This is a genomic window from Neobacillus sp. D3-1R (assembly GCF_052180215.1).
GTDB lineage: Bacteria > Bacillota > Bacilli > Bacillales > Cytobacillaceae > Pseudoneobacillus.
This window is the reverse complement of record NZ_CP197471.1, coordinates 2939565-3400937: the sequence shown is the minus strand read 5'-3', so window position 1 is coordinate 3400937 and position 461373 is coordinate 2939565. Positions and strand designations below refer to the sequence as shown.

Sequence of the window (461373 nt, the reverse complement as noted above, 5' to 3'; positions counted from 1 at the left end):
TAGTGTTGCCGTAACAGGTGCACACGGTAAGACTTCTACGACTGGGTTACTTGCTCATGTCATGAAGGGAGCGAAGCCTACTTCCTTTTTAATAGGAGATGGGACAGGTAAAGGGGAGGAAGGCGCAGAGTACTTCGTGTTTGAAGCCTGCGAATATCGCCGTCATTTTCTTTCCTATTTCCCTGATTATGCCATCATGACCAATATTGATTTTGACCATCCAGATTATTTTGCCAATATCGAGGATGTATTTTCTGCCTTCCAAGAAATGGCCCTTCAAGTTAAGAAGGGGATCTTTGCTTGTGGAGACGATGAACAGTTACAAAAAATTCAGGCAAAGGTACCTGTTCTTTTTTATGGCTTTAATGAAGAAAATGATTTCCAGGCTAGAAATATTCAAAAAACGACGGAAGGTACAACGTTTGATGTGTTTGTTCGAAATACCTTCTATGAAACATTTTCAATTCCAACCTTTGGTAACCATAATATTTTAAATGCCCTAGGGGTTATTGCCTTATGCCATTATGAAGCATTAGAAGCTGATATTGTACGTGAACAACTATTAACTTTTAAGGGTGTAAAAAGACGGTTTACTGAAAAACAAATGGGGTCACAAGTGATTATTGATGATTATGCTCATCATCCAACAGAGATAAAGGCGACCATCGAAGCGGCTAGACAAAAATATCCTGATAAACAAATTGTTGCGGTATTCCAGCCACATACGTTTACTAGAACCCAAACATTTTTGGATGATTTTGCAGAGAGCTTAAATCAAGCAGACAGAGTCTATCTATGTGAGATTTTCGGTTCTGCTCGTGAAAATCACGGGAAGTTGTCTATTGAAGATTTACAGGCAAAAATTGAGGATGCCACGATACTTTCAGAAGATAATACAAGTCAACTAAGTCAACATGCAAATAGTGTAATTATTTTTATGGGGGCTGGGGATATACAAAAGTTTCAAGAAGCATATGAACAACAGTTACAAGTCTAAAAAAGAGTCTGGCCAATTGGTCAGACTCTTTTTCATAATAATCTTATTTAAGGTTCTCTGGGTTTAGTCCTTCTAATTCGGGAATAACAAAACGGCCATCCTTACGAATTAACACATCATCAAAATAAATCTCTCCACCGCCATAATCTGGGCGTTGAATATTAACCATATCCCAGTGGATATTGGAGTTGTTTCCATTTGGAGCTACATCGTAGCATTGGCCAGGTGTAAAGTGGAAGCTGCCATCGATTTTTTCATCAAATAAAATATCCTGCATTGGTTGAGAAATGAATGGATTTACACCGATTGCAAATTCCCCAATATAACGTGCCCCTTCATCTGTATCAAAAATTTTGTTAATTCGTTCGGTGTCATTGGATGTTGCTTCGACAATTTTTCCATCCTTAAAGGTAAGTTTAACATTTTCAAAGGTAAAACCTTGATAAGGAGACGGGGTATTATACGTAATCACTCCGTTTACGGAATCACGAACTGGAGCTGTATACACTTCACCATCTGGAATATTGAGCTGCCCAGCACACTTAATGGCAGGAATATCTTTAATAGAGAAACTCAAATCCGTTCCAGGACCTGTTATACGTACCTTGTCTGTACGGTTCATTAATTCCACAAGAGGATCCATCGCCTTATCCATTTTTCCATAATCTAAATTACATACGTTAAAATAGAAATCTTCAAACCCTTCTGTGCTCATTTTAGCTAACTGAGCCATAGATGAAGTTGGATAGCGAAGGACCACCCATTTTGTCTTAGGAACGCGAATGGAACTGTGAACTTTCTTTCCAATGGTACGCCCGTGGATTTTCATTTTATCATCCGGTACATCAGCCTGTTCGTTAATGTTGTCACCGGAGCGGAGACCAATATAGGCATCCATTTGACTCATGACATTCGCTTCAAATTCAGCCATCATATTGTATTGCTCGTCTTGAGCTCCCATTAAAAGTGCTCTATCTACTTGGTGATCTTTTAGTAACACAAAAGGATATCCACCGGCAGCATATGCTTCTTTAACCAATGCAGTAACGAGTTCTCGTTGTAGCCCAAAGTTCTCGATAAGAACTTTTTCTCCTTTTTGAAGACGTACTGAATAATTTATCAAGTTCTTTGCTAGTTTTTCTATCCGAACATCTTTCATTTTATAGCCTCCAAATGTATGTATTAATGTAAGTACGACTCTATTTTACCCGAAAAGTCCATAATTGTTGAATACAAAGAATGACTCTTTTTGTCTTAACTGTTAAAATATACTATGAAATAGTATACATGTAGGAAAATGATTGCACTTGGCTTATATTTTCCCAAGAATATAGAAGGTTGATTTCCGCTCCAGCCGCTTGCAAGTTTCCTCTTATGTTTATGAAAAAATCATTCGGGTAAAAATTTACTAACTACGGAGGTGGACAAGTTAATGATTATTTCATGGAGTGTAGCTTTAATTGCAGTCGCATTTTTGGTATTAGTCATTTTCTTAGTTAAAACATTAAATGCATTGCAAGGGACATTAGAAGGCGTCTCTAAAACTCTTTCAGGAATTGAAAAACAGTTAGATGGAGTGACGAAAGAAACGACGGAGCTGCTTCATAAAACAAATACACTTGCAGATGATTTACAATCTAAGGTTGATCATTTAAATTCAGTTGTTGTGGCAGTAAAAGATGTAGGGACTACCGTAAATAAATTCAATCAATCTTTAAAAAGTGTTGCCAGCAGTTTTGATAAACAGATTGAACAAAATAAAGAAAAAATCTCGCAAGTGGTTCAATGGAGTAATGTGTTTTTAGAGTTAAAGGAAAAGTGGAATTCTAGAAAGAATGGGAAAAAAGTGGATTCCCATACATTTGAAGAAGATAAAAGAGAAATTGAACTTCAAAGATTACGCTCTCACTAGAATCTTAAGGAGGAGATGTAAATGGGAAGTCAAGAGAAGCGTTCTGATAGTGTTACGGAAAGAAGTCATGATACTAAGACTACAAGTGCAAAGGATTTTATGATTGGTGCGATCATTGGGGGATTGGCTGGAGCAGCAGCAGCCTTATTTCTTGCCCCAAAGTCAGGGAAGGATTTACGTGGAACTTTAAATGAACAAGCTTCCATTTGGAGGGATAAAGGTGAACAGGTTCGTGAAATGGCTAAAAATAAAGGCAGTAACCTTGTGGCTTTAGCAAAAGAAAAGTCATCATATCTATCCAAAGATTTGAATAACTCTGTTATATCGACAAATAAAGTAAGTATGGTGGAAGGAAAAGAAGAACTAAAAAGTCAACCAGAAACCAATACTAGTATGGAGGAAGAAATTCAGAAAAAACTGCAGGACACAGCTAAGGCACTAGAAGAAGAGGAACAAAAGATAAAAGGGTAAGATTGATTAGGAGGAATATTCATGAAACAAATTAATAATGAAACTCAATTAACTGAGGCACTAAATAATGAAGGATTAGTTTTTGTGTTAAAACACAGTACAACTTGTCCTATTAGTCAGGCAGCTTTTGAAGAATACCAGAAGTTCTCCCAAGAGCATCCTGAATTAGATTGCTATTTCTTAACAGTCCAAGATGCAAGGCCGCTTTCCAGTTATATTGCTGAACAATATCATATTAAACATGAATCCCCACAAGCAATTCTGTTTAAAAAGAAGGATGTTAATTGGCATGCATCTCATTGGAAAATTACAAATTCATCATTAAGTACCGTATTAAAAGAAAATGCCTAATAAATAAAGGCTGTTTTCTTTTAAATTGTGATTTTAGTAAAAATCCCAAAAGCCGGATTTTTACATCTTTTCATAACATGTGAGCAGCTCTTTTCTTGATTTTAATACCAGTTTTATCATTCTCCACTGAGAAATGCTTTTATATTAATTGGAAAAGCGACGAAGTTTTAGAAAAGAGCCTAAAAAAAAGCTAGTGAAAGGATTCTATTTGGAATCAAGTTCACTAGCTTTTTATTATTACTAATTTTCTTATAACTGTGGCCAGACAATTTTTAATTCATCACCTGGTGTAAGCTCATCAAAAAAGGTTGTTTCTTCTCCATTTTTTAAAAGGAGGTATGGCCCAGTATGGTTTGCTGGGACATCAAGATCAATAAATTGAAATAGGTCCTGGAAAATAAAAGGTTCCATTGTTTTCTGTTCGAGTGTTATTTCATTTCCATCTTCTAAGAAATCCTGTTCGGTAAGGGTGACACCATTTCGTTTTACCTGTATTAAACTTTTCTTTAAAACAATAGGCTCTTCATTGAATTTGACGGGAATTTGATATTCAAACGGATATTGTTTTAGTTCGGCCAGTTTTTGAATGGTTAATATTTCACCAGTGTCAATCAAAATTTCATCTAAATGATCGAACTGACTTTCTAGATTTGTTTTATTCCCATTTTTATATAGGGTTCCTGAAAACTGTGGAAAGGATGTTTCTTTTCCATTTATCTTTAAACGCATAGGTCTAAGGTGAAATAATAGATGTTCTTTTTTTAAAGAATATATAAGTTCTTCTATCGTCTCTGGCATTTTCCATTCGATCATATCTCGATCTGCGACTTCTTGATCGATTGAAACGATTTTCCCATTACATAAAATTTTACCGTGAATAGGACAAACCTCACCGTTTATGGTTACTTGCTTAAAAGGAACATCGTCTATTAAGTCTTTGATCGTAACGTTAGTGATTTCACCATCCGTTCCTTTTTCTACCTTGATAACATCCCCATTCTGAACGACGTCATCTAAGGAACAAGGGGTCCCATTAAGCTCCAATGTAGGAGCTTTCCCATATTGCCCTGGTATTGTAATCATCGTTCCATTCATGCGAATCATTTTAGCTAATCCGGGCTTACCGTAAAGTTTACTCATTTTTATTCCTGAAGCCAATAAGCAGTCTCCAACCGTAAGCTTTTTTACTTCAAATAATCGTACAGGCTGATCATTTACATAAATCGTTTTATATTGGACTGGTGCTTGGTGAGCGGCAATAGCAATCCCGATAGGCGTTACTAATTCCGGACCTTTATCTATGGTATCAGGAATCGATAAGGAGGAGATGGCATCTGTTCCTCTAATAGCTACCCGATTTTCAGGAAGCTGCAATTTAGCAGCAATCTTTTTTGTGAGTTCTGGTGTCTGGCTTCCTCCACCAACGAGCATAACAGCTTTTGGGGATTTTTGATTGTTTAATCGAAAAATTTCATCACAAATGGCTTCGGCTAATCGGTCGATGGAAGGTGAAATTTGACTAATTACTTCTTCCTTCGTAACCTCCGTTTCAAACCCTAAAATATCTTTAATCAGGATAGAGTCCTTCAAAGAAAGTTCTCTCTTTGCACTTTCGGCTAGGGGAAAATCAAGTAAAAAAGAATCACTGACTGCTTCGGTTATCTCGTCTCCTGCAATAGGCACCATCCCGTAAGCGATGACAGTTCCTAAGTCCGTTATCGCAATATCAGATGTTCCAGCTCCAATGTCAACTAGAGCAACATTCAAGCGTCTCATCGATGGAGGAACTAACACATTAATAGCTGCGATAGGCTCTAGCGTCAAGGCTTGCATTTCAAGTCCTGAGCGATGCAAAGCAGAAATAAGGGATTCAACGACCACTTTTGGTAGGAAGGTCGAGATAATCTCAACAGACGCTTCTTCCCCTATTTGGTCAATTAAATTCCCGATTTCTTCTCCATCAAGACGGTAATAAAGAACGGAATATCCGACACAATAATAATGATGATTAATATGGCTATCTTGTTTGCTGGCAACAGCCGCTTGTGCTTCTTGGACAGCACTTAATTCTAAGTGAAGAATATCTTGCTTTTGCATCATGGGCTTAGATTGTATGTTAATACTATAGCTAGCTCTTTCTGTTTTTAAAGCACGACCAGCTGCTGCGACACAAACCTTTGTCAAAAGACCATGACGTTTTTCTAACTGTTCTTTAATCTCTGAAATTACCTTTGATACCGCCAATACATCATGGATTTGGCCATCGAGCATTGCACGTTCTGTATGCTCTTTAATAAGCACGTCTAATACCTGGAATTGACCATTTTGTTCTTCTAATATAATTCCAACTACAGAACGAGTCCCAATATCTAGTGCAAATATCTTTTTATTATCCTGCAAAATGATGCACCCACTTTATTTTATGAACATACTTTACTTTAATACTGAAAAGCGTTTAATTAATAAAGAAAAAAGAGTGACAAAGGAAAGCTAATCTATTATAATAAATCCTAATAAAAAAAATAGTGTTAGCAGTATGTATAATTCGTCATCTTTATACAAAATGTATCATATTTTTCTTGCTTGATAAAGAAGATTAGACGTTTTGCATTTTAATGATCAAGTCGCCAAAAATAAGAGAAAGGACGGGATGTATGATGAGCAAGGAAGTTGAATTGGACCAGCTTCGTGGAAGAGTAGATGAATTAAATTTAGAGCTATTAAAGCTTATCAATGAGAGAGCATTGCTTGTCCAGGAAATTGGACGTGTAAAGGAGTCTCAAGGCGTCTACCGATACGATCCTGTTCGTGAAAGAATAATGTTGGATTTAATCAAACAAAATAATGATGGACCATTTGATAATTCGACAATAGATCATTTATTTAAAGAAATTTTTAAAGCGGGATTAGATTTACAAAAAGATGATCACAGTAAGGCATTACTGGTATCACGAAAGAAAAAAGCAGAGGATACGATTGTTAATGTTAAAGGTGAATTAATCGGTAACGGAGTTCCTCATTTTGTTTTTGGACCTTGTGCAGTAGAATCCTATGAGCAAACGGCTACTGTCGCAAAAGCCGTTAGAGAAAAAGGGTTACGCCTACTGCGAGGTGGAGCATACAAACCAAGAACATCTCCATATGATTTCCAAGGTTTAGGATTAGAGGGTCTAAAAATTTTAAAAAGAGTAGCCGATGAGTTCGATATGGCTGTTATTAGTGAAATTGTAAACCCTGCAGACATCGAAACCGCATGCGAATATATTGATGTTATTCAAATCGGGGCAAGAAATATGCAAAACTTCGAACTGCTTAAAGCTGCAGGTGCCGTTAATAAACCGGTTTTATTAAAACGCGGTATAGCGGCTACAATAGAAGAATTTATCAATGCTGCTGAGTATATTATGTCTCAAGGAAATGGACAAATTATTCTTTGTGAGCGTGGAATCCGTACTTACGAAAGAGCTACAAGAAATACATTAGATATTTCAGCTGTACCTATTTTAAAACAAGAAACACATTTACCTGTTTTAGTGGATGTTACACACTCAACAGGACGTAGAGATCTCCTGTTGCCAGCTGCTAAAGCAGCATTAGCCATTGGTGCAGATGGAGTGATGGCAGAAGTACATCCAGATCCAGCCGTAGCATTATCCGATGCTGCTCAGCAAATGAATTTAGAGCAATTCGATCAATTCATGAAAGAAATAAATTCTTTTGCTTATGCACGAGTTTAAATGAAATGGTGGAACCTCTTGCCGCTTGGTAGGAGGTTTTTATTTGTTTAACTTTAAATATTTAATGAATTTCTCATGCTTTTCATTGCGGCTTGTCTGCACATGTCGTATGATATGATAAATTACACTTTTAGATTGTTTACTACATCACAAACTTAATAAATGATTAGTATGACATAACTTGCAATAAAATAAGAAATAGAAATGTTTTTTGAGGGAGTTGTCAAAAATGAATGTAACGATATACGATGTTGCTCGTGAAGCAAACGTTTCCATGGCGACCGTTTCCCGTGTTGTGAACGGAAATCCAAATGTAAAGCCTGCAACAAGAAAAAAAGTAAATGACGTGATTGAACGTTTAGGTTACAGACCGAATGCTGTTGCGAGAGGTTTGGCTAGCAAAAAGACAACAACTGTTGGGGTTATCATACCAGATATATCAAGTATTTTCTTTGCAGAATTAGCTCGTGGGATTGAAGATATTGCGACGATGTACAAATATAATATTATTTTAAGTAATTCAGACCAAAATAAGGACAAAGAACTCCATCTTTTAAATACAATGCTAGGTAAACAAGTAGACGGAATTGTTTTTATGGGCGGAAATATTACCTCTGAACATGTAGATGAGTTTGAAAAATCACCTGTTCCTATTGTTTTAGCTGGTTCTATCGAAGAATCCGGGAAAATTCCATCCGTCAATATTGATTACGAGCAAGGAACCTATGATGCTGTTATTGAATTTGTGGAAAGAGGTCATAAGCAGATTGCGTTTGTGACTGGACCTCTTCACGAGCCAATTAATGGTGAGAAAAAGTTAATGGGGTATAAACGTGCTTTAGAACAAGCGGAAATTCCTTATCGTGAGGATTTTGTAGTAGAAGGTGACTATACCTACGATTCTGGTATAGAAGCGTTTGAGAAGCTAATGGAGAACAATGAAAAGCCAACGGCCATTTTTGTTGGAACAGATGAAATGGCATTAGGTGTCATTCATGGTGCAGAAGACAAGGGCTATGAAATACCAAAAGATTTTGAAGTCATCAGTTCGGATAATACAAGATTAGCTCTAATGGTGCGACCTCAGTTAACATCAGTAGTTCAGCCTTTATATGATATTGGTGCTGTAGCCATGAGACTTTTAACGAAGTATATGAATAAAGAAACGGTAGATGATAGTATCGTCGTTCTGCCTCATCGGATTGAGCATCGCCAATCAACAAGATAAAAAAGTAAAACATCCAGTAAAAGAGAGCTGTCAAAAAAGTGACAACTCTCTTTTTAGCTTTTTGGTTGATTACGTATAGGATATAGAGCTCTTTCTACTGTTTGGAAATTCTTTTCTGTAATTTCTGCCTTTCTTGGGATAGGAGGATATAGGTCCGTTTCATCTTCCCAATTCTTAGGTAAAGGTACTGGTGATAACTTTTGCCATTCCTCTAACCAGCTTTTCGGTAAGCTTCCAAAACAATTTGAGTTTTCCGTCATTTCCAGCCAAATATGGGCCCATGCTCGAGGGACAACCCGCCAAATATCATAACCTCCGCCTCCTACCGCAATCCACTTACCATCACAATATGTGTGGGCTATTTCATGGGCAAGCTTCGGAATCTCTCGATAAATTTTCATAGAAGCAGATAAATGTGTCAATGGATCATAGTAATGTGAATCTGCACCATTCTGTGTAACAATGACATCAGGTTTAAAATACGATGCAATTTCACGTAAGGAAGTTTCGTATGCATATAACCAAGAATCATCTTCTGTGAAAGCATCTACTGGAATATTAAAAGAATAGCCGTATCCTTTCCCTTGACCTCTTTCTGTAATATTTCCGGTACCAGGAAATAGGTAACGACCTGTCTCATGTATCGACAAGGTACAAACATTTGGATCATCGTAAAAAGCCCATTGAACCCCGTCACCATGATGGGCATCGGTATCTACATAAAGGACTCTAGCATTATATTTTTCTTGGATATACTTAATGGCTACTGCACTGTCATTATATATACAGAAGCCAGAGGCTTTCCCTCTAAAACCATGATGTAATCCTCCGCCAAGATTAAGCGCATGTTTCACTTTCCCACTCATAACATAATCAACGGCTGTTAATGTTCCGCCAACTAAAAAAGAGCTTGCATCATGCATTTTAGGGAAAATGGGGGTGTCCTCTGTACCTAAACCATAGTTTTCAGCGGTATCAGTTGAAAGCTGGCCATCACCAGCTAGTTTAACAGCTTGTATATAGCTTGGATCATGGATAAGTGCTAGTTCCTCCTCCGTTGCCTTTTTAGGAGGAATGATCATATGTTCTTCAATAGCATTAAGTTTTTTTAATAAATCTAGGGTTAGTTTTAGTCTGAATTGATTAAAGGGATGTTGACTACTAAACTTGTAATTTAGTAATTCCTCGGAGTATATAAAAATAGAATCGGATATCATGATGTAGCTCCCGGAAGTTTTGGCCAAATTACTTGATGACCAGCCGTTTCTAAATCTTTAACAACGGCAATGGGATTCATCATTTGAACTCTAATAACGAGAACTTTGTACTGTTCATCTTTTTTATCAGGATAGACTAAAACGCTTTGAATATTGGCATGATGGTTGCGGATGATGGTAGCAATTTCACAAAGCATGCCAGATTTATTTGGTACTTTAACTTGAATTTGTGAGCCTGGCTGATGTGCACCTGTAAGCTCTACTAATGTATGGAGTAAATCGGTTTCAGTTAGTATGCCTACTAATACTTGATCCTTTACAATCGGCAAGCAACTGATGTGATGTTCGTAAAATAAAGCAGCCACTTCTTCAACGAAATCAAGAGGATGTCCAATAATGACATTTTGTCTCATAATGGAAGAAATAGGCTTTTCTAAGTCTTCGGCATGTTCATTCGCACGAAAAATAGATGGAGTAGCATCACGAATATCCCTGTCAGTGATTAACCCAACGACATGGCGGTGATCATCTATGACTGGTATATGGCGTATTTTTTTAGCTGCCATCACCAGGATTGCTTTAGAAATCGTATCAGTTGGATATAGACTAACGACGTCTGCTTTCATAACTTCTTCAACGATCATCTGAATATCCCCTTTCAAACACCCAATTAATACATGAAACGGTTCATAAATCGTAAGCGATCAAATTTTTGTATGGATTCTGTATCCACTCTTTTTCCTATTCGAGCCATTAAACAGTTGGCAGGGTGTGAACTTATTTCTGGATCGTCAGTAGCGTACCATTGCAACCCGCCGGAATTCATCATTTTTTCCATGACCTTTCGATATTCCCACACATTTAGCCCAGTACCTTTTAAATCCCAATGCCAATAATATTCGGTTGTGATAATGATGAAGTCTTCCATCGCATCGTCCATCATTGAAACATTTAATAAGTTTTTACCAACGGAACAGCCGCGAAATTCTGGAATGACCTCTATTGCTCCAAGTTCGATTAAATTATCCATTTTCCCTTCTGACCATCTCTCAAGCGGATCTGGATATAGGTAGGTAACATATCCTACAATGGTATGTCGATGTCTTGCGACAATGATTCTGCCTTCTGGTAATCCTGCTATTTCAATTAGTGCCTTATGTTGTTGTGCTGGCGGACGAAAAGCAACAAGATCTTCATGGAAATCATAACTTGCTAATTTATCAGAAGAGATGGGACCCTCAATAAATAAATTACCATGAGGAGTCTTTAATTCTTTTGCATTATATATTTTTTTATGTTCCATTCGTTCACCCCTAATAATCCTTTCATTCAATTATATTATACATAAAATCTCTCAAATTAAAGCGCTTTCACTTAATTTTCTGTAAATAGACATATATTTTACCAAATAACTGCATAAAAATGATATATCTACTGAAAGAATATTTTTAAAATTGAGAATACGGGAAAAGTATACTATAATATTAATAAACGTTTTTATGACATTCATTAGGGGGATGATGTTAGTGAAAGTGGAAGCGCTACCAGTTGTAAAAGGAAATCATAATCTGCCAAATTATGATGAGATGTACAAGCAGTTTGATTGGTTAGAAGTTGAGAAACAATTCTCTTGGTCTGAAACGGGAAGAGTCAATATGGCTTATGAGGCAATTGATCGACATGCTGCGTCTGATCGCAAAAATAAAATTGCCTTATATTATGCAGATGGAAAACGTACGGAAAAGTATACGTTTAAAGAAATGAAAGACTTTTCTAACCAAGCTGGGAATGCTTTAAAAACTTATGGGGACGTAGAAAAAGGGGACCGTGTATTTATTTTTATGCCTCGTTCTCCAGAGCTATATTTTGCTGTTTTAGGTGCGATTAAGTTAGGTGCAATCGTTGGACCGCTTTTTGAAGCGTTCATGGAGGGGGCAGTCCGAGACCGTTTAGAGGATAGCGGGGCAAAGGTTTTAGTAACGACGCCTGAACTATTAAAACGTGTACCTGTGGATCAATTGCCAGAATTGAAACATATTTTCCTAGTTGGGGAAGGTATTGAAGAAAGTGGTAAATATATTGATTTTAATAAAAGATTTAAAGAGTCTAGTAAAGTATTATATATTGAGTGGGTAGATCGTACAGACGGGCTAATCCTTCATTATACTTCTGGGTCTACGGGAAAACCAAAAGGGGTTTTACATGTTCATAATGCGATGCTTCAGCATTATCAAACCGCAAAATGGGTATTAGACTTACAAGAGGAAGATGTATATTGGTGTACTGCTGACCCAGGATGGGTAACAGGAACATCATATGGAATATTTGGACCATGGTTAGCAGGTGCTTCAAATGTTGTAGTAGGAGGACGTTTTAGTCCTGAGACATGGTATAAGGTTATTGAGGATTATGGCGTTACTGTATGGTATAGTGCTCCAACAGCATTCCGTATGTTAATGGGCGCAGGAGATGAAGTAGTTAAGAAGTTTGACTTAACTTCTCTTCGTCATATTTTAAGTGTAGGGGAACCATTAAACCCCGAAGTCGTTCGTTGGGGAATGAAAGTATTCCAGTTACGTATTCATGATACATGGTGGATGACAGAGACGGGTGCGCAGCTTATCTGTAACTATCCTTGTATGGAAATAAAGCCTGGTTCCATGGGGAAACCAATTCCTGGTGTTGAAGCTGCTATTGTCGATGATCAAGGTAATGAGCTTCCTCCGTATCGTATGGGCAATTTAGCTATTAAAAAAGGCTGGCCATCCATGATGCATACGATTTGGAATAACTCTGCGAAATATGAGTCTTATTTTATGCCAGGTGACTGGTATGTATCAGGTGATTCTGCTTATATGGATGAGGACGGTTATTTCTGGTTCCAAGGTAGAATTGATGATGTTATTATGACTTCTGGTGAACGTGTAGGACCATTTGAAGTTGAAAGTAAATTAGTGGAACATCCTGCTGTTGCTGAGGCTGGAGTTATTGGGAAGCCAGATCCTGTGAGAGGGGAAATTATTAAAGCGTTTGTCGCTCTTCGTGATGGCTATGAAGCTACAGAAGAATTAAAAGAAGAAATTCGTCAATTTGTGAAATTAGGATTAGCTGCACATGCAGCACCACGTGAAATAGATTTCCGTGATAAATTGCCAAAGACAAGAAGTGGTAAAATCATGCGTCGTGTTCTTAAAGCATGGGAGTTAAACTTGCCAACTGGTGACTTATCTACAATGGAAGACTAAAAAACAGAACGGAAGTGCTTGTTAGAGCACTTCCGTTTTTTTAATTTTTGGATTTAGGTTTTTTGGTTTCGTTAGAAAATGGAACTAAATCAATAATTTCTTTATCTTTATCTTTGGAATTGTCATCCGTTTCTTCATCTGAATTAGGATCATCAGACTGTATTGGTTTTCCAACTTCAACCACATTAGATGGAGGGGATTCCTGTCCTGCGATATCGACTGCTGTTACATAATAAGTACCATTTTTAACATCGAAAGCATAGTCTGAACCTGACTTTTCAATTCCGACCTTTTCTCCTTTACTGTTATATATTCGATAGCCAATAACATCAGGTTCCACATCCTTAGCCCATGAAATAGTGTTACCGGATACTGATATTAAAGGGTCATCAGGTATTTGGCCATTTTCCTGGATTTTATCATTTGGTACAAGGATCTTTGACCAGCCATCTTTTTTAGGAATTAATTGTCCCGGTTCAGGTATTTTTACACCAGTAATTTGTTCCATGTAATCAGGGTTTAAGATCAAACCATGTTCTGCAAACTCATCTGGTGTAGAGTCAAGCGCTAAATATTTTTTCTCACCGACCTGAACATATTTACCGTCAATTAAACTAGAATCAACTTCTGTTGGGGCATATTTCATATTAAATAAATCACTTTCAACTAGTCCAGCTCTTGAACATGCCTCAGAAGGAAGTAAACCCGAAACCGCACAGATGGATCTTTTTACAATTCCACCGGGCATTTTAAATGGTTCAACAGGATCGACTAATTCAGGATTTACGTCATAAGCAGCATTTAATAAGTCGGCCCATAAATAATTGGTTCGCATGCTATAGCTTAAACCCCTTTTTATTTCTAAGGATTTATTATGGTCATAACCAGTCCAGATTCCAAATGTGACATTTGGATTGGATGCAACAAACCAGGAGTCAAAGAATTCATTTCCTGTTCCTGTTTTACCTGCCCAGTCTGTTTGAAACTTTAGGCGACCATTAACAGCAGAGGCCGTTCCTCGTTTAATAACATCCCGCATCATATCAACGGTTAAATAGGCAGTTTGCGGGCTGAAAACTTCTTCGGATTTGGTTTTATGCTCATAGACAACTTTTCCGTTTTTATCTAAAATTTTATCGATCAAATAGGCATCGACAAATTTTCCACCGTTAGCAAAAGTGGCAAATGCATTTGTATTTTCCTCAACTGTTACCCCTTGTTCTAGAGATCCAATGGCAGTTGATAAATTGGTATAATCGGGTTCAAGTAAAGAGGTAAAGCCCATTTTTTCTAAATATTTAGCTGGCCTCTCATTGATAATATCTCTATATAGTTTGATGGCAGGAACATTATAAGATTTTGCAAGAGCATATCTCGCGGAAACTAGGCCATTGTAGTGTTTATCATAGTTAAGTGGCCAAGGCTTATCTGGGTTAGAAGGATCAAGCCTTAATTCAACATCCGGAAGGGGACTTCCAGGTGAAGCTTTCCCTAGTTCAATAGCAGGACCGTAAACAAGTAATGGCTTCATGGTAGATCCATTTTGACGTTTCGTGTAAGTTGCGTGATTCACTTGTGCACGAGAATAATCTCGTCCGCCCACAAAGCTAATTATTTTTCCTGTATTATTTTCGATTAAAATGGCTCCAACCTCAACAGGTTCTTGAATCGTTTTATCTTGTCCAGTATCTGGATCTTTAACCACTTGGGGTTTATCTGGTCCATAATAAGGATATGCATCCTTTGTTTTCTGCATCGCATCATAAATATCTTTATCGATGGTGGAATGGATCTTATAGCCGTTTTGTCGCAGATTTCGATTTGCAAGAGTCGTATACTCTTCATACAATTCATTATTTTGCTTTAAATCTTTTTCCTCATAACCATCTTTTTCAGCTAAAGAAACAGCTAATATGTCAATTGCTCGTTTTTCAATTTCAAATGTTAACCAAGGATATTTTTCTATACTGCTAGATTTTGGTGGAATAAAGTCTTTTGTTACATCATAGGTAAGTGCATTTTGATATTCTTTATTGCTTATAAATCCACCATCATACATCCTTTTTAAAACCGTCTTCATTCTTGTTAGACCAGGTTCAAGATTAGATTTTAAAACGCCTTCATTCGTAAAAGGGGTATAACCAAAAGGACTTTGAGGCAATCCAGCAATAAAGGCAGCTTGCGGAAGAGTTAATTCTTTTACATTAACACCAAATATACCTTTAGCAGCAGTTTGCACTCCGGCAATATTTCTTCCGGAAGAATTTCTCCCGAAAGGAGATACATTCAAATAGGCCTCTAAAATTTCTTCTTTCTTAAAAAATTTCTCTAGGCGTAAGGCTAATAAAATTTCTTTTGCTTTACGTTCAAAAGATACTTCATTTGTAAGGATTTGATTTTTAATTAATTGTTGAGTTAACGTACTTCCACCCGATTGAACGGAAGAATTGGTTACTTCTTGAAAAAGGGCACGAAAGATCGCTTTCGGTACTACACCTGAATGGTCATAGAAATATTCGTCTTCTGTAGCAACAACCGCATCGACTAAATATTTCGAAACATCCTTTATTTGAACCTCTTCACGTTCCAAGTCGGTTCTTAAATTACCTAGATAGATATCATTAGCAAAATAGAGTTCGGATGTTTCCTCGTAATTATAAATTTCTTTTTTCATTTTCTCATATGGTCTAATCGGTTCATCCTTAACAAGTGAGGCAAAGTAGCCAGCACCGATTCCACCTGCAAAAGCGCCGCCTAAAAGAATAACAATAAAAAATATAAGAACTAAATTCCAGATAACTTGATAGGTAATTCTGGCACTTTTGACTGTTCTTTTATGTGTGAAAAGATTTAGAAAGTACTTCCACCTGTCCACCCATTTATTCGATTCATTGTTCATTTAATCAATCCCCCTAAAATCACATACAATTATAGCATAATCAGAAAAGGAAGATGACAAGGTTTGACATTTTTCTGATATTTCCAATTTTTGATGTCTTTTTTTGGAAAAGGAAAAAAGAAAAAGGAAATTGACAACTAACTATATTTTATGGTAAAAATGGTTTAATTAAAAATTGTTACTGCTTTGATGGGAATCCAGTAGTCCTTCTATCCCTGTTTTAGAGAGTCGGTGGTTGGTGTAAACCGATGCAAATAGAAGAACGAATTACCTCCCGGAGCTTTTGCCATGAACATGAACAGTAGTGGTAAACGGTCATGTCCGTTAACATGTTAAGTGGAGTGTTCTTCATGCGTTTGTTCGCATTCAAAACGCTCAAGCCAGGTGGTACCGCGCATATTAGCGTCCTTGCATTTTTGCAAGGGCGTTTTTTTATTTGGCCTTATTAAAAGGTTAAAAATCAAATAGGGTAAACAATTAACATTGTTACTTATAAATAGGAGGAGTCAAAATGGATTTATTACAGGATTTGCAATGGCGTGGAATAGTATACCAGCAAACAGATGAAGAAGGGTTAAAGGAACTTTTAAATAAAGAAAAGATTTCCTTATATTGTGGGATGGACCCAACCGGGGATAGTATGCACATTGGACACCTTCTTCCATTTTTAACCTTAAGACGTTTCCAAAATCATGGACATCGTCCTATTGTTCTAGTTGGTGGAGCTACAGGATTAATTGGTGATCCGAAAGCAACAGAGGAAAGAACCCTTCAAACCATTGAGACCGTACAACATAATGTAGATTGCCTACAAAAACAGCTGCATTCGATTTTTGATTTTGAGGGTGAGAATGGCGCTTTAATGGTTAACAACTACGATTGGACAGCGCCGATGAATATGATTACTTTCCTTCGTGATTACGGAAAGCATATCGGAATCAATTACATGTTATCCAAAGAAACGATTGCAACTCGTTTGGAAACAGGTATTTCTTTTACTGAATTTACTTACACGATTATGCAAGGAATGGATTTTAAACATTTATACGAAAACCTTCAATGTAAATTACAAATTGGTGGTAGTGACCAGTGGGGAAATATTACGACAGGTTTAGAATTAATTCGAAAAATGCTTCCTGAAGGATCAAAAGCTTACGGGATGACAATTCCATTAGTGACAAAGTCCGACGGTACAAAATTTGGGAAAACAGAAAGTGGCGCAGTTTGGCTGGATCCTGAGAAAACAACACCATACGAGTTCTACCAGTTCTGGATTAATACGGCTGATGCTGATGTAATCAAATACCTTAAATATTTTACATTCTTATCACGAGAAGAAATTGAAGCCTTAGAAGTATCTGTACAGGAAGAACCTCACCTACGCAAGGCTCAAAAGACTTTAGCTGAAGAAATGACACGTCTTATTCATGGTGAAGAGGCATTAGCTCAAGCTATTAAAATTACAGATGCGCTATTTAGCGGTGATGTGAAAAAACTTTCTGCTACCGAAATTAAACAGGGCTTTAAAGATGTTCCTTCCTACAATCATTCAACGGGTGAAGAAATTACCTTAGTAGATCTTTTAGTAGCTGCGGGTATCAGTCCTTCAAAGCGTCAAGCAAGAGAAGATATTACAAACGGAGCTGTTTCTTTAAATGGGGAGAAGGTAACCCAAGTAGATTATGTGGTGGATGAAAAGGATCGCATTGAAGGCCAATTTACGATCATTAGAAGAGGAAAGAAGAAATACCATCTTATCAATTACGTAGATTAATGAATAGAAAAATCCCCTAAAAAGGGGATTTTTTTATACCTTTATAACTGGGAAAGAACTAATCGAAAATAACCTTTTTTGCAGCAGTAGTAAGATCAAGTTTTTCTAAAGTTTGACAATAGTCACTCATTATATCTCCATTGATATTTTCATCTGTATACATTAAATATTCAACCACTTTCCAATCTTTAAACCAGTCACCTGGTTCTGCTTGTTTATGATGAACATTTTTCCACACAATCTCTAATCTGGGACTATAGAGTCGCATTGACCCAGGAATCAGTTTACATTGATTTACTTTAAGCACTGATTCAAGTCCTGGAACTCCTTCCTTGATATCATTAAATAAATTAGGCCAGTAATCCTTACGAGAGGCTGTGTGCGGATTTTGTATGGCCCAGTGAAGCACGCTGTTAGCAATATCTTCTGATTGAAAAAGGAGGTTGTATAATCTTTTTCCTATCAAAATTCGTTCATGGAGTGAATCGAAATGATGGACCGTCTGTCCTAAGAACCTCACCTTATTATTCTGTTCATATGGCAAAAGAATTTGATTAAACGATAATAAGTCTTGGATTTTAAATTCAATTGAATTAAATACTTTTTCTTTTAAAAGCGGATTCTGAACAACCCGTTCCTCTATATAATTTTGTTCATTTACAATGAGGCCGATTGTCAAAATATTGGGGTCTTTCTTTATCCAATAATGATTCCATATAGTCTCCATAAATAAAGAAATATTTAAAAAGGGAAGTAAATAAAAGTAGTTTTTTCTGCTTCTTAGACTTTCTTCGTAAAGTAATAATTGTGGATACGCATCTTGAAAAATGAGCCAGTTTCCTCTCTCTAGAAAAGAAAAAAATGCTTGCCTGGATGATCTGCTTAGTAATCTAGATAAGTATTCTCCCTCTAAATCTGTCATATTCCAACCGCCGTTTCTTGAAACCATATGTGCTAAAAATGACCAGTGAATTTCAGGATATTTTTGATAAAACTCTAGATAGGCTTTTGTTCTTACAATATTATTAAGATTATTTTCAGTTGTTATTTTTCTAATCCTTTCTATAAGGCGTTGATCATTCTCGCTTAACTTTTTTTCATCTATGAAAATAGGTTTCTTATTTTTTAATTCATTTTTGATTTCCATAAGATGTTTTGATAAACGGGTTAACCTATTTTTTCCTAAAGGACACATCAGATTTTTCACCACCTTTTTGTATTTAGGAAACAAATAAGGAATATGTATAAGGTACGGAACAGGTTTTAAGGGGAGTGAGAAAATGCATCGTAAAAATATTAAAAATGAAATGGATCGAATCATAGACATTCTAAAAAAAGATCAAGATGTTGATGGTTCCTGGAATTATCCGTTTGAAACAGGAATATCAACTGATGCCTATATGATCATTTTATTGCGGACACTTGAAGTTGATGATGAAGAGTTAGTGAAACAGCTTGTAGAACGAATATTGAATAAACAGGAGACAAATGGTGCCTGGAAGCTCTACTATGATGAAGAAGAGGGGAATTTAACTGCAACTGTTGAAGCCTATTACTCTTTACTTTATTCCGGGTATGTAAATAACAATGATAAACGAATGCTAGCAGCTAAACGTTTTATTTTAAAAAATGGTGGAATTGAAAAGTGTCATATGTTTACAAAAGTAATGTTAGCTTTAACTAATCAATATCCCTGGCCAACCTTTTTTCCTATCCCGATTGAAATCCTCTTACTTCCTACCACCTTTCCTATTAATTTTTATGACTTTTCTGTGTATGGAAGGGCCAATCTCGTTCCAATTATGATAGTAGCGGATAAAAAATATAGTAAAAAAACTTCAAAAAGCCCCGATCTGAAAAATTTATTTTTATCTAATAAAGATATTTCCTTAGAATGGGAAAGGTCAGGGGAATGGAAAGCTATTTATATCTATCTAAAAGATGTAATAAAGAATTTGGTCGGATTACCAGGGGAAATTCATGCTTATGCGATAGAACAAGGTAAACAGTACATGTTAAATAGAATTGAAAAGGATGGAACATTCTATAGTTATTTCAGTTCTACTTTTCTGATGATATTCGCATTGCTCTCTTTAGGATATTCAAATCGCGATCCTCTCATATTAAAAGCCGTCGACGGATTAAAAAGAATGAAAACGACCATTAACGATCATTTCCATATTCAATATACAACAGCTACTGTTTGGAATACCTCTTTAATTAGCTTTGCAATGCAAAGGGCAGGTGTTGCCACCTCTGATCCCGTTATAAAAAGGGCAAACCAATATTTGCTAAAGAAGCAACATCACCAATATGGTGACTGGGCTATTCATAATCCTCAAAGTCTCCCTGGAGGGTGGGGATTCTCTGAGATTAATACCATAAATCCTGATATAGATGATACAACTGCCGTTCTTAGATCGCTCTCACAGGAAACTGCACATAACCCATCTATTAGAGAAGCTTGGGACAAAGGGTTAAAGTGGTTGATTTCGATGCAAAATGATGATGGTGGATGGGCAGCTTTTGAAAAAAATGTCAATAAATCTATTATCAATTTATTGCCCATTGAAGGTGCTAAATATTTATTAACTGACCCAAGTAGTGCAGATTTGACTGGTAGAACATTAGAGTTTTTGGGTAAGTATACTAAAATGTCTATCAATCATTCATCTATTAAAAAGGCAGTCAAATGGCTTGAGAAAAACCAAGAAAAGGATGGTTCGTGGTATGGACGATGGGGAATTTGTTATATATACGGTACTTGGGCGGCAATCACGGGGCTAAAAGCAGTCCGAATCCCTTCCAACCATAGATCCATTCAAAAAGGGGTCGAATGGTTAAAGAAAATCCAAAATGTGGATGGCGGCTGGGGGGAATCCTGTAAAAGTGATATTAATAACAAATACATTCCTCTTGGAGTAAGTACGTTAACCCACACTGCCTGGGCAGTCGATGCACTGATAGCTGCTTCTAAAGTTGTGACGCCTGAGATTGAAGCTGGAGTTAAATTTTTAGTCAATCGGAAACAACTGCAAGAGTGGACCATAACCTATCCAAAAGGCCAGGCAATGGGTGGTGATTTCTATATCCACTATCATAGCTATCGCTATATCTTTCCGTTACTCGCCTTAGCCCATTATCAAAAAAAGTTCCATGTATAGAAAAAAACACTCGTTTCCAATCGGAGACGAGTGTTTTTTGAAGTTATTAACGAGAGTAGAACTCAACGATAAGAGCTTCGTTAATTTCAGCAGGTAATTCAGAACGTTCTGGTAAACGAGTGAAAGTACCTTCTAATTTGTCAGCATCGAATGTTAAGTAGTCAGGTACGAAGTTGTTTACTTCTACTGCTTCTTTAACAACATCTAAGTTACGAGACTTTTCACGAAGGCTGATTGTTTGGCCAGCAGCTACACGGTATGAAGGGATATCAACGCGTGAACCATCAACAAGGATATGACCATGGTTTACTAACTGACGTGCAGCGCGGCGAGTACGAGCTAAACCTAAACGGTAAACAACGTTGTCAAGACGAGCTTCAAGAAGAATCATGAAGTTTTCACCATGTTTACCAGGCATTTTACCAGCCTTGTCAAAAAGGTTACGGAATTGACGCTCAGTTACTCCATACATGTGACGAAGTTTTTGCTTTTCTTGTAATTGCATTCCGTATTCAGAAAGCTTCTTACGTTGGTTTGGACCATGTGGACCAGGAGCGTAAGGACGCTTTTCAATTTCTTTACCAGTGCCGCTTAGTGAAATTCCAAGACGACGAGACAGTTTCCAAGATGGACCTGTATAACGAGCCATAATATGACTCCTCCTTTTATGTTTTTATTTTGGTAAAATAAAAACAGATATGAAGCTACACTTATATTCATTTTGTTTTCATGCACCTTCGCCTTAGCAGCACAAGGTTACAAGATGCACCATCAATAGGTTTTAAACCTATGAGGAACAAAATGAGCATATAAAGATGTTCATATAGGCTGCGATATTTTACACAAAAGCTATTATATAATTTGTATCATAAAAAAGTCAAGAGAAGATGGACAAATCATACCTAGAAAAACGAGGAATTTTTTTAATTAATCACAGGAGATTTCAAAGGATTATGATATAATGAGAATAGTAATTGTTTTTAAAAAATAATATCCATTATTAATAATTCATTAAGAAGCCAAGAGATTGGCTTATTTAGTATGTAAAAATAGGTGATGATAGATGGGAAGTCAAGAAAAAGAAATCATGATCCAATTAAAAAATCGCTTCTTTGATATCATTGATGCTGAATTGGGTTTATGGCAATATGAATCGATTCTTTTTAATATGCTACTTGCGATAAAGAATATTTTAAAGTTAGAAGAAGTCTCTTTCTACAGTGGAGACGAATGGAATCCATATTTTTTACTTGAGAGCAGTTCTAATTCTTCATCAAGCTCTCCTTTTAAAATAGAGTTTTCACAGGAATTTGATCATACTTTTGGAGGAAGATTTGTCCATTTTAAACCACTGTCAATTATTAGTGCAGAAAACAATGATTTATTCGTTCCGTTATATGGCAAGAAGGGGTTTATTGGTCTTCTTCTAATTAAAAAGAAAGAATCTTTTGACTTAGTAAATGAACTGTCCGATCTATTTTATAAAAATTTGAGTCAACAATGTGGTGTATTCATTGAAAAAGGACAAGCCCTTTCAAAAATTGTATCTGAAGAAAAAAGATATAAACAATTGTATCGCGTAACAGAAAAATTTCATTCTTCGATGAATATGGATGATGTATTAGGCGAAATTATCATGACTTTAAAGGAAGTTTATCCTACATTTACGTATTTCCTTCTTCTTTCGCAAGATAATCACAGTCATAGTGATTTGCCAATCCGAGATTTAGAATATGATAGTGAAAACATTGCAGCTATGCAGGCATATGTAACGGGTACGATTCAATTTGAAGATTCCATACAAGAGAGAAGATCTGTACTATATGCACCGCTTAAAGGGAAACAGGGAGTTTATGGTGTGTTACAAGTGATGGCACCAAATACCCTTGTTTTTCCACAAAATGAAGTAGAATTTATTACATTATTAGCCAACACTGCAGGGAGTGCATTAGAAAATGCACAGCTTTACCAACAATCTCGACGTTTAATTGCGGATTTGCAATTAATTAATGAAACATCTCACCGTCTTAACTCCAATTTGAGATTAAGTGAAACAATGGGGTTTATGTGCGAACAAATTACGAAATCCTTTGATGCAGATGAAGTGGGTTTCTTTCTTATAGCTAAAGGTGTCCATAAAATACGCGTACTTCCTGGCAGTACTCCATTTTTCCAGAGTGAAGCTGCGAGGGGCTATATAGAATTTGTAAATGAAAAAATTGAAAACGAAAAGGATTCGTTATTTATTGGTGATTTTCAACTTCCTCCTGAACAAAATGGCCCATCCTATCGATCTTTGATGGCTGTTCCAATGGTGCAAAGCGGGATACTAAAAGGTTTTTCTATTGTTGTTCAACGAAATCCTTATTCTTTTTCCTTTGAAACATTTAAGCTTTTACAATCCTTAATTCATCATTCTACACTAGCTTTTGCTAATTCTATGCTTCGAGAAGAATTAGAAAAAATGGTGGTTACAGATCATCTTACAAAACTATATTCTCGTAATTATCTTGATGAGAAGTTAATTGCTTCTATGGATGAGGATGACCAAGGAACGTTTATTTTAATCGATTTGGATAATTTCAAGTATATAAACGATTCCTTTGGACACCAAGTGGGTGATGATGTATTAATCCAAGTGGCTAACATTATTGAGACCAATATTAGGGGAACAGACATCGGTGCTAGATGGGGAGGCGAGGAACTTGCCATTTATTTACCGAATGTCCCTCTTGAAACAGGGATTTCTATTGCGGAACGCTTGGTTTTAAAAGTATCTGATGAGACAACTCCACAAGTAACCATTTCGTGTGGAGTATCCTATTGGAAGCGTGAATGTATTGATACTGCTCAATCATTGTTCAGCCGCGCTGATAGAGCTTTATATAGAGCGAAAGGTTCAGGGAAAAATAAAGTTGAAATAGAGGAAACAGCAAGTATTGTATAGACACTTCACCAGTGAAGTGTCTATTTTTTATTTAATTATTTTAACAAAATGATCATCTTAACCAATTCTTCATAAAATTATTCTTCTCCTTTAGGCCATTTTATCATATTCTATTATTATGAAAGCGTTTTCAATATTAAGGAGGATCAATATGCGCAATAAATTTGAAACAGAGGTCATTCACGGTGGATATGAGAGTTCAAACTTTAATGGGAGCTTAGTACCACCTCTTTTTCAAACTTCAACCTTTACCTTTCAAACTGCCGAACAAGGAGAAAGGCGCTTTGCTGGCGAAGAGGATGGTTTTATCTATTCAAGATTAGGCAATCCAACAGTAAGAGTGTTAGAGGAACGGATAGCCACCTTAGAAAAGGGAGAGGCGGGTTTGGCATTTGGTTCTGGAATGGCGGCTGTATCGGCTATTTTACTTGCCTTAACAAAATCAGGTGACCATATTTTATGCTCACAGGGTGTTTATGGATGTACCTTTGGATTACTTCAATTAATGAAGGACAAATATAATATTGACCATAATTTTTCAAATATGGATTGTTCAGAAGCTCTTGAAAAAGAATTAAAACCGGAAACAGCCTTAATCTATATCGAAACACCAATTAACCCAACCATGCAATTAGTTGATTTACAAATGGTAGCAGAGATTGCAAAGAAAAGAGGTATTCCTGTTATCGTGGATAATACTTTTTGTTCTCCATATCTTCAAAATCCCATTGAACTAGGATGTGATGTAGTTATCCATAGTGCAACAAAATATATCTGTGGTCATGGCGATGTCATTGCTGGTTTAGCTGTTGGGAAAAAAGAGTTCATGGATCGTGTGGCTATGACTACATTAAAGGATATTGGAGGTATTATATCTCCATTTGATGCGTGGTTATTGTTGAGAGGGCTAAAAACTCTTCCAGTAAGAATGGATAGACATTGTGAGAATGCGAAGAAAGTAGCTTCCTTTTTAAAAGGTCACGAAAAAGTAGAGACGGTCTTTTATCCTGGGGACGAAACAGATAAACAAAAACATATTGCCGACAAACAAATGAAAAAGCCTGGAGGAATCTTTTCGTTTACATTGAAAGGTTCAAAAGAAACCGCACAGAAGTTTATGAATCAATTAAATCTAATTAAAATTGCAGTAAGTTTAGGTGATGCAGAAACCCTTATTCAGCATCCGGCAACGATGACTCATGCAGTCGTGCCTAAAGAAGCAAGGCTGAAAATGGGTATTGATGATTCTTTATTAAGGCTTTCTGTTGGCCTAGAAGCTTGGGAGGATATTGTGGACGATCTCAAGCAAGCACTTGATAAAATTTGATTGGATTAAAGAAGGAGCAGCATAAAACACTGCTCCTTCTTTTTGTATTACTGCATGATAGACAAAACGTCTTCCAAAAAGTTATAAAGATGCCCATCATTAAGCAGATGATGGACAAAAGGTCTTCAAAAAATTATAAAGATGTCCATCATAAAGTCGATGATGGACAAAAGGTCTTCAAAAAGTTATAGAGATGTCCATCATAAGGTCGATGATGGACAAAAGGTCTTCAAAAAATTATAAAGATGTCCATCATAAAGTCGATGATGGACAAAAGGTCTTCAAAAAATTATAGAGATGTCCATCATAAAGTCGATGATGGACAAAAGGTCTTCAAAAAGTTATAGAGATGTCCATCATAAAGTCAATGATGGACAAAAGGTCTTCAAAAAGTTATAAAAATGTCCATCATAAAGTCAATGATGGACAAAAGGTCTTCCAAAAGTTATGAAAATGTCCATCATTTTATAAAAGATTAGGGACCATTTTAAAAAGAAATTACAAGTACTGTACTAATACCTCAACGAATTCTTCTAACTTTTGTTTATCCACTTCATCGAAGCGTGATTTCTCTGGTGAATCAATATCAAGGACACCAAGGATTTCTCCGTTCTTTATTAAAGGGACTACGACTTCGGATTGAGAAGCAGCATCACAGGCAATATGTCCTGGAAATTGATGGACATCTTCCACTAGTAGGGTTTCTTTTTTTGCTACTGCTGTCCCACAAACACCTTTTCCTACAGGGATTCTTACACATGCTGGCAAACCTTGGAATGGCCCTAAAACAAGTTCATTTTCTTCCATTAGGTAAAAACCAACCCAGTTAATTCTGTCTAAAAACAGGTTTAAAAGAGCGGATGCATTACTTAAATTGGCAATTTGGTTTGGTTCATCTTCTATTAATGCTTTAAGCTGTTTTTTTACTAACTCATAGTTTTCGTTTTTATTTCCTCGGTAATTTTCGACATGAAACATCTTTTTTCACCTATCTTTCATGAAATTTATAATTCATTCTAACAAAAGAGATAGAAAAAGAGGAGACTTTGTCGACAATTTCTTAAAGGAATGATGAAAAAATAACAGAATGTAATAGTAGAAGGAATCTGAATTTATAAAGCGAGGGAAGTATAGTGAAAAAGAATTCTAAAGAAGCCATTATCCAAGCAGCAATATCATTGTTTAATACAAAAGGATTCCACGCAACTTCCATTCGTGATATTTCTACTAAAGCAAATGTGAATGTAGCAAACATTGCTTACTATTTTGAAAACAAACACGGATTATTAGAATATTGTTTAACATCATTTTTTGAACAATATTTAACAGAGATAGAAGCAGCGATGGATATTCTTGAGGAAGATCCAATTGCCTGCTTAAAAAAGGTATCTAAAAATATATTATCTTTTCAATGTAATAATATTCATTTCACTAGATTTATTCTTAGAGAGATGTCGATAGATTCCCAAGTTGTAAGGGAAATTATGTCTACATATTATGTAAAAGAAAAATATTTTTTAAAAAAGATATTGGAGAAGGGTATGCAAAAAAAGGTAATGAAACCACATTCCATGGCATATTTAATGATTCAATTTAAAGGGATGCTGACGATGCCATTTTTAAATACTCAGTATGTGACGGAAGTACTCCATGTCTTTCCACACGAACGATTTTTTGAAGAAAAATATTTGCAAGAAATATACCAATGGATCGATGGAGTATTAGGGCTGAATGCTTTTATTACCGAAAAAAAGGCAGTAAATCGCTAAAAGGGTCATTCCTTTTAGCTTAGGTCTACCATTTCTTGTCTACCCTGATGTAACTCCTTTACTTGATGAGCATCTGACCCATATACCAGTGGGATTTGAAGATGCTTCGCTTCATTAATGATCCAATCAGGAGGATATGGCTCGCGGCATAATGGCTTTGCAGTTCCTGCACCATTATAATCGAGTTCATAACCTTTTTCTTTGATCAGGTGTAAAATTGAAAAAATTTGATTTTCAAAACGTTCGGATGCAGGAAATTTTTTATGGAATTTTTTAATAAGCGTTATATGACCTATTCGTTTTGGTTTAAATGTGCCTAAATCAGTTATGATGGAAAGTGTTAATGTTTCAAAATACTTTTGATATATATTATTTATTGATCCATATTCTTGGATCATTGATTCAAAAACATCAGGACTGTAGTCAACACACTGATAGTCCGAGTTATTCCTTAAAAAATGGACCGATAGAATCGAATCATCTAATCTTGGACCAACCTCGTTTAAGAAATGTTTGATTTCCTCTTCAAACCCTTCAATGAAATCTACCTCTAATCCTGCATTTATTTTAATCTTCTGTCTGTATTGTTTTTTCAATTTCTCAATTTCATGAAAGTATGCATCGAGCTGATAAAATGACATGGCACTATCAACAGTTGGAGTAGTGTCGATGAAGTTAGCTGGTAGAGGAGCATGTTCAGTAAAAGAAATTTCTTGGTAACCTAATTCAATTGCTTTTTCGATGTAATGGCCGAACTCATCTTTGGTACCATGTGGACAAAACGGGGTATGGATATGACCATCTTTCATGTTCATTTCATAGTTCACCTCTTTATAATGTATAATTTTTAGCTAATTTTATGAAAATCTGTGAAAAAATTAGGTTTCTGCGACAATTTATTCAAAAATATTGAAAATAATAGTCAAAAATTGTCGTTTACATGGTATCATAAATACATTAAAAATAACACAATATTAAAGTTTAGATGAAACTTGAAAGATGCTTATTAGAGCGCTGCCAAGACAGGGGGCTTATATGGAATATATATTAGGAATCATCATTATTATTATCGGCTTGATTTTAGTCGGAATATTTTCAAAAAAGAAATTTTATAAAGAAATCGATCGTCTGGAACAATGGAAAATCGAGATGATGGGCCGTCCAATCTTAGAAGAAATGTCTAAGGTAAAGCAATTAAATATGACTGGCCAAACGGAAGAGTTGTTCGAAAGATGGAGAACGGAATGGGATGAAGTTGTAACGATTGATTTACCGGATGTAGAAGAGTACTTATTTGATGCCGAGGAGTACATTGATAAGTATCGTTTTAAACGAGCTCGGGAAGTTCAAAATAAAATTGATCAAAAACTTTTAAAAACAGAAGGCAAAATCAATAAAATTTTATCCGAATTGAATGAACTAGTTGGTAGTGAAGAGAAAAATAGAATGGAAATCGAACAACTTAAAGACGAATATCGTGAAGCAAAGAAAAATTTACTAGCACATCGTCATCAATTTGGTAAGGCTGAATTACGTCTTGAGCTTCTTTTAGATGAAGTCATCGTTCAGTTTGGCACATATGAAGAAAAAACAGAAAATGGTAACTATCTTGAAGCACGAGAAATAGTACTTGTTATCAAAGATCAACTAGATCAAATAAAAAATAAAATGGAATGGATCCCTGCCTTTCTTGTAGACTGTCAATCGGCATTACCAGCTCAAATTTCTGAGTTAAGAGAAGGATTCCGCGAAATGTTGGAACAAGGATATGTTCTTGAACATATTCCTGTTTTAAAGGAAACGGAGCATTTAGAAAATGAACTTGAACTATTGAAAGCTCAAGTTGAAAGTGCAGACATTCATGATGTTCATACAAAAATAAAAGAAATAAAAGAAAATATTGACCTCTTATATGATCTCCTTGAACAGGAAGTACACGCGAAAGCATTTATTGTGAAAAGTAATGAGCCTACTGGTCAGTTGCTTGATATCACCCATCAAGAGAGCGATGAGTTAAAAACGGAAACCCAGTTAGTGCAGCAAACGTACCATTTAACAGAACATGAATTAGAGCAATCGCGCCAAATGGAAACAAGATTAGCGGAAATCACTAAAAAATTTGAAATACTTAAATTTAAAATCGAACAAAATGATATTGCCCATTCCTTATTAAGTGAGGAATTAACAGTCATAAAAGATGAGATTGAGACTATTCAAACTGAGCAGAAAACCTATAAAGAGAAACTGCAAATGCTTAGAAAAGATGAAATGGTTGCTCGAGAAAAAGTTGCGGAACTTAAAAGAAAATTGAATGAAGCGATTCGATTAGTTACTAAAAGCAATATTCCTGGACTGCCAGAAGAATATAAGTATTTAGTGGAGGATGCCAAAGAAGGAATTCAAAATGTGATGATCAGACTTGAGCAAAAGCCACTTGATATGCAATCTGTTCACCAATACCTTGAAGTTGCGGTTATGACTATTGAGAAACTAATCCGTACAACAGAAGATATGATAGAAAATGTCCATTTGGCTGAAAAGGTTATTCAATATGGTAATCGATATAAAAGTAGATTCCCATCCGTTGCAAACGGGTTAAGAAATGCTGAACAAGAATTTAGAAGCTTCCACTACCAGGAAGCACTCGAGCAAGCCGCCACTGCCATTGAAGAAGTAGAGCCAGGTGCTCTAAAAAAAATCGAGGCCATGTTAACAGATAAAGAATAAATGGAAAGCTGACTCTTTATGAGCAGCTTTTTTCTTTTTTGAAAATGACTCAAATGCATGCCTATGTAGAAAATAAAATTGAAATACTTTAATTTTCATTTAAACTTAACTATGGTAAAGTTTTTAGTTGATGGTTAAAAGGAGAAAATGATGATTTATTTTGATAATAGTGCAACCACAAAACCATATAAAGAAGTCTTGGATTCATATGTAAAAGTTTCAACTGACTACTTCGGCAATCCATCCTCTCTTCATAAATTTGGGGGGCAGGTGGAAGCTTTATTAAGTCAGGCTAGAAATCAAATGGCAACATTATTAAATATAAACTCCAAAGAGATTTATTTTACATCAGGTGGAACAGAAAGCAATAACTTAGCCATTAAAGGAACAGCCATGATGTATAAGAATCGTGGTAATCATATTATTACTTCAGCTATAGAGCATGCTTCTATCCGTGAATCTCTTGAATCGCTAAAAATGTATGGTTTTGATATTACCTACCTTTCTGTAAATTCAGAAGGAAGAATTGATATGGAGGAATTAAAACGGTCTATTCGGGATGAAACCATTCTTGTATCCATTATTCATGTGAATAATGAAGTAGGAACCATTCAGCCAATTAAGGAAATAGGAAAACTGCTTAAAGATTATCCGAAAATTTTATTTCACGTGGACCATGTTCAAGGAATTTCCAAAGTTCCTCTCGATTTCCATGAATGTCAAATAGATCTTTGCAGCGTTTCAGCGCATAAATTTCATGGTTTAAAAGGGAACGGAGTTTTGTATCTTCGTGAGGGTGTCAAAATTGCTCCTTTATTTACTGGTGGAAACCAAGAGTGGCTAGTTAGAAGCGGAACAGAAAATGTAGCCGGAATTATAGCAATGGCAAAGGCGCTCAGAATGTCTCTAACTAAAATGGATAGTGAATTGGAAAACATTTTAAAAATTAAAAGCTATCTTCTTCAAGAGTTAGGTCAAGAAGAAGAGATTTTGATTCATACACCAATTGAAAACAGCGCTCCTCACATCATTAATTTTTCTATCAAGGGATTTAAAGCAGAAGTAATCGTTCATGCACTTGAAGAGGATGATATTTTTGTTTCAACCACAAGTGCTTGTTCATCAAAAGTCAAATCCGTTAGCCATACTCTTTTAGGAATGGGTATAACGGAAGATGTAGCCAAGAGTGCGATTAGAGTTAGCTTATCATTTGAAAATACGAGAGAAGAAGCAGAGAAATTTGTTCAGGCGATTCGTAAAACGATACAAACTTTAGGAAAGGTAATGAAGAATAATGAAATATGATCGAATATTAATCCGTTATGGAGAGCTCTCAACGAAAGGGAGAAACCGAAATAAATTTGTAGATAAGTTAAAAAAGAATATTAGACGTGCGATACAAAATTATTCAACTGCATTTGTCGAAGGCGATTTAGAGCGGATGTATGTGGTTTTGGGAGAAGAGAAGCTAGAGGATATAGTGAAGGTTTTGAAAAACATATTTGGAATTCAGTCCTTTAGCCCCGCTGTTAAGGTGGAAAAGGATATCGAGCAAATGAAGAATATTGCTTTAACACTTGTTCAAAAATTGTATCAGCCAGGCATGACATTTAAAGTAACTGGGAGAAGAGCTGATAAATCCTTTGAGTTTAGCACCGATCAAATAAATCGTGAATTTGGTGCTCATTTATTAATAAATATCCCTGGATTAACTGTAAACGTGAAGAAGCCTGATATTAATTTACGTATAGAAGTTCGTAAAGAAGCCGCTTATTTATTTAGTGAAACGATATTAGGGGCAGGGGGATATCCTTCTGGTTCAAACGGCAAAGCGATGCTTATGCTTTCGGGGGGGATAGATAGCCCAGTTGCTGGGTATTTGTCATTAAAAAGAGGGCTAGAGGTAGAAGGTGTACACTTTTTTAGTCCTCCGTTCACAAGTGAAAGAGCGAAGCAAAAGGTTATTGATCTAACGGAAAAGTTATCTCTCATCAGTGGCGAAATGGCATTACATATTGTGCCATTTACCGAAATACAACAGCTCATTCACAGTCAAGTTCCTAGCAATTATACAATGACAACGACAAGACGAATGATGTTAAGAATAACGGATGAATTAAGAAAAAAACAAAATGGCCTAGCCATCATAACAGGTGAAAGTTTAGGACAAGTTGCCAGCCAAACTTTAGAAAGTATGTATACTATAAACGAGATTACAAATACTCCTGTATTGAGGCCTTTAATTATGATGGACAAAACGGAAATTATTGAACTTTCTCAAAAGATTGATACACATGATATCTCGATACTTCCATATGAGGATTGCTGTACGATTTTCGTGCCGGCATCCCCTAAAACAAAACCAAAGCGTGAAAAAGTTCAACATTATGAAAGTTTTATTGATTTTGAACCATATATTCAAAAAGCTGTTGAAAACACAGAAATGTTAATCATAAGACCTGGTCATTCATTAAAACAAGATAATTTAGAAGATCTATTTTAAACTGGACAATTAATTCAATAAAAATTGTGAACAATTACCAGTTAATCTTTTGTATTAAGCCATGTGATTTTACACAATCTATACTCACAAGGAGGTGAAATCACATGGCAAACAACAACAACTCAAATCAATTATTAGTTCCTGGAGTACAACAAGCTCTTGACCAAATGAAATATGAAATCGCTACAGAATTTGGTGTTAACCTTGGTGCTGACACAACTTCTCGCGCTAACGGATCTGTTGGTGGTGAGATCACTAAGCGTTTAGTTCAAATGGCTGAGCAACAATTAGGTGGCGGATTTTCTCGCTAATAACTAAATAAAATGGCTACAAAGGAGTGGGATAAAACCCACTCCTTTTCTCGTTTCATGTAAATAGCTGACTTTAGTTTTGTACTACCCTTATAGTGTAAAATGATAAATTATTTTAAATTTTAAAATAATTTTGTATAATTAATTATATTGCAAATGAGGGGGAGAGAAGTTGGAGCGAAAAGATCTAATTGCACCAGAAAAGTATAATCTTGTTTCTGAAATGGAAAGATTTGCACAGGATCCTACAAGAGTTGCTTTAAAATGGGAAAATGAAGAAGGCCAAACAAAGGAAATTACATATGGGGATTTAATTAAACATGTAAATAAAATTGGAAACGTTTTCTTAAACTCAGGGCTGCAAAAAGGTGAAACCGTTTTGATCATGGTTCCTAGACTTATTGAAGCCTACGAGGTATACTTAGCCGCACTAAAGTTAGGTTTAGTCGTAATCCCTAGCTCAGAATTATTACGTACAAAAGATTTACAATATCGCATTACCCATGGTGAAGTAAAGGCTGTTATTAGTTATTATCCATACGTCGACCAATTCGAAGCTATTGATGATATGAATGAAGTACAAAAATTTGTCCTTGGAAAAGAATTTGAAGGATGGATTGAATTGGGGCAAGCAATGGCACACGCTTCTGAAGAATTAGCTTTAGCTGATACTAGCAGAGAAGATATGGCCTTTCTATCCTACACATCTGGAACAACAGGAAATCCTAAAGGAGTTGTCCATACGCATGGTTGGGCATATGCTCATTTAAAAACCGCCGCGAAAAATTGGTTATGTATTGAGGAAGGTGATACGGTTTGGGCCACAGCGGGTCCAGGGTGGCAAAAATGGATATGGAGTCCATTTTTATCGGTCCTCGGCACAGGAGCAACTGGTTTAGTTTATCAGGGTAAATTTGAACCTATTAAATACCTACAACTATTACAGAACTATAAGGTCAATGTTTTATGTTGTACACCAACTGAGTATAGACTGATGGCTAAAGTAGATAATCTATCGGAATTTAAGCTTCCAGATCTGCATAGTGCTGTTTCAGCAGGTGAGCCTTTAAACCGTGAAGTGATCGATACATTTAGAAAGCATTTTAACGTAGATGTTCGTGATGGTTATGGTCAAACAGAAAATACATTGTTAGTTGGAATTACCAAACAAATGTCGCTCAAGTCGGGTTCCATGGGAAAACCGACTCCGGGAAATAGAGTAGAGATTATTAATGAAGATGGAGAAATCTGTGGTGTTGGAGAAGTCGGGGACATTGCTGTTCATATCGAAACTCCAGCCTTATTTAAAAATTACTATAAAGATCCTGAACGTACGGCTATGCAGTTCCGTGGAGATTATTATATAACAGGTGATAAAGCGAAAAAAGATGAGGATGGCTACTTCTGGTTTGAAGGTCGTGGTGATGATATTATTATTAGTTCAGGATATACCATTGGACCATTTGAAGTAGAGGATGCACTTGTAAAACACCCACTTGTTAAAGAATGTGCTGTTGTAGCAAGTCCTGATGAGATTCGTGGAAATATTGTCAAAGCGTTTGTCGTATTAAGGGACGGTGTAGATGTAAATTCTCCCGATCTTGTAAAAAATCTTCAGGATCATGTAAAGGAATTAACAGCACCATATAAATATCCAAGAAAAATTGAGTTTTTAAGTGAACTCCCAAAAACAACTTCAGGAAAAATTCGCCGGATCGAGTTAAGACAAAAAGAATTGCAAGCTTTAAAACAAAGCTAATTTTCAGTAAAATTAATGCAGAGGATCCAATCCTCTGTATTTTTTTGTCAAAATGATGCGTGAAAAAGATATAAAATTTTCAGGGGGTGGCAGGATGAAATTATGGTTTGGTGGCTCTATTTACACTCTTCAGAATGAGAAGCATACGGTTGAGGCAGTTTTAACGAAAGATGATTACATAGTTGCGATAGGAAAGAAGAAAGATTTGGAGGAAAGATATCATCGTGAAATAATAGATAGGATTGATTTAAATGGCGCGACCATGCTACCTGGTTTTGTAGATAGTCATTTACACTTAATCGGATATGGAGAAACATTAATTCGATTAGATCTCTCAGGCTTCACAACGAAAAAGGATGTATTGGCTGCAGTAAAGGATTATGCAAAAAGCTTTACCGAAGGGGAATGGATTATTGGTGATGGGTGGAATGAAAATCTTTGGGACGATGCAACCGCTATTACACGTCTTGAATTAGATGAAATCATTTCTGATTCCCCTGTTATTCTAAAAAGAATTTGTAGACACGCATTGGTTGCTAATTCGAAAGCCCTTGAATTAGCCGAAATAACAGTTGATACAAAAACCCCAGCAGGTGGTGTAATCGAAGTGGGGAGTAATGGAGAATTAACCGGATTACTGAAAGACCAGGCACAGGAGCTACTATTAAAGGTAGTACCAAATGTTACAAAACAATATTTGGAGAAGTCTATGACCGCTGCGATAAAAGGTGCTCACCAATTAGGGTTAACGGGGGGGCACACAGAGGATTTAAATTATTATAGTGGTTTTCATCCTACATATGAAACCTTTGAAAAAGTGATAAAAGAAAAGGGGAATAAATTTCGTGCCCACCTTTTAGTCCATCATGGTGTAGTGGACGAAATGAACGAAGCAGGATACTCATCCTTTACAGGTGATACAAGTATTGAATTTGGAGCTATGAAGATTTTTGCAGATGGAGCACTGGGTGGAAGAACGGCGCTATTAAGCTTTCCATATGCAGATGATCCAACAACGAACGGGGTAGCCATTTTTACAAAAGAACAATTAAATGATTTGGTTGCTAAAGCTCGAAGACTGAATATGCCAGTCGCTATACATACAATCGGAGATTTAGCTTTTGACTATGCATTAAGTGCCATTGAGCAAAATCCAGTCACAAAAGGTAGAGATCGAATTATCCATGCCCAAATCCTAAATAAGGACTTAATTGAACGTGCAAAAAATCAGTCATCTTTGATTTTGGATTTACAGCCAAGATTTCTTGCTTCCGATTTTCCATGGGTTATAGAAAGAATTGGAAGCGACAAGATGGAATTTTGTTATGCATGGAAAACGCTAATTGACGCTGGTATTCCTTGTGCAGGAGGATCAGACGCACCGATTGAGCCTTTAAACCCATTATTAGGAATTCATGCAGCTGTGACAAGAACTAATCATGACGATCCCAATCAAACTGTTTATGGACAAAAAGAAAAACTAACGGTATATGAGGCCGTTTCGTTATTTACTAAAGGAAGTGCTTATGCTATTTGTCATGAGCATAATAGAGGGATGATTCAAGAAGGATTCTTAGCTGATTTCACTATTCTGGAAGAAGACATCTTTACGGTTCTACAAGAGAAAATTGCCAATCTTAAAGTGAAAATGACAGTGATTGGTGGAGACATTGTTTATCAATCTTAAAAATAATTAGATGAAATTTCTTCCTTTTTTTATGTTTTTACTTGCGCTATTCTAATTTCGGTTTATAATTAAATTTATTTCGAAACTAGAAAGAATCGAGGCAAGAATAATGAATAAAAATGAATATCAACTTGGATTTTTATCAGCAGGGTTTTCATATTTGCTTTGGGGACTTCTACCAATATATTGGAAGCTTCTTGTTGAAGTGAAATCAGATGAAATATTGGCTAACCGAGTAGTATGGTCTTTTGTTTTTATGATTGTGCTGTTAATTCTTACTAGAAAACTAGGTAAGCTCGGAGGAACATTAAAACATCTTAAGGCAAATAAGAAGCAAATGATGGCACTTATCATAGCCTCCATTCTTATATCAGGAAATTGGTTTATTTACATTTGGGCGGTTAATTCTGGACATATGATAGAAGCAAGTCTTGGATATTATATTAATCCTTTAATAAGTGTGATTCTAGGAATTATCGTTTTTAAAGAAAGAATGAACATGACTCAACTTTTATCGATTCTTTTAGCTCTTATTGGGGTTTTAGTCTTAACTATATCTTATGGGAGCTTCCCGTGGATATCCTTGTCTTTAGCATTTTCATTCGGATTATATGGGCTAGCTAAAAAGATGATTGTTGTAGACTCAACAATAGGATTAACACTTGAAACAATGGTGGTAACACCGATCGGAATAGCCTATATGATTTATTTATTTGTACAGGGGAATAATTCGTTTCTTACCATTTCTCCAACGATTGATCTTTTATTAATTGGTGCAGGGGCCGCAACGGCTACTCCTTTGTTATTCTTTGCAAAAGGAGCCCAACGGATTCCTCTATCAACATTAGGATTTTTACAATATATTGCTCCAACCATTTCATTGATACTAGGAGTATTTGTTTACGGAGAACATTTTTCAAAAGCTCATTTAGTAGCTTTTGTATTCATTTGGTTAGCATTAACCATGTATTCATTCTCAAAAACTAAATTTATAATGAACCTAGAATTAAAGGCAAAAAGAAAAAAAGGTTTATCGATGTAAGAAGAAAAAGAGTCAGACCTTATCTGGCTCTTTTCTATTTTTAAAAAATTTAGAGGAAAGTTCTTTTCACTTTTTCCCAAAAGGAATTATCTTTAAGCTTAACCGTTTTAATTCTTCCTTCACTTAATTGCACTTGTATTGTATCAACATGTTGAATGCTTAAAGCTTCATTATCCATTCCCATTGTTGGATGATCATTTCCATCTTGAGCTACTTTTAAAATGAGTTTTCGATCTGAACTTAAAATAAAAGAGGAACCTAGAGTACGGTAGTTATTGTTATTGACTGAAGCCACTTCACTCACTTGCATACATGGTAAAAATGGGTCTACAATCGATCCATTCACAGATTTATTGTAACCGGTACTGCCAGTTGGTGTAGCAACAATCATTCCATCTCCACGAAACGTTTCAAAGTGAAGTTGATCAATAAATACATCTATGACAAAGGTTTTAATAATGGCAGAACGAATACTGAATTCATTTAAGCAACGAAAAGTAAATTGATCGTCAATCGTCACATCAATGGTTGGATAACGCCGGACTTCAATTTGTTCATTTGTAATGGCTTGAATCATCTTTGTGGTATCATCAATGAGAAAATCACAGTACATACTAAGTCTTCCTGTTGTTGAGACACCCGCATATAAGCAATCTTCTCTAAATCCTGTTTTTCGAACTGCTTGTAGGAAAGTTCCATCATCTCCAATACTAACGACAATATTGGCTTCGTGAGGATCTTTTACAACCTTAAAACCATAACGAGTAGCTAAATAATATAGATATTCCACTCTTTCCATTTTAGATGAATCTATTGCGTGGTAAAAATAGACATTACGACGATTAGGCATTACGAATTCCTCCAACCTTCTTTGAAATTAATTCCATTATTTTACCGAGTTTCTATTGATTTACATAATAATTGATGATTGAATTAAGTTTAGCATGTTTTGAAAACTTTTTTAAAGCGTGTTCGTACATAATAAAGTGACAGTTATTTGAACAAGGAGGTTTATAAATGAACGGTAAACGTTGGGCTGCTTTAGGGATTGCAGCAGGACTATTTGTATTTTCTATTATTATTAATGCTTTATCTTCTTTTGCTTTCAATGATATTGAAAAGTCATTTAGTGATATTTTCTCTGTAAATGAAGAAAAGTTTATGGAGGAAGTAATAGATAAAGGGAACGAAATGGAAAAAATCGCTGTTCTAGAGGTAGATGGTGTCATCCAGGATACGGGTGGAGATGTAGGTTCCTTTTTTGAAAGTCCCGGGTACAATCATCGTTCGTTCTTGGAGAAATTAGATCAAGTAAAGAATGATGACTCCGTAAAAGGTATTATTATTCGGGTAAACTCTCCAGGTGGTGGAGTGGTGGAGAGTGCCGAGATACATGATAGAATTGTTGAAATTCAGGAAGAAACAAAGAAGCCGGTCTATATCTCAATGGGTTCCATGGCAGCTTCAGGTGGATATTATATTTCTACACCAGCAAAGAAGATTTTTGCTAGCCCTGAAACCTTAACGGGTTCACTTGGTGTCATTATGCATGGAATGAATTATGAAGGGCTAGCCAAAAAATACGGGGTTGATTTTGTTACCATTAAAAGCGGTCCTTATAAAGACATTATGAGTCCAACACGAGAAATGACAGCAGAAGAAAAGGCTATTTTGCAAACCATGATTAATAATTCCTACGAGGGCTTTGTTAAAGTTATTTCAGAAGGACGACATATCTCTCCTGTAAAAGTGAAAGAAATTGCTGATGGTAGAATTTATGATGGCAGACAAGCCAAAGAATTAAACTTAATAGATGGATTTGGCTACTTCAATGATGTTGTCGATACCATGAAAAAAGATTTAAAAATAAAAGATGCTCAGGTTGTTCGTTATAGCGAGGACTTTGGATTCGGTTCCCTCTTTAGTATGAGTGCTAAAAAAATAGTCGGTGAAGATTTGGAAATGACTAGTTTAATGAAATTACTTTCAAAAACAAATTCTCCAAGACTTATGTATTTATATTCAGAATAAGGAGGACCAACAATGGAAAACAATCAAACTGTAGATCAGCCATCAGTTGCCTCCCAGGAGGATTCGTACTTAGAAACAGAGGTAGTTCGTCCATTACGTTTTGCAGGATTCTGGATGAGATTTTGGGCTTATTTACTCGATCTAATTGTCATTGGGAGTATCGACCGAATTATTGTCAATCCGATTTTTCGTTTTCTTGATATTCCTTTATCAGAATCAAATCTGTTTGCGCCGATTTCTATCACAACAGCGATTATCTTTTACACATACTTCGTCCTAATGACAAGGTTCTTTGGGCAAACATTAGGGAAAATGGTATTCGGCCTAAAAGTCATTTCCCTTCATGATTCAAAATTAACGTGGAGTACGGTCCTTTTCCGAGAATGGATTGGACGTTTTATTTCAGCAACTATTGTCATCGGATATATTGTCACAGCGTTTCTTCCCAAAAAGCAAGGACTACACGACCTTTTTTCTGACACAAGTGTGGTTCATGAATCTTAAACGAGCAGTATTTTAACCTATTAACACATGTTAATAGGTTTATTTTTTTTCTTTCAGTAGAAAATAAGGCTGAAAGGGTGTGAATCAAATGAAATGGCTAATTATAGCTCTTATAATCCTTTTGATCATCATTATTACCATTATTTGGACTAAATTAACCATTATTTTAGATTTTTATCATGGGAATGATAATGACCATTTAAAACTAGAATTTAAAATTTGGTTCGGACTTATAAAATATAAAAAAGACATACCACTCATAAAAATAGATGACAATTCCCCTTCCATTATTTATGAAGATAAAACCAAAAAAGGTAAGAATGAAAAAACATCTAAAGAAGAGGTTAAGCAAGTGACGGAAAATGATATTCAGAGGAGTCTTCGAAATGCCAAACGATTACTTGAACATGTAGTTGGATTGCATTCTATTGTTAAACATTTTTTAACAAAAGTGAAAGTGAAAAAGGTAGAATGGCATTCGGTTATTGGTGTAGGTGATGCAATGTATACGGGTGTGCTTACCGGTGCAATTTGGGCTCTTAAAGGAAGCATCGTTGGTTTAATCAGTCACTATATGAAACTTAAAGATATGCCTAGAATGACCGTTACACCTTATTTCCAGCAAACTGTTAATCAAACTAGGTTTAGATGTATGTTTCAATTTCGAATCGGGCAAGCTATGTTAGCAGGAATAAAACTGATTAAATTTTGGAAAGGCGGACGCCCTCATTTTGAAACCAAGCAGCAATCAGTTTTATCAAAAGAACATGCTTAAATCTGTTTAATTGAGGAGGAAGCTAATATGTCTGACCATCCAATCCAAGGATTAATGACAACAGCAATGGAAAGTTTAAAAGAAATGATTGATGTAAATACCATCATTGGTGATCCAGTTGAAACTCCAGATGGAAGTGTCATCCTTACTGTTTCAAAGGTTGGGTTCGGATTTGCTGCAGGTGGAAGTGAATTTGTTCTAGATGGTGGAGGCTCCTCACACGGACAAGGACAAGGCCAGGGTCAAGGTCAAGGACAGGGCCAAAAGCAACATCCTTTTGGTGGAGGTAGCGGTGGAGGAGTATCGATAACCCCAATCGCTTTCTTAATTGTAAATTCACACGGTGTTAAAATGCTTCATCTTGACGAAAGCACTCATTTATTAGAAAAAATATTAGATTTAGCTCCACAAGCCGTTGAAAAGGTTCAGCAAATGTTTGCTAAAAAGAATAGTGAACAACAAAATAATCAACAAAATGGAAATCAGGGAAAGCAATCCTATGATGGTCCTAAACAAGATTTAGATATCTAATGGTAAAAGGTTAACCAACCGGAAATGGGAGGTTAACTTTTTTGTTGGAAAATAAGTTCATATTTTTGCAAATTATAGATTGAAAAGTTATGATTTAGATTGTACATACGAACTAGGAGGATGAAATAAATGGCAAATGTAACATTTAAGGGGAACCCAATTACTTTACCTGCTACAGAAGTAAAAGTAGGGGACAAAGCACCGAACTTTAAAGTATTAGCGAATGATTTATCAGAAGTAACTCTTGAGAGCACAAAAGGACAAGTTCGTTTAATCGCTTCCGTTCCTTCTATTGACACTGGAGTTTGTGATGCAGAGGTTCGTAGATTTAATGAAGCTGCTTCTCAACTTGATAATGTAAAAGTTTTAACTGTGAGCGTTGATTTACCATTTGCTCAAAAGCGTTGGTGCGGAGCGGCTGGAATTGAAAACGTACAAACTCTATCAGACCACCGTGAACTATCTTTTGGGGAAGCCTACGGCGTTGCAATCAAAGAACTTCGTTTATTAACACGTGCTGTATTTGTTGTGGATTCTACTGATACAGTTACATATGTAGAATATGTACCTGAAGCAACAGATCACCCAAATTACGAAGCTGCTATTGAAGCTGCTAAACAAGCGAAGTAAAATAGAAAAGCGGAAGCGCCTTGGTTAGCCCCGACAAGCAAATGTTCTCTAGCGTAAGAAGTTTGAACTTTGACTTCTTACGCTAGAGGTTATTTGACCTCGAGGGGCTAGGCGCTGCAGCTAGACAATTCTCGAAGTGAAAAAGATAAGCTGGGCCTCGGTTAGCCGGGGCCCTTTGCTATTTTAAAAAATAGGAACATGGGCTAAAATGAGATAGAGACGTGAGACAGGGAGGACGAAGTTTTGAAAATTTCTCCAGTAGAAACATTATTTACACTTTTAAACGAAACAGCTTTAATCCTGCAAGAAGAACTATCTATTACCTATTTAGAAGCACTGGCTGAGACAGGGGAAAATCTCTTTGAAGGCACGATTCTTCAAGAAGATGTAAGCGAATTTGCGAGTAAAAAACTCGAAAAAAAATATAATGAATTAAATGTAGAAGGTTTTACAAATGAAGAAATAAGAAAAGCATTCCAACTCGTTATTTTAAAAGGGATGAAGGAAAGTGCCCAACCTAATCATCAAATGACTCCGGACTCTGTTGGCATTTTAATTGGATTTCTGGTACAAAAATTTATGACAAATTCAGCTTTCCGAATGATGGATCCAGCTGTTGGGACGGGAAATCTTTTAACAGCCGTTTTAAACAATCAATTAAACAAAGAAATCGATTCCATTGGGATTGATGTAGATGATTTATTAATAAAATTATCTTATATTAATGCAAATTTACAAAAGCATCCTGTTGAGTTTTATAACCAAGACAGCTTAGAACCATTGTTTGTTGATCCAGTTGATGTAGTGATTAGTGATTTACCGGTTGGCTATTACCCAAATGATGTTCGTGCTATGGATTATGAATTAAGAGCAGAAAATGGTCACTCTTATGCACATCATCTTTTAATGGAACAAAGTGTGAAGCATATAAAGCCTGGGGGCTACTTATTCTTTGTCGTACCGAACGGGTTATTTGAAAGTGATGAAGCACCTAAATTAAGAGAGTTTTTTAAAGAGAAAGTCATTATTCAAGGATTATTGCAATTACCATTAAATATGTTTCAAAACAAAAATGCTGCTAAGAGTATTTTAATTCTCCAGAAAAAAGGAGAAAATATTCAACCTCCAAAGGAAGCATTGTTAGTTAATTTGCCAAGTCTATCTAGTATCCAAGCAATGGATAAAATTTTAATCCAAATTGAAACTTGGATTAATGAAAATAAACAATAAATTGTAACAAAACAGACCTTCGGTGGAAGGTCTGTTTTGTTATTATTAAACTATTCATAAGATACAGAGTATCAGAAAATAATTACATTTTCATGTAAGCGTTATTACAGAGAGGTATGGATTGAATTGTTGCTAAGACAGTGTTTTAATGTTGAATTGTGAGTTAGAAAAAGGAAAGAATATAAAGAAGTATGGTCTTTGATTTAGTGTAAACATAAAGGAGAGAAAGTCTTATGGCAAAAGTAATAGCAATCAATGCTGGTAGTTCTTCTTTGAAATTCCAGTTATTTGAAATGCCGAGTGAAGAAGTCATTACGAATGGAATTGTCGAACGTATTGGTTTACCAGATTCCATTTTTACAATTACTGTACATGGTGAAAAACAAAAAGAAACATTAGATATTCCTGATCATGAAATAGCCGTTAAAATGTTATTAGATAAACTAACAAATCTAGGTATCATTCAATCTTTAGATGAAATTGAAGGGATTGGACACCGTGTCGTGCATGGGGGAGAACTTTTTACAGATTCCGTATTGATTAATGATGAAGTTTTAGCTCAAATTGAAAATCTATCTGAGTTAGCTCCACTTCATAACCCAGCGAATATTACGGGAATTAAAGCTTTTCAAAATGTACTTCCATCTGTACCAGCCATTGCAGTATTTGACACAGCCTTTCATCAAACGATGCCAGAGAGCTCTTTCCTATATAGCTTACCTTATGAATATTATGAAAAATATGGTATTCGTAAATACGGCTTCCATGGTACATCACATAAGTATGTTTCACAACGTGCGGCTGATCTTTTAGGAAGACCACTAGAACAAATAAGACTGATTTCATGTCATTTAGGTAATGGAGCTAGTATTGCAGCTATCGAGGGTGGTAAATCCATTGATACCTCAATGGGCTTCACTCCATTAGCCGGGGTAACAATGGGAACTCGTTCCGGTAATATTGACCCAGCTTTAATTCCATATATTATGGAGAAAACGGGATTATCAGCTGATGAAGTATTAGATGTTTTAAATAAAAAGAGTGGAATGCTAGGTGTATCTGGCTTATCTAGTGATTTACGAGATATTGAAGTACTAGCTTCTGAAGGGAATCCGCGCGCAGAATTAGCCCTTGAGGTATTTGCAAACCGTATTCATAAGTATATCGGATCTTATGCTGCAAGAATGTTTGGGGTAGATGCCATTATTTTCACTGCAGGAATTGGTGAAAATAGTGATGTTATCCGTGCTAGAGTCTTAAAAGGATTAGAATTTATGGGTGTTTATTGGGACCCTGCTCTTAATAAGGTTCGTGGTAAAGAGAGATTTATTAATTATCCTCATTCACCAGTAAAAGTAATTGTGATTCCTACAAATGAAGAAGTCATGATTGCTCGTGATGTTGTCCGATTATCACTTTAATTTTTCAAAAGGCAAAGGTTTATCAGACCTTTGCCTTTTCTGCTTTTATTAAAAGCTTTCTGCATTAAAATAAGTTGGAATATTATGCTATACTAGGAGGAAAATGAAACCCTAGGAAGGTGGTCAATTCATGGCTTGGAATGAACGGGATCAAAAGGAAAATAATAAACTGATCGAATGGGAAAATAAATTATTAAGCTACCAGCCCAATGACTTCGAATTAACATATGAGAAATACATAGAAAAAGCCTTTTCTTTACTGCCAAATGAAATACAAGCTGGTTTTTTTTCTTTGTTGGATGATTGGTTATTTCACTTACATGCCCTCATTCAAGGAACTCAATTCCAAATGGATGCAAAAGACAGAATTTTAACTGCGGGTAGAATGTTTAATTCCCAAATAGAAAGCATTTCGGATTTAAGAACACTTGAAATTGATCAGATCAACTATATTGTTCAGCAACAGGTATCAAGACATCGGTTTTATTCATTTGCTCAAGGAGGACTTTCAGGCACAGGAGGGACCATTCTTTTAGGTGCTGACCTTCCTGCTATGGCTGTTATCAATCTTCGGGCTGTTCAATTAATTGCGATGTCCACAGGGTTTGAGGTAAATACGCCATTTGAAATGATGACATCGTTAAAAGTTTTCCATTTTGCGACATTACCTCCGCGTTTGCAAATGTCTGGTTGGCAGGAACTGAAAAGAGAATTACATGATGCCCATGATTATTTTTTTGAAGGAAATGAAAAATTAACGGATGTATCATGGATGGAGCAGCCCCTTAAACAACTTTTAAAGGCTTTGGCAATTTTAGCTTTCAGAAAAAAATATCTCCAAGGCATTCCACTTGTTAGTATGGCGATAGGAGCAGGGTCGAATTATTACTTAACAAGAAAAGTGACAGACTTTGCACAGCACTATTATCAAATGCGATATTTGTTAGAAAAAGAAGACAGCCAATTTTAAATAAATGGAGAATGAGAATGAGTTTACAAGATCATAAAAAAACAGCTATATCATCTATCAATTGTAAAATAATTACAGTGAGTGATACCAGGAATATGGATACGGATAAAAGCGGACACTTAATGAAGGAGCTATTAGAGACTTCTGGGCATATAGTAGTCGACTATACCATCGTAAAAGACGAGGCGGAACCCATTAAGGAAGCTGTCTTAGCGGGCTGTCAGAATTCTGATATTGATGTTATTTTAATAAATGGCGGAACAGGTATCGCTAAAAGAGATGTTACCATTGAGACGGTAAAACCATTGTTTGATAAAGAAATTAGTGGTTTCGGAGAATTATTTAGGTTTTTAAGTTACCAAGAAGATATAGGGTCAGCTGCAATTCTTTCTAGAGCTGTTGCGGGGGTTATCCAAAATAAAGCTGTCTTTTCAACTCCAGGTTCACAAGGAGCCGTTAAATTGGCCATGAATAAATTGATCCTTCCTGAGCTTGGACACGTTGTAAAGGAATTAAGGAAAGACTTATAAAGCTGGAATGTTTTTGCCGCTATTAACCAAACATAAACGATTTGATTAATACTCAAAATAATATGGCTTGCTCATTTAATTAAAGGAGTTGGTCGTATGAGATGGCATAAAACACTTCTTTCTATGCTACAACAACGTCAAGGAAAAAAGGTTGCTTTAGCTGTTGACACTAGCAGTAGTGAAGTCCCAACGATTCTTATTAATAACATAGTAAAACTGTTTGAACAACTAAAACCGGATACGCTTTTAGTCCAAGCAGATTTCAAAATTAGAGATATCTCACCTGTAAAAAGTGACACCATTAAATATTATACACATGGGAAATCTTCATATACGTTAGTACTTGAGTGGGCAAAAGAAGAGAATATCGATACGCTATTTTATATTACTGATGTAACCGGCTTTATTTCTGAAGAAATGGAAACGGTGGATTATGAAATGTTTTGGTTAGTTCCAGATGATTTCCTACCAAGAGTTCCATTTGGCAAAGCGATAAAAGTAGCCTAATCAAAAAATCCCTCACGACAAGTGGGGGATTTATTCTCTGTTTTAACTATTTATATAGTTGATACATAATACAAAAATGGATTGATATCTATATATAGACAAAATCATTATTTTGGAGGGGATAAAATGAACGATACTTACCAGCTGCGTCAGCCAAAACCTGGTGATATGGGACTGGTTGTTTTTAAACATGGTACTTTATATGACAAAGAATATGGCTGGAATGAACAATTTGAGGCACTTGTGGCGCAAATCGTTTCCGACTATTTAACGCATTATAATCCTGAAAAAGAACGATGCTGGATAGCTGAAATGGATGGTGAGGTAGTTGGCTCCGTTTTTATTGTAGAGGAAAGTGAAAAAGTTGCTAAGTTACGGCTGCTTTTAGTTGACCCGAAAGCCCGCGGGTTAGGATTGGGTACAAGACTTGTGGAAGAATGTATTGATTATTCAAAAAAGGCGGGCTATGAAAAAATAAAGTTATGGACCAATAGTGTTTTAAAAGAAGCTCGACACATATATGAAAAAACAGGATTCAAATTAATAGAAGAAGAAAAACATCATAGTTTTGGACATGAGTTAGTAGGTGAGATTTGGGAAATGGTTCTCTAATCCTGAACAAAAGAGCATCCAATTAAGATGCTCTTTGTTTCTTGTTAATGAGGATAACTTTAGACGAAGTTTTTAGTAATCCAGCTCCAGCGCATAGCCCCTCGAGGTCAAATAACCTGTAGTGTAAGAAGTCAAAGTGCAGACTTCTTACACTACAGAACATTTGCTTGTCGGGGCTGTTCGAGGCGCTTCCGCTTTTTGTTTTACAAGTGGGCCTTGTGTGTAATATCTTGATGAGTACGGTACCAAAGCCATAGATCATTTATGATGGAAGCTAATTCTGAAATTTCACTGTTTAATTGACATGATTTTAAAAAATTACTTTCATCCGAAAGCGCATTTTGTTTTTCATTAATTTCTTGTTCTAAATCAGCAATCCTATCAGGAATGGCTCCTCTAATTTTCTCCCACTGAAAGAGAATATTTTCTCTTTTTTCCTGATCATAGTGTTCCCATTCATTCACCAAATGAGGGACTAGAATTCCTAACCTAGTATCCAAACGAAAAAAATTCATTATCTATTTACCTCCAATAGGTGCTGTTTCTATTTTACTACAATCTCATGGGGAACTGATAAAAATAAACAAAAAAGCTTGGGAATCCCCAAACTTTAAATGATGAGCCTAATCTCTATTGATCTGTATAAAATTTAAAATCTATATGAATTTTATAGGAATAGGAATTAATCTTTTTCAGTTCGAACGACTAATACATCACATGGTGCGTGTCGTGTAATATTTTCTGAAACACTGCCGATAAATAAACGTTCCACCATATTTAAGCCTGTAGCACCACAAATAATTAAGTCTGCTTTAAATTGCTTTGCCACTTCTTTAGGTATCTTTATCTTTGGGGACCCATAATCGATTTCATACTTAACATCTGTTATTCCTGCAGAATGAGCGAGTGCGATATATCTGTTCATAAGCTCCTCAGCAAACTGATTGGCTCTCTCTGCAATCGTTCTGTCATATGTTTCAACGGTTGCAAAGGTCCTTGTGTCGATAATATGTGCCAATAAAAGTTTAGCTTGATTTCTTTTGGCAATTTCAATCGATTTCTTAAAAGCCCACTCAGCTTCTTTTGATCCATCCACTGCTACTAGAATATTTTTGTACGTTAATCCCATTATTCTCCATCCCCCTTTTTGATTATTTCTACAATTCCATTATACAAAATATTGGAAAGCATAATCTGTAGATAAATTTTGAAAAATAAAATAGATGAAGAATTGGAAAGGGTGAAGAAAGATGCAAAAGAAGGATCCAAGGGAACGTAATACTTTTTTCTATGACGAAGATGGTGCGAATCAAGTTTCGGAGCAAATCATGAACTCTTATAATAGTGGAGTAATTGAACAGGAAGCTGATGTTCAAACGGAAGGGAAAACGGAATTATAAACAAAACAGGCTGATATTAACTATCAGCCTGATTATCTTTCTTGTACTTAAATTGATATGAAAAGATATATACTATTACAGTTAATAGAAAAGAAAGGAAGCTTGGTGACCATTCTCTGGGAAAAGAAAGATAACTTACGACTCCTATAAGGATAGATAGAATAGCTGGCACATTCCAATGTTGGCTATAAAGTTTCTTTAAATCTTTCTCGTTCATCAATCCTTTTTTAATAAATAAATAATCTGCTACAATTGTGGCCGAGATAGGAATGATTAACACACCGAGCAAGGATATGTATTTTTGAGCATGTTCAACAAATATGGGAAAGCAGCTGATTGCTAGAGCAACTATACTAAAAATAGTAGCCGATTTAATTCTACCTAAGGATTGGAAGGTGTTTAATAAACTAAATCCACCTGTATAGGCATTACTTAAGTTAATGGAAATCATAGATGACATGGAACATAATAAGATTAAAAATATGATAAGTTTAGATTGGGATAAATAAACAATAGATATAAATGGGTTCCAATCTTGAAACAAAATGGCCGAAAATGAACCTAATGTAGCGGTAATAATAAACCCAACTAAATTCCCACTGTATAATCCCCAAAATCCAGCCTTTTCTGAACGTGCAAACCTTGCCATATCTGATGATGCGCTCACTCCAGATACGTATTGGACAAATGCGAGGCTAGCAAAAAATAAAAACTGCGAGAGCGACCAGGTACGCATTTCACCGCCTAAAAAGATAGAGGTCGACCAATCGAAATCTTTAATAAGTAAGTAGATTAAGACACATTGGCCAACAATTAAAAATGGTAAAAAGGAACGAATCGCTTTTTTCACTGCTTCAAATCCTACCAAAGCCAATATTCCCATTAGCATAGCAAAAAGAATGGAAATCATTAAAAAAGGAAGTGCCACCCCAAATAGTGCATTAAAAAGTTTGATAAAAACAAGAGAACCCCCAATGGTTTGGACAGCAAACCAGTATAGAGAAGTAATCGTTCTAATTGGCGAAGCGACATATCTAGATAGATTGCTTCCGATAATGCTTCGGATGGCATATTGGGAAGGTAACCCATATTTTGAACCAGGTAAAGTTAAAAACGAAACAAATAAAAAAGCAATGGCAGAACCTAAAACGGTTGATAATATAGCAGGGATTAGTGGTAATTTCCCATTTAGTACAGCTAATGCAGGTACAATGAAATTACCTGAGTTTACAGAAAAGGCTACTTGTAAAATAAAAAAATCAAACCAAGTAGAGTTTTTAAGATGAGTGGGGAGTGGTTCTAATCCAAACTTCTCAACATTAACGGGTAGAATTTTTGCTTGTTGACTCATAGGGGATCCTTTCACGTCACATTTTACTAATATTTCTATATCATATTATAGTAAATATTATTTTTTTACTATTTTTTTAATAGGAAGTTTGATAAAATGTAAGTGCTTTCACTGGGTTTTAGAAAATATTTCTTTCTTCTTTCCCATTAAAGGTGGTATATTATTATCGGTTTAGTTAAAATCTTACAATCTAATAAGATATTTGGGAGGTATACATCATGCGTATTGGGGTACCTAAAGAAATTAAAAATAATGAAAACCGTGTAGCTATGACACCAGCTGGTGTTGTAAACCTTACAAAGTTTGGTCATGAGGTTTATATTGAAACAGGCGCAGGGTTAGGTTCAGGTTTTACTGATGAAGATTATTTCAATGCAGGTGGGAAAATTGTAGATACTGCTTCAGAAGCTTGGTCTATGGAAATGGTTATGAAGGTAAAAGAGCCTCTTCCAAGTGAATATACATATTTCCGCGAAGGTTTAATTCTATTTACATACTTACATCTAGCTCCAGAACCAGAATTAACAAAAGCATTGGTAGACAATAAAGTTGTCGGTATTGCTTATGAAACGGTTCAAACAGCAAATGGGGCATTACCGTTATTAACACCAATGAGCGAAGTTGCTGGTAGAATGTCAGCACAAATTGGTGCCCAATTTTTAGAAAAAGTTCACGGTGGACAAGGTATCCTATTATCTGGCGTTCCAGGAGTTCAGCGTGGTACTGTAACCATCATTGGTGGTGGAGTAGCTGGGACTAATGCAGCGAAAATGGCAATTGGTTTAGGTGCTAAGGTTACTATGTTAGATTTAAACCCAGATCGCCTTCGTCAGTTAGATGACCTATTTGGTGCTGATGTGACTACATTAATGTCTAACCCATACAATATAGCTGAAGCTGTAAAAGAATCAGACTTAGTTATCGGTGCAGTATTAATTCCAGGTGCAAAAGCTCCAAAACTTGTCACGGAAGAAATGATCAAGTCAATGAAACCTGGTTCAGTTGTAGTGGATATTGCCATTGACCAAGGTGGAATTTTTGAAACAACTGATCGTATTACAACCCATGATAATCCTACATACACAAAACATGGTGTTGTTCACTATGCAGTTGCAAATATGCCTGGTGCAGTTCCGCGTACATCAACAATCGCATTAACAAATGTGACTGTTCCATATGCGGTTCAAATTGCTAATAAAGGCTACAAACAAGCTTCACTTGACAATGAAGCGATCCTTAAAGGAATTAATACTCTTGATGGATTTGTAACTTACGAAGCAGTAGCGAAAGACCAAAATCTTGAGTATAAGAGTGCAAGAGAGTTATTATATCTTCAATAGTAGAAAAAAATCCGAGAGCCAATGGTCTCTCGGATTTTTTTTGCCTTTTAAATCGTTACCAATTCTTTAGGGAACTTAGTTAATATTTCAACGCCTTCTTTGGTTACAAAAACATCGTCTTCAATTCGAACTCCGGCTACATTTGGTACATAGATTCCAGGCTCGATGGTATACACCATTCCTTCTTCCAATTTAAGAGAGTTGGTTTCTGTTAAAGAAGGGAATTCATGAACACTAATTCCTAAACCATGACCTAAACGGTGTGGGAAAAAGTCTCCGTAGCCTGCTTCTCTTATAATATTTCTAGCAGCTAAATCTACTTCAGCGCATGTCATACCAGGTTTACTAGCCTCTAATGCTGCTAATTGACCTTTTAAAACTGTTTCATAGATTTCACGCTGTTTCTCGTTAATTTCTCCATAAGCAACTGTACGTGTGATATCCGAACAATATCCATCCACGACAACACCAAGGTCAAATAACACTAAATCACCTTTTTTAATTTTTGTTAATCCTGGAGTTCCGTGAGGTGAAGCAGCATTTGCACCGGTTAATACCATAGTGGCAAATGACATTTCATTTACTCCTTTTTTCTTAAGAGCATACTCAATGGCAGCTAATACATCTAACTCTGTTTTACCTTCTTTAATTTCTTGAACCCCTATTTCAACTGCATAATCAGCAAGGGCACAAGCTTCACGAATTTTTTTAATCTCCTGGTCATCTTTTACAAGGCGAAGGGTACGCATTTTCTCTTCTGCTGGGACAAATGAAGCGTTAGGGAAAAGGTTTGAAACCGCCTCATACCGTTCAACATTCATATGTTCTTTTTCGATAGCAACTTTTTCGATAGATACATTTCTTTTAGCAATTGCCTTTTGAACAAGCTCCCAAGGGCGATCAATATCACTATGGCCGATGATTTCACCTGGCCAACCAGCTCTTTTAGCATCTTCTTTTTCCATAGCGGGACAAATTAAAAAAGGTTCTTCCTCTTGAAAAATAGCTACGCCTAGTAAACGTTCATGTGGTTCACTTAAAAAGCCGCTTAAATAAAAGACATTATCAGGGTTAGTTATAAAGCAAAGCTGAATATTCGAATCCTTCATCCAGCTAGAAATCTTTTTAATTCTTTCATTCATCCTAAAATCCCCCTTGTAAAATAAAAACTATCCTACTTCGAGATTAGCAAGGAAAAGATAAAATGTAAAACGTTTTAAGCATTTCGCAAGGAAGTATAAAATTTTTTTAGGAAGGATATGATGGATTGTTGTAGAAATTAGACAATAACAACCCTAAGAGGAGGAAATAGAAGTGAAATTATCTTATCATGGTCATTCAGTAGTAATGATAGAGACCAATGGAAAAACGATTTTAATCGATCCCTTTATTACAGGCAATAGCTTAACCGATTTAAAAACTGACGAAGTAAAAGCAGATGTGATTATTCTTTCCCATGGGCATAATGATCACGTTGGCGATACAGTTGAATTAGCGAAAAGGAATCATTCATTAGTCATTGCTATGGCGGACCTTGCGAATCTATTAAGCTGGAAAGGGTTAAATGTACATGGAATGTCTATTGGTGGAGCTTATTCATTTGATTTTGGAAAAGTTAAGCTGACTCAAGCATTCCATGGAAGTTCATATGTTACAGAAAATAAAGAAATTATTTATTGTGGAATGCCTGCAGGGATTTTATTCATGGCAGAAGGAAAGACCATCTATCATGCAGGAGATACTGGATTATTCTCGGATATGAAATTAATAGGAGAACGCCATCCAATCGATGTCGCATTTTTACCTATTGGTGATAATTATACAATGGGACCTGAAGATGCGGCTTATGCTGCAACTTTATTGAATGCAAAAAAGGTTGTTCCGATTCACTATAATACCTTCCCTCCAATTAAACAGGATCCACAAAAGTTTATTGAGTTATTGCAGAATGATACCGGTCTAATCATGCAGTCTGGAGATTCGTTCGAACTATAAAAATGAAGCTAATCTAAGGGGAATTTGCCATTAGATTAGCTTCATTTTTTATTATTTTTTGACTGTCTTTCGCATACATATGAAACAAGCTATAAAAAAGGAGGGATATTGAATGAAAAGAAATCGGTATATGTTATGTTTATTATTAGCAGCATTTATGTTATATTTTGCCCTTCCAAAGTTTTCAATTTTTGCTCAAGGGTTAGAAGGGATATTTGCCATAAGCTGGCTTATTCTTGCTTTATTAGTGATTGCGGGAAACCTTTCAGCATTACTGTATGCACCTAAGGGTCAAAAATTAAATGTGGGGAAACCAAAACAAAAAAGAGCTCGTTATCTTGGATAAGTTATTTTCTTGATTTTTCCTAGGTAATGTTTACTCGGCCATATGTTCACTTTATAATAAAATTAACTAATCCTTTTTAGGACGGAAAAAAGCAGGTGAACGTATGGCAACTAAGCATGAACAAATATTACAGTATATTGATTCTCTTCCCGTAGGAGAAAAAATATCTGTTCGCCAGATTGCAAAAGCTATGAGCGTTAGTGAAGGAACAGCGTATCGTGCTATCAAAGATGCGGAAAATAAAGGATACGTAAGTACCATTGAGCGTGTAGGTACAATTCGAATTGAACGTAAGAAAAAAGAGAATATCGAAAAATTAACGTATGCAGAAATTGTCAATATTATCGATGGACAAGTATTAGGCGGCCGAGCAGGCTTACATAAAACGCTTAATAAATTTGTTATAGGAGCTATGCAACTTGATGCAATGATGCGGTATACGGGTGCTGGAAATTTACTTATTGTCGGTAACCGCACTAAAGCACATGAGCATGCATTAAAAGCGGGAGCAGCCGTTTTGATTACAGGCGGTTTTGATACAGAGGATCATGTGAAAAAGCTTGCGGATGAACTACAGTTACCGATTATTTCTAGCAGCTATGATACCTTTACAGTTGCAACGATGATTAATAGAGCTATCTATGATCAGCTTATAAAAAAAGAAATAGTATTAGTAGAAGATATACTAACCCCTGTAGATGAAACCATATGCTTAAAGGTAGATGACACAGTATCGAAATGGCATAAATTTAATCGCGAATCTTTCCATAGTCGTTTTCCTGTTATCGATCATAATCGTAAAATTCAAGGAATGTTAACTTCGAAGGATATTCTTGGACAAGACTCAGATACACATATTGATAAAATTATGACGAAGAATCCTATGACAGTGAGCGGTAAAACAAGTGTGGCATCTGCTGCTCATATGATGGTTTGGGAAGGTATCGAAGTTTTACCTGTGGTGAATGATTCCAATCGATTAGAAGGAATTATCAGTCGCCAGGACGTACTTAAAGCATTACAAATGGTACAAAGGCAGCCACAAGTTGGAGAGACGATTGATGATATCGTCACTAGTCAGCTCGCTTTATCTAGTGGTAAAACAAAAGGGGAAGAAACCTATAAATGTAGTGTAACCCCCCAAATGACCAACTACCTTGGCACCATATCGTATGGCGTATTTACAACTATTGTGACGGAAGCAGCCAATCGTGTATTACGAACGTATAAAAAAGGTGACCTGGTTGTAGAAAATATGACGATTTACTTTATAAAACCAGTTCAAATTGATAGTATGTTGGAGATTTTTCCTAAGGTACTAGAGGTCGGTCGAAAGTTTGGGAAAGTCGACGTAGAGGTTTTCAATGAGGGAGTACTTGTTGGAAAAGCGATGATGATGTGTCAACTAATTGACCGCAGTTAGCAAAACAAAAAGCTGTTTCAGTTGAAACAGCTTTTCCGCTTTGATTAGTTGTGTTCAGCTTCCTCAATAGCTAATGGAAGAAAATATTTGTAAGCCTTCCAGCCAGACCAAATACTTAAACCACCCATTATGATAAAGACCGCTGCTACTATATAGGTAACCGTTGTTTGAAAAAGAAATAGTTGATTGATACCAAATAGTGCGATAAATAAACCGAGTGATATACTAGATTTGGAAGAAATCCATTTTTTTTCAGCTGGTTTGTTGCTTCGTACAAATTTAACTTTATAAAAAAGATAAAATACTAGAGATAATACAATAAAAATGACTAAAATAGGCATATCCAATTCCTCCATGTATGATTCAAACATAACCATGTCTATTTTAACGGTATTTAGATGGAATTACCACCACCAGAATTAGATTCTAATAAAAAAAGGAGACTACAATGAAAAAACAAATACTAGAGACGATTGAACAATTTGATACGATCATCGTTCATCGTCATGTAAGACCAGACCCTGATGCATATGGTTCACAATGTGGACTTGTTGAAATTTTAAAAACGTCTTATCCACAAAAACAAATTTTTGCAGTAGGTAAAGAAGATCCTTCATTGCATTATATGCGCCGTTTAGATCAAATCCCAGATGAGGTATTTACAGATGCCTTGATTATTGTTTGTGATACAGCAAATGAGGAAAGAATTTGCGATACGCGATACAAACTTGGGAAAAAGTTAATTAAAATCGACCATCATCCAAATGAAGATCCCTATGGTGACTTGTTATGGGTTGATACCGAAGCAAGCTCTGTCAGTGAGATGATTTACGAATTTTATTTATCTGGAAAAGATAAAGGATTAAAAATGACAGACGAAGCAGCTCGGTTGTTATTTGCTGGAATTGTTGGGGATACAGGTAGATTTTTATTCCCAAGTACGACGGATAAGACATTTAAATATGCTGGTGAGCTCATTCATTATAACTTTTCTAGAACAGACTTATTTGACAAAATGTATGAACTAAGTCCAAATGTCATTAAATTAAATGGATATATTTTACAAAACTTCGAAGTGAGACCAAGTGGAGCGGCTTCCATGATCCTGTCAAAGGAGATACTAAATCAGTTTGATGTTGAGCCGTCAGAAGCCTCATTATTAGTTGGGACTTTAGGTAATGTAAAGGGAATATTAGCATGGGTTTTCTTTATTGAAGAGGATGACCAAATTAGGGTCCGCCTTCGTTCGAAAGGTCCAGTGATCAATGGGGTTGCCAGAAACTATAAAGGTGGAGGTCACCCATTAGCAGCCGGTGCTTCTATTTATAGTTGGGGCGAGGCAGATCATGTTCTAAAAGAAATAGATGAAGTTTGTTTAAAAAGTTAAGAGAAGGCAGCTGCCTTCTCTTAATTTATCAGGTAGCTAAGTGAATTTCTAATTGAATATGAAGAGTGGTAAAAATATAGATTTCCTTCATTTCCAAACGATAGCGTTTCCCATTAATTTTGACCACTTTATGTTCAATTACTTTCTTAAGCAGGTCACGACTCTTATAAACCGTTTCTAAATCTTTGGCTATCATAATCTTTAAATCCTCTTTAACGCTTTCTTCTACTTCGTAAACACTAAAAACATCTAGTTTATATTTATCAGCATTCATTACTTTTATTTTTACATCCTGAATCGTTATTTTCTCTTGCGTCTTTTTGTTAAGAGTCTTAAATTCTTCCTGCCATATTAATTTTTCAGATTTATATTCTTTAATCGCTTCTTCCTGTTCTCGAATGAGTTTTGAATGTTTCTCTTGCCAAACACCAAAAATAAAAACAAATATACACCAGCTAATTACACTTCCTACAGCCATTCCTGTAAAAAAACGACGCCATTTTTTCCATAATTGCCAAGAAGGAATTCTCATAGTGTTGTATGCTCCTGCGTTAGCCAGTAGATGAGCTTAGCTCCTGTCTGAGCCCCGCCCATCGCTGACAGAATAAGAATAAATTGCTTGAAGAGATCTTTAGTTCCTCCCTCAAGAAATCCTTTCTCAAAACTATAAACTGTATCAAATGTTCCGCCAATCGCAGCAATAATCGCCCAAATTCGTAAAGCAGAGGAATATCGGAAGATGGCTGTTAAAGGAGGCTGTCCAGTTAAAAAGGCTGCAATTCCTCCGATTAATGAACCTCCTAATATAACTCCCAAGGCTAGAAAGTAACTTTCAATTAGAGAAGGAAAGAAACCAATTTCTTTCATCGTATAACCACCTGTCCTAAAACTAGCATTACTTCATCATATGGACATAAGGCACAGTTTATGTTAGTGAACCCAAAACAAACCTCATAGAAAAATGAGAACATATTTTCCTTTTTTACCTCTTAGTTCTATAATAAGATTAAGGATTACTTTGAAGGGTGCGATCGAAATGTCTTTTATTCACCTTCATGTTTATAGTGCATATAGCTTACTTAGCAGTACGATCCAAGTGGAACAACTTGTGAAAGAGGCAAAGGCAAAAGGATTTCCTGCCTTAGCTTTAACGGACCGAAATGTTATGTATGGAACCATTCCTTTTTATAAAGAATGCTTAAAACATGGAATAAAGCCAATTTTAGGGTTAACTGCAGATGTCTTAAATGAAAAAGATGAAAGTTTTCCATTTGTCCTCTTAGCCAAAAATGAAAAAGGGTTTCATAATCTCTTAAAAATATCGAGTGTTATTAAAACCAAATCTCCAACGGGCATACCGATAAAATGGTTAAAGCATTATCAGGAAGGATTAATTGTTATTTCACCCGGTATAGAGGGAGAAATAGAAACCCATTTATTAAATGAAAATTATTCTGATGCCAAAACAGCTGTAGAGAAGTATATTAAGATTTTTGGAAAAGATGATTTTTACCTCTCCATTCAGGACCATCTACTTTTAGAGGAAAAAAGAATACATAAAAGTTTAATGGATTTGGCCAAGTCTACCGGGATTAAAACGGTAGCAACCAATCAGGTATACTATCTTCACCAAAATGACGCATTAGCTCAAGAGTGCCTATTAGCTATAAAAAACGGCGATAAATTACAGGATGATCACCGTGAGAAGTTGGGGAGTGACCAATATTACTTCAAATCAAGGCAGGAAATGGTAGAGTTATTATCGGGATATCCTGATTCTCTAGAAAATACCATTCAAATTGTAGAAAAGTGTAATGTAAGGATTACGCTTGAAAATAGACATTTACCTAAATTTCCAACAGAAGGTTCCAAAACAGCAGATAGCCTTCTAGAGGAGGTATGTCTAAAAGGACTAAATTCTCGTCAGATAGGTTCAAATCCCATCTATTTAGAAAGATTGAATTATGAAATGGCTATCATCCGTAAAATGAGATTTAGTGATTATTTTCTAATTGTTTGGGATTTTATGAGATTTGCACGTGAAAAAGGAATCTTAACTGGACCTGGAAGGGGCTCTGCGGCTGGCTCACTCGTTGCGTATGTTCTACAAATTACGGATGTTGATCCGATCGAACATGAACTGTTGTTTGAGCGATTCTTAAATCCAGAACGCGTTTCTATGCCTGATATCGATATTGACTTTCCAGATCATTCTAGAGATGAGGTTATTCATTACGTTGCTAAAAAGTATGGTGAATTACATGTAGCACAAATCGTCACCTTTGGAACATTGGCTGCTAAGGCTGCCCTGAGAGATGTAAGCAGAGCATTTGGGTTTAACCCAAAAGAGTTAGACCAAATATCTAAGCTAATTCCTTCCCGGTTAGGCATTACATTGGAAACTGCCTATCAAGAATCGGAAAGTTTACGGAAATTTGTAAAAGAAAATTCCTTGCACGAGAAACTCTTCCATACAGCTTTAAAAATTGAAGGGTTACCACGGCATACATCTACCCATGCAGCAGGTATTGTGATTAGTGAAGAACCACTAGTGAATGTGATTCCGATCCAGTCGGGCTCACAAGAAGTTTTTTTAACACAATATTCAATGGAATATTTAGAGGATGTTGGCTTGTTAAAAATGGATTTTCTAGGATTAAGAAACTTAACGTTTATGGAATCCATATTAAAAAATATCCATAGAGTAACAGGTGAAAAAATAGATATTCGCTCTATTCCACTAAACGATTCAAAGGTCTTTGATCTATTGTCTAATGGAGATACAACCGGTATATTTCAATTGGAATCAGAGGGTATGCGAAAAGTGTTAATGAGGCTGAAGCCTTCACAATTTGAAGATATTGTAGCGGTCAACGCACTATATCGCCCGGGGCCAATGGAAAATATTCCTCAATTTATTGAGCGAAAGCATGGGATTCAACCAATCGTTTATCCAAATACGGATTTACAGCCTATTTTAGAAAAAACGTATGGTGTTATTGTTTACCAGGAGCAAATTATGCAAATAGCTTCTAAAATGGCGGGTTTTTCCCTTGGAGAAGCAGATTTGTTAAGACGTGCGGTGGCTAAAAAGAAAAAGGAAATTTTAGATGAAGAAAGGGAGCATTTTGTAAGCGGAGCACGAAAGAGAGGATATACTCTTGAGGTATCCAATGAGATTTATGATCTCATTGTAAGGTTTGCTGATTATGGATTTAACCGTAGCCATGCAGTCGCTTATAGCTTGATTTCCTACCAATTGGCTTATTTAAAAGCTCATTACCCATTATTTTTTATGACTTCCTTATTAACTTCTGCAATTGGAAATGACTCGAAAATAGCTCAATATATTCGCGAAGTGAAACAAATGGATTTTAAAGTACTCCCGCCGTCTATTAATTATAGCGGTTATTCATTTCATGTAGATAATGGAGCTATTCGTTATAGCCTTGCAGGGATAAAAGGTATAGGTGCTACGGTTTTAAAAGAAATTTTTCAAAAGAGAAAAATAAAAAGATTTGAAGATTTATTTGATTTTTGTATGAGGGTGTCAACTAAAATTATCAATCGAAAAGTCTTAGAATCACTTGTCCATTCTGGAAGCTTTGATGAATTTGGAATGGACCGATCAACCTATTTAGCTAGCTTAGATGTTGCGATGGAACATTCACAGTTGGTGAATCCGGATGATACAGCCCAAATTGATTTCTTTTCAGAAGAGGAATTCTTCTTGAAACCAAAATACGTTGAGATTGAACCTCTTCCTATCGAAGAAAAGCTTAGATTTGAAAAAGATGTTTTAGGCATCTACCTTTCTGATCATCCATTATCTATAAATGAAAAGGACCTTGCATTAACCGGTGCCATTCCTCTTATGAATATCAAGGATAACGCTAAAAGTGTTTCTGTAGGGATTTATATCAATGATATAAAGAAAATTAGAACAAAAAAAGGAGAGCCGATGGCTTTTTTAACCATTTCTGATTCTACTGGAGAGATGGAAGCCGTTGTTTTTCCGAAAGTTTACAATAAGATTATGTCGGATTTAAAGCAAGGAAATATATTAGTCGTAAGTGGAAAAGTGGAGCAGCGAACAGATTTAAGCCAATTAATCATACAGGATGCAGTAAATATGGAGGAGTGGCTTGAAACAAATAAAAGATTCAAAGCAACGCTTTACTTGAAGTTGAAAGAAAGTAAACAATCCGTAGAAGAACTTCAAAAGTTAAAAGCTTTATTTAGACAAAATAAAGGAGATACAAATATTATTCTTTTTTACGAAGGGCTAAAAAAGACGGTGTTGCTGGAGGATGCATATCATATTAATCCTACAAAACAACTTATCCAGAAATTAAAAGAGTTTCTTGGAGAAGAGAATGTCATCCTAAAGGAATAGTCTTTACAACTTCTTTAGTTATGTTATATTGGTAAAGAGATTATTTGTGGTCTGACCACTTTATTCTGAGACAAAATGATAATTCCTAATGTATGTTTATTAAAATTATTATAATTTTCTTGGATGGAATTTAGGGAGTGAATACAAATGAGTTTAAGAGAAGAAGCATTGCATATGCATCGGGTGAACAAAGGGAAATTAGAATCAAAGTCTAAAGTTCAAGTCAAGGATGCTAAAGACTTAAGTCTTGCCTATTCACCAGGAGTAGCTGAGCCATGTAAGGAAATTTATGATAAACCTGAAACAGTATATGACTATACGATGAAGGGGAATATGGTTGCAGTTGTATCTGATGGAACAGCTGTCCTTGGACTCGGGAATATCGGCCCTGAAGCAGCACTTCCAGTTATGGAAGGAAAAGCTGTTTTATTTAAAAGCTTTGCTGGAGTAGATGCCTTTCCTATCTGTTTAAATACCACAGATATTGACAAAATTGTAGAAACAGTTAAACTTCTTGAGCCAACCTTTGGTGGTGTCAATTTAGAAGATATTGCTGCTCCTAATTGTTTTGTTATTGAAGAACGTTTGAAAAAAGAAACGAACATCCCTATTTTCCATGATGATCAACATGGTACAGCTATTGTTACTGTAGCTGGGCTTGTTAATGCTTTGAAACTTATTGGGAAAAAAATGAATGAAATTAAGGTAGTAGCAAATGGTGCAGGTGCTGCTGGAATTGCTATTATTAAGCTTTTATATAGTTATGGCGTAAGAGACATTATCATGTGTGATACAAAAGGGGCCATTTATGAGGGGCGTCCAAACGGCATGAACGCAATCAAGGATGAAGTGGCTAAATTTACAAATCGTGATAATCTTCAAGGAAGTTTAGAAGATGTGATTAAAGGTGCCGATGTATTTATTGGTGTTTCTGTTGCTGGAGCTTTAACGAAAGAAATGGTTGAGTCCATGAATAAGAACTCCATTATATTCGCTATGGCTAATCCAGTCCCTGAAATTATGCCTGAAATTGCGAAAGAAGCAGGAGCAAAAGTAATTGGAACCGGTCGATCAGATTTTCCAAATCAGGTAAACAACGTTCTAGCATTTCCAGGCATATTCCGTGGAGCATTAGATGTTCGTGCTACCCATATTAATGAGGCCATGAAGGTAGCAGCTGTTAATGCTATTGCTGGTCTTATTAATGAAGATGAATTAAATGAAGATTACGTTATCCCAGGTCCGTTTGACCCACGTGTAGCCCCTGCAGTAGCTGCAGCTGTTGCTAAGGCTGCTATGGATACTGGAGTTGCACGAATAAAAGTTGACCCAGAGGAAATTAAAGAAAAAACAAGCAGACTCGCGATTATTGGTAAAAGTGAGTGATGAATGAAGTGGTATCTTCACAAACTGAATCAAAAGTATATCTCGAAATTGTGAAGCAACTTCGACAGATTATCTCAAAAGAAAAATTAAAGCCTGGAGATAAACTCCCATCTGAACGAGAATTATCGGAGCGCCTCAATGTTGGGCGCTCTTCCGTTCGGGAGGCGTTACGTGCATTAGAGCTTCTAGGATTAATAGAAACGCGTCGAGGAGAAGGCACATTTATACGAGATTTTCGAGGAAACCAGTTAGTTCAACTGTTAAGCACTTTTATCCTTGAAGATGAAAAAGCAAAAAAAGATGTACTGGAAACAAAATACCTTATCGAAATGGATTGTTTAAAGCTTGCTATAGATAGATATAGCAGTTCCGCTATGATCGATTTAAAAGAGGAAGTGGTTCTTGGTCAATCTGTTGACGATGAGAACTTCTTTTATTCCATTGCCGTGCTAGCCGATAATCATCTATTAATGAGAATTTGGTTAATTTTAAATGATTATTTTAAGGCACTAGAAATTAAACATTGTGAAAAAGAAAAGGACTTATATTTAAATATTATTGCTTCGATTGAAAGCGGAAATAAGAAAAAAGCACTTATTCATTATCAAAACTTAAGGAATTTGTCGAATTCTTAACGACACATTTAAACAATCTTTGTATAAGAATTGTTCTATATTGATAGGACAAGCAATTTTACCCATGCTTGCAGCAGGGTATTTTAAAAAAACAAGTGGTCTGACCACTAGGATAATAAATGTACACCGTTTAGGAGGTTTCACTTTGCTTAAAGAATTATTTACAAAATCTAAAAAGAAGAAGTATGCAACGATACCTTCTGAAAGTGCAAAACAAGATGTGCCTGAAGGTATTATGTCTAAATGTCCAGAATGTAAAAAGATTATGTATACGAAGGAATTAATCAAAAATCTTAAGGTATGTTCACATTGCCAATACCACTATCCGATGAATTCCTTTGAACGTATCGAGAGCTTTTTAGATGAAAATAGTTTTGTAGAAATAAATTCAGATATGGTGTCTGATAATCCTTTAAACTTTCCTGATTATCTTGAAAAGTTGGAAAAGGACAAACAAAAAACGAAAATCAATGAAGCCGTTGTGACCGGAACTGGATCGGTTGGTGGAAATCAAGTCGTTGTCGCGATTATGGATTCCACTTTCAGAATGGGCAGTATGGGTTCAGTAGTAGGAGAGAAGATTACGCGTGCCATTGAAAAAGCAGATAAGCTTTCTGTTCCATTTGTCATTTTTACGGCATCAGGTGGAGCTAGAATGCAAGAGGGTGTCTTGAGCTTAATGCAAATGGCTAAAACAAGTGTTGCGTTAAAGAAATTTAGTGACCACGGTGGATTAATTATTTCCATTATGACCCACCCAACAACCGGAGGAGTTTCAGCAAGCTTTGCTTCTTTAGGTGACTATAATCTTGCTGAACCAGGTGCATTAATTGGTTTTGCTGGAAGAAGAATTATTGAACAAACCATTCGCGAAGAACTTCCAGAAGATTTTCAAACGTCCGAGTTTCTTTTAAAACATGGGCAGTTGGACGCAGTGATTTCAAGGCTTGAATTAAGAGAAAAGATGATCAACCTGCTTGAAATCCATCAACCAGGGGGTGTACTTCAATGGTAGGAGAATTAGAATTTGAAAAGCCGGTAATAGAGTTAAGGAAAAAAATTGCCGAACTAAAAGAGTTTACGAAAAATGCAGATGTGGATCTTTCTTCTGAAATTGAGAAATTAGAAGCACGTCTTGAAAAACTTGAAAAAGATATTTATGAAAATATGAAACCTTGGGATCGCGTGCAAATCGCTAGGCATCCTGGCAGACCGACAACCCTTGATTATATTTCTGTATTATTTAATGATTTCTTCGAGTGTCATGGGGATCGTACCTTTGGTGATGATGAAGCGATTGTAGCTGGTGTTGCGAAATATCACGGACTACCTGTCACTGTAATTGGACATCAAAGAGGAAAAGATACAAAAGAAAACATTCGACGTAATTTTGGGATGCCTCATCCTGAAGGCTACCGAAAAGCATTACGATTGATGTATCAAGCTGAAAAATTCCGTAGACCTATCATATGCTTTATTGATACAAAAGGGGCTTATCCAGGTAAAGCTGCTGAGGAACGTGGTCAAAGCGAAGCCATCGCAAAAAATCTTTTTGAGATGGCTAGTTTAAAGGTGCCTGTGGTTTGTATTGTCATTGGTGAAGGTGGAAGCGGGGGAGCACTGGCATTAGGTGTTGGAAATCATCTGCATATGTTAGAGAACTCCACCTATTCGGTTATTTCACCTGAAGGTGCAGCTGCTATTCTTTGGAAAGATGCTTCCTTAGCTAAAAAAGCTGCTGAATCAATGAAAATTACTGCACCTGACTTAAAGGAATTAGGAATCATTGATGAAATTATACCAGAGGTAAAAGGTGGAGCCCACCGTGATTTAAAAAAACAAGCGGAAGAGATTGATCAAATTTTATATCATTCCTTACAAGAATTAACCAAAATGAGTGAGGAAGAACTAATTGAACATCGCTACGCTAAATTTAAATCAATCGGAGAGTTCTCTACTGAAAAAGAATCTATTGGGGTAAAATAAGATAAGCTGATTAAATGAAACTAAATAGTCTCATTTAATCAGTTTTTTTATTTTTAGTTTCGTTTTAGTTTGACTATTGATTTCCGATCCAGAAACTGATTTTTATAGCAAAAACCAAGAACCTGAATTTTTTGTGACAAAATTTAAAGATAAAACGCTTTCATTTAACTTATTATTCCGTCTATAAAAAACTTAGGTATGATTGTGTTGAGATAGCTGTAGCTTCATGTTATTTTAGAAATATTCTAGTGTATTCTGTTCATAATAAGAAAAGCAAATTTGATTTTTCGAATAATACGTTTCCAAAGAAAAATACATAATTATTTGGGGTGAAATAATGAAAAGAATCGGAGTATTAACAAGCGGAGGCGACTCTCCAGGTATGAACCCTGCCGTGCGTGCAGTTGTTCGAAAAGCTATATATCATAATATTGAAGTATTTGGTGTTTACGGAGGGTATGCTGGATTAATAAACGGTAATATTAAAAAGTTAGAATTAGGATCAGTTGGGGATATTATTCATCGTGGGGGTACAATGCTCTATTCTGCCCGATGTGAGGAATTTAAAACAAAAGAGGGTCAGCAAAAAGGGATTGAACAATTAAAAGCCCATGGTATTGAAGGCCTTGTTGTCATTGGTGGAGATGGTTCATATCGTGGCGCGAAGGCTCTAACCGAACAGGGATACCCATGTGTAGGTGTACCTGGAACCATTGACAATGATATTGCTGGAACAGATTTTACAATTGGTTTTGATACAGCATTAAATACAGTTATTGATGCTATAGATAAAATTCGTGATACGGCAACTTCCCACGAAAGAACTTTTATTATTGAAGTAATGGGTCGAGATGCAGGTGATATTGCATTATGGGCTGGATTAGCTGGTGGAGCTGAGACCATCCTTATTCCTGAAGAAAAGTATGATATGGAAGAAATTGCATCACGTCTAAAAAGTGGGCATGAACGTGGAAAAAAACATAGTATTATTGTCATTGCAGAAGGCGTATGTAGCGCAACAGAATTTGCAAAGCAACTAAAAGAAGCAACGAATCACGATACAAGAATCTCAGTATTAGGTCATATTCAACGAGGTGGATCACCAACTGCATTTGATCGTGTATTAGCAAGCCGTCTTGGTGCCAAAGCAGTTGAGCTTTTAATGGATGGTAAAGGCGGAAGAGCGGTTGGAATTGAGCAAAATCAATTAGTTGATTATGATATTATAGAAATATTAGAACGTAAACATTCTTTAGACCTAAATTTATTTAAACTTTCTAAAGAACTATCGATTTAATTGGAGGAAATGAAAATGCGTAAAACGAAAATCGTATGTACGATAGGTCCTGCTAGTGAAAGTGTAGAAATGTTAACAAAGCTTATTGGAGCAGGAATGAATGTTGCTAGATTAAACTTTTCTCATGGAGACCATGAGGAACACGGACAAAGAATTAAAAATATTCGTGAGGCTTCAGCAAAAACGGGCAAAACAGTAGCTATACTCCTTGATACAAAGGGCCCTGAGATCAGAACAAACAACATGGTAAATGGAGCTATCGAACTTAAAGCTGGGGAAAATATTATCGTTTCCATGGTGGAAGTGGAAGGAACAACGGATAAGTTTTCAGTTACATACCCAGGGTTAATTGATGACGTACATGTTGGTTCAAAAATATTATTAGATGATGGTCTTATAGGATTAGAAGTAACAGCAATCAATAAGGACCAACTAGAAATTCATACTAAAATTCTAAATAGTGGTACATTAAAAAATAAAAAAGGTGTTAACGTGCCAGGTGTTTCTGTTCAATTACCTGGAATTACGGAAAAGGACGCAAAAGATATCCTATTTGGAATTGAACAAGACATTGATTTTATCGCAGCTTCTTTTGTTCGAAGAGCGTCTGATGTATTGGAAATCCGCCAGCTATTAGAAGAAAAACAAGCTAGTCATATCCAAATTATCCCTAAAATTGAAAACCAAGAAGGAGTAGACAATATAGACGAAATTTTAGAAATTTCTGATGGATTAATGGTTGCTCGTGGAGACTTAGGTGTGGAAATTCCTGCTGAAGAAGTTCCTCTTGTTCAAAAGCAGTTAATTAAGAAATGTAACGCCCAAGGTAAACCGGTTATTACTGCTACCCAAATGTTAGATTCTATGCAGCGTAATCCACGTCCTACACGTGCGGAAGCAAGTGATGTGGCAAATGCTATTTTTGACGGTACTGACGCTATTATGTTATCAGGAGAAACGGCAGCAGGAACATATCCAGTTGAAGCGGTTCAAACGATGCATAATATTGCATCTCGCGCAGAACAAGCGTTAGATCATAAAGAAATTTTATCTGCTCGCAGTAAGGACAATGATCATAATATAACGGATGCCATCGGGCAATCGGTTGCACATACAGCTTTAAACTTAGATGTTAATGCAATTATCACCCCTACTGAAAGTGGTCATACAGCTCGAATGATTTCTAAGTATCGTCCAAAGGCTCCGATTGTAGCGGTTACTGCAAATGAAGCAACAAAGCGTGGTTTATCGCTTGTATGGGGGGTATATCCTGAAATCGGTAAAGAAGCACGAACAACCGATGAAATGTTAGATGTGGCAGTAGAGGAAAGTGTGAATAGCGGTTTAGTGAAACACGGGGATCTTGTTGTTATCACTGCAGGTGTACCTGTAGGAGAAGCAGGAACTACTAATTTAATGAAAATTCATGTAGTAGGCGATATTATTGCTAAAGCACAAGGAATTGGCAGAAAAACTGCCTATGGTAAAGTAGTGATTGCTAGTAATGCAGCCGAAGCGTTGGCAAAGGTTAAAGAAGGTTCTATTCTTATTACCATTGGTTCAGACCGTGAAATGGTTCCTGCTCTAGAAAAATGCAGTGCTCTTATTACGGAAGAAGGCGGATTAACTAGCCATGCTGCAGTTGTAGGCTTAAACCTTGGAATTCCAGTCATAGTTGGCGTTGAAAATGCGACTAAATTATTTAAGGACGGTCAAGAAATCACGGTAGATTCAGGTCGTGGTGTTATTTACAACGGACACGCAAGCGTTCTTTAAAAAAAAGAAGATGGGTTCTCCATCTTCTTTTTTTTGGCTCTTTTCTAAAACTTTGTTGCTTTTCTAATTTATTAGATGGGATTTCTTTGTGTAGAATGATAAAATTCGTATAAAAATCAAGAAAAGAGCTGCTTACTGTTTAAGAAAAGATGTAAAAATCCGGCTTTTGGGATTTTTACCAAAACCACAATTTATACGAAAACAGCCTTTTTTATAAGCTAGTCATTTGAATCTCTGCCAAAACATACTATACTAATAATAGTACAAGCTTCTTAAAGAAATGGGGAAGTAAGTTGAGATTTTTAATTCTTTTTTTGATTATTGTTCCGGCCGGTGAAATTGCCCTCCTTATGCTATCAGGACAGGTTATCGGTGTATGGCCGACTGTTTTGATCATTTTATCTACCGGTGTAATCGGGGCTTACTTGGCAAAAAGGCAAGGCATGGCGACACTCTATGAAGTACAAAGACAATTACAGACGGGGCAGGTTCCAGGAGAGGCATTATTAGATGGAATATGTATACTAGTGGGTGGAACATTATTACTTACTCCAGGTTTTATTACAGATACATTTGGATTTCTCTTATTATTTCCGACTACAAGAATCATTTTTAAAAACTATATGAAAAAATGGTTTAAAAATTGGATTTATAAAGGGAGAATTAAAATTATAAACTAACAAAGAAAAAGCTGCTTCTAATTAATTTAGAGGCAGCTTCTTTCTTATTCTGATTTTATTTCACCGGTTCTTTACCCATAATATAAGCCCATAGATCACGGAAAATATTGGCACGATGTAGTGTATTAATGATGACAAGGGTAACAGGTCCAACGATTAGTCCTAAGAAGCCAATTAATTTAAACCCAACGAATAGTGATATCAGGGTTGCTAATGGATCTAACCCGATATTTGAAGATAAAATCTTTGGTTCCATTACTTGTCTTTGGACGAGTACCACGACGTATAAAACGCCTAATCCTATGGCGGTGCTCATATCCCCTGCAATCGCTTCGTAAATAATCCACGGAACAAAAACAGCTCCTGTTCCAAGGTATGGAATGATATCTACAATTCCACAAATAAGAGCAATGGTTATAGCATAATCTACACGAAGAATTAGTAATCCGATTAAAATGATAACCGTTGTAATGGAAATTAAGGTCAATTGAGCTTTAATAAATCCGAAAAGTGCCTTCTTTAAATCGTCAAATACGGTTTTGCCACTTGTTCGAGCTCTATTTGGAACAAGCCGACCTGCTAAGGAATGAAGTTTGTACCAATCCTTACTGATAAAAAATGTTGCTAAAAGTGAAAAGATTAAGACTGTAGCTGCATTTGGAAACCATGATAGAATATTAGGAATGTTACCAAAGAAGTCCTGAATAAAAGCACCTACCGTTGTGCCAAACTTTTTCCCTACATTTTGGATATTTTCCAAGATGGTATCCTGTTGACCAACATCAAGGTTATTGAAAAGACTCGTAAGCTGATTGTATAGAGGAATAATCTGTCCAGCAAATAATTGCTCCATGTAATCAATAAGAGTATCTAAATGGTTTGGAACAACTTTAGCTAAATAATCAGCTCCAGAAACAATTTCCGCGATAAGTAAGGTAATTAATCCGGCAAAAATAGCGAACAGTATGATTAGTGCTACAAATACAGAAAGAGCACGAGGCATTTTCCCTTTTGCAACAAAAAAATTAACGAGCGGATTAATTAAGAAGGCAATAGCTAAACCGATAAGAAAAGGATAGGTAACCTTTGCTACATAAAAAATTGCCATAAGCCCAAAAACTACGACGGATAAAACAAGCAAGAACCTTAAAGAACGATAAACATAATGTAAATTCATTAAATTCCTCCCGCACACTAGGCAAAAGTATCATACATATATAATAACATTTATTTGTAAAAACTGCATAATGTGGAAGTTGTTATTTCGCATCTAGAAATACAAGTATGAATATCCAATTATAGTAAAACATTATACGGTGTAAATGGTTCTTTATTCTATATTAAAATAATTTTAAGTGAAAGGAGCTACGATCCTGGTGGAGCCATTATTATTTTTATTTTTATTACTTTCAATTGGCGTGATCGCTAAAAATAAATCATTAATGATTGCAGTTACTGTATTGATCCTTCTTAAGATTATAGGTCTTGAGTCAAAGTATTTATCACAAATTCAATCCAAGGGTATTGAGTGGGGGGTAACGATTATTACCATTGCTGTTTTAGCACCTATCGCAAGTGGGGATATTGGATTTAAAGATTTAGGAGAATCATTTAAATCCCCTTTTGCATGGATTGCATTGGTTTCTGGAATTGTCGTCGCATTGTTAGCTAAAGGAGGGGTCCACCTGCTTTCTACAGATCCACAAATTACAACTGCTTTAGTATTAGGTACGATTTTGGCCGTTTCAATATTTAAAGGTGTAGCAGTAGGACCATTAATAGGTGCTGGAATCGCTTATGTAGCAATGAAAGTAGTTGGATTTTTTCAGTGAGGGTATATTCTAAATAATTATTTCATCAAATTTAAATAAAAAAAGCGATTAGTTCGTTTTCTAGTAAAATAATAATTTTTTCACATTTTAAGCTGTTTTCATTCACAAAGTTCTGATAATTGTTTATAATAGGCTTGTAAGCGTATCCTTATTTCTATTTTTTTATTATAGTAGTGTATATAGTAGAAACGTTTTTTGTTTATACAAAAATGAAAGCATTTTCTTTCTGGTACATTATCGAGCATCCGCTCGGGTTCGTACAAAGAAAAAGGATATGTTCTTGTTTCGTGACTTATGGGTCAACATTAGTACATTTGCTGATGTGCAATAATTTTTTTCTTAACAAGTTGAAAATTCATATTTTCGACTATGATCTTGTTTTAACCAATGGGATGGGGAAATTTTTCGAGTAAAGGAGAGATTCGTAGTGACAGTAACACGTGGTCTTGAAGGGGTAGTAGCTACATCATCATCAATCAGTTCGATTATCGATGATACTCTAACTTATGTTGGGTATAATATTGATGATTTAGCGGACAATGCTAGTTTCGAAGAGGTTATCTATTTGCTTTGGCACCGAAAGCTACCGACAAAGCCAGAGCTGGAAGAACTAAAGAAACAATTAGCTGAAAATATGGAGCTTCCTAAAGAAGTTATGGAACATTTTAAGATGTACCCAATTGGAGAAGTTCATCCAATGGCTGCATTACGTACAGCTGTTTCTTTATTAGGATTATACGATGAAGAATCAGATGTAATGGAAGAAGAAGCAAATTATCGTAAAGCAGTTCGTTTACAAGCGAAAATGCCTGCCATTGTAGCAGCATTTGCACGTGTAAGAAAAGGATTAGATCCTGTTGCTCCACGTACAGATTTAAGCTTTGCAGCGAACTTCTTATATATGTTAACTGGAAACGAGCCAGATCAAGTGGCAGTCGAAGCTCTAGACAAAGCGCTCGTCCTGCATGCTGACCATGAACTTAATGCATCAACTTTCACTGCTCGTGTTTGCGTAGCAACATTATCTGATGTTTATTCTGGTGTTACAGCAGCTATCGGTGCTTTAAAGGGTCCTCTACACGGTGGAGCAAATGAAGCTGTTATGAAAATGCTTAAAGAAATTGGAACGCTTGAAAATGTTGACTCCTATGTTCGTGGTAAATTGGCAAACAAGGAGAAAATCATGGGCTTCGGACATCGAGTATATCGTTTAGGAGATCCTCGTGCTAAGCATTTAAGAAAAATGTCTCAAAAGCTTACTGCTCTAACGGGAGAGCCACATTGGTATGAAATGTCAGTTGCAATCGAAGGTATTGTAACTGGTGAGAAGAATCTACCGCCAAATGTAGATTTCTACTCTGCGTCTATGTACCATAGCTTAGGAATCGACCATGACTTATTTACACCAATTTTTGCAGTAAGCCGTGTATCAGGCTGGTTAGCTCATATTCTTGAGCAATATGCGAATAACAGATTAATTCGTCCACGCGCAGAATATACTGGTCCTGGTATGCAAACTTACGTACCAATTGAACAAAGAGGGTAAAATATTTACTTTCAAAAGAACATTGGTGTAATATGGTTAAGGTTAGAAGCTATTTCTTCTAACCTTTGAATATGTGTTTTTTATATTTTTTATTAAACTAGCTTCTTTAAGAGCAAAGATAACGGAGGGAATAAAATGGCTGGAGAAAAAATCACAGTTACTAACGGGGTATTAAACGTACCAAATGAACCTATTATTCCATTTATCGAAGGTGATGGAACAGGTCCTGATATTTGGGCAGCATCATCTCGTGTATTAGATGCAGCGGTTGAAAAAGCTTATAAAGGCGAACGTAAAATCGTTTGGAAAGAAGTTTTAGCAGGAGAAAAGGCATTCAACCAAACAGGTGAGTGGCTGCCATCTGAAACTTTAGATGTTATTAACGAATATTTTATTGCTATTAAAGGTCCTTTAACAACACCTGTTGGTGGCGGTATTCGTTCATTGAACGTTGCACTACGTCAAGAATTAGATCTTTTTGTTTGCTTACGTCCAGTACGTTGGTTTGAAGGTGTACCTTCTCCAGTAAAGCGTCCTCAAGATACTGACATGGTTATTTTCCGTGAAAACACTGAAGATATTTATGCAGGTATTGAATACGCTAAAGGTTCTGACGAAGTGAAAAAATTAATCAACTTCCTACAAGCTGAAATGGGAGTAAAGAAAATTCGTTTCCCTGAAACTTCAGGTATTGGTATTAAACCTATTTCTGAAGAAGGAACATCTCGTTTAGTGCGTGCAGCACTTAACTATACGATTAATGAAGGACGTAAATCTTTAACAATCGTACATAAAGGTAATATCATGAAATTTACTGAAGGTGCCTTCAAAAACTGGGCTTATGAAATTGCTGAAAAAGAATTCGGTGATAAAGTATTTACATGGGCACAATACGATCGTATTAAAGATGAGCAAGGAGCAGACGCAGCTAACAAAGCACAAGCTGAAGCTGAAACAGCTGGAAAAATCATCGTAAAAGATGCGATTGCTGATATTTTCTTACAACAAATTTTAACAAGACCAAGCGAGTTTGATGTTGTTGCAACAATGAACTTAAATGGTGACTATATTTCTGATGCATTAGCTGCTCAAGTTGGTGGAATTGGTATCGCTCCAGGAGCGAACATCAACTATGAAACAGGGCATGCTATTTTCGAAGCTACTCATGGAACTGCTCCGAAATATGCTGGACTTGATAAAGTTAACCCATCTTCTGTAATTCTTTCAGGAGTGCTTATGCTTGAGCATCTTGGTTGGCATGAAGCAGCAAAATTGATTGTCCAATCAATGGAAAAATCAATTGCTTCTAAAGTTGTTACTTATGATTTTGCTCGCTTAATGGATGGAGCAACTGAAGTAAAATGTTCTGAGTTCGGTGACGAATTAATTAAGAACATGGGCTAATATAATAAGATAATGATAACAAGGGTCGTTCATTGAACGGCCCTTATATCAAATAAAAGATTACTAAATTGTTTAGGGGGTTTTACAATGTCATTCAACCGTAAAAAAGTATCAGTAATTGGTGGCGGATTTACAGGAGCAACAACTGCATTTATGCTTGCTCAAAAGGAACTGGCGGATGTCGTTTTAGTTGATATTCCTCAAATGGAAAACCCAACAAAAGGTAAAGCATTAGATATGTTAGAAGCAGGACCTGTTCAAGGATTTGATGCGAACGTTACAGGGACTTCAAATTACGAAGATACAAAGGATTCAGATATCGTTGTTATTACAGCTGGTATCGCACGTAAACCTGGTATGAGCCGTGACGATTTAGTTCAAACAAATCAAAAAATTATGAAGAGCGTTGCCCAAGAAATCGTAAAATACTCTCCAAATGCTTTTATCGTTGTTTTAACTAATCCGGTTGATGCTATGACATATACTATCTTTCAAGAGACAGGATTCCCTAAAAATCGCGTAATCGGACAATCTGGTGTATTAGATACAGCCCGTTTCTGTACATTTGTCGCTCAAGAATTAAATTTATCCGTTAAAGATATTACTGGATTTGTTCTTGGTGGACATGGAGACGAAATGGTACCGTTAGTACGTTACTCATATGCGGGTGGTATACCTTTAGAAACGTTAATTCCTAAAGATCGTCTAGATGCAATTGTTGAACGTACTCGTAAAGGCGGCGGCGAAATTGTAAGCCTTCTTGGAAATGGAAGCGCATACTATGCACCTGCTGCGTCGCTTGTTCAAATGTGTGAAGCAATACTTAAAGACCAGCGTCGTGTTCTTCCTTCTATCGCATATTTAGAAGGTGAATATGGGTATGAAGGAATTTATTTAGGTGTACCTACCATTCTAGGTGCAAATGGAATCGAAAAAATTATCGAGTTAGAATTAACAGCAGAAGAAAAGAAAGCACTTGATAAGTCAGCTGATGCTGTACGTAATGTAATGGCTGCCTTAATCTAGGCTCTTTTCTGAAACTTTGTTGCTTGTGCAACTAATAATCTATAAAGGGTCTGATCGATGTATTGTTTATTGGTCAGACTCTTTTTTGAAAAAAAGTTTTGAAATCGCTTACACGGGGGTGTCTTAATGTTACTGGGAAAGAAAAGAAAATTAGGTAGAACGATTGAAGAAATATCAGTTGGGGAAAAACTGACTCTTACCGAAAAAATAGAAGATAAGGACCTACTGTTGTACCTTGGGTTAACAAATGATGCAAACCCTCTGTATATACAGCATGATTACGCATCTCAAACCCCATATCAGAAACCAATAGTTCCAACGATCATGCTTACGGGTATTATCACGTCAGCAGTTTCTAAATATTTACCTGGACCTGGAAGTCATGTTTTGAAACAAACATTAGATTTTCCTAAGCAGGTTTATCATTATGGAACTGTTCAATTCTTGTTTGAGATTACAGACGTAGATAGGAAGGCTCATACCATCCAAGTTCATGTAGAGGGAACCAATGAGTCGGGCGAAACGGTAATCGTTGGAGATTTACTTGTATGTCCACCTTATCAACCTGAAAAAATGGATGGCAGAGCTCTCGATAACTTCTAATATTTGTCATTAAATAAGTTTTTTAAAACCACGATTAAAATACTGTGGTTTTTTTTTATTTTTCTTTATAATAATAGTGGATATATATAGGGGTTTTTATTTGGGGTTAATAAAATTGCGGAGGCAAATATGAAAAATAAGGTCCTAGTCGTTGACGATGAACAATCCATTATCACTTTACTAAAATACAACCTAGAACAAAACGGTTTTGAAGTGATAACCGCTTCAGATGGAGAAGCAGGAAGAGATATAGCCATATCTGAGAATCCTGATTTGATTTTATTGGATTTAATGCTTCCTAAACTGGATGGTATTGAAGTTTGTAAACAACTTAGACAACAAAAATTATCAACACCTATTATGATGTTAACAGCCAAAGATGATGAGTTTGACAAGGTTTTAGGATTAGAGCTAGGCGCTGATGATTATATGACAAAACCATTTAGTCCAAGAGAAGTTATTGCTAGAGTCAAGGCGATTTTAAGAAGAACACAGGTAAATATAGGACAAGTCCCTCAAAATCAGGAAGAAAAGGATTATTTGCAAATTGCTGAATTGAAAGTATTTCCTGAAAAATATGAGGCTTATTTTGAAAATGAATTATTAGAATTAACACCAAAGGAATTTGAGTTACTACTATTTTTGATTACAAACAATGGACGTGTTTTAACAAGAGATCAGCTTTTAAGTGCGGTCTGGAATTATGATTTTGCGGGTGATACTAGAATTGTAGATGTTCATATTAGTCATTTACGTGAGAAAATTGAAAAAAATACAAAAAAGCCAATTTATATTAAAACGATTAGAGGATTAGGTTATAAGTTAGAGGAGCCAAAATCCGAATGATTAGATTTCGATCTAGATTACTTTTTGCCCTTATTAGTTTAATCATTGCTGTATTGGTCTGTTCTGCTATTTTGTTAGGTCAGCTCTTTAAGAGTTACTATATAAAGACGTTCGATAAGCGATTAGAGAATGAAGTAAATCTCATGGCTGATTTAGTAGAGGAGAAGGGCGGAATCGTTTCAATAAATAAAAAGGATATTGAAAAAATAAGTGAAAGCTTGGATGTTCGAATGACATTAGTTAATCGTAATGGTCAAATTATCGTCGATTCTGCGAAAGAGAATAATTTAATAGAAGGTCGTCATTCACGAATTATTACCAATGCAGTTCAAACGTATCCGAATGATACGAGTAGATTAGAAGTAGCCGGGGGATATAATCTTCATTATTATGGAACACCTATTATGAAAAATAATCAAATTGATGGTTATGTTTTTATAAGTACCAAAATAGGTGAGCTTGAAAAGGTAAATCGCAAAATATGGTGGCTATTAAGTATAAGTCTTGGTATTGCTATGATTATGATTATCTTCTTAGGTACAAAAATTACAAATCGATATACTAAGCCTATAGAGGCAGCTACTAATGTAATGATGGAACTTGCCAAAGGAAACTATCGTGCACGTGCATATGAGGATCATAACAACGAGGCAAGTAAGCTTAGCTCTTCTATTAATGTTCTAGCTAGAAATTTTCAAGAAATTCTTAAAACACAAGAGATGCAACAGGAACGATTAAGTACTTTAATTGAAAATATGGGTAGTGGTTTAGTATTAATTGATAATCGGGGTTATATCAGCTTAATTAATAAAAGCTATAAAGAAATATTTAATATATCAACGAATGAATATTTATCAAGACTTTACTATGATGTCATAAAATATAAAGTCGTAAATGAATTAATTGAAGAAATATTTATGACAGAACAAAGAGTAAAGAAACAAATCCTTTTACCACTTGAAATTGAAAGAAGATATTTTGATGTGTTTGGTTCTCCGATTATCGGAACCAATAATGAATGGAAAGGAGTCCTACTCGTTTTTCATGATATTACGGAACTGAAAAAATTGGAGCAAATGAGAAAAGTATTCGTTGCCAATGTTTCTCATGAGTTAAAAACACCTATCACCTCGATTAAAGGTTTTTCTGAAACCTTATTAGACGGTGCTATGAAAGATGAAGTCACTTTAGAAGCATTTTTATCGATTATTTTAAAAGAAAGTGATCGATTACAAACGTTAATCCAAGAGCTATTAGATTTATCAAAAATTGAACAGCATGGTTTTCAATTGAATGTAGAACAATTAGATATACTGGAATTGCTAAATGAGGTTGTGAAAATGCTTGATAGGAAGGCAGAAGAAAAGAATATTACCCTAACTATCAATCCAGGCTTAACGAATGTTTTCATAAAAGGGGACTATTATCGACTGAAGCAAGTCTTTATTAATCTCGTTAGTAATGCCATAGCATATACTCCATTAGGGGGAAAAGTTGAGATTTCTGTTAGAGAAGAAGATTCGAAGGTATATGTAAAAGTAAAAGATACCGGTATTGGGATTGATAAAGATGAAATCCCTCGAATATTTGAAAGGTTTTATCGCGTGGATAATTCAAGAAGTAGAAATTCGGGGGGGACTGGGTTAGGGTTAGCTATAGTAAAGCATATTGTTGAAGCACATAAGGGTAGCATTTCTGTTCAAAGTAAACTCAATCAAGGAAGTTCTTTTACGATCTGTTTATATAAAGAACTTTCCTAACCAAATTTACCTAAAGTTTACATTTGATTAAAACTTCCTTAATAATCTTTCATTAATATGAAATAGAAAACCCCCTATACCCAGGGAGCCAGTGAGAAAGGGAAAAGCTAACCCCGCTTTTCCCTTTCTTTTTTTATATAGGTAAGAATGTATGACTTCTTGTGACTTCGAAAATTGTCTAGCTACAGCGCCTAGCCCCTCGAGGTCAAATAACCTCAAGCGTAAGAAGTCAAAGTTCAGACTTCTTACGCTTGAGAACATTTGCTTGTCGGGGCTAACCAAGGCGCTTTCGCTTTTTTTATTTTTTGTGTAACTTTCTTAATAATCATTCGTATAAACAATCGTGGAAATTATAAAAGGAAGTGGTTAAATGACAAGTATAAAAAGAGTGTATACCATTGTTGGTCTTATTTTTCTTATTACGATCCTAAGTATTTTAGCCTTCACTACTTGGTATACAGTAGATGAATCAGAACAAGCTGTTATTCTAACCTTTGGAAAAGTAGAACAAGGGCTTAATGAGCCGGGGTTACATTTTAAATTACCATGGCCGATTCAAAGTGTAGAAAAATTATCAAAAGAAACGTTCAGTTTACAATTTGGATATGAAGAAAAGGATGGCCAGGTAAAGGAATTTCCGAATGAAACCAAAATGATTACTGGAGACGAAAATATTGTACTAGCGGACTTAGTAGTTCAATGGAAAATAACGAATCCCGCGCAATATCTATACAATGCAGATAAGCCCGAAGAAATTTTGTATGATGCTACATCAGCTTCTTTAAGAAGTATTATTGGTAGCTCCAAAATTGATGATGCACTAACCTCAGGAAAAGCAGAAATTGAGGCAGATGTAAGGGATTTACTTTCAGAGTTAATAGATAAATACGACATTGGAATTTCCATCTTAGCCGTTAAGCTTCAAGATGTTGAACTTCCAAATGATGAAGTAAGAAAGGCTTTTACAAATGTAACAGATGCTCGTGAAATGATGAACACGAAAATCAACGAAGCGAAAAAGTATCGAAATAAAAGAACCAATGAAGCACAAGGGGAAAAAGATGCTCTTATTTCTACAGCACAAGGGGATAAAGCAGCTCGTATCGAAAGCGCCCGTGGAGATGTATCTATATTTAACAAACTTTATGCAGAGTACAGTAAAAATCCAGAAATCACAAGACAACGACTTGTGTTAGAGACAATCGAGCAAGTACTTCCGAATACTGAAATTTATATTATGAATGACGATGGTAATACATTAAAGTATTTTCCGATTCGGCCACTAGAAAAAGAGCAACCGAAAGTGAAAGAAGAAGGAAGTGATAGTAATGGATAAGGAAAATGTGATTGATATGAAAACACATGGTGGCAATGGCTTTAAGTGGGGAAATTACACGAAATTGGGTATCGTATTAATCGTCATACTTGCTCTCATTATTTTTATCATCACCAATGTATTCATTGTAAAAGAAGGCGAGTATCGTGTGATTCGTCAGTTTGGGGAAGTCGTAAGGATTGAAAAGTCACCTGGGCTTAGTTACAAAATTCCTTTTATCCAGAGTGTAACAACATTACCTAAGTTTCAAATGACCTACGATGTTCAGGAAGCGGAACTTAATACAAAAGATAAAAAAAGAATTATAATTGATAACTATGCTATTTGGAGAATAGAAGATCCTAAGAAAATGATTGCCAATGCTAGAACGGTTGAAAAAGCTGAATCTCGTATGGAAGAATTTATTTATTCTGTTGTTCGAGCAGAGTTTGGACAATTAAATTATGATGAAATTATTAATGATGAGAAATCGTCACGTGGTTCACTAAATGATCGAGTAACGGAAAAAGTAAATGAATTACTATCAAAAGATAATTATGGAATTATTTTAGTGGATGTCCGAATGAAAAGAACGGATCTACCAGGTGAAAATGAACAATCTGTCTATACTCGAATGATCTCTGAACGTGAATCGAAAGCACAAGAATATTTATCAATGGGTGATGCCGAGAAAAATAGAATTGTAGCTGAAACCGATCGTGAGGTAAAGGAAATGCTTGCAAAAGCACAGGCTGATGCAGAAGTAATCCGTGCAGAAGGTGAAGGAGAAGCAGCGAGAGTATATAATCAATCCTTCTCAAAGGACCCAAGTTTTTATGAGTTGTATCGTACTCTAGAATCCTATAAGAAAACCATTAATGAAAAATCAGTTATTGTATTACCGTCTGATTCTCCATATGCAAGACTATTAATGGGTTATACGAAATAAATCAAAGAGCCGTCATTTTTCTTTCTTTTTCTATCCATGATAGAATAGAGAAGGAGATTGATGGCTTTTTTTGTATATAAATTTTTTTTGAAAAGGGGATGTGGAATGGAAAAGAAGTTGGTTTTAATTGATGGAAATAGTATCGCCTACCGTGCTTTCTTTGCTTTGCCATTATTAAACAATGACAAAGGTGTACATACAAATGCAATCTATGGTTTTACGATGATGCTAATGAAGATTTTAGAAGATGAAAAACCTTCCCATTTATTAGTTGCATTTGATGCTGGCAAGACTACTTTTAGACATAAGACTTTTACAGAATATAAAGGTGGTAGACAAAAAACGCCACCAGAACTTTCAGAACAATTCCCTTTTATTCGTGATTTGTTAGATGCATTTAGCATTTCTCGTTATGAATTAGAGAACTATGAAGCGGATGATATTATTGGCACACTTTCCAAGGAAGCAGAAGAAGAAGGATTTAAAGTGAAAGTAATATCAGGTGATAAAGATTTAACTCAGCTTGCCTCTGAAAAAACAACGGTTTGTATTACTAGAAAAGGGATTACGGATATTGAAGAATATACTCCGGATCATATAAAAGAGAAATATGGACTAATTCCTGACCAAATCATCGATATGAAAGGATTAATGGGAGATGCGTCAGATAATATTCCTGGAGTACCAGGTGTAGGGGAAAAAACGGCTATTAAATTATTAAAGGAATTCACTACTCTTGAAGAGTTACTTTCTTCCATTGACCATGTAAATGGAGCAAAATTAAAGGAAAAGCTTTCGGAATTTAAAGAGCAAGCCATCATGAGTAAACAACTTGCCACCATCACAAGAGAAGCACCCGTCCAAGTAGCTTTACCTGAGATTGAATATAGTGGTTATAGTAATGAAAAAGTAGCAGGGATTTTTAAGGAGCTTGGATTTAATTCTTTATTAGAAAAAATCGGACCGATTGAATCAGAACAACAGGTTGAATTAGAAAAAATCGATTATGAAATCGTAACTGAATTAAATGATGAGATTTTGACAAAAGCAGCTTTCTTATATGTTGAGATTTTAGAGGAGAATTATCATACTGCACCGATTTTAGGAATGGCCATTGTCAATCAAAATGGAAGCTATTTCATAGAGACGGAGAATGCCATAAGGTCACCTCTGTTTAAGAATTGGGCAGAGGATGAGTCCATATTTAAGATAGTCTACGATGCTAAAAGAACAGAGGTATCCTTATATAGGCATGGAATTCATCTTAAAGGAATTCAGTTTGATTTACTAATAGCTTCATACTTATTGGACCCATCAGAAAATATAGATGATATTTCATCTATTGCCAAAAAATATAAAAAAGCATTTGTTCAATCAAATGAGGATTTTTATGGAAAAGGAGCAAAAAGAAGTGTTCCGGGACTTAAAGACCTCTCAGAGCATATTGTTCGTAAAGCGATTGTTTTAGAAGAGTTGAAAGACACACTAGAGAGTGAGCTAAGACAAAATCAACAAGATGAGTTATTTTATGATTTAGAACTTCCACTTTCCCTTATCTTGGCTGACATGGAAGCAACAGGAGTTAAAATAGACATTGATCGACTTAAAAAAATGTATGAAGAAATTGCAGAGAAATTATTAGAACTTGAAACAAAAATTTATCAACTTGCTGGTGAATGTTTTAATATTAATTCACCTAAACAGCTTGGCGTTATCCTGTTTGAAAAACTAGGATTACCGTCTATGAAAAAAACAAAAACGGGTTATTCTACTTCAGCAGACGTTCTCGAAAAATTAGCTGAAGATCATGAAATTATTCGTGAGATATTGAATTACCGACAATTAGGTAAATTACAATCAACTTATATTGAAGGACTTCTAAAAGTTGTTCATCCAACAACCAATAAAGTTCATACTCGTTTTAATCAAGTTTTAACAGCTACTGGGAGACTTAGTTCCATTGACCCGAATCTTCAAAACATTCCAATCCGATTGGAGGAAGGACGTAAAATTCGTCAAGCTTTTATCCCTTCAGAAAAAGATTGGGTGATGTTTGCAGCGGACTATTCACAAATTGAGTTAAGAGTTTTGGCTCATATTGCCGGAGATGAAAAACTCATCCAAGCATTTAAAGATGACTTAGATATTCATACGAAAACCGCGATGGAAGTTTTCCATGTTAAGGCAGACGAAGTAACATCCAATATGCGTCGACATGCAAAGGCTGTTAACTTTGGGATAGTATATGGAATAAGTGACTATGGTTTGTCACAAAGCTTAGGGATCACACGAAAGGAAGCGGGTCAATTTATTGAACGTTATCTAGAAAGCTATCCTGGGGTAAAGGATTATATGGCAGACATTGTCAAAGTGGCAAAACAACAAGGATATGTGTCCACGCTACTACAAAGACGAAGATATATTCCAGAAATTATCAGTCGTAATTTCAATATTAGAAGCTTTGCAGAACGAACTGCTATGAATACTCCTATTCAGGGAAGTGCAGCCGATATTATAAAGAAAGCCATGATTGATATGGCAGATCGATTAAGTGCTGAAAATCTAAAGGCGAAACTTTTATTACAAGTACATGACGAATTAATTTTTGAGGCTCCAAAAGAAGAAATAGAAAGGCTAAAACAAATCGTTCCTGAAGTAATGGAGAATGCAGTAGAATTGGCTGTTCCACTAAAAGTGGACTATTCATATGGACCAACATGGTTTGATGCAAAATAGTTATATATATAATTAAAAAAGGGAGATGACATCTTATGCCAGAGCTTCCTGAAGTTGAAACTGTTAGAAAAACATTAAAAAATCTAGTTTTAAATAAAACGATAAAAGAAGTAACAGTAAATTGGTCAAAGATGATTAAAAGCCCTTCCGAAGTCATTCAATTTACAGATGCTTTAAAGGGACAAACCATAAAAGATGTTTCTCGGCGAGGAAAGTTTATCATTTTTTACACAGATGAGTTTGCACTAGTATCACACTTAAGGATGGAAGGGAAATATGCGGTCTATCCTCATGAAGAACCAATTGATAAACATACCCATGTTATTTTTCATTTCACGGACGGAACCGAATTAAGATATAAGGATGTACGGAAATTTGGAACGATGCACTTATTTACGAAAGGTACAGAATTCAGTGTCGCACCTCTAAATGAACTAGGACCAGAACCGTTTTCACCAGAATTTACACTTAAACACTTAAGTGAAAGGTTGAAAAAGACGAACCGAAAAGTGAAGCCAGCACTGTTAGATCAAAAAATTGTCGTAGGACTCGGAAATATCTATGTAGACGAGGCGCTATTTCGTTCGCGAATTCACCCTGAAACAATCGCTCAAAACTTAACTCCTGCACAATTAGAAGTTTTGCATAAGGAAATTATTCAAACACTTTCGGAGGCTGTAAAAAAAGGTGGAAGTACCATACGCTCCTATGTGAATTCACAAGGGGAGATTGGTATGTTTCAGCTTGAACTTTTCGTTTATGGTCGTAAAGGGGAAGAATGTAAAAACTGTGGACATCCATTAGAAAAAACGGTTGTAGGTGGCAGAGGTACCCATTTTTGTCCAAAGTGCCAACGATTGGATTAACGTTACAATAACATTTAAAAGGCTTCTTACATATACTGTCGTAGCATTTGACAGGAAGGAGCCTTTTCTAATGGCACAATTTATATCACTACTTGTTCTTGCTTTCGCAGTTAGTCTCGATAGTTTTAGTGTTGGATTCACTTATGGTTTGCGTAAGATGCAAATACCTCTAAAATCTATTTTCATTATTGCTACATGTTCAGCTGTCTCCCTTTTGGTTGCTGCAGGACTAGGCCATTTCCTAGCGAGGATATTATCACCTGAGATAACAGATCAATTGGGTGGGCTCATTTTAATTGGTCTAGGGGCATGGGTGCTTTTTCAATTTTTCAGACCCGAAAAAAATAAAGAGCTTGTTACAATTGAAAAAACCATAGTTAATTTTGAAATTAAATCACTTGGAATTGTGATTAATATTTTGAGAAAACCAATGTCTGCCGATTTTGACTTGTCAGGAACCATTACTGGAATTGAAGCACTTATGTTAGGGGTAGCTTTATCCTTAGATGCATTTGGAGCTGGAATTGGGGCTGCAATGCTTGGCTTTTCTCCGATTGCATTAGCGATTGTAGTTGCCGTTATGAGCTCAGTATTTGTTTGGATGGGAATTAAAAGTGGTACATTTTTTTCCAAAAGTGATTGGGTTCAAAAGTTTACTTTTATTCCTGGTATCCTATTAATCATCATTGGCGTTTGGAAATTTTAAATATGAAAGGGTTTAAGTATGGCATTAATCATAGGTTTAACTGGTGGGATTGCAAGTGGTAAAAGTACCGTATCCCAAATGCTGCGGGATATGGACATTCCCATTGTCGATGCAGATATTGCAGCACGCAAAGTGGTAGAAAAAGGGGAAACAGCCTATCAGAAGATCATTGAAGCTTTCGGTGCAGATATATTAACGGAAGATGGAGATATCAATCGGGTAAAATTAGGATCTATTGTGTTTCATGATGAAGAGAAAAGATTACAACTAAATGCTATAGTTCACCCAGCTGTAAGGGAGAATATGAATCAGGAAAAGGATAATTACATTGCTGCTGGTCACACTGTAATCGTTCTAGATATTCCACTTCTGTTTGAAAGTAAGTTAACTCACATGGTTGACCGAACATTACTCGTTTATGTGGATGAAGCAACTCAACTTCAGAGACTCATGTCTCGTAATCCATTATCCGAGCAAGAAGCATTAGCTCGTATTCATTCCCAAATGCCGCTAAAGAATAAAGTAAACCTAGCGGATGAAGTGATTAACAACAATGGAACATTGGAAGTAACAAAAGAACAACTGCTCCATGTATTAAGAAAATGGCAGGTCATCTAATGGCTTAAGGGCAACCTTAAGTCGTTTTTTTGTCTGAAAATGAAATTTTGTTTATTCTGAAAAGTACAACTTTTATTTTTTGCATTTTTACTATCACAATAATTGGCAAATATGTTATACTAATTATAACAATACAGATATAAAGTATAACATTATTGTGAGAGGGGACACATAATGAAACCAAGAATAGCAATTAACGGCTTCGGAAGAATCGGCAGAATGGTATTTAGAAAAGCAATTTTAGAAGATAATCTTGAAATTGTTGCGATAAATGCAAGTTATCCAGCGGAGACACTTGCTCATTTGATAAAGTATGACACAAATCATGGTCAATTTGAAGGGGAAGTTATTCCTCTTGATGATTCAATTGAAGTAAATGGAAAAAGAGTGCAACTATTAAGCAACCGTGATCCTAAACTTTTACCTTGGAAAGAGCTTAATATCGACATCGTTATTGAAGCAACAGGAAAATTTAACTCAAAAGATAAAGCAATAGGTCATATTGAAGCAGGCGCTAAAAAGGTTATTTTAACCGCTCCAGGGAAAAATGAAGATATCACTATTGTGATGGGAGTAAATGAAGAAGTATTTGATGTGAATAATCATCAAATTATTTCAAACGCTTCCTGTACAACGAATTGTTTAGCACCGGTAGCTAAAGTACTTAATGATAAATTTGGTATTATAAATGGTTTAATGACAACTGTTCATGCCTATACAAATGATCAAAATAATATTGATAATCCACACAAGGATTTAAGAAGAGCTCGCGGATGTGCACAATCTATTATTCCAACAACTACTGGTGCAGCCAAAGCATTATCATTGGTATTACCTGAGTTAAAGGGTAAATTACATGGAATGGCTTTACGTGTACCTACGCCAAATGTTTCATTGGTTGATTTAGTAGTAGATTTAGAAAAAGATGTCACCATTGATGATGTAAATGATGCCTTTATTGAAGCTTCGTATGGAGAATTAAAAGGTATATTAGGATTCACTACTGAACCATTAGTATCAGTTGATTTTAATACAAATGATCATTCAGCTATCATTGATGGTCTATCTACAATGGTCATCGGGTCCAATAAAGTAAAGGTTTTAGCATGGTATGACAATGAATGGGGATATTCTTCTAGAGTAGTAGATTTAGTAAAATATGTAGCAGAAGCAATGGTCAATCAAGCAGTTTCTGTAAAGGTAGGATAATAGGAAAAGCTTGCTGGAAATCAGCAGGCTTTTTTATTATTTTGAAAAGATTTTCTGTGTTGGAAAATGGGGAAATACGTGTGTAGATGGGTGTACGTACATTTTGTTATTATTATTAAAAAATTTTAATTTCATGTGTTGCAAAAATAATATAAACAAAGTATACTAGTCATCGTGAACTTCTTCTTAAGGTAATAGGTAGCTACTTAAAGGGTTAGGACCTCTTTGGACTAACTTTCCCCCGTGGTAGTTAAGTTTACCAGTTTTTAAAGAATTCATGATAACCAGGTTAAGGGGGAAGTAAAAAATGGAAACAATGGGTCGTCACGTAATCTCTGAATTATGGGGATGCGATTTTGAAAAATTAAATGATATGGAACTAATTGAAAGAATCTTTGTTGATGCTGCATTAAAATCTGGAGCAGAAGTTCGTGAGGTTGCTTTTCATAAATTTGCACCTCAAGGCGTGAGTGGAGTAGTTATAATTTCTGAATCACACTTAACTATTCATAGTTTCCCAGAGCATGGATATGCTAGTATTGATGTTTATACTTGTGGAGACTTAAATCCAAATATTGCAGCTGATTATATCGCGGAAGCTTTAAACGCTCAAACTCGTGAGAATATTGAAATTCCTCGTGGAATGGGTCCGGTTCACATGAAGCAAGCCCAAGCAAAAGTTTTATAATTTTTTTGAATTGATACTTAACGAGAGGTGTATAATATACACCTCTTTTTTTATACTTATTACTGTTATTGGAGGGAAACCAAAATGTTCGGCTCTATTTTATCTCGGTATGAAAAACAATGTGAAACAACAGAAAATCACAAGGACGAGCATTTAAAAACACATTATTATAAAGGTAGTTTTAAGCAAATATTTGAATTGGTTAAAAAGCTTATATTTGAAGATCAAATGTTACATCTGGAAAATATTTCACAGGAGCATGGTGAATTTTCTGTTAAAATAAAAAGGGGTAAAACTTATTTTCTCATTATTACTGTGGTAGCAGTTCGACCATATGAAGTGGCTGTTGATCTACATATTTCAACTGAGTCTTTTTCATTATTTGGATCATATCCTCAATTAAAAAATGAAATCGATTTATTTTATCAAAAACTGAATAAACAAGCCTCCATGATTGGAACAGGAAGAGGTAATTAGTCAGTTAAGAAGCTTGTCTTCATAAAGTGTTTTTTATAAGATAGTAATAGAGAGAATTCAACCAACAAGAGAATTCTATTGGAGCTGATTTATATGAAATGTCCTTCATGTCAACATAACGGTACACGTGTACTAGATTCTCGCCCAGTAGATGAAAGTAGAGCCATACGTCGTAGACGGGAATGTGAGTTATGTAATTTTCGATTTACTACGTTTGAAAAGGTGGAGGAAATCCCACTAATCGTAGTAAAAAAAGAAGGAACTCGCGAGGAATTTAGTACAGAGAAAATTTTAAGAGGTCTCATCAAAGCATGTGAAAAACGACCAGTTGCACTAAAACAACTAGAAGAAATCGTACATGAAGTGGAAAAGGAACTTCGAAGTGCAGGAATTTCCGAAATTAATAGTGAATCCATTGGTGAAATGGTAATGGACCGATTAGCTAAAATAGATGAGGTTGCCTATGTACGTTTTGCCTCTGTTTACCGGCAATTTAAGGATATTAACGTATTTATAGATGAATTAAAAGAATTGATTAAAAGAGAAAAATCCAAATAGAGCTAAAGATTGTTCTTTGGCTCTTTTTTACTTAGTATTTTAAATTGAACAAAATTGGTGTAATCCAGCTCCAACGCCTAGCCCCTCGAGGTCAAATAACCTCTAATAAAAGAAGTCAAAAAGCAGACTTCTTTTATTAGAGAACATTTGCTTGTCGGGGCTGAGCAAGGCGTTTACGCTTTTTATGTTTATGCAAAGGAATGAATCCACATGGCTCAGCATTGGCAGGAGCTCCTCCCTATTGATCGATATGTTGTATCTTCAGATGGAATGCTCCATTTTTATGACCAGAAAATCCTTACTTTTTTATACCAACCATTAATTGGCTCAACTGCTTTTAGTCTTTATATGACATTATGGACGGAGCTTGAGGAAAATCGACTGTGGTCAGAGCGGACGACCCATCATAGTTTAATGAATTATTTAGATACAAATTTAAAGGAAATCTTTCAGGCTAGGCAAAAGCTCGAGGGAATCGGGCTTTTAAAAACATATGTCAAACTAGAAGATGATGAACGTTCCTTTATTTATGAATTAAAACCACCATTAAATCCAGAACGGTTTTTTTTGGATGGAATGTTAAACATTTATTTATATCAAAAAGTTGGTAAAAAACAATTCGCTCGTTTAAAACGTTTTTTTAGTGATCACCAATTGTCCTCAATTGATGAATACAAAGACATTACCAAATCTTTTCAGGACGTTTATTCCTCTGCTTCTCCTGAATCATTTCAGTTTCACCAAGAATCATCTCAAGATCTACAATTGGGGGCAGAGGAAACGTTCGTTGGCCGTCATGATTCAAAAGCGATACAAATCCACCTTGATAGCTTTAATTTTGATTTATTATTAGCTGGGTTAAAGGATTCGTTTATTTCACCAAAAATGTTAACGCAAAAGGTAAAAGAGGCCATTGCCAATTTAGCTTTTCTGTATAATATCGATGTACTTCAAATGCAAGCAATTGTGTTAAGTGCATTAGAAGATGAGGATATAAATATTGAGGAGCTAAGGAAAGCGGCAAGAGATTGGTATCAGTTCCAGCATCAAGATAAGCTCCCTGCATTGGTTGATCGAACTCAGCCTGAGTTGTTAAAGGTCCAAACGACTGAACCGAATTCTAAGGAAGAAAAAATAAAAAGATATTTTGAAACGGTATCTCCAAGACAATTTTTGATGGATATCTCTGGTGGAGTTGAACCAAGCAAATCTGATTTGCAAATTGTCGAGGACATCATGTTTCATCAGCAGTTAACACCAGCTGTTGTGAATGTCCTTATTCATTATGTTTTAATCAAAACAGATATGAAGTTAACCAAAGGATATGTTGAAAAGATTGCTAGCCACTGGGCCCGCAAAGGGGTTAAGACCGTTGAGGATGCGATGGACCTTGCTCTAAAGGAAAATCGTCAGTATCTTGAATGGGCAAATGGAAAGAAAACGAGAAAAAGTCAAAATGATAAAAAACCTATCCGAACAGAGTTTATTCCTGATTGGTTTAATGAAGAAGAATCAAGCGCACCTAAAGCAGAAATAAATAAAGATGTTGCAGAAAAGAAGCGTGCCTTAGAAGAAAGATTAAAGAAATATAAAAAGTAAGGGAGGGGGATAGTAGATGGAAAGAATCAATCATACATTAAAAAGACTTTCGTTAAACGAAAACTTTCAAAAGAGATATGAACAGATGAAGCAAGAGATTCTTAAGGACACTCATATAAAGTCATTTATAAGTAAAAACAAGGAACACTTGTCTAATGAATTTGTTGAAAAAAATTTAATGAAGTTATTTGAGTATTCATCTCAAAGTAAAGAATGTGAGAAATGTGCTAATCTTGAATCCTGTGTGAATATGATGAAGGGCTATAAGCCTGAACTGGTGTTGAATAGACAAGCAATTGACATAGAGTATCACCGTTGTCCTCGAAAAGTATTACATGACGAACGCCAGAAAAATGAAAAACTAATCCAAAGCTTATATGTTCCTAAGGATATTCTAAAGGCATCCTTTGCCGACATTCATCTTGATGAATCCACCCCTCTAAGGATTGACGCTGTGGATAAGGCAACTTCATTTGTAGAAAGATACCCTACTGGTCAAAATGTAAAAGGATTATTCTTTTTTGGGAAATTTGGTGTTGGTAAATCATATTTGCTTGGAGCCATAGCCAATGAATTAGCGGAGAAAGGCATCTCCTCTATGATTGTTTATTTTCCAGAGCTAGTTAGGGAATTTAAAGCTTCGATCGGTGACCACACGTTAAACCAAAAAATAGAAGCAATAAAGAAGGAACCTATCTTAATGCTGGATGATATTGGGGCAGAAACCATGTCAAGCTGGTTAAGAGATGAAGTGTTAGGTCCTATCCTTCAGTTCCGTATGCTGGAAAGCCTACCGACCTTTTTTACATCCAATTTTAATTATGAAGGTTTAGAACATCATCTTACCTATAGCCAACGTGGGGAGGAAGAAAAAATAAAAGCTAGAAGGTTAATGGAACGTATACGTTATTTAACAGAACCTGTTGAAGTGGATGGTCCTAATCGACGTATCTAAAAGCAGTTAGCATACAGCTAACTGCCTTTTTTTTTAGGATAAGATTTCCTCATTGCTACTTCTAATTTAAACAAGCCCCCCATATACATTAAAAAGAAAACATTTTTATGTACCGATTATTTTAAATGTATTTTCCTACAAAAATGATATGGATTATTCCTAAATATAAAATCGGCTGGTGTAATAGGGGGGATTTGGTTGGTAGAAATCATCTTCCAAAATAAAGAGGATGCAAGAAAACTATATTCCAAATTAGAAAAGCAAACAGAGCTAAGTGATAAGGTATTTTTATTTGAAGAAAAGCAAGCAATCAAAATAAATGTTCATTTACTAGAGGAACCCATTCAAAATAATGTTATTGACATATTTTATGAATTTATTTTAATTACAAAACGTGATGATTGGTTCCGCAAAATTTTAGCGGAGCAATTTTATTATGATGATGTAGATGAACAACAAGCAATCCTTGATATCATTTATTCGATTATTGACGGTGAAAATAAAGAACTAGCCGAACTAATTGTAGATGGTCAAGAAAAGAAGCTGTTGAAAATGGCCGTGATGGACCTGCTTCAAGATACGAATATCGCTTTTTCTTTTGAAGCATTTGTGAAGTTTCGTTTACGAGAATTTTTGGAGAAACTATTAAAATATGTGGAATTATCTATTGATGAATATAAAATGGAACAAGAATATCAAATGTTTATTCATACCTTAAGAGAGTTTCTTAATAAACGCCATGAAAAGGTCAAATATTTACATTTAGTGTACGATGAAGAACCAACTTTCTTTAATGATGAATTTGAAGAAATAAAAAGAGCAGAATTAACAAAAATGATCGATCGAAAATTACTCTCCAATCATCCTGTTTATGTTGATTCTGTCACGATTGCCCCACTATTATCGATTGCTCCAAGGACGATTTATTTATACGCCAAGAATCCAGATGACCCTTTAGTACGAACCATTAGAAATATTTTTGAAGAAAGGGTTATACTAAAATCGATTGAACAATTTTATGAGGCACAAATAGTGGATATGAAGAAGGTTAGCGAAAATTGGTGAAAAGCACACTTGATTTTCTAATCATTACAAACTATAATACTGTACATATTAATGATAATAGTAAAAAGTAATGATAAGGACATGGGTGTTCTACCAATCAGTTTTTTAGAGAGGGAAGTCCAGGCTGAAAACTTCCTAACTTGATCAGAATACTTACCACCTTTAAACTTCAACCTTGAACGAAATAGTAGGGGTTGACGGCAAAAACCGTTATCGATACAAAGTCATGACTTTTAGTTTAAGTTGTGAAAATTTGGGTGGAACCACGTGTTTATTAAACTCGTCCCTTTTCCTAGGGACGGGTTTTTTTATTTTATTTGACGCATAGCGCAATTTTAAAGGAGGAAGTAGTAACATGAGTGAGCTTGTAAAAGTTTCGTTTCCAGATGGTGCTGTTAAGGAGTTTCCTATGGGAACGACAACAGAAGATATAGCAGCATCCATTAGTTCAGGTCTAAAAAAGAAAGCCATCGCCGCTAAATTAAATGGTCAAATGTATGATCTTCGTCGTCCGATTATGGAAGATGGTGCGATTGAAATTATTACTCAAGATCAACCAGAGGCTATAGAGGTTTTACGTCATAGTTCTGCACACTTAATGGCACAAGCATTAAAACGTTTGTATCCTAAAGTAAAGCTTGGGGTTGGGCCGGTTATTGAAGGTGGATTTTATTATGATGTAGATGTTGAGGAATCTATTACACCGGAAGATTTACCGAAAATTGAAAAGGAAATGTCTAAAATTATTAATGAGAATTTAGATATTATCCGTAAAGAAGTTTCTAGAGACGAAGCTGTACAGCTTTTTAAAGAAATGGATGATGAGTATAAATTAGAATTAATTGAAGCCATTCCTGCTAATGAGACGGTTACGGTTTATCAACAAGGTGAATTTCTTGACCTTTGCCGTGGAGTCCATGTCCCTTCAACAGGGAAATTAAAGGAATTCAAGCTACTAAGTATTGCAGGTGCATACTGGCGCGGTAATAGCGACAATAAAATGCTTCAACGTATTTATGGAACTGCCTTCTTTAAGAAAGAGGATTTAGCAGAACACCTACGTTTATTGGAAGAAGCTAAGGAACGTGACCATCGTAAAATTGGTAAAGAATTAAACTTATTTACTAATAATCAATTAGTTGGACAAGGTCTACCTGTATGGCTGCCTAAAGGTGCAACCATTAGACGTACAATTGAACGATATATTGTTGATAAAGAAGTTCGTCTTGGATATGACCATGTATACACTCCAATCATGGGTAGTGTGGATCTTTATAAAACTTCTGGGCACTGGGCTCACTATCAAGAAGATATGTTCCCTGTAATGGAAATGGATAATGAACAGCTTGTTCTACGTCCAATGAACTGTCCGCACCATATGATGGTTTACAAGAATGCCCCGCATAGTTATCGTGAGCTGCCAATTCGTATTGCTGAGCTTGGAACGATGCATCGTTATGAAATGTCAGGAGCTTTATCAGGGTTACAGCGCGTTCGTGGTATGACTTTAAATGATGCACACATCTTTGTTCGTCCTGATCAAATTAAAGATGAATTTAAACGTGTTGTGAATTTAGTGTTAGAAGTGTATAAGGACTTTAACATTAACGATTATTCCTTCCGATTATCATACCGTGATCCTCAAGATACAGAAAAATATTTTGACGATGATGAAATGTGGAATAAGGCTCAATCCATGCTGAAAGAAGCGATGGATGAGATCGGTGTTAACTATTTTGAGGCTGAAGGCGAAGCGGCTTTCTACGGTCCAAAGCTTGATGTTCAAGTAAAAACAGCCCTTGGTAAAGAAGAAACATTATCAACCGTTCAATTAGATTTCTTATTACCAGAACGCTTTGATCTAAGCTATATCGGTGAGGATGGAAAACAGCATCGTCCGGTTGTTATTCACCGTGGTGTCGTATCAACTATGGAACGATTTGTTGCTTATTTAATCGAAGAATACAAGGGCGCTTTCCCAGCATGGTTAGCACCTGTTCAAGTTCAAGTGATCCCTGTTTCACCAACTGTTCATGGTGACTATGCTCGTGAAGTAAAGGAATTGCTTCAATCAAAAGGATTACGTGTCGAGCTTGACCAACGTGATGAAAAAATCGGTTACAAAATCCGTGAAGCACAAATGCAAAAAATCCCTTACATGCTTGTAGTTGGGGATAAGGAAGTGGAAAATAAAGCTGTTAATGTTCGTAAATATGGAGAACAAGATTCAGAGACCGTATCACTTTCTGATTTTGCCAATAAGCTTGTAGCTGAAGTTACACGTTAATGGATAATGTTGTTATTTAGATTTTTTTTGAAAATCTATTGCAATGTGATGTATATTTTGATAATATTTAAAACGTTGTTGCAAAACATGAATTGTTTGACATAACATCATTGCCTATGATATAGTAACTAAGGTAATTGAATACAAGCTGAAACAAGAAGAAGCACCCGCTTCTCACCTGAATTGACGCCTTTAAGCAGTTGACAGGTTCTACGAAAACAACTATTGAATTTGTTTCGTTAAGTGTGGGTGTATAATGCATCCACACTTTTTTATTGTTTTAGCGGGATGTTGATTATTCGCTGTATTCGCTTAAAAAACCTTGGAGGTGTCTAACTATTAGTAAAGACATGATGTTAAACGAGGGAATTCGCGCACGCGAAGTTCGTCTTATCGACCAAAATGGTGACCAATTGGGAATCAAGACAAAAATCGAAGCATTAGAAATTGCTGCTCGTGTAAATCTTGATGTAGTATTAGTTGCACCAAATGCTAAACCACCTGTAGCTCGTATTATGGACTATGGAAAGTTTAAATTTGAGCAACAAAAGAAAGACAAAGAAGCTCGTAAAAATCAAAAGATCATCAATATTAAAGAGGTTCGCCTTAGCCCAACAATTGATGAGCATGACTTTAATACAAAGCTTCGTAACGCTATTAAATTTTTAGAAAAAGGCGATAAAGTAAAAGCATCAATCCGTTTTAAAGGACGTGCCATTACTCATAAAGAAATTGGTCAAAAAGTATTAGACCGTTTTTCAGCTGCTTGTGCTGAAGTAGCAACTGTTGAATCACCACCAAAAATGGATGGTCGCAGTATGTTCTTAATGTTAGCACCGAAAATTGATAAGCAATAGGAGGATACCATAATGCCTAAAATGAAAACTCACCGTGGCGCTGCAAAGCGTTTCAAAAGAACAGGGTCTGGTAAATTAAAGCGTTCACACGCATATAGAAGCCATATGTTCTCAAACAAATCACAAAAGCAAAAGCGTCATTTACGTAAAGCTTCTCTAGTTTCTCGTGGTGACTACAAGCGTATTCGTTTCTTATTAGTAAACGTTAAGTAATATTGATCGATTGATTGAAATATAGGAGGGAAAACACATGCCACGTGTAAAAGGCGGTACAGTTACTCGCAGACGTCGTAAAAAAATTATCAAATTAGCTAAAGGTTATTACGGTTCAAAACATACATTATACAAAGTTGCTAACCAACAAGTTATGAAATCTTTAATGTATGCTTTCCGTGACCGTCGCCAAAAGAAGCGCGACTTCCGTAAGCTTTGGGTTACTCGTATCAATGCTGCAGCTCGTATGAACGGTCTTTCTTACAGCCGTTTAATGCACGGTTTAAAGCTTGCTGGTATCGAAGTAAACCGCAAAATGCTTGCTGAATTAGCAATTAGCGACGCTAACGCATTTGCTGAATTAGCAAACGCTGCAAAAGCTCAATTCAATAAATAATTTTTATTGACCATAGCCATTCTCGGTTTCCGAGGGTGGCTTTTTGATTATTTTTATAGAGGAGAGGAAAACTTGGTTAGTATCATTTTACTTTTGATTAACCTGTATGGTTTTATTTTAATGGGAGTCGATAAAAATAAAGCTAAAAAAGGTCAATATCGAATAAGCGAAAGGGCCTTATGGATAACAGCTATTTGTTTTGGAGCCGTTGGTACAACAATTGGGATGAACATTTTTAGACATAAAACCAAACATACATCATTTCGCATTGGCTTTCCACTGCTTGCAGTGATTGAAATTGTTCTTTTTGCCTTATATTTAAAATAATTGTCATAATATCTTGTCTGATTTTATAGACTTTACAAGTACCTCCTTAAGTCAGTCAGAGAAGGTGAAAAAATGAATGAGCAACTATCCATGGTGTTTATACTAGTAGAATCTGTTGGCATTCTTGCACCGTTAGTCTTTATTTTATTTCATTTATTGAGGCAATTCTTATTTATTCCTGTGGCAGTGGTCTGTATAGCTGGGGGAGTATTGTTTGGTACTGCATTAGGTACGGTTTATTCTTTAATCGGTTTAATGTTAGTTAGCATTCTATTTTATTTTATCGTTCAAAAAATGCCAAAAACGTATGACAAACTGTCAAAAATAAAAGAGAAATGGTTTGGACCATATAGGAATTTAACCGTTGGCCAAATTGCCGTGCTAAGACTGATACCATTTATCCATTTTCATTTAATGAATTTTTGTCTTTTGCAGAGGAAGAAGGGTTTTAAACAATATGTTTGGGGTTCCTTCTATTCCAATCTTCCATTAGCCTTTTTTTATACGATCTTTGGGCAGTTTATTAGCCGCTTCACTCCATCGATGATTCTAGTTATATTATTTGCTTTGTCTATGCTTGTTTATTTATTAAGGGAAAAGATGGCGGTTATAAAATGGAAGGAATTTTTTAAGGAAAGTACATCAGTTTAAAAACGATCTCAATTATAAAAGGTGCCCACTTTTTCAAAAGCGGGCACCTTTTATAATTGGTAAGAAAGGATAACTTTTTGTGACTTCGAAAATTGTCTAGCTCCAGCCCCTATCTGTTTTACTGATTTAAAAGTTCCTTGATGGGGCTTTTCCAATCGATTTTTGCATTGGGATAGTTCATTCGGATGTTTTCTTCTATGAAAAGAAAGTCATTCTTCCCTAAACCTTTTAAACTTGCTATATTTTTTGGCCAAATAAAGATGGAAACCACTTCAAATGCTTCATCGGTTGTGCCAAGATACTTTTCCCCTTCAAAAAGAACTCCCTTATATGTGAGAAGAAAATTTTTACGGACATTATTCGGATCATCGTAAAGAAAATAACGTTTTTGTTCATGAGCTAATTCAAGTTTTCGTTTAGGATTAAAAATATATTTGATAAGGTAGTAAATGAGGAACAATATAAGCGCTAATAATAGCATCCGAAGTAACCACATAAAACCGTCCTCCAATAGTCGTCTTTTTCTTGATTTACGTTTCAGTACAAAAAAGGTTTCAAAGTTTGATATAATTTTTTTGAAGAAAGGATGGTTACCAATGAATTTTGAAAAACTTTTCTCTATGCAAAAAGAATTGGATTCTCATATTGAAACGAATCACGATATACAAAATGAAAATCTATTTGAGAAAAAAGTGTTAGCGCTTCTTGTTGAATTCGGAGAGCTGGCCAACGAAACCCGTTGTTTTAAGTTTTGGAGTTTAAAACCACCAGCACCAAGAGAAAAAATAGGTGAGGAGTATGTAGATGGCTTGCATTTTATTTTATCGCTTGGATTAGAAAAAGGGTTTGAGAAGAAAGAAATTCACATTAGCTCTTCTGGAAAAAAAGAGCTAACAGAACAATTTTTAGAAATATATAGTCTGGTAAATAAATTTAGAAATAATGCCACATTCGAAAACTACGAACAACTTTTTAATGAGTTTTTATTATTGGGAGAGTTTTTAGGTTTCGGCCGCCAAGAAATTGAACAAGCATATATTCTTAAAAATGAAGTAAATTATCAAAGACAAGAGAAGGGTTATTAGCAGAAAATTTGTACATTTCTCTATTCGTTTGTATAATGGAAAAATAGAATACATAAAAAAGGGAGCCTATATCATGACAAAATTAGATGAAACATTGCAAATGTTAAAGGATTTAACGGACGCGAAGGGGATTCCTGGTAATGAAAGAGAACCTCGCGAAGTAATGAAGAAATACATAGAGCCTTTTGCTGATGAAGTTACAACCGATAATCTAGGCAGCTTAATTGCAAAGAAAGTGGGCAAAGTAGGCGGTCCTAAAATTATGATTGCTGGCCACTTAGATGAAGTAGGTTTCATGATTACAAGTATTGATGATAAAGGTTTCCTAAAATTCCAGACCGTTGGCGGATGGTGGTCACAAGTTATGCTGGCTCAACGTGTGACAATCGTGACAAAAAATGGTGATGTGACAGGGGTAATTGGATCGAAGCCGCCGCATATCTTAACTGCAGAAGCAAGAAAGAAGCCAGTTGAAATCAAGGATATGTTTATTGATATTGGTGCATCTAGTCGTGAAGAAGTAATGGAGTGGGGAGTTCGTCCTGGCGACATGGTTGTTCCATACTTTGAGTTTACTGTCATGAACAATGAAAAAATGCTTTTAGCAAAAGCGTGGGATAATCGTATTGGTTGTGCGATTGCAATTGATGTATTAAAGCAGTTAAAAGCTGAAAACCATGAAAATGAAGTTTACAGTGTAGGATGTGTACAAGAAGAGGTTGGTTTAAGAGGGGCAAGAACAGCTGCTAACTTCATCCAGCCGGATATTGGCTTCGGAGTAGACGTTGGGATTGCTGGAGATACTCCTGGAATCTCAGAAAAAGAAGCACTTAGTAAAATGGGTAAAGGTCCTCAAATCATATTATATGATGCATCCATGGTCTCTCATAAAGGACTTCGTGATTTTGTAACAGGAGTGGCGGATGAGTTAGGGATCCCGTATCAATTTGATGCTATTGCAGGCGGTGGAACGGATGCTGGCTCTATGCATCTATCTCACAAAGGTGCGCCTTCTTTAGCTATTACGATTGCAACACGTTATATTCACTCTCATGCTGCCATGCTTCACCGTGATGATTATGAAAATGCAGTTAAATTAATCGTAGAAGTGACAAAGCGTTTAAATCAAGAAGCTGTTGATAAAATTACTTACGAGTAAAAGAGTAAAACCCCGAATTGATTTTCGGGGTTTTACCTTTATTTCAGTCCAGATTCCAGGGTATCTAACATTTCTTTTCTTTCATCCTCTGAAGAATTATTCCAAATGATTTCAAAAAGTACACCTAGTCCTGGGAGCATTTTTTCTTCCCCAGTTTGGATTGCATCGACAATAGTATCTCTTAATTCATCTTGTGTATTTCCTTGTACATTGTGAACAATAGCATTACGCAGATTTAAATTCATTCTTCCCACTCCTTTCTTACTTTTCCTTCATATGATTTTCCATATTTACTTTTATTATGTATTGAAAATAGGCTATAATAGTAAAATTGATAATGGAAAGTTAAAGGAGTTATAAAAGTGAAATACATCCACTCATCTAAAAACCCCCAAGTAAAACAGTGGAAAAAATTACATACGAAAAAAGAACGAGAAAAGACAGGAACTTTTCTTGTGGAAGGCTTTCATTTAGTTGAAGAAGCATTAAAAATAGAAGATTCCGTATTAGAAATCATCCTTTCTGAAGAAGTAGAAATACCACCTAGAATGAACTACGGTTCTATCCCAGTTACGACCGTCAATAAAGAAGTATTAAAAGAACTTGCTGAAACGGAAACGACTCAAGGAATTTTTGCTGTATGTAAACAACCGGATCAGGAAATAGCCAATGGTAACAGTTTTTTACTTCTGGACGCTGTTCAAGATCCAGGAAATCTGGGGACCATCATTCGAACTGCTGATGCAGTGGGGATTGACACGGTTATCGTTGGAAATGGAAGTGTCGACATCTACAACGCTAAAGTATTACGATCTGCACAAGGTAGCCACTTTCATTTACCCATTATCAGAGGAGACTTATCCGAATGGATTCAAAAATTAAAGTCTGCTAATGTTCCGATATACGGGACAGCCTTAGAAAATGGTACTACTTATACAAAAGTTACACCATCATCCTCTTTTGCATTAATGGTAGGAAATGAAGGGAATGGGATTCAATCAGAGTTATTGAATCAAACAGACCAAAACCTTTATATACCTATTTTCGGAAAAAGCGAATCACTAAATGTGGCAGTTGCAACGGGAATTTTACTATATTATTTTAAAAATTGTTAAGAACAATTTGAATCTCCTTTCATTTTATAATATAATAATCAGCAAAACTGCATGATCGAAATACATTGACGGAGAAAAGTAGCTCGTACCCAATCATTTAGGGAGAAGATGCCTTGACTGAAAGCATCTTTATGAAATGGACAAGTGAAGTTCACCTCCTGAGTAGGCATCGGGACCACTTTTTTAAAAAGTGTAAAGATGCTCCGGCTAAGCCGTTATCTTCAATGAAGTGAATGCTTACACCATAAGCATTTATAAGGGTGGTACCGCGATATAAACCTCGTCCCTTTTAGGGATAGAGGTTTTTTTATTTGGCTATTTTTAAATCATGCAAAATTTTGATAAGAAAAATTAGGAGGAAAACAAAAATGCAAGAGCGTTTAAAGGAACTGCAAACTGAAGCAATCGGGTTAATTGATGCAGCTTCAGACCTTAAGCAATTAAATGATGTTCGTGTTGCTTATTTAGGTAAAAAAGGACCTATCACAGAAGTATTACGCGGGATGGGGAAATTATCTGAAGAAGAGCGACCAAAAATGGGAGCACTAGTGAATGAGGTACGTGAATCCATTTCAACCAAAATTGAAGAAAAGCAACGCAAGCTGGAAGCAGATGTGATTAATGCGAAGCTTGCTTCAGAGAAAATTGATGTTACGTTACCAGGAAGACCAATAAGAGAAGGAAATCATCACCCGTTAACACGTGTGATTGAAGAAATTGAAGACCTATTTATTGGTATGGGGTATACGGTTGCTGAAGGTCCTGAAGTAGAAAAAGATTACTATAATTTCGAAGCATTAAATTTACCAAAGGGTCATCCAGCAAGGGATATGCAGGATTCCTTCTATATTACCGAAGAAACACTTTTACGCACTCATACTTCTCCCATTCAGGCAAGAACGATGGAAAAAAATCAAGAAAAAGGTCCTATTAAAATTATTTGCCCAGGTAAAGTTTACCGTCGTGATAATGATGATGCGACACACTCCCATCAGTTTATGCAAATTGAAGGTTTAGTAATTGGCGAAAACATTAGCATGAGTGATTTAAAAGGCACATTAGAGGTTTTTGTAAAGAAAATGTTTGGGGAAGACCGAAAAATTCGCCTTCGTCCGAGCTTCTTCCCATTTACAGAGCCATCCGTTGAAATGGACATTTCTTGTAAAATTTGCGGCGGCAACGGATGCAGCGTATGTAAAGGAACTGGCTGGATTGAAATTTTAGGAGGCGGGATGGTTCATCCGAATGTACTTGAAATGGCTGGCTATGATTCAAAGAAATATACTGGTTTCGCCTTCGGTATGGGGCCAGAGCGGATTGCCATGTTAAAGTATGGTGTGGATGATATTCGCCACTTCTATACAAATGACGTTAGATTCTTAAAGCAATTTTCGATTCACGAGTAAAAATTAGGAGGATTAACAATGTTTGTTTCATATAAATGGCTACAAGATTATGTAGATATATCTGGTGTTACTTCTACAGAGCTTGCAAAATTAATTACCAAAAGCGGAATTGAAGTAGAAGGAGTAGAAGTACTTAACGAAGGAATCAGTGGTGTTGTGGTTGGGCATGTTTTAGAACGTGAACAACATCCAAATGCTGATAAATTAAATAAGTGTCTAGTGGATATTGGTGCAGATGAGCCAGTTCAAATCATTTGCGGAGCAAAAAATGTCGCTCAAGGGCAAAAGGTTGCAGTTGCAACTGTAGGTGCTGTATTACCTGGGAATTTTAAAATAAAACGTGCTAAGCTGCGCGGAGAAGAATCCAACGGAATGATTTGTTCCTTACAAGAACTAGGTATTGAAGGGAAATTAACTCCAAAGGAATTTTCTGAAGGAATTTATGTTTTTCCAAATGATGCGGAAGTTGGAAGTGACGCGATTGCTCTATTAAATCGTGATGACCAGGTTCTTGAACTAGGATTAACTCCAAACCGTTCAGATTGTTTAAGTATGTTAGGCGTTGCTTATGAAGTAGCCGCTATTCTTGGTAGAGAGGTTAAGCTTCCTGAAGCAAATGTAACAACAGCGAATGAAAAAGCAGCAGATTATATTAAAATTTCTGTTGAAGCAAAAGAAGAAAACCCTTTATATGTTGGAAAAGTGATCAAAAATGTGAAAATTGGTCCTTCCCCAGTTTGGATGCAAGGCCGTTTAATTGCTGCAGGTATCCGTCCACATAACAATGTCGTTGATATTACGAATTATATTCTTTTAGAATATGGTCAACCACTTCATGCATTTGATTATGATCGCTTAGGCAGTAAAGAGATTTTAGTTCGACTTGCAAAAGAAGGGGAAGAAATTGTAACCCTTGATGATGCAAAAAGAACACTATCAAGTGATGATTTAGTTATTACAAACGGTCAAGAACCAGTTGCATTAGCTGGTGTAATGGGTGGAGCAAATTCAGAGGTTACTTCAGATACGACAACGGTATTATTAGAATCCGCTTATTTCAAAGGAACATCGATACGTAAAACCTCTAGAGTACATGGATTACGAAGTGAAGCCAGTGCAAGATATGAAAAAGGGGTAGATCCAAATCGTGTCCGAGCAGCGGCAGAACGAGCTGTTTACTTAATGGAAAAGTATGCAGGTGGGGAAGTATTAGAAGGTTCTGTGGAAGTGGATACTCTTGAAGTGAAGCCAGTAGTTGTCACAACTACTCTTAAGAAAATAAATTCAGTTATTGGGACTGATGTCGATGTAAAAACAGTGGAAGATATTTTTACAAGACTCGGCTTTGATATTAAGACAGATAATGAAACCTTCACTGTTACGGTTCCAACTCGCCGTGGAGATATTACGATCGAAGAAGATTTAGTAGAAGAGGTTGCGAGACTTTATGGTTATGACCATATCCCTTCTACTTTACCAATTGGTTCCGCTACTCCTGGTGCGTTAACACCTTATCAATTAAAACGTAGAATCACTAGACGATATCTAGAAAGCGCTGGTCTTTACCAAGCAATTACGTATTCATTAACCAGTGAGGATAAAGCGACTCAATATGCTTTAGTAAAAAAAGAACCAATTCGTTTAGCAATGCCAATGAGTGAAGAACGCAGTCAATTACGTTTAAGCATTGTACCTCAGCTTCTTGAAGCTCTTAAGTATAACAGTGCAAGACAAAATGAAAACTTAGGAATTTATGAAACTGGTGCTGTGTTCTTAGCAAACGAAAATGATGAACTTCCAGAAGAACAAGAGCATTTAGCCGTTGCCTTAACAGGACTATGGCATTCACATCTATGGCAAGGTGAGAAAAAGCCAGTGGACTTCTATGTATTAAAAGGAATATTAGAAGGATTATTTGCAAAACTGGGACTTCAAGAAAAAGTAGAATACCGTCAATTAGAAATGGAAGGTATGCATCCTGGTCGTACTGCAGAGGTTCTTTTAGATGGAAAGTATATTGGTTTCCTAGGTCAAATTCACCCACAAGTACAAAAAGAAAAAGACTTAAAAGATACTTATGTATGTGAAGTCAACTTAATCGATGTATTTGCTGCCGAAAACGAACCATTAAAATATGTATCTATTCCGAGATATCCTTCCATTACCCGCGACATCGCGTTGGTAGTTGATAAAGAAAAATCAGCTAATGAATTAAAAGAAGTAATTAAAGAAGCTGGCGGTTCTTTATTAAAAGAAGTTCATATCTTTGATTTATATGAAGGCGAACGTATGGAAGTAGGTAAAAAATCGATTGCGTTCTCATTAAAATATTTTGATCCAGAGCGTACATTAACAGACGAAGATGTAACAAAAACACATCAAAACGTCTTAAACAACCTTGAAGAAAAAACGGGAGCTGTATTAAGAGGTTAACTTTACTGTAACAACGCATTAACGCGCCGGGGGTCAGACCCCCGGCGCGTTAATGCGTTAAAGGTAATACTCTTACTTTTCACATAATTCATTTTCATGTTATGATAGGGATTAGGATTCTTTTGAATAGGGGTGCTTTTTCGTTGTCGCAAACACAGAAAAAACGTACAACAGTTGATATATACGGTCAGCAATATGTAATCGTAGGAACGGAAAGTTCTAGCCATATCCGGTTAGTAGCCTCGATGGTAGACGATAAAATGAGAGAAATAGGTTCCAAGAATCCTTCTTTAGACGTTAGTAAATTAGCAGTATTAACGGCCCTAAATGCTATTAATGACCTAATTAATTTAAGAGATCGTTATGAGAAATTGGAAGCAGAATTAAACCGAGAAAAGGATGAAAAAAGATAATGCTAGATTTAGCTATTCTATTTATTTTTTTAATAGGATTTCTTGTAGGCCTTAAAAGAGGGTTTATTCTACAATTAGTCCATTTAACTGGCTTTATTGTGGCTTTTATTGTGGCCACCATGTATTATGATGACCTAGCACCAAAATTAACATTATGGGTACCTTATCCGCATTTGGGTGGAACCAATTCCCCGTTACAATTTATTTTTGATGGTGCAAATATGGAAGAAGCCTATTATAGAGCGATTGCTTTTGCCGTCATATTTTTTGCAGTAAAAATTGTTCTGCAAATCATAGGAGCTATGCTAGATTTCATTTCCCATATACCGATTTTAAAGCAGTTGAATATTTTGGGCGGTGGGTTTTTAGGTCTGGTTGAAGTTTATTTACTTATATTAATCGTTTTATATATAGCTGCACTATTACCAATGGACTTTATTCAAAACCCAATAAAAGATTCATCTGTTGCAAAATCTATTATTAATCATACTCCCGTTTTTTCAAAGCAAATAAAAGAAATGTGGTTTGATTATATCTCTACTAGGGGCTAATTCTAAGGGAGGTTCTCTTTAGAATTAGTCCCTCAAATTCGTTCTCTAATGAAATTTTTAAAAATATCGCATAATGATAAGGTAAGATAAGGCGGTGTTTCAAGATGGAAATGACAAAAAAAGATATTATTCGTTTATTAGAAACTATTTCTATATATATGGAATTAAAGGGTGAGAATACATTTAAGGTTTCCGCATTTCGTAAGGCAGCAGCGGCTATCGAGGCAGATGACCGCAGTTTATCTGAGATTAACGATTTCACAGAACTATCAGGTATTGGTAAGGGTACTGCATCTGTTATCGAAGAATACTTGCAATCTGGAGAATCCACTGTCCTAAAAGAGTTACAAGAGGAAGTGCCAACCGGGTTACTTCAGCTTCTTCAGTTACCAGGTCTTGGTGGGAAGAAAATTGCTAAGCTTTACTCTGAGTTAAGTATAGAAAATGTTGAGGATTTAAAAGAAGCCTGTCTTGCTAAAAAAATACAGAATTTAGCTGGCTTTGGGATAAAAACGGAAGAAAAGATACTTCAAGCAATCGAAAATATGGGGACAAGACCAGAACGTCTGCCGATTGCCTTCATGCTCAAGGTTGCTGAATTAATTGAAGCACATCTTAAAAAATTTCACGGAATAGAGAAATATTCTCGTGCTGGCAGTTTAAGAAGAATGAGAGAAACAATAAAGGATTTGGATTTCATTATATCCACTAACGACTCTGATTCTGTACGTGAACAACTGTTACAGCTACCAAAAATAAAAGAAGTCATTGCAGCAGGAGATACGAAGGTTTCCATTACACTGGAATTGGATTACGACGTCTCCGTTGATTTCCGATTAGTCAAACCACATGAGTTTGCGACTACTTTGCATCATTTTACAGGGTCTAAAGAGCATAATGTCCGAATGAGACAGCTTGCAAAGGAGCGCGGCGAAAAAATAAGTGAGTATGGGGTAGAAAATGTTGAAACGGGCGAAATAAAAACCTTTGCATCTGAGGAAGAATTCTACCAATACTTTCATCTACCTTTTATTCCTCCTGAGATTCGTGAGGATGGCCGTGAGGTTGAGGAATTCACCGCGGAGAAGCCACTTATTAGACTTGAGGATATAAAAGGTGATCTTCATATGCACTCAACATGGAGTGATGGTGCCTATTCAATTGAAGAAATGGTAGAGGCTTTTAGGGCAAAAGGATATCAGTATATAGCTATTACAGATCACTCCCAATATTTAAAAGTGGCAAACGGCTTAGATAAAGAAAGGCTAAGGAAGCAGCATGCTGAAATTAAAAGATTGAATGAAAAGTATGATGATTTTCTTATCCTTACTGGAGTGGAAATGGATATTCTACCAGATGGAACGTTAGACTATGATGATGAATTGCTTGCTGAAGTAGATGTTGTCATTGCATCCATCCATTCCTCCTTCTCACAGTCACAAGAAAAGATCATGAATCGTTTAAAAAATGCATTGATAAACGCTCATGTTGATATAATCGCCCATCCAACAGGCAGACTTATTGGTAGAAGAGAAGGATATTCAGTTGATATGGATATGCTGGTCCAATTAGCAAAAGAAACAAATACCGTTTTAGAATTAAATGCAAATCCACATCGCTTAGACCTATCTGCGGAAAATGTAAGAAAAGCCCAAGCAGCAGGTGTGAAAATTGCTATTAATACGGATGCACACCATAAAGATACTTTATCCCATATGGAGATAGGTGTATCATCAGCAAGAAAAGGCTGGATACTAAAGGAAAATGTTTTGAATGCATGTGAAAAAGATGAATTATTGAATTTTTTACATCGTCGATGAGATGTGGAAGAAAAAAGTGCATTCTTCTTTGGAAGAAACAAAAGAATTTCTTCCTTTGAACGAAATAGATGGTAAAGGGGAGGTATCTCCATGCAACAAAGAGTTTTAAAAGTATTAGAATTTGAAAAAGTAAAAGAACAGGTTTTGGAATTTACTTCTTCTACACTAGGTCAAGAAAAAGTAAAAAGCTTAGTTCCTTCAAAGCAATTTGATGAAGTTGTAAAATGGCAGGAAGAAACAGATGAAGCGGCAAAAGTATATCGCTTAAAAGGGAATGTTCCACTTTCAGGCATTTATAATATTCGTTCACATGTGAAAAGATCAGCTATCGGAGGAACGTTAAGTCCGCAAGAATTAACTCAGGTGGCCAGTACGATTCGAGTAAGTAGACAAATTAAACGCTTTATCGAGGATATGGTGGATGAGCAAGTAGAATTACCCATCCTTAGCCAATATGTAGGAAAAATCATCGTTCTAGCAGATTTAGAGCAAAGAATTAGAAATGCCATCGATGAGAGCGGTGAGGTACTTGATAGTGCAAGTGACACCTTGCGTTCGTTAAGACAACAATTGCGCTCAAACGAATCACGGGTCCGTGAAAAATTAGAAAGCATGATTCGATCTTCCAATGCACAGAAGATGTTATCGGATGCGATTGTAACAATTCGTAATGATCGTTTTGTTATCCCGGTTAAACAAGAATACCGTGGTCATTATGGTGGTATTATTCATGACCAAAGCTCATCAGGACAAACACTTTTTATTGAACCACAAGCCATAGTCCAATTAAATAACCAGCTACAAGAAATAAGGGTTAAGGAACAGTTAGAGATTGAAAGAATCTTAATGGAACTTACTGCTTATGTAGCTGAATTTGAACAAGAGCTCTTAACGATTGTCTATGTTTTAGGTGAATTAGATTTTATGTTTGCAAAAGCCAGATACGCAAATAAAATTAAGGCATCTAAACCTTTAATCAATCAGGATGGAAAAATTGCTTTATACAAAGGAAGACATCCGTTAATTCCAAAAGATGAAGTTGTTGCAAACGATGTATTTCTAGGTAAGGATTACACAACGATTGTCATTACGGGACCGAATACTGGTGGTAAAACAGTTACATTAAAAACAGTTGGTCTATGTGTTTTAATGGCACAGGCTGGATTACAAATCCCTGCTTTAGATGGTTCAGAAGTAGCGGTTTTTGATAGTGTTTACGCTGATATAGGGGATGAACAATCCATCGAGCAAAGCTTAAGTACCTTCTCATCTCATATGGTGAATATCGTGGATATTCTTCAAAAAGTTGACTTTAATAGTCTAGTTCTTTTTGATGAATTAGGAGCCGGGACGGACCCGCAAGAAGGAGCGGCGTTAGCCATCTCTATTTTAGATGAAGTGTATCGTCGCGGTGCCAAAGTAATTGCGACCACTCATTACCCTGAATTAAAAGCCTACGGCTATAACCGACCTGGAGTCGTAAATGCAAGCGTGGAATTTGATGTTGAAACATTAAGTCCAACCTATAAGCTTCTCCTTGGGGTTCCTGGAAGAAGTAACGCTTTTGAGATTTCAAAGCGATTAGGTTTAAGTGAACATGTCATTAATAATGCGCGTAATCAAATCAGTGACGATACAAACCAAATTGAAAATATGATTGCTTCTCTTGAGAAAAGTAAGAGAGAAGCTGAAAATGACCGCCAGGACGCTCAGGACTATTTCAAACAAGCAGAGAAGCTTCATAAGGACTTACAAAATCAGATGATTGCTTTTTATGAAGAAAAGGATACAATGCTTGAAAAGGCTCAAGAAGAAGCGGCCGAACTAATTGAAAAGGCAAAAGCTGAAGCTGAATACATTATTCGTGAACTTAGAAAGTTAAGAATAGAGAAAAATGCTGAAGTAAAAGAGCATGAATTGATTGAAGCAAGAAAACGGTTAGAAGAAGCCACACCGAAGGTTAATAAGTCAAAAAAGACAACCTCCTCCAATAAAAAGGCACACACTTTTACATCTGGTGATGAAGTAAAGGTTTTGACCTTTGATCAAAAAGGAACACTTATTGAACAAACTTCAGACAAGGAATGGGTTGTTCAGATTGGTATTCTAAAAATGAAGGTCAATGAAAAGGATATGGAATACATTAGTACTCCAAAACAAAAGGAAGTAAAACCTGTTGCCGTTGTAAAGGGCAAGGATTTTCATGTTAGCTTAGAATTAGACCTTCGCGGTGAGCGGTATGAAAACGCACTCCATAGAGTGGAGAAATATATTGATGATGCCTTACTTGCCGGTTATCCACGTGTCTCCATCATACACGGAAAAGGTACTGGAGCCCTTAGACAAGGAGTTACGGAGTATTTGAAAAACCATCGCTCGGTGAAAAGAGCTAGATTTGGTGATGCCGGAGAAGGCGGCATCGGTGTAACAATAGTAGAATTTAAATAAATGGCAAACTTTTTAATTGGGGCGTAACTTAAACATAGTCGCCCTTTTTAAGAGCCAAGTTGAGGAGAAAACATGATGAATCCATTTTGGGAGAATGAATTTATTCGAACAGCTGCCAATTATAGTGTTGTCATCCTTTGTATGATTGTCTTTTTGGCAATCTTTGAACTCGTTACCAAATATAAAAACTGGGATGAAATAAAAAGGGGAAATATCGCTGTTGCGATGGCAACAGGAGGGAAAATCTTTGGTGTAGCTAATATTTTCAGATTCTCTATTATGCAACACGATAGTCTTTTGACAGTTATCAGCTGGGGTGTTTTTGGCTTTATTCTTTTATTAATTGGATATTTTATTTTTGAATTTCTAACACCAAATTTTAGAATTGATGAAGAAATCGAAAAGGATAACCGTGCGGTTGGTTTTATTGCCTTAATCATCTCAGTTGGGCTATCCTTTGTTATTGGTGCAGGAATTTTGTAAGGAGAGAACAAGTTGGAAAGATTAGCCAAGATTTTACTGATTCTTTGTGGAGCTTTTATCTTGATAGGACTTATCTACATGTTATTTTTTGTATAAGCTATCCTAATAAACTTTTTAAACTGCCTAGTAATCTAGGCAGTTTTTATTTTTTAAGGCTAGTCCAACTTTCTTTCTGATTGTCTAAAAAACATTACTATATTATAATAGGAGATAGATGTAAAATTTGAATTTTTAAATAATTCAAAAAAGGGAGGTTCTTCATGACACATGAAAAGCCATGGTTGAAACATTACCCACCCGAGATCCCGCATACAATATCAATGGAATCTGAACCAGTTCAGCACTACTTAGTGAAAGCGGCAGAAAAGTATCCTGAAAAGGTCTCGATTCATTTTATGGGAAAAGAATTTAAATTTAAAGAGGTTTATGAAAAGTCCCTAAAGCTTGCAGCATATTTGCAGCAACTAGGGATAGGTAAAGGCGATCGTGTTGCCATTATGCTGCCCAATATACCTCAAGCAGTTATTAGCTATTTCGGAATACTGCTGGCTGGGGGCATAGTGGTTCAAACAAATCCGCTTTATATGGAGAGAGAACTTGAATATCAAATGATTGATTCAGGGGCTAAAGCCATCATAACTCTGGAAATTTTATTCCCAAGAGTAACTAAAGTCATGCCAAAAACGAATTTAAAACATGTAATTGTAACCGCTATCAAGGATGCACTGCCATTTCCTAAAAACCTAGTCTACCCATTTATGCAAAAGAAACAGTATGGAATGGTTGTGAATGTTAAGCATGAAGGAACGAACCATTTGCTAACTGAAATATTTAAACAGCCAAAGAGAGATGTAAAGATCTATGATTTTGATTTTGAAGAAGATCTTGCTCTATTGCAATATACTGGGGGAACAACAGGGTTTCCAAAAGGGGTTATGCTTACACATAAGAATCTTGTATCTAATGCTGTGATGTGTCAGGGTTGGATGTATAAGTGTAAACCCGCAGGAGAAAAAGTGTTAGGAATCCTTCCTTTTTTTCATGTGTATGGAATGACAACCGTTATGATTTTATCGATCATGCAAGCTCATGAAATGATCCTATTGCCGAAATTTGATGTTGAAACAACGTTAAAAACCATTCAAAAGAAAAGACCAACCTTATTTCCAGGGGCTCCAACGATTTATATTGGATTATTAAATCATCCTGATCTGAAAAAATATGATTTATCTTCTATTGATTCCTGTATTAGCGGGTCAGCACCGCTCCCAGTAGAGGTCCAACAAAAATTTGAAGAAGTAACCGGAGGCAAATTGGTGGAAGGATATGGTCTAACAGAATCCTCACCTGTTACTCATTCTAATTTCCTTTGGGATCGTCCTAGAGTGAAGGGAAGTATTGGGGTCCCTTGGCCAAGTACAGATGCTGCCATTTTTTCTATGGAGACGGGTGAACCATTACCACCAGGAGAAATAGGTGAACTTGCTGTAAAAGGTCCTCAAGTCATGAAAGGATATTGGAATAAACCAGAAGATACTGCTCAAACGTTAAGAGATGGATGGCTATTAACTGGTGATTTAGGTTATATGGACGAAAAGGGATATTTTTATATTGTGGATCGTAAAAAAGATATGATTATAGCCGGTGGCTTTAATATTTATCCTAGAGAAATTGAAGAAGTGTTATATGAGCATCCTAATGTACAAGAGGTTGTGGCTGCAGGTATTCCTGATCCATATCGTGGCGAAACGGTTAAGGCATATATTGTATTAAAAGAAGGAACAAGTACGACTGAAGAAGAATTAAATGAATTTGCGAGAAAACATTTGGCGGCATATAAAGTTCCTCGAATATATGAATTTAGAAAAGAATTGCCGAAAACTGCAGTTGGAAAGATTTTAAGAAGGGCCTTAGTAGATGAAGAAAAGAAAAAGAATGAAGAAATAAAACAGGCCTAATGACCTTGAGTCGATTTTCGACTCTTGATTTTTGCGTAAAGCTTGTCCAACATGGCATAATGGAAATATCCAAATACCCAAATCAAAATAGTAATGTCATCTTGACATCAATGAAGTTTCTTACTATTATAGAATTATGAATGACTATTCATTCATTTTGTTAAGTAGTAAGGAACTTTTTTGGAGTTGAATGAAATGAAAAAAAATAAACCTAAATATATGCAAATTATTGATGCTGCTGTTATAGTGATTGCAGAAAATGGCTACCACCAGGCTCAAGTTTCAAAGATAGCAAAACAGGCAGGAGTTGCTGATGGTACAATATACCTATATTTTAAAAATAAAGAAGATATACTCATCTCACTTTTTCAAGAAAAGATGGGAACCTTTGTTGAAAAAATCGAACAAAAAATTGCAGGAAAAGACAGCGCAGTAGAGAAATTATTAATGATGGTAGAATCGCATTTTCAATTACTTGCAGACGACCGCCACTTAGCCATCGTCACTCAATTAGAATTAAGACAATCAAATAAAGAATTACGTCTAAAAATTAATGATGTTCTAAAAAATTATTTAATGGTTGTCGATAAAATTTTAATAGAGGGAAAAGAAAATGGTGAGTTTAACCAAGAGCTGGACGTTAGACTTGCTCGACAAATGATTTTTGGAACAATGGATGAAACCATTACATCCTGGGTAATGAATGAACAAAGATACGATTTACCATCACTTGCACCAGCTGTTCACCAGCTCCTAATCAAAGGCTGTGGTTATCATCAATCATCCATGTCTTAATGGGGTATTTCTTAAGGGGGATATGAAGATGGAATTTTTAAATTGGTCGTATGAAGAAAGGATTGCTACAATCACAATCCAACGACCTCCTGCAAATGCGTTATCTTCTGGGCTTTTAAAAGAGTTATCATTAGTATTAGATGAAATTGAAGGCAATAGTGAGATTAGAGTCATCGTTATTCATGGTGATGGCCGCTTCTTTTCCGCTGGAGCTGATATTAAAGAGTTTACAGAAGTTCAATCAGAAGAAGAATTTTCAAAGCTTGGTGAATTCGGTCAAAATCTTTTTGAACGAATGGAGAAGTTTCCAAAGCCCATCATTGCGGCCATACACGGTGCTGCCCTTGGTGGTGGTTTAGAGCTTGCGATGGCATGTCATTTCCGACTTGTTACAGAAACAGCAAAATTGGGACTACCAGAACTGCAGCTTGGTTTAATTCCCGGATTTGCTGGCTCACAACGTTTACCGAAGTATGTAGGAGTTGCAAGAGCAGCAGAAATGCTTTTCACTAGTGAACCTATCACTGGAGTTGAAGCTGTGCAGTATGGTTTAGCGAATCATGCTTATCCTGACAATGAACTAATGGAAAACGCTTACAAGATTGCTGGAAAAATTGCCAAAAAGAGCCCTGTTTCGATCCGTGCTGCTATTGATCTTCTCAATTATTCGAAAACTCCAGAATTTTATGCTGGTGTTAAACAAGAAGCTATATTATTTGGTAAAGTGTTTGGATCTGCCGATGGTCAAGAAGGAATTCAAGCCTTTTTAGAAAAAAGAGAACCACAATTTAAAGGGGAATAATTTTTTTATCATAATTTTTCAAAATACTTAAAACTGACGAATTATTCAGGAGGGGACACAATGAACATCTATGTTTTAATGAAAAGAACTTTCGATACTGAAGAAAAGATTACGATTTCCGGTGGGAAAATTAATGAAGATGGTGCAGAATTCATCATTAATCCTTATGACGAATATGCGGTGGAAGAAGCTATACAAGTTCGTGATGCACACGGCGGTGAGGTAACCGTTATATCTGTAGGAAACGAAGAGTCTGAAAAGCAATTAAGAACTGCTCTTGCTATGGGCGCTGATAAGGCTGTTTTAATTAATACAGAAGATGATGTAGAAAATGGTGACCAATTTACTACTTCTAAAATTATCGCTGAATATTTAAAGGATAAAAATCCTGATCTCATTATTGCCGGTAATGTGGCTATTGACGGAGGTTCAGGACAAGTAGGTCCACGTGTCGCTGAGTTGCTTAATATCCCTTATGTAACGACTATTACGAAGCTAACAATCGACGGTTCAAATGTAAGTATTGTTCGCGATGTAGAAGGTGACTCAGAAGTAATTGAAACGACTCTTCCTTTACTTGTCACTGCACAGCAAGGACTTAATGAACCTCGTTATCCGTCTTTACCAGGTATCATGAAAGCGAAGAAAAAGCCATTAGACGAGTTAGAGCTTGATGACTTAGATTTAGAAGAAGAAGATGTTGAAGCTAAAACTAAAACGATTGAAATCTATTTACCGGCTCAGAAAGAAGCAGGGAAAGTGTTGTCCGGTGATTTAGGTGATCAAGTGAAGGAATTAGTAAAACTTCTTCATACTGAGGCAAAAGTAGTTTAATATATTCGGTTTATTAAATTCATAGATTGATAGCACAGGAGGTTAAACAAATGGCGAGAAAAGTATTAGTATTAGGTGAAGTACGTGATGGTTCCCTTCGTAACGTTTCCTTTGAAGCCGTTTCAGCAGGTAGAACAGTTTCAGAAGGCGGAGAAGTGGTAGGAGTTTTAATTGGTGATTCTGTAAGCGCTTTAGGACAAGAATTAATCCAATATGGTGCAGATCGTGTTGTAACGGTAGAAGGTGAAAAACTAAAGTCATATACTTCGGACGGTTTTTCACAAGCACTACTTGCGGTATTAGAAGCTGAAAAACCTGAAGGCCTTATTTTAGGTCATACGGCTTTAGGAAAAGATTTAGCTCCTAAAATGGCTGCTAAGCTTCATGCAGGATTAATTTCTGATGTAACTGCAGTAGAAGTAGTAGGCGGAAATGTTGTCTTCACTCGCCCAATCTATTCAGGGAAAGCGTTCGAAAAGAAAATCTTTACTGAAGGTTTACTATTTGCATCTGTTCGCCCAAATAATATTGGCGTTTTGGATAAGGATGAGTCAAGACAAGGTGAAGTTTCTACTATATCTGTAGATGTAAAAGACTTACGTACTGTCATTAAAGAAGTAGTTCGTAAAGCAACAGAGGGTGTTGACTTATCTGAAGCAAAAGTAGTTGTAGCTGGTGGTCGTGGAGTGAAGAGCGAAGATGGTTTTGAACCATTAAAAGAGCTTGCACAAGTACTTGGCGGGGCTGTAGGTGCATCACGTGGAGCTTGCGATGCTGAGTATTGTGATTATTCTCTTCAAATTGGCCAAACAGGTAAAGTTGTTACACCTGATCTTTATATTGCTTGTGGAATTTCAGGAGCTATCCAGCATTTAGCTGGGATGTCCAATTCAAAAGTAATCGTTGCTATTAACAAGGATCCGGAAGCAAACATTTTTAAAGTAGCTGACTACGGTATCGTTGGAGATTTATTCGAAGTTGTTCCAATGTTAACGGAAGAATTTAAAAAATTAAAGGTTAATGCATAAATTACCTAAGAATGGCTGACTATGTTCAGCCATTTTTTATTTTTTTGCGAATACAGAAACCTTTAAAGGGGAATTTTAGTTAAGGAGCAAATTATTAGCATGATTTGACATTGAATGATATACTGACCTTAGTTTTTAGTATTTATATTAGGAGGCATTTCGATTATGGCTATTTCACACGTAACTGATCAAAACTTCTCTTCTGAAACAAGCAATGGCGTTGTTTTAGCAGATTTCTGGGCTCCATGGTGCGGACCTTGTAAAATGATTGCTCCAGTATTGGAAGAACTTGACTCTGAAATGGGAGACAAAGTAAAAATCGTTAAGTTAGATGTTGACGATAACCAAGAAACAGCTGCAAAATTTGGTGTAATGAGCATCCCAACACTTATCGTATTCAAAAACGGTGAAGCAGTAGATAAGGTTGTTGGATTCCAACCCAAAGAAGCATTAGCAAACGTTCTTAACAAGCACCTTTAATAGTATATTGCTTTTAAAAGCCCTTAGTTTACTAGGGCTTTTTTCTTTTGTAGAAAGCTTTAATAAAGGAAGGACCAGGAGTATAATGAAAAGGTTACTATGTTAATAATTTACCTTTAAAAGGGGTGGTCAGAATGAACGAGACCATAAAAAATAAATTGTCCCTGCTACCTGATCAGCCTGGTTGTTATCTCATGAAGGATCGTCAAGGTACAGTCATTTATGTAGGAAAAGCTAAAATTTTAAAAAATCGAGTACGTTCTTATTTCACTGGTTCTCATGATGGTAAAACATTGAGATTGGTTGGTGAGATCGAGGATTTTGAATATATTGTTACATCCTCTAACATAGAGGCTTTATTGCTTGAAATCAATTTAATTAAAAAACATGATCCCAAATATAATATCATGCTGAAGGATGATAAAAGTTATCCTTTTATCAAGTTAACGGCTGAGAGACATCCGAGACTGATTACAACGCGCCAAGTGAAAAAAGATAAAGGAAAATACTTTGGGCCATATCCTAACGTTCAGAGTGCAAATGAGACAAAAAAATTATTGGATCGCTTATATCCGTTAAGAAAGTGTAACACCCTCCCTGATCGGGTGTGTCTTTACTACCATATGGGTCAGTGCTTGGCCCCTTGTGTAAAAGAGGTAAGTGAGTCTGAATATAAACAGCTAACCGATGAAATCACTAGATTTTTAAATGGGGGCTATAAAGACATTAAAAAGGATCTTTCTGAAAAGATGACAGCAGCGGCAGAAGAATTAGATTTTGAAAGAGCAAAAGAGTTTAGAGATAAAATACTCCACATTGAAGCAACAATGGAAAAACAAAAGATAACGATGACGGATTTTACTGATCGTGACGTTTTTGGTTATGCAGTGGATAAGGGTTGGATGTGTGTTCAAGTATTTTTTGTAAGACAAGGTAAATTAATAGAGCGTGATATTTCTCTTTTCCCTATTTATAATGAGCCAGAAGAAGAAATCTTAACGTTCCTTGGGCAGTTTTATACAAAGGCTAATCATTTTAAGCCAAAAGAAATATTGATTCCCCATTCTATTGATTCTGCCATAGTAGAAGAACTTTTGGAGGTTAAGGTGATACAACCCCAAAAAGGGCAGAAAAAAGAACTAGTTAAATTAGCTGAAAAGAACGCAACCATTGCACTAAAAGAAAAGTTTTCTTTAATTGAAAAGGATGAGGACCGAACCATTAAGGCTGTTGAGAACTTAGGAGCAGCAATGGGGATTTATACTCCGCATCGAATTGAAGCCTTTGATAACTCGAATATTCAAGGGACAAATCCAGTATCAGCAATGATTGTGTTTATAGATGGTAAGCCTGAAAAGAAAGAATATCGGAAATACAAAATCAAGTCAGTTGAGGGACCGGACGATTATGAATCCATGAGAGAGGTAGTGCGTCGCAGGTATACTCGTGTACTCCAAGAAAACTTACCACTCCCAGATTTAATTATTGTGGATGGTGGGAAGGGGCATATAGAGGCTGTTCGAGATATTCTTGAAAACGAATTAGGCTTAGATATCCCATTAGCTGGCCTTGCAAAAGATGATAAGCATCGCACTTCACAGCTTTTATTCGGAAATCCACTGGAAATGGTTCCCTTAGGAAGAACGAGTCAAGAATTTTACTTGTTACAAAGAATACAAGATGAGGTTCACCGTTTTGCCATTACCTTTCATAGACAGATTCGTGGAAAAGGAGCTTTCCAATCTCTACTTGATGAAATCGAAGGGATTGGAGAAAAACGTAAAAAAGCGCTACTTAAGCATTTCGGGTCTTTGAAGAAAATGAAGGAAGCAAAGTTAAAGGATTTCACCTCTATTGGAATACCTGCAAATGTGGCAGACTTACTATTGAAAAAGTTGCAAGAATAAGGTTGTCGTCAAAAAATACATGTGCTATAATTAGTGAAAATTTAATAACAATCACTTTTAATTTTAATAGTGAAGGTAGAGGTGCGAGCCTTAAGAGTAAAAGTTCGGAGAAGATAGAGCTTCTGTGAAGGACTTTGAAAGGAATGTTCGCCGAAGTAAAGAAAGTCTCTTTTCTTTCTTTGCTGGTCCTGCGTTTAAGAAATGTAGGATTGTCAAGATGTGTTATCTTGGAGAGCTATCTCACATTGTGGTACGTATTTATATTTACGTTTACTAAAGCAATGAGAGACGACCTCTTATTGCTTTTTTTATTGTTTTTTTAGGAAATACTAATGTAAATGCTAATTAATGTAAACCATTGAAAGAAGGGGAAATTGTGGGCTTAATTGTTCAAAAGTTCGGGGGAACCTCTGTTGGCAGTGCAGAAAGAATTAAAAATGTTGCTGCCCGCGTATTAGAAGAAAAAAATAACGGAAATGATGTTGTGGTAGTTGTTTCAGCCATGGGAAAAACGACTGATCAATTGGTCACTTTAGCTAAAGAATTATCATCTAATCCGTCAAAAAGAGAAATGGATATGCTTCTATCGACAGGGGAACAAGTAACGATTTCCTTATTATCGATGGCGCTGGCTGAAATAGGAATCTCTGCTGTTTCCTATACGGGGTGGCAGGCTGGAATAATGACTGAAGATGTTCATAGTAATGCTCGTATTACCAACATCGATACAAAAGCCATCGAAAAAAAACTAACTGAAGGGAAAGTAGTCGTGGTTGCAGGTTTCCAAGGAGTAACCGATTCAGGGGAAATCACGACATTAGGCCGTGGTGGATCCGATACAACAGCAGTAGCTCTTGCAGCTGCTTTAAAGGCTGATAAATGTGATATCTATACAGATGTGACAGGCGTTTTTACTACGGATCCTCGCTATGTTAAAGATGCTCGAAAACTATTATCGGTTAGCTATGATGAAATGTTAGAGTTAGCCAACTTAGGGGCAGGGGTCCTGCACCCAAGAGCGGTTGAATTCGCGAAAAATTATCATATCCCATTAGAGGTGCGTTCTAGTATGGAAAGAGAATCTGGAACGATCATTGAGGAGGAAGTTAGCATGGAACAAAACTTAGTTGTCCGTGGTGTGGCATTTGAAGATGAAATAACAAGAGTAACTGTCATTGGATTAGCTAATTCATTAACAAGTCTTTCTACTATTTTTACAACATTAGCAAGCCATCATATTAATGTCGATATCATTATTCAAAGTACAACTGGATTTGACACAACGAATTTGTCCTTTTCTATTAAAACAGAAGATTTGGAAGAAACTCTACACGTTTTAGAAAACAATAAAGAAACGCTTCAATTTGAACGAATCGAAAGTGAAGTTGATTTAGCAAAGGTGTCAATTGTTGGATCTGGAATGATTTCTAATCCTGGAGTAGCTGCAGAAATGTTTGAAGCACTTGCGAAAAATAATATCCAAGTTAAAATGGTTAGTACTTCTGAAATTAAGGTTTCAACCGTTGTGGAAGAGAAGAGTATGCTAGCAGCTGTGCAAGTTTTACACGATACATTTGAGTTGGCTGGAAACAAAGTAAAAGCATAATAAGAAAGAAAAAGGTGTCCCATTAAAGGGACACCTTTTTATCTTTGATTTTAATATTTTGGGTTGCTTCATTATTCATGGATTCGATCTTTTTTATCCCATCTGACTATAATTTCAACCAATCCAACTTTTTTATGAATTTGCTCATAGGCCTCAGCAAGCATCTCAGTCTGTAACTCTATTTGCTGTGCTAAAAATCCTGTTTCAAGCTTAAAGTGTGAATCTTTATTTTGTTGTAAACGATGAATAATAAGTGGACTAGTAAGTGTAAAAGAAATTTCATTGGATGCTTCCCTTTTTATTGCTAACTCGCCCCACCCAGCTCTTTCGAAGAATTGAATGATATCGGATAAGGAGTCTAGGGGATATGAACGGGCTAGGCGTTTGCCAGACCAATATAAAATATCCGGAGCATCTTTACCAAGTATATTAGTTAATAGTTCTTCTCGAACTAGTTCGTATCCAAATGAAGGAATCAAAATCTCTTCAAGAGATAAAACGTGGTCATCACTGCGGGTTTTCTTCAAAGTGTTTCTCCCTCTCTTTCTATTATTCTATTATAATCAAATCGTTCCATGGTTACACAGAAAATGAATGGAAATTGGATGTAATAGAAAATATTTATCCTAAAACATATTTATTATGACCGAATTCAAATATGAACGGATTAGAAAATAATATAATTTTTTTGTAAATAAGTTAACTAAATTTTTTGAAAAATCACGTGTTATTAAGGGAAAAAACCTTATTTTTAAAAAATATTATTTGTATACGTTTTCTTGACGCTCATACTTGATGGGAGTAAAATGAACATGTCACATTATTGTTAGAAAAGTGTCGAAACTTTTTCACAGTGATAACAGGTTTTATTCTTTCTTCAAGGGGAAGATGGGTAGGGTAAACCTGAATATCATTTAAAAATTCAAGGGGGGTACATTATGGCAGGTAATCGAGAGTTTTTTAATCGCAGATTGCACTCATTACTAGGGGTAATTCCGGTTGGACTTTTTCTAATGCAGCACATGGTAGTCAATCATTTTGCTACAAAAGGGGAAGAATCCTTTAATCGAGCTGCAGAATTTATGGGAAATCTTCCATTTCGTTATTTGTTAGAAACATTAGTTATTTTCTTACCTTTATTATTCCATGCAATCTACGGACTTTATATCGCTTTTACTGCTAAAAACAACGTAAGTCGATTTGGATTCCTACGCAACTGGATGTTCTTATTACAACGTGTTACTGGGGTTATTACATTAATCTTTATTACGTGGCATGTATGGGAAACTCGTGTTGCAGCAGCATTCGGATCAGAAGTTAACTTCCAAATGATGGAGAATATTTTATCTAATCCATTCATGTTCTGGTTCTATATTGTAGGGGTCATTTCAACGACTTTCCACTTTGCAAATGGTCTATGGTCATTCCTTGTAAGCTGGGGTATTACAGTAACACCTCGTTCTCAAGTTATTTCTACATACGTGACCTTAGTGATATTTATTGCCACTTCCATTGCATTTGTAACAACATTATTAGCATTTATTTAATACCTAAAAAACTATCGAAATTTGAAAGATTTACGAAATAAGGGAGTGAGTCACGATGAGTAAAGGTAAAGTGATCGTTGTCGGTGGCGGACTAGCCGGTTTAATGTCAACAGTCAAGATTGCAGAATCAGGTACGCCGGTAGATTTATTCTCATTAGTGCCCGTTAAACGTTCTCACTCTGTTTGTGCTCAAGGGGGCATTAACGGAGCTGTAAATACAAAGGGAGAAGGAGATTCTCCATGGATTCACTTTGATGATACGATTTATGGTGGAGACTTTTTAGCAAACCAACCGCCTGTTAAAGCAATGGCGGAAGCTGCACCTGGTATTATCCATTTATTTGACCGTATGGGTGTAATGTTTAACCGTACACCTGAAGGATTACTAGATTTCCGTCGTTTTGGTGGAACACAGCATCACCGCACAGCATTTGCTGGTGCTACTACTGGTCAACAATTATTATATGCGTTAGATGAACAGGTTCGTCGACACGAAGTTGCAGGACTTGTAACGAAATATGAAGGTTGGGAATTTTTAGGGACAGTCGTTGATGATGAAGGAATTTGTCGTGGAATTGTAGCGCAAAACCTTACATCAATGGAAATTAAATCATTTGCAGCTGATGCGGTTATTTTAGCTACAGGTGGTCCTGGAATTATCTTTGGTAAAACGACTAACTCCATTATCAACACTGGTTCAGCAGCTGCAATTGCATACCAACAAGGTGTTTATTATGCAAATGGTGAGTTTATCCAAATTCATCCAACAGCTATTCCTGGAGATGACAAGCTTCGCTTAATGAGTGAATCGGCTCGTGGTGAAGGCGGTCGTATTTGGACATACAAAGATGGTAAACCTTGGTATTTCCTTGAAGAAAAGTATCCTGCATACGGAAACTTAGTTCCACGTGATATTGCTACTCGTGAAATTTTTGACGTATGCGTAGAACAAAAACTTGGTATTAACGGAGAAAATATCGTTTATCTAGATCTTTCTCATAAAGATCCTCATGAACTTGATGTTAAGCTTGGCGGTATTATCGAAATCTATGAGAAATTTACTGGTGAAGATCCTCGTAAACTTCCTATGAAAATATTCCCAGCTGTTCACTACTCTATGGGTGGATTATGGGTAGATTACGATCAAATGACAAATATCCCTGGTTTATTTGCAGCTGGTGAATGTGATTACTCTCAACATGGTGCAAATCGTCTTGGTGCGAACTCACTTCTTTCTGCTATCTATGGGGGAATGGTGGCTGGACCAAACGCAGTTCGATATATCAATGGTTTAGAGAAGAGTTCTGATGCTATTTCTTCTTCTGTTTTTGACCGTTCTGTCAAGCAGGAAGAAGAAAAGTGGAGTCAAATTATGTCTATGAATGGAACTGAAAATGCATATGTCATTCATAAAGAGCTTGGTGAATGGATGACTGATAATGTAACAGTAGTTCGTCATAATGCAAAACTTCTTAAAACTGATGAAAAGATTCAGGAATTATTGGAACGTTACCAAAAGATTAATATCAATGATACAGCTAGATGGAGTAATCAAGGCGCAAGCTTTACACGTCAATTACAAAATATGTTACAGCTTGCTCGTGTTATTACAATTGGTGCTTATAACCGTAATGAAAGCCGTGGTGCTCATTATAAGCCAGAATTCCCTGACCGTAATGATGCGGACTTCCTAAAAACAACAATGGCTAAGTTTGTTGATTCTAATTCTGCACCAGCTTTCCATTATGAAGATGTAGATACTTCGTTAATTAAGCCTCGTGAGCGTAATTATTCGAAGAAGAAGGGAGAGTAAAACGGCATGTCTGAACAAAAAACAGTTAAGTTTATTATTTCACGACAAGACAGTCCTGATTCTGCTTCATATACGGAAGAATTTGAAGTTCCTTATCGCCCAAATATGAACGTGATTTCCGCACTAATGGAAATTCGTCGTAATCCAAAAACTTCACAAGGGAAAGATACGACTCCTGTTACTTGGGATATGAACTGTTTAGAAGAAGTATGTGGTGCTTGTTCAATGGTTATTAATGGCAAGCCGCGTCAATCTTGTTCAGCACTAGTGGATCAGCTTGAACAGCCAATTCGTGTTGAACCGATGAGAACATTCCCTGTCGTTCGTGACCTACAGGTTGACCGTAGCCGTATGTTTGATTCCTTGAAAAAAGTAAAGGCTTGGATTCCTATTGACGGTACGTATGACTTAGGACCGGGACCACGTATGCCTGAAACAAAACGCCAATGGGCATATGAACTTTCTAAATGTATGACATGTGGTGTTTGTTTAGAAGCTTGTCCTAACGTGAATAGTAATTCCAATTTCATTGGACCTGCTCCATTATCACAAGTTCGTTTATTCAATGCGCATCCAACAGGAGAAATGAATAAAGCTGAACGTCTTCAAACGATAATGGGAGACGGCGGACTTGCAAACTGTGGTAACTCACAGAACTGTGTACAGTCTTGTCCAAAAGGAATTCCATTAACAACTTCTATCGCGGCATTAAACCGTGATACAACATTCCAAGCGTTTAGAAACTTCTTCGGAAGCGATAGTATCTAAATATATTAAGCCTCTTTCCACCATGGAAAGAGGCTTTTTAACACAGTAAAGCAGTGGGGGTCAGACCCCCACTGCTTTACTGTGTTAAAGGAGATGTAGCATTTTAGTTCCTTTATAAGGAGATTTCATTTATAATAAGAGAATGAATATTCATTCATTTTTTGATTAATGGAAGGGGGCTCACCTAGTTGAGTAAATTTTCTTATATAGACCAATTACAGGATTGGGAAAAAGAATTTCACTTTTTTCATCCTGTTACAGTTCGGTTTTCTGAAACTGATATGTTTGGGCACTTGAATAATACTATTCCTTTTACCTACTTTGAAGAGGCTAGAATTTCATTTTTTAAGAGTGTAGGATTTATGCAAGAGTGGGTGAAGCCAGAAAATGAAACGATCCCGGTTGTAGCAGACCTTCAATGTGATTATTTAAAGCAGGTTTATTTTGGAGAGACACTAAAGATTTTTGTGAAAGCAAATAAAGTAGGAACTTCTTCTGTTGATTTACATTATATGGCTAAAAGGGAAAATAATGAGATTTGCTTTGTTGGAAGAGGGACTATGGTTCATATGTCAAAGAAAACAGGGAAAGGCAGCCCATGGACAGAGGAGATGAAACAGTTACTCTTACATAATAGATAAGGCTTATCTAAGAAGTTAGCACATTCTTAAATATTATTTATTCTTCTTTTATTATTGTAGTCACTCCAATTGCCAAAATCACATATGATATCGTGACTAAATATATACCCATCCCACGGTTCAAAGCTGGCGAAGGCAAGGAGGGTTACAGTACTTGAAGGAGAATGAATATAATCACAAGCCATTACTCACAAAAAGAGAAAGAGAAGTATTCGAACTGTTAGTACAAGATAAAACGACGAAAGAAATCGCTAGTGAATTATTTATAAGCGAAAAAACGGTTCGGAACCACATATCCAATGCCATGCAAAAGCTTGGTGTTAAGGGGCGTTCACAAGCAGTTGTAGAGCTCCTTCGTATGGGAGAGCTAGAACTTTAATGTTGACCGGCAATCATTAGATTGCCGGTTATAACATTTATCAACATTCTTATCTTGAAATTTTGCTGAAAAAAGTAGAAAATAAAAGATAGATAGGTTATTCTAATCATTTATTTGGTGAAAATCAATCAGATTTATTTTAAGTAATCCTTTTAAAAATTCAATCTATGATAAAGCAGCCTTAAATAAAATACTATTAAGGAGTTGTTAAAATGAAATTAGAAGAAGTAGAAAATAAAGAATCATTAATGACCGTTGCTGAAATTGAAAAAGAATTACGATACATATCAGGAATCATTAAACAAAAGGGGAGAGAAATTTTAAGTAATTATACGATCACTCCTCCACAATTTTTAGCACTTCAATGGCTTTTTGAATTTGGTGATATGACTATTGGAGAACTTTCCAATAAGATGTATTTAGCGTGCAGTACAACGACTGATTTAGTTGATAGAATGGAAAAATCACAACTTGTATTGCGTGTAAAAGATCCTAATGACCGAAGAGTAGTGCGTATCCATCTGCTTGAAGAAGGAGAACGTATTATTGATGAAGTAATTAAAAAACGTCAACTATACCTACAAGAGGTATTAAAGAATTTTTCGACAGATGAAGTACAAACTTTAAAAGGGAACTTATTAAAACTACATCATGATATGCGAGAAGAATGAGGCGAGATAGTTGAAACAACCGATAGGTATTATTGATTCTGGTGTAGGTGGATTAACTGTTGCAAAAGAAGTTATGCGCCAATTACCAAATGAGCAAATATATTATGTAGGGGATACAGCCCGTTGTCCATACGGTCCTCGATCAAGCGAGGAGGTAAAGTTATTTACATGGCAAATGACTCAATTCCTTTTAAATCATAATATAAAAATGTTGGTTATTGCCTGCAATACAGCAACAGCTGTCGTACTCGATGAAATTCGAGAAACTCTGCCAATCCCAGTAATCGGTGTTATATACCCTGGTGCAAGGGCTGCATTAAAAGTTACAGAAAACCATCGTATAGGTATTATTGGAACAATGGGAACCGTCAAAAGTGGAGCTTATGAAAAAGCTCTAAAAAACTACAACCAAAAAGTAAAAGTTGAGAGTTTAGCTTGTCCAAAATTTGTTCCGCTCGTTGAAAGCGGTGAATATTCTGGTCCGGTAGCTAAAAAAATAGTGGCTGAAACATTACAGTCGTTAAGGAATAAGCAACTTGACACACTAGTTTTAGGTTGTACCCATTATCCATTATTAGAACCTTTGATTCAAAATGTAATGGGTCCAAATGTTAAGATCATCAGTTCAGGAGATGAAACGGCTTTAGAAATAAGCACGATTCTCCATCATCATAATTTATTAAATCCTTCCTCGGAAGAACCTACACATCAATTTTTCACAACAGGGTCCAAAACCATTTTTTCTAAAATAGCATCCAATTGGCTGAAACGGAAAATTGAACATGTCCATCATATAAAATTAGACTAAATAATATTTATTACATCAAAGCTCTTCTTTATTAGAAGAGTTTTTTTTATACAGCTTTTTTTACATCAATTGTTGGTTTTACTAAAATATGTCCGTTGATTTCCGCTCCGGGCACTTGCTTTCCACGGGAAGAATTATGAAAAAGCCCTACTGCCGGCTTTTTCAAAAGACAAATTCTTACTTGGGGAGGGATGGGAGCCTCCTCGGTGTTAGCGCCTGTGGGGTCTCCCACTTCCCTCTATTTCCCGTAGGAGTCAAGTGCCCTCCGCTACAATCAACTCTGATTGATGAACCTAGATTAATTAAATGCAACAAACTTTTCCTAAAAGGCTTTTATACAAAAAAAATTGAATTCTTTTCAAAAAAATATTGATAGAATGTCCAAATTTCTTTTTAAAAGACGGTCTAAATTCTGAATAAGCTCGTATACATGGTAGTACAAACTGTCTTAGGAGGGATTTGCATGTCCATCAATAAAAAAACAACTACTCTAGTTTCAGCGGTACTAGTATCATCAGCCTTACTTTCAGGGTGTGGGTTATTCGGGGGAGAAGCGAAAAAACAAATTGACCCACCAAAGGAAGTTTCATACACGGATGAAAGTACACAAACGGTGACAACTGAACAAACAACTTCTGAAACAGCTGCTAAGGAAGAAGCTGGTCAAGAATCCGTTATGACAGAATTATATTTAATTGATAAGGATGGGTATGTGGTTCCACAAACCTTTGCTCTTCCAAGTACAACTGGGGTTGCTAAGCAAGCATTAGAGTACCTAGTTGACAATGGTCCATTATCTGAAATGATTCCAAACGGATTCCGTTCCGTTCTACCTGCCGATACACAAGTTTCTGTAGATGTTAAAGGTGGAGTGGCAACAGTTGATTTTTCAAAGGAATTCAAGAATTATCAACCTGAAGATGAAATGAAAATTCTAGAATCTGTAACTTGGACATTGACTCAATTCGATTCGATTCAAAAAGTGAAATTCCAAATGAATGGTCACGAATTAACTGAAATGCCTGTTAATGGAACTCCGATTACTAAAGAAGTAAGCCGTGCAAATGGCATTAATATGGATACCACTGAAGTAGTGGATATTACCAATACGAAACCATTAACTGTTTATTACTTAGGTGGAGATGAAAGTAACTATTATTATGTACCAGTTACAAAACGAGTTAGCAACAATGAAGCAGATCCTGTTGTTGCAGTCGTAAATGAGCTTGTTAAGGGTCCAAATTACACTTCCAATCTAGTTTCTGAATTTTTACCAGAAGTGAAACTATTAGAAAATCCGAAAGTGGAAAATGGGAAGGTGACATTAAACTTTAACGAAGCAGTTTATGGAAGCTTCGAGGAAAAAATGATTTCACAACATTTACTTACTTCTCTTGTTTTATCATTAACAGAACAAAAAGGAATTGAAAGTGTAGCTGTAATGGTAGATGGGGATGCTGAAATCGTAAATGAGAATGGTGAAAAGGTAACAGAACCTGTTACTCGACCTGAAAAAGTAAATACAGGTAGTTTTTAAAAAAAATTATTTGTTATACTATATAATGACAACGTAAGAGGTTGGCAGTAAATGCCACCTCTTCTTTATTGTTTTATGTTAGGAGGAACAAGTTATGCGCGTAGATGGAAGACAGGTCGAGGAATTAAGACCAATACATATTGAAACCAATTATTTAATTCACCCAGAAGGATCTGTATTGATATCCGTAGGAAACACCAAGGTAATATGTACAGCAAGTATCGAAGATCGTGTCCCTCCTTTTATGAGAAATTCAGGTAAGGGTTGGATTACAGCTGAATATGCAATGCTCCCAAGAGCCACTGGTCAGCGAAATATTCGAGAATCTTCAAAGGGAAAAGTTACTGGAAGAACGATGGAAATACAAAGATTAATTGGCCGAGCATTACGAGCTGTTGTTAATTTAGAGTCGATTGGTGAGAAAACCATTTGGATTGATTGTGATGTGATTCAAGCGGATGGGGGAACTAGAACTGCCTCTATTACGGGTGCTTACGTTGCGATGGTACAAGCCCTACATCAGCTAGTAGTAAATAAATCAATATCAAAATTCCCAGTTCATGATTTTCTGGCGGCAACAAGTGTAGGTATTTTAGAAAACGGGAACACCGTTCTTGACTTAAATTATATTGAAGATTCTCAAGCACAAGTAGATATGAATGTGGTCATGACTGGAAATGGTGAATTTGTTGAACTTCAAGGAACAGGTGAAGAATCTACCTTCTCGTATGATCAATTGCAAGAATTGCTTAAGACTGCTCAAAATGGATTAATGGAGTTGTTTGAACATCAAAAAACAGCTTTAGGTGAGGATGTCGTTAAGTTAATTCAAGGTACAAAAAAGGGGAAAAGTAAATGATGGAAATAGTTATTGCCACTAAAAATAAGGGGAAGGCAAAAGAGTTTGAACGCCTTTTTTCAAAGCATGGATTTGCTGTAAAAACTTTATTAGATTTTCCTGAGATAGAAGATATAGATGAAACAGGAAAGACGTTCGAAGAAAACGCAAAATTAAAAGCCGAGGCTGTTTCAGGAAAGCTTGACCGCGTTGTCATTGCCGATGATTCAGGTTTAATGGTGGATGCTCTTGATGGTCAGCCAGGTATATATTCAGCTAGATACGCCGGTCTTGATAAAAATGATGATGCGAATATGGATGAAGTGTTAGCCCAACTTCAAAATGTTCCTGAAGAAAAGAGAACAGCGAGGTTTTATTGCGCATTAGCGGTAGCTATACCAGGTAAGCAAACATACACGGTCTTTGGAACATGTGAAGGTAGAATATTAACAGAGCGCCGTGGATCCAATGGTTTCGGATATGATCCGATCTTTTACGTTTTAGAGAAAGGGCTTGCGATGGCGGAGTTATCTTCAGAAGAGAAAAATGCGATCAGTCACCGTGCAAAAGCTCTTCAAAAATTAGAGGGTGAATTGAATACTATTTTTGCGAGTGAATCTGCAAATGAGTAGAGTTTTAGTAGTAAGTGACAGTCACGGACTGACAAATGAATTAGAAAAGATTAAGGAAAAACATCAAGCTGAAGTAGATTTAATGATTCATTGTGGTGATTCTGAACTTCAAGCAGATGACCCTGCCATTAAGGATTTTGTGATGGTAGGAGGAAATTGCGATTTTGGCAGTGATTTTCCTAAAGAAAAAATGGAAATCATGAATCAAAAGTCGATCTTCATCACACACGGACATCATTATCATGTGAAGTCATCGTTAATGAGCCTGGTTTATCGAGCGGAAGAAGTTAACGCGAATATTGTTTGCTTTGGCCATTCGCATATCCTTGGTGCCGAAGTGATTAATGGAATCTTATTTATTAATCCAGGAAGTATTCGTTTACCAAAAATGAGAAAAGAAAAAACATATGTGATAGTAGAAATTGAAGGTGACAAAATCCTTTTTAATGTATATGATATTAATCTAGGTATGTTACCAATGCTAAATCACGAATTTCATATACAATCTTAAGCCTTTTCATTGAGGGATTTTTCCCTCAATGAATTTTAAAAAATCTGTTTAGAAGTGTTGACTTTTTATTACTACGCTAATATAATAAAAAATGTCTTTGAAATATTAATAAATGTCCCAGTAGCTCAGCCGGATAGAGCATACGCCTTCTAAGCGTACGGTCGGGAGTTCGAATCTCTCCTGGGACGCCATTTACACCATAAGTTACATACCAATTACCGTTTACTCACCTACTATTTGGTGAGTTTTTTGTATTTTAAGAATACGCGTGCTAAACTTACTTACAAAGTAGAAATAAGGTGGAATGCTTATGAAAAAGCGGGGCACCATCAAGCCACACAAGGATAATATTTTTCTATTTCCAAATGTAGATAAGCTATTACTGGATAAGGGATTAGAAAGTTTGAAGAACAAGAGGTTTGTTGAAGCTGTTGATTACCTCGAAAAAGCAAAGGAACTTGATTCTTACAATGAAGAATTAGAACTGAGTTTAATTATTGCTTATTTAGAATCAGGTAACCTTTCAAATGCTAAAAACTTAGCAAATGAATGTCTCCAAAAGGGTATAGGCGATTATTTCCAATTGATTGACTTATATCTTATGATCTTACTTCAATTAAATGAATATCAAGAAATAGTTGTTACACTTGAAGCATTACTTGAGGAAAAAGAAATACCAATTGAAAAACTTGGCAATTTTACAAAAATATTAGAATTTAGTAAAAGAAAGCTAGAGTCTGATTACATAAAATCGGGAATTGAGTCTATTGAAGATGATTTTCAGGAAGAAATTTCATTTGATTTATTTCAATATGAAAATTTAAATGAACAATTTTTGGCTGTTGCTCAACTCTCTGAAAAAAATGTAAGAAATTATTTGCCTGGTATTAAGACTTATTTATCTTCTTCAGCTGGGCATCCATTTATCAAAACGATGTTATTGCAGCTTTTGAAGGAACAACAGGTCAATGAGGAGATTAAGGTAGAAAAGTTTCATCAAAATTTAGTGATCAATCCCATCTATCTAGCTGAGATAGCTGCTTTAGCGGATATAAATGAAATTTATATCATTTTAAAACGAGAGTTGGAACACGATAATCCAACACTTTTTGAAAGTATTAAAGCGATAGTGGACCGACACTCCTTTCTTTTATTTCCAATTGAACGAAAGCCAAACGAGCCCATAATTTTGGCAGCTGCCTATCATTTTTTAGCCTTAGAGTATTTTGGTATACATATGACAATTGAAAAAATGGTTGAAAAATATGAGGTAGATGTTCGAAAATTAACAGGGGCGATTGCTTTATTAAGAGAATTAGAAGAAATTTCTTCTCCTATTCTATAGCCTTGCCTGTTGAAAGAAAGGAAACGTATGTTATAATGTAGTGGTTGTAATGTGTGAAATAACATATTTTACATGCGGATGGATATGAACTTGTAAGGCAAGAAGTATTCAACCAATATACTTAATGTAACGATAAATAGATTTTGGAGGGAATTTTAATGTCTGCAAAGTGGGAAAAGTTAGAAGGAAACCGCGGTGTCCTTACTGTAGAAGTTGAAGCAGCAGAAGTAACTAAAGGTTTGGACGCAGCTTTCCAAAAAGTTGTAAAAAAGGTGAATGTACCTGGCTTCCGTAAAGGTAAAATGCCTCGTGGACTTTTTGAACAACGTTTTGGTGTAGAATCTCTTTACCAAGATGCATTAGACATTCTTCTACCTGAAGCATATGCTAATGCAATTGTTGAAACAGGAATCGAACCAGTTGATCGTCCTGAAATCGACATTGAAAAAATGGAAAAAGGTCAAAACCTAGTTTTCAAAGCTACTGTAACTGTTAAGCCAGAAATTAAGCTTGGCGATTATAAAGGATTAGAAGTTGAAGCATTTGATACAACTGTAACGGATGAAGATGTTGAGAAAGAAATCAAATCTCTTCAAGAACGTCAAGCTGAGCTTGTTGTAAAAGAAGAAGGTACAGCTGCAAATGGCGATACTGTTGTTATCGATTTCGAAGGCTTCGTTGATGGAGTGGCATTCGAAGGTGGAAAAGCTGAAAACTATTCATTAGAACTTGGTTCAGGTTCATTCATCCCAGGTTTTGAAGAGCAATTAGTTGGAACAGCTACTGGTGAATCTAAGGATGTTGAAGTATCATTCCCTGAAGAGTATCATGCAGCAGAACTTGCTGGAAAACCAGCTGTTTTCAAAGTAACTGTTCATGAAATTAAAGGAAAAGAACTTCCTGCTTTAGATGATGAGTTTGCTAAAGATGTGGATGAAGAAGTTGAAAGCTTAGACGCTTTAAAAGAAAAAATTAAAAACCGTTTAGTAGAAGATAAGAATCATCAAGCAGAACACCATGTTCGTGATGCAGTTGTTGAAGCTGCTGCAAAAAATGCTGAAGTTGAAATCCCAGAAGTAATGGTAGAAACTGAAGTTGACCGCATGATGAACGAATTCGAACAACGTTTACAAATGCAAGGTATGAACCTTGAATTATACTTCCAATTCTCTGGTCAAGACGAAAGTGCACTTCGCGAGCAAATGAAAGAAGAAGCATTAAATCGTGTACGTGTTAACTTAACTCTTGAAGCAATTGCTAAAGCTGAAAACATTGAAGCAACTGATGAAGATGTACAAAACGAGCTTCAAAAAATGGCTGAAATGTACAATATGACAGTTGAAAACATCCAAAATGCTTTAGGAAGCTTAGAAGGTTTAAAAGCTGACTTACAATTGAAAAAAGCTGTTGATTTCCTTGTTGAAAATAAGAAGTAATTATAGAATACGCTGCAGCTAGATTTTGACATTAAAACAAACAAGGCACGATCGCCATCGTGCCTTGTTTTTACAATTTAAATAATTTTTAGAATACATACATAGTAACGAATTCTGTTACATACGATTTAATTCAGTGAATTTTGGATAAGCTTAGTTCGTAAGATACTTTTTAAAGTGGATTTTTAAGAGAAGATTTATCGATACATACCTATAAGAGTAACACCTGGATTACTACCCGAATATTTCAATATATTGTCATGAGCTAAGAGTTATTATTTCCTGTCTGAACATAAAATGTGTTACAATGCAATACATAACGTTAAGAAGATTTTTTAAAAATTGAATAATATAGATACATTTTTTTCTTAAAAATCCGCTGCTTAAAATCCGGTTAGAAGTTCTTCAAGGGGTGAAAAATATTGTTTAAATTTAATGATGAAAAAGGGCAATTAAAATGCTCATTTTGTGGGAAAACCCAAGATCAAGTCCGTAAGCTAGTAGCCGGACCAGGTGTATATATATGTGATGAATGTATTGAACTATGCACTGAGATAGTTGAAGAGGAATTAGGTACAGAAGAAGAAGTAGAATTCAAAGATGTTCCAAAACCAAAGGAAATTCGTGAAATTTTAGATGAATATGTTATCGGACAAGATCAAGCGAAAAAATCCTTAGCAGTTGCTGTATATAATCACTATAAACGTATTAATTCTAACAGCAAAATTGATGATGTTGAGTTATCCAAAAGTAATATTGCGATGATTGGGCCAACTGGTAGTGGTAAAACATTACTTGCTCAAACATTAGCTAGAATTTTAAATGTTCCTTTTGCGATTGCTGATGCAACCTCCTTAACAGAAGCAGGATATGTTGGAGAAGACGTAGAGAATATTTTATTAAAACTAATCCAAGCTGCTGATTATGATGTTGAAAAGGCCGAAAAGGGTATTATTTATATCGATGAAATCGATAAAATTGCTCGTAAATCAGAAAATCCTTCTATCACTCGTGATGTTTCTGGTGAAGGTGTACAGCAAGCCTTGTTAAAGATTTTAGAAGGAACGGTAGCAAGTGTTCCTCCACAGGGCGGTCGTAAACATCCACACCAAGAATTTATTCAAATCGACACTACCAATATCCTTTTTATATGCGGCGGAGCGTTTGATGGCATTGAGCCAATTATTAAACGTCGTTTAGGTCAAAAGGTAATAGGATTTGGTGGAGAAAATAAACAGGCTGATATTAGCCAAAAAGAACTGTTATCAAAAGTTTTACCTGAGGATTTATTAAGATTTGGTTTAATTCCAGAATTTATTGGACGTCTGCCGGTAATTGCGAGCTTAGAGCAATTAGACGAAGATGCATTAATTGAAATCTTAACAAAACCTAAAAATGCCCTTGTGAAGCAATATCAAAAAATGCTTGAACTTGATGATGTTGAATTAAAGTTCGAAGAAGATGCATTAAAAGAAATTGCGAAAAAAGCAATTGAGCGTAAGACAGGTGCTCGTGGTCTACGTTCCATTATCGAAGGCATTATGTTGGATGTTATGTTTGATTTACCTTCTCGTGATGATATTACAGAATGTATCATTACGAAAGAAACAGTGTTAAACAACAGCATTCCAAAGCTTGTATTAAACGATGGTACGGTTCTGGAAGAAGAAAGAAAAACTTCTGCATAAAAATAAAATGAGACCAACTTTCCAAATGGGAGGTTGGTCTTTTTTATTTTTCTTGTTTATTCCAACTGGCGCTCGGAGATAATAGCAGTATCGAAATCGCAAAGCAGGAGGAATATTTATGAGTTGGACAGGTATTGCCTTAATAATACAACTGTTTTTTGGGATTATTATAGGTCTCTATTTTTGGAATTTACTTCGAAGCCAGCGTACACAAAAAATTTCTATTGATAAAGAATCCCGAAAAGAGATGGATCAACTTCGTAAAATGAGATCGATTTCTTTAACAGAACCGTTATCAGAGAAAGTTAGACCTACTAGTTTTAATGACATCGTAGGGCAGGAAGATGGGATAAAGGCGTTGAAAGCAGCATTATGTGGTCCAAACCCACAGCATGTGATTATATATGGTCCCCCAGGTGTAGGAAAAACAGCTGCGGCAAGACTAGTGTTAGAAGAAGCAAAGAAAAATGCGAAGTCGCCCTTTAAGCCTTCCTCTGTTTTCATCGAACTAGATGCTACAACAGCGAGATTCGACGAAAGAGGAATAGCCGACCCGTTAATTGGTTCAGTTCATGATCCGATTTATCAAGGTGCTGGAGCTATGGGACAGGCTGGTATTCCACAACCTAAACAAGGTGCCGTTACAAATGCGCATGGTGGGGTTCTTTTTATTGATGAGATAGGGGAACTACATCCTATTCAAATGAACAAGCTCCTTAAGGTTTTGGAGGATCGTAAAGTATTTTTAGAAAGTGCCTACTATCATGAAGAAAATCCACAGATTCCTAACCATATTCATGATATTTTTCAAAATGGTCTTCCTGCTGATTTCCGCTTAATTGGGGCAACTACCAGAACGCCAAGTGAGATTCCACCAGCAATTCGTTCCCGTTGTATGGAAGTATTCTTCCGAGAGTTAAATCAAGAAGAAATTGCAACTATTGCCCAAAAAGCAGCGGACAAAGTAAAAATGGAAATGAATCAATCCGGACTTGAAATATTATCTACATATGCTCGTAATGGTCGTGAGGCAGTAAATATTATTCAAACAGCAGCAGGTATAGCCATCACAGAGGAACGTATGAATATTAAAGATGAGGATATCGAATGGGTTATTCACTCAAGTCAACTTACCCCACGGATGGAAAAGAAGATCAATCAAATTTCTTCCGTCGGTTTAGTAAATGGTTTAGCCGTTTATGGGCCTAATACAGGGGCATTACTTGAAATCGAAGTAACGGTAATCCCTGCTAAGGAAAAAGGATCTATTAATATAACAGGAATAGTAGAAGAAGAAAGTATCGGGGATCGTAGCAAATCAATTCGCCGTAAAAGTATGGCAAAAGGGTCGATTGAAAATGTTATTACAGTTTTACGCTCCATGGGTGTGCCAGCTGATTCATTTGATATCCATGTGAATTTCCCAGGAGGTGTTCCGATTGATGGGCCATCTGCCGGAATTGCCATGGCAACCGGTATTTATTCGGCCATTTATAAAATCCCTGTGGACCACACCGTAGCGATGACAGGTGAAATCGGTATACATGGTCATGTAAAACCCATTGGAGGAGTTTTTCCAAAAGTCTTGGCTGCGAAGAAAGCAGGAGCCAAAACAGTTATTATTCCGATGGAAAATATGCAGTCCATATTAAATGAGATAAAAGGAATAAAAATCGTTACCGTTAATCATTTAGAAGAAGTATTTGATGTTGCCTTAAATCAACATCATGTATCAGAGCTTCCAACTTCATCGATTGAATCGATTCCGGCGTCCGTTGATATTTCTCAAAAGGAATCTATTTAACCAAGGCTCTTTTCTGAAACTTTGTCGCTTTTTCTAACTATACGAAAACAGCTTTAACCCAAAAGCTTCGGTTTGAACTTTCAGACCGAAGTTTTATTTTTTCAAGTAATAAAATAGGTTAAAAAAATTGATACTAATAAAGCGGATAAAGTGGCAACTTTTCAACTTGTCATTGTATAAATATTCTTCAAAATAGACACTTTTTATTAAATACGTTAGAATTGTACAAAGATTGCTTATACAATAATCAAGGAAAGAAACTGGAGGTGCTTAGCATGGCTAAAAAGAAAGAAATGAACGTCCCCCTCCTACCACTAAGGGGATTACTTGTTTATCCCACAATGGTATTGCATTTGGACGTTGGCCGAGAAAAATCAGTGCAAGCGCTTGAAAAGGCAATGGTGGATAACCATTTAATTTTTTTAACGACGCAAAAGGATATTTCTCTTGATGAACCAACAGAAGAAGATTTATATCCGATGGGAACATTAACACGTGTTAAACAGATGTTAAAGCTCCCGAATGGTACGATAAGAGTATTAGTTGAAGGGCTTAACAGAGCTGAAATTGTCGAATTCTTACCGGAAAAAGATTATTTTTCAGTCCAAGTAAAAACATATGAAGATGATGATAGCAAAGATACAGAGCTACAGGCATTAATGCGCACAATGCTCGAATATTTTGAACAATACATAAAGATGTCAAAAAAAATTTCAGCCGAAACATATGCCTCTGTTGCCGATATTGAGGAACCAGGCCGCATGGCTGATATTATCGCTTCTCATCTGCCTTTAAAACTTAAAGAAAAACAGTCCATATTAGAAACGATTGATATTAAAGAACGCCTTACTCGTCTAATTGATATTATTCATAACGAAAAGGAAGTTCTTAATCTCGAAAAGAAAATTGGTCAACGTGTTAAAAAATCAATGGAAAGAACCCAAAAGGAATACTACTTGCGGGAACAAATGAAAGCGATCCAAAAAGAGCTTGGTGATAAAGAAGGAAAAACTGGTGAAATTGCAGAGTTGACGGAAAAGATTAACCAGGCAGGTATGCCAGAGAATGTCCAAAACACTGCTTTTAAAGAATTAGATCGTTATGAAAAAGTACCTTCAAGCTCGGCAGAAAGTGCTGTAATTCGTAACTATTTAGAATGGTTAATTTCATTACCTTGGTCAAAATCGACGGAAGATGATCTTAATATTCATAAAGCGGAACGAATCCTTACCGAAGACCACTACGGCTTAGAAAAGGTGAAAGAGCGCGTATTAGAATACTTAGCTGTTCAAAAGCTTACCAATTCTCTTAAGGGGCCGATTCTTTGTTTAGCAGGACCTCCAGGGGTTGGGAAAACAAGTTTAGCTCGTTCTATTGCAACGTCTTTAAATCGCCATTTTGTTAGGGTTTCACTAGGCGGTGTGAGAGACGAATCTGAAATTCGCGGACATCGCAGAACCTATGTGGGAGCCATGCCAGGACGTATTATTCAAGGTATGAAAAAGGCAGGGACCAATAATCCTGTATTCCTATTAGATGAAATTGATAAGATGTCCAGTGATTTCCGTGGCGATCCTTCTGCTGCCATGCTTGAGGTTTTGGATCCAGAACAAAATCATAATTTTAGCGATCATTATATTGAAGAGTCATATGATTTATCAAAGGTAATGTTTATAGCAACAGCAAATAATTTAGCTACCATTCCAGGACCGCTTCGTGATCGTATGGAAATTATTACGATTGCCGGGTACACAGAATTAGAGAAACTTCATATCGCAAAAGATCACTTACTACCGAAACAAGTAAAAGAGCACGGTCTATCTAAAGGTGTTTTACAAGTTCGTGATGAAGCTATTCAAAAAATCATTCGCTATTATACAAGGGAAGCGGGTGTACGTTCACTTGAGCGTCAATTGGCAACAGTTTGCCGTAAGACAGCAAAAATTATTGTTTCCGGTGATAAAAAGAAAGTGATTGTAACAGAAAAGTCAATAGAAGAGTTTTTAGGAAAGCCAGTCTTTAGATATGGTCAAGCCGAGCTTGAAGATCAAGTAGGTGTAGCGACAGGTTTAGCTTATACAACGGTTGGCGGTGATACCTTACAAATTGAAGTGTCATTAGCACCAGGTAAAGGCAAATTAGTGTTGACAGGGAAACTTGGGGATGTCATGAAGGAGTCTGCTCAGGCAGCGTTTAGTTACATCCGTTCGAAGGCAAAAGAACTTCATATCGAGGAAGATTTCCACGAAAAATATGATATCCATATTCATGTACCTGAAGGAGCTGTTCCAAAGGATGGTCCATCTGCAGGTATAACAATTGTAACGGCTTTAGTATCTGCTTTAACAGGAAGACCGATCCGTCGGGAAGTAGGAATGACCGGTGAGGTTACATTAAGAGGTAGAGTTCTGCCTATTGGTGGACTAAAGGAAAAAACATTAAGTGCACACCGAGCGGGTTTAACGAAAATTATTTGCCCGAAAGATAACGAAAAGGATATTGATGATATCCCTGAAAGTGTACGTGATGAATTAACCTTTGTCTTAGTTTCGCATGTAGATGAAGTTTTGAAACATGCTTTATTGGATGGTGCAAAAAATGAAGGTAACTAGTTCTGATATTGTCATTAGTGCCGTCAAGCCTGAGCAATACCCGGACACCAGTATACCGGAGTTTGCTTTAGCAGGTAGGTCTAATGTGGGGAAATCCTCCTTTATTAATAAAATGCTGAACCGTAAAGGTTTAGCTAGAATTTCATCCAAACCTGGGAAAACACAAACATTGAATTTCTATCTCATTAATGAAATTCTTCATTTTGTCGATGTGCCAGGTTACGGATACGCCAAAGTTTCGAAAAAGGAACGTGAAGCGTGGGGGAAAATGATTGAAACGTATTTTACCAGACGTGAACAATTAAATGCTGTCATTCTCATCATTGATTTGCGTCATCCGCCAACTGAGGATGATCGTATGATGTATGAATTTTTGAAGCATTATGAAATACCATGTATCATCATTGCGACAAAAGCGGATAAAATTCCGAAGGGGAAATGGCAAAAGCATTTAAAAGTAACAAAAGAAACATTAGACATTGATCCTAATGACCATATTGTCCTTTTTTCTTCCGAAACGGGATTAGGAAAAGACGAAGCTTGGGCAATAATCGGACAATATATGTAAATGAAAAAGACAGAGGCTGCTTACCTCTGTCTCTTTTTTGTCTCTTTTTTAAGTAATAAAAATAACCCAACAACCACTAATACAGCTGGCCAAAATTTCCATGCTAACGACACGCCATTTTCTAATAAACCAAACCAGGATACAATTTTGTCATAAAATAATAGTAAACCAGCCAAAGCTAAAAATAATAGCCCTTGAAACAAACCATTGCCTACTTTTTGGTAACGAAGTAAAAAGCCAAGGGCAATGATTAAAATAAAGGTACCAATATGGTCAGGCCAAATCGCAAGTTTATGTACTACATGAAAGTGAACCCCAAAACCTAGTAAAATGGTACCAGGTAAAATAGCTTCATAATCCTTCCCGATATAAGCTTGTCCAAGAAAGGCAAGGCCGACAATGATTAAAAGAGTTGGCCATGTATAAAATTCTTTGAATAAATTAATTTGCGATTGCTGAAGGTAAAAATAAGCACCAAAACCTATTAATATGATTCCTGGAAAAATACGTTGATTTTTCATCCTTCTTCTACCACATCCATTACAATAACTTGAATCTCTTATGTTTTTTTGATACTGTACATAAGGAAGGAAATTTGTCGATTTTATGAATTTCTTTAAGAATTATTGCCCATAACAAGGAAAAAAGTATACAATAATGAAGGTTTGAATAATTTTAATGGGACAAGAACTCTAAGTGGGATGGCCTAATTAAAGGTATTTTCCCTTTTCATATTACCATATGTTTTCGTTTCTGTTCACATTTTTTGAGCAAACTGCCAAAAAGGGCATGATATAAATTACTAGTATAAAGTAAAAGTTTTTTTGGGGGTGTTCGTGTCACATGCATATTTTAGTAGTTGGAATTAACTATAAAACTGCCCCTGTCGAAATACGCGAGCGGTTAACTTTTAATCCGGATGAATTAGGCGACGCAATGAAACAATTGCAGTCGAAAAAGAGCATCCTTGAGAATGTGATTATTTCAACATGTAATCGTACAGAAATATATGCTGTTGTCGACCAATTGCATACAGGACGTTACTACATGAAAGAGTTTTTGGCTGAATGGTTTCAAATGGATCAAAATGAATTTGTTCCATACCTCTTTATTTATGAGCAAGAAGGGGCGATTAACCATCTTTTCAATGTGGCATGCGGATTAAATTCAATGGTATTAGGTGAAACACAGATTCTTGGTCAAGTAAGAACAAGTTTCTTTTTAGGTCAAGAAAAAGAGACAACTGGAACGGTATTTAACCATTTATTTAAACAAGCCATTACGCTTGCAAAACGTGGACATTCAGAAACCGATATTGGGGCTAATGCGGTCTCCATTAGTTATGCTGCTGTTGAACTAGCAAAAAAAATATTTGGTGCACTTGATAACAAGCATGTGTTAATTTTGGGCGCAGGAAAAATGGGCGAATTGGCGATTCAAAATCTGCACTCAAATGGTGTAAACAAGGTCACTGTTATTAATCGTACGTTTGAAAAAGCCCAAAATTTAGCTACTCGTTTTAATGGAGTCGCAAAATCTCTTGAAGAATTGCAAATGGCTTTAATAGAGGCAGATATTTTAATTAGTTCAACCGGATCAAATGATTTTGTCATCACAAAAGATATGATGGCAAATGTTGAAAAAATGCGAAAAGGTAAACCATTATTTATGGTCGATATAGCAGTACCAAGGGATCTTGACCCGAAATTAGCAGAACTAGAAAATGTTTTCTTATATGATATCGATGATTTAGAAGGTATTGTAGAGGCAAACATGAAGGAACGTCAAAAGGCTGCTGAAAAAATTCAACTACTGATTGAGGCTGAAATTGTAGAATTTAAACATTGGTTAAATACACTTGGTGTGGTACCGGTAATTTCTGCATTAAGAGAAAAGGCTTTAGCCATCCAAGCTGAAACGATGGATAGCATTGAGCGGAAGATGCCAAACTTATCCGATCGTGAAAAGAAAATTTTAAATAAGCATACAAAGAGTATTATTAATCAGTTATTAAAAGATCCGATTCTACAAGCGAAAGAATTGTCATCCCAACCGAACGCTGATCAAGCTTTGGACTTATTTGTTAAAATCTTTAATATCGAGGAACATGTAAAAGCCCAAAAGCATGAACAAAAAGTAACCGAAACCAAGAAAGTAATGGTTCAAGCTTCCCAAGCTGCCTTACAATCCTAAAGAGAGGTTTCGTCCATGTTTGATATTCACGTTACAAGATTGCATGAATTAACTGTCATTCTCTATGCGATCAGTGTTCTTTTATATTTTGTAGATTTTCTTCAACATAACCGGAAGGCAAATCGGATTGCTTTCTGGTTACTTGCATTTGTATGGGTTTTACAAACGGTATTCTTAATCTATTACATGGTCCAAACGGGCAGATTCCCGGTATTAACCATTTTTGAAGGATTATACTTTTATGCCTGGGTTTTGGTGACATTATCATTAGCGATTAATCGATTACTTAGGGTCGATTTTATCGTTTTCTTTACAAATATTTTAGGTTTTGGAATTATGGCTATTCATACATTTGCCCCGATGCAGTTTGATTCTAAAATCATGGCTCAACAACTTGTTTCTGAGTTATTACTAATTCATATTACAATGGCGATTCTTTCTTACGGGGCATTTTCTCTTTCTTTTGTTTTTTCGCTCTTATATTTAATCCAATATGATTTATTAAAAAGGAAAAAATGGGGAACTAGGCTGGTTCGAATCTCGGACCTTTCTAAACTTGAGCATTTTTCATATGTATTAAATATTATTGGTGTCCCAATGCTAATTTTAAGTTTAATATTGGGAATGCAATGGGCCTTTTTAAAAGTGCCTGATATGAAATGGTATGATTCTAAGGTTGTAGGCTCCTTTTTTGTGTTAGCTATATACAGTATTAGTTTATATTTAAAAACACGAAGGGGCCTTTCTGGGAAAAAATTAGCCCTTTGGAATGTGGCTGCATTTTTAATCGTATTAATCAATTTCTTCCTTTTTGGACAATTTTCATCTTTCCATATTTGGAACTCGTAATAAATAGGAGGCTACTATGAGAAAAATTATTGTTGGTTCGAGAAAAAGTAAATTAGCTCTAACACAAACAAATTGGGTTATAGAACAATTAAAAAAACTTGGAGCTCCATTCGAGTTTGAGGTAAAAGAAATCGTTACAAAAGGGGATCGAATCTTGGATGTAACCTTATCTAAGGTTGGGGGGAAAGGATTGTTTGTCAAAGAGATTGAACAAGCAATGCTAGATAAAGAAATTGATATGGCTGTTCACAGTATGAAGGATATGCCTGCTGTTTTACCAGAAGGCTTAACCATTGGGTGTATTCCTGTTCGTGAGGATCATCGTGATGTACTAATATCAAAGGGACATGTCCAACTAGAAGATTTAAAACCAGGTGCGCTCGTTGGAACAAGCAGTTTAAGACGTGCTGCACAATTATTAGTAGAACGCCCAGATCTTGAAATCAAATGGATTCGAGGAAATATTGATACAAGATTAGCAAAGCTTGAAACAGAAGAATATGACGCTATTATTTTAGCTGCTGCTGGTCTATTCCGTATGGGATGGGCAAAGGATGTTATTAGCCAGTTTTTATCACCTGAAATATGCTTACCTGCCGTCGGTCAAGGAGCATTGTCGATTGAGTGCCGTGAAGATGATCAAGAATTATTAGATTTATTAGCTAAATTTGCTTGTCCTAAAACTGATTTAGCCGTACGTGCTGAAAGAGCATTCCTCAATAAAATGGAAGGTGGTTGCCAAGTTCCAATTGCAGGTTATGCTTTTGTGACAGAAGCAGATGAAATCGTCCTAACGGTTTTAGTTGCTTCTCCAGATGGAAAGATTATTTATAAAGAAGAAGTGACTGGAACAGATCCAGAACAGCTTGGAGTGTTGGCTGCTAATCAATTAATTGAACGTGGAGGTAAAGAATTAATTGATAAGGTGAAAGCAGAGTTGGATAAGTAATGAGTGAGGAACCATCATTAAAAGGTAAGAGGATTCTAGTACCAAGAGGTAAAAATGAGGCAAGGTCCTTTTCTAAATTAGTTGAAGATAATGGGGGAGTTCCAGTGGAAATCCCCCTGATTGCCTTCAAAGCAATTCCTCCTTCGATTGAGATTGAAACGATGATCCAACATCTCGATACCTATGATTGGATTATTTTTACTAGCAATGTGACGGTTGAAACGTTCTTGTCCTTGAACGAGAGTCATACCTTTTCACTTCCTAAAATAGCGGTTATTGGTAAAAGAACAGCTGTTGTTTTGGAATCAAAAGGATTTAAGGTTGATTTTATCCCAGATGAATTTGTTGCCGAAGGATTTGTACGTGACTTCTTGCCTTTGGTTCTAAAGGGAATGAAAGTGTTAATTCCAAAAGGGAATCTAGCAAGAGATTATATTGCAGAGGCCATAACAAAAGCTGGAGCGCTTGTAGAAGAAATAATCATCTATGAAACCTATTTACCTGAAGAAAGTAAGATCTACTTAAAAGAAATGATACTGTCAAACCAATTGGATGTTTTGACTTTTACTAGCCCGTCAACAGTGGATCACTTTGTTCAAGTAATCGAAGAATTTCAATTGAAAAAAGAGATTAATAATTGCCTTATTGCGTGTATAGGTCCAGTGACAAAACAAAAACTAGATTCTGTAGGCCTAATCGTTGATATCATGCCTGAAACCTATACAGTAGAGGAAATGTTAAAAAGTGTTATGCTATCTTTATAAGCTTTTGGCTTAATAAAATAATCGACTGATTAATTACATATGAGGAGGGGTTTCGATGGAACTTAATTTCCACAGACACCGTCGACTAAGAAGTTCAGAAAATATGCGTGCTCTTGTAAGAGAGAATCATCTAAGAGTAGAAGATTTTATCTATCCACTATTTATCGTGGAAGGTGAGAATATAAAAAATGAAGTAAAATCAATGCCAGGTGTTTTTCAACTGTCATTGGACAATCTTCAAGCTGAAATGGAAGAAGTCGTTTCTCTTGGAATTAAATCCATTCTTCTTTTTGGAGTACCAAACGAGAAAGATGAGTGTGGTACAGGAGCTTATCATGATCATGGGATTGTTCAGTTGGCTACTCGCTTCGTAAAAGAGAAATTTCCTGAAATCATCATTGTAGCGGATACTTGTTTATGTGAATATACAAGCCATGGTCACTGTGGTCTCATTGAAGGAGATAAGGTATTGAATGACCCTTCCTTACAATTACTTGTCCAAACGGCTGTTAGTCAAGCAAAAGCGGGTGCGGATATCATTGCTCCATCCAATATGATGGATGGCTTTGTTGCTGCTATTCGAAAGGGTCTTGATGAAGCTGGGTTTGAAGATATTCCTATCATGTCCTATGCTGTAAAATATGCTTCTGCTTTTTATGGTCCATTCCGTGATGCTGCTGATAGTACTCCTCAATTTGGGGATCGTAAAGCCTATCAAATGGATCCAGCCAATCGCCTAGAGGCTTTAAGAGAAGCTGAATCAGATGTGGTTGAAGGTGCAGACTTCTTAATTGTGAAACCAGGCTTACCCTATTTAGATATCGTTCGTGATGTTAAGAATAACTTTAATTTACCAATCGTTGTTTATAATGTGAGCGGAGAGTACTCCATGGTAAAAGCAGCTGCTATAAATGGTTGGATTGATGAACAGAAGGTTGTTTTAGAAATGCTAACAGGAATGAAACGTGCTGGTGCCGATTTAATCATTACTTATTTTGCAAAAGATGTTGCTCGATGGTTAAAAGGGCTGTAAGCACAACACCTAAAAAACTCGAAATGAGGGTTCGATTACATGCATTCATATAACAAATCTATTGATGCTTATAAAGAAGCCGTAACACTTATGCCAGGTGGGGTTAATAGCCCTGTTCGTGCTTTTAAATCAGTCAAAATGGATCCTATTTTTATGGCAAGAGGAAAAGGGTCCAAAATTTATGATATTGATGGTAATGAGTATATTGACTACGTATTATCATGGGGACCACTCATTTTAGGTCACACCAATGACCGAGTAGTAGAATCCATCAAAAAAGTGGCGGAACTAGGAACAAGTTTTGGTGCACCATCGTTAATTGAAAATGAATTGGCGAAACTTGTAATTGACCGTGTTCCATCTGTTGAGATGATTCGAATGGTATCCTCAGGAACAGAAGCAACAATGAGTGCTCTACGATTAGCAAGAGGTTATACCGGTAGAAACAAAATTTTAAAATTTGAAGGCTGCTACCATGGTCACGGGGATTCATTGCTGATTAAAGCTGGCTCTGGCGTTGCTACGCTTGGTTTACCAGATAGCCCTGGTGTTCCTGAAGGAATTGCTCAAAATACGATTACAGTGCCTTACAATGATTTAGAGAGCTTAAAGGTTGCATTTGAACAATTTGGTGAGGATATTGCTGGTGTTATTGTTGAGCCAGTAGCAGGTAATATGGGTGTTGTTCCTCCACTACCAGGCTTCCTTGAAGGTCTTCGAGAAATCACCACTCAATATGGCGCCTTATTGATTTTTGATGAAGTAATGACAGGATTCCGCGTTGGTTATAACTGTGCACAAGGATATTACGGTATTACGCCTGACATAACATGTTTAGGAAAAGTAATTGGTGGTGGTCTACCGGTAGGTGCATATGGCGGACGTGCAGACATTATGGAGAGGATTGCACCAAGCGGTCCTATATATCAGGCTGGAACACTTTCTGGGAACCCATTAGCCATGTCTGCTGGATTAGAAACGTTAAGACAATTGTCTCCAGAAGATTATGTGGAATTTGAACGAAAGGCAGATGTTCTTGAAAAAGGTATTCGAGCAGCTGCTGAAAAATATGACATTCCAAACACGGTTAACCGTGCAGGTTCGATGATTGGATTCTTCTTTACGAATGAAAAGGTTTATAACTATGAAAAAGCGAAGACATCTAACTTAGAATACTTTGCAACCTATTATCGTGAAATGGCTAACCAAGGTGTCTTTTTACCGCCGTCTCAATTTGAAGGATTATTTTTATCAACTGCACATACCGATGAAGATATCCAAAAAACGATACAGGCTATTGAAAAAGCATTTGAAGTTATTAAAGGATAAATCGTTTAACCCTCACTTATGTGAGGGGTTTTTTTGTTATTTAGAATGCTTTATAGGAGTATTCATATAAAATGATTCAATTTTTAGTTTAAACATGTGCTTAAGGGTTATTTTTTCTTTCCTCTTATCATAAAAATTTCTTTTGTTTCATAGAGTTTAATGACATGGTGATTTTACGTGAGAGGAAATGAAAGGAGGAGTCGCTTTGTCTCAGGGAAACCAATCGTCTTTACGATTTTCTTTAGAAGAGTCTGTCTGGTTTCAAAGAGGACAGGAAGTCGAAGAACTAGTCTCGATTTCACTTGATCCTAATATTACGATCCAAGAAAGTGAGCAATATGTAATGATTCGTGGCTCACTTGACCTAACAGGAGAATATAAACGTCAAAGTGGTACAACTGAAGAAGAGGAACAATGGAGTTCAGTACAAAAGTGGGTACAAAATGTAGAAGAACGAGAAGAGGGATTGTGTGAGTTCTCTCATCAATTTCCAGTTGATATTACCATACCAACTACTCGTGTGAGAGATCTAAGTGAAATTGATGTCCTAATAGACACATTTGATTATGTACTCCCAGAAAAAAGCTGCCTTAAGTTAACGGCTGAACTTAATATTTTTGGGCTATATGGAGAACAGGAAACAACGGAAGAAAGAGCAGAAGAAGAAGAAGAGTTAGTAGAATTAAATATTCGCAACCTCTCTGAAGTGGATGTAGAAGAAGATGATACCGAAGATGAGTTAGAGTATGAACCATTTGAGGTGGAAGCTAGGAAGGAAGAAAAGTTCTTCACTGACCCAGTCCTTGTAGAATCTTCTTCTCATCTGCCACAAGCACCAGAAATCTCGTTTGCCGCATACAGAAGTGAGAAGGCTTCTGAGGTCCCAGAACCTGAAGTCCAAGCAGAAGTGGAAGAGATGCAGGTGAAAGTTGAAATGGTTGAGGTTGTTGAAAGTTCTGAATCCTCCTCATCTGTAGTAGAAGCTCCTGTTAAGAAAAAACTAACCAATAAAAAGAGTATGTCCATCGCTGAATTTTTAGCCCGTAAAGAATCTGAAGATGATTTAGCTAAACTAAAAGTTTGTATTGTTCAACATGGAGATACAATCGATCAGCTTGCGGAACGATATCAAGTAAATGTTCAACAGCTATTAAAAGTCAATCATCTAGAACTCAATCAAGATGTCCATGAAGGTCAAGTTTTATATATTCCTCAAGTCTATGTAAGGAAATAATCTAACAGTCTGAGCAGGTTTTCATAAATCTGCTCAACTGTTTTATAGTGAGTGGGTAAAATGAATGAACACACAGTTTTTCAAGAATTAAACCCAGTACTAAAGCATTATGATATTCGAACAAGTTTTATAGAAAAGTTTGGTAAGATCTATAAAATCTATTCAAATAAAGGAACCTTTGCCCTTAAGCAAATTCCTGTTCACCATGGAATTGACTTCATTAGACAGGTTCAATATTTATATCAGCGTGGCTTTAACCGAATTGTTCCCATTTATCCTTCCTTAGATGGAAGATATGCTATTCTGCATCAAAATTCCCTCTACTACTTAATGCCGTGGTTAGCAAACGATGAAAAGGAAGATCGGTCAAAAAGACCTCAGCAAATGTTTCGTGAACTTGCACGAATGCATACCTTATCTCAAAAGGAATTAACAGTAAACAAGGAAGAACGCACAGAACATTATGAAAACACGAAACAACAGTGGGATAAAGAAGCTGAGTTATTAGAAGGCTTCGTAGAAACTTGTGAAAAAAAAGTGTATATGTCACCTTTCGAATTGCAATTTTGTCTTTATTTCCAGGAAACGAAAATGGCCCAGCAATTTGCTCTGAAAAAGCTAGAAGAATGGTACGAGGCGACTAAAGATCTGGAAAAAGCTCGGTCCGTTATCAACCATGGTAAAGTTTCAATGGAGCATTTTCTTTTGGATGAAAATGGGTACGGGTATTTTTCAAACTTTGAAAATGCTAAACTTGGATCTCCGATTCATGATGTCCTTCCGGTTTTGCATAGGGCATTAAAAGGTCAGCCTAGACAGTCTGAGGAAGCGATCACTTGGCTATATGACGGTTATTTTAAATATTTCCCGTTTAAGGAAGAGGAAAAACATTTATTTTTTAGTTATTTTGCTTATCCAACTCCGATGATTCGTTTAATTAAAGAATACATTCAAGTAAAAGGAAAGAAAAACGAGTTTAAGTTTTCAAAAAGGCTGCAACGAAAATATTGGCATATGAAGAATACAGAATACGTAGTCATGCGAATGACAGAAATTGAGATGAAAGCAAAGCAACAAAAAGAAGGAGCCCCAGAATAAACTGGCAGGCTCCTTTAAATTACTTCCATCCATAAAGCGATGGCTACTAAAATAAAGATACTTAAAAGTAAAACATCAAAAGTAGTCGGGAAAAAGATCGTTCTGATTCCTTGGAAAATACAAAATGGGATGATGAACTGATTACATACGGCTCTAACTTTTCTTAACCAAGGTGGTAATGTATAAGGGTTGTATTTGCGCATGTTTCAAATCCCCCTTTACCTATTTTATAACAGTCTATGATGTAAATCTTTAGAAAGTGCCTAGTATTTTTGGGACACCAAAATTCCTTTTTTGAATAAATTATAAAAAAATAGGAAATCATGATTGACGACATAACCTTTTTTTCGGTAGTATAGCTATATAAATTTTAATTAAATGCTTGGATAGGGAAAGTACTTTGGTACTCTATTTAAAGAGAGGGAAATAATAGCTGAGAATTTCCTAAATAGACCCATTGGAAAGTCACCCTGGAGCTTCTTCTGTCAACGGAATTTTTTCCTAGTAATGGAAGACGGAATAGACCGTTATCTAACTAACTTGAGAGCCAATTAGTTTTTTTCTAATTGGAAAAAAGGTGGTACCGCGAATATAACTCCATTCGTCCTTTTATTAGGCGAATGGAGTTTTTTTATTTTTTTAAATCGAGCTGCAGCGCCTAGCCCCTCGAGGGAAGAAAATAAATCATTTCTCCCTTGGTCAAATAACCACTAAGCCAAGAAGTCAAAAAACGACTTCATGACTTAGAGAACATTTGCTTGTCGGGGCTGACCAAGGCGCTTACGCATCTTAACAAGGAGGAAATTTTATGGAAACTAAGGAATTAACGATGCCAACCAAGTACGACCCGAAGTCCATTGAAAAAGGCCGTTATGAATGGTGGTTATCTGGAAAATTTTTCGAAGCGAAGAGTGAACAAGAAAAGCAACCATATACGATTGTGATTCCACCACCAAACGTTACAGGAAAACTGCATTTAGGTCATGCCTGGGATACAACCTTACAGGATATTTTGACTCGTATGAAGCGTATGCAGGGCTATGATGTATTATGGCTTCCTGGTATGGACCATGCTGGGATTGCTACCCAAGCAAAGGTAGAAGAAAAGCTTCGTAGTGAAGGAAAAAGCCGTTACGATCTTGGTCGTGAAAAATTTGTAGAAGAAACATGGAAATGGAAAGAAGAATATGCTAGCCATATCCGTCAGCAATGGTCAAAGGTTGGTTTAGGATTAGACTATAGCCGTGAGCGTTTTACCTTAGATGAGGGACTATCCGATGCAGTTCGTGAAGTATTCGTATCGCTTTATCGTAAAGGCTTAATTTACCGTGGTGAGCGCATTATTAACTGGGACCCTTCCACAAAGACAGCATTATCCGATATTGAAGTTATATACAAGGATGTTCAGGGTGCGTTTTATCATATGCATTACCCATTAACTGACGGTAGTGGCACAATTGATGTTGCGACAACTCGCCCAGAAACAATGCTTGGTGATACAGCGGTAGCCGTTCATCCAGAAGATGATCGCTATAAGCACTTAATTGGGAAAACTGTAAAACTTCCAATTACAGGAAGGGAAATTCCGATTGTTGGTGATGACTATGTGGATATGGAATTCGGTTCAGGGGCTGTAAAAATTACTCCTGCACATGATCCGAACGACTTCGAAATCGGAAACCGTCACAATCTTGAAAGAGTTTTAGTTATGAATGAAGATGGCACGATGAATGCAAATGCTGGTACTTACCAAGGCATGGATCGTTTCGAATGCCGTAAGCAAATCGTTAAAGATCTACAGGAACAAGGCGTACTATTTAAAATCGAAGAGCATTTACATTCAGTTGGTCACTCAGAGCGTAGCGGTGCCGTTGTGGAACCGTATCTTTCTACACAATGGTTTGTAAAAATGCAGCCTTTAGCCGATGAAGCTATTGCTTTACAGAGCAAAGAAAGCAAAGTGAATTTCGTACCTGACCGTTTTGAGAATACGTATATGCGTTGGATGGAGAATATTCGTGACTGGTGTATTTCGCGTCAATTATGGTGGGGACACCGTATCCCAGCTTGGTACCACAAAGAAACGGGAGAAGTATATGTGGACCATCAACCTCCAGCAGATATCGAAAACTGGAACCAAGATAATGACGTATTGGATACTTGGTTCAGTTCAGCTCTTTGGCCATTTTCAACAATGGGCTGGCCAAATACAGAAGCAGCCGATTTCAAGCGTTATTACCCAACAGCTTGCTTAGTTACAGGGTATGATATTATTTTCTTCTGGGTATCCCGTATGATTTTCCAAGGCATAGAGTTTACTGGCCAACGTCCATTTAATGATGTATTAATTCACGGTCTAGTACGTGATGCTGAAGGACGTAAGATGAGTAAATCATTAGGAAATGGCGTAGACCCGATGGATGTTATTGATCAGTATGGTGCAGATTCTCTTCGTTTCTTCTTATCAACAGGAAGCTCTCCAGGTCAAGACTTACGTTTTAGTATGGAGAAAGTAGAGTCTACTTGGAACTTTGCGAATAAGATTTGGAATGCATCTCGTTTCGCCCTAATGAATATGAACGGTTTAACTTATGACGAAATTGATTTAACTGGTGAAAAATCGGTTGCTGATAAATGGATCCTAACTCGTTTAAATGAAACGATTGAAACCGTTACAAGACTTTCTGATCGTTATGAGTTCGGTGAAGTTGGTCGCGTTCTTTATAACTTTATCTGGGATGATTTCTGTGATTGGTATATTGAAATGGCTAAGCTTCCACTTTATGGAGAGAATGAAGCGGCTAAGAAGACAACTCGTTCTGTTCTTGCATACGTTTTAGATAACACCATGAGATTGCTTCATCCGTTCATGCCATTTATTACCGAGGAAATTTGGCAGAACCTTCCACATCAAGGTGAGTCCATCACTGTTGCAGAATGGCCAACTGTAAATTCAGCATTTACAGATGCTCAAGCAGCGACAGATATGAAGCTTTTAGTTGAAATTATTCGATCCGTAAGAAATATTCGTGCTGAGGTGAATACGCCATTAAGCAAGAAAATTAATATTTTCTTAAAGGCAAAGGATTCCAATATTGTAACTGCGCTTGAAAATAACCGTGGGTATTTAGAAAGATTCTGTAACCCAGAGGAGTTGCATATTGGCGTTGATTTAACGACACCTGATAAAGCAATGACTGCGGTTGTAACTGGCGTTGAAATCATTCTACCTTTAGCAGGATTAATCAATATTGACGAAGAAATTGCTCGTCTTCAAAAAGAATGGGAAAAGTTAAATAGTGAAGTGGAGCGCGTTCAGAAAAAACTTTCTAATCAAGGATTTGTAGCGAAAGCACCTGAAAAGGTTATTACAGAAGAACGTGCAAAAGAACAAGATTATTTAGAAAAACGTGCTGCTGTTGAAGCACGCATCAAAGAATTAAAAAACACATAAGATGAAAAGATTAAATAGGCTATTTTCTGAAACTTTGTTGCGTTTTATAACTAATAAATAGGCCTTTCACAATTTAGGGTGTTGAAACTCATATGAAAAATAAGAAAAGAGCTGAGCGCTAATTAAGAGAACCTGTAAAAATCCGGCTTTAGGGATTTTTACGAAAACCACAATCTATACGAAAACAGCCTTTATATAAGACGAATCTCGAAGGGGATTCGTCTTTTTAGAGAAAATTTTTCGTAAATGCTAAAATGAGTATTGTCAAAGTATGAAAATAGAATCTTACTGTTTAAAATCTTTATAAGTTTAAAGAGGTGTTTACGGTGTTTACAACATATGGACAAGCTTTAGATTGGATTCATGCACGACTCCGTTTAGGCATAAAGCCTGGATTAAAGAGAATGGAATGGATGATGGAAAAACTGGACCATCCGGAAAGAAGATTAAAAACAATCCATGTTGGTGGTACTAACGGTAAAGGGTCCACTGTTACATTTTTAAGAAATATTTTACAAGCATCTGGTTTTCAAGTAGGTACCTTTACCTCTCCCTATATTGAACAATTTAATGAAAGAATTAGTGTAAATGGAGTTCCCATTACCGATAAAGATATTGTAGAGTTAACTAATTTTATTCTTCCATTGGCAAATGAATTAGAGGAAACAGAATTGGGTGGACCAACTGAATTTGAGGTCATTACCGCGATGTCTTTTTATTATTTTGCCAAGATGAATCCTGTTGATATCGTTTTATATGAAGTCGGTCTAGGTGGCAGGTTTGATTCAACTAATATTATTTATCCGCTTGCTTCTGTTATTACAAGTATCGGAATGGACCATATGAATATCCTTGGAGATACCTTGGAGGAAATAGCCTTTGAAAAAGCAGGCATTATCAAAAGTGGTGTTTCTTTAATATCAGCAGTAAAACAGCCTGAAGCAAAAGAGGTTATTCGCAATCAAGCCGTGAGCAAAAAAGCACCCATTTATCAGCTTGGCGAACACTTTGAAATTACGAAAACGGAAAGCAACGATAAGGGAGAAACCTTTTCGTTAAAAACAGCTTTTAGCCAGCTAGAAGATTTACAAATTAATATGATGGGACACCATCAAATCGAAAATGCTTCTTTGGCAGTTATGACTTGTCTTTATTTAAATCAATTTTATTCCTTTTTGATTGAGGAAAAGGATATTCGTATGGGGTTAAAGGAAGCATTTTGGCCAGGGCGCCTTGAAGTGATCCAGGAAAATCCTCTCGTTTTACTGGATGGGGCCCATAATGAAGAAGGCATAACCGCTTTAGTGAATGTATTAAAAAAGCGCTTTAAAGATAAAAAAATATCGCTTGTTTTTACAGCGTTATCTGATAAAAAAGTGGAAGGGATGATCCAGCAATTAGATGAAGTAGCTGATCAAATTGATTTTGTTGAATTTGACTTTCCCCGTGCATCACGAGCCGTTGACCTATACGAAATGAGTCATTCTAAACAAAAGTCTTATACAGTGGATTGGCAGAATCTATTAATGGGGAAAATAAAGAATTTAAATGAAAATGAAGTCCTCATTATCACGGGTTCTCTCTATTTTATTTCTGAAGTAAAAGCATTTATTTCGAAAAACTAAAAAAATATATAGGAATAGTGTGACAATTTGTAAAAGATTTGATAAAATATTTGTAATATTTTGTTACTAATTACCTATTTTTGGAGGAGGGTGAAACGATGGGCGTAGATTCAAAAAAGAGAAGAGCTATATGGATTTCTTGGGCCCTTTTCGTTCCACTGGGGCTTTGGTTAGCGTATCTATACTACCCACCGCAATTCTCTGAAATGGGTATGGATTTAATTGGATTTATGACTTTAGCCCTAATAGGTGCAGTCATGCCAATGGTCATTAATAATACCCCTATATCTGTAGTTGAATGGGCGTTAGTTGCCGTCTTTCTGCAATTTGGTTTATTTATTGAAATGGTTGTGGCTCAAATTGCGATAACCATATTATTAATTAGACTTAGAGTAGGGAAAAGTACCTCTTTTAGGTATCCTTTAAATTCCCTGATGTTTTTTGCTATCTCCTTGATAAGCGGCATGGTTTATTTAGGGCTAGGCGGCGATTTTGGAATCGAACTAATTGATCATCCTAAATACTTATTGATTGCGATTATTTATTCCATCGTTCATTTTCTAGTGAATCAAGTATTTATAACGGTGAATCATATTTATATCTATAATAGGGAAAGAAAGTTTTTCGGTAAGGATTTCATGTGGGATATGTACACGGCGATCATCAGCTTACCTATTGGTTATATCCTATATATATTGTATAAAGAAGTTGGATTTATTTCATTTTTATTTGTTGGGGTTCCATTTGTAAGTGTTTCTATTATTCTCTACCTCTATTACTCTAGTCAAAAAATTAATGAATATTTACATGCAGCAGCGGAAATAGGTCATCAATTAGCCGAACGTTTAAATGTTGATGAGGTTCTCGATTTATTTATTCAGAAAATTTCTGAAATGCTGCCGGTTGACTATGCGTATATTTTGGATGTAGCTGGCGATGAATTGAAACTGTTACGGCGAGTAGAGGGTGGCGAAATCATGCCAGTAAATATTCCTTCGCTGAAACGAAATGAAGGAATAAGCGGAATGGTTTGGGCGAGCCGAAAGGCAGCTCTTTTCCATACGGCTAAAGAGTGGAGCGATATCGCCAAAGGCTATATGCCACCCAATGTTCATAGTGTTTTATGTGTACCGATTGTCCGTCATCACGAAGCAGTTGGGGTGCTGATGCTCGCTTCAAAACGAAAAAGAGCCTATGAGAAGTCACAGTTAATTATTGTTGATTTACTTTGCTCCCACTTCGCAGTTGCGATAGAAAACGCCAAGCACTATAAAGCGACAAAAGAAAATAGTGAAACCTGTGCCTTAACCAAACTTTATAATTACCGTTATTTTGAACGTTTATTAACGGAAGAATATAATAAAATGCTTGTTAATCAGCGAGAAGTTCTTTCCTTGATTATCCTCGACTTAGATCATTTTAAAGTCATAAATGATACCTATGGTCACCAAAGTGGAAATGAAATTCTTTGTGAACTTGCGAATCGCTTAAAAATTAGAGTGGGAAATAAAGGAACGGTAGCTAGATATGGCGGGGAAGAATTTGTCATCCTTTTACCTGATATAGCTAAGGAAGAAGCCCTTGAAATAGCAGAATGGATTCGTCAAGATATTGCCTATTATCCATTTATCCTTGAAGAACATATTGGGGATGAACCAATCAAGCTATCTATTCATGTGACAGCTTCCATCGGTGTTGCAACAGCACCGGTCGATGCAGATGACCCATTAGCTTTAATACGTCATGCGGATAGAGCTTTATATGTTGGAGCAAAAAGAGCAGGAAGAAATAGAGTAGCGGAGTATGTGAAATAAAAAAAGCTGGTCCATTGGATCAGCTTTTTTCACTTATAAATAATAATCAATACTTATAATCATATTCGGTGGAAGGGGAAGGAGCATCCCAATTAATGACAAAATCAAATTCCTTTTGTACTAAATCACTAGAACATGCATTGTTATAAGCTTCTTGATCTGTCACAACGCTTGTATTGTTACTCGATAAAGCATAGACATGACTGTTAGTGCCTTTAAATAAAATTTGATTATCAAGATTTAAATGACCCTTTACGCACACTGTTGAATTGTTGCCTAATTGTATGCTGTTTATAGATGCATCAGAATTTACAAATATAAATGACTTTTCCATTTCGTTGATATTTTCTATATCGGCCTTTCCGCCTATATACATTTTTGAGAGTACAGGTTTGATGTTTTTAAAACTAGCATTCCCACCAATTTCAATGATGGAATTATTTAATGCATCCCCGGTTAGATTTTTAAAATTAGCAGAACCACCAACGTGTAAGTTTAAACGATCGAGACTATTCATATTAAGTGCAGTTAAATTTCCACTAATATATAATGTAGAATCGTCTGTGGCGGCATTATTTTCACTTTTTGCCAGTGTCAATGAACCGTTTATTTTTAATGTCGTATTGGAAAATACTACTTTATCGTTATTGTCGAATGTAATTTCTCCAGTCATTTGACAATCACTATTCGAGAAGTCTGTTTGTTCAGGTCCGCATGTAGGTAAATTCCCTGGGTTAGATATATCATTTCCACTAGGAATATCTTCGCTTCCACCCGAACCGCCAGAGCCACCTCCAGAGCCTTCATCCTCAGACGATAAATTTATTTCAATTCCGCTAAAAGGAATATTTATCTCTGTTGCGAGGTTAACCGATTTTTCATCATTAATCCCCTTACTAATAAATTTATAGGTAATTTCTTTGCTGTTATTAGAGGCTATGATGTCTTGGATTTGAAATGCAGAATGGGATGCAGAATCGATATCTACTAAATAATCTATTGCTGGAAAATAGTTAGGGTCATTAATTCTTTTAAGCCATTCGCTTGTTACAAATTCGGAGTAAGATGGGTCTGTTTTAAGAGCAGTTTTTATCAATTCAATCTTGTCCTTCGTTATTTCCCCAAAATCTTGGATCACTTTTTGACCTAATAGTTGATAGATTTTATTTAATTCATCTTGATCACTCATCAGTGAATTTAGAGAAGTGTCTATAGCCGTTTTATAGTAAATGACCCCCATTTCAGCCAGTGACACAGCTTGAAAATCTTCTTCTGTTTTTGATAATTGTTTTGTATTACTTAATGTTTGTCCCATTAATGATATAAAAAGTAAAGTGAATACAGTCATGATCATTAATACCAATAACAATGTATTACCTTGTTGATTGTTTATTTTTTTCATAACTGGTTAGCCCCCCTTAATTTTAGAAATCACCGTTTTAATCTCGTATAGTGTTGTAGGGGACTGAATGTCTTTAACAACAATTTTTATAGGAAGGTCCACTTTATTAGGGTTTATTTGGACGTTGTTTTGTAATAGTTGCTCTGAGCCATCTAAAGGATTGTATTGATAAATGGAATAGGAAAATCTTGGACTTTCCATAGTAATAGATTCTATATTATTCGTAAAACTAAAATAAGATGCATTTGGATTTTGATCGAATGTTATCGTATAAACTGATTTTGAGGTTTGATGAAAACGTGTTATGGATCTCAATACATAATTAGCTTCCTGTTGTACTGAATTTTTATCACTTACTATATTTGAAAATTGTATGCCTTGAAAGAAAAATACCCAAATAATAACAATAAATACCGAGGAAATTGCAAGTGCTAATAAAAGTTCTATGAGAGTTAATCCATTGGAATTTTTGACCATTTTATCATTCCCCAATTTTTTAGTGTGTGATATATCCATAAAGGTTCGTTACTTTCTTACCCTCTAGTATTTCTACAATGATTTCAGTTTTGTATAAAGCTTTACTACCATTAAAATCGGGTGATTTAAATAGTTTAATAATGACTTTAGCATCAGGCGTCTTAGTGATAAGTTGATAATAGTCTGTATGATTAATAATATCTTCGGAAAGCTTCAAAGATTGGTATTGTGGGTTGTTTTTAGAAAAGGTATCTGTCGCTGTAGGGTTTGTTGAAACATTGTTTAGAAAGCTTTGGATAGAATTGCTGCTTTGAATCGTAACAAGAACTTCCTTTGCTAAACTTACACCTTTTAATTTTTGGTCATTTGTATCATTAAATTTAGCTGCTTGTGGAAAAAAAGAAAAGAATGAAATAAGAATAATAGACAATATAGTGATAGATAATAGAACCTCCAATAGAGTAAAGCCTTTTTGTTCTTTTACCAAAGGGTGTAATCCTCCCATCAGAAGAAAAATAGTAACAAAATTATAAAATGTACCAAATTTCATCATCTTTCAATAAATATAGATTTATTATACAATAAAATTTAGTCGTTAAATGTATTTTTAAGTCTAATTACATAGGCAAATATATGTGGGAAGATATTAAACTTTATTTAAAAAGGGGGGAGAGTTGTGTCGTATTTATTTGCGGCATTTTCCGTTATATTATTACTGCCATTAGTTTTGATATTAAATATCGGAATCTCAAAAAAAGGTAAAATTTTAATTACTGTATCTTCGTTTATACTTGCGACATTAGCTCTCTTTGGCCAACTAAGCTACTCTTTTTGGCAAATTGGCTTAATAATCGTTTTATTGATTATGTTGTTATCTTATCTTTTTATTCAAAGATTTGAAAAGCTCATATTTGAAACCAATCAAGAATTAAAATATGTTAATAATCCTGAAATAGTATTGATATTTGAGGAGGAGACTGAAGATTCTCCTTTACTGGATGATATCGACATTCAAACTACATCGATTAATCAAGAAAACAATAATGAGATATTAGAGCCCAATTTATCTATTACTGAGGAGTTAAGCATTCGAGAAGAAGTAACTCCTTTAGTATCAAATTTAAATGAGGAACTTATTGCTGAGGAACAAATTAATTTGGACGATCTTATTGAGACACTTATTTTTAATCAAAATGAGAGCTTACCGCAAGAATTAGATGAAAGTTTATTCGAAGAAAAATTATCTAATTATACAGTTGTAGATGAAAAAGAAATAATTGAGTGGTCTGATTTTGAGGGGAACAGAGAAAATAATCTAGAAAATCATGAATCACAAATAGATTACAAAGAAGATTTCTCACAGTTGTTTGAAAGTGATTTGGAAGAGATTACTCCTTTTGAACTTACTAAACAAAGTAATGAAGAAGAAGAGAAAATCAAAATAATAGAAATAGATGAAGATGTCATTATTCCAATTAAGGATTTTGTTCCTCTTGATACAGGAAATGACTCGAAAGAAAAAATAAAAAAAGAAGAAAAGCCGGATAAAAAAGAAACCTATTTAGCTGAAATTGAAAAACTACTAGAAGAAGATTAATAGCTATAAAGAGAGGAGGCGAATAGTGTGAGAGGAAAACAATATGTAAAAATTTTTATGTTCTTATTCCTTTGCACTGCCTATATTTTCGCATTCTCTCATTTTGGTTCTTTAGCCTATCAGACCTACTCCACAAACAGTGATACTTACCAGCAAGGAACGATGATAGGTCCTATTGATATATCGGGAAAATCTAAGGAAGAAGCATTAGCAATGATCACAAAACAGGTTGGAGATTGGCAGGAAGATGCAGAAATTGAATTTATTTTCCGTGAGAATAAGATCACATTTCAGAATAATTATTTTCAATTTAATCTATCCGAATCTATTGAATTAGCACAGGATGGTCAACAAAATCCATTGATGGTGCAATTAGATCAAGAAGAACTACAAAAATCTCTAGTGTTATTAGGTACACCTGTAACAGTAACAAACGATTTAGAGAAAATGCTCATTCAAATAGCACAATCATTAAATGATCAAAATGAAATAAATATCGATCAATATCTTGTTAAAGAGATTCCTACAGAAGTCATTGCAACGATTAAAATAGAAACAAAAGAAGATACTGTTGAGTTTGAGACACTATCGAATCTCGTTATAAAGGGTGAATCTTCCTTTTCACTTACTAAATTTCTTTCTGAAAATGGAATTACTGTCCCTAATTTACCAATGTATAATTTCCTATCATCGGGAATTTATCAATTAATTTTACCAACAAACTTTACTATTCAAGAACGTCATATTGGAGCAGAATTACCTGAGGATATTCTATTAGGGTATGAAGCAAAATTGGACAGTAACTTAGGATGGGATTTAGTGTTTTATAATCCTAATCAAGAGGACTTTACGATCCAGATTAGTCAACAAACAGGATATGTACAACTGGATTTGGTGGGTCGACCTTTCGTTGATCAATATGAAGTTGAAATGGTTAATGAACAAACGTTCTCTCCCAAAACGATTAAACATTATGACCCTATGCTTTTACCTGGAGAAACAAAAGAATTAGAGAGTGGAAGAGAAGGTTCATATATTGAAGTTTTTCGAAAAACAATCTCCAATAACGGGACGGTTACTGAACTGATTTCAAAGGATTTTTATGCACCAAAGTATCGAGTTGAACTTACTAGTTTAGTTAATAACGTCGTGGAGACAGAAATATCACTTGAAGAAGATACGGTAGACAATGGTACTGAAATAGATCCTTCTACAACAGATACTATAGGTGAGTCTGTTGTAGAAGAAACCATTACTGAAGACGTAACGAGTAGCGAAGAAAGTGCTGAAGAAGAGGATACAGGGAATAACGAGTAAGAAAGGTGGGGGAACTTAAATGCCGCAAATTCGAAAAAGACTAGGAGATTTATTAGTAGAATCTGGGCTGATATCTGAAGAACAACTTCAAGGTACCTTGAAGGAAAAGCTTCCAAATCAAAGACTCGGTGATGCCCTTTTAGAAAGAGGATATATCACAGAATTACAATTAATTGAAGTCCTGGAGTTTCAATTAGGTATCCCCCATATAAGCTTATATCGTTATCCTTTTGATACGAGTTTATTTAGTCTTGTTCCTAAAGAAGTTGCCAGAAGGAATATTTTAATTCCTCTACGAAAAGAAGGCGAAAAGCTTTTTGTCGCTATGTCTGACCCAATGGATTTTTATACTATTGATGATTTGCGGTTAACGACAGGCTTCCATATTGAAACAGCGATTGCCACGAAGGATGACATATTAAAGGCCATTAATAAGTACTATGAGGTGGATTCAGGATTTGATGAATTTATCGAGGAAATGCCTGCCGCACCTAGAGTTCAAGAAGAAAAGGTAACAGAGCAGGATTCGCCTATTGTTCGCCTAGTTAATCAAATTTTATTAAATGCTGTTACGCAAAAGGCGAGTGATATTCATATTGATCCGCAGGAAAATAAAATCGTCATCCGCTATCGAATTGATGGGATTCTTCGTGTAGAGCGAGTGTTGCCAAAGCATTTGCAAAGTGTATTAGCAGCCCGTATTAAAATTTTAGCAAACTTAGACATTACCGAATACCGAATTCCACAGGATGGGAGAATGAAGGTTCATTTAGAGCTTCACCCTGTCGATTTACGTGTTTCCGTTGTTCCGACTGTATACGGAGAAAAAATGGTTATGCGTATCCTTGACTTAGGGAATGCCCTAAATGATATTGAAAAGCTCGGTTTTAATAAGCTAAATTTAAAACGTTTTAAGAGTATGCTAGAAAGACCAACAGGTATGGTTCTTATTACCGGCCCAACTGGCTCTGGGAAATCCTCCACTCTTTATGCTGGTTTAAATAAGTTAAATAATGATGAAGTGAATATCGTGACGATTGAAGACCCGGTTGAATTCCAAATTGAAGGGATTAACCAAATACAAGTCAATCCGAATGTCGGGATGACTTTTGCGAAAGGCCTTCGTTCTATTTTAAGACAAGACCCTAATATTATTATGGTTGGGGAAATACGTGATAAAGAGACAGTTGAAGTAGCGATAAGAGCATCGCTAACTGGACACCTGGTGTTAAGTACTCTTCATACGAATGATTCAATAGGTACGATCACTCGTCTTCTCGATATGGGAGTTGAGCCGTTTCTTGTTGCCTCTTCACTTAGCGGTATTGTCGCCCAACGATTAGTTCGGAAGGTTTGTCGTGATTGTAAAGAGGAACAAGCTCCAACGAAAATGGAGCAGGATATCTTTGCAAAAAGAGGAATTACCATTGAGAAGGTCGTTCGTGGAAAAGGCTGTTCTTCCTGCAATTTTACAGGCTATAAGGGGCGTATTGCTCTACATGAAGTATTAGTCGTAAATGATGATATAAAAAGGTCGATTATGAATGAAGAAACGATTCAACATCTTCGTCAAATTGCCATAGACAACAAAACCATTTTTCTAGTCGATGACGGACTTTTAAAGGTGAAACAGGGATTAACAACAACGGAAGAAGTGTTAAAGGTAGCGTATTTAGAATAGGAGATGTAAGAGATGTTGGAAAAAATAGAATATCTACTTCGTGCGGGGTTTGAATTAAAAGCTTCAGATATACACTTAACGGTTGGAGTTCCACCCATCATGAGAATTAATGGTGAATTGAAGCGTTACGGAAAAGAGCCTCTTTCTCCAACAGATATAGAGGAAATGGCACGTGCCATTATCCCTGTTAGAATGTGGGACACCTTTAAAGAAAAGGGAGAACTAGATTTTTCCTATGGAATTCAAGGTGTATCCAGATTTCGTATCAATACGTATCTTCAGCGTTCTTGTGTAGCAATGGCGATTCGGATTGTTCCTACTAAAATACCAACTATAGAAGATTTAGAGCTTCCAGAAGTATTAAAAAATATTGCTGAAAAACCGCAGGGGCTTGTTTTAGTAACAGGACCGACTGGAAGTGGAAAATCGACTACCTTAGCGGCGATGATTCAATATATGAATCAACATATGAGAAAGCATATTATTACATTGGAGGACCCTATCGAGTATTTACACAAGCACGGAAACTCAATTATTGATCAACGTGAAGTAGGGTTTGATACTAATAATTTCGGAAACGGATTAAGAGCCGCACTTAGACAAGACCCTGATGTGATTTTGGTAGGAGAGATGCGCGATTTAGAAACGATACAAACAGCAATAACCGCGGCGGAAACAGGACATTTAGTGTTTGGAACGCTTCATACATCTAGTGCACCAGCAACAATTAATCGAATTATTGACGTCTTCCCACCGGCACAGCAACCGCAGATTCGTATTCAACTTGCTTCGGTTCTAGTATCGATTATTTCACAACGTCTATTTCCTATTATGGATAAAACAGGTCGGAAAGCGGCAACGGAAATATTAATTAACAATTCGGCCGTATCTAATTTAATTCGTAATGAAAAAATCCATCAAATTATCAGTATCATGCAAACATCTAAAGCTCAAGGCATGCATACATTGGAATCTTGCATTAAAGAGTTAGTAGAAAATGGAGTTATTTCACCGGAATTGGCTCAGCCATATTTGCAGGAGAAGTTAAACTAATATGGCTAGATTTAAATATTCAGGCCGTGATATTAAGGGGAAAAGAGATGGCACAATTCAATCAGGGTCCAATCGAGAAGCGATCCAAATGCTTCGAGAAGAAGGAATTCGTGTTATTGAAATCGGTGAGGTAGCCGAATCGATACTAACGAAAGAGATATCTTTCGGAAACCCTGTTAAACTCCATCATCTCGTCATCTACCTGAGACAATTTTCTACTCTGCTAAAAGCAGGAGTAACCGTTGTAGAATCTACAAGAATACTAGCGGAACAAACCGATAGTAAGGCTCTTAAAAAAGTATTAATAGATATTGAACAAGAGCTTCGTGAAGGAAATCCACTTTCTACAGCAACAGGGAAACATCCTAAGGTGTTTTCAGCTATGTTTGTGAATATGGTGAAAGCAGGGGAAGTAGGTGGGAATCTGGATGAAACACTCGAACGATTGGCCGTCCATTTTGAAAAGCAGCATTATACAAGACAAAAAATAAGTGCAGCACTTGCTTATCCACTTACTGTTGGCTTTGTGGCAATTGGCGTTGTCATCTTCTTATTAACATCTGTCGTTCCAACCTTTGTTAATATGTTTAAGGATTTTGGTGCAGAACTGCCTGCCATCACCCGTTTTGTCCTAAGTTCAAGCGATTTTATGCAATCCTTTTGGTGGATCATCGTTTTATTTTTTATAGCGATTTATTTCGGTATTTTAGCTTTGAAGAAAAATAGAGATACCAAATACTATATTGATTTCACCTTACTTCGAATGCCGTTAATCGGAAAGATGATGCAGAAAGCTGTTTTAGCAAGAATGACAAGAACTATGAGCTCGTTATTTGCCAGTTCGGTGCCGATTTTACAGGCCATGGCGATTGTGGAAAAGGTCGTCGAAAATGAGGTCATTGCAAGAGTTATGCGCGATTCAAGAGAATACTTAGAAAAAGGTAGATCCTTAACCGAACCGATGTTGAAACACTGGGCTTTTCCACCATTAATTACCCAAATGATTGTGATAGGGGAAAAAACAGGGGCGTTAGATGAAATGCTAGGAAAAGTAGCAGATTTCTATGAAAAGGAAGTCGAAACAAGCACGGACCGACTCAAATCTTTAATAGAACCGATTATGATTATTCTTTTAGCAACCATCGTCGGAACGATAGTTTTATCGATCATGATTCCAATGTTCGAGATCTTTAATCAAATAGGTTAAAAGTTTTTAAATATACAATAAATTTCGCTATATTTCGACATAACGATATTGTATAATCAAATCAATAGAATTTACTAGGAAGATATAACTATCTTGTAGGAGGAAATGAACATGTTTAAATCTATTAATAAACGTTTAAAAGATCAACGCGGATTGACATTAGTAGAATTATTGGCAGTTATTGTGATTTTGGGGATTATTGCGGGGATAGCTGTGCCCAATATAGGTGGAATAATTGATAATTCTAAAAAAGATGCCCATGTTGCTAACGCTCAACAAATGGTTAATGCTGCTAGATTAGCAGTTGCTTCAAATAAATCATTGCAAACAGGGACTGTGTATCTATCCTTAGGATACTTAGAGAACCAAAACTTTTTAGAAACGGTTGAAGATCCTGATAACGGATCATATAACAGAGGTCTTCCAACATTCTCTACTACTGGATTTGATGGGGCAGCAGCAACCTCTTATGTGAAAGTAGAAAATGGAAAAGTTCTTATTGTAAAGCTTGTAAATGGTACACGTGGTGTCCAAACTTCTGCAAAAGTAGGAGTGGCTCCTAAGGATTTAGATAGAACAGACGTAATTAGCAATTAGAGAAATGTTATTATATTTAATAATTTTATTTTATGGAATTGTTTTAGGCTCCTTCTACAACGTAGTAGGCCTACGCATCCCAGTAAACAAATCAATAGTAAAACCACGCTCAGCCTGTCCAACCTGTAACCACACACTTGGACCGTTGGAGCTTATACCAGTTCTTTCATATGTTTTCCAAAGGGGGAAATGTCGTGTCTGTAAGACACGCATTTCGCCCCTTTATCCGATTATGGAGCTATTAACGGGGCTGTTATTTGTAGCTGCTCCCCTCATTATGGGCTGGACAAGCGAGCTATGGGTCGCTTGGACACTTATCTCCTTGTTTATCATTATTACCGTATCTGATTTAGCGTATATGCTAATCCCTGATAAAATTCTATTATTTTTTGCAGGACTCTTTTTATTTGAAAAGTTATTATTACCGCTAACCCCATGGTGGGATTCGCTACTGGCTGCGGCCATTGGCTTTATATTATTGCTCCTTATCTCGATTGTAAGTAGAGGTGGAATGGGTGGCGGTGATATTAAGCTGTATGCTCTAATCGGTTTTGTTGTTGGCACAAAGTTAGTACTTCTATCTTTTTTCCTGGCAACTTTAATAGGAGCGGTCGTGGGTATCATTGGTATCGTGGTTGGACTTTTGGAACGAAAGAAGCCGATTCCTTTTGGTCCTTTTATTGCCATTGGAACTTTATTGGCATATTTTTATGGTGATATTATAATAGAATCATATTTACAACTAATGTCGAATGGATTTTAAATGAGGTTTTATTATGAGCATACTTTCTTCTAATAAAAGAATAACTAATATCATCTTCAATGATCATTCCATTCGGTATGTCGAAGTGAGACAGCAAAAGCCCCCTGTTCCATTAAAGTGGGGTGAAAAGCTGCTTCCCTCAGGAATCATCCAAGAAGGGAAAATTGTTGATCAAGTAACCTTATCGATGATTTTAGAAGAATGTATTGATGATTGGAAAATCAAACGTCGTAAAGTACGCTTTTTAGTTCCAGACCCATTGGTCATGATTCGAAAAGTGAAAGTGCCAGATGAAGTTCGTCCAGATGAACTGAATGGCTATTTATATTTGGAGTTGGGGACAAGTATCCATTTACCGTATGAAGAACCTGTATTTGAGACCGTCCTTTTACCGAAAAAAGGAGAGCAACGAGAAGCTCTTCTTTTTGCTGCACCACAACAACATGTGATGGAATATGCACAACTTTTATCTGGTCTTAAGCTAAAGCCGATGGCAGCGGATATTTCTCCGTTAGCTTTATACAGACTTTATCACCAAACGGATTTAGCGAACAAAGATGAACGGTTATTGATGATTCAATTTGATTTGGACCGAGTGTTTATTTGTATTTTCGAACAGCAATATCCGATCTTTATGCATCATTTTCCGATTCAGTTTCGATTGGAAGATTGGGATATAAAGGTAACACGTTCTGGAGCGCACCGCTTCCAATATAATGGGGAAGCTGCTGAACTTCATTCTCAGCTCGAAGATTTCTATAAAGAAGTCAGCAAGTTAATGGATTTCTATCGGTATTCTCTTTATCAAGGAAACCAGCAAATTACGAAAGTGTTATTAAACGGGGACCATCCGAAGCTTCAAATTATTCTACAAGAGATGCAACAGCGTTTTGAAATTCCTACACATACCATTGATGCTAGTCAATGGGCTGCAGGTAAAACATCGCTATTCCCACATTCACATTTCCTTGCCTTAGGGCTTGGATTGAAAGAGGTGTGAATATGCTGATTGATATAAATCTTTTACCGAAAAAGGAAAAGAAGAATTTTAGTGTAGCGATTATATTGTCACTACTTAGTGTGCTTTTTATCATTGGGACGAGCCTTACTTTTTATTACGGATTTGTTCTAAAATCTCAAGCCCAACAATTAAGCTTGAAAAATCAACAGGTAACAGAAAGCTTAAGACAGGAACAAGAACAAGTAGAAATGGCTCAATCGACCAATTCGGTTGTCGAACTAAAAAAGGCAGTAGAATGGGCTCAAAGCTATCCCATTAAATCGGTGCCTGTTTTACAGCATCTCACGTCTTTATTACCAGAACGAGGCTTTATTCAGCAATATTCTTATAGTGAAGATGGAAAAGTGTTATTAACAGTTCAATTCGATACAAGCCGAGAAGCTGCTTACTTTTTAAAATGGCTAAATGATTCCAAATGGATTGCGGAAGCAAATATATTAAGCTTAAATCTAGGAAGTAATAATGAGACCAATACGGAACAAACAGAAGTCCCTCAGACAGAATATGTTCCACGATACATCGGGTCCTTTGACATAACCCTTGAACGGGAAAAAGTAAAAGAATTAATTAACATGGAAAAAACGGAACAAGGAGGGGATTCTTAACATGACCCTCCAGTTAAATAAAAAAGAAAAAAAGATGGTTCTATTTATTTTCATTATTATACCTTTATTGTTTATCATGCTGTACTTCAATTATTTGCAGCCTTTAATGGCTGATGTTGATTCCAGACAGCAACAATTAAAGGCAAATGAAAAGTTATATGAAACGGTACAAAAGCAGAAGAGCGGATTAAAGGGTTCGATTGAAGAAAATACAGAATTTTTACAACAAAGGTTACCTGTTAAACCATTGATGGATCAATTTATTTTGGATCTTGAAAAAGCAGAGATTTTATCTAATAGCCTAATCCAATCGATGAGCTTTGGTTCTAAAGGGGAAGACGAAACAAATTCTACGATGGATCAAGCATTAGGTTTAACGTATCAACGAAATGATGGGACAGAGGTTACCGAGGATGCTGCAGAATCAGAAATCTCCGAAACCCTGCCAAGTGGAATTGTAAAAATACCAGTGAATTTATCGATTAAATCACCGAGCTATTTTGAGCTAGAAAAATTTTTGGATACAGTTGAAAATCTAGATAGAATTGTCATGGTTGAATCAATTAACTTTTCTAGTCAACCTGAAATAACCGATCTGCAGCAGGAGCAAGTGCCACTAATCTATCAGGTAACCCTTTCTCTCTATTACCTGCCAGGATTAGTAGATTTGCAAAAAGAGCTACCGCAAATAGAGACGGGGGAGCCGGCAAATAAGCGTAATCCACTGCAACAATTTGATCTAAATACCGAAGAAGAAGGCGAATAACGCCACAATTTGACGAAAGCATTCAATAACAAGACGACAAAAGTCTTGTTATTTTTTTTTACCCATATGATAGGATGGAACAAATTGGACGTGATAGAGAGGAGACTAGCGTAGTGGATAAGCATAATAACAATCGGACTATTACTATTAAAATAAATGGGAACGAGCGACAAGTCCTTGATCATCCTAGCCAAGAGGATAAACAAATTGATAGAGTGATGAATACTCCAGCAGATTCTAAAGAATCAGTAGAACCAATAGAATTGGATACTTTAACAGAAGTTGCTGCGGGTGAAGCAGTAGAAGAAAGCTTCGATTGGATTCTTCCCGAAACGAATGATGAAATAGAAGAGTATATCATTGCGAAGCAGCCAAAACCTAAAGCAAAAGAAAAAGGTAATGTTCCAACCTTAAAAAAACAGTTAAAGAAACAAAATGTTGGACCATTCAAGTCTATATTCACTTCAGTTCTTTTGGCGATTATTATTGGGACAAGCTTTGGTTTTCTTGTATTAAAGCTTGTGATTAGTGATGCGAAAGTCGAAGCTCCAGCGATAAGTGTAGATGAGGAAACCTCTACTGAAAAGAAAGATCCTGTCTCTACTTCAGAACTTCAACAGTTACAGCTTCAACCTATTGAGACCTTTATCATTCAGGGAGGCGTATTCTCTAGTGTTGATTCCGGAAAAATAGAAGCGCAAAAGTTTCAACAAAAAGGGATCCCTGCTCAAATCATTGAAGACAATGGTAAAGCAATTCTTGTATTAGGGGTTGCTGATACGATTGAAAATGCGAAGGCTATTGGAAGCACCTATAAAGCAAATGGAATGGATGTATTCCCTAAGCCTTATCCTATACCAGGTAAAGACTTGCAAGAATTGACACAAGGTGAAGCGGCATTTCTAAATGGAGCACCAGGTATCTATCAATCACTTGCTTCTTTAATTGCTGGTGGCATGGTTACTATGACAATTGATGAAGATACACTAGCTAAGCAAAAGAGCTTAATAGCTAATGTGGATAAACAAGAAATAAAATCAGCTAAAATAGAAGAACTTCGTGTTCAGCTAGAAAGCGCGATCACAAAGCTTGAGGAATATAAGCAACAACAAAAAGCATCTGTTCTTAACGATGCCCAGCAGCATCTTCTAACCTTTATGGGAACCTATTTTAGTCTTTAAAATCACTCGCCATTTTTCGATTATTTTCTGGGAAATGGGACAATCTAAAGAAGCCTGTTAAATAGTCGACAGGCTTCTTTATTTTTTTCCTAATCGAAAATTTAACTAAGAATGCAGAATATAAATTGTTATGCTTGTCGATATTTGATACGATAAAAGAGTATCTCCCTAATAAGGTACAGAAAAGGTAAGGTGATTTTGTTGGAACGCCTCATATTAGCCTCATCATCTCCACGCAGAAAAGAACTTCTTGAAAACATTCAACTTTCATTTGAAATTTCTAGCAGTGATGTTGACGAAAGTTTTTCTGAACATTTATCTCCAGAAGAAGTAGTCATGGAGCTCGCCGAAAGAAAAGCAAAAGTGGTTGCCAAGGATTTTCCGACAGCCTATGTACTTGGTGCAGACACGATTGTGGTTCTTAATGGAGAAATTCTTGGGAAGCCGGCAGATAACCAAGAAGCAACACTCATGCTTCAAAAATTATCTGGGAACACCCATGATGTCTACACCGGTGTCTCAATCGTTTCACCGCAACATTCCTATCGCTTTTTTGAAAAAACAACGGTAACGTTTTGGGAGTTAACCGAAACGGAAATCAACATGTATGTATCAAGTGGGGAACCGCTTGATAAAGCGGGTGCTTATGGAATTCAACAGCTGGGTAGCTTCCTTGTCAAAGAGATACAAGGTGACTATTTTAATGTTGTCGGCCTTCCGATATCTAGAGTGGTACGAGAACTAAGAAAAGCTGGATATCCAATAACGTTTTAAGACGTTTCCTTTGACTCCCTAACTAGGGAGGAGTATGAAATGCTAACAGAAACACAAACACTTATGATACGAGATTTTCCGCAGGATGAGAGACCTAGGGAACGATTTGTCTCAAATGGTCCACAAAGTTTATCTAACCACGAGCTTGTTGCCCTGTTGCTGCGAACAGGAACAAGCCAAGAGTCTGTTCTTCAGCTTTCCAATCGTCTTCTTACCCATTTTGAAGGGTTAAGGCAATTAAAAGCAGCTACCCTCGAAGAGATGACAGCTATAAAAGGAATTGGCCAAGCAAAAGCGATCCAAGTACTTGCTGCAGTGGAATTAGGCAGAAGGATATCTAATCTTGCCTATGATGACAGGTACGTCATTCGCTCACCTGAAGATGGGGCCAAATATGTCATGAATGATATGAGATTTTTAACGCAGGAGCATTTTGTTTGTCTTTATTTGAATACAAAAAATCAAGTCATGCACAAACAAACTATTTTTATCGGCAGCTTAAACGCTTCGATTGTTCATCCGCGCGAAGTGTATAAAGAAGCCTTAAAAAGATCTGCAGCTTCTGTCATTTGTGTTCATAATCATCCTTCTGGGGACCCAACTCCTAGCAGAGAAGATATTGAAGTGACCAAACGATTAGTAGAGGTTGGAAAAATAATTGGCATTGAATTGCTGGACCATTTAATCATTGGGGAAAACAAGTTTGTTAGTTTAAAGGAAAAAGGGTATTTATAGGACTATGATTTTACGAAACGTTACGATATAATATTGTTTATGATTTTTTAAGGTTTATGAATGTTTTTTTGTCCATGGTGATGGATAGTAGCCTTATCTTAAAATCGTGAAACGTATCAGAAAGGGAGATACAACGATGTTTGGAATCGGTACTAGAGACTTAGGAATAGATTTAGGTACAGCGAATACGCTTGTTTTTGTTAAAGGAAAAGGTGTCGTTTTAAGAGAACCGTCAGTGGTTGCCCTTCAAACCGATACAAAGCATATTGTGGCAGTTGGTAATGATGCTAAAAACATGATTGGTCGTACACCAGGAAATGTAGTGGCGTTACGTCCGATGAAGGATGGTGTAATCGCTGACTATGAAACGACTGCAATCATGATGAAATATTATATACAGGAAGCCATTAAAACAAAAGGCTTCTTTGCCAGAAAGCCTTACGTCATGGTTTGTGTACCGTCTGGAATTACAGCCGTTGAAGAAAGAGCTGTCATCGATGCGACTAGACAAGCTGGCGCAAGAGATGCTTATACTATTGAAGAGCCGTTTGCAGCAGCAATTGGTGCTAATCTACCTGTTTGGGAACCAACGGGTAGTATGGTCGTTGATATCGGCGGTGGTACAACCGAGGTGGCAATTATTTCTCTAGGTGGAATTGTAACGAGCCAGTCGATTCGTATTGCTGGCGATGAGATGGATGATGCTATCATTAATTATATTCGTAAAACGTACAACCTTTTAATCGGTGATCGTACGGCGGAATCCATCAAAATGGAAATCGGCTCTGCCGGTGACCCTGAAGGTATGGAAAATATGGAAATCAGAGGTAGAGATTTACTGACTGGTTTACCAAAAACACTAGAGATAACTGCACTGGAAATTGCGAATGCCTTACATGATACGATTTATGCTATTGTGGATGCGGTGAAGAATACACTGGAAAAAACACCGCCTGAATTGGCAGCTGATATTATGGACCGTGGAATTGTATTAACTGGAGGAGGGGCTCTCCTTCGAAATCTTGATAAAATAATTAGCGAAGAAACAAAGATGCCAGTATTAATTGCTGAAAATCCATTAGATTGTGTAGCCATTGGTACAGGTAAAGCGCTAGAACATATTCACTTATTTAAAAATAAAGCGAAAGATTCGCGATAATGAAATTTGAGGTGTAAGTAATGCCACAGTTTTTTCTGAATAAACGCCTGATTATTTTGCTTGTCAGCATTATTATTCTCGTGGCATTAATCGGCTTTTCATTGCGGGACCGTGAACAATTAACCTGGCCAGAGAGATTTGTTAAAGACTCAACTGGCTGGGTTCAATCTATTGTTTCTAGACCGACCCATTTTGTTGCCGGTTTTTTCGAGAACGTTAAGGATTTGCGAATTACATATAACGAAAATAAAGAGCTAAAAAAACGTTTAGATAAATTAGCTAGTTTAGAAGCGCAAGTTCATTTGCTTGATAAAGAAAACAAAGAACTACGAGATATTTTAGATAAAAAAGAAACATTAAGAGATTATGACCCCATTCAGGCAACGGTTATTGGCCGTAATCCAGATCATTGGCATGAAATGATTATTATTAACAAAGGTAAAGTGGATGGAATTAAAGAAAATATGCCGGTTATTACCGCCAAAGGTTTAATTGGTAAGGTGAAGAGTATTTCTCAATTTACATCGACCATTCAATTGCTGAGTACCATGGATCCTAAATACCGTATTTCCTCGATCATTCAGGCGGATAAAGAGGTATTCGGTTTAGTTGAAGGCTATGACGATCAGAAAGATTTGTTATTAATCAAAACGATTCCGTACAATGCTAAGATAAAAAAGGGACAGAATGTCATTACATCCGGACTTGGAGGAGTGTTTCCTGAAGGGTTAGTCATCGGGAAAGTAGTCGATGTTGTTCCAGATCAATATGGATTAAACTTAACAGCCTATGTGAAACCAGGTGCCAATTTTTATGATATCGAGAATGTCATTGTCATAAATCGTACCATGGTTCAACCAGATGTATCTGAGATGATCGACGATGAGGAGGAGGAACTGTGAGCCGTTTCCTTCCTTTTGTCCTGTTCTTTTTATTTTTTATTTTGGAAAGTCTATTTGTTGAGCTGTTACCAGTTCGGTTATTTCATAAGGACTGGGTGTATGCTCCGCATTTTTTAATAGCTGCTATTTTATTGTTTACGATTTATGGCAGTAAAAAGCATGGAATTTGGTCTGCACTTGTTTATGGATTATTATTTGATATCGTTTATACCGAAATTATTGGGATTTATCTTTTTATGTTCCCATTAACAGCCTATGCGATTTCAAAAATGATGAAAATTTTGCAATCAAACATGATTATTGCTACTTTTGTGGTTTTATTGGGGATTTCTGTGTTAGAAATTGTGGTATATGAAATGAACTTTCTCATTCATGTTACCAACATACCGTTTCCTGCCTTTGTAAACACAAGACTTTTACCAACCGTTGTTTTAAATTTTATTTTTCTTTTATTAATGGTTTATCCATTAAAAAAACAATTTGAAAAATGGAATGAACAATTAGGTTAAATGCCCATTTATCCTAATGGAAAAAAGGAATTTTAAATCTTTTGTCGAATTGTTTTATCATTGAGGTGACATCCTGAAATGAAGAAAATGCAAAATGTAATGATTAAAGGAACAAAAGATGGACTTACTTTGCATCTCGATGATTCCTGTTCGTATGATGAGTTAAAAAAAGAGTTGGACGAAAAACTGTCTGCCAGTTATCGTGCTCAAGATGACCGTCCGCTTATTACTGTTAAAGTAAAGGTTGGCAATCGTTATTTAGATGAGGAACAAAGAGAAGAAATTAAAAGTTTAATTCGTCAAAAAAAGAACTTAGTAGTGGATTCGATTGAAACGAATGTCATTACGATTCAAGAAGCCGAACAAATGAAAAATAAATCAGAGATTGTAACGGTTGCGAAAATTATTCGCTCTGGACAAGTATTACAAGTCGAAGGTGATTTATTATTAATTGGGGATGTAAATCCCGGAGGTACGGTCATAGCTGGTGGAAATATATTCATTATGGGCGCGCTCCGAGGAATTGCGCATGCTGGTTGTTACGGGAATAATGAAGCGGTTATTGCAGCCTCCAGTATGAATCCTGCCCAATTAAGAATAAGTCAATTTATTAATCGGGCTCCAGATCAGCGTGTTGAAGAAGAAAATCGCGAAATGGAATGTGCCTATATAGATGATAATGACCAAATTAATGTTGATAGATTACAAGTTTTAATGCATTTAAGACCAAATTTATCAAGATTCGAAGGGGGACGCTAATGTGGGAGAGGCAATTGTAGTTACATCAGGAAAAGGCGGTGTCGGTAAAACCACAACTTCTGCTAATTTAGGAACCGCCTTGGCCCTTCAAGGCAAGCGTGTTTGTTTAGTGGATACAGATATCGGTCTTCGTAATCTAGACGTTGTCATGGGACTGGAAAACCGCATTATTTATGATTTAGTTGATGTGGTGGATGGACGTTGTAAGATTCACCAAGCGCTAGTAAAGGACAAGCGTTTTGAAGATTTATTGTACTTATTACCAGCTGCTCAAACAACAGATAAAAATGCCGTTAATCCAGAACAAATGAAAAAATTGGTTGATGAATTAAAGCAGGAATTTGATTATGTTGTCATCGATTGCCCTGCGGGGATTGAACAAGGATATAAAAATGCAGTTGCAGGTGCAGATAAAGCGATTGTTGTGACAACACCAGAAGTATCAGCAGTTCGCGATGCAGACCGGATTATCGGCCTTTTAGAAAAAGAAGAAAATGTAGAAGCACCTAAATTAATCATTAACCGTATTCGTAACCATATGATGAAAAATGGTGACATGCTGGATGTAGATGAAATTACCACACATCTTTCTATTGAGCTTATTGGGATTGTAGCGGATGACGATGAAGTGATTAAAGCATCGAATCATGGGGAGCCGATTGCTTTAAACCCAAATAGTAAAGCCTCTATTTCTTATCGAAATATTGCAAGACGAATTTTAGGCGAATCGATTCCGCTTGAGCCACTAGACAATGATACTAAAGGAGTTTTTACAAAAATTAAAAAGTTCTTTGGTGTACGCTAAGACTAGGATTCCATTCCTAGTCTTTTTATTTTTATCCATCCATATAGTCATAACCTTTTAGGACAACTCATAGACTTGTACAAATGTCATAAGGGTTGGGTGGGAATATGCAATCAAGAGCTGATGAGATTCGAAAAAGAATGGCAAAAAGAAGGAAAATGCACGGGACTTCATCGATGAAAGACAAACCATTATTCTGGGCCCAGGATGAAGAACGATATGGTTTTGATCGTATTTCCTCTTATGAGGCAGGTCCAGATGAAGGGAATCATCCTTTATTTAATAAGGAATTATTTGTTTTTAAAATTCTTGGTGCGATCTGCTTGTTCTTAATTGTGGCCATTCTTTTTAAAAATGAAAGTGCTACCTTTAATCAAGCTCGTCATTTAGTTCAAAACACAATGGAAGATGACTTTCAATTTGCAACAGTATCGAATTGGTATGAAAAACAGTTTGGCAAACCATTAGCGTTATTACCGTTTATGGAAGACAAAGGTAAGAAAACCCTAGATTCCGGTAATGATCCTCAGTACGCTCTTCCTGCTTCAGGGCGAATCATTGAGGACTTTGCTAAAAACGGCCAGGGAATTGTCATTGAAACAGGTAAGGATGCGACTGTGAAAGCATTAAATGAGGGCATTGTTCGTTTTGCTGGTGTAAAAGAAGGCTTTGGAAAAACGGTTATTATTCAACATGCTGACAATACCGAAACATGGTACGGAAACTTAGCGACCATTGATGTTACTTTATGGACATTTATTGAAAAAGGAACAAAGCTAGGACTTGCAACAAGTTCACCGGATGGAATGAAATCATCCTTCAACCTAGCTGTCAAAAAAGAAAATGACTTTATCGATCCTATTCAGGTGATACAATTTGAATAAAGTAACTTCGCTTATTCAGAAAATTTATATCCACCCGTTAATGTGGATTGTGATCTTTTTAGCTGTAGCAACCGCTCATTTCATGGAATTGTCCCTATTGCTTTTGATTATTTTTATTCATGAGATGGGCCATGCGGTTGCTGCATCTTTTTTTTCGTGGAGAATAAAAAGAATTGCTTTTCTGCCCTTCGGTGGAGTGGCTGAAATGGACGAACATGGAAATCGTCCGCTTAAAGAGGAAGCAATTGTGACCATAGCAGGTCCTTTACAGCATATCTGGATGATGGGGTTTGCAAACCTGCTTTTGAGTGTAGATGTTCTACCTCTCGGAATATATGACTTATTCATCCAATACAATCTCATGGTTCTATTTTTTAATTTAATGCCCATTTGGCCTCTTGATGGAGGGAAAATCATCTTCCTTCTTTTATCTTTAAAAAATGCCTTTCCGAAAGCGCATCATCATACACTAATGATTTCTGTTGCAAGTATTTTGATATTTATGGTCTGTGTCCTTTTTATTTCACCATTTAATCTTAACGTTTGGATTGTCATTTGCTTTATCCTGTTTTCTTTATATCACGAGTGGAAGCAACAACATTTTATCTTTATGCGTTTTTTATTAGAGCGTTATTACGGAAAAAAAGACACGTTCCGGACGTTGAAATCGATCAATGTGGAGGAAAATGAGCGGATTCTGGATGTGTTAAGCCAGTTTCAACGAGGTAGAAAACATTTGATTGTCATCCAAAATCAAGGGAAAGAATCAGGTACCCTAGATGAAAATGAACTTTTGCATGCCTATTTTGCTGAAAAACAATTAACGGCCAAAATGAGTGACCTCCTTTTTATTTATTAAACTTTGCTATAATGGAGACAAAGTTCCTGAGGAAAAGTGAGGCAATTGAATTGGCAGAAATTATCGTAAACTATGCAACAACGGAAAAGCGTTATGCATTGGTGGAAAACAAAAAAATAGCAAAATTATACATTGAGCAACCTTTGCAACGATCGTTGGTTGGTAATATATACTTAGGTACCGTAACAAAAGTTCTTCCTGGAATGCATGCCGTTTTTGTTGAGATTGGAGAAGAAAAGCAAGGTTTTTTACATCGTGATAAACTAGTTAGCTATCTCCGTTCCGAAGAAACAATGGAAGCAAAACAGCAAAAAACGATTTCTTCCTATGTTCATCAAGGCGAACGAATCCTCGTGCAAGTTGAAAAGGATGCAACGGGAACAAAAGGTCCTCGTTTAACAGGAATAGTAGAATTTCAAGGTGAAAACATCATCTATATGCCTCAAGGTGGCTTTGTGGCGACTTCACAAAAAATGGCTGATCCAAAACGCCGAAATGAATTAAAAGCGTATGGAGAAACCTTAATGGAGCAGCACGAGGGTATCATTTTTCGTACATCGAGTGCCTCTGCATCATTAGAAGAAATAGATAGCGAGCTGAACATATTGCGTGCAGAGTATCGTCAGCTTGAAAAGTCAGCACTTTCTGTAAAGGGAACATGTTTACTTTTTGAAAAGGATTTATTTCTTGCTCAATTATCAAACGATATCAATGATGTTCATACAGGTGCAATATGGGTTGATGATGTAGGATTAAAACAAAAATTAGAAACAACTTTGGAACGAAAAGGAAAAAGTGAACACATTTCTTTGAATTACTACAAAGGAAAAGAAAATATCTTCTCTGATAAAGGTCTTAATCATGAATTAGAAAAGGCGATAAAAAGACTGGTCTGGCTGGATAATGGCTCCTATATTGTGATTGATGAAACCGAGGCGCTCACCACTATTGATGTCAATTCAGGCAAATACGTAGGGAAATCATCCAGACAGCATACGGTTAATCAAGTGAATGTTGATGCTGCGGTGGAAGTGGCCCGACAAATCATCTTGCGTGATCTAGGTGGCATGATTTTGATCGATTTTATCGATATGAAATATGATAGTGAACGTCAGAATGTAGTGAACATTTTAACGAATGAATTAATAAAAGATGCGAAAAAGCCCAAAATAATCGGCTTTACTGAATTAGGTATTCTCCAATTAACACGAAGAAAAACAAAACCTTCCTTATCAGAAACCTTGTTAACGAAATGTCCAACTTGTAATGGAAGTGGTCGTGTCTATAGTTCTGAATCGATAGCTTTCCGCTTAGAAAGAGAGCTTTGGGAATATCGGCAAAGTGACTATGAAAGTATTTTTATCACTACAACAGAGGACGTTTATCGATTATTTAGTGATGAAAATATCGTTCATAAAGAACGATTAGAAGATACAATTGGAGTTAAGATTCATTTTACCATCGTAGATAAAGCAGCTGCCTTTTATGAAATTACAAGACTTGAATAGAGTTCTGAAAAAAACTCTCTCTACCGCAGAGAGTTTTATTTTTTTACAGAGATCTTGTATTTTAAAAATAAAATCGATATTGACACTATCCTAGTAATTATGATAGGATTTTAATGTTATGTTTGTAGCGCACCCGTGCTACAACCGCTCAAAGTAGGTATTAAGCTTTTGCTTATGTGCAAAACGCCTGCAAATGGCGAGTCTGAGTCTAATGAGGAGGTGCAAGTATGTACGCAATTATCGAAACTGGTGGTAAGCAAATCAAGGTAGAAGAAGGACAAGCAATCTACATTGAAAAGCTTAACGTAGAAGCTGGTGAAACGGTTACTTTTGACAAAGTTCTTTTTGTTGGTGGTGAAACAGTTAAAGTTGGAAGCCCTGTAGTGGCTGGAGCTACTGTTACTGCTAAAGTTGAAAAGCAAGGTCGTCAAAAGAAGATCATTGTTTTCAAATACAAAGCGAAGAAAAACTATCGTAAAAAGCAAGGTCATCGTCAACCTTATACTAAAGTTGTTATTGAAAAAATCAACGCTTAAGAGGATTAGCAGATGATTCAAGTAACGATCAATCGTTTAGAATCCGGTCTGATTCAAGCATTTTCATTAAGTGGGCATGCCCAGTTTGCTAATAGAGGTCAAGATATTGTTTGCGCAGGTGCTTCTGCGGTATCATTTGGTGCTGTTAATTCAGTTATTGCCTTAACTGGTGTAGAACCAAAGATTGAACAAGGGAAAGATGGCTTTCTTCGCTGTGTGATTCCAGATCATTTATCAGAAGAAACACAAAAGAAAGTACAACTCTTATTAGAGGGTATGATTGTTTCATTGCAAACGATCGAAAAAGACTATGGAAAACATATAAAAATTAACTTCCTATAGGAGGTGGAACAAATGTTAAGATTAGATCTTCAGTTTTTCGCATCGAAAAAAGGGGTAGGTTCTACAAAGAACGGTCGTGATTCAATCGCGAAGCGCCTTGGTGCAAAAGCAGCTGACGGTGAAACTGTATCTGGTGGTTCTATCCTTTATCGCCAACGCGGTACTAAAATCTATCCAGGTGTAAACGTTGGACGTGGTGGAGATGACACATTATTCGCGAAAGTTGATGGTGTTGTTAAGTTCGAGCGTTTAGGACGTGACCGTAAGCAAGTTAGCGTATATCCTGTAGCACAAGAAGCGTAAGCTTTTTTAAAACTCTAACCTGATTGGGTTAGAGTTTTTTTTGGCTTTTTAGTTACGCTTGTTTTCTTTTTTGATATACTAGCAGCAAGTAGTCTTCTGACACAAAAATAGGTGTAGGAGTTAATCTAATGGAAAATAACTGGGATATCGTCAATGTGCTACGTTACGCACGCCATGATTGGTTAAATAAAATTCAACTTATTAAAGGAAATTTATCTTTAAATCGACTCGAAAGAGCACAAGATATAATAGACGAGATTGTAATGGAAGCACAGCAGGAAGCGAAATTGTCTAATTTGCAGCTCCCTCATTTTGCTGCACTACTTTTAGTAACCAATTGGCAGAACTATTATTTCCGCTTAGAGTACGAGGTATTAGGTGACATTCATTCGGTCAAGATGAATGATAACGAGCTTACCGAATGGACAAGCTCATTCTTCGATTTTTTAAACACCTGTATTGAAGCTTTTCAAGAGAACCATTTATCTATTTCCATTTTGCCAGAAGAAAATGGTGTAAAATTCTTTTTTGATTTTACGGGTTCGATTCAAAAACGTGAAGAATTAGAACGTTTTATAAAGGAATCAAATCAAGAAATCATGTTAAAAGAACTAACCGAAGAGGAATTATCCTTTGAGCTTCAATGGGGAAATACATAGACAACGATATGGGGTCTTCTTTGAAGACCAAAGAAGAGGATTTATTTCGGTGAAATAAATTCCGATTAGCTAGTATCTACGAGTCTCGTCGTATGATTCGAAACTAATTTCTACTGACGGGAGGTAAAAATAAATGTTTGTTGATCAGGTCAAGATTTTTGTAAAAGGTGGAGACGGCGGTAACGGTATGGTCGCTTTCCGAAAAGAAAAATATATACCAAAGGGTGGACCCGCTGGAGGAGATGGAGGAAAAGGGGCGGATGTTGTTTTTCAAGTAGAAGAAGGACTACGTACCCTAATCGATTTCCGTTATCAAAGACATTTCAAAGCTAACCGAGGGGAGCACGGAATGTCGAAGAACCAGCATGGTAGAGGCGCCCAAGATATGCTTGTCAAAGTGCCACCTGGTACAGTGGTTATGGATGCAGAAACAAAAGAGGTCATTGCCGATTTGGTTGAGCATGGACAACGTGCCGTTATTGCAAAGGGTGGCCGTGGGGGACGAGGAAATTCCCGCTTTGCTACTCCAGCAAATCCTGCACCAGAACTATCTGAAAATGGTGAACCAGGCCAAGAAAGAGAAGTCGTTTTAGAATTGAAATTATTGGCTGACGTTGGATTAGTTGGATTCCCGAGCGTTGGTAAATCCACTTTATTATCAGTGGTTTCAGCAGCTAGGCCTAAAATTGCTGAGTATCATTTTACCACGATTGTTCCAAATCTAGGGATGGTCGAAACAGCTGATGGTCGAAGCTTTGTTATGGCTGATCTTCCAGGTTTAATTGAAGGGGCACACCAAGGTGTTGGTTTAGGACACCAATTCCTTCGACACATTGAAAGAACACGTGTCATTGTTCATGTGATTGACATGGCAGCAACGGAAGGCAGAGACCCGTACGAAGATTATGTAACGATTAACAAAGAATTAAAAGAATACAATTTGCGATTAACAGAACGTCCACAAATTATCGTTGCCAATAAAATGGACGTGCCAGAAGCAGAAGAGAATCTTAAGGTTTTTAAAGAAAAGCTAGAAGAGGACTATCCAATTTTCCCAATCTCAGCAGTCACAAGCCAAGGGTTAAGAGATCTTTTATTTGCGATTGCCGATAAAATTGAAACCACACCAGAATTTCCGCTTTATGAAGAGGAAGAAGATGTTAGTGTGAATCGTGTTATGTACAAACATGAAGCGAAAGAACCTAACTACAGAATTACTAGAGGTCCTGATGGTGCATTTGAAGTTTCAGGCGAAGAAATTGAAAAGCTATTTAAGATGACTAACTTTGCCAGAGATGAATCCATCCAGCGTTTCTCTCGTCAATTGCGTGGTATGGGCGTTGATGATGCACTCCGTCAAAGAGGAGCAAAAGATGGCGATATTGTAAGGCTTCTAGATTTTGAATTTGAGTTTATCGAATAAACCGTCTCAAAATGGGAGAGGTGGACTTATGCGGCCGGGTAAAAATGATAAAAAGTTTTATTTAGTAAGAGAAGACGTCTTACCGGAAGCGATGAAAAAAACAATTGATGCGAAAGAAATGCTAGACCGGGGGAAAGCGGAGTCTGTATGGGACGCTGTCCAAAAAGTCGATTTGAGCCGCAGTGCTTTTTATAAATATCGTGATACCGTATTTCCTTTCTCATCTGTGGTCAAGGAAAAATTAATCACCTTATTTTTTCAAGTAGAAGATCGATCTGGTACTCTTTCCAAGCTCTTAAGTGTTGTAGCAGCCTCTGGGTGCAATGTTTTGACCATTCACCAAACGATTCCTCTTCAAGGAAGAGCGAACGTTACCTTGTCTCTCAATATGGTAGACATTGCGATTGATATTGATGAACTGCTCACACAACTGCGTCAATTAGAATTTGTAGATAAAGTAGAAGTGCTGGGTTCAGGTGCGTAAATTCCTGAATTCCAGCTCTTTTTTTAAGGCTCTTTTCTAAAACTTTGTTGCTTTTGTAACTAAGAAAGAGAGATTTCGCAATATAAGGTGATAAAATTCTTTTAAGAATCAAGAAAAGAGCTACTCACTTATTAAGAAAAACTGTAAAAATCCGGCTTTTGGGATTTTTATCACAATTTATACGAAAACAGCCTTTTTTTAATATTGAATGATAGGTATTGGAGGGAGTAAAAATGAAGGTCGGCTTCTTAGGACCAAAAGCGACATTCACTGATTTAGCAGTTAGAAAGATGTTTCCAACCGATCATATAAGCATTCCGTTTGATACCATACCTGAATGTATGGATGCAGTTGATTCAGGAGAGGTGGATATCGCCACAGTTCCTCTCGAAAATGCACTTGAAGGTTCAGTCAACATTACACTTGATTATTTAACGAATGAAATCGATATCCCCATTAGGGGAGAAATTTCCACCCCTATTGCTCAACATTTAATGGTTCATCCAAGTAATGTTGGTGAAAAAATTAATAAGATTTATAGTCATTCCCATGCGATTGCTCAATGTCATAAACATCTTCATAAAAATTGGAAGGGGACACCTTCTGAAAATATGACCTCAACAGCCGCTGCTGCACAATATGTAAAAAATCATCCAGAAGAGAAAATCGCTGCAATCGCGAATGAGCTGGCAGCAGAAGAGTATGGATTAACGATTGTGGCAAAGAATATTCATGATTTTGCCTACAATCATACTCGATTTGTCATTCTTTCAAAAAAGGATCTCGAGTTTCATCAATCAAAATGTTTCTACCATGGACATAAAACAACCGTCATGGTGACATTGCCTGCCGACCAATCCGGAGCCCTACACCTCGTGTTATCCGCCTTTGCTTGGAGAAAGTTAAACCTTTCAAAAATTGAATCACGTCCGATGAAAACAGGACTAGGCAATTATTTTTTTATCATTGATATTGAAAAAGAAATGGATGAGATTCTCATCCCAGGTGCCATTGCTGAGCTTGAAGCTTTAGGTAGCAAAGTAAAGGTTTTGGGTAGTTACCCTTCTTATAAAATGGAAAAAGGGACTGTCATGTAGTCCGCTTTCGGTTTTGACTACAAAACAGTCAATATTACCATCGCGACAATTATGAAGAGTAAATACGCATAGAAAAAGCAGTTGACACGAAGTCAACTGCTTTTTATAAAGCTATAGTTATAGGATCAAATGTGCAGTCTGTTCGAAAAAGTGCTTAGCTCTTTGAAGCTAGCGAAGTTATCGGACATAGGTTCCTCTATTTATCGAAATAGAGCTATTTTAAGAGGTCTAAAGGACACAGGTTCCGTTATTAGCCTAAAATAGTGCTATTTGGCATGTTTTTTGGGCTAATAGCGTACCTGGTGTCCGATAATACCTTTGAAATAGCTGTTTTTATTAAAATAGCGTACTCTGTGTCCGTTAGACTCGGGCCACACAACTATTCATTTCTGATTAACAGATTTGCCTCTAACAACGCATTTTCAGCCTCATCTAACGCTTTTTCAGACGTAGCTGTAATCGTGTGTAAATGAATCCCATCGGTTAATTCTGATAAAAAGGCAGCTTTGGTTGCCAAAACATTTTTCATGAATTGCTTAACCTCTTTACGGTTAGACACCATAATCGATGCCGTTAAATCCCCGTATACAGGATGTTCAATCGTAACATCCTTAACGGTGACACCGTGATCGACCAGTAGATTTAGCTCTTCCTCTGTTTTTTCTGGCGGATGATAACAAGCAATCGATCTTTCAACAACTGATGTAGGGGAATTTGTTTTTAAATATATATAGCCTTGGCTAGTAGCGATAATGGGTTCGTTTTTTGCTTTTAAGAGAGTTATATCGCCAACAATCACTTGTCTGCTTACATTTGTTTTAGCGGCTAAGTCAGCACCAGTAATAGGAGTGGTACTTTCTTTTAATACATTTAAAATCCACTCTCTCCTGTCATCGCCAAGTAATTTTTTTTGTGTGGTCATGATTAACTCCTCAGCTTTCTAAAGATACTTCCGTTATTTTATCCTTCTAGATAGGAATCCAGTCCTTTATCCCTATTTATTTTACTAAACTTTCTTTTGAAAAAGCGAGTGCAATGTTTACTATTGTATGAGTGATTTGTTTAACCTCATCAGCGGTAGTTAACCGACCGAAGGAGATCCGTGCGAATTCCTTTGCTTTTTTCCCTGTTATTCCCAGAGCTGATATCGTTTTGGATGGAGATTGCATTCCAGCCTGACACGCACTGCCTGTAGAAATGGCAAACCCTAACCGATTGCATTCCAGCATAAGCCATTGCCCTTCGATTCCATCAATACTTAAGCCAATAATCCCCGGATACTGATTCCCATTTTTATCTGTTCCATAGATAGTGACTTTCTTTTGGATGGGCTCTAAACCATGTATAAAGACTTCTCTGAGATTTGAAAAGTGCCTATTCCGTTCCTCCAGATGATGTATTGCTTTTTCCGCGGCAACCGTCATTGAAGCAATTCCAGGCAGATTCACCGTTCCAGGTCTCAATCCTTTTTCGTGGGAGGTTCCAGGAAAAAAGGATGTCCAGTGAATCGTTGGGTTAATGTAAACTCCGCCAACCCCCTTAGGACCATAAAATTTATGGCTTGAAAAAGAAAAACTATCTACTAATCTCGCTATTTTTCTAATATCAGATTTCCCAAATGCTTGAACGAAATCACTATGAAAATAAATGTCCCGTTTGCTGCAAATGGTTGAAATTTCTTCTAACGGCTGAATCGTACCAATTTCGGAATTGGTATGCTGAATCGTAATAAGTACAGTATCACTTCTGATTTCTTTTAACAAGGTATCCAAATCAATTATCCCGGATGAAAGGTATGGAAGATAAGTAATCTCGTACCCATCTTTTTCAAGCCTCTTTAAAGCACTATGGATCGAGGAGTGTTCTGCAATAGAGGTAATAATATGTTTTCCTTTCTTCTTAGTTGCAGTTAAAAGGGCTTCGATGGCTAAAACGTTACTTTCAGAACCCCCGCTAGTAAAATAAAAACCTCTTTTATCAAGATCTACTAAATGAGCAATCGTTTCACGGCAGTTTTCCAAAAGCTGTGCTGCTCCACCACCAATATCATGAAGACTGCTCGTGTTTCCAAAAAATTGTGTAGAAACTTGTATATACGCATCTGCTGCATCCTTATCTAACGGGCATGTTGCGGCATAATCCAAATAAATCATTCTTCTTCACTCATTTCCCCGCAGTAATTTATTGAAAAATACTTGTCATTAGTGTAAATCTATGTAAATATAGGTGTCAAGACACCTGTTAATTAGAGGGGTAATTTACATGACATATAGTGATGTTTTAATCATTGGTAGCGGAATTGCTGCTTTACAGCTTGCAAGTCAATTAAGTCAGGATAAAAATGTGAGAATTATCACAAAGTCAACCGTTAGGACAGCCAATTCATACTTAGCACAGGGGGGGATTGCGGCTGCCATTGGAAAAGAAGACCATCCTGATAAGCATCATACCGATACATTAGAAGCAGGTAGATTTCATAATCACGAAGAAACGGTCCGTAAGATTATAGATGAAGCACCTAAATTAATTCAAGAAATGTATAAAAAGGGTTGTCATTTTGACCATGATAGTGAAGGAAATCTTCTTTTAGGAATGGAAGGGGCACATAGCGAAAAACGAATTGTTCATGGTGGTGGTGATGCCACAGGAAAAAGAATGATCGAATTTCTCCTTACACAGTTAAAAGCCAATATTTTCTTAGAAGAAAATATATACGTATATGAATTAATAGTAGACGAAAAACAAGAGAAATGCATCGGTGTTAAGGGGAAGAGGCTAGATGGTTCGATTGAGTATTTCTTTGCCCAACATATCGTACTCGCGACAGGGGGCTGTGGCCAGCTTTACAGTTTCACCTCGAATGCAGAAACGGTCACTGGTGACGGCATTGTCATGGCCTATTTGGCTGGTGCAGAAATAGCCGATATGGAATTTATTCAATTTCACCCGACATTATTATATGTGAATGGTGAAACCAAAGGATTAGTTTCAGAGGCAGTCCGTGGTGAAGGGGCCATTTTAGTGGATGAAAACGATGTTCCGATTATGGAAGGTGTCCATCCATATAAAGATTTGGCGCCTAGACATGTGGTGTCCCAAACTATTTATGAAAATATAAAAAAAGGTAAACAAGTATTTTTAGATATTAGTAATATCAAAAACTTCGAGAATCGTTTCCCTTCTATTACGTTGTTATGCACTCAAAACGATATCAAGTTAAAGGATGGAAAAATCCCCGTTGTACCAGGTAGTCACTTTTTAATGGGTGGTATTAAAACGGACTTCATTGGCCGTTCCTCCATTAAAAATTTATATGCGATAGGGGAAGCATCCTGTACGGGATTACATGGGGCAAACCGCTTGGCAAGTAATTCTTTATTAGAAGGATTATATCAAGGGAAAATGTTAGCGGAGTTAATAAATGTAGAAGATAGGGCCAATCCTCCTCAAGAATATCTAACCATTGTGTATCCAGTTGTAAAAAAGCAGCACCATCTTCCTGATATTGTGACATTACAAACGAGAATGATGGAATACGTTGGAATTGTCCGTTCGAAAGAATCACTTACCGTTCAAAGAAAATGGTTAGATCAATTCGGATTGAAACAGATCGGCAGAGAACTTGATGGTTGTTCATCAGAGGACTTAACGAAAATCTTTATGCTTACCGCTGCGAAATTGATTACAAACGCTGCATTACTTAGAACAGAGAGTAGGGGCGGCCATTTCCGAAGTGATTATCCATTTGAGGATGATTTGAATTGGTGTAAAAAGCAAATTGTTTATCAGCGACAGGGGGAGAAATCAAATGAATATGTTAAAGCTGCGCTCGCAAATTGAGCAATTTTTTATTGAGGATATCGGTGACCAGGATATAACGAGCGATCTTATTTTTTCAAAAGGATCGATTGGTGAAATTAAATTTATTGCTAAAGAAGCAGGGATTTTTTGCGGAAAAGACATTATCCATCAAGGATATAAGCTTTTAAATGAAAAGATAGAGGTAAGTATGAAAACAGAGGATGGGGAGGCCGTTGAAAAAGGTCAAATCTTAGCTTCTGTTTCAGGTGAAATGGCTGACTTATTAAAAGGGGAACGAGTGATTCTAAACCTCATTCAACGAATGAGCGGAATTGCAACCTTGACGAAAAGAGCTGTTCAAGAGCTGAACAGTTCTGTTACTAAAGTATGTGATACGAGAAAAACGACTCCAGGTTTACGGATGTTTGAAAAGTATGCGGTTCGTTGTGGTGGCGGCTTCAATCATCGCTATGGATTATATGATGGTGTCATGATTAAGGATAATCATATTTCCTTTGCAGGTTCCATTACAAATGCCGTGAACGAAGTACGGAACAAACTAGGACATATGATAAAAATTGAAGTCGAAACCGAAAGTCTAGAGCAAGTGAAGGAAGCAGTTGAATCGAATGTAGATGTCATCATGTTTGATAATAGAACGCCTGAAGAAATCAAGGAATTGATCACGGTAGTTCCTAATCATATTCTTACAGAAGCATCTGGCGGAATCACACTAACAAATTTAGCTAGTTATCGAGATACAGGAGTAAATTATATTTCACTTGGTTTTTTAACTCATTCAGCTAAAGCATTAGATATTAGTGTAAAAGTTTCTTGGGATAAAGAGGAGGGTATGTAATGAGTTTTTTAGCTGCATTACAAAATAGTCATTTGATGATTCCTGAAAAATATCGGGCAATGTCTAAAGAAGAGCTAGAACAAAGAGTTTTAGAGATGAAAGAAAAATACGGGACAAAACTTTTTATCCCTGGTCATCATTATCAAAAGGATGAAGTTATTCAGTTTGCTGATGCTACAGGTGATTCATTGAAGCTAGCCCAATTATCCGCTGATAATAAAGATGCTGAATTTATTGTCTTTTGCGGTGTCCATTTTATGGCAGAAACAGCTGATATTTTAACAAATGAAGACCAAAAGGTATTTTTGCCAGATATGAGAGCGGGTTGTTCGATGGCGGATATGGCTGATTTAGAACAAACTGAAAGAGCTTGGGAAAAGCTCACTCAATTATTGGGAGATTCGTTACTTCCTTTAACGTATGTGAATTCAACAGCTGCCATTAAGGCTTTTGTTGGGGATAAGGGTGGGGCAACCGTCACATCTTCAAATGCTGAAAAAATGGTAAAGTGGGCTTTTGACCAAAAGGAACGAATTTTGTTTCTACCTGACCAACATTTAGGCAGAAATACAGCCTTTAACCTTGGAATCCGTTTGGACCAAATGGCTGTATGGGACCCACATACGGATACTCTCAACTATGAGGGGGAGTTAGAAGATTTAAAAGTGGTCCTTTGGAAAGGGCATTGCTCGGTTCATGAAGGTTTTACAGTAGACAATATTGCTGAGGTTAGAAAAGATTATCCGAATATGAAAATTATTGTTCATCCTGAATGTAGTAGAGAGGTAGTTGAGCTTTCAGACCTAGCAGGGTCTACAAGCTATATCATTAATGCAATTGAAAAGGCTGACCCTGGTTCTGAATGGGCGATTGGAACAGAAATGAATTTGGTGAATCGTATCATAAACGATCATCCAGATAAAAAAATTATTTCTTTAAATCAGCATATGTGTCCATGTTTAACCATGAATCGAATTGATTTACCACATTTAGTATGGTGTTTAGATATGCTTGAAACACCTGGTGACCATAATCGAATAAAAGTAAGCGAAAATATAGCCCAAAGTGCAAAATTAGCATTAGAACGAATGTTAGAGTACGCATAATAAATGGAGGATGGCCAACGCGGCTATCCTTTTTTCAATTTTTACAAAAAAATATTACTTTGGAATTGATTAGTGAATTAAACCGTTTAAAAGGATGTTGATTGGAACGGAAGGTGCGAGACTCCTGCGGGAGCAGCGGGACAGGTGAGACCTGGTAAAATGATCCACAAGAGGGATCATTTGTACCCCACAGGCGCTAATAGCGCCGAGGAGGCTCACCGCCCGCCCCGCGGAAAGCGAGCAACATGGAGTGGAAATCAACCAATTCCCAAAAATAAGTACAAGTTATAAAAACATGCAGCCTAAGGGGATAGCATACAATGATTAGGGAGGGATTCATATTTTTTGAAAAAATTGCATAAGTTTTTCTGAAGATTAATAGCAATTTGCCTAGATTCACATACACTATATGGACTTATGCCATAGGAGGGAAACATTGTGAAGATCCATATCGTTCAGAAAGGGGATACTCTTTGGAAGATTGCCAAGAAATATGGCGTTAATTTTGAAGAGTTAAAGAAAATGAATTCCCAGCTAAGCAATCCAGATATGATCATGCCCGGTATGAAAATTAAAGTCCCTACTTCTGGTGGTTCAGTAAAAAAAGAAGCACCAATAAGTATGGGGCCAAAAAAAGAAATGCCAACTGCACAAGCGCCATTGGTTAAAGAACAACCAATAGTGCAAGCTCCAATTAAGGAAGCGCCAGTCATGCCGATTAAAGAAGCACCTATTGTCAAGGAAGCACCAAAAGTACCCTATACTCCAAAAATGCCCCAACCAGTCATTCCAGATATTGATATCAACAACTATTACATGTTGAACATGGCCAATATGAATGTTCAACAGCCACAGCTTCCACCAAAACCAACTAATATATTACCGGAAGTAAAAGAAGTTCCAAAAGAAGTTCCAAAAGCAGTGGCACCTGTTCAGGAGGCTCCTCCAAAAGCAGTTGCTCCACTTGCGGAATCACCAGAATTACCAATTCAAGGAGGTTTTGAACAACCAATGTATCCAGAATATTGTGTTCCTGTTAGCCCTATCTTACCAGGGTCCGGCCTACAGCCTGGAATGTATTCACCACAACCATTTTTACCTTATCAACAACCTGCGGCGATGCCATATCAGCCAGTTCCAACTGCTGTAAGCCCAGCAGCAATGCCAGGGGTTCCTAATCCATCATACTTAGCTGGAGTGGAAGATGAATCTTCGTCCTTTATGCCGCAAATGCCAATGATGAATCCAATGAGCCAAAATCCAACTGCTGTAATGGGAGCACAATCTCCAGCACCATTAGGGCAGCCAATGCCGATGGCACCAGCAGGTTTTGCTCCAGTAGCGCCGATGGCAGATAATTGTGTCCCTTCTTCTCCAGTGTTACCTGGCAGTGGATTTGGTCCAGTACCAACACCGTATGCTGGAGCACCATATGGATATCCTCAACAGCCTTGGCCAATTCGTACTCAGCAAATGCCAAGTGCTGAGCAACAAATGCAGATGCCACAAATGCCACTTGGTGGCGGGCAACAAATGCCAATGCAGCAAATGCCATATGATGTAGGTCAACAAATGCAAATGCCACAAATGCCATTTGGTGGCGGGCAAATGCAAATGCCACAAATGCCATTTGGTGGTCAGCAAATGCAAATGCCACAAATGCCATATGGCGGTCAGCAAATGCAAATGCCACAAATGCCACATGGTGGAGGGCAAATGCAAATGCCGTATGGCGGTGGACAAATGCCGATGCAGCAAATGATGCCATATGGTGGCGGACAAATGCCGATGCAGCAAATGATGCCATACGGTGGTGGACAAATGCCAATGCAGATGCCATACGGTGGCGGGCAAATGCAAATGCCACATATGCAAACGGGATATCCAATGATGGAATCTCCTGAAGATTTTGGAATGGAGCACTATCCTACAATAGGAATGGCTGAAGATTGTGGATGTGGAGCACCAACTTTTCCTACCGCTCAAGTTAATCCCTATGTAGGAGGACCAGGAGTTTATACTCCAACATATGGCGGGCAAATGGTTCAGCCTCCATATATGAATCCTTATGCTTTTGGTGCAGGTGCAGTTCCAGCACCGAGAGTATTTGATGAAAGCAGTGAATATGATAGATAGGAAACGAGGAGACGATGGTGTAAACATTCGTCTCCTCTCCTCTTTCCAAAAACAATTCCCATATAAAATCAAAGAACTATATCCGTTAAGAGACCATGTTTTTAAAATAAAGACTTCCAAAGGTTCATTTATACTAAAGGGATATTCCTCTTATAACCGTTTAAAACTACAGGAGACCTTTACATCAAGTCTTCATAAAGAAGGTTTTAACAACACCTATTCTTTTATTATTTTGGATCAAGATCCGATTATGTATGAAAATAAATATTTTGGTTGTATACAATATATTGAACCGCATAAACGAACGTTTTCCTATATTAGTGATAACGAAAGACAAGAAGGATTAAGTCTTTTGGATAACTTTCACGAAATTACGAAACAGTCTGTTGGACGATATCAATCCATTCTGCCGGAATTCAATTTGCAAAAAAAATGGTTAGAACGCAGAGATCAGTTTGTTAAAAATACTCCTATTATTTCCCATTACATTTCGAGTGATTTAATAAAAGAATGGTTAAATTGGGCCGATTGGTCTTTAGAAGGAATAATAAAAAATGAGCATATCATTGAGAGTGAACCAAGTGTTATTCTCCATGGAGATGTTGCCCATCATAATTTTTTAAGAGGAAAATCTGGAAAACTTTATCTTATTGATTTCGACCTGATAAGTATTGGTCCAAGGTCGATGGATTTACTTCAATATTCAAATCGGATTTTACCGTTTATTAATTGGAATCTAAACAGCTTAATAAGATACAAAAGCTTAAAAGATCTTTTTAGGAACCAATCCTATATATATGCACTTGTTTACCCAACAGATCTTTTCCGAGAATGGAACCGCTTTATAAGGGAAAATCATTTCCGTGATGTATATAAATTACAAAACTTGATTAATCAGACTCTTTCCAAAATGCAATTAAGACAAGAATTTACGAAACAACTACAAAAGTTGGTTAATTAACCAATGTTAATGTGTCATGGTCCAAACTAACAGTCATGAAATACCCCCTTATCACAAAAGCTAAATGTGAGCACAAAAATGTGCTTAGCATTTACGAAGGGGGTTTTTCATTTGAACAAAAGATATTTAGCCTTACCATTATCAGCAGTAATGGCTATGGGATTAGTTGGTTGTGGAAATAACGACGAAGCTGGTGTTCAAAATCGTAATAACGCAGCACAACCAATGGGATATTACTCAAATGAAAACCATGGCGGAAATGGAAATGCAAGGGTATTAAATGATAATGATGGTCCGATAACTGAAATGATGGACCATACCTATGGTACAGAGGGAACAAGAAATGTTCGTCAAACTGGTGCTGGTAATGGTAATCCTGCCAACCCAACTGTTCCATTAGCGAATACGGACCAAAATTTTTACAAGCGAGATAATCGATTTAGTCGTAGTGATGCTAACTACCATGGTCATTTAAATGACAATACAAAAAAAGCAAGAAGCTCTTACTACACTGCATACGAGGGTGAATTAACAGAAAAAATAGGAAATGTAACCGGAACTGTTTCTAATGTAGAAGATGTTCGTTCGGTAACGTATGGAAGCAATGTGTTGATCGCCGTAGATTTAACAGATTACTCAAGAGAAGCTCAAACAAAAAGGGATATTGAAGAAGCCGTACAGCCTTATTTACGAGGACGATCTGTAACAGTTGTAACAGATGAAGGAACATTTAGCCGATTGCGCCAAATCGATAACGACCTTCGAAATGGCGGGCCAAAAGATGGACTGGATACCGATTTGAAAAATATGTTCCAAACCTTAAAAAATCGTATGACGAACAATAATCGTTAAATAAATATAGATGTTCATTCTTGGTCAGGCTACTGTTTGGTAGTTCTGACCCTTTTTTTGTTTTTAATTTTAAAGGATAAAGTAGAAAAATTTGGCTACACTAAGATTATAAATACATGATAACTTTTATTAAAGAGGTGATTCCTCATGTCCAAAATGATAAAGAGTGGAATTGCGATATGGTTAATGTCTTTATTTATATGGTTTTTTGATCCACATGTACAAGCGTCAGAAAATAGAAAAGAGCCATTCCAAATAGAAGTGATATTACAAAGGGTTTACTTAGACGGTGAGATTAGTGAAGAAAAAATTTCCGAGAATATATATTCTATGGAAAACTTTTGGTCGAAGTACGAACAATGGGAATTAGTAAATACCTTTGAAAAAGGTTTGGTTTTTAAGAAGCAGGTGGATGATATTTCACCTTTATTAAAGGCAAACGGTTATTTTGGAATTACCGAGGATGGAACTTTAACCATTTTTAATGGAAGACCTCATCAAACCAATATCATTCAATCATTTTTCCAAATTAATCTGGAAAAATTAGAAAGCCGAAAACAACTACAGTTAAAAAAAGGAATTCCTATCAAAACGAAGGACCGTTATGTAAATGTTCTTGAAACGTTTAAGCCATATTATATGCCAATCAAACTGAAGCAATAAAAATATTTTTATGAAAAAAGCTGACTCTGGTTGATGAGTCAGCTTTTGTTAAGTCTGTTTACTTTTGGATTCCGGTTACCAAATATTTGTCATCTACTAATTCAACCGTATATGTAACATTTTCAGGTGTCTTAATAGTACCTTTGTTAGCGTCACCTTCAATTGTAACATCCTCTAAAGTTGTATCAAGTAAAGTAGTGGTGAAGAAAGGATCAGCTTTTACAATCACTTCTCCAGCTTCAGTTGTCTGACCTGTTGCATAGTAAGTGTAAATTTCTTTTGCTGTATCTTCATTGTAATATTTTGAGAGGAAAGCAACTGCAGCCGCTTCATCCGCGAAGCTTTTATTTAGAATAGGTGTCGTTTCATCTGCCGCTACATCATGAGCAAATACATCATTCACTTTACCTTCAGCGATACGTGCAGCATTATACATTTTAGATTTTACTTGGTCAGTTAATGCAACAGTGTTTTCTTCTTTTTTCTCATCTGCTGCTTTGTCATTGTTTTCTTTATTGTCAGCAGTACATCCTGCTACTGCAAACATTAATGTAAAAACAGCTAAAATAGCTAATAGTTTTTTCATTTTAATAGACCCTCCAGTTTATTTTTTTTCAACCTTTTCCATTATATAGAAGTCTTATACAAAAATGCAACTAATTTTCTCTTATGTTACAATAGATAGGCTAAAGTACAGATTGGTAGTTCGTCGAACCCCAATTAGTGTGAAAAGGGGAGAATGAAATGTATGATTTCATTAATGGAAAAATTAATTTTGTAAGTCCTGAATACATAGTGATTGAAAATCAGGGCATAGGATATCAAATACATACGCCTAATCCATTTTATTATTCTGAAAAAGTAGGGAAAGAAACGCTTATCTTTACCTACCAATATGTTCGAGAAGATATTATGGCTCTCTACGGATTTACGAGTCGAGAAGAAAAAACATTATTTACGAAGCTTTTAAACGTTTCTGGAATTGGACCAAAAGGGGCGTTGGCCATTCTTGCTTCAGGTCAACCAGAACAGGTAGTCCAAGCTATTGAAAATGAAGATGAAAATTTCTTAATCAAGTTCCCAGGTGTTGGTAAAAAAACGGCAAGACAAATGATACTTGATTTAAAAGGAAAATTACATCAATTAGTCCCAGACTTATTTCCGAATTTATTTTCTCAACACGATGATATTCGTCCAATTCAAGATGGATCAGATGAATTGGAGGAAGCTATTTTAGCCTTAAAAGCATTAGGTTACGCTGAAAAAGAAATAAAGAAGGTTGTTCCAGAATTAAAGAAACAAAAGCTTACCACAGACCAATACATTAGAGTTGCACTTCAAAAGCTTTTAAAATAGGGTGATGATATGGATGAACGAATCATTTCAACGGAAGCAGATCTGCAAGATTTAAATTTTGAGCAAAGTTTACGACCGCAAAATTTAAATCAATATATAGGCCAAACCAAAGTAAAAGAAAATTTAAAAGTCTTTATTGAAGCGGCAAAAATGCGTCGAGAAACGCTCGATCATGTCCTGTTATACGGACCACCCGGTTTGGGAAAAACCACACTTGCTACTATCATTGCCAATGAAATGGGTGTAAATATTCGAACAACTGCTGGCCCTGCAATTGAGAGACCTGGTGATCTTGCGGCTATCTTAACTTCTCTAGAACCTGGGGATGTTTTATTTATTGACGAAATTCATAGACTACCAAGGACGATTGAAGAAGTTTTGTATCCAGCTATGGAAGACTTTTGTATTGATATTGTCATTGGCAAGGGGCCGACTGCTCGCTCTGTAAGATTAGATTTACCACCGTTTACTCTTGTCGGTGCCACAACAAGGGCTGGGTCTTTATCGGCACCATTACGAGATCGATTTGGTGTTTTAGCAAGACTAGAATATTATAATGAAGAGCAATTAACGGATATCGTCATTCGAACAGCGGACATTTTAGAAACGAAGATTGATAAAGGGGCAGCTGCAGAGATTGCAAGAAGATCACGAGGTACGCCTCGTATCGCTAACCGATTATTACGGCGTGTAAGGGATTTTGCACAGGTTCGCGGTAATGGAGCTATCGAAATGGATCTTGCTACAAAAGCCCTTGAGCTTTTACAAGTGGACCGTTTAGGATTGGACCATATTGACCATAAATTGCTTAAAGGGATTATTGATAAATTTAGAGGTGGACCTGTCGGATTAGAAACCATTGCTGCTTCCATTGGTGAGGAAGCACAAACGATAGAAGATGTGTATGAGCCATATCTACTTCAAATTGGTTATCTTCAACGGACACCTCGTGGTCGAGTGGTAACGGAGGCTGTCTATCGTCACTTTAAAATGGAGGTTCCATCTGAATGACCGGTTTAGCTAAATTTATTATGATAATTGGAGCTATTATTTTCTTAGTAGGTTTTATTATGCAATTTGTAAACTTAGGAAAATTGCCTGGAGATATCTATTTAGCCCCCTAACTCATTTGGACACCTACTATATAAAATATTAAAATATAAATAGTTATAGAGGAGGAGCTAAAATGAAAAGAAAAATGGGGCCTATAGAAGATGTAAAGAAACAATATGTTCGTATGGCAATTGAATCAGGGAATGCTGCACATATTGCTCGTAAAGTAGGTGTGAGTACTTCTACTTTAGGAGGATGGATGAAGATCTATCGTGAAGAAGTTGACAGTGAGATGAGAGAAGAAGGTGTAAGCCCTTTAACTGAGTCTTCCACATCGGATGATCTACAAAAGAAATATGAGAAGGCCATGAAACTCTTAGGAGAAAAAGAACTTGAAGTTGCCATGCTTCGTGACATGTTTAAAAAAAAGTTGTCGGATTAGATGAGCGAATCGAATATGCTAGTTTGTGGATTGATTCTGGTTTTCCAGCTAAACGCGTTTTAAGAATTGCTCAAGTACACCGTTCAACCTATTACTATAGATTGTCCCACCCTCCGATTCAAAAGACAAATACTGGGGGACGACCTATCCCTGGTTTTTCTAGAAATAGACAAGGAAAAAAGATCAAAGATGAAACAATTAAAGAGTATTTACTTGAGTTGATTAGTAGTAAGGCTGAGGTATATGGCTACCGAAAATTAACTCGGTGTTTACAACGCCAGTATAAGTTAATCATAAATAAGAAAAAAGTATATCGCCTATGCAAAGAATTAGATATTTTAATGCCACAACGTGAAAAAAAGCAGAAATATCCTCGTCGATTGGCTAAGAATCATGTAATCACCGGTTCAAACCAATTATGGCAACTAGACATTAAATATGGCTATGTCTCATCATCTCGTCGTTTTTTTTATGTAGCTAGTGCAATAGATGTTCATGATCGAACTATTGTTGGTCATTACCGTGGTACTACATGTGAAGCTAAAGATGTTACAAATATGCTTCAAAAAGCCTTATTGAAAAGAGGAATTTACGAATTAGAAGAGGATCAGTCCCTTATTATAAGGACTGATAACGGCCCTCAATTCATAAGTAATAAGTTTGAAGAGTTTTGTTTGGCACCGCAAGTACAACACGAACGGATTCCGCCTAAATCACCTAATATGAATGCATATATTGAGTCTTTTCATAGTGTGTTGGAACGGGAGTGTTTTCAACGTAATGAATTCATAACGTTTGATCAAGCTTTTAAGTGTGTTGATGAATATATTCAATTTTACAATGAAGAGCGCTATCATGGCAGTCTAGATGACTATTCTCCAACAGAGTATTACAATAAATGGCTAGCTGGTGAAATAAAGTCAGTGAAGCAATCAATGTGATGATTCCTCGTGATAGAGAATAACAGGTTCCCTGTTATTCTCTATCACGAGGCCAGTAAGCGAAGCGCGCTAGAAAAAATGAAATACTTCGTTTAAAAGAGATAATAAGAGTATGTGTCCAAACTTAGGGGGTTGGACCGATATTATCATAAAGAAGGGAAATACAACGTTTTATTTCCCTATAGTTACATCCATATTGGTTAGTGTCATATTATCGTTGGTTTTTTATTTCATAGGGAAATTTCGCTGACACGAAATTCCTCGTGACATTTCGCTGACACAAAATTATAGAAGTTTCGTAAGCAAATCAAAAATTGTTAAGACATAATAGTAGGTGACGTGATGAAAGTAGAATTATTTGATTTTTACTTGCCAGAAGAACAAATTGCACAGGTACCATTGGAGGACCGAACTGCAAGTAAGTTGATGGTATTAAATAAAAAATCAGGCGAGTTAGAGCATACGACTTTTAGCCAAGTTAAAAACTATCTTCGTAAAGGCGATTGTCTTGTTCTAAATGACACTCGTGTCCTTCCTGCTAGGCTTTTTGGGGTAAAACTAGACACTGGAGCAAAAGTGGAGGTTTTATTATTAAAGCAATTAGAAGGGGACAAGTGGGAAACGCTTGTCAAGCCTGCTAAACGAGTAAAAGAAGGCACCATTATTGAGTTTGGGGACGGTTTGTTAAAAGCTACATGTGTAGGAACTGCAGAACATGGTGGCCGTACATTAGAATTCGAATATGAAGGTATTTTTTATGAAGTACTTGATCAACTAGGGGAAATGCCTTTACCGCCATACATAAAAGAACAATTGGATGACCGTGAACGATATCAAACTGTTTTTGCAAGAGAAAGAGGTTCTGCAGCAGCTCCAACAGCAGGTCTACATTTTACAGAAGAATTGTTAAGTGAATTAAAAGAAATGGGAATCCATATTGCCTTTATTACCTTGCATGTTGGGTTAGGAACCTTTCGCCCTGTTAGTGTAGAGGATATCAATGAACATGAAATGCATGCTGAGTTCTATCAGATGACAGAAGGCACAGCGAGACTCTTAAATCAGGTGCGAGAACAAGGTGGACGAATTATTTCTGTTGGGACTACTTCAACAAGAACACTAGAAACGATTGCCCGAGACCATAATGGAAAGTTTAAAGAAGCTAGTGGGTGGACAGATATATTTATTTACCCAGGGTTTGAATGGAAGGCAATAGATGGAATGATTACTAATTTCCATTTACCTAAATCGACTTTAATTATGTTGGTTAGTGCCTTAGCTGGCCGTGAAAATGTGCTCAATGCCTACAATACAGCAGTAAAACAAGGCTATCGTTTTTTTAGCTTTGGAGATGCAATGTTAATCCTATAAAATAGGTCATAATGGAAGGAGTTACGATTTTGACTGCAATAAGATACGAATTAATTAAAACGTGTAAGCAAACAGGTGCCAGACTGGGACGGGTTCATACCCCTCATGGCTCTTTTGAAACACCAGCCTTTATGCCTGTTGGAACTCTAGCAACAGTAAAAACGATGTCCCCTGAGGAATTAAAGGAAATGGGTGCAGGAATTATCTTAAGTAATACATACCACCTTTGGTTGCGTCCTGGACATGAAATTATTAGAGAAGCTGGCGGACTGCATAAATTTATGAATTGGGATCGCGCCATTTTAACTGATTCTGGCGGTTTTCAAGTATTTAGCTTAAGTGAGTTTAGACAAATTGAAGAAGAAGGTGTCCATTTCCGCAATCATTTAAACGGTGATAAATTATTTTTATCCCCTGAAAAAGCGATGGAAATCCAGAATGCACTAGGTTCCGATATTATGATGGCCTTCGATGAATGTCCACCTTATCCCGCGTCATTTGAATATATGAAAAAATCAGTGGAGCGTACATCTAGATGGGCTGAGCGCTGTTTAGCTGCCCACCAAAGACCACAAGATCAGGGTCTTTTTGGAATTGTACAAGGCGGAGAATATGAAGAGCTAAGAAAACAAAGTGCCCGAGATCTAGTCTCTCTCGATTTCCCAGGATATGCTGTTGGTGGTTTATCTGTTGGTGAACCGAAGGATGTTATGAACCGTGCATTAGAGTTTACCACCCCTTTATTACCGACAAATAAACCACGTTACTTAATGGGTGTTGGTTCTCCAGATTCTCTAATAGATGGTTCTATTAGAGGTATTGATATGTTTGATTGTGTACTACCAACTCGAATTGCTCGAAATGGTACTCTTATGACAAGTAATGGACGTCTAGTAGTGAAGAATGCTAAATATGCGAATGACTTTGGACCAATTGATGAAAATTGTGATTGCTATACTTGTCGTAATTATTCTCGTGCCTACATTCGTCATTTGATTCGTTGTGATGAAACGTTCGGAATAAGACTTACATCTTATCATAATCTCTATTTTCTGTTAAAATTAATGGAACAGGTCAGACAAGCGATACGTGAAGATCGTTTAGGGGACTTTAGAGAAGAGTTTTTTGAACAATACGGATTCAATCAACCGAATGCAAAAAACTTTTAATTAGGCCATGCCTAACCTATTTTACTTGAAAGGAGGGGAAAAGAATGAATGGTATGTTAGGAACAGTTGGACCGTTAATACTTATGTTTGTATTATTTTACTTTTTATTAATTCGTCCTCAACAAAAACGTCAAAAGAATGTTCAACAAATGCAAACTAATTTGAAAAAAGGTGACCGTATCGTAACAATCGGTGGGTTACATGGTTTTGTTGACTCCGTTGACGAAGATAAAGTAGTCATTAAGTGTGGCGATGGCAGTAGACTTACATATGATCGTGCTGCAGTGAGAGAAGTTCTAGAAGCTGCTGCTGCTGTTCAATAAGACAAAATAAAAGGAAGCACGTCATTAGACTGCTTCCTTTTATTTTTGTGAAGGAATTTATAAATTTTAACTTATGGATAACTTTAGACAAGTTTTTCGTAATCCAGCTCCAGCGCCTAGCCCCTCGAGGTCAAATAACCTGTAGTGTAAGAAGTCAAAAAGCAGACTTCTTACACTACAGAACATTTGCTTGTCGGGGCTGTTCGAGGCGCTTGCGCTTTTTGTTTTTACGCCTTTTTTGCTGTAGTCATATTTACTCCTAGAATACCGCCCATCATGGCTACTAACATATAACAAGTATGGTAAATGATCTGTTCTACTGTAAACAAGCTGTCATGACCTAAGTATTGAAATAAGAAAATAATAATGGAGTAAATCAAGCCTGTTCCTCCACCAAGTAGCCAACCTTTTTCTTTCCCTTTCCCTCCGGATATAAACCCACCGATAAATAGAGAAATAAAGGAAACAGCCGTTACAATAAATTGCAGAGAAGATTCTTGAGTAGAAGTAAATCTCAATAATAATGAAAAAATCAAACTACAAACAATTGCCACTACAAAAATACTTACAATACCGTATAGAATAGAAACCCCCAAATTTTTTGATTCGATGATATTTCTCCCCCTTCTATTTCGAATACTGTTTGACAAGCTATTTCATAAACATGAAATAAAAGCTTGTTTCCTAGTACGAGCATATTCAGTTAGAACGGAAATTAGAATCAAAACTTGTATTACGATGGGAAAAAGAATGGAAAGAAAAGGAACGTGATAAGCTGAATCAAATTAATCTAAAAGCAAAAAATAAACATAAATGCATTCAAGGGGAGAGGTTCGAATGGAAGAATATTTATTTATTATTCTGCGCACGATCTTCCTTTATATCTTACTGTTATTAATATTTAGAGTGATGGGAAAAAGGGAAATCGGCGAGCTTAGTATATTGGATCTAGTTGTCTTTATTATGATTGCTGAAATGGCAGTTCTTTCTATTGAAAATCCTCGTGATCCCATTATGCACAGTTTATTGCCTATGGTTTTATTGATGATTATTCAAATTGGTTTTTCTATCTTATCATTAAAGAGTAAACGATTCCGTGATCTTGTTGAGGGTAAACCCATCATCATTATCAACCGTGGCAAAATAGATGAAAAAGAAATGCGACGACAACGTTATAATTTTGATGACTTATTATTACAACTTCGGGAAAAGGATATCCGAAATATTGCAGATGTAGAGTTTGCTATTCTGGAGCCATCAGGAAAATTATCTGTTTTTGAAAAGCAAAAAAGTAAAAAATCAGGTGATATTACCATCCCATTAATAATGGACGGAAGTATACAGGAAGTGAATTTATCACGAATAAATAAAACCAATTTGTGGTTACGTCAGCAATTAAGAAAAAAGGGTTATACCGATTTAAAGAAGATATCTTTTTGCAGTTATCACAATGGCACCTTTTATATTGATTTAATAGATGAAGAAAAATAAAAACACGTCAGTTTTTTGACGTGTTTATTGCTTCCTATTTAAATGCTAGTTTGGAAAGTGTAGGTCCTACCCAAGGTATACGTTTGATTTCATCGCTTTTCACGAGCCCAAAACCAACCAATAGCACAACATAAAGGAGTGCCATCAAGCTTAAGGCAGTTAAAACAATGGTTACTTGAGAATATTCACCGTTCATTTTCTCTATCGTAAAGTATCCTGACCATCCTGAAATAAACATGACGATAAACGTTTTTAGATAATCTCTTATATAGAATGTAAAGGAAATTCTTTTTAATACTGTAGCAAAATGCAGCATTGTAACCAACACAAAACCGACAATAATTCCAAGGGCAGCACCTTTTATTCCGAATGCTGGCTGTGTTGCTAATAAGAAAATAACTGCTATTTTCACAATATTTCCAATAAGGCTATTAATCATGGCAGCTCTAGCTAAATTTAAAGCTTGGAGAGAAGCCTGCAACGGACCTTGATAATAATAAAAGAGGAAAAAAGGTGCCATTAACTGAATGAAATAGGAACCGTTTGATGAACCATACATAAGTTGCATGAGCGGTTCAGCGAGTACATATAAAACTACAACGGATAATCCTCCTGTAACGAAGGCAAATCTAAGTGCCTGTTGAAGTCTATATTCAATTAGTTTTTTGTTATTTTGAGAATTAGCTTCACTAATAGCAGGAACTAGAGATGTGGCTAATGAATACGTCACGAAAGAAGGTAGTAATAACAAGGGCATGGCATATCCAGTTAACGCTCCGTATTGTTTCGTTGCGATATTGGCTGCCACACCAGCAATGGCTAAACTATGGGCTACAACAATAGGTTCAAAAAACCAAGCAACCGAACCAATCATTCTGCTTCCTGTTGTTGGAAGGGCGATATTCATTAATTCCTTAAAGGTTTGTTTTCCTGAGGAGACGTTTTTAAAGAAATTTTTACGAACTGGAAACCTCTTTTTAATTTTAAAAGCGGTAAACAAATAAATTAAAGAAATCAATTCTCCAGCAACCGATGCTAACATCGCACCAGCAGCAGCATACTCGATGCCATAAGGAATAAACGCTTTTGTTAAAACAGCGATTAAAAAAATTCGAACTACCTGTTCTAACACTTGGGAATAGGCAGCGGGCTTCATATTCTGTCGACCTTGGAAATAACCTCTAAGGACTGATGAAATGGCGATAATAGGTACAACTGGTGCAATGGCCATTAATGGATAGTAAATCCGGTCATCAGTAAATAAGGTTTTAGATAAATAAGATGCACTTAATAATAATGCAGGTGTAAAAAGTATCGATAAGAATCCTGTTGTAGCTAATGAAACCACAAGAATTTTTTTGATTTTCCGCATGTCACCTTGTGCTTCAGCTTCGGCCACATTTTTTGAAATGGCAACGGGTAAACCAATTTGCGTGATCGTTACAACTAGAATGAGAGTCGGAAATGCCATCATATAAAGACCGACGCCTTCTTCACCTATAAACCTTGCAATCACAATCCGATTGATAAACCCTAAAATTCTCGTTATAAACCCAGCTAGTAATAAAATAATGGTTCCCCTAAGAAACTTAGACATTCAACTCACTGCCTTCTCAAAATAGGTGATATCGTTTACAATTAACTATATGCAAGTAGGTGGACAAAGCATGACAAGAAGGTTTGTTTTTCATAATGGATTATAGAATGAAAAGGGGGAAAACGATTGAATAGCGCTCATTTATACGATCATTTTCGAAATCAAGTTCAACCGGCGCTTCAAAGCAAGTTAGAAGAATTATATTTACTTGGGTATGGAAAGGTTTCGGAAACTCAGTTATGGGGTTTTTTAACGAAGAAAAAATGGAAGAAACCTAAAGAAGAAATTCGTCTATATGAAGTGGTTCAAGAGATCCTTTCACTGGAACCAGGTGAATTTATGAACTATCAGACTGTCGAGGCATTAAAGTCATCGGAATTTTCGTTTCAAAATGAAGAAGATTGGAAAGCTTTAATGAAGTAAATGTAAAAATTATTCTCATATTCCATCTTTAGATAAATTGACACTCTATTCAATCTATACCATAATAAAAACATTGGTCTTTTAGTTTTGTTTTTTCATAGGGAGGCAATTACATAATGGTAAAACGCAGTAGAATCGTTGCATTCTTCTTAATTATCCTTTTACTTGGGGGATTAATGGGAGGCACAACGAAAAATATTTTAAACAATATCAAGCTCGGCTTGGACTTACAAGGCGGATTTGAAGTATTGTATGATGTAAAACCTGCAAAAAAAGGTCAGAAAATTGATAAAGAAACAATGGCAAGCACTGCTGAAGCACTGGATAAAAGGATCAATGTCCTTGGTGTAAGTGAACCAAATATCCAAATTGAAGGTAATAAACGAATTCGTGTGCAGCTTGCAGGAGTAGAAGATCAAAATAAGGCACGTGAAATCCTTTCAACAGAAGCCAATTTGACCTTCCGTGATGCTAATGATGAACTGATGATGGATGGTTCCGACTTAGTTGAGGGTGGAGCAAAACAAACGTTTGATGATAAAGGAAAGCCAAGTGTTTCCCTTAAATTGAAAAGCGCAGATAAGTTCCGCCAAGTAACGGAAAAAATTGTGAAAATGGCACCCAATAATCAGTTAGTTATTTGGTTAGATTTTGAAGAAGGTAAAGATTCTTTTAAAACAGAAGTAACGAAAAAGGATCCTAAATTTATTTCAGCACCAAATGTAAGTCAAATTTTTAACCAAGATACGGTTTCCATTGTCGGGAATTTTACAATGGAAGAAGCTACAACATTATCTTCATTATTAAATGCCGGAGCTTTACCAGTTAAATTGGATGAAGTATATTCAACATCTGTTGGAGCAAAATTCGGTGAACAAGCGATGCACAAAACAGTTATTGCCGGAATCATAAGTATGATTTTCATCTTTATTTTTATGACCTGGTATTACCGTTTCCCTGGATTTATTGCATCCATTGCTTTAACCATTAACTTATTTATTAACTTACTCATTTTTGACTGGATAAACGGGGTTTTAACCTTACCAGGTATTGCTGCCTTAATTTTAGGTATCGGTATGGCCGTTGATGCCAATATCATCACGTACGAACGGATTAAGGAAGAAATAAAAATTGGTAGAACGATTAAGTCTGCCTTCCAAGCTGGTAACAAAAATTCATTATCGACTATTGTGGATGCAAACTTAACGACGATCTTAGCTGCCATTGTATTATTCGCATACGGGACAAGCTCTGTAAAAGGGTTTGCGACTATGTTAATAATTAGTATTTTAACAGTCTTTATAACAGCCATTTATGGATCAAGATGGTTATTATCATTATGGGTTAATAGTAATTTCTTTAAAAATAGACCAGGCTGGTTTGGGGTAAAACAATCTGAAATACATGATATTGCAGAAAACTTTGATGCCCTGGATTTACCAACAAGATTTGATAAACTCGACTTTGTTAAATCCCGTAAAATTTGGTTTATTTTTTCAAGTACTGTAATTGCTCTAGGTATCATTGTTATTGCTATTTTCCGATTGAATTTAGGAATTGATTTCTCAAGCGGAACAAGAATTGAAGTTTTATCAGATAAAGCTCTTACTACATCTGTTATAAAAGATGCTCTAGAGGACGTAAATGTTAATACAGACGATATTGTTATTTCAGGTAATGACAATAACATTGGTGTTGCAAGATATAAAGGTGTCCTATCTAAAGATGAAATTGCGAACTTAAAAACAGAATTCCATAATAAGTTTGGTGCTGAGCCAAGTGTAAGTACGGTTTCACCGACAGTAGGTAAAGAATTAGCTAAAAATGCAATGATTGCAACCATTATTGCTTCAATTGGGATTATCATTTATGTAGCTTTCCGATTTGAAATTTATATGGGACTTGCTGCGGTATTAGCATTATTGCATGATGCATTCTTTATTATTTCTTTCTTCAGTATTACACGTTTAGAAGTGGATATTACGTTTATTGCAGCCATCCTAACCATCATTGGTTATTCGATTAATGATACCATCGTTACGTTTGACCGAATTCGTGAAAACATGCAGAAAAAACGTAAGATTCGTACAAATGAAGAAATTGCAGAAGTTATTAATAAAAGTATCCGTCAAACTCTTACACGTTCCATCAATACTGTATTAACAGTTGTCGTTGCAACGTTAATGATTTTAATTTTCGGTAGCGAATCTATCCGAAACTTCTCAATTGCCTTATTTGTTGGGTTAATCTTTGGATGTTACTCTTCACTATTTATTGCAGCCCAATTATGGTATGTATTAAAATGTAAAGAGCTGAAAAAGAAAGGTGTTCTTAAAACCTTTAAAGAAAAGAAAGTTTCATCAGACCAACCACAAGTATAATTTATTAAGGCTAGTTCAAACACGAACTAGCCTTTTTTTATTTTAAAAGCATTATAATGGTGAATTTCTTGTGGATCGGAAATCCATATACAAGTCCTCCCAAATAATGTACCAACTATTTTAATTGAAACAGAAGAAAACGTTTTGTATAATAGGATAGGCTAAGGGGTGACCGTATGTTAAAACCAAAAACTAGATGGAATGTTCGCCAAGCTGATAAGGTCTTGGTGGATAATTTAACGAAAGAATTGAACATAACACCTCTTGTTGCACAGTTACTTGTTAACCGCGGAATGGATACCGTTGAAGGGGCACGGTATTTTTTATTTGGGAAAGAACAATTTCATGATCCTTTTTTATTAAAGGATATGGATGTAGCGGTAACGAGAATTAAAGAGGCCATTGAAAAGCAAGAACCGATCCTTATTTTTGGAGATTATGACGCTGACGGAGTAAGCAGTACTACCGTTATGATGAAAACGCTAGTTGATTTAGGTGCAAACGTTAATTTTTATATCCCCAATCGCTTTACTGAAGGTTATGGACCAAATGAACCAGCTTTTCGCCATGCATTTGAAAATGGAATTAAATTAATCATAACTGTCGATACAGGCATTTCCGCTTTAAATGAGGCTAATGTTGCCAAGGAACTTGGACTTGATTTAATTATTACCGATCATCATGAGCCAGGTCCTGTTTTACCTGAGGCATTAGCTATCATTCATCCAAAATTAGAAGATAGTATATATCCTTTTAAAGATTTAGCAGGTGTCGGAGTAGCCTTTAAATTAGCTCATGCACTATATGGAAAAGTACCAGAACACCTTCTGGAAATCGCGGTTATTGGAACCATTGCAGATCTTGTACCCCTTAAAGATGAGAATCGTTTAATTGCTAAAGCGGGTATTCAAAAGTTGATTCAGACTGAAAATGTTGGACTAAGAGCTTTGTATAAGGTATGTGGTATCGATCCACAATCTATTTCTGAAGATACAATAGGTTTTACTCTGGGACCAAGAATCAATGCAGCTGGTAGATTAGGCGATGCAGACCCTGCTGTCCATTTACTGCTTACCGAAGATATATCGGAAGCGAGTGAACTAGCAGAAGAAATTGATGAAATCAATCGTACTAGACAAACGATTGTGAATGAGATAACCGAAGAGGCCATTCAAATGGTGGAGGAATCCTTAGCTCAAGCTGATCAAAAGGTTATCATAGTGGGCAAAGAAAACTGGAATTCAGGAGTAGTTGGTATTGTTGCTTCTAGATTAGTTGACCGATACTATCGGCCAACCATTGTATTAAGCTATGACAGAGAAAAAGGGCTAGCCAAAGGTTCAGCACGAAGTATCGATGGATTTGATCTTTTTCAAAACCTCTCCTTATGTCGAGATATACTTCCTCATTTTGGCGGTCATACAGCTGCGGCAGGTATGACATTAAACTTGGAGGATGTAGACCTTCTAAGATCTAGGTTAAATGAGTTGGCTACCCAACAATTATCAGAAGAATTCCTTGTTCCATTAACCCATCTTGATGGTGAATTCCAACTAGAAGAAATTCAGTTGGACTCTATAAAAGAAATGATGTTATTAGCCCCTTTTGGAATGGATAATCCTAAACCAAAAGTATTAGTAAAAGACAGTAGCATTGCAAATATTAGAAAAATAGGTTCTGAACAAAATCATTTGAAAATGACAATCGAACAAAATGGAGTTCAGTTAGATGGGATTGGTTTTGGCTTAGGAAAACTTTTTGATGAAATATCTCCAATATCTATGATTTCTGTTATTGGTGAGTTATCTATAAATGAATGGAATAACGTTCAAAAACCGCAAATTTTTCTACAAGACCTAACTATTCAACATTGGCAATTATTTGATTGGCGAGGAAATAAACGTGTAGGAACATTGTTAAAAACTCTTCCGCCAACAAATACTAAATTTATCATCTTTCATCAGAATTCGGTCGATATATTTAATAATTGGATAGCGGCTGAGGATATCATATTTATCTCCTCAGAAGAACATGCTCGCAGTTTGATGCTTGACGATTGCAATGTGGTCTTTCTTGATTTCCCATCTTCCAAGAAAATGATGGCAGAGTTATTAAAGGGGAAAAATCCAGCAAGGCTATATACTCATTTCTATAAAAGAGACAGTGCCTTTTTTAATACAATGCCGACTCGTGATCATTTTAAATGGTACTACGCTTTTTTAGCGAAAAAGGGTTCTTTTGACTTAAAACGCTTTGGTGATGATTTGGCAAAACATCGTGGATGGTCAAAAGAAACAATAGAATTTATGTCACAGGTGTTTTTTGAGTTGAATTTTGCTACAATAAACAATGGATTTATTTCCTTGGAAAAGATTGCACCAAAACGAGATTTATCAGAATCAAATGCATACCAAGAAAGACAAGCACAATTTACTCTTGAAAACGATTTGCTTTACGCCTCATTTAAACAATTAGTAAGTTGGTTTGAGGATGTTTTTCAAGAGTCTGTGGAAAATAGGGAGGCAATAAAAGAATGGATTTAAAACAATTTATTACAATAGTAGAAGATTGGCCAAAACCTGGAATAAAATTTAAAGATATTACTACATTAATGGATAACGGTCCTGCTTATAAGTATGCAACCGATCAGATTGTGGAATATGCAAAAGAAAGAGATATTGATTTGGTTGTTGGTCCTGAAGCACGCGGTTTCATTATCGGATGTCCTGTAGCTTATTCTCTAGGAGTAGGCTTTGCACCTGTTCGTAAAGAGGGTAAATTACCGCGTGAAACTATTAAAGTACAATATGGCTTAGAATATGGAAGTGATATTTTAACTATTCATAAAGATGCGATAAAGCCTGGTCAACGTGTATTAATTACTGATGATTTACTTGCAACAGGTGGTACAATTGATGCGACCATCAAGCTTGTAGAAGAATTAGGCGGCATTGTTGCTGGTATTGCATTCTTAATTGAATTATCTTACTTAGAAGGACGCAATAAATTAGACGGTTACGATATCTTAACATTAATGAAATACTAAAATAGAGGAGAGCACTTCTTATAGGAGTGTTCTTTTTTTATGAAATTTATAAATTTTAAACTTTGAATAACTTTAGTCAGGTTTATCGTAATCCAGCTCCAGCGCCTAGCCCCTCGAGGTCAAATAACCTGTAGTGTAAGAAGTCAAAGTACAGACTTCTTACACTACAGAACATTTGCTTGTCGGGGCTGTTCGAGGCGCTTACGCTTTTTGTTTAAACGACATTTTTCGACAGAATTCTGGTTTTTCTTTAAAAAATAAAAGCTTTCCCTTTACATTCGATGATTTTTTTTCGATAATAGATACAATCATCACAAATTAAATCTTTTTATTTCCTATAAAAAGGTTCAATTTTGGATAAATATGTTTACATGAACAATACGGCAATATTTTGCATTAAATATAAAATAATTTAGTTAAAGGTGATTATATGGCGAACGATAACGTGTTGACCGCAGAACAAGTTATCGACATAACAAGAAAATATATGAACGATGAGCATGTTGCAATCGTCAACAAGGCATATGAGTTTGCCCAAAATGCCCATCGTGAACAATATCGAAAATCAGGGGAACCTTATATTATTCATCCTATTCAAGTTGCTGGAATATTAGCTGACTTAGAAATGGATCCGGCAACTGTTGCCGCTGGTTTTCTCCATGACGTCGTTGAAGATACTCATGTCTCGTTAAAAGACATAAAAGAAGCCTTTAATGAAGAAGTGGCGATGTTAGTCGATGGAGTAACAAAGTTAGGAAAAATTAAATATAAATCTCATGAGGAACAGCAGGCTGAGAATCACCGAAAAATGTTTGTAGCCATGGCCCAAGATATTAGAGTTATTCTCATTAAATTGGCTGACAGACTCCATAATATGAGAACGTTAAAGCATCTTCCATCTGAGAAGCAGCGAAGAATTGCCAATGAAACATTAGAAATCTTTGCTCCTCTCGCCCATCGTCTAGGGATTTCTAAAATCAAATGGGAACTTGAAGATACTGCTCTTAGATATTTAAACCCTCAGCAATACTATCGTATTGTTAATTTGATGAAAAAAAAGCGAGCTGAACGAGAGCAATATTTAGATGAAGTTATTCTCGAGGTTCGTTCAAGGCTAAAAGAAGTCAATATTAAAGCTGAAATTTCAGGCAGACCAAAACATATCTATAGTATTTATCGTAAAATGGTCCTTCAAAATAAACAGTTCAGTGAAATTTATGACCTACTGGCTGTTCGTGTAGTGGTAAATAGCATTAAAGATTGTTATGCCATTCTAGGAATTGTCCATACATGCTGGAAACCAATGCCAGGTCGTTTTAAAGATTATATTGCCATGCCAAAACCAAACATGTATCAATCATTGCATACAACGGTTATTGGTCCAAAAGGGGACCCATTAGAAGTTCAAATCCGTACCTTCGATATGCATCGTATCGCAGAATTCGGGGTTGCCGCACACTGGGCATATAAAGAAGGTAAAAATATTGATGGCAGCTCTTCTTTTGAAGAGAAGTTAAGCTGGTTTAGAGAAATATTAGAATTTCAGAATGATATTACCAATGCTGAAGAATTTATGGAATCTCTGAAAATCGATTTATTCTCTGATATGGTGTTTGTGTTTACACCTAAAGGTGATGTGATTGAACTGCCATCAGGTTCTGTCCCGATTGATTTCTCATACCGAATACACTCCGAGATTGGTAATAAGACCATTGGTGCGAAAGTAAATGGGAAGATGGTCACACTCGATTATCAATTAAAAACAGGGGATATTGTTGAAATTTTAACCTCAAAACATTCTTATGGACCAAGTCAAGATTGGTTAAAGCTTGCTCAAACATCACAAGCGAAAAATAAAATTAGAGCCTTTTTCAAAAAACAGCGAAAAGATGAGAATGTTGATAAGGGAAAAGAGCTTGTTGAAAAAGAAATACGGAATATGGGCTTTGATATAAAAGAAATTTTAGCAGCGGAAAATATTAAACGAGTTTCAGAAAAATTTAATTTTGCTAATGAAGAAGATATGTATGCAGCTGTTGGTTACAACGGAATTACGGCCCTTCAAGTAGCAAACCGCTTAACCGAAAAGTGGAGAAAGAAACGAGATCTAGAGCAGGTCACAACCATTTCTGAGGCTGTTTCTGAATTAAAATCTTTCCCTAATACGAAAAAGCGAGAATCAGGGGTAAGAGTTGCTGGTATTGATAATCTATTAATTCGATTATCCAAGTGCTGTAATCCGGTTCCAGGGGATGAAATCTCTGGTTTTATTACAAAGGGCCGCGGAGTCTCTGTTCATCGTGTCGATTGTCCGAATATCGAAACGGGTGAGGCTCAATCACGTTTAATCCCAGTTGAATGGGAAACCTCTTTAAATGATCGCAAAGAATATAATGTTGATATTGAAATTAGCGGGTATGATCGCAGAGGCTTGTTAAACGAGGTTTTACAAGCGGTTAATGAAACAAAGACGAATATTTCTGCTGTTTCAGGTCGTTCTGATCGAAATAAAATGGCCACTATTATTATGTCGATAGCTATTCATAATGTTAGTCATCTTCAAAAAGTAGTTGACCGTATAAAACAAATCCCAGATATCTATTCTGTAAGAAGGATTATGAATTAGGAGTTTAACAAATGCGTGTAGTCGTTCAACGAAGCAAAGAGGCTAGTGTCACAGTTGAAGGGAAAATAACTGGACAGATAAAGAAGGGGCTTGTCTTATTGGTAGGGGTAACCCATGATGATACCTTTGAAGATGCTGAATTTGTGGCTGATAAAATTGTGAACCTGCGAATTTTTGAGGATGAAAATGATAAAATGAATCATTCTCTTATCGATGTAGGAGGAGAGATTTTATCTGTTTCCCAGTTTACGTTATATGGGGATTGTCGTAAGGGACGTCGTCCAAACTTTATGGCTGCTGCAAGACCAGAACATGCTATAACCATATATGAAAAATTTAATGCTTTGTTACTTGATAAAGGAATATCAGTAGAAACAGGAATTTTTGGTGCAATGATGGATGTTGCCCTCGTTAATGATGGCCCTGTTACCTTAATAGTAGAAAGTAAGAATGAAAAAAGCTGACCGTAGTTGGTCAGCTTTTTTTATAAGTTAGTTTTAAAATATTTTGCTAGGCCATTAAAGATACCTGTTGCTGCTGTCTCTTGGTATTGTGGTGAATTAACCGTTGTTTCCTCTGCAGGATTACTTAAATACCCAAGTTCGAGTAAAATAGCCTTTTGATTATTTTCTCTTAATACATGGTAATCTCCAAAACGGACGCCGCGGTCTTTTAATTTTGTTTGGCTAATGACAGAACTATGAACAGCCTCAGCAAGCGGTCTTTGATAGGAATGATAATAATAAGCCGTCATTCCGCGAACACTGCGATCTAAAATACTATCATAATGAATACTAATAAAGGCATCTGCATTATGATAATGGGCTGTACTAACACGTGAACGTAATGAAAAATACGTATCATTTGTTCTAGTAAGGATAGCATTTGCTCCAGATGCTCGAAGTTTATCATATAGCAGTTTAGCAGTCCGCAACGTTAATTCCTTTTCAAATGTTCCTCTTGCCCCTGTCGTACCATTATCTCCGCCACCATGTCCAGGGTCGATAATAATGGTTTTATTTTTTAAGTGAGCTTCTGCTCCTGGTTTTTCAACCTGTGGAGCTGAACCGGTTACTGATACAATCCAGCCCGCAATGTAAGCAGAGGATCCATCCTTTAGGGTAATTTCATACCAATCGCCATTTAAGCTTTTTACAGCGAATTGGTCTCCCTGATTGGCACGAAGGACAACAGAAGTAGAGACATTTGGACCACTGCGGATATTGGTACCATCATGAAGGATCGTTACAAAACTTTCTTTCACTTCTTGTGACTGTGTAGGAGTTGTTTCAGGTACAGACTTATCTAAATACCAAGAAGCAACCCAACCAAATTGTTTTGGGCTATATTCAATTTTACTCCAATTATTCACTTCTTCTAATATCGTAAAAGAACTTCCCTTAGAAACACTGCCGACAATTTTTCCGCTTAAGTCTGCTTTATTTCGTATGTTTAATCCGTTTGCTGTAACCGTGCCTACAATACCACTTGCGGAAGGTGCTTCTGTTTCTTCTGGTTCGGTGGTGTTTGTTGCTGGAGAATGAAGGTCAACAAATTCTGAACTAATCCATGCCTTTTTATTTTGAAATTCAATTTGTGTCCATTCTTTTGTGGAAGAAATAACCTTCACCTGAGCTCCCTTTTGAAGCTTTCCAACGATACTTGATTGTAGGGAGGCATCGCTTCTTACATTAAGGGAGTTAACATTGATAGTTCCGGTTCCCAGATTGTTTGGGGATGTTTGCGCTGGCTCTGTTTCCTGTTTAGTTTGAACAATCGTGATAAATTCATTGGAAACCCATCCTTCGATGGAATTAGCAGCAATTTTAACCCAATTTTCATTTTTTTCTTTAATTATTACCTGATTCCCTGTGTTTAGATGGCCAATAGTTTGAAAGCTTGTCCCAGGACCATTTCTTACCCTTAGACCATCCACTGTAACTTGACCAATAGACTGTTCCAATTCACTCGATTTTGATTGTTGCTTGTCTTTCTTTTGAACAAGCCAATTGGCAACCCAGCCGGTTTGGTTTTTACTAAGTTGAATTTGTATCCATTCATTTTTTTCATTTACAAGCGGAAAACTTTCATCTTTTTTCACTTGTTTCACAACTCGATAGCTTAGGCCTGGTCCTTCTCTAACATTTAATCCATCTATAGAGATGGTAACGAGACTTTCCGCATGAGCGAGTTGACTAGTAGTTGGTATGCCTCCGAAAAAGAGGAATGTGACGAATACTAGTGCGATTAACTTTTTCAAAAGCAACTCCCCTCCAAATTTTAACTATGAAACCATTTTAACGTAAAAATTCCAAAAATTCATTCCAAATGTTAAGAAACTTTAACTTTTTATCATTTGATGAAAATAATCTCATTCATTTGGAAACAATATGAAGAGTTTAAATGAGTAAATGAAAAAATAGTGAACGATGGGGGATGAATCAAATGAGAATGAGCAGCAAAGGATTTCAGGTAAACTCTGGAGAAAATCAACTTTTTGGGGTAGATTTTCATGACTTCATCCAAAGTGAAGCCAACTCTAATACGTTTGAATTAGCATCTGAGTTTGGATTAACTTTAGGAGATGTTAAGAAACTCAAAAAGAAAATGGAGCGTTCTTAAAAAACGCTCTTGACAACTTAAGGGTTGCTCCGTATGATTATATAAATATAATAACCTTAATATCCATAACTGATGATGGAGCATAGTAATTAAGAAACGGGTGAAAAGAGAGGAAATGTCTTAGGCTGAGAGCATTTCTACATGACGACTTAATGAATGAACACTCCGAAGGTTTCTTTCTGAACGATGAACTAGTAGGAAGGAACGTTGCAGGCGTTAACTGTTTGAGCGGAAGTTTGTTTTTATACATACAACTTCAACTAGGGTGGCACCACGGGAATAATAAAACTCTCGTCCCTTGTATTTATACAAGGAGACGGGAGTTTTTTGCTTTTATAAAGCTGTTTTCGTATAGATCGCAGTTTTAGGGCTTCTTAATAAGTGCCCAGCTCTTTTCTTCATTTTTATATGAGTTCGTTACCCTATTTGTGATTTGCCTATTTATTAGTTACAAAAAGCAACAATTTTTCAGAAAAGAGCTTTTTATAAAAGGTTTTCTTATTTTAGGAGGATTTTTATATGTTGATTAAGATTCCAAGAGGGACGCAGGATATACTTCCTGGTCAAGTTGAAAAATGGCAAGCAATTGAAACAAAAGCAAGAGAGATTTGTGAAAAATACCTTTACCGTGAAATTCGCACTCCAATTTTTGAACACACAGAATTGTTTTTAAGAACAGTTGGAGAAACAACGGATATCGTGCAAAAAGAGATGTATACTTTTATCGACCGTGGTGACCGTAGCTTAACTTTACGTCCAGAAGGTACTGCTTCAGCTGTTCGTTCCTATGTTGAGAATAAAATGTTTGGCGATGCTCAGCAACCAGTAAAATTATATTACCTAGGCCCTATGTTCCGTTATGAAAGACCTCAAGCAGGACGTTTTCGTCAATTTGTACAGTTTGGAATTGAAGCTCTTGGAAGTGCAGATCCAGCCATTGATGCAGAAGTTATTTCATTAGCCATGTCTCTTTATAAAGAAATGGGCTTAAAGAAATTAAAGCTTGTGATCAATAGCCTTGGTGATAAAGATAGCCGCACTGCCCACAGAGAGGCGTTAGTGAACCATTTTAAGCCAAGAATCGGTGAGTTTTGTCATGACTGTCAGAATCGTCTTGAGAAAAATCCTCTTCGAATTCTAGATTGTAAGCAGGATCGCGACCATGAGTTAATGAAAACGGCTCCGTCTATTGTCGATTATCTAAATGATTATTCACGAAATTATTTTGAAAAACTCCAAAAATACCTAACGGATATGGAGATACCTTTTGAAGTAGATCCTAATTTAGTTCGTGGATTAGATTATTATAATCACACTGCCTTTGAAATTATGAGTAATGCAGAAGGGTTTGGAGCTATTACTACATTATGTGGCGGTGGTCGATATAACGGCCTCGTAGAAGAATTAGGTGGCCCTGAAACACCTGGGATTGGCTTTGGATTAAGTATTGAAAGATTTATAGCAGCACTTGAGGCTGAAAAGGTAGATATGGAGTTAAGTGATTCGATTGATTGTTATTTAGTTTCGCTAGGAGATGCAGCGAAGGATTATACAGTGAAATTAGTACATGAGTTACGTTCAAATGGCTTCTCCGCGGAACGAGATTATTTAGATCGAAAAATCAAAGCTCAGTTCAAAGCGGCAGACAGACTTCGAGCTAAGTATGTTGCTGTATTAGGAGAAGATGAATTAAGTAATAACGTGATTAATTTAAAAGATATGTCTTCTGGTGAGCAGAAAGAAGTTAAGCTTGACCAATTCATAGAAACTCTTCAAAGAACTAAGGGGGATGCTTAAACATGTTTGGAAGATCATATTTTTGTGGCGAGGTTACAGAAACTGCTATTGGAGAAAAGGTCGTTTTAAAAGGATGGGTTCAAAAGAGACGTGACCTAGGCGGCTTAATATTTATCGATTTGCGCGATAGAACAGGTATTGTTCAAGTTGTGTTCCATCCAGACGTATCTTCAGAAGCCCTTAAAGTGGCTGAAAAGATCCGCGGTGAATATGTGTTAGATATTGAAGGTACAGTTGTTGCTAGACAAGAAGGAACGGTTAATGAAAACTTAAAAACAGGCCGGATTGAAGTTCAAGCTTTAAACGTAACCATTATTAACGAAGCAAAGACAACTCCGTTTGTCATATCCGACCAAACAGATGTATCGGAAGATGTTCGTTTAAATTATCGTTATTTAGATTTAAGACGTCCGGTTATGTTTGAGACCTTTAAGATGAGACATAAAGTAACAAAAGTAATTCGTGACTTTTTAGATGGGGAAGGTTTCTTAGATGTTGAAACCCCAATCTTAACGAAAAGTACACCTGAAGGAGCACGTGACTATTTAGTACCAAGCCGTGTTCATCCAGGAGAATTTTATGCCTTACCTCAATCACCACAGATTTTTAAACAATTACTAATGGTAGGTGGATTTGAGCGTTATTATCAAATTGCCCGCTGCTTCCGTGATGAGGATTTACGTGCTGACCGCCAACCGGAATTTACGCAAGTCGATATTGAAACAAGCTTTATGAGCCAAGATGATATTATGGCAATGATGGAAGAGATGATGACGAAGCTAATGAAAGAAGTAAAAGGCTTAGACATTTCCACTCCATTCTCTAGAATGTCATATACAGAGGCAATGAACCGATTTGGTTCAGATAAGCCAGATACACGTTTTGGTTTAGAGCTTACTGACCTTTCAGAATTTGCTAAGGATTGCGGGTTTAAAGTATTTGCTGCGGCAATCGAAAATGGAGGGCAAGTAAAAGCCATCAATGTAAAAGGGTCTGCAGATAAATATTCTCGTAAGGATATCGATGCTTTAACAGAGTTTGTTAGTCGTTACGGAGCTAAAGGATTAGCGTGGTTAAAGGTTGAAGCAGACGGCTTAAAAGGACCAATAGCTAAATTCTTCTCTGATGAAGACCAACAATCTATCCAAAAGACTTTAGATGCTGCTCAAGGTGACCTTCTGCTATTTGTTGCAGACAAAGGAAGCGTTGTTGCGGATGCATTAGGGGCACTTCGATTAAAACTCGGCAAAGAGCTAGAATTAATTGACCAAAGCAAATTCAATTTCCTCTGGATTACCGACTGGCCATTATTAGAGTACGATGAAGAAGCTGGCAGATATTTTGCGGCACATCATCCGTTTACGATGCCAGTTCGCAGTGATTTAGAGCTATTGGATAGCGATCCTTCTAAAGTAAGAGCTCAAGCGTATGACCTTGTCTTAAATGGCTATGAATTAGGTGGAGGGTCATTAAGAATATTCGAACGTCCAGTACAAGAAAAAATGTTCAAAGTACTTGGCTTTACTGAGGAAGAGGCTAAGGCTCAATTTGGTTTCCTATTGGAAGCTTTTGAATACGGAACACCTCCACACGGTGGAATAGCGATTGGATTGGACCGCTTAGTAATGTTATTAGCTGGTAGAACAAACCTAAGAGATACTATTGCATTCCCTAAAACGGCAAGTGCAAGTGATTTATTAATGGAAGCTCCTAGTATGGTAAGTCAAGACCAATTACAGGATCTTCATTTGTCACTAAATCTTAAAAAACAATAGGAATGTCCTATACGAGCTTTCTTGAAAAGCGGAATCAAAAATGGTAAAATACAGTTAAGTGATAAAGAGTCCTGAAGTGTACGTTGTGATACCTATTGTTTTGACCAACATTTTTCCTACGGGAGTTTGGAGTTTTCTAGCGGCGTAAATGCCCCTGATCTTACTGGGGACTTACAAAGCGGAAACAGAACACCCACCTGCTGTGTGCGGGTTCAAAACGAAGGAAATTAACCCGACGGCACAGTCGGGACTCTTTTCTATATGAGAACTCCAACCTATGTACTTACATAGGTTTTTTTATTGGAATAAATTAATATATGATTAAACCTATCGAGATACTTGTTTTTAAGGAATAGTATGGTATATTCATTACGGGTAAAGATAAATAGACCGATTAGATATTTTATGGAGTTGAGAATATGTTACATCAATTTTCTAGAAATGAACTTGCTATTGGTAAAGAGGGATTAACTACTCTAAAAAATAGTACAGTAGCTGTATTAGGGATCGGAGGAGTAGGATCCTTTGCAGCAGAAGCGCTAGCTCGTTCTGGTGTTGGGCGATTAGTTCTTGTTGATAAAGATGATGTCGATATTACCAATGTAAATAGACAAATTATTGCCCTGCTTTCAACGGTCGGTAAACCAAAAGTAGAGTTAATGAGAGATCGTATTATGGATATCAATCCGGATTGCGAAGTCATTGCGCTAAAAATGTTTTATACCGAAGAAACGTATGAGCAATTTTTTGATTATGGATTGGATTTTGTAGTAGATGCATCTGATACCATTATGTATAAAATTCATCTAATGAAAGAATGTTTACAACGGAAAATACCGATGATTTCAAGTATGGGTGCTGCCAATAAAATGGACCCAACTAGATTTCAAATTGCAGATATTTCAAAAACACATACGGATCCATTGGCTAAAGTGATTCGTACAAAATTACGAAAAGAGGGAATCCGTAAAGGAATCCCAGTTGTTTTCTCTGACGAGAGCCCAATCGTTATTCGTGAGGAAGTTCGAAAAGAAGTGGGAAATGACGAAGCTAAAATTCGAAAAGCCCAAATGCCACCATCCTCCAATGCTTTTGTTCCATCTGTGGCAGGATTAATTATGGCTAGTTATGTGGTTAGCGAAATATTAAAAGATGTAAAAATTCAGCGAGTTAAAGATGAATAACAAAAAAGAAGGGGCTGCACTATAGCTCCTTCTTTTTATTTAACTCTTTTCTAAAAGGATTGGGTTTTGAAATCGCTTTTCAAACAAATAGTTGACTGGAGCGGAAGGTGCGAGACTCCTGCGGGATTAGCGGGACAGGTGAGACCCCATAGGAGCATATGCGACGAGGAGGCTCACCGCCCGCCCCGCGGAAAGCGAGCATCCTGGAGTGGAAGTCAACGGACTTCTCTAATAGCAACATTTTTACGTAAACATCTTTTTATGTTAATCACGAAGTTTTAAAAGTTTTTCATACACAGTCCCAAGTGCTTGCTCAAATTTGCCTGTTTTTTTAGGATTATAATAGGTTTTATTTTTTATTGGAGAAGGGAGATATTGTTGTTTTACCCATGCATTTTCATAATCATGCGGGAATAAGTAGTCTACTCCTCTACCTAATTTTTGTGCGCCTTGGTAATGGGCGTCACGAAGATGATCAGGTACCTCTCCAGATATCCCTTTCCGTACATCAGAAAGAGCTGCATCAATGGCCGAGATAGCAGAATTGGATTTAGGTGATAAACATAATTCAATCACTGCATTCGCAATGGGGATCCGAGCCTCTGGAAAACCAATTCGCTCAGCCGTTTCAATCGCTGCAAGAGTACGAGCACCAGCTTGAGGATTGGCTAACCCAACATCCTCATACGCAATCACTAAAAGTCTGCGGCTAATACTTACCAAGTCTCCTGCTTCAATTAACCGGGCTAAATAATGAAGGGCAGCATTTACATCTGAACCTCTAATGGACTTTTGGAAGGCTGATAAAACATCGTAATGTCCATCTCCATCTTTATCAAAATGAAAGCTTTTTTTCTGAAGACATTCTTCTGCGTCTTCAAGGGAAATGTTAATTTGCCCATCCTCTGACTTCTTTGCAGATAAAACAGCTAATTCTAATGCATTTAACGAGCTGCGAACATCCCCACCCGATGCACTTGAAAAATGGTTTAAGGCATCGTCTGAAATGGAAATGTCCATATTCCCAAACCCTCGTTCTGAATCATGTAAGGCTGCTACAAGAGCTTTTTTAATTTCTTCAGGTACAAGAGGCCTTAATTCGAATATTTGACAGCGGCTTCGAATAGCTGGATTTATTGCATGATAGGGATTACTTGTTGTTGCTCCAATTAGTACGATTAACCCATTCTCTAAAAAAGGTAATAAATAATCTTGTTTTCCTTTATCTAAACGGTGAACTTCATCTAATAGAAGAACAACTTTACCTGACATTTTTGCTTCCGCAACAACGATTTCCATATCTTTTTTATTATTCGAAACAGCATTAAGGGTACGAAAGGCATATTTGGTACTGCCAGCAATCGCACTCGCAATAGAAGTTTTTCCAATGCCAGGAGGACCGTATAAAATCATTGATGTAAGCTGTTTGGCCTCGACCATCCGATGAATAATTTTTCCTTCACCAACCAAATGCTGCTGCCCAATGACTTCTTCTATTTTTCTTGGTCTCATTCGAAAGGCAAGAGGTTTTTGCATGGTAATCACCTTAAATTTGACTTTTCTTATAACATAACACTTCTAAACTCGAAATGCATATTTTAAGGTTGTTTTGTGCTATAATGGCTAAAGCCAACCTTTTTACTATGGATTTTGATTAACAATAATACAATTGTTAAAAATGGGGGATTATGTACATGCAAAAGATAAAAGAGCATCAAATTGTTCCCAGATTTCTTATATTTTTCGTGGGGTTATTAATCTTATCTTTAGGAATTGTGCTCATACTTAAAGCAAATTTAGGTGCAACCCCATGGGATGTTTTGCATGTAGGTTTGTATTATCAATTTGGATTAACCATTGGAAGTTGGTCAATCATTGTTGGATTTGTTATTTTAGGAATAGCAGCTTTACTTACAAAAAAACTCCCACAACTTGGAGCTTTTTTAAACATGATATTAGTTGGGCTTTTTATAGATATGTTCCTCCTACTTCCGATTATTCAAACACCGAATCACTTTGTTGGAAGAGGTATTATGTTTTTTTGTGGATTAATTATTATGTGTTATGGAATGGGCTTTTACATATCTGCTAATCTAGGTGCTGGTCCGAGAGATAGCCTTATGCTGGCTTTAACAAATCGGACGGGATGGAAAGTTCGAAATATTAGAGGTGTAATGGAAATTATCGTCTTGGTCATTGGATGGCTGTTAGGGGGGCCTGTTTCGGTTGGTACCTTTTTACTAAGCCTGCTAATTGGTCCTGTATTTGGTTATGCTATGCCTCAATGTTCCACTGTATCTAACTATCTTTTACAAAAATTAAAACCATCGACTTCTATCAATTTATTAGAAATGGAAAAAAATAAGATTAAACGAGGTGTCAGTTCGTGAAAATTTCAACTAAAGGTCGTTATGGATTAACCATTATGATCGAATTAGCCAAAAAATTTGGAGATGGTCCCATATCGTTAAAAACCATTGCCCAAGCAAATGATTTATCAGAACATTATCTAGAACAATTAATCGCACCGCTCCGTAATGCCGGATTAGTTAAAAGCATTCGAGGTGCTTATGGTGGGTATGTTTTAGGTGATGAGCCTACTAAAATTACGGCAGGGGACATCATTCGGGTATTAGAGGGGCCGATTAGTCCAGTGGAAGGTATAGAGGATGAAGAACCAGCCAAAAGAGAGCTTTGGATCCGAATTCGTGATGCAGTAAAAGATGTTTTAGATAATACGACACTCGAGGATATGGCAAGCCATTCGGACGATGGCGAAGCGGATGCTTATATGTTTTATATATAAAATCCTTTCAATGTGCATTCTAATTTTAAAGGAAGGGATATCAAATGGAACGAATCTATGTAGACCATGCAGCGACTTCTCCTGTGAATCCGAAGGTTGCTGAAAAAATGTTAGAGGTGATGACGAACACTTTCGGAAATCCTTCTAGCATCCATTCTTTTGGACGAGAAGCGCGACGCATTATGGATGAATCAAGAGAAGTTTTAGCCAAAAGTATTGGGGCAAAACCAAATGAAATTATTATCACAAGTGGCGGAACAGAAGCTGACAATTATGCAATCGTGGGAATTGCTGAAGCCTATCAACATAAAGGAAAGCATATCATCACCACCCAAATTGAACATCACGCTGTTCTTCATACATGCCAACAGTTAGAAAAGCGTGGATTTGAAGTGACCTATTTACCTGTTGATTCCACAGGAATCATATCATTAGCAGACCTAAAGAAAGCATTAAGAGATGATACCATTTTAGTTTCTATTATGTTTGGAAATAATGAGGTTGGAACGATACAGCCTATTGCTGAAATTAGTGACATCATGAAGAATTCTTCTGCCTTTTTCCATACAGATGCCGTACAAGCCTTTGGAATCTATTCCATAAATGTAAATGAGCTAGGAATAGATATGATGTCTGTTTCTGCTCATAAACTAAATGGACCAAAGGGTATTGGCTTTTTGTATGTTAGAGAAGGCATCTCTCCGACTCCAAGATTATTTGGAGGTGAACAGGAGAGAAAGAGACGAGCAGGTACAGAAAATGTTGCGGGTATAGCAGGTTTTAAAGAGGCAGTATTAATAGCGCAAAAAGATATGGAAGACAAACAGAAACAATATAAGTTGTTTAAAAGTATGCTATTAAATAGGCTTACTGAATTAGAAGTTTCATACGAACTAAACGGATCTCTTGAAATTTCTTTACCGCATGTATTAAACTTAAGTTTTCCTGGGACAGACGTAGAAGCGATGTTAGTTAATTTGGACTTAGCCGGTGTGGCCGCTTCAAGTGGTTCAGCATGTACGGCAGGTTCTATAGATCCTTCACATGTCCTTGTAGCCATGTTTGGTAAAGAATCAGAACGTATTCGCAATTCCATTAGGTTCAGTTTTGGACTTTACAATACAGAGGAACAAATTAGCCGGGTAGCCAATGAAACAGCTAAAATTGTTAAACGGTTAACAAGGAATTAAAAACAGATTTTTGGAGGTGAGAGGATGAATAAGGATCCAAAGGATATAAGGGTAGTCGTTGGAATGTCTGGTGGGGTAGATTCCTCAGTAGCAGCTTTACTTCTAAAACAACAAGGTTACGATGTGATTGGAATTTTTATGAAAAATTGGGATGACACCGATGAAAATGGTGTTTGTACTGCAACGGAGGATTATGAAGATGTTATTCGTGTATGTAATCAAATCGGGATTCCCTATTATGCTGTAAACTTTGAAAAACAATACTGGGATAAAGTATTTACTTACTTTTTGGATGAATACCGAGCAGGTAGAACACCAAACCCAGATGTGATGTGTAACAAGGAAATTAAGTTTAAAGCTTTCTTGGAGCATGCGATGAATCTAGGAGCAGATTATTTAGCTACTGGCCATTACGCTCAAGTGGAGTTTCGTGATGGTGAATATAAAATGCTTCGAGGACATGATGAAAATAAAGACCAAACGTATTTCCTAAATCAATTAACTCAAGAACAACTAGAAAAGGTTATGTTTCCAATTGGAAATATAGAGAAATCAAAGGTTCGAGAAATTGCCAAAGAAGCAAATCTCGCTACAGCCACTAAAAAAGATAGTACAGGTATTTGCTTTATTGGTGAGCGTAACTTTAAGGAATTCCTTGGGCAATACCTTCCTGCACAACCAGGCAATATGGAGACGATGGAAGGGGAAGTAAAAGGGAAACATGATGGATTAATGTACTACACGATAGGGCAACGCCATGGCTTAGGTATTGGCGGTTCAGGAGAGCCTTGGTTCTCAATTGGGAAAGACCTGAAGCGCAATGTTCTATATGTAGGACAAGGTTTTCATAATGAAAAATTGTACTCAGATTCCATTATTGCAACAAATGTTAGCTGGGTATCCAACCTACCAAAAGTAAAACAATTCGAATGTACAGCGAAGTTCCGCTATCGTCAAGAAGACAATAAGGTCACTGTTCATCTTTTAGAAGGAAATGAAGTGAAGGTTGTCTTTCATGAACCGATTCGCGCTGTCACTCCTGGACAAGCCGCTGTATTCTATCTAGGAGATGAATGCTTGGGTGGAGGAACAATCGATAAAGTCTTTAAGAATAATGCAATGTTAACCTATGTAGGTTAAAACCAAACCTCGATGATGAAATCGAGGTTTTTATTTGCCTGATTATGCTATACTTTTTAATGTAGAATGGAGTGACAAAAATGGATAAAAATCAAGTAGGAATTCAATATATGCAAGAAGGAAAATGGGAAGAGGCTGCGAAAGTTTTTAATGAAGCCATAGAAGAAAATCCTAATAATCCTATTGCCTACATTAACTTTGGAAATTTATTGTCTGTATTAAATGAAACTGAAAAGGCTCATAGTTTTTACCAAAGAGCTATAGAATTAGATGAAAGTGCCGCCGCCGCTTATTATAGTGCAGGGAATTTATATTTTAATGATGAAAATTTCATTAAAGCGAAGGATATGTTTGAAACGGCTCTTAAGAAAGGTCTCCACAATTCGGATAATTACTTTATGTTAGGGCTAACATTAATAAATTTAGAACAGCCTCGATTAGCCCTTCCTTATTTACAAAGAAGTGTTGAGCTAAATTCAGAAGATGCAGAGGCAAGATTCCAATACGGTTTATGTTTAGCTCAAGAGGGTTTTATCAATGAGTCTATTGAGCAGTTGGAACAGTGTATAGCCTTAGATTCCACGCATGCTGACGCTTTGTATAATTTAGGTGTAGCTTATGGATTTAAAGAGGATGGAGACAAAGCTCTAGAATTTTTTAATCGAGCACTAGAAGTTCAGCCTGATCATATTTTAGCTGGTTATGGGAAAAAGTTAATCGAAAAAAATTAATTCATGTAGCATTTATGTTAGAGAGGAGGGAAAGAGTTGGGACAGCAGGAGTCCTTAGATTTATTTTCATCACAAGAGAAGTTTATGAAAGGAAGGCATTTAGTAACCATCTTTCATAATGAACAAAATCTTTATACTGTTTTACGCATCAGACTCGAGGAAACAAATGAAGAATATGATGATAAAGAAGCTGTGATAACAGGTTACTTTCCTAAAATGCATGAACAAGACACGTATATTTTTTACGGAGAATTAAAGGATCATCCAAAGTTTGGACTCCAATTTCACGCTAAACATTTTCGCCGTGATATTCCACAAACTAAACAAGGTGTGGTTAATTATCTCTCCAGTGAATTGTTTAAGGGAATAGGAAAGAAAACGGCAGAAAGTATTGTTGAAACTCTTGGTGAAAAGGCCATCTCAAAAATTCTAAATACCCCCTCTTTGTTAGATAGTGTTCCAAAGCTCCCAGCAGAAAAAGCCAAGCTTTTATACGACACATTAATGGAGCATCAAGGTTTAGAGCAAGTCATGATTGGTCTTAACCAATATGGATTTGGACCGCAGCTCTCTATGAAAATTTACCAAATGTATAAAGAAGAAACGATGCAAATCATTCAAAGTAATCCATACAAGTTAGTCGAGGATATCGAAGGAATTGGTTTTGGGCGAGCCGATGAACTCGGATTTCAGCTTGGGATATCAGGAAATCATCCTGATCGTATAAAAGCGGCCATTCTATATATTTTAGAGCTGGAATCTATGCAAATGGGACATGTTTATGTAGAAGCGGAAAGCTTATTAGTAAAGGTGAAATCTCTTTTAGAAGAAAATAAACGTGACCAAATTGACTTTGTAGCTATCTCAACTGAATTAATCAAGTTAACGGAAGAAGGAAAAGTGATTGGTGAAGAACAAAAAGTCTATCTGCCATCGCTTTATTTTTCAGAAAGAGGTCTAGTTCGGAATATAAAACGGATTTTAGATCAAACCGAATATAAAGATCAATTTCCTGAATCTGAGTTTTTATTAGCATTAGGAAAGCTAGAAGAAAGACTAGGTGTTGAATATGCAGGTAGCCAAAGGGATGCGATTCAGACAGCCCTAATGTCACCAATGCTTATTTTAACCGGTGGTCCTGGAACAGGTAAAACGACAGTTATTAAGGGGATTGTTGAACTGTATGGAGAACTGCATGGTTGTTCGTTAAATCCGAAAGATTATAAAAAAGAGGAGCCATTTCCCTTTGTATTAACAGCACCAACCGGAAGAGCGGCCAAAAGAATGACAGAATCTACCGGGTTGCCTGCGGTTACCATACATCGCTTACTTGGATGGAATGGCAGTGGTGGTTTTGATAAAAATGAGGATAACCCATTAGAAGGGAAAATTCTCATTGTGGATGAATCTTCAATGGTTGATATATGGTTAGCCCATCAGCTTTTTAAAGCCTTACCGGATCATATTCAGGTGATTATTGTTGGAGATGAAGACCAACTTCCGTCAGTAGGCCCCGGTCAAGTCTTAAAGGATCTGCTTCAATCCGAAAGTATTCCAACAGTAAGGTTAACAGATATCTATCGTCAAGCGGAAGGCTCTTCAATCATTGAATTGGCGCATGAAATTAAAAAAGGAAAATTGCCAAGTAATATCCTTCAGCCACAAGCAGACCGTTCCTTTATTCAATGTAATATGAGTCAAATAGCAGAAGTGGTAGAAAAGGTTGTTCAGAATGCTAAGAAAAAAGGGTATTCATCAAAGGATGTTCAAGTTCTCGCTCCTATGTATAAAGGGCCTGCTGGGATTGATCGCTTGAATGAACTACTACAGGAAATACTAAATCCAAATGTAGGAAATACAAGAAAAGAACTTCTATTTGGAGATGTTAAATTTCGTATCGGAGATAAGGTTCTTCAGCTCGTTAACCAACCTGAAAGTAATGTTTTTAATGGTGATATAGGTGAAGTTATTTCCATTTTTTATGCGAAGGAAAATACAGAAAAACAAGACATGTTGCTTGTTTCATTTGAAGGAAACGAAGTAACCTATATGAGGCAAGATTTAAACCAAATTACTCATGCCTTTTGCTGTTCGGTACATAAGTCTCAAGGTAGTGAATATCCCATTGTTATTATGCCAATAACGAGAGGATATTATCGGATGCTGCGCCGTAATTTAATTTATACAGCCATCACTCGCAGCAAGCGTTCCCTTATCCTTTGTGGGGAAGTAGATGCCTTAAGAATAGGTATTGAACGAACAGATGAACAAAACAGAAATACCACTTTATGCGAAAAATTAAAGGAACAAATTAATCCTGGAGATATCAATCAAACCAATGAAATATTACCTGATATTCCACTTCTTGAACAACAGCTTTGGGATGTAGACCCAATGATTGGGATGGAAAACGTTACCCCTTATGATTTTCTGGAGGTTGACTCAAACTAAAAGTGTTCAGCAAAGGTGGGATTTTATTTGCGGACATTTTCTTTACTAAAAGGGCTTCCAGTTTATGAATTGAAAAAAGGTAAAAAAATTGGTGAAGTGTGTGATTTAAGCATTTCAGGTAGTGGTATGGTAAAAGGCTTGCTAATTAAAAAGGGTGGTCTCTTTAAAAAAAGCCTTTTAATTGATATTCAAGATGTGACTTCCTTTGGTTGGGATGGAGTCATGATTGAGGACGAAGATAAACTTGAAACTTTGCCAAATACACCAGAATTTACTCTTGATCACCAGCACAGTCTGCAAGGAAAAATTGTGATGACCTCAGAAGGACAAAAACTGGGGATACTGGAGGATGTTTATTTTCTGGAAGAATTGGGCACCATTGTAGGGTATGAGATATCGGATGGCTTCTTTTCGGATATAACCGAAGGTAAGCAAGTCGTAAAAACCTCTGATTCGCCTGCAATCGGAAAAGATGCCATCATCGTGAAGGTTAAATAACGTGAGGTGTCTATTTCATGAAGTGTCCAAATTGTCAAAGCAAGGATATCGGAAAAATCGGAATCAATCAATTTTATTGCTGGAGTTGCTTTATAGAGCTATCCATCGCTAAGGGAATGATTCATACCCACCAAGTGGAAGAAGACGGTAGTTTAAGCTCATTAGATGATCTTTTTGAAGAAGAGGATCGTCGATATAGTGTTTAACAACTAAAGAAGAGGTGAAACGTGATGAATAAAATGTTGACCTCTGCCATTGCTTTTGGTGCGGGTATGGTTGCCTATAACTATGCACAAAAAAATAATCTAATGTCTAACCGTCAAATGCGCAAAATGACGAAGAGAATTACTAAAATGTTTTAATGGAAAAGCTGACTAAAAGGGGGAAGTCCTTTTAGTTAGCTTTTTTTTGTTAAATGTAAAAAGTTGTGATGAATTGGAAGGAAACTTTTATAAAAATAGGCCATTTTATTTGAATTTCATCATAAAACTAAGGATTTAAATCAAATATTGATGAATTTATAAGACTTTTTGAGACTATTTTTCAGTTTAGGATAAAAGTTTTTGCATATATGCTCGACTTTCAAAGGGAAATGCTCGAGTTAAAAAATATATGCTCGACTTTCGGGGAGAAATGCTCGAGTTTAAAAAAATATGCTCGACTTTCAGGGAGAAATGCTCGAGTTAAAAAATATATGCTCGACCTTCGGGGAGAAATGCTCGAGTTTAAAAATATATGCTCGACTTTCAGGGAGAAATGCTCGAGTTAAAAAATTTATGCTCGACCTTCAGGGATATATGCTCGAGTTAAAAAATCCCGCTTAATGTTTCTAAAAGCTCCCTGCAAGTTTACTTCCGAACTTAATGAATATTTCCACCCTCCTGATTCAAACTATGGAAAAGGAGGGAGACGAATTGAATATTCAGATGAAATGGTATTACAGATTAGGTTTTCTCCTTTTACTTTTTGTGGTTTTATATGTTTTTTTAAAGATTGAAATGGTATGGCTACCGATTGTGGAACTCATTTTTACCGTACTTTTTCCCTTTATCATTGCCGCTCTTATCACGTATTTATTACATCCACTTGTTGAAAGAATCCATGAGATGGGTCTTCACCGCGGTTTAGCCGTTATTATCATATATAGCCTTTTTTTTGGTGGGGTGGGGTATGCCCTATATTTAGGGGTTCCTGCTTTTATTACTCAGCTAAGAGACTTATCTGAGAGCGCTCCCAAATTTGCGAATCAATACCGAAGCTGGAATAATGTAATCGAAAAACAGACTGCTCATTGGCCACTAGGAATCCATGAAAGAATTGAAACTGGTATTATCGCGCTTGAAAAGCGAGTAGAAGGTATTTTAAGTCTCGTTTTAAGTGGTATGGTGAATGTATTTAATTCGATTTTTGTACTTGCCATCATCCCGTTTATTGCCTTTTATATGTTAAAGGATATTAATACGTTGAAAAAAGCTGCGTGGTATATAACACCTCGAAAATGGCGAAAACAAGGTGTGCTTTTTTTAAGAGATGTAAATGAATCGTTAGGAAGTTATATACGAGGACAACTTCTAGTTTGTATCGTAATTGGTGTGGTTTCTGCTATTTTGTTTTGGTTTGTAAAAATGAAATACCCATTATTATTAGGGTTTATTATTGGGGTAACCAATGTTATTCCGTATTTCGGGCCTGTCATTGGTGCGATTCCTGCCGTGATTATAGCCGCAACCATCTCCGTAAAAATGATTATTTTTGTGCTAATTATTATTCTAGTTCTGCAATTTTTAGAGGGAAATATACTTTCACCATTAATTGTAGGGAAGAGTTTACATATGCATCCACTAATGATCATGCTAGCATTGCTGGCAGGTGGCGAGGTTGGCGGAGTGGTTGGCCTTATTTTAGCTGTTCCAATATTAGCCGTGTTAAAAGTGGCCATTTTACATGCTAGGAATCATTTTATCAAAAAGAATGATGCGATTGATAACTCGTGACATTGACAAAGCTTTTTTCAGTAGATATAATTCGGCTATAAAGAAGAATTATAGGAAAAAATGTAGAAGGATCAAGTATGTTATAGTCCATTTAAAAGAGAGGAACTTCCCAGGCTGAAAGAAGTTCTAAATGAAGGATGACAGAAAGCTAGTCCGGAATGCAGCTAATCCCTGCCGTTTTCCGCGTTAAGGAGCTGAGAGATGAATGAAGGATTCTTCATTCATAATCAGGGTGGTACCGCGAGGCATGCTCTCGTCCCTGTTTTGGGGATGAGGGCTTTTTTGTATTCTCAAAAAAATATTAGGAGGAAATTAGGATGAAAAATTTAACTGGATCGCAAATCCGTAGTTTATTTTTAGAGTTTTTTAAAGAAAAAGGACATTCTGTTGAACCAAGTGCACCATTAGTACCTCATGATGACCCGTCGTTGCTTTGGATTAATAGTGGAGTAGCAACGTTGAAAAAATACTTTGATGGCCGTGTTATTCCGGATAACCCTAGAATTACAAATGCACAGAAATCCATTCGTACCAATGATATTGAAAATGTAGGAAAAACAGCTCGTCATCATACTTTCTTTGAAATGTTAGGGAATTTCTCTATCGGTGATTACTTTAAAGAAGAGGCAATTGATTTTGCTTGGGAGTTCTTGACAAGTGAAAAGTGGATTGGTTTTGAAAAAGAAAAGTTATCCGTTACGATCCATCCCGAGGATGAAGAAGCATTTGAGCTTTGGAAAAATAAAATTGGGGTGCCAGAAGAAAGAATTATTCGTCTCGAAGGAAACTTCTGGGATATCGGTGAAGGCCCGAGTGGTCCAAATACAGAAATTTTCTATGACCGTGGGGAAGAATACGGTAATGATTTAAGTGATTTAGAATTATATCCAGGCGGAGAAAATGAACGTTATTTAGAGGTTTGGAACCTAGTTTTCTCAGAATTTAACCATAATCCAGACGGAACGTATACTCCACTTCCTAAGAAAAATATTGATACTGGTATGGGCCTTGAGCGTATGGCTTCCGTTGTTCAAAATGTGCCAACAAACTTTGACACTGACCTGTTTATGCCAATCATCAATGCTACAGAAGAAATCTCAGGTGTAAAATATCGTACAGATAAAGAGAAGGACGTTGCCTTTAAAGTAATTGCCGACCATATTCGTACGGTTGCATTTGCTGTTGGTGACGGTGCTCTTCCTTCAAACGAAGGTCGTGGATATGTTTTACGTCGGTTACTGCGCCGTGCTGTTCGTTACGCTAAACAAATTAATATTAACCGTCCTTTTATGTATGAACTTGTTCCTGTTGTTGGTGAAATCATGCAGGATTTTTATCCTCAAGTGAAAGAGAAAGAAGAGTTTATTCAAAAAGTAATGAAAAACGAAGAAGAGCGTTTCCATGAAACTCTTCATGATGGTCTAGCTATTTTATCTAGTGTGATCAAAAAGGAAAAAGCAAAAGGCAGTAACTTCATTTCAGGTGAAGACGTTTTCCGTTTATACGATACGTATGGATTCCCTGTGGAATTAACAGAAGAGTACGCAGAAGAAGAAGGAATGAAAGTTGATCACGAAGGCTTTGAGAAGGAAATGGAGCTTCAGCGTGAACGTGCGCGTGCTGCTCGTCAAGATGTTGATTCCATGCAGGTTCAAGGCGGAGTGTTAGGGGAAATTACGACTGCAAGTAAGTTTGTTGGTTACGATCAATTACAAACTAGTACTGTTGTGACTGTTTTATTAAAAGATGGTCAACCAATTGAACAAGCTCAACAAGGGGAAGAAGTTCAATTAATGCTGGATGTAACTCCATTTTATGCTGAAAGTGGTGGACAAATTGCAGATAAAGGAACTCTTGAAGCAGCTGGGTTAAAGGTCTCCATTAAAGATGTTCAAAAAGCTCCTAATGGTCAAAACCTACATTCTGCCATCGTTGAACAAGGTACGTTAAAAGTAAATCAACAAGTGGAAGCAAAAGTGAATGAAGAAAATCGCGGAAAGATTATTAAAAACCACACGGCAACTCATTTATTACACAGAGCATTAAAAGATGTATTAGGAGAGCATGTAAATCAGGCCGGATCCCTTGTTGAACCTGACCGTTTACGCTTTGATTTTTCTCACTTTGGTCAAATTCAACCGCATGAATTAGAGCAAATTGAAAGAATCGTAAATGAACAAATTTGGAAGAGTATCTCGGTCAAAATTGACAATAAGAAAATCAATGAAGCGAAGCAAATGGGAGCTATGGCTTTATTCGGTGAAAAATACGGTGATATCGTTCGTGTGGTTCAAGTTGCTGACTATAGTATTGAGCTTTGCGGAGGATGCCATGTACCAAATACATCAGTGATTGGCTTATTTAAAATTGTTTCTGAAGGCGGAATTGGAGCTGGAACAAGAAGAATTGAAGCTGTTACAGGTGAGGAAGCTTATAAGCTTTTAAATTCTCAAGTAAGTCTTTTAAAAGAAGTAGCTGAAAAATTAAAATCAAATCCTAAAGATGTTTTAACACGTGTAGATACACTTTTAGGAGAAATGAAACAATTACAGCGAGACAATGAATCACTTGCGACCAAATTGGGCAACATTGAAGCTGGGAATCTTGTTTCTAAAGTCAAAGAAATTAATGGTGTGAAAGTTTTAGTTGCTAAAGTTCAGGCTACAGATATGAATAATTTGCGAAATATGGCAGATGATTTAAAACAAAAATTACAATCTGGGGTCATCGTACTTGGAACTGGTACAGAAGGTAAGGTACAATTAATTGCTGCAGTGACAAACGATTTACTTGATAAAGGCTACCACGCAGGAAAAATTGTAAAAGAGGTTGCCTTACGTTGTGACGGTAGTGGTGGTGGCCGTCCAGATATGGCTCAAGCTGGTGGTAAAGATCCTAATAAGTTAGAAAGTGCTTTAAATTATGTTGAAGAAATGCTTCAAACCGTTTAAAGTTTAACATTGGGACAAACTAGTGTAGAATATAGGTAACAATTAACAAATGTATCAACAGTATCGCTGCCATAAAAAAAGCGAGGTGCTAATAATGAGCTCATTTGATAAAACGATGAGATTTAATTTTCAAGAAGAGCCGTATGAACATGATGTAAATGAGGTATTATTGAAAGTGTATGAAGCTCTTCATGAAAAAGGATATAATCCTATTAATCAAATTGTAGGTTATTTATTATCAGGTGACCCTGCCTATATCCCGAGACATCAGGATGCGAGAAATATTATTCGTAAACTGGAAAGAGATGAAATCATCGAGGAACTAGTGAAGTCTTATTTAAAGAAACATCGTGAGGGATAAACATGCGTGTAATGGGTCTCGATGTCGGCTCTAAAACAGTCGGCATTGCAATAAGTGATGAATTAGGATGGACTGCTCAAGGATTGGAAACATTGAAAATCAACGAAGAGGCAAACTCTTTCGGCTTTGAGCAGATCGGAAAATTGATCAAAGAGTATCAAATTGAAAAAGTAGTGGTTGGATTTCCAAAGAATATGAATGGTACAATCGGACCACGAGGTGAAGCAAGCCAAAGATATGCTAATGAGCTTGAATCTAGATTCGGGATTACGGCTATTCTTTGGGATGAACGCTTAACGACTATGGCTGCAGAAAGAGTCTTATTAGAAGCGGATGTTAGTCGAAAAAAACGTAAAAAGGTCATTGATAAAATGGCGGCTGTCATGATCCTGCAAGGATATCTTGACAGTAAAAATTAATGAGGTGAGAGAATGAACCACGGAGAAAACAATATTACAGTTGTAGATGAACAAGGTAACGAAATTTTGTGTGAAGTATTATTTACCTTCGATTCTGATGAGTTTGGTAAATCGTATGTTTTATATTATCCAATTGGCGATGAAAATGATGAAGAAGATATCGAAATTCATGCTTCAGCTTTTATTCCTAGTGAAGATAATCAAGATGGCGAGTTAATGCCAATTGAAACAGACGAGGAATGGGATTTAATCGAAGAAATGTTAAATACATTCTTAGAAGAGCAAGAAGACTAAAAAAAAGAGTTGACCAGAAATGGTCAACTCTTTTTTCTTTATACTTGCTTTTTTCCTAAGAAAAAACGACAATTACTGTTAAGAATCTTAATATTTCTGCAAAATGAACATGAAAATATAGTATAATATGGATTCATGATACACAGAGGGAAGAAAGAAGGAATCCCTGTATATTTAGGGGGAAGAAGTATGGACGAAAAAAAAACCAAAAAAGATATCATTCGTGAAAAATTAATCGAACAACAAAAAGAAGCAAAAATTGCAAGAAGAATTGTATTAGTTATTACCATTGTTCTTTTATTAGTAGTAGGTGGTATTACTGGAGGTGGGTACCTATACGTTAAATCAGCCCTGCAGCCAGTCAATGCAGAAAGTAAAGAAGAAAAAAAGGTTGTCATCCCGATAGGTTCATCTGTAACGGGTATCTCTCAAATCTTACAAGAAAATGGGATTATTAAAAATGCAAAAGTGTTTAAATACTATGTAAAGTTTAAAAATGAATCTGGTTTTATGGCGGGGGAATATTTATTAAGCCCTTCGATGACCTTCCCTACAATTATCGATAACTTAAAGACGGGGAAGGTTACGAAAGAAGTAGTCTTAAAAATTACACTGCCGGAAGGAATACAATTAGAACAAATTGCCGAAATCATCGCTAATAAAACAAAACAAAAGCCGGCTGATGTTTTTAAAACATTCAATGATCCGAAATTCATTAAACATTTGATGGAAAAATACCCTGATTTATTAACGGATGAGATATTAGAAAAAGAAATTAAGTATCCATTAGAAGGCTACCTGTTCCCTGCGACCTATTCTTTTTATGAAACAAACCCTTCCATAGAAGAAATTGTTTCAACAATGCTAGATAAAACAACAGAAATTGTTGGGCAGTATTCTGATGTTATGAAAGAAAAAAATTATACGGTACACCAGATGCTTACAATGGCGTCTTTAATTGAAGAAGAAGCAACAGAAAAAGTAGACCGTCATACGATTGCTAGTGTTTTTTATAATCGCATTGATGAAGGAATGCCATTACAAACAGATCCAACCGTCCTTTATGCCCAAGGTAAGCATAAGACTAGAGTTTACTATAAAGATTTGGAAGTGGACTCTCCCTATAATACCTACAAAGTATTAGGGTTACCACCTAGTCCTATTGCAAATCCAGGAGCAGAGTCAATTGAAGCAGCACTTTTCCCAGAGGAAACAGATTTCTTATATTTCCTAGCAACTGCCGAAGGAGAAGTACTATTTTCTAAGTCATTGCAAGAACATAATCAAAAAAAGGAAGAACATATTACGAATAACAATTAGTGATCATCTTCTTACTTAATACATTTTTTCAAAAGAACTATTTTTACTTAAACTCATTCTATACGAATACAGCTTTACCAAAAAAAAGGGAATGCAGAAAAATTAGCATTCCCTTCGCTTTTGTGATAAAATATTCAAGTGTTTAAATGTAGTTTGTTTTATATACGAGTAGATAGCGTTATCCACAGTAGTGAAAGGTCAAGCAATCGCTTGAATCGGGAATGATGAATCTTTTTCATCATGATCAGTCATCACCCTGTGAACGCTTTTTTTCATGCCTAAATCATGAACAAGGATAGAGGTGATGCAACTTGATTAATGAAGAGTTGCAATTATATATAGAAAATAAAATACCTAATAGAACCACTCTATTTGCGGAAATGGAAAAATATGCAGAAGAACAGGATGTTCCAATAATGGAGTTAATTGGAATAGAAGCGTTACTTCAAATTTTGCGTATCCATCGTCCGAAAAATATTCTTGAAGTAGGTACAGCTATAGGATATTCAGCACTAAGGATGTCTTTTACTTTGCCAGATACTAAGATTATCACCATTGAACGAGATGAAGAGCGTGCAAGTCGTGCAGAACAGTATATCGAAAGAGCGAGTAAACAAAATCAAATTCATTTGATTAGAGGGGACGCCCTTGAGGTGGAAGACACGATTAAAAATTTCGGGCCATTTGATGCTATTTTTATTGATGCCGCAAAAGGTCAGTATCAAAAGTTTTTTGAAATATACTCTAGGCAATTAAGTGAAAATGGAATTATTCTAACAGATAATATTCTTTTTAAAGGACTTGTATGCCATGAACATATTGAAAATAAGCGAATCCGCAGCTTGGTAAAGAAAATTGATCAGTTTAATGATTGGTTAATGAATCATCCTGACTATGATACAGCCATTTTTCCAGTTGGAGATGGAATTGCTATTAGTAAAAAGAGGTGAAGGGTATGAAGAAAACAGAATTATTAGTAACTCCTACTAAGCTTGAAGATATACTCCCTTTAATGGAAGCTGGAGCTGATGCTTTTGTTATTGGTGAACAACGGTATGGATTAAGACTTGCTGGAGAGTTTAATCGTGAAGAAGTAGAGAAGGCAATTGAAATCGCACATGAAAAAGGAAAAAAAGTATATGTAGCGATGAATGCTATTTTTCATAATGAAAAAATAGACGAGCTTGGTGATTATTTACGCTTTCTAAATGAAGTCGGAGCAGATGCTGTTATTTTTGGCGATCCTGCCGTTTTAATGATGGCTAGAGAAGCGGCTCCAAATATGCCTTTACATTGGAACACTGAAACAACTGCAACTAACTGGTATACCTGCAATTATTGGGGGAAAAGAGGTTCAAAAAGAGCGGTGTTAGCTCGAGAAATAAATATGGATGCTATTCTTGAAATCAAAGAAAATGCTGAGGTTGAAATTGAAGTTCAAGTACATGGCATGACAGCGATGTTCCAATCCAAACGCTCCCTGCTAGGTAATTATTTTGAATATCAAGGAAAAACAATGGATATTGAAAATCAAAAGCAACAAAAAAATATGATTTTGCATGACAAAGAACGCGGAAATAAATATCCTATTTTTGAAGATGAGAATGGGACACATATTATGAGTCCAAATGATATTTGTATCATTGATGAGCTTCAAGACTTTTTAGAAGCTGGTATTGATTCCTTTAAAATAGATGGAATTCTGCATAGTTCAGAATATATTATTTCTGTAACAAAGCTATATCGTGAAGCCATTGATTTATATTTCGAAGATCCAGATCTATATGAGGATAAAAAGGGCGAGCTTCTTGAACAAATGGAAGCCATCCAACCGGAAAATCGTCCACTCGATACTGGATTCTTCTTTAAAGAAACAGTTTATTAAAAATAAAAAATGTACAGGTGTTATTGCCTAAAAGATAGGTCGACAGTAAGACATTAAGGAGGTACTTTATAATGGTCACAACGAAACAACCCATTTCTCAAATCGTTGATGGAAAACGTATCATTGTGAAAAAGCCAGAGTTACTTGCGCCAGCAGGTAATCTTGAAAAATTAAAAATAGCTGTCCAGTACGGCGCAGATGCCGTTTTTATTGGTGGCCAAGAATACGGATTACGTTCAAACGCCGATAACTTTACCTTTGAAGAAATGAAGGAAGGCGTAGAATTCGCTAATAAATATGGGGCAAGAATTTATGTTACAACCAATATCTTTGCTCATAACGAAAACATGGCTGGTCTGGAAGAATATTTAGAAGGACTTCAGGCTGCAGGTGTAGCGGGAATTATCGTGGCGGATCCCTTAATCATCGAAACTTGTAAAAAGGTTGCGCCAAATCTTGAAATTCACTTAAGTACTCAACAATCCCTTTCAAACTGGAAAGCTGTACAGTATTGGAAAGAAGAAGGATTAGAACGTGTAGTTTTGGCACGTGAAACAAGTGCGGAAGAAATTCAGGAAATGAAAGAAAAAGTAGATATTGAGATTGAAACGTTTATCCATGGTGCCATGTGTATAGCCTATTCAGGTAGATGTACATTAAGTAACCATATGACTGCTCGTGATTCAAATCGTGGCGGATGTTGTCAATCATGCCGTTGGGACTATGATTTATACGAACAAACTACAGATGAAGAAAAAGCACTTTTCAAAGATGAAGATGCTCCATTTGCCATGAGTCCAAAGGATTTAAAATTGATTGAATCTATTCCTCGGATGATTGAAATGGGAATTGATAGCTTGAAGATAGAAGGCCGCATGAAATCAATTCACTATATCGCTACCGTTGTAAGTGTCTATCGTAAGGTTATTGACACTTATTGCGCAGATCCAGACAATTTTAAAATTGAAAAAGAATGGCTTGTGGAATTAGATAAATGTGCAAATCGTGACACAGCTTCAGCTTTCTTCGAAAGTGTTCCTGGGTATAAAGAGCAAATGTTTGGAAATCATAGCAAAAAGACCACATTTGACTTTGTTGGCTTAGTGTTAGATTATAATCCAGAAACACAAATCGTTACCTTACAACAACGTAACTTCTTTAAGGCTGGTCAAGAAGTTGAATTCTTTGGTCCTGAAATTGAGAATTTCACACAGGTTATTGAAAAAGTTTGGGACGAACAAGGGAATGAGTTAGATGCAGCTCGCCACCCATTACAAATTGTGAAATTTAAGGTTCAACAGCCAGTTTTCCCTAACAACATGATGCGAAAGGAGATCTAAGGGATGAAGCGCAAACCAGTTGTTATCGGTGTTGCTGGGGGCTCTGGCTCTGGTAAAACAAGTGTAACAAAGTCTATCTACGATTCATTTAAAGGTCATTCTATTTTAATGCTTGAACAGGATTTTTATTATAAAGATCAAAGTCATCTTCCATTTGAAGAACGTCTAAAGACAAACTATGATCATCCACTTGCCTTTGATAATGACTTATTAATTGAGCATATTAACAAATTACTTCAATATGAAGCCATTGAAAAGCCAGTTTATGATTATGCGGTTCATACAAGATCCAATCAAGTCATTCATGTTCAACCTCAGGATGTTATAATTTTAGAAGGAATTTTAGTATTAGAGGATGAACGTCTAAGAAATCTAATGGATATTAAACTCTTTGTCGATACAGATGCTGATCTTCGCATTATCAGACGTCTTTTAAGAGATATTAAGGAAAGAGGGCGGACATTAGATTCTGTTATCGATCAATATGTTGGTGTAGTTCGACCAATGCATAATCAATTTATAGAGCCTACAAAACGATATGCTGATGTCATTATCCCAGAAGGTGGGCATAATCACGTAGCAATTGATTTAATGGTTACTAAAATTCAAACAATTCTTGAACAAAAGTCTTTTTTATGAAACAATAGCATAGATAATCTTTAAACTCTGTTAATTTCTTTATGAAAATCAGTTATAATCAAAAACAATAGGAAGACATGCAAGTATCTTCCTCAGTAACAGAGAATAGATAGCTCAGGCTTGAGCTAAAATACGCGCGCCCGTTACACGGACGCGCTCATCTTACATACTTTTTTAAGTAATATTATTATTTGGAAGCGCAATCTTATGGGGGATTGTGAAGACTAGAAGGAGATGAGTGTCTTGGCAGCAGAAAAAGTATTTCCAATGACCCTAGCTGGAAAAGAAAAGCTTGAGCAAGAATTAGAACAATTAAAATCGGTAAAACGAAAAGAAGTTGTAGAGCGCATTAAAATTGCTCGTAGCTTTGGGGATTTATCCGAGAATTCTGAGTATGATTCTGCAAAAGAAGAACAAGCCTTTGTCGAAGGTCGTATAACGACTCTAGAAAATATGATTCGAAATGCAAAAATCATCGATGAAGCAGAAATGAGTACGGATAGTGTTGCACTTGGACGTTCCGTTACATTTATTGAATTACCAGACGGAGAAGAAGAAACCTATATTATTGTTGGTAGCGCAGAAGCTGATCCGTTTGAAGGAAAAATCTCCAATGATTCACCAATCGCTAAAAGCCTATTAGGTAAAAAGGTTGGCGATGAGGTATCTGTACAAACTCCAGGTGGAGACATGGTTGTAAAAATTACTGAAATTAAATAATTTCTAAGCTAAGGGACTTATCTTTTAAAGATAAGTCCTTTTGTTTTATGAATTTGACCGTTTGAAATTGATGGATCTCGTCAAAACTTTTGACGAGAGGTGGAAAAGATGAAGTGGAAAAAAAGAGCAATCATATCTTTATGCTTTTGGTTAGCGGGAATCTCCTTTTTGATAGGAAGGCTTGTTCAAATTCAATTGGTTTCAACTGAGGATTATACAAAACACCATGTAAACCTAATTGAAGCAAGTGTTAATCAACGGTCACAAGAAATGATTGTTGATAATGGAAGAGGAAATTTTCTTGATAGAAGCGGACAACTTCTAACCCAACAGAGGCTTCCAGTTTTAATTTTATTTCCGTTTTTAAACAAGATGGAATGGAAGGTTAACGAAGTGGCCCGCATTTTAGGCGTGTCAGATTATACGATCATGAAAGAAATAGAGAAAAATGATAAACCTTTTGCATTAGGAGAGCCGAAACCTCTTCTTTTATCAAATGATCAAATGGAAAAAATCAATGCCCTAAATATACCAGGCGTTTTTGCCGTAGAAAAAAAATATAATTTATCTAATTATCCAGCGGAACAACTTATCGGAATTGTACGTGAAAATCCAACAGAATTAAAAAGAAGATATCCAGATAAAGAATTATCAAATGAAACCTTAATTGGTGTTTCAGGAATGGAAGCAAGTTTTGATGAATTTTTATTACCTGAAGGAAAATCCAAGCTGGTTTACCATGTAGATGGTGACGGTTCTCCATTATTTGGTATAAATGTGAAGTATGTTGACCCAGCAAATCCATTTTATCCTGTTAATATACGAACAACCATCGATACTAAATTTCAATCGGCAGCTGAAAAATTGGTAGATCAATATGGAATTAAAAAAGGCGGGCTGGTTTTACTCGATTTACAAGATAATTCTGTTTTAGCCATGGTTTCAAGACCGAATATTAATCAAAAAGATCCATATAATGGTTTAGGGATGCACAATATGATGCTTGAAAGACAAATCTTGGGTTCTGTTTTTAAAACGGTTGTCGCTGCAGCTGCTATCGATTATAAGCTTGATAATCCGGATCGGTTGTTTGATTGTAATGTAATTAATGGAAAGCCGGATTTGCAGCATCAATATGGGGAGTTAGATTTCACCAATAGTTTTGCAAGGAGCTGCAACAATACTTTTGGTACACTGGCTAGAGAGTTAAAGGACATTGATCCCAATATATTAGAAGACTATGCCAGTCGATTAAGCTTAACAGAAAAAGTAGGATGGCAAGGTGACGTTTATCATTTTGAAGGATTTAAGCAATTAAAAGACGAAGAAAAGGGACGAGTTTTTACTTCAGAGGATGCAAAAAAAGATAAAAATTTTGTTTATTTTTCAGGTATTGGACAGCATGAAGTAAGAATTACTCCGTTAGAAGTAGCCAATATGATGGCTACGATAGCCCGAGGAGGAAAAAAAGAAATGGTTAGAGTAGCTTCTAAAATTGAATATAAAAATGGAACCACCATGGCGGAATTTAAGAAAAAGTCCATTCCAGGTGAAACCATTGCACCATATACAGCCATGAAATTACAAAAACTTTTAAGAGAAGTTGTTATGAATGAGAATGGAACGGGGAGATGGTTTCAAGACCTTCCTTACGAAGTGGCAGGTAAGTCTGGAACAGCTCAAACAGGAATAATGGCAAACAATGAAGAATTACATAATAAATGGTTTGCTGGATACTTCCCTTATAAAAATCCTAGGTATGCCCTCGTAACTGTTAATTTAGGAGTTCCATCCAATGAGGGAGGGGTTAATCCATTGTTTGCAGACATGGTCAAAGCAATATATGAGATTGACAATGAATAGAAAAAAAGCTTGGGCATGCCTTATTTCTTCAAGTTCTAAGTTAGACATGATAAAATAGTGGCAATTGTACCAAGAATGATGCAAGGGAGAGATCAATATGAAACATAAGGATTTCGATTTTAAAGGGGATTCACGGTTATCTCAAAGATCAAAACGAAGAAAAACTAATTTAATATTAAATAGTTTAATTGTACTTGTATTACTGCTCATCATTGTTGTTTCAGCATCCATTTTTTTCGGCGGCAATGATGAGTCTACCGCATCCAATGAAAATGGCAAAAATATTGAAACAAAAGAAAATAACAAAACAAATCAAGAAGAAACGAATATAGATAACGCACAAGAGGGTTCTTCAGAATCGAGCGTTGAAGAGGAAGAAGATTCAAATTCTACCATCGAGGAAGATGATTCCACTACTGAAGATACAACATCTGAAGAAACTAGCACTGAGGGTGAAACCGATTCAGAGACTGTTGTAACCGAGGGTGGAAGCGACCCCAATGTGAAAGCCACTATTACAAACCCTGATTGGAAACCTGTAGGAACTTCCCAATCAGGTGAACATGTAACGGTATACGATCAAAATTCAGCTGATTGGCAAGAAATGCTTCAAGCTATTTCATATGCGACAGGTGTGGAACAAAGTAATATGACAGTTTGGTTTTTAGGAAGAAATAATGAATCAGGAAGTCAATCAATTAGCACAATCACTTCCAAAGACCAATCTAAAATTTATCGTGTAGTCATTGAATGGGTAGATGGGCAAGGATGGAAACCACTAAAGGCCGAAGAGTTAATAGAAAATGATAGAAGATAAAAAAGAAAAGCGCAAGCGCCTTGGTAAGCCCCGACAAGCAAATGTTCTCTAGCAAGGAAAAAAGAAGTTTATTTTTTCCCTGTAAGAAGTCTGGACTTTGACTTCTTACGCTAGAGGTTATTTGACCAAGGAAGAAGTGATCTTTCTTCTTCCATCGAGGGGCTAGGCAGGAAGAAATGAAGTACTTTCTTCCCTGCTGGAGCTAGACAATTTTCGGAATCCCAAAAAGTTATACTTTCTTAACCATTAAGCAAAGGGGTCTGACCTTCACCGCTTTAAAGCGGTGGGGGTCAGACCCCCTTTGCATTAAAGCGATGAAGTCTAGCTTTTTAGGCTTTGTTGTTTTTGAAGTGAACAAGTGCCGTGTAAAAAGTGGCTCCATTTTGGTCGACATGCATTTGGTGGGAGGCTGAGTGTACCTTTAATAGTATCGATTTGTTTATTTCGATTCGTTCGTTCATTTTTTTTTCAAGAGAAGGTAAATCCCTTGCTTCAAATAATTCTACTTTATCTTCAATTAGATCTAATTGTAGATTCATCAATATCTGTCCTCTCCTTTTCCATACTTATATTTTATTTTTTAATCGAATACAAATCAATTCTTATTGAATGATTTAAATGTTTGTGTTAAATTGGGAACAGGTCATTTTTTAATTCATAGTATACTCATAGGAATTATGAGTATATAGTGGAGAGTGAATAACGTGGGACGAGAATTTTTAAATATATTTGAACAATGGGCAGATTCTTATGATCAAACGGTAGTAGGTCATGATGAAGAATATATGGAGGTTTTCAGTAACTATGAAGCCATTTTAGAAGAGGTTGCTAATCGTGCAAACGGGCATGTTGTCGAGTTTGGTGTAGGAACAGGCAACTTAACTTCTAAATTGTTGAGAAGAAATCTTCAAGTAACTGGTATAGAACCATCACCTGCTATGCGGAAAATCGCAATAGAAAAGCTTGGAATGCAAACTCAAATACTTGATGGAGATTTTATTATTTTCCCTGAAACTGATCCTGTAGATACATTTGTCAGCACGTATGCCTTTCACCATTTAACCGATGAAGAAAAAGAACAAGCCATTGAGAAATATGGAAAGAAATTAGCTATTGGTGGTAAAATAGTCTTTGCGGATACGATGTACGAGTCTGAGGAAGCTTATAAAGAAGCTATCCAAGATGCGTTATCAAAGGGCTATCTAAATCTTGCAATGGATTTAAAAACAGAATATTATACAACGATTCCTGTTTTAAAAGAAATGCTCGAGAAAAATGGATTTGAGGTCCGTTTTATTTCATGTAATAAATTTGTATGGATTTTAGAGGCTGAAAAAAAGTAAAGAAAGAGGTTTATCAATGAAAATAGCAATCATCGGTGCAATGGAAGAAGAAGTGACTTTATTACGTGATCATATTGAGAACAAAGAGCAAACAACGATTGCGGGTTGTGAGTTTACATCTGGTCAAATGAATGGGGCAGAAGTAGTTTTATTACGCTCAGGTATTGGAAAAGTAAACGCTGCAATGTCAACAACCATTCTATTAGAAGTGTTTAAACCAGATGTAGTGATTAATACGGGATCTGCCGGGGGATTTAATCCAAAACTAAATGTTGGAGATGTTGTCATATCAACAGAAGTTCGACATCATGATGTGGACGTAACAGCTTTTGGGTATGAATATGGGCAAGTACCACAGCTTCCACCAGCCTTTACAGCAGATGAAAAATTAGTCAAAATAGCAGAAAAAGCTGCAACTGAAATCAATGATATTCAAGTTGTAAAAGGTTTAATTGCAACAGGAGATTCATTTATGCATGAACCAACTCGTGTAGAGTTTGTCAGAGGTAAGTTTACAGATTTACAAGCTGTAGAAATGGAAGCTGCTGCTATTTCTCAAGTCGCACATCAATTCCAAACTCCTTTTGTTATTATACGCTCTTTGTCAGACATTGCAGGGAAAGAATCTAATCTTTCATTTGAACAATATTTAGAAAAAGCAGCTGTTAATTCAGCTAACTTAGTAATGAAAATCGTTAAAGCAGTGAAGGAACAGTAATTATTGGGGAACCGTTCTTAGTATATTTGCTTAAGGAAAATGACTGAATCAAACGATAAAGGGCGGACTTATTGTGAAGGTTTATCAAAATGTTCACCAATTAATTGGTCATACACCTATTGTTGAAATCAATCATTTCCATCTTACAGAAGGCGTACGTATATTTGCTAAATTGGAGTTTATGAATCCTGGTGGAAGTGTAAAAGATCGCTTAGGTTTGGAACTTTTAAAAGAAGCTGTCGAAAGTGGAAAACTACTACCTGGCGGGACTATTATTGAACCAACTGCTGGTAATACGGGAATAGGCTTAGCCCTAGCAGCTATAAATTCCGGATATAAAGTAGTTGTCTGTGTTCCTGAAAAGTTTAGTATGGAAAAACAGGATTTAATGAGAGCACTCGGGGCCAAAATTGTTCATACGCCAACTGCTGAGGGGATGAAAGGGGCTATTTCAAAAGCTAAGGAATTGTTAAAAGAAATCCCTAATTCCTATAGCCCGCAGCAGTTTGCCAATCCTGCCAACCCTATGACGTACTACAAAACATTAGGACCTGAGATTTGGGAGCAACTAGAAGGTCATATTGATATTTTCATTGCTGGAGCGGGTACAGGTGGCACATTTATGGGGACGGCAAAATATCTAAAAGAAAAAAATCCTTCCATTAAAACCGTCATTGTTGAGCCAGAAGGCTCTATCTTAAACGGTGGAAAACCTGGTCCACATAAAACGGAAGGAATTGGCATGGAGTTTTTACCGGAATATATGGATGTAAGCTTTTTTGACGCCATTCATACAGTATCAGATGTAGATGCCTTTCACCGTGTTAAAGAAGTGGCTTTAAAAGAAGGACTTCTTGTTGGAAGTTCTTCTGGTGCAGCACTGCATGCAGCTATCTTAGAGGCTGAAAAATTAAAAAAACCTGCTAATATTTTGGTTGTTTTCCCAGATAGCAGTGAAAGATACTTAAGTAAAAAAATATATGAGGGAGGGGTCTAGAGGATGAGACAAAAAACAAAGTTAATTCATGGTGGAATAAGTAATGACCCACATACTGGAGCAGTATCAGTTCCGATTTATCAGGTAAGCACCTTTAAACAAGAAGGGGTAGGTGGGCATAAGGGCTTTGAATATTCTCGAACTGGAAACCCTACCCGTCATGCACTTGAGGAACTAATTAAGGATCTTGAGGGTGGTAAAAGAGGATTTGCTTTTGGTTCAGGAATGGCCGCCATCACTGCTGTTGTCATGCTTTTTAACCGTGGTGACCATATCATTTTAACGGATGACGTATATGGCGGGACATTCCGAGTTATGACAAAGGTATTAAATCGATTTGGGATTGAGTCCACATTTGTTGATACGAGCCATTTGGAGAATATTACTAAATCTATTCGCCCAAATACGAAAGCGATTTACCTGGAAACCCCAACTAATCCATTACTAAAAATTACTGATATTGCAGCTGCTGCTAAATTAGCAAAAGAAAATCATTTATTAACGATTGTTGATAATACTTTTTCAACACCATACTGGCAAACACCAATTGAATTAGGAGCGGATATTGTGTTACACAGTGCTACTAAGTATATTGGTGGACACAGTGATGTAGTGGCTGGATTAGTAGTAGTTGCTGACGATAAACTAGGAGAAGATTTGCATTTTGTACAAAACTCTACAGGTGGCGTACTTGGCCCTCAGGATTCTTGGCTATTAATAAGAGGGATTAAAACTCTTGGCGTCAGAATGGAAGAAACGGAAAGCAATACGAAAGCAATCGTACAGTTTTTACAAGAACATCCCAACGTAAAAAAGGTGTACTATCCAGGCTTAGAACAACATCCAAACCATGAAATTGCAAAGAAACAAGCAAAAGGCTTTGGTGGCATGTTATCGTTTGATGTAGGAAGCGGTGAGGCAGCAGATAGACTTCTGGCTAAGCTTCATTATTTTACTTTAGCTGAAAGTTTAGGAGCTGTTGAGAGTCTTATCTCCGTTCCAGCCAGAATGACGCATGCTTCTATTCCAGCAGAGCGTAGGGCTGAATTAGGTATAACCGATGGTTTAGTTCGAATCTCAGTCGGGATTGAAGATGTTGAAGACCTATTGGAAGATTTAAAACAGGCATTAGAAAATTAATAAGATTACTAGACTATCCTTTAAAAGGATAGTTTTTTTTAGGCTCTTTTAAATGAGCTGTGTTGATTTTACACTAGGTTGATTGGAGAGGAAGGCGCGAGACTCCTGCGGGAGCAGCGGGACAGGTGAGACCCCACAGGAGCGATAGCGACGAGGAGGCTCACCGCACGCCCCGCGGAAAGCGAGTGCCTGCAGCGGAAATCAACATCCTTGTATAACAGAGCCTTTTATAAATAATTTCTTGGTAATTCTACTATTAATTACAAGCTCTATTTATATGTTATCTATGTTAAAGTAGAAAAAGAGAGTTCTTATTTCTATTATGATAGGTGATGAAATATGAAAATAGAGATTAAAAAAGTCTACGAAAAAATGATAGATTTCCATCGCTTTGCAACAGTATTATTGGCCGTTGCAGTGTTTTTATATTTAGGTGTGATTATTCCCAAAGATTCCACACAAATGAACCAGTTGGTTGGTATGGGTGGAACCATCTTGTTTTTATCTCTTTCCATCCTTTTCTTCTTCCAGTCAAAAAAGTTAAGAAAAAGATTAGAGGATACAGAAGAAGGTCAAAATTTTTTAATGAAGAAATAAAGCGCCTTTGATAGGCGTTTTTTTTATATTTTACAAAACTTGAAAAAAAATCCAAAAAAGGGGTTTACATGTAATATTAAAGTGGTTATACTTACCAAGGTAAGTGAAAAAATTCTGATTAGGAGGTTGAATGATGAAAAAGTTATCTTTATTAAACAATAAAACTTCATATGAAACAAAAATACATTCGACCTATTGGAATGGATTCACTCAGTAATTACTTTTTGTGAATATAACTTTCCATGCCGCAGGGAGAATTGTGACCTGTGGCATTTTTATGTCTAAAAAGCCGCAGGGGTCTATTTTCCTGCGGTTTTTTTCTGCCTATGGAACTAAAGGAGGTGAGTGGAATGACACTAAATATTTTATTTCTAACGGTAACCATTAAGAAAAGAACAAATTCAACAAATGACTACTTATTTGAAGATAAAATAAAAAGAATGGAAGAAGAAAACAGAAATCGCATGTACCAAATACTTCATAATCAACGTATGTATTAATCGGGTGCAAAAGCTGAATTTTGAGAGGTGAGCAATATGACATTAAACATTTTATTTTTAACGGTAACGATTAAAAAAAGAGCAAAGAATCTAAATGATTATATTCATGAGAATAAGATCGAAAGAATGGAAGAAGAAAACAGAAATCGCATGTACCAAATACTTCATAATCAACGTATGTATTAATCGGGTACAAAAGCTGAATTTTGAGAGGTGAGCTATATGACATTAAACATTTTATTTTTAACGGTAACGATTAAAAAAAGATCAAAAAATCTAAATGAATATATACATGAAAATAAGATCGCAAGAATGGAAGAGGAAAATAGAAATCGTATTTATCAAATGCTTCATATGCAGAGAATGTATTAATTATTGGTATACATGGAATCGTGTTTTTAAAAATATAAGGGAGGTGTATCATAATGACATTAAACATCTTATTTCTTACGGTAACTATTAAAAAAAGATTGATCAGTGAAAAAGAGTATTTGCATCATCAAATGATTAAGAAAATTGAAGAAGAACATCGAAATCGTCAAATGAATTTTTATCGTTTATTTTAATTCTTAATTCAGAAAGGTGGTAATGAAATGATTTATAGAAAACTTAGATGTAAAAAATGCTTATGGGTGATGAAAGATACCACCTAAAGACCGAAATAAGGAGGATCTTTATGTCTTTACATGTGTTATTATTAACGGTTTTTTTTCGTAAAAAGAAGTCAAATTGATATACTATTTTCACGATAAGAATGTAGATAAATCGAAGATATATGGTATACTATTTTTAAAAAAAGGGGTGCCTATATATGTTCATGATGGTATTAGGACTTATCATTACTGGTGTAATCGGTTGTGTGATTGCAGCTGAAGTAAGTGTTGATTAATTATAAAAAGCATTAGCCCGAGGCTAATGCTTTTTTGTTCTTATCTTTTTTTTCTTTTTTCTTTTTCTGCACGATAAAATTCATGGAACATCTTCATTAAGGCACGTTTTTCAATCCTAGACACATAGCTTCTTGATATTCCAAGCTCTTTAGCAATTTCACGCTGTGTTTTTTCTTTTTGTAAATCTAGGCCAAAGCGGCCCACAATTACTTCCTTTTCTCTTTCATCCAATACATCAATATACTCCTTAATCTTCTCTAGTTCCATATTTAGCTGTATGGTTTCAATAACGTCCTCTGACTCAGATTTTAAAACGTCAATTAAGGAGATTTCATTTCCTTCTTTATCTTGACCGATTGGGTCATGTAAAGAAACGTCTTTTCTTGTCTTCTTTAGAGCACGAAGATGCATAAGGATTTCATTTTCGATACAACGGGCTGCATATGTTGCGAGCTTTGTTCCTTTTCCTTCTGAATAACTTTCAATAGCTTTTATTAACCCAATGGTACCAATCGAAATGAGATCTTCTGAATCTTCACCGGTATTTTCGAATTTTTTCACAATATGTGCAACAAGTCTTAAATTATGTTCAATTAACATATTTCGTGCATGTGAATCGCCTTCTGCCATCAATCTTAGGTACTTTCGTTCGTCAGCAGCAGATAAAGGTTGTGGAAAGGCATTATTCTTCACATATGAGACTAGAAAAATGATTTCTTTAACTAAGAAACCTAGTGCAGTTAAGATACCGGACATTTTAACACCCCCGTTAGGACTTTTGCCTATAACTAATTCCTATGTGAAGGGTTAACGGATTGTGTCTGTCCTATATAATATTTTTTAAAGGAAAATCTTTCAAATTATAGTTTATGTAGCCATTCCTTAAAAGTTTAGCCAGTTTAAAAAAAGCCCATACAAAGGCATTTGTCCTAACATATTTTATTAATAATACCTGTTTATTTATTTGATAAACAGAATGAAAACTTGGGGAAAAGGAGGGATTATTATGCCATACGGTTACCCAGTTTCATATGGATACCCAGCTCCATATCCTTATCCGTATCCGCCCCCATATGCTGTAAGCGGTGGAGCATGGTATGCATTCTTCATTGTTATACTAGTATTAGTATTGATATTTGGTGGTTGGTGGTACTTTAGTGGATGTTATAGATGATTTTTTAGAAAAGCTTATGCGCTTGCATAGGCTTTTTTATATGCATAATAATAGAAATTTTCTAAAAATATTATTATAATAATAGAGTATTTAAATAGGGGGGGATATCCATGACTGCCACAACTTATTCGGCTGTTTGGGATTTAGACGTATTTTTTAATGGAGGAAGTAATTCACCAGAGTTTCAAGCACATCTTGCTGAAACAAATGAGAAGTTAAATAGCTTTAAAGAAAGTGTGAAGAATTGGAAGGGTACTACAACGGAAGAACATATTGTTATTCTTATAGACTTACTTAAACAGTTTCAAACTGTTACAAAGGCTGTTCGACAAGAAGGAGCTTTTGTAAGCTGTTTAGAGGCTCAAAACATGGCTGATAAAAAGGCAAATGAACTTCGCTCTCGTGTGACAGGTTTAAGCGCGTCCTTTCAATCTATTTTAACTGACTTTGATGAAAGATTAATTTCGTTTAGTGAGGAAGATTGGCAAACCATCCTAAAGGATGAAAGACTGGCAGAATTGTCATTTGTCCTATCAGAGCGCCGAAATCGTGCAAACGAAAAGCTCTCAAAAGAAGAGGAAAAATTAATTAATTCCCTTAGTGTAGATGGATATCATAGCTGGGGACAGATGTATGACTTAATTGTTGGGTCCATACATATTCCTTTTAAGGATGAAGATGGCGAAAAGCTCCTTTCAGTAGGGCAGGCTTCTAATAAATTCTCTAGTTCAGATCGTCAAGTAAGAAAGAACGTTTTTGAAAACTGGGAAGCATCATGGGGAGAAAAAGCTGAACTTCTTTCCAAAACGTTAAATCATTTAGCTGGTTTCCGTTTAAATGTGTATAAACAACGCGGTTGGGAAGACACATTGAAGGAATCACTTGATATGAACAGAATGAGCAGAAAGACTTTGGAAACCATGTGGGAGGTTATTTCAGATTATAAACAACCTCTGGTTGAATATATGAAACGTAAAGCAGAACTTTTAGGTGTAGAAAAATTAAGTTGGTATGACCTCGATGCCCCAATAGGTAACAGTGAGACAAAATTATCCTATCAAGAAGGAGCAGAGTTTATCCTTGAACATTTTGCTCAATTCGGAGAGGAAAAAACAAAGTTTGCTAAGATGGCATTTGAGGATAGATGGATTGAAGCCGAAGATCGTGCTGGAAAAAGACCAGGTGGCTTCCATACCTACTTCCCAGAATCAGGTCAATCACGAATTTTTATGACCTATTCCGGAACACCATCTAATATATCAACATTGGCTCATGAATTGGGCCATGGCTTCCATACGTACGCGATGAGAGATTTACATACATTAAATCGTAATTACGCAATGAATGTTGCTGAAACAGCCTCTACTTTTGCTGAAATGATTCTAGCAGATGCATCAGTCAAAAACGCGAAAACGAAAGAGGAAAAAGTTGCGTTACTAGAAGATAAGGTACAGCGTTCAGTGGCACTATTAATGAATATCCACTCACGTTTCTTATTTGAAACTAAGTTTTATGAAGAAAGAAAGTCAGGAATGGTAAGTACAGAAAGATTAAATGAATTGATGCTGCAGGCTCAAAAAGAGGCTTATGCAGATGGATTAGAGGAATATCATCCATTATTCTGGGCATCTAAGCTTCATTTTTACTTAACAGGAGTTCCATTCTATAACTTCCCATATACCTTTGGTTATTTATTCTCATTAGGAATATATTCTAAAGCAATAGAAGAAGGAAAAGGATACGAAGATAAATATATTGCTTTATTAAAGGATACGGCAAGTATGACAGTTGAAGACTTAGCGAAGAAACATTTAAATGTGGATTTAACTAAGCGAGACTTCTGGGAAGCAGCAGTAAAATTATGTGTGAAAGATGTTGAAGATTTCCTTGAATTAACGAAATAACATAAAGAAAACACATCTCTTAAAACTAGGGATGTGTTTTCTTGTTTTAAAAATAATGAAATTTAAATTTGTGGATAAATATAGACGAAGTTTTCGTAATCCAGCTCCAGCAGGGAAGAAAGTACTTCATTTCTTCCTGCCTAGCCCCTCGAGGGAAGAAGATAAATCACTTCTTCCTTGGTCAAATAACCTCTAGTGTAAGAAGTCGAAGTTCAGACTTCTTACACTAGAGAACATTTGCTTGTCGGGGCAGGGAAAAAATGAACTTCTTTTTTCAATGTTCAAGGCGCTTGCGCTTTTTGTTCTTATGTTATACTTTTTTTAGTTTAAATGGACTAACCATTAAAAAAGCAAGGATAATAATGATAAACAGGAATATTTGGGATGGAACGTAAGGATAGAATAGGTAGCTTAAAGTGGCTAGACAACCAGCAGCAGTAATAGGTAGGCCTGTAAAGTAGCCATTGTTTTCGGATATATTGAAACGGGCAAGTCTAAAAGCTCCACATCCAATAAAAAAAACAGTAAAGAATGAACCTGGGCCGCCAAATTCATGTAAAATTCCTTGGTACAATAATAGTGCAGGTGCGACTCCAAATGATATAATATCACACATGGAATCTAATTGTTTACCAAGTTCTGACTCGATATTAAATTTTCTTGCGACCATACCATCAAAACGATCAGCTAATGCAGCAATAAAGATTAAAAGTAAGCTTAAGTTAAAATTACCATGAATAGTGAAAATAATGGCAAATCCACCTAAAGACAAATTAATCAAGGTTAGAACATTGGCAGTTTGTGCTTTTAACTTCTTTATTGTTTGGTCAAACACATTTGATAGGAACACTTTTTCACTCCTTTCTCAATTAGGAATGGATCCATACAAAAATATCACTTCTTATAATATTATTTTATTCTAAGTGTTTTATGAACATCCGTAAAGAGCATTTCACAACCTTTTGGAGGTATATACATTGTTAAAAAACGTTTATAGACTAATGATCGAGCTAACCAATGGAAAATGGTCATCTAGAGTTTTAAAAAAATTTACACGATCTCATATAAGTAAATTTTTAATTCCTTCCTTTGCTAAAACTTATAAAATTAATACAATTGAAATGGCAAACCCTTTGAAAAGTTTTCCAACCCTGCATGACTTTTTTATAAGAAAATTAAAAGAAGACGCACGGCCAATCCATACAGACGAATTATCGGTGACGAGCCCAGTGGATGCGATTATCGAGGATATTGGGAATATTCAACCGAATGCTGTAGTAAAGGTCAAAGGGAAAATTTATTCTATCTCTGAGATGTTAGGAAGTTTGGAGAAAGCAACGCCTTATATAAATGGTACATATATGGTTTTTTATTTAAGTCCAAGTCATTATCACCGTATTCACTCCCCAGTAAATGGTAAAGTAAAAGACCAATGGGAGCTTGGCAGTAAATCTTATCCAGTAAATAAATGGGGTTTAAAATACGGGAAGTATCCTTTATCGAAAAACTATCGTTCTATAACTGAAGTCGATATCGTAAACAATCAATTGGCAGTTGTAAAGGTTGGAGCAATGTTTGTCAATTCGATTGAGCTTACCCATCCTAATGAACATTTAAGTAAAGGGCAAGAACTTGCTTATTTTACTTTCGGCTCAACTGTTATTCTTTTATTTCAAGAGAACCACTTTTCCTTACTTCCATCCATTAAAACGCCATATCCAATAAAAATGGGAGAAAAAATAGGAGAAATCTGTTTGTAAATTTAATAAAGGTGCAAAGTGAAAGTGTGCTTTTTGTAACTTTTTTAAAAAAATTCCCTCTAGAACTGTAATAAATAAAAATTGACAGCTCTGAGGGCTTAAGGTGTTAATTAGGAAATAACCTTTATTTTATTGGTAAGGGATCGACGGTGAATTTCAAGTTCTATGAGGCGAATAAAATCTAGACTGAGATTTAGTTCTCTTGCCTTAAAATAGGATTCAATTAATAGCTCATCTGACAATTTACGCATGTCAGCATCCACCTCCTAAATTTTAGTGAAAAGGTTCTAACGAGGAAACATTAATCATAATATAGTAGGTTGTCCTTAGGTGTATTATTAATCTATCAAATTTATCCAATAAGAACAATCGTTCTCTTATCCACAATAAACCGTGGATAACCTGTGGTTAATTTGTTTATAAACTGGATAAATATAGAATAAACTAATGTGTATCATGTGTATAAAGTTATCCACAGTGTTGAATAGTGAAAAGTTTTGTCGAAAAATTTTTATTTTATTCCTATTTTTCTACAAATTGCAACAATGATTGATAAAATTTCAAGTAATTTCTAAATTGTTTGTCCTTTCGTATTAAGATCTGAAAATTATTCACTTATGCTTTCCTTTATATTGTAAAAGATAAATAATGAAGGTTTATTTTGAAACTATAGATAAAATTGGTTATGATAGATAAGTTAATGAGCAGAAATAATGAGGTGTATATGAATTGATAAAAAATTTTTTGCCTGATCAGCATGTGAAAAGTATTTTTGAAATTACTCCCGAATCCTTAAAGGAAAAAGGGATTAAAGGGATTATTACAGACTTAGATAATACATTAGTCGAATGGGACCGGCCACTTGCTACTCCTAAATTAGTAAGTTGGTTTGAAAATATGAAAAAAAGTAATATTGCTGTGACGATTGTATCGAATAATAAAGAACTACGTGTTAAGGCTTTCTCAGACCCCTTAAATATTCCTTATATATATGAAGCTAGAAAACCATTGAGACGTGCTTTTTATCGTGCTTTGCAACAAATGGGGCTTGAAAAACAAGAAACAGTGGTAATCGGAGATCAGTTATTAACCGATGTTCTAGGTGGAAATAGGGGAGGATTTCACACGATTCTAGTTGTCCCAGTTGCCAAGACGGATGGATTAATAACGAAATTCAACCGTCAAGTAGAACGAAGAATACTGAATTGGTTTCGGAAAAAGGGCATGATTCATTGGGAGGAATAAAAGTGAGTAACGAACAATATATTTGCGTTGGCTGTGGCGTACATATTCAGACGGAGAATGTTGATGAGTTAGGATATGCACCCCCGTCGGCATTAGAAAAGGAACATATTATTTGTCAACGTTGTTTCCGCTTAAAACATTATAATGAAATACAAGATGTACATCTTACAGATGACGATTTTTTGAAAATCTTAAATGAAATCGGAAAAAGCAAGGGTTTAATCGTAAAAATCGTAGATATTTTTGATTTTAACGGAAGTTGGCTTCCTGGATTACATCGGTTTGTCGGAAATAATAAGGTCGTTTTAATTGGTAATAAAGTGGATCTGTTACCGAAATCAGTAAAACCAAATAAAGTAATCAACTGGATGAAACAAGAAGCAAAACAACTAGGATTAAAACCAGAAGAAGTTTTTCTAGTAAGTGCAGCAAAAGGGCATTTTATTAAGGAAACAGCAGCTGCTATTGATCAGCTTAGACAGGATCAAGATGTATATATCGTAGGTTGTACAAATGTAGGAAAGTCTACTTTTATTAACCGAATTATTAAGGAAGTGACGGGTACAGGGGATGTAATTACGACATCACATTTTCCAGGAACGACTTTAGATATTATTAAAATTCCTTTGGATGATGATAAGTCTTTAATAGATACTCCAGGGATTATTAACCATCACCAAATGGCTCATTTTGTTGATAAACAAGATTTAAAGATCATTACCCCTAAAAAGGAAATTAAGCCAAAAGTATATCAGTTAAATGAAGGACAAACCCTCTTTTTTGGTGGATTAGCAAGATTTGATTATATCAAAGGTGGAAGGAAATCCTTTGTTACTTATATTTCTAATGAGTTACTTATTCATCGAACAAAGCTGGAAAATGCAACTGAGCTTTACCAAAATCATGTTGGTGAAATGTTAACGCCGCCTAGACAAAATCAGCTCGATTCATTCCCGGAATTAGTCAGACATGAATTTACGATAAAAGAGGATAAAACGGATATCGTTTTTTCAGGACTTGGTTGGATAACAGTGAACGAAGCAGGTGTACAGGTTGCAGCTTACGTACCAAAAGGAGTACAAGTCATTCTAAGAAAATCCATTATATAACTTGAAGTGGAGATGAAGCTGGATGAAGGAGCTATTTGCTGTCATTGGTGATCCGATAGCTCACTCGATGTCACCACAAATGCATAATGACTTGTTTCAATATTATTCCATTGATGCCCATTATCAACCTTTATTGGTTAAAAAGGAAAATTTAGAAGCTGCTATTAAAGGCTTGAAAGCGATTGGAATTTCAGGCTTTAATGTAACAATTCCACATAAGACAGAGATTATGGCATTTTTAGATGAAATCGACCCCCTTGCAAGTGATATTGGGGCTGTAAATACGGTTGTCAATCAGAATGGAAAATTAGTTGGTTATAATACAGATGGATTAGGATTTATGAAGGGACTTGCTTCTTTAACGAGTGATTTTGTTAATCAAAAAATATTAATCATCGGTGCAGGTGGGGCAGCTAGAGCTATTTACTACACGCTAGCGAAAACAGGAGTTAAAGGGATGGATATCTGTAATCGAACAGTTGAAAAGGCCACTCATCTAATCGAGACTTGTCCATATCAGATAACATCTGAAGCTTTATCATTGGAGCAGGCGGAAAATAAATTATCGCATTATGGGGTTATTATTCAGACAACAAATATAGGAATGTCCCCAAATATGAGTCAATTACCACTCTCCATTAACTTTCTTAGGGAAAGTAGTATTGTGAGTGATATTATTTATAATCCTCTCGAGACTTTTTTATTAAGTGAAGCAAAAAAGAAAAAAGCCATTGTTCAAAATGGGATAGATATGTTTGTCCATCAAGGTGCATTAGCTTTTCAGTATTGGACAGGAATTACACCTGATATTAGTCGAATGAAACAAATTGTTATGGAACAACTAGGAGGTACCAAATGTTAACAGGTAAACAAAAAAGATATTTAAGATCGAAAGCACATCACTTAAATCCAATTTTCCAAGTAGGAAAAGGTGGAGTAAATGAAAATATGATTAAGCAAATCGATGATGTTCTTGAAGCTCGTGAATTAATAAAGGTAAGTGTATTACAAAACTGTGAAGAAGATAAAGATAGCGTTGCTGAAAAATTAAGCACAGGAGCAAAAGCCGAATTAGTACAAGTTATTGGTAATACGATCGTGCTGTACAAGGAATCAACTGAAAATAAACAAATTCAATTACCTTAATTGGAGGAAGGAGGAGGCGCATGAAGAAGATAGGAATTTTAGGTGGTACTTTTGACCCTCCTCATTTTGGTCATCTAATTATGGCGAATGAAGTTGCGAGCGGATTAAACTTAGATGCGGTATGGTTTTTACCAAACCAAATACCGCCACATAAGGTAAAGACTAGTTCGACAACCACTGAGGAACGATTGCAAATGTTAGAAATAGCAACTGAAAGTCATCCTCTTTTTCGAATTGAAACGATCGAATTTAGACGAAATGGACCTTCCTATACGATTGAGACAATGGAGATTTTAAGTAAGCAATATCCGAATCATGAATTTTACTTTATTATTGGTGCAGATATGATTGAATATTTACCAAAATGGTACAAAATAGATGAACTAGTTCAACTTGTTCGATTTGTTGGTGTGAAAAGACCTGGGTATACTACTGAGTCAAAATTTCCAATTATTCATGTAGAAGCACCATTAATCGATATTTCATCTAAGATGATAAGAAATCGAATTGCTAATAAAGAAACGATTCGATACTTACTTCCAGAGTCTGTTAGAATTTATATAAAGGAGAACCATTTATATGGATCGAAATGAAGCTCTTGCTTTGGTTAAAAAACAACTGACAGAGCATAGATACATACATACGATTGGTGTAATGGAGACTGCCATAACGCTAGCTGAACGATATTCTGCTGACCCCAAAAAGGCAGAGATAGCTGCCATCTTTCATGATTATGCTAAGTTTCGTCCTAAAGATGAAATGAAACAAATAATTGTTAATCAACAGTTAGATCCTAATCTGCTTATATTTAATCAAGAATTATGGCATGCACCTGTTGGGGCATACTTAGTAGAAAAGGAAGTAGGGTTAACGGATATAGAAATATTAAATGCTATCCGTTATCATACATCTGGCAGACCCAATATGACTTTATTGGAAAAAATAATTTATGTAGCAGACTACATTGAGCCAGGCCGTCATTTTCCAGGGGTTGAAGAGGTAAGAGAATTGGCAAAAATAAGCTTAGATGATGCTCTGATTAAAGCAATTCACAATACAATTGTGTTTTTAATGAAGAAAAAGCAGCCCATCTTTCCTGAAACATTCTTTACCTTTAACGACCTTGTAAAAAAACAGGAGGTTGAATAATGAATAATCAAAATTTATTAAATGTCGTGTACAAAGCAGCAGATGATAAAATTGCTGAGGATATTATCGTACTGAATATGAAAGGAATTTCTATTATTACTGATTATTTTTTAATATGTCACGGAAATTCTGATAAACAGGTCCAAGCTATTGCAAAAGAGATTCAAGAAAAAGCAGAAGAAAATGGCTTTACCGTTAAGAGAATGGAAGGGTTTGATGAAGCTAAATGGGTCCTTGTTGATCTAGGGGATGTTGTCGCTCATATCTTCCATAAAGATGAAAGAAGTTACTATAATCTTGAGCGTTTATGGGGAGATGCCCCAACCGTTGATTTAAGAAGTGAGTCATTACAATGACCTCTTATGGTAAATTTGCTTACCTGTACGATCAATTAATGCAGGATATACCCTATGAAAAATGGCTTGAAATAACAGCCAGGTATAAGCAAAAATATCAAGTTAGGGGTTCAAGGCTATTGGATATTGCCTGTGGTACAGGGGAATTATCTTGTCGTTTTGCCATGGAAGACTATGATGTAACAGGAATAGATTTATCAGAAGATATGTTAGCCGTTGCAAAAGAAAAATCCGATGCAGAAGGGCTGAAAATCCCCTATTTCCAACAAAATATGGCTGAGTTAGAAGGGCTTGGACAGTTTGATCTTATCACTATTTTTTGTGATTCCTTAAATTATCTATCAAACGAGCAAGAGGTAATCAAAACGTTTGAGGGAGTTGCATCACATTTAGAAGATAATGGGTTGTTTCTTTTTGACGTCCATTCTGAATATAAAATGGAGGAAATATTTAAAAATCAAACTTTTACTTATATAGAGGATGATATTTGCTATATTTGGAATTGCTTTGAAGGGGAATATCCATTTAGTGTGGAGCACGAGCTTACCTTTTTTGTAAAAGATAATCAATTAAAGGAAAGATATGAACGTGTTGAGGAATTTCACTTTCAGCGGACTTATTCGATAAATCAATATAAAAAATGGTTAGAACAAACGGGGTTCGAAGCACTTCACATTTTAGGTGATCTTGAAGACAAAGCAGTCACTGGACATACAGAAAGAATACTTTTTATTGCGAAAAAAAAATAACCTTATAAAAAGGAGTTGACAGTTATGTCAGCTCCTTTTTTTCTCTTATAAGCAGGATAATTCTTTAGCTTTATCGAATAATTATTTTGTAAACTGCTGTTCAACAGAAGCTAAATCCTCATCAAATTTAAGGTGGGTTGCCTGAAATAAATGCTCAAATATATCCCCTAATTCAGCCTCTAGCACCTTTATACCTTCCCCAGTGATTCCGCCTTTTACAATGACTTTTTCTTGTAATGTAGGTAAAGTATAATGCCCTTGCTTGATTAGCTCACCTAATCCAATGATCATTTCACTCGCCAATTTAGTGGCTGTTTGTTGATCGATATCCGTTTCTTTGGTTGCTGCATTAATAAACCTCTGCAGTAAATAGCTAAAAAAGGCTGGACCACAGCTTACTATATCTGAAGATACCCTTGTTATATTATTTTCAATTTCTAATGGTACTGAAATTTTCTCCAACAACTTCCATAGGTCCTCTTTCCATTTCTGTGAGCAATTTACTCCAAATGATAAAAGTGAAACTCCGGCTAAGGCACGGTTCGTTATACTCGGTATGGCTCGAGCAACAGAACAATCCAATTCTTTTTCTAAATGAGAAACACTAATTGGGCTTGTAATGGTTACAACACATTGATCCTTCCTTAAAACCTTCTTTAAATCCTGGAGAACCCCATAAACCTCTTTTGGTTTCACGCAAATAAATAATAGGTCTGTTTGTTTTGCTACTTCCGCTGCAGTAAGTTCCACAACTATTTCTGGATATGTATCTTTAAGCAATAATGCTTTTTCTAATGTTCGGTTTGTAACGATCATTGAAGAAGGGGAAACGGCATTTGAATCAAGTATTGCCTCGGTCAAAATTCTCCCCATATTACCAGTACCAATAATCCCTAGCTTCATTTGTCCAATCCCTCCTTCGGCAGGCTTCTCATATAACATTATGAACAATCCAAAAATTTTATACCAATTTGAAAGGAATGAATGTTTTGAAAGATTGGTTGGAAATCCATAAATTTAAAATGATATTAATATTTCTAATAACAATTTTAGGTATATATTTTTACTACTTTTCTTCTAATAAAAAAGAAGTCACGTTTAATCAAGAGGTCACTCCTCTAATTGAAGAACAGGAGCAAGTGAAGGATGAAGAAAAGATAGAGATAAATATCATGGTAGACGTAAAAGGTGAAGTTTTAGAGCCAGGGGTTTACCATGCTACTCAAGGGGAAAGGGTAATGGACCTTATTCGTAAAGCGGGTGGTTTTACAAAAGATGCAAACCAAAATCAAGTTAACCTGTCCCAACATATCGCAGATGAAATGGTTATTTTTGTTCCGAAAATTGGAGAAGAAGGAGCGGTGATCCAAAACGAAGGGGAAATCAAAGGGAATAATTTAGTTAATATCAATAAAGCGACAGAAATAGAGCTACAAACATTACCAGGCATCGGCCCTTCTAAAGCAACTGCTATAATTGAATATCGAGAGAAAAATAGCGGATTTAAGTCGATTGAAGACCTTAAGGAGATAAGTGGAATTGGAGAGAAGACATTTGAAAAATTAGAGTCCTCTATTTCTGTTAAATAGCTACTTTCTTTAAGGCTCTTTTCTGAAACTTTGTTGCTTTTTGTAACTAATAAATAGGCACTTCACCATATAGGGTGTTAAACTCATATGAAAATGAAGAAAAGAGCTGAGTATTTATTAAGAGTGCCTGTAAAAAATCCGGCTTTAGGGATTTTTACAAAAACCATAATCTATACGAAAACAGCTTTCTTTAAAAGTAAAATCGTATTAAAATTAATAAAAGAATTCTAAAGAGTAATCATTAGAAAAGAGGGACAAGCCTTGGAACGTATATCGTGGAATCAATATTTTATGGCACAAAGTCACTTATTAGCCTTAAGAAGTACCTGTACTAGACTAACGGTAGGTGCTACCGTTGTTAGAGATAAAAGAATCATTGCAGGAGGCTATAATGGTTCTATTGCCGGTGGTGTACATTGTATTGATGAAGGATGTTATGTGATTGATAACCACTGTATTAGAACGGTTCATGCAGAAATGAATGCCTTGTTGCAATGTGCTAAATTTGGTGTTCCGACAGAAGGGTCAGATATATACGTTACCCATTATCCATGTGTTCAATGCTGTAAAGCACTTATTCAAGCTGGAATTAAAACGGTATATTACGCAAAGGATTATAAAAATCATCCTTATGCAATTGAGCTCTTTAAGCAGGCGGGAGTAAAAACAGAACAAGTCCCTTTTAATGGGTTAACGATTTCATCCTTAGAAGAATAGCTATGAAAACAAAGCTAATTTTTGTAGCTGTCTCTTCGTTATTTGGCCTCATGAGTGCATTTGAAGGAATAGCATCTACAATCATATTCCTTCTTCTTCTTTTTGGGTTATGGGTAATAAAAAAAATAAACCCAAAATTCATCGTAATCCTGCTTCTTTTTTATACTCTTTACTTTATGATCGGTTATTTTACCATTTCAACGAGTCATTCCACTTTATCTCCGTTGCAAACTCAATTTTTTATCCAATTTACAGATGAAATAAACATAGATGGTGATCGTTTTAAAGCGATTGTAGTAAATGTAGAAAAAAAAGAAAAACTTGTTTTGACTTATAAAATTCCCACTCAAATCGTAAAAAAAGAACTAGAAAATAAACTGTTAATAGAAAATATTTGCCCCGTTACAGGAAATTTACAAACGCCAGCTGTTCCGAGAAATCAAAATGCGTTTAATTACAAAGATTATTTAATGCAAAAGCAGATTTATTGGGAATTGCAAATTACAAATTGGGACTTTTCAAATTGTAAACAAAGTTCGTATTCCTTGCTAGATCGAATAAAAATATTAAGGTTAAAAGGAATATCACAAATTGAGAGAAACTTTCCCAAAGAATTGTCTCCATTAGCCGCAGCGTTAATTTTTGGGACACGTGAACTTCTTAGTGAAGAAACCTTAACAGCTTACCAAAGATTAGGTGTTATCCATTTAATATCTATTTCAGGATTACACGTGGCGTTATTAATAAATTTTATCTTTTATTTAGGGATAAAATTAGGTGCTGTAAGAGAAAAATTATCTAAAATTTTAATCTTCTGCCTCCCCGTTTATGCGATTGTTACTGGGGCAACACCTTCTGTAAATCGAGCAGTCATTATGGCTATGCTTATTTTAATTTTCACCAATCATTTTTCATTAAAATTAACATCGATCGATGGATTGAGTATTTCACTTTTATTTTTAATTACTATAAACCCATATGTTATTTATCATATTGGTTTTCAATTGTCTTTTATCGTTACACTAGCTTTACTGCTCTCCACCTCTATCCTTTCTACCTATACTTCTTCAGTAGGAAAAATGGCACTAATATCATATATATCGCAAGTATCTGCCCTTCCGTTTTTACTTTATTACTTCTTTGAAATACCCTTACTTTCTATAATGGCTAATTTTATTTTTATTCCTCTTTTCTCCTTTATTTTTTTACCGGGTGTCCTATTACTTTTTCTCATTCAGTTTATCTCAACAGATGGTTTTCATTTCTTAGCTTTTTTCCTTACACTTTTAGCTGATCATAGTAATTGTCTCGCGGAATATATTTCTGAATTCTCTTGGACTAGGTTCATTACAGGAAGACCCTCAAATCCCCTTATATTCTTCTATATTGGAAGCATCATCTTTTCCTTTATATTATGGGAAAAAGAGCAACGCCTTCGTTTACATCTTTTATTCCCATGGCTTGTCTTATTTGTTCAACTCCTTTTACCTTTTGTTAATTCAGAAGGAGAAGTAACGTTTATAGACGTTGGACAAGGTGACAGTATTTTGATTAAACTTCCAAATAATCAAGGAAATTATTTAATTGATACGGGTGGGAAAATACCTTTTAAAGTTCCAGATTGGAAGCAGAGAAAGAACAGTTTTGATGTGGGTAAGGATGTACTCATACCATTTTTAAAGGCAAAAGGAATTTCTCAATTGGATTTGCTTATTTTAACCCATGGTGATATGGACCATATCGGAAGCAGCCTCGTTTTATTAAAAGAAGTAAAGGTGAAAAAAATATTATTGCCGTCGACAATGGTAAAATCTCCATTAGAAAAAGAAATCGTTAAAGAAGCAAATAAACTAAATATTGAAGTACTGTATGTTTCAGAAGGAGTAAATTGGGAGGTGCGTCGTAATAAATTTATGATTATATCTCCTCCTCATCATTTCATAGGGGAGAGAAATGAAGGCTCTATCGTCATTTATTCTAAAATTGGAGGAAAAAAGTGGTTATTTACAGGTGACTTGGGAATTGAAGGGGAAAGATCGATACTTAAGAAGTTTCCAAATCTCAAAGTGGATGTATTAAAAGTAGGACATCATGGCAGTAGAAATTCTACTTATGAGGCTTTTATCAAGCAAATAAAGCCAAAATACTCCATTATTTCAGTTGGTGAAAAAAATGGTTTTGGACATCCACATATGGAGGTATTAAAGATACTAGAAGAGGAGGGGAGCAAAATTATTAGAACTGATAACAGTGGTGGAATTTCTTATTATTTTGAAGGAGAAAGAGGAACGTTTTCCTCGGTCTTACCATAATATAAGGTATAATTTATTGACTGGAAAAATAAAAGGACCACATGGTAATCATGTAGTCCCAAAACATTAATTCTATGTAGACCTTTAAATTAAGATCCTACAACTTTAATGACCGTTGCAATAATAAACATTGTTGCAAAGAAACCGAAAGAAACGATAAAGCCCATTCCAGAATCTAAAGCGTCGTTACGCTTGTATTGAACGTCCTTTTCAAATTCATTCACAGTCTACCCCTCCTATTTCCTTTATAGTATAAGCTAAACAAAAAAAAAAATCTACATTCCTAAAAATGCTTTTTATGATCTTTTTTAGGAAATTTGAAAAATTGTTTTCTTTTACGGGTTCTTTCTTACCTTATTCCAAAAAAGCATTTCTATAAATGACAAGAGTTGTCACAAATACTTTCTATGGAAAGGCACAAACTATACTTACTAAGATGACATACCGTCGACAGTTAAGTTCCTAGGCCTTAAATGTCGGCGTTTAATATAGAACGGGAATTGACATGATAGGTGTGTCAATTCCCTTTTAATTTTGTTCTGTCCTATTCCTCGTTCTACTTGTAAAAATGGTCAAGCTTCATTACGATATAATGGAGGTATTTTAAGAACGGAGATAATGAAAAATGATTATGAACATTTGGAAGCAAATTAAGAAAAAGGAATTTTCACAGCTTTATTTATTATATGGAACGGAATCATTTCTTATCCACGAGACCATTCAATTGTTAATAAAATCTGTACTAAATGAGGATGAAAAGGATTTTAACCTTTCAACCTATGATTTAGAAGAAACCCCTATCGAAGTGGCTCTAGAAGATGCAGAAACTTTTCCATTTATGGGTGAAAGAAAATTAATCATTTTACAAAACCCCGTATTTTTAACAAGTGAAAAAACAAAGGAAAAAGTTGAACATAATTTATCGAAACTAGAGGAATTTCTTAATGACCCAGCCCCCTATTCGATTGTTGTGTTTTCAGCTCCTTATGAAAAATTGGATGAACGAAAAAAAATAACAAAGGAATTAAAAAGAAAAGCTGAAAATGCAGAAGCTAAAAAAATGGTAGACCAGGACTTGCGAAATTGGATAAAAGAACGGGTGAAATCGAATCATGTTGAAATCGAAGAACAAGCAATAGACAGAATGGTGGCTATAGCAGGGTCTAATTTATTTGTACTTACAAATGAAATCGATAAAATGTCTTTATACGTAGGAGACGGGAATAGAATTCATCTTGATACGGTTGAAAAGCTAGTATCAAAGACACTCGAACAAAATATTTTTGAATTAGTGGATAAAGTAGTCCATCGGAAAACGGAAGAAGCTCTTCGGATTTATTATGATTTACTTAAACAAAATGAAGAACCGATTAAAATCCTCGCGCTATTAGCTGGACAATTCCGTCTCATATATCAAGTGAAGGAAATGGCTAGGAAAGGTTATGGCCAACAACAAATTGCGGGTAGTATTAAGCAACATCCATATAGAGTGAAAATAGCTGCAGGACAAGCTAATTTATTCTCTGAATACGAATTAAAACAAATGATGCTGTTTTTTGCTGAAGCAGATTATCAGATGAAAACAGGCGGATTAAATAAAACCATGATTATTGAGATGATCCTGTTTAAATTAAATACCCTAAGCCAAAAAAAATGATCCCAAATGAATTGGGATCATTTTTTAATTCTCGTTTAATCTAGCTTCAGTGCCTAGCCCCTCGAGGTCATAAGCCAATCCGTCATGAAGGTTAAAGAACAACCTTCCCGCCGTCTTGTCTTATGCTTGTCGGGGCTGACCAAGGCACTTCCGCTTTTTGTTATTATTGAGCAGCGTTTAACTTCTTCATTAGACGAGATTTTTTACGTGCAGCAGCTTTTTTATGAACAAGTCCTTTTTGAGCAGCCTTGTCTAATTTGCTTGCAGCGTTATTTAAAAGTTCTTTAGCGTTAGTTTCGTTAGTTACGATTGCAGCTTCAGCTTTTTTAACAGCAGTACGCATAGTAGATTTTACAGTTACGTTGTGTGCATTTTTAACTGCAGTAGTTTTAACACGCTTAATAGCAGATTTAATGTTTGGCATTCCGTTCACCTCCTAAAAAGTATCGAGACTATGTGAACTCGACTTACACATTCATAATTAATAATAGAGAACAAAAGATATTCTATCAAACGCACCGATATATTGCAATACTATAACGTAAAATAACAGGTAACATTCGTTTGGAATGAATGTTTTTTACATATAGAGGCAAAAATAGGAAAAGGTTTGTTGATTTTGTTGGGAGGGAAGATTGATGAAAGAACAAGTTGATTTAAGTATGTATTCCATTAGAACTGACCTTGCAGTCGAAGCACATGAGATGGTCATTGCAGACAGAAGTGTTCACCAACAAGAGAATATCTCTCAAATTGAAGGTGTTATCATAAAGGAAAAAGAGGAAAATGGAATCAATATTTCCTTGGTAGAAATTACTCCTGAGGGTGAGAAAGCACTTGGTAAAAAAACAGGTCGTTACTTAACGATGGAAGTGATGGGAATAAGACAGCAGGATACAGAGCTGCAGCAAAAGGTAGAAAGGGTATTTGCTACTGAATTTTCAAGATTCCTTAAGGAAATGGGAATTTCTGAAGATGCATCCTGTTTAGTAGTTGGGTTAGGAAACTGGAATGTTACCCCAGACTCTCTCGGACCGTTAGTATGTGAAAATTTATTGGTAACAAGGCATCTTTTTCAACTACAGCCAGAAAGTGTCGAAGAAGGATATCGACCTGTTAGTGCATTATCACCTGGAGTGATGGGTCTAACAGGAATCGAAACAAGTGATATTATTTTCGGTGTTGTTGAAAAAACGAAACCCGATTTTGTCATTGCAATTGATGCATTAGCATCCAGATCGATTGAAAGGGTAAATTCGACCATTCAAATATCTGATTCTGGAATTCACCCAGGCTCTGGTGTTGGAAATAAACGTAAAGAATTAAGCAAGCAAACATTAGGAGTTCCAGTCATTGCTATCGGAGTCCCAACCGTAGTGGACGCGGCCACTATTACGAGTGACACCATTGACTTTATTTTAAAACATTTTGGAAAAGAGTTAAGGGAAGGGAATCGTCCATCCCGTTCGTTAGCGCCTGCTGGTATGAATTTTGGCGGAAGAAAAAAGTTAACAGAAGAGGATTTACCTAAGGAACAGCACCGAAAAACGTTTTTAGGTATAGTGGGAACTCTTCCAGATGAAGAAAAACGAAAATTGATTTATGAAGTACTTTCACCGCTCGGTCATAACCTAATGGTGACTCCAAAAGAAGTGGATGTATTTATTGAAGATATGGCCAATTTGGTAGCGAATGGATTAAATGCTGCCCTTCATAAAACGGTTAACCAAGATAATACGGGCTACTACACAAAATAAAGTTTCAAAATAAAGGTTCTACCATCTCTAGCAAAGTCATATGATTTACTAGACTTGCAAAAAGAGGTGGAAAAATGAGAAATGCTAAGTCCACAGGAATGATTATATCTGTTCAAGGGACGAGCTTGATAAAACTACTTTTAGGGTTAATTCTTTTTCTATTTTTTATTTTTTCAATCAGTGGATTAATGACATCTCTTAAGCCACAGTATCGAATTACTTCATCATCTGTTCATCTTGCTGCTAATAACTTGACTGGGGATCTCTTGTATAAGGTGTTAGGGTGGGAAAATCATTATTTCCTTGGGTCTCTTCCAAATAGGGATGAGGGTCCAAAATTAACCAATGTTTTGTTAAAGCTTTCCACTAACATCAATCTGAATGATCCACGAAGCTTATTAGGTAGGGAGTTGCCAGGATTCTCCTTATTTGATAGTAAAATAATCGTTGCAGATAAAGGGGTTAATTATACCAATATGCCTGTCGAATCTGCACCACCAACGGAAGTGATGAAGGCCGAAAGTGAAGCGGCTCTTCAAAATCTAGATGATGTTCAGCCAGATGGGGGTAATTCTAGTCCTCCACCAAGCTTAACAACCGGCGATCGTAAGGTAGTTTATCTTTACTTTACACACAATCGTGAATCATATTTGCCATATTTAAAAGGTGAAACGGATCCAGATAGGGCCTACCATTCACAAGTAAATGTGACGAAAATAGGTGAAAAACTAAAGCAGAGTCTAGAAGCTAGAGGAATTGGTACCGAGGTTAGTAAGACAGATATTATGGGGAACCTCAACAAAAAGAAAATGAACTTTGCTCAAGCGTACCAAGAATCACGTCCAGTTGTACAAACAGCCATGACACAGAATCGTGAGTTACAATATTTGATTGATATCCACCGTGATGGACATCGCAAGGACGTAACAACCGCAACCATTAATGGAAAGTCCTATGCAAAGGTAGCCTTTGTCATTGGAGCGGAACATAGCAATTACGAAAAAAATCTTCAGTTGGCTAAAGAATTGCATGAAAGACTTAATAAAAAATACCCTGGGTTAAGTCGTGCGGTTATTGAAAAACAAGGTAAAGGAACAAACGGAAAGTTTAATCAAGATTTATCTGGTAAAGCTATTTTAATTGAGTTTGGTGGCGTTGATAATACATTTGAAGAGCTATATCGTTCAGCGGATGCGATAGCAGATGTATTTAGCGAATATTATTGGCAGGCAGAAAGTGTCAATCAATCAACTGGACCAAAAACGGAGAAGCATTAACGAAAAATCCGAGGAAGGATGAAAGATATGAAATTATTTATGGTGAAAAGTTTACTTATAGTGTCTCTCATGTTTCTCTCGGTATTATTCGGAATGCAGCAAGCTAATATTGCTATACAGAAAATGAAAGGCTATGAAGATCCCAAGTTTAAAAGGGCTCTTTCTATTCAGGAAACAAAAGAAGGGAATTTACAAGCTTCTGTTTTAGGTGTAGATGTTAGTCATGATCTAGAGTCAAAAAAACAGAAGCTTGAACAAATAAATGCCTATAATCTATTTTCTGATTTAGGTAAAAAGGTGTCTTCAGGTGTGAGTAATGGTGTGAAAAACTTAATTGAAAGTGTTTTAGACTAAATGAAGACTGGTCCATACATTGGGACCAGTCTTTTCTTTGAAATGATAATGCATTTAGTTATCATTGAATCTTCCTAAACCTACTGATATAATCAAAAATAGTTTATATTGCCCGAAAAAGTAGGAGTGAAACTTTTTAATGAATAGAGAAGAAAAACTAAAGAGACAATCGAGAATCCGCAATTTTTCTATTATTGCTCATATAGATCATGGGAAATCTACGTTGGCAGACCGTATTTTAGAAAAAACAAATGCCTTATCTTCCCGTGAAATGAAGGACCAATTACTAGATTCCATGGACTTAGAACGCGAGCGTGGAATTACCATTAAATTAAATGCAGTACAATTAAAATATAATGCAAAAGACGGAGAAGAGTATATTTTTCATTTAATTGATACTCCTGGACATGTCGATTTTACCTATGAAGTATCAAGAAGTTTAGCAGCATGTGAAGGGGCTGTACTAGTGGTTGATGCTGCGCAGGGGATTGAAGCTCAAACATTAGCAAACGTTTATCTAGCTCTCGACAATAATCTAGAAATTCTTCCAGTCATTAATAAAATTGATTTACCAAGTGCAGATCCAGAAAGAGTTCGTCATGAAATTGAAGAAGTGATTGGACTTGATGCTTCTGAAGCTGTTTTAGCTTCAGCAAAGGCTGGGATTGGAATTGAAGACATCCTAGAACAAGTTGTAAAACAAGTTCCACCTCCAACAGGTGACCCGGATGCCCCATTAAAAGCACTTATTTTTGACTCTTTATATGACGCATATCGTGGTGTAGTTGCCTATATACGTGTGACTGAAGGTAGCGTAAAAGTAGGGGACAAAATTAAAATGATGGCTACAGGAAAAGAATTTGAGGTAATTGAGCTTGGAGTATTTACTCCTAAAGCAACATTACGGGATGAACTAACAGTCGGCGATGTTGGTTACCTAACTGCTGCGATTAAAAATGTTGGGGATACTCGTGTAGGGGATACCATTACAAATGCTAAAAATGGTGCCACTGAAGCGCTTCCAGGTTACCGTAAGTTGAATCCGATGGTTTATTGTGGTCTTTATCCGATAGATACTGCTAAATTCAATGACCTGCGTGAAGCACTTGAGAAGCTACAATTAAATGATTCTGCTTTACAATTCGAACCTGAAACATCACAAGCATTAGGATTCGGTTTCCGCTGTGGATTCTTAGGTTTACTCCATATGGAGATTATACAAGAGCGTATCGAACGTGAATTTAAAATTGACTTAATCACAACTGCACCAAGTGTTATTTACCATGTTATAATGACCAATGGTACTGAAATTAACGTTGATAACCCGTCAAACATGCCTGATCCTCAGAAAATTGATCGTGTTGAGGAACCATATGTAAAAGCAACGATGATGACTCCAAATGATTTCGTCGGAGCGATTATGGAGCTTTGTCAAGCGAAGCGCGGGATTTTCGTTGATATGCAATACATGGATGAAAATCGTGTCAGCATCGTGTATCAAATTCCACTTGCTGAGATTGTATATGATTTCTTTGACGTATTAAAATCAAGTACAAAAGGGTATGCATCATTTGATTATGAGTTAATTGGATATAAACCATCTAAGCTTGTAAAAATGGATATTCTTCTAAATGCTGAAAAAGTGGATGCTCTAAGCTTTATTGTTCATAATGATTTTGCATACGAACGAGGAAAAATTATTGTTGAGAAACTAAAAGAGCTTATTCCAAGACAACAATTTGAAGTTCCAGTTCAAGCAGCTATTGGTCAAAAAATTGTTGCTCGTTCAACCATCAAGTCTATGGGTAAAAACGTTTTGGCTAAATGTTACGGTGGAGATATTTCACGTAAACGTAAGCTATTAGAAAAACAAAAAGAAGGTAAAAAACGCATGAAGTCAGTTGGATCGGTTGAGGTTCCTCAAGAAGCGTTTATGGCCGTTCTTAAGATGGATGATAACAACACGAAAAAATAATTTTGAATGAGGTTAGAGAAGCTTGATCATAAGCATCTAGCCTCTTTTTGTTAATAAAGGCTCTTTTCTAAAACATTGTTGCTTTTTGTAACTTTATAAATAGATATTTCTCCATATAGGGTGTTAAACTCATATAAAAATAAAGAAAAGAGCTGAGCACTTATTAAGAGTACCTTAAAACCACAATCTATACGAAAACAGCTTTAATAAAAAAGGACTGAAATGAAATGATACAGGCTGCATATATCCATATCCCTTTCTGTCAGCAAATCTGCCATTATTGTGATTTTAATAAATTTTTCCTAAAAGACCAACCGGTTAATGAATATTTAAGCTCGTTAGAAAATGAGATCATTTTAACTTTAAAGGAAGTACCAACTCAAAAACTTCAAACTATTTTTGTAGGTGGAGGAACTCCAACAGCGTTATCAGAATCTCAATTAGTTCTTTTATGTGAAATGATTCAAAACCAATTGCCATATGATCAAGAAACAGAATTTACGTTTGAGGCCAATCCTGGAGATCTGAATTTAAAAAAATTCGAAATCTTAAAAGATGCTGGTGTCAATCGTATCAGCTTTGGGGTGCAAACTTTTAACGAGGATTTATTAAAAAGAATAGGTCGAACACATCGCCCATCCGATGTTTTTCAATCTATAGAATGGGCAAAAATGGCTGGATTTGAAAATATAAGCGTTGATTTAATTTATGGATTACCAGGACAAACATTAACACAATTTGAGGAAACATTAGAGACGGCATTTTCGTTAAATATTCCTCATTTTTCAGGATATTCCCTAATTATAGAACCCAAAACTGTTTTCTATAATTTGATGCGAAAAGGAAAGCTTCCACTTGTCGGTGAAGATATGGATGCGAAAATGTATGGGTTATTAATAGATAAGATGGAGCAAAATGGATATCAACAATATGAAATCAGCAATTTCTCAAAAGAAGGTTTTGAAAGTAAACATAATCTTACGTATTGGAACAATGATTGGTATTATGGATTTGGCGCAGGCGCACATAGTTATGTCAAAGGGTATCGAAGGGCAAACTATGGTCCATTAAGAAAGTATATGGACCCACTCGCAAATAACGAACTCCCGCTTTTAGAGAATCATCTTGTTACGAAACAAGAACAAATGGAAGAAGAAATGTTTTTGGGATTAAGAAAAACAAAAGGGGTTAACATTTCAAGATTTGAAGAGAAATTTGGGGTTTCTGTTGTTTCATACTTTTCAGAGCAATTAAAGGAATTACAGGAAAGAAAATGGATCATAATCGATGAAGACTCAATCTTTTTAACGAAACAAGGTAGATTTTTAGGAAATGAAGTTTTTCAATATTTCCTTGGTGTGTAATTATTGACTCTGACCAATCTTTTTGATAATTTATTATTAGAATTAGCACTCGTTAATGGTGAGTGCTAACAGAGGTGATATATGTGCTTACAGATCGTCAATTGCTGATTTTACAAGTTATTGTAGATGATTTTATCCAATCTGCTCAACCTGTTGGATCCAGAAGCTTGTCGAAAAAGAAAGAAATCTCCTTTAGCTCAGCCACAATAAGGAATGAAATGGCCGATTTAGAGGAGTTGGGGTACATTGAAAAAACCCACACCTCATCAGGGCGGGTTCCATCCGAAAAAGGATACCGCTACTATGTAGACCATTTAGTTTCTCCGCAAGTATTGAATCAACAGGATGTTGGAAAAATTAAATCTATTTTTGAAGAAAAGATTTATGAACTAGAAAAAATTGTTCAAAAATCAGCGAAAATTTTATCGGAAATTACTAATTACACATCGATTGTATTAGGTCCTGCAGTAAATGTGAATAAGTTAAAGAAAATACAGATAGTTCCTTTGAATCAAGATACTGCTGTTGCCATTATAATCACAGACACAGGTCATGTTGAAAATAGAATGTTTCATCTTCCCGGGTCCATTAATATTAATGAATTAGAAAAAATGGTGAACATTTTAAATGATCGATTAGTAGGAGTTCCGATCGTGAACCTTGCTGATAAAATCTTTAAAGAGGTAGCCGTTTTATTGCACCAGCATATTCAAAACTATGACTTATTTTTAAATACATTTGCTGATGTTTTGAAAATATCACCTCATGAAAAATTGTTTTATGGCGGTAAAACAAATATGCTCAGTCAACCTGAATTTCATGATATTGAAAAAGTCAAAAGCTTGCTTAATATGATGGAACAAGAACAGTGGATATATGAGTTTATTCGTCAAAACCAGTCCGGAATTCATGTGAAAATCGGAAGGGAAAATAATAATATCGCAATGGAAAATTGTAGTTTAATTACGGCTACTTATTCCATTGGAGATGAGAAGCTAGGTACAATTGCTGTCCTAGGACCAACTAGAATGGAATACTCGAGAGTAATTAGCTTACTGCAATTTGTCAGCAGAGATTTAACTACAGTTCTCACGAAACTGTATCAAAATAACTAGGCGTGGAAATATTGAGTAAGGGTGGGCATATAGCTCTCCCATTTTCACGCGCAGACTATTTAAACAACCACTTAATCTTTAAGGGAGGTGAGTAAGTTGGCATCAGAAGAAACAAAAACAAATCCAGAAATGCAAGAAGAAGTAGTTGAAACAGTTGAACCTGTTTTTGGAGAAGAAGAGGTAGCAGAGGAAAATGCTCAAGCAAAGCAAGTGGAAGAATTAGTTGCAAAGCTTGAAGAGTCTGACAACCGTTATCTTCGTTTACAAGCAGATTTCGATAATTTCCGTCGCCGTACAAAAATGGATCTTGAAGCGACCCAAAAATATAGAGCACAAAATATCATAACAGATCTTTTACCAGCATTGGATAACTTCGAAAGAGCATTGCAGGCACAAGTTGATCACGATCAAGCCAAATCCTTACTTCAAGGTATGGAGATGATTTATCGTAGCTTGCTAGAAGCCATCAAAAGAGAAGGTGTCGAGCCAATCGAAGCGGTTGGACAGGAATTCGATCCATATTTACACCAAGCAGTAATGCAAGTTGAGGTAGAAGGATCAGCCCCTGGAATGGTATTAGAAGAGTTCCAAAAAGGATACAAGTTAAAGGATCGAGTTATTCGTCCTTCAATGGTTAAGGTAAGTCAATAGAGATTATTACATATAAAATGAGGAGGATTAATTCATGAGCAAAATTATTGGAATAGATTTAGGTACAACAAACTCATGCGTGTCTGTCTTAGAAGGTGGAGAACCAAAGGTAATTCCAAATCCAGAAGGAAATCGTACAACACCATCTGTTGTTGCTTTTAAAAATGGTGAGCGCCAAGTTGGTGAAGTAGCTAAACGTCAATCTATTACAAACCCAAATACAATTATTTCTATTAAGCGTCATATGGGTACTAGCCATACAGAAGAAATCGAAGGTAAAAAATATACACCACAAGAAGTTTCAGCTATTATTCTTCAATATTTAAAATCTTATGCTGAAGACTATCTTGGAGAGCCTGTAACTAAAGCTGTTATCACGGTTCCTGCTTACTTTAACGATGCAGAACGTCAAGCTACAAAAGATGCTGGGAAAATTGCAGGGCTTGAAGTAGAACGTATCATCAACGAACCAACTGCTGCAGCATTAGCATATGGTTTAGATAAAATGGACCAAGATCAAACAATTCTTGTTTATGACCTTGGTGGCGGTACATTTGACGTATCTATCCTAGAACTTGGCGATGGTGTATTCGAAGTTAAAGCTACTGCTGGTGACAACCGTTTAGGTGGGGATGACTTTGACCAAGTTATTATCAATTATCTAGTAGAACAATTCAAAAAAGATAATGCAATTGATTTATCTCAAGATAAAATGGCATTACAACGTTTAAAAGATGCAGCTGAAAAAGCAAAGAAAGATTTATCTGGAGTTACATCCACTCAAATCTCTTTACCTTTCATTACAGCTGGAGCTGCTGGTCCTTTGCATCTTGATGTTACATTAACAAGAGCTAAATTTGATGAAATCTCTGCGCATTTAGTTGAGCGTACAATGGGTCCTACTCGACAAGCAATTCGAGATGCAGGTTTAACTGCTTCAGAAATTGATAAAATTATCCTTGTTGGTGGATCAACACGTATTCCTGCAGTTGTAGAAGCAATCAAAAAGGAAACTGGTAAAGAACCATCTAAAGGGGTTAACCCAGATGAGGTTGTAGCAATGGGTGCTGCAATCCAAGGTGGAGTTATTTCTGGTGACGTTAAAGATGTAGTATTACTTGATGTCACTCCACTTTCTTTAGGTATTGAGACAATGGGAGCTGTATTTACGAAGTTAATTGATCGTAACACAACTATCCCAACTTCAAAATCACAAGTTTTCTCAACTGCTGCTGATAATCAAACAGCTGTAGATATTCATGTATTACAAGGTGAAAGACCAATGGCTAGTGATAATAAAACACTTGGTCGTTTCCAATTAACAGATATTCCACCAGCACCACGTGGAATTCCTCAAATTGAAGTAACATTTGATATTGATAAAAACGGTATAGTAAATGTTCGTGCAAAAGACCTTGGTACCAACAAAGAACAAACGATAACAATTAAATCTTCTACTGGACTTTCAGATGAAGAGGTTCAAAGAATGGTTAGAGAAGCGGAAGAAAATGCTGATGCTGATAAGAAGCGCAAGGAAGAAGTTGAACTTCGCAATGAAGCAGATCAGTTAGTCTTCCAAACTGAAAAAACGATGAAAGATCTTGAAGGTAAAGTCGATGCTAGTGAAATCGCTCAAGCAAATGAAGCAAAGGATGCTTTAAAAGCAGCTATCGAGAAAAATGATCTTGAGGAAATTCGCAGCAAGAAAGATGCCCTACAAGAAATTGTACAAAATCTTACTGTAAAGCTATATGAACAAGCTCAACAGCAAGCAGGCGCTGCACAAGGCGGACAATCTGCACCTAAAGATGACAATGTAGTGGATGCCGAGTTTGAAGAAGTAAAAGACGACAAGTAAGTAGTGAGAATGAAAAGTCAAAGTCAGTTTTTTACGACTTTGACTTTTTCTTTCTTCATTGCCTTTTTATTCATTTCAATGGTAAAATAACCTTTATGTGAAACGAATCGGGAGTGGAATTTTATGAGTAAAAGGGATTATTATGAAGTCCTTGGGGTAAGTAAGAGTGCATCAAAAGATGAATTAAAGAAGGCTTATCGAAAGCTTTCCAAACAGTATCACCCAGATATTAATAAAGAACCTGATGCAAATGAAAAATTTAAAGAGATAGCTGAAGCGTATGAGGTTTTAAGTGATGATCAGAAAAAAGCACAATATGACCAATTTGGTCATGCTGGTCCAAATCAAGGTTTTGGTGGTTCTGATTTTGGAGGCGGTTTTGGTGGTTTTGAAGATATCTTTAATTCTTTCTTCGGTGGAGGAACAAGACGAAGAGATCCAAACGCTCCAAGGCAAGGTGCTGATTTACAATATACGATGACGCTCAGTTTTGAAGAAGCAGTTTTTGGAAAAGAAATGGATATTGAAATTCCGCGGGAAGAAGAGTGTGATACCTGTCATGGTTCTGGTGCAAAACCAGGTACGAAGCCTGAAACATGTAATCACTGTAAAGGTTCCGGTCAATTAAACGTGGAACAAAATACTCCATTTGGGCGAATTGTCAATCGTCGAGTATGTCATTACTGTAATGGAACTGGAAAAGAAATCAAACATAAATGTGGCACTTGCCATGGTACAGGTAAAGTTAAAAAGCGTAGAAAAATCAATATAAAAATACCTGCTGGTGTGGACGATGGTCAGCAATTAAGAGTAGCGGGGCAAGGTGAACCAGGATTTAACGGGGGACCTGCTGGAGATTTATATGTTGTATTCCATGTACGCTCTCATGAGTTTTTTGAAAGAGATGGCGATGACATTTATTGTGAGATGCCAATTACGTTTGTTCAAGCAACTCTAGGAGATGAGATTGAGGTACCAACCATAAATGGAAAAGTTAAACTGAAAATACCGGCTGGTACACAAACAGGAACGAAATTTAGGCTTAAAGGTAAGGGAGTTCCAAACGTCCGTGGCTACGGCGTAGGTGATCAGCATATTCTTGTTCGGATCATTACTCCTACCAAATTAACAGAAAAGCAAAAACAACTCTTAAATGAGTTTGCTGAAGTAAGTGGTAGTGTTCCACATGGGGAACAAGAAGAAAGCTTTTTTTCAAAAGTAAAACGCGCCTTCAAAGGTGAATAAGGATTGGGGTTGGAGAATGTGAAATGGTCAGAAATTAGCATTCATACTACAAACGAGGCAATTGAACCAATTTCAAATATACTACATGAAGCAGGTGCAAGTGGTGTAGTAATTGAGGATCCTTTTGATCTTACTAAGGAAAGAGAAGATCAATTTGGTGAAATATACCAACTGGACCCAAAAGATTATCCTGTTGAAGGTGTCATTATAAAAGCTTATTTACCGGTTAACAGTTTTTTAGGAGAGACGGTTGATGGTATAAAAGAGGCTATTAATGGCCTTATTCTTCATAATATCGATATTGGCTTAAACAAAGTCAGCATTAGTGAAGTGAATGAAGAAGAATGGGCTACTGCATGGAAGAAATATTATCATCCTGTAAAAATTTCTGAGAGATTTACCATTGTTCCGACCTGGGAAGAATATACACCCGTAAATAGTGATGAGCTTATCATTGAATTAGACCCAGGAATGGCTTTCGGTACAGGAACTCATCCAACAACTGTTATGTGTATTCAAGCATTAGAAAGAACGGTACAACGAGGTGATCAAATTATCGACGTTGGTACTGGATCTGGTGTTTTAAGTATTGCGGCAGCGATGTTAGGGGCAAGTGAGATTTCAGCTTTTGATTTAGACCAAGTAGCCGTAACAACAGCAAAAATGAATATTAAGCTGAATAAAGTCCAAAACACAGTCAATGTTTCTCAAAAGAATTTATTAGATGGTGTTGAGGGAATGGTAGATGGGATTGTAGCAAATATTCTCGCTGAGGTTATCGTCCGATTTACAGATGATGCAGCAAGAATAGTTAAAAAGGGTGGTTATTTTATCGCATCTGGAATTATTCAGCAGAAGAAACAGGATGTAAAAGATGCATTAAATAAATCAGGTTTTGAAATACAAGAAACCCTACTTATGGAAGATTGGGTAGCTTTGATTGCAAGAAGAGTATAAAATAGTGATTTTTTGTATAGCAAATAAATGTGTATTTGATAAAATATTCATGCAGAAAGGGGAATTTCCCCTTTTTTCTGTTGGGAATTATTTAAAGATTGGGTGTGACTGCCTGTGCAACGATACTTCTCAGATGTTAAAAATGATAAAGATCAAGTAATCATCTCTGGGGAAGATTATCACCATATTGTTAGAGTAATGAGAATGACAATCGGTGATCAGCTTATTTGTGTAAAATCTTCCGGAAAAACGGCAACCTGTACAATTGCAGAAATTACCGATGAAAAAGTTATTTGTGATGTAGTAGAATGGAAAGATAGTACATCAGAATTGCCTATTCGAGTGACAATCGCGAGTGGTCTGCCTAAAGGGGATAAACTGGAATTGATTATTCAAAAAGGGACTGAACTTGGTGCTCATAGCTTTATCCCTTTTACTGCAGCTCGTTCCATTGTTAAATGGGATCAAAAAAAGGCAGATAAAAAGGTTGAACGTTGGCAAAAAATCGCCAAGGAAGCGGCAGAACAGTCTCATCGCAGCATTATTCCAGATGTGCATATACCTGTTAGTTTGCAGTCCTTACTTGAAGTAAGTAAAAATATAGATTGTAAACTAGTAGCGTATGAAGAGGAGTCAAGAAAGGGAGAAGTGTCTATTTTAGCAAGGTCCCTTCAAGCTCTAGAGGAAAATCAATCATTGTTAGTCGTTTTTGGTCCTGAGGGTGGCTTAACCGAAAATGAAGTAAATCTTCTACAAGAACACGGCTTTCAAATATGCGGACTTGGTCCGAGAATTTTAAGGACGGAAACAGCACCCTTATATCTTTTATCTGCTGTTTCCTATCATTTTGAATTATCGAGGTGAATATAATGGCAACTGTTGCTTTTCATACATTAGGTTGTAAAGTGAATCATTATGAAACAGAAGCTATTTGGCAACTGTTTAAGCAAGAAGGCTATGAACGGGTTGATTTTGAAACTACAGCAGATGTTTATATTATTAATACTTGTACGGTTACGAATACTGGTGATAAAAAAAGTCGCCAAGTTATTCGTAGGGCAGTTCGAAAAAACCCTGAAGCTGTTATATGTGTTACTGGTTGCTATGCACAAACTTCCCCAGCTGAAATAATGGCTATTCCTGGTGTGGATGTTGTAGTAGGAACACAAGATCGTGTGAAGATGCTTGAATATATTGAACAATATAAACAGGAACGTCAGCCCATTAATGGTGTAAGGAATATCATGAAAAATCGAGTTTATGAAGAGTTGGATGTTCCTGCTTTTACCGATAGAACTCGAGCTTCTCTAAAAATACAAGAGGGATGTAATAATTTCTGTACATTTTGTATTATTCCTTGGGCAAGAGGTCTGTTAAGATCTCGTGATCCAAAAGAGGTTGTTAGACAAGCTCAACAATTAGTTAATGCTGGATATAAGGAGATTGTCTTAACTGGAATCCATACAGGTGGATATGGAGAAGACATGAAGGATTATAACCTAGCAAAATTACTTCAGGACCTTGAAACACAAGTAGATGGTCTAAAACGTCTTCGGATTTCATCTATAGAGGCTAGTCAAATTACAGACGAAGTGATTCAAGTCATTAATGATTCGAATGTTGTTGTTCGTCACCTGCATATTCCATTACAATCCGGTTCAAATTCTGTTTTAAAGAGAATGCGCCGCAAATATACAATGGAGTTTTTTGGGGAGAGACTGGATCGTTTAAAAGAAGCACTACCAGGACTCGCTGTTACTTCTGACGTTATTGTTGGTTTCCCTGGTGAAACAGAAGAAGAATTTATGGAAACATTTAACTTTATTAAGGAACATAAGTTTTCAGAACTTCACGTTTTCCCATATTCAAAACGTACTGGAACACCTGCAGCAAGAATGGAAGACCAAGTGGATGAGGAAATTAAAAATGAGCGTGTTCACCGATTAATTACTTTATCTGATCAATTGGCAAAAGAATATGCTTCTCAATTTGAAGATGAAGTATTAGAGGTTATCCCAGAAGACCGATATAAGGAAGATCCTGAAAGTGGATTATTAGAAGGATATTCTGATAATTATTTAAAAATAGTATTCCCTGGTACGGAAGATATGATTGGAAAAATTGTTAAAGTGAAATTAAACAAAGCTGGTTACCCTTATAATAAGGGGCAATTTGTCCGAGTTCTTGAAGATTCTATTCCTTCGAAAGAAGAACTCGCGATCTAAATGTAAATTTTTGCTTAAATTTGTAGATAAATAACTAATATTATACCTTCCAATTACAGTTGACCTTCATTCATTGTTATATTATAATCGTAAGGGTACATGGATAAAACCATGTGTTTGATGTTAGTGTGTTGTGTTCGGAGGGAGGGAAAGAGAATGTCTAAAACTGTCGTTCGAAAAAACGAATCGCTTGAAGATGCTCTTCGTCGCTTTAAACGTACGGTATCTAAATCTGGTACTATACAAGAAGCAAGAAAGCGCGAATTCTACGAAAAGCCTAGCGTAAAACGCAAAAAGAAGTCTGAGGCTGCGAGAAAACGTAAGTTCTAAGAGAGGGTGTATGTAATTGAGTCTTCTCGAGATTTTAAATAATGATATGAAGCAAGCGATGAGAAACAAAGAAAAAGACAAGCTCTCCGTTATTCGGATGATTAAAGCTTCTATTCAAAACGAAGCAATCAAGCTTGGAAAGCAAGAGCTTTCTGAAGAAGAAGAGCTAACAGTCCTTTCTCGTGAAATGAAACAACGCAAAGACTCCCTCCATGAATTTGATAAAGCTGGTCGTGAAGACCTTGTAGAAAAACTACAACAAGAAATTGCTGTAGTGGAGTTATACGCGCCTAAACAACTTTCTGAAGAGGAAATTGCTCATATTGTAAAAGAAGCAATAGTGGAAGTTGGTGCCACTACAAAAGCAGATATGGGTAAAGTGATGTCTGCACTTATGCCTAGAGTAAAAGGAAAAGCAGACGGTTCACTCGTAAATAAACTTGTACAACAACACCTTTCATAACCTAAACATCATCAAAGACCGTAAGCTGTTTGCTTACGGTCTTTTTATAAGGCTCTTTTCTAAAACTTTGTTGCTTTTTTAATTTATTTTTACCAACACCAACATTTATACGAAAACAGCCTATTATATTAAGTATATATATTTTGAATTTCCATCAACATAAATGAAACTAATCTATCATTGAAACGTATATACATATAGCTAATGGTAAAGGAGGGGAAAAATGAAAGTAAAAGGAATACTTCTCTTTTTTTTATTTCTTCTAACAAGTTTATCTTGGTGTTTACCACATTCTTATGGAAAAACAGATCAAATAGTATTCATCGTCCCGATCGAGGATACAGTTGAAAAAGGTTTATATTCCTTCCTACAGCGAGCCGTAGAACAAGCTGAAGAAGAAAATGCAGATGCTATAATATTTGAAGTGAATACTCCGGGTGGGGCAGTTGATGCGGCTGCAGGTATTGGAAAATTACTAACTACAACCGATTTAAAAACCATTGCATTCATTAATAATCAAGCATTATCTGCAGGAGCCTATATTTCGTTAAACACAGATGAAATTTATATGGTACCAGGAGCAACAATGGGCTCTGCGGCTATTATTGATCAACAGGGAAATATGGCTGATAAAAAGGCGCAATCCTATTGGAATGCAGCAATGAAGAGTGCTGCAATCAATAGTCAGCGTAACCCTCTATATGCCTTAGCTATGGCAGATGAAACAATTAATTTGCCGGAATTAGGAGCAGAAAAAGGTAAACTATTAACCTTAACAGCTGATCAAGCATTAAAAATAGGTTATGCTGAAGGAATTGTACAAGACCTAGATGAACTATTAACAAAAGTGGGCTTAGAAAAAGCTCAAACCCAAACGTTAGAGGAAAGTTTTGCAGAGAAATTAGCAAGGTTCATAACAAATCCCATTGTTATTCCCATTCTTTTAACAATAGGAAGTCTGGGTCTTGTATTAGAATTGTATTCCCCTGGATTTGGAATTCCTGGTTTTATGGGGATATCTGCCTTATTATTATTTTTCTATGGACATCTTGTAGCAGGTTTAGCTGGCTATGAAACCATTATTTTATTTATAATTGGAATAGTTCTAATCATACTTGAGCTTTTTGTCCCAGGTGGAATCATTGGTATTATCGGCTTTGCTTCGATATTAGGCAGTCTATTTTTAGCAAGTGATAATGTGATTCATATGGGAATATCTATCGTAATTGCATTATTTGTATCCATAATGGCATCAATCTTTATGATAAAGGTGTTGGGGCGAAAAATGAGCTTTTTCAAAAAAATTATTTTAACTGATTCTACTAATACGGAACAGGGATATGTTTCGAATGTAAACCGTGTTGAACTATTAGGGGAAAAAGGAATAACATTAACGCAGCTTCGTCCTGCAGGAAAGATAATGATTAACGAAGAGATTGTGGATGCAGTAAGTGAAGGAGCTTTTATACAAAAGGATAAACAAGTAAAAGTCATCAAAGTAGAAGGTTCTCGAATTGTTGTAAGAGAAATAGAAGGGTTATAAGGAGGAATAAGATGTTAAATGCCGGTACAGCTTTTTTAATTATTGTTATTGTATTAGGTCTAATCCTATTATCGGTTTTATTAACTTTTGTACCAGTGATGCTATGGATCTCAGCGTTGGCTGCTGGAGTAAGAGTAAGTATTTTTACATTGATTGGGATGAGATTACGAAGAGTTACACCTAGTCGAGTTATAAACCCATTAATAAAGGCTCATAAAGCTGGTTTGAATGTAACAACCAATCAGTTAGAAAGCCACTATTTAGCGGGCGGGAATGTAGACAGAGTCGTAAATGCTTTAATTGCAGCACAAAGAGCCAATATCGAGCTAACCTTTGAAAGATGCGCTGCTATTGATTTAGCTGGACGTGATGTGCTTGAGGCGGTTCAAATGAGTGTTAACCCAAAAGTAATAGAAACCCCATTTATAGCTGGGGTTGCAATGGATGGAATCGAAGTAAAGGCAAAAGCTCGTATCACTGTAAGAGCCAATATTGAACGCTTAGTCGGTGGAGCGGGGGAAGAAACAATTGTTGCCCGTGTTGGTGAAGGAATCGTTTCTACAATCGGTAGCTCTGATAATCATAAAAAGGTGTTAGAAAATCCTGATATGATCTCACAGACTGTGCTTTCAAAAGGTCTAGATGCTGGTACAGCTTTTGAGATTCTATCGATTGATATTGCGGACGTGGATATCGGTAAAAATATTGGTGCAGAGCTTCAAACAGAACAGGCTGAGGCAGATAAGAAAATTGCTCAAGCAAAAGCAGAAGAACGTCGTGCGATGGCTGTTGCACAAGAACAAGAAATGAAGGCGCGTGTACAAGAAATGAGAGCAAAGGTTGTTGAAGCAGAAGCAACCGTCCCATTGGCAATGGCAGAAGCATTAAAATCAGGTAATATTGGAGTAATGGATTACATGAATATCCAAAATATATCTGCTGATACAGATATGAGAGGATCTATCGGTAAAATTTCTAGCGACAAGAAAGATGACCATTCCAATAAATAAATTTGAATGAACAGGGAAGGGAGGTATCCTTCTTGAGAATTTTATTTGATAATCCATTTATAATTATTATATTAATAGGGACGATAATCTCGTTTTTTAAAAGAGCGAATGCTAATAATCAAAAACAACCAAACCAAAGGACTGCAAGGGAATCGATTCCGATTCCCAAAATAGAAAGAGGAAAAACACATCGTTCACAAACTAGGTTGGAACAACAATATGCCGAAATTAAAAAATCTGCAGAAATTAGTCAACCAAAGGTAAAACCAGAGTCTAAAATTGGAAAAACTAGAAATAATAAAACAGAATCGATGAATGAAATTATTAGAAGTGAGGATGTTTCTTTAGAGCAGCAAAAAGAGACATCATCCTTTACGCCAAATAATAAAGATATCATTGACGGAATTATATGGTCAGAAATTCTTGGTCCCCCTAGATCAATGAATCCACATACTTCCCAAAGGCCTAGAGTTAGAAGATAATTAATCCAGCTTCAGTGCCTAGCCCCTCGAGTCAAATAACCTCTCCACCATGAAGTCAAAAAACGACTTCAAGGGGGAGAGAACATTTGCTTGTCGGGGCTTAGCAAGGCACTTCCGCTTTTTGTTTAATCCAGCTCCAGTGCCTAGCTCCTCGAGGTCAAATAACCTCTAACCCATGAAGTCAAAAAACGACTTCAAGGGTTAGAGAACATTTGCTTGTCGGAGCTTAGCGAGGCACTTACGCTTTTTGTTGTTCTAAGAATCTCTTTTCTCTCATACATTTGAGATGAAAGGGGGTTCTTTTTTTATGGCAATAAAGTGGGGACTGAGGGTCCGACGATGGATGACGGAGAAAATGGATCTTCCTCAAGATGTCATGATGGATTTACCCCGAATTACAATGATTGGACAAATCCATATTTATATAGAGAACCACCGTGGTTTATTGGCTTTCTCTGACAAGGAGTTAAGGCTGTTGTTAAAACAAGGCCAACTACTTGTGAAAGGAAAGGGATTTGTCATAAAAACGATCCTACCAGAAGAAATACTCTTAGAGGGGAAAATTGATCAAGTCCTATATATTAATGATTAATTCAGGGGGAAGAAAATGAAGAATCAGTGGATCGAATTTTATTCCGGCATAGTCACTGTAAAAATTACTGGAAAAGGGATTGAAAGATTTATTAATTCCCTCACTCGAGCCAATTTAGTTATTTGGAATGTAAAAAAGTGCGGAACAAATACGATCATCTTTAAGATGAAATTATCAGACGTACATGAATTAAGAAAGCACAAAAGAAATTCAGATTGTAAAATTCGATTTCTTCAAAGAAGCGGGGCGCCTTTTCTATTGAAAAGGCTGCTCCGTAATAGTGGTTTTTTAATTGGAGCAGTAGGATTTATACTAGTTATTATGATTTTATCAAATATGGTTTGGGGAATAGAAATTAAAGGTGCTAAACCTGTCACAGAGCATCAAATTAGAAAAGAATTAACGAATATGGGAATCAAGGTTGGAAAACTGCAGTTTTATATGGATGATGTTGAAACAATCCAAAGGAAATTAACGAATAAAATTGAGGAATTAACATGGGTAGGTGTTGAATTAAGAGGGACAACCTATCATTTTCAAGTTGTAGAAAAAAATCAACCTAAAAAGCCTGAGGTTCTTAGTCCGAGAAATTTAGTGGCTAAGAAAAAAGCCATTATTGTTAAAATGTTTGTTGAAAATGGAAAATCCCAAGTAAAACTACATGATCGAGTAGTGCCTGGGCAACTACTGATTTCTGGCTCTATCGGAAAAGAGGACAAACCTAAAATCGTAGCTGCCAAGGGAGAAATACTGGGAGAAACTTGGTATAAAACCTCCGTAAATTTACCGTTAAAATCTAATTTTTACGTTTTTAATGGACAAGAGAAGATAAAGCAGTCCGTAAGCCTTGGGAAACTTAAAATTCCTGTTTGGGGATTTGGAAAGATACAGTATAAGGAGTATGAAAAAGAAACACTGGAAAAAAATATACGATTTTTAAAATGGGAGCTACCAATCACCTATGTTTTTGATACGTATCGGGAGAGGGAAAAAGTGACGAGAGAATACTCTCGTGAAGAAGCAATTGAAATGGCAAAGAATTTAGCGAGAGAGGATATAAAAAGTTTACTTTCTGAAGAAGCTAAAATTAAGGGTGAAAAAGTTTTGCACCAATCATTTGAGAATGGTAAAGTTAAAATATCAATTCATTTCCAAGTTATAGAAAATATAGCAAAAGCTGAACCCATAACTCAAGGAGACTCAGAATGACAGAAGAACTTAAAACGATCGATATACAACTAGATAATCCAAATGAAGCATTAAATTTATTTGGAAATGCAGACGCAAATTTAAAAATGCTAGAGCAAGAATTAAATGTTTCAGTCATTACAAGAGGGGAAACCGTTATTGTTTCTGGTAATGCTGAGAAAGTTGAATTAGCTGGCAAGGTCCTTGAAAAATTACTTTTTATTATTCGTAAGGGAATAAACATTAGTACACGAGATGTTTTATATGCAATACAACTAGCTGACAAAGGGACTTTGGATTATTTTACGGAGATTTATGAAGAAGAAATAGGGAAGAACATAAAAGGAAAGTCTATACGCGTAAAAACTCTAGGACAACGCCATTATGTTTCTGCTATTAAAAAATCCGACCTCGTTTTTGGAATTGGTCCAGCTGGTACGGGCAAAACTTATTTAGCTGTCGTGATGGCTGTAAATGCTTTGAAAAATGGTCATGTAAATAGAATTATTTTAACAAGACCCGCTGTAGAAGCTGGGGAAAGTCTTGGATTTCTTCCTGGGGATCTGAAAGAAAAGGTAGACCCGTATCTTCGTCCTCTATATGATGCTCTGCATGATATTTTAGGGATGGAACATACAACAAGAATGATGGAGCGCGGTACAATTGAGGTAGCTCCATTGGCTTATATGCGTGGACGTACTCTTGATGACGCATTTGTTATTTTGGATGAGGCACAAAACACAACCCAGGCCCAAATGAAAATGTTTTTAACACGTCTAGGCTTTGGTTCTAAAATGGTTATTACAGGGGATAAAACCCAGGTAGATTTACCAAAAGGAGCAAAATCTGGTTTAATTGTAGCCGAGGAAGTCCTTCAGAATGTAAAAGGGATATCGATGGTTTACTTAGAACAAAGCGATGTCGTTCGACATCCTTTAGTCGGAAGAATTATTGCTGCTTATGAGAATCAAAAATAAAATCACTCACAAAGAGATTAGTCTACCACTGAAATTATAGGCTAATCTCTTTTTGTTTTTTTTATTCAGATGATTTTATAGTGAAAAATAGACTGAAAACTGTTATGATTTTACGTAATACTTAATGATATAGAATATGATAGGTAAAAGTTTTAATAAACATTCGCTTATCAGGTCTTTTGACTGTGATAGGAGGGAAAAGAATTGGATAAATTACAAAAACAATTAGGTAATTTAAGGAATTTATTAGAGATTTCTTTTTTTCGCGTTTTATTGTACTTGATTATGGGCTTTGTTTTGTTTATTGGCATGTACAATAATGTAAAACCAGAAAAGTTAGATTTACATAAATTTGAGGTTGCTAAACAAACCGTTCGCTCTCCTAGTACCGTTGAAGATAAAGTTAGTACCGAGAGAAAAAGAAAAGAAGCATTAGAACAAGTTCCGGATGTATATGTTTTAAATCGAGATATCGCTGAAAATCGAATAGACTTGACCACCTCTATCTTTGATGCTGCTATTGAGGTAAATGAAGAAATAAAGGAAATGGAGCAACAAGAGAAACAAGATAAAGATAATTTGTCATCTACTACAACTACAACTATTCAGGACAAAGTCGCAAAACTAAAAGAGAAGCTTACAGAAAATGAAACAAAAGAACTCTCTGACCAAACCTTTACAGCATTACTCCAAGCAAATAAAGATGAACTAACTATTGCAAAGGACCTTACCGTTACAGCTATAAATGAAGTCATGAGTGATCGTATTCCTGCTAATGAAGTGGAAAATTCCAAGAAAAAATTAGAGGAACAATTAAAATTTTCAAGTCTTACATCCGATTTAAAAAAAGCTTCCATTGAATTAGGGCGTTATGCAGTAGCCCAAAATGAATTTTACGACCAAGTAAAGACGGAAGAAAACAGACAAAAGATTGTCGAGGATATAGAGCCAGTCAAAATTCTTCAAGGACAAATTATTGTCGAGGAAGGACAACTGGTTAATCAAGAAATTTATAAACAACTTGAATTAGTTGGGATGTTAAACAGTGAAAAAGCGATTCAGCCTTTTATTGGCTTAACTTTGCTAACAATGATATTATTAGTGACTATCTATTATTACTTTTATGATTTAAAAGTCCCTACGGAAACGAAGCGCTCTTACTTATTGATGTTTAGTATCATCTTTGTATTAGCGATTGTTTTAATGAAAATAGTAAGCTTATTTCAACAATTTGATTATGCAGAAATCGGCTATATTTACCCAGCAGCAATGGGAGCTCTTCTTATTAAAATTTTGATGGATGAAAAGCTTTCCATTTTGTTTACGATGATTATTGCAATTTGCGGTAGCATCATATTCAATCAAGAAGTTTCTGGTACTCTAAATATAACCGTTGGCATTTATATATTATGTAGTGGAATAGCGGGAATACTGATTTTAAGCAGACAAAACCATCGTTCTAAGATTTTGAAGGCTGGTTTATATGTTTCTGCTGTTAATTTAGTTGTTATCTTAGCATTAATGCTCATTCAAAATGGTAAATATACCGGACTTGATTATGGATTTTATGTCATTGTGGCCTTGGTATCAGGTATTGCATCTTCTGTTCTTACCATTGGATTATTACCTTTTTTTGAAGCGAGCTTTGGAATACTATCTACCATGAGGTTAATTGAATTATCTAATCCAAATCACCCGCTTTTAAGAAAAATTTTAACGGAAGCACCGGGAACATACCACCATAGTGTAATGGTGGCAAATCTTGCGGAAAGTGCTTGTGAAGCAATTGGGGCTAATGGTCTTTTAGCTCGTGTTGGATGCTATTACCACGATATTGGTAAAACAAAACGTCCACATTTCTTTATCGAAAATCAAATTAATATGGAAAATCCACATGACAGATTACCTTCTCAAACAAGTGCAAACATCATTATAGCTCATGCCTCGGATGGAGCTGAAATGCTAAGAAAACATCGTATGCCTAAAGAAATTGTTGATATAGCTGAGCAACATCATGGAACGACTTTATTGAAATTCTTTTACCATAAAGCCAATAAAAGTGGTATTGAAGCAAAAGAAGAGGACTATCGGTACCCAGGTCCGAGAGCTCAGACGAAGGAAGCAGCGATTGTTGGAATTGCTGATAGTGTAGAAGCGGCAGTCCGTTCCATGTCTCAGCCTACGGAAGAACAAATTGAAACGATTATTCGCAATATTATTAAGGATCGCCTTCAAGATGGGCAGTTAAATGAGTGTGAACTTACCTTAAAAGAATTAGATATAGTCGCTAATTCATTGTGCGAAACATTAAAAGGTATTTTTCACTCAAGAATCGAATATCCGCAAAATGAATCTGCAAAAGGTGAGTGAAAAATGAGACTAGCTATCGATTTAATTGATGAAACCAATTCAGTGACTCCTGAAGAAATGCAAGAATTAGAAAAATTATTAAATTTTACTGCAGAAAAACAAGCTGTTGAGTCGGAAAGTGAACTTTCTTTAACCTTTGTTACTAACGAAAGAATTCATGAGATTAATTTAGAGTATAGACAAAAAGATAAGCCAACAGATGTTATTTCTTTTGCTATGGAAGAGTTGGGTGAAGGTGAGATTGAAGTGGTTGGCGCTGAACAGCCTAGAGTTCTAGGAGATATTATCATTTCGATCCCAAAAGCCAAAGAACAGGCGGAAGAATATGGACATTCTTTTCTAAGAGAATTAGGATTCTTAGCTGTCCATGGATTTCTGCATTTATTAGGATATGACCATGAAACAGAAGAGGAAGAAAAAGCCATGTTTTCTTTACAAAAGGAACTTTTAGATGAATACGGACTTAAAAGATAAACAGCGAAAATATCGGATGAGTCAAACATTTAAATTTGCGATTGAAGGTATGATTACTTGTGTTATTCAGGAAAGAAATTTCCGGATTCATATCTTCATTTCCATTTTGGTTATTGCTGCAGCGATTCTTTTATCCATTTCTAAAACAGAATGGATATTGATCCTGATTGCAATCGGTGGAATGATGGTATTGGAAATGATGAATTCTGCTATCGAACGAGTGGTGGATCTAGTAACAAACGAATACCACCCACTAGCAAAGCAAGCTAAAGATATTGCCGCTGGAGCTGTATTAATCTATGCATTACTATCCGTGATAATAGGTATTATGATTTTTGGACCGAAGATTTACATATTGTTTTGAAGTGAGGTGTCATATTAGGACACCTTTTTTTGTTAGTGATTTGAAAAACGATTTTTCTTTCGATAAAATGACATAAATAAGGTTAATAACGTTAAATGTTTAGAAAATTCAAATTTTTTTATTACGTTTTTGCAACAAATAATGAAATAGAAGATGAAATGAGGTAAAATAAAGGAACAACATTTTATTTGTGAAATGATTACCTAAAATTGCCTATTTCATACTCACTAGAAGACCTTGCATCGGAGGAAAATAATGAATAATACAAAACAAAGCAGTAAATATAAGTCAGGTTTTATCTCAATCATTGGTCGCCCGAACGTTGGTAAGTCAACATACCTAAATAGGGTGATAGGACAAAAAATAGCCATTATGAGTGATAAGCCACAAACTACTCGAAATAAAGTTCAAGGTGTTCTAACTACAAATGATTCACAATTTATCTTTATCGATACGCCAGGGATTCATAAACCAAAGCATAAATTGGGTGACTTTATGATGAAGGTCGCACAAAACACACTAAAAGGGGTAGACCTTATTCTTTTTATGGTTAATGCTGAAGAGGGATTTGGTCGTGGTGAAGAATTTATAATTGAAAAGTTCCAAACAGTTAAAACGCCTATTTTCTTAATCATCAATAAAATAGACAAAATACACCCGGATAATTTATTGACTCTAATCGAGTCCTATAAAGAAAAATATCCATTCCAAGAAATTGTACCGATCTCAGCATTAGAAGGAAATAATGTCGAACACCTTCTTGAAGTTATTAAAAAGTATCTACCGGAAGGACCACAATATTATCCTGCAGATCAAGTAACAGACCATCCTGAGAGGTTCATTGTATCAGAGTTAATTCGTGAAAAAGCGCTCCATCTAACAAGGGAAGAAATTCCACATTCACTAGCAGTAGTGATTGATAAAATGGAACGGCGTGAAAATCAAGATGTGATTCATGTGATGGCAACGGTTATTGTAGAACGGGACTCTCAAAAAGGAATTATTATTGGAAAACAAGGTTCGATGTTAAAGGAAATAGGAAAACGTGCGAGAACTGATATTGAAAATTTATTAGGGTCAAAAGTATTTCTAGAGCTTTGGGTAAAAGTTCAAAAAGATTGGCGAAATAAAATGGGGCAGTTACGTGATTACGGATTTAGAGAAGATGAGTATTGATTAGGTTCACCTTTATACAATATTAAAAAAAATATTGTTTATGCATGATTAGGATTAGTAAATTTTTCGTGTCATGAAATTGGAGATGTTGGCAAAGATAAACTCAAGGATAGGGATTTAAATTTTTATTGCTAGTTAAAAATTGAAAGGTGGGGTTTTCGATGTTAGATTTTACCTGGAAAGTATTTTCCCAGACAGGTAATATTGACACTTATCTAATCTTTAAGGAGTTAGAGAAGGAAAAGCAAGAAATACCCAGAAATCAGGAGGAAGAGCTAGCAGAGGTTGATTTTCCCATCTCATAGATTTGTCACAAATATATTGGATGGTGACGCTAGATGCTTCAAAAATGTGAGGGCATCGTCATAAGAGCGATTGATTACAGTGAAACAAACAAAATTGTAACCATATATACTCGTGAATGGGGAAAGGTAGGAGTGATGGCTAGGGGTGCGAAAAAGCCCAATAGTCGGTTGGCAGCCATCACTCAGCTGTTCACCTACGGTTACTTTTTAATTCAAAGAGGGACAGGTCTAGGCACGTTGCAACAAGGAGAAATCCTTTCTTCTATGAGAAACATTCGTGAAGATATTGTCATGACGGCTTACGCAAGTTATATTTTGGAATTAACGGATAAATGTACAGATGAAAAAAAACCTAATCCTTACTTATTCGAACTTTTATTTCAAACCTTAAACTATATGAATGAGGAATATGACGTAGATATTCTCATTCATATTTACGAAATGAAAATGTTAAATTTACTTGGGCTCTATCCAGTTCTAAATAAATGTGCCGTTTGTGGAGAAACAGACGGTCATTTTTCATTTTCCATTCGGGAAAACGGTTTTATTTGTCATAGGTGTATAGAAAAAGATCCCTACCATATGAAAATTTCTAGTTCGACCATAAAGCTCTTAAGAATCTTTTATTTTTTTGATTTATCAAGACTTGGTAATATCTCAGTAAAAGATGAAACAAAAAAAGAACTTAAGACAGTGATAGATGCTTATTTTGAGGAATATTCAGGTTTACATATAAAGTCCAAAAGATTCCTTGATCAAATGGATAAATTTAAATTCTAGCTAGATATATTAAAATTTTAACAATGTTGACAAGAAAGTATGCTTTAAGATAATATTTTTATTACATAAAAAATAGTTGCATTGATGGAAAAGAGTACTAAATAATTCTTATAAAAGCGAACCTAGGATGGTGCGAGCTAGGGTATAAGGGATTTGGGAAGGCATTCTGGAGCAGCATTTTAATAAAGTGGCCACTTTTAGAAGGTGGCAAATAGGGTGGAACCGCGGGTAACTCTCGTCCCTATGCTGAGGCATAGGGATGGGAGTTTTTTTATTGATTCTTATCTCCTATGCAAAAGTAAAATTTTATAAGAAGGAGCGAAAAAAATGAGTGCAACTATGGAACAAATCGTCTCTCACGCAAAGCATAGAGGTTTTGTATTTCCTGGGTCTGAGATTTATGGTGGCCTTGCCAATACGTGGGATTACGGCCCTTTAGGGGTAGAATTTAAAAATAACATTAAACGAGCATGGTGGAAAAAGTTTGTCCAAGAATCACCATATAATGTGGGATTAGATGCAAGTATCCTTATGAATCCTAGAACTTGGGAAGCTTCGGGTCATATTGGTAATTTTAATGATCCGATGATTGATTGTAAGAATTGTAAAGCGAGACATCGTGCAGATAAATTAATTGAAAATGCACTGGAAGAAAAAGGTATGGAAATGGTCGTAGATGGTTTACCATTTGAAAAAATGGAAGAACTAGTGAAAGAACATAATATCGCTTGTCCTGACTGTGGTAGCCATGATTTCACAGGTATTAGACAATTTAATTTAATGTTTAAAACCTTCCAAGGTGTTACTGAATCTAGCACGAACGAAATCTTCTTACGTCCCGAAACAGCTCAAGGTATTTTTGTTAACTTTAAAAATGTACAACGTACAATGAGAAAGAAGTTACCATTTGGTATTGCTCAAATCGGAAAAAGTTTTCGTAATGAAATTACTCCAGGTAACTTTACTTTCCGTACTAGAGAATTTGAACAAATGGAACTTGAATTCTTCTGTAAACCAGGTGAAGAATTAACATGGTTTAATTATTGGAAAAACTTTGCTGAACAGTGGTTATTGACTTTAGGAATGAATGAAGAGAATTTGAGACTTCGTGACCATTCTGAAGATGAGCTATCTCACTACAGTAACGCAACAACTGATTTTGAGTTTAAATTCCCATTCGGATGGGGTGAGTTATGGGGTGTTGCATCAAGAACAGATTACGATTTAAAACAGCATATGCAATACTCTGGGGAAGACTTTAATTATATTGATCCGGAAACGAATGAACGTTACGTTCCTTTCTGTATCGAGCCATCACTTGGAGCAGATCGTGTAACGTTAGCCTTTTTAATTGATGCTTATGATGAAGAACAGCTTGAAGATGGTACTTCAAGAACGGTTATGCATTTCCACCCAGCATTAGCTCCTTATAAGGCTGCTATTTTGCCATTATCTAAAAAGTTGTCTGAAGAAGCAAAAGAAGTTTTTGCCGAATTATCTAAACACTTTTTAGTGGATTATGATGAGGCAGGTTCAATTGGTAAACGTTATCGTCGTCATGATGAAATTGGTACTCCGTACTGTATTACCTATGATTTTGATTCGAAAGAAGATAACATGGTTACGGTAAGGGACAGAGATACAATGGAACAAAAACGTATCCCTATCGCAGAACTTGTAAACTTTATCCAAGAAAAAATTATGTTTTAATGTAGAAAAAAGGTGCAGAATGAACTGCACCTTTTTCTTTTGAAATGAAATAAAAAGCAATAGCTTTATAAAAACAACTTTATTCCTTTTCATATAAAAAATAATTAGTATATAATATTGCTATTAAAGTATAACCTTAAGTGCTTAATTTAAAGAAAAATATACATATAGAACAACCAAGGTGGTGAGTACAATCGAATTAAATAAGCGGCAAGAACAAATACTTCAAATCGTTAAGGACCAAGGGCCAATTACTGGAGAACAAATTGCAGACCAATTAAATTTAACAAGAGCAACACTGAGACCGGATTTGGCGATTTTAACGATGGCAGGCTATTTAGATGCAAGACCAAGGGTTGGTTATTTTTATACAGGAAAATCCGGTACACAATTATTAACTGAAAATCTACAAAAGTTATTCGTGAAGGATTTTCAATCGATACCTGTGGTTATAAGTGAAAATGTCTCTGTTTACGATGCAATATGTACAATGTTTTTAGAGGATGTTGGAACCATGTTTGTGGTTGATCAACATTCCAAATTAGTCGGTGTTTTATCACGGAAAGATTTGCTTCGGGCAAGCTTGGGAAAACAGGACTTAACAAATATTCCAGTGAATATTATCATGACAAGAATGCCTAACATAACAATGTGCAGAAAAGATGATTTGTTAATTGATGTGGCGCAGAAACTTATTTCGAAGCAAATCGATGCATTACCAATTGTTAGGGAAACAGAACAGGGGTTTGAAGTAATTGGAAGGATTACCAAAACAAATATAACAAAAGCCTTTTTATCACTTGCTCAAGATCAATAGGCTCCAGAGAGGAGAATGATAAAAATGAGTAAGCCTGTCATCTATGTAGTATCAGATTCTGTAGGAGAAACAGCAGAATTAGTTACAAAGGCTGCTATAAGTCAATTTAATGGATCAAATCTGGTCCTTAAAAGATTTCCTTATGTCGAGGATAAAGATAATATTGAAGAAGTGATTTCATTAGTAAAACTGGATAAGGGCATGATAGCATTTACATTGGTTAAACCTGATATTAGAGAATACATGAAACAAAGGGCTGCAGAAGAAGGGCTCTATGCATGTGACTTAATTGGTCCATTGATGGATCAAATTCAAAATTTAACTGGAAAAACACCTCTAAATGAGCCAGGACTTGTTCGTAAACTGGATGAAGATTATTTTAAAAAAGTTGAAGCAATAGAATTTGCCGTTAAATATGATGATGGGCGTGATCCTAGAGGCATATTAAAAGCGGATATTGTATTAGTAGGTGTATCACGGACTTCTAAAACACCTTTATCTCAATATTTAGCTCATAAAAGATTAAAAGTAGCCAATGTGCCGTTAGTTCCTGAAGTTGACCCCCCAGAAGAATTATTTTTAGTGCCACCGGAAAAATGCTTCGGTTTAAAAATAAGTCCTGAAAAGTTAAACTTTATCAGGCGGGAACGATTAATTTCTTTAGGTTTAAATGACCAAGCCAGTTATGCCAATATAGATAGAATTAAAGAAGAGATTACCTATTTCAACAAAGTTGTTGAACGTATTGGCTGCTCAGTAATTGATGTCACGAATAAGGCGGTAGAGGAAACCGCAAATGTCATTCTTTATCATTTTCAAAGAAAAGGATGATAAAAATTTGAAGAATACGTGAACACATGGTGATATAAATATCCATGTGTTTTTTATATTAAGAATAAAAATCAATCTTTTTAAATATGTTTTTATAATAAAAAATAATAAAAAATCATGGAAAATTGATTTTTTCTATACTATAATTAAAAATTGTGATAAAAAAAGTATCATAATAGGTTTAGACTTGCATTGTAACGAATAAACTATTTATTGTTAGAAGTCAAGGCAAGTGGCCAAAAAAAATTCGACACATTGTTTATATGTGAAAACTTCTTTTTAAAAGAAGGAAAAATCGGAGTGATGTAGAATATCTAGTAATACAGCAGGCATTCCGACAATTTTTGTTGATGCTGATGCTTGTCCGGTATAAGAAAAAATTGTCGAAATAGCAAAATCATTTTCTGTTGACTGTTTTTTTGTCGCATCCTGTGCTTATATGTTTTCCAATCCTATTGGGGCTTCTTGGAAGTAATGTTGATACTCACAAAGAGGCTGTAGATTTGTACATAATGAATAAGGTTTCTCCTTTTGATATGGTTATTACGCAGGACATAGGTTTAGCCTCTACCCTTTTACCGAAAAGGGTTTATGTTCTGTCACCAAAGGGAACTTCCTATAGAGAAGAAACTATTCATATCGCCTTAGATTTGAGTTATCTTTCTGCTAAAGCAAGAAAACAGGGGATTTATGGGAAAGGTCCTAAAGCATTTACAGTAGAAGACAGAAAACGTTTTGCTCAATCATTAACAAAAATTTTGTCGAATTTTGAAGGAATTTAACTTTGATTCACGAAATAATAATGGAGTTGTTCTCATGGCAGAACGTATTGCCGAGGAAAAAATAAATGAGATCCGTCAATCAGTTGATATTGTAGAAGTTATCAGTGAGTATGTTCAACTGAAAAAACAAGGCAGGAACTATTTTGGTTTATGCCCTTTCCATGGTGAAAACTCCCCATCCTTTTCGGTATCACCTGATAAACAAATATTCCATTGTTTTGGCTGTGGAGCAGGTGGAAATGTTTTTTCATTTTTAATGGATTTAGAAGGGTATTCATTTATTGAGACAGCTATAAAATTAGCTGAAAAAGCAAATATTGAACTCGCAATCGATCCTTCTAATCTCGGGAAAGAAAAAAAAGTTTCTGATGATGTTCTACAAATGATCGAAGCGCATGAACTCTTACGGAAATTTTATCATCATTTATTAGTAAATACAAAAGAAGGTCAACATGCTCTGGAATATTTATTAGAACGTGGTTTCACCCTGGAATCCATTAAAAAGTTCCAAATTGGATACTCATTAAATTCATGGGATTTTGTTACTAAGTTTTTATTAAAGCGAAATTTCACTGCAGAGATATTGGAAAGATCAGGTCTTATTATTAGACGGGAAAGTGATAATAGTTTATTTGATCGCTTTCGAAACCGAATAATGTTTCCAATTTCAGATCGTCATGGTAAAACGATTGCTTTTTCCGGGAGAGCATTAGGGCAGGATGAGCCAAAATATTTAAATAGTCCCGAAACAGTAATCTTTAATAAAAGTAAAATTTTATATAATTTTCATTTAGCTAAGCCTACTATTAGAAAAACAAGTCAAATTGTTCTTTTTGAAGGATTTGCTGATGTTATAGCAGCGGATCGAGCTGAAGTTGAAAATGGGGTAGCTACTATGGGAACCTCGTTAACTGAGGACCATGTAAGTCAGTTACGTCAACTTGTTCAGTCTGTCACGATTTGCTACGACTCTGATAATGCAGGAATAGAAGCTGCGTATAGAGCTGGTAATATGCTTACTAATGTAGGTTTGTTAGTAAAGGTTGCGATGATGCCCAACGGTTTAGACCCGGATGATTATGTTAAGCAGTTTGGAGCAGAAAAGTTCCAGAATGAAGTAATGGGTTCAACCGTAACCTGGATGTCATTTAAATTTCTTTATTTTCGAAGGGGAAAAAACCTTCAGAATGAAGGAGAACGTTTACTTTATATCGAAGAAGTACTAAAAGAAATTAGTAAGTTAACTAAGGCTGTTGAACGAGATCATTATCTAAGGCAATTAGCAGGGGAGTTTTCACTATCATTAGATGCCTTAAAACAACAGCAAAAACAAGTCTTCTACTATGAAAAAAATAAAAATCAACAAGGTCAATTGACACCTAATAAACCTACCGTCGTTACTAAGAAAAGTGTGAAAAGTTTATACCCTGCCTACCAAACAGCCGAGAGAAGACTAATAGCACATATGATTCGCAATAGCGAGGTAGCGTACAAAGTACAGGAATTATTAAATGGTCACACCTTCAATGTTGATGAGCATCAAGCCATTATGACCTACTTAATTGGATATTATGAGGAAGGCAATCCCCCAGATCCAAGTGCATTTCTTAATTATATTAAGGATGATAAATTAAAAAGAATTGTTGCTGAACTTGAAATGATGTCTATTAATTCAGAAATGACACCTCAGGAATTAAATGATTATTTAAAACAGGTGTTGAATTTTCCGAAATTGTTAATGATAAAGGAAAAGAATGCTGAAAAAATAGAAGCAGAAAAACAAAAAGATTTCTTAAAAGCCGCCACAATTGCTATGGAAATTCTACAATTGCAAAAGGCCTTAAAATAAGTAGCTAAAGTGATTTTTTGGAAGGAGGGGGCCACATGACTGAAAAATCAACCGGTTCCAAAGAGGTTGAAACAGAATTGTCCCTTGATCAAATAAAAGCCCAATTAACAGCAATTGGTAAAAAAACTGGAGTTCTTGCTTACGATGATATTGCAGAAAAGATGTCTTCATTTGATTTAGATTCACATCAAATGGATGAATTTTATGAATTTCTAGGAGATCAAGGTGTCGAGCTAGTTGGTGATAGTGATGAAGACGAAGATCCAAAAATAAAAGACTTAGAAAAAGATGATGAATTTGATTTAAATGACCTTAGCGTTCCTCCGGGAATTAAGATTAACGACCCAGTAAGAATGTATTTGAAAGAAATTGGTCGAGTTGACCTGCTTTCAGGAGAAGAAGAAATATCTCTTGCTGAACGTATTGAAGAAGGAGACGAAGAAGCAAAACGTCGTCTTGCAGAAGCAAATTTACGTCTGGTTGTAAGTATTGCTAAACGATATGTAGGACGTGGAATGCTTTTCTTAGACCTTATTCAAGAAGGTAATATGGGCCTTATTAAAGCGGTTGAAAAGTTTGATTACCGTAAAGGCTTTAAGTTTAGTACCTATGCAACTTGGTGGATCCGACAAGCCATTACACGTGCGATTGCTGACCAAGCAAGAACCATACGTATACCTGTTCATATGGTTGAAACCATTAACAAACTGATTAGGGTACAAAGACAATTACTTCAAGATCTTGGTAGAGAACCATCTCCAGAGGAAATTGCAGAGGATATGGACCTAACGCCGGATAAAGTAAGAGAGATATTGAAAATTGCCCAAGAACCAGTATCACTAGAAACACCAATTGGTGAAGAGGACGATTCCCATCTTGGAGATTTTATTGAAGACCAAGATGCAACATCTCCTTCTGAACATGCAGCTTACGAATTGTTAAAAGAACAATTAGAAGATGTTTTAGATACTTTAACGGATCGTGAAGAAAATGTTCTCCGTTTACGTTTTGGATTAGATGACGGACGTACGCGTACCCTTGAAGAGGTAGGAAAAGTATTTGGTGTAACAAGAGAGCGTATTCGTCAAATTGAAGCAAAAGCTCTTCGAAAGCTTAGACATCCAAGCCGCAGTAAACGTCTAAAAGATTTTCTAGAATAAGTTCTAAAAATAAACATATAAATAAATGTTGTCAGAAAATAGTTTACTTCTTAAGATAGAAGTGAACTATTTTTTTTTTTAGGAGCGAAAAATGGACCAACAACGAAAACAAATAATTATGAAAGAAATTGAATACTGGAAAACAAGTTCTTTACTCCCTGAGCATTACTGTAATTTTTTGCTCACCCTATACTCTGAAGGCAGCCATCCATTAGAGGAAAAAGAAAAAAAGAGTCATAAAGTGCCGTTTAATTTAAAAAATATAGGGCTATTTTTGATAGCGTTTGCAGTTGTCTTTGTCATTTATTTTACTGAATTATCTTTCATATTGCAAATTGCCATATATTTAACATTTATAATTACTGGGATTTTTTTAATTAAATATTTTTATAAAAAAGGATTAATTCCACATTTAACATTTGTTTTTACTGCCTTCGTTTCATTGATTTTATCCATTAATATCATAAACCATATGGGGAATTTCAACACGTCATTACTGTATTTTGTACTATTTGTTCACTGTTTTTTATGGATGATAGTTGGTTGGAAATTTAGATTAATTTATTTTACGATCTCGGGCATTTTAGGTGTGGTTACTATAATTTTTTCTATATTCATATAATAATATATTTTTAAAAATTTTTAAATGTTGAGATAATAGTAACTTCCCTCTTATAATATTAAAGTAAGCGCATACATTTAAGGGGGATGAAAATGAATTTTGATTTAACTAGTGAACAAGAAATGATACGTAAAATGATTAAAGAATTTGCTGAGGAAGAGGTTGCTCCTGGTGCCTATGAGCGCGATAAGACGAAGGAATTCCCATTAGAGCCTTTTCAAAAGCTAGCTAAAATGGGGATGATGGGGCTACCTTTCTCAGAAGAATATGGTGGTGGGGGAGCTGACACGGTTAGTTTTGCCATTGTGGTTGAAGAGTTAAGCAGGGCATGTGGTTCTACCGGAATAACTTATTCCGCCCATATTTCGTTAGGTGGCGCTCCACTAAATATGTTTGGAACAGAAGAGCAGAAACAAAAGTATTTAACGCCTATTTGTACAGGTGAATCCTTCGGTGCATTTGGATTAACAGAGCCTAATGCTGGTTCAGATGCTGGTGGTACACAAACAACTGCCATTGAAAAAGATGGTCAATTTGTTATAAATGGCAGCAAATGTTTTATTACAAATGCGAGCTATGCAAAGCACTTAGCTCTAACAGCTATTACTGATCAAAAAGACGGGAAAAAAGAAATTAGTGCGATTATTGTACCAACTGATGCCAAAGGTTTTAAAGTGATAGATAACTATGAAAAGATGGGATTAAATGCTTCTAATACAACAGAACTAGTAATGGAAGATGTTTATGTTCCGACTGAAAATTTATTAGGAACAAAAGGTGAAGGATTTAAACAATTTCTTATTACTCTTGACGGAGGCAGAATTGGAATTGGTGCGATGGCTGTCGGTATAGCTCAAGCTGCATATGAAAAAGCTTTGCAATATGCAAAGGACAGAAAACAATTCGGCAGAAACCTTTCCCAGTTTCAGGCTATTCAATTTAAACTAGCTGATATGGCTATGAAAATTGAATTAGCTAGAAATATGGTATATAAGGCAGCTTGGTTAAAAGATCAAGGCAGAAGATTTTCAAAAGAAGCATCTATGTGTAAGTTATACGCTTCCGAAATTTGTATGGAAGTAACCAGTCAGGCTGTTCAAATTCATGGTGGATATGGATACATGAAAGATTATCATGTTGAAAGATTTATGCGAGATGCAAAGCTTTTAGAAATTGGAGAAGGTACTTCAGAGGTACAACGATTGGTGATTTCGAGGGAAATCGGCTGTTAAAATAAATATTTTTAGTTTTCTAATATAAAAATTGTGATAAATACTTTCCCTTCCTAGTTTTTTAAAGTAAAATAAGTATTGTTTGTACACACTAAAGTAAGATGTTCTACATAGGGAGGTAATGTAAGATGAATCGTAATCCGATTGTACCATTCGTATTAATTATGGTTTTTGGTATCGGACTAATGTTTTTCCTATCCTTCAAAGGTCTAGGTGATAATAAAGAAATCACTAAAGAACATGAAGGTGGCGGAGAAGCAAAAACAGAAGAAACAGCTTCAGCAAACCCAGAAGACCTTTATAAGCAATCTTGTATTGGTTGCCATGGCGACGCATATCAAGGTGGGGTAGGTCCAGCTTTAAAAGGTGTTGGCGACCGCTTATCTAAGGATCAAATTAAAGAAGTTATCACTAAAGGTAGAGGCGCTATGCCAGCTAATATGGTACCTGCAGAACAAGCAGATGCAGTAGCAGACTGGTTAATCACTCTAAAATAAGAAAATACAAAAAAGTTCTTTGCAAAAGCAAAGAACTTTTTTGTTGGTTTTTTTACTAAACTAGACAAGGTAGTTACGCTTTTCTTATACTAATAAAAGTATATATAAAAAGATTTTATGATTGGTGTGGTTTTATGAATGCAGAAAAATTATCGAATCGTCTTCAAGTGGTAGCTGATTTAATCCCAGATCATTCGCGAATAGCTGATATTGGTTCAGATCATGCTTATCTTCCTTGTTATGTGGTTAAGAAGGGGAGAGTCCCCTTTGCAATTGCTGGAGAAGTGGTGGAAGGACCTTTTCAATCAGCCTTACGTCAAGTAAAGCAAGAGGGGTTAACAGATAAGATAGATGTTAGAAAAGGAGATGGATTAGAGGTCATCTCTCCAAATGAAGTGGACTGTATTACCATTGCAGGCATGGGTGGGGCACTCATTTCGAATATTCTAGAGGCAGGGAAAGAGAAGCTTTTGGGTGTTAAAAGGCTCATTCTTCAACCGAATATAAGTGCCATTTCCATTAGACAGTGGTTAATTGAAAATAATTGGGAGCTAATTAACGAAAAAATTCTCGAAGAAGATGGTAAAACATATGAAGTTTTGGTCGCAGAAAGAGGTATTCCCCTCAAGCCTTACTCAACCGATAAAAATAAAAAATTGTTAATGGGTCCATTTTTAATTACAAATAAAAATCACGTATTTGAGAAGAAATGGTTAGAGGAAAAAAGAAACTGGGAAAATATTTTAGCTCAAATTTCAACTGCCAATAAAACAGAAGATATTCTTCAAAAAATAAATGAATTGAAAGAGAAGATAAAAATGGTTGAGGAGGTGTTGGATATTGAAAACAGTTAACGGATATGAAGTGATACAAGTATTTGAAAGCTTTTCTCCTAAAGGTTTGGCAATGGAAGGTGATAAAGTAGGGCTTCAAATTGGGAATCTTGCTAGGAAAGTTAAAAATGTCATGATTGCACTTGATGTATTAGATGAAGTAGTAGACGAAGCAATTGCGAAAGATGTACAACTTATTATTGCTCATCATCCTCCTATTTTTAGACCACTTCAAAGAATAACAGCCGATGACCCATCTGGAAGGCTGATAGAGAAACTGATAAAGCATGACATTGCTGTATATGCAGCACACACCAATTTAGATGTAGCAAAAGGCGGTGTGAATGACCTACTTGCAGATGCTCTTGGTCTAATGGATACTGAGGTTTTATTTCCTACCTTTGAAACGAAACTAAAAAAACTAGTGGTATTTGTTCCACAAAGTCATGAGGAAAACATTCGAGAAGCTATTGGAAAAGCAGGTGCGGGTGCTATTGGAGAATATAACTATTGTTCATTTAGTACAAATGGTACAGGAAGATTTCTACCGGGAGAACAAGCGAACCCATTTATTGGACAAAAAGGGAAACTTGAAGAGGTAGAAGAAATTAGGATTGAAACGATTTATCCAGAGCAGCTTGAAAAGAAAATTTTAAGTGCTATGTTAAAGGCTCATCCATATGAAGAAGTAGCCTATGATATTTATCGATTAGATAATAAGGGAGAGGCGTTAGGTCTAGGGAGAGTTGGAAGAGTAAACGAAATGACATTAAGAGAATTTGCTGAAGTTGTAAAAAAAACATTAGAAGTTTCTACTGTTAGAGTAGTGGGCGATTTAAATTCAAAAATTAAGAAAGTCGCTGTTTTAGGTGGCGATGGGAATAAATATTTTCCTCATGCGATCTTTAAAGGGGCAGATGTCTATATCACTGGGGATTTTTATTACCATACAGCACATGATGCAATGGCTCTCGGTCTTAATATCATTGACCCCGGTCATAATGTGGAGAAAGTGATGAAAAAAGGGGTTACCGATAAATTAAGCCAATTGTTTAAAGATAAAGGCTATGAGGTAAAAGTTTTTCCATCAGAGATACATACAGACCCTTTTCAATTTGTATAAAAGAAAAACCAGGGGATCCCTGGTTTTTTTTAGTCAGTATTTTTAACTTTTGGAAGTATTTTACTTAATGGCACTTTCTTTTCTATTACCCATGTATTTTCATTGTTAGGATCAAATTGCTCAAGGAATGTAATGACTTCTTTTGTAATAGGGGTAGGAGTGGAAGCCCCTGAGGTAACGGCAACTGTTTTAGCATCCTTTAGCCAATTCACATCGAGTTCTGTTATGTCCGCAATTCGGTAAGCTTTTGTACCTGCAATTTCTTCCGAAACTTGAGCAAGTCTATTAGAATTATTACTTTTTGGATCTCCGACAACAATTAATACGTCTGCCTCTGTAGCTTGTTCGGCAACAGCTTCTTGTCGAATTTGAGTAGCCATACAAATTTCATTGTGAATTTCGACATGTGGGAATTTTTCTTTTACCTTTTCCATTACATGCAAAACATCCCATTGACTCATTGTGGTCTGATTAGTCACAACTAACTTTTCATTTTCTAAATGAAGTAATTCTACATCTTTTTCTGTTTCAACTAGGTGAACCTTTCCTGGAGCAACCCCGATAGCACCTTCAGGCTCAGGATGTCCCTTTTTCCCAATATAGATGATATGGAAACCTTCTTTTACTTTTTCTTCTATTAGGTGGTGGGTCTTGGTAACATCCGGACAGGTTGCATCAATAGTGACTAATCCTTTTTCCTTCGCAAGTTCACGAACTTCAGGAGATATGCCATGTGCGGTAAAAATAACCGTCCCTTTATCCACTTTTCCTAAAATATCTAAACGGTTTTTCCCATCCAAGGTAATAATTCCTTCCTGTTCAAACGCGTCAGTAACATGTTTATTATGAACAATCATTCCTAGTATATAGATAGGTCGAGGAAGAGATTTATCTAAAGAAGCATTTCTAGCTATTACCATTGCATCAACTACCCCATAACAGTATCCTCTAGGGGAAATTTTTATGACATCCATTTGATTGGACCTCCTATTTTTTCAAATAACTCTTAAACTACGTCTTTATTATATAGAACCTATTAATAGATTACAAAGGATGATATCACATTATTCTTTATGAAAAATTTAAAAATCAAAAAAGACGGGTGCTTTAAGCACTCGTCACATTAAATATAAAGCTTTGGAACCGAACCACGGCTCTTTTGTCCGGTCTTGTTTTCTTTTTTCTTTGAAGTTGTTTGAATGTTTTCAACAGATTCAACAGATTCTTCTTTATCCTTTGATGTATCTGTCGCAGATTCAGATTGTGATTCAGTTGTATTTTCCGTTTCGCTAGTTGCTGCTTTTAATCCACGATAGAGTTTCCACATACTTGGTAAATTTTTGACAAGAGGTCCATATTGCTGAATCATTGGCCCTAATTGTTGGGCTGTTTTTAATACATTCTGTGTATTATTAAGTAAGCCATTTATTCCAGCTGGGTTAGTTAAAGCTTGCAATAAGCCGCCTCCCCCACCAGCAGCTCGGTTCATGGCTCCGATCCCACTTGAGGCAGGACGGTTCATAGCTCCAATACCCCCAAGAAGCCCGCCTTGCTGATTCCCACCACCTCGTCCGAGTAACTTGGACAGAAGGCCGCCGCCGCGATTACCTTGGTTTCTACCCATCATTGGTGCGAAGCCTCCAACACCAGGATTGCCTTGATTCCTTCCCATCATAGATCCAAAACGGCCAGCTCCACGATTACTAGGCATTCCCATCATAGGCCCGAAGCCTCCCATTTGAGATGGAGGGGGCGGACCTTGATTAAACCCGCCAAATGGCATCCCACCTGGTTGTCTAGGGGGCATCATTCGGGGTCCGAATCCCGATTGCATAGGATGATTTTGTCTATATGGCATAAATATGAATTCCTCCTTTCTAAAAAGAAGTCCTAAAAAAAATTAGAAAATAAGCTCTTTCTAGATAAAGTATGCAAGTATCCATGATTTGGTTTAGATAAAAATAATCGTAGTTAAAATCGCAGATAATAGTAAAAACAGTAAGAGTGGTGGAGATTTCTTCTAATCTCTATTATAATGACAGGATGGGACAAAAATATGGATAACCTAGGAGTTAATAAAAATGACTGATTCAAAATTTCGAACTTATCAATTAAAAAACTTTTTAATAAATGCAGTGGAAGACTTTGGTTATACTCAACCTACTGAAATCCAGGAAAAAATGATTCCTATTGTATTAAGAGGTGAAAGTGCTATTGGTCAATCCCAAACTGGTACTGGAAAAACTCTTGCTTACGTTTTGCCAATTCTACAAAAGATAGACCCTAATAAACAAGAAGTTCAGGCTGTTATCACTGCTCCTACACGGGAGTTAGCTAATCAAATCTATCATCAGATTTTAAAATTAACAGAGTATGCTGACCAAGAGGAGAGTATTGTTTCTCGTTGTTTTATTGGAGGGACAGACAAAGCCCGATCTATTGAAAAACTAAAAATGCAGCCACATATCGTTGTTGGAACACCGTCTAGAATTAATGACCTAGTGCAAGAACAAGCATTATTTGTTCACACTGCCACTATGCTAGTTGTGGATGAGGCTGACTTAATGTTAGATATGGGCTTTATTGTTGATGTTGATAAAATAGCTGCCAAAATGCCGGAAAGTCTAGAAATGTATGTGTTTTCCGCTACCATACCAGAGAAATTAAAACCATTTTTAAAGAAATACATGGAAAACCCAAAGTATGTTCATATTGAGCCAAAGCAAGTTTCTGCTGCAAACCTTACTCATGCAATATTACCATCGAGGCACCGAAACAAAGTGGTATTAACGTTTGAAGCGCTTCAATTATTTAATCCTTATTTAGCTATTGTGTTTACAAACACAAAGAAAAAAGCGGATGAAGTTGCAGATGCTCTGTTAGTAAAGGGACTTAAGGTTGGAAGAATTCATGGTGATTTAAGTCCGCGGGATCGTAAAAAAATGATGAAACAAATTCAAAGTCTAGAATTTCAATATATTGTAGCTACTGATTTAGCAGCTCGTGGAATAGACATTGAGGGCGTTAGTCACATTATCAATTATGAATTACCAACAGATTTAGATTTCTATATTCATCGTGTTGGTAGAACAGCACGAGCTGGTTCATCTGGTACAGCATTAACTATTTATGAGCCTTCTGATGAGGATGCACTAAATCGACTTGAAAAGATGGGAATCATCTTTAAACATGTTGACATCCAAAAAGGTGACTGGATTGATTTGGATGACCGAAATAAACGCAAAAAGCGTGAAAAGCAAGTCGATAAAATAGATGAAAAGGCTCGCAGTTTAGTCCAAAAGCCAAAAAAGGTGAAACCAGGCTATAAAAAGAAAATGCAATCAGAAGTAGATAAAATTAAAAAAAGAGAAAGACGAATTCAGAAAAAGAAATAATACAATTGTTCCTAAAAAAGTTGGTGCAGCGATAGGGGAGAGAGTAAAATGTTGAAATTAGGTTCACATGTTTCAATGAGTGGCAGTAAAATGCTTCTCGCGGCAAGTGAGGAAGCGGTCTCGTATGGTGCGAATACCTTTATGATATATACAGGTGCACCTCAAAATACCCGCAGAAAAAAGATTGAGGATTTAAATATCGAAGCTGGCCGAAAACATATGGAAATGAATGGAATTGATGAAATTATTGTCCATGCTCCATATATTATTAATATTGGAAACACAAGTAATCCTGCAACCTTTGAACTTGGAGTCAATTTTTTACGTACTGAGATTGATCGAACAGAAGCGATTGGGGCAACACAAATTGTCCTTCATCCTGGTGCCCATGTGGGAGCCGGTACGGAGGAAGGAATTAAAAAGATTATCGAAGGGATTAATGAAGTGCTAACGAAAGATGATAAAGTACAAATTGCCCTTGAGACTATGGCTGGAAAAGGTTCTGAATGTGGAAAAACCTTTGAAGAACTAGCAATGATTATCGATGGTGTTGTCTATAATGACAAAATATCCATTTGTTTTGATACCTGTCATACTCATGATGCTGGTTATGACATTGTTGATGATTTTGATGGTGTACTGAATGAGTTTGATAAAATCATTGGAATTGAACGCCTAAAGGTTCTGCATGTCAATGATAGTAAAAATGCACGTGGGATGAAAAAGGACCGTCATGAAAATATCGGTTTTGGTCATATCGGTTTTAAGGCTTTAAACTATATTGTTCATCATCCGCAATTAATTTCAATCCCTATGATCTTAGAAACACCGTATGTAGGCGAGGATAAAAATAATCAAAGACCACCATATAAGCATGAAATTGAAATGCTTCGAAAACAACAATTTGAAGAAAACTTAAGAGATTTAATCATGCAATCATAAAAAGTAGGGAAGAACAATCTTCCCTACTTTTTTCATTATTAACCAGGAATTTATAAAGTTAAACTTGTGATAAATTTAGACGAATTTTTTCGTAATCCAGCTTCAGCGCCTAGCCCCTCGAGGTCAAATAACCTATAGTGTAAGAAGTCAAAGTGCAGACTTCTTACACTACAGAACATTTGCTTGTCGGGGCTGTTCGAGGCGCTTTCGCTTTTTGTTTTTAAGATTTTGTAAATTGCACAAAAAGACGATTTACTTCTTTCGCGGTTTCAGGTCCTGCAATTTTGGCAATTTCTCTAACAATGTTTGCTCTAGATGCATCATTAAATATATTTACTTTTTCTTTTCTTAAGTATTCTGCAATTTTTTTAGCATGATCACGACTAATCTTGACTTGGAATTGATCAGCGTATTTTAGTAACTCATCTGTTGATATGTTATTAATTTTATGATTAATGATGTTTTCAAAAATCTTCATGTCATCACTCCTCTTTTATTAAGGTATGTTCGATTTTACAATTCGTGACAAAAAGGATATGACTTTGGCGTTTACTTTAAAAAATATTTAGGGTATACTACACAATGTAAATCGGAATGATTCTTAATTAAGTAAGGTGATTCGATGAAAAATAATAAAGCCATTGTGGAAATTGACCATGTTTCATATAAATATGAAAAAGAACAAGTGTTAGAGGAAATTCATTTATCAATTCCTAAAGGTTCGTTTCTTGCTATAGTGGGACCAAATGGTTCTGGAAAATCAACCCTTATCAAATTATTATTAAACCTGTTAAAACTTCAGAAGGGGAAAATTAAACTTTTTGGTGAAGATATTGATAAGTTTAAGGATTGGCAAAAGGTTGGTTATGTCTCGCAAAAAGCCAACTCCTTCAATTCTGGTTTCCCAGCAACAGTATATGAAGTTGTGGCTAGCGGGCTAACAAAGAAATTAGGACTTTTTCGATTCTTAAAAAAAGAGGATAAACAGAAAATATTAGATGCGATTTCGTCTGTTGATATGCTTCCTTTTCTTCAACGAAATATAGGGGAACTATCTGGAGGACAGCAGCAACGGGTATTCATTGCCAGAGCTTTGGTAAGTAATCCTGAATTACTGATCTTGGATGAACCAACAGTTGGGGTAGATGCAAAAAATGTGAAGCATTTTTATGAAATGTTGGAGGAATTAAATAAGAAATGGAATATAACCTTATTGCTTGTTACTCATGATATAGGTGTTATATCCGATAAAGTTTCCCATGTTGCTTGTTTGAATAAGCATCTACACTTTCACGGAGATACAAATGAATACGAAAATTTAAAGAACGACGAAATGTCTATTTTTTATGGTCATGATATCCATATCCTTTCACATGACCATGATCATGGAGGAGCTACTACATGATTGCTAGTTTATTTCAGTATGAATTTTTACAAAATGCTTTTCTAACAGGGATATTAATCGGGCTTATTGCTCCGTTAATAGGTGTTTTTATTGTGGTTAGGCGGCTTTCTTTGATAGCAGACGCTCTTAGTCATGTAACACTGGCTGGTATTGCTGCAAGCCTACTGTTATCTAAAAAATGGGCACTGTTTTCAGGGGTAAATCCCCTTTATTTTGGAATGTCATTTTCAGTATTGGGTTCATTATTTATAGAAAAATTAAGAAGTGTATATAAACATTACCAAGAATTAGCTATTCCCATTATTCTTTCTGGTGGTATAGGTTTAGGTGTTATCTTTATCTCATTAGCTGATGGATTTAATACGGACTTATTTAGTTATTTATTCGGTAGTGTGAGTGCGGTAAGTAGGATGGACTTATACATCATTATCATTATCAGTATTTTGGTGTTGGCCCTTATCTTTTTGCTGTATAAAGAACTATTCTTACTTTCTTTTGACGAAGAACACGCAAAAGCTTCAGGAATTGCTGTAAAATCTGTGCATTTCATTTTTATAATCTTAGTTGCTTTAGTCATTGCGGCCTCCATGCGGATTGTTGGAATATTACTTGTCTCATCTTTAATGACGTTACCTGTTGCAGCAAGTATTCGAGTGGCTAAAGGGTTTAAACAAACAATCTTCTACTCGGTCATTTTTGGGGAGCTATCGGTATTAGGCGGATTAACGGTTTCTTATTATCTGGATTTAGCTCCAGGTGGAACCATAGTCATGATTGCTGTAATGATCTTAATTATTGCTATTTTATTTAAAAAAATATCGATTGTTAAGGCAGATGCTAAATAGAGGTGAAGAAAATGAATATTGAGACTGCCTTAGATATCTTAAAAGATAAAGGGTACAAACACACAGGGAAAAGAGAAGATATGTTAGAGCTCTTTGCTAAAAGAAATAAATATTTAACAGCAAAGGATGTGCTAGAACAATTAAAAGATGCTTATCCTGGTTTAAGTTTTGATACAATCTATCGGAATTTATCTTTATTTGTTGACTTGGGGATTATAGAAACGACCGAGTTATCAGGTGAAAAACATTTTCGATTTACTTGTTCACATAACCACCATCATCATCATTTTATTTGCCTGGAATGTGGAAAAACCAAGCAAATTGGTATATGTCCTATGGATGAATTATCGGATGATTTAAAGGGATATGATGTATCAGGTCATAAATTTGAAATCTATGGACGCTGTCCAGAATGTGTATAATAAAAAAGGTTTCGTTTTAAAAACGAAACCTTTTTATTATTTTTCCAACCAATTTTTTACCCATTCATCTGCTTCATTCCAATTTTTAACCCGGACTACTCCCGATGGAATAGGATCCCGATTATAGGGTGTGTCAAATAATAACACTGGAATATGGCATTGTTTTGCTATTTCCACAGCATTATCGTGTTTATCTTCGAGAAAAATATCTATATTATATTTCTGGGCTGTTGCAATTTTATCATGTGATCCAATTAATTCAATATGATGAAATAGCAATTCATGCTGTTTAAACCAATTTTCGGTTACTTCTAAAAGATGACTGCCCCGAGCACTAATAAAATATAGTTCAGAATCCTTTGCCCAATCGATTAAAACCTTTTTTGCACCGGTAGCGATAGGAGACTTCTCATACATCACAGGTTCATTGTCAGTGAACCACTGGGCTAATTCTTCCTTTGTAACATTGACAAGTGGACTTAAATCATATTCTTTTATATCTTCTAAGGTAATATTTAGTTGAAATGCTTCATTTAAAAATGGAATCAGGGATGAGGGACAAGTGACGGTTCCATCAATATCGATACCAAAACGCTTTCTCATAAGTTTATTCTCCTTATTCTCCATATCGACTTAATAGTAACAAAACTAATTTTAAATAAAAAGCATCTTCTTTCAAAATGGTAAAAAAAAGAAAAATAGTCAGGACTAATCAATGGGGGTAAACATTAGCATAGTGAAATCCTTTGGTCCTGCAGACAATATAAATGCTCCTAAAATTGAAAGCGAGGGGATCATCTTGGCAGATCAAGAGCAGAAATTCGAAGACAAACCTCTTCGTTACCGTGGGCAAATTGGCGACGGAGCTTCAGATCATATGGAAGAAACCTCTGCTGAAATAGCAGCACCTGTCAGACTCGATCGTGGTCGAGTTCGTAACTACGATATGGCGGAAACAACTACAGGGGGTAGAGGGATTGGCTTCGCTGCCTTAATCCTTTCCATCTTATCTTTATTTGTAGCGCCAATATTGTTTGGTGCAGCTGGAATCGTTTTAGGGTTTATCGCTCGACGTCGAGGGGCAGAAGGTCTTGGAAATTGGGCGATAGGACTTGGTGCGATATCGATCATTGTTGGTATCTTTATCGTTCCATTTTTTGATTAACTATTCGTTAATGAAAGAATAAGGGCTGTTCCCTGAGGAACAGCCCTTGTTATTATGCTTTTTGTTCTTCTTTTTGTTTTAGGAAATACTCTTCAGCAATTGCATCAATTTCTTTCTTAAGTTCTTCTACCATTGTGGCTTCAGGGACTTTACGAACGATTTCTCCTTTACGGAAAAGTAACCCTTCACCTCTAGCTCCTGCTATACCAATATCTGCTTCTCTTGCTTCTCCTGGACCATTAACCGCACATCCAAGAACAGCTATTTTAATTGGTGCTTTAATTTTTTGAATATATTCTTCCACTTCATTTGCAATACTAATTAAATCAATTTCAATACGACCACATGTTGGACACGAAATAAGAGTGGCAGCATTAGAAGATAAACCAAATACTTTTAATAATTCCCTTGCCACTTTAACTTCTTCAACTGGATCGGCACTTAAAGAAATTCTTAATGTATTCCCAATTCCCTTATTTAAAATAGCGCCTAATCCTGCAGCACTCTTAACTGTTCCGGAAAAAAGAGTTCCAGATTCAGTTATACCTAAATGTAAGGGATAATCAAAAGCTCTTGATGCTTTATCATAGGCTTCAATCGCTAAGTTAACATCAGATGCTTTCATTGAAACGATAATATCATGAAAATCTAGTTCTTCTAAAATTTTAATATGGTGTAAGGCGCTTTCAACCATACCATCTGCTGTTGGATAACCGTATTTCTCAAGGATTTTTTTTTCGAGAGAACCCGCATTTACACCAATTCGAATTGGTATACCTCGCTCTTTAGCAGCTTTTACAACCGCTTCCACTTTCTCTCTTTTACCTATGTTTCCAGGATTAATCCTTATTTTATCGGCTCCGCCCTCAATAGCTTTTAAAGCTAATTTATAATCAAAATGGATATCGACTACAAGTGGGATGTTGATTCTTTTCTTTATCTCAGAAATAGCATTAGCAGCTCTTTCATCTGGACAAGCAACACGGACGATTTGACAGCCAGCTTCTTCTAAACGCTTAATTTCAGCGACTGTAGCTTCAACATCGTGTGTTTTCGTTGTGGTCATACTTTGAATAAATAATTCATTACTTCCACCAATGGTTAAATTCCCAACCTTTACAGGTCGTGTTTTTGTACGATGGACTATTTCGTTCAAGAGTGTTCGCTCCTTTAAAAGCTCGAATTCAAAATATCTAATAAAGCAATATACTTATTTTATCAGTGAACCACTAAAATTGACAAGGAAGATCTATTGGGTTAAATATTCAACGAAAATATCTAATTTGTTTGATAATTAGGAAAACGATACGTTTTTCCAATTTGAATTTTTTCAGGTGTTATTCCGTTATTTAATGAAATAAAATCATTCACAATTTCATTTATTGATACAGGAATTTGTGTTTGTAATTTATTTTCTACAATCGTTAAAACCGTATCCCCTGCACGAACCTTTTCTTCAAAATAAGAAATAGTTGGTTCAGTAGAAGAAACGATTGATTCTGTTTCTTCTTCGTTACTAGTAGGAAGTGTCCCATGTTTTAAATCAAAAAAGATAATATAGCATATAAGTAGGAGGATGAGTGCTGTAAATAATTTCTTCATTGGACAAGATCTCCTTTTTAGAGGTTTGTCCCATTTGTATGCTGAAAGAATGATTTTTAGAACAAAAAAACCAACATGATTGGACATGTTGGTTTACTTTTTACTTTTTACCAGGAATTTCTTTTATGATTAGAGCTAGTACAACAATAGAGACAAACCAATTGATCAGAAAACCGCTAGGTACTTGTGTTTTTAAAAGAGACATAATAGCAAAAAAGATAGTAGGGAGGGTAATAGAGTAGGCTGCCAGCCTCCACAAATGACGGTATTGAATATTTGATTTGTTTACTAAGTTTTTTAATCCTAGGCCAAACATAGCTAATATGGAAACTTCTATAAATTTAATCCCACTCGTAAAGATAAATATAATTAAAATTAGAATAGGCAGGAAAATCCACTTTAGGCTCTCAGCATTTTTTAAGAACTCGACTAATTTTTGATTCGTAATTTTCATATCCGAAAACATGCTGTAGCTGTATGTCTGTTGTTCTCCTCCAGCGATAAATAAAAAATCTTCTTTTAAAAGAGCGATCGTATTTTCTGATTGGTTTAAATCCTCTTTATCAATGGTGTTAGATGCATCAAGGATAATCTTAAAATGATCTTTTTCAATAATGACTGGGGTTACATGATCAAATGACAACTGTCCATTTTCTATTACAAAAGGAGGGACTTCATGTTGAAGTGCTTTTTTTGTTACTTCTAATCCATTTGTAATGGCAGTTGTAAAATAATAGGTTGTCGGTATGATGGAAATAAACGAAAGTAAAAACACATAAAAAATGGTTTTTCCTATCCCTTGAAAACGATATTTTGCCATATCTTTTGGTGAGTATAAGCTTTTAATTATTTGTTGTAGAACATTCATTTTTTTGTTTTACACATCCTCTGGTAAGATTCAATATTTATTTTAGCGGTATTTTTAATTTCTTCAAATATTTTGTATAAGTTAACTAACTACAATAATAGACATATCAGGTTGGGATTGACTAAAATGAAATAAAAATTAGGAGGAACAGAACGATGGATGTTTTATATTGGGTTATTATTTCAATCATGTTCTTAGTATCTTTTGTCGGATTGATTTTTCCGGTTATTCCTAGCGTTCTTTTTGTAATGGGCGGCTTTTTATTATATGGAGTATTTTATTCCTTTGAACCTTTTAACTGGTTCTTTTGGATCATCCAGATAATGTTTGTTCTTTTATTATTTAGTGCCGACTATCTTGCAAATATTTTAGGTGTTAAGAAATATGGCGGAACTAAGGTAGGGATATGGGGAAGTACGATCGGATTGTTAGTTGGACCATTTGTCCTTCCTTTTTTAGGTATTATTTTAGGTCCATTTATCGGAGCTGTTTTAGCGGAACTAATCTTTAGCAGAAAAAAATTTAATGAATCCATAAAAATTGGGATTGGTTCTGTTTTAGGCTTTATTGGAAGTGTCATAACAAAGACGATTATTCAGTTATTTATGATCGGATACTTTCTTGTAATTGTTCTGTAAAAGTAAATAAAAGAAAAGGGCTTTTATGATGAATGCCCTTTTTCTTCTTTACTATTAATTTAAACCACATATTTCATAAGCACAATTTTGGCAATCTACTTCTTCTTTTAAGAAACAAATATTTTTAACTGTAAATTTTTGTTGGTCATAGGAAATAACACCTAGTTCTCTTAATTCCTTTAATGATCGTTGAATAACTTCTCTTGTGCCATAAGTTAAGTTAGCTAATTCCTGATGAGTCATAGGAAGGTCAATAAGTATTCCTTCGTCTGTAGCAACTCCGTAACTATTGCATAGACGAATTAGGATAGAATACAATCCTCCTTTTTTGCCATTCATAATCAAATCTTGGCATTTCATTTGTGCCTTTATATACGTAGTACTTAGCCATTCTGTTGTCTTTAATAAGGCTATTGGATTTTCAATAACATATTTCTCAAACTGTTCCCGATTAATCATGATTAGTTCACAGTCTGTGAGTGTTTTTGCCGAGAAATGATAGTTAGGGCTTTGTTTAAAAAGCTGATATTCAATCAATGGTTCTCTACCATTAATCATCTTTAGAATAAATTCTTTTCCTCTCATATGGATTCTCCCGATAGCTATACTTCCCCTTATCAATAAATAAATATGCTGTACGGGATCTTTTTCTTGAAACAATACAGTGTTGGCTTTGATTTTTTGGACTGTTTCTTTTTCTATAAAATGTTGGAATAATAAACTATAAAGAGATGGATGATTATTCATTTTATAGCCTCCTCATATACCCTATATCTTGATTTAAAGAAATTATTAACATCATGTCAATATGTGTATTGCCTGTAAAATAGGTCTTTCTACTTTAAAGAGACTTATATCGTTGACAGAATTGGATTTTATAAAGTATGGCAACTTTTCGAACCTTTTTAAAGAAGTGAAATGAAGTAAGTATACTTTATTTTCCTTAGGGTAATTTAAACGATGTTAGTGAAGCTAAATATTTGAAACGATTATCCATCTTTGGTAATCTAAACTAAAGGCTTTAGAAATATTTAACTATACTTATGTTGTTTATTTTTAAAGCACCAATCATACATATTTTAAGGAGGAAATGAAAAATGGCATTTGAATTACCACAATTACCTTACGCTTATGATGCTTTAGAACCACACATCGACAAGGAAACAATGAACATTCACCACACAAAGCATCACAACGCATATGTAACAAACCTTAACAACGCTTTAGCTGGAAACGAAGAGCTTCTTTCTAAAACAGTTGAAGAAGTTGTAGCTAACTTAGATGCGGTTCCTGAAGCAGCTCGTACAGCTGTGAGAAACAATGGTGGCGGTCATGCAAACCACACATTATTCTGGCAAATCCTTTCTCCAAATGGTGGCGGTGCTCCATCTGGTGAATTAGCAGATGCAATCAATAGCAAATTTGGTAGCTTTGAAAGCTTTAAAGAAGAATTCGCAAAAGCTGCAACAACTCGTTTTGGCTCTGGCTGGGCTTGGCTTGTTGTTAATAACGGCGAGTTAGAAGTGACAAGCACACCAAATCAAGATTCTCCTTTAATGGAAGGTAAAACTCCTGTTTTAGGGTTAGACGTTTGGGAGCATGCATACTACTTAAAATTCCAAAATCGTCGTCCAGACTATATCAATACTTTCTGGAACGTTGTAAATTGGGAAGAAGTTTCAAAACGTTATCAAAACGCAAAATAATAACGAATGGAGCGAGTGCTTGCACTTGCTCTTTTTTTCTTTTTTGGTAAAAGTTAGAAGGGAACAAAGAGTTATCTTTTCTGATTTTCGAATAAAATAAGACACAATTTGTAAACACTACCTTTAACGACAAAAGGGGAGTTTACGAATGTCGAAATGGAAAAAAGTTTTAGGCGAAGTGGAACTAACAAAAGATTTGACACTGTTATTGTTTATTGGGGGGTTATATTCTCTTAGTGTTGCATTGTCAAACACCTTTGTAAATATTTACTTATGGAAGCAATCTGGTAAGTTTTTTGACTTAGGGATCTATAATTTATCAATTGTCATTCTTCAGCCCATCACCTTTATTCTAGCAGGAAGGTGGGCGAAAAAGGTTGACCGTGTCATTGTATTAAGGATTGGGGTAATTTTTCTTGCTCTCTTCTATTTAACCGTCCTAATTATTGCTGAAAATGCGTCCCATTTTCTTATATTGTTAGGGAGTTTGTTAGGAGTAGGCTATGGATTTTATTGGTTGGCATTTAATGTATTAACTTTTGAAATTACTGAACCTGATACAAGAGATTTTTTTAACGGTTTTTTAGGCATCCTTGGTTCTACTGGTGGAATGATAGGACCGTTTGCAGCAGGATTTATTATTTCTAGACTAACAGGATTTACTGGGTATAGTATTATCTTTGGCATTTCATTAGCCCTATTTTCTTTAGCTGTTTTTCTCAGCTTTTCATTGAAAAGACGTCCTGCATCTGGCAGGTATATGTTTACAAGAATCATTCAAGAGAGGAAAAATAATAAAAATTGGCGTCTAATAACAAATGCGAATTTTTTTCAAGGATTACGGGAAGGGACGTTTGTTTTTATTATTTCAGTCTTTGTATTTCTCTCAACCGGAAGTGAACTGGCACTAGGTACGTTCGGATTACTAAATTCAGGTATATCATTTGTAGCCTACTACCTAGCATCTAGATTTATTAAGAAAACTCATCGTATAACATATATCCTAATAGGCGGAATTATGTTATACCTCGGAATCTTTTTAATTGTCTTTGATGTTACTTTTTTAAGACTGCTTATTTACGCAAGCATAATCGCAATTGCTTATCCTATTTTATTAGTTCCATATATGTCGATGACTTACGACATAATAGGTTCAGGTTGGAAAGCGGCTGAGATGAGAATCGAATATATTGTTGTTCGTGAACTATTCTTAAATTTGGGCCGAATAGTATCAATTATCGCGTTTTTAGTGGCTGTATCCTTCTTTAATGAAAAAACAAGTATACCTGTATTGCTTTTAATTCTAGGGGCTGGCCATACATGTATTTATTTTTTTGTTAGGAAAGTTCAATTATCGTCTGCTTAGGGAGGAGGGGGAACCCCTTCTCTATTTTATTTTTCTCGTAAAAGAAGACCTTTTGCATTATAATCATAACCTGGGAAGTGTTACTCATAGAAAAAATTCCATTCATCTTATACAATAAAGAGTGGAAGCTTTAAATGAAGGATGTGGGACCAAAATGAATAAGAAAAAAAAGAAGAAGACCCATGTTCCTATTCGATTGAATATGCTCTTCTTCATTGTCTTTATATTATTTTCTTTACTTATTTTAAGATTAGGTGTCGTTCAAATTGTCTATGGAGATGATTTTAAAAGAGAGATTGAACGGACTGAAGATATTACGGTTAATAATCCTGTTCCAAGAGGGAAGATATTTGATCGAAATGGCAAGATTATTGTAGATAATACACCGCAAAATGCTATAACCTATACAAAATATCAAGGTACCGGTCAGCAAGAAACCTTACAAATTGCTGAAAGATTAGCTTCCTTAATTGATAAGGATTCTTCAAAAGTCCAAGTGCGTGATAAAAAAGATTATTGGATCTTAAAGAATCCTGAAAGAGCTAAGGAAAAGATTAAAGATGAAGAATGGAAAAAGTTTGAAGAAAAACAGTTGGAGGATAAAGATTTATATAAATTGCAGTTAGAAAGAATTACGGATAAGGATTTAAATGAGCTTACCGCAAAAGATCTTGAAATTGTAGCAATTTGGAGCAAATTCAATAGTGGCTATGCTTTAACACCTCAAATCGTAAAAAATAAGGATGTATCTCCAGAAGAATTTGCCGTAGTAAGTGAGAACCTTCACTATTTACCTGGGGTAGATACAACGACAGATTGGGAAAGAGCTTATACATTTGGTGATACATTAAAAACGATCTTAGGCAAGGTATCCTCATCTGATAAAGGTTTGCCTAGTGAGAGATTAGATTATTTTTTAGCTCGTGACTATAGCCGAAATGACCGTGTTGGATTGAGTTACATCGAACAGCAATATGAAGATGTATTACACGGACAGAAGGCAAAAGTAAAAAATATTACCGATAAAGGCGGAAATGTTCTTGAAACAACCGTAGTTTCTGAAGGTAAAAGAGGAAAAGATCTAGTCCTAACCGTTGATATGGAGCTTCAGCTTGAGGTTGAAAAAATTATAGAAGAAGAATTATTGGCTGCAAAAAAAGAACCTCGTACCGCTCTTTTAGACCGTGCCTTTGTTGTATTAATGGACCCACATACAGGGGAAATACTAACCTTAGCAGGGAAACAACTATCAAAGGATAAAGAAACGGGAAAACAGGAAATGTTAGACTTTGCTTATGGAACCTTTACAACCGCTTATAACGCTGGGTCAGCTGTCAAAGGGGCAACGATTCTAACTGGGTATAAAACAGGTGCCATTCAGCCAAATACGCATTTTTATGATGCGCCGATGAAGATATTGGAAACACCTGAAAAATCTTCATGGAAAAATTTTGGGGATATTAATGATATTAGAGCCTTACAGGTATCATCCAACGTCTATATGTTTAAAACGGCCATTGAAATAGGTAAAGGTCATTATGAGTATAACCAACCGCTATCCTATAAGAATAAACATGCTTGGGAAGATGTTCGTGAATCGTTTAGCCAGTTTGGGTTAGGTGTACGTACGGGAATTGATTTGCCAAATGAACAAGTTGGACTAAAAGGACAGTTAAGAACCCCAGGGTTATTGCTGGATTTGGTTATTGGACAGTATGATATTTATACACCATTGCAATTAGCACAATACGTTTCAACGATTGCAAACGGTGGCTATCGTGTACAACCTCATGTTGTGAAAGAAATTCGCGAGCCATTGCTTGATAATAATGAGTTAGGTCCTATTATTGAAGAAATTAAACCAACCATTCTTAATAAGATTGATGCAAAACCTGAGTGGATGGAGCGAGTTCAAGAAGGTTTCAGACGAGTAATGCAGGAGCCTGGTGGTACTGCTTACGGTGCTTTTAGTAATGCACCATATCTTCCTGCTGGTAAGACAGGAACAGCTCAGGCCGTATATGACGGACCTGAAATGTATAAATTTAAAGAAAAAAATCAAATTCCTCCTGAAGTAATGAATTTAAGTCTTGTTGGATATGCCCCGTACGATAATCCGGAAGTAGCAATGGCAGTTCTTGTGCCATGGGCATACGAAGGTGCAGAAGGACATCATGCAAATAATGAAATTGGCAGAAGAGTAATGGATGCTTACTTCAATTTAAAGAAAAAAAGATTGGAAGAAGAATCAAATAAAGAGAATGCCATTCAAAAAATAGAAAGACCAAATTTAACAAATACAGAAGATCAAGCTGAAGATAATACTTCTAGTGAACCTAACAATAATCAATAAACCCATTATTCTTAATGGGTTTATTTTTTTTTGACTTTTTAACTTGTTGAAAATTGATAAATAAACTTGTTAATAATCGGAAATAGTAAAGGTGAAAATATTAAACCTAGAGGGAGGATTGTTCATTTATCCATTTACAATAATAGAACATTGATTTACAAAACCTTTACAATTCATTAAAACTGGATTAATAGTTATCCTTTACTATTACAAATGTAGGACAAAACAAACATATCTCTTAGGGGGAAATAGGAAATGAAAAACCTTAAAAAGCTTAGCCTACCAATTTTACTAGCAGGATTAATGACAGTTACAGCTGCTTGTGGCGGAGCTACAAATGCAGACAATACTAATGGAGATAATGGTGCAAAAACTGAAGAGCTTTCTGGTTCATTAACCATTTCTGGTTCATCTGCAATGCAACCTTTAGTAGCGGCTGCAGCTGAAGAATTTATGAATGAAAATCCAAACGTTGATATTCAAGTAAATGCTGGTGGTTCAGGTACAGGTCTTTCTCAAGTTGCTGAAGGATCAGTTGATATCGGTAACTCTGATGTGTTCGCTGAAGAAAAAGAGGGTATCCCGGCTGATCAATTAGTTGACCATAAAGTTGCTGTAGTTGCAATGACTGCTGCAGTTAACCCTAAAGTTGGTATTAAAGATATTTCAAAAGCAGATTTAATTAAAGTATTTACAGGAGAAATTACTAACTGGAAAGACCTTGGTGGTGCTGATCAAAAAATCGTTCTTGTAAACCGTCCAGATTCTTCTGGTACTCGTGCAACTTTTGTTAAATTTGGATTAGATGGTAATACTCCTGCAGAAGGAATTACTGAAGATTCATCGAATACAGTTAAAAAGATTATTAATGAAACTGATGGTGCAATTGGTTACTTAGCTTTATCTTACTTCACTGATGAAAGTGTAACTCCATTATCAATTGATGGTGTTGAAGCTACTGAAGAAAATGTAACTAATGGAAAATTCCCTATCTGGGCTTATGAGCATTCGTATACAAAAGGTGAAGCTGAAGGTTTAGCTAAAGCATTCATCGATTATATGATGAGTGATGAAATTCAAACAACACTATTAAAAGAGCAAGGTTATACTGCAGCAACTAGTATGAAAGTTGAACGTGATGCAGAAGGTAACCAAACAAATAAATAACAAATAATAAGAAAAATTGAATCATTTGGGGTAAGTGCTCGTTAGCATTTACCCTATTATGACGTTATTTAGGGGTGTTAGAAAATGGAAAAGTCCATTTCGGCTAAGGAAAGGTTATTAAAAAGTAAATCAAGTAAAAGTTGGCTCGATGGGGAATTACGGGGAAAAATACTAGTCACATTAAGTGCTATTATTATGATTTCTGCCACGATAGCTATCACGATTTTCCTAGGAACAAAAGGACTTCAATCTTTCTTAAAAAATGGTGTAAGTCCTATTGAATTTTTAACCAGTAAAGAATGGAATCCAACTAATAAAGAAAACCCCATGTATGGTGCTTTATCATTTATATTTGGTTCATTTGCAGTGACCTTTTTATCTGCACTAGTGGCTGCTCCTTTAGGAATAGGTGGAGCTATCTTTATGACTGAAATTGCTCCTTCTTGGGGCAGGAAAATTCTTCAACCGGTAATTGAACTATTGGTTGGGATTCCTTCCGTTGTTTATGGATTCATCGGGCTTACAATATTAGTTCCATTTATCCGCGAGAAGTTTGGCGGTCTCGGGTTTAGCTTACTTGCCGGTACGATTGTCCTTTCTATTATGATTTTACCGACTGTTACAACTATTGCAACCGATGCGATGAGCTCGATTCCAAAGAATTTAAGAGAAGGTTCTTATGCTTTAGGTGCAACACGCTGGCAAACGATTCGAAAGGTTCTCATTCCAGCTGCATTACCAACATTATTAACAGCGATTGTCTTAGGAATGGCTCGTGCATTTGGTGAAGCACTTGCCGTACAAATGGTTATCGGAAATGTTAGAAATTTACCAAATAGCATCCTTGATCCTGCAGGAACCTTAACCACTATTATTACTTTGAACATGGGTCACACTACGTATGGTAGTGTTGAGAATAATACTCTATGGTCGATGGGACTTATTTTACTTGTCATGTCATTTGCATTCATATTATTTATTCGTTACTTATCAGCTAGGAGGAAATTTTAATGAATAGTAAAGTAGCTGATCGTATTGCCACAGGTGTTTTTATAGCTATTGCAGCTATTATTGTTTCGGTATTAGTTGGGTTATTTTCATATATTCTTTATCATGGCTTAAATATTGTTACTCTTGATTTTATAACAAAGCCATCAAGTAATATTCGTGCTGGTGGAGGAATTCGTGATCAATTATTTAATTCGTTCTACATTTTATTTATCACTATGCTTATTACAGTTCCTCTAGGAATCGGTGGTGGTATTTATATGGCAGAGTATGCAAAGCCAGGTAAAATAACCAATGCCATCCGTTCTTGTATAGAAGTACTTGCATCATTACCTTCTATTGTCATTGGGATGTTCGGGCTATTGATGTTTGTTAACTTAACTGGTTGGGGAAATACCATTTTAGGTGGTGCATTGGCACTAACTGTATTTAATTTACCAGTTATGGTGCGTGTAAGTGAGGATGCTATTCGCACTGTTCCTCGCGATCAAAAGGAAGCAAGTTTGGCACTAGGAATTACACACTGGCATACGGTAAAAACCATTCTTATACCAAGTGCATTTCCATCTATTTTAACTGGGGCTATTTTAGCATCGGGAAGAGTTTTTGGAGAAGCTGCAGCCTTGCTATTTACTGCCGGTTTATCGACACCAAGATTAGACTATGGCAATTGGAATCCATTTGCAGCAAATTCTCCTCTGAATATATTTCGTCCTGCTGAAACATTAGCGGTACACATTTGGTCCGTTAACACACAAGGGTTAATTCCTGATGTGGAGGATGTATCCAACGGTTCTGCCGCCGTTTTAATTATTTCCGTTTTAATATTCAATTTAATGGCACGTTGGATCGGCTCAATCATTCATAAGAAAATTACTGCTACCAAATAAGGGCGGAGGTTTGTAAATTATGATCGTTTCTATAAATGATAAAGTGAATACAAAAAAAAATATCATTGTTAAAGAAGAAAAAGCTGATAATATATTAAAAGTAAAAAATCTACAAATTTTTTATGGTGAAAAACGTGCCGTTAACGGCATTTCTATGAATATAGAAAAAAATAGAGTAACAGCACTTATTGGTCCATCCGGTTGCGGAAAATCAACCTTTTTAAGAAGTATTAATCGTATGAATGATCTCATTCCAGGTGCTAGAGCAGAGGGAGAAATCATATACGAGGATCTCAATATATTATCTAATGATATTAATGTAGTGGCATTAAGAAAAGAGATTGGAATGGTATTCCAAAAACCAAATCCATTTCCAAAATCCATTTATAATAATATTACTCATGCACTTAAATTTTCAGGTATCAGAAAGAAAAGTGAACTTGATGATGCAGTAGAAGAGAGTTTAACAAAAGCAGCATTATGGGATGAAGTGAAGGATAGACTTCATACATCTGCACTTGCTTTATCTGGTGGACAGCAGCAACGACTTTGTATCGCTCGTACCATTGCAATGAAGCCGACTGTCATGTTATTAGATGAACCTTCATCAGCTCTAGATCCGATTTCGAATGCAAAAGTTGAAGAATTAATAATGGATTTGAAAAAAGAATATTCCATTGTCATCGTAACCCACAATATGCAACAAGCATCACGTATATCTGATAAAACTGCCTTCTTTTTAAATGGGGATTTAATAGAGTATGATGTAACCAATAAAATTTTTACCAATCCTGCTGAAAAGAAAACAGAAGAATATATATCTGGCCGTTTTGGATGAGGAGGGCTTATTAATGGGAACAACATCAGTTTCTACAGAAAAAGTGTTTGATGTTAATGATTTAAATTTGTGGTATGGAGATCATTTGGCGCTTAAAAGTATTCATTTTCCTGTATATAAAAATGAAGTGACAGCTATTATTGGTCCATCTGGTTGTGGAAAATCAACTTTTATCAAAACCTTAAATTTAATGATTAATATGGTTCCAAATGTAAAAATGTCTGGAGAAATCAATTACAAGGGTCAAAATTTATTAAATGAAAAAACAGATCTTGTTGATCTACGTAAAAATGTTGGAATGGTATTTCAAAAGGGTAATCCATTTCCACAATCTATATTTGATAATATTGCCTACGGACCAAGAATACATGGAACAAAAAGAAAAAAAGATTTAGATGAAATCGTGGAAAAGAGTTTAATTGATGTTGCTTTATGGGATGAAGTAAAAGATCGTTTAAATGCACCTGCATTAGGACTATCAGGAGGACAGCAGCAAAGGTTATGTATTGCTAGAGCATTAGCAACAAAGCCAGATGTTCTTTTAATGGACGAACCTACTTCTGCTCTAGATCCTATTTCAACGCTTAAAATTGAAGAATTAATATTGGAATTGAAAGAAAAATATACGATTGTCATAGTGACCCATAATATGCAGCAAGCTGCTAGGGTTTCAGATAAAACCGCCTTCTTCTTAATGGGAGAACTAATTGAACTAGATTCGACATCAAAGGTCTTTTCACGCCCGAAAGATCAGAGAACGGAAGATTATATCACCGGTAGATTTGGCTAAGATTGAGAACCAAGAATGCATTCATTAAAAATGTATACAGATGGGAGTTTTATAAATGGTTACTAGAGAAAGATTTCAGAATGAATTAAAGGATCTTCAGAATAAACTCTTAACGCTTGGTAATTTTTCGCTTGATGCTCTACAGAAATCGATAGAAGCATTAGAAACAAAAAATATCGATTTAGCACTTAAAGTAATGGAAGATGACAATGAGGCTGACTTATTAGAAGAAGATATTAATGATTTAGCTATTTTATTAATTGCTACACAACAGCCGGTTGCCATTGATCTACGCCGTATCATCGTTGCTATTAAGATTGCGAGTGATATTGAACGTATTGCTGATTTTGCTGTAAATATTGCAAAATCAACCATTCGAATCGGAAGTGAACCATTAATTAAGCCGATTGAGCATATTAAAAAAATGTATGAAATTAATCGTAAAATGCTTTATCAAGCTTTAGAAGCATTTAATGAAGATGATATTACAAAGGCTAAGGAAGTTGCTGAAATGGATGATGAAGTAGATGATTTATATGGTGAAACGATTAAAGAACTTCTGCAGCTTAATTTAGAAAAGCCAGAATCTCTGGCACAAATTACTCAACTTTCATTTATTTGTCGCTACCTAGAAAGAGCGGCGGATCATACTACTAATATTGCAGAGCATGTGTTTTACATGGTTAAAGGAAAGCGATACGATTTAAATAATTAAATTTGAAAAGGAGCGTGGAATGCCACGCTCCTTAACTTTTGGTTATTATTTTTGCAATTTGTTCTAAACTCATGTCACTTGTAACCTCAAACACCCCTAATTGAATCTTCGTACTGTACTGATGATCATCTAAAAAGTGTTGGAATTCGTCAGGGTCCTTGATGATTTCAGCTTCATAGAGCCGATCAACAATATCATTTGAAGTCATCCCACTCACGACCTCCAAATGATATCTAATAGTAGTCTTTTGAGTAGCAGGTTCTTTTTTAGCTTCTTTCGTACTCTGCTTCCATTCTTGTTTATTCTTTTCTATTGTATCAGCAATTGTTTTTGCCTTATCCGCTTCATATTCCTTTGAACTAAAAATGAGATAATTCTCACTTTCTAACATTTTTTTTGCATCTTGAACAGTAAGGTTTTTTTCCTTTGGCTTTTGATCAAGGTTGAAGTAAAACCACCCTAATAAACTGACAGCCAATATAATCCCCAAACTAAACGCACGTACACTTCTCTTATTCATACTGAGTGCCTCTACTATCATTTAGAATTCTTAACACACTTTCAGGTGATAAAGAGGATTGTCTTGCTATCTGATCGATGGTTTTACCTTGCTGCGCTAATGCGAATACCTGATTTTTAATAATATCGTGAACCACCATTGGCTGAGAAACGGTAGGTTCTTTATAACCCCTTGGTTGGTGATTAAAATCATCCATTAAAAGTTCTTCCTCAAGGACAGATATTTTTTTCTTGATTTGATACATCTCTTGAGCTTGCTGAAGGGTCATTTGATCCATTTCTTCTTTAAGAGCATCATAAGGGTCTTTTAAAAAAAAGGATAATAAAATGAGGATTACTGCAAGCGCTAAAAGTCCAAGCATGATTGTTGACATATTTGCCACCCCATTTGTTTCGAATAAAATTATTTTTATTTTACCATTAATCCTGACAATTTTCGATTTCTACTTCCTTTTCTGTGAATATTTGTCGGAAATATTTATAAATAAGCGCGAAATTTTGTCGAAAAGTCATTCGGAATGATGATAAAAAATATTTTTTTTGAAGTTTGTTTTTGCCTAATAGGGACAAGCAAAATACGACAAAATGCGTTTATTGTAGGAGTTAGCTATCAATGCTACCATTAAATTAACTGAAAATGGAATAATTGGGTTAAGACAATCATATAATACTATTTTTTGAAATGAGGGACGTCATGATAAAAGAAATTGTATCTTTAAGAAGGAAAGGGATGTCCTTCCGAAAAATTGCTAAAGAGTTAAATTCAACTGTAGGAAAGGTACATTATCAGTGGTTGAAGTATTCCAATACTAAAACAGAGATTGAGAATCCTCCTATTAAGAATAAGGATTATTTTTTAAATTGTTCTGACCAATTAGAGCATTTTCTCATTAGCGATCTAACAGTAGAAAATAAACTTTTTTCTCAATGGTATATTGCGAAGTGGCAAAAGGAAATGGTTTCCTTTTATTTTAATCAGGTTGCTAATCAAAAGATTATGATCTTCCGAGTTTATGATGTAACCGATATTTATTTTAACGGAGCCAATGCGCATTCTTATTATGAATTTCAGTTGCCAGAAGGTAGAACAAACTGGACGGTCAAAGGATTAAAAAAAGATAGGACCTATTTAACCGAAATAGGCTTTAACGTAAATCAGCATTATTTTCCCATATTAAGATCTAACGCCGTTCATATTCATAAAGACGAAGATAAAATAAACTATCACAATCAACTTCAAATGATCACTATTGAAAATAACGATGAAACTCAACCAAATTGGATCGATCAAGTTAGTACATATAGCTATTACGAAAACATCAATGAGGTGAAATCGTAAATGGATTCAATGGGATTTAACCAAAAGAATAAGAAATTGGCCTATTCTTCAGGATTTAAAAAATTACGTATTCTCCTTCTAACCTGGGAGTTTCCTCCACACATTGTTGGCGGGTTAGCAAGACATTCTGAAGGGTTATCAGTTTATTTACAAAAAAACGGAATCGATGTAACCGTTATAACCACAAAAACACCAAAAATAGTACAAGCCTTTGAAGAAGTTCAAGGTGTAAAGGTTTATCGAGTTGAGCCCCTAAACGCAATGGATAACCAATTTCTTAATTGGGTTGGTGGTTTGAATATGGCAATGGCAGAAAAAGCATTCCAAATATCTAATGAAGAAGCTTTTGATATCATTCATGCCCATGATTGGTTAGTCGGTGAGGCTGCTCAAACCTTAAGTAAGTATTTAAATATCCCTTTAATCACCACTATTCATGCTACAGAACATGGGCGAAATGGAGGGATATTTACCGAACTCCAACGCTTTATCCATCAAAAGGAAGACAAGCTTATCCAATCTTCGAATCACCTAATAGTCTGTAGTGAATACATGAAAGAAGAAATCGTAGAGATTTTTTCTTATCCAGGAGAAAAAATCTCAATTATTCCAAACGGTGTGGTGATAGATAAACCGTCAATACAAGGTAATTTTCACCCTTTATTACAATTTGAAAATAGGAATATCCTATTTTCTATTGGAAGACTTGTAAAAGAAAAAGGATTTGATTTGCTTATTGAAGCTGCCGCCAAAATGAAGAGAAAAGACGTATGTTTTGTTATTGCTGGGATTGGTCCAATGTTTCAGGAATATGAGCGGAAAATAAAGAGTCTTGCGTTGGAGAACTCTATTTATTTAATTGGATTTATTTCGGATGAACAAAGAAATCAATTTTTTGAAAAGTGTACAATGGCAATCTTACCAAGTCGTTACGAACCGTTTGGAATTGTTGCACTTGAGGCCATGAAATTTTCTAAACCAATTATTGTTTCAGCAACGGGTGGATTAAAAGGAATAAATAAACATTTAGAAACAGGACTTTTTATGGAACCCAACAATGTAGACAGTTTAGTTTCGCAAATAGAAATGGTTTTAAATCAGCCAGAGTTGGCTGAGCAAATGGCTAAAAAAGGTAAGGATTTAGTGGACCAATTTTATAGTTGGCAAAGAGTAGCGGAAATGACAAAACGGATTTACGAGGACCAACATCTTTTTATATCGATAAACGAGGGACAGTATGAATTAAATTTTAGGCTCTGTTAAAGAGCAGTATTGATTTTTAATATAGTTGATTGGAGCGGAAGGTACGAGACTCCTGCGGGAGCAGCGGGACAGGTGAGACCCCGCAGGAGCGATAGCGACGAGGAGGCTCACCGCACGCCCCGCGGAAAGCGAGTGCCTGCAGCGGAAATCAACATTCTTGTTTAACAGAGCCAGATTTTAAATAACTTTAAAAGGTGAATATAATGGAAACTCTTATAAAAATAAAAGAAAGTATGTTAGAAGATACAATTTCTTCGCATTTGCAAATGGTATTTGGTATTTGGATTAACGGACACACCTACTGGCTATTCAATCAAACTGAAAAAATCATAACAAAGGAACAGTTAACCGTTACAATCAAGCAGGAGTTTGTACAGTCGAATGTAAGGCTAAGTCATATTTATATAACCAACCACAATGAGAGCGAAAAAGAGCTAAAATTGCTTTTTATCCATCGCTATGCACAGGCATCTAAAGATCATTTCACATTTATTTCTCCATCAGAGCAGGTTATTTTCCATTTGGCTAATAAAAAAGTATTTTTAGTAAATGGACATTTCGAAGGTAAACTCATGCAACAAGCAACAATTCAACCGTTTTGGTCTATGAATACGGAAAGAATGTGGAACTGCTCAGAAAAAGGTATCCTGAAATATCAGCCTATGGCAAAAGGATTAGCTGTAAGTATGTTTACTTTAGACCTTATTATTCCAAGCCATACAACGAAAAAAGCCTCTACCTGGACGATTAAAGGTGAATCTAAAACGGAATTGGGAAAAGTAAACGATATCCTTTTAAAAAACACACTAGCATTTCCTTTTAAAAAGTGATATTATAGAAAAGTCGTAAAAACGTACTAGCTTTTATCGTTTGGAGGGAAATATAATGCGTGTAAATATTACGTTAGCTTGCACAGAATGTGGAGAGCGTAACTATATTTCAAACAAAAATAAGCGTAACAACCCAGATCGTCTTGAGCTTAAGAAATATTGCCCAAGAGAAAAACGCACAACTACACACCGCGAAACAAAATAAGCAGTAGGGCTACCCTACTGCTTTTTTTGTGCAATTTATCATATAAATCATTACATAACACTTGAAGATATTTGAGGGGATGGATGAGGAATGAATAAAAAAGAGTATCGTTCTTTCTTAATAAAAGAGTTGAAAAAATTAACGAAGCAGGAATATGAGCAATTTTCGTATGAAATTGCAAATCATCTATTTGCAACATCATTATGGAAAGACGCAAATACAATCGGAATAACAGTCTCGAACTTTCCTGAAGTGGATACTTTTCAAATCATTCGAAAAGCATGGGAACAGAATAAACGTGTAGTAGTTCCTAAATGTCACCCGAAAGATAAACAGCTGTCCTTCCATGATATCCATCGATTTACCCAACTTGAATCGGTTTTTTATGGATTATTGGAGCCTATCGAGAATGAAACAGGAAAAGTGGATGCCCAAGAAATTGACTTACTGGTTGTTCCTGGCCTCGCCTATTCCAATGATGGCTATCGTCTTGGTTTTGGAGGCGGGTATTATGATCGTTATTTAGCAAAATATAGGGGGAATACAATTTCTTTAGCCTTCCCTATGCAAATGAGGAATGATATCCCTATTGAGGAACATGATATGCCTGTAAATAGAATTATTTCATCATCTGGTATGTAGAAAAATGTTTCATATGGTTATTAGTTTTTGCATTTTGTTTGTTTCTTTTATTGCCTTTAAAATCCAGGCATTATCAAAATCAGGTGCTTTAGCTTCTTCATTTGTTGGAGCTAGTATATATCTTGGTTTTGGTATCAAAGGTCTTGCCTTGTTAGGAATATTTTTTGTTACGTCAAGTCTATGGTCCAAATTTAAAGCAAAACAAAAGAAAGTAATCGAAGAGAAATTAGAAAAAGGGAGTCAAAGAGATTGGGTGCAAGTTTTCGCTAACGGTGGAGTAGCGGCTATAACTAGTCTCATCTTTTACTACACGAATGACATGATTTGGGAAATAGCATTTTTAATTTCCATGGCTAGTGCAACTGGAGATACTTGGTCTTCTGAAATTGGACCATTGAGTAAAACAAATCCTATATCTATAAAAAACTTTAACAAGGTTCCAGCAGGAACTTCTGGAGCTATAAGTATGCTTGGAACGATTGGTGCCTTATCTGGTGTTCTTTTAATTACGATAATCGGATATATATTGTTTCCGATTCATTTCAAGATAGCATTGTTTGTCTTACTTTTTGGAATAGTAGGGAATGGAATAGATACCATTCTTGGTGCGTTTTATCAGAGATCTTTTTGTTGTAAGGTCTGTCATATGGAAATGGAACGCTCTACTCATTGTGGAGAACCGGCTAGGTTAAAGTCTGGGGAAAAGTGGTTAACTAATGATGGGGTCAATTTTCTTTCATGCTTAGGCGCACCCGTGTTGGCGTTAATATTCCTTATGTAACAATATTGATACAATGAAGACGGTTTCACCTCTTCTTAGAGGGTATCTTCAGTTTAATTTATCCATTAAACTTTAATTGTTAAGCTCTAATCTAAGGACTATCACAGGAGGGCAATGCTCCATGAAAAATCATGTAAACAGAGTGGCTTTAATAGGAACTGGATTTGTTGGATCAAGCTATGCATTTGCACTGCTTAACCAGGATGTAACAGAAGAATTAGTTTTAATTGATTTAAACAAAGAGAAGTCTGAAGGCGATGCCATGGATTTAAATCATGGTTTACCATTTGCTCCTTCACGTACAAAAATCTGGTTTGGTGATTATTCTGATTGTAAAGATTCAGATATTGTTGTCATTTGTGCTGGAGCTAATCAAAAGCCAGGTGAAACTAGATTAGACCTTGTAGAAAAAAATACAAGAATCTTTAAAGGTATAGTGGAACATGTAATGAAAGCAGGATTCGACGGAATATTTTTAGTCGCTACCAATCCAGTGGATATTTTGACATATGCTGTTTGGAAGTTTTCTGGTTTACCAAAAGAACGGGTTATTGGTTCAGGTACGATATTAGATACAGCACGATTTCGCTTTTTACTTGGGGAATACTTTGATGTGGATACAAGAAATGTGCATGCTTATATTATCGGCGAACACGGCGATACAGAATTACCGGTATGGAGTCACGCGGATATTGCGGGCAAAACGATTCAAGAATGGATCAATAAGAAACCAGACTATAAGCAAGAGGACTTGGATAATATTTTTATCAATGTTAGGGATGCAGCCTATCATATTATTCAAAGAAAAGGTGCCACTTACTATGGAATTGCCATGGGACTTGTTAGACTAACAAAAGCAATTCTTCAAAATGAAAACTCAGTTCTAACCGTTTCCGCTTATTTAGATGGGGAATACGGTCAAAAGGATATATATATCGGAGTTCCTGCGATTGTTAATCGCTCAGGTATTCGTGACATTGTTGAATTACAACTTAACGAAGAAGAAACTCAAAAATTTACAAACTCAGTTAACGTATTAAAGAAAAACATGTCGCCAGTTCTAAATTAGTAGAGCAACAAAGTTTTAGAAAAGAGCCTAAAGAAAAGAAAAAAATAGGATTTTGGATAAAACTTTTCCTTCCTTCCCAAACTATAGGTAGGAGGGATGACTAATGACAAGATTGTTAACATCCATATTAATGATTGGAACATTGGGATATACTTTGTATCGTTATCGTTATCGATTAATGAATGTAATTCTAGGTACTGGATATTTAAGGAGAATATTAGTTCGTTCCATGATGAGCTTTCCAGGAATCCGAAAAAAAATGATGGGGGCTGTATTCTCTGGACCGTCAAATTGGTAAAGACCGATGACGGTCTTTTTTTTTAGGCTCTTTTTCTAGGTATGGAAACATCCTTTTTTTATATTATTTGAAAATTAGTTTATAATGTAGATACAAATAGGCGGGAGGGGACAATTGAGTGAGAGAAGAGCATGTATTTTGGTTCCTAGCCAATCATTTTGTAAAAGAAGAAAATTATCGTATTTTCCATTTTTCAAAGGAGCAAAATGAACTTTGGTTAGAGAATCCCGATAATAAACAAGCCCCCATATTGAGATTATTAAATTGTGAATTAGATTGGAGCAGCTGGCTAGAAAGAGATATTCAACTAACAGAGGCAAATGGAGAGAAAATTAAGAAACAATCCTTTAGGAAGAAGCTAGACATAATGAATCTATATGTCAGCCCGTATCCACCCGTGGATGATTATCAACATCGAATTTCCGAGCATCCTACACACCCATATATAAAGGTTCAAAGTTATATTCTTGCTAGATCATTATTAAGTGAAGAATTATCTAAACTACAAACGAACTTTACCAAAAAAATAGACTACGCTCCTATTAATGATGAGGATATTCAAATTGAAGATATTGCGGAATTGAAAAAAGATACATTTCAAATTTCAGCACATAGAGTAAAAAAAGAACAAGCCATTTTTAATTATGGAAAACCTTTGTTCACTTATATTTTTATAGCATTGCAGGTCATTGTATTTATTCTTCTAGAACTAAATGGAGGAAGTACGAATACAACTACCCTTGTTACTTTCGGTGCAAAATTTAACCCGCTAATCTTAGAAGGTGAATGGTGGCGCTTTGTTGCCCCAATATTTATTCATATAGGCTTTTTACATATCGTTATGAATACTCTTGGCTTATATTATTTAGGTACAGCAGTGGAAAAAATGTATGGCAGTTTTCGCTTTCTTTGGATTTACCTCTTTGCGGGAGTACTCGGTTCTATTGCTAGCTTTGTTTTTAGTCCTAATTTATCAGCAGGTGCCAGTGGAGCCATTTATGGATGTTTTGGGGCTTTGCTGTATTTGGGTCTTATTTATCCTAAATTATTTTTCCGTACTCTTGGAATGAATGTGATTGTCATTTTAATTCTTAACTTAGGTATTAGCTTTACAGTTCCTAGTATCGACTATGTCGGGCATTTGGGTGGATTAGTAGGTGGTTTTATTGCTACTGGAATGGTCCATTTTCCAAAGAAAAAAAGATACTTAAGTCAATTCTTATTTATAGTCATTGGAATACTAATCACTAGTTTTCTACTATTTTACGGATATCAAAAACCGGTAAGTGCACAGAGTGAGGCTACCATTCTGCAACTGTCCCAAGAATATATACAGGATAAAAAATATGATGAGACCTATGCATTACTTCACGATTATTCAAAGCATTCTAAAAACCTTTCTGAACACTTTTATTTTCAATTGTCTTATGTTGAAATTCAAAAGGGAATGCTCAAAGAAGCTGAGTCACATCTGCAAAAGGCTATTAATATTGACCCAAGTTTCCATGAAGCCCAATTTAACCTTGCTCTAGTTTATCTTCAGCTGCAAGAAATTGAAAAAGCAAGGGAACATGTTATAAAAGCAACGGAATTAGCTCCTTCCAATAAAGATTACCAAAACCTTTTAAATCAAATCAATAATTTATCTGTTGACGAAGGAGAGTAGGTTCACCTTCACTTGTTTCAATTAAAACGAATATATGTGTTTTGTCATTCGAAAGTAAGATAAGCGGAACAGTGCTATTGATAGGGTCAATACTTGTTCCGTTTTCTTTTTTAATACCTAAAAAATAGTTTTTATACAGACCTTCCCACAACTTTCCAATCAACTCATTTGTTTTTAACTGACTAAATCCAGGGAAAGGCTCGTGGAGATATTTTGCTAATTGAGTAAGTGGAATTTGTTTATATTTACTAGAATCAATATGATAATGATTTATTGATTTTTTCCAACTATTTGTTAATGTTTGTGCCGTAGTTTGATCTAGCACTCTTTTCCAATTGTCTTCTTCTTTGGTAGAGGGGATTCTAAATGTTCGTAAAGGGCTATAGGGAGAATCAACAATGTATAATTCATCCTTTGACATATCTTGAGAACTCATAATATGTTCATTGGGGTAATGAATTTCAGCATAATGGTATGATACGGCATCAAGATATTGACTCTCTTTACTTTTGATTTTACTTTCTTGAACCAATTGATTAATATTTTGCTTCCATTCCCCCATTTTTCCGACTAATCTTCCATTTCTAAACAGTAAGCCAATATCCTGCCTTAAGTAAGTCTCCTTGGATAAGTTAGAAATGGTTCTCCATTGAATGGAGTATTGTTTTAAACTATCCTTTTCTATTAATGATAGGTTTGTATTCACTGTTTTAAAAGGGGAAGTAGCATCGAGTGGGAAAAAGGTGATACTTTCTTCTGTCCTAGGAGCTTGTATCCATTTTTCTACAAAAAAGACTAAAGTAACTCCAAGGATGAATAAAATAATCGTATTTTTTATAAGGTTCTTCATTCGTTTCCCTCATTTCTATAAATCAAGGCTTTTTTCGGATAAATTGTGGTTTGGGTAAAAATCCCAAATCAAAGAGTTGTCCTTAAAATATATGAAAGAACCATAGTTAAATACCTTCTTGAAAGTATGTTTTTATCTCCCTTTGTCTATGATGGTTAAAGTATTTATACTTATGCTTTCTGGGGTGTTTGCATGAAAAAAGCAAAAAAAGTGACGGCGAGTACGAATTTAAACGAGAACGTGACTTATTTAAGAGACGAACTCGGTGTGGATAAAAGTTTTGATGTGATACAGTTAGATGTAAATTATGCTGGCCGTGATATGGTTTTTTATTTAGTAGATGGATTTGTTAAAGATGACATTTTAAACTTTATTATGAAATGGTTATCGGAGTTAACCAAGGAACAAATTGAAGAACATACCATCGAAAAATTAATTAAAACCTATATTCCCTATGTGGAAATTGAAGCAACGGATGATTTAAATAGAGTAGTTGATACCGTTCTAGCAGGACCAACAGCTTTAGTCGTTGATGGAGAAGATAAGGTAATTTTAATTGATGCCCGTACATACCCAGTTAGGGGGCCACAAGAACCTGATACTGAAAGAGTGGTAAGAGGATCACGTGATGGATTCGTTGAAACACTTGTTTTTAATACTGCTTTAACAAGAAGAAGAGTTCGCGACAGAACATTGCGAATGGAATATCTACAGGTAGGTCGACGTTCAAAGACTGATATAGTTGTATGCTATATTGAAGATATTGCAGATCCGGATTATGTTGAAAAAGTGAAGGATTCATTATCTAAGATCGATACAGACGGTTTACCGATGGCTGAAAAGACAGTAGAGGAGTTCGTAGCAGGTCGTCACTGGAACCCATATCCGATGGTGCGATATACAGAAAGACCAGATACCGCTGCTACACATCTTTTTGAAGGTCATGTTTGTATTATTGTTGATGGGTCACCAAGTGTTTTAATTACTCCAACAACCTTTTGGCATCACTTGCAGCATGCAGAAGAATATCGAAATAAACCGCTCGTAGGGGCTTATTTAAGATTAGTCAGATTTATTGCCGTATGGGCCTCGTTATTTATGCTTCCATTATGGTATTTATTTGCGGTACAGCCCGAGCTTTTACCGAATGCTGTATCCTATCTAGTCCCAAATGATCCAGGCCAGGTTCCGCTTTTTGTTCAAATATTATTAGTTGAAATTGGCATTGATGTGTTACGAATGGCAGCGATTCATACTCCATCAGCCATTGCTACAGCATTAGGTTTGGTCGCAGCGCTTATGATTGGTCAAGTAGCAGTTGAAGTAGGACTATTAACGAATGAAGTAATGATGTATTTCGCTATTGCTACAATTGGTACGTTTGCTACCCCAAGTTATGAGATGAGCTTAGCAAATCGTATTGTTAGAATCGCTTTGTTATCTTTAACAGCGTTATTTAAAATACCTGGTTTAATTATTGGCATCGTTATTTGGATTTTCGCTTTAAGCAGAATGAAGTCATTTGGAGTTCCGTATTTATGGCCATTTATTCCGTTTAATATACGCGCATTTCGGGACGTTATCATTCGATCTCCCATCCCATTAAAAAACCGACGTCCTAAAATACTGCATCCACAAGATCCAGATAGGTAGATTATGATAGGCTAATTCCTCCTAACCTTGGATAGGGGGATTTTTCTTTTAAGTGGTGTGTTGCTATTGAGGTGAACAACCATTTAGATTATAATTTTTAAAGACGTTTACTATTTCACAATCTTGAGGGTAAAGTATGAAAACGATTTATGATATTCAACAATTTCTTATGAAATACGGAACCATTATTTACGTTGGAGATCGGTTAGCCGATTTAGAATTAATGGAAGAAGAATTAAAAGAGCTAAATCAATCACAATTAATTGATGTAAAAGATTTTCAAACAGCTTTGCTTTTGATTAGGCATGAGATACAGTTTGAAAAAGTTAAGAAACAGCATAAGTAACAGGAAGGTGTTAAGATGACTGAAAAATGGATTGTTGGCGTTGATTTAGGAGGAACTACAACGAAGCTGGCATTTATAAATTTATATGGCGAAATTGTACATAAATGGGAAATTCCAACTGATCTTTCCAATGAAGGCAAAAACATTATTATAAACATTGCAAAAGCCATTGATCATCAATTAGGAGAAATGGACGTAGATAAAAGTAAACTCGTAGGGGTTGGCATGGGTGCTCCAGGACCAGTAGACACAAAATCGGGTGTCATTTATAATGCGGTTAATTTAGGGTGGAAAAATCAAGTTCCATTAAGAGACTTATTAGAAGTCGAAACTTCTCTTAAAGCGGTTATTGATAATGACGCCAATTGTGCTGCATTAGGAGAAATGTGGAAGGGTGCAGGAAATGGTGCAAAAGATCTTGTTTGTGTAACCCTTGGTACAGGTGTTGGTGGAGGAGTTATCGCAAACGGTCAAATCGTACAAGGTATAAGCGGGGCAGCTGGTGAAATTGGTCATATTACTTCCATACCAGTAGGAGGAGCACCATGTAATTGTGGGAAAACAGGTTGTCTTGAAACAATTGCATCTGCAACGGGAATTGTAAGGCTTGCCACGAAAAAGGTCCAAGATTCCTCTGATTCAGGTGAATTAAAAAACATCTATCAGACAGAAGGTTCAATTTCAGCTAAATATGTATTTGACTCTGCACGCAACGGTGACCAAATCGCATTGGATGTTATAGAAGAAGTAGCCTTTCATCTAGGCCTTGCATTAGCTAATATTGCTAACACGTTAAATCCAGAGAAAATTGTTATTGGTGGAGGAGTTTCAAAAGCTGGAGATCTTCTTCTTAACTCTATTAAAAATTACTTTGATCAATATAGTTTTCCAAGAGTCAAAGAATCGACTACAATGGCTATTGCTACTTTAGGTAATGATGCAGGTGTTATTGGTGCCGCTTGGTTAATAAAAAATACGATGGTGAAGTAATAACAGGCAAGGAGTTTCCGTTTATTTTAAGGAACTTCTTGCTTGTTTTTGTTAAAAAAACTAGTCGGAAATTCATAATTTCGAGCTGATTTCGATTGGTAAATAAGCTATAAGATAAGACCATAGAAGTGTTTTATAAAAATAGGATAATATTGAAACAAAATCAGGTTTAAGACGTCTAACTATAGGGGAAAAGGAATATCGACATCTACTGCTAGATTTTATCGAAATAAATTGGTTTAAAGACGGATTGATTATTTGAAAAAAAAGTATTAAGATATTGATTGGTTGATTTCTAGCTACCTAAATATAGAAAAAAATATCCTAATTTCCATCTGTTTTTAACAGGGAGGGTAATCCTATGAATAAGCTTTTATGGTCAAAGGTATCTTTGATTTCATTAGCAACTGTGATGCTTTGGCTAAAAACATATATTGTCTATCAAACTAGTTTTGAAATTAAGATAGAAAATTGGACTCAAGAATTTATTTTGTTTATCAATCCATTAAGCTTTTTAATGTTTGTATTTGGAATTGGGCTATTTCTGAAAGAGAAAAATCAAAAAAGATATATTCTGATTACAAGCTTTTTGATTTCAGCGGTACTATATGGAAATGTGGTATTCTATCGGTTCTTTAATGATTTTTTAACCATTCCTGTCCTATTTCAAACCTCCAATATGAGTGATCTTGGAAGCAGTGTAAATGAATTATTAAATATAAGTGATTTGTTATATTTTTTAGACTTTTTTATACTGCTTGCTATTGTGAAATTTAAGCCACCATTTGTTCAATACCGAGAGTATTCTAAAGGCAATCGCCGTGCATTTTTTCTCATTGCTATTGCTATAACATTTTTTAATTTAGGTTTAGCAGAGGCAGAAAGACCCCAATTACTAACTCGTACATTTGATCGTGAAATGCTTGTAAAGAATATAGGGACTTACAATTACCACATCTATGATGCATTTTTACAATCGAAGTCATCTGCTCAGCGTGCATTGGCCGATGGCAGTGAATTAGCTGATATCGAGAATTACGTTCGAGCTGGATATAATCGTCCTAACGATGAGATGTTTGGATTGGCAAAAGGTAAAAATGTAATTTTAATCTCTTTGGAATCCACTCAAAACTTTGTGATCAATCAAACTGTAAATGGTCAAGAAATTACTCCATTCTTAAACGATTTTATTAAGGATAGTTATTACTTTGAAAACTTCTATCATCAAACGGGGCAAGGAAAGACATCTGATTCTGAATTTATTGTGGAAAACTCTTTATATCCATTAAGTCGTGGGGCTGTTTTCTTTACACATTCTGGGAATGAATTCAATGCAACACCAGAAATATTAAATGAAAATGGATATTTCACTGCCTCTTTACATGCCAACAATAAAAGCTTTTGGAATCGCGATATCATGTATAAGTCTCTTGGATATCAACGTTTTTATTCCATGATTGACTATGATATTCGAGAAGATAATTCGGTTGGATGGGGATTAAAGGATAAAGACTTTTTTGAACAATCAATTCAGCATTTAAAAGATATGCCTCAGCCTTATTATGCTAAATTTATTACCTTGACGAATCATTTTCCATTCCAGTTAACGGAAGAGGATCGCTTAATAGAGCCGTTTGACTCTGATAGTAATACATTAAACAATTATTTTCCGACTGTACGGTATGAGGATGAAGCCATTAAGAATTTTGTTGAACGATTAAAAGAAGAAGGATTATATGAAAATTCCATCATTATTCTTTACGGAGACCATTATGGAATCTCAGAAAATCATAACAAGGCCATGGAACAATTTCTTGGAAAAGAAGTAACTCCTTTTGTTAGTACACAACTTCAAAGAGTTCCATTAATTATCCATATTCCCGGTCAAAAAGGTAAAACAATCTCAACCGTTTCTGGCCAAATTGATTTAAAACCAACCATTCTGCATTTATTAGGTATCGATACTAAAAAGGATATCGGATTTGGTTCAGATTTATTTGCTAAAGACAAAATGGAATTCACTGTATTAAGGGATGGTAGTTTTATAACAAAGGACTATATTTATACTCGTGGTATTTGTTATGACAAAAAAGCAGAGGAACCCACAGATACAAATTATTGTGAGCCATATATGGAAAAATCCAAAAATGAACTTGAATTTTCCGATAAAATTATATATGGAGACCTGCTTCGTTTTTATGAAAATGCTAAGTCTATAAAAGAATAACAAAAGAGTCTGCTTATGCAGGCTCTTTTCCATTTTTGTGCATTTACCTTTCCATGCATACATATATATTTTATGATGACTAGCCCACCTATCTTCTAATAACTATCAAAAGAAAGGAGGAAGGACATGAAGGTTCTTGTTCGTAAAGGAGATACACTTTGGTATTATAGTAACCTTTTTACGATACCTTTAAATTTAATACTGGATTCGAATTCAACTATCAAACCAACAGAATTGGAAATTTCTCAGGAAATTAAAATACCAGGATTTCAAGTAACTCCCTACCAACTAAAACGCGGTGATACTTTGTGGAAACTTGCCACTGAAAGAAACTTACCAGTAGATGCACTGCTGTTGCTTAACAGCAAAATAAATCCAAATCAATTACCGATTGGGGAAACTATTTTTCTTCCTAAACGGGTTTCATCACCTGTCGTAGTAGGGAAGAAAGCTTATACTTTTGATGTTTTATTAAAGGATATAAATGACTTAAAGAAAATATATCCATTTATAAATATTAGAACTATAGGGAAAAGTGTATTAGGTAAGCCGCTTCAAGAAATAAAAGTTGGTAAAGGAAATAAGAAAGTTCATATTAATGCATCCTTTCATGCTAATGAATGGATTACTACAGCTATTTTAATGAAAATACTTAATTCCTACTTACTTTCCTTAACTAATTCTGTTTCCATTAAAGGCCTTTCTACAATGCCTTTATACCAGCAAACAGAATTATCTATTGTTCCTATGGTAAATCCGGATGGGGTGAACTTAGTTTTAAAGGGTCCCCCTGCAGAGACACGGGATTTGGTCATGTCGTTGAATGGTGATCATACTGATTTTACAGGCTGGAAAGCGAATATAAGAGGTGTGGATTTAAATAATCAGTATCCTGCTAATTGGCAAATTGAAAAGGAAAGAAAGGAAGCTCAGGCTCCTGCTCCTCGAGATTATCCAGGCGACGCACCTCTTACTGAGCCAGAAGCGATTGCGATGGCTGAGCTTGCAAATGAAAGACGGTTCGATAGACTTATTGCACTTCATACACAAGGTGAAGAGTTTTACTGGGGATATGAAAGGTTAGAACCGCCTGAATCACAGGATTTAGCAGCTGAATTTACAAAATTAAGTGGTTATAAAGCAGTACAGTATATAGATAGTCATGCTGGGTATAAAGATTGGTTCATTCAAGAGTTCCGTAAACCAGGCTTTACTATAGAATTAGGTAAAGGAATTAATCCTTTACCTCTATCTCAATCTGATATACTTTATGATAAATTAGTGGGAATCTTTTTAGCTTCTTTATACATGTAAAATATACTTGATAATATAAAAATAATTATCTTTATTAATGATGATAAATCAATTAAAATAAGTTCAAATCGTTAGTAAAAAAAGCCGTTTATGCGGCTTTTTTACTATTTTAAATTAATTTTATGAAAATTGTAACATTTACAATGTGCTTTCGTACTAATTATTAAAGAAAAAAAGGAAGGGGATTGAAAACAAATGAAAATGAAAATGATGAATGGCCTTTTATTTGTTGTTCTGTATTCTCTTCTCTTTTTATTATCTGGTTGCAACACAGAAAAAAACGAGGCCATTACACATAGTACTTCCAAAATTCATTCAGTCAATAGCCAGAAATTGAGTCCACCTACATCCTTTTATTCAGGATATCAGCTTCCTATTTTATCATCCTCTAAAGAAATGAATAAGGCAGTTGGATGGCTTAACAACAATGAAATCATGTATTTGTCAGAGAATCAAGAGAGAACAGACATTTTCCGGTATGATTTAACATCTGGAGATAGTAAACGGTTGTTCCAAAGTGAATACCCTGTTATATCAGCCATCATAAGTCCGGATAAAAATTACATCCTTATTCATAGTTCTCCATCTACTTATAATGGATTAGTAACGGTTATAGATAGGGATGGTAAGGTAATATTATCAAAGGAATTTCCATCCTTTGAAATGTCATTCGAATGGAATAAATACCATTCAAAACAATTATTAATTACTGCTTTTAAAGAGGATTGGAGTTTTCAATCCTATATTTTAAATGTTGAAAATATGGATATAAAACAATTGGAATTACGAAAACCTTTTGGGAAATGGACGGGAGAAAATAAAATAGCTTTTTTGGATTGGAATGAGAATGAAATTTCCTTACTTGCCCCTTTAGTACAAAAGGAATTAGATAAGGATGAAGTATTACTAAAAGATCATATTTTTTATTTCGATGCCTTTTTAAACACCATAATTACTATTTATGCCTCTCCTGATACGAGTGAAGCACAATATACCTTTTATTCAAATGAAATGAAGGAACTTGCTACATACGATTTTCCGATTTTAACTAGCTATTCTGGTTGGGTAGTCCCAAATTATGAATTATTAAAAGATGAACAAACCTTTCTTACAATGGTCCCTTATAAAAGCACAGAAGCAGATTCATACCACGATGGTTTCCAGCTACTATCAGTTAATATTAAAAAAAATCAAACTGAGGTTATTTTAGAACATACTAATAATTTGCCTTTTACATGCGCACCTAATGGTCAGAATTGTTTAATTGGGTTTCAACTGGAAAATCTTCTTCAACTGAAAAACAAAACCTTCACCTCTCTATTTCAAGAATAGACAAGTAAAAAGGACTGCGTTATTCGCAGTCCTTTTTTTAGCTTTAAAATTAATGTGCTGTAGGAAAACCGTGATGTAAAACAGTCATGATAGTAAACCATCCAAATACTAAAAAGGATCCCCCACCAAAAACTATTCCAAGCAAGTTCTTATTTTTTAAAGCTGAAAAAGCTCCGTATCCAGCAAGGATAGTAACTAGAGCAAAGATTATAACCAGACCCACGATGATTGCCCCCTTTAATAAGAAAAATAAAGCGGTTACTCCGCAATTTAAATAAAAATACTTTATGTAAATCATCTTTTTACATTCAACTATCATTTTATATTTTTTTTTAGTATTTGTCGAGGTGTAAAAAATGATACTTTTATGTCTTTTAAAGTGTAAGGTGGTTTTTTTTATTTAATACTGTAAAATAGTAATTGCAACTTTTTATTTTTGAGGTGATAGAATGAAATGGTTTCGACTACCATTAGGACCGCTGCAAACCAATTGTTACATACTTACAGAAGATGATGGTTCCTGTTTAATTGTTGATCCTGGTGAGGAAGGAAAAAAATTGCATAACTGGTTGAACACAAAGAAGGTCACACCTAAAGCAATTCTTTTAACTCATGCTCACTTCGATCATATCGGTGCAGTTGATTACATAAGAGATGCTTTTCATATTCCTGTTTATATTCATACTAAAGAATCAAAATGGTTAGGGGACCCCGCTTTAAACGGTTCTCAATACTTTATGAATAATCAAGCGATTAGAGTTAAAAATGCTGATATACTTCTTACGAAAGAGGAAACCCTTCAAATTGGCGCCTTTCAATTAAATGTATTGGAGACACCGGGTCATTCTCCAGGAAGCGTATCTTATTTTTTTGAAAAAGAAAAAATTGTTGTTTCTGGAGATGCATTGTTCCATCAAGGTATTGGAAGAACAGACTTATATGGAGGAAACCATGAGCAATTACTACAAAGTATACATAAAAAATTGCTAACCCTACCAGAAGACACTCTCGTTCTTTCAGGTCATGGCCAAGAAACAATTATTGAGGATGAAATGGATTCAAATCCGTTTTTAAATGGGTTTTAGGAATAAGACAAAATAGAAAAGCCCTTCTCAAAAGAGAAGGGCTTTTCTAGGGGATGTTCTATTCATAATAATGGGAGGGGATATAGTTAAGCTACTATCTTAACAATATAATAAAGTAAACACTATGTCAATGATGGAAAATAGAAAAAAGGGGATAATATGCAGAATTTTCTAATCGAAAAAATTACTCAAAAAACGAACCAGCTTATTACCTATGCTGAATTTATGGAATGGGCATTATATCATCCGACGATGGGTTATTATATGCGTGAAGAAATAAAAATTGGCACATCAGGAGATTTTATCACCACGAGTAATGTTGCTGATATTTTTGGTTCTATTTTTTCAAAATGGTTTATAAAACGAGTAGAAAGTAATGGGATTACAGCAAAAGTATGTGAAATAGGTGCAGGAAATGGTCGATTTGCTAAAGCGTTTATTGAAACGTGGAATAGACTTACGAATCTTCCATTAACCTATTATATTGTCGAAACGAGCCCTTATCATCGTTCCTTGCAAAGAGAAATTTTACCGATTGACCAAACTGTATTTCAAGTAGAGAAAATTTCAGACCTTTCTCCTTTTAATGGCTTAGTCTTTTCAAATGAATTTTTTGATGCGCTTCCCGTTCATGTTATTGAAATGAAAGATGGGCAAATACATGAAGTCATGATTGGGTCGGATGGAACTCAATTTTTTGAACAACTAGTTCCTTTATCTGATTTAAAAATTCAAGCTTTCCTAAATGAGTATCAACTTACTTTACAGGAGAAACAACGAATTGAAGTACCCTTATTGATGGAACACGTTTTAGAAGAGATTTCAGCTGTTATGGAAGAAGGAATAGTGGCAACAATAGATTATGGCTATACGAAGGAAGAATGGAAGGACCCTGCTAGACGGGAGGGAAGTCTGAGAGGTTATTATAAGCATCAAATGATAACCAATGTCCTTAAACATCCGGGTGAGATGGATATTACTAGCCATATTCATTTTGATTGGTTAATTCAAAAGGGGGAAGAACTAGGGCTTCACTTTCTTTTAAAGCAAAGACAGGATGAGTTTTTACTTGCTGCTGGTATTTTAAATGAGTTAGAGCAGCATTATGATCCCAATCCATTCTCAGAAAAAAGTAAGCGAAATCGGGCCATTCGCAGTTTAATTATGGAGGGGATGAGTTCCTTCTTTCATGTGGTTTTTCAAGAAAAAGGTACAAATGTGACTAAGGAAAATTTATTCTGAAAAAACAAAAAAACGGTGGAATATCCACCGTTTTTTTGTTTTTAGTGCCCAGCACCAGGTACCATCATAAAAGTAGTCCAATACGTAAATCCAGCAAAGAATACCGTTAGATAAGCACCGAAAACGTAAATATACATACGCTCAGATAGTTTTAAGTAGCTTAACAGCAGGAAGAATCCTGTTTGACCTAAAAATATTAAGGATGTTGTATGCATATGACCTAAAAAGAACATAACTGTAAAGATCCCAGTCCAGAAGCTAAGTACTCTGAACATACCTTCCATATGTATCCCTCCTTTTTACCTTCATGTCCATCATTATCATATTATAAAGATAGTATTTCAAAAAGTAAATAACTGATTCTGTCTACTTTGCAACAAGTGCTTGATAAGAACAGCTTTCACATCCAGTAGTCATGTTTGTGTTCTCAATAAGTTCAACTGAATGAAATAATGCTTCAAACATTCCTTTTAGGAATTCGTGGTGCATGGAACACACTGTTTCAGAGTGTTCAACGGCAACCTCTTTAAAAGGACAATTAAAAATTTTGAAATAAATTTTTGTTTGATCTCCATTAACATCAAATTCTGGATAAAAGCCTGCTAAAGTTGCCGCACTTTTTAATATGTTTAACTTTTGTTCAAAATTTAATTCACTACCGCTTTGACCTTTTCTTGAAAGTTCTTGTTCTACTATTTCTAGGCCAAATCGTTTCCCTGTAAGAAACAGTGCTTTTCTTCCTTCTTCGCCAAGAGACAACATCGTTTCAATGGCAACCTTAGACAAGAGCATGTAGTCGCGGTATGGAAAGTGAAGCTGGATGACATCGTCAGACAATCGGTATAGTCTGCTAGGTCTTCCGCCTTTACCCGTTTTTTTGGTTTCGGAAGCAAGCATATTAACATCTTCAAGTTTGGTTAAGTGAAGTCTAGCTACGTTTGGGTGAATATTAAAATTATCTGCCACTTCCTGGACAGTTACTTCTTGATGTCTTTTTGTAATGTATTGATAAATATAATAGCGCGTTGGATCAGATAAAACATTTGTTATTTTTAGTGTTTGTTCCATCTCATTTCACCTCGGACCCATAATTTCCTTTATTATAATACAGTTACAGATACCTGGGAATGAGGTTAACAATATAAACACTATATGTTTAGAAAATGTTCACAAATCTAAATGATGTTTGTCATAAAATGTTCACAAATAATCATTTTTAGGTAGAGGGTAGAGTAGGATATTGTCGAATTATTTACATATACCAAGAAAGGTGGTGTTTTATATTAGCAAAAGCTCAATAGAACAGTTGGCAGATCGAATCGTTTTGGATGCTGTACGAAATCAAGCCTCTGATATCCACATTATCCCTCGGCAATTGGATACTCTAATTCAGCTTCGAATGAATAATAATATTGTCCCGCGTCTCTATTTACCAAAGGATGAATGTGATCGTCTTATCTCTCATTTTAAGTTTAGGGCTAATATGGATATCGGAGAAAAAAGGCGACCTCAAAGTGGAGCCTTTGTAAGTTATGTAAATAATAGGGCCATTAGTCTCCGACTTTCTACTCTACCTTCTTATAATAGTGAAAGCCTCGTTATTCGTTTATTACCTCAGCAAGAGCAAATTCCTATATATCAATTATCCCTTTTCCCAAATATAACGAGAAAGCTATTAGCCCTATTAAAACATGCACATGGCTTAATTATCTTCACTGGTCCTACTGGCAGTGGAAAAACCTCAACTCTTTATTCATTAATAAACGAAACTTCTCATTTATTTCACCGAAATATTATTACATTGGAAGATCCGATTGAAAAAAATTACGACGGTGTCCTGCAAGTTCAAGTAAATGAAAAAGCAGGAATAACGTATGCAACGGGTCTAAAAGCTATTTTGAGACATGACCCCGATATTATAATGGTTGGAGAAATAAGAGATGCTGAAACGGCTCAAATTGCCGTTCGAGCTGCTTTAACAGGGCACTTAGTATTATCTACGATGCATACGAGAGATGCACAAGGAGCTATATATCGGCTCCATGAGTTTGGAGTAAACTGGTTAGAGGTGGAACAAACCATTGTAGCTGTAACGGCACAGAGGCTGGTTGAACTTACTTGTCCGTTTTGTCAAAAAGACTGTACTCCTTTTTGTCATTCATATGGGAGATGGAAAAGAGCAAGTGTGTTTGAAATACTTACCGGGAAAAACTTAAATGGAATTCTAAGAGAAGCTAAGGGCGAACAAGCATCCGTTAAATATCAAACACTAAAAGATGTAATTCGAAAAGGGATTGCACTAGGCTACATAAAAGAAAGTGAATATGAACGTTGGGTAAGTGACAATGATGAGTAAAAAATGGTCTTTGCTAGAACAAGGTCAATTTCTTAAAAAAACTGGTGAGCTGTTAGCAAGAGGATATTCGTATTCTGAAGCAGTTGAATCCCTTCTTTATCAATTGCCTGTCTGTAGGCATCATGAGTTAGAAATAGGTCTGGAAAAACTTAAATCTGGGCAGCCCTTATATACGGTATTTGCTGATTTGAAATTTCAAAAAGACTTAATCGGATATATTTACTTTGCTAACAAGCATGGTGATATGATTGAGGCCCTTTCAGAAGGGAGTAAAATGATTTTAAATAAAAACAGTAATTATCAAAAATTAAGGAAGGCTTTATTTTATCCAATCTTCTTATTTATGATGACCATTATCCTTTTTTTCTTCGTGCAAAAAACACTTCTTCCTCAATATTTTAATTTATACGATTCGATGGACTTGAAAATGAACGTATTTACAAAAATTATTGCCGCAACGGGAACATTACTGCCACAAATTTCAATTTATTTCCTCATTTTTCATGTGATTCTTCTTCTCAGTTATTTTTTATTTTTCACGAAACTACCTATTCTCAAACAAAGACTAATATTATTGAAAATGCCAGTTCTGGGTAAATTGTTGAGGTTAATTCAAACTCAATATTTTTCGTTGCAATTGGGCTATTTACTTTCAGGAGGTTTATCAGTTTATGAAGCTTTACAGCTTTTTGAAAGTGCCCCTCGAAATGTATTTTATAAAAATATTGGTAAAGTAATCACGGAAAAACTCAAGCAGGGAAGTAATCTCCCTGAAATTATTATGAATATGAATGTATTTGAAAAAGAACTTCCTATTGTTTTGCTCCATGGACAGTCCAATGGAAAAATAGATAAAGAATTGCTATTTTTTAGCCAAAATTGCCTGATGAAATTAGAAGAAAAAATAGAAAAAGGCATTAAGCTCCTTCAGCCAATTTTATATGGTGTAGTGGGGATTTTGGTGGTTTCAATGTATCTATCGGTCATGCTGCCGATGTTTCGTATGCTAGATGGATTATAACAAGGGAGAGATTATGTTGAAAAATGAAAAAGGGTTTACACTAATTGAAATGATGATTGTTTTAATGATTATTTCTATTCTTCTAATGATCACCATTCCTAATGTCACAAAAAATAATAAAATGATCAATAGTAAAGGTTGTGATGCTTACATAAGTATGGTCCAAGCACAAGTTCAAGCATTTGAAGTGGATAATGATAAGCTGCCAACTACTATACAGGAATTAATAAATGAGAAGTATATCAAAGAGGGGACATCATCGTGTGGAAAGGATAAGCAATTAACGATCGATGCGGATGGAATGGTCGTTCTTGAAGATAAACCAGCCTCTGAAACAACGGCTCCGTAGTTAGTATGGATAATAAAGGATTTACCCTCATAGAATCATTAATCGTTTTTTCAATGGTTGCTATCATATCAACAGGTACATTATTCTTCTTTAAACCCCACCAATTATTCTTTGAAAAAAAATTATTTCTATCTCAACTTCTTTCAGACTTTTATATAGCTCAACAATACGCGATTTCCCACCAACGCGAAATTACAGTCTCGATTATCCCTGAGCAACAGTACTATTATATTCGGGAGCGGTATGATTCTCCAATCATTATTGAGAGAAATTATTCGGAAAGAATCAAAATAAAACCTGGTTCACTTCCCTTGTCATTTAAATTTCTACCGAATGGTAATGCTAGTCAGATTGGGGTCTTCTATATCCGAATTGGAGATAAGTCTTATCAATTTACCATGCAATTAGGGAAGGGACGTTTTTATATTGTGGATGCATAAAGGTTTTTTTATGGCAGATTTATTACTTTCTATGTCTGCATGGATGCTTATAAGTGTAACGGTCTTACCTATAGGAGTGGAATTTACAAGGAAATATATCGATGAAAGGGAAAAGTTTGAGGCACTTGTCATCTTAAATGAGAAATTACATGAGATTTTGGTGGATGGTGAGATACAACCACAGCAAACTATTACGAGAAACGGGAAACAATATATGTTTATTCCAAAAATCGATACAAAGGAGGTTTGTATTGAATTTGAAGATATTTATAAAAATAAAAAGACAGTCTGTGAATTTCTGGAGTAACGGTTTTACCTTAGTAGAGGCGATGTTAGGATTAGCAGCTTTTTGTATGATGGCAGCCTTTCTCCCGCTGAGCATCCAAGTTATCGACAGGGAAAACGATTCCGTGACACGATTACAGGCAATGGAGTGGGAGATATTTTCAAGTCAAGTCAAAAAGGAAATTCGTATGAGTGAAAAAATTGATGCAATGTCAAATAGATTACTATTAACAAAAGACTCGGATTTAATATCCTATGAACAATATGGAACAAAGTTAAGAAGAAGAGTAAATGGAACTGGAAATGAAGTTCTTTTACAAAATGTTAATCAAGTTCAATTTGAAAAAATGAAAAATGGTGTGCTTATCAAAGTAGAGGATATTTGGAATAAAAGCTATTCATTTTCGGTACAAGCCTTCATTCAAATAGGAAATTAGAATGAAAAATAATCAAAATGGTTTAACCTACCCTATAGTGTTAATGGTTGCTATTCTATTCTTTTCATTTCTTGTATATCAAATGCAATTCTACCTCTCGGAAAAACAGCTCCATCATGAAACCGAGATTATACTAAAGCAAGAATACTATTTGCATTTAGCAGTTAAGAAAGTGGAAGAAGGGCTTAATCATAATTCTATTTTAATTGGATCAGGTCAATTTACCTTTAAAAAAGGGAGTGTGGTTTATAAAGTAGAATCTTATTCTACTTCCTTACTAAGAATAAATTTTACAGTTAAACTTAATACCTTAGAAGAAGCGGTTGGTATTGGCTATTATGACAAAACTAAAAAGATAATGATAAAATGGATAGAAAAAAACTAGGTGAAAAAATGAAGGCTATTTATTTAATAGGATTTATGGGTTCTGGAAAAACAACGGTAGGCAGGGCATTAAGTGAGACCTTAGGGTTTCCGGTCTATGACACTGATGAAGAAATTATGGGGCTTACAGGCGAATCCATTTCTGCCATATTCGAGCACAAAGGGGAACAGTATTTCCGTTCACTTGAAAAAGAAGTATTAAAAAAGTTACCTCAGTTAGATGCTATTATTACTACTGGAGGTGGCATTATCTTAAGTGAGGTTAATCGGGAATGGATGAAAGAATTTGGAGAAGTTATCTTCTTATACGCATCTCCTGAGGAAACGATGTGTCGTCTTGAAGGTGACGAAACCCGTCCATTACTACAAAGCAATAAAAAGGAAAAAGTGAATAAAATGCTTGATGATAGACTCCCGTTGTATTTAGAAGCTGCCAGTATAAAGGTGGATACAACAGGGAAATCCATTACGGAAATAGTAGAGGCAATCAAGCAAAGATTGAAATTTGAATAATTGGACATACTTCTATAAGGGAAGGTGAGTGTCCATGAAAACAAATGATTATGTTAAATATCTTACACAGACAGTTGTAAAATATATTGATCAACCAAAAGAAGATCGAAAAAGGGTCAAACTTGCAAAAAAAGAGGAAAAGGAACCATTCCTAGTAAAGTGGTTTGGTATTCTCCCGTACCTGTTTTATTATAATAAGAGGAAAAAAAAGCGTTAAAGGAGCAGTCAATGGTGCTGCTCCTTTTCTTTGTAATAGTATTTTTATTAAATCGCCTTTTCTGTTAAATAAAACAATCCGCCATTTATAATGGAAATCTTGACCTTAGGTTCATATTGCTCTTGTAAGGCTTGTTTTTCAATCTCATAACTTTCGCTTTTTTCCTCTTCCTCTTCATAAAAATGATCCAATAAACTTAAATCTTTTTCCCATCTATTGATGGCTTCACTAGCCCAGGTATGATCCTCCTTTTCTATCTGTTGTCTAAAATAATTTTCGATTCGTGAAACCCCGCTCCTAGGCATCACGAGTGGAGATAGGGTATAGGAATAATCCGGAATCTTTGGGGTAAGCGGCATCTTTAATAATCTTTCATGAAAACCTTCAATCATTTGTCCGTTAATGAGCTGAAGACCAATGGATTGAAAGATATCACGTTTCCTGTCACACTGGTAAGATATTTTTACATTTAGCCCAAGCCATGGCAATAAGGGTATATGTTGTTGTTGGTTGATTTGATGATTTTCATAAAGGCGAATATATCCTGCTAGTTTTTTAGTTGATTCAAAAATCTGATGCAGGCGAGGTGAACCGAAGTGGATTAATTCACCTTGAATATGATCTGGTGCTAACTTTCGATCGGTAATAAAGGTTAGTTTCATCGGATTTGGAATTCCACCCGTTTTTTCAAGATAGTGCCAATAAAAGGGTCGATTCATTAACTCTTTATCTAATTCAATGGTTAATTGAACTATTAGGTATCCTGGTCCATTTTCGACAATCTCACAGTGATTGGATTGGAAATATTTAATTAAAAATTTATGAATTTCCTGTTGCTGCATGGTTTTCTCCTCCTCTCATTTCTTCAGCAAACTGAATCATGGCACTTAGGTTATCCATTTTGATTCTCATTTCACCTTCGGAGCTGGATTGTCCAAAAATATCAATTAAATGATCCTCGATATTACCGAATTCTAATCTTGTTAAAATATCATCAAGGTCACCGATGACCTTTTCGAAAAGTTCAATTTTTTCATATAGAAGTTTTAAGACATGTTCTTCAACAGTGTTCATCGTTGCGAAATTATAGATGTTAACATCCTTTTCTTGGCCGAGACGATGGATACGACCGATTCGTTGTTCTAAACGCATAGGGTTCCATGGTAAATCAAAATTAATAATATGATGACAGAATTGAAGATTAATACCTTCTCCACCTGCTTCTGTCGCAATAAGTACTTGGGCATGTTTTTGGAAAAGCTCTCTCATCCAATCCTTTTTCCCTCTTTTAAAGCCTCCCCGAAAGGGTACAGAACTAATTCCATGCTGCTTTAAAAACCATTGTAAATACAGCTGTGTAGCGCGATATTCAGTGAAAATAATTACTTTATCATTGATTTGTTGGATTAATTCAAGCGCTTTATTAGCCTTAGAATTGGTCGTTACCTGTTCAACCTTTTTTATTAGTACTTGAATTTGGTCTTCAAAGAATTTAGATGGATTTTCTTTACGCTGAAGCATATTTTTTAACGTATAAAAAACAGCTTCACGGCTGCTACAAGCCTCTCTTTGTAAAGTCATAACCGAAAATTGACTAGAACCTAACCAATCACTTTCGTTTTTAAGATTTGTCACAGCATCATACAATTCTCTTTCTTCCTTCGAAAATTCAATAGGAATAGTTTGGACTTTTCGTTTTGTCCATTCAATGCCCGTATCATTTCTTCTATTTCGAATCATGACTTTATTTACTAGCTCTTTTAAATGCTCATCATCATTTAATGACCGAGAATCTTTTTTATATTTTTCATAGAAGACAGACTCATTTCCAAGATGGCCTGGTTTCAATAAAGAGACTAAATTAAAGATTTCTTCAATACGATTCTGGATTGGTGTTGCGGTTAATAACAGACAAAACTTCTTCTTTAAATTTTGAACAAATTCATAGTTTTTTGTTTTATTGTTCTTAAGTTTATGGGCTTCATCAATAATGATCAAATCATAATCTTGTTTATAAATGATATCCCTATGAGGGTTACGCTTAGCAGTATCGATGGAGGAAACTACTACATCGGCTTGTTCCCAAATATAACTTTTTCTTTGTGTCATGGCAGGAATATAAAACTTCGTATTTAATTCTATGGCCCACTGTGTTACTAGGGATGCAGGAACGAGAATGAGTACTTTTTTAACAAGTCCACGTATCATATATTCTTTTAAAATAAGTCCTGCCTCTATTGTTTTCCCCAAACCTACTTCATCGGCAAGAATAGCTTTTCCATTCATATTCTCTATTACTTGTTTGGCAACCTCTAATTGGTGTGGAAGAGGGGTTAAGCTTGATAAGTGTTTAGGAGCTTGTAAACCTTCAAATTCTGGAATGACTAAATGGTTTTCGACTTCAATTGCTAGTTTATATAGTTCCCAATTTCCCCAGGGTCCGTCATTATCCATGCGATTCAAAAATTCGTCTTGCCAGGATATATCGAAATCTATTTGCACGGTCATGTTTTTTCAGCTCCTTTTATAGCTCAATAGATTAGTTTTTATATTTTGTGTGACTATGTATTTTTGTATGAAATATTGTTACAAATATAGGAACAATATTCATAAAAGCGTTTTCATTTTTTAAATAAAATCATTGCTCAAATATGCTTTTTAAGGTAGGATGATAGTAGCTTTGAAAGTTTCTAATATTACAAGCAATCAGATTTATTTAAAGTAACTTTCATGTTTCATTAGTATGACCAAATTGGAAAATTTTATAAATGCGAATGAAAACAAGGGGAGAGACTGCTATCGTGGCGCCGAAGGAGCAAACAATGATTCATTGTGAATCTCTCAGGCAAAAGTACTCTTGTTGGACGCACCTCTGGAGAGAGCTTTTTTGGAAAGCCACCAAAGGGGAAAACCTTAAACGGTAAACTTTCAGGTGCAAGGACAGAGACCTTCTTTTTGTTAAAAGGGGGTTTTCTGTCCTTTTTTTGTAAACAATGTACCTTATTAGTATGGTTAATCAAACAAGGGGGATGAGTATGTCGGATTTAAAACGCACACCGCTATTTGATGTTTATAAGGAATATGGTGGGAAAACAATAGACTTTGGTGGATGGGAGCTTCCGGTTCAGTTTTCTAGTATCAAAGATGAACATGAGGCTGTTCGAACTAAAGCTGGTCTTTTTGATGTTTCTCATATGGGAGAATTTGAAGTCAAGGGTACTGATAGTTTAGCATTTTTACAAAAAATGATGACTAACGATGTGTCAAAATTAAAAGATGGCGGTGCTGTATATACAGCAATGTGTTATGACAATGGTGGTACTGTCGATGATTTATTAATTTATAAAATCGAAGAAAACCACTACTTACTCGTAGTAAATGCCTCTAATATTGATAAAGATTATAACTGGATTGAAGACCATCTTGAAGGGGACGTTCAGCTTTTAAACCTTTCAGAAGAAACATCTCAGTTAGCTTTACAAGGACCACTTGCGGAAACAGTTTTACAAAAGCTTGCAGGTGAAGTAAATCTATCAGATATAGGATTCTTCAAATTCCAAACAGAAGTTGAGCTCAATGGCAAAAAGGCCTTAGTTTCAAGAACCGGTTATACTGGTGAAGATGGCTTTGAAATTTATTGTAAGCCTGAAGATGCGGTTCAACTTTGGAAGGATATTTTAGAAGCAGGTAAAGAAGATGGTGTTCTGCCATGTGGTTTAGGTGCACGTGATACTCTACGATTTGAAGCAAATTTAGCTTTATATGGACAAGAGCTATCACCTGAAATTTCACCACTTGAAGCAGGAATCGGATTTGCTGTAAAGCTAAATAAAGAAGCAGACTTTATTGGTAAAGAAGTTCTAAAAAATCAAAAAGAAAATGGACTTCCACGTAAAATTGTGGGCATTGAAATGATTGATCGTGGAATTCCACGTCATGGGTATCCAGTGTATAAAAACGATGAATTAATCGGTGAAATAACGACTGGTACTCAATCGCCAACACTAAAGAGAAATATTGGTCTTGCTCTATTAAAACAAGAATTTACATCATTAGATACAGAAGTAGAAGTTGAAATAAGAGGTAAACGCCTAAAAGCATTCGTAGTACCAACTCCTTTTTATAAGAAAGAAAAAAAATAAGCTAATTTTGATTTAAGAAAATATTCAATTAGGGGAGAGAAGACGATGAAACATCGCTACTTACCGATGACCGAAGAAGACAAAACATTAATGCTTGAAACAATCGGTGTAAACTCCGTAGATGATCTGTTTAGTGATATTCCAGAAAAGGTTCGTTTCCAAGGAGAATACAAGATTAAACCTGCAAAGTCAGAAACAGCTTTAATGAAAGAATTAATGTTAATGGCTGAGAAAAATGCTGATTTAAAAAAGAACACAAGCTTCCTAGGTGCAGGTGTATATGACCACTATATGCCAGTTATTGTGGATCATGTAATTTCTCGTTCAGAGTTTTACACGGCTTACACTCCTTATCAGCCTGAAATTTCACAAGGTGAACTTCAAGCAATCTTTGAATTTCAAACAATGATTTGTGAATTAACAGGTATGGACGTAGCCAATGCTTCTATGTATGACGGCGGTACTGCTATTGCTGAAGCTGCGATGCTTAGTGCTGGACATACTCGTCGTAAAAAGGTACTTATCTCAAGTGCTGTTCATCCAGAAACAAAAGAAGTGGTAAAAACTTACGCTAAAGGTCAATTTATCGAAGTGATTGAAGTGCCACATGTAGATGGTGTAACAGATATTGAGGCATTAAAATCGATGGTGAATGATGAGATTGCGGCTGTTATTGTACAATATCCAAATTTCTTTGGAAGAATTGAACCTTTAAAAGAGCTTGAACCAATTATTCATGAACATAATTCATTATTTGTTGTGTCAAGTAATCCACTTTCATTAGGAGCTTTAACACCTCCTGGTAAATTTGGTGCTGATATTGTTGCAGGGGATGCTCAACCATTTGGAATTCCAACTTCTTTCGGAGGCCCACATTGTGGATATTTTACTGTAACAAATAAACTTATGCGTAAGGTTCCTGGCCGATTAATTGGTCAAACTGTTGATGATCAAGGTCGTCGTGGGTTCGTTTTAACCTTACAAGCGCGTGAACAACATATTCGTCGTGATAAAGCTACATCTAATATTTGTTCAAACCAAGCGTTACTTGCTTTAGCAGCTTCAGTAGCTATGACAGCACTTGGCAAAAAAGGTGTTAAAGAAATGGCTGTCGCAAATATTCAAAAATCAAATTACGCTAAAAACGTATTTAAAGATAATGGTTTCACGGTTGCTTTTGAAGGTGCTTCTTTTAATGAATTTGTCGTGAAATTAAATGCACCGATTAAGCAGATTAATCAGTCTCTTCTTAATAAAGGAATTATCGGAGGTTATGACCTCGGTCGTGATTTCCCTGAATTGGAAAATCATATGTTAATCGCCGTAACGGAGCTTCGTACGAAGGAAGAAATCGATACTCTTGTAAAAGAATTGGGGGATTACCATGCATAGTCAAGATCAAGCATTAATATTTGAAATCACCAAACCTGGTCGTGTTGGATATAGTCTCCCTGAAATGGATATTCCAACAGTCGAACTTGAAACACTTTTACCAGAAGGGTACATCCGTGAAGAAGAGGCTGAACTACCTGAGGTTTCTGAATTAGATATTATGCGTCACTACACAGCATTATCTAAACGTAATCATGGAATTGATTCCGGATTCTATCCGCTTGGTTCTTGTACAATGAAGTACAATCCAAAAATCAATGAAAACGTCGCACGCTTTGCTGGATTTGCACATATTCATCCTTTACAAGATGAGAGTTCTGTCCAAGGTGCTCTAGAATTAATGTATGACCTTCAAGAGCATTTAATTGAAATCACTGGTATGGACCAAGTTACCCTTCAATCTGCTGCAGGTGCTCATGGTGAATGGACTGGATTAATGATGATCCGAGCTTATCATGAAGCAAATGGAGACTTTAAGCGTACAAAAGTTATCGTTCCTGACTCTGCACATGGTACAAATCCTGCTTCTGCAACGGTGGCTGGTTTAGAAACGATTACTGTAAAATCTAATGAAAATGGTTTAGTGGATTTAGAAGATTTAAAACGTGTTGTTGGTGATGATACAGCTGCCTTAATGCTTACAAACCCTAACACACTTGGTTTATTTGAAGAAAATATTTTAGAAATGGCCGAAATCGTTCATGGTGCAGGCGGTAAGCTTTACTATGATGGAGCCAACCTAAATGCTGTACTTTCAAAAGCACGTCCTGGTGATATGGGCTTTGACGTTGTGCATTTAAATCTTCATAAAACTTTCACTGGTCCACATGGTGGTGGAGGACCAGGATCAGGTCCTGTTGGAGTTAAAGCAGATTTAATTCCATTCCTTCCAAAACCACTAGTAACGAAGCGTGGTGACGAATTTATTTTTGATTACGATCGCCCGCAAGCTATTGGACGAGTAAAACCATACTATGGAAACTTTGGAATCAATGTTCGTGCTTACACATACATTCGTTCAATGGGTCCAGATGGATTAAAAGCAGTAACAGAATACGCGGTGTTAAATGCTAACTATATGATGAGAAGACTTTCAGCTTATTATGATCTTCCATTCGATAGACATTGTAAGCATGAATTTGTATTAAGTGGAAAGCGTCAGAAGAAACTAGGTGTTCGTACACTTGATATCGCTAAACGCCTGTTAGACTTTGGATACCATCCACCAACAATCTACTTCCCATTAAATGTGGAAGAGTGTATCATGATCGAACCAACCGAAACAGAATCAAAAGAAACATTAGATGGCTTTATCGACACGATGATTCAGATTGCTAAGGAAGCGGAGGAAAACCCTGAAATCGTTCAGGAAGCTCCACATTCAACTGTTGTTGGCCGCCTAGATGAAACACTAGCAGCTCGTAAGCCAGTGCTAAGATATCAAAAACAATAAGAAATATGAAAGTAACTCAGAGAATCTTCTCTGAGTTACTTTTTTTGTGGCAAACAAAAAACTGCGCCATTGGTGGCACAGTTTATTTACTCATTTATTTTGCTTTCACTTTTCCAGACCACTTTTTAAATCCACCTTGTAAGTGAGAAAGTTCCTTATAACCTTTTCGATGTAACAAAGCTGCTGCACGACTACTTCTCATTCCACTTTGGCAATATAAATAAACGGGTTTATCCGGACGGATTTCTCTTAAACGATTTCTTAATTGTGATAGAGGGATATTTCTTGCACCTAAAATATGTCCGCCTTCAAATTCGTTAGGTTCACGCACATCTATTAATTGTGCTTTTCGATATCCTTCACGGAATTGCTCTTCAGTAAGAGTCGTAACAATTCTTTTTTGATAGAACCAAGTGATCACAGAGTATGTTAGGAGAGCACCTGCGATAATTAGTAATGTGATAAGTGTATCCAATATGATTGCCCCTTTCTAGGAAGAATGGATTTAGATTCTTCCAAGCTACCTAATCTATTCTATATTATATAAGGCAAAGGTCATATTAGTAAAGAAAACGATAGTAATTTCTAATGTAAAATGCACAAAACTTTGATTTAAGAATCATTTTTGATAGACTAAATTATCGACAATGAAAAAAGCTAAAAGAGGTATAGAAAATGAAAAAACAAGTATGGCGATTCATAGATTCAGGGAATTGTTCACCTTCATTTAATATGGCATTAGATGAAGCATTACTAGATTGGCATAGTGAAGGGAAAATTCCACCAACTATCCGGTTTTATGGTTGGAATCCAGCAACACTTTCCATCGGCTACTTCCAAAAAGTAGAGAAAGAAATCGATTTAGATGCTGTGCAAGAGCATAGACTTGGATTTGTGCGAAGACCAACAGGTGGTCGAGGAGTTTTACACGAGCATGAGCTTACATATAGTGTTATTGTCTCAGAAGAATATCCGGATATGCCCAAAACAGTGACCGAAGCCTACCGTGTTATTTCCGAAGGGATATTAAAAGGTTTTCAAATGCTGGGTCTAGATGCATACTTTGCCGTTCCAAGAACAGCTGAAGAAAAAGAAGCACTAAAAAGTCCGCGTTCAGCTGTTTGCTTTGATGCCCCGAGTTGGTATGAATTAGTAGTAGAAGGACGAAAGGTAGCAGGAAGTGCCCAAACAAGACAAAAGGGAGTTATTCTTCAACACGGCTCTATCCTACTAGATTTAGATGAGGATAAGCTTTTTAGTTTATTTAAATATCCAAGTGAACGCGTAAAGGAAAGAATGCAGAAGGCGTTTAAAGATAAAGCGGTAGCCATTAATGAAATCTCACCTAGAAGAATTGAATTAGGTGAAGCAAAAGAAGCATTCTTTGAAGGCTTTGAAGAAGGATTAAATATTGAGTTGGAACCTTATACACTTACAGCTGAAGAAATGAACTATGTTCAACAATTGGCTAGTACTCGATATGAATCTGATGAATGGAATTTTAAACGTTAAAAGTGACTTAATATAGTCACTATTTTTTTTGGAAATATTTACATTGGTACAATTGTACTAGTGGGAAAAATAGCAAGGGTTGAAATTTGTTAAATTTAGTCTAAATTTGTTGTTTTTATATCTCTATCTCTTAAAATCTCCCAAATCTACTATTTCTTGCGTTTGACAAAATTTATTTTTTGTAATCGAACCACAATATATAGTGGTGTCGAAAATATTTGATATACTATATATTGATTTTATATCAATAATTATGATATTTTAAAACAAGCAACTAGATTCCACCTAATAGGTTCATATTGAACATAATTTAGTAGGATTTTTGAAGGAGATGTGATCATGTCTGTTGTGTTAAGACCAAAAATGGATATTAACTATGAAAGATTAAATGAGGATATTCGCTTATTTCCACAAGTGCATCCAGTTACCCCTGATATGAAAATTACTCACAAAGGTGTTTCCCGTTTAGTTATGTTAGATCGTTATACTTTTAAAGATACAGAGAAAGTAACATTAACAAACGGTGACTTCGTTGTACTCACTATAAAAGAAGATCCGAAATTTCCCGCACGTGGACTTGGATTCATACTAGATATTGATTGGGAAAAGAAAACGGCCCAAGTTTTAGTAGACGAAGAATTTAGAGGTGTACTAGATGATCCAGAGGAAGCTGGTACTGGAGTTATTGTTCGCTCTCTAGATGTGATTGAAAAGCCATTGGAAGTTTTTTATGAACAAGTGGCAAAGCGTAATGCGACTGGCTTGGCTTCTGTTGAAAAAACGGAAGAGAAAAGAAAAGAGTGGTTCGAAAAGTTTTACCATGAATTAGTTACCATGAACTTTATTCCTGCTGGACGTGTTTTATATGGAGCAGGTGCTGGTACAGATGTAACCTATTTCAATTGTTATGTGATGCCTTTTGTCCCGGATTCTCGTGAAGGAATCTCAGAACACCGCAAACAGGTAATGGAAATTATGAGCCGTGGCGGCGGTGTTGGTACAAATGGATCAACACTAAGACCGAGAAACACACTTGCTAAAGGTGTAAACGGAAAATCATCTGGATCGGTATCGTGGTTAGATGATATTGCAAAGTTGACACATCTTGTGGAGCAAGGTGGATCCCGTTAACCTATAACGGCGGGATTAAAATCTCGTGAATTGCTGGGATACCCTAAGAGCCTTTTTAACCACAACGTGACTGGTAACGGTGTGCGTGAGGGTCTGAAAATAAAAAGGATTGGGCAATCAGCAGCGAAGCATCTTTGGAAACGAAGATGAACGTTCAACGACTATCGAAATTTCCTAATACGGAAAAAGTAGACTTAAAACTCGGAAACGACTTTAAGGGCACGAGACAAGGTTTATGTACCTTGATGATATAGTCTGATCTCTAGTGAAAGCTAGAGAGCTAGGCAGAAATGACCTAGCCCACTTACTAAGTGAGTAACAAAAAGCGTGGAGCTCAAATGATTATGTTGTCGGATTGGCATCCGGACATTATCGAATTTATCATTTCAAAAATGCAGAATCCTCGAATTCTACGTTTCTTAATAGAAACGACAAATGATGAGACCATAAAGAAGCTTGCAAAAGAAAAGCTGAAATTTACTCCTTTAATGGATAAAGAAATAGCTATGTACCAAGGAATTCTTAACTATAAAGACATACCTGGTACAGGAGGTTTCGACAGGCTAATCCTTGATGAAGCTGAAGAGAAGTTATTTACCGGCGGAACATATAGTGTTCATAATACTGAGTTTTTGACTGGCGCAAATATCTCAGTATGTCTTACAAAAGATTTTATGGATGCAGTTGAAAACGATAGTGAATATGAATTACGCTTCCCTGATGTTGAAAGTTATGATTCTGAAGGAATGAAGATATATAACTCCGAATGGCATAAGGTTGGAGATGTTCGTGAGTGGGAAAAACTTGGTTACAAGGTTCGAACATATAGAAAAGTTAAAGCCAAGGAACTTTGGAATTTAATAAATATTTGTGCAACGTACTCAGCTGAGCCAGGCATTTTCTTTATCGACAACGCCAATGATATGACAAATGCAAAAGCATATGGACAAAAGGTGGTTGCTACAAACCCATGTGGAGAACAACCCTTAGCACCATATTCTGTTTGTAACCTCGCTGCTGTTAACTTAGCGGAAATGGCAGATAAAGAGACAAAAACTGTAAACTTTGAAAAACTAAAGCAAACAGTCGCGGTTGGTGTAAGAATGCAAGATAACGTTATCGATGCAACTCCATATTTCCTTGAAGAAAATAAAAAGCAAGCATTAAGCGAGCGCCGTGTTGGATTAGGGGTAATGGGTCTACATGACCTACTTATCTATTGTGAAACAGAATACGGCTCAGAAAAAGGAAATCAATTAATTGATAAAGTATTTGAAACAATAGCAACAACTGCCTATGAAGCAAGTATTGAACTTGCAAAAGAAAAAGGAAGCTTCCCATATTTATCGAATGAAAAAGAGGAAGAAACCAATCGCCTTCGCAATGCGTTTATTAACACTGGATTTATGAAAAAAATGCCTGAAGACGTTCGTCAGGATATTTTAAAATATGGAATTCGTAATTCCCATTTACTAACTGTTGCTCCAACTGGATCTACAGGAACGATGGTTGGCGTTTCAACTGGTTTAGAGCCTTATTTCTCATTCTCATACTACCGAAGCGGACGTCTAGGTAAGTTTATTGAAGTAAAAGCTGACATCGTACAAGAGTATTTAGACCGTAATCCAGATGCAGATCCAAATAATCTGCCACACTGGTTTGTAACAGCGATGGAGTTAGCTCCGGAAGCACATGCCGACGTTCAATGTGTCATCCAAAGATGGATTGACAGCTCTATTAGTAAAACAGTAAATGCCCCTAAGGGATATAGTGTTGAGCAGGTTGAACATGTCTACGAACGTTTGTATCGTGGTGGAGCGAAGGGTGGAACAGTGTATGTCGATGGATCACGCGACTCCCAAGTTTTAACCCTTAAAGCGGAAGATAACAATCTAAATGATACACTCTTTGATGATGAGCCAAAACAACATGTTGTTTTAGTAGATACTATTACGGATATTCGCTCTACTGATGTAACAATTGGCTCAGAGGTAGGTAATACTTGCCCAGTTTGTCGCAAAGGGAAAGTAAAAGAAATTGGTGGATGTAATACATGTACAAACTGTAATGCGCAATTAAAGTGCGGATTGTAAAGATATAAATTCGAGAATGGTGTAGCTTTGAATTAAAGTTTGATAATTTGTATTAAAGTTTGATAATTTATAAAAAAGATTGATAATCGATAATAAAGTTTGATAAAAAGTAACCTCTTCGGTATGATAGCCATAAGAGGTTACTTTTTTATTTTTCTGAAAATATAGTTATGAATGTTACTTAAATTTTATCCAATACTGAATTGAATTGCTGGTTTACTTCAAATAAAACATTTAATTAGGAGGCGGTTTCATGGCAAAACGCAAACGTTCATCATCAACTGAGAAGAAATTGAAGGATGGGATTGGACAGGGTTTTGGTGTTGATTATAAACCGTGGATTACAATTCAAGATGTACCATCATTAGGACGTTCTACCCGATTAAAAGGAATTAAAGTACCTAGACAATATGAATTTCTTTCAGACTTGGAACGGAACTATTTTTATTTATTGGAATATTCCGATTCAGTCATAGACATTCGCGAGCAGTATCCATTGCTACCTGTGGCTGAGACAATAGTTATTGCAGATGAATTAGGAATAAAACATCCCACCAATCCTAAAACAGGTGAGCCAGTAGAAATGACTACAGACTTTTTAGTTACTATTAATAAAAATGGTCAATCTCAACATTTAGCAAGAACTTTAAAATATAAAGATGAGCTAATGGATGAACGTGTATTAGAGAAATTCGAAATTGAACGTATTTATTGGGAAAGAAATGAAGTAGATTGGGGTATCGTAACCGATTTAGAAATACCAAAGACAGTGGCACATAATATTGCGTTTGTACGGGAATATTTTGATATTTTTAGCATTGAGGGGTTTGATGAGTGTACACAATTAGATATTGAAGATATGAGCATCTATTTCTTACATAGTTTATTAGAACAACAAAAGTCAGTTAAACAAATTGGCAAAGAAATAGAACGTGATTTTTGTTTATTAAAAGGATGCGGACTTTCTTTATTTAAACATCTCGTTATTTCAAAAGTAATTGAAATGGACATGAATAATAAATTGGATGTGAATCACATTATCAAAATTGAAGCGGTTCGAAAGGACTTCTCTGAGAAGGTGAAAGCGATATGATCTTTTATAACCAAGTTTACCAGTATACGGACAAAGAAGAAAAAAATCGTATCCGTATCATTGAGATAAATCATGATGTTGCTTATTTCATACAGTTACATGGTGATACATCTATGCCGAAAACTATTTTGCTTTCCGATTTAGAAAATGAAATGCAAAGTGATATTTTGCTTGCTATTCCAGATCCTTTTGCTAGTAGCTATTCCGACGAAGATTTAACAAAGAAACAGATTCAAAAACGTGAAGAAGATTGGAGAGTAGTTTCTGAAAACTGGAATATTTACAAAGAAGCTATCTTAAATCAAAAAGAACGTGAAAATGCTCTAACTGATATTGCTAATAAATATGGTTTAGCAAAATTAAAAGTAAAGCGTATTTTTACACGATTTTGGCAAAGGGGTTTAAATAAAAATGCGTTGCTTCCAGATTACATATACTCTGGCGGGAAAGGTAAAGAAAAAATATTAACGGAAACTTCAAAAGTCGGTCCCAAAAGAAAATATACAAATGAGGAAGGAATAAGCATAACAGAGTATGTTAAAAAGCAATTTATGCATGTAATAAAAAAATATTACCGTAAAAAAGAACAGCTTTCACTTATGGAAACGTATGATTATCTATTAAGAGACTTTTATTCAGATGAATATTATGAAAATGGTATACGGAAATATAAAGTTTGGGATTTAGGTAGGATTCCAACTTACAATCAATTTTATTATTGGTTTAAAAAACTTGAAGATCCAAAAATAGATTTTCAAATGCGTCACAGTCCAAAAGAATTTGAGCTGAAACATAGACCAATTTTAAGTAACTCAACATTAGAAACGGATGGTCCGGGAACAAGGTTTCAAATTGATGCAACAATTGCAGATATCTATTTGGTAAGTTCGTTCGACCGTAATCTGATTATTGGTCGCCCAATTGTTTATGGAGTCATTGATGTTTATTCACGATTATTAACGGGCATTTATGTAGGTTTAGAAGGACCATCATGGATAGGTGCAATGATGGCTTTAGATAACATGGCTATGGATAAAGTAGTGTATTGCAAAAAATTTGATATTACGATTGTGGAATCACAATGGCCGGCCCACCATCTACCAGAAATAATAATTGCGGACCGAGGAGAATTTGAGGGTTATTCAGTTGAAAATCTAATTAATAATTTAAATATCAAAATAGAAAACACCTCGCCTTATCGTGGAGATTTAAAAGGAATTATTGAACGTCAATTCCGCACTATTAACGGAAAAATAAAACGCAAATCTCCAGGAGCTATCCAAAAAGAATACCGTGAACGTGGAGATAGAGACTATCGTTTAGATGCTAGTTTAAACCTTGCAGAGTTCACTAAAATTATAGTCCATCTAGTGTTACATCATAATCAAAAAATCATTGATAAATATCCTTTAGAAAAAGAAATGATAGTAGCAGGACTAACTGCTACACCGGTTAATTTATGGAATTGGGGCATTGAAAATAAAAAAGGAAGATTACAGACTATTAATAATCAAAACATATTAAGATTGAATTTATTACCTAAAGGAAAGGCGAGAATAACAAGAGCAGGCATCAAATTTAAGGGATTATCATACGGGTCTGAAAAAGCTTTAAATGAACAATGGTATTTAAAAATGAGAAATCAAAGTATCGGGGTAGTATACGATCCTCGTGAAATGAGTCAAATTTATATTCCACATGCAGATGGTCGAGATTTCGATCCTTGCTACTTATTAGATAGTAGTTCCCAATATAAAGGTAACACACTTGAAGAGGTTGAATTTTATCAAGAACTAATACAAGAAGCTAAACAGCAAGAAGCTAATAAGCAAAAAGAAAACACTCTTAATGTAGATGCAGCAATTGAATCTGTTATAAAACAAGCAAAGAAAGAGAAAAAACAAACTGTTAACCCAAATGTTAGCAAGGCTGAGAAATTGAAAAACACTAAAGTGAATAGACAAGCACAAAAAATTATGAATCGTGAAGAAGAAAAATTTGATTTAGTTGAAAAAACTACAAGTGATACTGGTCAAGTGGTGGAGTTTACTAATATAAAAACAGATATTATACGAACACAAAAAAAACCAACCTCACGTTTAATGGATAAATTACGAAAGAAGCGAGATGAGGAATTTGAAAAAGATAAATAATCTAGTTCTTAAAGGTGACTTTGAAGAAGCTGATTATAAGGAACAAGATTTGTCAGAGTATAGTAATAATCCATTTATAGAAGCCCTTCCACCGATTTTTAGCGAAGATGATGTGCTAGACAGATTTATGGTCACACCACGCATTACTGAGCAGGATAAACTAAGTGAGACAAATATCCGATACCATGTACTGAAGCGTATTAAAAATTTCATACAACCATTGCCAATTCATTTTGAAGTAGAACGTCGTTTATCAACTTTAATTCGTAGGGGATACTTAGCCCGGAATCCTTTAGATAAATCCTTTTTTGAACGTATTCGGGTGTTGCATGAGTTACGAGAAGATGAGAAAGAGGCTCATAAATACATTGAAGAACGGATCAATTATATTCGTTCTACAGCCGATAGCTTGGCTGTTATTGGTATTTCTGGTATTGGCAAAACAACTGCGATTGAGCGCTTGTTATCAATGTATCCTCAAGTCATAAAACATGAATTATACAAAGATCAGTTTTTCAATCGTACTCAAATTGTTTGGTTAAAAATAGATTGTCCTTATGATGGAAGCTTATCAACATTATGTAAAAGTTTTTTTAAAGCAATTGATGATTTGCTAGGTACTCACTATTTAGAGAAGTTTGGGTATTTCCAGCGAGTGACATCAACAATGCTATTGTATATGACTTCACTCGCAAGTTTATATGGTATAGGTGTATTAGTCATTGATGAACTTCAGCATCTTCTAAATTCCAAACATGAACAGGAGGAAATGTTGAACTTCTTTGTTACAATGTCCAATACAGTAGGAATCCCAACCGTATTAATTGGAACCTCGAAAGCACAACTATTATTTAAAGGAAACTTCCGCCAAGCACGTCGGGCAGCCAGTGATGGATCGATAATTTGGGACCGAATGGCTGAAGATAGCGAGGAATGGGAATTTTTTTTAGAAACACTTTGGAATATACAGTGTTTAAAAGAACACTCAGAGCTGACTGACGAGCTTAAAAAAGCTTTTTATGATGAGTGTCAAGGCATTACTGCAGTGGCTGTGAATTTGTTTATTCTTGCCCAGGAACGAGTGTTATTTGATGAAACGAATATAGATGAAAAAATAACTCCTCAGGTGCTAAGACAAACAGCAAAGGTAGATATGAAAATTATCCAACCAATGCTTAATGCTATTCGTAAAAATAATATAAAAGCGATGTACAAATATGAGGATATTATGATTAATCTTGACGATCTTATGATTAATCATAAGAAAGGTACTGAATATGAAGGTAGAGTAAAAGATGCGATGAAAGAACGCTTAAACACATTAAATTATAAGCGTCGTGATACGATTGAAAATTTGAGTGTTGAAGTATCTGCATTGGGGATTTTTAATGCTTTGGATGTAAATGATATACGGAAATTAGTGACAAAGGCCGTTGAAAAACAACCTATTGATATAGAATACAATCAATTGAAGTTGCTTGTTATTCAACAGGCTATGGAAATGAATCAAAAACAGCCTCAGAAGGTTATTTCAAAAGAAAAGCAAGTGAACAATTTGCCTTTACTAGCTATTAGAGAAAAAGCTTTGGCAAAGAAAAAACATCCTTATGATTATTTAAAACAAAGTAACTTTATTCGAGATCCAATTTGTGAACTTTTCTGAACTCTAAATTGTCTAAAAATAAATAGGTGAGGTGATCTATTTGCTCCCGTTTTTTACTGATCCTTACCCGGATGAATTGATATATTCTGCTATCAGCAGATTTCATTTTTATAGTGGCAATATCAGTTTTGTAGAAACATTAGAGGAATTATTCCAAAGTCGAAGTATTGTACCGAGTATAGAGTTTGGTAGTCATTTTTCTACCTTGGTACAGAAATTAGGAAAAAATTATTCAGTTGAGAGTTTATTATCTAATAATACAATATATCCGTATTTCGCACCATTTACTACTATAGAACGTCAAAAGAAAGTGTACGAAGATGTGCAAACAAATGGACAAGCAATACATGGTAGATTAGGAATTTCTTCAGGGAAAATTTGTAGAAAAGATGGATTATATTATTGTTCAATGTGTTCTGATAAGGATATTAAGATATATGGGGAACCGTATATTCATCGTGAGCATCAACTACAAGGTATTGATTATTGTCCGCATCATGAATTGATGCTGAAGAAGTATCCTGTCGATTACAAAGATTTTAGTAGACATGGGTATATAAGATTTGATAGAAGACATATGGATTTAACAAATTTAAAGGAAATTGAATCTAGTGAATTCAAAGAAATACAAGTTAAATTAGCCAAAATGGCTTATCGATTACTGCAAATGCCAATTAACCAATTATCTGTAGAAAAAGTTCACTTAAAGTATAGAACGCTCTTGAGAGAAAATAATTGGATAATGACAAACTCTAGATTGAAAAGAGAAGAACTGTTTAAAGCCTTTATATCAAAATTTCCAAAAGGTTTTTTAGAAAAGTACGAGTCACCATTAAGGGTTGAAGGTCAAAACCAATGGTTGCAAGTAATGCTTACTAATTATTTGAGATATAGTATACACCCATTTCGTCATTTACTTTTACTGTATTTCTTTAATCAAGATATAGACTCTCTTTTACAAATAAATGAAGATGATGGTCCATTTGGGAGTGGGCCTTGGCCATGTTTAAATAAAGCAGCCAAGCATTATAAAGATTTGGTAATATCAGAGGTAAAAATAAAAAGAAGAGATAATACAAACGTTCTTGTTGGTAAATTTTCATGTTCATGTGGTTTTGAATATACAAGGATAGGACCAGATAAAGATGAGGAAGATAAATGGCGTAAAAATCGTATAACAGGTTATGGTAATGCATGGGAAGAAAAGTTTGACAAGTTAGTAAATATGAATATTAGTCCTAAAAAAATTGCATTTGAACTTGATGTAAGTCTAAGGACAATTACAAATCGAATTGCTCTTAAAGTAACAACCCCAAAGCTTACAGAAAAATTTCGTGCAGAATTATTGGAGTGGAGAGAGAATTTCCCGAATTCTAACAGAAAGCAATTTCAAACGGAGCTAAAGAAAACATTTACTTATTTATATAAAAATGATAGAGAATGGCTTGATGTCAACTTACCTTCACAACGTGATACCAATCGCATACAATTGAATCAAATTGTAAATTTAAATGATAAAGATAATGGGGAAAATCGAATCGAACATTTTCGTTCCTTATTGTTGGAATCTATGAGAGAATGCCCGGATGATACAAGAACAAAGTTATGGAAAAAACTCTATACAGCATGTAAGTATCTATCAGAAAATGATAAAGAATGGTTCGATGCTAATTTACCTTTGAAACGGCGTGCAAAAACGAAAAATACAACTGATTGGAATTTGCGCGATCAAGAATATTGCAAAAAGATAAAGCAAGTTTATCCCGAATTAACAGCTTTAGAAAAGCCAGTTAGAATTACACGTACATTATTTAGTAAACGATTAAATATATTCAACCTCGCAATAAATAATCATATTGAAAAATTACCAAAGACTAACAAGTTACTAAATGAAATTACTGAAACAGTCCGAGAGTTTCAAATTCGACGTTGTTGCAAAGCGATTGATCAAATGTTTGAACAAACTAATAGCGTGGGATTTGAGAAATTGAGGGAAACTTGTGCAGTAAGCACCAAGCACTTTAAAGAAATAAAACCTTTATTAGAGGAATACATAAGTAAGAAACAAATGTGATGTAGTAAAGGGAGAAAATTGGTAATCCACCACATTATTCAATAAGAACTCCATTACTAGGAGAATTTCTTTTAGACGGATTTTTGGGGATATAAAAGAGAACGGGGTATAATATTAACCCGTTCGGTTGATAGGGAGAAAAATGTAATTCGTGACTAAAATATAATCCTATTTAACACATCAAATAACATAACGCTCATTTCGTAAAGATGGTTGTTTTTAGATAGCAGAATTATATTTAATTGAAAAATTGGAATGAATGAATTATATTATCGGAATATTGTGTATAATAATAATAAAGAGGTGATTTATTATGACACTTTGGTTGTTATTACTAATCTTTTCCGCTGTATTAATTTCATTTGGCGTACTACTGGATTTCATCGCAAAGAAAAAAGGATTTATATTTCAAACTGAAGAAGTCACCAACAGTTCAAGCGGTTCCGAACTTATCAACCAAGTTCATGTGAACCAAGCTATTGGAATTGGTGATGGTGGAAACTCTTAAACATCGTGTTATTGCACGATGTTTTTTTTGTACTCAAAATTAAGCCGTTCTAAACATTTCAATCGTAGTATAATTCGATTTATCGATAGCATGAAATAAAAGTTGCTTCACTCGTTCTTTTTGAGCAACCTTCTTGCTTTGTTCGAGGTATCTAAACCAGTATAAATAGTTATCCAAATATTTGGTTGCCACACCTTGAAAATGGTGCATAAATTGCTTAAGTCGTTTGTGATAGGCATTGACGTGTTGGATATGATAGATAGACTTTCGTACATAAATCCTTTTTCGCATATTAACCATTTCGTGCTGTTTAATCACTGATGATGATAAATCAATAAGAAATGACTTCTATCGAGTCTTTACGAACGAAATCAGGTTAAGCGATGCTCACCATTTTATCGCTCGATCTGATAAGACTAAAGGCAGAGAACAGTGCGAGATGGAATTTGAGGATGCAAAAAATCACCTCCATGAATGGGGAGATGTAAAAGAATATAAAACAAAAAACTTAAGGACATTAGCTGCCCATTACCTAGAAGAAGTTCTCCATATACACGAATTTTCAGAAGAGAAGGTTAAGGACGGTTTACGTTATAGGGTTCACAAAGATAACCCTATAGAACATCCACTCGCTTCAAAGGATAGAGGCTCTTACACCGTAGATTGTGTGACAGACTTATCTTCCTACGAACCAAGTGATATTGCAAAAATGATTATGAATGTAAATGATCACTCTATAAATAGCTTTATTCAACTTGTTAGAAGAAGAATCTCGTCTTTAGAAAGACCACTTACAACAGCTCGCGGTGATAAGAAAAGCTATATCTACGCTAACCTCAACCCAGAGTATGCTCAGTATATGGTGACGATTTTAAGAACGTATTACAACTTCTGCAAACCGATGAAAATGGGGAGTAAGAAATTAACCCCTGCACAACGATTAGGCATTGTGGACAAGCAATTTAGTTTCGAAGATATATTATATTTTAAATGACAAAAAGAGCTTGGGATTGTTCTCAAGCTCTTTTTGTTCAACTAAAGCATCTTCGTTAGCTCAATAAGAAACGTCAAACCGTTCATTATCATATTCAAATTAAGACCTGAATGTCTTTTAGAAATTACTTAGCTAATCTCTTTTAGCTAAACCATTCCAAACATAGATAAGAACAATATCAATCAGGGAGATTCCTACGATGGAGCCTAAATATATCATAACTCCTATTACTTGACTGATACCATCTGTTTCAGTTAGAAACCACCATATACTTCCTAATCCTAAGATAATAATATTTATTAATATTACTTTTATTATTGTTTTCGCTGGATTATTGTTGTTTTTTAAATTATTTCGACCAAAAACAAGTGAACCTATTAAAGTTAAAACGATAAGTCCAAAGAATATAATCAATTTCATACCAATCACCCCCGCTTTATTTTTTATTGTCTAACAGAAAGTTTATTTATGTGTTTTTTTAAGGTGTTTCATCTACTTAGCTTCTTGATAAACTTCATTGGAAAACTCACCAAAGTAGAAAGGTATGTGTAGATAACAAGCCAAATAATAAAAGATTCATTGAAGACTGTGAACATCAAGATGAAGAAAATAATAAATGTTAATATCGGCATTACAAACCATTTTCTGATCAATAAAGAACCGATAATTGAAATCACAACAACAGCAATAGGAAGGATAAATAATATCAAAATAAATTCCATACTTTCTACACTCCCCTCTTACCAATATTATACAAAAAATGTGTAATTTTACACGATTATTAACAATTGTTTTGTGGCAATAAAATGTAAGAGTTGTAATAAGTTCTGTCAATAGGGGAATAATGGTTATCAGGAATAGTTTAGGCGGTGAGGAATAAGGAGAATGAAGACATCATGGCAATGTCGTTTCCAGAATTATATTCAAAGTTGGCAGTAGCCCCTATATACATCATTCAGTTAATCCTTTGTAATACATTCATAATCTTTACAATAAAATCGAATGGTTGCCTTTCGATAATTGGAAAACTATATTCCATTTTTATAATTGTTAATTATGGTATTGCACTTTATTTCCGTTTTCTTTACTAATTGGAACACAAGTGAATTTTTTTCTTTTTCACGTCTCTCGCTCCCCATACTAATTTGATAACCTCAGTTCCTAATTACTTTTTCTTTATGAAATATTCAATTCTTTAATGGAAAATTCATCCATAATTAACTAAGTGACTCCAATTGCCCACAAGAAAAAGCGACTGCTCTAATTGAACAATTGCTCTTACTTTAGTTACATTAAATAGGAAATTTAATCGAACTTTATAGATAATAATCAATCTATTTAAAAAAACAAACTTAACTTTAAAGCTACATTTAGATAGCTCAGTAATTCAATAGAATCCACTGGCTATAATTTTTATTCATGATCATTAATGTAATAATGTTTGATTAGTTGATGAATCCAAATATCAGGGTCGTACGGGTACATACCTCGTACATCACATACATAAATACTATTAAACCGTTCCGTTTTGAGGTGCATATATATCAACTGGCAATAAAAATGACATACAAATTGACAAGTAATTTGGTAAAATAAATTTAATAAAACGGATGTCATTTGACATCCGTTTTCACGTTAATATTAATATTTATCTTCTTTCTATTTTTTCATTCCGAAACTCGAAAGTAAAAGGTATCTCCGACTTCCGAAGAACATCCACTTAAATAGTATCCGACTTCTTCATCATTATTTCTTTTTTCTATATTTGAACAAGACGTGCTTTTTATACCTTTTCCAGAACCTGCATATCCATCTTGTGTATTATCATAAGTATATTGAATTTTGTTACCGTCATAAATTAAATTATAGAAAATTGGGGCTCCTTCAATAGTAAACATTGTGATTCGAATTTTATCTTTAATACCATTTTCAACATTTTCTATAAAATTCTCAAATTTATCTAAGTGACTAATTTTTCCGTGACTATTAACTACATCGCCATTTTTTTTTGCCTCTTCGGAATCATAAGGTTTCTTCAGATTGTTAGTATTAGTTTCCTGTTGGCAGCCAAATAAAAACATTGTAAAGAGTGCTGCGGTAAAAATAATAGAAAGTTTTTTTATCATAAACGCTTCCCCTCAGAATTTATAAGTTCTAATTAATTGGACGCTTTATAGTATTTCTGATTCGAATATTTTTTTTGAGAAACTAACATTTAATATTTATCTTATTCAACTCTACTCCCCCGTTATTTAAGATTACCATATATTTGCTAAAAATAATAAAAGGCTGTGCATTTTCATTTGTTAAATACACTTACTTTCATACTTGTTTTTATTCTTGCGATTTCCTGTGTGGGACCGTAAAGTAAATTCCATTTGACAATTAATTTGGCACTCGAAATGGCACTTAAATTGACACCTTTTTTCAGTGTACAATAAGTGTTGTCATTCAAAAAAACCTTAAGCATTCCACTGTCAAATATACATAAAATCGCCATAAAACTTGATATAATAACAAAAAGGCATGCGTCAATTCGCATGCCAATTCATGTGTCATTTTGTCTTCGTGCACCTTAAAACGGAACGGTTTAAAATACTATAGGTATCGTTTTTAGTTCTAATATACAATTTAGGTAACTTTTTCTCAGGGTCAATAACAAAAAGAATATCATTGGTAACGATTTTATTAGTATCATTTCTAACAGATAGTGGTATTTCAACACTTTTTGATAAAACAAGATGTAAAAAATAATTATCTACATTTAAATCACCTAAATTTCCAAAATATCTACTAATACTACTATCAGTTTCCATTACTTCACCATTCTTTATATAGGAAAAATATGGTGAGGTGTGTTCAGCAAATACTAAGGCATGAAGTATTGGGAGTTGTACTCCCTGAGAACTGTTCGTTGAAAAAAGCATGTTAATGATTTAAGTGATATAGCTTTTGTTTCTATATCGGTATCGGAAAAATTAGACTCATTTTTCAACTCTTCATTCAGTTCAAAATTTTGATTTTCAATAATTTTTAATTTTTCTTGGGTATTTACTAATTGTTTATTTACTGATTCGAGTTCCATTTTTGTTACTTCTAATTCATTTTTTGAAGTACAAGCTGATAACAGTGTTATTATAAATATAAGCTGTGTTAGTATTCATTGTTGATATTTGCACCCACGCGAACCTTTGTTCTATAATGGTGTTCAAAGACGGGGAAAAGTTGGTGCAATCAGTGAACGTTAGAGATATTATTAAAGCTATTCAAGAACTTAATCCAGGAGACAAGCATCGTTTACGAGCGTACTTGATTGATTCTCTTACTGCTTCCTCCGCAACAGGTAATGTGTTAGTTGAAATCTCGGAACGTAAGAACAAGGAAGGCTACCACTGTCCTCATTGCGAATCTGAGCATATTGTTCAAAATGGTAAATACGCTACCCTCGTTGATGGTGAAAAAATTGAAAAACAACGCTATCTTTGTAAAGCGTGCAAAAAGACGTTTACTGATCTTACAAATACCGCTTTGTACCGAACTCGCCGTTTAAATAAGTGGGTTAAATTTGTTCAATATATGATAGATGGATACTCATTACGCAAATCAGCGGAATTAATGAAGGATGAAAATTCAGATTCGGATGATATCTCTTACGTCACTTTATTCTACTGGAGACATAAGCTACTATCTTCGTTAAATAAAATGGAAATCACTGATTTTCAAGGGATTGTGGAAATGGACGAGACTTATTTTCTGTACTCTCAAAAAGGGTCTAGAGATATTAAAGACAGAGAACCTCGGGAACGAGGTGGAGCTGCCAAGAAACGCGGAATAAGTAATGAACAAGTCTGCGTGTTAGTGGCAAGGGATCGGGATAAACTGACCTTTTCTCAAGCATTAGGAATGGGTCGATTAACAAAAGAACAATTAGATAAAGCTATCGGTCATAAACTTTCTATCAAAAACGTCTTATGTACCGATTCTTGGCGTGCCTTTAAAACCTATGCTGCTGAAAAGGGCATGGTTATTTATCAATTCAAATCAGATGGTAACATTCGTACTAGAGGGATTTATCACATCCAGAACGTCAACAGCTATCACAGTAGGCTAAAAGGATGGATATAACGATTTAAAGGTGTTGCAACGAAGTATCTAAATAATTATCTTACCTGGTTTCAAGCACTAGAAACCATTCATCACCAAAGAAATGACGTTAATATAAAAGATTTGATGCTCAAAGGAAATCTAATACCAAATATGGAAACATATAATACACTTAGGTCAGCAAATATAGTGATATAACATTGTTGCTCTTCAACGAACGTAAGCAGGTTCGTTGAAGAAGATTTAATATAAGAGAAAATCAGCATTTATTAATCCCATCTAAAATCAAATGTATCTTTAGTAATGTTTACTTCCTCTTCATTTACTAATAAAGTGTTATCATCAAGCCAACGAATTTCAGGAAGTTCTGGTGGAAGCCACAAAATATTCTTTTTCTTGTAGTTAGTTAAATCTTCTAATTCAGCTATATAACTGTAGTCCCATTTAAGTAAGACTCCGCCATATAAATAAATATTGAGCTTATAATGATTATCAGGAGACGGCAGTTCATTAACCTTTTGTACCCCTTCTAAAGAAATACCGCTCAGGCTTGGATAAAATTTAAACTTTAATGTCATTAAAACCGTAATTAAGATTAATAAGGACATCAATTTTGTTTTCATATATTTTTCACCTATACTCTCTAAAAATATAATTTTTATTATACCTCAAATTTCCAATTTATGGAGTATGCAAATAGAAAGTTATAAACTAAAGGTCGTTAGTTTAATTAGAAAACGATTAGGCTTCTATTTTATGGTAGTCTAATTTAGTAATATATTTTATCAACGCTTACACATATTTTTCTTTAGTATTACTTTTAACAACGTCATTAACACCCCTTTTAATAAGCGTGAATAAATTTATTCATCGCTGCTACAAGGGGTCTTAAAATGGGTGCTATTTCTCATGTTATTATACTAAATTTTGCTTACAAAGATTGATATAGCAATACAAAAAGAAGGTGCAAATTAGCAAGCTAATTACACCTCCAAAATCTATGTTAATTTATGTTTTCTCCCGCTCAACCGAACGGGTTAGTTTAATATAACGGGTTCTCTTTTGAGGTGCAAAACACAAAAAAAGTATAGTAAATAACATAACAAAAAGCATGATGATTAACATAAGAATCGTTATGCTTTTTGTTTGCGTTTTTGCACTAAAATTTACTAGGAAGTAATTCGAACAATATTATTGATTTAAGATGGTGGTCTATTATTGAATATTAGATTTAAAAGAGTGAAACTTTCTTGTTATTATAAGCGTATAAATTAAATGAGGGGGAGAGAGAAAATGAGTGATCATAATTCAAAACTTTTTGTATTAGGTGTAATTTTCTTAATAGGCGGTTTTCCATTAAGTCTTGTTGTAATTAATCTCATACAAAGTTCTTTTTTTCAACCAGAATCGTTCTTAATATTTAGCGCTCAAAAGAGTTCATATTTTATTTTCACTGGTAGCTTACTACTATTACTACTTGGAGTAGGTTTGATTATTAACAAAAACTCTAAAGTAATTATGGGATTTGGAGTAATTGTTTTTTCCGCAGCTATTGTATTTCTGTTTTTATCATTCTATAACTACACTTATTTCGATGAAAAAGGCATCCATATTAATAAAACATTTAGTTTTAATGAGGTATTTTATTCTTGGGATAAGGTGGAATCTGTAACACAACTAAATAAGAATGGTCAACCAAGTAAAATAGAATTTAAATTTGATACAAACAATGATATGTTTCTTTATTCAATAGACAGTAAATGGTTTTCAAAAAGAACGGAGTTCAATCAACTAGTGAGAGATCATAATATAGAATTTGGTTTCAGAGACTTGGAATGATTAACCCTTTTCTTAGCAATTGGAACAAGTAGTATCTTTTTTACTTCAACTAACTAGCTAACAATTGATTAGTTGAACAATAGAAATAAAATTAATCTATACAGCAAAAATCAAAGGTGCAACCGATACATCCTAAGTAGTTCAGTTTTGAGGTATGAAATTCAAATTCACCTTCTAAAAATCGAACTATTTTTTATATTGTTTTTCGTATGATTAAATCGCAATTAAATATGTTGGGGTATTCATACATTTTTCTCAAAAGTTAAATATAATTAAGATAAGGAAGTAATAAAGGAAATTATTGTGCATTAAGAAAGGTGGACAACTTATGAAAGAAATAAAAATTTCAATTTGTACTTTTTGCAACAAGGAAATAGATAGTAACAAAATAAGTTTTAAGGGATACCAAAGAAGATGCCATCTATTGTGAAGAGTGCTTCTTCACTGACGATTGGTTGAAAGAAGATATTGCTGAATAGAATAAAGGAATTATGAGAGTGTAACTAAGAATTAGTGCCATAATGAACGGACATTCGTTATAGCCACTGTGTAATTTGTAGGATATTAAGCATTTTAACAATAAAAGACCGCATACGAAACTCGTTACGAATTTGTATGCGGTCTTTTATTGTTTTTTTATATTTTGTACTCCAAAACTGAACTACTTAGATACATCCTGTTACACCTTTTTATGTTTTATAAAGTATATCATTTATATCAAATACTTTGTTTGTTATGCCGATCCTTTGTGCTGGGGTTGTCCCTTTCTTGTCTGCATAACTGAAGTTGTAAAAGGTTCGTAGGATCGTAATAGCATATTGAGCATATTTAGGATTGAAGTTTGCATATATATATAACTTTTCCCTTCGCCTCTAGTTGTCATTAACGGGCTTTCCAAGTCATTGTGTCTCTTCCTTGAGTAGATTAATTGTCATGTCCCAATCATACGCTATTAACAGTGAGTTTTATTTGAAGAGCGAATCACAGAAAATTATCAAACTTTTTTATTAATATTGCATAATACTTCACAAATAGATTATCTGTTTTGATCAAACTTTTTTTCAAAACCGGTGTATTTATGTTAACGTAAAATATAGGTCTGTCAGTTTTTATTGATCAAACTTTAATTTAAAGCTACAAATGGAATCTTTCCATTCTCTTTTTATTATGGGAATTTGTAAAAACATTCCAATTTTGTGATGAAGTTAGTAATATTCCCATTTTACACAGATATATTCAGAAACTAGTCAGATAAAACACCAAAACAGTCAGATATCTGTGAATATGAGTCAGATATCTGACTGAGAAGCTCACTGGATGGATAACTCCATTGAAAGATTATCCAAGTACCCATAAGTAAATGCATTTGTCCATTATTGCTCATACTAAAAAAAAATATGATAGTGAGGTATGAGTAATGGAGCCTTTTACACCACAATTAGTATATATAGAACCACAAGCTTTAGACTATCCTCTTGGAAGAGAACTGAAAGAAAAGTTTGAAAAAATGGGAATCGAAATTAGGGAGACCACCTCACATAATCAGGTAAGGAATATTCCAGGTGACAATGAGCTGCAACAGTATCGAAATGCTAAGTCTACATTAGTAGTTGGTCTTCGGAGAACGTTAAAATTTGATACGTCTAAACCTTCTGCAGAATATGCTATTCCTTTAGCTACGGGGTGTATGGGGCATTGTCACTATTGTTATTTGCAAACGACACTTGGAAGCAAACCATACATTAGAACCTATGTTAATTTAGATGAAATTTTTGCTCAAGCCCAAAAGTACATGGATGAGCGAGCGCCAGAAATGACTCGCTTTGAAGCAGCTTGTACGTCTGATATCGTAGGTCTTGATCATTTAACCCATTCATTAAAGAAAACGATTGAGTTTATCGGAGAATCTGAATTTGGATTACTTCGTTTTGTAACAAAATATCATCATGTTGATCACCTCCTAGATGCAAAGCATAATGGCAGAACTAGATTTCGATTTAGCGTTAACTCTCGCTATGTGATTAAAAACTTTGAACCAGGGACTTCTACCTTCGATGAAAGACTGGAAGCTGCTCGAAAGGTAGCTGGGGCTGGATATGCGCTAGGGTTTATTGTTGCTCCTATCTATATGCATGAAGGCTGGGAGGAAGGTTATGAGGAGTTATTCCAACGATTAGGCGAAGCTTTAAAGGGAGTTAATACCAATGGTTTAACTTTTGAATTGATTCAGCATCGTTTTACCAAGCCTGCTAAAAACGTCATAATGAAACGATACCCTAAAACAAAATTAGAAATGGATGAAGAAAAACGTAAATATAAATGGGGTCGTTATGGAATAGGAAAATATGTTTATCCAACAGATGAGGCTAAAAATCTCGAGGAAACCATTAGAGAATATGCACGCACCTATTTTCCAGAATCTGAGGTTCAATATTTCACATGATCCACAACTATTTTTAAAAATTTTGCCTGTACGCTGTACTATTTTATCGGGTAACTGCTTAAAGATGTATCAATGAGCATCGAGGGGAGTGGTGCCCGATGGAAATAGACGGCGTTTTTTCTGGTGGGGGAGTCCGAGGACTTGCTCTAATCGGAGCGGTTTCTGGAATAGAAGAAAAAGGTTTAACTTTTAAAAGAGTAGCAGGAACAAGCGCGGGTTCAATTATTGCAGCTTTTATTGCTGCAGGTTATAAAAGTGAAGATATTTATCAAATGATGGATCAAATTGACTTATCTGCTTTTTTAGATACAAGGAAGACCTTTATCTTAACACCTATTACAAAGTGGTTTCTGTTGTATTGGCGTTTAGGGCTTTATAAGGGTGTAGTTTTAGAAAGATGGATTGCCTCTATGCTTGCAGCAAAAGGTATTATAACGTTTAATGATTTACCACCCAATACCTTGAGAGTAATTGCGTCGGATTTATCTAACAGCCGTTTAGTCGTAATACCGGATGATTTACCGAGATATGGGATTCCGATTGAAACCTTCCCTGTTGCAAAGGCTATTAGAATGAGTTGCAGCATCCCTTACTTTTTTGAACCGGTTAAGTTGAAATCAGTTAATGGAAAAAATATTTTTGTAGATGGCGGGGTATTAAGTAATTTTCCAATGTGGTTATTTGATAAAGAAAATGTGAAGAAGGTGAGACCCGTACTAGGTATTAAATTAAGTCATGAAGATCAAATTTATCAACAAAAAAACAAAATTTCGAATGCAATTGATATGTTTGGTGCTTTATTTGAAACGATGAAGGATGCCCATGATTCAAGGTATATTTCTAGGAAGCATGAAAAGAATATCATTTTTATTCCTACGGAGGGTATTGTATCAACAGAATTTGTCCTTACAGACGAACGTAAACGAGGATTATACGATTTAGGAAAAAAACAAGCTGATCAGTTCTTGAGGAAATGGTGCTATTAACATAAAAAATCGAGTCTCATAAAGAGGCTCGATTTTTCTTTTTATTTTTTTTGCCCTCTATCACCGTTAAATGGGCAGTTGATTTTTTCTTTATACCAGTTAATTTGGTTAGCGTCCGATGTTTTGTTCCATCATCCGTTTTTTTACGATGCACTTTTTTGGCTGTTTTTTTTGCTGCTCTTAGAAATGCCTTCTGTTCCCTTTTCTCAGGACTAGGTTTATAAAAACGTTTAAATACAAAATATACGATTAACCCGACTAAAATCATGACAGCTATCTTTTGTAAAAAAACAGTCGGATTTCCAATAAAGCTACTTAATATACCAATCAAAGCAAGTAATACAATACTAATAGCGAAAATGGATGAAGTCCGATTTTTCAAGAAAGCCACCTCCCTAAGAGCATCTTAATCAGTTTTAGAAAATTTTAAACCAGTTTAAACAATTTCTTCATTAATTTGTTGGTTTTCAGTTTCTTTTTCTAATCGCAATAATTCATTAAAGGATAATATAGCCACTTCGACTTGATCATCAGTGGGTTCTTTGGTTGTTAATAGCTGAAGCCAAAGACCTGGAAGACCTAAATATTTTAAAACAGGAATATCTCTTAGCTTATTTGTGAATTGGAGTACTTCAAATGAAATTCCTAACACGACTGGAATTAAAGCAAGTCTGTCTACTACACGTAACCACAACGGGTCAGTTGGTACTAACATATAAACAAAGACACCAACAATAACAGTAAATAAGATAAAGCTACTACCGCAGCGGTAATGTAGTCGTGTTGAAGCCTGGACATTTTCGATTGTTAATTCTTTATTGCTCTCAAAGGCATTAATTACTTTATGCTCCGCACCATGGTATTGGAACACCCTTTTAACGATGGGAGTTAGTGACACAAAATAAATATATAAAAGTAGTAATAAAAGTTTAAAAAAGCCTTCAATTAATATTTGAGAAAAATCACTTGAAAAAATAGGACGTGTAAATTCGGCTAAAAATACCGGTATTAACGTAAACATAAACTTTCCAAATAAAAAGGAAATAACACCTATGGCAGCAACACCTAAAAACATTTGAATTTTTGAAACTTCTTGTTTGTGGATGATTTGATCATCATTAGGATCTACATCAAAGCGTTCAGTAGAAAAATTTAAATGCTTAGAGCCATTGGCACTAGCCTCAATAATGGCGATGATTCCACGAAGAAAAGGTATTTTTTTTAAGGAAGCAAATAATGGCTTTGATTCTCTTGGAAGGTGGTAATAATCAATACTTTGGTCTTTACGGCGAATGGCCGTAACCGTATGATGTTTCCCTCCGAACATAACACCTTCTACCACGGCTTGGCCGCCATATACAGGTTTTTGCTGATTTGACATAATGTATAAACACCAACCTACTATAATTTATTTAATCTAACCGCCGTGTATTTCATTACACTTTAGTTTTTTTACAAGACAGAATGATATACCTGTTTTGTATATAGCTATATTCTACTAAAAGTTTTCGAAAACCTCTAGAAAAGTCTAAAGAAATTATATTATTACTGTTTTATTCCTTTAATAATTTCACATTTAATGCAGATAATAAAAATTATAAAAGTAAAAGTTCATCAATATAAGAACAAATTGGAGGTGGGTATATGGCTGAGAAAAATAATAAGCTTGAACAAGAACAACATGAAAAACCAATGTCACCATTAGGATTAGCCGTTATAACAGGCTTGTTCGGAGGTGTTTTTTGGAGTTCCATTGCCTATTTAGCTTATCTGTTCCATTTTACGAAGATCTCTCCTAACGTCATTCTTGAGCCATGGACAATCGGTGACTGGAAAGAAGGGTGGTTAGGGGTTGTCATTTCTATATTACTAATTGGGATTCTTTCCATTGGTGTAGCATTAATATATTATTTTGTCTTAAGAAAATTTACGCGTATGTGGGTGAGTATTTTATATGGGATTCTTTTATTTCTGCTAGTCTTCTTGATCCTTAACCCCATCTTTCCAGGGATTCCTCCTTTTAGGGACTTAGATAAAGATACGATTGTGACGTCGATTTGTTTCTATATTCTTTTAGGCGTCTTTATTGGATATTCGATTTCATATGAAGAAAGTGAATTACAAAAAACAAAATTAGCAAAAGAGAAAGCAAAAGAAAAAGATGCAAGACCAACTTGGGATTAGTATTCCTAAAGCCATAAATTGTGATAGAATGTCTTTTAGGGCATTCTTTTTTCATATTTATTAAATTTTTTCTAGGAGGGGCTTTTGTGAAAAAAATACTTTTATTAAATGGCCCCAATTTAAATTTACTTGGTAAACGTGAGCCGGGAATATATGGGGAAAAAACATTAAAAGATGTTGAAGAAAATGTCACATCCTTAGGAATGACCTTAGGATTTGAAGTGAGATGTAATCAATCCAATCATGAAGGCGAGATTATAGATCAAATTCATGAAGCTTTTTTTTCAGGATATCATGGAATTATTTTAAATCCTGGGGCTTATACCCATTATAGTTATGCCATTCGGGATGCTGTTGCAGGGATTACGATTCCGGTTATCGAAGTACATATATCAAATATCCATGCTCGCGAAGAATTTCGGCATAAATCGGTTATTGCGCCCGTAACTGCTGGACAAATAGTTGGGTTTGGAATAAAAGGTTATGAGCTAGCCTTATTAGCTCTTAATATGGAGAGGGGATAGGATAATGGTTAAGTTGGAAAAATTAAGATCAAATTTCGAAAACCTTGGTATAGATGGAATTTTAGTTACAAGTACATATAATCGTCGTTATTTAACCAATTTTACAGGTTCTGCTGGGGTAGTATTAATTAGTCATGATAAGGCACTTTTTATTACAGACTTTCGATATGTAGAGCAAGCATCAAAACAATGTCAAGGCTTTGAAATTGTTCAGCATTCCGGTGCTATTATTGATGAAGTAGCTACCCAAGCGGAAAAATTAGGAATCAAAAAGCTTGGATTTGAACAAGATCATGTTTCCTTTGCTTCCTACCGAGCTTATGAGAAAGCAATTAAGGGTGAATTATTCCCTGTTTCAGGTGTTATTGAAAAGTTACGCTTGATTAAGACTGATTCAGAGATTAAGATATTAAAGGAAGCAGCGGATATTGCAGATGCTGCATTTAAACATATTTTAGACTTCATTCGTCCAGGTAAAACGGAGCTTGAAGTTTCAAATGAATTAGAGTTCTTTATGAGAAAAGCAGGAGCAACATCATCATCGTTTGATACAATTGTTGCCTCTGGTTATCGTTCTGCTTTACCACATGGTGTAGCAAGTGACAAGGTTATTGAAACTGGTGATTTTGTTACATTAGATTTTGGGGCATATTACAAAGGATACGTTTCAGACATTACCCGTACTGTTGCAGTTGGTGAACCAAGTGCAAAGCTGAAAGAAATTTATAATGTTGTTTTAGAAGCACAGCTTAAAGGAGTGGCTGGTATTAAACCAGGCATGACAGGAAAACAGGCTGATGCCTTAACAAGAGATTATATTACAGAAAAGGGATACGGAGAATATTTTGGACATTCAACTGGTCATGGAATCGGACTCGAGGTCCATGAAGGTCCTGCGTTATCTTCTAAATCTGATATTATTCTTGAACCGGGTATGGTTGTAACTGTAGAACCTGGTATTTATATTCCAGGTCTTGGCGGTGTCCGAATTGAAGATGACACTTTAATCACCGAAAACCATAACGAAACATTAACTCATTCAACGAAAGAGCTCATTATTCTTTAATGATCATTTAGGAGGAAAATTAGTATGAGTATGACATCTGTTAACGATTTTCGTACAGGCTTAACAATTGAAGTAGATAATGGAATTTGGCGCGTTATTGATTTCCAACACGTAAAACCAGGGAAAGGTGCGGCTTTTGTACGTTCAAAGCTTCGTAATCTTCGTACAGGCGCTATCCAAGAAAAAACATTTCGTGCTGGTGAAAAAGTAGCGAAAGCACAAATTGATAATCGAAAAATGCAATACCTATATGCAAATGGTGATCAACATGTGTTCATGGACCAAGAATCTTATGAACAAATCGAATTACCAGCAACTAGCATCGAATATGAATTGAAGTTTTTAAAAGAAAATATGGATGTTCATATTATGTTATATCATGGTGAATCTTTAGGAGTTGAACTTCCTAATACGGTAGAATTAGAAGTAACTGACACTGAACCAGGAATTAAAGGTGATACTGCTTCAGGTGGTACAAAACCAGCTACTGTTGAAACAGGATTAACAGTACAAGTTCCGTTCTTTGTTAATATTGGAGATCGTTTAATTATTAACACAGTTGAAGCAAGCTATGTATCTCGTGCATAGTTTGTCAAAAAAATTCACCCTTACGTCACTAGCGTAGGGGTTTTTATTTTGAGTTCGACAATTCAAAAAAACGAGATTTCAGAAGTTATTTCCTTAAATCGTTCACTAGAAAAGAAAAAAGAGCCTTGCACTGAATGCAAGGTTCTTTTGTTATCAAATATTACTGCTCTATTTCTCCATTCCAACTATTCATTCCACCGGTCATATTTAATATTTGTTTAAAACCCTTTTGAACGAGGATATCACTTGCTTGCTGTGAGCGGTTACCACTATGGCAAACAATAATATATTTTGTGTTTTTATCTAGTTCATTAGACATACCATCTAATACCTGCAAAGGGACAAGTTTGGATCCAGGGATATGGCCGCTAGCATATTCCTCTGGAGTACGAACGTCTAAAACTGTTACCTCTCCCTTTTGAATAAACTCTTTGGCTTCCATAGAAGTAATATTTTCATAGGTTGTATTAGTACATCCTGTAAGAAAAACAAACAGTAAAACATATTTTAACCACTTCATTATATAGCCCCCCCCCTTTATTATACTACATAGGGTATTTTACCTTTATTTTTCTAAGAATAGTAGATTTATTTGTGAAATCTTTTTGACTAATATTTGGCTTTTCATTTCAAACTTATTTTCGAAATATCAAAAATAGTTTCATAGAAAACAAAAAAGATTAGGATGTGTTTATCCTAATCTTTTTCGTTTTAATAGTAATAATATTTGACTGCAACTGCCGCTTTAAATTGAAGTGTTCCGGGTTGAAATTCCTCACTAGAGGCAGCCTTTACAAAGGTTAATGGTTGGATAGGTCCAGTTTCCTTTCCGAGTTCCTCCACTTTAAACGGAATGGGATTCCAGTTGACTTTTAGACTCAAAACAATCGTTTCTGCTTTTTCGTGAGCATTTTTCAATGCCTTTTTTAAAGCTTGCAGATAATATTCATTAGGATTAGATACGCTAAATTGAACGTTTGAGACATAATTTGCACCTGCTTGAATGATACTGTTGATAATCCTACCAAGCTCATTTACTTCATTAATTGTAACTTTTAATAGATTTTGAACTCGATAACCGCGAAAAACTTGTTTCCCATTTTCATAATCATATTGGGTATCCACATGGTAGTCAAAAGTTTGGATATTTTTTTTAGGAATATGAAAGGATTGAAGAACCTGAACCACTTTTGTAATAATTTCTGAATTTTGTTTTTGTACTTGTGTTAAGTCCTTTCCTTCTGTAATGACACCAATCGTCGCGGAAGCCTGGTTTGGAACGGCTGTTACAATCCCCTCACCATTTACTTTCATTATATTTTTATTGTTGATAGAATCCATTTGATTTCGATAAATGGATGGATAGTTGTAATACAAACGTTCTCCTCCCTTCTTTTTTTCCTTATTAATGTTTATTTGCAAAGATAGGTAAACATTCTATGACATGAAAAATTCATATCTCTTTTAATTTCATACTAATTGTCCAAAAGAAAGTCATAATGTGTCCAGGCAGGCATACATTTTAATAAGGTTTTTTTTACGAGAGAGACTTACTAGCAAGGAGGAATCATATGGAATCAGTCCTATCCTTTTTACCCAAAAACATTTTGGAACAAATGCAGCTTATCCCTCCTTCACAAAAAGTAGAGATCGAGGAAATTCGAATAAGGATTAATCGACCAATTGAGGTAACGTTAGGTGGAAAATCTATTTTTCTTCCATATTCGGTTTCAGCTGATGATGCAGTTCAGTTATTAAATAAAATTAGTCATCATTCTATTTATGCTTTAGAGGAGGAACTACGAAGAGGATATATCACAATTGATGGCGGACATAGAGTAGGACTAGCCGGAAAGGTTATTTTAGAATCTGGAAAAGTAAAAGCCATTAGAGATATTTCTTCTTTTAACATTCGTATTGCAAAAGAAAAGATTGGAATTGCCGATTCACTAGTTCCTTTTCTGTTCGATAGAAACTGGATGCATACGATGATCATCGGCCCACCCCAAACGGGGAAAACAACTTTACTTCGTGATATAGCAAGGATCATTTCAACAGGTGATCACAAAGGATCCATTCCTTCGCAAAAAGTAGGAATTGTGGATGAAAGATCAGAGATTGCGGGTTGTGTTAACGGTATCCCACAGCTAACATTTGGCCCACGAATTGATGTTCTGGATGCCTGTCCTAAAGCTGAGGGTATGATGATGATGATTCGTTCAATGAGTCCGCAGGTCCTTATTGTGGATGAAATAGGAAGATTAGAAGATTCAGAAGCGATTTTAGAAGCAGTGAATGCTGGAATTAAGCTCATGATGACCACTCATGGGGAATCGTTTGAAGAAATTCAAAAACGCCCAAGCCTACAAATGATTCTTAAGCAAGGAATCTTTCAACGATATATTGAATTGAGCCGGCAAAAGGGGCCGGGAACCATTACCAAAATTAAAGACCAATTTGGAAAAGAGATTTCAAGTAAAGTGAGAGTGACCTAAATGATGAAAGTGATTGGGGCTATATTCATTATTGTCGCCACCACTTGGACTGGTTTTGAAGCATCTAGACATTTAAGTGAAAGGCCAAGACAACTAAGACTGCTAAAATCTGCCCTACAATCATTAGAGGCAGAAATCATGTATGGACATACCCCCCTGCACGAAGCAGCCAGAAGGTTATCTACTCAATTAACCAAACCGATTTCCTGGTTTTTTGAATCCTTTGCAAAGAAATTAACGGATTCAGATACAACTGTTAAAGATGCATGGGAAGAAAGTTTAAATGAGGTTTGGAAATTAACAGCCTTTAAACAATCAGAATTTGAAATTATGAAACAATTCGGTGAGACATTAGGTAGGCATGACCGGTTGTCCCAGCAAAAGCATATTATGCTGACACTCACACATTTAGAGAGAGAAGAAATAGAAGCGAGGGAGAAGCAAGTTAAATATGAAAAAATGGTCAAAAGTCTCGGGTTTCTATCAGGCTTATTATTAATAATCTTACTGCTGTAGCTAGGAGGAGAAACAATGGGGTTAGAAGTAGATATTATTTTTAAAATTGCCGGGGTGGGAATCGTAGTTGCTTTTTTGCATACCATTTTGGATCAAGTTGGGAAAAAGGAATATGCACAATGGGTAACCCTCTTTGGGTTTATATATATTTTGTTCATGGTTGCATCTATCGTGGATGACCTATTTCAAAAAATTAAATCTGTTTTTTTATTTCAAGGTTAAAGGAGGATTCCTGCCATTGAAATTTTGCAAATCGTTGGAATCGCATTAGTTTCTACCTTCTTAGCATTAATTCTAAAAGAACAAAAACCTAATTTTGCCTTTCTGTTAATTGTTTTTGTTGGCTGTGGTATTTTTCTTTTTCTAGTTGATCAAATCTATGAAATTATACAAATGCTTCAAAGGATTGCTTCTAACGCAAATGTAAACCTTGTTTATGTTGAAACGATACTAAAAATTATTGGGATAGCTTACATTGCGGAGTTTGCAGCACAAATAACAAAGGATGCAGGTCAGGGAGCAATCGCATCAAAGATTGAATTAGGTGGGAAGATTATCATTTTAGCCATGGCGATTCCAATCTTAACTGTACTAATTGAAACGATCATACAGCTTATACCGAACTAATCTTTTAACGGTTTAGCTTAAGGCGCTTATGCTTTTCTAATAAGGTAAGGGAGTATATAACTTTTGGGAGTTCGAAAATTGTCTAGCTCCAGCGCCTAGCCCCTCGATGGAAGAAGAAAAATCACTTCTTCCTTGGTCAAATAACCTCTAGCATAAGAAGTCAAAGTTCAGACTTCTTATGCTAGAGAACATTTGCTTGTCGGGGCTAACCAAGGCGCTTACGCTTTTCTTATAAGAGGTGAAAAAATGAAGCAGCACCGGCTACCATTCCTAGTCATAGTCTTGTTCTTTCTTTCTCTATTAATCACTCCAGTTGTCCAAGCTTCAACAGAAACTAGCCAAGGTGACCCACCTCAAACACCACAGCAACTGGTTGAGTCTCAACTTGAGACATTAAATATGGATGAGTTAAAGAAGTATTGGGAAGATATTACCCATCAATACGGCGGTTTTTTACCTGAAAGTCAAAAGGGAAGCCTTTATGACTTTATTAAAGGAGAAAAACAGTTCTCGTTCAAGCAATGGTTTACAGGTATGTTTAAATTTGCTTTTCAAGAATTTATTATGAATGGAAAACTATTAGGTTCTTTAATATTGTTGACTGTTTTTAGTATGTTTTTACAAACTTTACAGAACTCCTTTGAGCAAAGTACGGTCAGTAAAGTGGCTTATGCCATTGTATTTATGGTCCTAATGATTATTGCGTTAAACAGTTTTCACATCGCAATTGATTATACAAAGGATGCCATTAATACAATGATCTCATTTATATTAGCCTTAATACCACTGCTTTTGGCACTAATCGCATCCTCAGGCGGGTTAATATCTGCAGCATTTTTTCATCCTGTTATTCTATTCCTCATGAACATGAGCGGGGTTTTTATTCAATATGTTGTTTTACCGATGTTATTTTTATCAGCCTTACTTAGCATCGTTAGCACATTAACGGAGCATTACAAAGTTAGTCAGTTGGCCAATTTACTCCGTAATTGGAGTATAGGTTTACTAGGATTATTTTTAACAGTTTTCCTTGGAGTGATTTCTGTACAAGGCGCTTCAACGGCGATCACTGATGGCGTTACCATTCGTACAGCAAAATTTATTACTGGAAATTTTATCCCTGTAATCGGAAGAATTTTCACTGACGCTACGGATACCGTGATTAATGCTTCTGTACTGCTTAAGAATACAGTAGGTATTGCAGGTGTAGCTATTTTAATTCTAATTGCTGCTTTTCCAGCTATAAAAATTTTAATGATTGCCTTTATATATAAATTTGCTGCCGCTATTTTACAGCCTTTAGGTGGAGGTCCCGTTATTTCCTGTTTAGATATTATCAGTAAAAGCGTCATTTATGTTTTTGCAGCTTTAGCCATCGTCTCTCTCATGTTTTTTCTATCTATAACGGTCATCATCGCAGCCGGAAATCTAACAATGATGGTGAGGTAGGTAAATATGCAATTTTTAACTGAGTGGGTAACCAATATTATTTTATTTGTACTATTAGCAACGGTTATCGATATGCTTTTACCTAATTCTAGTTTCCAAAAATACACAAAAATAGTCATGGGGTTATTGCTAATTGCGATTATTTTAACTCCTGTATTAAAACTAATTTCAAAAGATTTTGAGTCTGCACTGTCCTCCATCCCTATTTTCGAGTCTTCTGGAGAAAAAAATATGGAAAATTTAATAGAAATGAAGAAAAAAGAAATACAAGCCTCACAACATGCATATATTTTAGAAACAATGGCTGTCCAACTTAAAAAGGACACTGAGGAGGAGTTGATGGAACAGTACGGTTTAGAAATTGCAAACATTGATCTAATGGTTGACGAAAAGAGCAACCATACTTTTCCGGATAACCTCCAAAAAGTCATCGTTCAGTTAAAGCCAGCAGAGGATGAAGCAAATGTCGTTGAAGTGGTCAAAACAGTGGAGATTAATACAACTAATCCTCCTCCATCTAAACGATTGACAACTCAATCAGAAGAAATCACTTCGCTTCTAGCTGAAAAATGGAATGTAACAGAAAATGCTATTGAAGTTTTGATTGAAGGGGAGGTGACAAACAGAAATGGATCGTAATGGGCCATTCACATGGTTAAAGAAACTACTTTCAACAGATGAAAAGAAAGAAAAGAAAAATGTTAAATTCCAGTATTTGCTGCTTGTGGGGCTTTTCGGGGCGCTGATTATGCTTGCAAACAATATCCTTTTTTCACAAAAGGATCCAGTGGAAAAGACAGTCTCTACTTTTCAAAATCAAGAAGCCACTGAAGAAGATGTTGCAGCATTTGGTCAAAAATCTTCTGGAGGTGGTGGACATACAACCATATCAGATTATGAGCGTTCATATGAAGCGCAGCTTAAGGAAGCACTGGAGCAGATGCTTGGGGTCGATAAAGTCACTGTTATTGTGAATGTTGATGCCACTGATAAAAAAGTATTAGAAAAAAATGTTGTCACTAGGTCTCAAACAACCAATGAAACTGACCGCGAAGGTGGTCAACGAAAGGTTGAAGATGCCTCAATTGATGAACAACTGGTTATTGTAAGACAAGGGGAAAAAGAGGGACCCATCTTAATTGAAACAAAAAAACCAGAGATTCGCGGCGTGTTAGTTGTTGCTCAAGGTGCAGAAAATATTCAAGTGAAAAAATGGATTGTAGAAGCTGTAACAAGAGTACTAGATGTACCAAGTCATCGCGTGGCGGTAATGCCAAAAAAAACTAAGGGGGATTCATAATATGTTATTGAAAAAACAAACAGTTTGGTTATTAACAATGCTTAGCTTAGTGGTAGTACTATCAGTCTATTACATTACTTCACCGGAACAAAAAATGACAGATATGGCATCAGTCCAAGAAAATAAAGATCAAGGTAAGGCAAAAGATGTAGCAGGAAGTGAGCAAGATCAAAATATTATTTCTAGTATTGCTAGTGACGAAGTATTTGAAGCACTTCGTATGGATTTAGAAGATGCTCGCAGCCAAAGAAAAGAAGAATTAGAAACGATGATCGCTTCTACAGAACTTCCAGCAGATCAACGTGTGGCAGCACATGAGGAACTAAAGACTCTAAATGAAGTGGCAAACAAAGAACAAATGTTAGAAACTTTAATTCAAACACTTGGATACGATGATGCATTAGTTCGTGCTGATGGAGAAGAAATTCGTATAACAGTTAAAGCCAAAGGAAAATCTGCTAAAGCTGCAAATGACATTATTCAACTAGTAAAGTCTGAAATCGGAACAATGCAATATGTTGCAGTTGATTTCCAAATTGAACAATAATGGATAAACAAAAGGAAGGCCAAAAGGCCTTCCTTTTAATTTTGTAATTTTAATAAGCTTTCAATGGAATCATGTGCTGCTGAGATAGATTCATAAAGTTTTTCGTTTTTATAGGTTTGAAGTTCCACAGAAGAGGATAAATCTTGTAATGTGGCACTCGCTTGTTCCATTACAGCACGAAATTCACTCAAGGTTACTTCAACTGTTTTTGAGGATTCATTTACTTGCTTAGTCAAGGCTTCATGTTTAGAAATATCTTCCCGTAAATTCATAAACGTGTCACTTATTTTAACAAAGGAATCTTGTGTTTCCATAGCTAATTGCAGATTTTCTGTTGCCTTGAGACTAGTATTACTTATCTGTATTTTTGTTTTCTCTGTGCCTAAAAAAACATTTTTTAGATTTTCTGATATTTGTGCTGCTGTTCTACTAGAAGTATCAGCCAGTTTACGAACTTCTTCAGCTACGACGGCAAAACCTTTTCCGCTTTCACCAGCTCGTGCCGCTTCAATCGAGGCATTTAATGCTAATAAATTGGTCTGATTTGCAATTTCTTGAATGGCAGTAACAAAATGAGCCGTTTCTTTAACCAGTGTGGTAAGCTTGGTAATTTGCTCTTCAGCTTCAAGCATATCTTGGTATGAAAAGGAGATTTCATCTTTTAATTTTGAAACAAGGCTTTGACCTAATTCTGTCACTTGATTGGTCACTATGGAATCTTTGTGTAATTTTTCTACTAATAAAGTAGTTTCTGATAAAGTTTCGCTTGAATTCTCCAAAGTGTCTGTAATATCGACAATGGCTTTAGATTGAATCTGAATGCCTGCTGATATTTCAGCGATGGATTGATTCATGACCTGCGAGGCTTGAAGATTTTCTTGGCTTTTTATTTTCACTAGGTCTATCATCGTTGAGATATTTTCCGTATTTTCAGCAATCGTGCTCTTTACTTGACGATCTCTTAATAGGAGTTGTTCCGTTTCTTTTTGAGCTTTAACAATATGCTCGGAAAGTTTTTTTGATATCGTAAGCTGGAAGGTTAATAAAATCGTAACAAGAGAAAACAGTAGATAAATCGTTACATAATTTTTTGTTTCTAAAGGTAAAGAATCGTGATGGAGAAATGTAAAAACAGTAATAATAACAAATCCCAAAAAGGATGATAGCCAAAGAATCGATTTCTCCATATAAATAGCAGCGATAGACAATACAAAATAAATGAGGAAGTACGCTGTAGGAGAAATACTATTTTCCATAATGATAAAGATAACAGCAGATACAATTAAAATGGCTAAGTAAGGGATAACTTTAATGAATTTTTGTGAATAATGAAGGGAGGCAACAATCGAAACGCCAATTCCGCCTGCAATAATGATGGATAATATGACGGCTAAATCTTTCTTCATAGCTATGTCGACAATAGCAGCCAACAAAACACTAATCATTGCTGCTTTTATCACAAGCGAGTTCTTTCGAATTAAATCATCTTTTTTTATTTGTTCCATTTGATCCATACGCATAATCCTTTCCTAATCGACAATAAGTACTATTTCGATAAGGGTAAGAAAAAATCCTTCTCCAATTTACAACATTTTTCCACATCTGAATATAAGACCATTTAAAGAAGGTGAAAATAAAAATATCACAGGATTTGAATCATTTATTGAACTTTTATAAGATATTATCGTATAGTATTAGTAGCTAGTCATAATTCTTATGTTTATTCTTTTAGAAAATTTCAGAAATTTAGATAGCAGACAAGGAGTGTTTCTTTTGTTAAAAGTTCAAGAAATTCGTGAGCTAATTAAATTAGTTGATCAATCAAGTATTGATGAATTCGTTTATGAATCAGAGGGTTCTAAAATTAAAATGAAAAAAACCGTGAATGGTACAGTCACTTTAACCGCACCACAACCACAGTCCCAACCAGTCGTTGTAGCAGCAACACAACAAGCACAACCAGTTCAGCCGGTTACTGTTCAAGAATCTTCAGCTGCACCAGTCCAGCCAGTTCAAGAAGCTGTACAAGCTGATACTTCAAACTTACATAAGATTACATCCCCTATGGTAGGGACATTCTATCAGTCACCATCACCAGATGCTGATGTATATGTAAAACCGGGCTCAAAAGTAACAAAAGATTCTGTTGTTTGTATTGTAGAAGCAATGAAACTTTTCAATGAAATAGAAGCAGAAGTTAACGGCGAAATTGTTGAAATTTTGGTAAAAGATGGACAATTAGTGGAATACGGACAACCATTATTTTTAGTAAAGCCTGAATAAGGAGCGATTTGTTAGAATGATAAAAAAACTTTTAATTGCAAATCGAGGAGAAATTGCTGTACGCATTATTAGGGCTTGCCGAGATTTAGGGGTGGAGTCTGTTGCAGTTTTCTCTGAAGCAGATAGAGAGTCATTGCATGTTCAACTAGCGGATGAAGCATATTGTATCGGACCTACTGCTTCAAAAGATAGCTATTTGAATTTTACCAATATCATAAGTGTCGCCAAATTGACAGGCTGTGATGCCATTCATCCTGGCTATGGCTTTTTAGCCGAAAATGCTGATTTTGCAGAGCTATGCCGTGAAGTGAACATTACTTTTGTTGGTCCAAGTCCTGAAGCGATAACTAAAATGGGCACAAAGGATATAGCTCGTCAAACGATGGCTGAAGCAGGTGTTCCGATTGTTCCAGGATCAAAAGGGATCATAAAAAATATTGAAGAAGCTTTAGAGCTTGCAAACAAAATGGGCTACCCTGTCATTATTAAAGCCACTGCAGGTGGTGGAGGTAAAGGAATACGTGTAGCTCGAAATGAACAAGAGCTAACAAAAGGTATTACCATTACTCAGACTGAAGCGGCTACAGCATTCGGTAATCCAGGAGTTTATATCGAAAAATTTATTGAGGATTTCCGTCATGTAGAGATTCAAGTGCTGGCAGACTCTTATGGAAACACTATTCATTTAGGTGAAAGAGACTGCTCCATCCAACGACGTTTACAAAAATTGTTGGAAGAAACTCCATCACCAGCTTTAGATGGGGAGATTCGTGAGGAAATGGGAAATGCTGCTGTAAAAGCTGCAAAAGCAGTTGATTATACAGGGGCTGGCACGGTAGAATTTATATATGATTATGTAAATCGTAAGTTCTACTTTATGGAAATGAATACTCGTATTCAGGTAGAACATCCTGTAACTGAAATAGTAACGGGTGTTGATTTAGTAAAAGAACAAATTAAGATTGCTTCTGGTGAAAAGCTTCCTCTTTCACAATCAGAAGTTACGTTTAATGGATGGGCAATCGAATGCCGTATAAATGCTGAGAATCCGGAAAAGAATTTTATGCCGTCCGCTGGAAAAATAAAGATGTATTTACCTCCAGGTGGTTTAGGTGTAAGAATAGATTCGGCAGCTTATCCAGGGTATACGATTCCACCATACTACGATTCTATGATTGCTAAGGTTATTACCTATGGAGCAACTAGAGAAGAAGCAATTGCAAGAATGAAACGTGCTCTAAGTGAGTTTGTTGTGGAAGGAATACATACAACTATTCCGTTCCACCTTAAATTATTAGAACATGATAAGTTTGTTGAAGGACAGTTTAATACAAAGTTCCTTGAACTGTATGATGTGATGAAATCTTAGATAATACTCGGGAGGTATTAGGGATGAGCGAAAACCACATTTTAGAAATGAATCAAGAGTATGCAGGGCTTGGTAAAGTAGAAATTGCACCTGAAGTTATTGAAGTTATTGCAGGTATTGCTGCTTCAGAAGTTGAAGGTGTTGCCCAAATGCGCGGTAATTTTGCTACTGGTGTAGTTGAAAGATTAGGTAAGAAAAATCATGGTAAGGGTGTTAAGGTAGAACTTACTGATGATGGGGTAAAGGTAGATGTATATTGCGTGATGAAGTTTGGAATTTCTATTCCAACCGTTGCTGGGAAAGTTCAGGATAATATTCGTCAAGCTTTATTAAATATGACTGCATTAGAGGTTGAGGAAGTAAACATTCATGTTGTTGGAATACAATTTGAGAACCAAAAACAGGAAGTTGAAATCGAACAAGAACTATAAAATGAAGAACCAAAGGCTGTTGTCTTTGGTTCTTTATTTTTAAAAATATTACGAATATTTATATATGATCTTTCTTAAACTAGTTTTTAATGTGAAAGTTTGTCATAATAATGATGATGTGACAAAGATTATAGCCAAATTGATGAATGGTAAAGTAAGGTAAAGGAGTTAACAATAAATGAAACGTAGAACAGCGAGAGAAAAAGCATTACAAGCTTTATTTCAGATAGATATGAGTGAGATAGAACCTAGTGCTGCGATTGAGCATGTACTTGATGAGGAGCCAACAGATCCTTATTTAGAAAAATTGGTATTAGGGGTTATTGAACATCAAACTCAAATTGATGAAAGTATTAAGGAACATTTAGAAAAATGGTCTTTAGAGCGTTTGGCAAATGTAGATCGTAGTTTACTTAGAATGGCCATATTCGAGATGAAGTACTGTACAGATGATGTTCCGGTTAATGTCATTCTCGATGAAGCAATAGAAATTGCAAAAATGTATGGAGATGACCAATCAAGTCGGTTTATTAACGGGGTTTTAGCTAAAATTAAACAGCAAATGTCTTAATACTTCACAACCTTTTAAATTGGCTTCTCTACAAAAGCGATTGGCTCCCAAAGTTTTGTATATAAGGGCTAAAGCATTATAAAAAATAGAGGAGGATAAAGGATGGCTGCTCAACTTATTGATGGAAAACAAATTGCAAAGAACAAACAGGAAGAAATTGCAAAGGAAGTTCAAGAATTAAAGAGTAGAAATATTATCCCAGGATTAGCTGTTATTTTAGTGGGAAATAATCCTGCTTCAAGAACTTATGTGAAAAGCAAGGAAAAAGCTTGTTTACAACTTGGAATGCATTCGGTCCTAATTGAATTTCCAGCTACGATTTGTGAAGATGAATTATTAGCCAAAATTGTAGAACTTAATGAGGATCATTCCATCCACGGTATTTTAGTGCAGTTACCTTTACCAAATCATATTAACGAGAAAAAAGTAATAGAAACCATTATTCCTGAAAAAGACGTAGACGGATTCCATCCAATTAACATTGGTAGAATGATGACAGGTCAAGATTCATTTTTACCTTGCACTCCTTATGGTGTAATGGTGATGCTTGAAGAAATGAATATTTCGATTAGTGGGAAACATGTCGTTGTAGTAGGGAGAAGTAATATTGTCGGTAAACCTTCTGGGCAACTTTTTTTAAATGAAAATGCCACGGTTACATATTGTCATTCTAAGACAACAGACCTAAAAGCCATTACGAAACAAGCAGACATATTGATAGCAGCTGTTGGTAAGGTGGATCTTATAACTGCTGACCATATAAAAGAAGGGGCAGTTGTCATTGATGTAGGCATGAATCGTAATAAGGAAGGAAAACTTTGTGGAGATGTATCCTTTGATGAAGTGAAAGAGAAAGCCGGATATATTACACCCGTTCCAGGCGGAGTTGGCCCGATGACGATTACGATGTTGATGTATAATACGTTGAAATCCGCTAAAAATGTAAAACCAACAATTCAAAACTCAATATAATATTTCATATGTCCTTATCCAATACATAAATTTCATACTGAAAAATATGTATTGGATTTGGACAGTTTTTTTGTAGAGGAGTCTCTAATATGTCTGAACAGCGATATTTAACTGTCAATGCTTTAACCAAATACATAAAAAGAAAATTTGATGCGGATCCTCATTTACAGGGTGTTTTTGTACGAGGAGAAATATCCAACTATAAGCAACACTCAAGTGGACATATGTACTTCACTTTAAAGGATGAAAAAGCAAGAATACTTGCTGTTATGTTCTCTAGTAACAATAGGTCTATGAAATTTTCACCAGAGAATGGAATGAAGGTTTTAATTAAAGGGGATATCTCTCTTTTTGAGCCTAGTGGTCAATATCAAATCTATATCAAAGAAATGCAGCCAGATGGAATTGGTGAGCTTTTTCTCGCTTTTGAACAACTAAAGAAGAAGCTTGAAGATGAGGGATTATTTTTACAAAGTGCGAAAAAAAGACTTCCGCCATTCCCAAAAAGGATTGGTATTATTACTTCACCAACAGGTGCTGCGATTAGAGATATTTTAACGACATTAAAGCGAAGATACCCAATTGCTGATATTCTTGTCTTGCCAGCACTAGTTCAAGGAGGACAGGCGGCGCCATCGATTGTTAAATCTATTGAAAAAGCAAATGAATTAAATCATATCGATGTTTTGATCGTAGGTAGAGGTGGAGGTTCCATTGAAGAACTTTGGCCATTTAACGAAGAAATAGTGGCAAGAGCTATTTCCTCATCGAATATTCCTATTATTTCAGCGGTTGGACATGAAACAGATTTTACTATTGCTGATTTTGTAGCCGATCTTAGGGCACCTACACCAACTGGGGCTGCAGAGCTGGCTGTACCACATATCGAAGAATTGCATGAGAGAATTTTAGAACGGAAAGCGCGTTTACTAAGAGCAATGCGAGAAAAGTTAAGTTTCCAAAGAGCAAGAATAGAAAGAATACAAAGATCGTACGCATTTAGGTATCCTAAGCGACTATATGAACAAAAGCTTGAACAGGTAGACCGTCTTACTGACCGCTTAACGAAAGGTACTAGAAGCTATACGAGTCAAAAGAGTGATAACTTAGACCTCTTGTTAAAAAGGTTAAATCGAAACCATCCTAAACAACTATTAGATAAAGAAAAAGAGACATTTAGTCGAACGCAAAAACGATTAATACGAGCAACGATTAGAATTCATCAGCAAAAACAGCAACAATTTACAAATGTCATAACAACCCTAGATGCTTTAAGTCCATTGAAAATTATGGATAGAGGATATAGTCTTGTTTACACAACCGAGCAGCAATTAATTAAAAAAGTGGAACAAGTTAAACCAAACGATCTTATTAATATTCAATTAAGTAACGGTAAAATAGATTGCCAAGTGATTAATGTAGAAAGTAGTGATAAAATTGACTGAAAAAACAACCACTCTTAGTTTTGAAGATGCGATTCAAAAGTTAGAAGTAATAGTCGAGCGCTTAGAAGAAGGGGACGTACCTCTTGAAGAAGCTATTGAAATTTATAAAGAAGGAATGAACCTTTCCAAGCTTTGTCAAGATAAATTAAAATATGTGGAAGAGCAGTTAACGGAAATGTTAACGGAGGATGGACGGACTATACCGTTCGCAGTTCGTGAGGAGGAATAACCAAAGTGTCAACAATGTCTTTATCTGAATTCTCCAAGCAGCATATCGCATCTTTAGAGGAAGAAATGAAAAGAAAAATTGATATCTTAAATGCTCCTTTGACGATTAAAGAAGCTATGCAATATTCCTTAGAAGCTGGAGGAAAGAGAATAAGACCTCTACTGGTTTTTGCTACCATTGAAGCTTTTCATAAGGATTCAATGATGGGACTCGAAACAGCTATTGCATTAGAAATGATACACACCTATTCTTTAATTCATGATGATTTACCTTGCATGGATGATGATGACCTTAGAAGAGGGAAGCCAACAAATCATAAAGTCTTTGGGGAAGCAATGGCCGTTCTAGCCGGAGATGCTTTGCTAACCTATAGCTTTCAAATTATCGCTGAATCTAACTACGATACTGTTACTAACGATAAGAAGCTTAATTTAATTTTAGAATTATCAAAAGCTGCTGGATCAGAGGGTATGGTTGGTGGGCAAGTAGCTGATATGGAAGCCGAAGGAAAAAGCTTAGATTTAACTGGATTAGAATATATTCATATACATAAAACGGGTAAACTTTTAGAATTTAGTGTACTGGCCGGTGCCATTTTAGCCGATGCATCAGATAAACAACGAAAATGTTTATCTTTATTTGCTTATCATCTAGGGCTTGCTTTCCAAATTCAGGATGACATATTAGACTTGGAAGGCGATCAGGAGATTATAGGTAAACCTGTGGGCAGTGACCAAAATAATCAAAAAAGTACTTATCCGGCATTACTAACCATGAACGGTGCAAAAGAAGCATTACATACTCATGTAAGTGAAGCAAAAAGGTACTTAAAGGAAAGCGGCTTAGACACTTCAATTTTAGAAGAAATTACTGACCTAATTGCTAATAGAAATCATTGATGCAATGGTCATTTGAGAGAAAATAACATATATGGTATACTAATGTTTATTATTGGATGGTTCAGTATTCTAGTCATTCGTGATCAGTAAAACATTGATATAATGAAGTCTCACAATTGCCGTTATCACATTTGTGTTAGCGGCTCTTTTTTCAATGGGCTTTCGTAACCATTGTTGCTTTTAGAGTAGTGGTTTCCATATTATTATAATAAGATAGAAAAAAGGAATAAAAAGATGAAAGTGAGTGGTCCATCATGGATCTTTTAAAAATAAAAGACCCTTCTTTCTTAAAAGGCATGACAATACCTGAATTAGAGCAATTGAGTGAAGAAATCCGAACCTTTCTTATTGAGAAACTTTCTGTAACAGGTGGACATATTGGCCCGAATTTAGGTGTTGTGGAATTAACCATCGCATTACATGCATGCTTTAATAGCCCAAAAGATAAATTAATTTGGGATGTCGGACATCAGTCCTATGTACATAAAATTTTAACTGGTAGAGCAGCTCAATTTGATACCTTGAGACAATTTAAAGGGCTTTGTGGCTTTCCTAAAATGGTCGAAAGCGAGCATGACGTATGGGAAACCGGTCATAGCTCCACTTCCCTATCTGCTGCGATGGGTATGGCTATAGCACGTGATTTGAAAAAAGAATCTTCTTATATTGTTCCAATCATTGGGGATGGAGCCTTAACAGGAGGAATGGCTTTAGAGGCATTAAATCATATCGGTCATGAAAAGAAAGATATGATTGTGATCTTAAACGATAATGAGATGTCTATTGCACCGAATGTTGGAGCCCTTCATTCCGTTTTAGGAAGACTCCGAACTGCTGGAAAGTACCAGTGGGTAAAAGATGAAATGGAATATATATTAAAGAAAATTCCAGCAGTCGGTGGAAAATTGGCTTCAACCGCTGAAAGAGTAAAGGATAGTCTTAAATATTTATTAGTTTCAGGAATGTTTTTTGAAGAACTAGGGTTTACTTACCTAGGACCCGTTGATGGTCATAACTATGAAGAACTCTTTGAAAATTTAAAGTATGCCAAGAAAACCGAAGGTCCCGTCCTTCTTCATGTTATTACGAAGAAAGGAAAAGGCTATCAACCAGCTGAAAATGATAAAATTGGCACTTGGCATGGTACTGGACCATACAAAATGGAAACCGGTGATTTTGTAAAGCCTGCAACGGCTGCTCCGCCAGCATGGAGTAAGTTAGTGAGTGAAACGGTTCGAAAGCTTGCCCGTAAGGATGAACGGATAGTGGCAATCACTCCTGCAATGCCAGTAGGTTCTAAGCTTGAGGGGTTTGCAAGTGAGTTTCCAGACAGAATGTATGATGTAGGTATTGCTGAACAGCATGCAGCAACAGTTGCCGCTGGTTTAGCAACTCAAGGTATGAAGCCGTTTTTAGCGATCTATTCTACTTTTTTACAAAGAGCATATGATCAAGTTGTTCATGATATTTGCCGACAAAATTTAAATGTTTTCTTAGGAATTGATCGAGCGGGTCTTGTTGGCGCTGATGGTGAAACACATCAGGGTGTCTTCGATATAGCTTTTTTAAGACATATTCCTAATATGGTTTTAATGATGCCAAAGGATGAAAATGAAGGTCAGCATATGGTAAACACGGCTATCCATTATGATCAGGGACCGATTGCTATGCGTTTCCCAAGAGGGAATGGAATTGGGGTCCCAATGGATGAAACACTAAGAAATATTCCAATCGGTTCTTGGGAAGTACTAAAAGAGGGCGAAGATATTGCAGTGCTTACCTTTGGTACTACCATTCCAATGGCGTTAGAAGCTGCTGCTAATTTAGAAAAAGAAGGAATTAGTGTAAAAGTAGTTAATGCTCGTTTTATAAAACCTTTAGATGAAAAAATGCTTAAAACGATTTTAGACCAAGATTTACCGATTCTAACAATTGAAGAAGCGATTCTTCAAGGTGGTTTTGGAAGTGCGGTATTAGAATTTGTACAAAACCATGGATATTTCTCAGCAAGAGTCGATCGGATGGGAATTCCAGATCAATTTATAGAACATGGAAATGTTGATTTATTACTAGATGAGATTGGATTAACAACACAAGATACCATAAGCAAAATTAAAAATTTAATTCAAACTAAAGCAAAAAGGATATAAACAATGAAAGTCAAGAAGGAAAGAATCGATGTTTTACTAGTAGAAAGAGGTTTAGTAGAAACACGTGAAAAAGCAAAAAGAGCAGTAATGGCAGGACTAGTGTATACGAATGAGCAAAGATTGGACAAGCCAGGAGAGAAAGTCAGTTCAGATATCCCCTTAACGGTTAAAGGGAACGTTTTGCCTTATGTTAGCCGAGGTGGTTTAAAGCTTGAAAAAGCTTTAAAAGTTTTTAATCTTACTATCAAAGGTAAAAAGATGATTGATATTGGGGCGAGTACAGGTGGCTTTACAGATTGTGCGTTGCAAAATGGAGCAGAGATGTCTTATGCATTAGATGTTGGCTATAATCAGTTGGCATGGAAGTTAAGGCAGGATGACCGTGTAATCGTGATGGAACGCACTAATTTCCGATATGTCACTCCGGCTGATTTAACAATGGGATTGCCTGAATTTGCATCCATTGACGTTTCTTTTATATCACTCAAGTTAATTTTCCCTGTTCTTAGAACTTTGTTAATTCCTAATAGTGATGTAGTGGCGCTTATTAAGCCTCAATTTGAAGCTGGTAGAGATCAAGTCGGAAAAAAGGGAATTGTTCGCGACCCAGATGTACATTTAGCTGTTATTGAAAAGGTTATTAAACATTGTCTAGAAGAAGGTTACAATGTCCAGGACCTATCTTTTTCTCCTATAACCGGAGGAGATGGGAATATCGAATTTCTCATCCATTTAAAATGGACTGGTCATCCACAAGAAGGTCTAAATAATCTAAAAATAGAACCAAAAGAAGTGGTAGAGAAGGCTCATCTGGAGTTTAAATCAAAGAAAGAAGCGGAATAAGTCATTTATTCTGGCTTCTTTTTTTTCTTTTTGAAAAGCGCTTTAAAAAAAATGTACAATAGCGACAAAATGGGCTAACATATGATTATATAAGACAAATTATTACATATATGAGGTATGTAATTAGAGGTGAAAACATGAATAAGGGTCAACGCCATATTAAGATACGAGATATCATTACCAACAATGACATCGAAACACAGGATGAATTAGTAGATTCATTAAAAGCAGCTGGTTTTAATGTTACCCAAGCTACAGTTTCGCGTGATATAAAAGAACTTCATTTAGTGAAAGTTCCATTAATGGATGGAAGATATAAATATAGCCTTCCTGCTGACCAACGCTTTAACCCATTACAAAAATTAAAGAGAACGTTAATGGATGCCTTTGTAAAAATTGATTCAGCCGGACATTTGTTAGTTATGAAAACATTACCTGGTAATGCAATGGCTATTGGTGCACTAATCGACCATTTGGATTGGAATGAAATATTAGGAACAATTTGTGGTGATGATACTTGCTTGATTATTTGTCGCTCACCAGAAGATACGGATCTTATTACAAATCGATTCCTTGAGATGCTCTAATAAGGGGTGAGGGGATTGTTAATAGAATTATCCATAAAAAACTTTGCGATTATTGAGAAACAAACAATTTCGTTTGACAAAGGTTTAACGGTTTTAACAGGAGAAACAGGTGCAGGTAAATCAATTATTATAGATGCCATTCATCTACTAGTTGGTGGAAGAGGTTCCTTAGAATTTGTCCGCCATGGTGAAGAAAAGGCTGAAATAGAAGGATTATTTCAGGTTGATGAAATAGAACATCCTATTATAAAAAAAGCATCTGAATTCGGAATTGATATAGAAGATGGAATGGTCGTCCTGCGTAGAGAAATTTCCAAGTCAGGCAAAAGTATATGCCGGGTCAATGGAAAATTAGTGACCATCGCTACTTTAAGAGAAGTAGGGTCTACTTTGGTTGATATTCACGGACAACATGAACATCAAGAATTAATGAATGAATCCTCTCATTTAATACTTTTAGACCAATTTGGAGCTGCAGAAATAGCACCAGCATTAAAGGAATATCAAATTCTATACCGCCAGTATGAGAATACAATTAAAAAGTTAAAACATTTAAGTGAAAATGAACAACAAATGGCTCATAGACTAGATCTAATTCAATTCCAATTTGATGAAATTGAAAAAGCAAACCTTAAACTTAATGAAGATACAGAACTTTATGAAGAAAAGAAAAAGCTTGGTAATTTTGAAAGAATTTTTAGCTTAATACAAACATCTTATTCAGCATTAAATGGAGAGCATAAGGGGTTGGATTGGATTAGTTTAGTTATGGGGAATTTAGAGGATGTTGCACAGTTAGATTCCCATTATCAAGAATTATTTGATTCGATTTCAACTATTTTTTACTCACTAGAAGACGTAAATAGGACTTTGCGTAACGAATTAGATGGACTTGAATTTGATCCGAATCGATTGAATGAAATTGAGGATAGATGGAATGAAATAAATCAACTAAAACGTAAATACGGAAAAACCATTGAAGAAATCTTAGAGTATTCTGCAAAGATTGAAGAAGAAATAGAAACGATCCAAAATAAAGAAACGCATATCGGACAATTAGAAATAGAGATAAAAGAGCTCACTAAAGACTTAAAAGAAGAAGCTCTCCACTTAAGTCAATTAAGAAAAAAATGGGCCCAAAAATTGACTAATTTAATTCATAAAGAATTAAAAGAGCTTTATATGGAGAAAGCAGTTTTTGAAATTAGGTTTGAAAATAAAAATGAACATTTTACAATGGCTGGTATGGATCATTTAGAATTTTTTATTTCAACCAATCCTGGAGAACCATTAAAGCCACTTGTAAAAGTGGCTTCTGGCGGGGAACTCTCTAGAATTATGTTAGCTTTAAAAAGCATTTTCTCCAAACATCAAGGTGTCACATCGATAATCTTTGACGAGGTAGATACCGGTGTTAGTGGTAGAGTAGCTCAGGCAATTGCTGAGAAAATCCATCATGTTGCGGTAAATTCTCAAGTTTTATGTATTTCTCACCTTCCACAGGTAGCAGCAATGGCAGATATCCATTTATTTATCTCTAAAAAAATTGTAGAAGGAAGAACGATAACATCTGTAAGTTCATTATCGATTGCTGAAAAAGTGAAAGAAATTGGTCGAATGATTTCTGGAGTAGAAATCACTGATTTAACGAAACAACATGCCGAAGAATTATTAGTTATGGCAAGTGAGATGAAGAAACAAAAGGAAACTGTAAATTAGCTGCTTATGTTATTGTTTGTGCAATTCGCAATGAAAAAGAGGAGAAGAACATATTGTTCTTTTCCTTTTTTAATTCTAACGGAGTCAACAGAAAAATTTAACAGAGAGCTTGAATAAAAAGAAATCAAGCAGTTCTAAAAGCTTTTCTTTATCTTCCAGTTATAAATGACCTGAATCAAGGCAAAATTATAACTGTAGCCAATTAGACGTTGTGGACTAGAAGCGAGGAGAGTGAAAAATTTGTTCATTGAAAGTTTAAGAAAAATAATGGGTGGAATTCTCCTTGTTTCATTAATTTCAATCGGTTTTTCCTCATACTTCCAGGAATATATCGAAATTCCGAAAAGCATTACTGTATTTGAAGGACAGCAGCTACAAATGAATAAAGCTGTTCCGGTAACCGTTTCATTAACTCATAACAATTCAAGTATTTCCCTAAAGGACAAAAGGGATACAGTTAAAATTAATGCCGCCGAACAAGGAAAAAATGAAATGCTCCTTGAATTAGCAGGTTTCCCTATTAAAAAAGTCGATGTTAATGTATTAAAGGATTTTAAAGTTATTCCAGGTGGACAATCAATTGGTGTAAAGTTAAATACGGTAGGTGTTTTAGTAGTTGGGCATCACCAAGTTAGTACCAATAATGGTAAAAAATCTCCGGGAGAAATTGCAGGAATTAAGGTTGGAGATATTATTACTAAAATAAATGGTCAAACAATCGAAAAAATGTCAGATGTGGCTCCATTTGTACAAAATTCCGGTGAAAACGGAAAACCGTTACAAGTTGTCATTAGCCGTGAAAGCGGTGAATTTACAACTAAGCTTCAGCCGTTAAAAGATGAAAATGAGGATACCTATAAATTAGGTCTTTATATACGAGATTCTGCAGCGGGTATCGGTACAATGACATTTTACGATCCAAAGTCAAAAAAGTATGGGGCACTAGGTCATGTCATTTCTGATATGGATACAAAAAAACCGATAGTCGTTGAAGATGGGCAAATCGTCCGTTCTACTGTAACTTCTATTGAAAAAGGAAGTAATGGCGATCCAGGTGAAAAACTCGCTCGTTTTTCATCCGATCGTGAAATTATTGGAGACATCAAAAGAAATAGCCCATTTGGAATCTTTGGAGAACTACACAAAGAAATTTCTAATGGAGTATTTGATAAACCATTACCGATTGCGTTATCTCATCAAGTAAAAGAAGGGCCGGCACAAATTTTAACCGTTGTAGAAGATGATAAAGTAGAGCTTTTTGATATTGAAATCGTCAGTACCATTCCACAAAAGTTCCCGGCTACAAAAGGTATGGTATTAAAGATAACAGATAAAAAGTTACTTGAAAAAACAGGTGGGATTGTTCAGGGAATGAGTGGAAGTCCCATTATCCAAGATGGAAAATTAATCGGAGCTGTAACCCATGTATTCGTAAATGATCCTACTTCTGGATACGGTGTTCATATTGAGTGGATGCTAAATGAAGCAGGTATAGATATATATGAAAAATCAAAACAAAAAGCAAGCTGATTCGAAAAAATAGGCGTATATATTTCGCCTATTTTTTTTGTTTAAAATGGAAAGAGTGTGGTAAAATATATTAAAAATAAAGATTTTTCGACAAAATTATAATAATGTAATTGTCAACTATCGAAATAAGTCGAATTTACAAGAAAATCGAAGGAAAATTAAGATTTTGCGTAATTTTTAAGAAATTTTTAAAAAACAAGAGGAATTTTTGTTGCATTGTCGAATTTGTAATTTAGAATAGAAATAAGAAACAGATAAAGTGGCTATATTACTTGAGGAGGAAGCTTGAATTGAAAAAAATTAAAGTATGTATCGTAGATGATAATAGAGAATTAGTAGGTTTATTAGAGGACTATCTTTCATCCCAAGAAGATTTAGAAGTAGTGGGGATTGCACATAATGGTCAAGAATGCCTTACCTTACTTGAACAAGTAGAACCTGATGTTCTTGTTTTAGATATAATTATGCCTCATTTAGATGGTCTAGCTGTATTGGAACGTTTACGTGATCTTAGAAAAAACTCATTACCAAACGTGATTATGCTTACCGCATTTGGTCAAGAAGATGTAACAAAAAAAGCAGTAGATTTAGGAGCAGCTTACTTTATCTTAAAGCCATTTGATATGGAGAATCTGGCTAGTATTGTCCGTCAGGTTAGCGGTCAAACAAATCAAATGTCAAGAAAGCCATTAAACCAAGGGTTCCGTCAACCTGTTGAGCAAAAGCCTAAAAATCTTGATGCAAGTATTACAAGTATCATTCATGAAATTGGTGTTCCTGCACATATTAAAGGCTATTTATATCTACGTGAAGCCATTTCAATGGTTTATAACGATATCGAATTACTTGGTTCTATTACAAAAGTATTGTATCCGGATATTGCTAAAAAATATAACACTACTGCAAGCCGTGTTGAGCGGGCCATTCGTCATGCCATCGAAGTAGCATGGAGCCGTGGAAATATTGATTCTATTTCTTCTTTATTTGGTTATACAGTAAGCATGTCAAAAGCAAAACCAACCAATTCTGAATTTATTGCAATGGTAGCTGATAAGTTACGTTTGGAGCATAAAGCTTCCTGAAAGGAATAAAATTAAAAGGACTGAGTAAGATTTCACAATCTTATATTCAGTCTTTTATTTTGGTTTAGGAATTTATAAAATTTAAACTTGTAGATAACTTTAGAAGAAGTTTTTCGTAATCCAGCTCCAGCGCCTAGCCCTCGAGGTCAAATAACCTCTAGTGTAAGAAGTCGAAGTTCAGACTTCTTACACTAGAGAACATTTGCTTGTCGGGGCTGTTCAAGGCGCTTACGCTTTTTGTTCTTGCTTAACTCAGAAAAAAGAGGGGGATCAAAATAAATGACACAAATATTTGCCCACCGTGGTTATTCAGCAGCTTTTCCTGAAAATACGATGAAGGCTTTTATAGAGACAGAGAAAGCTGAAGCCGATGGATTGGAGATTGATGTACAATTAACGAAGGATGGAGAAATAGTTGTTATTCATGATGAAAAGGTTGATAGAACTACGAATGGATCAGGATTTGTAAAAGATCTTACATTCAAAGAAATCAGAAAACTTGATGCAAGCTATAAAAATAAGAGATTGTTGAAAAGAGAACCAATCCCATCTTTTAATGAATTTTTAGAATGGTTAACAACTAATTCACTTATCTGTAATGTTGAACTAAAGAACGGAATATTTCCCTATAAGGGCATGGAAGAAAAAGTTATATCCCTAATACGCCATTATAATTTAGAAAATAGAATGATCCTTTCTTCTTTTAATCATTACAGTATCGTTTATTGTTATCGCTTAGCTCCGGAAATAGAAACGGCCCCGCTATACTCCGAAGGGCTATATATGCCATGGATTTATGCTCAATCCATTAAAGCAAAAGGAATCCATCCAAGATTGCTTGCCGCACCAAACGAAATTATTCTTAGCTCAATGGAGAATGGGATAGCCGTTCGCCCCTATACAGTTAATAAAGAAGAAGATATGAGAAGATTATTTGAAGTCGGTTGCACGTCATTTATAACGGATGACCCAATAAAAGCAAAAGAAATACAAATAAGCTTAAGAAAACGACCGTAGATAAGAATCTACGGTCGTTTTTTATCCTGTTGGAATTTTGCTTGCACTTTATTTCTTTTACGGTCACGATGAAAGATAAAGCCTGCTACAAAACCTAAACCAACAATAAAAAAGATAAGTCCAATAAGAAATTGAAGCCATAAGTATGGGATTGGAGCATGTAGGATTCCAAAAAACATATCTCTCATAAATTTAATGCCGACTGCCGCAATAACTCCTGGTATCAGCAATATGACTAAGGCTATTATTCTTGTCATGTTAAACATCCATTCTAAGTGTAAAGTATTTTTATGAAAATGGGATATTCAATAAATCATTACAATATTCTTCCCCATTAAAAATGATATACCATAGGTGCCATTTGTCAAGAAAACAAAATAGGTATAAAATAAGAGTGAAAAAATTTTCATACCTTCGAATAAATAACATGAAAGCTTTTTCCAAAAAGGATGATAAAATGCAAACTGTAATGATTGTTGGAGCTGGAAAAGGTGGAACTGCGATTTTAAAAATTTTAAAAGAGACAGCTGTTCTTGATGTAAAAGTAGTAGTGGACCATAATCCGAATGCTCCAGGTTTAAAATTGGCAAAGCAGGAAGGGATATTAACCAGTAGTGATTGGAGACCTTTTCTGTCGGATGAAGTTGATATTATTATTGAAGTTACTGGTGATGAAGAGGTATTTAAAGAGTTACGTGATGCAAGAAGTAAAAATACCGTGCTGATCCCAGGAAGTGTTGCCTTTTTAATCTCGAAATTAATGCTAGAAAAAGAAGAACTTATAAGTACCCTCCGAAATGAAACTTACAAACATGATCTTATCTTTAATTCGACTGATGACGGTATGATTGTGATAAATGTTAAAGGTGAAATTGTTTTCTTTAATCGTAGTGCTGAAAAAATAGTAGGTGTTCAAGGTAAGGAAGTAATTGGCAAGCAAATAACAGATATTATACCTAATTCTGAACTTCCAAGAATTTTAGAAACAAGACGTATGGAAACGAATCAGGAACAGGTTTTATTTAATGGTTTTAAAATTATCACTACTCGCATCCCCTTAATTGATGAAAATGGAAGACTGTTTGGTGCGTTTGCTGTGTTTAAGGATATAACAGGAGTTCTAAATTTAGCAGAGGAAGTAACAAATTTAAAAGAAATCCAAACCATGCTTCAAGCGATCATTCAATCGAGCGATGATGCCATATCTGTTGTTGATGATGTGGGAAGAGGAATAATGATTAATAGAGCTTACTCAAGAATTACAGGACTGAAGGAAGAAGAAGTGATTGGTCAGCCAGCAACTGCAGATATTTCTGAGGGAGAAAGTATGCACATGAGGGTTCTTCAAACGAGGAGACCGGTACGTGGAGTAGCCATGAGAGTAGGGCCTAATAAAAAAGAAGTAGTGGTTAATGTAGCACCTATTATTGTAGATGGGAAGTTAAAGGGCAGTGTTGGTGTTATTCATGATATGTCTGAAATTCAATCTTTAAATAGAGAATTAACCCGTGCAAGACAAATTATTCGCACTCTTGAAGCTAAATATTCCTTTGAGGATATTATTGGGATATCCGAAGAAATGAAACTTGCGATAGAACAAGCAAAGTTAGGGGCAAAAACCCCTGCAACTGTATTACTCAGAGGAGAGTCAGGAACAGGGAAAGAATTATTTGCACATGCTATACATAATGCGAGTGACCGTAAATTCAATAAGTTTATCCGAGTGAATTGCGCTGCTATTTCAGAGTCATTACTGGAGAGTGAATTATTTGGCTATGAGGAAGGAGCTTTTTCTGGAGCCAAACGAGGAGGCAAAAGAGGGTTATTTGAAGAAGCCAATAATGGAAGTATTTTTCTCGACGAGATAGGAGAGTTACCTGCAGGTACACAAGCCAAATTACTTAGAGTTTTACAAGAACAAGAAATTATCCGTGTAGGCGGAACCAAACCTCTACCTATTAATGTTCGAGTCATTGCAGCAACGAATGTGAATTTAGAAAAAGGAATTGCAGCAAAGACATTTAGGGAAGACTTATACTATCGTTTAAACCGTATGCCTATTCATATTCCCCCTTTAAGAGCAAGGCTAAAGGAAATCCCAGCTCTTTGTGAACGATTATTACATAAAATAAATCGTGATTATGGGAGGAATGTGGAAGGGGTTACCGAGGCAGCATTAAATCAGCTGATGATGTATGAATGGCCAGGTAATGTTCGTGAACTAGAAAATATTCTGGGACGAGCTATTATATTTATGAAATATAACGAGTCGATGGTGGATATTCATCACTTACCTGAATTGAAAAATGATAAATTGGCGAGAAAAAATGAAAAACAAGATCAGCAACCTGTTGAAATGAATCAATCTCTGACAGAAATGGTTGAACAATTCGAATCCAAATTGATATCCCAGACTTTAAGTCGTTTCAATGGTAATAAAACATTAACCGCTAAAGCACTTGGGTTATCATTACGGAATTTGTATTATAAACTTGAAAAATTAGATATTGCAAATAATAGCATGCAATAATTTTCATGGTATGAACAATTTTGCATATACCAATAAAAACAAATACTTAAAAATAAAGCGTTTTCATAAAAATAATTTTGGCACGCTTCTTGCAAGAATATAATTGAGTTCGTGTTTAATGGTAGAAAGGGTTGAAATCATTATGAAACTAGAGGAACTTATCAGAAAAGCAACCCAGATGGAAAATCAAACAGTGGCGGTTGCTGCTGCTGAAGACTCTGAAGTAATTGAAGCAGTAAATGACGCAGTAAAATTAGAACTTGGGAAATTTCTTTTATTCGGTGATAGGGAAAAGATATTACAACTCATGGAAGAAAAAAATCCAAGTTTAATAACGAACTCCGCAATTAAAGTAATTCATACAAATTCAAGCCAGTTAGCTGCCGAAAATGCAGTTAAGGCAGTTAAGCTGAATGAAGCAGATGTACTGATGAAGGGTAACATTCCAACTGCAACTATTTTAAAAGCTGTATTAAATAAGGATTTTGGGTTGAGGACAGGAAATGTTTTATCACATGTTGCTGTTTTTGAAGTGGATGGTTTTGAACAATTTATCATCTTATCTGATGCGGCGATGAACATTGCACCTGATTTAGAACAAAAAGCTCAAATTGTAAATAATACAGTTGCTATAGCCAAAAAAATTGGTGTATCACTACCAAAGGTCGCGCCAATTGCCGCAGTTGAGGTAATTAATCCTTCGATGCAAGCAACATTGGATGCAGCCGCCTTAACGGTTATGAATAAAAGAGGGCAAATTAAGGATTGTGTCATTGATGGTCCTCTTGCATTAGACAATGCTATATCTAAATTTGCTGCAGAACACAAAGGAATATCAAGCGAAGTAGCTGGACAGGCAGATATTCTTTTAGTTCCTACTATCGAGGTCGGGAATGTTTTGTATAAAGCACTTGTTTATTTTGCCAATGCGAAAGTCGGTGCAGTCATTGCAGGCGCAAAGGCACCAATTGTATTAACTTCTAGAGCGGATTCTGCTGAGAGTAAATTATATTCTCTTGCACTTGCACTCTGCTCTGCTGCTAAATAAATTCTTTTTAAAAATGGGGAGGAATTAATAATGGAAATCTTCAAGTATTTAGAAAAGTATGATTATGAGCAAGTGGTATTTTGCCAGGATAAATCTTCAGGTTTAAAAGCTATTATTGCTATTCATGATACAACTTTAGGACCAGCACTTGGTGGTACTCGTATGTGGACATATGAAACAGAAGAAGCTGCTATTGAAGATGCTCTTCGTTTAGCAAAAGGTATGACATATAAAAATGCTGCAGCGGGATTAAATCTTGGCGGCGGTAAAACGGTTATTATCGGTGACCCTCGTAAGGATAAGAACGAAGAAATGTTCCGTGCATTCGGTCGTTACATTCAAGGGCTAAATGGCCGTTATATCACAGCTGAAGACGTGGGTACAACAGTTGCTGATATGGATCTTATCCATGAAGAAACAGATTATGTAACTGGTATTTCACCTGCGTTCGGTTCTTCAGGAAATCCATCTCCAGTAACAGCATATGGTGTATACCGTGGAATGAAAGCAGCAGCAAAAGAAGCATTTGGTACCGATTCTCTGGAAGGAAAAGTGATTGCTGTTCAAGGTGTCGGTAACGTTGCATATAATTTATGCCGTCATTTACATGAAGAAGGAGCACAACTGATTGTTACTGATATAAATAAAGAAGCAGTACAACGTGCAGTTGAGGAGTTTGGAGCTCGTGCAGTTGACCCTAATGAAATATATGGTGTAGAATGCGATATTTATGCTCCATGTGCATTAGGTGCCGTCATTAATGATGATACTATTCCGCAAATTAAAGCAAAGGTTATTGCGGGTGCAGCTAATAATCAGTTAAAGGATACACGTCATGGAGATATTATCCATGAAATGGGAATTGTTTATGCACCAGATTATGTAATCAATGCTGGTGGGGTTATCAACGTAGCGGATGAATTATATGGCTACAATGCTGAACGTGCAATGAAAAAAGTAGAAACAATTTATAACAACATTGAAAAAGTAATTGAAATTGCAAAACGCGACGGAATTCCAACCTATCTTGCAGCTGACCGTATGGCTGAAGAACGTATAGAAAAAATGCGCAACTCACGTAGTCAATTTTTACAAAATGGACACCACATTTTAAGTCGTCGTAAGTAAAAAGAGCGTTAAGAAAATAGGGACTAGGTAGGTAAGAATTTGTTTACCTATACTAGCCCCTCTTACCTTTTTTATATAAGTAAGAAAGCTTTTTTGGACTTCGAAAATTGTCTAGCTCCAGCAGGGAAGAAAGTACTTCATTTCTTCCTGCCTAGACCCTCGCTGGAAGAAGAAAAATCACTTCTTCCTTGGTCAAATAACCTCTCGCGTAAGAAGTCAAAGTTCAGACTTCTTACGCGAGAGAACATTTGCTTGTCGGGGCTTACCAAGGCGCTTGCGCTTTTCTTTTAAAAATAAATGTTTTTCTTTTTAACTGGAGGAATCTACGTTGTTAGATAAAGAATATCGAATTCTCGTTATCAACCCAGGTTCAACATCTACGAAAATAGGGGTTTTCGATAATGAAATGTCTATCCTAGAAAAAACAATTCGCCATGACTCGGAAGTCATAAATTCTTTTGAAAATATCATTGATCAATATGAATTTAGAAAAAATACCATCTTAGAGGCTTTAGACAATGAAGGTATTAATATTTCCAAATTAAGTGCTGTCTGTGGTCGCGGTGGGCTACTTCGTCCCATTGAGGGCGGTACTTATGCTGTAAATGATTTAATGCTTCATGACTTAAGAGAAGGTTATGCTGGTCAACATGCTTCCAATCTTGGTGGAATTATTGCTTTTGAAATCGCCTCAGGTTTAAATATTCCATCCTATATTGTAGATCCCGTAGTGGTAGATGAATTGGATGATATTGCTAGAATTTCTGGCTTCTCCCTAATTGAACGAAAAAGTATTTTCCATGCCTTAAATCAAAAGGCAGTTGCAAGAAGGGTTTCCAAGGAATTAGGCAAGAAGTATGAAAATCTTCATTTAATTGTTACCCATATGGGTGGAGGTATAACTGTAGGTGTTCACAAGAATGGTAAGGTCGTTGATGTCAATAACGGTCTGCATGGAGATGGTCCTTTTAGTCCAGAACGTGCTGGAACCGTTCCCGCAGGAGATCTAATTTCACTATGCTTTTCCGGAGACTATTATAGGGAAGAAATTATGAGAAAACTGGTTGGGCAAGGTGGATTAGTTGGGTATTTAGGAACAAATGATGCTGTAAAAGTGGAACACATGATAAAAAAAGGTGATTCTAATGCTGCTCTTGTCTATTCTGCAATGGCCTATCAGGTTGCTAAAGAAATAGGTGCCGCAAGCGCTGTTCTGAATGGGAAAGTAGATGCCATTATCCTTACTGGTGGTTTAGCGTATGGAAAAGAATTTGTTAAAGAAATTAGTGATCGGATTAATTGGATAGCCGATGTTATTATTCATCCAGGTGAAAATGAACTTCAAGCACTTGTTGAAGGTGCTTTACGTGTCCTTAGGGGAGAAGAACAAGTGAAGGAGTATCCTGGTAATATGAAAAAGGCGACTTCGGTTTAAGGAGGAGTTAGTTAAATGGCACGTGAATATGATTTAGTCATCCTTGGCGGTGGTACTGGCGGATATGTTGCTGCTATAAAAGCGGCACAGCTTGGATTAAAAACGGCGGTTGTTGAAAAAGGCAAACTGGGAGGAACATGTTTACACAAAGGTTGTATCCCAAGTAAAGCTTTATTAAGAAGTGCGGAGGTTTACGCACAAACGAAACATAGTGAAGATTTTGGCGTTATGACTAGCGAAGTGAGTGTTAATTTTTCAAAAGTCCAAGAACGAAAAACAAAAATTGTGGATCAACTACATAAAGGCGTTCAAATGCTAATGAAAAAAGGAAAGATTGATGTTTTTGAAGGAATGGGAAGGATTTTAGGCCCTTCTATTTTTTCTCCAATGCCTGGAACGATTTCAGTTGAAATGAACGACGGTAGTGAAAACGAAATGTTAATCCCAAAAAATGTTCTAATCGCAACAGGATCTCGACCAAGAACTCTTCCTGGGCTTGAAGTAGATGGTCAATATGTTTTAACGTCTGATGAAGCATTGGTAATGGAAAGTCTGCCAACATCAATGATTATTGTAGGTGGTGGCGTTATTGGAATTGAGTGGGCTTCTATGTTGTCGGATTTTGGTGTAGAAGTTACTGTTATTGAATATGCAGACCGAATTATTCCGACGGAAGATTTAGAAATTTCTAAAGAAATGCAGCGCCTAATGAAGAAAAAGGGCGTTAAAATTGTTACAAGTGCAAAAGTACTTCCCGAAACATTAGTTAAGGACAATGGTGTAACGATTTCTGCTGAGGTTAAGGGAGAAAATAAAGAGTTTAGTGCTGAAAGATTATTGGTTTCAGTTGGACGCCAAGCAAATGTTGAAGGAATTGGGCTTGAAAACACTGAAATCCAAATCGATAGAGGTGCAATTGTTACAAACGAGTTCTACCAAACGAAGGAATCCCATATTTATGCAATCGGAGACGTAATCGGTGGATTACAGCTTGCACACGTTGCTTCACATGAAGGAATTGTTGCGGTTGAACATATGGCAAATAAAACTCCAGAACCAATTGATTACAATTTAGTATCTAAATGTATATATAGTACACCAGAGGTGGCAGGTGTTGGCTTGACTGAACAACAAGCTATTGATAAAGGCCATAAAGTAAAAGTTGGAAAATTTTCATTCCGTGCTATTGGAAAAGCGCTAGTTTTTGGTGAAAGTGATGGCTTTGTTAAAATTATTGCTGATGAGGAAACAGATGATTTATTAGGTGTTCATATGATTGGTCCTCATGTTACAGATATGATTTCTGAAGCTGGTCTAGCAATGGTATTAGATGCAACACCATGGGAAATTGCTCATACCATCCATCCACACCCTACCTTGTCAGAAGCAATTGGTGAGGCAGCACTGGCAGTAGATGGTAAAGCCATCCACGGATAATTTTTATAAAATAAAACCATATGGGGATATGGAGAAATTTTCAAGTTACATGTTCAAACATAGGAGGTTAAAGAAATGACGGAAAATCGTCACCAAGCATTAGGTTTAAGTGATCAAAAAGTATTGGAAATGTTTGAAACCATGCTATTAGCACGTCGAATTGACGAGCGTATGTGGTTATTAAATCGTGCAGGTAAAATTCCATTTGTTATCTCTTGTCAAGGACAGGAAGCTGCTCAAGTTGGTGCTGCATTTGCTCTTGATAAAGAAAAGGACTATGTTCTTCCTTATTACCGTGACATGGGTGTTGTTTTAACATTTGGTATGACAGCTAGAGAATTAATGCTGTCTGGTTTTGCTAAAGCAGAAGATCCTAATTCTGGTGGCCGACAAATGCCAGGTCACTTTGGTCAAAAGAAAAATCGTATTGTAACTGGTTCTTCTCCTGTTACTACCCAAGTTCCGCATGCCGTTGGAATTGCACTTGCTGGGAAGCTAGAAGAAAAGGATTTAGTCACTTTTGTAACCTTCGGTGAGGGATCTTCAAACCAAGGTGATTTCCATGAAGGTGCTAACTTTGCTGGAGTTCATAAACTTCCGGTTATCTTTATGTGTGAAAACAACAAATATGCCATTTCAGTTCCGATTGAAAAGCAATTAGGCTGTGAAAAAGTTTCTGATCGTGCAATCGGCTATGGAATGCCTGGATTTACTGTTGATGGCAACGATCCATTAGAAGTATATAAAGTGGTAAAAGAAGCTGCTGATCGCGGTCGTCGTGGCGAAGGTCCGACATTAGTTGAAACTGTTTCATACCGATTAACTCCACATTCATCTGATGACGATGACAGAGCTTATCGTGAGCAAGGAGAAGTTGCGGAAGCGAAAGCAAAGGATCCAATCATTACTTTTGCTGCTTATTTGAAAGAGGTTGGCGTATTAACAGATGAGCTGGAAAAAGAAATGAATGACCGAATTGCAAAATTGGTAAATGAGGCAACTGATTACGCGGAAAATGCACCATATGCAGATCCTGAGCATGCCTTGAAATATGTTTATGCGGAATAGTAAGGGGGAACAATCATGGCGGTAATTTCATATATCGATGCGGTAACAATGGCTATTCGAGAAGAAATGGAAAGAGATCCAAGAGTTTTTGTTCTTGGAGAAGATGTAGGTAGAAAAGGTGGCGTTTTCAAAGCTACCAATGGTTTATATGATCAATTTGGTGAATACCGTGTACTTGATACACCACTTGCTGAGTCTGCTATTGCAGGGGTCGGTATTGGTGCGGCCATGTATGGAATGCGTCCAATTGCAGAAATGCAATTTGCTGATTTCATTATGCCGGCAGTGAATCAAATTGTTTCGGAAGCAGCAAAAATTCGCTACCGTTCTAACAATGACTGGAGTTGTCCAATGGTTATTCGTGCTCCTTATGGCGGTGGCGTCCACGGTGCACTTTATCACTCACAATCTGTTGAGGCGATGTTTGCAAACACACCAGGATTAAAAATTGTTATGCCTTCTACTCCTTATGATGTAAAGGGGTTATTAAAAGCGGCGATTCGTGACGAAGATCCAGTATTATTTTTCGAGCATAAAAGAGCTTACCGCTTAATTAAGGGTGAGGTTCCTGAAACGGATTATGTATTACCGATTGGGAAAGCGGATGTGAAGCGTGAAGGTGAAGATATCACGGTTATTACATACGGCTTATGTGTTCATTTTGCTCTTCAAGCGGCAGAAAGATTAGCTAAAGATGGAATTTCAGCTCATATTCTTGATTTACGCACCGTATACCCGTTAGATAAAGAAGCTATTATTGAAGCTGCATCTAAGACTGGCAAGGTACTATTAGTCACAGAGGACAATAAAGAAGGAAGCATCATGAGTGAGGTTTCTGCTATTATTGCCGAAAATTGCTTATTTGAGCTTGATGCACCGATTAAACGTTTGGCTGGCCCTGATGTTCCTGCTATGCCATATGCTCCAACAATGGAAAAATTCTTTATGGTTAATCCGGATAAAGTTGAAAAGGCGATGCGTGAATTAGCAGAGTTTTAATTTGCACTAAGAATTTTAGAGGAGGTTTTACACCTTGGCTATCGAACAAATTAAAATGCCCCAACTAGGGGAAAGTGTTACTGAAGGCACAATAAGTAAATGGCTTGTAGCTGTTGGTGACAAAGTAAATAAATACGATCCACTTGCAGAAGTGATGACAGATAAAGTGAATGCTGAAATCCCATCTTCCTTTACAGGTATTATTAAAGAATTAATTGCAAAAGATGGCGATACATTTGCTGTCGGTGAAATTATTTGTACTATCGAGGTTGAAGGTGGAGCAGAGGAAACGACTTCTACACCAGTTGTTACAAGTGAAGCAACTGCAGTTGCTGCAACACAAACTGTGGAAGCTGATGCTCCAAATAAAGCTCGTTACTCCCCAGCCGTACTTAAACTTTCCCAAGAACATGGAATTGACCTTGGACTAGTCAAAGGCTCAGGTGCGGGTGGACGTATCACTCGTAAAGATTTATTGAGTGTAATTGAATCAGGAAATATACCAAAAGCAGGCACAACTCCGGCACAACCAGTTGTGGAAGCACCAACTGCTCCCGTTGCACAAGTTGCATCATCAGCACCAGCTGCACCAAAAGCTGCTGCTCCGGCTCCTTCCGTTCCAACAATGCCTGGCGATATTGAGATTCCGGTTACAGGTGTTCGTAAAGCAATTGCTGCTAATATGCTTCGCAGTAAGCATGAGGCACCGCATGCTTGGACAATGATGGAAGTAGATGTAACGAATCTTGTAGAGTACCGTAATTCTCTTAAAGATGAGTTTAAGAAAAAAGAAGGCTTTAACTTAACCTTCTTCGCTTTCTTTGTTAAAGCGGTTGCTCAAGCCTTGAAAGAATATCCACAAATTAATTCCATGTGGGCTGGAGATAAGATTATACAAAAGAAGGATATTAATCTAAACATTGCTGTGGCAACAGATGATGCATTGTTTGTTCCAGTTATTAAAAATGCTGATGAAAAAACAATTAAAGGCATTGCCCGTGAAATCACCGAGCTAGCTGTTAAAGTTCGTAAAGGTCAATTGAAATCAGAAGATATGCAAGGTGGAACCTTCACGGTAAACAATACTGGTTCTTTCGGTTCTGTTCAGTCAATGGGAATCATTAATTATCCACAAGCGGCAATCTTACAAGTAGAATCAATTGTAAAGCGTCCTGTTGTAATGAACAACGGCATGATAGCTGTTAGAGATATGGTGAATCTGTGTATGTCACTCGATCATCGTGTCCTAGACGGTTTGGTTTGTGGCCGTTTCTTACAGCGTGTAAAGGAAATTCTGGAGAATACTTCAAAAGAAACAACTTCTATTTATTAAATTACAACAAGAGTGGCTACTAGTGTAGTCGCTCTTGTTTTCTTTCTATTATTTCTTTCTATCCTCATTTATACTAATATATATGTAAGAAATAATTTAGAATTTATAGAAAAATAAGCGTAATAGAGAGGAGGGAAGCTGTCATAACAGCATCCAAATGAGGAATGAGACATTTTTACCTTCAAGCTATAAGGAATGGGAAGCAAAAGCTGAGGAATCTTTAAAAGGAAAGAAACTAGAATCCCTTTTTCATCATACATATGAAAACATTATTTTGAAACCGCTTTATTTAAAAGAAGATTGTGATATAAAAACCAGTTTTCCTGGAGGAGCCAATTATCGAAGAGGGCTTCAGGCACTAGGGAATCATTCCAATCCATGGAAGATTTCTCAAACGATAACTTATCAAAATGTGGAAGAATTAGAAGAAAAGTTTACGGAGGTTTTAGAAAAAGGTCAAACTGCTTTATCGTTTGAGGTAAACCAATCACTTTTAGAAGATACTAATAAGCTTCAAGGATTACTTAATCGTTATATGGATGGTGTTCCTCTTGCGATAGATACAAAAGGATTTCATGAAGCTTTTGCTTCTATATTATCTACTGTTGCTATTGATAAAGATGTTTCAGGCTATGTAGCAGAAGACCCGATGTCCTATTTAGTTACAAATGGTTCTCTGCCAATCTCGTTAAACAACTATTTTGATACATGGACAGAAACAATCCAATCGACAGCAGAAGTATTACCTAATATAAAGACGATCCTAATAGACACTACCCCTTATCATAACGGCGGGGCTAATGCTGTCCAGGAATTGGCTGTTGCGTTGGCTACAGGTGTTTTTTATTTAGAAGAACTATCTGCACGCGGTCTTTCTCCTGAGAAACTATTTGAAAAAATGATCTTTAAATTTCAAATCGGATCTAACTTTTTCTTAGAACTAGCAAAACTGAGAGCAGCACGAGTTCTATGGGATAAAATGGGGGAGGCATACAATATTTCTCCAGAAAAGCGAGGAATGGAAATCATTGCTGAGACATCTTCGTTTAATAAAACTTTGTACGACCCACATGTTAATATCCTACGTGCTGGAAACGAGGCATTTGCCGCAGTTTTAGGTGGCGTTCAATTTTTACAGGTTGGAGCCTTTAATGAGTTAGAGGGGATCACTAGTTTATCAGAACGTTTAGCTAGAAATACTCAATTGATTTTAATGGAAGAATCTAACCTTAAACATATTGTTGATCCAGCAGGTGGCTCTTGGTACATCGAATCATTAACCAATGAACTAGCTGAAAAAGCTTGGGAGTACTTTTTATCCATTGATGAAAAAGGTGGAATAATGGAGGTTCTATCAACTAACTGGATACAAAATGAAGTATCACAAGTTCTTCATAAAAGACTTCTAGATGTTAGCATAAGAAAACAAAGTATAATTGGGACAAATGCGTATGCCAATCTGGATGAGGGAGTAAAACATTCAAAAACAAAAGAGATAAATACGTTCTCCTTTGCTAGCGGTGAATACCATACCATTCAATCAATTTTTCCTACTAGACTATCAGAGTCGTTTGAAAATCTTAGATACCGTGCTAACCAACTGGAAAATAAAACTCCAATCGGTCTTCTTTGTTTCGGCGAATTAAAGCAATATAAAACAAGAGCAGATTTTATCTCTGGTTTTCTATCGGCAGGAGGATTAGAAAATAGCAGAAGTCATTCATTGTTTGAACTTGACGATGTTCAAGCCTATATTAATGAGACTAGTTTAAAACATTACGTTTTCTGCAGTTCGAATGAAAAGTATATTGAATTAGGACCTGAAAGCATTCAGAAGTTGAAACTAGCTAATCCTGAAGTAAGTTTTTATCTTGCAGGTTTACCAGAAAAGGAGACTCAAACTGATTGGCTAAAGGCTGGAATTCAGCAATTCATCCATGTCAAGACAAACTGCTATGAATTCCTTACTTCCATCATGACTAAATTAGAGGAGGTGTCTCCAAATGAAAAATAAACCTGATTTTCGAAAAATAAAACTAGATACCGTCCCAACTTTTTCAAAAGAGGATTGGAAAAGAAAAGCAGAAGCTGAAATCAATCAGAATATAGATGATTTGTTGTTTGAAACGAATGAACAAATCAAATTAAAGTCTCTATATACGGAAGAAGATATTGCTGGCGTTGAACATTTGAACGATATGCCTGGTATTGCCCCATATACCAGAGGACCATATCCTACTATGTACGTAAATCGTCCATGGACCGTAAGGCAATATGCAGGTTTCTCAACGGCAGAAGAAAGTAACGCATTTTATCGTCGGAATCTTGCCATGGGACAAAAGGGATTGTCAGTGGCTTTTGATTTAGCAACACATAGAGGATATGATTCGGACCATCCCCGTGTAGTTGGAGATGTTGGGAAAGCCGGTGTAGCCATTGACTCTGTGGAAGATATGAAAATATTATTTGCTGGAATTCCATTGGATCAAATGTCTGTTTCGATGACAATGAATGGTGCTGTCCTACCTGTACTAGCCTTTTTTATCGTAACAGCCGAAGAACAAGGGGTTAGCAAAGAAAAATTAGCTGGTACGATACAGAATGATATTTTAAAAGAATACATGGTTCGAAATACGTATATTTACCCACCGGAAATGTCTATGAAGATTATTGCAGATATTTTTGAGTATACAGCAAAATACATGCCGAAATTTAATAGTATTAGCATTTCTGGTTATCATATGCAGGAAGCAGGGGCACCTGCGGATATTGAATTAGCCTATACACTTGCCGATGGGTTGGAGTATGTGAGAACAGGTTTAAAAGCTGGTATTGATATTGATTCATTTGCACCAAGGTTATCGTTTTTCTGGGCAGTAGGCATGAATTATTTTATGGAAGTGGCCAAAATGCGCGCGGCAAGATTTATTTGGGCAAAAATGTTGAAATCATTCCATCCTAAAAACGATAAATCTTTAGCGTTAAGAACACATTCGCAAACATCCGGCTGGAGTTTAACAGAGCAAGATCCATATAATAATGTGATTCGTACACTATTAGAAGCACATGCAGCGGCGATGGGGCATACACAATCTCTACATACCAATGCATTAGATGAAGCAATAGCCTTACCTACTGATTTCTCGGCTCGAATTGCCCGAAACACTCAATTATTTTTACAAGAAGAAACAGGTATTACGAATGTAATAGACCCTTGGGGTGGTTCCTATTATGTGGAAGCATTAACACAACAGTTAATTGACCGTGCTTGGGAGCATATTGAAGAAATTGAGAGCTTAGGTGGAATGGCGAAAGCAATTGAGACAGGCTTACCAAAAATGAGAATTGAAGAAGCAGCTGCTCGCCGTCAAGCTCAAATAGATTCAGGTAAAGAAGTGATTATTGGTGTCAATCGATATCGATTAGAAGAGGAAGAGCCAATAGAAATCTTAAATATTGATAATACGGAAGTAAGAGAAAAGCAATTAGAAAAATTGCAGCAGATCAAAACTTCTCGTGATGAAAAAATGGTAAAAGAAGCTCTTGCCCAACTAACGGAAGCGGCTGAAAAAGGTGAAGGTAATCTATTAGAATATACTGTTCAAGCTGCTAGAGTGAGAGCGACATTAGGCGAAATTTCAGATGCTATTGAGAAGGTTGCCGGTAGACATAAAGCGATGATTCGTTCCATTAGCGGAGTATATAGTAGTGCTTATTCAAATGATGAGGAAATCAACGTTGTAAAGGAAATGACGGATGAATTTTTAGAGAATGAAGGTAGAAGACCGAGAATTCTTATTGCTAAAATGGGGCAAGATGGTCATGACCGCGGTGCAAAAGTTATTTCAACTGCTTTTGCCGATTTAGGTTTTGATGTGGATATTGGACCATTGTTCCAAACACCGGAAGAAACGGCGCGTCAAGCAGTTGAAAACGATGTACATGTGATTGGAATGAGTTCACTTGCAGCAGGACATAGAACTTTACTGCCTCAGTTGATAGAAGAATTGAAGAAGCTTGGCAGAGAAGATATTTTGGTTGTCGTTGGAGGAGTGATTCCTTTCCAAGATTATCAGTATCTCTATGAGCATGGAGCAGCGGCAATTTTTGGACCAGGGACTGTTATTACTGTAGCAGCTCAAAAGGTGATTCGAGCAATTTATCGACAGCTTGGATATGAGGAAGTGTCACAGTAATGAGTGATAATAGGGATGAAATGATAGGAAAGGGCCGTTTTAAAAAAAAGAACGGTCCAGTCTATTCAGTAGATCAGATGTATAATGGGATATTAAAACGTGATCGAAGCAGTCTGGCTCGTGCAATTACTTTGATTGAAAGTAATGCGGAGCAACATTTTTCCCAATCTCAAGAACTATTGGAAAGAATTTTACCTCATAGTGGAAAATCATTACGAATTGGCATTACTGGTGTTCCTGGTGCCGGTAAAAGTACATTTATAGAAGCATTTGGAGTGTATCTATGTGAACTTGGCTTACGTGTAGCTGTTTTGGCTGTTGATCCTAGTTCAAGTATTAGTGGAGGAAGTATACTTGGTGATAAAACGAGAATGGAGCAGCTTTCACGTCATCCATTAGCTTTTATACGACCGTCCCCATCTGGAGGAAAGCTTGGTGGAGTTCATCGGAAAACACGTGAAACAATGTTGCTTTGTGAAGCCGCTGGTTTTGATGTTATTTTAGTGGAAACCGTTGGTGTTGGTCAAAGTGAAGCCATCATTCGTGATATGGTCGATTTCTTTATGATGCTTGTCCTTACAGGTGCTGGAGACGAGCTTCAAGGAATGAAAAAGGGAATAATGGAACTGATTGATGCCGCCATCGTTAATAAGGCAGATGGGGAGAATAGACCTCTGGCTATAAAAACGAAAGAGGAATATAATCGGATCCTCCATTTCTTACAACCCGCCACTTTCGGTTGGAAAACAAAGGCCTACACCTGCTCTGCTCTTTTTAAGGAAGGAGTGGAGCAAATATGGACTATGCTCCAGCAGTTTGAAAAGACAACAAAGGATTCAGGTATTTTTGCAGAACGAAGAAGGATTCAGAACAAACATTGGTTATATTCCCTAATAAGTGATCAGTTGCATTTTCGTTTTTTTAAACAGTCCGGAATAAAAAGAGCACTTCCAATTCTTGAAGAAGAAGTGATGAACGGTAAGAAAACCGTTGCATCTGCAGTAGATGAGTTGTTCTTAATAGAAAGAAATTCATAAATATATATAGCTGCCTAAAAAAATAGGACAACACGTAAATGTGCTGTCCTGTCAAAAAGGGAGTATTGGGGTATGAATCTGGCTGCACAGATATACTACCCGTTTTTTTTAGGGATAAACCTCCTACATTGAAATTTTTATGAATTAATTGGTATGATGTATATATAAGCAATGAAAGGAGTTTTTTTACATGGATATGAATTTTAATTTATTTATGAATGATGTCGTTCGTCAAGCTCGTCAAGAGATTACGCATGTCGGATATCAAGAACTACAAACACCAGAAGAGGTAGAACAAGCCTTAAATAAGCCAGGTACCACTCTTGTTATGGTGAATTCAGTTTGCGGATGTGCGGGAGGTATTGCAAGACCTGCAGCCGCTCATGCCCTTCACTATGATAAGCGTCCAGACCAGTTAGTAACTGTATTTGCAGGGCAAGATAAAGAAGCTACTGAAAAAGCTAGAAGTTATTTTACAGGTTACCCACCATCCTCACCATCTTTTGCATTATTAAAAGATGGAAAATTAGTTTCTATGATCGAACGCCATGATATTGAAGGACATGAACCAATGGCGGTTGTAAATAAATTACAAAATGCATTTGAACAATATTGTGAAGAAGTGTAAATCTAAATAGAGATGCCTCGGATATGTTCCGAGGCTTTTTCTTTTGTTTTTGATTTCTGAATAGTTTGATTTTACCTTGAATAATTTAAGGTTCTTAGAATAATACTAATAAAGCAAATTCCCTTATTTTTATTAGATTTTTCTGTTAATAAATAAGAAATAATATCCAATCTATTAATATTTAAAAATACTATTGCATATTTATTAAACCGTGTTAAAATACATTTATGTGAATAAATATTAAACTATATTTTTGAAATAATAGGAGGAACAAAGAATGAAAAAAGGTTTATCACTTATCATTATGGCTTTTCTAATGATTGGATTATTAGCAGCTTGTGGTACAAGCAATAATGAAAGTAAAGATGCAACTTCCGGTAAAAATGAAGGAAAAGATAAAAAAGTATTAATTATGGGAACATCAGCAGATTACCCTCCGTTTGAGTATATTGATACTACTAAAGGGGAAGAAATTATCGGTTTTGATGTAGACCTTGCAAAAGCATTAGCTGATAAGCTTGGATATGATGTTCAAGTGAAAGATATGGATTTTAGCGGATTAATCTCTGCTCTTGAAAATGGACAAGCAGACTTTGTATTGGCAGGAATGAGCCCTACTGAAGAACGTAAAAAAAATGTAGATTTTTCTGATGTATACTTTACAGCAAACCATATGATTGTAACAAGCAAAGATAGCGGTATTAAAACAATCGAAGACTTAAAAGGTAAAACGGTTGGTGTCCAACTAGGTACTATTCAAGAAGAAAAAGCAAATGAAATTGCTAAAACGGTTGATATCAAAATTGAAAACCGCAACCGTATCCCTGAATTAATTCAAGAAATCAAAGCAGGACGTTTTGATGCTGCTATTATTGAAGATACAGTCGCTGAAGGATTTTTTAAGAACAATTCAGATTTAGATGGCTTTACTATTGAAGACGCTACTGAGGAAGAGGCTGGATCTGCGATTGCTTTTCCAAAAAATAGTGAATTAACAGCAGAATTTAATAAAGTTTTAAATGAAATGATTAGCAACGGTGAACTTGATAAGTTAGTTGTGAAATGGTTTGGCGGAGATGTAAAGTAACTTAAAATAAAAAACGTTCAGAGGAGTTACTCTGAACGTTTTTACTTCAAGTGATGACGAACGAAAGTTTTACTAGGAAAGGATGATTAAAGGAATGAATCTAAATTTTACAGATATCCTTCCAACGTTACCGTTTATACTTAAAGGTATCGGTATTACCTTAAAAATTGTAATTGTTGCGGGCTTGTTAGGATTCGCATTTGGTATTATTTTAGCATTATTAAAAATTTCATCTTTAAAGATTTTGAATTGGATAGCAGATGCATATACCTCTATTTTTCGTGGAACTCCATTAGTTTTGCAATTAATGATTATCTATTTTGGTTCTCCGCAAATTGTAGGTTATCAGATTGAACCTTATAATGCGGCAGTTTTAGCGTTCGCCTTAAACTCTGCAGCCTATATTTCAGAAATTATACGAGCAGGCATTTTAGCCGTAGATAGAGGGCAACAAGAAGCTTCTATGGCGCTTGGAATTCCGTATAAAAAAATGATGTGGGATATCATCATGCCACAAGCTTTAAAAAATATTTTACCAGCGTTAATGAATGAATTTATCACTTTAACAAAGGAATCAGCCATCGTAACGACCATTGGCGTTATGGATATTATGCGTCGTTCATACATTGTTGGTGCCGACAAGTTTTCATTTTTCGAACCATTAATCATAGCTGGAATCATTTATTATGTCATGGTTATGACATTGACATTACTGGGGAAAGCCGTTGAAAGGAGAATGAGACGCAGTGATTAAAGTGAATGATTTATATAAGAATTTTGGCAAGCTCGAAGTTTTAAAAGGCATTACCACTTCTATTAGAGAAGGAGAAGTAGTTGCCATCATTGGGCCATCAGGTTCTGGAAAATCGACGTTTTTACGTTGTTTAAATCTTTTGGAAAATCCAACGAGCGGGAAGATTTGGATTGGGAATGAAGAGGTAACAGATAAGAAAACGAATATCATGAAAGTGCGTCAAAATGTCGGCATGGTGTTTCAACACTTTCATTTATTTCCCCATAAAACAGTTTTGCAAAATTTGACCTATGCTCCTATGAAAGTGAAGGGGCTTTCAAAGCAAGAGGCGGAAAAATATGCTTTCGAGCTATTAGAAAAGGTCGGATTAGCTGAAAAAGCAAATGATTATCCAACTAGATTATCTGGCGGACAAAAACAGCGCGTTGCCATTGCAAGAGCTCTGGCAATGAACCCAGAAGTCATGCTGTTTGATGAACCAACCTCGGCACTTGACCCTGAAATGGTGAAAGAAGTACTTGAAGTAATGAAATCACTAGCACATACTGGAATGACAATGGCCATTGTAACCCATGAAATGGGTTTTGCTCGTGAAGTCGCAGACCGTGTATTATTTCTAGATGGTGGCGTTTTAGTAGAGGATGCTCCTCCAAAGGAATTTTTCACAAATCCAACAAGCAAACGTGCCCAAGAATTCCTAGAAAAAATGCTATAAAATGATTGCTATTTATACCCAAAATGAACAAACTAATATAGTAACAAAAAGATGGTCATCATGATCATCTTTTTGTTTTTTACTATTTTATAGTAACAGGAGTCATTTAAATGAAATATCGAATTGGCTATCGAACCATAAAAACGGCTATGGGAACAGCCATAGCCATCATAATTGCTCAACAATTTGGTTTGAGTAATTTTGTGTCAGCTGGAATTTTAACCATTCTATGTATTCAAGTAACGAAGCTACGATCATTAAGAACTTCATGGGATCGTTTTCTAGCCTGTATCTTAGCAATGCCTTTTTCTTACTTATTTTTTGAAGGTGTAGCTTACCATCCAATTATGATTGGCCTCTTACTTTTATTTTTTATCCCAACTCTCGTCATGTTAAAAGCGAAAGATGGTGTAGTCACTAGTAGTGTTATCATTTTACATATTTATTCCGCAGGACAAGTAACATGGGATTTACTTTTTCGTGAAACTGGAATAATTGTTATTGGTATTGGTGTGGCATTATTGATGAATCTTTATATGCCAAGTTTAGAAAACAAACTAGAAGATTTTCAGATTAAAATAGAGGCAAATTTAAAGATTATCTTTCTGGAAATCGTTCATTATTTAAGTACTGGAAAAAGTGATTGGAACGGGGAGGAAATCCTAGAAACGGCTAAACTGATAGAAGAAGCCAAAGCACTCTCTTTTCGTGATATCGAAAATCATTTTTTAAGAAATGAAAGTCTGTATTTTACTTATTTTAAAATGCGGGAAAAACAATTAGAGATTGTTGAACGATTACTCCCAATGATTACATCCATCCCGTTAATGGTTAAGCAAGGAAAAATGGTTGCCGATTTTATTGGTGAATTATCCGAGCATATTCATCCTGGAAATACGGCTGCCCATTTCTTAGAGAAATTAGCAGAATTAAGATTTGAGTTTGAAGAAATGTCACTGCCGAAAACAAGAGAAGAATTTGAGGCAAGAGCTGCATTATTTCAAATTGTAAAAGAGATGGAGCAATATTTAATTATAAAAAGTTCCTTTAAAGGGCTCAAGAAGGGGAAATCCAGGAATCAAAAAATGCTAGATGAGGCAAACTATTGAAAATGATGTGAGGGTGATATAATGTTAAACACATTGACAGCCTTATTTCTAACTTTCTTTATCTCTCCCATTTGGCCATTAGGTCCAAATCCTTTACCAGGTGACCCTTTTATCATTGTTAACAAAAGTACGAATGAAATGGCCTTTGTGAATGAAAATCGCATTCAAACGGTTGTTAGTGTTGCAACTGGAAAAACAGAAGACTTAACCCCAGAAGGTCTCTTTACCATAACAGTGAAGGCTAAAAATCCATATTACCGTAAGAAGGATATTCCCGGGGGAGATCCTAAAAATCCTCTTGGTACTAGATGGATAGGCTTTGATGCTGAAGGTACGGATGGTAGAATATACGGTTTTCATGGAACTAACCAACCAGAATCAATTGGTAAGAATGTATCCCAAGGCTGTGTCCGTTTGCAAAATGAAGCGATTGAATCACTATTTGATTATATCCCTTTAGGGACAAAGATTGCGGTTACTTCAACCAAAAAAGACTTTGAACAGATAGCAAGAGAATATGGTGCCTTAAAATAGAAGTGGCTACTCCAATAAGGAGTAGCCCTTTTTATGTTATAAAAATGACGCAAGTCCGATAAGTAGGGTTGAGGCTAACATAGCAAATAACATCGTGTAAACAATGATTTTTTGCATTTTGCGATTAGACATAGAGAATCATTCCTTTCTAAAATCCTAAAACGGTCTTTCCTTCTATTTTACATGAGATATGCCTATCTGAACAACCTCTTAAATAAGGAAGGATTTATGACACTTTTGTCGAATAAGATATTGTCGAATTATTTTAAAATATAGCAAAATGGAGTGGATTTTATTGGTAAAAAAGATTGACCACATCGGGATAGCTGTTCGATCACTAGAGAATACGCTTCCATTTTATACAGAGGTATTAAACCTTCCTTTACTAGGAATGGAAGAGGTTGATAGCGAAAAAGTTAGGGTTGCTTTTTTAAAGATTGGTGAATCCAAATTAGAGCTTCTAGAACCAACTTCAGAAGAAAGCCCTATTGCTCAATTTCTCGAAAAACGAGGGGAAGGACTTCATCATGTAGCTTTGAGTGTTGATTCCATTGAGGACCGTATTGAAGAAATAAAAAATAAAGGTATCAGAATGATTAATGACATACCCAAAAAAGGGGCTGGTGGAGCAATGGTGGCTTTTATGCATCCAAAGTCAACCAGTGGAGTACTTTTCGAATATTGTGAAAAGAAAGGAATAGAGCATAATGAGTGACATCTATGAAAAAATAAATGAATTATATGACCGAAAAAGGGAGATTGAGCTTGGTGGTGGTGACGAAAGAATCCAAACTCAGCATGAAAAAGGAAAATTAACAGCTAGGGAAAGAATTGAACTATTAGTCGATAAAGGTTCGTTTGTGGAATTGAATCCATTCTTAGAACATCGCTGTACTGACTTTGGTCTTGCAGACCAAAAAGGTCCTGGTGATGGAGTCGTAACGGGTTACGGAAAAGTGAACGGGCGTCCAATCTATTTATTTTCACAGGACTTTACAGTATTTGGCGGAGCATTGGGAGAAATGCATGCCAAAAAAATCGCAAATGTAATGGATTTGGCTGCCAAGAATGGTGCGCCATTTGTAGGACTTAATGATTCTGGAGGAGCCAGAATACAAGAGGGTGTTGTCTCGCTGGATGGTTATGGACATATTTTTTATCGTAATGCCATATATTCAGGTGTGATTCCACAAATTTCAGTGATTATGGGCCCATGTGCTGGTGGAGCCGTTTATTCGCCAGCGATTACTGATTTTGTTTTTATGGTGGAAAAAACAAGTCAAATGTTTATTACAGGTCCAAAGGTAATTGAAACAGTTACAGGAGAACAGATTTCTGCCGAAGATCTAGGTGGAGCTTTAGTTCACAGCTCTATCAGCGGCAATGTTCATTTCCATAGTCAGACCGAAGTTGATATACTTCAAAAAGTCCGAAAATTATTAAGCTATCTGCCGCAAAATAACGAGGAGAAACCTCCTCGATATGAGACTTCAGAAGAGGAAGATTATCGTCCAGATCTCACGGATGTCGTTCCGTTTGATGCAGTTAGACCTTATGATGTCAGAAAGGTCATCGAACAGGTTGTGGACCAAGATTCATTTATGGAAGTACACCAAGACTTTGCCAAAAATATTGTCATTGGTTTAGCGAGAATTAAAGGAGAAGTCGTAGGTCTAGTTTGTAATCAGCCGAAATTTATGGCTGGCGGATTAGATATTGATTCTTCGGATAAAGCATCTCGTTTCATTCGTTTCTGTGATTCGTTCAATATTCCGATTATCACTTTTGAGGATGTTACGGGCTTTTTCCCTGGGGTAAAACAAGAGCATGGTGGGATTATTCGTCATGGTGCCAAAATCTTATATGCCTATTCTGAAGCGACTGTTCCAAAATTAACGGTTATTTTACGAAAAGCATATGGTGGTGCTTATGTCGCATTAAACAGTAAATCGATTGGTGCGGATTTAGTTTTTGCATGGCCTAATGCTGAAATAGCTGTAATGGGACCTCAAGGTGCGGCAAATATTATATTTGCACGAGAGATTGCAGGTAGCGTAGATCCAGAAGCTTTAAGACAACAAAAAATCGAAGAGTATCGTGAGAAATTTGCTAATCCCTATGTTGCAGCAAGCCGTGGGATGGTGGATGATGTCATTGACCCACGAGAGACTAGAATTAAAATCATTCAAGCATTAGAAATGCTTCGAAATAAAAAGGAATCAAGACCATCTAAAAAACATGGGAACATACCTTTATAAACAGTTAAATTAATATTAAAGAAAAAGGTAGGATCACAAGTCCTATCTTTTTCTTTGCAGTGATATTTTAGTAAAAACCACTAATTTGAAGACTCGCTTTTTTCTATGTATACTTAGATACGAGTAGGATTACATAATTGGGGGTTTGACAGATGATGAATGAACAGCGACTTTTAGAAGAATTTTTAGAGCTTGTACAAATTGATTCAGAGACAAAATTCGAAACCGAAATTGCCAAAGTACTAAAGAAGAAATTTTTAGATTTGGGCCTAGAAGTATTTGAGGATGATACAACATCAAAAACTGGTCATGGTGCAGGAAATCTTATTTGCACTCTACCTGGAAACAAGGATGGTGTGGATCCCATTTATTTTACATGTCATATGGATACCGTTGTTCCAGGAAAAGGAATTAAGCCTTCCATAAAGGACGGTTATGTTGTAACAGATGGTACCACGATACTGGGAGCAGATGATAAAGCCGGACTTGCTGTTTTGCTAGAGGTAATTCGTGTTCTTAAGGAGCAAAATATTCCTCATGGACAAATCCAATTTGTCATAACAGTAGGCGAAGAATCTGGTCTTGTCGGTGCAAAAGCAATTGACCCTTCTCTTTTAAAAGCTAAATTCGGCTATGCGCTTGATAGTGATGGAAAAGTAGGGAATGTCGTGGTAGCGGCACCTACTCAAGCAAAAGTAAAAGCCGCTATTTTTGGTAAAACGGCGCATGCAGGAGTTGCACCTGAAAAGGGAGTTTCTGCCATTACGATTGCGGCAAAGGCGATTGCCAAGATGCCTTTAGGACGTATTGATAAGGAAACGACGGCAAATATTGGACGTTTTGAAGGTGGTCAACAGACCAATATCGTTTGTGACCGTGTTGACATCTTAGCTGAAGCACGTTCTTTAGTAACCGATAAAATGGAAGCTCAAGTAGCCAAAATGAAAGAGGCTTTTGAAACAGTAGCCGCTGATATGGGTGGAAGAGCAGAAGTGGATATTCAGGTAATGTACCCTGGATTTAAATTTGCTGAAGGAGACCATGTTGTAGAAGTAGCGCGACGAGCAGCAGCCAAAATCGGACGCAGTTGTGAGCTTACACATAGTGGTGGTGGAAGTGACGCAAATGTCATTGCTGGATTGGGTATTCCTACAGTTGTTCTTTCTGTTGGTTATGAAGAAATTCATACAACCAATGAAAAAATGCCAATTGAGGAATTAAATAAATTAGCTGAAATGACTCTAGCTATTATTGATGAAGTTACAAATGGGTAATGATTTCAAAGAGGACCAAATTGGTTCTCTTTTTTTTACTGTAAAAAGGATATTAATGATTTGTTTTTTGCTGTATATTTAAAGTACAAATCTATTAAATAAGGAGGTTTTTGATATGGCTGAATCTAGCAAAGTGATTGTTTTTCAAGTTGATAACGAAGAATATTGTATTCCTATTCAATTTGTTGTCTCCATTGAAAAACTAGAAGGAATTACCCCTATCCCTCATTTACCTGAGTATGTAAAGGGGATGATGATTGTTCGAGGAGAATTGGTTCCTGTTATTGATTTGGAACAAATATTCTATAAGCGTCAATTGGAACAAACAGAGTCTTCTCGTTTAATCGTTCTAAATACAGAGGAACTATCGATTGGAATAATGGTAAAAGATGCAAAAGAGATTATCGATATCCCTGCTGAAAATATTAAACAGGTTGGGTTAGTCGCATATGCTAAAACCTCATATTTTTCAGGGGTCGCAAATCTTAATTCAAGACTTATTACCTTCATCGATCCGTTAAAGCTAGTACAAGCATTAGAAGGTGTTAAAGAAATTAAAGATTATATGAAAAGCCATCAATCATGATGGCTTTTTACTTTATTAAACTATCTATAAAAATAGATAAAGCGGTCGTCAATTCGACCGCTCTTTTCTTTACAAATTATAGCTTCTAGTAAGATTCCTCTAGTTGATCGACTAGTGAACCAACAAATGATACTGCCTTTTTAATAGCATCTGGTTTAGACATATCTACTCCAGCTAGTTTTAATAATTCAAGCGGCTTTAATGTTCCACCAGCTTTTAAAACCTCTAACCAGCGATCAACCACAGGCTGACCTTCTTCTTGAATCATTTGGGCAACTGCTGTTGAAGCTGTTAAACCTGCGGAATAGGTGTATGGATATAATCCCATATAATAATGTGGCTGGCGCATCCATGTTAAGCTTGCACCTTCATCGATTTTCACTGAGTCTCCCCAGAATTCCTTAAGGACATTTCCTTTAATCTCACATAAAGTTGTGGCTGTTAATGGTTTTCCTTGTTCTGCAAGGTCATACACACGACGTTGGTATTCACCTTCTAATAAGTGAGTAACAAAATTGTGATAGTAAGTACCTAATAGTTGAAGAATGACCCAACGCTTCATTTGCTTATCATTCGTATTTTTTAATAGATGTTGACCTAATAATAATTCATTCATCGTTGAAGGTGCTTCAACATTATAAGTGGAAGGTCTTGTATTAAAAATACGTTGGTTTTTATTAGCTAAATAAAAATGACCAGCGTGACCAAGTTCATGTGTAAGAACAAAAGCTCCGCGCATTGTATCTGTCCAAGTAATTAAAATGTATGGGTGAGCTCCGTATGGGCTGGAACAAAATGCACCTGTAGATTTACCTACGTTATCAGCTAGGTCTACCCATCTTTCAGTAAGACCTTTTTCCATGATAGCAACATACTCTGGTCCCATTACTTGTAAAGATTCTAAGATTACTTTACTAGCTTCTTCATAGGTAGTTTTAGGATTAAATTCAGGATCTAAAGGCGCCTTTAAATCACAAAATTGCATTTTGTCGAGACCAAGCACCTGTTTCTTTAGGTTTGCAAATCTTCTCATATGTGGAGCTAGCTCTTTTTGAATAATATCAAGCTGATTGTGATACATTTCAACAGTTACTTGTTGTGGGTCTAATAGCATATGGGTAACAGATTCATAGTTTCTTAATTTAGCTAATGCTACTTGTTTCTTTACTTCTGTTGCATAAGTAGTAGCAAACGTATTTTTGTATTGTTTAAGTGTCGAGATAAATGATTCATAAGCTTTACGGCGTACATACGTATCCGGTGAAAATTCATAACGATCTTCAAAAAGAGCAAATGAATTTGGAAGCTCATTGCCTTCTTCATCTTGGAATGAAGGGAATTGCATATCTGCTGATTTACTCATTTCATAGATTTTGTATGGTGCTCCATGAACTTCTCCTAATGAAGCTAAGGCTACTTCTGTTTCAGGAGAAAGCTTATGTTTTTTTGATTCCAAAAGTTCGGTTAGGTTTTTACGGAATGGTTTCAATTCCTCTAATTCGTTTATGTATGCTTCTACAGTACCTTCAGGAAGCGATAGAATCTCAGAGGAAATAAAAGTAAGTGCTGCATTAACTTTAGTAATAACTGAAGCAAATTTAGAAGAGTTTGCTTGATTATTAGGGTTGGTGCCTTCCTCTGTTTGTCTTAAGTTTGCATAAGTACCTACAAGAACGATTCTTTGTTGAAGCTTTTCTTGGGCAAGTAGACAGTCTAAAAGTGTTTGAGCTCCTTCATGAAGTTTGCCTTTATATTGAGTTACCGATGAAAGGCTTGCCTCAATAGCATTTAGTTCTGTTTCCCAAGCTTCATTTGAAATGAATAAATCCTTTAAGTTCCAAGTTAAATGCTCAGGAACTTCTGAACGAACATAACGTTTTTCTGCCGTATTTTTCATTTTTACGCCCTCCATTATTCGTAAAGCTAAAATTTCGTAAAGCTAATAAACATTATTATAATGCAAAAACTTAATTTAATGATAGTCCTTTTTTCTGAATTTTTCTATTTTTAGAGTAGTTCTTTCTATTCTATTTTGAATTTTTTCAAACATACCCCTCTATGATAAAATAAAATCATAGAAAGGTAAGGAAGTGGCGTAAAGTGAAAGAATTTTATCCTAAGAATGGTAGAGTCATTTTACATGTTGATATGAACAGTTTTTATGCTTCAGTTGAAATGGCTTATGACCCAAGCTTGAAAGGAAAGCCACTTGCAATCGCTGGAAATGTAGAAGAAAGACGTGGAATTATTATCACCTGCAGTTATGAAGCTAGAAAATTTGGTGTGAAAACGACGATGCCGCTTTGGGAAGCAAAAAAGCTATGTCCGGGGTTAATTGTCATGAAGCCAAGCTTTGATCGATACAGAGCTGCCTCTTTGGGAATGTTTGACATCCTTCGGCAATATACAGATTTAGTTGAACCAGTTTCTATTGATGAAGGTTATATGGATATAACAGATAGTTATCATTTTGGAAGTCCTATTGAAATTGCACAAACCATTCAAAAGCGTATACTAGAGCAGCTTGATTTACCATGCAGTATTGGTATAGCCCCCAATAAATTCTTAGCGAAAATGGCTTCAGATATGAAGAAACCAATGGGGATTACCGTGTTGCGAAAAAGAGATATTCAAAAGGTTCTCTGGCCCTTGCCGACGTATGAAATGCATGGAGTTGGAAGGAAAACATCAGAAAAATTACTAACTATTGGGGTTAAAACGGTTGGAGATTTAGCTTCAGCAAACGAAATTCAGTTAAAAGGATTGCTCGGGATTAATGGGGTCCGACTGAAAGAAAGGGCTAATGGAAATGACCAAAGGCATGTTGACCCTGATGCCGTTTCAGATTTTAAATCAATTGGCAATTCGACAACTCTTCCCAAAGATACTACCAATCAAAAGGAGTTGTTTCGTGTTTTAGATCATTTATCAGAAACGGTATCCGTTCGTATGAAAAGAAAAAAAGTGGTTGCTACTACGATTGGTATAACGATAAGATATAAGGATCGAAAAACCGTAACTAGAAGTAAAAAGTTATCTAACCCATTTTTTAAACGGGAAGAAATATTTGCTGCTGCGAAACGTTTATTTTTAAAACATTGGACTGGGGACCCTGTTCGTCTTTTAGGAATAACTTCTACTGATTTAACAGAACATGACCATGCTGTTAAGCAGCTTGATTTATTTTCATTTGAAAAAGAAGCAAAAATAGAGCCGCTGATTCAAACTCTCTCCATGTTAAAAGAAAAGTATGGAAAGAACATTATTGAGCAAGCAAGTGAAAAGGAAATTCAAAAAAATCAGGCAGGTACTTTTACAAGCTTTAATCGAGATTTTCTTCAAAGAAAAGGGGACGATGTTATCGAATAACATCGTCCCTTTTTTACTTTTGGGATTTTGAAAATTGTCTAGCTCCAGCGGGGAAGAAAGCAATTCATTTCTTCCTGCCTAGCCCCTCGATGGAAGAAGAAAAATCACTTCTTCCTTGGTCAAAATAACCTCTAGCGTAAGAAGTCAAAGTTCAGACTTCTTACAGGGAAAAAATGAACTTCTTTTTTCCTTGCTAGAGAACATTTGCTTGTCGGGGCTAACCAAGGCGCTTTCGCTTTTCTTATTAGCAAGATTCTACATCAAGGTCTGTAATCGGCCACCAGAAAAATCCGTCTTTTGCTAGAAGTTCATCTGATGCCATTGGTCCCATTGATCCAGATTCATAGTTAGGGAAGTTTTGCTCTTTTTCATTTTCCCAAACAGCTGAGATTTTATCGACAAAGCTCCAAGATAGAGCAACTTCATCCCAGTGTGTGAAATTCGTTGCATCGCCAATCATACAGTCATATAATAGCGATTCATATGCTTCTGGTGTATTCATATCATGAACATCTTTATTTGAAAAGTTTAATTTGATTGGTGTTGCATCCATTTTTTGTCCTGATTTTTTTGCATTTAAGTATAGAGTGATTCCTTCCTCAGGTTGAATATGAATGACTAAAAGATTAGGATTTAGTGTTTGGTCGGTTTTATAATATAAATTCATTGGAATATCTTTAAATTGAACAACAATCTTAGTCGATTTGGCTGTCATTCGTTTACCTGTTCGAATATAAAATGGAACACCCGCCCAACGGAAGGTATCAAACATTAGCTTTCCAGATACAAATGTTTCTGTGTTAGAGTCAGGATTAACCATATTTTCTTCGCGATAAGCTGGGACATTCTCACCTTTCATTGTACCTTTGCCATATTGGCCACGAACGAAATTTTCATGGACGGCATTACCTTCTAACGGTCTCATTGCTCGAAGTGCTTTTACCTTTTCAGAGCGAATCTCATCGGTTGTTAGTTTAATGGGGGGCTCCATAGCTAATAACGCTACCATTTGAAGCATATGGTTTTGTACCATATCCCTTAATGCTCCACTATTTTCATAATAGCGTCCTCGTTCCTCCACTCCTAATGTTTCACTAGAGGTGACCTGGATATTCGAGATATATCTGTTATTCCAGAGCGGTTCAAAAATAGCATTGGCAAATCGAATAACTTGAATGTTTTGAACCATTTCTTTTCCTAAATAATGATCAATTCGGTAAATTTCATTCTCAGAAAATGCTTTACGAATTTGATTGTTTAGGATTTTAGCTGACTCCAAATCGTGTCCAAATGGTTTTTCAATAACTAATCGTTTAAATCCTTTTACATCAGTTAAGCCATCACTCTTTAAGTGTTCTGCAATTTTACCAAAGAACTCAGGAGCCATCGCCAAATAGAAAACTCTATTTCCCTCTAATTGATAGTGCTGATCTAATTCCTCTGCAATTCTCTTCAATTCTGCATAAGAACTTGGATCCGCGATATCATGACTCTTATAATAAAAATGAGAAATAAATTCATCTACTTTCTCTGTTGTGCCAAGGAAGGTAGTGATCGATTCCTTTACATTTGCTTGAAATTGATCATTCGAAAGAGAACTTCTGGCAATCCCAATGACAGCAAATTGTTCGGAAAGTTTTCCTTTTATAAACAATTGGTAGAGAGAGGGGAAAAGCTTGCGTTTAGCTAAATCTCCTGTTGCTCCAAAAATCATAATCAAAGCAGTTGGTTTTTCAGAATGTTTCACGAGTTTGAACCTCACTTTTATGTAGTGGTAAGAGCTTTAAAAATCATCCATTCAAATATTAAATTTTAGCGCTATATGACAAAAATCGCAAATTTTTGCACTTAGGGTTAGTTTTTGATGAATGATGGATTGCTATCCGTCTTATTTTATTCGTTTGTATGGAAGAGACAGGAAATTTTTAAAATATGATATAGTAGAAATAAGAGAAAGAATCTAATGTATATCCATTGGATTTCTGCAAATGAAGGAGATGAAATGGATTGAACTTGTTCTTTTTAGGAACGGGTGCAGGTATGCCTGCAAAGCACCGAAATGTAACCTCCATTGTTCTTAAGCTTTTAGAAGAGAGAGGGACTATTTGGCTTTTTGATTGCGGAGAAGCAACGCAGCACCAAATTTTACATACATCGATCAAACCTAGGCGAATAGAAAAGGTATTTATCACTCATCTACATGGTGACCATATATATGGTTTACCAGGACTTTTATCTAGTCGTTCCTTTCTCGGTGGAGAATCGGAAGTAACCGTTTATGGACCCAAAGGAATTGAGGAATACATACGAATTAGCTTAAATGTTAGCCAAACTTATTTAAAATATTCTTTGAAAATTGTAGAAATAGAAGAAGGAATTATTTTTGAAGATGAACAGTTTATTGTCGAGGCTCTTTCTTTAGAGCATGGTATTCCGTCTTTTGGATTCCGAATTGTGGAAAAGGACAAACCTGGACCATTGCTGGTGGACAAGTTAAAAGAGCTAGGTGTTCAGCCGGGACCTCTTTACAAGAAAATTAAAGAGGGGGAACCAGTTGTTTTAGAAAACGGGACTATTTTGGAAGCATCTGAATTTCTCGGAGAACCACAAGATGGAAGAATTGTGACTATTTTAGGAGATACAAGAATATGTGACAATGCGCTTTATTTAGCACAAAACGCAGATGTTCTTGTTCACGAAGCGACTTTTTCTAAAAATGAATCACAGCTTGCCTACGATTATTTTCACTCCACCACACAGCAGGCAGCAGAAATCGCAGCAAAGGCAAAGGTTAAGAAGCTTTATTTAACCCATATAAGCTCAAGATATGATAAAGAAGCTGCACAACAATTGAAAATAGAAGCTCAAGAGATTTTCAAAGAAACAGAAGTGGCAGAGGATTTTAACGAATTTTCAATGTGAGGGGAATTATGATTAAAACCATCTATTTTGTTCGTCACGCTAAAGCAAATGGGCAGGAAGTGGATGCTCCTTTAACAGATAAAGGGAAGGAGCAGGCATTAAAATTAGTCGATTTTTTTGCATCTAAACCTATTGGTAAAATTTATTCAAGTCCGTTTAAAAGAGCTATAGCCACTATTCAACCACTAGCTGATTTTAAGGGATTATCGATCGTTGAGGATTCTCGTTTAAGTGAAAGAGTATTGAGCGGGGTACCACTGGCCGATTGGATGGATAAGTTAAAGCAAAGCTTTCAAGATTTTGATTTGGTGTTTGAGGGCGGAGAATCACAATCTTCTGGCATGAAGCGTGCTATTTCTATTTTAGAGGAAGTTCTTTCTTCAAAGGATGACCATATTATTTTGGTTAGCCATGGAAACTTAACAACATTATTAATTCGTTATTTTAATGAAAATTTTGGGTATGATGAGTTAATGGGGATGTCCAATCCAGATGTGTTTGAATTCGTCGTATCCGATGAAAAAACGTTGTTGAGAAGAATTTGGGCTGACATCGATTAATATAATTTTAGTATGCAAAAAGACTCCTTCATGGTGAATGGAGTCTTTTTGCTTTTTTTGGGGGGGGCTTAATAATTCCACCCACGCTCATATTGCTTAGGACTTTCAATAGTAGTGCTAAGCTCTTTGGCTGCCGTTCTTGGCCAATAAGGGTCTCTTAATAATTCTCTAGCAATAAAAATTAAGTCTGCACGTTCATTTTGCAAGATTTCTTCGGCTTGAAGACCTGACGTGATGAGTCCGACTGCACCAGTTGGAATATCTGCCTCTTCTTTTATTTTTCAGCAAATTTTACCTGATAGCCAGGGTAGGTCTGAATGGATGCTGGAACAACTGCACCAGAGCTAACATCGATTAAATCCACCCCTTGATCCTTCATCCAACGGCTGTATGTAACGTAATCTTCTGGTGTTAGACCTTCTTCATGATAATCATGTGCCGATACTCTAACAAATAATGGACCATCCCAAAGCGTTTTAACCGCGTCAATCACCTCGCGAAGGAAACGGTAGCGATTTTCTGCAGAACCGCCATATTCATCATTTCGCTTATTAGATAGAGGAGAAAGGAATTCATTGATTAAGTATCCATGTGCACCGTGAATTTCAATTACATCAAAACCTGCCTTTTTGGCACGTTCTGCTCCAGCGCGGAACGCCTCGATCGTTTTTTGAATATCGTCCTTACTCATTTCTAACGGGGTTTTCATTTTGTCATTAAACGGAATAGCTGAAGGAGCAATGATATCGCCCTCAATGACGGCTTTGCGGCCAGCATGAGCAATTTGAATTCCTGTGGCAGCTCCATGCTCTTTCATTAATTGAACGAGCTTTGACAGACCTTCGATATGGTCATCGCTCCAAATTCCTAAATCCTGTGGTGAAATTCGGCCTTGTGCTGTTACAGCTGTAGCTTCTAAGATAATTAAGCCTACTTGACCGACGGCACGGCTAACGTAATGTGTATAATGCCAGTTTGCTACTTTACCATCTTCTGTATGGCTTGAGTACATACACATTGGAGCCATCACAATTCTGTTCTTAAGCGTAACATTTTTCATTTTAAACGGAGAAAAAAGCTTTGTAGTGACCATAATGAAAAGCCTCCTTATTTCGATTCTCTAAATTCGCAACCCTATTATATCAATTTTCAAAACAATAACGAAATAAGAAGCCTCCCCACTTTTGTACTTTAAAGCGGTGGGGGTCAGACCCCCGGTGCTTTAAAGTGGGAAAGGGACTGTTAGGTTTGAGGTTGTTTTTGATTTAGTTGGGAGCTTAGCATCTTACCTAGTCGTTTAGATTGGTTAGTTGCTTCGATAATGCAGGAGACAAAGGCTTCTTGAACATGGTGTTGCTCGAGGACGCGGATACCTGCCTCGGTTGTTCCCCCAGGACTTGTCACTTCCCGACGAAGCTGGTGCGAAGGTTTTTCCGATTTTGATAGCATGGTGGCTGTTCCTAATAAAGTTTGAACAATTAATTGTTTAGCTAATTCTGGCTCAAGACCGATTTCTTCAGCACTTTTCTCCATCGCTTCAACAAGATAATAGAAATAGGCAGGTCCGCTCCCTGAAAGGCCGGTTATAGCATCAAGCTGTTCCTCTTTAATAAACTGGGTCATTCCGATTGTATTAAACATCGTATCCACTAAATGAATTTGTTTCTGTGTAGCTTTTTCATTAAAAGCTAACCCTGTTGCTGACATCCCGATCGTTGCGGATGTGTTTGGCATCGCTCTGACAATAGAATTGGAGGTACCGACAAGCTTTTGAATGGTTTGGATCGAGACACCTGCAAGTACAGATACAAGTAAAGTATTCTCCGTAAGGAAATCTTTTAAGCCTTCTAAAGCAATGCCCGCATCTTTAGGCTTCATGGCCAAAATAATAATGTCTACTTCTGTTGTCAATTCTTTCAGGGAGTAAGTGGTTGAAATTTGATATTTACTTTCGAGTTCCTGCAGTCTTTCCTGATTGCTTCGGTTTGTCACCCAAATATTTTTACTATCAATAAAATGATTGCTAATCATCCCAGATATTAATGCTTCTGCCATCGAACCAGCACCAATAATCGCAATTTTTTTCATTTGAATTTCCTCCTGGTTCATTTTTTTTATAAAGCTATTTTTAAGATTAGTGTTGATGATGTTCAGTTTTTTTATAGGACACACATACCGTTATTGCCCTAAAATAGACGTTTTTTCTAATTTATAGGACACAGATTCCGTTATTCACAATATTTCATAGGCTAATGACATACTTTTAATGAAATAGCGGAACCATAGTCCGCTAATCCTCTAAAAACAAACATTTTCGTCATATAACGGAACGTGTGTCCGTTAAGGGACTGATGAGGCTTTGTTTTTAAACACTACTACTTTAGCCATTTGTGTAAAATCAAAAGTCAACAGTGGTATTTAACATAGCCTTATAAAAAACAAAAAAGACCCATCATCCGTTAAAGGACGAAAGGTCTTTGCTTCCGTGGTACCACCTTCATTCACCTTTCTAATTTAAACGGGCCCGTTTTCCAAAAGAAAGATGCTGCTTTGGATCCGGTAACGTTGGAGAAACGGTCAGGTTTACCTGACAGCTCATAAGGTAGGTTCGATGGGGAAGAGGACGGTGAAACCTTTCAGCCTCTCGAGTTTCACTCTCTTGCGTCATTCTCCACCTACTGGTCTTATTCATCGCTTATTTTTTGTAAATTTTTATTGATTATGAGGGAACGAATACTTGTCTGTCAACAATGTATTTTAAAAATTTTAAATTTTATAACTATAAGTTATGCGGAAATAATGACAAGTGTTCCAAGAATCGGTAAACTAAATTATAAATATTACTTTGTAAAGAATTTGATTTCAAAATTTTATATAGAAAAATAATATTAGGAGAGTTACAAATGACGGAATGGATAAATGGAATTGCAAAATTAACATTACCCACACCTTTTGCTGTTGGAGATGTGAATGCTTATTTACTAGATGAAAAGCGTTTAACTCTTGTAGATTGTGGTCCAAAAACAGAGGAAACCTGGAATGCTTTAACAAGTCAATTACTTAAATTAAATGTAAAGCCCAATGATATTGAACAAATCGTCCTTACCCATCACCATCCTGACCATGTTGGAGCGCTTGACTATTTTCCAGATTCACTTCCTGTATATGGACACCCTCTAAGCGAAAGATGGTTACTGCGTACGGACTCCTTTATAAAAGAGCATGATCAATTTTACCAAAAGCAATTTGTTGAATTTGGGATTCCAGAATCATATTACCAGCAAGTGAGCCAATTAAGAAAGAGCTTACGTTACTCATGTCATCGAGGTTTAACTAATACGGTACAAGAAGGAAGTAACATTCCAGGTCTTGAAGATTGGCAAATTATTGAGACTCCAGGTCATGCTCAAAGTCATATTTCTTTATTTCGTAAAAAGGATGGGGTATTAATCGCTGGTGATCATGTGCTTGCCCATATCTCTCCTAATCCATTACTTGAGCCGCCTTTAGTTGGGGAAACAGAAAGACCAAAGCCACTTGTTCAGTACAATCAATCTTTAAAGAAACTTTCCAACTATCCTATTCAAAAGGTCTATACTGGCCATGGTGAAGAAGTGTATGATTTGCCTAATTTGATAGAAAAAAGGTTAAAAAGACAACATGAAAGAGCAATGACGGTAAAGGAATTTATTACTGCCCAGCCACTTTCTGTTTTTGAAATTTGTCAGCGCCTATTTCCAACTGTCTACCAAAAAGAATTAAGCTTAACGATTTCCGAAACAGTTGGTCAAATCGATTATTTATTAAATATAGGGGAAATTAAGAGAATAGAGGAAGGAAAAATGGTTCTTTATACTGCCATTTGAGGTGAAGAAAAATGCCATCATTAGTAGGGAAAAATATAGTGGTGACAGGTGCTTCTGGAGGTATCGGTGCGGAAATTGCAAAGCTGTGTGCCAAAAGAGGGGCCAACTTAACGTTGTTAGCTCGAAGTGTTGATAAGCTTGAACAGTTAAAAAGAGAGTTGGAGCAACAATATTCTATTAAAGTATTTGTTCATCGCTTAGATGTATCGGATACGGATGAAGTTGAAAGAGTCTTCCATACCATTTATAAGGAAATGAAAACAATTGATATTTTAGTTAATAATGCTGGTTTTGGTGTCTTTAGAGAGGCACATGAAGCTAAGATAAATGAAATCAAATCCATGTTTGAGGTAAATGTAATTGGTCTAATGGCTTGTACTAGCATGGTACTACCTAAAATGCGTGAACACCGTACTGGCCATATTATTAATATTGCTTCTCAGGCTGGAAAAATTGCTACGCCAAAATCAAGTGTTTACTCCGCTACCAAACATGCGGTTCTTGGCTATTCCAATAGCTTGCGAATGGAGTTAGCCGCCCATAATGTATGGGTGACGACCGTTAATCCAGGGCCGATTGCAACGAATTTTTTCAATATTGCCGATGAAAAGGGAACGTATGTAAAAAATGTCCAGAGATTTATGCTGCAGCCTGACTTTGTTGCAAACAAGGTTGTGGATGCCATGCTTACGAAAACACGTGAGATTAACTTACCTCGTTGGATGAATCTTGGAAGTGTCGTTTATACGTTATTTCCAAGAGCGTTTGAGCGTATCGGACGCAAAGCATTTAATCAAAAATAGAAATTGGCCTTGGACTCGTTCAAGGCTTTTTGTTCTTTACTAGGTCCCAAGTCTTAGTGGAAATTCATTCCAGAGCCCTTTTTGGCGAATCAAGTTTTTACCTAAAATGTGATTATAGGTTGAATTATTGGAGGAATGAATGTTATGAAAAAGAATTTAGTATTAGGATTGATGATATCTGCTTCGTTAATGTGGATTGCCGGCTGCAGCTCAGTAGTTAGTGGGAAAGAAAAGGATTCAGACGTATTTGTAAAAAAAGATAAAGCAAAAGAATTAGAAGTAGTTTTAAATGTAGGTGCTGGAAAGTTAAATGTTTCTGAAGGAGCATCTGATTGGGTTGAAGGAGAAATTCAATACAGCATGAAAGAACTAAAACCTAAAGTTTCTTATAAAAAATCAGGTAAGACTGGTAAAGTTGTGATTGAGCAATCAAAAAAAAATCTTTCAGGCATTAATTTTAAAAACATAGAAAATGATTGGGACCTTGAATTTTCAAATGATATTCCCATCGATTTAGAAGTGAATACTGGAGCAACGGAAACAAAACTTAACTTACAGGGGTTAAAACTAAGCAATTTGGATGTAAGCAGCGGGGTAGGGAATGTGACTGTTGACTTAAGCGGTAATTGGAAGAAAAGCTTTGATGTTGACTTAAAAATGGGTGTTGGTCAGTCGACTATTATTCTACCTAAAGATGTAGGGGTTAAAATTAAATCATCTAAAGGAATTGGTCATGCTGATTTTGAAGGCTTTATTTCAAAAGGTAATGGTGTTTATGTGAATGATGCCTATGAAGATGCTGATGTGATCATTGATGTCGAAACAGACCTTGGAATTGGTGAAGCAATCTTTAAATTAGAAAAATAGGTTTTCTACGGGAGAATAGTCTTATAATGGCTATTCTCTTTTTATCTTGTGAAAAAAACCAAAATAAAAAGAACCATCGTTTCCTACTTGGGATGAATGGTTCTTACATTTATTTTGATAGAGATAATCTTTTTTTGTCTTTGTTTTTCTAGTTCTCATGTCTGTGAAAATAAATGGGCTTCGACTTTCTTCTGGATTTCTTCTTCCTTCGCGAACTAGTTTTTCACGAATTTTTTTGGCTTTTGATTTTGCCATTGGGTATCACTCCTTCTTAAGTTACAATCATTTTATATTAATTTACGTTGAAAGTCTTGGAAAGTTTCATAGGTTTAAAAATGTTTTGAGAAAAGCACCTTTTAATAGGTGCCTTTTTACATATTTCGCTTGTGGAATTCCATTTAATTATTTTAGATGCTTTAATGCTTCTCTGACACTTAATTTAGGTAAGGAATGAGTTTGAACAAAATTCATTACAAATTCAGGATTATTTCTGGCATATTCACGCAATGACCACCCAATTGCTTTTTCTATGAAGAAATCCTTATAGTATTTCGTTCTTTCAATCATTTCTGCAAGTAGTTCCGCATCTGTTTCCTGCTTGTATCCAAGCTGAAATAAAATACAGCTCCTCATTAACCAGAGATGACCGCTTTCAATCCACTTCTCAACTGTTGGTCGCATGATTTCTGGGTACATTTGAAAAATATAGCCAACATGATGTTTTGCGATATGATCAACTGTATCCCACCATGATTTTTTCTCAATTATATTTTCTAATAATTGAATATCCTCTTTCGTAAATTGTTTCTTCATTTTGTCCAGTAAATAAAGTCCTGCCATTTGAAGTTCGCGTTCTGGATAGGACCACAATTCTTGGATGACTTCGTGTAAATCCTCATGTTTTGGCAGCCCATTCTCAGCGATAAACGCTTTAAACGCATCCCTCATTGCTGGTGCTCTCAGTCCAATATACTTAAACTGGTCACGCATATATTTTTGCATTTTTACTGCCTCTTCTTCATTACGGTCATTGAGCAATAATTCGCGAAGCTTGTTTGCATATGTATTCATTTGTCTAATTCCTTTCGAATCTCTATTCCCTCGGATCAATTCGTCAAAAATTCATATATCACATCGTTGACAATGTCATGCAAGTCAGCGTCTGTTTCTTGTTTTAACTGAATGATTTGCTGGTAAAGCCGTTCATAATCTTCTGTTCCTAATGGAATGGATTCTAAATCGTGGTGATATTGTTTAAAGCTATTTTGAATCATTTTAACAATAAACTTTTTATCCATTTTAGGCCACCTCATCACCTGATTATATCGTGTTTTCTGCCTTTTTCCATCGTTTAGAGTCGAATGAATAAGGAAAAACGACTAAAATTCCCATTGAATACGAACGTATATTCGCTTAAAATAAGGATATAATATTGTGGAACAAACGTTCGTAAAAGGAGTAAGAGGCAATGATTAATTACAACGAGATGCCACAACAACAAATATTATGTGTTGATATGAAAAGCTTTTACGCTAGCTGTGCAGCTGTAATAGAAGGATTAGATCCTCTAGAATCCTATATAGCTGTGGTTGGTGATAAAGAGCGACAAGGAAGTATTGTGTTAGCGGCTTCACCGCGTATGAAAAAAGAATTTGGGATTAAAACAGGTTCACGTATGTTTGAGATACCAAATGATCCTCGGATTCATCTTATTGAACCGAAAATGGCTACCTACTTACGAATTTCAACTGAAATTACTCGGGTGTTTCATCGTTATGTCCCCAAGGAAGCTATCCATACCTACAGTGTTGATGAAAGCTTTATAAAAGTGGACGGTGCCACTGATATGTGGGGGGATGCCTTGACGATCGCCCGAAAAATCAAAGACGACATTGAACGTGAATTTCAGCTTCCATGTGCGGTTGGAATCGGTCCCAACATGCTCATGGCAAAGCTATGCCTTGATTTAGATGCTAAAAAGAAAGGGATTGCCGAATGGACATATGAAGATGTGCCGAATAAGCTTTGGCCAGTATCACCATTAAGAGAGATGTGGGGAATTGGACGCCGTGTTGAAAAAACATTAAATGGAATGGGAATTTTTAATGTTGGACAGCTCGCTCGTTATGATTTAAATAAGCTTGAAAAAAAATTCGGAATCATGGGTAACCAGCTTTATCATCATGCATGGGGAATTGATCTATCAGAAATCGGTGCACCGATTATGGAAGGACAAATTAGCTTTGGCAAAAGTCAGATTCTACTGCGTGATTATAAGGAGGAAGAGGAAATTAAGCATGTTATTTTAGAAATGTGTGAAGAGGTGGCTCGACGGGCACGGACCCATCGAAAAGCGGGGCGTACCATTAGTTTTGGGGTGGGCTATAGCCAGGATGAGTTTGGAGGAGGGTTTTACCGTTCAAGAACCATTAGCCAGCCAACGAATGTGACAATGGATATTTACCAAGTATGCTTAGAACTTTTTTATGAGCATTATACGGGCAAAACCGTTAGACAAATCTCCATGGCAATTGGCAATCTTGTTGAAGATAATCAGCTTCAATTAAATCTTTTTGATTTTAAGGCAGACAAAAGACGTGAACTTGGTTATGTGGTTGATTCCATTCGCAGGCGCTATGGGTCAGGTTCACTGTTAAGAGCTGTTTCCTATACAGAGGCTGGAACGGCAAAGCATCGTTCAAAACTAGTCGGTGGCCATAAAATGTAAGGAGGAGAAAGGATGATACGGGATCGTGGACGAATCAAGTGGACGGCTATGATGTTGCCGGAGCATGTAAAGCTATTACGGGATTGGGCAAATGAAGATACGTTTGAACATCAAAAAGAACTTGACGACCAAAAGCTAGAAGAAATGAATAGCATTCTGGCAACTGCGATGGAAGAGCACCAGTCAGTGATCATTACCCATTATCAAAATCATAGTCAAAAATATCAGCTAGTAATGGGGCGAATTCATTATTGGGATGAATTCACACAAAAGCTTCATATTGTCGATCATTTTCAAGAAATTCATCGAATTTCTATTTTGGATATTGCAGATGTTCAATTGAAAGAATAAAAGTTTTAGAAAAGAGCCTAACTGAAACCCGAAATCTTTTATCGGGTTTCAGAAAACCTTTTGGGAAACCTCTTTTTTCTATTTGTCTTCTTCAGTCTTAGGTACTCTAACAACTGATTCGAAGGTTCCTTTATGTGTTCCATCACAATATGGCATATTGGCTGATTTGCCACATCGACATAAAGAAAAAGCAGCTTTTGCCGGGTAAACATTTCCCTCACCATCAATTAATTCAACATCCCCAGTAATACGGTAAGACCCATTATCATTTACTTTAATTTGTACCTTCGTCATCATACCCACTCCTTCACAAAATTGTCACAATTCTCCTTAGATGGTAATCGTAAAAAGTAAAAAAAGCAATATAAGAGGATAAAACTTATCTAATAGGGAACTTATGATAAACTAGTCGATATAGTGAAAACCCATTATATAGACTACAATCATTATTACTTGACATAATTCGATTACAAACATATACTAACTTACATAAAGTAAGTGATAATCAAACTAAAGAATAGGTGAGCATAAATGGTTTCTACAGATGTAAAAAATATTTTAAAAAATAAGATGACTTTTATAAAGCAAGAAAATAGAAATGATCTTTGTTTAGTTGGTCCTGTCACATTACCTGTACAATTAGACGACCAAACAGTAACTTTTCAATGGTATTCTTGGTTAGAACTTGATGATAGATATTCAAAGGAAAACTTTTTAGAATCACTGACAAAAGCCAATCTTGCTTCCTTGCAACAATCTTCGGTATTAGTTTTTGGTGATTTTAATCAATCAAACGAAGCACTTATCAGAATGCATAGTATTTGTCATACAGGAGATATATTTGGTAGTAAGCGTTGTGATTGTGGTTATCAATTGCGTCAATCTATGAAAATGGTAGTGGGAAATGGCAGTGGGGCGATCTTTTATCTAGCTAATCATGAAGGCAGAGGCATCGGCTTATTTTCAAAATCACTAGCTTATCTACTTCAACAAGAAGGCTTTGATACGGTAGAAGCCAATCAAGCGTTGGGCTTTGAGGATGATCATCGTTCTTATGAGGAAGCTATCCGTGTTTTAAAAGAGTTACGTCAGAAACCTGTAACGTTAATTACGAATAATCCAAAGAAGCTTCAAGCATTAAGAAAACACGGTTTAACAGCGGATAAAAATATCCCATTATGGGGAGATGTATCTGAATATAACAAGCATTATTTGGAAACAAAGGTTCATAAATCTGGACATATTCCACTAGAGGAAAGAATGACCGTTTAAGGAGTAAATCAATGAATAAAGACCAATATTTTATGAAAATGGCTTTAGATTTAGCTGCAACGGCAAAAGGGAGAACAAATCCTAATCCAGTAGTAGGAGCAATCCTTGTAAAAGACGGTGTGATCGTCGGTTCTGGCTTGCATCGAAAGGCTGGTGAACCACATGCTGAGGTGCATGCTTTTAGAATGGCTGGAGAACATGCGAAAGGTGCTACCTTGTATGTAACCCTTGAGCCGTGTTCTCATTTTGGAAAGACACCTCCTTGTGCTAATTTAGTCGTCGAATCGGAAGTAAGTCGTGTGGTGGTCGCTATGCAGGACCCAAATCCACAAGTAGCTGGTCGAGGAATTGAACTAGTAAGAAAAGCAGGGATTGAGGTAGAGGTTGGTATATTAGAAGCGGAAGCAAAATTATTGAACGAGCGTTTTATTCACAATATGCTGACCAAAACACCTTTTGTCATATCAAAAGTGGCAATGACGTTAGATGGAAAAATCGCTACTTATAATGGACATTCCAAATGGATTACAGGGGAAGAGTCACGCTATAATGTACACCGATTACGAAATGAAGTGGATGCGATTTTAGTTGGAATTGGTACGGTAATGGCAGATGACCCTCAATTAACAACAAGATTAGAATCAGGTGGCAAAAATCCGATAAGAATCATTTTAGATTCAGATTTAAGAATACCTGTTGATGCAAAAATCACAGATTGTAGTGTGGCCAAAACGTGGATTGTCACACAAAAGGGAGTAAACCCAGAAAAAATTCATGCCTTGGAGCAAAAGGGCATAGAATTACTCTATATCCCTAAAATGGCTTCAGGCTTAGATTTAAAAGAACTAATGGAACGATTATTTGAAAAAGGAGTTACCGATCTTTTAGTAGAAGGTGGCAGTGAAATCAATGGTTCTTTTTTACGTGAAGGATTAATAAATAAATTTTTCATCTATATGGCTCCAAAGATTTTAGGTGGAAGAGGATCACTAACGCCCTTTACGGGAGATGATGTGGAAAATATGGATCAGGCTCTAGATGTTATCATCCACGAAATAGAACAGTTTGGTACAGATATTTGTATTACGGCTTATCCTAAAAATAATTAAACGTGGGGGAAATGACTTTGAAATTTGGCTTTGACATAGATGACACGTTGATACAACTCAGACAACATGCCTTTCATATTTATAATGAAAAAATGAATAAACAAATTGAATTAGCACAATTTCATACGCTAAAGACTTTAGAAATTCATGAACCATTTGGGTTGACAGCGGAAGAAGGCGGGCGTTTGTGGAAGAGTCTTAGGGAAGAAATCTATTTTTCGGATTGCCCTCCGTTTCCTAATGCAGTTGAAGTTTTGAATCGATTAGTAAAAGAAGGACATGAAATTTATTACATTACTGCTCGAGATAAACAGTATGCTGAAGGAACAAAAGAGTGGTTAATAAAAAATGGCTTCCCAGTTGATGAAGAAAAATTTTATTGTGGGATGAAAGATGAAGAAAAAATTAAAATCATTCAAGAAATGGAACTAGATTATTATTTTGATGATAAACCAGAGGTACTAGAAACATTATTGGAGTTGCCGTTAAATGTATATGCTATTGATAACTCATACAATCAACATGTAAAAATGCCAAGATTAAACAGTTGGTTAGAGCTGGAAGATTTGCTGAAAAGATAAAAAGAGAGCCAATTGGCTCTCTTTTATTGTTTGGAAATTAAATCATATCATCCGCAAATACAAACTCCTCCAAAAACTCATCAATGGCTTGTTCATATTTTGCTTTATTTTCATTAAGTGATTGAGCGTGAACGCCATTTTCTGCTAAGTACAGTTTTTTGGGACCTTGTTTTTTTTCGTACAATTCAAGGGTCATGGAAGGCAATATGTAATCGTCTTTTTTACTGTGAATAAATAAAACAGGTTTTCTAATGTTCTGAATGAAGGAAATAGGAGAAACCTCCTTGATGGAGTAACCCTCTCGAATTTTTAAGAAAATATTTGCAAATGGAAGAAAAATTTTGGGAGGAAGCTTCATCTCTTTTTTTAGACGATAAGCTAATTGCTCCTCAAAGCTTGAAAAAGGACAATCCGCAATATAAAAATTGGCCGAATCTTCAAGCATTCCGGCATAAAGGAGCATGGTAGCAGCCCCCATTGATTCACCGTGGATACCTAGCTGAAGCAAAGGCCCCTTCTCAATTTTTAACCAATCAACAACCGCTTTTAAATCGTCTTTTTCATAATGACCGTAACTAGTTGTTTTTCCTCCAGATTCGCCATGTCTGCGATGGTCGTAAATCAGGACATTAAAACCGCGGTTTAGGAAAAGATTCATATATTTCACTGAATTTGTCTTATTTTCGGTTACACCATGACAGATGATAACGTACAAATTGGTACGATGTGGCTCAGCTAAAACGGCTTTTAATTGATAACCAAAAGGGGACTGAATCGTAACTTCACGTTTTGGTAATAAATCGAAATCTAAAGGAAGAAACCGGCCAGCTGTTGTTTCCCTTTCTAAGATTAAGTCATCGTTTTTCTTTTTGATATACATGAGGCGATTGGTAAAATAAACACCTAGGGCAGATAATGCTGATAAAAACGCCAAAATAGATAATAGCGAGCGCATGAATTTTTTCACGTAAACACCTCCTACTAAGGAACTAATCGTTATTTATTTTAGCATCAATCATATAAAAAAGCCGCAAAAGAATGCGGCTTAAGAAGATAAAACGTTTATTCATGTCCAGCTTCAGCGGCTAGCCCCTCGAGGTCATAAGCCACTCCATGAATGAAGGAAAGACACCTTCTTTCATGGAGTGGCTTATGCTTGTCGGGGCTAATCAAGCCGCTTCCGCTTTTCGATTACTGCGGAGAATTCTGGCGTTTTGTCGGATGGATGGCTAATTCTAATTCCTCGGCTGAAATTAAACGTTTACCTGTGTCTGCGTTGGGCTTTCCTTTTTGACTATAACCTTTGTCGCGTTTTTGACTCACTAAAATCGACTCCTTCCATCTTGTTCTCTTTATTAAGATGGTTAAAGCGAACAAAGGTTATGCATGCTGAAGACGGTAATAAGTACTATCGATTTTTCTTGATAAATAGGGTGCCACCATATCAACCGCTTTTACCAATTCAGTTAAATCAATTCCTGTTTCAATTCCCATACGGTCTAACATGTAAACAACATCCTCTGTTGCAACATTTCCAGTAGCGCCAGGGGCAAACGGGCAACCGCCTAATCCGCCGGCAGACGTATCAAAACGATCTACTCCAGCCTGTAAGGCAGCAAAGATATTCGTCAGTGCCATCTTACGCGTATCGTGAAAATGAGCATTAATCAGAGTATGAGGAAAGGCTTCTTTTATTTTTGTAAAAAGAGAATACGATTCCCCTGGTGAAGCCATCCCGATGGTATCAGCTATACTTAATTCATCAACGCCTGCTGCTACAAATTCAGAACAAAGTTTCAGAGTATCCTCTTCCTCTATTTTCCCTTCGTATGGACAATAAAAAGAAGTCGATATACAAGCGCGAACAAAAAAGTTTTGGTCCTTTAAATTTTTTATAATTGGTTTGAGTTCTTCAAGACTTTCTTCCGTCGTTTTATTGATATTTTTTTTGTTAAACGTATTGCTAACCCCAACAAAAACAGCCACAGCCTTGCAATTGGTTTCCAGGACACGGTCTATTCCTTTTTGGTTTGGTGCCAAGACAATATTTCGTGTAGTTGAATCCAAGCAATCCGCAACAATTTCGGTTGCATCTCCCATTTGTGGCACCCACTTTGGTGATACAAACGAAGTCAGCTCCATTTCTTTTATTCCTGCGTTTTTCAGACGGTTAATAAATTGTTTTTTTACTTCTGTCGGAATAAAACTTTTTTCATTTTGTAAGCCATCACGAGGTCCTACTTCAACAATAGTCACTTTTTTTGGTAAATGAAGCGTCATTTTTTCCCCTCCTAATCTCATATATTCATTGTAGTGTGGGTGATTTTCAAAAAGCAACAATTATAAAAATTTTGACAAAATTAAAGGAATTTTGCTATTACACGAGAATATGTAAAAGAGTGACCAAAGTAGGGAAAGGAAGAGAAAAATGACTCAAACTGAAGTAGTAATTGTGAGCGCTGTTCGTACAGCGATAGGAAATTTTAACGGAAGCTTAAAAAATGTCTCTGCTCCAGAGCTAGGATCCATTGTGATTAAAGGTGCCTTAGAGAAAGCCGGTTTAAAGCCAGAGCAGGTGGATGAAATTATTTTAGGAAATGTGTTACAAGCCGGATTAGGACAAAATCCAGCAAGACAAGCAGCTATTAAAGCGGGTATTCCTGAAAGCGCTTCCTCCATGACGATAAATAAAGTTTGTGGTTCTGGTCTTAAAGCGGTCCATCTTGCCACACAAGCCATTTTAGCTGGTGATGCGGAAATAGTAGTTGCTGGTGGAATGGAAAATATGAGCCAAGCACCTTATCTGTTAAAAAATGCTCGTGACGGTTTTAAAATGGGCGATCAGAAATTAATTGATACGATGGTAGCAGACGGTTTAACATGTGCGTTTAACGATTATCATATGGGAATGACAGCGGAGAATTTATGTGACAAATACGAGCTTACTCGTGAAGAACAAGATCAGTTTGCTGCTTGGAGCCAGGAAAAAGCGGTTAAAGCGATTGCGGAAGGGAAATTCCAAGATGAAATTATTCCAGTGGTAATCCCGCAACGAAAAGGAGATCCGATTGTATTTGCGCAAGATGAGTACCCAAAGGCTGGGACTACTGTAGAAAAACTGGGAGGATTACGACCAGCCTTTAAAAAGGACGGAAGTGTAACAGCGGGAAATGCCTCTGGTATTAATGATGGGGCAGCAGTGGTTGTTGTCATGAGTAAAGCAAAAGCAGAAGAACTGGGAATCACTCCATTGGTAACCATTAAAGCAAATGCAAGTGCAGGGGTGGACCCAAGTATTATGGGAATCGGACCGGTTCCTGCTGTAAGAAAAGTATTAGAAAAAGCTGAAACATCTCTAGAAGAGATTGAACTAATAGAGGCAAATGAAGCTTTCGCAGCGCAATCATTGGCAGTCGATCGTGACCTTCATTTTAATAAAGAAATCCTTAATGTGAATGGAGGAGCTATTGCCCTAGGACATCCAATTGGAGCAAGCGGGGCAAGAATCCTAGTCACATTAATTCATGAAATGAAAAAGCGCAATGCACATAAAGGCTTAGCCACACTTTGTATTGGTGGAGGACAAGGGGTCGCAACGATTGTTGAGTTAGCCTAAATATCAAGGAAGGGGAGAGTATCGTGAAAAAAATTGGCCAATCTTTTAAAGATGCGGTAGCTGATATTCAGGATGGAGCTACCTTGATGGTAGGGGGATTCGGACTTTGTGGAATTCCAGAAAACCTCATTTTAGCACTGGTAGAAAAAGGGGTAAAGGACTTAACGGTCATCTCGAATAACTGTGGGATTGATGAATGGGGTTTAGGATTACTTTTACGAAACAAACAAATAAAGAAAATGATTGGATCTTACGTTGGTGAGAATAAAGAGTTTGAAAGACAAGTTCTTTCAGGAGAATTAGAAGTAGAACTTCTTCCACAAGGTTCACTAGCAGAGAAAATTCGTGCAGGTGGGGCTGGAATTCCCGCATTTTACACACCAGCTGGAGTCGGAACTCCAATTGCGGATGGAAAAGAAACAAGAGTGTTTAATGGTAAAGAATATTTACTTGAGGAAGCACTTACTGCTGACTTTAGTCTTGTAAGAGCATGGAAAGGCGATAAAATGGGGAATCTTGTTTACCGCAAAACGGCTCGTAACTTTAATCCCATGATCGCAGCAGCTGGAAAGGTGACGATTGCGGAAGTCGAGGAATTAGTAGAAATCGGTGAGCTTGATCCAAATACGATTCATACACCAAGTATTTATGTTCAAACCATTATAGAAGGCAAGCAAGAAAAACGAATTGAGCGGTTAACAGTTCAAAAATAACGAGGACAGGAGGAGAGGGATTTTGAATAATCGTGAAAAAATTGCAAGAAGAGCGGAACAAGAAATTGAAAATGGTTTTTATGTTAACTTAGGTATTGGTATGCCGACATTGGTGGCAAACTTTATTTCTGAAAACAAACAAGTTGTCCTCCAGTCTGAAAACGGCTTACTTGGAATTGGTCCATACCCTGCAGAAGACGAAGTGGATGCTGACTTAATTAATGCCGGAAAAGAAACCGTTACCGCTATTCCAGGCTCAGCCTTTTTTGATAGCGCAGAATCATTTGCCATGATCCGGGGCGGTCATGTCAACGTAGCCATTCTTGGAGGAATGGAAGTCTCTGAGAAAGGTGATTTGGCTAACTGGATGATTCCTGGAAAGATGATTAAGGGAATGGGCGGCGCAATGGACTTAGTTCATGGGGCAAGAAAAATTATTGTTATCATGGATCATGTCAATAAAGCAGGCGAGTCCAAAATATTAAAGGAATGCACTTTACCATTAACAGGTAAAGGTGTTGTAAACCGTATCATTACCGAAAGAGCGGTAATGGATGTAACAGATGCTGGATTAAAATTAGTAGAGGTGGCACAAGGATTTACGGTTGAAGATGTTGTAAACTCCACAGAGGCAGCACTACTAGTTGATGAAAGTGTCAAATTAGAAGCATATTAAAACGAGCGGGGAGATTTCCCTGCTCGTTTTTTCTCTAATGAATCTAAAAGATCATTATTTTGATTAAGCTTTATTCTCCTTTTAAAAGGCTCTTTTCTGAAACTTTGTTGCTTTTTGTAACTAATAAGTAGGCAGATCACAAATAGGGTGTGATAAACTCATATCAAAATGAAGAAAAAAGCTAGGCACTTCTTAAGAGAGCCTGTAAAAATCCGGCTTTAGGGATTTTTACGAAAACCACAATCTATACGAAAACAGCTTTTTTAAAAGGGTGAATGAATATTCCTTTTAAAAAATCATGTTATAATATGTTCAAAAATAAAAGGAGAGGTCTTTAAAAATGAAGAAGCAGAAGCAACAAAAACATCAAAGTACGAAACCGAAAAAAGATGAATCTGCCATCACATTGGGCGATTTTTTAAATCAAGATTTAATGAAGCAGTTAAAAGAGAAACAGCAAGAGTTAAAAGCTTCTGAAGAAAAGAAACTTCAAGAAGAGGAAGCCAGAAAGCGTGAAGAAAGAAGATTAAAAGAAAAAAATAAAACGTTTGAAGAATTATTAAATGAAAGCAATACTGACTGGAGAAGTTTTAAATAATGGTTCGAAAAGTGGAAGTAATCCCCTACCAAGTTGAATGGTTAGAACGATTTCAAATAGAAAAAAGTTTATTATTGAAGCTCTTTCCTCAACATGAAATTGTCATACACCATATAGGGAGTACCTCTGTTCCAGGACTAGCAGCAAAGCCAATTATTGATTTGTTAATAGAATCAGATTCACTTTCAATCTTTGATCAAAAGGCTCAAGAGCTAGAAGGAAAATTAGGTTATGAAGCCCGTGGGGAAAATGGAATCCCTGGTAGAAGATATTTTGTTAGATTTAGTCCACAAGGAGAACGCTTAGTTCATTTACACGGCTTTCAAAAGGGGCACTCGGATATTGAACGGCATTTAATATTCAGGGATTATTTACGTTTGCATCCAGTACAAGCCGATTTATATGGAAAGATAAAACTAGAGGCGGCTGAAAAATTTCCTTTGGATGTTGAAAGCTATATATCTTATAAAAATTTCATTGTGAAAGAATTGGAACAAAAAGCATTAGAATGGAAAAAAGGGCAGACCAAATGAATATTGGTTTAGCCCTTTTATAATGATTAATTATTTTATCTATGTTCTTGATAAGTAGATGCTTTTGAGAGTTGTTTTAATAATTCTAACTCTTCATTTGATAGAGCAGGTGATTTAGCCGCTAAAACATTTTTTCTAATCTGTTCTGGTGTACTAGCACCGGTTACTACTGAAGCAACAGCAGGATTTGCCAAACAATATTGAGTAGCCACTTCTGTTAAGTGACGGCTATCGAATTTATTACGTAATGAAGATAATAAGTCGTTTAGTTCAGAAGCTGAATAATCTAAATATCCTTTTTCTTTGATAGATGAAGAGAAGTCATCCCATTTTTTTTCTGAGAGAATTCCTTTTGCCAAGGAACCTCGGCAAAAAACACTAACCTCTTCCTCTTTTAAGAACGATAGAACAGTTTCTTCCGGACGTCTATCAAGAAGACTATATTGCATCATAACCGATATCATATTTGATTTCTTCACAAACTCGCGAATGACATTCGGACGAATAGAAGAAATTCCATAATATCGAATATAACCTTCCGATTTTAATTCCTCAAAGGCTTCAATGGTTTCGTCTATATTGTCATGGATTGTTCCGCCATGTAGCTGATATAAATCGATATATTCGGTTCCCAATCTCGCAAGACTTCGCTTAACGGCTTCTTTTATATAGTGCTTAGATGGGTCCCAATTCCAGCTAGTACCACTCTCATTCCAACGATTTCCAACCTTTGTAGCAATGACGACTTGTTCACGTACGTTCTTTAAGGTATTCCCAACAATACGTTCATTGACCCCAAAATCATAGAGGTCTGCTGTATCAAAATAATTGATTCCCTCTTCTAAAGCAGCCTCAATAACACGTTTGGCCATTTTTTCCTCTGTCCCAAGAGACATACAGCCTAGCCCTATTTCACTTACTAATAAATTGGATTGTCCTACTATACGGTTTAACATCTTTTTCCTCCCCAGTTTATGTTAATCATATTTTAAAGGAAAGGAAATCAATAAACCAAATGTTTAGGATTCCTTTTTGATGCTTGCTTCGTTTAACCAATCTTTTAGAAGTGTATACTGTTTTTGATATTCTAAAAGTTTTTGTTTTATTTCCCATGCTTTACCGACGAAAATGATCCCTTTTTCATGAACATACACCTTCATGGCCATCTACCTCTCAAAATAATAAAGTATGGTAAAATGTATGAGGATGATATAGCGGATTAGAACAGGAGTGTTTAAGTTGAACCGATTAGAGGAAAAAACCATAAAAACGGAAAAAATATTTGATGGCAGAGTGATAAGCTTACAAGTAGAAGAAGTTGAATTACCGAACGGGAAAACTTCAAAGCGCGAAATCATTAAACATCCTGGTGCTGTTGCTATTTTACCTATCACAAATGAAGGAAAGATTGTGATGGTGGAGCAATACCGCAAAGCACTGGAACGGACGATAGTTGAAATTCCTGCTGGAAAGCTTGAAAGAGGAGAAAATCCTAAGAATTGTGCACTTAGAGAGTTAGAAGAGGAAACAGGTTATATTTGTGAAAATCTTGACTGGCTAATCTCATTCTATACATCTCCTGGATTTGCGGATGAAGTTGTTCATTTATATGTTGCGACTGGTTTATCCAAAAAGGAAAATGCCGCATCATTGGATGAAGATGAATTTGTTAATCTTTTAGAAATCACTTTGCCTGAGGCGAAGCAATATATAGAAGAACAAAAAATCTATGATGCCAAAACAGCTTATGCTGTTCAATATCTTGAATTAAAAGAGAGTATGAAAAACAAATGAAAAAATTCTATGTAGATTTACATATCCATATTGGAAGAACGATGTCGGGTAAAGCAGTTAAAATAACGGGAGCCAAATCATTAACCTTTACCAACATTATTCACCATGCACGAAATGAAAAAGGTTTAAATATAATTGGTATTATTGATAGTCATTCTCCAGAAGTGATTTTTGAGATGGAGGAATTACGATCTCAAGGACTTCTAACAGAGCATCCAGATGGCGGAATACTGTTTGGTGATTTAACGATAATTCCAGGCTCTGAGCTTGAAATATATGATGAACAGTGCCATGGACCAATCCATGTCTTATGTTTTTTTCCTAAAATAGAAGTGATGAAGGACTTTTCGATTTGGCTTTCTCAGCATCTTAAAAACATTCAGCTTAGTTCACAACGAATTTATGTAACGGGTAAGGAACTGCAGAATAAAGTTAAGGAACTAGGTGGTTTATTTATTCCCGCTCATGTGTTTACTCCTTTTAAAAGTTTATATGGAAAAGGGGTAAAAAAGAGTTTAACAGAGGTTTTTGATGCTACTAAAATTGATGCAATTGAATTAGGACTAAGTTCCAATACCATGATGGCAGATGAAATAGGAGAACTTCATCAGTTTACTTATATCTCCAATTCGGATGCCCATTCATTAGCAAAGATTGCACGCGAATATCAAGTGATCGAAATGGAAGAGCCAACGTTTCTTGAATTAGAAAAAGCGCTAAACGAAATAGATGGGCGAAAAGTTTCAGCAAACTACGGACTTGATCCGCTGTTAGGTAAATACCATCAAACCGTCTGTGCAAACTGTTCCCATGCAATAGGACTTTTTGAAGAAAAATGCCCTTCGTGTGGTGAGGGTAAAATTATAAAAGGTGTAGCAGATAGGATAAAGGAATTAAAATCTCCTGCAGAAACTAAAAGAAAACGGCCACCCTATATCCACCAAGTACCATTGGAGTTTATACCGGGATTAGGACCTAAAATGCTAGATAAGCTTTTGAATCACTTTGGAACAGAAATGGCCATCCTTCATGAAGTTCCTTTCGAGGCTTTAAAAGAAGTCGTCCCTCAGCAAATTGCTGAATTAATATGGAAAGCACGTAATGGAGAGATCAACCTTCACGCAGGTGGTGGCGGCAAATATGGTAAAATAGCAGATCAATAATTTAAGCTGTTTTTGTATAGATTGTAGTTTTAAGGTTTCTTAATAAGTGCTCAGCTCTTTTCTTAAATTATGATATGAGTTTAACACCCTATATGGTGAAATGCCTATTTAATAGTTCAAAAAACAACAAAGTTTTAGAAAAGAGCCATATTTAACACATTAACGCGCCGGGGGTCAGACCCCCGGCGCGTTAATGTGTTAAAGGGATGCTTTTTCACCTATTTTTGATTTTTGTGTCATACCTCATATAGACAAGCATACAATTTTAGTAACGAATTGGGTGATAAATCAAAATACAGATTTATTACTAGTAGGAGGAACACATATGAAGAAAAAAATGTACCAGAATGTCGCCGCCAATTATTTACGTGAAAACTCCTCGATGTATTTATTTGTTATTGTTTTGTTTATGATGGGAGTAATTTTTGGAGCCGTAATTGTTAATAGCTTAAGTTTTGCTCAAAAAGAAGATTTATTTTATTATTTAAATCAATTTTTTGGGCAAATGAGCAGTGGGAAATTAGCGGAAGCATCGGATTTATTTCGGCAAAGTTTTTTTCATAATTTAAAGTTTATTGGTCTTATGTGGTTGCTCGGAATCTCCATAATCGGTTTACCCGTTATTTTAATCCTTCTTTTTATGAAGGGGATGGTAGTAGGATTCACGGTTGGATTTTTAGTAAACCAGATGGGGTGGGATGGGTTTTTCTTAGCATTTGTATCTGTACTTCCACAAAACTTTATCATTATTCCTGTTTTTATAGTGACAACATCCGTTGCAGTTATGTTTTCTTTGAAAATGATTCAAAGGCAATTCCTAAAAAAAT

456 protein-coding genes, 1 tRNA gene, 1 other RNA gene, 10 pseudogenes, 3 riboswitches and 9 other annotated features (2 of these 480 running past the window's edge) are annotated in these 461373 nt (G+C 35.9%); of the genes and pseudogenes, 382 read left to right on the top strand and 86 right to left on the bottom strand.

Going from position 1 to position 461373, the window contains the following annotated elements:
- On the top strand, positions 1-997 hold the 3' portion of the coding sequence (murC, locus tag ACSBPO_RS17445) for a UDP-N-acetylmuramate--L-alanine ligase (protein ID WP_442595541.1). Its footprint begins 305 nt before the window's first position; 997 of the gene's 1302 nt are visible here — the last part of the coding sequence; the start codon falls outside the window, past its left edge; its stop codon occupies positions 995-997.
- A gap of 43 nt (positions 998-1040) precedes the next feature.
- Here murC and ACSBPO_RS17440 read toward each other — a convergent pair whose 3' ends face one another.
- Positions 1041-2156, bottom strand: a complete 1116-nt coding sequence (locus ACSBPO_RS17440) for an aminopeptidase (protein WP_442595539.1) — start codon at positions 2154-2156, stop codon at positions 1041-1043.
- 273 nt (positions 2157-2429) lie between these two features.
- Between ACSBPO_RS17440 and ACSBPO_RS17435 the strand changes: the two genes are divergently transcribed.
- The 3 genes from ACSBPO_RS17435 to ytxJ are packed head-to-tail and all read left to right on the top strand — an operon-like array spanning position 2430 to position 3731.
- The gene (locus tag ACSBPO_RS17435; RefSeq protein ID WP_442595537.1) at positions 2430-2909 is read left to right on the top strand and encodes a DUF948 domain-containing protein; all 480 of its coding nucleotides are present in this window, start codon (positions 2430-2432) and stop codon (positions 2907-2909) included.
- A 21-nt stretch (positions 2910-2930) separates the two neighbouring features.
- Positions 2931-3380 (top strand): YtxH domain-containing protein, encoded by a 450-nt coding sequence (locus ACSBPO_RS17430; protein WP_442595535.1) that lies wholly within the window; start codon positions 2931-2933, stop codon positions 3378-3380.
- Between the two features lie 21 nt (positions 3381-3401).
- On the top strand, positions 3402-3731 hold the full coding sequence (gene ytxJ, locus ACSBPO_RS17425; protein ID WP_442595533.1) for a bacillithiol system redox-active protein YtxJ: 330 nt from the start codon (positions 3402-3404) through the stop codon (positions 3729-3731).
- 249 nt (positions 3732-3980) lie between these two features.
- Here ytxJ and ACSBPO_RS17420 read toward each other — a convergent pair whose 3' ends face one another.
- Positions 3981-6131 carry a cell division FtsA domain-containing protein gene (locus tag ACSBPO_RS17420; RefSeq protein ID WP_442595531.1) on the bottom strand — a complete coding sequence of 717 codons (2151 nt, stop codon included), beginning with the start codon at positions 6129-6131 and terminating at the stop codon, positions 3981-3983.
- A gap of 257 nt (positions 6132-6388) precedes the next feature.
- On the opposite strand from ACSBPO_RS17420, the gene ACSBPO_RS17415 reads away from it, so the two are divergent.
- On the top strand, positions 6389-7468 hold the full coding sequence (locus ACSBPO_RS17415; RefSeq protein WP_442600399.1) for a bifunctional 3-deoxy-7-phosphoheptulonate synthase/chorismate mutase: 1080 nt from the start codon (positions 6389-6391) through the stop codon (positions 7466-7468).
- Between the two features lie 229 nt (positions 7469-7697).
- A complete protein-coding gene (gene ccpA / locus ACSBPO_RS17410) occupies positions 7698-8696 on the top strand; it encodes a catabolite control protein A (RefSeq protein WP_442595529.1) in 999 nt (332 codons plus the stop codon).
- Positions 8697-8749: 53 nt separating this feature from the next.
- Here ccpA and ACSBPO_RS17405 read toward each other — a convergent pair whose 3' ends face one another.
- The 3 genes from ACSBPO_RS17405 to ACSBPO_RS17395 are packed head-to-tail and all read right to left on the bottom strand — an operon-like array spanning position 8750 to position 11216.
- The gene (locus tag ACSBPO_RS17405) at positions 8750-9913 is read right to left on the bottom strand and encodes an acetoin utilization protein AcuC (protein ID WP_442595527.1); all 1164 of its coding nucleotides are present in this window, start codon (positions 9911-9913) and stop codon (positions 8750-8752) included.
- Positions 9910-10557 (bottom strand): acetoin utilization AcuB family protein, encoded by a 648-nt coding sequence (locus tag ACSBPO_RS17400; RefSeq protein WP_442595525.1) that lies wholly within the window; start codon positions 10555-10557, stop codon positions 9910-9912. The genes ACSBPO_RS17405 and ACSBPO_RS17400 overlap by 4 nt, the downstream gene beginning before the upstream one ends.
- A 26-nt stretch (positions 10558-10583) precedes the next feature.
- Complete coding sequence (locus ACSBPO_RS17395; RefSeq protein ID WP_442595523.1) at positions 10584-11216, bottom strand: GNAT family N-acetyltransferase; 633 nt, start codon at positions 11214-11216, stop codon at positions 10584-10586.
- A gap of 223 nt (positions 11217-11439) precedes the next feature.
- On the opposite strand from ACSBPO_RS17395, the gene acsA reads away from it, so the two are divergent.
- Entirely contained in the window at positions 11440-13158 is a 1719-nt protein-coding gene (gene acsA / locus ACSBPO_RS17390; protein ID WP_442600398.1) for an acetate--CoA ligase, read from the top strand.
- Between the two features lie 40 nt (positions 13159-13198).
- Here acsA and ACSBPO_RS17385 read toward each other — a convergent pair whose 3' ends face one another.
- Positions 13199-16057, bottom strand: a complete 2859-nt coding sequence (locus ACSBPO_RS17385) for a transglycosylase domain-containing protein (protein WP_442595521.1) — start codon at positions 16055-16057, stop codon at positions 13199-13201.
- A gap of 177 nt (positions 16058-16234) precedes the next feature.
- Positions 16235-16470, top strand: a binding site (T-box leader).
- Positions 16471-16568: 98 nt separating this feature from the next.
- Here ACSBPO_RS17385 and tyrS point away from each other — a divergent pair.
- Positions 16569-17831 carry a tyrosine--tRNA ligase gene (gene tyrS / locus ACSBPO_RS17380; protein ID WP_442595519.1) on the top strand — a complete coding sequence of 421 codons (1263 nt, stop codon included), beginning with the start codon at positions 16569-16571 and terminating at the stop codon, positions 17829-17831.
- Between the two features lie 58 nt (positions 17832-17889).
- Here tyrS and ACSBPO_RS17375 read toward each other — a convergent pair whose 3' ends face one another.
- Positions 17890-19026 carry a DUF2515 family protein gene (locus ACSBPO_RS17375; RefSeq protein WP_442595516.1) on the bottom strand — a complete coding sequence of 379 codons (1137 nt, stop codon included), beginning with the start codon at positions 19024-19026 and terminating at the stop codon, positions 17890-17892.
- Between the two features lie 85 nt (positions 19027-19111).
- Here ACSBPO_RS17375 and shc point away from each other — a divergent pair, with 85 nt between their 5' ends.
- Entirely contained in the window at positions 19112-20995 is a 1884-nt protein-coding gene (shc, locus tag ACSBPO_RS17370) for a squalene--hopene cyclase (protein ID WP_442595514.1), read from the top strand.
- A 46-nt stretch (positions 20996-21041) separates the two neighbouring features.
- Here the strand turns inward: shc and rpsD are convergent, their stop codons facing one another.
- Entirely contained in the window at positions 21042-21644 is a 603-nt protein-coding gene (gene rpsD / locus ACSBPO_RS17365) for a 30S ribosomal protein S4 (protein WP_442595512.1), read from the bottom strand.
- Between the two features lie 414 nt (positions 21645-22058).
- On the opposite strand from rpsD, the gene ACSBPO_RS17360 reads away from it, so the two are divergent.
- Together ACSBPO_RS17360 and megL are read left to right on the top strand one after the other, a co-directional pair.
- The gene (locus ACSBPO_RS17360; protein WP_442595510.1) at positions 22059-23942 is read left to right on the top strand and encodes a diguanylate cyclase; all 1884 of its coding nucleotides are present in this window, start codon (positions 22059-22061) and stop codon (positions 23940-23942) included.
- Between the two features lie 151 nt (positions 23943-24093).
- Positions 24094-25269 carry a methionine gamma-lyase gene (megL, locus tag ACSBPO_RS17355; RefSeq protein WP_442595508.1) on the top strand — a complete coding sequence of 392 codons (1176 nt, stop codon included), beginning with the start codon at positions 24094-24096 and terminating at the stop codon, positions 25267-25269.
- Between the two features lie 498 nt (positions 25270-25767).
- Here megL and ACSBPO_RS17350 read toward each other — a convergent pair whose 3' ends face one another.
- Entirely contained in the window at positions 25768-26247 is a 480-nt protein-coding gene (locus ACSBPO_RS17350) for a GAF domain-containing protein (RefSeq protein WP_442595506.1), read from the bottom strand.
- Between the two features lie 155 nt (positions 26248-26402).
- On the opposite strand from ACSBPO_RS17350, the gene refZ reads away from it, so the two are divergent.
- Complete coding sequence (gene refZ / locus ACSBPO_RS17345; protein WP_442595504.1) at positions 26403-27038, top strand: forespore capture DNA-binding protein RefZ; 636 nt, start codon at positions 26403-26405, stop codon at positions 27036-27038.
- A 14-nt stretch (positions 27039-27052) separates the two neighbouring features.
- Here the strand turns inward: refZ and hisJ are convergent, their stop codons facing one another.
- Positions 27053-27847: a histidinol-phosphatase HisJ gene (gene hisJ, locus ACSBPO_RS17340; protein ID WP_442600397.1), complete on the bottom strand. Its 795-nt coding sequence runs from the start codon at positions 27845-27847 to the stop codon at positions 27053-27055.
- Between the two features lie 226 nt (positions 27848-28073).
- Between hisJ and ezrA the strand changes: the two genes are divergently transcribed.
- From ezrA to rarD, 7 genes are all read left to right on the top strand, one after another.
- Positions 28074-29765 carry a septation ring formation regulator EzrA gene (ezrA, locus tag ACSBPO_RS17335; RefSeq protein ID WP_442595502.1) on the top strand — a complete coding sequence of 564 codons (1692 nt, stop codon included), beginning with the start codon at positions 28074-28076 and terminating at the stop codon, positions 29763-29765.
- Positions 29766-29915: 150 nt separating this feature from the next.
- Positions 29916-31070: a cysteine desulfurase family protein gene (locus ACSBPO_RS17330; RefSeq protein WP_442595500.1), complete on the top strand. Its 1155-nt coding sequence runs from the start codon at positions 29916-29918 to the stop codon at positions 31068-31070.
- Positions 31060-32268 carry a tRNA uracil 4-sulfurtransferase ThiI gene (thiI, locus tag ACSBPO_RS17325; protein ID WP_442595498.1) on the top strand — a complete coding sequence of 403 codons (1209 nt, stop codon included), beginning with the start codon at positions 31060-31062 and terminating at the stop codon, positions 32266-32268. The genes ACSBPO_RS17330 and thiI overlap by 11 nt, the downstream gene beginning before the upstream one ends.
- Positions 32269-32372: 104 nt before the next feature.
- Positions 32373-32579, top strand: coding sequence for a small, acid-soluble spore protein, alpha/beta type (locus ACSBPO_RS17320; protein ID WP_442595496.1), 207 nt, complete (start codon positions 32373-32375; stop codon positions 32577-32579).
- Positions 32580-32751: 172 nt separating this feature from the next.
- Positions 32752-34338, top strand: a complete 1587-nt coding sequence (gene mbcS, locus ACSBPO_RS17315; protein ID WP_442595494.1) for an acyl-CoA synthetase MbcS — start codon at positions 32752-32754, stop codon at positions 34336-34338.
- Positions 34339-34432: 94 nt separating this feature from the next.
- A complete protein-coding gene (locus tag ACSBPO_RS17310) occupies positions 34433-36025 on the top strand; it encodes an amidohydrolase (protein ID WP_442595492.1) in 1593 nt (530 codons plus the stop codon).
- A gap of 109 nt (positions 36026-36134) precedes the next feature.
- Complete coding sequence (rarD, locus tag ACSBPO_RS17305; RefSeq protein WP_442595491.1) at positions 36135-37067, top strand: EamA family transporter RarD; 933 nt, start codon at positions 36135-36137, stop codon at positions 37065-37067.
- Between the two features lie 49 nt (positions 37068-37116).
- On the opposite strand, the gene ACSBPO_RS17300 is transcribed toward rarD, so the two are convergent.
- Positions 37117-37917, bottom strand: coding sequence for an NAD kinase (locus ACSBPO_RS17300; RefSeq protein ID WP_442595489.1), 801 nt, complete (start codon positions 37915-37917; stop codon positions 37117-37119).
- 167 nt (positions 37918-38084) lie between these two features.
- Here ACSBPO_RS17300 and sppA point away from each other — a divergent pair, with 167 nt between their 5' ends.
- From sppA to ACSBPO_RS17245, 11 genes are all read left to right on the top strand, one after another.
- Positions 38085-39098, top strand: a complete 1014-nt coding sequence (sppA, locus tag ACSBPO_RS17295) for a signal peptide peptidase SppA (RefSeq protein ID WP_442595487.1) — start codon at positions 38085-38087, stop codon at positions 39096-39098.
- 12 nt (positions 39099-39110) lie between these two features.
- Positions 39111-39602: an RDD family protein gene (locus ACSBPO_RS17290; RefSeq protein WP_442595485.1), complete on the top strand. Its 492-nt coding sequence runs from the start codon at positions 39111-39113 to the stop codon at positions 39600-39602.
- Between the two features lie 88 nt (positions 39603-39690).
- Complete coding sequence (locus ACSBPO_RS17285; protein ID WP_442595483.1) at positions 39691-40377, top strand: DUF2953 domain-containing protein; 687 nt, start codon at positions 39691-39693, stop codon at positions 40375-40377.
- A 27-nt stretch (positions 40378-40404) separates the two neighbouring features.
- Entirely contained in the window at positions 40405-40908 is a 504-nt protein-coding gene (gene ytfJ / locus ACSBPO_RS17280) for a GerW family sporulation protein (protein ID WP_442595481.1), read from the top strand.
- A gap of 129 nt (positions 40909-41037) precedes the next feature.
- The gene (tpx, locus tag ACSBPO_RS17275) at positions 41038-41538 is read left to right on the top strand and encodes a thiol peroxidase (protein ID WP_442595479.1); all 501 of its coding nucleotides are present in this window, start codon (positions 41038-41040) and stop codon (positions 41536-41538) included.
- A gap of 243 nt (positions 41539-41781) precedes the next feature.
- Positions 41782-42768, top strand: coding sequence for a class I SAM-dependent methyltransferase (locus tag ACSBPO_RS17270; RefSeq protein ID WP_442595477.1), 987 nt, complete (start codon positions 41782-41784; stop codon positions 42766-42768).
- A gap of 233 nt (positions 42769-43001) precedes the next feature.
- Entirely contained in the window at positions 43002-44189 is a 1188-nt protein-coding gene (locus ACSBPO_RS17265) for an acetate kinase (RefSeq protein ID WP_442595475.1), read from the top strand.
- A gap of 130 nt (positions 44190-44319) precedes the next feature.
- The gene (locus ACSBPO_RS17260; protein WP_442595473.1) at positions 44320-45159 is read left to right on the top strand and encodes an EcsC family protein; all 840 of its coding nucleotides are present in this window, start codon (positions 44320-44322) and stop codon (positions 45157-45159) included.
- A gap of 17 nt (positions 45160-45176) precedes the next feature.
- A complete protein-coding gene (locus tag ACSBPO_RS17255; RefSeq protein ID WP_442595471.1) occupies positions 45177-45689 on the top strand; it encodes a MogA/MoaB family molybdenum cofactor biosynthesis protein in 513 nt (170 codons plus the stop codon).
- Positions 45690-45785: 96 nt separating this feature from the next.
- On the top strand, positions 45786-46196 hold the full coding sequence (locus tag ACSBPO_RS17250) for a VWA-like domain-containing protein (RefSeq protein ID WP_442595469.1): 411 nt from the start codon (positions 45786-45788) through the stop codon (positions 46194-46196).
- Between the two features lie 126 nt (positions 46197-46322).
- Positions 46323-46808, top strand: a complete 486-nt coding sequence (locus ACSBPO_RS17245; protein ID WP_442595467.1) for a GNAT family N-acetyltransferase — start codon at positions 46323-46325, stop codon at positions 46806-46808.
- Positions 46809-47011: 203 nt separating this feature from the next.
- On the opposite strand, the gene ACSBPO_RS17240 is transcribed toward ACSBPO_RS17245, so the two are convergent.
- Both ACSBPO_RS17240 and ACSBPO_RS17235 read right to left on the bottom strand, forming a co-directional pair.
- Positions 47012-47323, bottom strand: coding sequence for a hypothetical protein (locus ACSBPO_RS17240; protein WP_442595465.1), 312 nt, complete (start codon positions 47321-47323; stop codon positions 47012-47014).
- Between the two features lie 167 nt (positions 47324-47490).
- Complete coding sequence (locus ACSBPO_RS17235; RefSeq protein WP_442595463.1) at positions 47491-47937, bottom strand: universal stress protein; 447 nt, start codon at positions 47935-47937, stop codon at positions 47491-47493.
- Between the two features lie 121 nt (positions 47938-48058).
- On the opposite strand from ACSBPO_RS17235, the gene ACSBPO_RS17230 reads away from it, so the two are divergent.
- Complete coding sequence (locus tag ACSBPO_RS17230; protein WP_442595461.1) at positions 48059-48208, top strand: hypothetical protein; 150 nt, start codon at positions 48059-48061, stop codon at positions 48206-48208.
- 16 nt (positions 48209-48224) lie between these two features.
- Here ACSBPO_RS17230 and ACSBPO_RS17225 read toward each other — a convergent pair whose 3' ends face one another.
- On the bottom strand, positions 48225-49559 hold the full coding sequence (locus ACSBPO_RS17225) for a purine-cytosine permease family protein (protein ID WP_442595459.1): 1335 nt from the start codon (positions 49557-49559) through the stop codon (positions 48225-48227).
- Positions 49560-49777: 218 nt separating this feature from the next.
- Between ACSBPO_RS17225 and ald the strand changes: the two genes are divergently transcribed.
- A complete protein-coding gene (ald, locus tag ACSBPO_RS17220; protein ID WP_442595457.1) occupies positions 49778-50899 on the top strand; it encodes an alanine dehydrogenase in 1122 nt (373 codons plus the stop codon).
- A 47-nt stretch (positions 50900-50946) separates the two neighbouring features.
- On the opposite strand, the gene ACSBPO_RS17215 is transcribed toward ald, so the two are convergent.
- Positions 50947-52041 carry a M24 family metallopeptidase gene (locus tag ACSBPO_RS17215; RefSeq protein WP_442595455.1) on the bottom strand — a complete coding sequence of 365 codons (1095 nt, stop codon included), beginning with the start codon at positions 52039-52041 and terminating at the stop codon, positions 50947-50949.
- Between the two features lie 172 nt (positions 52042-52213).
- Here ACSBPO_RS17215 and ACSBPO_RS17210 point away from each other — a divergent pair, with 172 nt between their 5' ends.
- The 3 genes from ACSBPO_RS17210 (at position 52214) to ACSBPO_RS17200 (ending at position 54663) form a co-directional block, all read left to right on the top strand.
- A complete protein-coding gene (locus ACSBPO_RS17210; RefSeq protein WP_442595453.1) occupies positions 52214-52894 on the top strand; it encodes a metal-dependent hydrolase in 681 nt (226 codons plus the stop codon).
- Positions 52895-53006: 112 nt separating this feature from the next.
- On the top strand, positions 53007-53240 hold the full coding sequence (locus ACSBPO_RS17205; protein ID WP_442595451.1) for a hypothetical protein: 234 nt from the start codon (positions 53007-53009) through the stop codon (positions 53238-53240).
- Positions 53241-53343: 103 nt separating this feature from the next.
- Positions 53344-54663 carry a DRTGG domain-containing protein gene (locus ACSBPO_RS17200; protein ID WP_442595449.1) on the top strand — a complete coding sequence of 440 codons (1320 nt, stop codon included), beginning with the start codon at positions 53344-53346 and terminating at the stop codon, positions 54661-54663.
- Positions 54664-54707: 44 nt separating this feature from the next.
- Here the strand turns inward: ACSBPO_RS17200 and ACSBPO_RS17195 are convergent, their stop codons facing one another.
- Entirely contained in the window at positions 54708-55004 is a 297-nt protein-coding gene (locus ACSBPO_RS17195; protein WP_442595447.1) for a YtpI family protein, read from the bottom strand.
- 107 nt (positions 55005-55111) lie between these two features.
- Between ACSBPO_RS17195 and ACSBPO_RS17190 the strand changes: the two genes are divergently transcribed.
- A complete protein-coding gene (locus tag ACSBPO_RS17190) occupies positions 55112-56050 on the top strand; it encodes a DHH family phosphoesterase (RefSeq protein ID WP_442595446.1) in 939 nt (312 codons plus the stop codon).
- Between the two features lie 28 nt (positions 56051-56078).
- On the opposite strand, the gene ytrI is transcribed toward ACSBPO_RS17190, so the two are convergent.
- Both ytrI and ACSBPO_RS17180 read right to left on the bottom strand, forming a co-directional pair.
- Positions 56079-56582, bottom strand: coding sequence for a sporulation membrane protein YtrI (ytrI, locus tag ACSBPO_RS17185; protein ID WP_442595444.1), 504 nt, complete (start codon positions 56580-56582; stop codon positions 56079-56081).
- Positions 56579-56917: a YtrH family sporulation protein gene (locus ACSBPO_RS17180; RefSeq protein WP_442595442.1), complete on the bottom strand. Its 339-nt coding sequence runs from the start codon at positions 56915-56917 to the stop codon at positions 56579-56581. Before ACSBPO_RS17180 ends, ytrI begins: the two co-directional genes overlap by 4 nt.
- Before the next feature lie 169 nt (positions 56918-57086).
- Here ACSBPO_RS17180 and dnaE point away from each other — a divergent pair, with 169 nt between their 5' ends.
- The 8 genes from dnaE to ACSBPO_RS17140 all read left to right on the top strand — a co-directional run bounded on the left by dnaE (position 57087) and on the right by ACSBPO_RS17140 (position 68206).
- Positions 57087-60446, top strand: a complete 3360-nt coding sequence (dnaE, locus tag ACSBPO_RS17175) for a DNA polymerase III subunit alpha (RefSeq protein WP_442595440.1) — start codon at positions 57087-57089, stop codon at positions 60444-60446.
- Between the two features lie 147 nt (positions 60447-60593).
- Entirely contained in the window at positions 60594-61832 is a 1239-nt protein-coding gene (locus ACSBPO_RS17170; protein WP_442595438.1) for an NAD(P)-dependent malic enzyme, read from the top strand.
- Positions 61832-62467, top strand: coding sequence for a FadR/GntR family transcriptional regulator (locus ACSBPO_RS17165; protein ID WP_442595436.1), 636 nt, complete (start codon positions 61832-61834; stop codon positions 62465-62467). Before ACSBPO_RS17170 ends, ACSBPO_RS17165 begins: the two co-directional genes overlap by 1 nt.
- Before the next feature lie 145 nt (positions 62468-62612).
- Positions 62613-63482: an acetyl-CoA carboxylase, carboxyltransferase subunit beta gene (gene accD, locus ACSBPO_RS17160; RefSeq protein WP_442595434.1), complete on the top strand. Its 870-nt coding sequence runs from the start codon at positions 62613-62615 to the stop codon at positions 63480-63482.
- Positions 63476-64453, top strand: a complete 978-nt coding sequence (gene accA, locus ACSBPO_RS17155; RefSeq protein ID WP_442595432.1) for an acetyl-CoA carboxylase carboxyl transferase subunit alpha — start codon at positions 63476-63478, stop codon at positions 64451-64453. The genes accD and accA overlap by 7 nt, the downstream gene beginning before the upstream one ends.
- 337 nt (positions 64454-64790) lie before the next feature.
- On the top strand, positions 64791-65750 hold the full coding sequence (gene pfkA, locus ACSBPO_RS17150; protein WP_442595430.1) for a 6-phosphofructokinase: 960 nt from the start codon (positions 64791-64793) through the stop codon (positions 65748-65750).
- 15 nt (positions 65751-65765) lie between these two features.
- Complete coding sequence (gene pyk, locus ACSBPO_RS17145; protein WP_442595428.1) at positions 65766-67526, top strand: pyruvate kinase; 1761 nt, start codon at positions 65766-65768, stop codon at positions 67524-67526.
- A 293-nt stretch (positions 67527-67819) separates the two neighbouring features.
- Positions 67820-68206 carry an FxsA family protein gene (locus ACSBPO_RS17140; RefSeq protein WP_442595426.1) on the top strand — a complete coding sequence of 129 codons (387 nt, stop codon included), beginning with the start codon at positions 67820-67822 and terminating at the stop codon, positions 68204-68206.
- A 55-nt stretch (positions 68207-68261) separates the two neighbouring features.
- On the opposite strand, the gene ytvI is transcribed toward ACSBPO_RS17140, so the two are convergent.
- Positions 68262-69383: a sporulation integral membrane protein YtvI gene (gene ytvI, locus ACSBPO_RS17135; protein WP_442595424.1), complete on the bottom strand. Its 1122-nt coding sequence runs from the start codon at positions 69381-69383 to the stop codon at positions 68262-68264.
- 193 nt (positions 69384-69576) lie between these two features.
- Between ytvI and ACSBPO_RS17130 the strand changes: the two genes are divergently transcribed.
- From ACSBPO_RS17130 to ACSBPO_RS17005, 26 genes are all read left to right on the top strand, one after another.
- A complete protein-coding gene (locus ACSBPO_RS17130; protein ID WP_442600396.1) occupies positions 69577-70038 on the top strand; it encodes a DUF441 domain-containing protein in 462 nt (153 codons plus the stop codon).
- A gap of 427 nt (positions 70039-70465) precedes the next feature.
- Positions 70466-71584: a citrate synthase gene (citZ, locus tag ACSBPO_RS17125; protein ID WP_442595422.1), complete on the top strand. Its 1119-nt coding sequence runs from the start codon at positions 70466-70468 to the stop codon at positions 71582-71584.
- 135 nt (positions 71585-71719) lie between these two features.
- The gene (gene icd / locus ACSBPO_RS17120; protein ID WP_442595420.1) at positions 71720-72988 is read left to right on the top strand and encodes an NADP-dependent isocitrate dehydrogenase; all 1269 of its coding nucleotides are present in this window, start codon (positions 71720-71722) and stop codon (positions 72986-72988) included.
- 87 nt (positions 72989-73075) lie between these two features.
- On the top strand, positions 73076-74014 hold the full coding sequence (mdh, locus tag ACSBPO_RS17115; protein WP_442595418.1) for a malate dehydrogenase: 939 nt from the start codon (positions 73076-73078) through the stop codon (positions 74012-74014).
- Between the two features lie 126 nt (positions 74015-74140).
- Positions 74141-74617 (top strand): MaoC/PaaZ C-terminal domain-containing protein, encoded by a 477-nt coding sequence (locus ACSBPO_RS17110; RefSeq protein ID WP_442595416.1) that lies wholly within the window; start codon positions 74141-74143, stop codon positions 74615-74617.
- A 129-nt stretch (positions 74618-74746) separates the two neighbouring features.
- The gene (locus tag ACSBPO_RS17105) at positions 74747-75463 is read left to right on the top strand and encodes a response regulator transcription factor (protein WP_442595414.1); all 717 of its coding nucleotides are present in this window, start codon (positions 74747-74749) and stop codon (positions 75461-75463) included.
- The gene (gene pnpS, locus ACSBPO_RS17100; RefSeq protein ID WP_442595412.1) at positions 75460-77223 is read left to right on the top strand and encodes a two-component system histidine kinase PnpS; all 1764 of its coding nucleotides are present in this window, start codon (positions 75460-75462) and stop codon (positions 77221-77223) included. The genes ACSBPO_RS17105 and pnpS overlap by 4 nt, the downstream gene beginning before the upstream one ends.
- A gap of 370 nt (positions 77224-77593) precedes the next feature.
- Positions 77594-78559: an FtsH protease activity modulator HflK gene (gene hflK / locus ACSBPO_RS17095; RefSeq protein ID WP_442595411.1), complete on the top strand. Its 966-nt coding sequence runs from the start codon at positions 77594-77596 to the stop codon at positions 78557-78559.
- Positions 78552-79487 (top strand): protease modulator HflC, encoded by a 936-nt coding sequence (hflC, locus tag ACSBPO_RS17090; protein ID WP_442595409.1) that lies wholly within the window; start codon positions 78552-78554, stop codon positions 79485-79487. The genes hflK and hflC overlap by 8 nt, the downstream gene beginning before the upstream one ends.
- 105 nt (positions 79488-79592) lie before the next feature.
- On the top strand, positions 79593-82223 hold the full coding sequence (gene polA, locus ACSBPO_RS17085; protein WP_442595407.1) for a DNA polymerase I: 2631 nt from the start codon (positions 79593-79595) through the stop codon (positions 82221-82223).
- A gap of 35 nt (positions 82224-82258) precedes the next feature.
- Positions 82259-83089 (top strand): DNA-formamidopyrimidine glycosylase, encoded by an 831-nt coding sequence (gene mutM, locus ACSBPO_RS17080; RefSeq protein WP_442595405.1) that lies wholly within the window; start codon positions 82259-82261, stop codon positions 83087-83089.
- 70 nt (positions 83090-83159) lie between these two features.
- Positions 83160-83795 (top strand): sporulation membrane protein YtaF, encoded by a 636-nt coding sequence (gene ytaF, locus ACSBPO_RS17075; protein WP_442595404.1) that lies wholly within the window; start codon positions 83160-83162, stop codon positions 83793-83795.
- 18 nt (positions 83796-83813) lie between these two features.
- Positions 83814-84413 (top strand): dephospho-CoA kinase, encoded by a 600-nt coding sequence (coaE, locus tag ACSBPO_RS17070; RefSeq protein ID WP_442595402.1) that lies wholly within the window; start codon positions 83814-83816, stop codon positions 84411-84413.
- 174 nt (positions 84414-84587) lie between these two features.
- A complete protein-coding gene (locus tag ACSBPO_RS17065) occupies positions 84588-85622 on the top strand; it encodes a glyceraldehyde-3-phosphate dehydrogenase (protein WP_442595400.1) in 1035 nt (344 codons plus the stop codon).
- A 307-nt stretch (positions 85623-85929) separates the two neighbouring features.
- Entirely contained in the window at positions 85930-86310 is a 381-nt protein-coding gene (gene speD / locus ACSBPO_RS17060) for an adenosylmethionine decarboxylase (RefSeq protein ID WP_442595398.1), read from the top strand.
- Between the two features lie 84 nt (positions 86311-86394).
- Positions 86395-86787, top strand: a complete 393-nt coding sequence (locus ACSBPO_RS17055) for a hypothetical protein (RefSeq protein ID WP_442595396.1) — start codon at positions 86395-86397, stop codon at positions 86785-86787.
- A 93-nt stretch (positions 86788-86880) separates the two neighbouring features.
- Positions 86881-87345 (top strand): transcriptional regulator NrdR, encoded by a 465-nt coding sequence (gene nrdR, locus ACSBPO_RS17050; RefSeq protein WP_442595394.1) that lies wholly within the window; start codon positions 86881-86883, stop codon positions 87343-87345.
- 210 nt (positions 87346-87555) lie between these two features.
- The gene (locus ACSBPO_RS17045) at positions 87556-88944 is read left to right on the top strand and encodes a replication initiation and membrane attachment family protein (protein ID WP_442595392.1); all 1389 of its coding nucleotides are present in this window, start codon (positions 87556-87558) and stop codon (positions 88942-88944) included.
- Between the two features lie 16 nt (positions 88945-88960).
- Positions 88961-89899: a primosomal protein DnaI gene (gene dnaI / locus ACSBPO_RS17040; RefSeq protein WP_442595389.1), complete on the top strand. Its 939-nt coding sequence runs from the start codon at positions 88961-88963 to the stop codon at positions 89897-89899.
- Positions 89900-90097: 198 nt separating this feature from the next.
- Positions 90098-90964 (top strand): putative sporulation protein YtxC, encoded by an 867-nt coding sequence (locus tag ACSBPO_RS17035; RefSeq protein WP_442595387.1) that lies wholly within the window; start codon positions 90098-90100, stop codon positions 90962-90964.
- A 61-nt stretch (positions 90965-91025) separates the two neighbouring features.
- Positions 91026-91255 (top strand) — a binding site (T-box leader).
- Between the two features lie 64 nt (positions 91256-91319).
- Positions 91320-93251 (top strand): threonine--tRNA ligase, encoded by a 1932-nt coding sequence (gene thrS / locus ACSBPO_RS17030; RefSeq protein WP_442595385.1) that lies wholly within the window; start codon positions 91320-91322, stop codon positions 93249-93251.
- A 149-nt stretch (positions 93252-93400) separates the two neighbouring features.
- Positions 93401-93531, top strand: a sequence feature (ribosomal protein L20 leader region).
- Positions 93532-93601: 70 nt separating this feature from the next.
- Entirely contained in the window at positions 93602-94108 is a 507-nt protein-coding gene (gene infC / locus ACSBPO_RS17025) for a translation initiation factor IF-3 (RefSeq protein ID WP_442595383.1), read from the top strand.
- Positions 94109-94120: 12 nt separating this feature from the next.
- The gene (gene rpmI, locus ACSBPO_RS17020) at positions 94121-94321 is read left to right on the top strand and encodes a 50S ribosomal protein L35 (RefSeq protein WP_442595381.1); all 201 of its coding nucleotides are present in this window, start codon (positions 94121-94123) and stop codon (positions 94319-94321) included.
- 37 nt (positions 94322-94358) lie between these two features.
- Entirely contained in the window at positions 94359-94718 is a 360-nt protein-coding gene (rplT, locus tag ACSBPO_RS17015) for a 50S ribosomal protein L20 (protein WP_442595379.1), read from the top strand.
- Between the two features lie 72 nt (positions 94719-94790).
- Positions 94791-95045 carry a DUF1294 domain-containing protein gene (locus ACSBPO_RS17010; protein ID WP_442595377.1) on the top strand — a complete coding sequence of 85 codons (255 nt, stop codon included), beginning with the start codon at positions 94791-94793 and terminating at the stop codon, positions 95043-95045.
- Between the two features lie 72 nt (positions 95046-95117).
- A complete protein-coding gene (locus ACSBPO_RS17005; RefSeq protein ID WP_442595375.1) occupies positions 95118-95696 on the top strand; it encodes a TVP38/TMEM64 family protein in 579 nt (192 codons plus the stop codon).
- 118 nt (positions 95697-95814) lie between these two features.
- Here the strand turns inward: ACSBPO_RS17005 and ACSBPO_RS17000 are convergent, their stop codons facing one another.
- Positions 95815-96192: a sigma-w pathway protein ysdB gene (locus ACSBPO_RS17000; RefSeq protein WP_442595374.1), complete on the bottom strand. Its 378-nt coding sequence runs from the start codon at positions 96190-96192 to the stop codon at positions 95815-95817.
- A 100-nt stretch (positions 96193-96292) separates the two neighbouring features.
- On the opposite strand from ACSBPO_RS17000, the gene ACSBPO_RS16995 reads away from it, so the two are divergent.
- Positions 96293-96781, top strand: coding sequence for a dUTP diphosphatase (locus ACSBPO_RS16995; RefSeq protein WP_442595372.1), 489 nt, complete (start codon positions 96293-96295; stop codon positions 96779-96781).
- Between the two features lie 73 nt (positions 96782-96854).
- The gene (locus ACSBPO_RS16990) at positions 96855-97940 is read left to right on the top strand and encodes a M42 family metallopeptidase (RefSeq protein WP_442595370.1); all 1086 of its coding nucleotides are present in this window, start codon (positions 96855-96857) and stop codon (positions 97938-97940) included.
- Positions 97941-97978: 38 nt separating this feature from the next.
- Here the strand turns inward: ACSBPO_RS16990 and sspI are convergent, their stop codons facing one another.
- Positions 97979-98185, bottom strand: coding sequence for a small acid-soluble spore protein SspI (sspI, locus tag ACSBPO_RS16985; RefSeq protein ID WP_442595368.1), 207 nt, complete (start codon positions 98183-98185; stop codon positions 97979-97981).
- 117 nt (positions 98186-98302) lie between these two features.
- On the opposite strand from sspI, the gene ACSBPO_RS16980 reads away from it, so the two are divergent.
- From ACSBPO_RS16980 to ACSBPO_RS16905, 16 genes are all read left to right on the top strand, one after another.
- Entirely contained in the window at positions 98303-99055 is a 753-nt protein-coding gene (locus ACSBPO_RS16980) for a TrmH family RNA methyltransferase (RefSeq protein WP_442595366.1), read from the top strand.
- Between the two features lie 56 nt (positions 99056-99111).
- Positions 99112-99346: a binding site (T-box leader), on the top strand.
- A 77-nt stretch (positions 99347-99423) separates the two neighbouring features.
- Positions 99424-100461: a phenylalanine--tRNA ligase subunit alpha gene (pheS, locus tag ACSBPO_RS16975; protein ID WP_442595364.1), complete on the top strand. Its 1038-nt coding sequence runs from the start codon at positions 99424-99426 to the stop codon at positions 100459-100461.
- An 18-nt stretch (positions 100462-100479) separates the two neighbouring features.
- Entirely contained in the window at positions 100480-102894 is a 2415-nt protein-coding gene (gene pheT, locus ACSBPO_RS16970; RefSeq protein ID WP_442595362.1) for a phenylalanine--tRNA ligase subunit beta, read from the top strand.
- A 143-nt stretch (positions 102895-103037) separates the two neighbouring features.
- Entirely contained in the window at positions 103038-103307 is a 270-nt protein-coding gene (gene zapA, locus ACSBPO_RS16965; RefSeq protein WP_442595360.1) for a cell division protein ZapA, read from the top strand.
- On the top strand, positions 103307-103858 hold the full coding sequence (locus ACSBPO_RS16960; protein WP_442595358.1) for a CvpA family protein: 552 nt from the start codon (positions 103307-103309) through the stop codon (positions 103856-103858). The genes zapA and ACSBPO_RS16960 overlap by 1 nt, the downstream gene beginning before the upstream one ends.
- A gap of 104 nt (positions 103859-103962) precedes the next feature.
- Positions 103963-105678, top strand: a complete 1716-nt coding sequence (gene polX, locus ACSBPO_RS16955; RefSeq protein ID WP_442595356.1) for a DNA polymerase/3'-5' exonuclease PolX — start codon at positions 103963-103965, stop codon at positions 105676-105678.
- A 90-nt stretch (positions 105679-105768) separates the two neighbouring features.
- Positions 105769-108126 (top strand): endonuclease MutS2, encoded by a 2358-nt coding sequence (locus ACSBPO_RS16950; RefSeq protein ID WP_442595354.1) that lies wholly within the window; start codon positions 105769-105771, stop codon positions 108124-108126.
- Positions 108127-108201: 75 nt separating this feature from the next.
- Positions 108202-108609 (top strand): DUF350 domain-containing protein, encoded by a 408-nt coding sequence (locus ACSBPO_RS16945; protein WP_442595352.1) that lies wholly within the window; start codon positions 108202-108204, stop codon positions 108607-108609.
- A 260-nt stretch (positions 108610-108869) separates the two neighbouring features.
- The gene (locus tag ACSBPO_RS16940; protein ID WP_442595350.1) at positions 108870-110567 is read left to right on the top strand and encodes an AMP-binding protein; all 1698 of its coding nucleotides are present in this window, start codon (positions 108870-108872) and stop codon (positions 110565-110567) included.
- Positions 110568-110762: 195 nt separating this feature from the next.
- A complete protein-coding gene (locus ACSBPO_RS16935; protein WP_442595348.1) occupies positions 110763-111362 on the top strand; it encodes a TetR/AcrR family transcriptional regulator in 600 nt (199 codons plus the stop codon).
- A 28-nt stretch (positions 111363-111390) separates the two neighbouring features.
- The gene (locus ACSBPO_RS16930; RefSeq protein ID WP_442595346.1) at positions 111391-112164 is read left to right on the top strand and encodes an enoyl-CoA hydratase; all 774 of its coding nucleotides are present in this window, start codon (positions 111391-111393) and stop codon (positions 112162-112164) included.
- Positions 112165-112224: 60 nt separating this feature from the next.
- The gene (locus ACSBPO_RS16925; RefSeq protein ID WP_442595344.1) at positions 112225-112998 is read left to right on the top strand and encodes an electron transfer flavoprotein subunit beta/FixA family protein; all 774 of its coding nucleotides are present in this window, start codon (positions 112225-112227) and stop codon (positions 112996-112998) included.
- Positions 112999-113048: 50 nt separating this feature from the next.
- Complete coding sequence (locus ACSBPO_RS16920; RefSeq protein WP_442595342.1) at positions 113049-114026, top strand: electron transfer flavoprotein subunit alpha/FixB family protein; 978 nt, start codon at positions 113049-113051, stop codon at positions 114024-114026.
- A 165-nt stretch (positions 114027-114191) separates the two neighbouring features.
- The gene (gene trxA, locus ACSBPO_RS16915; protein ID WP_442595340.1) at positions 114192-114506 is read left to right on the top strand and encodes a thioredoxin; all 315 of its coding nucleotides are present in this window, start codon (positions 114192-114194) and stop codon (positions 114504-114506) included.
- 134 nt (positions 114507-114640) lie between these two features.
- On the top strand, positions 114641-116413 hold the full coding sequence (gene uvrC / locus ACSBPO_RS16910; RefSeq protein ID WP_442595338.1) for an excinuclease ABC subunit UvrC: 1773 nt from the start codon (positions 114641-114643) through the stop codon (positions 116411-116413).
- Between the two features lie 68 nt (positions 116414-116481).
- A riboswitch (Lysine riboswitch) is annotated at positions 116482-116659 on the top strand.
- 130 nt (positions 116660-116789) lie between these two features.
- The gene (locus ACSBPO_RS16905) at positions 116790-118019 is read left to right on the top strand and encodes an aspartate kinase (RefSeq protein ID WP_442595336.1); all 1230 of its coding nucleotides are present in this window, start codon (positions 116790-116792) and stop codon (positions 118017-118019) included.
- Positions 118020-118090: 71 nt separating this feature from the next.
- Here the strand turns inward: ACSBPO_RS16905 and ACSBPO_RS16900 are convergent, their stop codons facing one another.
- The gene (locus ACSBPO_RS16900; protein ID WP_442595334.1) at positions 118091-118546 is read right to left on the bottom strand and encodes a YslB family protein; all 456 of its coding nucleotides are present in this window, start codon (positions 118544-118546) and stop codon (positions 118091-118093) included.
- 411 nt (positions 118547-118957) lie between these two features.
- Between ACSBPO_RS16900 and ACSBPO_RS16895 the strand changes: the two genes are divergently transcribed.
- From ACSBPO_RS16895 to yihA, 18 genes are all read left to right on the top strand, one after another.
- Complete coding sequence (locus ACSBPO_RS16895; RefSeq protein ID WP_442595332.1) at positions 118958-119566, top strand: succinate dehydrogenase cytochrome b558 subunit; 609 nt, start codon at positions 118958-118960, stop codon at positions 119564-119566.
- 55 nt (positions 119567-119621) lie between these two features.
- Complete coding sequence (gene sdhA, locus ACSBPO_RS16890) at positions 119622-121379, top strand: succinate dehydrogenase flavoprotein subunit (protein ID WP_442595330.1); 1758 nt, start codon at positions 119622-119624, stop codon at positions 121377-121379.
- A gap of 6 nt (positions 121380-121385) precedes the next feature.
- On the top strand, positions 121386-122147 hold the full coding sequence (sdhB, locus tag ACSBPO_RS16885) for a succinate dehydrogenase iron-sulfur subunit (protein WP_442595329.1): 762 nt from the start codon (positions 121386-121388) through the stop codon (positions 122145-122147).
- 188 nt (positions 122148-122335) lie between these two features.
- Complete coding sequence (locus ACSBPO_RS16880) at positions 122336-122788, top strand: acyl-CoA thioesterase (protein ID WP_442595327.1); 453 nt, start codon at positions 122336-122338, stop codon at positions 122786-122788.
- 154 nt (positions 122789-122942) lie between these two features.
- Positions 122943-123167, top strand: coding sequence for a spore germination transcription factor GerE (gene gerE / locus ACSBPO_RS16875; RefSeq protein WP_377879158.1), 225 nt, complete (start codon positions 122943-122945; stop codon positions 123165-123167).
- 212 nt (positions 123168-123379) lie between these two features.
- A complete protein-coding gene (locus ACSBPO_RS16870) occupies positions 123380-123838 on the top strand; it encodes a MarR family winged helix-turn-helix transcriptional regulator (protein ID WP_442595325.1) in 459 nt (152 codons plus the stop codon).
- A gap of 10 nt (positions 123839-123848) precedes the next feature.
- On the top strand, positions 123849-124646 hold the full coding sequence (gene racE, locus ACSBPO_RS16865; protein ID WP_442595322.1) for a glutamate racemase: 798 nt from the start codon (positions 123849-123851) through the stop codon (positions 124644-124646).
- Between the two features lie 463 nt (positions 124647-125109).
- A complete protein-coding gene (locus tag ACSBPO_RS16860) occupies positions 125110-126183 on the top strand; it encodes a GerMN domain-containing protein (protein WP_442595320.1) in 1074 nt (357 codons plus the stop codon).
- A 94-nt stretch (positions 126184-126277) separates the two neighbouring features.
- Positions 126278-127042, top strand: coding sequence for a ribonuclease PH (rph, locus tag ACSBPO_RS16855; RefSeq protein WP_442595318.1), 765 nt, complete (start codon positions 126278-126280; stop codon positions 127040-127042).
- The gene (locus ACSBPO_RS16850; RefSeq protein WP_442595316.1) at positions 127039-127653 is read left to right on the top strand and encodes an XTP/dITP diphosphatase; all 615 of its coding nucleotides are present in this window, start codon (positions 127039-127041) and stop codon (positions 127651-127653) included. Before rph ends, ACSBPO_RS16850 begins: the two co-directional genes overlap by 4 nt.
- Positions 127646-128164 carry a metallophosphoesterase family protein gene (locus tag ACSBPO_RS16845; RefSeq protein ID WP_442595314.1) on the top strand — a complete coding sequence of 173 codons (519 nt, stop codon included), beginning with the start codon at positions 127646-127648 and terminating at the stop codon, positions 128162-128164. The genes ACSBPO_RS16850 and ACSBPO_RS16845 overlap by 8 nt, the downstream gene beginning before the upstream one ends.
- A gap of 114 nt (positions 128165-128278) precedes the next feature.
- A tRNA-Arg gene (locus ACSBPO_RS16840) sits at positions 128279-128355 on the top strand.
- A 119-nt stretch (positions 128356-128474) separates the two neighbouring features.
- On the top strand, positions 128475-129509 hold the full coding sequence (locus ACSBPO_RS16835; protein ID WP_442595312.1) for a tetratricopeptide repeat protein: 1035 nt from the start codon (positions 128475-128477) through the stop codon (positions 129507-129509).
- A gap of 158 nt (positions 129510-129667) precedes the next feature.
- Entirely contained in the window at positions 129668-130945 is a 1278-nt protein-coding gene (tig, locus tag ACSBPO_RS16830) for a trigger factor (protein ID WP_442595310.1), read from the top strand.
- A gap of 422 nt (positions 130946-131367) precedes the next feature.
- Entirely contained in the window at positions 131368-132633 is a 1266-nt protein-coding gene (clpX, locus tag ACSBPO_RS16825) for an ATP-dependent protease ATP-binding subunit ClpX (RefSeq protein WP_442595308.1), read from the top strand.
- A gap of 118 nt (positions 132634-132751) precedes the next feature.
- Positions 132752-134437 carry an ATP-dependent protease LonB gene (gene lonB, locus ACSBPO_RS16820; protein ID WP_442595306.1) on the top strand — a complete coding sequence of 562 codons (1686 nt, stop codon included), beginning with the start codon at positions 132752-132754 and terminating at the stop codon, positions 134435-134437.
- A gap of 275 nt (positions 134438-134712) precedes the next feature.
- A complete protein-coding gene (gene lon / locus ACSBPO_RS16815; protein ID WP_442595304.1) occupies positions 134713-137049 on the top strand; it encodes an endopeptidase La in 2337 nt (778 codons plus the stop codon).
- On the top strand, positions 137036-137617 hold the full coding sequence (gene yihA / locus ACSBPO_RS16810) for a ribosome biogenesis GTP-binding protein YihA/YsxC (protein ID WP_442595302.1): 582 nt from the start codon (positions 137036-137038) through the stop codon (positions 137615-137617). Before lon ends, yihA begins: the two co-directional genes overlap by 14 nt.
- A 20-nt stretch (positions 137618-137637) precedes the next feature.
- Here the strand turns inward: yihA and ACSBPO_RS16805 are convergent, their stop codons facing one another.
- Positions 137638-138138, bottom strand: coding sequence for a LiaI-LiaF-like domain-containing protein (locus ACSBPO_RS16805; protein ID WP_442595300.1), 501 nt, complete (start codon positions 138136-138138; stop codon positions 137638-137640).
- A gap of 322 nt (positions 138139-138460) precedes the next feature.
- Here ACSBPO_RS16805 and hemA point away from each other — a divergent pair, with 322 nt between their 5' ends.
- The 8 genes from hemA to ysxE all read left to right on the top strand — a co-directional run bounded on the left by hemA (position 138461) and on the right by ysxE (position 147066).
- Entirely contained in the window at positions 138461-139810 is a 1350-nt protein-coding gene (hemA, locus tag ACSBPO_RS16800; RefSeq protein ID WP_442595298.1) for a glutamyl-tRNA reductase, read from the top strand.
- Between the two features lie 15 nt (positions 139811-139825).
- Positions 139826-140659: a cytochrome C assembly family protein gene (locus ACSBPO_RS16795; RefSeq protein ID WP_442595296.1), complete on the top strand. Its 834-nt coding sequence runs from the start codon at positions 139826-139828 to the stop codon at positions 140657-140659.
- A 16-nt stretch (positions 140660-140675) separates the two neighbouring features.
- On the top strand, positions 140676-141608 hold the full coding sequence (gene hemC, locus ACSBPO_RS16790; RefSeq protein WP_442595294.1) for a hydroxymethylbilane synthase: 933 nt from the start codon (positions 140676-140678) through the stop codon (positions 141606-141608).
- Complete coding sequence (locus ACSBPO_RS16785) at positions 141608-142372, top strand: uroporphyrinogen-III synthase (RefSeq protein ID WP_442595292.1); 765 nt, start codon at positions 141608-141610, stop codon at positions 142370-142372. Before hemC ends, ACSBPO_RS16785 begins: the two co-directional genes overlap by 1 nt.
- A 55-nt stretch (positions 142373-142427) precedes the next feature.
- Positions 142428-143405 (top strand): porphobilinogen synthase, encoded by a 978-nt coding sequence (hemB, locus tag ACSBPO_RS16780; RefSeq protein WP_442595290.1) that lies wholly within the window; start codon positions 142428-142430, stop codon positions 143403-143405.
- A 39-nt stretch (positions 143406-143444) separates the two neighbouring features.
- Entirely contained in the window at positions 143445-144734 is a 1290-nt protein-coding gene (gene hemL, locus ACSBPO_RS16775) for a glutamate-1-semialdehyde 2,1-aminomutase (protein ID WP_442595288.1), read from the top strand.
- A 205-nt stretch (positions 144735-144939) separates the two neighbouring features.
- Positions 144940-145968, top strand: coding sequence for a stage VI sporulation protein D (gene spoVID / locus ACSBPO_RS16770; protein WP_442595286.1), 1029 nt, complete (start codon positions 144940-144942; stop codon positions 145966-145968).
- Positions 145969-146028: 60 nt separating this feature from the next.
- Entirely contained in the window at positions 146029-147066 is a 1038-nt protein-coding gene (ysxE, locus tag ACSBPO_RS16765; protein ID WP_442595284.1) for a spore coat protein YsxE, read from the top strand.
- A gap of 14 nt (positions 147067-147080) precedes the next feature.
- Here ysxE and ACSBPO_RS16760 read toward each other — a convergent pair whose 3' ends face one another.
- Positions 147081-147269 carry a hypothetical protein gene (locus ACSBPO_RS16760; RefSeq protein WP_442595282.1) on the bottom strand — a complete coding sequence of 63 codons (189 nt, stop codon included), beginning with the start codon at positions 147267-147269 and terminating at the stop codon, positions 147081-147083.
- A gap of 171 nt (positions 147270-147440) precedes the next feature.
- Positions 147441-147678, top strand: a binding site (T-box leader).
- Positions 147679-147874: 196 nt separating this feature from the next.
- Between ACSBPO_RS16760 and ACSBPO_RS16755 the strand changes: the two genes are divergently transcribed.
- From ACSBPO_RS16755 to ACSBPO_RS16745, 3 genes are all read left to right on the top strand, one after another.
- Positions 147875-150520 carry a valine--tRNA ligase gene (locus ACSBPO_RS16755; RefSeq protein ID WP_442595280.1) on the top strand — a complete coding sequence of 882 codons (2646 nt, stop codon included), beginning with the start codon at positions 147875-147877 and terminating at the stop codon, positions 150518-150520.
- A 326-nt stretch (positions 150521-150846) separates the two neighbouring features.
- Positions 150847-152145, top strand: coding sequence for a bifunctional folylpolyglutamate synthase/dihydrofolate synthase (locus ACSBPO_RS16750; RefSeq protein WP_442595278.1), 1299 nt, complete (start codon positions 150847-150849; stop codon positions 152143-152145).
- Between the two features lie 98 nt (positions 152146-152243).
- Positions 152244-153959: a sensor domain-containing diguanylate cyclase gene (locus tag ACSBPO_RS16745; RefSeq protein WP_442595276.1), complete on the top strand. Its 1716-nt coding sequence runs from the start codon at positions 152244-152246 to the stop codon at positions 153957-153959.
- Positions 153960-154005: 46 nt separating this feature from the next.
- Here ACSBPO_RS16745 and ACSBPO_RS16740 read toward each other — a convergent pair whose 3' ends face one another.
- From ACSBPO_RS16740 to ACSBPO_RS16730, 3 genes are read right to left on the bottom strand one after another with little or no spacing between them, the layout of a single operon-like run.
- Positions 154006-155361 carry a pilus assembly PilX N-terminal domain-containing protein gene (locus ACSBPO_RS16740; protein ID WP_442595274.1) on the bottom strand — a complete coding sequence of 452 codons (1356 nt, stop codon included), beginning with the start codon at positions 155359-155361 and terminating at the stop codon, positions 154006-154008.
- A 6-nt stretch (positions 155362-155367) separates the two neighbouring features.
- Positions 155368-155838: a prepilin-type N-terminal cleavage/methylation domain-containing protein gene (locus ACSBPO_RS16735; RefSeq protein WP_442595272.1), complete on the bottom strand. Its 471-nt coding sequence runs from the start codon at positions 155836-155838 to the stop codon at positions 155368-155370.
- A 19-nt stretch (positions 155839-155857) separates the two neighbouring features.
- Complete coding sequence (locus tag ACSBPO_RS16730) at positions 155858-156325, bottom strand: prepilin-type N-terminal cleavage/methylation domain-containing protein (RefSeq protein WP_442595270.1); 468 nt, start codon at positions 156323-156325, stop codon at positions 155858-155860.
- Positions 156326-156514: 189 nt separating this feature from the next.
- On the opposite strand from ACSBPO_RS16730, the gene ACSBPO_RS16725 reads away from it, so the two are divergent.
- The 28 genes from ACSBPO_RS16725 (at position 156515) to pheA (ending at position 181364) form a co-directional block, all read left to right on the top strand.
- The gene (locus ACSBPO_RS16725) at positions 156515-157435 is read left to right on the top strand and encodes a hypothetical protein (protein ID WP_442595268.1); all 921 of its coding nucleotides are present in this window, start codon (positions 156515-156517) and stop codon (positions 157433-157435) included.
- 27 nt (positions 157436-157462) lie between these two features.
- Entirely contained in the window at positions 157463-158752 is a 1290-nt protein-coding gene (locus ACSBPO_RS16720) for a hypothetical protein (protein WP_442595266.1), read from the top strand.
- Positions 158753-158771: 19 nt separating this feature from the next.
- Positions 158772-160433, top strand: a complete 1662-nt coding sequence (locus ACSBPO_RS16715) for a GspE/PulE family protein (RefSeq protein WP_442595264.1) — start codon at positions 158772-158774, stop codon at positions 160431-160433.
- A gap of 12 nt (positions 160434-160445) precedes the next feature.
- Positions 160446-161486 (top strand): type IV pilus twitching motility protein PilT, encoded by a 1041-nt coding sequence (locus ACSBPO_RS16710; protein WP_442595262.1) that lies wholly within the window; start codon positions 160446-160448, stop codon positions 161484-161486.
- 1 nt (position 161487) lies between these two features.
- On the top strand, positions 161488-162693 hold the full coding sequence (locus ACSBPO_RS16705; protein WP_442595260.1) for a type II secretion system F family protein: 1206 nt from the start codon (positions 161488-161490) through the stop codon (positions 162691-162693).
- Positions 162694-162804: 111 nt separating this feature from the next.
- Positions 162805-163290 (top strand): type II secretion system protein, encoded by a 486-nt coding sequence (locus ACSBPO_RS16700; protein ID WP_442595258.1) that lies wholly within the window; start codon positions 162805-162807, stop codon positions 163288-163290.
- Between the two features lie 4 nt (positions 163291-163294).
- Positions 163295-164053 (top strand): prepilin peptidase, encoded by a 759-nt coding sequence (locus tag ACSBPO_RS16695; RefSeq protein ID WP_442595256.1) that lies wholly within the window; start codon positions 163295-163297, stop codon positions 164051-164053.
- A gap of 13 nt (positions 164054-164066) precedes the next feature.
- Positions 164067-165053, top strand: coding sequence for a type IV pilus biogenesis protein PilM (gene pilM, locus ACSBPO_RS16690; protein WP_442595254.1), 987 nt, complete (start codon positions 164067-164069; stop codon positions 165051-165053).
- A gap of 2 nt (positions 165054-165055) precedes the next feature.
- Positions 165056-165679 (top strand): PilN domain-containing protein, encoded by a 624-nt coding sequence (locus ACSBPO_RS16685; protein WP_442595252.1) that lies wholly within the window; start codon positions 165056-165058, stop codon positions 165677-165679.
- 1 nt (position 165680) lies between these two features.
- A complete protein-coding gene (pilO, locus tag ACSBPO_RS16680; protein WP_442595249.1) occupies positions 165681-166445 on the top strand; it encodes a type 4a pilus biogenesis protein PilO in 765 nt (254 codons plus the stop codon).
- Between the two features lie 113 nt (positions 166446-166558).
- Positions 166559-167626 (top strand): hypothetical protein, encoded by a 1068-nt coding sequence (locus ACSBPO_RS16675; protein WP_442595247.1) that lies wholly within the window; start codon positions 166559-166561, stop codon positions 167624-167626.
- Positions 167627-167827: 201 nt separating this feature from the next.
- On the top strand, positions 167828-168400 hold the full coding sequence (locus tag ACSBPO_RS16670) for a Maf family protein (protein WP_442595245.1): 573 nt from the start codon (positions 167828-167830) through the stop codon (positions 168398-168400).
- 39 nt (positions 168401-168439) lie between these two features.
- Positions 168440-169135, top strand: a complete 696-nt coding sequence (radC, locus tag ACSBPO_RS16665) for a RadC family protein (RefSeq protein WP_442595243.1) — start codon at positions 168440-168442, stop codon at positions 169133-169135.
- 136 nt (positions 169136-169271) lie between these two features.
- Positions 169272-170294: a rod shape-determining protein gene (locus ACSBPO_RS16660; RefSeq protein WP_442595241.1), complete on the top strand. Its 1023-nt coding sequence runs from the start codon at positions 169272-169274 to the stop codon at positions 170292-170294.
- 20 nt (positions 170295-170314) lie between these two features.
- Entirely contained in the window at positions 170315-171196 is an 882-nt protein-coding gene (mreC, locus tag ACSBPO_RS16655) for a rod shape-determining protein MreC (RefSeq protein ID WP_442595239.1), read from the top strand.
- Entirely contained in the window at positions 171193-171705 is a 513-nt protein-coding gene (mreD, locus tag ACSBPO_RS16650) for a rod shape-determining protein MreD (RefSeq protein WP_442595237.1), read from the top strand. Before mreC ends, mreD begins: the two co-directional genes overlap by 4 nt.
- 78 nt (positions 171706-171783) lie before the next feature.
- Positions 171784-172464, top strand: a complete 681-nt coding sequence (minC, locus tag ACSBPO_RS16645; RefSeq protein ID WP_442595235.1) for a septum site-determining protein MinC — start codon at positions 171784-171786, stop codon at positions 172462-172464.
- Between the two features lies 1 nt (position 172465).
- Positions 172466-173269, top strand: a complete 804-nt coding sequence (gene minD, locus ACSBPO_RS16640; protein WP_442595233.1) for a septum site-determining protein MinD — start codon at positions 172466-172468, stop codon at positions 173267-173269.
- 107 nt (positions 173270-173376) lie between these two features.
- Complete coding sequence (locus tag ACSBPO_RS16635; RefSeq protein WP_442595231.1) at positions 173377-174153, top strand: peptidoglycan DD-metalloendopeptidase family protein; 777 nt, start codon at positions 173377-173379, stop codon at positions 174151-174153.
- On the top strand, positions 174146-175012 hold the full coding sequence (locus ACSBPO_RS16630; protein ID WP_442595229.1) for a M50 family metallopeptidase: 867 nt from the start codon (positions 174146-174148) through the stop codon (positions 175010-175012). The genes ACSBPO_RS16635 and ACSBPO_RS16630 overlap by 8 nt, the downstream gene beginning before the upstream one ends.
- Before the next feature lie 50 nt (positions 175013-175062).
- Entirely contained in the window at positions 175063-176520 is a 1458-nt protein-coding gene (locus ACSBPO_RS16625) for an Rne/Rng family ribonuclease (protein WP_442595227.1), read from the top strand.
- A gap of 132 nt (positions 176521-176652) precedes the next feature.
- Positions 176653-176734, top strand: a sequence feature (ribosomal protein L21 leader region).
- 13 nt (positions 176735-176747) lie between these two features.
- Complete coding sequence (rplU, locus tag ACSBPO_RS16620; RefSeq protein WP_442595225.1) at positions 176748-177056, top strand: 50S ribosomal protein L21; 309 nt, start codon at positions 176748-176750, stop codon at positions 177054-177056.
- Between the two features lie 12 nt (positions 177057-177068).
- Entirely contained in the window at positions 177069-177398 is a 330-nt protein-coding gene (locus ACSBPO_RS16615; protein WP_442595223.1) for a ribosomal-processing cysteine protease Prp, read from the top strand.
- Positions 177399-177410: 12 nt separating this feature from the next.
- Positions 177411-177701: a 50S ribosomal protein L27 gene (rpmA, locus tag ACSBPO_RS16610; protein WP_442595221.1), complete on the top strand. Its 291-nt coding sequence runs from the start codon at positions 177411-177413 to the stop codon at positions 177699-177701.
- Between the two features lie 128 nt (positions 177702-177829).
- On the top strand, positions 177830-178360 hold the full coding sequence (locus tag ACSBPO_RS16605; RefSeq protein ID WP_442595217.1) for a Spo0B C-terminal domain-containing protein: 531 nt from the start codon (positions 177830-177832) through the stop codon (positions 178358-178360).
- Between the two features lie 133 nt (positions 178361-178493).
- Positions 178494-179783, top strand: a complete 1290-nt coding sequence (obgE, locus tag ACSBPO_RS16600; protein WP_442595215.1) for a GTPase ObgE — start codon at positions 178494-178496, stop codon at positions 179781-179783.
- A 28-nt stretch (positions 179784-179811) separates the two neighbouring features.
- A complete protein-coding gene (locus ACSBPO_RS16595; protein WP_442595213.1) occupies positions 179812-180267 on the top strand; it encodes an ACT domain-containing protein in 456 nt (151 codons plus the stop codon).
- Positions 180268-180500: 233 nt separating this feature from the next.
- The gene (gene pheA, locus ACSBPO_RS16590; protein WP_442595211.1) at positions 180501-181364 is read left to right on the top strand and encodes a prephenate dehydratase; all 864 of its coding nucleotides are present in this window, start codon (positions 180501-180503) and stop codon (positions 181362-181364) included.
- A 379-nt stretch (positions 181365-181743) separates the two neighbouring features.
- Here pheA and ACSBPO_RS16585 read toward each other — a convergent pair whose 3' ends face one another.
- Entirely contained in the window at positions 181744-182286 is a 543-nt protein-coding gene (locus tag ACSBPO_RS16585; RefSeq protein ID WP_442595209.1) for a transcription repressor NadR, read from the bottom strand.
- Between the two features lie 76 nt (positions 182287-182362).
- Entirely contained in the window at positions 182363-183517 is a 1155-nt protein-coding gene (locus ACSBPO_RS16580; protein ID WP_442595207.1) for an IscS subfamily cysteine desulfurase, read from the bottom strand.
- A 109-nt stretch (positions 183518-183626) separates the two neighbouring features.
- Here ACSBPO_RS16580 and nadB point away from each other — a divergent pair, with 109 nt between their 5' ends.
- The 7 genes and pseudogenes from nadB (at position 183627) to ACSBPO_RS16545 (ending at position 191742) form a co-directional block, all read left to right on the top strand.
- Positions 183627-185204, top strand: coding sequence for an L-aspartate oxidase (gene nadB / locus ACSBPO_RS16575; RefSeq protein ID WP_442595205.1), 1578 nt, complete (start codon positions 183627-183629; stop codon positions 185202-185204).
- Positions 185173-186024 (top strand): carboxylating nicotinate-nucleotide diphosphorylase, encoded by an 852-nt coding sequence (nadC, locus tag ACSBPO_RS16570; protein ID WP_442595203.1) that lies wholly within the window; start codon positions 185173-185175, stop codon positions 186022-186024. The genes nadB and nadC overlap by 32 nt, the downstream gene beginning before the upstream one ends.
- A complete protein-coding gene (gene nadA, locus ACSBPO_RS16565; RefSeq protein ID WP_442595201.1) occupies positions 186024-187130 on the top strand; it encodes a quinolinate synthase NadA in 1107 nt (368 codons plus the stop codon). Before nadC ends, nadA begins: the two co-directional genes overlap by 1 nt.
- Positions 187131-187568: 438 nt before the next feature.
- Positions 187569-188219 (top strand): annotated as a pseudogene (gene safA, locus ACSBPO_RS16560) (SafA/ExsA family spore coat assembly protein); the annotation flags it as partial.
- Positions 188220-189240: 1021 nt separating this feature from the next.
- On the top strand, positions 189241-190227 hold the full coding sequence (locus ACSBPO_RS16555) for a phosphotransferase (RefSeq protein ID WP_442595199.1): 987 nt from the start codon (positions 189241-189243) through the stop codon (positions 190225-190227).
- Positions 190228-190338: 111 nt separating this feature from the next.
- Positions 190339-191079, top strand: coding sequence for a YhcN/YlaJ family sporulation lipoprotein (locus ACSBPO_RS16550; RefSeq protein ID WP_442595197.1), 741 nt, complete (start codon positions 190339-190341; stop codon positions 191077-191079).
- 147 nt (positions 191080-191226) lie between these two features.
- Positions 191227-191742, top strand: a complete 516-nt coding sequence (locus ACSBPO_RS16545; RefSeq protein ID WP_442595195.1) for a BofC C-terminal domain-containing protein — start codon at positions 191227-191229, stop codon at positions 191740-191742.
- Between the two features lie 58 nt (positions 191743-191800).
- Here ACSBPO_RS16545 and ACSBPO_RS16540 read toward each other — a convergent pair whose 3' ends face one another.
- A complete protein-coding gene (locus ACSBPO_RS16540; RefSeq protein WP_442595194.1) occupies positions 191801-192328 on the bottom strand; it encodes an endonuclease in 528 nt (175 codons plus the stop codon).
- A gap of 158 nt (positions 192329-192486) precedes the next feature.
- Between ACSBPO_RS16540 and ruvA the strand changes: the two genes are divergently transcribed.
- The 9 genes and pseudogenes from ruvA to yajC all read left to right on the top strand — a co-directional run bounded on the left by ruvA (position 192487) and on the right by yajC (position 198397).
- Positions 192487-193098, top strand: a complete 612-nt coding sequence (gene ruvA / locus ACSBPO_RS16535; protein ID WP_442595192.1) for a Holliday junction branch migration protein RuvA — start codon at positions 192487-192489, stop codon at positions 193096-193098.
- A gap of 9 nt (positions 193099-193107) precedes the next feature.
- Entirely contained in the window at positions 193108-194109 is a 1002-nt protein-coding gene (gene ruvB, locus ACSBPO_RS16530) for a Holliday junction branch migration DNA helicase RuvB (protein WP_442595190.1), read from the top strand.
- Entirely contained in the window at positions 194106-194222 is a 117-nt protein-coding gene (locus tag ACSBPO_RS16525; protein WP_442595188.1) for a DUF2905 family protein, read from the top strand. Before ruvB ends, ACSBPO_RS16525 begins: the two co-directional genes overlap by 4 nt.
- Positions 194223-194284: 62 nt before the next feature.
- A complete protein-coding gene (locus tag ACSBPO_RS16520) occupies positions 194285-194593 on the top strand; it encodes a transposase (protein WP_442595186.1) in 309 nt (102 codons plus the stop codon).
- Positions 194594-194616: 23 nt separating this feature from the next.
- Positions 194617-195534 (top strand): IS3 family transposase, encoded by a 918-nt coding sequence (locus tag ACSBPO_RS16515; protein ID WP_442595184.1) that lies wholly within the window; start codon positions 194617-194619, stop codon positions 195532-195534.
- 139 nt (positions 195535-195673) lie between these two features.
- Positions 195674-195784, top strand: a pseudogene (locus ACSBPO_RS16510) (DUF2905 domain-containing protein); the annotation flags it as partial.
- Positions 195785-195876: 92 nt separating this feature from the next.
- Positions 195877-196905: a tRNA preQ1(34) S-adenosylmethionine ribosyltransferase-isomerase QueA gene (queA, locus tag ACSBPO_RS16505; RefSeq protein WP_442595182.1), complete on the top strand. Its 1029-nt coding sequence runs from the start codon at positions 195877-195879 to the stop codon at positions 196903-196905.
- A gap of 29 nt (positions 196906-196934) precedes the next feature.
- The gene (gene tgt / locus ACSBPO_RS16500; RefSeq protein WP_442595181.1) at positions 196935-198074 is read left to right on the top strand and encodes a tRNA guanosine(34) transglycosylase Tgt; all 1140 of its coding nucleotides are present in this window, start codon (positions 196935-196937) and stop codon (positions 198072-198074) included.
- A 53-nt stretch (positions 198075-198127) separates the two neighbouring features.
- The gene (gene yajC / locus ACSBPO_RS16495) at positions 198128-198397 is read left to right on the top strand and encodes a preprotein translocase subunit YajC (RefSeq protein WP_442600395.1); all 270 of its coding nucleotides are present in this window, start codon (positions 198128-198130) and stop codon (positions 198395-198397) included.
- A 227-nt stretch (positions 198398-198624) separates the two neighbouring features.
- Here yajC and ACSBPO_RS16490 read toward each other — a convergent pair whose 3' ends face one another.
- The gene (locus tag ACSBPO_RS16490; protein WP_442595179.1) at positions 198625-199047 is read right to left on the bottom strand and encodes a TIGR04086 family membrane protein; all 423 of its coding nucleotides are present in this window, start codon (positions 199045-199047) and stop codon (positions 198625-198627) included.
- A 187-nt stretch (positions 199048-199234) separates the two neighbouring features.
- Between ACSBPO_RS16490 and ACSBPO_RS16485 the strand changes: the two genes are divergently transcribed.
- On the top strand, positions 199235-199888 hold the full coding sequence (locus tag ACSBPO_RS16485; RefSeq protein WP_442595177.1) for a DUF421 domain-containing protein: 654 nt from the start codon (positions 199235-199237) through the stop codon (positions 199886-199888).
- 34 nt (positions 199889-199922) lie between these two features.
- On the opposite strand, the gene spoVB is transcribed toward ACSBPO_RS16485, so the two are convergent.
- Positions 199923-201485 (bottom strand): stage V sporulation protein B, encoded by a 1563-nt coding sequence (gene spoVB / locus ACSBPO_RS16480; RefSeq protein ID WP_442595175.1) that lies wholly within the window; start codon positions 201483-201485, stop codon positions 199923-199925.
- A 126-nt stretch (positions 201486-201611) separates the two neighbouring features.
- Here spoVB and ACSBPO_RS16475 point away from each other — a divergent pair, with 126 nt between their 5' ends.
- The 6 genes from ACSBPO_RS16475 to dtd all read left to right on the top strand — a co-directional run bounded on the left by ACSBPO_RS16475 (position 201612) and on the right by dtd (position 210425).
- Positions 201612-201908 carry a post-transcriptional regulator gene (locus ACSBPO_RS16475; protein WP_442595173.1) on the top strand — a complete coding sequence of 99 codons (297 nt, stop codon included), beginning with the start codon at positions 201612-201614 and terminating at the stop codon, positions 201906-201908.
- A gap of 116 nt (positions 201909-202024) precedes the next feature.
- Entirely contained in the window at positions 202025-204289 is a 2265-nt protein-coding gene (gene secDF, locus ACSBPO_RS16470; RefSeq protein WP_442595171.1) for a protein translocase subunit SecDF, read from the top strand.
- Positions 204290-204465: 176 nt separating this feature from the next.
- Positions 204466-206832, top strand: a complete 2367-nt coding sequence (gene recJ / locus ACSBPO_RS16465; RefSeq protein WP_442595169.1) for a single-stranded-DNA-specific exonuclease RecJ — start codon at positions 204466-204468, stop codon at positions 206830-206832.
- A complete protein-coding gene (locus ACSBPO_RS16460) occupies positions 206823-207335 on the top strand; it encodes an adenine phosphoribosyltransferase (protein ID WP_442595167.1) in 513 nt (170 codons plus the stop codon). The genes recJ and ACSBPO_RS16460 overlap by 10 nt, the downstream gene beginning before the upstream one ends.
- Before the next feature lie 430 nt (positions 207336-207765).
- Positions 207766-209961: a RelA/SpoT family protein gene (locus ACSBPO_RS16455; RefSeq protein WP_442595165.1), complete on the top strand. Its 2196-nt coding sequence runs from the start codon at positions 207766-207768 to the stop codon at positions 209959-209961.
- A gap of 11 nt (positions 209962-209972) precedes the next feature.
- Positions 209973-210425 (top strand): D-aminoacyl-tRNA deacylase, encoded by a 453-nt coding sequence (dtd, locus tag ACSBPO_RS16450; protein ID WP_442595163.1) that lies wholly within the window; start codon positions 209973-209975, stop codon positions 210423-210425.
- 20 nt (positions 210426-210445) lie between these two features.
- Here dtd and ACSBPO_RS16445 read toward each other — a convergent pair whose 3' ends face one another.
- Positions 210446-212221 carry an SH3 domain-containing protein gene (locus ACSBPO_RS16445; protein ID WP_442595161.1) on the bottom strand — a complete coding sequence of 592 codons (1776 nt, stop codon included), beginning with the start codon at positions 212219-212221 and terminating at the stop codon, positions 210446-210448.
- Between the two features lie 185 nt (positions 212222-212406).
- Between ACSBPO_RS16445 and ACSBPO_RS16440 the strand changes: the two genes are divergently transcribed.
- From ACSBPO_RS16440 to ACSBPO_RS16420, 5 genes are all read left to right on the top strand, one after another.
- Entirely contained in the window at positions 212407-212583 is a 177-nt protein-coding gene (locus tag ACSBPO_RS16440; protein WP_442595159.1) for a hypothetical protein, read from the top strand.
- A 63-nt stretch (positions 212584-212646) separates the two neighbouring features.
- Positions 212647-212885, top strand: a binding site (T-box leader).
- A 217-nt stretch (positions 212886-213102) separates the two neighbouring features.
- Positions 213103-214380 (top strand): histidine--tRNA ligase, encoded by a 1278-nt coding sequence (gene hisS / locus ACSBPO_RS16435; RefSeq protein WP_442595158.1) that lies wholly within the window; start codon positions 213103-213105, stop codon positions 214378-214380.
- A 2-nt stretch (positions 214381-214382) separates the two neighbouring features.
- Positions 214383-216155, top strand: coding sequence for an aspartate--tRNA ligase (aspS, locus tag ACSBPO_RS16430; RefSeq protein WP_442595155.1), 1773 nt, complete (start codon positions 214383-214385; stop codon positions 216153-216155).
- A gap of 65 nt (positions 216156-216220) precedes the next feature.
- A non-coding RNA gene (gene ssrS, locus ACSBPO_RS16425) (6S RNA) lies at positions 216221-216410 on the top strand.
- A gap of 164 nt (positions 216411-216574) precedes the next feature.
- Entirely contained in the window at positions 216575-217339 is a 765-nt protein-coding gene (locus ACSBPO_RS16420) for a tRNA threonylcarbamoyladenosine dehydratase (protein ID WP_442595153.1), read from the top strand.
- 264 nt (positions 217340-217603) lie between these two features.
- On the opposite strand, the gene ACSBPO_RS16415 is transcribed toward ACSBPO_RS16420, so the two are convergent.
- Entirely contained in the window at positions 217604-218875 is a 1272-nt protein-coding gene (locus ACSBPO_RS16415; RefSeq protein WP_442595151.1) for a replication-associated recombination protein A, read from the bottom strand.
- A 158-nt stretch (positions 218876-219033) separates the two neighbouring features.
- Here ACSBPO_RS16415 and ACSBPO_RS16410 point away from each other — a divergent pair, with 158 nt between their 5' ends.
- The 22 genes from ACSBPO_RS16410 to ACSBPO_RS16305 all read left to right on the top strand — a co-directional run bounded on the left by ACSBPO_RS16410 (position 219034) and on the right by ACSBPO_RS16305 (position 240758).
- Positions 219034-219729: a YczE/YyaS/YitT family protein gene (locus ACSBPO_RS16410; protein ID WP_442595149.1), complete on the top strand. Its 696-nt coding sequence runs from the start codon at positions 219034-219036 to the stop codon at positions 219727-219729.
- A complete protein-coding gene (gene cymR / locus ACSBPO_RS16405) occupies positions 219726-220145 on the top strand; it encodes a cysteine metabolism transcriptional regulator CymR (RefSeq protein WP_442595147.1) in 420 nt (139 codons plus the stop codon). The genes ACSBPO_RS16410 and cymR overlap by 4 nt, the downstream gene beginning before the upstream one ends.
- A gap of 44 nt (positions 220146-220189) precedes the next feature.
- Positions 220190-221335 (top strand): cysteine desulfurase family protein, encoded by a 1146-nt coding sequence (locus ACSBPO_RS16400; RefSeq protein WP_442595145.1) that lies wholly within the window; start codon positions 220190-220192, stop codon positions 221333-221335.
- Positions 221336-221359: 24 nt separating this feature from the next.
- Positions 221360-222475 (top strand): tRNA 2-thiouridine(34) synthase MnmA, encoded by a 1116-nt coding sequence (gene mnmA / locus ACSBPO_RS16395; protein WP_442595143.1) that lies wholly within the window; start codon positions 221360-221362, stop codon positions 222473-222475.
- Between the two features lie 80 nt (positions 222476-222555).
- Positions 222556-223206: a tetratricopeptide repeat protein gene (locus tag ACSBPO_RS16390; RefSeq protein ID WP_442595141.1), complete on the top strand. Its 651-nt coding sequence runs from the start codon at positions 222556-222558 to the stop codon at positions 223204-223206.
- Between the two features lie 36 nt (positions 223207-223242).
- The gene (gene recD2 / locus ACSBPO_RS16385; RefSeq protein WP_442595139.1) at positions 223243-225657 is read left to right on the top strand and encodes an SF1B family DNA helicase RecD2; all 2415 of its coding nucleotides are present in this window, start codon (positions 223243-223245) and stop codon (positions 225655-225657) included.
- A gap of 27 nt (positions 225658-225684) precedes the next feature.
- Positions 225685-226155: a PRC-barrel domain-containing protein gene (locus ACSBPO_RS16380; RefSeq protein WP_442595137.1), complete on the top strand. Its 471-nt coding sequence runs from the start codon at positions 225685-225687 to the stop codon at positions 226153-226155.
- A gap of 17 nt (positions 226156-226172) precedes the next feature.
- Positions 226173-226361, top strand: a complete 189-nt coding sequence (locus ACSBPO_RS16375) for a hypothetical protein (protein WP_442595135.1) — start codon at positions 226173-226175, stop codon at positions 226359-226361.
- A gap of 24 nt (positions 226362-226385) precedes the next feature.
- Positions 226386-226517 carry a YrzQ family protein gene (locus ACSBPO_RS16370; RefSeq protein WP_442595134.1) on the top strand — a complete coding sequence of 44 codons (132 nt, stop codon included), beginning with the start codon at positions 226386-226388 and terminating at the stop codon, positions 226515-226517.
- 552 nt (positions 226518-227069) lie between these two features.
- Positions 227070-228149, top strand: a complete 1080-nt coding sequence (locus ACSBPO_RS16365; RefSeq protein ID WP_442595132.1) for an AI-2E family transporter — start codon at positions 227070-227072, stop codon at positions 228147-228149.
- A 54-nt stretch (positions 228150-228203) separates the two neighbouring features.
- Positions 228204-228413 (top strand) — a binding site (T-box leader).
- A gap of 53 nt (positions 228414-228466) precedes the next feature.
- Positions 228467-231100 (top strand): alanine--tRNA ligase, encoded by a 2634-nt coding sequence (gene alaS, locus ACSBPO_RS16360; RefSeq protein WP_442595130.1) that lies wholly within the window; start codon positions 228467-228469, stop codon positions 231098-231100.
- Positions 231101-231194: 94 nt separating this feature from the next.
- Complete coding sequence (locus tag ACSBPO_RS16355) at positions 231195-231461, top strand: IreB family regulatory phosphoprotein (protein WP_442595128.1); 267 nt, start codon at positions 231195-231197, stop codon at positions 231459-231461.
- A gap of 2 nt (positions 231462-231463) precedes the next feature.
- Positions 231464-231880, top strand: coding sequence for a Holliday junction resolvase RuvX (ruvX, locus tag ACSBPO_RS16350; RefSeq protein WP_442595126.1), 417 nt, complete (start codon positions 231464-231466; stop codon positions 231878-231880).
- 12 nt (positions 231881-231892) lie between these two features.
- Complete coding sequence (locus ACSBPO_RS16345) at positions 231893-232174, top strand: DUF1292 domain-containing protein (RefSeq protein ID WP_442595124.1); 282 nt, start codon at positions 231893-231895, stop codon at positions 232172-232174.
- Between the two features lie 189 nt (positions 232175-232363).
- Positions 232364-233494 (top strand): endolytic transglycosylase MltG, encoded by a 1131-nt coding sequence (gene mltG / locus ACSBPO_RS16340; RefSeq protein ID WP_442595122.1) that lies wholly within the window; start codon positions 232364-232366, stop codon positions 233492-233494.
- Between the two features lie 311 nt (positions 233495-233805).
- Positions 233806-234444 carry an O-methyltransferase gene (locus ACSBPO_RS16335; RefSeq protein ID WP_442595120.1) on the top strand — a complete coding sequence of 213 codons (639 nt, stop codon included), beginning with the start codon at positions 233806-233808 and terminating at the stop codon, positions 234442-234444.
- A 5-nt stretch (positions 234445-234449) separates the two neighbouring features.
- A complete protein-coding gene (locus ACSBPO_RS16330) occupies positions 234450-235379 on the top strand; it encodes a peptidase U32 family protein (RefSeq protein ID WP_442595119.1) in 930 nt (309 codons plus the stop codon).
- 71 nt (positions 235380-235450) lie between these two features.
- On the top strand, positions 235451-236719 hold the full coding sequence (locus tag ACSBPO_RS16325; protein WP_442595117.1) for a peptidase U32 family protein: 1269 nt from the start codon (positions 235451-235453) through the stop codon (positions 236717-236719).
- Positions 236720-236722: 3 nt separating this feature from the next.
- Positions 236723-237358 (top strand): uridine kinase, encoded by a 636-nt coding sequence (udk, locus tag ACSBPO_RS16320; protein ID WP_442595115.1) that lies wholly within the window; start codon positions 236723-236725, stop codon positions 237356-237358.
- Between the two features lie 243 nt (positions 237359-237601).
- The gene (gene greA, locus ACSBPO_RS16315) at positions 237602-238078 is read left to right on the top strand and encodes a transcription elongation factor GreA (protein WP_442595113.1); all 477 of its coding nucleotides are present in this window, start codon (positions 237602-237604) and stop codon (positions 238076-238078) included.
- A 108-nt stretch (positions 238079-238186) separates the two neighbouring features.
- Entirely contained in the window at positions 238187-239941 is a 1755-nt protein-coding gene (locus ACSBPO_RS16310; protein WP_442595111.1) for a peptidoglycan D,D-transpeptidase FtsI family protein, read from the top strand.
- A 97-nt stretch (positions 239942-240038) separates the two neighbouring features.
- Positions 240039-240758 (top strand): YrrS family protein, encoded by a 720-nt coding sequence (locus tag ACSBPO_RS16305; protein WP_442595109.1) that lies wholly within the window; start codon positions 240039-240041, stop codon positions 240756-240758.
- 329 nt (positions 240759-241087) lie between these two features.
- Here the strand turns inward: ACSBPO_RS16305 and ACSBPO_RS16300 are convergent, their stop codons facing one another.
- On the bottom strand, positions 241088-241297 hold the full coding sequence (locus tag ACSBPO_RS16300) for a DUF2536 family protein (protein WP_442600394.1): 210 nt from the start codon (positions 241295-241297) through the stop codon (positions 241088-241090).
- 165 nt (positions 241298-241462) lie between these two features.
- Between ACSBPO_RS16300 and ACSBPO_RS16295 the strand changes: the two genes are divergently transcribed.
- From ACSBPO_RS16295 to ACSBPO_RS16255, 9 genes are all read left to right on the top strand, one after another.
- Entirely contained in the window at positions 241463-242101 is a 639-nt protein-coding gene (locus ACSBPO_RS16295; RefSeq protein WP_442595107.1) for a class I SAM-dependent methyltransferase, read from the top strand.
- Between the two features lie 16 nt (positions 242102-242117).
- Positions 242118-242819 (top strand): 5'-methylthioadenosine/S-adenosylhomocysteine nucleosidase, encoded by a 702-nt coding sequence (gene mtnN / locus ACSBPO_RS16290; RefSeq protein WP_442595105.1) that lies wholly within the window; start codon positions 242118-242120, stop codon positions 242817-242819.
- A 73-nt stretch (positions 242820-242892) separates the two neighbouring features.
- Positions 242893-243816: a cysteine synthase A gene (cysK, locus tag ACSBPO_RS16285; RefSeq protein WP_442595103.1), complete on the top strand. Its 924-nt coding sequence runs from the start codon at positions 242893-242895 to the stop codon at positions 243814-243816.
- Positions 243817-243819: 3 nt separating this feature from the next.
- Complete coding sequence (locus tag ACSBPO_RS16280; RefSeq protein ID WP_442595102.1) at positions 243820-244956, top strand: bifunctional cystathionine gamma-lyase/homocysteine desulfhydrase; 1137 nt, start codon at positions 243820-243822, stop codon at positions 244954-244956.
- A 339-nt stretch (positions 244957-245295) separates the two neighbouring features.
- Positions 245296-245553 carry a YrhC family protein gene (locus ACSBPO_RS16275; RefSeq protein WP_442595100.1) on the top strand — a complete coding sequence of 86 codons (258 nt, stop codon included), beginning with the start codon at positions 245296-245298 and terminating at the stop codon, positions 245551-245553.
- A gap of 350 nt (positions 245554-245903) precedes the next feature.
- A complete protein-coding gene (locus ACSBPO_RS16270) occupies positions 245904-246053 on the top strand; it encodes a YrzI family small protein (RefSeq protein ID WP_442595098.1) in 150 nt (49 codons plus the stop codon).
- Positions 246054-246089: 36 nt separating this feature from the next.
- Positions 246090-246239: a YrzI family small protein gene (locus tag ACSBPO_RS16265; RefSeq protein WP_442595096.1), complete on the top strand. Its 150-nt coding sequence runs from the start codon at positions 246090-246092 to the stop codon at positions 246237-246239.
- Between the two features lie 36 nt (positions 246240-246275).
- A complete protein-coding gene (locus tag ACSBPO_RS16260) occupies positions 246276-246425 on the top strand; it encodes a YrzI family small protein (RefSeq protein WP_442595094.1) in 150 nt (49 codons plus the stop codon).
- Positions 246426-246478: 53 nt separating this feature from the next.
- A complete protein-coding gene (locus ACSBPO_RS16255; RefSeq protein ID WP_442595092.1) occupies positions 246479-246619 on the top strand; it encodes a YrzI family small protein in 141 nt (46 codons plus the stop codon).
- A gap of 363 nt (positions 246620-246982) precedes the next feature.
- Here ACSBPO_RS16255 and sigK read toward each other — a convergent pair whose 3' ends face one another.
- Positions 246983-247699 (bottom strand): RNA polymerase sporulation sigma factor SigK, encoded by a 717-nt coding sequence (sigK, locus tag ACSBPO_RS16250; RefSeq protein WP_442595090.1) that lies wholly within the window; start codon positions 247697-247699, stop codon positions 246983-246985.
- Between the two features lie 250 nt (positions 247700-247949).
- Between sigK and ACSBPO_RS16245 the strand changes: the two genes are divergently transcribed.
- Entirely contained in the window at positions 247950-248117 is a 168-nt protein-coding gene (locus ACSBPO_RS16245; protein ID WP_442595088.1) for a hypothetical protein, read from the top strand.
- Positions 248118-248227: 110 nt separating this feature from the next.
- Entirely contained in the window at positions 248228-250021 is a 1794-nt protein-coding gene (locus ACSBPO_RS16240; protein ID WP_442595086.1) for a M3 family oligoendopeptidase, read from the top strand.
- 310 nt (positions 250022-250331) lie between these two features.
- On the opposite strand, the gene pssA is transcribed toward ACSBPO_RS16240, so the two are convergent.
- Entirely contained in the window at positions 250332-250871 is a 540-nt protein-coding gene (gene pssA, locus ACSBPO_RS16235; RefSeq protein WP_442595084.1) for a CDP-diacylglycerol--serine O-phosphatidyltransferase, read from the bottom strand.
- 127 nt (positions 250872-250998) lie between these two features.
- Between pssA and ACSBPO_RS16230 the strand changes: the two genes are divergently transcribed.
- Positions 250999-251781 (top strand): phosphatidylserine decarboxylase, encoded by a 783-nt coding sequence (locus tag ACSBPO_RS16230; protein WP_442595082.1) that lies wholly within the window; start codon positions 250999-251001, stop codon positions 251779-251781.
- Positions 251782-251891: 110 nt separating this feature from the next.
- Here the strand turns inward: ACSBPO_RS16230 and ACSBPO_RS16225 are convergent, their stop codons facing one another.
- A complete protein-coding gene (locus ACSBPO_RS16225) occupies positions 251892-252032 on the bottom strand; it encodes a sporulation histidine kinase inhibitor Sda (protein WP_377879026.1) in 141 nt (46 codons plus the stop codon).
- Between the two features lie 478 nt (positions 252033-252510).
- Here ACSBPO_RS16225 and ACSBPO_RS16220 point away from each other — a divergent pair, with 478 nt between their 5' ends.
- Genes ACSBPO_RS16220 through ACSBPO_RS16185 form a run of 8 tightly spaced genes read left to right on the top strand, consistent with a single transcriptional unit; the run spans position 252511 to position 257535 of the window.
- On the top strand, positions 252511-253026 hold the full coding sequence (locus ACSBPO_RS16220; RefSeq protein ID WP_442595080.1) for a YqeG family HAD IIIA-type phosphatase: 516 nt from the start codon (positions 252511-252513) through the stop codon (positions 253024-253026).
- 2 nt (positions 253027-253028) lie between these two features.
- Complete coding sequence (gene yqeH, locus ACSBPO_RS16215) at positions 253029-254135, top strand: ribosome biogenesis GTPase YqeH (protein WP_442595078.1); 1107 nt, start codon at positions 253029-253031, stop codon at positions 254133-254135.
- Between the two features lie 22 nt (positions 254136-254157).
- The gene (gene aroE / locus ACSBPO_RS16210) at positions 254158-254997 is read left to right on the top strand and encodes a shikimate dehydrogenase (RefSeq protein ID WP_442595076.1); all 840 of its coding nucleotides are present in this window, start codon (positions 254158-254160) and stop codon (positions 254995-254997) included.
- Positions 254991-255281: a ribosome assembly RNA-binding protein YhbY gene (yhbY, locus tag ACSBPO_RS16205; protein WP_442595074.1), complete on the top strand. Its 291-nt coding sequence runs from the start codon at positions 254991-254993 to the stop codon at positions 255279-255281. The genes aroE and yhbY overlap by 7 nt, the downstream gene beginning before the upstream one ends.
- A 20-nt stretch (positions 255282-255301) precedes the next feature.
- On the top strand, positions 255302-255874 hold the full coding sequence (locus ACSBPO_RS16200; RefSeq protein ID WP_442595072.1) for a nicotinate-nucleotide adenylyltransferase: 573 nt from the start codon (positions 255302-255304) through the stop codon (positions 255872-255874).
- Positions 255861-256430 carry a bis(5'-nucleosyl)-tetraphosphatase (symmetrical) YqeK gene (gene yqeK, locus ACSBPO_RS16195; protein ID WP_442595070.1) on the top strand — a complete coding sequence of 190 codons (570 nt, stop codon included), beginning with the start codon at positions 255861-255863 and terminating at the stop codon, positions 256428-256430. The genes ACSBPO_RS16200 and yqeK overlap by 14 nt, the downstream gene beginning before the upstream one ends.
- Positions 256430-256786, top strand: a complete 357-nt coding sequence (gene rsfS, locus ACSBPO_RS16190; RefSeq protein WP_442595068.1) for a ribosome silencing factor — start codon at positions 256430-256432, stop codon at positions 256784-256786. Before yqeK ends, rsfS begins: the two co-directional genes overlap by 1 nt.
- Positions 256783-257535: a class I SAM-dependent DNA methyltransferase gene (locus ACSBPO_RS16185; RefSeq protein ID WP_442595066.1), complete on the top strand. Its 753-nt coding sequence runs from the start codon at positions 256783-256785 to the stop codon at positions 257533-257535. The genes rsfS and ACSBPO_RS16185 overlap by 4 nt, the downstream gene beginning before the upstream one ends.
- Before the next feature lie 81 nt (positions 257536-257616).
- Here ACSBPO_RS16185 and comER read toward each other — a convergent pair whose 3' ends face one another.
- A complete protein-coding gene (gene comER, locus ACSBPO_RS16180; RefSeq protein ID WP_442595064.1) occupies positions 257617-258438 on the bottom strand; it encodes a late competence protein ComER in 822 nt (273 codons plus the stop codon).
- Positions 258439-258524: 86 nt separating this feature from the next.
- On the opposite strand from comER, the gene ACSBPO_RS16175 reads away from it, so the two are divergent.
- From ACSBPO_RS16175 to ACSBPO_RS16160, 4 genes are all read left to right on the top strand, one after another.
- The gene (locus ACSBPO_RS16175) at positions 258525-259124 is read left to right on the top strand and encodes a helix-hairpin-helix domain-containing protein (RefSeq protein WP_442595062.1); all 600 of its coding nucleotides are present in this window, start codon (positions 258525-258527) and stop codon (positions 259122-259124) included.
- A gap of 87 nt (positions 259125-259211) precedes the next feature.
- Positions 259212-259355, top strand: coding sequence for a hypothetical protein (locus tag ACSBPO_RS16170; RefSeq protein WP_442595060.1), 144 nt, complete (start codon positions 259212-259214; stop codon positions 259353-259355).
- A 30-nt stretch (positions 259356-259385) separates the two neighbouring features.
- Positions 259386-259841: a ComE operon protein 2 gene (locus ACSBPO_RS16165; protein ID WP_442595058.1), complete on the top strand. Its 456-nt coding sequence runs from the start codon at positions 259386-259388 to the stop codon at positions 259839-259841.
- A 2-nt stretch (positions 259842-259843) separates the two neighbouring features.
- Positions 259844-262153 (top strand): DNA internalization-related competence protein ComEC/Rec2, encoded by a 2310-nt coding sequence (locus tag ACSBPO_RS16160; RefSeq protein ID WP_442595056.1) that lies wholly within the window; start codon positions 259844-259846, stop codon positions 262151-262153.
- 89 nt (positions 262154-262242) lie between these two features.
- Here the strand turns inward: ACSBPO_RS16160 and ACSBPO_RS16155 are convergent, their stop codons facing one another.
- A complete protein-coding gene (locus ACSBPO_RS16155; protein WP_442595054.1) occupies positions 262243-262377 on the bottom strand; it encodes a YqzM family protein in 135 nt (44 codons plus the stop codon).
- Positions 262378-262778: 401 nt separating this feature from the next.
- On the opposite strand from ACSBPO_RS16155, the gene holA reads away from it, so the two are divergent.
- Positions 262779-263810 carry a DNA polymerase III subunit delta gene (holA, locus tag ACSBPO_RS16150; RefSeq protein ID WP_442595052.1) on the top strand — a complete coding sequence of 344 codons (1032 nt, stop codon included), beginning with the start codon at positions 262779-262781 and terminating at the stop codon, positions 263808-263810.
- 163 nt (positions 263811-263973) lie between these two features.
- On the opposite strand, the gene rpsT is transcribed toward holA, so the two are convergent.
- On the bottom strand, positions 263974-264234 hold the full coding sequence (rpsT, locus tag ACSBPO_RS16145; protein WP_442595050.1) for a 30S ribosomal protein S20: 261 nt from the start codon (positions 264232-264234) through the stop codon (positions 263974-263976).
- Between the two features lie 214 nt (positions 264235-264448).
- Between rpsT and gpr the strand changes: the two genes are divergently transcribed.
- From gpr to ACSBPO_RS15960, 37 genes and pseudogenes are all read left to right on the top strand, one after another.
- Positions 264449-265567, top strand: coding sequence for a GPR endopeptidase (gpr, locus tag ACSBPO_RS16140; protein WP_442595048.1), 1119 nt, complete (start codon positions 264449-264451; stop codon positions 265565-265567).
- Between the two features lie 74 nt (positions 265568-265641).
- Entirely contained in the window at positions 265642-266844 is a 1203-nt protein-coding gene (spoIIP, locus tag ACSBPO_RS16135) for a stage II sporulation protein P (protein ID WP_442595046.1), read from the top strand.
- 27 nt (positions 266845-266871) lie between these two features.
- Positions 266872-267198, top strand: a complete 327-nt coding sequence (locus ACSBPO_RS16130; protein WP_442595044.1) for a YqxA family protein — start codon at positions 266872-266874, stop codon at positions 267196-267198.
- A 139-nt stretch (positions 267199-267337) separates the two neighbouring features.
- The gene (gene lepA / locus ACSBPO_RS16125; RefSeq protein WP_442595042.1) at positions 267338-269173 is read left to right on the top strand and encodes a translation elongation factor 4; all 1836 of its coding nucleotides are present in this window, start codon (positions 267338-267340) and stop codon (positions 269171-269173) included.
- 227 nt (positions 269174-269400) lie between these two features.
- On the top strand, positions 269401-270537 hold the full coding sequence (gene hemW, locus ACSBPO_RS16120) for a radical SAM family heme chaperone HemW (RefSeq protein ID WP_442595040.1): 1137 nt from the start codon (positions 269401-269403) through the stop codon (positions 270535-270537).
- An 83-nt stretch (positions 270538-270620) separates the two neighbouring features.
- Positions 270621-271652 (top strand): heat-inducible transcriptional repressor HrcA, encoded by a 1032-nt coding sequence (gene hrcA, locus ACSBPO_RS16115; RefSeq protein ID WP_442595038.1) that lies wholly within the window; start codon positions 270621-270623, stop codon positions 271650-271652.
- 129 nt (positions 271653-271781) lie between these two features.
- Positions 271782-272303: a nucleotide exchange factor GrpE gene (grpE, locus tag ACSBPO_RS16110; protein WP_442600393.1), complete on the top strand. Its 522-nt coding sequence runs from the start codon at positions 271782-271784 to the stop codon at positions 272301-272303.
- A 34-nt stretch (positions 272304-272337) separates the two neighbouring features.
- Complete coding sequence (gene dnaK / locus ACSBPO_RS16105) at positions 272338-274161, top strand: molecular chaperone DnaK (RefSeq protein ID WP_442595035.1); 1824 nt, start codon at positions 272338-272340, stop codon at positions 274159-274161.
- A gap of 123 nt (positions 274162-274284) precedes the next feature.
- Entirely contained in the window at positions 274285-275406 is a 1122-nt protein-coding gene (gene dnaJ, locus ACSBPO_RS16100; protein WP_442595033.1) for a molecular chaperone DnaJ, read from the top strand.
- 18 nt (positions 275407-275424) lie between these two features.
- Positions 275425-276363, top strand: coding sequence for a 50S ribosomal protein L11 methyltransferase (gene prmA / locus ACSBPO_RS16095; protein ID WP_442600392.1), 939 nt, complete (start codon positions 275425-275427; stop codon positions 276361-276363).
- A 114-nt stretch (positions 276364-276477) separates the two neighbouring features.
- Entirely contained in the window at positions 276478-277227 is a 750-nt protein-coding gene (locus tag ACSBPO_RS16090; RefSeq protein ID WP_442595031.1) for a 16S rRNA (uracil(1498)-N(3))-methyltransferase, read from the top strand.
- Between the two features lie 5 nt (positions 277228-277232).
- Positions 277233-278588, top strand: coding sequence for a tRNA (N(6)-L-threonylcarbamoyladenosine(37)-C(2))-methylthiotransferase MtaB (gene mtaB / locus ACSBPO_RS16085; RefSeq protein WP_442595029.1), 1356 nt, complete (start codon positions 277233-277235; stop codon positions 278586-278588).
- Positions 278589-278744: 156 nt separating this feature from the next.
- Positions 278745-278918, top strand: a complete 174-nt coding sequence (gene rpsU, locus ACSBPO_RS16080; protein WP_015595024.1) for a 30S ribosomal protein S21 — start codon at positions 278745-278747, stop codon at positions 278916-278918.
- A gap of 16 nt (positions 278919-278934) precedes the next feature.
- Positions 278935-279381, top strand: a complete 447-nt coding sequence (locus tag ACSBPO_RS16075; RefSeq protein ID WP_442595027.1) for a GatB/YqeY domain-containing protein — start codon at positions 278935-278937, stop codon at positions 279379-279381.
- Positions 279382-279604: 223 nt separating this feature from the next.
- Complete coding sequence (locus ACSBPO_RS16070) at positions 279605-280924, top strand: NfeD family protein (protein ID WP_442595025.1); 1320 nt, start codon at positions 279605-279607, stop codon at positions 280922-280924.
- Between the two features lie 11 nt (positions 280925-280935).
- Positions 280936-281934: a flotillin-like protein FloA gene (gene floA / locus ACSBPO_RS16065; protein ID WP_442595023.1), complete on the top strand. Its 999-nt coding sequence runs from the start codon at positions 280936-280938 to the stop codon at positions 281932-281934.
- Positions 281935-281966: 32 nt separating this feature from the next.
- Complete coding sequence (locus tag ACSBPO_RS16060; RefSeq protein WP_442595021.1) at positions 281967-282416, top strand: hypothetical protein; 450 nt, start codon at positions 281967-281969, stop codon at positions 282414-282416.
- Between the two features lie 307 nt (positions 282417-282723).
- Positions 282724-283008 carry a sporulation protein YqfC gene (gene yqfC, locus ACSBPO_RS16055; protein ID WP_442595019.1) on the top strand — a complete coding sequence of 95 codons (285 nt, stop codon included), beginning with the start codon at positions 282724-282726 and terminating at the stop codon, positions 283006-283008.
- A 15-nt stretch (positions 283009-283023) separates the two neighbouring features.
- Complete coding sequence (gene yqfD / locus ACSBPO_RS16050; protein ID WP_442595017.1) at positions 283024-284217, top strand: sporulation protein YqfD; 1194 nt, start codon at positions 283024-283026, stop codon at positions 284215-284217.
- Positions 284214-285173 (top strand): PhoH family protein, encoded by a 960-nt coding sequence (locus ACSBPO_RS16045; protein ID WP_442595015.1) that lies wholly within the window; start codon positions 284214-284216, stop codon positions 285171-285173. Before yqfD ends, ACSBPO_RS16045 begins: the two co-directional genes overlap by 4 nt.
- 204 nt (positions 285174-285377) lie before the next feature.
- Positions 285378-287543: an HD family phosphohydrolase gene (locus ACSBPO_RS16040; RefSeq protein ID WP_442595013.1), complete on the top strand. Its 2166-nt coding sequence runs from the start codon at positions 285378-285380 to the stop codon at positions 287541-287543.
- Positions 287544-287546: 3 nt separating this feature from the next.
- Positions 287547-288017 carry an rRNA maturation RNase YbeY gene (gene ybeY / locus ACSBPO_RS16035; RefSeq protein WP_442595011.1) on the top strand — a complete coding sequence of 157 codons (471 nt, stop codon included), beginning with the start codon at positions 287547-287549 and terminating at the stop codon, positions 288015-288017.
- Positions 287995-288381 (top strand): diacylglycerol kinase family protein, encoded by a 387-nt coding sequence (locus ACSBPO_RS16030; protein ID WP_442595009.1) that lies wholly within the window; start codon positions 287995-287997, stop codon positions 288379-288381. Before ybeY ends, ACSBPO_RS16030 begins: the two co-directional genes overlap by 23 nt.
- A gap of 255 nt (positions 288382-288636) precedes the next feature.
- Positions 288637-289557 carry a GTPase Era gene (gene era / locus ACSBPO_RS16025; protein WP_442595007.1) on the top strand — a complete coding sequence of 307 codons (921 nt, stop codon included), beginning with the start codon at positions 288637-288639 and terminating at the stop codon, positions 289555-289557.
- Between the two features lie 161 nt (positions 289558-289718).
- A complete protein-coding gene (locus ACSBPO_RS16020) occupies positions 289719-289862 on the top strand; it encodes a YqzL family protein (RefSeq protein ID WP_442595005.1) in 144 nt (47 codons plus the stop codon).
- A gap of 33 nt (positions 289863-289895) precedes the next feature.
- Positions 289896-290642: a DNA repair protein RecO gene (recO, locus tag ACSBPO_RS16015; RefSeq protein WP_442595003.1), complete on the top strand. Its 747-nt coding sequence runs from the start codon at positions 289896-289898 to the stop codon at positions 290640-290642.
- A 72-nt stretch (positions 290643-290714) separates the two neighbouring features.
- Positions 290715-290888: a binding site (T-box leader), on the top strand.
- An 81-nt stretch (positions 290889-290969) separates the two neighbouring features.
- Positions 290970-292352 carry a glycine--tRNA ligase gene (locus tag ACSBPO_RS16010; protein WP_442595001.1) on the top strand — a complete coding sequence of 461 codons (1383 nt, stop codon included), beginning with the start codon at positions 290970-290972 and terminating at the stop codon, positions 292350-292352.
- 181 nt (positions 292353-292533) lie between these two features.
- Positions 292534-293169, top strand: a complete 636-nt coding sequence (locus ACSBPO_RS16005) for a helix-turn-helix transcriptional regulator (RefSeq protein ID WP_442594999.1) — start codon at positions 292534-292536, stop codon at positions 293167-293169.
- A gap of 24 nt (positions 293170-293193) precedes the next feature.
- Entirely contained in the window at positions 293194-294000 is an 807-nt protein-coding gene (locus ACSBPO_RS16000; protein WP_442594997.1) for a pyruvate, water dikinase regulatory protein, read from the top strand.
- A 379-nt stretch (positions 294001-294379) separates the two neighbouring features.
- Positions 294380-294782, top strand: a pseudogene (locus tag ACSBPO_RS15995) (DUF188 domain-containing protein).
- Positions 294783-294816: 34 nt separating this feature from the next.
- Complete coding sequence (gene dnaG, locus ACSBPO_RS15990) at positions 294817-296631, top strand: DNA primase (RefSeq protein WP_442594995.1); 1815 nt, start codon at positions 294817-294819, stop codon at positions 296629-296631.
- A 35-nt stretch (positions 296632-296666) separates the two neighbouring features.
- Positions 296667-297791, top strand: coding sequence for an RNA polymerase sigma factor RpoD (rpoD, locus tag ACSBPO_RS15985; protein ID WP_442594993.1), 1125 nt, complete (start codon positions 296667-296669; stop codon positions 297789-297791).
- Between the two features lie 91 nt (positions 297792-297882).
- Positions 297883-298413 carry a hypothetical protein gene (locus ACSBPO_RS15980; RefSeq protein WP_442594991.1) on the top strand — a complete coding sequence of 177 codons (531 nt, stop codon included), beginning with the start codon at positions 297883-297885 and terminating at the stop codon, positions 298411-298413.
- A gap of 92 nt (positions 298414-298505) precedes the next feature.
- Positions 298506-299645: an acyl-CoA dehydrogenase family protein gene (locus ACSBPO_RS15975; protein ID WP_442594989.1), complete on the top strand. Its 1140-nt coding sequence runs from the start codon at positions 298506-298508 to the stop codon at positions 299643-299645.
- A 128-nt stretch (positions 299646-299773) separates the two neighbouring features.
- On the top strand, positions 299774-300142 hold the full coding sequence (gene cccA, locus ACSBPO_RS15970; protein WP_442594987.1) for a cytochrome c550: 369 nt from the start codon (positions 299774-299776) through the stop codon (positions 300140-300142).
- Between the two features lie 134 nt (positions 300143-300276).
- Entirely contained in the window at positions 300277-300996 is a 720-nt protein-coding gene (locus ACSBPO_RS15965) for a tRNA (adenine(22)-N(1))-methyltransferase (RefSeq protein ID WP_442594985.1), read from the top strand.
- Positions 300983-302098 carry a Nif3-like dinuclear metal center hexameric protein gene (locus ACSBPO_RS15960; RefSeq protein ID WP_442594983.1) on the top strand — a complete coding sequence of 372 codons (1116 nt, stop codon included), beginning with the start codon at positions 300983-300985 and terminating at the stop codon, positions 302096-302098. The genes ACSBPO_RS15965 and ACSBPO_RS15960 overlap by 14 nt, the downstream gene beginning before the upstream one ends.
- Before the next feature lie 29 nt (positions 302099-302127).
- On the opposite strand, the gene ACSBPO_RS15955 is transcribed toward ACSBPO_RS15960, so the two are convergent.
- Positions 302128-303072 carry a 4-hydroxy-3-methylbut-2-enyl diphosphate reductase gene (locus ACSBPO_RS15955; protein WP_442594981.1) on the bottom strand — a complete coding sequence of 315 codons (945 nt, stop codon included), beginning with the start codon at positions 303070-303072 and terminating at the stop codon, positions 302128-302130.
- A 149-nt stretch (positions 303073-303221) separates the two neighbouring features.
- Complete coding sequence (gene vrrA / locus ACSBPO_RS15950; RefSeq protein WP_442594979.1) at positions 303222-303956, bottom strand: VrrA/YqfQ family protein; 735 nt, start codon at positions 303954-303956, stop codon at positions 303222-303224.
- Between the two features lie 223 nt (positions 303957-304179).
- Between vrrA and ACSBPO_RS15945 the strand changes: the two genes are divergently transcribed.
- Both ACSBPO_RS15945 and ACSBPO_RS15940 read left to right on the top strand, forming a co-directional pair.
- On the top strand, positions 304180-305493 hold the full coding sequence (locus ACSBPO_RS15945; RefSeq protein WP_442594977.1) for a DEAD/DEAH box helicase: 1314 nt from the start codon (positions 304180-304182) through the stop codon (positions 305491-305493).
- Between the two features lie 48 nt (positions 305494-305541).
- Entirely contained in the window at positions 305542-306435 is an 894-nt protein-coding gene (locus tag ACSBPO_RS15940; RefSeq protein WP_442594975.1) for a deoxyribonuclease IV, read from the top strand.
- Between the two features lie 220 nt (positions 306436-306655).
- Here ACSBPO_RS15940 and ACSBPO_RS15935 read toward each other — a convergent pair whose 3' ends face one another.
- Entirely contained in the window at positions 306656-306913 is a 258-nt protein-coding gene (locus ACSBPO_RS15935) for a DUF2624 domain-containing protein (RefSeq protein WP_442594973.1), read from the bottom strand.
- 144 nt (positions 306914-307057) lie between these two features.
- Here ACSBPO_RS15935 and ACSBPO_RS15930 point away from each other — a divergent pair, with 144 nt between their 5' ends.
- Genes ACSBPO_RS15930 through ACSBPO_RS15920 form a run of 3 tightly spaced genes read left to right on the top strand, consistent with a single transcriptional unit; the run spans position 307058 to position 309107 of the window.
- Positions 307058-307840 carry a metal ABC transporter ATP-binding protein gene (locus tag ACSBPO_RS15930; RefSeq protein WP_442594971.1) on the top strand — a complete coding sequence of 261 codons (783 nt, stop codon included), beginning with the start codon at positions 307058-307060 and terminating at the stop codon, positions 307838-307840.
- Positions 307837-308685: a metal ABC transporter permease gene (locus tag ACSBPO_RS15925; protein ID WP_442594969.1), complete on the top strand. Its 849-nt coding sequence runs from the start codon at positions 307837-307839 to the stop codon at positions 308683-308685. The genes ACSBPO_RS15930 and ACSBPO_RS15925 overlap by 4 nt, the downstream gene beginning before the upstream one ends.
- Before the next feature lie 11 nt (positions 308686-308696).
- Positions 308697-309107 (top strand): Fur family transcriptional regulator, encoded by a 411-nt coding sequence (locus ACSBPO_RS15920; protein ID WP_442594967.1) that lies wholly within the window; start codon positions 308697-308699, stop codon positions 309105-309107.
- 36 nt (positions 309108-309143) lie between these two features.
- Here the strand turns inward: ACSBPO_RS15920 and ACSBPO_RS15915 are convergent, their stop codons facing one another.
- On the bottom strand, positions 309144-309710 hold the full coding sequence (locus ACSBPO_RS15915; protein WP_442594965.1) for a hypothetical protein: 567 nt from the start codon (positions 309708-309710) through the stop codon (positions 309144-309146).
- Positions 309711-309906: 196 nt separating this feature from the next.
- On the opposite strand from ACSBPO_RS15915, the gene ACSBPO_RS15910 reads away from it, so the two are divergent.
- Positions 309907-310272, top strand: a complete 366-nt coding sequence (locus tag ACSBPO_RS15910) for a hypothetical protein (RefSeq protein ID WP_442600391.1) — start codon at positions 309907-309909, stop codon at positions 310270-310272.
- 52 nt (positions 310273-310324) lie between these two features.
- Here ACSBPO_RS15910 and ispG read toward each other — a convergent pair whose 3' ends face one another.
- The 3 genes from ispG to ACSBPO_RS15895 all read right to left on the bottom strand — a co-directional run bounded on the left by ispG (position 310325) and on the right by ACSBPO_RS15895 (position 312742).
- Positions 310325-311419, bottom strand: a complete 1095-nt coding sequence (ispG, locus tag ACSBPO_RS15905) for a flavodoxin-dependent (E)-4-hydroxy-3-methylbut-2-enyl-diphosphate synthase (RefSeq protein WP_442600390.1) — start codon at positions 311417-311419, stop codon at positions 310325-310327.
- A gap of 131 nt (positions 311420-311550) precedes the next feature.
- A complete protein-coding gene (locus tag ACSBPO_RS15900; RefSeq protein ID WP_442594963.1) occupies positions 311551-311874 on the bottom strand; it encodes a hypothetical protein in 324 nt (107 codons plus the stop codon).
- Between the two features lie 100 nt (positions 311875-311974).
- Positions 311975-312742, bottom strand: coding sequence for a DUF1189 domain-containing protein (locus tag ACSBPO_RS15895; protein ID WP_442594961.1), 768 nt, complete (start codon positions 312740-312742; stop codon positions 311975-311977).
- A 155-nt stretch (positions 312743-312897) separates the two neighbouring features.
- Here ACSBPO_RS15895 and ACSBPO_RS15890 point away from each other — a divergent pair, with 155 nt between their 5' ends.
- Complete coding sequence (locus tag ACSBPO_RS15890) at positions 312898-313380, top strand: DUF456 domain-containing protein (protein WP_442594959.1); 483 nt, start codon at positions 312898-312900, stop codon at positions 313378-313380.
- A 54-nt stretch (positions 313381-313434) separates the two neighbouring features.
- Here ACSBPO_RS15890 and ACSBPO_RS15885 read toward each other — a convergent pair whose 3' ends face one another.
- Positions 313435-314127 (bottom strand): Crp/Fnr family transcriptional regulator, encoded by a 693-nt coding sequence (locus tag ACSBPO_RS15885; protein WP_442594957.1) that lies wholly within the window; start codon positions 314125-314127, stop codon positions 313435-313437.
- A gap of 350 nt (positions 314128-314477) precedes the next feature.
- Between ACSBPO_RS15885 and ACSBPO_RS15880 the strand changes: the two genes are divergently transcribed.
- The 9 genes from ACSBPO_RS15880 (at position 314478) to phoU (ending at position 324213) form a co-directional block, all read left to right on the top strand.
- Entirely contained in the window at positions 314478-315086 is a 609-nt protein-coding gene (locus tag ACSBPO_RS15880; RefSeq protein ID WP_442594955.1) for a superoxide dismutase, read from the top strand.
- Between the two features lie 148 nt (positions 315087-315234).
- Entirely contained in the window at positions 315235-316452 is a 1218-nt protein-coding gene (locus ACSBPO_RS15875; protein WP_442594953.1) for an MFS transporter, read from the top strand.
- A gap of 154 nt (positions 316453-316606) precedes the next feature.
- Complete coding sequence (locus tag ACSBPO_RS15870) at positions 316607-318805, top strand: peptidoglycan D,D-transpeptidase FtsI family protein (RefSeq protein WP_442594951.1); 2199 nt, start codon at positions 316607-316609, stop codon at positions 318803-318805.
- A gap of 255 nt (positions 318806-319060) precedes the next feature.
- Entirely contained in the window at positions 319061-319972 is a 912-nt protein-coding gene (locus tag ACSBPO_RS15865) for a phosphate ABC transporter substrate-binding protein (protein ID WP_442594949.1), read from the top strand.
- A gap of 84 nt (positions 319973-320056) precedes the next feature.
- Positions 320057-320983 carry a phosphate ABC transporter permease subunit PstC gene (gene pstC, locus ACSBPO_RS15860; RefSeq protein ID WP_442594947.1) on the top strand — a complete coding sequence of 309 codons (927 nt, stop codon included), beginning with the start codon at positions 320057-320059 and terminating at the stop codon, positions 320981-320983.
- Positions 320983-321870, top strand: a complete 888-nt coding sequence (gene pstA / locus ACSBPO_RS15855) for a phosphate ABC transporter permease PstA (RefSeq protein WP_442594945.1) — start codon at positions 320983-320985, stop codon at positions 321868-321870. Before pstC ends, pstA begins: the two co-directional genes overlap by 1 nt.
- 19 nt (positions 321871-321889) lie before the next feature.
- Complete coding sequence (gene pstB, locus ACSBPO_RS15850; protein WP_442594943.1) at positions 321890-322708, top strand: phosphate ABC transporter ATP-binding protein PstB; 819 nt, start codon at positions 321890-321892, stop codon at positions 322706-322708.
- 13 nt (positions 322709-322721) lie between these two features.
- Positions 322722-323498: a phosphate ABC transporter ATP-binding protein PstB gene (pstB, locus tag ACSBPO_RS15845; RefSeq protein ID WP_442594941.1), complete on the top strand. Its 777-nt coding sequence runs from the start codon at positions 322722-322724 to the stop codon at positions 323496-323498.
- Between the two features lie 55 nt (positions 323499-323553).
- Complete coding sequence (phoU, locus tag ACSBPO_RS15840; protein WP_442594939.1) at positions 323554-324213, top strand: phosphate signaling complex protein PhoU; 660 nt, start codon at positions 323554-323556, stop codon at positions 324211-324213.
- Positions 324214-324244: 31 nt separating this feature from the next.
- Here phoU and ACSBPO_RS15835 read toward each other — a convergent pair whose 3' ends face one another.
- Complete coding sequence (locus ACSBPO_RS15835) at positions 324245-324733, bottom strand: hypothetical protein (protein WP_442594937.1); 489 nt, start codon at positions 324731-324733, stop codon at positions 324245-324247.
- Entirely contained in the window at positions 324726-325106 is a 381-nt protein-coding gene (locus tag ACSBPO_RS15830; RefSeq protein ID WP_442594935.1) for a helix-turn-helix domain-containing protein, read from the bottom strand. The genes ACSBPO_RS15835 and ACSBPO_RS15830 overlap by 8 nt, the downstream gene beginning before the upstream one ends.
- Before the next feature lie 320 nt (positions 325107-325426).
- Here ACSBPO_RS15830 and ACSBPO_RS15825 point away from each other — a divergent pair, with 320 nt between their 5' ends.
- The 9 genes from ACSBPO_RS15825 (at position 325427) to ACSBPO_RS15785 (ending at position 332825) form a co-directional block, all read left to right on the top strand.
- Positions 325427-326071, top strand: a complete 645-nt coding sequence (locus ACSBPO_RS15825; protein ID WP_442594932.1) for a DUF4912 domain-containing protein — start codon at positions 325427-325429, stop codon at positions 326069-326071.
- Positions 326072-327334, top strand: coding sequence for a glycosyltransferase family 4 protein (locus ACSBPO_RS15820; protein WP_442594930.1), 1263 nt, complete (start codon positions 326072-326074; stop codon positions 327332-327334).
- 203 nt (positions 327335-327537) lie between these two features.
- Positions 327538-328164 carry a hypothetical protein gene (locus ACSBPO_RS15815; protein WP_442594928.1) on the top strand — a complete coding sequence of 209 codons (627 nt, stop codon included), beginning with the start codon at positions 327538-327540 and terminating at the stop codon, positions 328162-328164.
- A 55-nt stretch (positions 328165-328219) separates the two neighbouring features.
- Positions 328220-328369, top strand: coding sequence for a 50S ribosomal protein L33 (gene rpmG / locus ACSBPO_RS15810; RefSeq protein WP_377878950.1), 150 nt, complete (start codon positions 328220-328222; stop codon positions 328367-328369).
- Between the two features lie 90 nt (positions 328370-328459).
- Positions 328460-329011, top strand: coding sequence for a 5-formyltetrahydrofolate cyclo-ligase (locus tag ACSBPO_RS15805; RefSeq protein WP_442594926.1), 552 nt, complete (start codon positions 328460-328462; stop codon positions 329009-329011).
- Between the two features lie 4 nt (positions 329012-329015).
- Complete coding sequence (locus ACSBPO_RS15800; protein WP_442594924.1) at positions 329016-329792, top strand: DUF92 domain-containing protein; 777 nt, start codon at positions 329016-329018, stop codon at positions 329790-329792.
- A 121-nt stretch (positions 329793-329913) separates the two neighbouring features.
- Complete coding sequence (locus ACSBPO_RS15795) at positions 329914-330861, top strand: L-lactate dehydrogenase (RefSeq protein ID WP_442594922.1); 948 nt, start codon at positions 329914-329916, stop codon at positions 330859-330861.
- A 103-nt stretch (positions 330862-330964) separates the two neighbouring features.
- Positions 330965-331159, top strand: a complete 195-nt coding sequence (locus tag ACSBPO_RS15790) for a hypothetical protein (protein ID WP_442594920.1) — start codon at positions 330965-330967, stop codon at positions 331157-331159.
- Between the two features lie 118 nt (positions 331160-331277).
- Positions 331278-332825 carry a rhomboid family intramembrane serine protease gene (locus ACSBPO_RS15785; RefSeq protein WP_442594918.1) on the top strand — a complete coding sequence of 516 codons (1548 nt, stop codon included), beginning with the start codon at positions 331278-331280 and terminating at the stop codon, positions 332823-332825.
- On the opposite strand, the gene ACSBPO_RS15780 is transcribed toward ACSBPO_RS15785, so the two are convergent.
- Positions 332794-333675, bottom strand: coding sequence for a hypothetical protein (locus ACSBPO_RS15780; RefSeq protein ID WP_442594916.1), 882 nt, complete (start codon positions 333673-333675; stop codon positions 332794-332796). The two genes, ACSBPO_RS15785 and ACSBPO_RS15780, sit on opposite strands and share 32 nt — an antisense overlap.
- 192 nt (positions 333676-333867) lie before the next feature.
- Here ACSBPO_RS15780 and ACSBPO_RS15775 point away from each other — a divergent pair, with 192 nt between their 5' ends.
- From ACSBPO_RS15775 to ACSBPO_RS15750, 6 genes are all read left to right on the top strand, one after another.
- A complete protein-coding gene (locus ACSBPO_RS15775) occupies positions 333868-335328 on the top strand; it encodes a spore germination protein (RefSeq protein ID WP_442594914.1) in 1461 nt (486 codons plus the stop codon).
- A gap of 136 nt (positions 335329-335464) precedes the next feature.
- Positions 335465-335674 carry a YqgQ family protein gene (locus ACSBPO_RS15770; RefSeq protein WP_442594912.1) on the top strand — a complete coding sequence of 70 codons (210 nt, stop codon included), beginning with the start codon at positions 335465-335467 and terminating at the stop codon, positions 335672-335674.
- 15 nt (positions 335675-335689) lie between these two features.
- Positions 335690-336664, top strand: coding sequence for an ROK family glucokinase (locus ACSBPO_RS15765; RefSeq protein ID WP_442594910.1), 975 nt, complete (start codon positions 335690-335692; stop codon positions 336662-336664).
- 361 nt (positions 336665-337025) lie between these two features.
- Complete coding sequence (locus ACSBPO_RS15760; protein ID WP_442594908.1) at positions 337026-338891, top strand: LTA synthase family protein; 1866 nt, start codon at positions 337026-337028, stop codon at positions 338889-338891.
- A gap of 126 nt (positions 338892-339017) precedes the next feature.
- Complete coding sequence (locus tag ACSBPO_RS15755) at positions 339018-340205, top strand: M14 family metallopeptidase (protein WP_442594906.1); 1188 nt, start codon at positions 339018-339020, stop codon at positions 340203-340205.
- A 195-nt stretch (positions 340206-340400) separates the two neighbouring features.
- Positions 340401-341537 carry a hypothetical protein gene (locus ACSBPO_RS15750; protein ID WP_442594904.1) on the top strand — a complete coding sequence of 379 codons (1137 nt, stop codon included), beginning with the start codon at positions 340401-340403 and terminating at the stop codon, positions 341535-341537.
- Between the two features lie 49 nt (positions 341538-341586).
- Here ACSBPO_RS15750 and ACSBPO_RS15745 read toward each other — a convergent pair whose 3' ends face one another.
- Complete coding sequence (locus tag ACSBPO_RS15745) at positions 341587-341760, bottom strand: DUF2759 domain-containing protein (RefSeq protein ID WP_442594902.1); 174 nt, start codon at positions 341758-341760, stop codon at positions 341587-341589.
- Positions 341761-341986: 226 nt separating this feature from the next.
- Between ACSBPO_RS15745 and ACSBPO_RS15740 the strand changes: the two genes are divergently transcribed.
- Positions 341987-342622 (top strand): MBL fold metallo-hydrolase, encoded by a 636-nt coding sequence (locus ACSBPO_RS15740; protein WP_442594900.1) that lies wholly within the window; start codon positions 341987-341989, stop codon positions 342620-342622.
- Between the two features lie 159 nt (positions 342623-342781).
- Positions 342782-343864, top strand: coding sequence for a class I SAM-dependent methyltransferase (locus tag ACSBPO_RS15735; RefSeq protein WP_442594898.1), 1083 nt, complete (start codon positions 342782-342784; stop codon positions 343862-343864).
- A gap of 41 nt (positions 343865-343905) precedes the next feature.
- On the opposite strand, the gene ACSBPO_RS15730 is transcribed toward ACSBPO_RS15735, so the two are convergent.
- A complete protein-coding gene (locus ACSBPO_RS15730) occupies positions 343906-344148 on the bottom strand; it encodes a DUF2626 domain-containing protein (RefSeq protein WP_442594896.1) in 243 nt (80 codons plus the stop codon).
- 82 nt (positions 344149-344230) lie between these two features.
- A complete protein-coding gene (locus ACSBPO_RS15725) occupies positions 344231-344932 on the bottom strand; it encodes a helix-turn-helix transcriptional regulator (protein ID WP_442594894.1) in 702 nt (233 codons plus the stop codon).
- A 172-nt stretch (positions 344933-345104) separates the two neighbouring features.
- Between ACSBPO_RS15725 and comGA the strand changes: the two genes are divergently transcribed.
- Genes comGA through ACSBPO_RS15680 form a run of 9 tightly spaced genes read left to right on the top strand, consistent with a single transcriptional unit; the run spans position 345105 to position 349866 of the window.
- A complete protein-coding gene (comGA, locus tag ACSBPO_RS15720; protein ID WP_442594892.1) occupies positions 345105-346220 on the top strand; it encodes a competence type IV pilus ATPase ComGA in 1116 nt (371 codons plus the stop codon).
- A complete protein-coding gene (gene comGB / locus ACSBPO_RS15715) occupies positions 346210-347241 on the top strand; it encodes a competence type IV pilus assembly protein ComGB (RefSeq protein WP_442594890.1) in 1032 nt (343 codons plus the stop codon). Before comGA ends, comGB begins: the two co-directional genes overlap by 11 nt.
- Positions 347242-347254: 13 nt before the next feature.
- The gene (gene comGC, locus ACSBPO_RS15710) at positions 347255-347590 is read left to right on the top strand and encodes a competence type IV pilus major pilin ComGC (RefSeq protein ID WP_442594888.1); all 336 of its coding nucleotides are present in this window, start codon (positions 347255-347257) and stop codon (positions 347588-347590) included.
- 5 nt (positions 347591-347595) lie between these two features.
- A complete protein-coding gene (gene comGD, locus ACSBPO_RS15705; RefSeq protein WP_442594886.1) occupies positions 347596-348030 on the top strand; it encodes a competence type IV pilus minor pilin ComGD in 435 nt (144 codons plus the stop codon).
- Positions 348031-348040: 10 nt separating this feature from the next.
- Entirely contained in the window at positions 348041-348337 is a 297-nt protein-coding gene (locus ACSBPO_RS15700) for a hypothetical protein (protein ID WP_442594884.1), read from the top strand.
- Positions 348282-348752, top strand: a complete 471-nt coding sequence (comGF, locus tag ACSBPO_RS15695; protein WP_442594882.1) for a competence type IV pilus minor pilin ComGF — start codon at positions 348282-348284, stop codon at positions 348750-348752. Before ACSBPO_RS15700 ends, comGF begins: the two co-directional genes overlap by 56 nt.
- Position 348753: 1 nt before the next feature.
- Entirely contained in the window at positions 348754-349137 is a 384-nt protein-coding gene (gene comGG, locus ACSBPO_RS15690) for a competence type IV pilus minor pilin ComGG (RefSeq protein WP_442594880.1), read from the top strand.
- Positions 349119-349649 carry a shikimate kinase gene (locus ACSBPO_RS15685; protein ID WP_442594878.1) on the top strand — a complete coding sequence of 177 codons (531 nt, stop codon included), beginning with the start codon at positions 349119-349121 and terminating at the stop codon, positions 349647-349649. The genes comGG and ACSBPO_RS15685 overlap by 19 nt, the downstream gene beginning before the upstream one ends.
- 34 nt (positions 349650-349683) lie before the next feature.
- Complete coding sequence (locus ACSBPO_RS15680) at positions 349684-349866, top strand: YqzE family protein (RefSeq protein ID WP_442594876.1); 183 nt, start codon at positions 349684-349686, stop codon at positions 349864-349866.
- A gap of 47 nt (positions 349867-349913) precedes the next feature.
- Here the strand turns inward: ACSBPO_RS15680 and ACSBPO_RS15675 are convergent, their stop codons facing one another.
- Entirely contained in the window at positions 349914-350708 is a 795-nt protein-coding gene (locus ACSBPO_RS15675; protein ID WP_442594874.1) for a YqhG family protein, read from the bottom strand.
- The gene (locus ACSBPO_RS15670) at positions 350686-352374 is read right to left on the bottom strand and encodes a DEAD/DEAH box helicase (protein ID WP_442594872.1); all 1689 of its coding nucleotides are present in this window, start codon (positions 352372-352374) and stop codon (positions 350686-350688) included. The genes ACSBPO_RS15675 and ACSBPO_RS15670 overlap by 23 nt, the downstream gene beginning before the upstream one ends.
- A 266-nt stretch (positions 352375-352640) precedes the next feature.
- Positions 352641-352733: riboswitch (glycine riboswitch) on the top strand.
- Between the two features lie 3 nt (positions 352734-352736).
- Positions 352737-352812: riboswitch (glycine riboswitch) on the top strand.
- Between the two features lie 89 nt (positions 352813-352901).
- Between ACSBPO_RS15670 and gcvT the strand changes: the two genes are divergently transcribed.
- The 3 genes from gcvT to gcvPB are packed head-to-tail and all read left to right on the top strand — an operon-like array spanning position 352902 to position 356853.
- Entirely contained in the window at positions 352902-354008 is a 1107-nt protein-coding gene (gcvT, locus tag ACSBPO_RS15665; protein ID WP_442594870.1) for a glycine cleavage system aminomethyltransferase GcvT, read from the top strand.
- Positions 354009-354053: 45 nt separating this feature from the next.
- On the top strand, positions 354054-355400 hold the full coding sequence (gcvPA, locus tag ACSBPO_RS15660; RefSeq protein ID WP_442594868.1) for an aminomethyl-transferring glycine dehydrogenase subunit GcvPA: 1347 nt from the start codon (positions 354054-354056) through the stop codon (positions 355398-355400).
- The gene (gene gcvPB, locus ACSBPO_RS15655) at positions 355393-356853 is read left to right on the top strand and encodes an aminomethyl-transferring glycine dehydrogenase subunit GcvPB (RefSeq protein ID WP_442594866.1); all 1461 of its coding nucleotides are present in this window, start codon (positions 355393-355395) and stop codon (positions 356851-356853) included. Before gcvPA ends, gcvPB begins: the two co-directional genes overlap by 8 nt.
- A 94-nt stretch (positions 356854-356947) precedes the next feature.
- On the opposite strand, the gene ACSBPO_RS15650 is transcribed toward gcvPB, so the two are convergent.
- On the bottom strand, positions 356948-357328 hold the full coding sequence (locus ACSBPO_RS15650; RefSeq protein WP_442594864.1) for a rhodanese-like domain-containing protein: 381 nt from the start codon (positions 357326-357328) through the stop codon (positions 356948-356950).
- Positions 357329-357528: 200 nt separating this feature from the next.
- Here ACSBPO_RS15650 and ACSBPO_RS15645 point away from each other — a divergent pair, with 200 nt between their 5' ends.
- From ACSBPO_RS15645 to ACSBPO_RS15610, 8 genes and pseudogenes are all read left to right on the top strand, one after another.
- Entirely contained in the window at positions 357529-358365 is an 837-nt protein-coding gene (locus tag ACSBPO_RS15645; RefSeq protein WP_442594862.1) for a lipoate--protein ligase family protein, read from the top strand.
- Between the two features lie 339 nt (positions 358366-358704).
- Positions 358705-359493: pseudogene (locus ACSBPO_RS15640) on the top strand (ribonucleotide reductase N-terminal alpha domain-containing protein); the annotation flags it as partial.
- Between the two features lie 326 nt (positions 359494-359819).
- Positions 359820-361589, top strand: a pseudogene (locus tag ACSBPO_RS15635) (vitamin B12-dependent ribonucleotide reductase); the annotation flags it as partial.
- 253 nt (positions 361590-361842) lie between these two features.
- Positions 361843-362682: a TnsA endonuclease N-terminal domain-containing protein gene (locus ACSBPO_RS15630; protein ID WP_442594860.1), complete on the top strand. Its 840-nt coding sequence runs from the start codon at positions 361843-361845 to the stop codon at positions 362680-362682.
- A complete protein-coding gene (locus tag ACSBPO_RS15625; protein ID WP_442594858.1) occupies positions 362679-364835 on the top strand; it encodes a Mu transposase C-terminal domain-containing protein in 2157 nt (718 codons plus the stop codon). Before ACSBPO_RS15630 ends, ACSBPO_RS15625 begins: the two co-directional genes overlap by 4 nt.
- On the top strand, positions 364810-366498 hold the full coding sequence (locus ACSBPO_RS15620; RefSeq protein WP_442594856.1) for an ATP-binding protein: 1689 nt from the start codon (positions 364810-364812) through the stop codon (positions 366496-366498). The genes ACSBPO_RS15625 and ACSBPO_RS15620 overlap by 26 nt, the downstream gene beginning before the upstream one ends.
- A 40-nt stretch (positions 366499-366538) precedes the next feature.
- Complete coding sequence (locus ACSBPO_RS15615; protein ID WP_442594854.1) at positions 366539-368572, top strand: TnsD family Tn7-like transposition protein; 2034 nt, start codon at positions 366539-366541, stop codon at positions 368570-368572.
- A gap of 313 nt (positions 368573-368885) precedes the next feature.
- On the top strand, positions 368886-369080 hold the full coding sequence (locus ACSBPO_RS15610; protein WP_442594852.1) for a hypothetical protein: 195 nt from the start codon (positions 368886-368888) through the stop codon (positions 369078-369080).
- 39 nt (positions 369081-369119) lie between these two features.
- On the opposite strand, the pseudogene ACSBPO_RS15605 reads toward ACSBPO_RS15610, so the two are convergent.
- Positions 369120-369389 (bottom strand): annotated as a pseudogene (locus tag ACSBPO_RS15605) (IS1595 family transposase); the annotation flags it as partial.
- Position 369390: 1 nt separating this feature from the next.
- On the opposite strand from ACSBPO_RS15605, the pseudogene ACSBPO_RS15600 reads away from it, so the two are divergent.
- Positions 369391-370074 (top strand): annotated as a pseudogene (locus ACSBPO_RS15600) (insertion element protein); the annotation flags it as partial.
- Between the two features lie 132 nt (positions 370075-370206).
- On the opposite strand, the gene ACSBPO_RS15595 reads toward ACSBPO_RS15600, so the two are convergent.
- The 5 genes from ACSBPO_RS15595 to ACSBPO_RS15575 all read right to left on the bottom strand — a co-directional run bounded on the left by ACSBPO_RS15595 (position 370207) and on the right by ACSBPO_RS15575 (position 373159).
- Positions 370207-370494 (bottom strand): hypothetical protein, encoded by a 288-nt coding sequence (locus ACSBPO_RS15595; RefSeq protein ID WP_442594850.1) that lies wholly within the window; start codon positions 370492-370494, stop codon positions 370207-370209.
- A 68-nt stretch (positions 370495-370562) separates the two neighbouring features.
- Positions 370563-370796, bottom strand: a complete 234-nt coding sequence (locus ACSBPO_RS15590; protein WP_442594848.1) for a DUF2651 family protein — start codon at positions 370794-370796, stop codon at positions 370563-370565.
- Between the two features lie 945 nt (positions 370797-371741).
- On the bottom strand, positions 371742-372200 hold the full coding sequence (locus ACSBPO_RS15585; protein ID WP_442594846.1) for a DUF4362 domain-containing protein: 459 nt from the start codon (positions 372198-372200) through the stop codon (positions 371742-371744).
- A 429-nt stretch (positions 372201-372629) separates the two neighbouring features.
- On the bottom strand, positions 372630-372890 hold the full coding sequence (locus ACSBPO_RS15580; protein ID WP_442594844.1) for a hypothetical protein: 261 nt from the start codon (positions 372888-372890) through the stop codon (positions 372630-372632).
- Between the two features lie 53 nt (positions 372891-372943).
- Positions 372944-373159, bottom strand: a complete 216-nt coding sequence (locus ACSBPO_RS15575; protein ID WP_442594842.1) for a hypothetical protein — start codon at positions 373157-373159, stop codon at positions 372944-372946.
- Positions 373160-373275: 116 nt separating this feature from the next.
- On the opposite strand from ACSBPO_RS15575, the pseudogene ACSBPO_RS15570 reads away from it, so the two are divergent.
- A pseudogene (locus tag ACSBPO_RS15570) lies at positions 373276-374376 on the top strand (IS1595 family transposase).
- Between the two features lie 71 nt (positions 374377-374447).
- On the opposite strand, the gene ACSBPO_RS15565 reads toward ACSBPO_RS15570, so the two are convergent.
- Positions 374448-374801 (bottom strand): DUF5412 family protein, encoded by a 354-nt coding sequence (locus ACSBPO_RS15565; protein WP_442594840.1) that lies wholly within the window; start codon positions 374799-374801, stop codon positions 374448-374450.
- A 670-nt stretch (positions 374802-375471) separates the two neighbouring features.
- Here ACSBPO_RS15565 and ACSBPO_RS15560 point away from each other — a divergent pair.
- On the top strand, positions 375472-376017 hold the full coding sequence (locus ACSBPO_RS15560; RefSeq protein WP_442594838.1) for a hypothetical protein: 546 nt from the start codon (positions 375472-375474) through the stop codon (positions 376015-376017).
- A gap of 689 nt (positions 376018-376706) precedes the next feature.
- On the opposite strand, the pseudogene ACSBPO_RS15555 reads toward ACSBPO_RS15560, so the two are convergent.
- Positions 376707-376915, bottom strand: a pseudogene (locus ACSBPO_RS15555) (insertion element protein); the annotation flags it as partial.
- 519 nt (positions 376916-377434) lie between these two features.
- Between ACSBPO_RS15555 and splB the strand changes: the two are divergent.
- Together splB and ACSBPO_RS15545 are read left to right on the top strand one after the other, a co-directional pair.
- The gene (gene splB / locus ACSBPO_RS15550; protein ID WP_442594836.1) at positions 377435-378460 is read left to right on the top strand and encodes a spore photoproduct lyase; all 1026 of its coding nucleotides are present in this window, start codon (positions 377435-377437) and stop codon (positions 378458-378460) included.
- Between the two features lie 98 nt (positions 378461-378558).
- Entirely contained in the window at positions 378559-379446 is an 888-nt protein-coding gene (locus ACSBPO_RS15545) for a patatin-like phospholipase family protein (protein ID WP_442594834.1), read from the top strand.
- 16 nt (positions 379447-379462) lie between these two features.
- Here ACSBPO_RS15545 and ACSBPO_RS15540 read toward each other — a convergent pair whose 3' ends face one another.
- Positions 379463-379837, bottom strand: a complete 375-nt coding sequence (locus ACSBPO_RS15540; RefSeq protein WP_442594832.1) for an SA1362 family protein — start codon at positions 379835-379837, stop codon at positions 379463-379465.
- A 45-nt stretch (positions 379838-379882) separates the two neighbouring features.
- Positions 379883-380827 carry a DUF1385 domain-containing protein gene (locus ACSBPO_RS15535; RefSeq protein WP_442594830.1) on the bottom strand — a complete coding sequence of 315 codons (945 nt, stop codon included), beginning with the start codon at positions 380825-380827 and terminating at the stop codon, positions 379883-379885.
- A gap of 263 nt (positions 380828-381090) precedes the next feature.
- Between ACSBPO_RS15535 and ACSBPO_RS15530 the strand changes: the two genes are divergently transcribed.
- The 4 genes from ACSBPO_RS15530 (at position 381091) to efp (ending at position 383808) form a co-directional block, all read left to right on the top strand.
- Positions 381091-381630 carry a YqhR family membrane protein gene (locus ACSBPO_RS15530; RefSeq protein ID WP_442594828.1) on the top strand — a complete coding sequence of 180 codons (540 nt, stop codon included), beginning with the start codon at positions 381091-381093 and terminating at the stop codon, positions 381628-381630.
- A gap of 86 nt (positions 381631-381716) precedes the next feature.
- Positions 381717-382154 (top strand): type II 3-dehydroquinate dehydratase, encoded by a 438-nt coding sequence (aroQ, locus tag ACSBPO_RS15525; protein WP_442594826.1) that lies wholly within the window; start codon positions 381717-381719, stop codon positions 382152-382154.
- Between the two features lie 4 nt (positions 382155-382158).
- Positions 382159-383220, top strand: coding sequence for a Xaa-Pro dipeptidase (pepQ, locus tag ACSBPO_RS15520; RefSeq protein WP_442594824.1), 1062 nt, complete (start codon positions 382159-382161; stop codon positions 383218-383220).
- 30 nt (positions 383221-383250) lie between these two features.
- Positions 383251-383808 carry an elongation factor P gene (efp, locus tag ACSBPO_RS15515; protein ID WP_442600389.1) on the top strand — a complete coding sequence of 186 codons (558 nt, stop codon included), beginning with the start codon at positions 383251-383253 and terminating at the stop codon, positions 383806-383808.
- A gap of 160 nt (positions 383809-383968) precedes the next feature.
- Here the strand turns inward: efp and ACSBPO_RS15510 are convergent, their stop codons facing one another.
- Together ACSBPO_RS15510 and ACSBPO_RS15505 are read right to left on the bottom strand one after the other, a co-directional pair.
- Positions 383969-384328 (bottom strand): rhodanese-like domain-containing protein, encoded by a 360-nt coding sequence (locus ACSBPO_RS15510; RefSeq protein WP_442594822.1) that lies wholly within the window; start codon positions 384326-384328, stop codon positions 383969-383971.
- A 191-nt stretch (positions 384329-384519) separates the two neighbouring features.
- The gene (locus ACSBPO_RS15505; protein ID WP_442594820.1) at positions 384520-385185 is read right to left on the bottom strand and encodes an SIMPL domain-containing protein; all 666 of its coding nucleotides are present in this window, start codon (positions 385183-385185) and stop codon (positions 384520-384522) included.
- A 194-nt stretch (positions 385186-385379) separates the two neighbouring features.
- Here ACSBPO_RS15505 and spoIIIAA point away from each other — a divergent pair, with 194 nt between their 5' ends.
- From spoIIIAA to ACSBPO_RS15465, 8 genes are all read left to right on the top strand, one after another.
- Positions 385380-386303: a stage III sporulation protein AA gene (spoIIIAA, locus tag ACSBPO_RS15500; protein WP_442594818.1), complete on the top strand. Its 924-nt coding sequence runs from the start codon at positions 385380-385382 to the stop codon at positions 386301-386303.
- Positions 386304-386819 (top strand): stage III sporulation protein SpoIIIAB, encoded by a 516-nt coding sequence (spoIIIAB, locus tag ACSBPO_RS15495; RefSeq protein WP_442594816.1) that lies wholly within the window; start codon positions 386304-386306, stop codon positions 386817-386819. It abuts the gene before it with no gap.
- Positions 386820-386834: 15 nt separating this feature from the next.
- Positions 386835-387041, top strand: a complete 207-nt coding sequence (gene spoIIIAC / locus ACSBPO_RS15490; RefSeq protein WP_009794945.1) for a stage III sporulation protein AC — start codon at positions 386835-386837, stop codon at positions 387039-387041.
- Between the two features lie 15 nt (positions 387042-387056).
- Positions 387057-387446, top strand: a complete 390-nt coding sequence (gene spoIIIAD, locus ACSBPO_RS15485; RefSeq protein WP_442600388.1) for a stage III sporulation protein AD — start codon at positions 387057-387059, stop codon at positions 387444-387446.
- A 246-nt stretch (positions 387447-387692) separates the two neighbouring features.
- Positions 387693-388895, top strand: a complete 1203-nt coding sequence (gene spoIIIAE / locus ACSBPO_RS15480; protein WP_442594814.1) for a stage III sporulation protein AE — start codon at positions 387693-387695, stop codon at positions 388893-388895.
- A 6-nt stretch (positions 388896-388901) separates the two neighbouring features.
- Positions 388902-389534 (top strand): stage III sporulation protein AF, encoded by a 633-nt coding sequence (gene spoIIIAF, locus ACSBPO_RS15475; protein WP_442594812.1) that lies wholly within the window; start codon positions 388902-388904, stop codon positions 389532-389534.
- Entirely contained in the window at positions 389524-390195 is a 672-nt protein-coding gene (spoIIIAG, locus tag ACSBPO_RS15470; protein WP_442594810.1) for a stage III sporulation protein AG, read from the top strand. The genes spoIIIAF and spoIIIAG overlap by 11 nt, the downstream gene beginning before the upstream one ends.
- A gap of 1 nt (position 390196) precedes the next feature.
- Positions 390197-390742, top strand: a complete 546-nt coding sequence (locus ACSBPO_RS15465) for a SpoIIIAH-like family protein (protein WP_442594809.1) — start codon at positions 390197-390199, stop codon at positions 390740-390742.
- Between the two features lie 35 nt (positions 390743-390777).
- Here ACSBPO_RS15465 and ACSBPO_RS15460 read toward each other — a convergent pair whose 3' ends face one another.
- Positions 390778-392256 (bottom strand): methyl-accepting chemotaxis protein, encoded by a 1479-nt coding sequence (locus tag ACSBPO_RS15460; protein WP_442594807.1) that lies wholly within the window; start codon positions 392254-392256, stop codon positions 390778-390780.
- Between the two features lie 259 nt (positions 392257-392515).
- Here ACSBPO_RS15460 and accB point away from each other — a divergent pair, with 259 nt between their 5' ends.
- The 15 genes from accB to ACSBPO_RS15385 all read left to right on the top strand — a co-directional run bounded on the left by accB (position 392516) and on the right by ACSBPO_RS15385 (position 407869).
- On the top strand, positions 392516-393025 hold the full coding sequence (gene accB / locus ACSBPO_RS15455) for an acetyl-CoA carboxylase biotin carboxyl carrier protein (protein ID WP_442594805.1): 510 nt from the start codon (positions 392516-392518) through the stop codon (positions 393023-393025).
- 16 nt (positions 393026-393041) lie between these two features.
- On the top strand, positions 393042-394394 hold the full coding sequence (gene accC, locus ACSBPO_RS15450; protein ID WP_442594803.1) for an acetyl-CoA carboxylase biotin carboxylase subunit: 1353 nt from the start codon (positions 393042-393044) through the stop codon (positions 394392-394394).
- Between the two features lie 23 nt (positions 394395-394417).
- Positions 394418-394825, top strand: a complete 408-nt coding sequence (locus tag ACSBPO_RS15445) for an Asp23/Gls24 family envelope stress response protein (RefSeq protein WP_442594801.1) — start codon at positions 394418-394420, stop codon at positions 394823-394825.
- A gap of 178 nt (positions 394826-395003) precedes the next feature.
- On the top strand, positions 395004-395396 hold the full coding sequence (gene nusB, locus ACSBPO_RS15440) for a transcription antitermination factor NusB (RefSeq protein WP_442594799.1): 393 nt from the start codon (positions 395004-395006) through the stop codon (positions 395394-395396).
- 102 nt (positions 395397-395498) lie between these two features.
- Positions 395499-396368, top strand: coding sequence for a bifunctional methylenetetrahydrofolate dehydrogenase/methenyltetrahydrofolate cyclohydrolase FolD (gene folD / locus ACSBPO_RS15435; RefSeq protein ID WP_442594797.1), 870 nt, complete (start codon positions 395499-395501; stop codon positions 396366-396368).
- An 89-nt stretch (positions 396369-396457) separates the two neighbouring features.
- Complete coding sequence (gene xseA / locus ACSBPO_RS15430) at positions 396458-397813, top strand: exodeoxyribonuclease VII large subunit (RefSeq protein ID WP_442594795.1); 1356 nt, start codon at positions 396458-396460, stop codon at positions 397811-397813.
- Positions 397806-398042 carry an exodeoxyribonuclease VII small subunit gene (gene xseB, locus ACSBPO_RS15425; RefSeq protein WP_442594794.1) on the top strand — a complete coding sequence of 79 codons (237 nt, stop codon included), beginning with the start codon at positions 397806-397808 and terminating at the stop codon, positions 398040-398042. The genes xseA and xseB overlap by 8 nt, the downstream gene beginning before the upstream one ends.
- Positions 398043-398056: 14 nt before the next feature.
- Positions 398057-398941 carry a polyprenyl synthetase family protein gene (locus ACSBPO_RS15420; protein WP_442600387.1) on the top strand — a complete coding sequence of 295 codons (885 nt, stop codon included), beginning with the start codon at positions 398057-398059 and terminating at the stop codon, positions 398939-398941.
- 254 nt (positions 398942-399195) lie between these two features.
- Positions 399196-401091 carry a 1-deoxy-D-xylulose-5-phosphate synthase gene (gene dxs / locus ACSBPO_RS15415; RefSeq protein ID WP_442594792.1) on the top strand — a complete coding sequence of 632 codons (1896 nt, stop codon included), beginning with the start codon at positions 399196-399198 and terminating at the stop codon, positions 401089-401091.
- 3 nt (positions 401092-401094) lie between these two features.
- On the top strand, positions 401095-401934 hold the full coding sequence (locus tag ACSBPO_RS15410; RefSeq protein ID WP_442594790.1) for a TlyA family RNA methyltransferase: 840 nt from the start codon (positions 401095-401097) through the stop codon (positions 401932-401934).
- 137 nt (positions 401935-402071) lie between these two features.
- On the top strand, positions 402072-402521 hold the full coding sequence (gene ahrC, locus ACSBPO_RS15405; protein WP_442594788.1) for a transcriptional regulator AhrC/ArgR: 450 nt from the start codon (positions 402072-402074) through the stop codon (positions 402519-402521).
- 15 nt (positions 402522-402536) lie between these two features.
- Positions 402537-404240, top strand: a complete 1704-nt coding sequence (gene recN / locus ACSBPO_RS15400) for a DNA repair protein RecN (protein WP_442594786.1) — start codon at positions 402537-402539, stop codon at positions 404238-404240.
- A gap of 267 nt (positions 404241-404507) precedes the next feature.
- Positions 404508-405770, top strand: a complete 1263-nt coding sequence (spoIVB, locus tag ACSBPO_RS15395) for a SpoIVB peptidase (RefSeq protein WP_442600386.1) — start codon at positions 404508-404510, stop codon at positions 405768-405770.
- A gap of 290 nt (positions 405771-406060) precedes the next feature.
- Positions 406061-406852, top strand: coding sequence for a sporulation transcription factor Spo0A (gene spo0A, locus ACSBPO_RS15390; protein ID WP_442594785.1), 792 nt, complete (start codon positions 406061-406063; stop codon positions 406850-406852).
- A gap of 279 nt (positions 406853-407131) precedes the next feature.
- Complete coding sequence (locus tag ACSBPO_RS15385; protein ID WP_442594783.1) at positions 407132-407869, top strand: glycerophosphodiester phosphodiesterase; 738 nt, start codon at positions 407132-407134, stop codon at positions 407867-407869.
- An 8-nt stretch (positions 407870-407877) separates the two neighbouring features.
- Here the strand turns inward: ACSBPO_RS15385 and ACSBPO_RS15380 are convergent, their stop codons facing one another.
- A complete protein-coding gene (locus tag ACSBPO_RS15380; protein WP_442594781.1) occupies positions 407878-408126 on the bottom strand; it encodes a DUF2627 domain-containing protein in 249 nt (82 codons plus the stop codon).
- A gap of 200 nt (positions 408127-408326) precedes the next feature.
- Here ACSBPO_RS15380 and ACSBPO_RS15375 point away from each other — a divergent pair, with 200 nt between their 5' ends.
- The 17 genes from ACSBPO_RS15375 to ACSBPO_RS15295 all read left to right on the top strand — a co-directional run bounded on the left by ACSBPO_RS15375 (position 408327) and on the right by ACSBPO_RS15295 (position 428907).
- A complete protein-coding gene (locus ACSBPO_RS15375) occupies positions 408327-410399 on the top strand; it encodes a sigma 54-interacting transcriptional regulator (protein ID WP_442594779.1) in 2073 nt (690 codons plus the stop codon).
- A gap of 142 nt (positions 410400-410541) precedes the next feature.
- Positions 410542-411447, top strand: coding sequence for a phosphate butyryltransferase (gene yqiS, locus ACSBPO_RS15370; RefSeq protein ID WP_442600385.1), 906 nt, complete (start codon positions 410542-410544; stop codon positions 411445-411447).
- A 30-nt stretch (positions 411448-411477) separates the two neighbouring features.
- Entirely contained in the window at positions 411478-412575 is a 1098-nt protein-coding gene (gene bcd, locus ACSBPO_RS15365; RefSeq protein ID WP_442594777.1) for a branched-chain amino acid dehydrogenase, read from the top strand.
- 328 nt (positions 412576-412903) lie between these two features.
- The gene (gene buk / locus ACSBPO_RS15360) at positions 412904-414010 is read left to right on the top strand and encodes a butyrate kinase (protein ID WP_442594775.1); all 1107 of its coding nucleotides are present in this window, start codon (positions 412904-412906) and stop codon (positions 414008-414010) included.
- A 15-nt stretch (positions 414011-414025) separates the two neighbouring features.
- Positions 414026-415447, top strand: coding sequence for a dihydrolipoyl dehydrogenase (lpdA, locus tag ACSBPO_RS15355; RefSeq protein WP_442594773.1), 1422 nt, complete (start codon positions 414026-414028; stop codon positions 415445-415447).
- 75 nt (positions 415448-415522) lie between these two features.
- On the top strand, positions 415523-416515 hold the full coding sequence (locus ACSBPO_RS15350; protein ID WP_442594771.1) for a thiamine pyrophosphate-dependent dehydrogenase E1 component subunit alpha: 993 nt from the start codon (positions 415523-415525) through the stop codon (positions 416513-416515).
- A 15-nt stretch (positions 416516-416530) separates the two neighbouring features.
- Positions 416531-417514 carry an alpha-ketoacid dehydrogenase subunit beta gene (locus tag ACSBPO_RS15345; protein WP_442594769.1) on the top strand — a complete coding sequence of 328 codons (984 nt, stop codon included), beginning with the start codon at positions 416531-416533 and terminating at the stop codon, positions 417512-417514.
- A 34-nt stretch (positions 417515-417548) separates the two neighbouring features.
- Positions 417549-418847 carry a dihydrolipoamide acetyltransferase family protein gene (locus tag ACSBPO_RS15340; protein WP_442594767.1) on the top strand — a complete coding sequence of 433 codons (1299 nt, stop codon included), beginning with the start codon at positions 417549-417551 and terminating at the stop codon, positions 418845-418847.
- Between the two features lie 157 nt (positions 418848-419004).
- Complete coding sequence (locus tag ACSBPO_RS15335) at positions 419005-420861, top strand: methylmalonyl-CoA mutase family protein (protein ID WP_442594765.1); 1857 nt, start codon at positions 419005-419007, stop codon at positions 420859-420861.
- Complete coding sequence (scpA, locus tag ACSBPO_RS15330) at positions 420851-423043, top strand: methylmalonyl-CoA mutase (protein ID WP_442594763.1); 2193 nt, start codon at positions 420851-420853, stop codon at positions 423041-423043. Before ACSBPO_RS15335 ends, scpA begins: the two co-directional genes overlap by 11 nt.
- Before the next feature lie 20 nt (positions 423044-423063).
- On the top strand, positions 423064-424080 hold the full coding sequence (gene meaB, locus ACSBPO_RS15325) for a methylmalonyl Co-A mutase-associated GTPase MeaB (RefSeq protein WP_442600384.1): 1017 nt from the start codon (positions 423064-423066) through the stop codon (positions 424078-424080).
- Between the two features lie 190 nt (positions 424081-424270).
- Entirely contained in the window at positions 424271-424708 is a 438-nt protein-coding gene (locus ACSBPO_RS15320; protein WP_442594761.1) for a BrxA/BrxB family bacilliredoxin, read from the top strand.
- A 277-nt stretch (positions 424709-424985) separates the two neighbouring features.
- Positions 424986-425795, top strand: coding sequence for a transporter substrate-binding domain-containing protein (locus ACSBPO_RS15315; protein WP_442594759.1), 810 nt, complete (start codon positions 424986-424988; stop codon positions 425793-425795).
- A 94-nt stretch (positions 425796-425889) separates the two neighbouring features.
- Complete coding sequence (locus ACSBPO_RS15310) at positions 425890-426549, top strand: amino acid ABC transporter permease (protein WP_442594757.1); 660 nt, start codon at positions 425890-425892, stop codon at positions 426547-426549.
- Positions 426542-427264 carry an amino acid ABC transporter ATP-binding protein gene (locus ACSBPO_RS15305; protein ID WP_442594755.1) on the top strand — a complete coding sequence of 241 codons (723 nt, stop codon included), beginning with the start codon at positions 426542-426544 and terminating at the stop codon, positions 427262-427264. The genes ACSBPO_RS15310 and ACSBPO_RS15305 overlap by 8 nt, the downstream gene beginning before the upstream one ends.
- Before the next feature lie 110 nt (positions 427265-427374).
- Complete coding sequence (locus ACSBPO_RS15300) at positions 427375-428373, top strand: aromatic acid exporter family protein (protein ID WP_442594753.1); 999 nt, start codon at positions 427375-427377, stop codon at positions 428371-428373.
- 21 nt (positions 428374-428394) lie between these two features.
- Positions 428395-428907, top strand: coding sequence for a L,D-transpeptidase (locus ACSBPO_RS15295; protein WP_442594751.1), 513 nt, complete (start codon positions 428395-428397; stop codon positions 428905-428907).
- A 36-nt stretch (positions 428908-428943) separates the two neighbouring features.
- Here the strand turns inward: ACSBPO_RS15295 and prli42 are convergent, their stop codons facing one another.
- Positions 428944-429039, bottom strand: coding sequence for a stressosome-associated protein Prli42 (gene prli42, locus ACSBPO_RS15290; RefSeq protein WP_442594749.1), 96 nt, complete (start codon positions 429037-429039; stop codon positions 428944-428946).
- Positions 429040-429202: 163 nt separating this feature from the next.
- Here prli42 and mce point away from each other — a divergent pair, with 163 nt between their 5' ends.
- From mce to ACSBPO_RS15270, 4 genes are all read left to right on the top strand, one after another.
- Positions 429203-429622, top strand: coding sequence for a methylmalonyl-CoA epimerase (mce, locus tag ACSBPO_RS15285; RefSeq protein ID WP_442594747.1), 420 nt, complete (start codon positions 429203-429205; stop codon positions 429620-429622).
- Complete coding sequence (locus ACSBPO_RS15280; protein ID WP_442594745.1) at positions 429615-431165, top strand: acyl-CoA carboxylase subunit beta; 1551 nt, start codon at positions 429615-429617, stop codon at positions 431163-431165. The genes mce and ACSBPO_RS15280 overlap by 8 nt, the downstream gene beginning before the upstream one ends.
- Before the next feature lie 152 nt (positions 431166-431317).
- A complete protein-coding gene (locus tag ACSBPO_RS15275; protein ID WP_442594743.1) occupies positions 431318-432439 on the top strand; it encodes a M20/M25/M40 family metallo-hydrolase in 1122 nt (373 codons plus the stop codon).
- Between the two features lie 115 nt (positions 432440-432554).
- The gene (locus ACSBPO_RS15270; protein ID WP_442594741.1) at positions 432555-433025 is read left to right on the top strand and encodes a chemotaxis protein CheW; all 471 of its coding nucleotides are present in this window, start codon (positions 432555-432557) and stop codon (positions 433023-433025) included.
- Positions 433026-433110: 85 nt separating this feature from the next.
- Here the strand turns inward: ACSBPO_RS15270 and pepF are convergent, their stop codons facing one another.
- The gene (pepF, locus tag ACSBPO_RS15265) at positions 433111-434922 is read right to left on the bottom strand and encodes an oligoendopeptidase F (protein ID WP_442594739.1); all 1812 of its coding nucleotides are present in this window, start codon (positions 434920-434922) and stop codon (positions 433111-433113) included.
- Positions 434923-435125: 203 nt separating this feature from the next.
- Between pepF and ACSBPO_RS15260 the strand changes: the two genes are divergently transcribed.
- Entirely contained in the window at positions 435126-436394 is a 1269-nt protein-coding gene (locus tag ACSBPO_RS15260; RefSeq protein WP_442594737.1) for a DNA polymerase IV, read from the top strand.
- Between the two features lie 244 nt (positions 436395-436638).
- Here the strand turns inward: ACSBPO_RS15260 and zwf are convergent, their stop codons facing one another.
- On the bottom strand, positions 436639-438108 hold the full coding sequence (gene zwf / locus ACSBPO_RS15255; RefSeq protein WP_442600383.1) for a glucose-6-phosphate dehydrogenase: 1470 nt from the start codon (positions 438106-438108) through the stop codon (positions 436639-436641).
- 293 nt (positions 438109-438401) lie between these two features.
- Between zwf and rnz the strand changes: the two genes are divergently transcribed.
- Entirely contained in the window at positions 438402-439316 is a 915-nt protein-coding gene (rnz, locus tag ACSBPO_RS15250; RefSeq protein ID WP_442594735.1) for a ribonuclease Z, read from the top strand.
- An 8-nt stretch (positions 439317-439324) separates the two neighbouring features.
- The gene (locus ACSBPO_RS15245; protein WP_442594733.1) at positions 439325-439876 is read left to right on the top strand and encodes a histidine phosphatase family protein; all 552 of its coding nucleotides are present in this window, start codon (positions 439325-439327) and stop codon (positions 439874-439876) included.
- A 68-nt stretch (positions 439877-439944) separates the two neighbouring features.
- Here the strand turns inward: ACSBPO_RS15245 and namA are convergent.
- Together namA and proC are read right to left on the bottom strand one after the other, a co-directional pair.
- A pseudogene (namA, locus tag ACSBPO_RS15240) lies at positions 439945-440969 on the bottom strand (NADPH dehydrogenase NamA).
- A 149-nt stretch (positions 440970-441118) separates the two neighbouring features.
- Positions 441119-441964, bottom strand: a complete 846-nt coding sequence (gene proC, locus ACSBPO_RS15235; protein WP_442594731.1) for a pyrroline-5-carboxylate reductase — start codon at positions 441962-441964, stop codon at positions 441119-441121.
- Between the two features lie 815 nt (positions 441965-442779).
- Here proC and ACSBPO_RS15230 point away from each other — a divergent pair.
- From ACSBPO_RS15230 to ACSBPO_RS15220, 3 genes are all read left to right on the top strand, one after another.
- The gene (locus tag ACSBPO_RS15230; RefSeq protein ID WP_442594729.1) at positions 442780-443742 is read left to right on the top strand and encodes an MBL fold metallo-hydrolase; all 963 of its coding nucleotides are present in this window, start codon (positions 442780-442782) and stop codon (positions 443740-443742) included.
- A gap of 11 nt (positions 443743-443753) precedes the next feature.
- Positions 443754-444545 carry an SDR family NAD(P)-dependent oxidoreductase gene (locus ACSBPO_RS15225; protein ID WP_442594727.1) on the top strand — a complete coding sequence of 264 codons (792 nt, stop codon included), beginning with the start codon at positions 443754-443756 and terminating at the stop codon, positions 444543-444545.
- A gap of 144 nt (positions 444546-444689) precedes the next feature.
- Positions 444690-445412 carry a toast rack family protein gene (locus tag ACSBPO_RS15220; protein WP_442594725.1) on the top strand — a complete coding sequence of 241 codons (723 nt, stop codon included), beginning with the start codon at positions 444690-444692 and terminating at the stop codon, positions 445410-445412.
- Between the two features lie 30 nt (positions 445413-445442).
- On the opposite strand, the gene ACSBPO_RS15215 is transcribed toward ACSBPO_RS15220, so the two are convergent.
- From ACSBPO_RS15215 to ACSBPO_RS15205, 3 genes are all read right to left on the bottom strand, one after another.
- Positions 445443-445667, bottom strand: coding sequence for a hypothetical protein (locus ACSBPO_RS15215; protein ID WP_442594723.1), 225 nt, complete (start codon positions 445665-445667; stop codon positions 445443-445445).
- A gap of 147 nt (positions 445668-445814) precedes the next feature.
- Complete coding sequence (locus ACSBPO_RS15210) at positions 445815-446483, bottom strand: DNA alkylation repair protein (RefSeq protein WP_442594721.1); 669 nt, start codon at positions 446481-446483, stop codon at positions 445815-445817.
- A gap of 35 nt (positions 446484-446518) precedes the next feature.
- Positions 446519-446710, bottom strand: coding sequence for a YqzH family protein (locus ACSBPO_RS15205; protein ID WP_442594719.1), 192 nt, complete (start codon positions 446708-446710; stop codon positions 446519-446521).
- A 170-nt stretch (positions 446711-446880) separates the two neighbouring features.
- Between ACSBPO_RS15205 and ACSBPO_RS15200 the strand changes: the two genes are divergently transcribed.
- Positions 446881-448140 carry a Y-family DNA polymerase gene (locus tag ACSBPO_RS15200; protein ID WP_442594717.1) on the top strand — a complete coding sequence of 420 codons (1260 nt, stop codon included), beginning with the start codon at positions 446881-446883 and terminating at the stop codon, positions 448138-448140.
- Positions 448141-448152: 12 nt separating this feature from the next.
- Positions 448153-448491, top strand: coding sequence for a YolD-like family protein (locus tag ACSBPO_RS15195; RefSeq protein ID WP_442594715.1), 339 nt, complete (start codon positions 448153-448155; stop codon positions 448489-448491).
- Positions 448492-448569: 78 nt separating this feature from the next.
- Here ACSBPO_RS15195 and ACSBPO_RS15190 read toward each other — a convergent pair whose 3' ends face one another.
- On the bottom strand, positions 448570-448785 hold the full coding sequence (locus ACSBPO_RS15190; RefSeq protein WP_442594713.1) for a CDGSH iron-sulfur domain-containing protein: 216 nt from the start codon (positions 448783-448785) through the stop codon (positions 448570-448572).
- Positions 448786-449022: 237 nt separating this feature from the next.
- On the opposite strand from ACSBPO_RS15190, the gene ACSBPO_RS15185 reads away from it, so the two are divergent.
- Genes ACSBPO_RS15185 through ACSBPO_RS15175 form a run of 3 tightly spaced genes read left to right on the top strand, consistent with a single transcriptional unit; the run spans position 449023 to position 451453 of the window.
- A complete protein-coding gene (locus ACSBPO_RS15185) occupies positions 449023-449763 on the top strand; it encodes a GTP cyclohydrolase II (RefSeq protein WP_442594711.1) in 741 nt (246 codons plus the stop codon).
- 11 nt (positions 449764-449774) lie between these two features.
- On the top strand, positions 449775-450872 hold the full coding sequence (gene ribD, locus ACSBPO_RS15180) for a bifunctional diaminohydroxyphosphoribosylaminopyrimidine deaminase/5-amino-6-(5-phosphoribosylamino)uracil reductase RibD (RefSeq protein WP_442594709.1): 1098 nt from the start codon (positions 449775-449777) through the stop codon (positions 450870-450872).
- A 17-nt stretch (positions 450873-450889) separates the two neighbouring features.
- A complete protein-coding gene (locus ACSBPO_RS15175; RefSeq protein ID WP_442594708.1) occupies positions 450890-451453 on the top strand; it encodes a 5' nucleotidase, NT5C type in 564 nt (187 codons plus the stop codon).
- A gap of 37 nt (positions 451454-451490) precedes the next feature.
- On the opposite strand, the gene ACSBPO_RS15170 is transcribed toward ACSBPO_RS15175, so the two are convergent.
- The 3 genes from ACSBPO_RS15170 to ACSBPO_RS15160 form a co-directional block, all read right to left on the bottom strand.
- Positions 451491-452420: an alpha/beta hydrolase gene (locus ACSBPO_RS15170; RefSeq protein ID WP_442594706.1), complete on the bottom strand. Its 930-nt coding sequence runs from the start codon at positions 452418-452420 to the stop codon at positions 451491-451493.
- 224 nt (positions 452421-452644) lie between these two features.
- Complete coding sequence (locus ACSBPO_RS15165) at positions 452645-452776, bottom strand: hypothetical protein (protein ID WP_442594704.1); 132 nt, start codon at positions 452774-452776, stop codon at positions 452645-452647.
- A 57-nt stretch (positions 452777-452833) separates the two neighbouring features.
- Positions 452834-453733 carry a hydroxymethylglutaryl-CoA lyase gene (locus tag ACSBPO_RS15160; RefSeq protein WP_442594702.1) on the bottom strand — a complete coding sequence of 300 codons (900 nt, stop codon included), beginning with the start codon at positions 453731-453733 and terminating at the stop codon, positions 452834-452836.
- Positions 453734-453881: 148 nt separating this feature from the next.
- Here ACSBPO_RS15160 and ACSBPO_RS15155 point away from each other — a divergent pair, with 148 nt between their 5' ends.
- The 5 genes from ACSBPO_RS15155 (at position 453882) to ACSBPO_RS15135 (ending at position 457589) form a co-directional block, all read left to right on the top strand.
- Positions 453882-455069: an acetyl-CoA C-acetyltransferase gene (locus tag ACSBPO_RS15155; protein ID WP_442594700.1), complete on the top strand. Its 1188-nt coding sequence runs from the start codon at positions 453882-453884 to the stop codon at positions 455067-455069.
- Between the two features lie 23 nt (positions 455070-455092).
- Positions 455093-455782 (top strand): CoA transferase subunit A, encoded by a 690-nt coding sequence (locus ACSBPO_RS15150; RefSeq protein WP_442594698.1) that lies wholly within the window; start codon positions 455093-455095, stop codon positions 455780-455782.
- Positions 455783-455801: 19 nt separating this feature from the next.
- On the top strand, positions 455802-456458 hold the full coding sequence (locus ACSBPO_RS15145) for a CoA transferase subunit B (protein WP_442600382.1): 657 nt from the start codon (positions 455802-455804) through the stop codon (positions 456456-456458).
- Positions 456459-456798: 340 nt separating this feature from the next.
- Entirely contained in the window at positions 456799-457056 is a 258-nt protein-coding gene (locus tag ACSBPO_RS15140) for a YqkE family protein (RefSeq protein WP_442594696.1), read from the top strand.
- On the top strand, positions 457056-457589 hold the full coding sequence (locus tag ACSBPO_RS15135) for a GrpB family protein (RefSeq protein WP_442594694.1): 534 nt from the start codon (positions 457056-457058) through the stop codon (positions 457587-457589). The genes ACSBPO_RS15140 and ACSBPO_RS15135 overlap by 1 nt, the downstream gene beginning before the upstream one ends.
- Positions 457590-457624: 35 nt before the next feature.
- Here ACSBPO_RS15135 and ACSBPO_RS15130 read toward each other — a convergent pair whose 3' ends face one another.
- Together ACSBPO_RS15130 and mciZ are read right to left on the bottom strand one after the other, a co-directional pair.
- Positions 457625-458545 carry an aldo/keto reductase gene (locus ACSBPO_RS15130; protein ID WP_442594692.1) on the bottom strand — a complete coding sequence of 307 codons (921 nt, stop codon included), beginning with the start codon at positions 458543-458545 and terminating at the stop codon, positions 457625-457627.
- A gap of 63 nt (positions 458546-458608) precedes the next feature.
- Complete coding sequence (mciZ, locus tag ACSBPO_RS15125) at positions 458609-458749, bottom strand: Z-ring formation inhibitor MciZ (protein WP_442594690.1); 141 nt, start codon at positions 458747-458749, stop codon at positions 458609-458611.
- A 79-nt stretch (positions 458750-458828) separates the two neighbouring features.
- On the opposite strand from mciZ, the gene ACSBPO_RS15120 reads away from it, so the two are divergent.
- The 3 genes from ACSBPO_RS15120 to spoIIM form a co-directional block, all read left to right on the top strand.
- Entirely contained in the window at positions 458829-459383 is a 555-nt protein-coding gene (locus tag ACSBPO_RS15120) for an NUDIX hydrolase (RefSeq protein ID WP_442594688.1), read from the top strand.
- Complete coding sequence (locus ACSBPO_RS15115) at positions 459380-460546, top strand: endonuclease Q family protein (RefSeq protein WP_442594686.1); 1167 nt, start codon at positions 459380-459382, stop codon at positions 460544-460546. The genes ACSBPO_RS15120 and ACSBPO_RS15115 overlap by 4 nt, the downstream gene beginning before the upstream one ends.
- A gap of 325 nt (positions 460547-460871) precedes the next feature.
- Positions 460872-461373, top strand: the 5' portion of a protein-coding gene (spoIIM, locus tag ACSBPO_RS15110; protein WP_442594684.1) for a stage II sporulation protein M. Its footprint extends 146 nt past the window's final position; the window shows 502 of its 648 coding nt (coding positions 1-502); its start codon is at positions 460872-460874; the stop codon falls past the right edge of the window.

What these genes read in the sequence shown, in the direction of transcription:
- ACSBPO_RS17440 (WP_442595539.1), bottom strand. Translation starts at nt 2,156, where the DNA reads ATGAAAGATGTTCGGATAGAAAAACTAGCAAAGAACTTGATAAATTAT.
- ACSBPO_RS17435 (WP_442595537.1), top strand. Translation starts at nt 2,430, where the DNA reads ATGATTATTTCATGGAGTGTAGCTTTAATTGCAGTCGCATTTTTGGTA.
- ACSBPO_RS17430 (WP_442595535.1), top strand. Translation starts at nt 2,931, where the DNA reads ATGGGAAGTCAAGAGAAGCGTTCTGATAGTGTTACGGAAAGAAGTCAT.
- ytxJ (WP_442595533.1), top strand. Translation starts at nt 3,402, where the DNA reads ATGAAACAAATTAATAATGAAACTCAATTAACTGAGGCACTAAATAAT.
- ACSBPO_RS17415 (WP_442600399.1), top strand. Translation starts at nt 6,389, where the DNA reads ATGAGCAAGGAAGTTGAATTGGACCAGCTTCGTGGAAGAGTAGATGAA.
- ccpA (WP_442595529.1), top strand. Translation starts at nt 7,698, where the DNA reads ATGAATGTAACGATATACGATGTTGCTCGTGAAGCAAACGTTTCCATG.
- ACSBPO_RS17405 (WP_442595527.1), bottom strand. Translation starts at nt 9,913, where the DNA reads ATGATATCCGATTCTATTTTTATATACTCCGAGGAATTACTAAATTAC.
- ACSBPO_RS17400 (WP_442595525.1), bottom strand. Translation starts at nt 10,557, where the DNA reads ATGATCGTTGAAGAAGTTATGAAAGCAGACGTCGTTAGTCTATATCCA.
- ACSBPO_RS17395 (WP_442595523.1), bottom strand. Translation starts at nt 11,216, where the DNA reads ATGGAACATAAAAAAATATATAATGCAAAAGAATTAAAGACTCCTCAT.
- ACSBPO_RS17385 (WP_442595521.1), bottom strand. Translation starts at nt 16,057, where the DNA reads ATGAACAATGAATCGAATAAATGGGTGGACAGGTGGAAGTACTTTCTA.
- tyrS (WP_442595519.1), top strand. Translation starts at nt 16,569, where the DNA reads ATGGATTTATTACAGGATTTGCAATGGCGTGGAATAGTATACCAGCAA.
- ACSBPO_RS17375 (WP_442595516.1), bottom strand. Translation starts at nt 19,026, where the DNA reads ATGTGTCCTTTAGGAAAAAATAGGTTAACCCGTTTATCAAAACATCTT.
- shc (WP_442595514.1), top strand. Translation starts at nt 19,112, where the DNA reads ATGCATCGTAAAAATATTAAAAATGAAATGGATCGAATCATAGACATT.
- rpsD (WP_442595512.1), bottom strand. Translation starts at nt 21,644, where the DNA reads ATGGCTCGTTATACAGGTCCATCTTGGAAACTGTCTCGTCGTCTTGGA.
- ACSBPO_RS17360 (WP_442595510.1), top strand. Translation starts at nt 22,059, where the DNA reads ATGGGAAGTCAAGAAAAAGAAATCATGATCCAATTAAAAAATCGCTTC.
- megL (WP_442595508.1), top strand. Translation starts at nt 24,094, where the DNA reads ATGCGCAATAAATTTGAAACAGAGGTCATTCACGGTGGATATGAGAGT.
- ACSBPO_RS17350 (WP_442595506.1), bottom strand. Translation starts at nt 26,247, where the DNA reads ATGTTTCATGTCGAAAATTACCGAGGAAATAAAAACGAAAACTATGAG.
- hisJ (WP_442600397.1), bottom strand. Translation starts at nt 27,847, where the DNA reads ATGAAAGATGGTCATATCCATACCCCGTTTTGTCCACATGGTACCAAA.
- ezrA (WP_442595502.1), top strand. Translation starts at nt 28,074, where the DNA reads ATGGAATATATATTAGGAATCATCATTATTATTATCGGCTTGATTTTA.
- ACSBPO_RS17330 (WP_442595500.1), top strand. Translation starts at nt 29,916, where the DNA reads ATGATTTATTTTGATAATAGTGCAACCACAAAACCATATAAAGAAGTC.
- thiI (WP_442595498.1), top strand. Translation starts at nt 31,060, where the DNA reads ATGAAATATGATCGAATATTAATCCGTTATGGAGAGCTCTCAACGAAA.
- ACSBPO_RS17320 (WP_442595496.1), top strand. Translation starts at nt 32,373, where the DNA reads ATGGCAAACAACAACAACTCAAATCAATTATTAGTTCCTGGAGTACAA.
- ACSBPO_RS17310 (WP_442595492.1), top strand. Translation starts at nt 34,433, where the DNA reads ATGAAATTATGGTTTGGTGGCTCTATTTACACTCTTCAGAATGAGAAG.
- rarD (WP_442595491.1), top strand. Translation starts at nt 36,135, where the DNA reads ATGAATAAAAATGAATATCAACTTGGATTTTTATCAGCAGGGTTTTCA.
- ACSBPO_RS17300 (WP_442595489.1), bottom strand. Translation starts at nt 37,917, where the DNA reads ATGCCTAATCGTCGTAATGTCTATTTTTACCACGCAATAGATTCATCT.
- sppA (WP_442595487.1), top strand. Translation starts at nt 38,085, where the DNA reads ATGAACGGTAAACGTTGGGCTGCTTTAGGGATTGCAGCAGGACTATTT.
- ACSBPO_RS17290 (WP_442595485.1), top strand. Translation starts at nt 39,111, where the DNA reads ATGGAAAACAATCAAACTGTAGATCAGCCATCAGTTGCCTCCCAGGAG.
- ACSBPO_RS17285 (WP_442595483.1), top strand. Translation starts at nt 39,691, where the DNA reads ATGAAATGGCTAATTATAGCTCTTATAATCCTTTTGATCATCATTATT.
- ytfJ (WP_442595481.1), top strand. Translation starts at nt 40,405, where the DNA reads ATGTCTGACCATCCAATCCAAGGATTAATGACAACAGCAATGGAAAGT.
- tpx (WP_442595479.1), top strand. Translation starts at nt 41,038, where the DNA reads ATGGCAAATGTAACATTTAAGGGGAACCCAATTACTTTACCTGCTACA.
- ACSBPO_RS17265 (WP_442595475.1), top strand. Translation starts at nt 43,002, where the DNA reads ATGGCAAAAGTAATAGCAATCAATGCTGGTAGTTCTTCTTTGAAATTC.
- ACSBPO_RS17260 (WP_442595473.1), top strand. Translation starts at nt 44,320, where the DNA reads ATGGCTTGGAATGAACGGGATCAAAAGGAAAATAATAAACTGATCGAA.
- ACSBPO_RS17255 (WP_442595471.1), top strand. Translation starts at nt 45,177, where the DNA reads ATGAGTTTACAAGATCATAAAAAAACAGCTATATCATCTATCAATTGT.
- ACSBPO_RS17250 (WP_442595469.1), top strand. Translation starts at nt 45,786, where the DNA reads ATGAGATGGCATAAAACACTTCTTTCTATGCTACAACAACGTCAAGGA.
- ACSBPO_RS17245 (WP_442595467.1), top strand. Translation starts at nt 46,323, where the DNA reads ATGAACGATACTTACCAGCTGCGTCAGCCAAAACCTGGTGATATGGGA.
- ACSBPO_RS17240 (WP_442595465.1), bottom strand. Translation starts at nt 47,323, where the DNA reads ATGAATTTTTTTCGTTTGGATACTAGGTTAGGAATTCTAGTCCCTCAT.
- ACSBPO_RS17235 (WP_442595463.1), bottom strand. Translation starts at nt 47,937, where the DNA reads ATGGGATTAACGTACAAAAATATTCTAGTAGCAGTGGATGGATCAAAA.
- ACSBPO_RS17230 (WP_442595461.1), top strand. Translation starts at nt 48,059, where the DNA reads ATGCAAAAGAAGGATCCAAGGGAACGTAATACTTTTTTCTATGACGAA.
- ACSBPO_RS17225 (WP_442595459.1), bottom strand. Translation starts at nt 49,559, where the DNA reads ATGAGTCAACAAGCAAAAATTCTACCCGTTAATGTTGAGAAGTTTGGA.
- ald (WP_442595457.1), top strand. Translation starts at nt 49,778, where the DNA reads ATGCGTATTGGGGTACCTAAAGAAATTAAAAATAATGAAAACCGTGTA.
- ACSBPO_RS17215 (WP_442595455.1), bottom strand. Translation starts at nt 52,041, where the DNA reads ATGAATGAAAGAATTAAAAAGATTTCTAGCTGGATGAAGGATTCGAAT.
- ACSBPO_RS17205 (WP_442595451.1), top strand. Translation starts at nt 53,007, where the DNA reads ATGAAAAGAAATCGGTATATGTTATGTTTATTATTAGCAGCATTTATG.
- ACSBPO_RS17200 (WP_442595449.1), top strand. Translation starts at nt 53,344, where the DNA reads ATGGCAACTAAGCATGAACAAATATTACAGTATATTGATTCTCTTCCC.
- ACSBPO_RS17195 (WP_442595447.1), bottom strand. Translation starts at nt 55,004, where the DNA reads ATGCCTATTTTAGTCATTTTTATTGTATTATCTCTAGTATTTTATCTT.
- ACSBPO_RS17190 (WP_442595446.1), top strand. Translation starts at nt 55,112, where the DNA reads ATGAAAAAACAAATACTAGAGACGATTGAACAATTTGATACGATCATC.
- ytrI (WP_442595444.1), bottom strand. Translation starts at nt 56,582, where the DNA reads ATGAGAATTCCTTCTTGGCAATTATGGAAAAAATGGCGTCGTTTTTTT.
- ACSBPO_RS17180 (WP_442595442.1), bottom strand. Translation starts at nt 56,917, where the DNA reads ATGAAAGAAATTGGTTTCTTTCCTTCTCTAATTGAAAGTTACTTTCTA.
- dnaE (WP_442595440.1), top strand. Translation starts at nt 57,087, where the DNA reads ATGTCTTTTATTCACCTTCATGTTTATAGTGCATATAGCTTACTTAGC.
- ACSBPO_RS17170 (WP_442595438.1), top strand. Translation starts at nt 60,594, where the DNA reads ATGAGTTTAAGAGAAGAAGCATTGCATATGCATCGGGTGAACAAAGGG.
- ACSBPO_RS17165 (WP_442595436.1), top strand. Translation starts at nt 61,832, where the DNA reads ATGAATGAAGTGGTATCTTCACAAACTGAATCAAAAGTATATCTCGAA.
- accA (WP_442595432.1), top strand. Translation starts at nt 63,476, where the DNA reads ATGGTAGGAGAATTAGAATTTGAAAAGCCGGTAATAGAGTTAAGGAAA.
- pfkA (WP_442595430.1), top strand. Translation starts at nt 64,791, where the DNA reads ATGAAAAGAATCGGAGTATTAACAAGCGGAGGCGACTCTCCAGGTATG.
- pyk (WP_442595428.1), top strand. Translation starts at nt 65,766, where the DNA reads ATGCGTAAAACGAAAATCGTATGTACGATAGGTCCTGCTAGTGAAAGT.
- ytvI (WP_442595424.1), bottom strand. Translation starts at nt 69,383, where the DNA reads ATGAATTTACATTATGTTTATCGTTCTTTAAGGTTCTTGCTTGTTTTA.
- icd (WP_442595420.1), top strand. Translation starts at nt 71,720, where the DNA reads ATGGCTGGAGAAAAAATCACAGTTACTAACGGGGTATTAAACGTACCA.
- mdh (WP_442595418.1), top strand. Translation starts at nt 73,076, where the DNA reads ATGTCATTCAACCGTAAAAAAGTATCAGTAATTGGTGGCGGATTTACA.
- ACSBPO_RS17110 (WP_442595416.1), top strand. Translation starts at nt 74,141, where the DNA reads ATGTTACTGGGAAAGAAAAGAAAATTAGGTAGAACGATTGAAGAAATA.
- ACSBPO_RS17105 (WP_442595414.1), top strand. Translation starts at nt 74,747, where the DNA reads ATGAAAAATAAGGTCCTAGTCGTTGACGATGAACAATCCATTATCACT.
- pnpS (WP_442595412.1), top strand. Translation starts at nt 75,460, where the DNA reads ATGATTAGATTTCGATCTAGATTACTTTTTGCCCTTATTAGTTTAATC.
- hflK (WP_442595411.1), top strand. Translation starts at nt 77,594, where the DNA reads ATGACAAGTATAAAAAGAGTGTATACCATTGTTGGTCTTATTTTTCTT.
- hflC (WP_442595409.1), top strand. Translation starts at nt 78,552, where the DNA reads ATGGATAAGGAAAATGTGATTGATATGAAAACACATGGTGGCAATGGC.
- polA (WP_442595407.1), top strand. Translation starts at nt 79,593, where the DNA reads ATGGAAAAGAAGTTGGTTTTAATTGATGGAAATAGTATCGCCTACCGT.
- mutM (WP_442595405.1), top strand. Translation starts at nt 82,259, where the DNA reads ATGCCAGAGCTTCCTGAAGTTGAAACTGTTAGAAAAACATTAAAAAAT.
- ytaF (WP_442595404.1), top strand. Translation starts at nt 83,160, where the DNA reads ATGGCACAATTTATATCACTACTTGTTCTTGCTTTCGCAGTTAGTCTC.
- coaE (WP_442595402.1), top strand. Translation starts at nt 83,814, where the DNA reads ATGGCATTAATCATAGGTTTAACTGGTGGGATTGCAAGTGGTAAAAGT.
- ACSBPO_RS17065 (WP_442595400.1), top strand. Translation starts at nt 84,588, where the DNA reads ATGAAACCAAGAATAGCAATTAACGGCTTCGGAAGAATCGGCAGAATG.
- speD (WP_442595398.1), top strand. Translation starts at nt 85,930, where the DNA reads ATGGAAACAATGGGTCGTCACGTAATCTCTGAATTATGGGGATGCGAT.
- ACSBPO_RS17055 (WP_442595396.1), top strand. Translation starts at nt 86,395, where the DNA reads ATGTTCGGCTCTATTTTATCTCGGTATGAAAAACAATGTGAAACAACA.
- nrdR (WP_442595394.1), top strand. Translation starts at nt 86,881, where the DNA reads ATGAAATGTCCTTCATGTCAACATAACGGTACACGTGTACTAGATTCT.
- ACSBPO_RS17045 (WP_442595392.1), top strand. Translation starts at nt 87,556, where the DNA reads ATGGCTCAGCATTGGCAGGAGCTCCTCCCTATTGATCGATATGTTGTA.
- dnaI (WP_442595389.1), top strand. Translation starts at nt 88,961, where the DNA reads ATGGAAAGAATCAATCATACATTAAAAAGACTTTCGTTAAACGAAAAC.
- thrS (WP_442595385.1), top strand. Translation starts at nt 91,320, where the DNA reads ATGAGTGAGCTTGTAAAAGTTTCGTTTCCAGATGGTGCTGTTAAGGAG.
- infC (WP_442595383.1), top strand. Translation starts at nt 93,602, where the DNA reads ATGATGTTAAACGAGGGAATTCGCGCACGCGAAGTTCGTCTTATCGAC.
- rpmI (WP_442595381.1), top strand. Translation starts at nt 94,121, where the DNA reads ATGCCTAAAATGAAAACTCACCGTGGCGCTGCAAAGCGTTTCAAAAGA.
- rplT (WP_442595379.1), top strand. Translation starts at nt 94,359, where the DNA reads ATGCCACGTGTAAAAGGCGGTACAGTTACTCGCAGACGTCGTAAAAAA.
- ACSBPO_RS17005 (WP_442595375.1), top strand. Translation starts at nt 95,118, where the DNA reads ATGAATGAGCAACTATCCATGGTGTTTATACTAGTAGAATCTGTTGGC.
- ACSBPO_RS17000 (WP_442595374.1), bottom strand. Translation starts at nt 96,192, where the DNA reads ATGTGGTTACTTCGGATGCTATTATTAGCGCTTATATTGTTCCTCATT.
- ACSBPO_RS16995 (WP_442595372.1), top strand. Translation starts at nt 96,293, where the DNA reads ATGAATTTTGAAAAACTTTTCTCTATGCAAAAAGAATTGGATTCTCAT.
- ACSBPO_RS16990 (WP_442595370.1), top strand. Translation starts at nt 96,855, where the DNA reads ATGACAAAATTAGATGAAACATTGCAAATGTTAAAGGATTTAACGGAC.
- sspI (WP_442595368.1), bottom strand. Translation starts at nt 98,185, where the DNA reads ATGAATTTAAATCTGCGTAATGCTATTGTTCACAATGTACAAGGAAAT.
- pheS (WP_442595364.1), top strand. Translation starts at nt 99,424, where the DNA reads ATGCAAGAGCGTTTAAAGGAACTGCAAACTGAAGCAATCGGGTTAATT.
- pheT (WP_442595362.1), top strand. Translation starts at nt 100,480, where the DNA reads ATGTTTGTTTCATATAAATGGCTACAAGATTATGTAGATATATCTGGT.
- ACSBPO_RS16960 (WP_442595358.1), top strand. Translation starts at nt 103,307, where the DNA reads ATGCTAGATTTAGCTATTCTATTTATTTTTTTAATAGGATTTCTTGTA.
- polX (WP_442595356.1), top strand. Translation starts at nt 103,963, where the DNA reads ATGGAAATGACAAAAAAAGATATTATTCGTTTATTAGAAACTATTTCT.
- ACSBPO_RS16950 (WP_442595354.1), top strand. Translation starts at nt 105,769, where the DNA reads ATGCAACAAAGAGTTTTAAAAGTATTAGAATTTGAAAAAGTAAAAGAA.
- ACSBPO_RS16945 (WP_442595352.1), top strand. Translation starts at nt 108,202, where the DNA reads ATGAATCCATTTTGGGAGAATGAATTTATTCGAACAGCTGCCAATTAT.
- ACSBPO_RS16940 (WP_442595350.1), top strand. Translation starts at nt 108,870, where the DNA reads ATGACACATGAAAAGCCATGGTTGAAACATTACCCACCCGAGATCCCG.
- ACSBPO_RS16935 (WP_442595348.1), top strand. Translation starts at nt 110,763, where the DNA reads ATGAAAAAAAATAAACCTAAATATATGCAAATTATTGATGCTGCTGTT.
- ACSBPO_RS16930 (WP_442595346.1), top strand. Translation starts at nt 111,391, where the DNA reads ATGGAATTTTTAAATTGGTCGTATGAAGAAAGGATTGCTACAATCACA.
- ACSBPO_RS16925 (WP_442595344.1), top strand. Translation starts at nt 112,225, where the DNA reads ATGAACATCTATGTTTTAATGAAAAGAACTTTCGATACTGAAGAAAAG.
- ACSBPO_RS16920 (WP_442595342.1), top strand. Translation starts at nt 113,049, where the DNA reads ATGGCGAGAAAAGTATTAGTATTAGGTGAAGTACGTGATGGTTCCCTT.
- trxA (WP_442595340.1), top strand. Translation starts at nt 114,192, where the DNA reads ATGGCTATTTCACACGTAACTGATCAAAACTTCTCTTCTGAAACAAGC.
- uvrC (WP_442595338.1), top strand. Translation starts at nt 114,641, where the DNA reads ATGAACGAGACCATAAAAAATAAATTGTCCCTGCTACCTGATCAGCCT.
- ACSBPO_RS16895 (WP_442595332.1), top strand. Translation starts at nt 118,958, where the DNA reads ATGGCAGGTAATCGAGAGTTTTTTAATCGCAGATTGCACTCATTACTA.
- sdhA (WP_442595330.1), top strand. Translation starts at nt 119,622, where the DNA reads ATGAGTAAAGGTAAAGTGATCGTTGTCGGTGGCGGACTAGCCGGTTTA.
- sdhB (WP_442595329.1), top strand. Translation starts at nt 121,386, where the DNA reads ATGTCTGAACAAAAAACAGTTAAGTTTATTATTTCACGACAAGACAGT.
- ACSBPO_RS16870 (WP_442595325.1), top strand. Translation starts at nt 123,380, where the DNA reads ATGAAATTAGAAGAAGTAGAAAATAAAGAATCATTAATGACCGTTGCT.
- ACSBPO_RS16860 (WP_442595320.1), top strand. Translation starts at nt 125,110, where the DNA reads ATGTCCATCAATAAAAAAACAACTACTCTAGTTTCAGCGGTACTAGTA.
- rph (WP_442595318.1), top strand. Translation starts at nt 126,278, where the DNA reads ATGCGCGTAGATGGAAGACAGGTCGAGGAATTAAGACCAATACATATT.
- ACSBPO_RS16850 (WP_442595316.1), top strand. Translation starts at nt 127,039, where the DNA reads ATGATGGAAATAGTTATTGCCACTAAAAATAAGGGGAAGGCAAAAGAG.
- ACSBPO_RS16845 (WP_442595314.1), top strand. Translation starts at nt 127,646, where the DNA reads ATGAGTAGAGTTTTAGTAGTAAGTGACAGTCACGGACTGACAAATGAA.
- ACSBPO_RS16835 (WP_442595312.1), top strand. Translation starts at nt 128,475, where the DNA reads ATGAAAAAGCGGGGCACCATCAAGCCACACAAGGATAATATTTTTCTA.
- tig (WP_442595310.1), top strand. Translation starts at nt 129,668, where the DNA reads ATGTCTGCAAAGTGGGAAAAGTTAGAAGGAAACCGCGGTGTCCTTACT.
- lonB (WP_442595306.1), top strand. Translation starts at nt 132,752, where the DNA reads ATGAGTTGGACAGGTATTGCCTTAATAATACAACTGTTTTTTGGGATT.
- lon (WP_442595304.1), top strand. Translation starts at nt 134,713, where the DNA reads ATGGCTAAAAAGAAAGAAATGAACGTCCCCCTCCTACCACTAAGGGGA.
- yihA (WP_442595302.1), top strand. Translation starts at nt 137,036, where the DNA reads ATGAAGGTAACTAGTTCTGATATTGTCATTAGTGCCGTCAAGCCTGAG.
- ACSBPO_RS16805 (WP_442595300.1), bottom strand. Translation starts at nt 138,138, where the DNA reads ATGAAAAATCAACGTATTTTTCCAGGAATCATATTAATAGGTTTTGGT.
- hemA (WP_442595298.1), top strand. Translation starts at nt 138,461, where the DNA reads ATGCATATTTTAGTAGTTGGAATTAACTATAAAACTGCCCCTGTCGAA.
- ACSBPO_RS16795 (WP_442595296.1), top strand. Translation starts at nt 139,826, where the DNA reads ATGTTTGATATTCACGTTACAAGATTGCATGAATTAACTGTCATTCTC.
- hemC (WP_442595294.1), top strand. Translation starts at nt 140,676, where the DNA reads ATGAGAAAAATTATTGTTGGTTCGAGAAAAAGTAAATTAGCTCTAACA.
- ACSBPO_RS16785 (WP_442595292.1), top strand. Translation starts at nt 141,608, where the DNA reads ATGAGTGAGGAACCATCATTAAAAGGTAAGAGGATTCTAGTACCAAGA.
- hemB (WP_442595290.1), top strand. Translation starts at nt 142,428, where the DNA reads ATGGAACTTAATTTCCACAGACACCGTCGACTAAGAAGTTCAGAAAAT.
- hemL (WP_442595288.1), top strand. Translation starts at nt 143,445, where the DNA reads ATGCATTCATATAACAAATCTATTGATGCTTATAAAGAAGCCGTAACA.
- ysxE (WP_442595284.1), top strand. Translation starts at nt 146,029, where the DNA reads ATGAATGAACACACAGTTTTTCAAGAATTAAACCCAGTACTAAAGCAT.
- ACSBPO_RS16760 (WP_442595282.1), bottom strand. Translation starts at nt 147,269, where the DNA reads ATGCGCAAATACAACCCTTATACATTACCACCTTGGTTAAGAAAAGTT.
- ACSBPO_RS16755 (WP_442595280.1), top strand. Translation starts at nt 147,875, where the DNA reads ATGGAAACTAAGGAATTAACGATGCCAACCAAGTACGACCCGAAGTCC.
- ACSBPO_RS16745 (WP_442595276.1), top strand. Translation starts at nt 152,244, where the DNA reads ATGGGCGTAGATTCAAAAAAGAGAAGAGCTATATGGATTTCTTGGGCC.
- ACSBPO_RS16740 (WP_442595274.1), bottom strand. Translation starts at nt 155,361, where the DNA reads ATGAAAAAAATAAACAATCAACAAGGTAATACATTGTTATTGGTATTA.
- ACSBPO_RS16735 (WP_442595272.1), bottom strand. Translation starts at nt 155,838, where the DNA reads ATGGTCAAAAATTCCAATGGATTAACTCTCATAGAACTTTTATTAGCA.
- ACSBPO_RS16715 (WP_442595264.1), top strand. Translation starts at nt 158,772, where the DNA reads ATGCCGCAAATTCGAAAAAGACTAGGAGATTTATTAGTAGAATCTGGG.
- ACSBPO_RS16710 (WP_442595262.1), top strand. Translation starts at nt 160,446, where the DNA reads ATGTTGGAAAAAATAGAATATCTACTTCGTGCGGGGTTTGAATTAAAA.
- ACSBPO_RS16705 (WP_442595260.1), top strand. Translation starts at nt 161,488, where the DNA reads ATGGCTAGATTTAAATATTCAGGCCGTGATATTAAGGGGAAAAGAGAT.
- ACSBPO_RS16700 (WP_442595258.1), top strand. Translation starts at nt 162,805, where the DNA reads ATGTTTAAATCTATTAATAAACGTTTAAAAGATCAACGCGGATTGACA.
- ACSBPO_RS16695 (WP_442595256.1), top strand. Translation starts at nt 163,295, where the DNA reads ATGTTATTATATTTAATAATTTTATTTTATGGAATTGTTTTAGGCTCC.
- pilM (WP_442595254.1), top strand. Translation starts at nt 164,067, where the DNA reads ATGAGCATACTTTCTTCTAATAAAAGAATAACTAATATCATCTTCAAT.
- ACSBPO_RS16685 (WP_442595252.1), top strand. Translation starts at nt 165,056, where the DNA reads ATGCTGATTGATATAAATCTTTTACCGAAAAAGGAAAAGAAGAATTTT.
- pilO (WP_442595249.1), top strand. Translation starts at nt 165,681, where the DNA reads ATGACCCTCCAGTTAAATAAAAAAGAAAAAAAGATGGTTCTATTTATT.
- radC (WP_442595243.1), top strand. Translation starts at nt 168,440, where the DNA reads ATGCTAACAGAAACACAAACACTTATGATACGAGATTTTCCGCAGGAT.
- ACSBPO_RS16660 (WP_442595241.1), top strand. Translation starts at nt 169,272, where the DNA reads ATGTTTGGAATCGGTACTAGAGACTTAGGAATAGATTTAGGTACAGCG.
- mreC (WP_442595239.1), top strand. Translation starts at nt 170,315, where the DNA reads ATGCCACAGTTTTTTCTGAATAAACGCCTGATTATTTTGCTTGTCAGC.
- minC (WP_442595235.1), top strand. Translation starts at nt 171,784, where the DNA reads ATGAAGAAAATGCAAAATGTAATGATTAAAGGAACAAAAGATGGACTT.
- ACSBPO_RS16635 (WP_442595231.1), top strand. Translation starts at nt 173,377, where the DNA reads ATGCAATCAAGAGCTGATGAGATTCGAAAAAGAATGGCAAAAAGAAGG.
- rplU (WP_442595225.1), top strand. Translation starts at nt 176,748, where the DNA reads ATGTACGCAATTATCGAAACTGGTGGTAAGCAAATCAAGGTAGAAGAA.
- ACSBPO_RS16615 (WP_442595223.1), top strand. Translation starts at nt 177,069, where the DNA reads ATGATTCAAGTAACGATCAATCGTTTAGAATCCGGTCTGATTCAAGCA.
- rpmA (WP_442595221.1), top strand. Translation starts at nt 177,411, where the DNA reads ATGTTAAGATTAGATCTTCAGTTTTTCGCATCGAAAAAAGGGGTAGGT.
- ACSBPO_RS16605 (WP_442595217.1), top strand. Translation starts at nt 177,830, where the DNA reads ATGGAAAATAACTGGGATATCGTCAATGTGCTACGTTACGCACGCCAT.
- obgE (WP_442595215.1), top strand. Translation starts at nt 178,494, where the DNA reads ATGTTTGTTGATCAGGTCAAGATTTTTGTAAAAGGTGGAGACGGCGGT.
- ACSBPO_RS16595 (WP_442595213.1), top strand. Translation starts at nt 179,812, where the DNA reads ATGCGGCCGGGTAAAAATGATAAAAAGTTTTATTTAGTAAGAGAAGAC.
- pheA (WP_442595211.1), top strand. Translation starts at nt 180,501, where the DNA reads ATGAAGGTCGGCTTCTTAGGACCAAAAGCGACATTCACTGATTTAGCA.
- ACSBPO_RS16585 (WP_442595209.1), bottom strand. Translation starts at nt 182,286, where the DNA reads ATGACCACACAAAAAAAATTACTTGGCGATGACAGGAGAGAGTGGATT.
- ACSBPO_RS16580 (WP_442595207.1), bottom strand. Translation starts at nt 183,517, where the DNA reads ATGATTTATTTGGATTATGCCGCAACATGCCCGTTAGATAAGGATGCA.
- nadB (WP_442595205.1), top strand. Translation starts at nt 183,627, where the DNA reads ATGACATATAGTGATGTTTTAATCATTGGTAGCGGAATTGCTGCTTTA.
- nadC (WP_442595203.1), top strand. Translation starts at nt 185,173, where the DNA reads ATGAATATGTTAAAGCTGCGCTCGCAAATTGAGCAATTTTTTATTGAG.
- nadA (WP_442595201.1), top strand. Translation starts at nt 186,024, where the DNA reads ATGAGTTTTTTAGCTGCATTACAAAATAGTCATTTGATGATTCCTGAA.
- ACSBPO_RS16555 (WP_442595199.1), top strand. Translation starts at nt 189,241, where the DNA reads ATGAAAGCAGTGAATATGATAGATAGGAAACGAGGAGACGATGGTGTA.
- ACSBPO_RS16545 (WP_442595195.1), top strand. Translation starts at nt 191,227, where the DNA reads ATGTCCAAAATGATAAAGAGTGGAATTGCGATATGGTTAATGTCTTTA.
- ACSBPO_RS16540 (WP_442595194.1), bottom strand. Translation starts at nt 192,328, where the DNA reads ATGAAAAAACTATTAGCTATTTTAGCTGTTTTTACATTAATGTTTGCA.
- ruvA (WP_442595192.1), top strand. Translation starts at nt 192,487, where the DNA reads ATGTATGATTTCATTAATGGAAAAATTAATTTTGTAAGTCCTGAATAC.
- ruvB (WP_442595190.1), top strand. Translation starts at nt 193,108, where the DNA reads ATGGATGAACGAATCATTTCAACGGAAGCAGATCTGCAAGATTTAAAT.
- ACSBPO_RS16525 (WP_442595188.1), top strand. Translation starts at nt 194,106, where the DNA reads ATGACCGGTTTAGCTAAATTTATTATGATAATTGGAGCTATTATTTTC.
- ACSBPO_RS16520 (WP_442595186.1), top strand. Translation starts at nt 194,285, where the DNA reads ATGAAAAGAAAAATGGGGCCTATAGAAGATGTAAAGAAACAATATGTT.
- queA (WP_442595182.1), top strand. Translation starts at nt 195,877, where the DNA reads ATGAAAGTAGAATTATTTGATTTTTACTTGCCAGAAGAACAAATTGCA.
- yajC (WP_442600395.1), top strand. Translation starts at nt 198,128, where the DNA reads ATGTTAGGAACAGTTGGACCGTTAATACTTATGTTTGTATTATTTTAC.
- ACSBPO_RS16485 (WP_442595177.1), top strand. Translation starts at nt 199,235, where the DNA reads ATGGAAGAATATTTATTTATTATTCTGCGCACGATCTTCCTTTATATC.
- spoVB (WP_442595175.1), bottom strand. Translation starts at nt 201,485, where the DNA reads ATGTCTAAGTTTCTTAGGGGAACCATTATTTTATTACTAGCTGGGTTT.
- secDF (WP_442595171.1), top strand. Translation starts at nt 202,025, where the DNA reads ATGGTAAAACGCAGTAGAATCGTTGCATTCTTCTTAATTATCCTTTTA.
- recJ (WP_442595169.1), top strand. Translation starts at nt 204,466, where the DNA reads ATGTTAAAACCAAAAACTAGATGGAATGTTCGCCAAGCTGATAAGGTC.
- ACSBPO_RS16460 (WP_442595167.1), top strand. Translation starts at nt 206,823, where the DNA reads ATGGATTTAAAACAATTTATTACAATAGTAGAAGATTGGCCAAAACCT.
- ACSBPO_RS16455 (WP_442595165.1), top strand. Translation starts at nt 207,766, where the DNA reads ATGGCGAACGATAACGTGTTGACCGCAGAACAAGTTATCGACATAACA.
- dtd (WP_442595163.1), top strand. Translation starts at nt 209,973, where the DNA reads ATGCGTGTAGTCGTTCAACGAAGCAAAGAGGCTAGTGTCACAGTTGAA.
- ACSBPO_RS16440 (WP_442595159.1), top strand. Translation starts at nt 212,407, where the DNA reads ATGAGAATGAGCAGCAAAGGATTTCAGGTAAACTCTGGAGAAAATCAA.
- hisS (WP_442595158.1), top strand. Translation starts at nt 213,103, where the DNA reads ATGTTGATTAAGATTCCAAGAGGGACGCAGGATATACTTCCTGGTCAA.
- aspS (WP_442595155.1), top strand. Translation starts at nt 214,383, where the DNA reads ATGTTTGGAAGATCATATTTTTGTGGCGAGGTTACAGAAACTGCTATT.
- ACSBPO_RS16420 (WP_442595153.1), top strand. Translation starts at nt 216,575, where the DNA reads ATGTTACATCAATTTTCTAGAAATGAACTTGCTATTGGTAAAGAGGGA.
- ACSBPO_RS16415 (WP_442595151.1), bottom strand. Translation starts at nt 218,875, where the DNA reads ATGCAAAAACCTCTTGCCTTTCGAATGAGACCAAGAAAAATAGAAGAA.
- ACSBPO_RS16410 (WP_442595149.1), top strand. Translation starts at nt 219,034, where the DNA reads ATGCAAAAGATAAAAGAGCATCAAATTGTTCCCAGATTTCTTATATTT.
- ACSBPO_RS16400 (WP_442595145.1), top strand. Translation starts at nt 220,190, where the DNA reads ATGGAACGAATCTATGTAGACCATGCAGCGACTTCTCCTGTGAATCCG.
- mnmA (WP_442595143.1), top strand. Translation starts at nt 221,360, where the DNA reads ATGAATAAGGATCCAAAGGATATAAGGGTAGTCGTTGGAATGTCTGGT.
- ACSBPO_RS16390 (WP_442595141.1), top strand. Translation starts at nt 222,556, where the DNA reads ATGGATAAAAATCAAGTAGGAATTCAATATATGCAAGAAGGAAAATGG.
- ACSBPO_RS16375 (WP_442595135.1), top strand. Translation starts at nt 226,173, where the DNA reads ATGAAGTGTCCAAATTGTCAAAGCAAGGATATCGGAAAAATCGGAATC.
- ACSBPO_RS16370 (WP_442595134.1), top strand. Translation starts at nt 226,386, where the DNA reads ATGAATAAAATGTTGACCTCTGCCATTGCTTTTGGTGCGGGTATGGTT.
- alaS (WP_442595130.1), top strand. Translation starts at nt 228,467, where the DNA reads ATGAAAAATTTAACTGGATCGCAAATCCGTAGTTTATTTTTAGAGTTT.
- ACSBPO_RS16355 (WP_442595128.1), top strand. Translation starts at nt 231,195, where the DNA reads ATGAGCTCATTTGATAAAACGATGAGATTTAATTTTCAAGAAGAGCCG.
- ruvX (WP_442595126.1), top strand. Translation starts at nt 231,464, where the DNA reads ATGCGTGTAATGGGTCTCGATGTCGGCTCTAAAACAGTCGGCATTGCA.
- ACSBPO_RS16345 (WP_442595124.1), top strand. Translation starts at nt 231,893, where the DNA reads ATGAACCACGGAGAAAACAATATTACAGTTGTAGATGAACAAGGTAAC.
- mltG (WP_442595122.1), top strand. Translation starts at nt 232,364, where the DNA reads ATGGACGAAAAAAAAACCAAAAAAGATATCATTCGTGAAAAATTAATC.
- ACSBPO_RS16330 (WP_442595119.1), top strand. Translation starts at nt 234,450, where the DNA reads ATGAAGAAAACAGAATTATTAGTAACTCCTACTAAGCTTGAAGATATA.
- ACSBPO_RS16325 (WP_442595117.1), top strand. Translation starts at nt 235,451, where the DNA reads ATGGTCACAACGAAACAACCCATTTCTCAAATCGTTGATGGAAAACGT.
- udk (WP_442595115.1), top strand. Translation starts at nt 236,723, where the DNA reads ATGAAGCGCAAACCAGTTGTTATCGGTGTTGCTGGGGGCTCTGGCTCT.
- ACSBPO_RS16310 (WP_442595111.1), top strand. Translation starts at nt 238,187, where the DNA reads ATGAAGTGGAAAAAAAGAGCAATCATATCTTTATGCTTTTGGTTAGCG.
- ACSBPO_RS16305 (WP_442595109.1), top strand. Translation starts at nt 240,039, where the DNA reads ATGAAACATAAGGATTTCGATTTTAAAGGGGATTCACGGTTATCTCAA.
- ACSBPO_RS16300 (WP_442600394.1), bottom strand. Translation starts at nt 241,297, where the DNA reads ATGAATCTACAATTAGATCTAATTGAAGATAAAGTAGAATTATTTGAA.
- mtnN (WP_442595105.1), top strand. Translation starts at nt 242,118, where the DNA reads ATGAAAATAGCAATCATCGGTGCAATGGAAGAAGAAGTGACTTTATTA.
- ACSBPO_RS16280 (WP_442595102.1), top strand. Translation starts at nt 243,820, where the DNA reads ATGAGACAAAAAACAAAGTTAATTCATGGTGGAATAAGTAATGACCCA.
- ACSBPO_RS16275 (WP_442595100.1), top strand. Translation starts at nt 245,296, where the DNA reads ATGAAAATAGAGATTAAAAAAGTCTACGAAAAAATGATAGATTTCCAT.
- ACSBPO_RS16270 (WP_442595098.1), top strand. Translation starts at nt 245,904, where the DNA reads ATGACACTAAATATTTTATTTCTAACGGTAACCATTAAGAAAAGAACA.
- ACSBPO_RS16265 (WP_442595096.1), top strand. Translation starts at nt 246,090, where the DNA reads ATGACATTAAACATTTTATTTTTAACGGTAACGATTAAAAAAAGAGCA.
- ACSBPO_RS16260 (WP_442595094.1), top strand. Translation starts at nt 246,276, where the DNA reads ATGACATTAAACATTTTATTTTTAACGGTAACGATTAAAAAAAGATCA.
- ACSBPO_RS16255 (WP_442595092.1), top strand. Translation starts at nt 246,479, where the DNA reads ATGACATTAAACATCTTATTTCTTACGGTAACTATTAAAAAAAGATTG.
- sigK (WP_442595090.1), bottom strand. Translation starts at nt 247,699, where the DNA reads ATGTCCGGTATCTTAACTGCACTAGGTTTCTTAGTTAAAGAAATCATT.
- ACSBPO_RS16245 (WP_442595088.1), top strand. Translation starts at nt 247,950, where the DNA reads ATGCCATACGGTTACCCAGTTTCATATGGATACCCAGCTCCATATCCT.
- ACSBPO_RS16240 (WP_442595086.1), top strand. Translation starts at nt 248,228, where the DNA reads ATGACTGCCACAACTTATTCGGCTGTTTGGGATTTAGACGTATTTTTT.
- ACSBPO_RS16225 (WP_377879026.1), bottom strand. Translation starts at nt 252,032, where the DNA reads ATGCGTAAATTGTCAGATGAGCTATTAATTGAATCCTATTTTAAGGCA.
- aroE (WP_442595076.1), top strand. Translation starts at nt 254,158, where the DNA reads ATGAAGGAGCTATTTGCTGTCATTGGTGATCCGATAGCTCACTCGATG.
- yhbY (WP_442595074.1), top strand. Translation starts at nt 254,991, where the DNA reads ATGTTAACAGGTAAACAAAAAAGATATTTAAGATCGAAAGCACATCAC.
- ACSBPO_RS16200 (WP_442595072.1), top strand. Translation starts at nt 255,302, where the DNA reads ATGAAGAAGATAGGAATTTTAGGTGGTACTTTTGACCCTCCTCATTTT.
- yqeK (WP_442595070.1), top strand. Translation starts at nt 255,861, where the DNA reads ATGGATCGAAATGAAGCTCTTGCTTTGGTTAAAAAACAACTGACAGAG.
- rsfS (WP_442595068.1), top strand. Translation starts at nt 256,430, where the DNA reads ATGAATAATCAAAATTTATTAAATGTCGTGTACAAAGCAGCAGATGAT.
- ACSBPO_RS16185 (WP_442595066.1), top strand. Translation starts at nt 256,783, where the DNA reads ATGACCTCTTATGGTAAATTTGCTTACCTGTACGATCAATTAATGCAG.
- comER (WP_442595064.1), bottom strand. Translation starts at nt 258,438, where the DNA reads ATGAAGCTAGGGATTATTGGTACTGGTAATATGGGGAGAATTTTGACC.
- ACSBPO_RS16170 (WP_442595060.1), top strand. Translation starts at nt 259,212, where the DNA reads ATGAAAATGAAGAAAAGAGCTGAGTATTTATTAAGAGTGCCTGTAAAA.
- ACSBPO_RS16160 (WP_442595056.1), top strand. Translation starts at nt 259,844, where the DNA reads ATGAAAACAAAGCTAATTTTTGTAGCTGTCTCTTCGTTATTTGGCCTC.
- holA (WP_442595052.1), top strand. Translation starts at nt 262,779, where the DNA reads ATGATTATGAACATTTGGAAGCAAATTAAGAAAAAGGAATTTTCACAG.
- rpsT (WP_442595050.1), bottom strand. Translation starts at nt 264,234, where the DNA reads ATGCCAAACATTAAATCTGCTATTAAGCGTGTTAAAACTACTGCAGTT.
- gpr (WP_442595048.1), top strand. Translation starts at nt 264,449, where the DNA reads ATGAAAGAACAAGTTGATTTAAGTATGTATTCCATTAGAACTGACCTT.
- spoIIP (WP_442595046.1), top strand. Translation starts at nt 265,642, where the DNA reads ATGAGAAATGCTAAGTCCACAGGAATGATTATATCTGTTCAAGGGACG.
- ACSBPO_RS16130 (WP_442595044.1), top strand. Translation starts at nt 266,872, where the DNA reads ATGAAATTATTTATGGTGAAAAGTTTACTTATAGTGTCTCTCATGTTT.
- lepA (WP_442595042.1), top strand. Translation starts at nt 267,338, where the DNA reads ATGAATAGAGAAGAAAAACTAAAGAGACAATCGAGAATCCGCAATTTT.
- hemW (WP_442595040.1), top strand. Translation starts at nt 269,401, where the DNA reads ATGATACAGGCTGCATATATCCATATCCCTTTCTGTCAGCAAATCTGC.
- grpE (WP_442600393.1), top strand. Translation starts at nt 271,782, where the DNA reads ATGCAAGAAGAAGTAGTTGAAACAGTTGAACCTGTTTTTGGAGAAGAA.
- dnaK (WP_442595035.1), top strand. Translation starts at nt 272,338, where the DNA reads ATGAGCAAAATTATTGGAATAGATTTAGGTACAACAAACTCATGCGTG.
- dnaJ (WP_442595033.1), top strand. Translation starts at nt 274,285, where the DNA reads ATGAGTAAAAGGGATTATTATGAAGTCCTTGGGGTAAGTAAGAGTGCA.
- mtaB (WP_442595029.1), top strand. Translation starts at nt 277,233, where the DNA reads ATGGCAACTGTTGCTTTTCATACATTAGGTTGTAAAGTGAATCATTAT.
- rpsU (WP_015595024.1), top strand. Translation starts at nt 278,745, where the DNA reads ATGTCTAAAACTGTCGTTCGAAAAAACGAATCGCTTGAAGATGCTCTT.
- ACSBPO_RS16070 (WP_442595025.1), top strand. Translation starts at nt 279,605, where the DNA reads ATGAAAGTAAAAGGAATACTTCTCTTTTTTTTATTTCTTCTAACAAGT.
- floA (WP_442595023.1), top strand. Translation starts at nt 280,936, where the DNA reads ATGTTAAATGCCGGTACAGCTTTTTTAATTATTGTTATTGTATTAGGT.
- yqfC (WP_442595019.1), top strand. Translation starts at nt 282,724, where the DNA reads ATGGCAATAAAGTGGGGACTGAGGGTCCGACGATGGATGACGGAGAAA.
- yqfD (WP_442595017.1), top strand. Translation starts at nt 283,024, where the DNA reads ATGAAGAATCAGTGGATCGAATTTTATTCCGGCATAGTCACTGTAAAA.
- ACSBPO_RS16045 (WP_442595015.1), top strand. Translation starts at nt 284,214, where the DNA reads ATGACAGAAGAACTTAAAACGATCGATATACAACTAGATAATCCAAAT.
- ybeY (WP_442595011.1), top strand. Translation starts at nt 287,547, where the DNA reads ATGAGACTAGCTATCGATTTAATTGATGAAACCAATTCAGTGACTCCT.
- ACSBPO_RS16030 (WP_442595009.1), top strand. Translation starts at nt 287,995, where the DNA reads ATGAATACGGACTTAAAAGATAAACAGCGAAAATATCGGATGAGTCAA.
- era (WP_442595007.1), top strand. Translation starts at nt 288,637, where the DNA reads ATGAATAATACAAAACAAAGCAGTAAATATAAGTCAGGTTTTATCTCA.
- ACSBPO_RS16020 (WP_442595005.1), top strand. Translation starts at nt 289,719, where the DNA reads ATGTTAGATTTTACCTGGAAAGTATTTTCCCAGACAGGTAATATTGAC.
- recO (WP_442595003.1), top strand. Translation starts at nt 289,896, where the DNA reads ATGCTTCAAAAATGTGAGGGCATCGTCATAAGAGCGATTGATTACAGT.
- ACSBPO_RS16010 (WP_442595001.1), top strand. Translation starts at nt 290,970, where the DNA reads ATGAGTGCAACTATGGAACAAATCGTCTCTCACGCAAAGCATAGAGGT.
- ACSBPO_RS16000 (WP_442594997.1), top strand. Translation starts at nt 293,194, where the DNA reads ATGAGTAAGCCTGTCATCTATGTAGTATCAGATTCTGTAGGAGAAACA.
- dnaG (WP_442594995.1), top strand. Translation starts at nt 294,817, where the DNA reads ATGGCAGAACGTATTGCCGAGGAAAAAATAAATGAGATCCGTCAATCA.
- rpoD (WP_442594993.1), top strand. Translation starts at nt 296,667, where the DNA reads ATGACTGAAAAATCAACCGGTTCCAAAGAGGTTGAAACAGAATTGTCC.
- ACSBPO_RS15980 (WP_442594991.1), top strand. Translation starts at nt 297,883, where the DNA reads ATGGACCAACAACGAAAACAAATAATTATGAAAGAAATTGAATACTGG.
- ACSBPO_RS15975 (WP_442594989.1), top strand. Translation starts at nt 298,506, where the DNA reads ATGAATTTTGATTTAACTAGTGAACAAGAAATGATACGTAAAATGATT.
- cccA (WP_442594987.1), top strand. Translation starts at nt 299,774, where the DNA reads ATGAATCGTAATCCGATTGTACCATTCGTATTAATTATGGTTTTTGGT.
- ACSBPO_RS15965 (WP_442594985.1), top strand. Translation starts at nt 300,277, where the DNA reads ATGAATGCAGAAAAATTATCGAATCGTCTTCAAGTGGTAGCTGATTTA.
- ACSBPO_RS15955 (WP_442594981.1), bottom strand. Translation starts at nt 303,072, where the DNA reads ATGGATGTCATAAAAATTTCCCCTAGAGGATACTGTTATGGGGTAGTT.
- vrrA (WP_442594979.1), bottom strand. Translation starts at nt 303,956, where the DNA reads ATGCCATATAGACAAAATCATCCTATGCAATCGGGATTCGGACCCCGA.
- ACSBPO_RS15945 (WP_442594977.1), top strand. Translation starts at nt 304,180, where the DNA reads ATGACTGATTCAAAATTTCGAACTTATCAATTAAAAAACTTTTTAATA.
- ACSBPO_RS15940 (WP_442594975.1), top strand. Translation starts at nt 305,542, where the DNA reads ATGTTGAAATTAGGTTCACATGTTTCAATGAGTGGCAGTAAAATGCTT.
- ACSBPO_RS15935 (WP_442594973.1), bottom strand. Translation starts at nt 306,913, where the DNA reads ATGAAGATTTTTGAAAACATCATTAATCATAAAATTAATAACATATCA.
- ACSBPO_RS15930 (WP_442594971.1), top strand. Translation starts at nt 307,058, where the DNA reads ATGAAAAATAATAAAGCCATTGTGGAAATTGACCATGTTTCATATAAA.
- ACSBPO_RS15925 (WP_442594969.1), top strand. Translation starts at nt 307,837, where the DNA reads ATGATTGCTAGTTTATTTCAGTATGAATTTTTACAAAATGCTTTTCTA.
- ACSBPO_RS15920 (WP_442594967.1), top strand. Translation starts at nt 308,697, where the DNA reads ATGAATATTGAGACTGCCTTAGATATCTTAAAAGATAAAGGGTACAAA.
- ACSBPO_RS15915 (WP_442594965.1), bottom strand. Translation starts at nt 309,710, where the DNA reads ATGAGAAAGCGTTTTGGTATCGATATTGATGGAACCGTCACTTGTCCC.
- ACSBPO_RS15900 (WP_442594963.1), bottom strand. Translation starts at nt 311,874, where the DNA reads ATGAAGAAATTATTTACAGCACTCATCCTCCTACTTATATGCTATATT.
- ACSBPO_RS15895 (WP_442594961.1), bottom strand. Translation starts at nt 312,742, where the DNA reads ATGAATGTTCTACAACAAATAATTAAAAGCTTATACTCACCAAAAGAT.
- ACSBPO_RS15890 (WP_442594959.1), top strand. Translation starts at nt 312,898, where the DNA reads ATGGATGTTTTATATTGGGTTATTATTTCAATCATGTTCTTAGTATCT.
- ACSBPO_RS15885 (WP_442594957.1), bottom strand. Translation starts at nt 314,127, where the DNA reads ATGAATAATCATCCATCTCTTTATAGTTTATTATTCCAACATTTTATA.
- ACSBPO_RS15880 (WP_442594955.1), top strand. Translation starts at nt 314,478, where the DNA reads ATGGCATTTGAATTACCACAATTACCTTACGCTTATGATGCTTTAGAA.
- ACSBPO_RS15875 (WP_442594953.1), top strand. Translation starts at nt 315,235, where the DNA reads ATGTCGAAATGGAAAAAAGTTTTAGGCGAAGTGGAACTAACAAAAGAT.
- ACSBPO_RS15870 (WP_442594951.1), top strand. Translation starts at nt 316,607, where the DNA reads ATGAATAAGAAAAAAAAGAAGAAGACCCATGTTCCTATTCGATTGAAT.
- ACSBPO_RS15865 (WP_442594949.1), top strand. Translation starts at nt 319,061, where the DNA reads ATGAAAAACCTTAAAAAGCTTAGCCTACCAATTTTACTAGCAGGATTA.
- pstC (WP_442594947.1), top strand. Translation starts at nt 320,057, where the DNA reads ATGGAAAAGTCCATTTCGGCTAAGGAAAGGTTATTAAAAAGTAAATCA.
- pstA (WP_442594945.1), top strand. Translation starts at nt 320,983, where the DNA reads ATGAATAGTAAAGTAGCTGATCGTATTGCCACAGGTGTTTTTATAGCT.
- pstB (WP_442594943.1), top strand. Translation starts at nt 321,890, where the DNA reads ATGATCGTTTCTATAAATGATAAAGTGAATACAAAAAAAAATATCATT.
- pstB (WP_442594941.1), top strand. Translation starts at nt 322,722, where the DNA reads ATGGGAACAACATCAGTTTCTACAGAAAAAGTGTTTGATGTTAATGAT.
- phoU (WP_442594939.1), top strand. Translation starts at nt 323,554, where the DNA reads ATGGTTACTAGAGAAAGATTTCAGAATGAATTAAAGGATCTTCAGAAT.
- ACSBPO_RS15835 (WP_442594937.1), bottom strand. Translation starts at nt 324,733, where the DNA reads ATGAATAAGAGAAGTGTACGTGCGTTTAGTTTGGGGATTATATTGGCT.
- ACSBPO_RS15830 (WP_442594935.1), bottom strand. Translation starts at nt 325,106, where the DNA reads ATGTCAACAATCATGCTTGGACTTTTAGCGCTTGCAGTAATCCTCATT.
- ACSBPO_RS15825 (WP_442594932.1), top strand. Translation starts at nt 325,427, where the DNA reads ATGATAAAAGAAATTGTATCTTTAAGAAGGAAAGGGATGTCCTTCCGA.
- ACSBPO_RS15820 (WP_442594930.1), top strand. Translation starts at nt 326,072, where the DNA reads ATGGATTCAATGGGATTTAACCAAAAGAATAAGAAATTGGCCTATTCT.
- ACSBPO_RS15815 (WP_442594928.1), top strand. Translation starts at nt 327,538, where the DNA reads ATGGAAACTCTTATAAAAATAAAAGAAAGTATGTTAGAAGATACAATT.
- rpmG (WP_377878950.1), top strand. Translation starts at nt 328,220, where the DNA reads ATGCGTGTAAATATTACGTTAGCTTGCACAGAATGTGGAGAGCGTAAC.
- ACSBPO_RS15805 (WP_442594926.1), top strand. Translation starts at nt 328,460, where the DNA reads ATGAATAAAAAAGAGTATCGTTCTTTCTTAATAAAAGAGTTGAAAAAA.
- ACSBPO_RS15800 (WP_442594924.1), top strand. Translation starts at nt 329,016, where the DNA reads ATGTTTCATATGGTTATTAGTTTTTGCATTTTGTTTGTTTCTTTTATT.
- ACSBPO_RS15795 (WP_442594922.1), top strand. Translation starts at nt 329,914, where the DNA reads ATGAAAAATCATGTAAACAGAGTGGCTTTAATAGGAACTGGATTTGTT.
- ACSBPO_RS15790 (WP_442594920.1), top strand. Translation starts at nt 330,965, where the DNA reads ATGACAAGATTGTTAACATCCATATTAATGATTGGAACATTGGGATAT.
- ACSBPO_RS15780 (WP_442594916.1), bottom strand. Translation starts at nt 333,675, where the DNA reads ATGAAGAACCTTATAAAAAATACGATTATTTTATTCATCCTTGGAGTT.
- ACSBPO_RS15775 (WP_442594914.1), top strand. Translation starts at nt 333,868, where the DNA reads ATGAAAAAAGCAAAAAAAGTGACGGCGAGTACGAATTTAAACGAGAAC.
- ACSBPO_RS15770 (WP_442594912.1), top strand. Translation starts at nt 335,465, where the DNA reads ATGAAAACGATTTATGATATTCAACAATTTCTTATGAAATACGGAACC.
- ACSBPO_RS15765 (WP_442594910.1), top strand. Translation starts at nt 335,690, where the DNA reads ATGACTGAAAAATGGATTGTTGGCGTTGATTTAGGAGGAACTACAACG.
- ACSBPO_RS15760 (WP_442594908.1), top strand. Translation starts at nt 337,026, where the DNA reads ATGAATAAGCTTTTATGGTCAAAGGTATCTTTGATTTCATTAGCAACT.
- ACSBPO_RS15755 (WP_442594906.1), top strand. Translation starts at nt 339,018, where the DNA reads ATGAAGGTTCTTGTTCGTAAAGGAGATACACTTTGGTATTATAGTAAC.
- ACSBPO_RS15750 (WP_442594904.1), top strand. Translation starts at nt 340,401, where the DNA reads ATGAAAATGAAAATGATGAATGGCCTTTTATTTGTTGTTCTGTATTCT.
- ACSBPO_RS15740 (WP_442594900.1), top strand. Translation starts at nt 341,987, where the DNA reads ATGAAATGGTTTCGACTACCATTAGGACCGCTGCAAACCAATTGTTAC.
- ACSBPO_RS15735 (WP_442594898.1), top strand. Translation starts at nt 342,782, where the DNA reads ATGCAGAATTTTCTAATCGAAAAAATTACTCAAAAAACGAACCAGCTT.
- ACSBPO_RS15730 (WP_442594896.1), bottom strand. Translation starts at nt 344,148, where the DNA reads ATGGAAGGTATGTTCAGAGTACTTAGCTTCTGGACTGGGATCTTTACA.
- ACSBPO_RS15725 (WP_442594894.1), bottom strand. Translation starts at nt 344,932, where the DNA reads ATGGAACAAACACTAAAAATAACAAATGTTTTATCTGATCCAACGCGC.
- comGB (WP_442594890.1), top strand. Translation starts at nt 346,210, where the DNA reads ATGATGAGTAAAAAATGGTCTTTGCTAGAACAAGGTCAATTTCTTAAA.
- comGC (WP_442594888.1), top strand. Translation starts at nt 347,255, where the DNA reads ATGTTGAAAAATGAAAAAGGGTTTACACTAATTGAAATGATGATTGTT.
- comGD (WP_442594886.1), top strand. Translation starts at nt 347,596, where the DNA reads ATGGATAATAAAGGATTTACCCTCATAGAATCATTAATCGTTTTTTCA.
- ACSBPO_RS15700 (WP_442594884.1), top strand. Translation starts at nt 348,041, where the DNA reads ATGGCAGATTTATTACTTTCTATGTCTGCATGGATGCTTATAAGTGTA.
- comGG (WP_442594880.1), top strand. Translation starts at nt 348,754, where the DNA reads ATGAAAAATAATCAAAATGGTTTAACCTACCCTATAGTGTTAATGGTT.
- ACSBPO_RS15685 (WP_442594878.1), top strand. Translation starts at nt 349,119, where the DNA reads ATGGATAGAAAAAAACTAGGTGAAAAAATGAAGGCTATTTATTTAATA.
- ACSBPO_RS15680 (WP_442594876.1), top strand. Translation starts at nt 349,684, where the DNA reads ATGAAAACAAATGATTATGTTAAATATCTTACACAGACAGTTGTAAAA.
- ACSBPO_RS15675 (WP_442594874.1), bottom strand. Translation starts at nt 350,708, where the DNA reads ATGCAGCAACAGGAAATTCATAAATTTTTAATTAAATATTTCCAATCC.
- ACSBPO_RS15670 (WP_442594872.1), bottom strand. Translation starts at nt 352,374, where the DNA reads ATGACCGTGCAAATAGATTTCGATATATCCTGGCAAGACGAATTTTTG.
- gcvT (WP_442594870.1), top strand. Translation starts at nt 352,902, where the DNA reads ATGTCGGATTTAAAACGCACACCGCTATTTGATGTTTATAAGGAATAT.
- gcvPA (WP_442594868.1), top strand. Translation starts at nt 354,054, where the DNA reads ATGAAACATCGCTACTTACCGATGACCGAAGAAGACAAAACATTAATG.
- gcvPB (WP_442594866.1), top strand. Translation starts at nt 355,393, where the DNA reads ATGCATAGTCAAGATCAAGCATTAATATTTGAAATCACCAAACCTGGT.
- ACSBPO_RS15645 (WP_442594862.1), top strand. Translation starts at nt 357,529, where the DNA reads ATGAAAAAACAAGTATGGCGATTCATAGATTCAGGGAATTGTTCACCT.
- ACSBPO_RS15630 (WP_442594860.1), top strand. Translation starts at nt 361,843, where the DNA reads ATGGCAAAACGCAAACGTTCATCATCAACTGAGAAGAAATTGAAGGAT.
- ACSBPO_RS15625 (WP_442594858.1), top strand. Translation starts at nt 362,679, where the DNA reads ATGATCTTTTATAACCAAGTTTACCAGTATACGGACAAAGAAGAAAAA.
- ACSBPO_RS15620 (WP_442594856.1), top strand. Translation starts at nt 364,810, where the DNA reads ATGAGGAATTTGAAAAAGATAAATAATCTAGTTCTTAAAGGTGACTTT.
- ACSBPO_RS15610 (WP_442594852.1), top strand. Translation starts at nt 368,886, where the DNA reads ATGACACTTTGGTTGTTATTACTAATCTTTTCCGCTGTATTAATTTCA.
- ACSBPO_RS15595 (WP_442594850.1), bottom strand. Translation starts at nt 370,494, where the DNA reads ATGAAATTGATTATATTCTTTGGACTTATCGTTTTAACTTTAATAGGT.
- ACSBPO_RS15590 (WP_442594848.1), bottom strand. Translation starts at nt 370,796, where the DNA reads ATGGAATTTATTTTGATATTATTTATCCTTCCTATTGCTGTTGTTGTG.
- ACSBPO_RS15585 (WP_442594846.1), bottom strand. Translation starts at nt 372,200, where the DNA reads ATGATAAAAAAACTTTCTATTATTTTTACCGCAGCACTCTTTACAATG.
- ACSBPO_RS15580 (WP_442594844.1), bottom strand. Translation starts at nt 372,890, where the DNA reads ATGGAAACTGATAGTAGTATTAGTAGATATTTTGGAAATTTAGGTGAT.
- ACSBPO_RS15575 (WP_442594842.1), bottom strand. Translation starts at nt 373,159, where the DNA reads ATGGAACTCGAATCAGTAAATAAACAATTAGTAAATACCCAAGAAAAA.
- ACSBPO_RS15565 (WP_442594840.1), bottom strand. Translation starts at nt 374,801, where the DNA reads ATGAAAACAAAATTGATGTCCTTATTAATCTTAATTACGGTTTTAATG.
- ACSBPO_RS15560 (WP_442594838.1), top strand. Translation starts at nt 375,472, where the DNA reads ATGAGTGATCATAATTCAAAACTTTTTGTATTAGGTGTAATTTTCTTA.
- splB (WP_442594836.1), top strand. Translation starts at nt 377,435, where the DNA reads ATGGAGCCTTTTACACCACAATTAGTATATATAGAACCACAAGCTTTA.
- ACSBPO_RS15545 (WP_442594834.1), top strand. Translation starts at nt 378,559, where the DNA reads ATGGAAATAGACGGCGTTTTTTCTGGTGGGGGAGTCCGAGGACTTGCT.
- ACSBPO_RS15535 (WP_442594830.1), bottom strand. Translation starts at nt 380,827, where the DNA reads ATGTCAAATCAGCAAAAACCTGTATATGGCGGCCAAGCCGTGGTAGAA.
- ACSBPO_RS15530 (WP_442594828.1), top strand. Translation starts at nt 381,091, where the DNA reads ATGGCTGAGAAAAATAATAAGCTTGAACAAGAACAACATGAAAAACCA.
- pepQ (WP_442594824.1), top strand. Translation starts at nt 382,159, where the DNA reads ATGGTTAAGTTGGAAAAATTAAGATCAAATTTCGAAAACCTTGGTATA.
- efp (WP_442600389.1), top strand. Translation starts at nt 383,251, where the DNA reads ATGACATCTGTTAACGATTTTCGTACAGGCTTAACAATTGAAGTAGAT.
- ACSBPO_RS15510 (WP_442594822.1), bottom strand. Translation starts at nt 384,328, where the DNA reads ATGAAGTGGTTAAAATATGTTTTACTGTTTGTTTTTCTTACAGGATGT.
- spoIIIAA (WP_442594818.1), top strand. Translation starts at nt 385,380, where the DNA reads ATGGAATCAGTCCTATCCTTTTTACCCAAAAACATTTTGGAACAAATG.
- spoIIIAB (WP_442594816.1), top strand. Translation starts at nt 386,304, where the DNA reads ATGATGAAAGTGATTGGGGCTATATTCATTATTGTCGCCACCACTTGG.
- spoIIIAC (WP_009794945.1), top strand. Translation starts at nt 386,835, where the DNA reads ATGGGGTTAGAAGTAGATATTATTTTTAAAATTGCCGGGGTGGGAATC.
- spoIIIAE (WP_442594814.1), top strand. Translation starts at nt 387,693, where the DNA reads ATGAAGCAGCACCGGCTACCATTCCTAGTCATAGTCTTGTTCTTTCTT.
- spoIIIAF (WP_442594812.1), top strand. Translation starts at nt 388,902, where the DNA reads ATGCAATTTTTAACTGAGTGGGTAACCAATATTATTTTATTTGTACTA.
- spoIIIAG (WP_442594810.1), top strand. Translation starts at nt 389,524, where the DNA reads ATGGATCGTAATGGGCCATTCACATGGTTAAAGAAACTACTTTCAACA.
- ACSBPO_RS15465 (WP_442594809.1), top strand. Translation starts at nt 390,197, where the DNA reads ATGTTATTGAAAAAACAAACAGTTTGGTTATTAACAATGCTTAGCTTA.
- ACSBPO_RS15460 (WP_442594807.1), bottom strand. Translation starts at nt 392,256, where the DNA reads ATGGATCAAATGGAACAAATAAAAAAAGATGATTTAATTCGAAAGAAC.
- accC (WP_442594803.1), top strand. Translation starts at nt 393,042, where the DNA reads ATGATAAAAAAACTTTTAATTGCAAATCGAGGAGAAATTGCTGTACGC.
- ACSBPO_RS15445 (WP_442594801.1), top strand. Translation starts at nt 394,418, where the DNA reads ATGAGCGAAAACCACATTTTAGAAATGAATCAAGAGTATGCAGGGCTT.
- nusB (WP_442594799.1), top strand. Translation starts at nt 395,004, where the DNA reads ATGAAACGTAGAACAGCGAGAGAAAAAGCATTACAAGCTTTATTTCAG.
- folD (WP_442594797.1), top strand. Translation starts at nt 395,499, where the DNA reads ATGGCTGCTCAACTTATTGATGGAAAACAAATTGCAAAGAACAAACAG.
- xseA (WP_442594795.1), top strand. Translation starts at nt 396,458, where the DNA reads ATGTCTGAACAGCGATATTTAACTGTCAATGCTTTAACCAAATACATA.
- ACSBPO_RS15420 (WP_442600387.1), top strand. Translation starts at nt 398,057, where the DNA reads ATGTCTTTATCTGAATTCTCCAAGCAGCATATCGCATCTTTAGAGGAA.
- dxs (WP_442594792.1), top strand. Translation starts at nt 399,196, where the DNA reads ATGGATCTTTTAAAAATAAAAGACCCTTCTTTCTTAAAAGGCATGACA.
- ACSBPO_RS15410 (WP_442594790.1), top strand. Translation starts at nt 401,095, where the DNA reads ATGAAAGTCAAGAAGGAAAGAATCGATGTTTTACTAGTAGAAAGAGGT.
- ahrC (WP_442594788.1), top strand. Translation starts at nt 402,072, where the DNA reads ATGAATAAGGGTCAACGCCATATTAAGATACGAGATATCATTACCAAC.
- spoIVB (WP_442600386.1), top strand. Translation starts at nt 404,508, where the DNA reads ATGGGTGGAATTCTCCTTGTTTCATTAATTTCAATCGGTTTTTCCTCA.
- ACSBPO_RS15385 (WP_442594783.1), top strand. Translation starts at nt 407,132, where the DNA reads ATGACACAAATATTTGCCCACCGTGGTTATTCAGCAGCTTTTCCTGAA.
- ACSBPO_RS15380 (WP_442594781.1), bottom strand. Translation starts at nt 408,126, where the DNA reads ATGACAAGAATAATAGCCTTAGTCATATTGCTGATACCAGGAGTTATT.
- ACSBPO_RS15375 (WP_442594779.1), top strand. Translation starts at nt 408,327, where the DNA reads ATGCAAACTGTAATGATTGTTGGAGCTGGAAAAGGTGGAACTGCGATT.
- yqiS (WP_442600385.1), top strand. Translation starts at nt 410,542, where the DNA reads ATGAAACTAGAGGAACTTATCAGAAAAGCAACCCAGATGGAAAATCAA.
- bcd (WP_442594777.1), top strand. Translation starts at nt 411,478, where the DNA reads ATGGAAATCTTCAAGTATTTAGAAAAGTATGATTATGAGCAAGTGGTA.
- lpdA (WP_442594773.1), top strand. Translation starts at nt 414,026, where the DNA reads ATGGCACGTGAATATGATTTAGTCATCCTTGGCGGTGGTACTGGCGGA.
- ACSBPO_RS15350 (WP_442594771.1), top strand. Translation starts at nt 415,523, where the DNA reads ATGACGGAAAATCGTCACCAAGCATTAGGTTTAAGTGATCAAAAAGTA.
- ACSBPO_RS15345 (WP_442594769.1), top strand. Translation starts at nt 416,531, where the DNA reads ATGGCGGTAATTTCATATATCGATGCGGTAACAATGGCTATTCGAGAA.
- ACSBPO_RS15335 (WP_442594765.1), top strand. Translation starts at nt 419,005, where the DNA reads ATGAGGAATGAGACATTTTTACCTTCAAGCTATAAGGAATGGGAAGCA.
- scpA (WP_442594763.1), top strand. Translation starts at nt 420,851, where the DNA reads ATGAAAAATAAACCTGATTTTCGAAAAATAAAACTAGATACCGTCCCA.
- meaB (WP_442600384.1), top strand. Translation starts at nt 423,064, where the DNA reads ATGATAGGAAAGGGCCGTTTTAAAAAAAAGAACGGTCCAGTCTATTCA.
- ACSBPO_RS15320 (WP_442594761.1), top strand. Translation starts at nt 424,271, where the DNA reads ATGGATATGAATTTTAATTTATTTATGAATGATGTCGTTCGTCAAGCT.
- ACSBPO_RS15315 (WP_442594759.1), top strand. Translation starts at nt 424,986, where the DNA reads ATGAAAAAAGGTTTATCACTTATCATTATGGCTTTTCTAATGATTGGA.
- ACSBPO_RS15310 (WP_442594757.1), top strand. Translation starts at nt 425,890, where the DNA reads ATGAATCTAAATTTTACAGATATCCTTCCAACGTTACCGTTTATACTT.
- ACSBPO_RS15300 (WP_442594753.1), top strand. Translation starts at nt 427,375, where the DNA reads ATGAAATATCGAATTGGCTATCGAACCATAAAAACGGCTATGGGAACA.
- ACSBPO_RS15295 (WP_442594751.1), top strand. Translation starts at nt 428,395, where the DNA reads ATGTTAAACACATTGACAGCCTTATTTCTAACTTTCTTTATCTCTCCC.
- prli42 (WP_442594749.1), bottom strand. Translation starts at nt 429,039, where the DNA reads ATGTCTAATCGCAAAATGCAAAAAATCATTGTTTACACGATGTTATTT.
- ACSBPO_RS15280 (WP_442594745.1), top strand. Translation starts at nt 429,615, where the DNA reads ATGAGTGACATCTATGAAAAAATAAATGAATTATATGACCGAAAAAGG.
- ACSBPO_RS15275 (WP_442594743.1), top strand. Translation starts at nt 431,318, where the DNA reads ATGATGAATGAACAGCGACTTTTAGAAGAATTTTTAGAGCTTGTACAA.
- ACSBPO_RS15270 (WP_442594741.1), top strand. Translation starts at nt 432,555, where the DNA reads ATGGCTGAATCTAGCAAAGTGATTGTTTTTCAAGTTGATAACGAAGAA.
- pepF (WP_442594739.1), bottom strand. Translation starts at nt 434,922, where the DNA reads ATGAAAAATACGGCAGAAAAACGTTATGTTCGTTCAGAAGTTCCTGAG.
- zwf (WP_442600383.1), bottom strand. Translation starts at nt 438,108, where the DNA reads ATGATTTTTGGAGCAACAGGAGATTTAGCTAAACGCAAGCTTTTCCCC.
- ACSBPO_RS15245 (WP_442594733.1), top strand. Translation starts at nt 439,325, where the DNA reads ATGATTAAAACCATCTATTTTGTTCGTCACGCTAAAGCAAATGGGCAG.
- proC (WP_442594731.1), bottom strand. Translation starts at nt 441,964, where the DNA reads ATGAAAAAAATTGCGATTATTGGTGCTGGTTCGATGGCAGAAGCATTA.
- ACSBPO_RS15230 (WP_442594729.1), top strand. Translation starts at nt 442,780, where the DNA reads ATGACGGAATGGATAAATGGAATTGCAAAATTAACATTACCCACACCT.
- ACSBPO_RS15225 (WP_442594727.1), top strand. Translation starts at nt 443,754, where the DNA reads ATGCCATCATTAGTAGGGAAAAATATAGTGGTGACAGGTGCTTCTGGA.
- ACSBPO_RS15220 (WP_442594725.1), top strand. Translation starts at nt 444,690, where the DNA reads ATGAAAAAGAATTTAGTATTAGGATTGATGATATCTGCTTCGTTAATG.
- ACSBPO_RS15215 (WP_442594723.1), bottom strand. Translation starts at nt 445,667, where the DNA reads ATGGCAAAATCAAAAGCCAAAAAAATTCGTGAAAAACTAGTTCGCGAA.
- ACSBPO_RS15210 (WP_442594721.1), bottom strand. Translation starts at nt 446,483, where the DNA reads ATGAATACATATGCAAACAAGCTTCGCGAATTATTGCTCAATGACCGT.
- ACSBPO_RS15205 (WP_442594719.1), bottom strand. Translation starts at nt 446,710, where the DNA reads ATGGATAAAAAGTTTATTGTTAAAATGATTCAAAATAGCTTTAAACAA.
- ACSBPO_RS15200 (WP_442594717.1), top strand. Translation starts at nt 446,881, where the DNA reads ATGATTAATTACAACGAGATGCCACAACAACAAATATTATGTGTTGAT.
- ACSBPO_RS15195 (WP_442594715.1), top strand. Translation starts at nt 448,153, where the DNA reads ATGATACGGGATCGTGGACGAATCAAGTGGACGGCTATGATGTTGCCG.
- ACSBPO_RS15190 (WP_442594713.1), bottom strand. Translation starts at nt 448,785, where the DNA reads ATGACGAAGGTACAAATTAAAGTAAATGATAATGGGTCTTACCGTATT.
- ACSBPO_RS15185 (WP_442594711.1), top strand. Translation starts at nt 449,023, where the DNA reads ATGGTTTCTACAGATGTAAAAAATATTTTAAAAAATAAGATGACTTTT.
- ribD (WP_442594709.1), top strand. Translation starts at nt 449,775, where the DNA reads ATGAATAAAGACCAATATTTTATGAAAATGGCTTTAGATTTAGCTGCA.
- ACSBPO_RS15160 (WP_442594702.1), bottom strand. Translation starts at nt 453,733, where the DNA reads ATGACGCTTCATTTACCAAAAAAAGTGACTATTGTTGAAGTAGGACCT.
- ACSBPO_RS15155 (WP_442594700.1), top strand. Translation starts at nt 453,882, where the DNA reads ATGACTCAAACTGAAGTAGTAATTGTGAGCGCTGTTCGTACAGCGATA.
- ACSBPO_RS15140 (WP_442594696.1), top strand. Translation starts at nt 456,799, where the DNA reads ATGAAGAAGCAGAAGCAACAAAAACATCAAAGTACGAAACCGAAAAAA.
- ACSBPO_RS15135 (WP_442594694.1), top strand. Translation starts at nt 457,056, where the DNA reads ATGGTTCGAAAAGTGGAAGTAATCCCCTACCAAGTTGAATGGTTAGAA.
- ACSBPO_RS15130 (WP_442594692.1), bottom strand. Translation starts at nt 458,545, where the DNA reads ATGTTAAACCGTATAGTAGGACAATCCAATTTATTAGTAAGTGAAATA.
- mciZ (WP_442594690.1), bottom strand. Translation starts at nt 458,749, where the DNA reads ATGAAGGTGTATGTTCATGAAAAAGGGATCATTTTCGTCGGTAAAGCA.
- ACSBPO_RS15115 (WP_442594686.1), top strand. Translation starts at nt 459,380, where the DNA reads ATGAAAAAATTCTATGTAGATTTACATATCCATATTGGAAGAACGATG.